Source organism: Saccharothrix ecbatanensis, from assembly GCF_014205015.1.
Taxonomy (GTDB): domain Bacteria; phylum Actinomycetota; class Actinomycetes; order Mycobacteriales; family Pseudonocardiaceae; genus Actinosynnema; species Actinosynnema ecbatanense.
In genome coordinates, this window is the sequence record NZ_JACHMO010000001.1 from 6,486,331 (window position 1) to 6,946,568 (window position 460,238).

Annotated in this window: 440 protein-coding genes, 6 tRNA genes and 2 pseudogenes (2 of these 448 only partly in view); 179 read left to right on the forward strand and 269 right to left on the reverse strand. The window is 70.1% G+C overall.

Going from position 1 to position 460,238, the window contains the following annotated elements:
• Positions 1–952: the 3' portion of a bis-aminopropyl spermidine synthase family protein gene (locus F4560_RS27670; RefSeq protein WP_184924676.1), read on the forward strand. 599 nt of this gene lie to the left of the window's left edge; the window shows 952 of its 1,551 coding nt (coding positions 600–1,551); its start codon lies off the left edge, out of view; it ends in the stop codon at positions 950–952.
• Between the two features lie 97 nt (positions 953–1,049).
• Positions 1,050–1,904 (forward strand): hypothetical protein, encoded by an 855-nt coding sequence (locus F4560_RS27675; protein WP_184924678.1) that lies wholly within the window; start codon positions 1,050–1,052, stop codon positions 1,902–1,904.
• Between the two features lie 10 nt (positions 1,905–1,914).
• Here the strand turns inward: F4560_RS27675 and F4560_RS27680 are convergent, their stop codons facing one another.
• From F4560_RS27680 to F4560_RS27705, 6 genes are all read right to left on the reverse strand, one after another.
• Complete coding sequence (locus F4560_RS27680) at positions 1,915–2,526, reverse strand: hypothetical protein (protein WP_184924680.1); 612 nt, start codon at positions 2,524–2,526, stop codon at positions 1,915–1,917.
• On the reverse strand, positions 2,523–3,773 hold the full coding sequence (locus F4560_RS27685; protein ID WP_184924682.1) for a WXG100 family type VII secretion target: 1,251 nt from the start codon (positions 3,771–3,773) through the stop codon (positions 2,523–2,525). Before F4560_RS27685 ends, F4560_RS27680 begins: the two co-directional genes overlap by 4 nt.
• A gap of 66 nt (positions 3,774–3,839) precedes the next feature.
• A complete protein-coding gene (locus tag F4560_RS27690; protein ID WP_184929752.1) occupies positions 3,840–4,643 on the reverse strand; it encodes a hypothetical protein in 804 nt (267 codons plus the stop codon).
• On the reverse strand, positions 4,640–5,083 hold the full coding sequence (locus F4560_RS27695) for a YbaB/EbfC family nucleoid-associated protein (protein ID WP_184924684.1): 444 nt from the start codon (positions 5,081–5,083) through the stop codon (positions 4,640–4,642). The genes F4560_RS27690 and F4560_RS27695 overlap by 4 nt, the downstream gene beginning before the upstream one ends.
• A 51-nt stretch (positions 5,084–5,134) precedes the next feature.
• Positions 5,135–8,323 carry a sensor domain-containing protein gene (locus tag F4560_RS27700; RefSeq protein WP_184924686.1) on the reverse strand — a complete coding sequence of 1,063 codons (3,189 nt, stop codon included), beginning with the start codon at positions 8,321–8,323 and terminating at the stop codon, positions 5,135–5,137.
• A 237-nt stretch (positions 8,324–8,560) separates the two neighbouring features.
• Entirely contained in the window at positions 8,561–9,751 is a 1,191-nt protein-coding gene (locus F4560_RS27705) for an NAD(P)-dependent malic enzyme (protein ID WP_184924688.1), read from the reverse strand.
• A 313-nt stretch (positions 9,752–10,064) separates the two neighbouring features.
• Between F4560_RS27705 and F4560_RS27710 the strand changes: the two genes are divergently transcribed.
• Entirely contained in the window at positions 10,065–10,658 is a 594-nt protein-coding gene (locus F4560_RS27710) for a dTDP-4-dehydrorhamnose 3,5-epimerase family protein (RefSeq protein WP_184924690.1), read from the forward strand.
• Positions 10,659–10,677: 19 nt separating this feature from the next.
• On the opposite strand, the gene F4560_RS27715 is transcribed toward F4560_RS27710, so the two are convergent.
• A complete protein-coding gene (locus F4560_RS27715; RefSeq protein ID WP_281391963.1) occupies positions 10,678–10,992 on the reverse strand; it encodes a S24/S26 family peptidase in 315 nt (104 codons plus the stop codon).
• Positions 10,993–11,070: 78 nt separating this feature from the next.
• Here F4560_RS27715 and sodN point away from each other — a divergent pair, with 78 nt between their 5' ends.
• A complete protein-coding gene (gene sodN, locus F4560_RS27720; protein WP_184924694.1) occupies positions 11,071–11,490 on the forward strand; it encodes a superoxide dismutase, Ni in 420 nt (139 codons plus the stop codon).
• 140 nt (positions 11,491–11,630) lie between these two features.
• Complete coding sequence (locus tag F4560_RS27725) at positions 11,631–12,056, forward strand: DUF6941 family protein (protein ID WP_184924696.1); 426 nt, start codon at positions 11,631–11,633, stop codon at positions 12,054–12,056.
• Positions 12,057–12,073: 17 nt separating this feature from the next.
• Here the strand turns inward: F4560_RS27725 and F4560_RS27730 are convergent, their stop codons facing one another.
• Positions 12,074–13,048: an NAD(P)-dependent alcohol dehydrogenase gene (locus F4560_RS27730; protein WP_184924698.1), complete on the reverse strand. Its 975-nt coding sequence runs from the start codon at positions 13,046–13,048 to the stop codon at positions 12,074–12,076.
• A 150-nt stretch (positions 13,049–13,198) separates the two neighbouring features.
• Between F4560_RS27730 and F4560_RS27735 the strand changes: the two genes are divergently transcribed.
• A complete protein-coding gene (locus F4560_RS27735) occupies positions 13,199–13,804 on the forward strand; it encodes a histidine phosphatase family protein (protein ID WP_184924700.1) in 606 nt (201 codons plus the stop codon).
• A complete protein-coding gene (locus tag F4560_RS27740) occupies positions 13,797–14,282 on the forward strand; it encodes a GNAT family N-acetyltransferase (RefSeq protein WP_184924703.1) in 486 nt (161 codons plus the stop codon). Before F4560_RS27735 ends, F4560_RS27740 begins: the two co-directional genes overlap by 8 nt.
• On the opposite strand, the gene F4560_RS27745 is transcribed toward F4560_RS27740, so the two are convergent.
• On the reverse strand, positions 14,257–14,754 hold the full coding sequence (locus F4560_RS27745; protein ID WP_184924705.1) for a hypothetical protein: 498 nt from the start codon (positions 14,752–14,754) through the stop codon (positions 14,257–14,259). The genes F4560_RS27740 and F4560_RS27745 overlap by 26 nt on opposite strands.
• Positions 14,755–14,828: 74 nt before the next feature.
• On the opposite strand from F4560_RS27745, the gene F4560_RS27750 reads away from it, so the two are divergent.
• Positions 14,829–15,278, forward strand: a complete 450-nt coding sequence (locus F4560_RS27750) for a MarR family transcriptional regulator (protein ID WP_184924707.1) — start codon at positions 14,829–14,831, stop codon at positions 15,276–15,278.
• On the opposite strand, the gene F4560_RS27755 is transcribed toward F4560_RS27750, so the two are convergent.
• From F4560_RS27755 to F4560_RS27770, 4 genes are all read right to left on the reverse strand, one after another.
• Positions 15,241–15,942, reverse strand: coding sequence for a DUF4328 domain-containing protein (locus F4560_RS27755; RefSeq protein ID WP_184924709.1), 702 nt, complete (start codon positions 15,940–15,942; stop codon positions 15,241–15,243). The two genes, F4560_RS27750 and F4560_RS27755, sit on opposite strands and share 38 nt — an antisense overlap.
• Positions 15,943–16,022: 80 nt before the next feature.
• Positions 16,023–16,829: an SAM-dependent methyltransferase gene (locus tag F4560_RS27760; protein WP_312869516.1), complete on the reverse strand. Its 807-nt coding sequence runs from the start codon at positions 16,827–16,829 to the stop codon at positions 16,023–16,025.
• 200 nt (positions 16,830–17,029) lie between these two features.
• Positions 17,030–17,779, reverse strand: coding sequence for a S1 family peptidase (locus F4560_RS27765; RefSeq protein ID WP_184924712.1), 750 nt, complete (start codon positions 17,777–17,779; stop codon positions 17,030–17,032).
• A gap of 175 nt (positions 17,780–17,954) precedes the next feature.
• Entirely contained in the window at positions 17,955–18,386 is a 432-nt protein-coding gene (locus F4560_RS27770; RefSeq protein ID WP_184924714.1) for a hypothetical protein, read from the reverse strand.
• Between the two features lie 221 nt (positions 18,387–18,607).
• Here F4560_RS27770 and F4560_RS27775 point away from each other — a divergent pair, with 221 nt between their 5' ends.
• Together F4560_RS27775 and F4560_RS27780 are read left to right on the forward strand one after the other, a co-directional pair.
• Positions 18,608–19,552 carry a diacylglycerol/lipid kinase family protein gene (locus F4560_RS27775; RefSeq protein WP_312869517.1) on the forward strand — a complete coding sequence of 315 codons (945 nt, stop codon included), beginning with the start codon at positions 18,608–18,610 and terminating at the stop codon, positions 19,550–19,552.
• A gap of 226 nt (positions 19,553–19,778) precedes the next feature.
• The gene (locus F4560_RS27780) at positions 19,779–20,033 is read left to right on the forward strand and encodes a WhiB family transcriptional regulator (protein WP_184924718.1); all 255 of its coding nucleotides are present in this window, start codon (positions 19,779–19,781) and stop codon (positions 20,031–20,033) included.
• 133 nt (positions 20,034–20,166) lie between these two features.
• On the opposite strand, the gene F4560_RS27785 is transcribed toward F4560_RS27780, so the two are convergent.
• Positions 20,167–21,645 carry a PAS domain-containing sensor histidine kinase gene (locus F4560_RS27785; protein ID WP_033442616.1) on the reverse strand — a complete coding sequence of 493 codons (1,479 nt, stop codon included), beginning with the start codon at positions 21,643–21,645 and terminating at the stop codon, positions 20,167–20,169.
• Positions 21,646–21,861, reverse strand: coding sequence for a biotin/lipoyl-binding carrier protein (locus tag F4560_RS27790; RefSeq protein WP_184924721.1), 216 nt, complete (start codon positions 21,859–21,861; stop codon positions 21,646–21,648).
• A 108-nt stretch (positions 21,862–21,969) separates the two neighbouring features.
• Here F4560_RS27790 and F4560_RS46705 point away from each other — a divergent pair, with 108 nt between their 5' ends.
• A complete protein-coding gene (locus tag F4560_RS46705) occupies positions 21,970–22,044 on the forward strand; it encodes a 50S ribosomal protein bL37 (RefSeq protein ID WP_096498094.1) in 75 nt (24 codons plus the stop codon).
• A gap of 107 nt (positions 22,045–22,151) precedes the next feature.
• Here the strand turns inward: F4560_RS46705 and rsrA are convergent, their stop codons facing one another.
• Together rsrA and F4560_RS27800 are read right to left on the reverse strand one after the other, a co-directional pair.
• Positions 22,152–22,469: a mycothiol system anti-sigma-R factor gene (gene rsrA / locus F4560_RS27795; RefSeq protein ID WP_184924723.1), complete on the reverse strand. Its 318-nt coding sequence runs from the start codon at positions 22,467–22,469 to the stop codon at positions 22,152–22,154.
• On the reverse strand, positions 22,469–23,095 hold the full coding sequence (locus F4560_RS27800; RefSeq protein WP_184924726.1) for a sigma-70 family RNA polymerase sigma factor: 627 nt from the start codon (positions 23,093–23,095) through the stop codon (positions 22,469–22,471). The genes rsrA and F4560_RS27800 overlap by 1 nt, the downstream gene beginning before the upstream one ends.
• A 227-nt stretch (positions 23,096–23,322) precedes the next feature.
• Between F4560_RS27800 and ybaK the strand changes: the two genes are divergently transcribed.
• Positions 23,323–23,799: a Cys-tRNA(Pro) deacylase gene (gene ybaK, locus F4560_RS27805; RefSeq protein ID WP_184924729.1), complete on the forward strand. Its 477-nt coding sequence runs from the start codon at positions 23,323–23,325 to the stop codon at positions 23,797–23,799.
• Between the two features lie 61 nt (positions 23,800–23,860).
• Here the strand turns inward: ybaK and F4560_RS27810 are convergent, their stop codons facing one another.
• Together F4560_RS27810 and F4560_RS27815 are read right to left on the reverse strand one after the other, a co-directional pair.
• Positions 23,861–24,475 carry an alpha/beta hydrolase family protein gene (locus F4560_RS27810; protein ID WP_184924732.1) on the reverse strand — a complete coding sequence of 205 codons (615 nt, stop codon included), beginning with the start codon at positions 24,473–24,475 and terminating at the stop codon, positions 23,861–23,863.
• The gene (locus F4560_RS27815; RefSeq protein WP_184924734.1) at positions 24,472–25,233 is read right to left on the reverse strand and encodes an SOS response-associated peptidase; all 762 of its coding nucleotides are present in this window, start codon (positions 25,231–25,233) and stop codon (positions 24,472–24,474) included. Before F4560_RS27815 ends, F4560_RS27810 begins: the two co-directional genes overlap by 4 nt.
• A 98-nt stretch (positions 25,234–25,331) precedes the next feature.
• Here F4560_RS27815 and aroA point away from each other — a divergent pair, with 98 nt between their 5' ends.
• Both aroA and rsgA read left to right on the forward strand, forming a co-directional pair.
• Positions 25,332–26,612, forward strand: coding sequence for a 3-phosphoshikimate 1-carboxyvinyltransferase (gene aroA / locus F4560_RS27820; protein WP_184924737.1), 1,281 nt, complete (start codon positions 25,332–25,334; stop codon positions 26,610–26,612).
• Between the two features lies 1 nt (position 26,613).
• The gene (gene rsgA / locus F4560_RS27825) at positions 26,614–27,624 is read left to right on the forward strand and encodes a ribosome small subunit-dependent GTPase A (protein ID WP_184924740.1); all 1,011 of its coding nucleotides are present in this window, start codon (positions 26,614–26,616) and stop codon (positions 27,622–27,624) included.
• 167 nt (positions 27,625–27,791) lie between these two features.
• On the opposite strand, the gene F4560_RS27830 is transcribed toward rsgA, so the two are convergent.
• The 3 genes from F4560_RS27830 to F4560_RS27840 are packed head-to-tail and all read right to left on the reverse strand — an operon-like array spanning position 27,792 to position 30,338.
• The gene (locus F4560_RS27830) at positions 27,792–28,283 is read right to left on the reverse strand and encodes a DUF6912 family protein (RefSeq protein WP_184924742.1); all 492 of its coding nucleotides are present in this window, start codon (positions 28,281–28,283) and stop codon (positions 27,792–27,794) included.
• Positions 28,280–29,656: a WS/DGAT/MGAT family O-acyltransferase gene (locus tag F4560_RS27835; RefSeq protein WP_184924744.1), complete on the reverse strand. Its 1,377-nt coding sequence runs from the start codon at positions 29,654–29,656 to the stop codon at positions 28,280–28,282. The genes F4560_RS27830 and F4560_RS27835 overlap by 4 nt, the downstream gene beginning before the upstream one ends.
• A 10-nt stretch (positions 29,657–29,666) precedes the next feature.
• Entirely contained in the window at positions 29,667–30,338 is a 672-nt protein-coding gene (locus tag F4560_RS27840) for a phosphotransferase (RefSeq protein ID WP_184924746.1), read from the reverse strand.
• Positions 30,339–30,402: 64 nt separating this feature from the next.
• On the opposite strand from F4560_RS27840, the gene F4560_RS27845 reads away from it, so the two are divergent.
• Positions 30,403–31,152, forward strand: coding sequence for a TrmH family RNA methyltransferase (locus tag F4560_RS27845; protein ID WP_184924748.1), 750 nt, complete (start codon positions 30,403–30,405; stop codon positions 31,150–31,152).
• A gap of 335 nt (positions 31,153–31,487) precedes the next feature.
• Here F4560_RS27845 and F4560_RS27850 read toward each other — a convergent pair whose 3' ends face one another.
• Positions 31,488–31,901, reverse strand: coding sequence for an HAD-IA family hydrolase (locus tag F4560_RS27850; RefSeq protein WP_184924750.1), 414 nt, complete (start codon positions 31,899–31,901; stop codon positions 31,488–31,490).
• Positions 31,902–31,955: 54 nt separating this feature from the next.
• Between F4560_RS27850 and F4560_RS46710 the strand changes: the two genes are divergently transcribed.
• A complete protein-coding gene (locus F4560_RS46710; protein ID WP_221483669.1) occupies positions 31,956–32,345 on the forward strand; it encodes an Rv3235 family protein in 390 nt (129 codons plus the stop codon).
• 1,315 nt (positions 32,346–33,660) lie between these two features.
• On the opposite strand, the gene secA is transcribed toward F4560_RS46710, so the two are convergent.
• The 7 genes from secA to F4560_RS27885 form a co-directional block, all read right to left on the reverse strand.
• Complete coding sequence (gene secA, locus F4560_RS27855) at positions 33,661–36,531, reverse strand: preprotein translocase subunit SecA (RefSeq protein ID WP_184929435.1); 2,871 nt, start codon at positions 36,529–36,531, stop codon at positions 33,661–33,663.
• Between the two features lie 632 nt (positions 36,532–37,163).
• Positions 37,164–37,853, reverse strand: a complete 690-nt coding sequence (gene hpf / locus F4560_RS27860; protein WP_184924752.1) for a ribosome hibernation-promoting factor, HPF/YfiA family — start codon at positions 37,851–37,853, stop codon at positions 37,164–37,166.
• A gap of 432 nt (positions 37,854–38,285) precedes the next feature.
• Positions 38,286–38,906 carry a ComF family protein gene (locus tag F4560_RS27865; RefSeq protein WP_184924754.1) on the reverse strand — a complete coding sequence of 207 codons (621 nt, stop codon included), beginning with the start codon at positions 38,904–38,906 and terminating at the stop codon, positions 38,286–38,288.
• Positions 38,907–39,042: 136 nt separating this feature from the next.
• Positions 39,043–40,776, reverse strand: a complete 1,734-nt coding sequence (locus F4560_RS27870; RefSeq protein WP_184924756.1) for an LpqB family beta-propeller domain-containing protein — start codon at positions 40,774–40,776, stop codon at positions 39,043–39,045.
• Positions 40,773–42,512: an MtrAB system histidine kinase MtrB gene (gene mtrB, locus F4560_RS27875; RefSeq protein WP_184924758.1), complete on the reverse strand. Its 1,740-nt coding sequence runs from the start codon at positions 42,510–42,512 to the stop codon at positions 40,773–40,775. Before mtrB ends, F4560_RS27870 begins: the two co-directional genes overlap by 4 nt.
• Before the next feature lie 184 nt (positions 42,513–42,696).
• Complete coding sequence (gene mtrA / locus F4560_RS27880; protein WP_015104936.1) at positions 42,697–43,374, reverse strand: MtrAB system response regulator MtrA; 678 nt, start codon at positions 43,372–43,374, stop codon at positions 42,697–42,699.
• Between the two features lie 185 nt (positions 43,375–43,559).
• Positions 43,560–44,201 (reverse strand): dTMP kinase, encoded by a 642-nt coding sequence (locus F4560_RS27885; RefSeq protein WP_184924761.1) that lies wholly within the window; start codon positions 44,199–44,201, stop codon positions 43,560–43,562.
• A gap of 140 nt (positions 44,202–44,341) precedes the next feature.
• Here F4560_RS27885 and F4560_RS27890 point away from each other — a divergent pair, with 140 nt between their 5' ends.
• On the forward strand, positions 44,342–45,301 hold the full coding sequence (locus tag F4560_RS27890) for a hypothetical protein (protein ID WP_184924764.1): 960 nt from the start codon (positions 44,342–44,344) through the stop codon (positions 45,299–45,301).
• Positions 45,302–45,346: 45 nt separating this feature from the next.
• Here the strand turns inward: F4560_RS27890 and ahcY are convergent, their stop codons facing one another.
• Positions 45,347–46,810, reverse strand: a complete 1,464-nt coding sequence (gene ahcY / locus F4560_RS27895) for an adenosylhomocysteinase (RefSeq protein ID WP_184924767.1) — start codon at positions 46,808–46,810, stop codon at positions 45,347–45,349.
• A 140-nt stretch (positions 46,811–46,950) separates the two neighbouring features.
• Between ahcY and F4560_RS27900 the strand changes: the two genes are divergently transcribed.
• Positions 46,951–49,326, forward strand: a complete 2,376-nt coding sequence (locus F4560_RS27900) for a hypothetical protein (RefSeq protein ID WP_184924770.1) — start codon at positions 46,951–46,953, stop codon at positions 49,324–49,326.
• Here the strand turns inward: F4560_RS27900 and F4560_RS27905 are convergent.
• Positions 49,283–50,572 carry a glutamate mutase L gene (locus tag F4560_RS27905; RefSeq protein WP_184924773.1) on the reverse strand — a complete coding sequence of 430 codons (1,290 nt, stop codon included), beginning with the start codon at positions 50,570–50,572 and terminating at the stop codon, positions 49,283–49,285. The genes F4560_RS27900 and F4560_RS27905 overlap by 44 nt on opposite strands.
• A 112-nt stretch (positions 50,573–50,684) precedes the next feature.
• Between F4560_RS27905 and F4560_RS27910 the strand changes: the two genes are divergently transcribed.
• Entirely contained in the window at positions 50,685–52,199 is a 1,515-nt protein-coding gene (locus F4560_RS27910) for an amino acid permease (RefSeq protein WP_184924776.1), read from the forward strand.
• A gap of 61 nt (positions 52,200–52,260) precedes the next feature.
• On the opposite strand, the gene F4560_RS27915 is transcribed toward F4560_RS27910, so the two are convergent.
• From F4560_RS27915 to F4560_RS27940, 6 genes are all read right to left on the reverse strand, one after another.
• Positions 52,261–53,181, reverse strand: coding sequence for a cation diffusion facilitator family transporter (locus F4560_RS27915; protein WP_184924779.1), 921 nt, complete (start codon positions 53,179–53,181; stop codon positions 52,261–52,263).
• A gap of 42 nt (positions 53,182–53,223) precedes the next feature.
• Positions 53,224–54,438, reverse strand: coding sequence for a mannose-6-phosphate isomerase, class I (manA, locus tag F4560_RS27920; protein WP_184924782.1), 1,215 nt, complete (start codon positions 54,436–54,438; stop codon positions 53,224–53,226).
• A gap of 4 nt (positions 54,439–54,442) precedes the next feature.
• Positions 54,443–55,522 carry an SIS domain-containing protein gene (locus tag F4560_RS27925; RefSeq protein ID WP_184924785.1) on the reverse strand — a complete coding sequence of 360 codons (1,080 nt, stop codon included), beginning with the start codon at positions 55,520–55,522 and terminating at the stop codon, positions 54,443–54,445.
• A gap of 6 nt (positions 55,523–55,528) precedes the next feature.
• A complete protein-coding gene (locus F4560_RS27930; RefSeq protein ID WP_184929436.1) occupies positions 55,529–55,726 on the reverse strand; it encodes a Trm112 family protein in 198 nt (65 codons plus the stop codon).
• Between the two features lie 5 nt (positions 55,727–55,731).
• The gene (locus F4560_RS27935; RefSeq protein ID WP_184924788.1) at positions 55,732–57,084 is read right to left on the reverse strand and encodes a phosphomannomutase/phosphoglucomutase; all 1,353 of its coding nucleotides are present in this window, start codon (positions 57,082–57,084) and stop codon (positions 55,732–55,734) included.
• 77 nt (positions 57,085–57,161) lie between these two features.
• Positions 57,162–57,521 (reverse strand): DUF3499 domain-containing protein, encoded by a 360-nt coding sequence (locus F4560_RS27940; RefSeq protein WP_184924791.1) that lies wholly within the window; start codon positions 57,519–57,521, stop codon positions 57,162–57,164.
• 160 nt (positions 57,522–57,681) lie between these two features.
• On the opposite strand from F4560_RS27940, the gene F4560_RS27945 reads away from it, so the two are divergent.
• Positions 57,682–58,125 carry a metallopeptidase family protein gene (locus F4560_RS27945; RefSeq protein ID WP_184929437.1) on the forward strand — a complete coding sequence of 148 codons (444 nt, stop codon included), beginning with the start codon at positions 57,682–57,684 and terminating at the stop codon, positions 58,123–58,125.
• An 8-nt stretch (positions 58,126–58,133) separates the two neighbouring features.
• Here F4560_RS27945 and F4560_RS27950 read toward each other — a convergent pair whose 3' ends face one another.
• Entirely contained in the window at positions 58,134–61,418 is a 3,285-nt protein-coding gene (locus tag F4560_RS27950) for a glycosyltransferase family 2 protein (protein WP_184924794.1), read from the reverse strand.
• Between the two features lie 69 nt (positions 61,419–61,487).
• Positions 61,488–61,793, reverse strand: a complete 306-nt coding sequence (locus F4560_RS27955; RefSeq protein ID WP_051773102.1) for a WhiB family transcriptional regulator — start codon at positions 61,791–61,793, stop codon at positions 61,488–61,490.
• A 268-nt stretch (positions 61,794–62,061) separates the two neighbouring features.
• Here F4560_RS27955 and F4560_RS27960 point away from each other — a divergent pair, with 268 nt between their 5' ends.
• From F4560_RS27960 to F4560_RS27975, 4 genes are read left to right on the forward strand one after another with little or no spacing between them, the layout of a single operon-like run.
• Entirely contained in the window at positions 62,062–62,814 is a 753-nt protein-coding gene (locus F4560_RS27960) for a site-2 protease family protein (RefSeq protein WP_184924797.1), read from the forward strand.
• Between the two features lie 25 nt (positions 62,815–62,839).
• Positions 62,840–63,805 (forward strand): 2-phospho-L-lactate transferase, encoded by a 966-nt coding sequence (cofD, locus tag F4560_RS27965; RefSeq protein ID WP_184924800.1) that lies wholly within the window; start codon positions 62,840–62,842, stop codon positions 63,803–63,805.
• Positions 63,741–65,132 (forward strand): coenzyme F420-0:L-glutamate ligase, encoded by a 1,392-nt coding sequence (locus F4560_RS27970; RefSeq protein ID WP_221483671.1) that lies wholly within the window; start codon positions 63,741–63,743, stop codon positions 65,130–65,132. The genes cofD and F4560_RS27970 overlap by 65 nt, the downstream gene beginning before the upstream one ends.
• 29 nt (positions 65,133–65,161) lie before the next feature.
• Positions 65,162–65,680 carry an NUDIX hydrolase gene (locus tag F4560_RS27975; protein ID WP_312869518.1) on the forward strand — a complete coding sequence of 173 codons (519 nt, stop codon included), beginning with the start codon at positions 65,162–65,164 and terminating at the stop codon, positions 65,678–65,680.
• Positions 65,681–65,900: 220 nt separating this feature from the next.
• Here the strand turns inward: F4560_RS27975 and F4560_RS27980 are convergent, their stop codons facing one another.
• The gene (locus F4560_RS27980) at positions 65,901–66,401 is read right to left on the reverse strand and encodes a hypothetical protein (protein WP_184924806.1); all 501 of its coding nucleotides are present in this window, start codon (positions 66,399–66,401) and stop codon (positions 65,901–65,903) included.
• A gap of 158 nt (positions 66,402–66,559) precedes the next feature.
• Here F4560_RS27980 and manB point away from each other — a divergent pair, with 158 nt between their 5' ends.
• On the forward strand, positions 66,560–67,636 hold the full coding sequence (gene manB, locus F4560_RS27985) for a mannose-1-phosphate guanylyltransferase (protein ID WP_184924807.1): 1,077 nt from the start codon (positions 66,560–66,562) through the stop codon (positions 67,634–67,636).
• Positions 67,637–67,673: 37 nt separating this feature from the next.
• Positions 67,674–68,561, forward strand: coding sequence for a DNA-3-methyladenine glycosylase family protein (locus F4560_RS27990; RefSeq protein WP_184924809.1), 888 nt, complete (start codon positions 67,674–67,676; stop codon positions 68,559–68,561).
• A gap of 39 nt (positions 68,562–68,600) precedes the next feature.
• Here F4560_RS27990 and F4560_RS27995 read toward each other — a convergent pair whose 3' ends face one another.
• The 4 genes from F4560_RS27995 to F4560_RS28010 form a co-directional block, all read right to left on the reverse strand.
• A complete protein-coding gene (locus F4560_RS27995) occupies positions 68,601–69,494 on the reverse strand; it encodes a glycosyltransferase family 2 protein (RefSeq protein ID WP_184924811.1) in 894 nt (297 codons plus the stop codon).
• On the reverse strand, positions 69,463–69,888 hold the full coding sequence (locus F4560_RS28000; protein ID WP_184929438.1) for a DUF4396 domain-containing protein: 426 nt from the start codon (positions 69,886–69,888) through the stop codon (positions 69,463–69,465). Before F4560_RS28000 ends, F4560_RS27995 begins: the two co-directional genes overlap by 32 nt.
• An 86-nt stretch (positions 69,889–69,974) precedes the next feature.
• Positions 69,975–71,099, reverse strand: a complete 1,125-nt coding sequence (locus F4560_RS28005; RefSeq protein ID WP_184929439.1) for a glycosyltransferase family 4 protein — start codon at positions 71,097–71,099, stop codon at positions 69,975–69,977.
• A gap of 79 nt (positions 71,100–71,178) precedes the next feature.
• Positions 71,179–72,213, reverse strand: a complete 1,035-nt coding sequence (locus tag F4560_RS28010; RefSeq protein WP_184924813.1) for a glycosyltransferase family 4 protein — start codon at positions 72,211–72,213, stop codon at positions 71,179–71,181.
• A gap of 26 nt (positions 72,214–72,239) precedes the next feature.
• On the opposite strand from F4560_RS28010, the gene F4560_RS28015 reads away from it, so the two are divergent.
• From F4560_RS28015 to F4560_RS28035, 5 genes are read left to right on the forward strand one after another with little or no spacing between them, the layout of a single operon-like run.
• The gene (locus tag F4560_RS28015; protein WP_312869871.1) at positions 72,240–73,154 is read left to right on the forward strand and encodes a glycosyltransferase family 2 protein; all 915 of its coding nucleotides are present in this window, start codon (positions 72,240–72,242) and stop codon (positions 73,152–73,154) included.
• A gap of 13 nt (positions 73,155–73,167) precedes the next feature.
• Positions 73,168–77,040, forward strand: a complete 3,873-nt coding sequence (locus F4560_RS28020) for an nSTAND1 domain-containing NTPase (RefSeq protein ID WP_184924815.1) — start codon at positions 73,168–73,170, stop codon at positions 77,038–77,040.
• Positions 77,041–77,058: 18 nt separating this feature from the next.
• Positions 77,059–77,463, forward strand: a complete 405-nt coding sequence (locus F4560_RS28025) for a CU044_2847 family protein (RefSeq protein ID WP_184924817.1) — start codon at positions 77,059–77,061, stop codon at positions 77,461–77,463.
• Positions 77,464–77,510: 47 nt separating this feature from the next.
• On the forward strand, positions 77,511–80,003 hold the full coding sequence (locus F4560_RS28030; protein ID WP_184924820.1) for a glycosyltransferase: 2,493 nt from the start codon (positions 77,511–77,513) through the stop codon (positions 80,001–80,003).
• Positions 79,996–81,078 carry a glycosyltransferase family 4 protein gene (locus tag F4560_RS28035; protein WP_312869519.1) on the forward strand — a complete coding sequence of 361 codons (1,083 nt, stop codon included), beginning with the start codon at positions 79,996–79,998 and terminating at the stop codon, positions 81,076–81,078. The genes F4560_RS28030 and F4560_RS28035 overlap by 8 nt, the downstream gene beginning before the upstream one ends.
• On the opposite strand, the gene F4560_RS28040 is transcribed toward F4560_RS28035, so the two are convergent.
• On the reverse strand, positions 81,054–81,284 hold the full coding sequence (locus F4560_RS28040; protein WP_184924824.1) for a hypothetical protein: 231 nt from the start codon (positions 81,282–81,284) through the stop codon (positions 81,054–81,056). The two genes, F4560_RS28035 and F4560_RS28040, sit on opposite strands and share 25 nt — an antisense overlap.
• A gap of 125 nt (positions 81,285–81,409) precedes the next feature.
• On the opposite strand from F4560_RS28040, the gene F4560_RS28045 reads away from it, so the two are divergent.
• From F4560_RS28045 to F4560_RS28075, 7 genes and pseudogenes are all read left to right on the forward strand, one after another.
• Positions 81,410–82,261, forward strand: a complete 852-nt coding sequence (locus tag F4560_RS28045; RefSeq protein WP_184924826.1) for a DUF5753 domain-containing protein — start codon at positions 81,410–81,412, stop codon at positions 82,259–82,261.
• A complete protein-coding gene (locus F4560_RS28050) occupies positions 82,243–82,431 on the forward strand; it encodes a DUF397 domain-containing protein (protein ID WP_184924828.1) in 189 nt (62 codons plus the stop codon). The genes F4560_RS28045 and F4560_RS28050 overlap by 19 nt, the downstream gene beginning before the upstream one ends.
• Before the next feature lie 62 nt (positions 82,432–82,493).
• Positions 82,494–82,766 carry a hypothetical protein gene (locus F4560_RS28055; RefSeq protein WP_184924830.1) on the forward strand — a complete coding sequence of 91 codons (273 nt, stop codon included), beginning with the start codon at positions 82,494–82,496 and terminating at the stop codon, positions 82,764–82,766.
• Between the two features lie 18 nt (positions 82,767–82,784).
• Positions 82,785–83,132 (forward strand): annotated as a pseudogene (locus tag F4560_RS28060) (DddA-like double-stranded DNA deaminase toxin); the annotation flags it as partial.
• The gene (locus F4560_RS28065; protein ID WP_184924832.1) at positions 83,129–83,554 is read left to right on the forward strand and encodes an Imm1 family immunity protein; all 426 of its coding nucleotides are present in this window, start codon (positions 83,129–83,131) and stop codon (positions 83,552–83,554) included. The pseudogene F4560_RS28060 and the gene F4560_RS28065, both read left to right, overlap by 4 nt.
• A gap of 149 nt (positions 83,555–83,703) precedes the next feature.
• Positions 83,704–84,534 carry a hypothetical protein gene (locus tag F4560_RS28070; RefSeq protein ID WP_184924835.1) on the forward strand — a complete coding sequence of 277 codons (831 nt, stop codon included), beginning with the start codon at positions 83,704–83,706 and terminating at the stop codon, positions 84,532–84,534.
• Positions 84,535–84,939: 405 nt separating this feature from the next.
• Positions 84,940–85,380 (forward strand): Imm1 family immunity protein, encoded by a 441-nt coding sequence (locus tag F4560_RS28075; protein WP_184924838.1) that lies wholly within the window; start codon positions 84,940–84,942, stop codon positions 85,378–85,380.
• Between the two features lie 265 nt (positions 85,381–85,645).
• On the opposite strand, the gene F4560_RS28080 is transcribed toward F4560_RS28075, so the two are convergent.
• The 3 genes from F4560_RS28080 to rfbB form a co-directional block, all read right to left on the reverse strand.
• A complete protein-coding gene (locus F4560_RS28080) occupies positions 85,646–86,068 on the reverse strand; it encodes a hypothetical protein (protein ID WP_184924841.1) in 423 nt (140 codons plus the stop codon).
• Between the two features lie 80 nt (positions 86,069–86,148).
• Positions 86,149–87,042 (reverse strand): dTDP-4-dehydrorhamnose reductase, encoded by an 894-nt coding sequence (gene rfbD / locus F4560_RS28085; protein ID WP_184924844.1) that lies wholly within the window; start codon positions 87,040–87,042, stop codon positions 86,149–86,151.
• Complete coding sequence (gene rfbB / locus F4560_RS28090) at positions 87,042–88,031, reverse strand: dTDP-glucose 4,6-dehydratase (protein ID WP_184924847.1); 990 nt, start codon at positions 88,029–88,031, stop codon at positions 87,042–87,044. The genes rfbD and rfbB overlap by 1 nt, the downstream gene beginning before the upstream one ends.
• A 211-nt stretch (positions 88,032–88,242) precedes the next feature.
• On the opposite strand from rfbB, the gene F4560_RS28095 reads away from it, so the two are divergent.
• The 6 genes from F4560_RS28095 (at position 88,243) to F4560_RS28120 (ending at position 94,083) form a co-directional block, all read left to right on the forward strand.
• On the forward strand, positions 88,243–89,697 hold the full coding sequence (locus F4560_RS28095; RefSeq protein ID WP_312869520.1) for an LCP family protein: 1,455 nt from the start codon (positions 88,243–88,245) through the stop codon (positions 89,695–89,697).
• A gap of 80 nt (positions 89,698–89,777) precedes the next feature.
• A complete protein-coding gene (locus F4560_RS28100) occupies positions 89,778–90,947 on the forward strand; it encodes an LCP family protein (RefSeq protein ID WP_184924853.1) in 1,170 nt (389 codons plus the stop codon).
• Between the two features lie 364 nt (positions 90,948–91,311).
• Positions 91,312–92,007, forward strand: a complete 696-nt coding sequence (locus F4560_RS28105; RefSeq protein WP_184924856.1) for a TIGR03089 family protein — start codon at positions 91,312–91,314, stop codon at positions 92,005–92,007.
• An 83-nt stretch (positions 92,008–92,090) separates the two neighbouring features.
• Complete coding sequence (locus F4560_RS28110; protein ID WP_184924859.1) at positions 92,091–92,429, forward strand: ArsR/SmtB family transcription factor; 339 nt, start codon at positions 92,091–92,093, stop codon at positions 92,427–92,429.
• Complete coding sequence (locus F4560_RS28115; RefSeq protein ID WP_184924862.1) at positions 92,419–92,895, forward strand: SRPBCC family protein; 477 nt, start codon at positions 92,419–92,421, stop codon at positions 92,893–92,895. Before F4560_RS28110 ends, F4560_RS28115 begins: the two co-directional genes overlap by 11 nt.
• 108 nt (positions 92,896–93,003) lie before the next feature.
• Complete coding sequence (locus tag F4560_RS28120) at positions 93,004–94,083, forward strand: VanZ family protein (RefSeq protein WP_184924865.1); 1,080 nt, start codon at positions 93,004–93,006, stop codon at positions 94,081–94,083.
• A 19-nt stretch (positions 94,084–94,102) separates the two neighbouring features.
• On the opposite strand, the gene F4560_RS28125 is transcribed toward F4560_RS28120, so the two are convergent.
• Entirely contained in the window at positions 94,103–94,519 is a 417-nt protein-coding gene (locus F4560_RS28125) for a hypothetical protein (RefSeq protein ID WP_184924868.1), read from the reverse strand.
• A 106-nt stretch (positions 94,520–94,625) separates the two neighbouring features.
• On the opposite strand from F4560_RS28125, the gene F4560_RS28130 reads away from it, so the two are divergent.
• Positions 94,626–94,889: a hypothetical protein gene (locus tag F4560_RS28130; protein WP_184924871.1), complete on the forward strand. Its 264-nt coding sequence runs from the start codon at positions 94,626–94,628 to the stop codon at positions 94,887–94,889.
• Here the strand turns inward: F4560_RS28130 and F4560_RS28135 are convergent.
• The 7 genes from F4560_RS28135 to F4560_RS28165 form a co-directional block, all read right to left on the reverse strand.
• Positions 94,879–96,042: an acyl-CoA dehydrogenase gene (locus F4560_RS28135; RefSeq protein WP_184924873.1), complete on the reverse strand. Its 1,164-nt coding sequence runs from the start codon at positions 96,040–96,042 to the stop codon at positions 94,879–94,881. The genes F4560_RS28130 and F4560_RS28135 overlap by 11 nt on opposite strands.
• Positions 96,043–96,094: 52 nt before the next feature.
• Positions 96,095–96,631: a 5-(carboxyamino)imidazole ribonucleotide mutase gene (gene purE / locus F4560_RS28140; protein WP_312869521.1), complete on the reverse strand. Its 537-nt coding sequence runs from the start codon at positions 96,629–96,631 to the stop codon at positions 96,095–96,097.
• Positions 96,628–97,815: a 5-(carboxyamino)imidazole ribonucleotide synthase gene (locus F4560_RS28145; RefSeq protein WP_184924876.1), complete on the reverse strand. Its 1,188-nt coding sequence runs from the start codon at positions 97,813–97,815 to the stop codon at positions 96,628–96,630. Before F4560_RS28145 ends, purE begins: the two co-directional genes overlap by 4 nt.
• A 126-nt stretch (positions 97,816–97,941) precedes the next feature.
• Entirely contained in the window at positions 97,942–98,922 is a 981-nt protein-coding gene (locus F4560_RS28150; RefSeq protein WP_184924879.1) for an ABC transporter permease, read from the reverse strand.
• Positions 98,919–99,800: an ATP-binding cassette domain-containing protein gene (locus tag F4560_RS28155; RefSeq protein ID WP_184924882.1), complete on the reverse strand. Its 882-nt coding sequence runs from the start codon at positions 99,798–99,800 to the stop codon at positions 98,919–98,921. Before F4560_RS28155 ends, F4560_RS28150 begins: the two co-directional genes overlap by 4 nt.
• Positions 99,797–100,186, reverse strand: coding sequence for a GntR family transcriptional regulator (locus F4560_RS28160; RefSeq protein ID WP_184924884.1), 390 nt, complete (start codon positions 100,184–100,186; stop codon positions 99,797–99,799). The genes F4560_RS28155 and F4560_RS28160 overlap by 4 nt, the downstream gene beginning before the upstream one ends.
• 185 nt (positions 100,187–100,371) lie before the next feature.
• On the reverse strand, positions 100,372–101,178 hold the full coding sequence (locus tag F4560_RS28165) for a GGDEF domain-containing protein (protein ID WP_312869522.1): 807 nt from the start codon (positions 101,176–101,178) through the stop codon (positions 100,372–100,374).
• 150 nt (positions 101,179–101,328) lie between these two features.
• On the opposite strand from F4560_RS28165, the gene F4560_RS28170 reads away from it, so the two are divergent.
• Genes F4560_RS28170 through F4560_RS28180 form a run of 3 tightly spaced genes read left to right on the forward strand, consistent with a single transcriptional unit; the run spans position 101,329 to position 104,729 of the window.
• Positions 101,329–103,590, forward strand: coding sequence for a sigma-70 family RNA polymerase sigma factor (locus tag F4560_RS28170; protein WP_184924888.1), 2,262 nt, complete (start codon positions 101,329–101,331; stop codon positions 103,588–103,590).
• A gap of 36 nt (positions 103,591–103,626) precedes the next feature.
• Positions 103,627–104,142, forward strand: coding sequence for a GtrA family protein (locus F4560_RS28175; RefSeq protein WP_184929443.1), 516 nt, complete (start codon positions 103,627–103,629; stop codon positions 104,140–104,142).
• Between the two features lie 35 nt (positions 104,143–104,177).
• Positions 104,178–104,729: a GtrA family protein gene (locus tag F4560_RS28180; RefSeq protein WP_184924890.1), complete on the forward strand. Its 552-nt coding sequence runs from the start codon at positions 104,178–104,180 to the stop codon at positions 104,727–104,729.
• 48 nt (positions 104,730–104,777) lie between these two features.
• On the opposite strand, the gene F4560_RS28185 is transcribed toward F4560_RS28180, so the two are convergent.
• A complete protein-coding gene (locus tag F4560_RS28185; RefSeq protein ID WP_184924892.1) occupies positions 104,778–105,656 on the reverse strand; it encodes a LysR family transcriptional regulator in 879 nt (292 codons plus the stop codon).
• Positions 105,657–105,727: 71 nt separating this feature from the next.
• Between F4560_RS28185 and F4560_RS28190 the strand changes: the two genes are divergently transcribed.
• Positions 105,728–106,681 carry an NHL repeat-containing protein gene (locus F4560_RS28190; protein WP_246477891.1) on the forward strand — a complete coding sequence of 318 codons (954 nt, stop codon included), beginning with the start codon at positions 105,728–105,730 and terminating at the stop codon, positions 106,679–106,681.
• A 48-nt stretch (positions 106,682–106,729) separates the two neighbouring features.
• Here the strand turns inward: F4560_RS28190 and hisN are convergent, their stop codons facing one another.
• Positions 106,730–107,515, reverse strand: coding sequence for a histidinol-phosphatase (gene hisN / locus F4560_RS28195; protein ID WP_184924894.1), 786 nt, complete (start codon positions 107,513–107,515; stop codon positions 106,730–106,732).
• A 33-nt stretch (positions 107,516–107,548) separates the two neighbouring features.
• On the opposite strand from hisN, the gene F4560_RS28200 reads away from it, so the two are divergent.
• Together F4560_RS28200 and F4560_RS28205 are read left to right on the forward strand one after the other, a co-directional pair.
• Positions 107,549–108,220, forward strand: a complete 672-nt coding sequence (locus tag F4560_RS28200) for a response regulator transcription factor (protein ID WP_184924897.1) — start codon at positions 107,549–107,551, stop codon at positions 108,218–108,220.
• Positions 108,220–109,494: an ATP-binding protein gene (locus F4560_RS28205; protein ID WP_184924900.1), complete on the forward strand. Its 1,275-nt coding sequence runs from the start codon at positions 108,220–108,222 to the stop codon at positions 109,492–109,494. The genes F4560_RS28200 and F4560_RS28205 overlap by 1 nt, the downstream gene beginning before the upstream one ends.
• A 109-nt stretch (positions 109,495–109,603) precedes the next feature.
• Here the strand turns inward: F4560_RS28205 and F4560_RS28210 are convergent.
• The 7 genes and pseudogenes from F4560_RS28210 to F4560_RS28240 form a co-directional block, all read right to left on the reverse strand.
• Positions 109,604–109,852, reverse strand: a pseudogene (locus F4560_RS28210) (hypothetical protein); the annotation flags it as partial.
• Complete coding sequence (locus F4560_RS28215; protein ID WP_184924903.1) at positions 109,849–112,620, reverse strand: TNT domain-containing protein; 2,772 nt, start codon at positions 112,618–112,620, stop codon at positions 109,849–109,851. The gene F4560_RS28215 and the pseudogene F4560_RS28210, both read right to left, overlap by 4 nt.
• Positions 112,621–112,634: 14 nt before the next feature.
• Positions 112,635–112,943 (reverse strand): WXG100 family type VII secretion target, encoded by a 309-nt coding sequence (locus F4560_RS28220; RefSeq protein WP_184924906.1) that lies wholly within the window; start codon positions 112,941–112,943, stop codon positions 112,635–112,637.
• Positions 112,940–113,419 carry a YbaB/EbfC family nucleoid-associated protein gene (locus F4560_RS28225; protein WP_184924908.1) on the reverse strand — a complete coding sequence of 160 codons (480 nt, stop codon included), beginning with the start codon at positions 113,417–113,419 and terminating at the stop codon, positions 112,940–112,942. The genes F4560_RS28220 and F4560_RS28225 overlap by 4 nt, the downstream gene beginning before the upstream one ends.
• A gap of 137 nt (positions 113,420–113,556) precedes the next feature.
• Positions 113,557–114,486, reverse strand: a complete 930-nt coding sequence (locus tag F4560_RS28230) for a hydroxymethylglutaryl-CoA lyase (protein ID WP_184924911.1) — start codon at positions 114,484–114,486, stop codon at positions 113,557–113,559.
• The gene (locus F4560_RS28235) at positions 114,473–115,003 is read right to left on the reverse strand and encodes a PH domain-containing protein (RefSeq protein ID WP_184924914.1); all 531 of its coding nucleotides are present in this window, start codon (positions 115,001–115,003) and stop codon (positions 114,473–114,475) included. The genes F4560_RS28230 and F4560_RS28235 overlap by 14 nt, the downstream gene beginning before the upstream one ends.
• 45 nt (positions 115,004–115,048) lie before the next feature.
• Positions 115,049–115,873, reverse strand: a complete 825-nt coding sequence (locus tag F4560_RS28240; RefSeq protein ID WP_184924917.1) for a biotin--[acetyl-CoA-carboxylase] ligase — start codon at positions 115,871–115,873, stop codon at positions 115,049–115,051.
• Positions 115,874–116,049: 176 nt separating this feature from the next.
• Between F4560_RS28240 and F4560_RS28245 the strand changes: the two genes are divergently transcribed.
• Complete coding sequence (locus F4560_RS28245; RefSeq protein ID WP_184924920.1) at positions 116,050–117,681, forward strand: acyl-CoA carboxylase subunit beta; 1,632 nt, start codon at positions 116,050–116,052, stop codon at positions 117,679–117,681.
• On the forward strand, positions 117,678–117,890 hold the full coding sequence (locus tag F4560_RS28250; protein WP_184924923.1) for an acyl-CoA carboxylase subunit epsilon: 213 nt from the start codon (positions 117,678–117,680) through the stop codon (positions 117,888–117,890). Before F4560_RS28245 ends, F4560_RS28250 begins: the two co-directional genes overlap by 4 nt.
• Positions 117,891–117,964: 74 nt before the next feature.
• Here F4560_RS28250 and F4560_RS28255 read toward each other — a convergent pair whose 3' ends face one another.
• Positions 117,965–118,369 (reverse strand): hypothetical protein, encoded by a 405-nt coding sequence (locus F4560_RS28255; RefSeq protein ID WP_184924926.1) that lies wholly within the window; start codon positions 118,367–118,369, stop codon positions 117,965–117,967.
• A gap of 153 nt (positions 118,370–118,522) precedes the next feature.
• On the opposite strand from F4560_RS28255, the gene F4560_RS28260 reads away from it, so the two are divergent.
• On the forward strand, positions 118,523–119,143 hold the full coding sequence (locus F4560_RS28260) for a Maf family protein (RefSeq protein ID WP_184924929.1): 621 nt from the start codon (positions 118,523–118,525) through the stop codon (positions 119,141–119,143).
• A 175-nt stretch (positions 119,144–119,318) separates the two neighbouring features.
• Positions 119,319–120,638: a dicarboxylate/amino acid:cation symporter gene (locus F4560_RS28265; RefSeq protein ID WP_184924932.1), complete on the forward strand. Its 1,320-nt coding sequence runs from the start codon at positions 119,319–119,321 to the stop codon at positions 120,636–120,638.
• 138 nt (positions 120,639–120,776) lie between these two features.
• Here the strand turns inward: F4560_RS28265 and F4560_RS28270 are convergent, their stop codons facing one another.
• Positions 120,777–121,448 carry a hypothetical protein gene (locus F4560_RS28270; protein ID WP_184924935.1) on the reverse strand — a complete coding sequence of 224 codons (672 nt, stop codon included), beginning with the start codon at positions 121,446–121,448 and terminating at the stop codon, positions 120,777–120,779.
• A gap of 118 nt (positions 121,449–121,566) precedes the next feature.
• Here F4560_RS28270 and F4560_RS28275 point away from each other — a divergent pair, with 118 nt between their 5' ends.
• The 9 genes from F4560_RS28275 to F4560_RS28315 all read left to right on the forward strand — a co-directional run bounded on the left by F4560_RS28275 (position 121,567) and on the right by F4560_RS28315 (position 128,645).
• Positions 121,567–123,333: an acetyl/propionyl/methylcrotonyl-CoA carboxylase subunit alpha gene (locus F4560_RS28275; RefSeq protein WP_184924938.1), complete on the forward strand. Its 1,767-nt coding sequence runs from the start codon at positions 121,567–121,569 to the stop codon at positions 123,331–123,333.
• 10 nt (positions 123,334–123,343) lie between these two features.
• Positions 123,344–123,730: a DUF1707 SHOCT-like domain-containing protein gene (locus tag F4560_RS28280; protein WP_184924940.1), complete on the forward strand. Its 387-nt coding sequence runs from the start codon at positions 123,344–123,346 to the stop codon at positions 123,728–123,730.
• Positions 123,727–123,972, forward strand: coding sequence for a hypothetical protein (locus tag F4560_RS28285; protein ID WP_184924942.1), 246 nt, complete (start codon positions 123,727–123,729; stop codon positions 123,970–123,972). The genes F4560_RS28280 and F4560_RS28285 overlap by 4 nt, the downstream gene beginning before the upstream one ends.
• Positions 123,973–123,983: 11 nt before the next feature.
• A complete protein-coding gene (locus tag F4560_RS28290; RefSeq protein ID WP_184924944.1) occupies positions 123,984–124,424 on the forward strand; it encodes a GNAT family N-acetyltransferase in 441 nt (146 codons plus the stop codon).
• Positions 124,425–124,430: 6 nt separating this feature from the next.
• Positions 124,431–125,018, forward strand: coding sequence for a DUF3558 domain-containing protein (locus F4560_RS28295; protein WP_184924947.1), 588 nt, complete (start codon positions 124,431–124,433; stop codon positions 125,016–125,018).
• 168 nt (positions 125,019–125,186) lie between these two features.
• Positions 125,187–125,495, forward strand: a complete 309-nt coding sequence (locus F4560_RS28300) for a transcriptional regulator (RefSeq protein WP_312869524.1) — start codon at positions 125,187–125,189, stop codon at positions 125,493–125,495.
• A gap of 28 nt (positions 125,496–125,523) precedes the next feature.
• Positions 125,524–126,801: a PPE domain-containing protein gene (locus F4560_RS28305; protein WP_184924953.1), complete on the forward strand. Its 1,278-nt coding sequence runs from the start codon at positions 125,524–125,526 to the stop codon at positions 126,799–126,801.
• Complete coding sequence (locus F4560_RS28310; RefSeq protein ID WP_184924956.1) at positions 126,801–127,598, forward strand: ESX secretion-associated protein EspG; 798 nt, start codon at positions 126,801–126,803, stop codon at positions 127,596–127,598. Before F4560_RS28305 ends, F4560_RS28310 begins: the two co-directional genes overlap by 1 nt.
• 129 nt (positions 127,599–127,727) lie before the next feature.
• A complete protein-coding gene (locus F4560_RS28315; RefSeq protein ID WP_184924959.1) occupies positions 127,728–128,645 on the forward strand; it encodes an endonuclease domain-containing protein in 918 nt (305 codons plus the stop codon).
• A 14-nt stretch (positions 128,646–128,659) separates the two neighbouring features.
• Here the strand turns inward: F4560_RS28315 and F4560_RS28320 are convergent, their stop codons facing one another.
• Complete coding sequence (locus F4560_RS28320; protein ID WP_123745455.1) at positions 128,660–129,109, reverse strand: gamma-glutamylcyclotransferase family protein; 450 nt, start codon at positions 129,107–129,109, stop codon at positions 128,660–128,662.
• 146 nt (positions 129,110–129,255) lie between these two features.
• Here F4560_RS28320 and F4560_RS28325 point away from each other — a divergent pair, with 146 nt between their 5' ends.
• Positions 129,256–130,659 carry an NAD(P)H-quinone dehydrogenase gene (locus F4560_RS28325; RefSeq protein ID WP_184924962.1) on the forward strand — a complete coding sequence of 468 codons (1,404 nt, stop codon included), beginning with the start codon at positions 129,256–129,258 and terminating at the stop codon, positions 130,657–130,659.
• Between the two features lie 63 nt (positions 130,660–130,722).
• Here F4560_RS28325 and glpK read toward each other — a convergent pair whose 3' ends face one another.
• A complete protein-coding gene (glpK, locus tag F4560_RS28330) occupies positions 130,723–132,228 on the reverse strand; it encodes a glycerol kinase GlpK (RefSeq protein WP_184924965.1) in 1,506 nt (501 codons plus the stop codon).
• A gap of 14 nt (positions 132,229–132,242) precedes the next feature.
• Positions 132,243–132,983 carry an MIP/aquaporin family protein gene (locus tag F4560_RS28335; RefSeq protein WP_184924968.1) on the reverse strand — a complete coding sequence of 247 codons (741 nt, stop codon included), beginning with the start codon at positions 132,981–132,983 and terminating at the stop codon, positions 132,243–132,245.
• Between the two features lie 183 nt (positions 132,984–133,166).
• Here F4560_RS28335 and F4560_RS28340 point away from each other — a divergent pair, with 183 nt between their 5' ends.
• Positions 133,167–134,894: a glycerol-3-phosphate dehydrogenase/oxidase gene (locus F4560_RS28340; protein ID WP_312869526.1), complete on the forward strand. Its 1,728-nt coding sequence runs from the start codon at positions 133,167–133,169 to the stop codon at positions 134,892–134,894.
• Here F4560_RS28340 and F4560_RS28345 read toward each other — a convergent pair.
• The 7 genes from F4560_RS28345 to F4560_RS28375 form a co-directional block, all read right to left on the reverse strand.
• Positions 134,887–135,561, reverse strand: coding sequence for a hypothetical protein (locus tag F4560_RS28345; RefSeq protein WP_184924973.1), 675 nt, complete (start codon positions 135,559–135,561; stop codon positions 134,887–134,889). The two genes, F4560_RS28340 and F4560_RS28345, sit on opposite strands and share 8 nt — an antisense overlap.
• Positions 135,562–135,633: 72 nt before the next feature.
• Positions 135,634–136,896: an amidohydrolase gene (locus F4560_RS28350; protein ID WP_184924976.1), complete on the reverse strand. Its 1,263-nt coding sequence runs from the start codon at positions 136,894–136,896 to the stop codon at positions 135,634–135,636.
• Complete coding sequence (locus tag F4560_RS28355; protein WP_184924979.1) at positions 136,893–138,059, reverse strand: M20 family metallopeptidase; 1,167 nt, start codon at positions 138,057–138,059, stop codon at positions 136,893–136,895. The genes F4560_RS28350 and F4560_RS28355 overlap by 4 nt, the downstream gene beginning before the upstream one ends.
• Positions 138,060–138,228: 169 nt before the next feature.
• The gene (locus F4560_RS28360; RefSeq protein WP_184924982.1) at positions 138,229–138,546 is read right to left on the reverse strand and encodes a hypothetical protein; all 318 of its coding nucleotides are present in this window, start codon (positions 138,544–138,546) and stop codon (positions 138,229–138,231) included.
• Positions 138,547–138,639: 93 nt separating this feature from the next.
• On the reverse strand, positions 138,640–139,638 hold the full coding sequence (gene meaB, locus F4560_RS28365; protein WP_184924985.1) for a methylmalonyl Co-A mutase-associated GTPase MeaB: 999 nt from the start codon (positions 139,636–139,638) through the stop codon (positions 138,640–138,642).
• Positions 139,631–141,844, reverse strand: a complete 2,214-nt coding sequence (gene scpA, locus F4560_RS28370; RefSeq protein ID WP_184924987.1) for a methylmalonyl-CoA mutase — start codon at positions 141,842–141,844, stop codon at positions 139,631–139,633. The genes meaB and scpA overlap by 8 nt, the downstream gene beginning before the upstream one ends.
• Positions 141,841–143,631: a methylmalonyl-CoA mutase family protein gene (locus F4560_RS28375; protein ID WP_184929445.1), complete on the reverse strand. Its 1,791-nt coding sequence runs from the start codon at positions 143,629–143,631 to the stop codon at positions 141,841–141,843. The genes scpA and F4560_RS28375 overlap by 4 nt, the downstream gene beginning before the upstream one ends.
• 103 nt (positions 143,632–143,734) lie before the next feature.
• Between F4560_RS28375 and F4560_RS28380 the strand changes: the two genes are divergently transcribed.
• Genes F4560_RS28380 through F4560_RS28390 form a run of 3 tightly spaced genes read left to right on the forward strand, consistent with a single transcriptional unit; the run spans position 143,735 to position 147,980 of the window.
• Complete coding sequence (locus F4560_RS28380) at positions 143,735–145,438, forward strand: serine/threonine-protein kinase (RefSeq protein ID WP_184924990.1); 1,704 nt, start codon at positions 143,735–143,737, stop codon at positions 145,436–145,438.
• A 55-nt stretch (positions 145,439–145,493) separates the two neighbouring features.
• Positions 145,494–146,306, forward strand: a complete 813-nt coding sequence (locus F4560_RS28385; protein WP_184924993.1) for a purine-nucleoside phosphorylase — start codon at positions 145,494–145,496, stop codon at positions 146,304–146,306.
• Between the two features lie 39 nt (positions 146,307–146,345).
• A complete protein-coding gene (locus F4560_RS28390) occupies positions 146,346–147,980 on the forward strand; it encodes a phospho-sugar mutase (protein WP_184924998.1) in 1,635 nt (544 codons plus the stop codon).
• On the opposite strand, the gene F4560_RS28395 is transcribed toward F4560_RS28390, so the two are convergent.
• Entirely contained in the window at positions 147,967–148,299 is a 333-nt protein-coding gene (locus F4560_RS28395) for a hypothetical protein (RefSeq protein ID WP_184925000.1), read from the reverse strand. The genes F4560_RS28390 and F4560_RS28395 overlap by 14 nt on opposite strands.
• A 141-nt stretch (positions 148,300–148,440) precedes the next feature.
• Between F4560_RS28395 and F4560_RS28400 the strand changes: the two genes are divergently transcribed.
• A complete protein-coding gene (locus tag F4560_RS28400) occupies positions 148,441–148,893 on the forward strand; it encodes a flavodoxin family protein (RefSeq protein ID WP_184925003.1) in 453 nt (150 codons plus the stop codon).
• Between the two features lie 12 nt (positions 148,894–148,905).
• Here F4560_RS28400 and F4560_RS28405 read toward each other — a convergent pair whose 3' ends face one another.
• Positions 148,906–150,033 carry a helix-turn-helix domain-containing protein gene (locus F4560_RS28405; RefSeq protein WP_184925006.1) on the reverse strand — a complete coding sequence of 376 codons (1,128 nt, stop codon included), beginning with the start codon at positions 150,031–150,033 and terminating at the stop codon, positions 148,906–148,908.
• 431 nt (positions 150,034–150,464) lie between these two features.
• Between F4560_RS28405 and amcB the strand changes: the two genes are divergently transcribed.
• Together amcB and amcA are read left to right on the forward strand one after the other, a co-directional pair.
• Entirely contained in the window at positions 150,465–151,595 is a 1,131-nt protein-coding gene (amcB, locus tag F4560_RS28410) for a cyclophane-forming radical SAM peptide maturase AmcB (RefSeq protein WP_184925009.1), read from the forward strand.
• Positions 151,596–151,638: 43 nt separating this feature from the next.
• Entirely contained in the window at positions 151,639–151,740 is a 102-nt protein-coding gene (amcA, locus tag F4560_RS46715; protein WP_376775353.1) for a multiple cyclophane-containing RiPP AmcA, read from the forward strand.
• 2 nt (positions 151,741–151,742) lie between these two features.
• Here the strand turns inward: amcA and F4560_RS28415 are convergent, their stop codons facing one another.
• Positions 151,743–152,402: a pentapeptide repeat-containing protein gene (locus F4560_RS28415; protein WP_184925012.1), complete on the reverse strand. Its 660-nt coding sequence runs from the start codon at positions 152,400–152,402 to the stop codon at positions 151,743–151,745.
• Positions 152,403–152,558: 156 nt separating this feature from the next.
• Here F4560_RS28415 and F4560_RS28420 point away from each other — a divergent pair, with 156 nt between their 5' ends.
• The gene (locus tag F4560_RS28420; RefSeq protein WP_221483674.1) at positions 152,559–152,729 is read left to right on the forward strand and encodes a hypothetical protein; all 171 of its coding nucleotides are present in this window, start codon (positions 152,559–152,561) and stop codon (positions 152,727–152,729) included.
• 21 nt (positions 152,730–152,750) lie between these two features.
• On the opposite strand, the gene F4560_RS28425 is transcribed toward F4560_RS28420, so the two are convergent.
• The 5 genes from F4560_RS28425 to F4560_RS28445 form a co-directional block, all read right to left on the reverse strand.
• Positions 152,751–153,680: an aldo/keto reductase gene (locus tag F4560_RS28425; protein WP_184929446.1), complete on the reverse strand. Its 930-nt coding sequence runs from the start codon at positions 153,678–153,680 to the stop codon at positions 152,751–152,753.
• A gap of 79 nt (positions 153,681–153,759) precedes the next feature.
• A complete protein-coding gene (locus F4560_RS28430) occupies positions 153,760–154,668 on the reverse strand; it encodes an aldo/keto reductase (RefSeq protein ID WP_184929447.1) in 909 nt (302 codons plus the stop codon).
• A 44-nt stretch (positions 154,669–154,712) separates the two neighbouring features.
• Positions 154,713–155,096: a MerR family transcriptional regulator gene (locus F4560_RS28435; protein WP_184925017.1), complete on the reverse strand. Its 384-nt coding sequence runs from the start codon at positions 155,094–155,096 to the stop codon at positions 154,713–154,715.
• Between the two features lie 118 nt (positions 155,097–155,214).
• The gene (locus F4560_RS28440) at positions 155,215–155,598 is read right to left on the reverse strand and encodes a type II toxin-antitoxin system death-on-curing family toxin (protein ID WP_184925020.1); all 384 of its coding nucleotides are present in this window, start codon (positions 155,596–155,598) and stop codon (positions 155,215–155,217) included.
• Positions 155,599–155,987: 389 nt separating this feature from the next.
• A complete protein-coding gene (locus F4560_RS28445) occupies positions 155,988–156,194 on the reverse strand; it encodes a type II toxin-antitoxin system VapB family antitoxin (protein ID WP_184925023.1) in 207 nt (68 codons plus the stop codon).
• A gap of 75 nt (positions 156,195–156,269) precedes the next feature.
• Between F4560_RS28445 and F4560_RS28450 the strand changes: the two genes are divergently transcribed.
• Positions 156,270–156,860, forward strand: a complete 591-nt coding sequence (locus F4560_RS28450; protein WP_184925026.1) for a TetR/AcrR family transcriptional regulator — start codon at positions 156,270–156,272, stop codon at positions 156,858–156,860.
• 64 nt (positions 156,861–156,924) lie between these two features.
• Here F4560_RS28450 and F4560_RS28455 read toward each other — a convergent pair whose 3' ends face one another.
• Positions 156,925–158,232 carry a glycoside hydrolase family 18 protein gene (locus tag F4560_RS28455; protein ID WP_184925028.1) on the reverse strand — a complete coding sequence of 436 codons (1,308 nt, stop codon included), beginning with the start codon at positions 158,230–158,232 and terminating at the stop codon, positions 156,925–156,927.
• A gap of 204 nt (positions 158,233–158,436) precedes the next feature.
• Between F4560_RS28455 and F4560_RS28460 the strand changes: the two genes are divergently transcribed.
• Complete coding sequence (locus F4560_RS28460) at positions 158,437–159,276, forward strand: NmrA family NAD(P)-binding protein (RefSeq protein ID WP_184925031.1); 840 nt, start codon at positions 158,437–158,439, stop codon at positions 159,274–159,276.
• 236 nt (positions 159,277–159,512) lie between these two features.
• Here F4560_RS28460 and upp read toward each other — a convergent pair whose 3' ends face one another.
• Positions 159,513–160,139 (reverse strand): uracil phosphoribosyltransferase, encoded by a 627-nt coding sequence (gene upp / locus F4560_RS28465; RefSeq protein WP_184925034.1) that lies wholly within the window; start codon positions 160,137–160,139, stop codon positions 159,513–159,515.
• A gap of 29 nt (positions 160,140–160,168) precedes the next feature.
• Here upp and F4560_RS28470 point away from each other — a divergent pair, with 29 nt between their 5' ends.
• Positions 160,169–165,289 (forward strand): trypsin-like peptidase domain-containing protein, encoded by a 5,121-nt coding sequence (locus F4560_RS28470; protein WP_184925037.1) that lies wholly within the window; start codon positions 160,169–160,171, stop codon positions 165,287–165,289.
• Positions 165,286–166,266 (forward strand): Gfo/Idh/MocA family protein, encoded by a 981-nt coding sequence (locus F4560_RS28475; RefSeq protein ID WP_184925040.1) that lies wholly within the window; start codon positions 165,286–165,288, stop codon positions 166,264–166,266. The genes F4560_RS28470 and F4560_RS28475 overlap by 4 nt, the downstream gene beginning before the upstream one ends.
• 17 nt (positions 166,267–166,283) lie before the next feature.
• On the opposite strand, the gene F4560_RS28480 is transcribed toward F4560_RS28475, so the two are convergent.
• Positions 166,284–166,484, reverse strand: coding sequence for a hypothetical protein (locus tag F4560_RS28480; RefSeq protein WP_184925043.1), 201 nt, complete (start codon positions 166,482–166,484; stop codon positions 166,284–166,286).
• Between the two features lie 97 nt (positions 166,485–166,581).
• Here F4560_RS28480 and F4560_RS28485 point away from each other — a divergent pair, with 97 nt between their 5' ends.
• The 9 genes from F4560_RS28485 (at position 166,582) to F4560_RS28525 (ending at position 174,755) form a co-directional block, all read left to right on the forward strand.
• Entirely contained in the window at positions 166,582–167,418 is an 837-nt protein-coding gene (locus F4560_RS28485) for a helix-turn-helix domain-containing protein (protein WP_184925046.1), read from the forward strand.
• 17 nt (positions 167,419–167,435) lie between these two features.
• On the forward strand, positions 167,436–167,603 hold the full coding sequence (locus tag F4560_RS28490; protein ID WP_184925049.1) for a DUF397 domain-containing protein: 168 nt from the start codon (positions 167,436–167,438) through the stop codon (positions 167,601–167,603).
• Positions 167,600–168,055 carry a hypothetical protein gene (locus tag F4560_RS28495; RefSeq protein ID WP_184925052.1) on the forward strand — a complete coding sequence of 152 codons (456 nt, stop codon included), beginning with the start codon at positions 167,600–167,602 and terminating at the stop codon, positions 168,053–168,055. The genes F4560_RS28490 and F4560_RS28495 overlap by 4 nt, the downstream gene beginning before the upstream one ends.
• A 33-nt stretch (positions 168,056–168,088) precedes the next feature.
• Positions 168,089–168,736, forward strand: a complete 648-nt coding sequence (locus tag F4560_RS28500; protein ID WP_312869527.1) for a DUF1707 SHOCT-like domain-containing protein — start codon at positions 168,089–168,091, stop codon at positions 168,734–168,736.
• Between the two features lie 73 nt (positions 168,737–168,809).
• Positions 168,810–169,193 carry a hypothetical protein gene (locus F4560_RS28505; RefSeq protein ID WP_184925055.1) on the forward strand — a complete coding sequence of 128 codons (384 nt, stop codon included), beginning with the start codon at positions 168,810–168,812 and terminating at the stop codon, positions 169,191–169,193.
• Positions 169,193–171,373 (forward strand): bifunctional polysaccharide deacetylase/glycosyltransferase family 2 protein, encoded by a 2,181-nt coding sequence (locus F4560_RS28510; protein WP_184925058.1) that lies wholly within the window; start codon positions 169,193–169,195, stop codon positions 171,371–171,373. Before F4560_RS28505 ends, F4560_RS28510 begins: the two co-directional genes overlap by 1 nt.
• 103 nt (positions 171,374–171,476) lie before the next feature.
• On the forward strand, positions 171,477–172,442 hold the full coding sequence (deoC, locus tag F4560_RS28515; RefSeq protein WP_184925061.1) for a deoxyribose-phosphate aldolase: 966 nt from the start codon (positions 171,477–171,479) through the stop codon (positions 172,440–172,442).
• Positions 172,439–173,872: an aldehyde dehydrogenase family protein gene (locus F4560_RS28520; RefSeq protein WP_184929449.1), complete on the forward strand. Its 1,434-nt coding sequence runs from the start codon at positions 172,439–172,441 to the stop codon at positions 173,870–173,872. The genes deoC and F4560_RS28520 overlap by 4 nt, the downstream gene beginning before the upstream one ends.
• Positions 173,865–174,755 carry an aldehyde dehydrogenase family protein gene (locus F4560_RS28525; protein ID WP_184925064.1) on the forward strand — a complete coding sequence of 297 codons (891 nt, stop codon included), beginning with the start codon at positions 173,865–173,867 and terminating at the stop codon, positions 174,753–174,755. The genes F4560_RS28520 and F4560_RS28525 overlap by 8 nt, the downstream gene beginning before the upstream one ends.
• 33 nt (positions 174,756–174,788) lie before the next feature.
• Here F4560_RS28525 and F4560_RS28530 read toward each other — a convergent pair whose 3' ends face one another.
• The 9 genes from F4560_RS28530 to F4560_RS28570 all read right to left on the reverse strand — a co-directional run bounded on the left by F4560_RS28530 (position 174,789) and on the right by F4560_RS28570 (position 182,463).
• Positions 174,789–175,358, reverse strand: a complete 570-nt coding sequence (locus F4560_RS28530) for a hypothetical protein (RefSeq protein ID WP_184925067.1) — start codon at positions 175,356–175,358, stop codon at positions 174,789–174,791.
• A gap of 70 nt (positions 175,359–175,428) precedes the next feature.
• A complete protein-coding gene (locus tag F4560_RS28535) occupies positions 175,429–176,772 on the reverse strand; it encodes a hypothetical protein (RefSeq protein ID WP_184925070.1) in 1,344 nt (447 codons plus the stop codon).
• The gene (locus tag F4560_RS28540; RefSeq protein WP_184925072.1) at positions 176,769–177,563 is read right to left on the reverse strand and encodes an ABC transporter ATP-binding protein; all 795 of its coding nucleotides are present in this window, start codon (positions 177,561–177,563) and stop codon (positions 176,769–176,771) included. Before F4560_RS28540 ends, F4560_RS28535 begins: the two co-directional genes overlap by 4 nt.
• A gap of 14 nt (positions 177,564–177,577) precedes the next feature.
• Entirely contained in the window at positions 177,578–178,348 is a 771-nt protein-coding gene (locus F4560_RS28545; protein WP_184925074.1) for a zf-HC2 domain-containing protein, read from the reverse strand.
• On the reverse strand, positions 178,345–178,866 hold the full coding sequence (locus F4560_RS28550) for an RNA polymerase sigma factor (RefSeq protein ID WP_184925076.1): 522 nt from the start codon (positions 178,864–178,866) through the stop codon (positions 178,345–178,347). The genes F4560_RS28545 and F4560_RS28550 overlap by 4 nt, the downstream gene beginning before the upstream one ends.
• A gap of 63 nt (positions 178,867–178,929) precedes the next feature.
• On the reverse strand, positions 178,930–179,508 hold the full coding sequence (locus F4560_RS28555) for a Fic/DOC family protein (RefSeq protein WP_184925080.1): 579 nt from the start codon (positions 179,506–179,508) through the stop codon (positions 178,930–178,932).
• Positions 179,505–180,095: a type II toxin-antitoxin system antitoxin SocA domain-containing protein gene (locus tag F4560_RS28560; RefSeq protein WP_184925082.1), complete on the reverse strand. Its 591-nt coding sequence runs from the start codon at positions 180,093–180,095 to the stop codon at positions 179,505–179,507. Before F4560_RS28560 ends, F4560_RS28555 begins: the two co-directional genes overlap by 4 nt.
• Before the next feature lie 64 nt (positions 180,096–180,159).
• A complete protein-coding gene (locus F4560_RS28565) occupies positions 180,160–181,791 on the reverse strand; it encodes a choice-of-anchor A family protein (protein ID WP_184925084.1) in 1,632 nt (543 codons plus the stop codon).
• 105 nt (positions 181,792–181,896) lie between these two features.
• Positions 181,897–182,463, reverse strand: coding sequence for an SMI1/KNR4 family protein (locus F4560_RS28570; RefSeq protein ID WP_184925086.1), 567 nt, complete (start codon positions 182,461–182,463; stop codon positions 181,897–181,899).
• A gap of 128 nt (positions 182,464–182,591) precedes the next feature.
• Between F4560_RS28570 and F4560_RS28575 the strand changes: the two genes are divergently transcribed.
• The 5 genes from F4560_RS28575 (at position 182,592) to F4560_RS28595 (ending at position 186,269) form a co-directional block, all read left to right on the forward strand.
• On the forward strand, positions 182,592–182,915 hold the full coding sequence (locus F4560_RS28575) for a hypothetical protein (protein WP_184925088.1): 324 nt from the start codon (positions 182,592–182,594) through the stop codon (positions 182,913–182,915).
• A 1-nt stretch (position 182,916) separates the two neighbouring features.
• Positions 182,917–184,074, forward strand: a complete 1,158-nt coding sequence (locus tag F4560_RS28580; protein WP_184925090.1) for a C40 family peptidase — start codon at positions 182,917–182,919, stop codon at positions 184,072–184,074.
• 4 nt (positions 184,075–184,078) lie between these two features.
• The gene (locus tag F4560_RS28585) at positions 184,079–184,453 is read left to right on the forward strand and encodes a YbaB/EbfC family nucleoid-associated protein (protein ID WP_184925093.1); all 375 of its coding nucleotides are present in this window, start codon (positions 184,079–184,081) and stop codon (positions 184,451–184,453) included.
• Positions 184,450–184,986: a YbaB/EbfC family nucleoid-associated protein gene (locus F4560_RS28590; protein WP_184925096.1), complete on the forward strand. Its 537-nt coding sequence runs from the start codon at positions 184,450–184,452 to the stop codon at positions 184,984–184,986. The genes F4560_RS28585 and F4560_RS28590 overlap by 4 nt, the downstream gene beginning before the upstream one ends.
• A gap of 65 nt (positions 184,987–185,051) precedes the next feature.
• Positions 185,052–186,269, forward strand: coding sequence for a SatS C-terminal domain-containing protein (locus tag F4560_RS28595; protein WP_184925099.1), 1,218 nt, complete (start codon positions 185,052–185,054; stop codon positions 186,267–186,269).
• A 105-nt stretch (positions 186,270–186,374) separates the two neighbouring features.
• On the opposite strand, the gene F4560_RS28600 is transcribed toward F4560_RS28595, so the two are convergent.
• Positions 186,375–187,442, reverse strand: a complete 1,068-nt coding sequence (locus F4560_RS28600) for an adenosine deaminase (protein WP_184925101.1) — start codon at positions 187,440–187,442, stop codon at positions 186,375–186,377.
• Positions 187,443–187,838: 396 nt separating this feature from the next.
• Between F4560_RS28600 and F4560_RS28605 the strand changes: the two genes are divergently transcribed.
• Positions 187,839–189,047 carry a coiled-coil domain-containing protein gene (locus F4560_RS28605; RefSeq protein WP_221483677.1) on the forward strand — a complete coding sequence of 403 codons (1,209 nt, stop codon included), beginning with the start codon at positions 187,839–187,841 and terminating at the stop codon, positions 189,045–189,047.
• 165 nt (positions 189,048–189,212) lie between these two features.
• Here F4560_RS28605 and F4560_RS28610 read toward each other — a convergent pair whose 3' ends face one another.
• The 6 genes from F4560_RS28610 to F4560_RS28635 form a co-directional block, all read right to left on the reverse strand.
• A complete protein-coding gene (locus F4560_RS28610) occupies positions 189,213–190,490 on the reverse strand; it encodes a thymidine phosphorylase (protein WP_184925107.1) in 1,278 nt (425 codons plus the stop codon).
• Positions 190,487–190,876: a cytidine deaminase gene (locus tag F4560_RS28615; protein ID WP_184925109.1), complete on the reverse strand. Its 390-nt coding sequence runs from the start codon at positions 190,874–190,876 to the stop codon at positions 190,487–190,489. Before F4560_RS28615 ends, F4560_RS28610 begins: the two co-directional genes overlap by 4 nt.
• A complete protein-coding gene (locus F4560_RS28620) occupies positions 190,869–192,134 on the reverse strand; it encodes an ABC transporter permease (RefSeq protein WP_184925112.1) in 1,266 nt (421 codons plus the stop codon). The genes F4560_RS28615 and F4560_RS28620 overlap by 8 nt, the downstream gene beginning before the upstream one ends.
• Positions 192,131–193,201, reverse strand: a complete 1,071-nt coding sequence (locus tag F4560_RS28625; RefSeq protein ID WP_184925115.1) for an ABC transporter permease — start codon at positions 193,199–193,201, stop codon at positions 192,131–192,133. The genes F4560_RS28620 and F4560_RS28625 overlap by 4 nt, the downstream gene beginning before the upstream one ends.
• Positions 193,201–194,775 carry an ABC transporter ATP-binding protein gene (locus F4560_RS28630; RefSeq protein ID WP_184925118.1) on the reverse strand — a complete coding sequence of 525 codons (1,575 nt, stop codon included), beginning with the start codon at positions 194,773–194,775 and terminating at the stop codon, positions 193,201–193,203. Before F4560_RS28630 ends, F4560_RS28625 begins: the two co-directional genes overlap by 1 nt.
• A gap of 113 nt (positions 194,776–194,888) precedes the next feature.
• Complete coding sequence (locus tag F4560_RS28635; RefSeq protein ID WP_184929450.1) at positions 194,889–196,022, reverse strand: BMP family lipoprotein; 1,134 nt, start codon at positions 196,020–196,022, stop codon at positions 194,889–194,891.
• A gap of 371 nt (positions 196,023–196,393) precedes the next feature.
• Between F4560_RS28635 and F4560_RS28640 the strand changes: the two genes are divergently transcribed.
• Complete coding sequence (locus F4560_RS28640; RefSeq protein WP_184925121.1) at positions 196,394–196,894, forward strand: YbaB/EbfC family nucleoid-associated protein; 501 nt, start codon at positions 196,394–196,396, stop codon at positions 196,892–196,894.
• 17 nt (positions 196,895–196,911) lie between these two features.
• Positions 196,912–198,570: a WXG100 family type VII secretion target gene (locus F4560_RS28645; protein WP_184925124.1), complete on the forward strand. Its 1,659-nt coding sequence runs from the start codon at positions 196,912–196,914 to the stop codon at positions 198,568–198,570.
• Here the strand turns inward: F4560_RS28645 and F4560_RS28650 are convergent.
• Entirely contained in the window at positions 198,498–199,085 is a 588-nt protein-coding gene (locus tag F4560_RS28650) for a hypothetical protein (protein WP_184925127.1), read from the reverse strand. The genes F4560_RS28645 and F4560_RS28650 overlap by 73 nt on opposite strands.
• Positions 199,086–201,207: 2,122 nt before the next feature.
• On the opposite strand from F4560_RS28650, the gene F4560_RS28655 reads away from it, so the two are divergent.
• The 5 genes from F4560_RS28655 to F4560_RS28675 all read left to right on the forward strand — a co-directional run bounded on the left by F4560_RS28655 (position 201,208) and on the right by F4560_RS28675 (position 214,442).
• On the forward strand, positions 201,208–210,804 hold the full coding sequence (locus F4560_RS28655) for a hypothetical protein (RefSeq protein ID WP_221483678.1): 9,597 nt from the start codon (positions 201,208–201,210) through the stop codon (positions 210,802–210,804).
• A 238-nt stretch (positions 210,805–211,042) separates the two neighbouring features.
• Positions 211,043–211,468: a succinate dehydrogenase, cytochrome b556 subunit gene (gene sdhC / locus F4560_RS28660; protein WP_184925132.1), complete on the forward strand. Its 426-nt coding sequence runs from the start codon at positions 211,043–211,045 to the stop codon at positions 211,466–211,468.
• 2 nt (positions 211,469–211,470) lie between these two features.
• On the forward strand, positions 211,471–211,884 hold the full coding sequence (locus F4560_RS28665; RefSeq protein WP_184925135.1) for a succinate dehydrogenase hydrophobic membrane anchor subunit: 414 nt from the start codon (positions 211,471–211,473) through the stop codon (positions 211,882–211,884).
• A 24-nt stretch (positions 211,885–211,908) separates the two neighbouring features.
• Positions 211,909–213,660: a succinate dehydrogenase flavoprotein subunit gene (sdhA, locus tag F4560_RS28670; protein ID WP_184925138.1), complete on the forward strand. Its 1,752-nt coding sequence runs from the start codon at positions 211,909–211,911 to the stop codon at positions 213,658–213,660.
• Positions 213,660–214,442 (forward strand): succinate dehydrogenase iron-sulfur subunit, encoded by a 783-nt coding sequence (locus tag F4560_RS28675; RefSeq protein ID WP_184925140.1) that lies wholly within the window; start codon positions 213,660–213,662, stop codon positions 214,440–214,442. The genes sdhA and F4560_RS28675 overlap by 1 nt, the downstream gene beginning before the upstream one ends.
• Before the next feature lie 189 nt (positions 214,443–214,631).
• Here the strand turns inward: F4560_RS28675 and F4560_RS28680 are convergent, their stop codons facing one another.
• Positions 214,632–215,924, reverse strand: coding sequence for a D-alanyl-D-alanine carboxypeptidase family protein (locus F4560_RS28680; RefSeq protein WP_312869529.1), 1,293 nt, complete (start codon positions 215,922–215,924; stop codon positions 214,632–214,634).
• A 60-nt stretch (positions 215,925–215,984) separates the two neighbouring features.
• Here F4560_RS28680 and F4560_RS28685 point away from each other — a divergent pair, with 60 nt between their 5' ends.
• Positions 215,985–216,227 carry an SCO4848 family membrane protein gene (locus tag F4560_RS28685; RefSeq protein ID WP_184925142.1) on the forward strand — a complete coding sequence of 81 codons (243 nt, stop codon included), beginning with the start codon at positions 215,985–215,987 and terminating at the stop codon, positions 216,225–216,227.
• Positions 216,228–216,252: 25 nt separating this feature from the next.
• Positions 216,253–216,600, forward strand: a complete 348-nt coding sequence (locus F4560_RS28690; RefSeq protein WP_184925145.1) for a hypothetical protein — start codon at positions 216,253–216,255, stop codon at positions 216,598–216,600.
• 103 nt (positions 216,601–216,703) lie between these two features.
• On the opposite strand, the gene yhjD is transcribed toward F4560_RS28690, so the two are convergent.
• From yhjD to F4560_RS28715, 5 genes are all read right to left on the reverse strand, one after another.
• Positions 216,704–217,720, reverse strand: coding sequence for an inner membrane protein YhjD (yhjD, locus tag F4560_RS28695; protein ID WP_184925148.1), 1,017 nt, complete (start codon positions 217,718–217,720; stop codon positions 216,704–216,706).
• Positions 217,721–217,774: 54 nt separating this feature from the next.
• The gene (trpS, locus tag F4560_RS28700; RefSeq protein WP_312869872.1) at positions 217,775–218,758 is read right to left on the reverse strand and encodes a tryptophan--tRNA ligase; all 984 of its coding nucleotides are present in this window, start codon (positions 218,756–218,758) and stop codon (positions 217,775–217,777) included.
• Positions 218,759–218,864: 106 nt separating this feature from the next.
• Complete coding sequence (locus tag F4560_RS28705; protein ID WP_184925151.1) at positions 218,865–219,149, reverse strand: hypothetical protein; 285 nt, start codon at positions 219,147–219,149, stop codon at positions 218,865–218,867.
• A 161-nt stretch (positions 219,150–219,310) separates the two neighbouring features.
• Positions 219,311–221,794 carry a bifunctional FO biosynthesis protein CofGH gene (locus F4560_RS28710; protein ID WP_221484787.1) on the reverse strand — a complete coding sequence of 828 codons (2,484 nt, stop codon included), beginning with the start codon at positions 221,792–221,794 and terminating at the stop codon, positions 219,311–219,313.
• A gap of 110 nt (positions 221,795–221,904) precedes the next feature.
• Positions 221,905–223,587, reverse strand: a complete 1,683-nt coding sequence (locus F4560_RS28715) for a TIGR03767 family metallophosphoesterase (protein ID WP_184925156.1) — start codon at positions 223,585–223,587, stop codon at positions 221,905–221,907.
• A 196-nt stretch (positions 223,588–223,783) separates the two neighbouring features.
• Between F4560_RS28715 and F4560_RS28720 the strand changes: the two genes are divergently transcribed.
• Together F4560_RS28720 and F4560_RS28725 are read left to right on the forward strand one after the other, a co-directional pair.
• Positions 223,784–224,833: a type IV toxin-antitoxin system AbiEi family antitoxin gene (locus F4560_RS28720; protein WP_184925159.1), complete on the forward strand. Its 1,050-nt coding sequence runs from the start codon at positions 223,784–223,786 to the stop codon at positions 224,831–224,833.
• Entirely contained in the window at positions 224,799–225,605 is an 807-nt protein-coding gene (locus F4560_RS28725) for a nucleotidyl transferase AbiEii/AbiGii toxin family protein (protein ID WP_184925162.1), read from the forward strand. The genes F4560_RS28720 and F4560_RS28725 overlap by 35 nt, the downstream gene beginning before the upstream one ends.
• Positions 225,606–225,645: 40 nt before the next feature.
• Here F4560_RS28725 and F4560_RS28730 read toward each other — a convergent pair whose 3' ends face one another.
• The 4 genes from F4560_RS28730 to F4560_RS28745 all read right to left on the reverse strand — a co-directional run bounded on the left by F4560_RS28730 (position 225,646) and on the right by F4560_RS28745 (position 228,432).
• The gene (locus F4560_RS28730) at positions 225,646–226,446 is read right to left on the reverse strand and encodes an exodeoxyribonuclease III (protein ID WP_184925165.1); all 801 of its coding nucleotides are present in this window, start codon (positions 226,444–226,446) and stop codon (positions 225,646–225,648) included.
• 9 nt (positions 226,447–226,455) lie between these two features.
• The gene (locus F4560_RS28735) at positions 226,456–226,674 is read right to left on the reverse strand and encodes a hypothetical protein (protein ID WP_184925168.1); all 219 of its coding nucleotides are present in this window, start codon (positions 226,672–226,674) and stop codon (positions 226,456–226,458) included.
• Positions 226,675–226,702: 28 nt separating this feature from the next.
• Entirely contained in the window at positions 226,703–227,017 is a 315-nt protein-coding gene (locus F4560_RS28740) for an SH3 domain-containing protein (RefSeq protein WP_184925171.1), read from the reverse strand.
• A gap of 194 nt (positions 227,018–227,211) precedes the next feature.
• Positions 227,212–228,432, reverse strand: coding sequence for an NADP-dependent isocitrate dehydrogenase (locus F4560_RS28745; protein WP_184925174.1), 1,221 nt, complete (start codon positions 228,430–228,432; stop codon positions 227,212–227,214).
• A 285-nt stretch (positions 228,433–228,717) separates the two neighbouring features.
• Between F4560_RS28745 and F4560_RS28750 the strand changes: the two genes are divergently transcribed.
• Positions 228,718–229,524: a metal-dependent hydrolase gene (locus F4560_RS28750; protein WP_184929453.1), complete on the forward strand. Its 807-nt coding sequence runs from the start codon at positions 228,718–228,720 to the stop codon at positions 229,522–229,524.
• A 142-nt stretch (positions 229,525–229,666) separates the two neighbouring features.
• Positions 229,667–230,146, forward strand: coding sequence for a hypothetical protein (locus F4560_RS28755; RefSeq protein WP_184925177.1), 480 nt, complete (start codon positions 229,667–229,669; stop codon positions 230,144–230,146).
• A 117-nt stretch (positions 230,147–230,263) separates the two neighbouring features.
• Here F4560_RS28755 and F4560_RS28760 read toward each other — a convergent pair whose 3' ends face one another.
• The 4 genes from F4560_RS28760 to F4560_RS28775 all read right to left on the reverse strand — a co-directional run bounded on the left by F4560_RS28760 (position 230,264) and on the right by F4560_RS28775 (position 231,101).
• Positions 230,264–230,521, reverse strand: coding sequence for a metallothionein (locus F4560_RS28760; RefSeq protein ID WP_184925180.1), 258 nt, complete (start codon positions 230,519–230,521; stop codon positions 230,264–230,266).
• A 58-nt stretch (positions 230,522–230,579) separates the two neighbouring features.
• Positions 230,580–230,930 carry an MmcQ/YjbR family DNA-binding protein gene (locus F4560_RS28765; protein WP_184925183.1) on the reverse strand — a complete coding sequence of 117 codons (351 nt, stop codon included), beginning with the start codon at positions 230,928–230,930 and terminating at the stop codon, positions 230,580–230,582.
• A gap of 22 nt (positions 230,931–230,952) precedes the next feature.
• Positions 230,953–231,026, reverse strand: a tRNA-Arg gene (locus tag F4560_RS28770).
• Positions 231,027–231,101: transfer RNA gene (locus F4560_RS28775), tRNA-Gln, on the reverse strand.
• Between the two features lie 58 nt (positions 231,102–231,159).
• On the opposite strand from F4560_RS28775, the gene F4560_RS28780 reads away from it, so the two are divergent.
• The 4 genes from F4560_RS28780 to F4560_RS28795 all read left to right on the forward strand — a co-directional run bounded on the left by F4560_RS28780 (position 231,160) and on the right by F4560_RS28795 (position 235,720).
• Positions 231,160–232,269: a J domain-containing protein gene (locus F4560_RS28780; protein WP_184925185.1), complete on the forward strand. Its 1,110-nt coding sequence runs from the start codon at positions 231,160–231,162 to the stop codon at positions 232,267–232,269.
• 90 nt (positions 232,270–232,359) lie between these two features.
• Entirely contained in the window at positions 232,360–233,538 is a 1,179-nt protein-coding gene (locus F4560_RS28785) for an LLM class flavin-dependent oxidoreductase (protein ID WP_184925187.1), read from the forward strand.
• 84 nt (positions 233,539–233,622) lie between these two features.
• Complete coding sequence (locus tag F4560_RS28790; protein WP_184929454.1) at positions 233,623–234,198, forward strand: HhH-GPD-type base excision DNA repair protein; 576 nt, start codon at positions 233,623–233,625, stop codon at positions 234,196–234,198.
• A 94-nt stretch (positions 234,199–234,292) separates the two neighbouring features.
• Positions 234,293–235,720, forward strand: coding sequence for a serine/threonine-protein kinase (locus F4560_RS28795; RefSeq protein WP_184925190.1), 1,428 nt, complete (start codon positions 234,293–234,295; stop codon positions 235,718–235,720).
• Here F4560_RS28795 and F4560_RS28800 read toward each other — a convergent pair.
• Positions 235,657–236,922 (reverse strand): MFS transporter, encoded by a 1,266-nt coding sequence (locus tag F4560_RS28800; protein ID WP_184925192.1) that lies wholly within the window; start codon positions 236,920–236,922, stop codon positions 235,657–235,659. The two genes, F4560_RS28795 and F4560_RS28800, sit on opposite strands and share 64 nt — an antisense overlap.
• A 78-nt stretch (positions 236,923–237,000) precedes the next feature.
• Between F4560_RS28800 and F4560_RS28805 the strand changes: the two genes are divergently transcribed.
• The 6 genes from F4560_RS28805 to F4560_RS28830 all read left to right on the forward strand — a co-directional run bounded on the left by F4560_RS28805 (position 237,001) and on the right by F4560_RS28830 (position 241,302).
• Positions 237,001–237,318: an ArsR/SmtB family transcription factor gene (locus tag F4560_RS28805; RefSeq protein WP_376775354.1), complete on the forward strand. Its 318-nt coding sequence runs from the start codon at positions 237,001–237,003 to the stop codon at positions 237,316–237,318.
• Between the two features lie 732 nt (positions 237,319–238,050).
• Complete coding sequence (locus tag F4560_RS28810) at positions 238,051–238,827, forward strand: ABC transporter permease (RefSeq protein WP_312869530.1); 777 nt, start codon at positions 238,051–238,053, stop codon at positions 238,825–238,827.
• A complete protein-coding gene (locus F4560_RS28815; RefSeq protein WP_312869531.1) occupies positions 238,820–239,626 on the forward strand; it encodes an ABC transporter permease in 807 nt (268 codons plus the stop codon). Before F4560_RS28810 ends, F4560_RS28815 begins: the two co-directional genes overlap by 8 nt.
• Positions 239,623–240,579 (forward strand): ABC transporter ATP-binding protein, encoded by a 957-nt coding sequence (locus F4560_RS28820; RefSeq protein WP_184925198.1) that lies wholly within the window; start codon positions 239,623–239,625, stop codon positions 240,577–240,579. Before F4560_RS28815 ends, F4560_RS28820 begins: the two co-directional genes overlap by 4 nt.
• Positions 240,580–240,614: 35 nt before the next feature.
• Positions 240,615–241,010, forward strand: a complete 396-nt coding sequence (locus F4560_RS28825) for a bacteriophage spanin2 family protein (RefSeq protein WP_184925201.1) — start codon at positions 240,615–240,617, stop codon at positions 241,008–241,010.
• A 67-nt stretch (positions 241,011–241,077) separates the two neighbouring features.
• Positions 241,078–241,302 carry a DUF1918 domain-containing protein gene (locus F4560_RS28830; RefSeq protein ID WP_184925204.1) on the forward strand — a complete coding sequence of 75 codons (225 nt, stop codon included), beginning with the start codon at positions 241,078–241,080 and terminating at the stop codon, positions 241,300–241,302.
• Here the strand turns inward: F4560_RS28830 and F4560_RS28835 are convergent.
• Positions 241,224–241,934, reverse strand: coding sequence for a TetR/AcrR family transcriptional regulator (locus tag F4560_RS28835; protein ID WP_312869532.1), 711 nt, complete (start codon positions 241,932–241,934; stop codon positions 241,224–241,226). The genes F4560_RS28830 and F4560_RS28835 overlap by 79 nt on opposite strands.
• A 72-nt stretch (positions 241,935–242,006) precedes the next feature.
• On the opposite strand from F4560_RS28835, the gene F4560_RS28840 reads away from it, so the two are divergent.
• Positions 242,007–242,915, forward strand: coding sequence for an NAD-dependent epimerase/dehydratase family protein (locus F4560_RS28840; protein ID WP_184925210.1), 909 nt, complete (start codon positions 242,007–242,009; stop codon positions 242,913–242,915).
• Positions 242,916–242,948: 33 nt separating this feature from the next.
• On the opposite strand, the gene F4560_RS28845 is transcribed toward F4560_RS28840, so the two are convergent.
• Both F4560_RS28845 and F4560_RS28850 read right to left on the reverse strand, forming a co-directional pair.
• Positions 242,949–243,758, reverse strand: coding sequence for an inositol monophosphatase family protein (locus F4560_RS28845; protein WP_221483680.1), 810 nt, complete (start codon positions 243,756–243,758; stop codon positions 242,949–242,951).
• Between the two features lie 67 nt (positions 243,759–243,825).
• Complete coding sequence (locus tag F4560_RS28850) at positions 243,826–244,815, reverse strand: malate dehydrogenase (RefSeq protein WP_184925216.1); 990 nt, start codon at positions 244,813–244,815, stop codon at positions 243,826–243,828.
• Positions 244,816–244,980: 165 nt separating this feature from the next.
• Here F4560_RS28850 and F4560_RS28855 point away from each other — a divergent pair, with 165 nt between their 5' ends.
• The gene (locus F4560_RS28855; RefSeq protein ID WP_312869873.1) at positions 244,981–245,571 is read left to right on the forward strand and encodes a pentapeptide repeat-containing protein; all 591 of its coding nucleotides are present in this window, start codon (positions 244,981–244,983) and stop codon (positions 245,569–245,571) included.
• An 11-nt stretch (positions 245,572–245,582) separates the two neighbouring features.
• Here the strand turns inward: F4560_RS28855 and F4560_RS44995 are convergent, their stop codons facing one another.
• The 3 genes from F4560_RS44995 to F4560_RS28870 form a co-directional block, all read right to left on the reverse strand.
• Entirely contained in the window at positions 245,583–248,570 is a 2,988-nt protein-coding gene (locus F4560_RS44995; RefSeq protein WP_312869533.1) for a glycohydrolase toxin TNT-related protein, read from the reverse strand.
• An 83-nt stretch (positions 248,571–248,653) separates the two neighbouring features.
• Positions 248,654–250,162 (reverse strand): TNT domain-containing protein, encoded by a 1,509-nt coding sequence (locus F4560_RS28865; protein ID WP_184925222.1) that lies wholly within the window; start codon positions 250,160–250,162, stop codon positions 248,654–248,656.
• A complete protein-coding gene (locus F4560_RS28870; protein ID WP_184925225.1) occupies positions 250,159–250,665 on the reverse strand; it encodes a hypothetical protein in 507 nt (168 codons plus the stop codon). Before F4560_RS28870 ends, F4560_RS28865 begins: the two co-directional genes overlap by 4 nt.
• A 193-nt stretch (positions 250,666–250,858) precedes the next feature.
• Here F4560_RS28870 and F4560_RS28875 point away from each other — a divergent pair, with 193 nt between their 5' ends.
• Genes F4560_RS28875 through F4560_RS28890 form a run of 4 tightly spaced genes read left to right on the forward strand, consistent with a single transcriptional unit; the run spans position 250,859 to position 254,197 of the window.
• Entirely contained in the window at positions 250,859–252,067 is a 1,209-nt protein-coding gene (locus F4560_RS28875) for an MFS transporter (protein ID WP_184925228.1), read from the forward strand.
• The gene (locus tag F4560_RS28880) at positions 252,039–252,989 is read left to right on the forward strand and encodes a DMT family transporter (protein ID WP_312869534.1); all 951 of its coding nucleotides are present in this window, start codon (positions 252,039–252,041) and stop codon (positions 252,987–252,989) included. Before F4560_RS28875 ends, F4560_RS28880 begins: the two co-directional genes overlap by 29 nt.
• A 37-nt stretch (positions 252,990–253,026) precedes the next feature.
• Entirely contained in the window at positions 253,027–253,884 is an 858-nt protein-coding gene (locus F4560_RS28885; RefSeq protein WP_184925230.1) for a bifunctional methylenetetrahydrofolate dehydrogenase/methenyltetrahydrofolate cyclohydrolase, read from the forward strand.
• 19 nt (positions 253,885–253,903) lie between these two features.
• Positions 253,904–254,197 carry a DUF3017 domain-containing protein gene (locus tag F4560_RS28890; protein ID WP_184929459.1) on the forward strand — a complete coding sequence of 98 codons (294 nt, stop codon included), beginning with the start codon at positions 253,904–253,906 and terminating at the stop codon, positions 254,195–254,197.
• A 6-nt stretch (positions 254,198–254,203) separates the two neighbouring features.
• Here the strand turns inward: F4560_RS28890 and F4560_RS28895 are convergent, their stop codons facing one another.
• On the reverse strand, positions 254,204–254,767 hold the full coding sequence (locus F4560_RS28895; RefSeq protein WP_184925233.1) for a TetR/AcrR family transcriptional regulator: 564 nt from the start codon (positions 254,765–254,767) through the stop codon (positions 254,204–254,206).
• 74 nt (positions 254,768–254,841) lie between these two features.
• Between F4560_RS28895 and F4560_RS28900 the strand changes: the two genes are divergently transcribed.
• Positions 254,842–255,408: a dihydrofolate reductase family protein gene (locus tag F4560_RS28900; protein WP_184925236.1), complete on the forward strand. Its 567-nt coding sequence runs from the start codon at positions 254,842–254,844 to the stop codon at positions 255,406–255,408.
• A gap of 338 nt (positions 255,409–255,746) precedes the next feature.
• Here F4560_RS28900 and F4560_RS28905 read toward each other — a convergent pair whose 3' ends face one another.
• The 3 genes from F4560_RS28905 to imuA' all read right to left on the reverse strand — a co-directional run bounded on the left by F4560_RS28905 (position 255,747) and on the right by imuA' (position 261,717).
• Positions 255,747–259,076: an error-prone DNA polymerase gene (locus F4560_RS28905; RefSeq protein WP_184929460.1), complete on the reverse strand. Its 3,330-nt coding sequence runs from the start codon at positions 259,074–259,076 to the stop codon at positions 255,747–255,749.
• A 262-nt stretch (positions 259,077–259,338) separates the two neighbouring features.
• On the reverse strand, positions 259,339–260,928 hold the full coding sequence (locus F4560_RS28910; protein WP_184925239.1) for a DNA polymerase Y family protein: 1,590 nt from the start codon (positions 260,926–260,928) through the stop codon (positions 259,339–259,341).
• 48 nt (positions 260,929–260,976) lie between these two features.
• On the reverse strand, positions 260,977–261,717 hold the full coding sequence (imuA', locus tag F4560_RS28915) for a DnaE2-dependent mutagenesis accessory factor ImuA' (RefSeq protein ID WP_184925242.1): 741 nt from the start codon (positions 261,715–261,717) through the stop codon (positions 260,977–260,979).
• Between the two features lie 538 nt (positions 261,718–262,255).
• Between imuA' and F4560_RS28920 the strand changes: the two genes are divergently transcribed.
• Positions 262,256–262,828, forward strand: a complete 573-nt coding sequence (locus F4560_RS28920; RefSeq protein ID WP_184925245.1) for a hypothetical protein — start codon at positions 262,256–262,258, stop codon at positions 262,826–262,828.
• Positions 262,829–262,908: 80 nt separating this feature from the next.
• Here the strand turns inward: F4560_RS28920 and purH are convergent, their stop codons facing one another.
• The 7 genes from purH to F4560_RS28955 all read right to left on the reverse strand — a co-directional run bounded on the left by purH (position 262,909) and on the right by F4560_RS28955 (position 271,722).
• Complete coding sequence (gene purH, locus F4560_RS28925) at positions 262,909–264,492, reverse strand: bifunctional phosphoribosylaminoimidazolecarboxamide formyltransferase/IMP cyclohydrolase (protein ID WP_184925248.1); 1,584 nt, start codon at positions 264,490–264,492, stop codon at positions 262,909–262,911.
• A complete protein-coding gene (purN, locus tag F4560_RS28930) occupies positions 264,489–265,124 on the reverse strand; it encodes a phosphoribosylglycinamide formyltransferase (protein WP_184929461.1) in 636 nt (211 codons plus the stop codon). Before purN ends, purH begins: the two co-directional genes overlap by 4 nt.
• 55 nt (positions 265,125–265,179) lie before the next feature.
• Positions 265,180–266,742 carry a cell division protein PerM gene (locus F4560_RS28935; RefSeq protein WP_184925251.1) on the reverse strand — a complete coding sequence of 521 codons (1,563 nt, stop codon included), beginning with the start codon at positions 266,740–266,742 and terminating at the stop codon, positions 265,180–265,182.
• Between the two features lie 104 nt (positions 266,743–266,846).
• Positions 266,847–267,524, reverse strand: coding sequence for a DUF5336 domain-containing protein (locus F4560_RS28940; RefSeq protein WP_184925254.1), 678 nt, complete (start codon positions 267,522–267,524; stop codon positions 266,847–266,849).
• 194 nt (positions 267,525–267,718) lie between these two features.
• Positions 267,719–268,609, reverse strand: coding sequence for a succinate--CoA ligase subunit alpha (gene sucD / locus F4560_RS28945; RefSeq protein ID WP_184925257.1), 891 nt, complete (start codon positions 268,607–268,609; stop codon positions 267,719–267,721).
• Between the two features lie 2 nt (positions 268,610–268,611).
• The gene (gene sucC, locus F4560_RS28950) at positions 268,612–269,781 is read right to left on the reverse strand and encodes an ADP-forming succinate--CoA ligase subunit beta (RefSeq protein WP_184925260.1); all 1,170 of its coding nucleotides are present in this window, start codon (positions 269,779–269,781) and stop codon (positions 268,612–268,614) included.
• A gap of 297 nt (positions 269,782–270,078) precedes the next feature.
• Positions 270,079–271,722, reverse strand: a complete 1,644-nt coding sequence (locus F4560_RS28955) for a hypothetical protein (RefSeq protein ID WP_184925263.1) — start codon at positions 271,720–271,722, stop codon at positions 270,079–270,081.
• Positions 271,723–271,878: 156 nt separating this feature from the next.
• Between F4560_RS28955 and F4560_RS28960 the strand changes: the two genes are divergently transcribed.
• Positions 271,879–272,907, forward strand: coding sequence for an alpha/beta fold hydrolase (locus F4560_RS28960; RefSeq protein ID WP_312869537.1), 1,029 nt, complete (start codon positions 271,879–271,881; stop codon positions 272,905–272,907).
• Between the two features lie 261 nt (positions 272,908–273,168).
• On the forward strand, positions 273,169–273,885 hold the full coding sequence (locus F4560_RS28965; RefSeq protein WP_312869538.1) for a M23 family metallopeptidase: 717 nt from the start codon (positions 273,169–273,171) through the stop codon (positions 273,883–273,885).
• Positions 273,886–274,205: 320 nt separating this feature from the next.
• Here F4560_RS28965 and F4560_RS28970 read toward each other — a convergent pair whose 3' ends face one another.
• Together F4560_RS28970 and pcrA are read right to left on the reverse strand one after the other, a co-directional pair.
• Positions 274,206–274,613, reverse strand: coding sequence for a winged helix-turn-helix transcriptional regulator (locus F4560_RS28970; protein WP_312869539.1), 408 nt, complete (start codon positions 274,611–274,613; stop codon positions 274,206–274,208).
• Between the two features lie 90 nt (positions 274,614–274,703).
• On the reverse strand, positions 274,704–277,046 hold the full coding sequence (pcrA, locus tag F4560_RS28975) for a DNA helicase PcrA (protein WP_184925270.1): 2,343 nt from the start codon (positions 277,044–277,046) through the stop codon (positions 274,704–274,706).
• 216 nt (positions 277,047–277,262) lie between these two features.
• On the opposite strand from pcrA, the gene F4560_RS28980 reads away from it, so the two are divergent.
• On the forward strand, positions 277,263–277,523 hold the full coding sequence (locus F4560_RS28980; protein ID WP_184925272.1) for a chorismate mutase: 261 nt from the start codon (positions 277,263–277,265) through the stop codon (positions 277,521–277,523).
• Here the strand turns inward: F4560_RS28980 and F4560_RS28985 are convergent.
• Entirely contained in the window at positions 277,492–278,577 is a 1,086-nt protein-coding gene (locus tag F4560_RS28985; RefSeq protein WP_184925275.1) for an arginase family protein, read from the reverse strand. The two genes, F4560_RS28980 and F4560_RS28985, sit on opposite strands and share 32 nt — an antisense overlap.
• A 64-nt stretch (positions 278,578–278,641) precedes the next feature.
• On the opposite strand from F4560_RS28985, the gene F4560_RS28990 reads away from it, so the two are divergent.
• The 6 genes from F4560_RS28990 (at position 278,642) to F4560_RS29015 (ending at position 285,561) form a co-directional block, all read left to right on the forward strand.
• Positions 278,642–278,959 (forward strand): hypothetical protein, encoded by a 318-nt coding sequence (locus F4560_RS28990; RefSeq protein ID WP_184925277.1) that lies wholly within the window; start codon positions 278,642–278,644, stop codon positions 278,957–278,959.
• 240 nt (positions 278,960–279,199) lie between these two features.
• Positions 279,200–280,135, forward strand: coding sequence for a hypothetical protein (locus F4560_RS28995; protein WP_184925280.1), 936 nt, complete (start codon positions 279,200–279,202; stop codon positions 280,133–280,135).
• Positions 280,136–280,326: 191 nt separating this feature from the next.
• On the forward strand, positions 280,327–281,109 hold the full coding sequence (locus F4560_RS29000; protein ID WP_184925283.1) for a hypothetical protein: 783 nt from the start codon (positions 280,327–280,329) through the stop codon (positions 281,107–281,109).
• A gap of 158 nt (positions 281,110–281,267) precedes the next feature.
• Positions 281,268–282,122 (forward strand): hypothetical protein, encoded by an 855-nt coding sequence (locus F4560_RS29005; protein WP_184925286.1) that lies wholly within the window; start codon positions 281,268–281,270, stop codon positions 282,120–282,122.
• A 361-nt stretch (positions 282,123–282,483) separates the two neighbouring features.
• Positions 282,484–283,854 carry a serine/threonine-protein kinase gene (locus F4560_RS29010; protein WP_184925289.1) on the forward strand — a complete coding sequence of 457 codons (1,371 nt, stop codon included), beginning with the start codon at positions 282,484–282,486 and terminating at the stop codon, positions 283,852–283,854.
• A 108-nt stretch (positions 283,855–283,962) separates the two neighbouring features.
• The gene (locus tag F4560_RS29015; protein ID WP_184925292.1) at positions 283,963–285,561 is read left to right on the forward strand and encodes a serine/threonine-protein kinase; all 1,599 of its coding nucleotides are present in this window, start codon (positions 283,963–283,965) and stop codon (positions 285,559–285,561) included.
• A 25-nt stretch (positions 285,562–285,586) separates the two neighbouring features.
• Here the strand turns inward: F4560_RS29015 and F4560_RS29020 are convergent, their stop codons facing one another.
• A complete protein-coding gene (locus F4560_RS29020; protein ID WP_184925295.1) occupies positions 285,587–286,480 on the reverse strand; it encodes a LysR family transcriptional regulator in 894 nt (297 codons plus the stop codon).
• Between the two features lie 54 nt (positions 286,481–286,534).
• On the opposite strand from F4560_RS29020, the gene F4560_RS29025 reads away from it, so the two are divergent.
• The 3 genes from F4560_RS29025 to F4560_RS43780 all read left to right on the forward strand — a co-directional run bounded on the left by F4560_RS29025 (position 286,535) and on the right by F4560_RS43780 (position 289,808).
• The gene (locus F4560_RS29025) at positions 286,535–287,479 is read left to right on the forward strand and encodes a DMT family transporter (RefSeq protein ID WP_184925297.1); all 945 of its coding nucleotides are present in this window, start codon (positions 286,535–286,537) and stop codon (positions 287,477–287,479) included.
• A gap of 183 nt (positions 287,480–287,662) precedes the next feature.
• Positions 287,663–288,073, forward strand: coding sequence for an SsgA family sporulation/cell division regulator (locus F4560_RS29030; RefSeq protein WP_184925300.1), 411 nt, complete (start codon positions 287,663–287,665; stop codon positions 288,071–288,073).
• A 22-nt stretch (positions 288,074–288,095) separates the two neighbouring features.
• Positions 288,096–289,808 (forward strand): serine/threonine-protein kinase, encoded by a 1,713-nt coding sequence (locus F4560_RS43780; RefSeq protein ID WP_312869540.1) that lies wholly within the window; start codon positions 288,096–288,098, stop codon positions 289,806–289,808.
• Between the two features lie 6 nt (positions 289,809–289,814).
• Here the strand turns inward: F4560_RS43780 and F4560_RS29040 are convergent, their stop codons facing one another.
• Both F4560_RS29040 and F4560_RS29045 read right to left on the reverse strand, forming a co-directional pair.
• Positions 289,815–290,465 (reverse strand): response regulator, encoded by a 651-nt coding sequence (locus F4560_RS29040; protein ID WP_033436784.1) that lies wholly within the window; start codon positions 290,463–290,465, stop codon positions 289,815–289,817.
• Entirely contained in the window at positions 290,462–291,700 is a 1,239-nt protein-coding gene (locus F4560_RS29045; protein ID WP_312869541.1) for an ATP-binding protein, read from the reverse strand. Before F4560_RS29045 ends, F4560_RS29040 begins: the two co-directional genes overlap by 4 nt.
• Before the next feature lie 110 nt (positions 291,701–291,810).
• Between F4560_RS29045 and F4560_RS29050 the strand changes: the two genes are divergently transcribed.
• Positions 291,811–293,025: a PspC domain-containing protein gene (locus tag F4560_RS29050; protein ID WP_312869542.1), complete on the forward strand. Its 1,215-nt coding sequence runs from the start codon at positions 291,811–291,813 to the stop codon at positions 293,023–293,025.
• Positions 293,018–293,221, forward strand: coding sequence for a hypothetical protein (locus F4560_RS29055; protein ID WP_184925305.1), 204 nt, complete (start codon positions 293,018–293,020; stop codon positions 293,219–293,221). The genes F4560_RS29050 and F4560_RS29055 overlap by 8 nt, the downstream gene beginning before the upstream one ends.
• A 97-nt stretch (positions 293,222–293,318) precedes the next feature.
• Here F4560_RS29055 and guaA read toward each other — a convergent pair whose 3' ends face one another.
• Complete coding sequence (gene guaA, locus F4560_RS29060; protein ID WP_184925307.1) at positions 293,319–294,878, reverse strand: glutamine-hydrolyzing GMP synthase; 1,560 nt, start codon at positions 294,876–294,878, stop codon at positions 293,319–293,321.
• Between the two features lie 51 nt (positions 294,879–294,929).
• Here guaA and F4560_RS46305 point away from each other — a divergent pair, with 51 nt between their 5' ends.
• The gene (locus tag F4560_RS46305; protein ID WP_184925309.1) at positions 294,930–295,655 is read left to right on the forward strand and encodes an aminoglycoside phosphotransferase family protein; all 726 of its coding nucleotides are present in this window, start codon (positions 294,930–294,932) and stop codon (positions 295,653–295,655) included.
• Positions 295,656–295,690: 35 nt separating this feature from the next.
• Positions 295,691–297,136: an aldehyde dehydrogenase family protein gene (locus F4560_RS29070; RefSeq protein WP_184925311.1), complete on the forward strand. Its 1,446-nt coding sequence runs from the start codon at positions 295,691–295,693 to the stop codon at positions 297,134–297,136.
• Here the strand turns inward: F4560_RS29070 and F4560_RS29075 are convergent.
• On the reverse strand, positions 297,126–297,701 hold the full coding sequence (locus tag F4560_RS29075) for a TetR/AcrR family transcriptional regulator (protein ID WP_184925313.1): 576 nt from the start codon (positions 297,699–297,701) through the stop codon (positions 297,126–297,128). The two genes, F4560_RS29070 and F4560_RS29075, sit on opposite strands and share 11 nt — an antisense overlap.
• Before the next feature lie 113 nt (positions 297,702–297,814).
• On the opposite strand from F4560_RS29075, the gene F4560_RS29080 reads away from it, so the two are divergent.
• A complete protein-coding gene (locus tag F4560_RS29080) occupies positions 297,815–298,606 on the forward strand; it encodes an SDR family NAD(P)-dependent oxidoreductase (protein WP_184925315.1) in 792 nt (263 codons plus the stop codon).
• On the forward strand, positions 298,606–299,961 hold the full coding sequence (locus F4560_RS29085) for a cytochrome P450 (RefSeq protein WP_184925317.1): 1,356 nt from the start codon (positions 298,606–298,608) through the stop codon (positions 299,959–299,961). Before F4560_RS29080 ends, F4560_RS29085 begins: the two co-directional genes overlap by 1 nt.
• Here the strand turns inward: F4560_RS29085 and F4560_RS29090 are convergent.
• From F4560_RS29090 to F4560_RS29100, 3 genes are all read right to left on the reverse strand, one after another.
• A complete protein-coding gene (locus F4560_RS29090; RefSeq protein ID WP_246477895.1) occupies positions 299,936–301,513 on the reverse strand; it encodes an FAD-dependent monooxygenase in 1,578 nt (525 codons plus the stop codon). The two genes, F4560_RS29085 and F4560_RS29090, sit on opposite strands and share 26 nt — an antisense overlap.
• 152 nt (positions 301,514–301,665) lie before the next feature.
• Positions 301,666–302,625, reverse strand: coding sequence for an MBL fold metallo-hydrolase (locus F4560_RS29095; RefSeq protein WP_312869544.1), 960 nt, complete (start codon positions 302,623–302,625; stop codon positions 301,666–301,668).
• Between the two features lie 33 nt (positions 302,626–302,658).
• The gene (locus F4560_RS29100; protein WP_184925327.1) at positions 302,659–304,380 is read right to left on the reverse strand and encodes an FAD-dependent oxidoreductase; all 1,722 of its coding nucleotides are present in this window, start codon (positions 304,378–304,380) and stop codon (positions 302,659–302,661) included.
• A 114-nt stretch (positions 304,381–304,494) separates the two neighbouring features.
• On the opposite strand from F4560_RS29100, the gene F4560_RS29105 reads away from it, so the two are divergent.
• Entirely contained in the window at positions 304,495–306,300 is a 1,806-nt protein-coding gene (locus tag F4560_RS29105) for a VCBS repeat-containing protein (RefSeq protein WP_184925330.1), read from the forward strand.
• 63 nt (positions 306,301–306,363) lie between these two features.
• Here F4560_RS29105 and F4560_RS29110 read toward each other — a convergent pair whose 3' ends face one another.
• Entirely contained in the window at positions 306,364–307,497 is a 1,134-nt protein-coding gene (locus F4560_RS29110) for a GuaB3 family IMP dehydrogenase-related protein (RefSeq protein WP_184925333.1), read from the reverse strand.
• 60 nt (positions 307,498–307,557) lie between these two features.
• Positions 307,558–309,072, reverse strand: a complete 1,515-nt coding sequence (guaB, locus tag F4560_RS29115) for an IMP dehydrogenase (RefSeq protein WP_184925336.1) — start codon at positions 309,070–309,072, stop codon at positions 307,558–307,560.
• Between the two features lie 67 nt (positions 309,073–309,139).
• Here guaB and F4560_RS29120 point away from each other — a divergent pair, with 67 nt between their 5' ends.
• Positions 309,140–309,589, forward strand: a complete 450-nt coding sequence (locus tag F4560_RS29120; protein WP_051771664.1) for a DUF5319 domain-containing protein — start codon at positions 309,140–309,142, stop codon at positions 309,587–309,589.
• A gap of 86 nt (positions 309,590–309,675) precedes the next feature.
• On the opposite strand, the gene F4560_RS29125 is transcribed toward F4560_RS29120, so the two are convergent.
• From F4560_RS29125 to F4560_RS29145, 5 genes are all read right to left on the reverse strand, one after another.
• A complete protein-coding gene (locus F4560_RS29125) occupies positions 309,676–310,614 on the reverse strand; it encodes an anti-sigma-D factor RsdA (RefSeq protein ID WP_184925339.1) in 939 nt (312 codons plus the stop codon).
• On the reverse strand, positions 310,615–311,187 hold the full coding sequence (locus F4560_RS29130) for a sigma-70 family RNA polymerase sigma factor (protein ID WP_184925341.1): 573 nt from the start codon (positions 311,185–311,187) through the stop codon (positions 310,615–310,617). It abuts the gene before it with no gap.
• A gap of 271 nt (positions 311,188–311,458) precedes the next feature.
• Positions 311,459–312,055 (reverse strand): response regulator transcription factor, encoded by a 597-nt coding sequence (locus F4560_RS29135; protein ID WP_015805222.1) that lies wholly within the window; start codon positions 312,053–312,055, stop codon positions 311,459–311,461.
• An 80-nt stretch (positions 312,056–312,135) separates the two neighbouring features.
• Complete coding sequence (locus F4560_RS29140) at positions 312,136–313,062, reverse strand: hypothetical protein (protein ID WP_184925343.1); 927 nt, start codon at positions 313,060–313,062, stop codon at positions 312,136–312,138.
• Positions 313,063–313,389: 327 nt separating this feature from the next.
• Entirely contained in the window at positions 313,390–314,367 is a 978-nt protein-coding gene (locus F4560_RS29145; RefSeq protein WP_312869874.1) for a MerR family transcriptional regulator, read from the reverse strand.
• A gap of 216 nt (positions 314,368–314,583) precedes the next feature.
• Here F4560_RS29145 and F4560_RS29150 point away from each other — a divergent pair, with 216 nt between their 5' ends.
• Positions 314,584–314,880, forward strand: a complete 297-nt coding sequence (locus F4560_RS29150) for a WhiB family transcriptional regulator (RefSeq protein ID WP_033428626.1) — start codon at positions 314,584–314,586, stop codon at positions 314,878–314,880.
• A 107-nt stretch (positions 314,881–314,987) separates the two neighbouring features.
• Here F4560_RS29150 and groL read toward each other — a convergent pair whose 3' ends face one another.
• The 3 genes from groL to F4560_RS29165 all read right to left on the reverse strand — a co-directional run bounded on the left by groL (position 314,988) and on the right by F4560_RS29165 (position 318,850).
• Positions 314,988–316,610, reverse strand: a complete 1,623-nt coding sequence (gene groL / locus F4560_RS29155) for a chaperonin GroEL (RefSeq protein WP_184925345.1) — start codon at positions 316,608–316,610, stop codon at positions 314,988–314,990.
• Between the two features lie 81 nt (positions 316,611–316,691).
• Positions 316,692–316,985, reverse strand: a complete 294-nt coding sequence (gene groES, locus F4560_RS29160; RefSeq protein ID WP_015105192.1) for a co-chaperone GroES — start codon at positions 316,983–316,985, stop codon at positions 316,692–316,694.
• Positions 316,986–317,131: 146 nt separating this feature from the next.
• Entirely contained in the window at positions 317,132–318,850 is a 1,719-nt protein-coding gene (locus tag F4560_RS29165; protein WP_184925347.1) for a hypothetical protein, read from the reverse strand.
• Positions 318,851–319,016: 166 nt separating this feature from the next.
• Here F4560_RS29165 and F4560_RS29170 point away from each other — a divergent pair, with 166 nt between their 5' ends.
• Positions 319,017–320,528 (forward strand): alkaline phosphatase D family protein, encoded by a 1,512-nt coding sequence (locus F4560_RS29170; RefSeq protein ID WP_184925350.1) that lies wholly within the window; start codon positions 319,017–319,019, stop codon positions 320,526–320,528.
• Here F4560_RS29170 and F4560_RS29175 read toward each other — a convergent pair whose 3' ends face one another.
• Complete coding sequence (locus F4560_RS29175; protein ID WP_184925353.1) at positions 320,529–321,389, reverse strand: NAD(P)-dependent oxidoreductase; 861 nt, start codon at positions 321,387–321,389, stop codon at positions 320,529–320,531.
• A 101-nt stretch (positions 321,390–321,490) separates the two neighbouring features.
• Here F4560_RS29175 and F4560_RS29180 point away from each other — a divergent pair, with 101 nt between their 5' ends.
• Entirely contained in the window at positions 321,491–323,839 is a 2,349-nt protein-coding gene (locus F4560_RS29180; protein WP_312869545.1) for an AfsR/SARP family transcriptional regulator, read from the forward strand.
• Positions 323,827–324,552, forward strand: coding sequence for a tetratricopeptide repeat-containing protein (locus F4560_RS46310; protein WP_312869546.1), 726 nt, complete (start codon positions 323,827–323,829; stop codon positions 324,550–324,552). The genes F4560_RS29180 and F4560_RS46310 overlap by 13 nt, the downstream gene beginning before the upstream one ends.
• 238 nt (positions 324,553–324,790) lie before the next feature.
• On the opposite strand, the gene tsaD is transcribed toward F4560_RS46310, so the two are convergent.
• The 3 genes from tsaD to tsaB are packed head-to-tail and all read right to left on the reverse strand — an operon-like array spanning position 324,791 to position 326,965.
• Complete coding sequence (tsaD, locus tag F4560_RS29185) at positions 324,791–325,843, reverse strand: tRNA (adenosine(37)-N6)-threonylcarbamoyltransferase complex transferase subunit TsaD (protein WP_184925356.1); 1,053 nt, start codon at positions 325,841–325,843, stop codon at positions 324,791–324,793.
• Positions 325,836–326,294, reverse strand: coding sequence for a ribosomal protein S18-alanine N-acetyltransferase (gene rimI / locus F4560_RS29190; RefSeq protein WP_184925359.1), 459 nt, complete (start codon positions 326,292–326,294; stop codon positions 325,836–325,838). Before rimI ends, tsaD begins: the two co-directional genes overlap by 8 nt.
• Complete coding sequence (tsaB, locus tag F4560_RS29195) at positions 326,291–326,965, reverse strand: tRNA (adenosine(37)-N6)-threonylcarbamoyltransferase complex dimerization subunit type 1 TsaB (protein ID WP_184925361.1); 675 nt, start codon at positions 326,963–326,965, stop codon at positions 326,291–326,293. The genes rimI and tsaB overlap by 4 nt, the downstream gene beginning before the upstream one ends.
• A 71-nt stretch (positions 326,966–327,036) precedes the next feature.
• Between tsaB and F4560_RS29200 the strand changes: the two genes are divergently transcribed.
• From F4560_RS29200 to F4560_RS29215, 4 genes are read left to right on the forward strand one after another with little or no spacing between them, the layout of a single operon-like run.
• Positions 327,037–327,408: a MerR family transcriptional regulator gene (locus F4560_RS29200; RefSeq protein ID WP_184925363.1), complete on the forward strand. Its 372-nt coding sequence runs from the start codon at positions 327,037–327,039 to the stop codon at positions 327,406–327,408.
• A complete protein-coding gene (locus F4560_RS29205; RefSeq protein ID WP_184925366.1) occupies positions 327,396–327,701 on the forward strand; it encodes a thioredoxin family protein in 306 nt (101 codons plus the stop codon). The genes F4560_RS29200 and F4560_RS29205 overlap by 13 nt, the downstream gene beginning before the upstream one ends.
• Positions 327,702–327,741: 40 nt before the next feature.
• Positions 327,742–329,067 (forward strand): acyl-CoA synthetase, encoded by a 1,326-nt coding sequence (locus F4560_RS29210; RefSeq protein ID WP_184925369.1) that lies wholly within the window; start codon positions 327,742–327,744, stop codon positions 329,065–329,067.
• Complete coding sequence (locus tag F4560_RS29215; RefSeq protein ID WP_184925372.1) at positions 329,064–330,281, forward strand: carboxyl transferase domain-containing protein; 1,218 nt, start codon at positions 329,064–329,066, stop codon at positions 330,279–330,281. The genes F4560_RS29210 and F4560_RS29215 overlap by 4 nt, the downstream gene beginning before the upstream one ends.
• A gap of 522 nt (positions 330,282–330,803) precedes the next feature.
• Here the strand turns inward: F4560_RS29215 and tsaE are convergent.
• The 5 genes from tsaE to glmS form a co-directional block, all read right to left on the reverse strand.
• Positions 330,804–331,262, reverse strand: a complete 459-nt coding sequence (tsaE, locus tag F4560_RS29220) for a tRNA (adenosine(37)-N6)-threonylcarbamoyltransferase complex ATPase subunit type 1 TsaE (RefSeq protein WP_312869548.1) — start codon at positions 331,260–331,262, stop codon at positions 330,804–330,806.
• Entirely contained in the window at positions 331,259–332,362 is a 1,104-nt protein-coding gene (locus tag F4560_RS29225) for an alpha/beta fold hydrolase (RefSeq protein WP_184925379.1), read from the reverse strand. Before F4560_RS29225 ends, tsaE begins: the two co-directional genes overlap by 4 nt.
• Positions 332,359–333,471 carry an alanine racemase gene (alr, locus tag F4560_RS29230; RefSeq protein ID WP_184925383.1) on the reverse strand — a complete coding sequence of 371 codons (1,113 nt, stop codon included), beginning with the start codon at positions 333,469–333,471 and terminating at the stop codon, positions 332,359–332,361. Before alr ends, F4560_RS29225 begins: the two co-directional genes overlap by 4 nt.
• A 285-nt stretch (positions 333,472–333,756) precedes the next feature.
• Positions 333,757–335,151 carry an NAD(P)H-hydrate dehydratase gene (locus F4560_RS29235; RefSeq protein WP_184925387.1) on the reverse strand — a complete coding sequence of 465 codons (1,395 nt, stop codon included), beginning with the start codon at positions 335,149–335,151 and terminating at the stop codon, positions 333,757–333,759.
• A gap of 15 nt (positions 335,152–335,166) precedes the next feature.
• Positions 335,167–337,029: a glutamine--fructose-6-phosphate transaminase (isomerizing) gene (gene glmS, locus F4560_RS29240; RefSeq protein WP_184925390.1), complete on the reverse strand. Its 1,863-nt coding sequence runs from the start codon at positions 337,027–337,029 to the stop codon at positions 335,167–335,169.
• Between the two features lie 134 nt (positions 337,030–337,163).
• On the opposite strand from glmS, the gene F4560_RS29245 reads away from it, so the two are divergent.
• Positions 337,164–337,979, forward strand: a complete 816-nt coding sequence (locus F4560_RS29245) for a dienelactone hydrolase family protein (protein ID WP_184925393.1) — start codon at positions 337,164–337,166, stop codon at positions 337,977–337,979.
• A 17-nt stretch (positions 337,980–337,996) separates the two neighbouring features.
• Here the strand turns inward: F4560_RS29245 and F4560_RS29250 are convergent, their stop codons facing one another.
• From F4560_RS29250 to eccCa, 14 genes are all read right to left on the reverse strand, one after another.
• Positions 337,997–338,422, reverse strand: coding sequence for a hypothetical protein (locus F4560_RS29250; RefSeq protein ID WP_184925396.1), 426 nt, complete (start codon positions 338,420–338,422; stop codon positions 337,997–337,999).
• A gap of 2 nt (positions 338,423–338,424) precedes the next feature.
• Positions 338,425–341,364 carry a hypothetical protein gene (locus F4560_RS29255; protein WP_184929753.1) on the reverse strand — a complete coding sequence of 980 codons (2,940 nt, stop codon included), beginning with the start codon at positions 341,362–341,364 and terminating at the stop codon, positions 338,425–338,427.
• Positions 341,365–341,368: 4 nt separating this feature from the next.
• Complete coding sequence (locus F4560_RS29260; protein WP_077010071.1) at positions 341,369–341,662, reverse strand: WXG100 family type VII secretion target; 294 nt, start codon at positions 341,660–341,662, stop codon at positions 341,369–341,371.
• 584 nt (positions 341,663–342,246) lie between these two features.
• Positions 342,247–343,581, reverse strand: coding sequence for a phosphoglucosamine mutase (glmM, locus tag F4560_RS29265; RefSeq protein ID WP_184929465.1), 1,335 nt, complete (start codon positions 343,579–343,581; stop codon positions 342,247–342,249).
• A 255-nt stretch (positions 343,582–343,836) separates the two neighbouring features.
• A complete protein-coding gene (gene rpsI / locus F4560_RS29270) occupies positions 343,837–344,535 on the reverse strand; it encodes a 30S ribosomal protein S9 (protein WP_184925399.1) in 699 nt (232 codons plus the stop codon).
• The gene (gene rplM, locus F4560_RS29275; protein ID WP_184925402.1) at positions 344,532–344,975 is read right to left on the reverse strand and encodes a 50S ribosomal protein L13; all 444 of its coding nucleotides are present in this window, start codon (positions 344,973–344,975) and stop codon (positions 344,532–344,534) included. The genes rpsI and rplM overlap by 4 nt, the downstream gene beginning before the upstream one ends.
• A 274-nt stretch (positions 344,976–345,249) precedes the next feature.
• Positions 345,250–345,531 (reverse strand): WXG100 family type VII secretion target, encoded by a 282-nt coding sequence (locus tag F4560_RS29280; RefSeq protein ID WP_184925405.1) that lies wholly within the window; start codon positions 345,529–345,531, stop codon positions 345,250–345,252.
• Between the two features lie 81 nt (positions 345,532–345,612).
• Positions 345,613–345,924 carry a WXG100 family type VII secretion target gene (locus F4560_RS29285; protein ID WP_184925408.1) on the reverse strand — a complete coding sequence of 104 codons (312 nt, stop codon included), beginning with the start codon at positions 345,922–345,924 and terminating at the stop codon, positions 345,613–345,615.
• A gap of 148 nt (positions 345,925–346,072) precedes the next feature.
• On the reverse strand, positions 346,073–346,495 hold the full coding sequence (locus F4560_RS29290; protein WP_184925410.1) for a hypothetical protein: 423 nt from the start codon (positions 346,493–346,495) through the stop codon (positions 346,073–346,075).
• A 16-nt stretch (positions 346,496–346,511) separates the two neighbouring features.
• Positions 346,512–348,374 (reverse strand): type VII secretion-associated protein, encoded by a 1,863-nt coding sequence (locus F4560_RS29295; protein WP_184925412.1) that lies wholly within the window; start codon positions 348,372–348,374, stop codon positions 346,512–346,514.
• Between the two features lie 44 nt (positions 348,375–348,418).
• Entirely contained in the window at positions 348,419–351,385 is a 2,967-nt protein-coding gene (locus F4560_RS29300; RefSeq protein ID WP_184925415.1) for an AfsR/SARP family transcriptional regulator, read from the reverse strand.
• Between the two features lie 96 nt (positions 351,386–351,481).
• A complete protein-coding gene (locus F4560_RS29305) occupies positions 351,482–354,190 on the reverse strand; it encodes an AfsR/SARP family transcriptional regulator (RefSeq protein WP_184925418.1) in 2,709 nt (902 codons plus the stop codon).
• Between the two features lie 279 nt (positions 354,191–354,469).
• Positions 354,470–357,229: an AfsR/SARP family transcriptional regulator gene (locus F4560_RS29310; protein ID WP_184925421.1), complete on the reverse strand. Its 2,760-nt coding sequence runs from the start codon at positions 357,227–357,229 to the stop codon at positions 354,470–354,472.
• A 428-nt stretch (positions 357,230–357,657) separates the two neighbouring features.
• On the reverse strand, positions 357,658–361,662 hold the full coding sequence (gene eccCa / locus F4560_RS29315) for a type VII secretion protein EccCa (RefSeq protein ID WP_184925424.1): 4,005 nt from the start codon (positions 361,660–361,662) through the stop codon (positions 357,658–357,660).
• A gap of 304 nt (positions 361,663–361,966) precedes the next feature.
• On the opposite strand from eccCa, the gene eccD reads away from it, so the two are divergent.
• The gene (gene eccD, locus F4560_RS29320; RefSeq protein WP_184925427.1) at positions 361,967–363,361 is read left to right on the forward strand and encodes a type VII secretion integral membrane protein EccD; all 1,395 of its coding nucleotides are present in this window, start codon (positions 361,967–361,969) and stop codon (positions 363,359–363,361) included.
• Positions 363,362–363,368: 7 nt separating this feature from the next.
• Positions 363,369–364,799 carry a type VII secretion-associated serine protease mycosin gene (mycP, locus tag F4560_RS29325; RefSeq protein ID WP_184925430.1) on the forward strand — a complete coding sequence of 477 codons (1,431 nt, stop codon included), beginning with the start codon at positions 363,369–363,371 and terminating at the stop codon, positions 364,797–364,799.
• 82 nt (positions 364,800–364,881) lie between these two features.
• Here the strand turns inward: mycP and F4560_RS29330 are convergent, their stop codons facing one another.
• Genes F4560_RS29330 through eccB form a run of 3 tightly spaced genes read right to left on the reverse strand, consistent with a single transcriptional unit; the run spans position 364,882 to position 368,020 of the window.
• The gene (locus F4560_RS29330; protein WP_184925433.1) at positions 364,882–365,955 is read right to left on the reverse strand and encodes a WXG100 family type VII secretion target; all 1,074 of its coding nucleotides are present in this window, start codon (positions 365,953–365,955) and stop codon (positions 364,882–364,884) included.
• Positions 365,955–366,323: a DUF2563 family protein gene (locus F4560_RS29335; protein WP_184925436.1), complete on the reverse strand. Its 369-nt coding sequence runs from the start codon at positions 366,321–366,323 to the stop codon at positions 365,955–365,957. Before F4560_RS29335 ends, F4560_RS29330 begins: the two co-directional genes overlap by 1 nt.
• A gap of 59 nt (positions 366,324–366,382) precedes the next feature.
• The gene (eccB, locus tag F4560_RS29340; RefSeq protein WP_184925439.1) at positions 366,383–368,020 is read right to left on the reverse strand and encodes a type VII secretion protein EccB; all 1,638 of its coding nucleotides are present in this window, start codon (positions 368,018–368,020) and stop codon (positions 366,383–366,385) included.
• Positions 368,021–368,191: 171 nt separating this feature from the next.
• Between eccB and eccE the strand changes: the two genes are divergently transcribed.
• The 4 genes from eccE to F4560_RS29360 all read left to right on the forward strand — a co-directional run bounded on the left by eccE (position 368,192) and on the right by F4560_RS29360 (position 372,739).
• Positions 368,192–369,487 carry a type VII secretion protein EccE gene (gene eccE / locus F4560_RS29345; protein WP_184925442.1) on the forward strand — a complete coding sequence of 432 codons (1,296 nt, stop codon included), beginning with the start codon at positions 368,192–368,194 and terminating at the stop codon, positions 369,485–369,487.
• Complete coding sequence (locus F4560_RS29350) at positions 369,484–370,206, forward strand: hypothetical protein (RefSeq protein ID WP_184925445.1); 723 nt, start codon at positions 369,484–369,486, stop codon at positions 370,204–370,206. The genes eccE and F4560_RS29350 overlap by 4 nt, the downstream gene beginning before the upstream one ends.
• A 256-nt stretch (positions 370,207–370,462) precedes the next feature.
• Positions 370,463–372,025: a S8 family peptidase gene (locus tag F4560_RS29355; protein ID WP_184925447.1), complete on the forward strand. Its 1,563-nt coding sequence runs from the start codon at positions 370,463–370,465 to the stop codon at positions 372,023–372,025.
• 138 nt (positions 372,026–372,163) lie between these two features.
• Positions 372,164–372,739 carry a Uma2 family endonuclease gene (locus F4560_RS29360; protein ID WP_184925451.1) on the forward strand — a complete coding sequence of 192 codons (576 nt, stop codon included), beginning with the start codon at positions 372,164–372,166 and terminating at the stop codon, positions 372,737–372,739.
• Between the two features lie 6 nt (positions 372,740–372,745).
• Here the strand turns inward: F4560_RS29360 and F4560_RS29365 are convergent, their stop codons facing one another.
• Positions 372,746–373,819, reverse strand: a complete 1,074-nt coding sequence (locus F4560_RS29365) for a glycosyltransferase family 4 protein (RefSeq protein ID WP_312869876.1) — start codon at positions 373,817–373,819, stop codon at positions 372,746–372,748.
• Between the two features lie 43 nt (positions 373,820–373,862).
• Here F4560_RS29365 and F4560_RS29370 point away from each other — a divergent pair, with 43 nt between their 5' ends.
• The gene (locus tag F4560_RS29370; protein WP_312869550.1) at positions 373,863–374,609 is read left to right on the forward strand and encodes a PIG-L deacetylase family protein; all 747 of its coding nucleotides are present in this window, start codon (positions 373,863–373,865) and stop codon (positions 374,607–374,609) included.
• Positions 374,606–375,544 carry a lysylphosphatidylglycerol synthase transmembrane domain-containing protein gene (locus F4560_RS29375; RefSeq protein WP_184925456.1) on the forward strand — a complete coding sequence of 313 codons (939 nt, stop codon included), beginning with the start codon at positions 374,606–374,608 and terminating at the stop codon, positions 375,542–375,544. Before F4560_RS29370 ends, F4560_RS29375 begins: the two co-directional genes overlap by 4 nt.
• Here the strand turns inward: F4560_RS29375 and truA are convergent.
• From truA to rpsL, 38 genes are all read right to left on the reverse strand, one after another.
• Positions 375,501–376,301 carry a tRNA pseudouridine(38-40) synthase TruA gene (gene truA / locus F4560_RS29380; RefSeq protein ID WP_312869551.1) on the reverse strand — a complete coding sequence of 267 codons (801 nt, stop codon included), beginning with the start codon at positions 376,299–376,301 and terminating at the stop codon, positions 375,501–375,503. The genes F4560_RS29375 and truA overlap by 44 nt on opposite strands.
• A 59-nt stretch (positions 376,302–376,360) precedes the next feature.
• Positions 376,361–376,945, reverse strand: a complete 585-nt coding sequence (gene rplQ, locus F4560_RS29385) for a 50S ribosomal protein L17 (protein ID WP_184925459.1) — start codon at positions 376,943–376,945, stop codon at positions 376,361–376,363.
• 58 nt (positions 376,946–377,003) lie between these two features.
• On the reverse strand, positions 377,004–378,056 hold the full coding sequence (locus F4560_RS29390) for a DNA-directed RNA polymerase subunit alpha (protein ID WP_184925462.1): 1,053 nt from the start codon (positions 378,054–378,056) through the stop codon (positions 377,004–377,006).
• Between the two features lie 149 nt (positions 378,057–378,205).
• Positions 378,206–378,811 (reverse strand): 30S ribosomal protein S4, encoded by a 606-nt coding sequence (gene rpsD, locus F4560_RS29395; protein ID WP_184925465.1) that lies wholly within the window; start codon positions 378,809–378,811, stop codon positions 378,206–378,208.
• A gap of 23 nt (positions 378,812–378,834) precedes the next feature.
• Positions 378,835–379,242 carry a 30S ribosomal protein S11 gene (rpsK, locus tag F4560_RS29400; RefSeq protein WP_184925468.1) on the reverse strand — a complete coding sequence of 136 codons (408 nt, stop codon included), beginning with the start codon at positions 379,240–379,242 and terminating at the stop codon, positions 378,835–378,837.
• Positions 379,243–379,279: 37 nt separating this feature from the next.
• Complete coding sequence (gene rpsM, locus F4560_RS29405; RefSeq protein ID WP_033436731.1) at positions 379,280–379,660, reverse strand: 30S ribosomal protein S13; 381 nt, start codon at positions 379,658–379,660, stop codon at positions 379,280–379,282.
• A gap of 217 nt (positions 379,661–379,877) precedes the next feature.
• On the reverse strand, positions 379,878–379,991 hold the full coding sequence (gene rpmJ, locus F4560_RS29410) for a 50S ribosomal protein L36 (RefSeq protein WP_010148647.1): 114 nt from the start codon (positions 379,989–379,991) through the stop codon (positions 379,878–379,880).
• A gap of 53 nt (positions 379,992–380,044) precedes the next feature.
• Entirely contained in the window at positions 380,045–380,266 is a 222-nt protein-coding gene (gene infA / locus F4560_RS29415; protein ID WP_005166804.1) for a translation initiation factor IF-1, read from the reverse strand.
• A 240-nt stretch (positions 380,267–380,506) separates the two neighbouring features.
• Complete coding sequence (locus F4560_RS29420; RefSeq protein WP_184925471.1) at positions 380,507–380,950, reverse strand: DUF1707 SHOCT-like domain-containing protein; 444 nt, start codon at positions 380,948–380,950, stop codon at positions 380,507–380,509.
• Positions 380,951–381,049: 99 nt separating this feature from the next.
• Positions 381,050–381,823 carry a type I methionyl aminopeptidase gene (gene map, locus F4560_RS29425; protein WP_184929468.1) on the reverse strand — a complete coding sequence of 258 codons (774 nt, stop codon included), beginning with the start codon at positions 381,821–381,823 and terminating at the stop codon, positions 381,050–381,052.
• A gap of 50 nt (positions 381,824–381,873) precedes the next feature.
• Entirely contained in the window at positions 381,874–382,425 is a 552-nt protein-coding gene (locus F4560_RS29430; RefSeq protein ID WP_184925474.1) for an adenylate kinase, read from the reverse strand.
• Entirely contained in the window at positions 382,425–383,738 is a 1,314-nt protein-coding gene (gene secY, locus F4560_RS29435) for a preprotein translocase subunit SecY (protein ID WP_184925477.1), read from the reverse strand. The genes F4560_RS29430 and secY overlap by 1 nt, the downstream gene beginning before the upstream one ends.
• 253 nt (positions 383,739–383,991) lie before the next feature.
• Positions 383,992–384,591 carry a LysE family translocator gene (locus F4560_RS29440; RefSeq protein WP_184925479.1) on the reverse strand — a complete coding sequence of 200 codons (600 nt, stop codon included), beginning with the start codon at positions 384,589–384,591 and terminating at the stop codon, positions 383,992–383,994.
• Positions 384,592–384,827: 236 nt separating this feature from the next.
• Positions 384,828–385,271 carry a 50S ribosomal protein L15 gene (gene rplO / locus F4560_RS29445; protein ID WP_312869553.1) on the reverse strand — a complete coding sequence of 148 codons (444 nt, stop codon included), beginning with the start codon at positions 385,269–385,271 and terminating at the stop codon, positions 384,828–384,830.
• The gene (gene rpmD / locus F4560_RS29450) at positions 385,268–385,453 is read right to left on the reverse strand and encodes a 50S ribosomal protein L30 (RefSeq protein WP_184925481.1); all 186 of its coding nucleotides are present in this window, start codon (positions 385,451–385,453) and stop codon (positions 385,268–385,270) included. Before rpmD ends, rplO begins: the two co-directional genes overlap by 4 nt.
• 2 nt (positions 385,454–385,455) lie before the next feature.
• The gene (rpsE, locus tag F4560_RS29455; RefSeq protein WP_184925483.1) at positions 385,456–386,061 is read right to left on the reverse strand and encodes a 30S ribosomal protein S5; all 606 of its coding nucleotides are present in this window, start codon (positions 386,059–386,061) and stop codon (positions 385,456–385,458) included.
• Between the two features lie 34 nt (positions 386,062–386,095).
• Positions 386,096–386,494 carry a 50S ribosomal protein L18 gene (gene rplR / locus F4560_RS29460; RefSeq protein ID WP_221483684.1) on the reverse strand — a complete coding sequence of 133 codons (399 nt, stop codon included), beginning with the start codon at positions 386,492–386,494 and terminating at the stop codon, positions 386,096–386,098.
• Between the two features lies 1 nt (position 386,495).
• On the reverse strand, positions 386,496–387,035 hold the full coding sequence (rplF, locus tag F4560_RS29465; RefSeq protein WP_184925485.1) for a 50S ribosomal protein L6: 540 nt from the start codon (positions 387,033–387,035) through the stop codon (positions 386,496–386,498).
• A gap of 17 nt (positions 387,036–387,052) precedes the next feature.
• Positions 387,053–387,451 carry a 30S ribosomal protein S8 gene (gene rpsH, locus F4560_RS29470; RefSeq protein ID WP_184925487.1) on the reverse strand — a complete coding sequence of 133 codons (399 nt, stop codon included), beginning with the start codon at positions 387,449–387,451 and terminating at the stop codon, positions 387,053–387,055.
• Between the two features lie 127 nt (positions 387,452–387,578).
• Positions 387,579–387,764: a type Z 30S ribosomal protein S14 gene (locus F4560_RS29475; protein WP_053715226.1), complete on the reverse strand. Its 186-nt coding sequence runs from the start codon at positions 387,762–387,764 to the stop codon at positions 387,579–387,581.
• 2 nt (positions 387,765–387,766) lie between these two features.
• Complete coding sequence (gene rplE / locus F4560_RS29480; RefSeq protein ID WP_184925489.1) at positions 387,767–388,330, reverse strand: 50S ribosomal protein L5; 564 nt, start codon at positions 388,328–388,330, stop codon at positions 387,767–387,769.
• On the reverse strand, positions 388,330–388,644 hold the full coding sequence (gene rplX, locus F4560_RS29485) for a 50S ribosomal protein L24 (protein ID WP_033436722.1): 315 nt from the start codon (positions 388,642–388,644) through the stop codon (positions 388,330–388,332). The genes rplE and rplX overlap by 1 nt, the downstream gene beginning before the upstream one ends.
• Positions 388,645–388,646: 2 nt before the next feature.
• Positions 388,647–389,015, reverse strand: coding sequence for a 50S ribosomal protein L14 (gene rplN / locus F4560_RS29490; RefSeq protein WP_033436721.1), 369 nt, complete (start codon positions 389,013–389,015; stop codon positions 388,647–388,649).
• Between the two features lie 75 nt (positions 389,016–389,090).
• Entirely contained in the window at positions 389,091–389,372 is a 282-nt protein-coding gene (gene rpsQ, locus F4560_RS29495; RefSeq protein WP_184925491.1) for a 30S ribosomal protein S17, read from the reverse strand.
• The gene (gene rpmC, locus F4560_RS29500; RefSeq protein WP_033428581.1) at positions 389,369–389,617 is read right to left on the reverse strand and encodes a 50S ribosomal protein L29; all 249 of its coding nucleotides are present in this window, start codon (positions 389,615–389,617) and stop codon (positions 389,369–389,371) included. Before rpmC ends, rpsQ begins: the two co-directional genes overlap by 4 nt.
• Positions 389,617–390,036 carry a 50S ribosomal protein L16 gene (rplP, locus tag F4560_RS29505; RefSeq protein ID WP_033436719.1) on the reverse strand — a complete coding sequence of 140 codons (420 nt, stop codon included), beginning with the start codon at positions 390,034–390,036 and terminating at the stop codon, positions 389,617–389,619. Before rplP ends, rpmC begins: the two co-directional genes overlap by 1 nt.
• Positions 390,037–390,039: 3 nt before the next feature.
• Entirely contained in the window at positions 390,040–390,864 is an 825-nt protein-coding gene (gene rpsC / locus F4560_RS29510; RefSeq protein ID WP_184925493.1) for a 30S ribosomal protein S3, read from the reverse strand.
• Positions 390,864–391,280: a 50S ribosomal protein L22 gene (gene rplV / locus F4560_RS29515; protein ID WP_184925496.1), complete on the reverse strand. Its 417-nt coding sequence runs from the start codon at positions 391,278–391,280 to the stop codon at positions 390,864–390,866. The genes rpsC and rplV overlap by 1 nt, the downstream gene beginning before the upstream one ends.
• A 35-nt stretch (positions 391,281–391,315) precedes the next feature.
• Positions 391,316–391,597 carry a 30S ribosomal protein S19 gene (gene rpsS / locus F4560_RS29520; protein ID WP_033436717.1) on the reverse strand — a complete coding sequence of 94 codons (282 nt, stop codon included), beginning with the start codon at positions 391,595–391,597 and terminating at the stop codon, positions 391,316–391,318.
• An 18-nt stretch (positions 391,598–391,615) separates the two neighbouring features.
• Positions 391,616–392,452, reverse strand: a complete 837-nt coding sequence (rplB, locus tag F4560_RS29525; protein ID WP_184925499.1) for a 50S ribosomal protein L2 — start codon at positions 392,450–392,452, stop codon at positions 391,616–391,618.
• Between the two features lie 22 nt (positions 392,453–392,474).
• Positions 392,475–392,774, reverse strand: coding sequence for a 50S ribosomal protein L23 (rplW, locus tag F4560_RS29530; protein ID WP_053715234.1), 300 nt, complete (start codon positions 392,772–392,774; stop codon positions 392,475–392,477).
• The gene (gene rplD / locus F4560_RS29535; protein ID WP_184925502.1) at positions 392,771–393,463 is read right to left on the reverse strand and encodes a 50S ribosomal protein L4; all 693 of its coding nucleotides are present in this window, start codon (positions 393,461–393,463) and stop codon (positions 392,771–392,773) included. Before rplD ends, rplW begins: the two co-directional genes overlap by 4 nt.
• 2 nt (positions 393,464–393,465) lie before the next feature.
• Positions 393,466–394,116, reverse strand: coding sequence for a 50S ribosomal protein L3 (gene rplC / locus F4560_RS29540; protein WP_184925505.1), 651 nt, complete (start codon positions 394,114–394,116; stop codon positions 393,466–393,468).
• A 52-nt stretch (positions 394,117–394,168) separates the two neighbouring features.
• Complete coding sequence (gene rpsJ / locus F4560_RS29545; protein WP_003938093.1) at positions 394,169–394,474, reverse strand: 30S ribosomal protein S10; 306 nt, start codon at positions 394,472–394,474, stop codon at positions 394,169–394,171.
• A 326-nt stretch (positions 394,475–394,800) separates the two neighbouring features.
• Entirely contained in the window at positions 394,801–395,994 is a 1,194-nt protein-coding gene (gene tuf / locus F4560_RS29550) for an elongation factor Tu (protein WP_184925508.1), read from the reverse strand.
• A 141-nt stretch (positions 395,995–396,135) separates the two neighbouring features.
• Positions 396,136–398,238, reverse strand: coding sequence for an elongation factor G (gene fusA, locus F4560_RS29555; RefSeq protein WP_184925510.1), 2,103 nt, complete (start codon positions 398,236–398,238; stop codon positions 396,136–396,138).
• 97 nt (positions 398,239–398,335) lie between these two features.
• Positions 398,336–398,806, reverse strand: coding sequence for a 30S ribosomal protein S7 (gene rpsG, locus F4560_RS29560; protein ID WP_184925513.1), 471 nt, complete (start codon positions 398,804–398,806; stop codon positions 398,336–398,338).
• On the reverse strand, positions 398,806–399,180 hold the full coding sequence (rpsL, locus tag F4560_RS29565; protein ID WP_030473471.1) for a 30S ribosomal protein S12: 375 nt from the start codon (positions 399,178–399,180) through the stop codon (positions 398,806–398,808). The genes rpsG and rpsL overlap by 1 nt, the downstream gene beginning before the upstream one ends.
• Before the next feature lie 485 nt (positions 399,181–399,665).
• Between rpsL and F4560_RS29570 the strand changes: the two genes are divergently transcribed.
• The 4 genes from F4560_RS29570 (at position 399,666) to F4560_RS29585 (ending at position 401,861) form a co-directional block, all read left to right on the forward strand.
• Positions 399,666–400,535, forward strand: coding sequence for a phosphotransferase (locus F4560_RS29570; RefSeq protein WP_184925517.1), 870 nt, complete (start codon positions 399,666–399,668; stop codon positions 400,533–400,535).
• A gap of 38 nt (positions 400,536–400,573) precedes the next feature.
• Positions 400,574–400,879, forward strand: a complete 306-nt coding sequence (locus F4560_RS29575) for a TFIIB-type zinc ribbon-containing protein (protein ID WP_184925520.1) — start codon at positions 400,574–400,576, stop codon at positions 400,877–400,879.
• A gap of 107 nt (positions 400,880–400,986) precedes the next feature.
• Positions 400,987–401,427, forward strand: a complete 441-nt coding sequence (locus F4560_RS29580) for a hypothetical protein (RefSeq protein ID WP_184925523.1) — start codon at positions 400,987–400,989, stop codon at positions 401,425–401,427.
• 62 nt (positions 401,428–401,489) lie between these two features.
• The gene (locus F4560_RS29585) at positions 401,490–401,861 is read left to right on the forward strand and encodes a hypothetical protein (protein ID WP_184925525.1); all 372 of its coding nucleotides are present in this window, start codon (positions 401,490–401,492) and stop codon (positions 401,859–401,861) included.
• Positions 401,862–402,052: 191 nt separating this feature from the next.
• On the opposite strand, the gene F4560_RS29590 is transcribed toward F4560_RS29585, so the two are convergent.
• The 15 genes from F4560_RS29590 to rplJ form a co-directional block, all read right to left on the reverse strand.
• The gene (locus tag F4560_RS29590; RefSeq protein ID WP_184925527.1) at positions 402,053–405,949 is read right to left on the reverse strand and encodes a DNA-directed RNA polymerase subunit beta'; all 3,897 of its coding nucleotides are present in this window, start codon (positions 405,947–405,949) and stop codon (positions 402,053–402,055) included.
• Positions 405,950–406,073: 124 nt separating this feature from the next.
• Positions 406,074–409,556 (reverse strand): DNA-directed RNA polymerase subunit beta, encoded by a 3,483-nt coding sequence (rpoB, locus tag F4560_RS29595; protein WP_184925530.1) that lies wholly within the window; start codon positions 409,554–409,556, stop codon positions 406,074–406,076.
• Positions 409,557–410,012: 456 nt separating this feature from the next.
• The gene (locus F4560_RS29600) at positions 410,013–411,200 is read right to left on the reverse strand and encodes a hypothetical protein (RefSeq protein ID WP_184925533.1); all 1,188 of its coding nucleotides are present in this window, start codon (positions 411,198–411,200) and stop codon (positions 410,013–410,015) included.
• A gap of 9 nt (positions 411,201–411,209) precedes the next feature.
• Complete coding sequence (locus F4560_RS29605; RefSeq protein WP_184925536.1) at positions 411,210–411,722, reverse strand: Rv1363c family protein; 513 nt, start codon at positions 411,720–411,722, stop codon at positions 411,210–411,212.
• A gap of 13 nt (positions 411,723–411,735) precedes the next feature.
• Complete coding sequence (locus F4560_RS29610; protein ID WP_184925539.1) at positions 411,736–412,977, reverse strand: MCE family protein; 1,242 nt, start codon at positions 412,975–412,977, stop codon at positions 411,736–411,738.
• Positions 412,974–414,152 (reverse strand): MCE family protein, encoded by a 1,179-nt coding sequence (locus F4560_RS29615; protein ID WP_184925542.1) that lies wholly within the window; start codon positions 414,150–414,152, stop codon positions 412,974–412,976. Before F4560_RS29615 ends, F4560_RS29610 begins: the two co-directional genes overlap by 4 nt.
• A gap of 71 nt (positions 414,153–414,223) precedes the next feature.
• Positions 414,224–415,393: an MCE family protein gene (locus F4560_RS29625; protein ID WP_184925545.1), complete on the reverse strand. Its 1,170-nt coding sequence runs from the start codon at positions 415,391–415,393 to the stop codon at positions 414,224–414,226.
• Between the two features lies 1 nt (position 415,394).
• A complete protein-coding gene (locus F4560_RS29630) occupies positions 415,395–416,423 on the reverse strand; it encodes an MCE family protein (protein WP_184925548.1) in 1,029 nt (342 codons plus the stop codon).
• Positions 416,420–417,448, reverse strand: a complete 1,029-nt coding sequence (locus F4560_RS29635) for an MCE family protein (RefSeq protein ID WP_184925551.1) — start codon at positions 417,446–417,448, stop codon at positions 416,420–416,422. Before F4560_RS29635 ends, F4560_RS29630 begins: the two co-directional genes overlap by 4 nt.
• A complete protein-coding gene (locus F4560_RS29640; RefSeq protein ID WP_184925554.1) occupies positions 417,445–418,767 on the reverse strand; it encodes an MCE family protein in 1,323 nt (440 codons plus the stop codon). The genes F4560_RS29635 and F4560_RS29640 overlap by 4 nt, the downstream gene beginning before the upstream one ends.
• A gap of 73 nt (positions 418,768–418,840) precedes the next feature.
• Complete coding sequence (locus F4560_RS29645; RefSeq protein ID WP_184925557.1) at positions 418,841–419,680, reverse strand: MlaE family ABC transporter permease; 840 nt, start codon at positions 419,678–419,680, stop codon at positions 418,841–418,843.
• Between the two features lies 1 nt (position 419,681).
• Positions 419,682–420,413, reverse strand: a complete 732-nt coding sequence (locus tag F4560_RS29650; protein WP_246478855.1) for an MlaE family ABC transporter permease — start codon at positions 420,411–420,413, stop codon at positions 419,682–419,684.
• 50 nt (positions 420,414–420,463) lie between these two features.
• Positions 420,464–421,549, reverse strand: a complete 1,086-nt coding sequence (locus tag F4560_RS29655) for an ABC transporter ATP-binding protein (RefSeq protein WP_184925563.1) — start codon at positions 421,547–421,549, stop codon at positions 420,464–420,466.
• A 209-nt stretch (positions 421,550–421,758) separates the two neighbouring features.
• Complete coding sequence (gene rplL / locus F4560_RS29660; RefSeq protein WP_184925566.1) at positions 421,759–422,145, reverse strand: 50S ribosomal protein L7/L12; 387 nt, start codon at positions 422,143–422,145, stop codon at positions 421,759–421,761.
• A 63-nt stretch (positions 422,146–422,208) separates the two neighbouring features.
• Positions 422,209–422,766, reverse strand: coding sequence for a 50S ribosomal protein L10 (gene rplJ / locus F4560_RS29665; RefSeq protein WP_184925568.1), 558 nt, complete (start codon positions 422,764–422,766; stop codon positions 422,209–422,211).
• Between the two features lie 258 nt (positions 422,767–423,024).
• On the opposite strand from rplJ, the gene F4560_RS29670 reads away from it, so the two are divergent.
• Complete coding sequence (locus F4560_RS29670) at positions 423,025–423,789, forward strand: hypothetical protein (protein WP_184925571.1); 765 nt, start codon at positions 423,025–423,027, stop codon at positions 423,787–423,789.
• Between the two features lie 73 nt (positions 423,790–423,862).
• Here the strand turns inward: F4560_RS29670 and rplA are convergent, their stop codons facing one another.
• The 5 genes from rplA to F4560_RS29695 form a co-directional block, all read right to left on the reverse strand.
• The gene (rplA, locus tag F4560_RS29675) at positions 423,863–424,579 is read right to left on the reverse strand and encodes a 50S ribosomal protein L1 (RefSeq protein ID WP_184925574.1); all 717 of its coding nucleotides are present in this window, start codon (positions 424,577–424,579) and stop codon (positions 423,863–423,865) included.
• 79 nt (positions 424,580–424,658) lie between these two features.
• The gene (rplK, locus tag F4560_RS29680) at positions 424,659–425,093 is read right to left on the reverse strand and encodes a 50S ribosomal protein L11 (protein WP_184925577.1); all 435 of its coding nucleotides are present in this window, start codon (positions 425,091–425,093) and stop codon (positions 424,659–424,661) included.
• Positions 425,094–425,195: 102 nt separating this feature from the next.
• A complete protein-coding gene (gene nusG, locus F4560_RS29685) occupies positions 425,196–426,089 on the reverse strand; it encodes a transcription termination/antitermination protein NusG (RefSeq protein WP_184925579.1) in 894 nt (297 codons plus the stop codon).
• A gap of 64 nt (positions 426,090–426,153) precedes the next feature.
• Positions 426,154–426,555, reverse strand: a complete 402-nt coding sequence (gene secE, locus F4560_RS29690) for a preprotein translocase subunit SecE (RefSeq protein WP_184925582.1) — start codon at positions 426,553–426,555, stop codon at positions 426,154–426,156.
• Between the two features lie 33 nt (positions 426,556–426,588).
• Positions 426,589–426,661: transfer RNA gene (locus tag F4560_RS29695), tRNA-Trp, on the reverse strand.
• Between the two features lie 186 nt (positions 426,662–426,847).
• Here F4560_RS29695 and F4560_RS29700 point away from each other — a divergent pair.
• From F4560_RS29700 to F4560_RS29710, 3 genes are all read left to right on the forward strand, one after another.
• Entirely contained in the window at positions 426,848–428,089 is a 1,242-nt protein-coding gene (locus F4560_RS29700; protein ID WP_184925584.1) for a pyridoxal phosphate-dependent aminotransferase, read from the forward strand.
• 154 nt (positions 428,090–428,243) lie between these two features.
• Positions 428,244–428,879 carry an MmpS family transport accessory protein gene (locus F4560_RS29705; RefSeq protein ID WP_184925587.1) on the forward strand — a complete coding sequence of 212 codons (636 nt, stop codon included), beginning with the start codon at positions 428,244–428,246 and terminating at the stop codon, positions 428,877–428,879.
• 97 nt (positions 428,880–428,976) lie between these two features.
• The gene (locus F4560_RS29710; protein WP_184925590.1) at positions 428,977–429,366 is read left to right on the forward strand and encodes an MmpS family transport accessory protein; all 390 of its coding nucleotides are present in this window, start codon (positions 428,977–428,979) and stop codon (positions 429,364–429,366) included.
• A 29-nt stretch (positions 429,367–429,395) separates the two neighbouring features.
• On the opposite strand, the gene F4560_RS29715 is transcribed toward F4560_RS29710, so the two are convergent.
• From F4560_RS29715 to F4560_RS29745, 7 genes are all read right to left on the reverse strand, one after another.
• Positions 429,396–429,824 carry a MaoC family dehydratase gene (locus F4560_RS29715; RefSeq protein WP_184925594.1) on the reverse strand — a complete coding sequence of 143 codons (429 nt, stop codon included), beginning with the start codon at positions 429,822–429,824 and terminating at the stop codon, positions 429,396–429,398.
• Entirely contained in the window at positions 429,821–430,270 is a 450-nt protein-coding gene (locus tag F4560_RS29720) for a MaoC family dehydratase N-terminal domain-containing protein (RefSeq protein ID WP_184925597.1), read from the reverse strand. The genes F4560_RS29715 and F4560_RS29720 overlap by 4 nt, the downstream gene beginning before the upstream one ends.
• Before the next feature lie 88 nt (positions 430,271–430,358).
• Entirely contained in the window at positions 430,359–430,523 is a 165-nt protein-coding gene (gene rpmG / locus F4560_RS29725) for a 50S ribosomal protein L33 (protein ID WP_015105301.1), read from the reverse strand.
• Between the two features lie 76 nt (positions 430,524–430,599).
• A tRNA-Met gene (locus F4560_RS29730) sits at positions 430,600–430,672 on the reverse strand.
• 44 nt (positions 430,673–430,716) lie between these two features.
• Positions 430,717–430,789: transfer RNA gene (locus tag F4560_RS29735), tRNA-Thr, on the reverse strand.
• 72 nt (positions 430,790–430,861) lie between these two features.
• Positions 430,862–433,465: a putative bifunctional diguanylate cyclase/phosphodiesterase gene (locus F4560_RS29740; RefSeq protein ID WP_184925600.1), complete on the reverse strand. Its 2,604-nt coding sequence runs from the start codon at positions 433,463–433,465 to the stop codon at positions 430,862–430,864.
• A gap of 175 nt (positions 433,466–433,640) precedes the next feature.
• Entirely contained in the window at positions 433,641–433,895 is a 255-nt protein-coding gene (locus F4560_RS29745) for a hypothetical protein (RefSeq protein ID WP_184925603.1), read from the reverse strand.
• Between the two features lie 90 nt (positions 433,896–433,985).
• Here F4560_RS29745 and F4560_RS29750 point away from each other — a divergent pair, with 90 nt between their 5' ends.
• Positions 433,986–434,777: a GNAT family N-acetyltransferase gene (locus tag F4560_RS29750; RefSeq protein WP_184925606.1), complete on the forward strand. Its 792-nt coding sequence runs from the start codon at positions 433,986–433,988 to the stop codon at positions 434,775–434,777.
• On the opposite strand, the gene F4560_RS29755 is transcribed toward F4560_RS29750, so the two are convergent.
• Positions 434,774–435,274: a hypothetical protein gene (locus F4560_RS29755; RefSeq protein WP_184925609.1), complete on the reverse strand. Its 501-nt coding sequence runs from the start codon at positions 435,272–435,274 to the stop codon at positions 434,774–434,776. The two genes, F4560_RS29750 and F4560_RS29755, sit on opposite strands and share 4 nt — an antisense overlap.
• Positions 435,275–435,543: 269 nt before the next feature.
• Here F4560_RS29755 and F4560_RS29760 point away from each other — a divergent pair, with 269 nt between their 5' ends.
• The gene (locus F4560_RS29760) at positions 435,544–435,786 is read left to right on the forward strand and encodes a hypothetical protein (protein ID WP_184925611.1); all 243 of its coding nucleotides are present in this window, start codon (positions 435,544–435,546) and stop codon (positions 435,784–435,786) included.
• A 293-nt stretch (positions 435,787–436,079) separates the two neighbouring features.
• Here the strand turns inward: F4560_RS29760 and F4560_RS29765 are convergent.
• Positions 436,080–436,160, reverse strand: a tRNA-Tyr gene (locus tag F4560_RS29765).
• Positions 436,161–436,283: 123 nt separating this feature from the next.
• On the opposite strand from F4560_RS29765, the gene F4560_RS29770 reads away from it, so the two are divergent.
• Positions 436,284–436,775, forward strand: coding sequence for a YajQ family cyclic di-GMP-binding protein (locus tag F4560_RS29770; protein WP_184925614.1), 492 nt, complete (start codon positions 436,284–436,286; stop codon positions 436,773–436,775).
• Positions 436,772–437,644: a glucose-1-phosphate thymidylyltransferase RfbA gene (gene rfbA, locus F4560_RS29775; protein ID WP_184925617.1), complete on the forward strand. Its 873-nt coding sequence runs from the start codon at positions 436,772–436,774 to the stop codon at positions 437,642–437,644. Before F4560_RS29770 ends, rfbA begins: the two co-directional genes overlap by 4 nt.
• Here the strand turns inward: rfbA and htpX are convergent.
• From htpX to F4560_RS29795, 4 genes are read right to left on the reverse strand one after another with little or no spacing between them, the layout of a single operon-like run.
• Positions 437,641–438,504: a zinc metalloprotease HtpX gene (htpX, locus tag F4560_RS29780; RefSeq protein ID WP_184925619.1), complete on the reverse strand. Its 864-nt coding sequence runs from the start codon at positions 438,502–438,504 to the stop codon at positions 437,641–437,643. The genes rfbA and htpX overlap by 4 nt on opposite strands.
• Before the next feature lie 21 nt (positions 438,505–438,525).
• Entirely contained in the window at positions 438,526–439,002 is a 477-nt protein-coding gene (locus F4560_RS29785; protein ID WP_184925622.1) for a 4Fe-4S binding protein, read from the reverse strand.
• Positions 438,995–439,582 (reverse strand): NADH-quinone oxidoreductase subunit C, encoded by a 588-nt coding sequence (locus F4560_RS29790; RefSeq protein WP_184925625.1) that lies wholly within the window; start codon positions 439,580–439,582, stop codon positions 438,995–438,997. The genes F4560_RS29785 and F4560_RS29790 overlap by 8 nt, the downstream gene beginning before the upstream one ends.
• Positions 439,579–439,998 carry an NADH-quinone oxidoreductase subunit B gene (locus F4560_RS29795; protein ID WP_184925629.1) on the reverse strand — a complete coding sequence of 140 codons (420 nt, stop codon included), beginning with the start codon at positions 439,996–439,998 and terminating at the stop codon, positions 439,579–439,581. Before F4560_RS29795 ends, F4560_RS29790 begins: the two co-directional genes overlap by 4 nt.
• Before the next feature lie 241 nt (positions 439,999–440,239).
• On the opposite strand from F4560_RS29795, the gene F4560_RS29800 reads away from it, so the two are divergent.
• Complete coding sequence (locus tag F4560_RS29800) at positions 440,240–441,277, forward strand: LysR family transcriptional regulator (protein ID WP_184925632.1); 1,038 nt, start codon at positions 440,240–440,242, stop codon at positions 441,275–441,277.
• Between the two features lie 21 nt (positions 441,278–441,298).
• Here F4560_RS29800 and F4560_RS29805 read toward each other — a convergent pair whose 3' ends face one another.
• Both F4560_RS29805 and F4560_RS29810 read right to left on the reverse strand, forming a co-directional pair.
• Positions 441,299–441,466, reverse strand: a complete 168-nt coding sequence (locus tag F4560_RS29805; RefSeq protein WP_184925635.1) for a hypothetical protein — start codon at positions 441,464–441,466, stop codon at positions 441,299–441,301.
• Between the two features lie 80 nt (positions 441,467–441,546).
• Positions 441,547–442,332: a helix-turn-helix domain-containing protein gene (locus tag F4560_RS29810; protein WP_184925639.1), complete on the reverse strand. Its 786-nt coding sequence runs from the start codon at positions 442,330–442,332 to the stop codon at positions 441,547–441,549.
• A gap of 62 nt (positions 442,333–442,394) precedes the next feature.
• Here F4560_RS29810 and F4560_RS29815 point away from each other — a divergent pair, with 62 nt between their 5' ends.
• Positions 442,395–442,964: a TIGR03086 family metal-binding protein gene (locus F4560_RS29815; protein ID WP_184925642.1), complete on the forward strand. Its 570-nt coding sequence runs from the start codon at positions 442,395–442,397 to the stop codon at positions 442,962–442,964.
• A gap of 68 nt (positions 442,965–443,032) precedes the next feature.
• Here the strand turns inward: F4560_RS29815 and ddaH are convergent, their stop codons facing one another.
• Entirely contained in the window at positions 443,033–443,911 is an 879-nt protein-coding gene (gene ddaH / locus F4560_RS29820) for a dimethylargininase (protein WP_184925645.1), read from the reverse strand.
• Positions 443,912–443,986: 75 nt separating this feature from the next.
• On the opposite strand from ddaH, the gene F4560_RS29825 reads away from it, so the two are divergent.
• The 4 genes from F4560_RS29825 to F4560_RS29840 all read left to right on the forward strand — a co-directional run bounded on the left by F4560_RS29825 (position 443,987) and on the right by F4560_RS29840 (position 448,378).
• Complete coding sequence (locus F4560_RS29825; protein WP_184925648.1) at positions 443,987–444,427, forward strand: Lrp/AsnC family transcriptional regulator; 441 nt, start codon at positions 443,987–443,989, stop codon at positions 444,425–444,427.
• Between the two features lie 11 nt (positions 444,428–444,438).
• On the forward strand, positions 444,439–445,200 hold the full coding sequence (locus F4560_RS29830; protein WP_184925650.1) for an enoyl-CoA hydratase: 762 nt from the start codon (positions 444,439–444,441) through the stop codon (positions 445,198–445,200).
• Positions 445,201–445,439: 239 nt separating this feature from the next.
• Positions 445,440–447,326, forward strand: a complete 1,887-nt coding sequence (locus tag F4560_RS29835; RefSeq protein ID WP_184925653.1) for a 2-oxoacid:acceptor oxidoreductase subunit alpha — start codon at positions 445,440–445,442, stop codon at positions 447,324–447,326.
• The gene (locus tag F4560_RS29840) at positions 447,323–448,378 is read left to right on the forward strand and encodes a 2-oxoacid:ferredoxin oxidoreductase subunit beta (RefSeq protein WP_184925655.1); all 1,056 of its coding nucleotides are present in this window, start codon (positions 447,323–447,325) and stop codon (positions 448,376–448,378) included. Before F4560_RS29835 ends, F4560_RS29840 begins: the two co-directional genes overlap by 4 nt.
• An 88-nt stretch (positions 448,379–448,466) precedes the next feature.
• Here the strand turns inward: F4560_RS29840 and F4560_RS29845 are convergent, their stop codons facing one another.
• Positions 448,467–450,395: a sunset domain-containing protein gene (locus tag F4560_RS29845; protein ID WP_184925657.1), complete on the reverse strand. Its 1,929-nt coding sequence runs from the start codon at positions 450,393–450,395 to the stop codon at positions 448,467–448,469.
• Positions 450,396–450,620: 225 nt separating this feature from the next.
• On the opposite strand from F4560_RS29845, the gene rarD reads away from it, so the two are divergent.
• Positions 450,621–451,523: an EamA family transporter RarD gene (gene rarD, locus F4560_RS29850; RefSeq protein ID WP_312869555.1), complete on the forward strand. Its 903-nt coding sequence runs from the start codon at positions 450,621–450,623 to the stop codon at positions 451,521–451,523.
• Positions 451,524–451,761: 238 nt separating this feature from the next.
• Here rarD and F4560_RS29855 read toward each other — a convergent pair whose 3' ends face one another.
• The 8 genes in view from F4560_RS29855 to nuoH are tightly spaced (at most 25 nt apart) and all read right to left on the reverse strand, a layout consistent with a single transcriptional unit that may run on beyond the window.
• The gene (locus F4560_RS29855) at positions 451,762–452,763 is read right to left on the reverse strand and encodes a polyprenyl synthetase family protein (RefSeq protein ID WP_184925663.1); all 1,002 of its coding nucleotides are present in this window, start codon (positions 452,761–452,763) and stop codon (positions 451,762–451,764) included.
• 21 nt (positions 452,764–452,784) lie between these two features.
• Entirely contained in the window at positions 452,785–454,356 is a 1,572-nt protein-coding gene (gene nuoN, locus F4560_RS29860; protein WP_184925666.1) for an NADH-quinone oxidoreductase subunit NuoN, read from the reverse strand.
• A gap of 1 nt (position 454,357) precedes the next feature.
• Positions 454,358–455,920 (reverse strand): NADH-quinone oxidoreductase subunit M, encoded by a 1,563-nt coding sequence (locus F4560_RS29865; RefSeq protein ID WP_184925669.1) that lies wholly within the window; start codon positions 455,918–455,920, stop codon positions 454,358–454,360.
• Positions 455,917–457,872, reverse strand: a complete 1,956-nt coding sequence (nuoL, locus tag F4560_RS29870; RefSeq protein ID WP_184929471.1) for an NADH-quinone oxidoreductase subunit L — start codon at positions 457,870–457,872, stop codon at positions 455,917–455,919. The genes F4560_RS29865 and nuoL overlap by 4 nt, the downstream gene beginning before the upstream one ends.
• A gap of 25 nt (positions 457,873–457,897) precedes the next feature.
• Entirely contained in the window at positions 457,898–458,197 is a 300-nt protein-coding gene (gene nuoK, locus F4560_RS29875; protein WP_184925672.1) for an NADH-quinone oxidoreductase subunit NuoK, read from the reverse strand.
• Positions 458,194–459,036, reverse strand: a complete 843-nt coding sequence (locus tag F4560_RS29880) for an NADH-quinone oxidoreductase subunit J (protein WP_184925675.1) — start codon at positions 459,034–459,036, stop codon at positions 458,194–458,196. The genes nuoK and F4560_RS29880 overlap by 4 nt, the downstream gene beginning before the upstream one ends.
• Positions 459,033–459,572, reverse strand: coding sequence for an NADH-quinone oxidoreductase subunit NuoI (nuoI, locus tag F4560_RS29885; RefSeq protein ID WP_184925679.1), 540 nt, complete (start codon positions 459,570–459,572; stop codon positions 459,033–459,035). Before nuoI ends, F4560_RS29880 begins: the two co-directional genes overlap by 4 nt.
• A protein-coding gene (gene nuoH, locus F4560_RS29890; RefSeq protein ID WP_184925682.1) for an NADH-quinone oxidoreductase subunit NuoH crosses the window boundary here: on the reverse strand, positions 459,559–460,238 show its 3' portion. The gene runs 646 nt beyond the window's last position; the window shows 680 of its 1,326 coding nt (coding positions 647–1,326); its start codon lies off the right edge, out of view; it ends in the stop codon at positions 459,559–459,561. Before nuoH ends, nuoI begins: the two co-directional genes overlap by 14 nt.

Sequence of the window (460,238 nt, forward strand, 5' to 3'; positions counted from 1 at the left end):
CGGCCTGCCGCCCGCGCTGCTGGAGTCGGCGGACCTGGTGTTCAGCGATCCGCCGTACACGCCGGAGGGCATCGGGCTGTTCGCTTCGCGGGCGATCGAGTGCCTGGCCGACATGTCCCTCGGACGAGTGCTGCTCGCTTACGGGTTCAGCGACCGGACGCCCGCGCTGGGGCTGAAGGTGCAGCAGGAGTTGCAGCGGCTCGGGTTGGTGTTCGAGGCGATCCTGCCCGCGTTCCACCGGTTCGACGGTGCGCAGGCGATCGGCAGCGCGGCCGACCTGTACGTCTGCCGGCCCACGTCCCGCCGTTCGACTTCCGCGGCTTCGAAGACCGCCATCTACACGCACGGGCCGCAGTCGTTGGAGTCGTCCGGGCCGGGCTCGACGGCGTTGGCGGCCCTGGTCGACCTCGCTCCACGTCCCGAGTCCTCACCCCCGCCCAAGCCGCGCGCGCCGGGGTGGTCGGACCCGATCGGCAAGGGCGCGGCGTCGTTGGCGGTCGACCTGTCGGGTGATCCGGGGCCGTGGCTGCTGCGCACGCTGCTGGCGTGCTCGCCAGGTCGGATGGCGGCGCTGGTGCCGAACAACCACCCGGACGTGGCGTCGGCGGCGGGGCAGCACGGGCTGACGTCGTTGGTGGACACCAGGTTCGCGCTGAGGTTCCTCCGGTCCACTCCGGACGGGAAGCACTGCGTGGTGGTGGCGGATCAGGTGCTGGCGGGGACGTTGGACGTCGGCGGGTTGGCCGTGCGGGAGGTGCTGATGCGGGCGCACGGGAAGTTGGGGAACGTGTGGCGGGAGGCTCTGGTCACCGTGACGCACGGTGCGTTGACGAAGCGGGAGGCTCGGGAGCGGATCGGGGAGGGTGACGACCTGGAGTTGAGGTTGATCGACCTGCCCCGGCACCGGATCGCCGCCCTGCTGCCCTTGATCCGCGCGTCGGCGTCCCAGTAGTGGCGTTCGGTGGGGGTAAGGCGCTGGAATTCGGGCGAAATCGCAGCGTCCCGGCTGCTGTCGGCGGTAACTTGCGGTCGAACCTGGAGGCACGCGCATGAACCAACCCCACGGCGGCTGGCAGCAGCAGCCCGGTCAGCCACAGCCGGGTCAGCCACAGCCCGGCCCACAGCCCGGCCCTCAGCCCGGTCAGCCGCAATCCGGCCCACAGCCTGGGCCACAGCAACCGGCCCAGCAGCCCTATCCCGGTCAGCCGTACGCCGGCCAGCCCAATCCGGGTCAGCAGTACCCGGGACAGCAGTATCCGGGACAGCAGTATCCGGGCGAGCAGTATCCAGGTCAGCAGCCCTACCCCGGCCAGCCGCCGTACGGGGGACCGCAGCAGCCTCACCAGGGTCAGCCGTACCCCGGCCAGGCTCCGTACCCCGGCCAACCGCCGTACCCGGGTCAACCGGGCCGGCCGAACACGGCACTGCCCGTCATCGCCGCACTGCTGTACCTGGCCTTGGGGATCTTCGCCCTGGTCGCCGCAGTGCTGATCATGGCCGGGGGCGGGAGGGTGCCGCACTCCATCGCGGTCGGCTACCTGGGCCTGCCGTTCTCCGGCCCGTTCCTCGGCAGCTTCGACGCGGTCCTCACGATCTCGATCGTGCAGGCGTCAATGACCGTCATCCTCGCCGTGCTGCTCGCGTGCCGTGTGCCCGGTGTGCGGTGGGTACTGCTCGTGATGTCGCTGCTCGCCGCGGTGCACTACGCGCACGTGGTCGTGGAGATCATGTCGTTCCTCCCGATCTACCTCGCGGCGATCCCAGCGATCGCAACCCTGCTGTGGCTGGTCGCAGGCCTGCTCTCCGCACTCCCCGCAACGGGCCGCGCGATGCGAGGCGCAAAGCCGAAAATCCCCCCACCCCCGATGCACGGCCCGCCACCGGTCCAGGGCCAGTGGGGCTGAGTCACCGGAACTACTGATCCACCGGTTTCGCCTCCGACTGCTGCTTAGCGGAACGCCGCGGCTGAAAGGGCACGATGGGGCTGGTCGCCGCGTAACCCACGAAACCCAACGCCACCAGCAACAACAGGGGCAGCAGCCAATAACCCGTCGTACTCAGGTTCTCCGGCCGCCCGAACGCCACCAGGTCATACCGGTCGAACACGAGGGTTGTGCGATCACCGACGTCGCCTACATCGGTCTCTTTTTCAGTAAGCGTGACCGAGTCAAGACGCCGGTCGCCACACTGCAACGTGTAATGCCACCTCTCGGCCTTCTTGGCCGACGGCCGCTCCAAACGCGTAGCCAGGATCTCGCACTCGGACGCCTCCCCGAACGACGACAGCCATGCGGGCCAAGCAGTCGCACCGGCACCCAGCAGAAGGCCGATCTCGAGGACGAACGCGGCTAGAATAATCCGGCCACGAACCCTCATCATCATGACGGCGAAGGGGAACGCGACACCCATCAACAGCCCGGCGATGCTCGCCCATTCGAACCTGCTGTTGCTCCCCAGAAAACTGCCGGCGATCGCACCGAACACGAAAAGAATCGCCAGGACCGTCCCGACGCGCCTGCTCTTCACTCGTCCAGGTATCCCGTCTGTCGCTTGAAATGATCGTTCCCGCCGCGTCCCTCGTTCTCCACCTCGTCCTGCTTCGACGCCTCACGGGCGAGGTCTGCCGCCAGCTTGGTCTGGAACGCGCCGTCCGTGACGCTCGGCAGCGAGTGCGGCGCCACCGTGCCATCGGGACGGGTAGCCGGCTTGAAAGGCGTATACCCGTCGACGGCAGCTTGGCCCCGGTTCGAGCTCAGGTGTGGCACCTTGTCGGTGGCCTTCTGCCAAGTGTTCCCGGCGTCACCGTAAGCGCGACCGAACTGCCTGCCCGCGTCGGCGAGCTTGGTGCCCGCGTCCCCCAGCGTCGGCCGCGCGTTGCCCCAGTCCTCCATCCGCTTCCCAGCGTTGTCCAAGCCCTCGAACTTCACTCCAGGGGTGTCCGGCACCCGCGCCCCGGCCGCCTGCGTCGTCCCGCCACCGGCACCCTTGCCGAACCGGCCAAGGCCCTTGAGCACGTCGCCGAGCGAACCGAACAAACCCTTCAACCGCCCCATGATCCGCGTGATGACCCGCATCAGCTTCGCGATCTGCTGGGTGATCTTGCCGAGCACGACGGCGGCCCGACCGACCGTCCACGCGGCGAACGCGGCGATAGAGCTGCCGAAACTCACCACCGAAGTGGCGAGGGCGATGGCGGCGTTGCGGATGACTTCCCAGATGAGCATGGCGATCAGGTCGCGGATCATGCCGCGCACCGCCGCCGTGATCGTGCCCGCCGTGGCGACCTGCTCCGCGACCGTGACGCACGTCCGGCTCAGTGCCAGCGTCTCGCCGACCAACTGTCCCTGACTCTTCCGGAACGCGTCCGCCGCACCTTGCTCCCAGCCGCTGACCTGAGACTCCACTGCGTCGTGGTGTGCCTGCGCGATTCCATCAAGCGTGCCCGCAGCCTGGTTCCACTTGGCCACCGCTGCTTTGATCTTGTCCGCGTTGCCTGCCAGCCAGTCGAGCGGCTCGCGCAGGAAGCTGATGTGCTCGATCAGCCACCCGATGCCCGCCGTGGCCAACGTGCCGAGGGGATCAATGGCCAAGCTGAGCAGGTCCAAGCCGGCGGCAGCGGCGTTCAGCCCGATCTCGGTGTAATCGCCATCCCCCAAGCGGTCCCACGAGTCGAATGTTTGCATTATCGACTCGACCGGACCAGCGCCCGCGTAGTTGTCCGGGGCAGCCGGTTTGCTGGAGTCGATACCGGTGATCAGTCCGTCGTCACCCATCAGGAACCTCCCGGGAAGCGCTGACGGTTCTCGTCCTCGACGTTCTCGTACCCCACCGCGGTAGCGTCACGCCGACGAGCCGGCCAACGCTTCCAACCGTCCCAGGATCCGGCTCAACGCGTGCAGCAGCCGCATGATCTGACCGGTGATCCGTTCCAACACCGCAGCCGCACGACCCACGGCCCAGCCGGTGAACGCGGCCACCGACGTACCGCCGCTCGCCTCCGCCATGGCCAGCGCGACAGCGGCGTTGCGGACCACCTCCGACACGAACATCCCGATCAAGTCCCGGACCATCCCGCGCACAGCCGCCGTGATCGTCCCGGCAGTCGACAGCTGTGCGGCGACCGCGGCACAACGACGGCTCGCGGCACGGGTGTCGTCGGCCGTTTCGCCGTGGGGTTCATCGCGGGCGAGGCGGTCGAGGTCGACGGCCGCACCACGCCACCGACCGACCGCGTCCCTGATCCGGTCGCCGTCGCCCGCCAACCAGTTCAGCGGGGCGTTCAGGAACCGGACGTGCTCGACCAACCACCCGATCCCGGCCAACGGCGCCAACGGGTCCAGCACCAGACCGAGCGTGTCCAGCCACGCGGACGCCAGCTTGAGGTCTGGATCCGGCGCCCACTGCTCGTCCGCTTCACGAGCGGTGCCATCGGTCGGTGAGGGCACGTCGGCCGGGGATGGCACGCCCACGGGCAAAGGCCGGCGGATGTCCTCGGCGACCCGGCCGGTCAGGTCGCACGCGCCCTCGGCGAAGAACCCGGCCAACAACCCGAACGCGTCCGGCTCGACACCGCCCACCCCGTCGACGATCAGCCCGCGCCGCTCGTCCGCCGTCGCACGCGGCCTCGCCTCGATCCCGCTCACTGCCGCGACGGCCCGCCGGTTTCCACCGGGGACCACAGGCTCCGCGGCAGCTCCGATTCGGACCCCGAAGACGGCACCGGCAGAACAGGCACAGGCACCGCCGAAGGCGAAGGCTCGAACGAGGTCATGAACTCCATCGCCGCGGTACCGCCGAACTCCGGCTCCACCACCGCCGCCACCTGCTGCGCCACCTCGGCCCGCGCCCGCCGCACGGTCGCCATCACGACCGCGCCCAGCGCAGCGTCGGACGCCCCTTCGGCCGGCAATGAGAACGAGATGTCCCGCAACGCCCCATTGGGCGCGACCGTCACCGTCACCCAGCCGTCGGGCGAACTCACCGTCGCCTCCACGGCACGGATGCCGTCCTGCACTTGCTGCGCCCTCCTGGCCAGGTCACGTGCCTTGGCCTCAAGGTCGGCGATCATGCGTGCCGGGTCCACCCGATCGTCTCCCCACTCCAAGACCTTCACCCGATCTTGGAGTATTGCGGATCAACCGGCACGGGGGATGTGCAACGGGCCAAGTGCCAGCACCGCGCGGAACTCCTTGGGCGGCACGGGGCGGGAGAACAGCCACCCCTGGTACGCGTCCACGCCGACACCGCGCAGCACGTGGAACTGCGTCGCCGTCTCCACGCCCTCCGCCACGCACTTGCGACCCATCGCCCGAGCCATGTCGACGACCGCCTTCGCCACCGCGAAGTCCGACGAGTCGTTGCCCACACCGGAGACGAACCGGCGGTCCACCTTGATGATCTGCGCCGGCAGGTCCTTGAGCCGGGCCAGCGACGAGTATCCGGTGCCGAAGTCGTCCACCGCGAACCGGATGCCCCTGGCCGCCAGCTCGTCCATCGTCGCGCGCACCCGTGACGGCAGGTCCACCAGCGCGGTCTCCACCAGCTCCAGCACCACCCGGTCCCACGGGATGCCCGCCTCGGCGATCGTGTTGGCCACGATGTCCACGAACTCCGGGTCGCCCGGCACCAGACCGGCCAGGTTCACCGCGACCGACACCGGGTGCCCACCGGGCTCCGGCCAGGTCGAAGCCTCCTTCAACGCCGTCCGCAGCACCCACCGGTCCAGCTCGCGCAGCAGGTCGCCCTGCTCGGCCACGGGCAGGAAGACGTCCGGCGGCAGCAGGCCGCGGTCCGGGTGCGGCCAGCGCACCAGCGCCTCCGCGGTCTGCACCACGCCGTCCACGCCGACCACCGGCTGGAAGTGCAGCGTGAGCCCGTCGTGCGCCAACGCGTCCCGCAGCTGGCCTTCCAGGTGCACCTGCCGGTCGGCCGACGCGATCAGCGCCGCGCTGGCCAACGACACCCGGCCCGCGCCCGACCGCTTCGCCTCGAACATCGCCGCGTCCGCGAACCGCAGCAGGTCGTTGCCGGTGGCACGGGAACCGTTCGGCACGGCCGCGCCGATCGACGCCGACACCCGGACCAGCTGGCCGTGCACCGGCACCGCCGTGCGCAGCAGCCCGGCGACCCTGGTCGCCAGCGCGTCCACGCCGCCGACCCGGTCGATGTTCTCGCAGATGATCACGTACTCGTCACCGGACAGCCGGGCCGCCGTGCAGCTCTCCGGCAGGCCGCCTTCGAGCCGCCGCGCCAACGCCACCAGCAGCTCGTCGCCCGCGTCGTGACCGAGGGAGTCGTTGACCCGCTTGAAGTTGTCGATGTCGCAGAACAGCACCGCGACCTTGGACCGCTCCGGCGACTCCAGCAGTTCGGCCAGCATCTCCTTGACCAGCGCCCGGTTCGGCAGGCCGGTCAGCTCGTCGTGGGTGGCCTGGTGGCGCAGCGCCTCGGCGGTGCGGCGGCGCTCGGTGATGTCCTGGAACACGATCAGCCAGAACCGGCGGCCGTCGTCCTGCACGGACAGCGCGATGTGCAGCTCGCAGTACACCTGCACGCCGTCGCGGCGGACCAGGATCCGCTGCGGGATCTTGTGCGTGCGCTCGGCGTCCGGCGCGGACATGCTGTCGATCGACGGCAACGGGTTGCCGTTGTCGTCCGGGTGGGTGAGCTGGCCCGCGGTCATGCCGCGCAGCTGCTCCAGGTCCATGCCGAGCAGGTCGCACAGGGCGTCGTTGGCGTCGACCAGCCGCTCGCCCTCGTCGAACAGGCCGATGCCGACCGGCGTCAACGACACCAGGTCCGCGAACCGCTGGCTGGACCGTTTCATCCGCGTCTCGGCGGCACGCTGCTCGGTGATGTCCTGCGCGGTGCCGACCGCGAGCGGGCGGCCGTCCGGGCCCTTGACCACGACGCCGTAGGAGCGGAACACGCGCGTCTTGCCGTCACGGCGCACGATCCGGTGCTCAAGCTGGATCGGCACCTCCTCGGTGGCCAACTGCTGCCACAGGTCGTCCACCCAGCCGCGGTCGTCGGGGTGCACGAGGTCGAGGTAGGTCTGGTAGCGGGTGTGCTCGTCGCGCGGCACGCCGAACAGGTCGGTCAGCATGTCCGACCACACGACGTCGCCGGTCTGGAGGTTCCACTCCCAGACGCCGAGCTGCGCGGCCTTCTGCGCGTCGGCGAGCCGGCGGCGGTCGTCGCGGAGCTGGCGTTCCAGCGCACGTGCCTCGGTGACGTCCTGGATGGTGCCGTGCAGCCGGCTGATCTTGCCGGACTCGAACCCGGCCCGCGCCCGGCACACGTAGACGCGCTCGCCGGACTCGCTGCGCACCTCGGCCTCGAACGTCTGGTCGCCCGCGCCGTCCTTGACGTCCAGCAGCTTGCGCCGCAGGTCCGCCAGCAGGGGACGGTCGTCCGGGTGCACGCCGCACAGCAGGTCGTCGTTCGGCACGACGCCCATCTCGGCGTACATCTCCAGCAGCACCTCGCTGCGGTGCACCGCGCCGGTCTCGACCTCGTAGCTCCAGCTGCCCATGCGCGCGATGCGCTGCGCCTCCAGCAGCCGGGCGCGCTCGGTCTCCAGCGCCTGGTCGGACCGCCACTGGTCGGTGATGTCGCGGATGTAGCCGGTGATGAACTGGGTGCGGCCGTCCGACCTGAGCTTCGCCTCGGCCACGCCGCGGATCCAGCGGAGCTGACCGTCCGAGCGGGTGATGCGGTAGACGATGTCGATCGGGTTGCCGTCGAGTTCGCGGTTCGCCCAGTAGCTCGCGACCATCTCGTAGTCGTCGGGGTGCACCACGTCCAGCACGGCCTGCGCGCCGGGGACCACCTCGCCGGGCCGCACGCCCATCATCTCGTAGTGCGACTCGGACCAGACCGTGACACCGGTGTCCGGGTCGTACTCCCACGAGCCGATCTGGGCGACGTTCTGCACGGTGCGCAACCTGCGTTGCTCGTCACGCAGGTCCTCGGCCGCCTGGGCCAGGTCGGACACGTCCACCAGCAGCACGGCGTGCAGACCGGTGCCGGGCACCTGGGTGCGCACCACGCGGACCGGGAGCAGCGAGCCGTCGGCCTGGTGCAGGCGCAGGTCCTCGCCGGTGCCGAGCAGCAGCTCACCGAGCGACCGGCCGACGAGGTCGTCGGCGGCCCGCGCCTTGGTCAGCGCCACCGCGGCGGCGCTCGCCCGCATGACGACGCCCTTGGGGTCGCACAGAAGCGAGGGAGCCTCGGGCAGCGCTATGCCGTCCAGCTCCACCTCGCCGTTCTGCGGACGCGCAGACTCGATCACCACCGGAGCGCGTCCTACCCGCTTGGGCACGGTCTCACCTTCCCGTGTCTACGGCAGGGATGACCGGCCCGACCGCACCCGATAGCGGACCCCATGTAGGGCATCCCCCCTCCAAGGGCGAATATTCACCCTAGGAGAGGGGACGTTATCGCTTCGGAGCGTCATCGCCCACCCCTCAACGGGCTAACGAAACAACTCGTTCGCGGTTTCGTTGCCTGCCGACGGGTACGGACGGATGCGGCCGGAGCTCTCCCAACTCCGACGGAGTCAGGCTACTCCGTCCTGGCGGGCTGCCAAGGCCACAGCCGCGGCCACTTCCGGTCCGACCCGCGGGTCCAGCGCGCTCGGCACGATCCGGTCGACCGCGAGGTCGTCCGCGGCGACGGCGGCGATGGCCTCCGCGGCAGCCAGCTTCATGCCCTCGGTGATCCTCTTCGCGCCCGCGTCCAGCGCGCCGCGGAAGATGCCGGGGAACGCGAGGACGTTGTTGATCTGGTTCGGGAAGTCGCTGCGGCCGGTGGCGACGACGGCGGCGTGCGGCCCGGCCACGTCCGGGTGCACCTCGGGGTCCGGGTTGGACAGAGCGAACACGATGGAATCACGAGACATGCTCGCGATCAGCTCTTCGGACACCTTGGACGACGAGACGCCGACGAACACGTCCGCGCCGCGCAGGGCCTCGGTGATGCCGCCGCGCAGGCCGCTGCCGTTGGTGACCTCGGCCAGCTCGGCCTTCACCGGGTTCAGCGCTTCCCGGCCCGCGTGCACGATGCCGCGCGAGTCGACCAATGTGACCTCGCCGATACCCGCCGCCAGCAGGATCTTCGCGCAGGCCACACCCGCCGCGCCGGCGCCGGAGACGACCACGCGCTGGTTCGCGATGTCCTTGCCCAGCACGGTGTTCGCACCACGCAACGCGGCCAGCACCACGACCGCCGTGCCGTGCTGGTCGTCGTGCATGACCGGCACGTCCAGCGCCTCGATGAGCCGGGCCTCCAGCTCGAAGCAGCGCGGCGCGGCGACGTCCTCCAGGTTGACCGCGCCGAACGACGGGCGCAGCCGGACCAGCGTCTCCACGATCTCGTCCACGTCCGTGGTGTTCAGCACCAGCGGGATGGAGTCGAGGCCGCCGAACGTCTTGAACAGCGCCGCCTTGCCCTCCATCACGGGCAGCGACGCGCTCGGGCCGATGTCGCCGAGGCCGAGCACCGCGGTGCCGTCGCTGACCACCGCGACCAGCCGGTGCGCCCACGTGTACTTGGCGGCGAGGCTCGGGTCGTCCGCGATCGCACGGCTGACCCTCGCCACACCGGGGGTGTAGGCGATGGCCAGGGCGCGCGGGTCGGCCAGGGACGCGGTCGCGCCGATGGCCAGCTTGCCGCCCTCGTGCGCGCGGAAGATCTCTTCGTCGGTCAATTCGGTGGACGTCTGCGTCGAATTCACCGGTTTGTGATCCATCCGGAGTGGGTCGTTCAATGCGGTCACGGAAGTCCCTCCTGCGGTGCGCGATACCTGCGGCGCACCGGGACCGGCGTTGTCACGCGGGTCGACGGGGCCTGCTTCGGACTCGTCCACGCGGTCTGCGGGACGGTCCTGGGGATGGTGTGCGGGCCACTATGGCAGCGACGCGGACGCCTGTCTGCGGTGCGGATCACAGTTTCTCCGCAGGTCAGAGGCGCTTTCGCAGAACGTACGTCCGGTTTTCTAGACCGACCGGTCAGTTTCCGCAGGCAGGATCGGTCCAGAAACGGGGCGTTCTAGGGTGTGCGCCATGCAGGCACGTGAGCTGAAAATTTCCGGCGCATTCGAGTTCACCCCTTCGGTGTTCCCCGACGACCGCGGTCTGTTCGTCGCGCCGTTCCAGGAAACCGCGTTCGTGGCCGCCGTCGGTCATCCGCTCCGGGTCGCGCAGACCAACCACAGCGAGTCCCGCCGCGGTGTGGTGCGGGGTGTGCATTTCGCCGACACGCCACCCGGTCAGGCGAAGTACGTGTACTGCCCGCGCGGACGGCTGCTGGACGTCGTGGTGGACCTGCGCGTGGGGTCGCCGACGTTCGGCGAGTGGGACGCGGTCGAGCTGTCGTCGGACCGGTTCAACTCCATGTACCTGCCCGAGGGGCTGGGCCACGCGCTGATGGCGTTGGAGGACGGCACCATCACGGCGTACATGTGCACGGAGGGGTTCAACCCGAAGGCCGAGCGGGCCGTGCACCCGATGTCGCTGGACCTGCCGTGGCCGGCCGACGTGACGCCGTTGCTGTCCCCGAAGGACGCCGCCGCGCCGACGTTGGCGGAGGCGCGCGACGCCGGACTGCTGCCGTCGTACGACGAATGCGTGGCGTGGTACGAGAAGCTGCGGTACTAGCGCTCGGGCGGCGAGCGCTCTAGCCAAGGCGTCGCGGGCGTGGCCAGAGGCGGATCCGGATCACGCCCACCACGTCGGCGGCGCCCAGCGTGCGTGAGTCGGTGGAGGCGAACGGGTTGTCGCCCTCCACGTGCCAGCCCTCGCCGTCGCGCCGGACGGCCCGCTTGACCGACAGCTGATCGGGTCGCGCCGGCCACCTGACCAGCACCAGATCGTTCGGTCGCGGAGTGGTCCCGTAGCGGACCAGGACGACGTCCCCGGACCGCAGCGTGGGGACCATGGACGGTCCGACCACCCGAACCAGTGGCAACGGATTGCCTTCGGGCCGTGCCAACGATCACCTCCACCTGCTCGCGCCGGGGCCCCGGAGTAGGGTTCGTCACGTCGGAGCATCCACTGTCAGGGAGGAAAGATGCGACTTCTGTCGCGCATCCGTTCACTCCGCCGCCCGCTCCTGGAGGCCACCGCGCACTGCGACCTCCCGTGCGGTGTTTACGACCCGGCCCAGGCCCGGATCGAGGCCGAGTCCGTCAAGGCGATTCAGGAGAAGTACCGGGCGAACGAGGACCCGGAGTTCCGCGAGCGCGCCGTGCTGATCAAGGAACAGCGCAGCGAGCTCGTCAAGCACCACCTGTGGGTGCTGTGGACCGACTACTTCAAGCCGCCGCACTTCGAGAAGTACCCGGAGCTGCACGACCTGTTCAACAAGGCCACCAAGGCCGCGGGCGCGTCGGGCACGAAGGGTTCCATGGACCCGGCGAAGGGCCAGGAGCTGCTCGACCTGATCGCCCAGATCGACAAGATCTTCTGGGAGACCAAGGCGGCAGCCTGACCGCACTGTTCTACCCGGCGCTGACCAGCGGAAGAGCTTTCAGCTGGTCAGCGCCTCTTTTCTGATGGTGATGAGAGGCGTGACCAGGACATGGCAGCTACCGGTGACTTCACGACCGTCCGCATGGGCAGCGCTACCTGATGGCATCGCCGGTCGAAGCCCAGGTGCTCCTCTGCGACGCCGCCGTGAGCGACCCCTCGGGGAAGCTCCACATGCTCGGCGCGGGCTGGAGCACCATCCGGACGCCGCTGTCCCCGCACGCCGTCGCGGTCCTCTTCCGCATCCCGTGGGACCGGGCCAACCAGAAGATCGACTTCTCGCTGAAGCTGCTCGACTCCGACGGGCACCCGATCCAGCTGCCCACCCCGGAGGGTCCGCAGGAGCTGGGCGAGGAAGGCCAGATCGAGGTCGGACGCCCGCCCGGCGTCACGCCCGGCAGTCCGCTCGGCGGCGCCCTGGCCCTCTCGATCCCCCCGCTCCCGCTGCCGCCCGGCCGGTACGAGTGGCGGCTGCGCATCGCCCAGACCGACATCGGCACGTCGTTCGAGGTGCTGGGCGCCGCCTGACCTGAACCCGGCCGCGGTCACTCGGCCGGGTGGTCGACCGTGACGACCACGTTCCCCTTCTTGTGCCCGGTGTCGACGTGCCGGTGCGCCTCGGCGATCCGGGCGAACGGGTATTCGCGGTCCACCACGATCCGCAGTTCGTCGGCCTCGATCAACTCCTTGATGACGGCGAGCTTCTCGTTCTTGCCCACGGACATGCCGAAGACGACCCGCTTGCCGCGCCGCGCCGACGTCCACAGCGACCAGAAGACGTTCACCAACCCGTCGGTCGACAGATAGCGCCCGTTCTTCTTCAGCGCCGGTTTCGCCCGCGGGAACGAGCTTCGGCCGACCGTGTCGAAAATGACGTCGTAAGTGTCGGCGTGACGGGTGAAGTCTTCCTTCGTGTAGTCGACGACGTGGTCGGCGCCCAAGGACCTGACCAGTTCGACGTTGCCGGGTCCGCACACGCCGGTCACCTCGGCCCCGAAGTGCTTCGCCAACTGGACCGCGTACGTGCCGATGCCCCCCGAGGCCCCGTTGACCAGGACCCGCTGACCGACGAGCACCCTGGCCTTGTCCCGGAGGAAGTACAGGGCGGTCGTGGCGCCGTCGACCGCCGCGACCGCCTCCGCGAACGACCGGTTGACCGGCTTCGGCGCCAACGACCCCTGTTCCGGCATCAGGCAGTACTCGGCGTGGCCGCCCAACGCGAAACCGGTGAACCCGAAGACCTCGTCACCCGGCTTGAACCGCCGCACGTCGACCCCGACGGACTCGATTTCCCCGGCGACTTCCGTGCCGGGGGTCCGCATCCGCCGTCTCGGTCTGAGCAGGCCGATGACGACCCGCCCCCACAACGGCTTTCCCTGGCGCATCCGGGACTCCGCCGTGGTGACGGTGGTGGCGCGCACCTTGATGAGGACTTCGTTCTTTCCCGGCACGGGTTTCGCGACTTCGCGGACTTCGAGAACGTCCGGCGACCCGAATCGGGCGTGCACGATTGCTTTCATGACGTACCGTACCGGGCTATTCCTTAAGGTTTCCTCAGCCTTCCGTGATAAGAGCCAGGCATTCGGAACCGCGATCACGGTGCGTGCCGCGGCCGGTGCGATCGGTGCCCCGCCCTGTCCCCGGACGGGGCCCTCCGTAAGCTCGGGCCCGTGACCTCACACGTCTACCTGCTCCGGCACGGCCAAACCGAGTGGTCCGAAAGCGGGCGGCACACCGGGCTTACCGACGTCCCACTGACCGAGACAGGCGTGCAGCAGGCACGGCGCGCGGGGGCCGTGCTGGCCCGCCTGCGCGGCACCGACCTGCCGCCCGCGCTGGTGCTGGCGAGCCCCCGTCAGCGCGCCTGGCGGACGGCCGAGCTGGCCGGCCTGCACGACATCGAGCAGACCGAAGAGCTCGCCGAGTGGAACTACGGCGACTACGAAGGCTTGACCACGCCGCAGATCCGGGAGACCGACCCGGGCTGGACGGTCTGGACGCACGCCGTGCCGAAGGGCGAGACGCACGACGAGGTGCACGCGCGCGCCGCCAAGGTGCTGGACCGCGCCCGGCACGCGTTGCAGAGCGGTGACGTGGTGCTGGTCGGGCACGGCCACTTCAGCCGCGTGCTGATCGCCACCTGGCTGACCCTGCCGCCGAGCGAGGGCGTCCACTTCGGACTAGACCCGGCGGGCACCACGGTGCTCGGCGACGAGCGCGGCGACCCGCAGGTGCGCAGGCTGAACGTGCCCGCGTGGGAAGTGGACGTTGACTGATCCTCGCGTCCGCCGCGTCCGCGAGGAGGACGTGCCCGCCGTCGTGGAGCTGGTCGAGGAACTGGCCGAGTACGAGCGGCTGCGGCACGAGTGCCACCTGACCGCCGAGCAGCTGCACGACGCGCTGTTCCGCCCGTCCCCCGCGCTGTTCGGCCACGTGGCGGAAGTCGACGGCCGAGTGGTCGGCATGGCCCTGTGGTTCCTCAACTTCTCCACGTGGCGCGGCACGCACGGCATCTACCTCGAAGACCTCTACGTCCAGCCGTCGCGGCGCGGCAGCGGACTGGGTGAGGCGCTCCTCCAGGCCCTCGCCGAGGAGTGCGTCGCCCGCGGCTACTCGCGGTTGGAGTGGGCGGTGCTCGACTGGAACGCCCCGGCGATCGGCTTCTACAAGTCGCTCGGCGCGATCGCGCTGGACGAGTGGACCGGCTTCCGCCTCACCGACGACTCGCTCACCCGACTGGGACTGGGCGACTGACGGCGGTCTGCCGGATCAGGCCGATCCACCACACGACCGTGAACGCGATGACGGTCGGGTTCTTCACGAACAGCAGCACGGCCAGGTAGGTCTGCCGCGCCGCCTCGGGCAGCAGACCGCCGATGCCCTGCTCGGCCCCGAGGTCGAACACCAGGAACGCCGCCGTCAGGAACACGCCCTGCCACACCAGGCTGGGCCAGTGGCGTGTCGCGAACGCGGTGAAGTTGTTCCACCGCAACCGTTCGCCACGGGTCGCCAGCCGCCAGATCGCGACGACCAGCAGGACCCGTGCCGCCATCACGACGACCTCCGACGCGAACGCCACCCCGCTCGGCACCTCGTCGGCCCAGTTCACCACCACGAGCCGCTGCACGGACGCGATCAGCGACAACCCGACGACCACCGGCCAGTGCCGCAGGTAGAACCGCCCGGCCCACCTCGGCACCTCCAGCGCCAGCCTCAGCTCCGACATCCCCGCCAACTCCCTCAGTAGGTAAACCTTTTAGTTCAGTGTACTGAAATATCGGGCGCGGTAAAGTGACCGGCATGGACGGCCGGGATCTCGGACGCGAGCTGAGCACCGCTGTGGTCGCGTTCCACGAGGCCGTGGGCGCGCACCTGGGCGTGACGGCGGTCGACCAGCGCGCGCTCGCGCTCATCGGCAGCAAGGGGCCGATGTCGGCGGGCGAGCTGGCGAAGGAGATCAACCTGACGCCCGGCGCGATCACCGGCGTGGCCGACCGGCTGGAACGCGCGGGCCTGGTGCGGCGCGAACCCGACCCGGGCGACCGCAGGCGGGTGGTGATCAGCGCGATCCCCGGCGCGTTCGGACAGGTGTTCGCGGGTCTCTCGGCGGCGATGGACGACGTCGTGGCGCGCTACAGCCCGCAGGAGCAGCAGGTCATCGCCGACTGGGTGACGCGCACGGTCGACGTGGTGAAGGAGCAGACCAGATTGCTCAGCGCGGCCGGAAAGCCCGCTGCTGGTCGACCGTGATCCGGCGCACGACGGACGCGAGCGCGAGGGCGGCCACGGCGAGGCACACCGCGCTGGCCCACGTCGAGCCCGGCAGGCCGATGAAGGCGACCGACTCGGCGCGCTCGGCCCTGATCTCCCGCGCGCCGGTGAACAACGACAGCAGCAAAGACCCCCACCACAGCACGACCAGCACGGTCACGGACGTCCGTCGGTCCGGCGACGTGCTCGCCCGGCCGGTGTCCAGCACCACCCGCATCGGGATGTAGGCGCAGGCCAGCGGCACGAACCAGCCAGCGACCGACCACAGCGGGCTGAACTGGTGCTTGCCGCCCACCGCGTTGTGCCGCGCGCGGAACAGCCAGATCAGCATGAGCACGGCCGTCGCCATGAACTGCATCAGGAACATCAAGGGCGCGAACCACTTGACGTGCAACAGCAGGGCCATGCCCGCGTCGGCGACGAGCAGCACGATCAGCGGCACGTGCAGCGTGGAGACGTCCCTCCACCGCGGCAGCGCCGGCCCGCCGTACTGCGCCGGCCCGTAGTGAGCCGGCCCGTAGTGAGCCGGCCCGTAGTGAGCCGGCCCGTACTGAGCGGGTGCGTACTGGGCCGGCGCGACACCGCAGTTGCGGCAGTGGGACATACCCGCGGCGAACGGCGCCCCGCAGTTCGGACAGTGCATCGATCCCCCCGCGAGAACCACCGCGAAACCACCGTGAAATGCGGCCGCCGCATCGTAAGCACGCGGCAGTGCCGCCCGGATCAGCCGTTCGACCGCTTGACACCGACGGCGCCGTAGGAAACCGCCTCCGCGCCGGTCTCCGGCTCGGCCTCGCCCCGCCACAGCGTCGCCAGCACGAGTCCGGGCTCCACCAGGTCGAACCCGGAGACCATCGCCTCGACCTCCGCCTTGGACCGGGCCACGACCGGCGTCATCGTCTCGACGGCCACGCCGACCAGCTTCGCCACCAGTTCCGGCTGCTCGTCGGCGGTGAGGTGGCTGAGCACGAGGTAGCTGCCGTCGGCCATCGCGTCGCGGTAGCGGGCGACCAGCTCGGCCGGGCGGTCGTCGTCCGCGATGTACGGCAGGATCGCGACCATCAGCACGGCGACCGGGCGGGACAGGTCGAGCAGGCCACGCACCTCGGGCGCGTTCAGCACCGCGTCCACGTCCCTGATGTCGGCCTCCGCGATGGCGGCGCCGGCGTTGTCCCGCAGCATGGTGCGGCTGTGCGCGACGGTCGCGGCCTCGTTGTCCACGTACACCACGCGGCACGTCGGATCGGCCTGCTGGGCGACCTCGTGCACGTTGCCGGCGGTCGGGATGCCGGAGCCGAGGTCCAGGAACTGGCGGATACCGCGCGCCACGCACAGGCGCACCGCCCGCCGCATGAACGCGCGGGTGTGCTGGACCATCTCCGCCGTCGGGACCCTCTTCATGGTCTTCTCGGCGAACTCGCGGTCGACCGCGAAGTTGTGCGCCCCGCCCAGGTAGTAGTCGAACAACCGGGCCACGTTGGGGCGCTCGACATCACCGTTGGTCGACACCCACCTCGGGGGGTTCTGCACTGCGCACCTCACCCTGCCTGCACCCGGAGCGGCGCGAACGCCTGCCAGACGGTATCTGGCTACTCCGTTCGTGTCCATCCGCCAACCGTGAACACGCAGGGTGATTGTGACGGGTGAGTGACCCGGATTCAAACCGTGGTGCCCCGGCCGAGGGGGCGACGCAGGGGGAGAGTTCGAGCCCCCACGGCCGGGGAGTCGGGTCACACGCCGGCGTAGGAGGCGATCCAGCTGCGGTAGCGGGTGACGGCGGTGTAGTTCGAGCGGGACGAGCGGTCACTCGTGGAGGCGACGCCCACCTGGTAGCGGCGGCCGTCGACCGGGCTGGTGGCGAACATCGGGCCGCCCGAGTCGCCGCCGGCCGCGATGCCGTCGATCCGGGACACCGAGATCGCGATGCCGCCCCGGTAGTCGCGCCCGTTGACCGAGGTCACCCGGGTGTTGGCGTACTTCAGGTAGCGCGACTGGCAGTTGATCTCCGGCTGGTTGGTGCAGGTGGCGCCCCAGCCGTAGAGCTGCACGGTCTGGTTGACCGCCACGGCGGTGGTCGTGCCGAGCGGCGCGTAGGTGCCCGCGACGGACCGGTCCAGCCGCGCCAGCGCCAGGTCGGCGGACGGGTGCTGGATGATCTGGACGGCCGTGGCCATCGTGCCGCCGGTGGTCTGGTCCAGGCTGCCGATGCGGAACGTGTAGGTGCCCGAGCTCGCCACGCAGTGCTGGGCGGTCAGGACCCAGGTCGGCGCGATGATCGTGGCCGAGCAGTTCTGCTGGCCGTTGCGGAACAGGCGGGCGGCCCACGGGGCGTTGGACGCCGTGCCGCCGCCGATGATGTACGGCTGGATGTCGGACTCGGGTGTGGCGGAGGCCGCCGGTGCCAGCGCGGTCAGCGCGAACGCCGACAGCAGTGCGGTAGTGGCTCCGACCAATGCGGACAGGGCGCGATGGAGTCGCATGGAGTTGTCACCTCAACGAACGCAGGGATGGTGAATTCACCACCCACAGCGTCACCTGTTGGAGTGAAGCTGGCTACCCTCCGTTAGTCGGCGAACACACAGCCGATGGTCGGCGGCCGAATGCGCTATCGGCGGGCGGTATGGCCCGGCGGTATGCCCGGCCGTCCGGCCCGGTTCAGTCCTCGTCCTGGTCCACGCCCAGCGCCCAGCCGCGCACGGGATTGGTGAACAGCAGCACGAGCGTGAGCACGGCGTACACGCCCAGCAGCGAGCCCCAGAGCTGCCGGTCGGACGGCCCGTACATGTACCAGGCGACGCCCAGCAGGAGCAGCTGCACGACGATCGAGGGCGTCCGCCCCCAGTGCCGGCCGAGCACCAGCCCGCCACCTGCCGCGAGCACACCGGCCGACAGCACCGCGAAGTAGGCGGCCTCGCCGAGCACCTCGCCGTACTTCTCCGCGTCGAACGACCGCACCACCAGCGCGACCGCGAACGCGAGCCCGACGAGACCCTGCAAAGAGGTGAGCGCGCCCGCTACGCGAACCGCTGGTGGGACCTTGCCCTGGGTCGACACGCTGGCCCTTTCCTCACGGTGCGTACTCGTCACGCATCGTAGGCCACCCGGTTGGCGAGTCCCGTTCCGCCGCCGCAGGGGCGAAGATCACAGGAGTCTTCGGCGAGCCGGCGGTCGGGTCGGGGTGCACTTGTCGAGACATCCGGTAATGCGGTGGGTAGAAAGGAGATGTGGACCACTTTCGTGCGGTGGGTGCCCGCCTAATGGGTGATACGCGACCGGCTCGAGGTCACGCGCTGTCCTACGCTTCAGTGGTGCGCGCACTTCTGGTGGTCAACCCGCAGGCGACGGCGACCACGGCTGCCGGTCGGGATGTGCTGGCGCACGCGCTGGCGAGCGATGTGAAGCTCGACATCGTCGAGACGGATTACCGCGGCCACGCGGCGGATGCCGCCGCGCGTGCGGTGGTGGACGGGTACGACCTCGTCGTGGCCCACGGCGGCGACGGAACCGTCAACGAAGTGGTCAACGGCGTGCTGCGTGAAGGTACGCAGCCGGGCCTGCCGATGCTGGGCGTGGTGCCCGGCGGGTCGGCGAACGTCTTCGCGGGCGCGCTCGGCCTCCCCCGCGATCCGGTCGAGGCGACTTACCGCCTGCTCCAGGCCATCGAGCACGGCACCAGCCGCAAGGTCAGCCTCGGGCACGTGACGGCGGCCGGCACGGGAGCGGACCACGCCCGCTGGTTCACCTTCAACGCGGGCGTCGGCTGGGACGCGGACGTGGTCGCGGGCGTCGAGGAGCAGCGCGCCAAGGGCCGCCAGGCCTCACCCTCCCTGTACGCGCAAACCGCGCTGACCAGTTACTTCAGCCAGCGCCGGCGGCGTTCCACGCTCACCGTGAAGATCCCGGACGAGCCCGCGTTCGAGGACGTGCGGCTGGCGTTCGTCTCGAACACCGACCCGTGGACGTACCTGCGGGACAAGGCGATCCGGCTCAACCCGAGCACGTCGTTCGACGGCGGTCTGGGTCTGTTCGCACTGCACGGTGTCGGATTGCCGACAGTTCTTCGCTATGTCACGCATCTTCTGGCCACGGATGGGAACCCCAAAGGCGGGAACCTCCTGCGGAGGGACGACGTTGAGTACGTCCGGGTGACGAGCCCGGAACCAGTCAACCTCCAAGTGGACGGCGACCTGCTGGGGACCTGCACCGAAGTGGAGTTCACCGGCGTGACGGGCGCGCTCACGGTGGCTGTGTGACCGTGGTGTGACCGGCCCGGTACCAATCCGCGATTTTGTGACCTGCTGTGACACCACTGTGTGCACGACCACGTGAACTCAGTCGATCTTTCGGGTGAGTTCACTCACCGGGTTGGTGCTAAACCCTTGACATCCCCGCCGTTCGTGAAAGCATTCACAAGCACCCCAAAACCGACCGCTGACGAGTGGCGCGCTTTCGCGCGCGCCTAGCTGAGGAGTAGTTCCAATGGACTGGCGCCACCGCGCGATCTGCCGCGACGAGGACCCCGAGCTGTTCTTCCCCGTGGGGAACAGTGGTCCCGCGCTCCTCCAGATCGCCGAGGCGAAGACCGTCTGCCGCCGTTGCCCCGTCGTCTCCGACTGCCTCACTTGGGCACTGGAGAGCGGCCAGGACGCCGGTGTGTGGGGCGGGATGAGCGAAGACGAGCGTCGCGCTCTGAAGCGTCGCAACGCCCGCACCCGGGCCCGCAGCAACGCCTGAGTGCCACACAGAGCACAGACGAAAGGCCCGACACCGTGCCAGGTGTCGGGCCTTTCGCTTTGTGTTGCACACCCTCCCGCATGACGCACGTGACACCGCTGAGGCAGGTCGTCACGTGTGCACGGGGAGCAGTCTAACGCCGCGCTCTGAGGGGTACGCGCAGGACCGCCTCTGTACCGCCCCGGGGCCTCCTCCGCAAGCTCAAAGAGCCCCTGAGTTCGGATTCCACCAGAGTGCGCACGATCTGGAGACCGAGCCGGTCGGTGCGCTCCAGCGAGAAGCCCTGCGGCAGGCCGCGGCCGTCGTCCGAGATCACCACGTCCAGCCACTTCGCCGAGCGCTCGGCGTGCACGACGACTTCGCCGCGCTGCCCCGCCGCATAAGCGTGCTCGAACGCGTTCTGCACGAGTTCGGTCAGCACCATCACCAACGGGGTGGCGAGCTCGGCCGGCACGATGCCGAACTTCCCCTCGCGGCGCACCACGACCTGCGATTCGGTGGCGGCGACGTCGGACATCATCGGGATGACCTTGTCCACCACGTCGTCCAGGTCCACCCGCTCGTCCACCGACATGGACAGCGTCTCGTGCACCAGCGCGATCGACGTGACCCGGCGGACCGACTCGGCCAGCGCCTCGCGCGCCTCCTCGCTGCTGGTCCGGCGGCTCTGCAAGCGGAGCAGCGCGGCCACGGTCTGGAGGTTGTTCTTCACCCGGTGGTGGATCTCGCGGATCGTCGCGTCCTTGGACATCAGCGCGCGGTCCCGCCGGCGGACCTCCGTGACGTCCCGGCACAGCACCAGAGCGCCGGCCGCACTGCCGCGTGGACGCAACGGCAGGGCTCGGAACAACACCGCCGCGCCACGGCGGGACTCGGCCTCGATGCGCATGCTCGGCTGGCCGTCGAGAGCGGACCGGATGCGCTGGGCGACCTCGGTGGCGTCGAACGGATCGCCTATCAGGGACCTGGTCAACGGGGCCAGGTGCACGCCGACGAGGTCGGACGCGTGGCCCATGCGGTGGTAGGCGCTCAGCGCGTTGGGGCTGGCGAACACCACCGCGCCGGACGCGTCCAGCCGGATCAGGCCGTCGCCGACGCGCGGGCTGGTGTGCACGTCCGGGGACGGCTCCGTGGTCGGGAACGTGCCGTCGGAGATCATCTGGCACAGGTCGGCGGCGCTGCCGAGGTACGAGATCTCCAACGGGCTCGGCACCCGCGGCACGGCCAGGTTGGTGTTGCGGCTGAGCACCGCGATGACCTCGTCGTGCCGCTTGACCGGGATCGCCTCACGGCGGACCGGCACGCCCAGGTGCCAGCGCGGGTCCTCCTCGCGGCAGATCCGCGACTCGGTGATGGCCCGGCGCAGCTGGGGGTGCTCCTCGACGTCGACCATGCTGCCGACGACGTCCTCGGGGTGCGCGGTCGGCGCGGTCGTGGGCCTGGCCTGGGCGACGCACAGGAACGTGGCGTCGTCCAGCGGCACCCACATCAGGAAGTCGGCGAAGCTGAGGTCCGACAGGAGCTGCCACTCCGCGACCACCAGTTGCAGGTGGTCGACGGCGGCGCCGGAGAGCTTGGTGTGCTCCGCCAGCAGGTCGGTGAGGGTGGACAGCTACTCCACCACCGCGATGAGGTCGCCCTCCTGGACCACGTCCCCGGTGGAGACGGCGATGTGGGTGATCCGACCGGAGCCCTCAGGGAGGACCGGGATCTCCATCTTCATGCTCTCCAACAACACGAGGGTGGTCTCGTGCGTGACCTCGTCGCCTTCCTTGACGGCGATCTGAGCCACGTTCGCGACGATCTCGGCACGGATTTCCTCGGCCATGGTCCTCCTTCGTTCGAGACTCATCCAACCACGATTCAGACCCGGTGCCGTGCCCAGGTGACCGCGTGACACACTGTCGGGAGGTAGTTCGAGCACTAGGAGAACCCCATGTCGAAGCGTGCCCGCAAGCGCCGCGACCGCAAGAAGGGTGGCGCCAACCACGGGAAGCGCCCCAACGCCTGATCAACTTCACGGCGTGCGAAGGCCCCGGAGCACCCGCTCCGGGGCCTTCGACCTTCCCGGGTCTTTCTGGGGTCCGCTTTAGGGGTACCCCCGCGAACTCCCGGCCGTCAACTGCTCGACGGCTCGGTCGCCGTGGTGGTGGTGACCTCCACCTCGACCTCGACCGTCGTCTGCTCGGTCGCCTGGTACAGCCGGGCCCGCAGCCGCCGCTTCAGCTCCTCGGGCGCGTGCTCGCCGCCGCACTTGCGGGCCAGCAGCGCCTTCAGGTGCTCCTCGATGCCGTACTGCTCAAGGCAGGGGTGGCACTCCTCCAAGTGGTGCTGGAGCAGCGACTTCCGCCGCTCGTCGCACTCGTGGTCGAGGAACAGGTACACCTCGGCCAGCACCTCGGAGCAGTCCGTTTCGTGTGGTTTGCCGCAGCTCATCAGCCCGCCACCTCCTGCTGCCGACCGTTGCGCAGGAATCCGCGCTCCCGCGCGGTGTCCGCCAACTGGTCCCGAAGCTGCCTGCGGCCCCGGTGCAACCGGGACATCACGGTGCCGATGGGGGTGCCCATGATGTCTGCGATCTCCTTGTACGCGAAGCCCTCGACGTCCGCGAGGTAGACCGCGATCCGGAATTCCTCGGGCAGGCGCTGCAAGGCTTCCTTGATGTCCGAGTCCGGCAGCAGGTCCATCGCCTCGACCTCGGCCGACCGCAGCCCGGTCGACGTGTGGCTCTCCGCCTGCGCCAACTGCCAGTCGGTGATCTCGTCCGTCGGCTGCTGGATCGGCTGGCGCTGCTTCTTGCGGTAGCCGTTGATGTAGGTGTTGGTGAGGATGCGGTAGAGCCAGGCCTTCAGGTTCGTGCCGGCCGAGAAGGACGCGAAAGCCGCGTACGCCTTCAGGTAGGTCTCCTGGACCAGGTCCTCCGCGTCGGCCGGGTTGCGGGTCATCCGCAGGGCGGCCGAGTACAGCTGGTCGAGCATCGGCATCGCGTCGCGCTCGAACCTCGCTGCGCGTTCCGCCGTCGTCTCGTCCGTCGGCGTGGCCTGCGTTCGCGTGGCTGGCACCGCGCTCCCTTCCCACCCGCTGGTCAGCGCGGTGGTCTGAACTGGCTGGGACGCAGTCGAGGATACGCGGCGGTCGCCCGGCCGGCAGTGAGCCGAGCCACGCGGCGGACGTGCCTTGACCGATCTGCCGACCTGCTGATCCATCACCTCGGTAGCCACGTTCGGCACCAACGCGACAGCCGCGCCGCTCATTCCCCGTCCCCCGTCCTGCACTATCGTGCGCGATCATGGCCGGACGTGGTACGCCCGCCACCGCGTTGCTGGAGAAGCAGAAGGTGGCGCACACGCTGCACGCGTACGAGCACGACCCCCGCCACGAGTCGTACGGGCTGGAGGCAGCGGAAGCGCTCGGGATCGCACCCGAACGGGTGTTCAAGACCCTGGTCGCGGAAGTGGACGGCAAGCTGGCGGTCGGGGTGGTTCCCGTCACGGGTCAGCTGGACCTGAAGGCGTTGGCCGCCGCCCTGGGCGGGAAGAAGGCGAAGATGGCCGACATCGCGGCGGCCGAGCGGGCCACCGGGTACGTCGCGGGCGGCATCTCGCCGTTGGGGCAGAAGAAGCGGCTGCCGCTGGTGCTGGACGTGTCGGCGGAGGGTTTCGAGACCATCCACTGCTCGGCCGGACGTCGTGGGCTCGAGGTCGAGATCGCGCCGAAAGACCTGGTCAGGCTGACGCAGGCGGTGGTGGCGCCCATCTCTGCCTGAGGTCACACCCCTGACGTCACACCCCTGAGTTCACAACACCCCTGAGTTCACACCTCTGCGTTCACACCTCGAGGGGCCGCAGCACGCGGTCCAGCCACTCGCTGACCGCGCGGCCCACCCCGTCCAGGTCGGCCTTGAGGTTGTGGTCGCCGGGCAGCAGCACCACCTCGCGGTGGTGCGCCGGGTCGGGCCGGCCGAACGGGTCGTTCTCGCCCTGCACCACCAGCGCGGGCACCTCGACGCCGTCCAACTCGGGTATCCGGGACTTCTCCGGCTTGCCCGGCGGGTGCACCGGGAACGCCAGGCACAGCACCGCCACCGCCTGCCCCTCGGACGACGTCCGGCACGCCACCCGCGCGCCGGACGACCGGCCGCCGAACACCATCGGCAGGCCGTCGAACCAGCGGGAACCCAGGTCTTCCGCGACCGCTAGCCACGCCGTGTCGAGTTGGCCGGCGGGCGCGGGCGCACGACGGCCGGCCACCCGGTACGGCTGCTCCACCAACGCCACGTGCACGCCGACGGCCACCGCCGCCCTGGTCGCCGCGACGAGGTCCGGCGCGGCGATCCCGCCACCCGCGCCGTGCCCGAGCAGCAACGCGGCCCGGCCTTCGGCGGCGCAGTGCATCTCGGCCCGCGCGGGGCCGTGCGGGGTGTCGACCACCCGCTTGGTCATGACAGCTCGAACAACGTGGGCTCCGGCTTCTCCGATTCCCCCAGGCGGACCGCGTCCAGCAGGGACGGGTCGTTGTTCTTGATGCTGTTGACCTTCATCGACACCGGCCGCAGCTCCAGCGCGTTGACCAGGTCCAGGTCGGGCGCGAGCAGGTCCTTCGGGTCGGCGTTGTCCGGGTCGAGCCAGGCCGCCCAGCGGTCCTTCGGCAGCACGAGCGGCATCCGGTGGTGCACGGACGTCATGTCGCCGATCGCGTCGGTGGTGAGCACGGCGCAGGTGATGATCGGCTTGCGCTCGTCGCCCTCCTGCTGCCACCACACCGACCAGATGCCCGCCATGGCGATGCTGGAGTCGTCACCGGGGTTGATGAAGTACGGCTGCTTGCGGCCCTCGCCCGGCTGCCACTCGTACCAGCCGGCCGCCGGGACGATGCACCGGCGCTTGGCCGCCGAGTCGCGGTAGGCGGGCTTGTCCAGCACGCTCTCGGACCGCGCGTTGATCATCTTCGCGGCGCCGGAGAGGTCCTTGGCCCAGTGCGGGACCAGGCCCCAGCGCATCACCCGGACGCTGCGCTCGGTCGTGTCCGGGTCGGGATTGCCCTCGTCGTCACGCGGGTGGCGTTCGACGACGGCCGACACCAGCTTGGTCGGCGCGACGTTGAAGTCCGGGCCGGGCGCGACGCCCTCGGTGGCGTCCACCGCGTCGAACTCCGCCGCGAGCAGAGCCGGATTCTTGGTGGAGGCGTACCTGCCGCACAAAACCTGATCACCTCTGACGATCTAGTCCGGGTCGCCATCGTCGCACGTCGGAAGGCCCGGTGCGACCTGTCGACCACCCGATGCGGAATCATCGGGCCATGACTCAGCAGTGGTCCGCTCCCACCGCCCACGGCCCTGTCCACGCGACGGTACCCGTGCCCGGTTCAAAGTCGATCACCAACCGGGCGCTCGTGCTGGCCGCCCTGGCCGACCGCGCGTCCACCGTGCACGCCCCTTTGCGCAGCCGTGACACCAACCTGATGGCCGCCGGGCTCCAGTCCCTCGGCGTCGGATTCGCCGACGGCCCGGACGGGTCGTGGCTGGTCACACCCGGTGCGATGCGCGGTCCGGCGCAGGTCGACTGCGGGCTGGCGGGCACCGTCATGCGCTTCCTGCCGCCCGCCGCGGCGCTGGCCGTCGGCGACGTCACGTTCGACGGGGACCCCCACGCGCGGACCCGTCCGATGACCACGATCCTGGACGCGCTGCGGGCGTTGGGCGCCGACGTGGAGGGCGGTTCGCTGCCGTTCACGCTGCACGGCAAGGGCGGGGTGGCCGGCGGTGTGGTCACCATCGACGCGTCGGCGTCGTCCCAGTTCGTGTCCGGGCTGCTGCTGTCGGGCGCGCGTTACGAGAGCGGCGTGACCGTGCGGCACGACGGGAAGCCCCTGCCCTCGATGCCCCACATCGAGATGACCGTGGCGATGCTGCGCGAAGCAGGTGTCGTCGTGGACGACGCGTCGCCCAACGAGTGGCGGGTCGAGCCGGGCGCCATCACGGGCCGCGACTGGCACGTCGAGCCGGACCTGTCCAACGCCACGCCGTTCCTCGCGGCGGCGGCCGTGACGGGCGGCGAGGTGACCATCCCCGGCTGGCCCGCGCGGACCACCCAGCCCGGCGGCGCGGCACGCGACCTGTTCGAGCGCATGGGTTGCGCGGTAACGCTCACGGACGCCGGTCTGACGTTGTCGGGTCCCGAGAAGCTGGTCGGCGTGGACGTGGACCTCAAGGACGAGAGCGAGCTGACGCCGACCGTGGCGGCCTTGGCGGCGCTCGCCACCGGCCCGACCCGGATCCGCGGCGTCGCGCACATCCGCGGCCACGAGACGGACCGGATCGCCGCGCTCGTCACCGAGATCAACCGGTTGGGCGGCCAGGCGGAGGAGACCGACGACGGCCTGGTCATCACGCCGCGACCGTTGCGCGGTGAGGTGTGGCAGGCGTACGCGGACCACCGCATGGCGACCGCGGGCGCGATCATCGGGCTGGTGGTGGAGGGCGTGTCCGTGGACGACATCGGGTCTACGACCAAGACGATCCCGGACTTCCCCGGGATGTGGACAACGATGCTGGGGACGTCGATGCACGGGACGCGCTGACGTGACACGCGGCGACTGGCGGCGACTGGACGAGTCCGACGTGCGGGTGCGGCCGGGCAAGGGGACCCGGCCGCGCAGCAAGCGCCGGCCGGAGCACGCGGACGCGGTGCCCGCCATGGTCGTCGGGGTGGACCGCGGCCGGTGGACGTGCGCGATGGACGGCGACCCGAACCGGCTGGTCATCGCCATGCGGGCACGGGAGCTGGGCCGCACGCCGGTCGTGGTGGGCGACAACGTCGGCCTGGTCGGCGACACGTCCGGTCAGCCGGACACGTTGGCCCGGATCGTGCGGGTGGACGAGCGGCGGAGCGTGCTGCGGCGGACGGCGGACGACAACGACCCGTTCGAGCGGGTGGTGGTGGCCAACGCCGGGCAGCTGGTGATCGTGTCGGCGTTGGCGGACCCGCAGCCGCGCCGCGGTTTCATCGACCGCTGCCTGGTCGCCGCGTACGCGGGTGGGCTGGAACCGTTGCTGTGCTTGACGAAGTCCGACCTGGCCCCACCGGACGAGCTGCTCGCCGCGTACGCCGAACTGTCGCTGCCGGTCGTGGTGACGCGTTCCGACGAGTACCCGGAGGAGCTGCGCGCCCGGCTGGTGAACCGGCTGTCCGCGTTGATCGGGCACTCGGGGGTGGGCAAGTCGACCTTGGTGAACAAGCTGGTGCCGGACGCCCACCGGGCCGTGGGTGTGGTCAGCGGCGTGGGCAAGGGCCGGCACACGTCCACCCAGACCGTCGCGCTTCCGCTGCCCGAGGGTGGCTGGGCCGTGGACACGCCGGGCATCCGCTCGTTCGGGCTCGCGCACATCACGCCCGACGACATCGTCGGCTCGTTCCCGGACATGAAGGCGATGGCCGAGGAGTGCCCGCCCGGCTGCAACCACCAGGGCCCGCCCGACGACCCGGACTGCATGCTCGACGAACTCGTCCGCACCGGCGAAGCCTCCCCCGGCCGCCTCGAATCCCTCCGCCGCCTCCTGGAGTCCCGCAGCAAACTGGAGGAATACGACTAACCCCCGCGAGTCCTACGTTCAGAACGCGCGAGTCGTACCTTCAGGACCACCGTGTCCTACGTTCAGGACCCCCGAATTCAACGCTCAGAACGCGCGATGGGTTCACGGAGGCAGCCCGCGCCGGGCAAGTGACGCCGGGCGCGGGCTGGGATCGAACGAACCTGCGGCTACATCAGCTCCAGCAGGAACGGCAGCTCCTGCGCCGCGTACCAGGCCAACTCGTGGTCCTCGGCCCCGCCCAACGCGAACTCCGCGTCCGGATCACCCATGTCCGCCGCGTCGATCACGTCCGCAGCCGCACGCACGTCCTCCTCGGCCTCCAACGTGTCCAAGTGGATCGCGGCCACCAGCTTCATCGGCACCGGCCCCGACAGCTTCACCACCGAGAAGTCCAGGTCCGGCCGCAGCTTCGCGTCCTCCACGTCCACCGAGACCACCGCCCGCCGTGGCACCGCCTTCTCGTCACCCGCGATCAGCCGCAGCGAACCGCGAGCGGCGTCGAGCATCGCCGAGTACTCCAACTCCTCCGTGTCGCCGGTCGCGTAGGACTCGCGCAGCGCGGGCGTCAGGGCGAACCCCGTACCGCCCACCGGCACGAACTCGCCCGTGTCCACCAAGTCGCGCAACATCGCGACGGTCGCCGGGAGGTACACCCTCATGTGGACACCGTTCCCATCAGTTCCTCCACCGACTCCTCGACCATCGCCGCCAACACGTCCACATCGGACATGGCGTCACGGTCGGCGTTCAGGCCGAAGTACACGCCACCGTCATAAGACGTCACGCCGATCGACAACGCCTGGTTCTTCGCCAACGGCACAACCGGGAACATCTCGATCATCTTCGCCCCCGCCGCGTACAGCGGGACCTGCGGCCCCGGCACGTTCGTCACCACGACGTTGAACAACCGCCGTGAGAACGACGACGCCGCCCGCGCGCCCAACGCGTGCAAAGTCGGCGGCGCGAAGCCCGAGAACCGCACCAACGTCTGGGCCGCCACCGACTGCCCCGACTCCTGGTGGGCACGCGTCGCGTGCGACACGTGGTGCAGCCGCACGACCGGGTTCGGCTCCCCCACCGGCAGGTCCACCAGGTACGCCGACACCAGCGTCTCGTCGCTGCGCACCGACATCGGCGCCATCGCCCGGATCGTGGTCCCCGCCGTCACGACCTCGCCGCGCGACAGCAGCCAGTTCCGCATCGCGCCCGACAACGCCGCCAGCACGCCGTCGTTCACCGTGCCGCCGTGCACCCGCCGGATCTCGCGGAACTCGTCCAACCGGGTGCGCGCCACCGCGAACCGCCGCTGCGGCGAGATCCGGACGTTCAACGGGCTGCCGGGCGCGGGTGTGACGGCGGTGCGCACCGCGGACGCCAACCCGCCGAACACCCCGGCGACCTTCCGCACCGTCTCCACCGTGTCCATCGCCGCCGACCGGACGTTCTCCACGACCTCACCGGGCCGCTGCACGGCCTCGGCCACCGCGTCCACCACCAACTGCAACCCGCTCGGCTCCGGCGACGGCATCCACAGCGCCTCCACCGGCGGCCGGGGCGTGGCGGACACGTCCAGGATCACCTGCCCGATCTCCGGCGCCCCGATCCCCGACACCATCGCCTGGTGCGTCTTGGTGATCACCGCGGTCCGGTTCCGGGCCAGGCCCTCGACCAGGTAGATCTCCCACAGCGGCCGGGTGTGGTCGAGCGGCCGGGACATCAGCCGCGCGACGAGGTCGTGCAACTGCTGGTCGCTGCCCGGTTTCGGCAACGCCGACCGCCGCACGTGGTACGTCACGTCGAAGTCCGGGTCGTCCACCCACACCGGCCGGGCCAGCCGTCCGGGCACGTGCACGACCTTCTGCCGGTACCGGGGCACCAGCGACAGCCGCTGCTCGATCAGGTCGACCAGCCGGTCGTAGTCGAACCGGGTGCGCGGTCGGCGGAACACCGCCACCCCACCGACGTGCATCGGCGTCGTGGAGTCCTCCAGGTACAGGAACGAGGCGTCCAGCGCGGACAAGCGGTCGGGCATGCGGACCAGGCTAGTCGGTGCAGGCGCGCACGAGCCTGCGCACGGCGTTGACCTCGGCTTCGTCCCGCTTGTGCCGGGCGAGCCGGATCTCCGCCGCGGTACCCATGGCCCGACGTGCGTCGACCCGCACCGAGACGTCCACGCCCGACAGGAACCCGCGCACCAGCCGTGATCGGGCCAGCCGCTTGACCGGCCGCAGCGGCGCCACCGCGATCGCCAGCCAGCTCATGGCGACGTCGATCTTCCGGTCGCCCTTGCGCGCGCTGGCCCAGTCGACCACCACCGCGCCCTCCGGGCCCATCACCACGTTGCCGGGGTGCAGGTCGAGGTGCAGCACGTTGAAGCCCTGCCCGTCGAGGAACGCGGGCGGTGGCACGGCGTCCAGCTTGCGGTGCAGTTCGGCCAGCTCACGGCCCAGCGCACCCGCGCGCCACGGTTTGGCGTCCAGCTCCTGCGACATGCGCGGACCGGGGACGTACTCCATCACCAGGTCGCTCTCCGAGGCGTCCGCCACCCTCGGCACCGGTATGCCGTGCCGGTGCAGGTACCGCATCAGCTCGGCTTCGGGCCCGAGGTCGCGGCCCGCACGGCTGCGCTTGACCAGCAGACCGTCGGGACGGAGGTAGACGTCCGCCTCCCGGCCACTGGCCAGCAGACGATGCGCCTCGTCGCGCGTTGCCATGTGACGATCATCATGATTGACAGCGCGAAAACAAGCCCCAATCGGGTAGTGGACACTGAGCGGCGTGGATGTGTCACCCAAGGACAGGTTCGTCACCGTGTACGGCCGCAAGCCCGTGCTGGAAGCGCTCGACGACCCGCGGCTCGAAGTCGACAAGGTCGTGCTGGCCGACACGGCGCGCGGTCCGGCCGCCCGGGAGATCCTGGACGCGGCGAACCGCCGGGGCGTCCAGGTCCAGCGGGCGACGGCGCAGCGGGTCAAGGTGCTGGCCGGGAACGGGAAGCAGGACCAGGGCGTGCTGGCCGACGTGGTCGCGCCCCGGATGCGTCCGCTCGAGCTGGGGCTGCGCGAGAACCCGCGGAACGTGCTGGTGCTCGACGGGATCACCACGCCGGCGAACGTCGGGATGATCCTGCGGACCGCGACGGCCGCCGGGATGGACGGCATCGTGGTGCCGCGTCGGGGGGTGGCGTCGATCGACCCGATGGTGGTGAAGGCGTCGGCCGGGGTGGCGTTCCGGGCTCCGGTGCTGCGGTGTGCGACGGCGGCCGAGGCTGCCGCTTCGCTGCGTGGCGCCGGTTACCCGATCTACGCGCTCGACGCGAACGCCCGGCAGTCGGTGTACTCGGCGGACCTGCCGGCGCGGGCCGCGTTCGTGCTGGGGAGTGAGTCGGCGGGCATCTCGGACGACGTGCGGCCGCACGTGACCGGGTGGCTGTCCATCCCGATGGCGGCGGGGGTCGAGTCGCTGAACGTGGCCAGTGCGGCGGCCGTGCTGTGCTTCGAGGTCGTACGCCGCCGAACCACCCGCTGAGCTCTTTGCTCGTCGCTTGTTGGTGGCTTGTTTTTGGCTTGTTGAGGCGCAGCGCGGGCACCGGAGGGCCGCTCCGATACCCGCGCTGCCTAACCGGCTGACCAGTGGCTCACCACAGCCACCCGAACGCGGTACCCGTCGACACAGGCCCGTCCCGGTCAGCCCTCAATGCCCCACACCCACGCCGCTCGTGACGCGTCGGATGCGGAACCGCGGCTTGTGCCCGCCATTTGTCTCGTCTGGTGGGTCGTCGGTAAACGTCTAGAACGTACGGGGGAATCGGAGTACCAGCAATTCACCGCGCGGGTGGATCTTCGGTGGCCGTTAGTGACCGATTAACTCTGGAGAGGGACTTGGAGCAGAGTTTCCAGTTCCTCGAGAGTGGATTGCACGGACTGGTGGTGCACACCGACCATTCCGGCGGCAGCCGCGCCCCGGACGTTGACTGCCAGGTCGTCCACGAAAACGCATTCGTGCGCGGGGAGGCCGAGGCGTGCGGCGGCGAGGAGGTAGATGCGGCGGTCGGGCTTGGCCAGGCCCACGTCGCCGGAGGTGATCACCACGTCGAACAGGGGCGACCACTCGATCGGGGGACGCCACAGGCCGTCGGCGTTGGAGAGGACGGCGGTGAGGATGCCCTGGTGGCGGGCCTGGCGGGTGGCCGTGAGCAGGGGCGGTTCGATCGCGGTGTGGTCGTCGCCCAGGTCGGTCAGCACGCCACCGAAGTCCAGCACCAGTCCCCGCACCATGCCTCCATCAGGTGATCTTGGTACGCAACTCCGGCTGTTCGCTCTCGGTTCAGCATGCCACCTCAACTGCGCACGCTGTCGTCGACCAGGTCCACCACCCAGCACCTGCCGACCGAACCCCCGCCGCCGTTCAGCGCTCTGACGGCAGCTGATGCAACCCTCGACCCCCGCCGCTTCCTGTTTCCGCTGATAGAAGCCCTGAATGGGCGGCGGCCACCACGTCAACTGGCGGCCAGCTTCGCGCCGGATGCCCTGACCAGCCTGACCGGAGCCACCACCCGGACCCATGCGCGCCTGGGCCGTTACCGCCTGTGTCACGTTTCGGCGGATGCGGCGGAACTCGCGGGCACGCTGCACATGCCGACAAAAGTCCGAGCCTTCGCAGCGAGGGTGGAACGCCGGAACTCACGCTGGCACTGCACCGAATTCCACCTACTCCCCTAACCGCGATATGACTGCCATCTGACCGCCATCCGACCGCCATCTGCCGTCGCGGGGCCGGGCAACCACAAACCCAACCCTCACCACCCGGCCCCGCACCGCCCACCACTAACACGATCGGGTGGCAATACCGCGAAAATGTACGGAAACACTGTTACCGCACATCGGTTGATTAGACCGAGCCGCGAACCACCCCGACCACAACTCCACACCCCCAACACCCACCACTCACTCCCGACACCAGCCACCCCAACACCCACGCCCGACACCCAGCCGCCCCTAAACCCGCCAGCCACCACCCCACCCGCCGCCACCCGCCACCCGCCGCCCGCCGCCCGCACCAGCAGCCCGCAGCCGCAGCCGCAGCCGCAGCCCGACCGCTGCACAGCCATCGGACTGGACCTACCCCTCCCGGAACCACCAGCCCGGCCGCGCCCGCCACGCCCAAGCAGCCCGACATGCCCGCAACACCCCTGCCCTCCAAGGCCCTCACCCCGAAACCCGCCACCACAGCGGCCAGGCCAGCCAAGCCGTGCCACATCGTCAAGTGCGGATGAGCGGTGATGCGGGCGCGGTGCCAGCGGTGGGCCGCAGCGGCAGCGCGGACGTGTACGGCGGGGGCGGACCGGTGCGTCGGGGCGGACGGGCGCGGGAACGCGCGGTGTGGTGCTGGCTGCGGCCGATGGCAGCGCGGAGAGGCCGGCAGCGCCGTCAGCGCGGAGAGGACCGGCGGCGCAGGCACGCGCAGGCGAGCGCAGGCAAGCGCAGGCAAGCGCAGGCAAGCGCGGATGGTCGGGGACCGGGCGCGGGCAGGCGGTGATGTAGGGGGGTGGGTGTCCGGCGCGGCGGGCCGTTGCCTGCGGCGGGCCGGCGTGGCAAGTGCGGACGGGGTGCGGCCAGGCGCGAGCGAGTTGGGCACGGACGCGACTGGGGGCGGCCAGGCGCGGATGGGCGGGAGCGGACGGCGCGGGGCCGTGCGAGGCGGCGCGGGACGGTGGGCGCGGGCAGTCGGATCGGTGCGGATCAGCGCCGCTGGGTACGGGGCCGGATCGGTGCCGCTGGGTGCGAGGGTGCGAGGCGTGCCTGTGGATGGGAGTGGCGGGCGGGCGTCGGCGGGTGGATCGGCTGCGTCTGGTCGGTCGGCACGTCTGGTCGGTCGGCACGTCTGGTCGGTCGGCTGAGTCTGGTGGTCGGCTCGGGTCGGCTCTCGGGTTGGTCGGCTGGATTGGGCGAGTGGGCGACTGGGCGCCATTGGGCGTGAACGTGAAGCGGGGTGCCGACCAAAGGCCGGCACCCCGCTTCACGTGTCGTTCTGGTGTTACTCGCGTGGGCCCTTGCGTTGGCCCTTGGCCTGGGCTCGGGCTGCGGCGCGGCGCTCCTTGCGGGTGCCTGCCTGGCCTCCACCGGCCTGCTGGGCGGCGTTGCCGCTGGTCTCGGCATCACCGGACTCCGACGGGCCCGAGTAGGTCAGGCCCTGCTGGCCCCGACCGTCCAGACCCTTCCCGCGCAGCGCTGGCGGGATTGCGCTGCCGCTTTGGAGCTGTGCCAGGGCCGGACCTGCGGGAGCCTGGTTGGCGTCCGACTGCTGCTCCGCGGCAGCGGCGGCGGCTGCTCGGGCTCGGGCCCGGCTACCTGCCAGCGGGCCGCCGTTGGCGATCGACACCTGGACCGGCGGCTCGGCGGCGGGCTGCGGCTCGGCGGCTTCGACCTGGAGGTTGAACAGGAAGCCGACCGTCTCCTCCTTCAACGCCTCCAGCATGGCGTTGAACATGTCGAACCCTTCCCGCTGGTACTCGATCAGCGGGTCGCGCTGGGCCATCGCCCGCAGGCCGATGCCCTCCTTCAGGTAGTCCATCTCGTACAGGTGCTCACGCCACTTGCGGTCCAGGACGGACAGCAGGACGCGGCGCTCCAGCTCACGCATGGCACCCGGCCCGACGCGGCCGTCGATGTCGGCCTCGCGCGCCTCGTACGCGGCCAGGGCGTCGGCCTCCAGCTTCGCCCTCAACGACTCGCGGGTGACGTCGTCCTCTTCTTCGAGCAGCTTCTTCGGGTCGAGCGTGATCGGGTACAGCGTCTTGAGCGCAGTCCACAGCTGGTCGAGGTCCCAGTCCTCGGCGTAACCGTCGGACGTCGCGCCGTCGACGTACGCGCCGACCACGCTGGTGATCATGTGCTCGACCTGTTCACGCAGGTCCTCACCGTCGAGCACGCGGTGGCGCTCGGCGTAGATCACCTTGCGCTGCTCGTTCATCACCTCGTCGTACTTGAGCACGTTCTTGCGGATCTCGAAGTTCTGCTGCTCGACCTGCGTCTGCGCGCTGCGGATGGCCCGGGTGACCATCTTGTGCTCGATCGGCACGTCGTCCGGCACCTTCAGCCGGGTCATCACCGTCTCGACCATGGCCGCGTTGAAGCGGCGCATCAGCTCGTCCTTCAGCGACAGGTAGAACCGCGACTCGCCCGGGTCACCCTGACGGCCGGAACGACCGCGCAGCTGGTTGTCGATCCGCCGCGACTCGTGCCGCTCGGTGCCCAGCACGTACAGGCCACCGGCCGCGCGGACCTCCTCGGCCTCGGCCTTGACCTCGTCGCTGATCTCCTCGATCAGCTTCGCCCAGGCGGCCTCGTACTCCTCCGGGTTCTCCACCGGGTCCAGGCCACGCTCGCGCAGCTCGTGGTCGGCGAGGATGTCCGGGTTACCGCCCAGCACGATGTCCGTACCGCGGCCGGCCATGTTGGTGGCCACCGTGACGCCGCCCTTGCGGCCGGCCTTCGCGATGATCAGCGCCTCGCGGTCGTGGTGCTTCGCGTTCAGCACCTCGTGCGGGATGCCCCTCTTGACCAGCAGCTTCGACAGGTACTCCGACCGCTCGACGCTCGTCGTGCCGACCAGCACCGGCTGGCCCTTCTCGTGCCGCTCGGCGATGTCGTCGGCGACGGCGTCGAACTTGGCCTCCTCGGTCTTGTAGACCAGGTCGGCCTCGTCCTTTCGCTGCATCGGGCGGTTGGTCGGGATCGGCGTCACGCCGAGCTTGTAGGTCTGGTGGAACTCCGCCGCCTCGGTCTCGGCGGTACCGGTCATGCCGCCGAGCTTCTCGTACAGCCGGAAGTAGTTCTGCAACGTGATCGTGGCGAGGGTCTGGTTCTCCGCCTTGATCTCGACGCCTTCCTTGGCCTCGATCGCCTGGTGCATGCCCTCGTTGTAGCGACGTCCCGCCAGCACGCGGCCGGTGAACTCGTCGACGATCATGACGTCACCGTTGCGGACGATGTAGTCCTTGTCCTTGGTGAACAGTTCCTTCGCCTTGATCGCGTTCTGGAAGTAGCCGACCAGCGGCGTGTTGGTCGAGTCGTACAGGTTGTCGATGCCGAGCTGGTCCTCGACGAACTGCACGCCGACCTCGGTGACGCCGATCGTGCGCTTGCGCTCGTCCACCTCGTAGTGGGTGTCCTTGCGCATCCGCGTGGCCAGCCGCGCGAACTCGACGTACCAGCGCGACGACTGGTCGGCCGGGCCCGAGATGATCAGCGGCGTGCGGGCCTCGTCGATCAGGATCGAGTCGACCTCGTCGACCAGCGCGAAGAAGTGGCCCCGCTGGACCATCTCGTCACGGCTCCACGCCATGTTGTCGCGCAGGTAGTCGAAGCCGAACTCGTTGTTCGTGCCGTACGTGATGTCGGCGTTGTAGGCGATCCGACGCTGCTCGGGCGTCATCTCCGACAGGATCGCGCCGACGGTCAGGCCCAGGAACCGGTGGATGCGGCCCATCCAGTCGGCGTCACGTTTGGCCAGGTAGTCGTTCGTCGTGACGACGTGCACGCCCTCGCCCGCCAGGGCGTTCAGGTAGGCGGGCAGCACGGAGGTCAACGTCTTGCCCTCACCGGTGCGCATCTCGGCGATCTGACCGAGGTGCAGCGCGGCGCCGCCCATCAGCTGGACGTCGAACGGCCGCTGGCCGAGGGTGCGCTTGGCGCCCTCACGGACGACCGCGAAGGCCTCCGGCAGCAGGTCGTCGAGGGTCCAGCCGTCGGCGTAACGCTGACGGAACTCCTCCGTCTTCGCGCGCAGCTCCGCATCGGAGAGGTCGACGACATCGTCTTCGAGGTTGTTGATGTGCGCTGCGATGTTGCGCAGGCGCTTGAGCATCTTGCCCTCGCCAGCGCGGAGCAGTCGGGACAGCACCATCCGGGTCGACCTCATTACCTCATCGCGACGCGCCCGGGGGACGGGCGCCTTCCACAGGGCTCACCACGGCCATGGCGAGCCTTCACCACCGACCATCGTAGGCAAGTCGTGAAGGTGTGTGCACAGACACAGGTAGGAAGGGGTGCGAAACCCGCGTAACGGCCCCCCGTGAGCCCTCCGGGGGCACCCCCAACGCCCCCAACACGGCCACACGCACTCGCCACCAAGATCACGCCCCCAAACCGGTCAAGAGCCCAAGCGCCACCGGACCGACGCACCCAGCACGGGCTCACGACCCAGGACGCGCCGCCGCCGGGCACCCACCAGATCCAGAAGATTCACCCGATGTGGAGGCCCTCGCACCCGATCTCGCACCCGATGTGGAGCCCCCCGGAACGTCCACCGCCCCCAAGGCGACCACCACGCGAGGTCGCGTCGATCGTTCGCGGCCCGTTTCCGGCGATCACGCCCTTCGATCGTCGGAAACGGGTCGCGAGCGGTCTGCCTGCCGCGGAGCGGCTAATCGGACTCAGCCAGGCGACCGAGCCGCCGTCTGCGGAGCAGCGGCAAATAAGCACAGCCCCGGCGGGCAAGACGCCGGGGCTGCGAGGGTCTAGTGAGGGGGACCGTGGTCAGGCGAGCCTGATCACGCCGTAGTCGAATCCCTTTCGGCGGTAGACGACGCTCGGACGTCCGCTGTCCGCGTCGGAGAACAGGTAGAAGTCGTGGCCGACCAGTTCCATCTCGTAGAGAGCCTGGTCGACGGTCATCGGCTTGGCCGTGTGCTCTTTCTCGCGCACGATCTGGCCGGGCAGGCTGTCCTCGATGCCGTCTTCCCAGCGCTGCGAGGGCACTTCCGCCATGCCCTCGTCCGCGGGTTCCGACTCGTCCGCTTCCAGCACGGCAGTCCGGCCGAACCACTTGCCCTGCGTCTGGGCGTCGTGTTCGGGGCCGAGGGGCAGAGTGTCCGCGAGTCCACTGGTCGCCTCGGCGACCGACGTTGGGCCGCGTCGCCCGTGGTGCACGCGCCTGCGGTCATGCGAGCGCCGCAACCGGTTCTCGAGCTTCGTGACCGCGGAGTCCAGGGCGGCGTAGAAGTCGCCCGCACACGCTTCGGCGCGAATCACCGGGCCGCGTCCCTTGCCGGTGATTTCCACACGCTGGCAGTTCTTGGACTGCCGGCGGTTCGGCTCGTGGAAGAGCTCCACGTCAAAGCGGATGACCTTGCGGTCGTAACGCTCAAGCCGCGTCAGCTTGTCGGCTACGTGAACCCGATAGTGATCGGGCACCTCGACATTGCGGCCCTTAACGACGATGTCCATACACGACCTCCCTCGCTTTGCTGCGAGCAATGGCTTTGGATCGCTTGGGCGCCGGATTCGCGATCATGGTCGCGGACTTTGTCGCTGAGGGTGGTCCCTCAGCGCCCCACCGGCGCCAGGGTCATGGGCTGTTCGCCTCCTCCCCGCGTGCCGGGAACGCTGATAGCGGTGCACGTTAGCCCGGTATTCGCCGCCGCGACACCCCCCGGGGCGGGGGAACTCCAAGAATTTCCAGCAGTGACACAGAGCGACGAGAAACCGGTACCAGCTATGCGTCGCGCGCGCACGCTGAGACGCCCCGCTGACGGCCGCTCACCCGAACGGCCCAGCTCGGCGCGGTCACCTGTCGCCAGAGCGACTACGGCGAACGGCCGTGGTGGGGACGTCATATCCGGCCAACGGGCGAACGTGCCGAGAGGTTCCCGGCATGTTTCACCCGCGTGGGTGACGGCGGCGGGCTGTTGTCAGCGTGAGCACGGCGGATACCCGGTATCCCCCGGTTTTCAACACCGAAACGCACGCGGCTGCCGTCGATCCCGTGGTCACCACGTCGTCCAGCAGGACAAGCCCCGCTCCGGGTGGCGGTAGACCGCCTGGAACGAGCCGGACGCGACCGGCCAGATTCGCCTGCCGGGACGCCGCGTCGAGCTTCACCGAATCACGAACACCTTTCGTGAATGCGAGTGCGGGCGCCACGGAAAAGCCGGACGCACGTGCCATTCTCAGCACGTGGGAACCGCCGCGGGCACGGGCGGCGGACGCGCGGGAAGGCGCGGGCACCAGCCACGGATCCGACCCCACACCGGGCAATCGGGGAAGTGCGGCGGCGATCAACGCGCCGAACACGGCCGCGAGTTCCCGACGCCCGCGCTCCTTGAACGCGAGCACCAACTCGCGCGCCGCACCCGCGTACGCGGCCAACGCGTACACCGGCGGCCCGACACCGGGAACGCGTATCGGAAGCCCGAACAGGGCCAGGCAACGGGCGCACAGCCGCACGCCCCAGGTGCCGCAGCCGGGACAGCGGGGCGGGAACAGCAGGTTGATCAGCATGGTCACGACCATGCCGGCGACCCCCGACAATCCAGGGCCTATCGGGGAGCTGTGCGGAATTCTCGATCGGGTGAAGCTCAAGCCGACAAGCGAGAGCCGACAAGCGAGCCGACAACCGTCAGCCGACGAGACGACCTCAGCCCGGGTAGAACGCCCGCGTGCCCGGCTGCACCTTGGTCGCGGACGCACGCCACACGTCGCCCACGTCACTGGCGCTCCACAGGCCGCTCTGGTCCACCGCCAGCACGTTCCGACCAGGCGCGGCCGTCACCGAGTTCACCGGCACGGTCAGATTCGACGTGCTGTACCGCTCGATCCGCACCCCGTCGATGTTGACCTTGGCGATCGGCCACGCCGGCAGCGACGTGCTCACCACCACCACGTCCTGCGCCAGCCAGTCCAGCGACACCGCGCTGGCGCCCAGCTCGGCCGACCGGAGGTTGCGCGGCGACCGCAGCGACACCGCCGTGTCCTGCCCACGCACCACCGCCGCCACCACGAGCTTCCCGCCCACGACCGCCGCCACCCGCGTGCCGTCACGCGACAGCCGCAGCTCCGTGATGCCGCCGCCGAGCACGGCCAGCTCCGACGCGTTCACCGCGTTCGCCGTCCACCCGCTCTCGGTCTTGATCACGCGCACCACGTTGACGCCGTCGACCACCGTCCACACCTCGGTGCTCGGCTCGCCCTGCCGCCCGCTGAGCAGCCACGTCGGCCTGGTCATCGTGGCCGCGGGCAGTTCCACCTCGCCCAACGGCCCGGCCAGCGCACCGACCCGCAGCCGGACGGAGTTCTCCGCCACCCGGCCCACCACGGCCAGCTGACTGCCGTCCATCGACTGCGCCGCGCTGACCACCTGGTACTCGCCCGAACCGGCGGGCCCCGGCAGCGGTTCGCCGTTCATCTGCTGGACCCGCCCGTTGCCCACCAGCAGCCCGTTGAGGTCCGCCTTGGGCGTGGTCAGCGCCTCACCGGTCTGCACGTCCGTGGTCCGCCACTCGGGCTGGTCGGCGTTGATCGGCTGGCCTTCGACCAGCACCCGGATCCGACTGCTGCTCACCCCCGCCAGCGACTTCACGAACTGCGCCGCGATCTGCTTGCCGGTCTGCACCGTGATGTCGCCGACTTTCGTCAGGTCCACCTCCAGCGCGCCGTCGTTCGCTTCGGACGTCTTCCGGCGCTGCCCGGCGCCGTTCGGGATGGCCGTCGTCAACGCGCCGCGCATCCCCACCGCGGGCCCCTTGAGCAGCAGGTCCGTCACCCGGGTCGGGATTTCCGTCGACGGCGCCGCGACCACCCACCGCGGGTCGGGCACGAGCACGCTGAAGTCCGGGCTGTGGAAGAACAACGTCACCCGGCGGTAGTTCTGCTGGAACCCGCCCAACGGCACGTAGATGCCGTCCGGCGGCTTCGAGATGCGCCACTGGTTCTCGCTGTTGCGCTCGATGCCGATCGGCGTGTCCAGACCTCCGACGAGTTGGATGAACGAGTTGTCCTCCAACTGGAGCCGGCCGACGTTCCTGCCCTGGAGCAGCACCATGCGCTGCTTGTCGTCCCCCGTCACGCTCGGCGTCGGCACGGTGTTGAACGTCGTCTCGATGATCGTCGGCATGACCTTGGTGTTCCAGGTCTTCTTCGCGTCCTCCGTCAGGTACGCCTTGGCCGCCTCGTAGTCGTCCTCGGGGTTGGCGGAGGCGTTGACGAACTCGCGGACCAGCGTCAACGGATCGATGTCGTCGACCGGTTTGGGCGCGGCGGCCTCACTGGCGTTGCCGGGCGACGGGTTGACCGGGATCGGCGACGTCTCGGTCGGGATGGCGGCGCAGCCCGAGGCGACGCACACGGCCAGGAGCAGCGCGAACAGCCTCACCTGACCTCCTCGCGTTCGCCGGTGACGGGTTGCGCGGGCTGCCACGTGATCTCCTCCTCGGTCAGCTCGACGACCTCGTCCGCCGGGTCCTCGCCGTCCTCCGACTCGACCACGGGCGGCAGGTCGGGCGGTTCCAACGGGAGCGGGCTGGACTTCAGCTCGTGGCCGTGGCGGCACGGCAGGGTCAGCCGGAACACGGCGCCGTGGCCGCGTTCGCCCCACGCCTCCAGCCAGCCGCCGTGCAGCCGCGCGTCCTCCAGGCTGATCGACAGGCCGAGCCCGGTGCCGCCGGTGCGGCGGTTGCGGGACGGGTCGGCGCGCCAGAACCGGTTGAACACCAGCTCGGCCTCACCGGGGCGCAGGCCGACGCCGCGGTCCCGGACGATCACCGCGATCGCCTCGCCGTCACCGCGGAGCTTCAGCTCGACCGGCAGTCCCTCGCCGTGGTCGATGGCGTTGGCCAGCAGGTTCCGCAGGATCCGCTCGACCCGGCGGGCGTCCAGTTCGGCGGTGACCTCCTCGTCGGGCAGGTCCATCACGATCGTCGTGCCGCTGCTGTTGGCGATCGCGCGCACCGCGTCGTGGGCACGCCGGGCCAGCACGCGGATGTCGACCAGGTCGGCGGCCAGCTCTTCCACGCCCGCGTCGAGGCGGCTGATCTCCAGCAGGTCGCCGAGCAGCGATTCGAACCGGTCCAGCTCGTCCACCAGCAGCTCCGTGGAGCGCGCCAGGCCGCCGGGGAACTGCTCGCGGGACGCGTGCAGCACGTCCGCGGCCATCCGGACGGTCGTCAACGGCGTGCGCAGCTCGTGCGAGACATCGGAGGTGAAGCGGCGTTGGAGCTGGCCGAACTCCTCCAGCTGGTGGATCTGCCGCTGGATGCTCGCGGCCATCTCGTTGTACGACTCGGCGAGCCGGGCCACGTCGTCCTCGCCGACCACGGGCATCCGCTGGTCGAGGTTGCCGTCGGCGAACCGCTCGGCGATCTCGGCCGCCTGCCGCACCGGCCGCACGACCTGCCGGGTGACCAGGTTCGCGATGAGGGCGAGCAGCAGGAGCAACGCCAGCCCGCCGATGACGAGGGTGCTCTGCACGACGTCCGCGGTGGCCTGTTCGCTGGTCAGCGGGAACAGCAGGTAGAGGTGCATGGCGCGGGCGGAGCTGTTAACCGGTTTGCCGACGACGAGCAGCGTCGTCGGGCCGGTCTCCCGGGCGACGGTGGTGATCTGGTAGCCGGCGCTGCCCCGGTCGAGCATCTTGACCAGGCCCTCGGGCACGTCGCGGTACTCACCGACGGCGATAGGGAGGCCGTCCGAGCCGACGCCGGCCGGGTCGGGGTCGTAGAGCACCGGTTCGAACGCGCCCGCGCCGGAGCTGGTCGGGTCGAGGTCGACACCGGACGTGTTGATCTTGTTCAGGGCGGCGGTGAAGCGGGTCTTCACGCTGTCCGGACCGGGGTTGAGACCCGCCAGGTCCGGCTGGATCGCCGCCGCGCTCGCCTCGGCCTGCCGGAGCGCCGCTTCGATCTTGGTCTCCAGCAGCTGGCCGGTGATCTGCACCTGGAGGACCATGCCGAGCACGAACACCACGGCGGACGACAGCGCGAGGGTGCTCACCACGACGCGCAGTTGCAGCGACCGCCGCCAGAGCTCACCGAAGGAGACCGCTTGGCGGCGCGCGCGCTCAACCACGCGGCGCACCTCGCGCGCCACGAGCCTGAGCCAGCGCCGTTTCATCTTGCCGCTGCTGTGCTGGATGGCCGCTGCTTCGCAGACGGCGGCTCGGTCGCCTGGAAGTCGACCGCTCGCGACCTATTTTCCGACGATCGAAAAGCGTGATCGCCGGAAAATGTGCCGCGAACGATCGACGCGACCTCGCGTGGTGGTCCCGTTAGGCGTCGCGGAGTGCCGACGCCGACGATCACGGCGGGCCGGCCTTGTACCCGACGCCTCGGACGGTCAGGACCACCTCGGGGTGCTCCGGGTCGCGCTCCACCTTGGAGCGCAGCCGCTGCACGTGGACGTTCACCAGTCGGGTGTCCGCCGCGTGCCGGTAGCCCCACACCTGCTCCAGCAGCACCTCGCGGGTGAACACCTGGCGCGGCTTGCGGGCCAGCGCCACGAGCAGGTCGAACTCCAGTGGCGTGAGCTGGATCGGCTTGCCCTCGCGCAGCACCTCGTGGCCGGGCACGTCGATGGTCAGGTCGCCGATCTGCAACACCTCGGCCGGCTCGGCCTCGGTGCGGCGCAAGCGGGCGCGGATGCGCGCCACCAGCTCCTTCGGCTTGAACGGCTTGACCACGTAGTCGTCCGCGCCGGACTCCAGGCCAAGCACGACGTCCACCGTGTCGCTCTTGGCGGTCAACATCACGATCGGAACGCCCGACTCGGACCGGATCGCCTTGCAGACGTCGATCCCGTTCATGCCGGGCAGCATCAAGTCGAGCAGGACCAAGTCCGGCTTCAGCTCGCGCAGCGCGGGCAGCGCGCGTGCGCCGTCGGCCACCACAGCGGTGTCGAAGCCCTCGCCCCGCAGCACGATGGTCAGCATCTCCGCCAAAGCGGGGTCGTCGTCCACGACGAGCACGCGTGCCTTCATACCCAACATCGTCCCACTAGCTGTCGGGAGTCCACGCACCGCCCAGCGGTCATCGCTGCTGGTCGCCGGACGGGTCCACTCCGTAGCCAGTCTCTGTCGCCGATCCACCAGCCCACCTCGTCTCGCTGAACGGGAATCGTCAGCGACTCATCGGCAGACCGGTGACGTTTTGTTACTTTCTCACACTAATGGGTGAACCACCGGTCGAGGATGAGCTCGACGCGGAGGTCGGCGGTGCCGTCCAGGACTTCCCACGGCGATAGCCACCCGGAAGCGGCCAACTCGTCGTAAACGGCTGCACAGCGTGCTTGAAGGCCGCCGTCGGACTCGTACAAGTCCCGACCCCTCGCCTCCTCCGCCTCACGGTGGGCCGCACGATCCGCGGCGACCCCCGCCGGCACGCGCAGCAGCAGGTGGAGGTCGGGGATCGGCAACCCGAAGCGTTCCACCTCCAGCGACCTCAGCCACGCCACGAACTCGCCGTCAGCGGGCTGGTGCAGGCGGGCCGCGCCGTACGCGGCGTTGGACGCGATGTACCGGTCGAGCAGCACCACGTCGTACTGGGCGAGGTCGGCGCGGATCTTGTCCGCCGCGCCGCGCCGGTCGAGGGCGTAGAGGACCGACATGCCGTACACCGAGTCGGTCAGGTCGCCGAGCCTGCCGTGCAACGCGTCGCGCACCAGATCGGCGTGCACGTCCTCGTCGTAACGGGGGAACGCGCCGGTGGCGATCTTCGCGCCGCGCGCGTCGAGCGCGTCGGTCAGGGCCTTGGCCAGGGTGCGCTTACCGGCGCCGTCCAAGCCTTCGATCACGACGAGTTTTCCCACGCGACCACCCTAAGGGGCCGCGCCCGCGCACGATCGGCGGCATCATGTCCCCCACATGGGTGATGATAGATCCTTTCCGTCACCAGATTGAGTGACTACGGTGAACCCCATTTCCGGTTGCGCGAAAGGGTGGTGCCGCGGTGACCGCGGATTCCGGGCACGCCAGACCGGCGGACGAGCCGGGCGCCCATCCGCCCGCGAGCCTGCCCGGCAACCTCGCCGAAACACTGCGCTACGGACCGTTCCACCGCGCTTTGCACGACGCCATCGCGCACCGCGGCCTGTCTCTGGCCCGGTTGCGGGCACACCTGGAGCAGCAGGGCGTGCAGGTCGGGCAGTCCACGCTCAGCTATTGGCAACGCGGCCTGCGTCACCCGGAAGTGCCACGTGCGATCGCTACCGTGCGTGCCCTGGAGACCGTGCTGCGGCTCCCGCCCGAGTCCCTGGTGGCGCTCGTCGGCAACCGGCCGCAACCACGCCTCGCCCGACCACACGGCTGGGTGTCACCCGTGCCGGTGCTGACGGAATTCGAGGCCGTGACCGACGTCGGCGCGAACACCGACATCGAGGTCGTGTCGGTGCACGACACCGTGCTGATCGGCCCGGAACGGGAGCAGCGGTCGATCACCACGCGGATCGTGGTGCGGGCGGCGAAGGCGGGGCCGGACCGGTTCCTGGCCGTGCACCAGGGCGACGAGGGCTGCCTGATCGACAACGCGCTCGTGCGGCCCGGCGAGGGCTGCCGGCTGGGACGTCTGCGCAGGCAGTCGGCCACCCGGGGGTTGGCGTTCGAGCTGCTGTTCGACCGCAGGCTCGCCGAGGGCGAGGAGCACGTGTTCAGCTTCACGGTCGTGGACGACACCGGCGGCCCGACACCCGGCCACCGACGGACGTTCCGCGAGCCGTGCCGCAGCTACCTGCTGCAACTGGCCTTCAACCGCCGCGCCCTGCCCGCCCGCTGCACCAAGCAGTTCCGGGTGGACGCCGAGACGCCGCCGGTGGACCTGGAGGAGCTGGTGTGCGGGCTGGGCGGGTACGCCAGCGCCTACTTCGAGGACATCGGGCCCGGCATCGCCGCCATCAGCGTCGAGTGGACATAGCGGAACGGCCGGGACGCGAGGCCCCGACCGTTCCGACTCACAGGCTCAGTAGCGGTAGTGCTCGGGCTTGTACGGGCCCTCGACGTCCACGTCGATGTACTCCGCCTGGTCCTTGTTCAGCTTGGTGAGGCTGCCGCCCAGCGCCTCCAGGTGGATCCGGGCGACCTTCTCGTCCAGCACCTTCGGCAGGCGGTACACCTCCTTGTCGTACTCCTCGTACTTGGTGAACAGCTCGACCTGCGCGATCACCTGGTTGGAGAACGAGTTGGACATCACGAAGCTCGGGTGACCGGTGGCGTTGCCCAGGTTGAGCAGCCGGCCCTCGGACAGCACGAGGATCGTGTGGCCGTCCGGGAACACCCACTCGTCGACCTGCGGCTTGATGTTGACCCGCCGGATGCCGGGGTACCGGGCCAGGCCGGCCATGTCGATCTCGTTGTCGAAGTGGCCGATGTTGCCCAGGATCGCCTGGTGCTTCATGGCCTCCATGTGCTCGACGCGCACGACGTCCTTGTTCCCGGTCGTCGTGATCACGATGTCGGCGCGGCCGATCACCTCTTCGAGGGTCCGCACCTCGTAGCCGTCCATCGCCGCCTGCAACGCGCAGATCGGGTCGATCTCGGTCACCACGATCCGGGCGCCCTGGCCGCGCAGCGACTCCGCCGCGCCCTTGCCGACGTCACCGTAACCGCAGATCACGGCCACCTTGCCGCCCATCAGCACGTCGGTGCCGCGGTTGATGCCGTCGATCAGCGAGTGCCGGATGCCGTACCGGTTGTCGAACTTCGACTTGGTCACCGCGTCGTTCACGTTGATCGCGGGGAACAGGAGCTCACCGGCGGCGGCCAGCTGGTACAGCCGCATGACGCCGGTCGTGGTCTCCTCGGTCACGCCGCGGATGCCCTCGGCGATCCTCGTCCACTTGCCGCTGTCCGCCGCGAGCGACTTGCGCAGCGTGTCGAGGATGAGCGCCCACTCCTCGGGGTCGTCCGCCTCGGGCTGCGGCACGACACCGGCCTTCTCGTACTGCACGCCCTTGTGGACCAGCAGCGTCGCGTCGCCGCCGTCGTCCAGGATCATGTTCGGGCCGCCGCCGTCGGGCCAGGTCAGCATGGACTCGGCGGTCCACCAGTACTCCTCCAGCGTCTCGCCCTTCCAGGCGAAGCACGGGACGCCCTTGGGCTCCTCCACGGTGCCGTGGGGGCCGACGACGACCGCGGCGGCGGCGTGGTCCTGGGTGGAGAAGATGTTGCACGACGCCCAGCGGACCTCGGCGCCGAGCGACACCAGCGTCTCGATCAGCACGGCCGTCTGCACCGTCATGTGCAGCGAGCCGGAGATCCGCGCGCCCCTGAGGGGGTAGACCTCCGAGTACTCGCGGCGCAGCGCCATCAGCCCTGGCATCTCGTGCTCGGCCAGCCGGATCTCCTTGCGGCCGAACTCGGCAAGGGACAGGTCCGCCACGGCGAAGTCGAGGCCATTAAGGGTCTGGAGCCTGTCGGCGATCATGCGCATTCCTCACATCTCGGGTTCGCCCGACCATACCTCCCGGTCACGGCCCGCCACGCCGGGCCGCCGAGGTGGCCTCCCATCCGGGGGCCGATAGACCAGTATGGCAAAGCTGAAGTGATGTTCACGGGAGGGTTTACGTGCTGATTCCCGGCCCCGACACACGGGTGGTCGAGCTGCGGGTGCACGGCGTCCAGGGCACCACGCCGCAGTCCCTTGTGGACGCGGTGGCGGCGGTGGACGTGGCGGGCGACGGGCTGGGCCGCGTCGTGCGCCCGGCCGACCGCCTGCGCAGACCCGCGCCCGGCCCGGTGTTGCAGGCCGCGGGACGTCCGGTGACGCGGGTCGTCGAGGGCTACGTGTGGGGCCGGATGACGTCCGGCGGCTGGGCCAAGGCGACGTGGGCGCTGCTGTTCCCGTTCTCGCTGGCGAACGTGGCGCACTGGATGCTGCCGCCCACGCCCACCGGCTCCGTGCCCGCGCACCTGCTGGGCGTGGGGCTGCGAGCGCTGCTCAGGCTGGCGGCGTTGCTGCTGACCGTGCTGCTGGTGGCGCAGCTGGAAGTGATCAGCCTGGACCTGGTGGCCGCGCAGTGCCTCGCGCCGGGTGCGACGTGCCTGTGGGGGCCGTCGTGGATGAGCACGACGCCGTGGGTGCGCGCCGTGGTGGGGCTGGCGCCGATCGCGCTGGCCGTGCTGGTGCTGCACCGGATGTCGAGCGTGGACTGGCGGATCGAGCGCAAGGAGGTGCCCGCGGCCGAAGGCAGCCGGTCCGGGCTGCCCGGCGCGCACGTGGCCACCGATCCGGACACGCCCGCGTTGCGCGTGCTGCACGTCGTGGCGGGGTTGGGCACGGCCGTGGTGATCGCGTTGGGCGGGCCGCTGGGTCCGCTGCTCGCGCCCGGCTGGCACGGCGCCGCGATCACCGTGTGCTGGGTGCTCGGCATCACCCTGGTCGGCGTGTCGGCGATGGGCGCGATGCTGCTGGACGACCCGACCGGCGGCGCGCCGCACCGGGGCGGGCGGTGGCTGCGGGCCGCGTTGGGACGTGGGCCGCGGCGGGTGTTGCAAGTGGTGGCGTGGCTGTCGTTGCTGGTCGCGACCGGGTTGCTGGTCCGGCTGCCGGTTCGGCTGCCGGGCGCGGACCTGGCCGTGCAGATGGTGGCCGCGCTGGTCGCGGCGGTGTGCGTGCTGATCGGGTTGCTGCTGGTGCCGGCCGCGTTGCTGGCCCGGCGCACGTGGTCGGCGCAGCCGCGTGACCTGCGGCCGTGGGCCGGTGGCTGGATGGCCGCGCCGGTGGTGGCGGTGGCCGCGCTGCTCGGTGGCGGGTTCGGCGCGGGGATCGCGCTGACCGTGCGCCGGGTGCTCGGGCACGGCGTGCTGCCGCGCGGGTACGACTACATCGCGCTGTTGTGGGGTGTGGCCGGTGTGCTGGCGTTCCTGGCGGCGGTGGTGATGGCGGCGACGACCGGGATGATGCGGTGGAGTTCGCTGCGGCGGAACAAGGAGTGGGCGCGCGAGGCGTCCCTGTTGCACGCGGGGCGCGCACGTGACGTGAAGCGCGCCGCTCGGGCGTGGTGGTGGGCGCGGTGGCAGCGGCGGCACAGCCACCACGTGGTGCTGGTGATGGCGACGGTGCTGGCGGTCGGCGCGGTGCCCTCGGCGTTCCTGCGGTTGCGCGAGATCGACCCGCCGACGTGGACGCGGCCGGTCTCCGGTTTCGGCGTGGTCGTGCTGGCCGTGCTGGCGTTGTCGCTGCTCCGGGCGGTGTACCTGGCGGCACGGCGGCCCGACAAGGCCCGGCAGGTCGGGGTGTTGGCCGATCTGGCGGCGTTCTGGCCGCGCGAGGCGCACCCGGTCGTGCCGCCGTGTTACGCGTTGAAGGTGGTGCCGGAGCTGGTGGCGCGGGTGCGGGAGCACCTGTCCGACCCCGGCGTGCGGGTGGTGCTGGCCGGGCACAGCCAGGGCAGCCTGCTCGCGGCGGTGGCGGCGGCCCGGTTGCTGGAGGAGCTGCCGCCGTCCGAGGCCGAACGGGTGGGGCTCGTCACCGCGGGGTCGCAGCTCCAATGGGCGTACCCGCGGGCGTTCCCGGCGGTGGTGCCGCACAGTTCGCTGGAGTCGCTGGCCGGTGGGCTGGAGGGGCGGTGGCGGTCGCTGTGCCGGGGCACGGACGCGCTGGGCGGCGCGGTGATGACGTGGAACCGGCAGGTGTACGACGGGATGCTGCTCGGCACGGGGTTCCGGCCGGACGGGACGTCGGGCGCGCTGCCGCCGGCGTTGCGAGGTCCGACGGGTGCGCTGGTGCTGGGCGGCGACCACTGGCTGCCCGATCCCCAGCGCGGGCCGTTCCCCGGTCGGCGGTGGGCTCCGGGCGTGAACCGGCACGCGGACTACACGTCCGACCCCGAGTGGGACCGGGCGGTGGCCATCGCGGCCGGTCTGGAGACGCCCGAGCCGCTGCCCCCCGTGCTGCCTATCGCGCGACAGGCGCCGGTGGTGTCACCGGAAAAGAAGTGAGCAGGCGGTCGGCGGCTTCGGTGTGGCCGGCCTCGGCGAGCAGACCGGCCGGTGCGAGCACGTAGTCGCGGTCGACGGTGACGGCGGCGTTGCGGAGGATCGGGCGCAGGACGGGGTCGGCGCGCAGCACGCGTTCGATGTCCGAGGTGGACTCGGCGTGCCGGAACACGCCGCCGGACAGCACGAGCAGGCCCGCGCCCTGTGGTCCCAGCTGGCCGTCCACGAGCCTGAGGTGACGGCGGATCGCGAGCACGGCGGCGAGGCCCGCGAGCCTGCGGTCCACGGTCGGGTCGTCGGGCAGCCAGCCCACGTCGGCGGCCCGTGCGGCGGCCTCTTCGTGCAGCACGGCGGCTTCCGCCTTGTCGATCAGCTTCTCCGCGACCGCCTCGGCCACCACGCCGGGCGCGGACCAGCGCATGCCCAGGTCGCCCTCGACCGTGCGGCGGTCCGGCGGCAGCGCCACCGTGCGCTCCGGACCTTCCACAGTGGACACCGCCGAGTAGACGTCCGTGGTCGCGCCGCCGACGTCCACCACCAGCACCGCGCCTTCCCGGTCCTGCATGGCCAGCCGTGACACGCCGCTCAGCACCGCGTCCGGCGTGACGGCCCGCACGAGCCCGCGGAACCTCGGTCCTCGGGACAGGCCCTTGCCGCCGATCACGTGCTCCAGGAACACGTCGCGGATCGCGGCACGTGCCGGGCCCGGCGCGAGTTCGCCCACGTCGGGGAGCACGTTGGCGGTGGGCACGACCGTTCGGCCGGCGAGCAGGTCCACGGCCTCCGGCTGGGCCTCGACGTTGCCGGCGAGCACGATCGGGCAGGCGATGCGGTTCGCGCCGATCCGGCGGGCGTTGTGCAGGAGCACCGACTGGTCGCCGCCGTCGGTGCCGCCGACGAGGAGGACGACGTCGGGTGCGGCGGCGCGCAACGCCCGGATGCCCGCGCCGTCGAGCGGTCCGGCCGACACGTGGACGACCTTCGCGCCCGCCGACAACGCCACCCGGTACCCGGCCTCGGCGCTGACCAGCCGTTCCTGCCCCACGACCGCGAGCCGCAGGCCACCGCCGGCGGACGAGCACGCGAGCGTGCGTTCGGCCGGGCCGAGGGCTTTCGTGACGGCGTCGATGCCTTGAAGCACCTCCGACGGGGTAGTCGGGTGCTGTGCCGTGCCGAGCAGGTCGCCGGCGGGCGACAGGAGGGCGCCCTTGGTCCACGTCGAGCCGATGTCCAGGCAGAGCACGGTCATGCGGGCAAAACTACCGGGCGGCCATTGTCGGACCCCTCCTTTAGGCTGAACGGACCAACACACCCGCCCATCCACGACCCACCACCAGACCACCCACGGCGAGGTCGCGCAAATGAGAGAGCTGTGGCGCACCAAGACGATCGAGCAGTCGATCGCGGACACCGATGATCCGGACACCAGGCTGCGCAAGGACCTCACCGCGTGGGACTTGACGGTCTTCGGCGTCGCGGTGGTGATCGGCGCGGGCATCTTCACGCTCACCGCGTCCACCGCGGGCAACCTGGCCGGGCCGTCGGTGTCGTTGGCGTTCGTGCTGGCGGCGGTGGCGTGTGCGCTGGCCGCGTTGTGCTACGCCGAGTTCGCCTCGACCGTGCCGGTGGCGGGCAGCGCGTACACGTTCTCTTACGCGACGTTCGGCGAGTTCATGGCGTGGATCATCGGTTGGGACCTGGTGCTGGAGTTCGCGGTCGGCGCGGCGGCGGTGGCCAAGGGCTGGTCGCTGTACCTCCAGACCGTGCTCGGGCAGCTCGGCGTGACGGTGAAGACCACCGTGCCGGTGGCCGGGGTCGACGTCGACTGGGGCTCGTTGCTGCTGATCGCGGTGCTGACGGCGGTGCTGGTCGTCGGCACGAAGCTGTCGTCGCGGGTCAGCGCGGTGATCACGGCGGTGAAGGTGGCCGTGGTGCTGCTGGTGATCGTGCTCGGCATCGGGTACATCAAGGCGGCGAACTACAGCCCGTACATCCCGCCCGCCCAATCCGGCGGCACCACCGCGAGCGGCCTGGAGCAGTCGCTGTTCTCGCTGGTCACGGGCTTCGAAGGCAGTACCTACGGGGTGCTCGGGCTGCTGGCCGCCGCGTCGCTGGTGTTCTTCGCGTTCATCGGCTTCGACGTGGTCGCCACGACCGCCGAGGAGACCCGGAACCCTCAGCGCGCCGTGCCGCGGGGCATCCTCGGGTCGCTGGCGATCGTGACGGTGCTGTACGTGGCGGTGTCGTTGGTGATCACCGGCATGCTGCCGTACGACCAGCTCAAGACCCAGCCGGACGGCACGCGGGCGACGTTGGCGACGGCGTTCTCGGCCAACGGGGTGGACTGGGCGGCCACCGTGATCTCGGTCGGCGCGCTGGCGGGCCTGACCACGGTGGTGATGGTGCTGATGCTCGGCCAGTCGCGGGTGCTGTTCGCGATGTCCAGGGACGGCCTCCTGCCGCGCGGCCTGGCCCACACTGGCGAGCACGGCACGCCGTACCGGATCACCGTGATCATCGGTGTGCTGGTCGCCGTCGCGGCGGGCTTCTTCCCGGCAGGCAGGCTGGAGGAGATGGTGAACGTCGGCACGCTGTTCGCGTTCATCCTGGTCTCGGCGGGTGTCCTGGTGCTCCGCAAGACCCGCCCCGACCTCCCGCGCGGCTTCCGCGTGCCACTGGTGCCGCTGGTCCCGGTCCTCGCCATCCTGGCGTGCCTGTGGCTGATGCTGAACCTGACCGCGTTGACGTGGGTCCGGTTCCTGGCGTGGATGGCCCTTGGCGTCGTCCTGTACTTCGTGTACAGCCGCCGGCATTCCGTGCTGGGCAAACGCGGCGCGACCGCCGTACCCGTGGTGAAGCACGACGAGATCCCCTGACACCGGACGACGAAGGGGCGACGAGCACAACGGCTCGTCGCCCCTTCGCACCGCCGAAAACCTACGACTTGGCCAGCGACCGGTCCAGGTCGGGCTCCAGGTAGATCAGCCGAGCAGACGGCACCTTGTTGCGCACGCGCTGCTCCGCGTCGTCGATGGCCTCGGCCACCTCGGCGATCGACAGGCCCGGGTTCAGCGCGATCTTCGCCGCCACCAGCAGCTCGTCCGGCCCGATGTACTGGGTCCGGATGTGGATCACGCGCTGCACCTTGCCCGCCGCCAGCTGGCTCGTGATCACGTCCAGCTCCGCGGGCGCCGAGCCCTCGCCGATCAGCAGCGACTTCATCTCCACGATCAGGATGACCGCGATCACGCCGAGCAGCACACCGATGCAGATCGTGCCGATCGCGTCCCACACGGGGTCGCCGGTGATGGTCGACAGGCCCACGCCCATCAGCGCCAGGACCAGGCCGAACAGCGCGCCCGCGTCCTCCAGCAGCACGACCGGCAGCTCGGGCACCTTCGACTGCCGGATGAACTGCCACCACGTGGCGTCACCCTTGATCTTCTGCGACTCCACGATCGCGGTGCGGAAGCTGTAGATCTCCAGGCCGATCGCGACGACCAGGATGACCACCGCGACCATCGGGCTGCTCAGCGGCTCGTGCGCCTCGAGCTTGTGGATGCCCTCGTACAGGGCGAACACCGAGCCGAGGCTGAACAGCATCAGCGCGACGATGAACGAGTAGAAGTAGCGGTCCCGACCGAACCCGAACGGGTGACTCATAGTGGCCTTGCGCTGCGCGGTCTTCTGCCCGAGCAGCAACAGGCCCTGGTTGGACGTGTCGGCCACCGAGTGCACCGACTCGGCCAGCATCGACGACGATCCGGTGATCAGGAAGCCGACGAACTTGGCCACTGAGATCCCGGCATTGGCCACCAGCGCGGCGATGATCGCCTTGGTCCCGCCCCCTGCTGACACGGTTGCTCCCTAAGCGCACAAGTCCGATTTGTCGGTGTGACCCTACTCAACGCCGGGGGTCGCCCGGAAAAGCTGGGTCTCGACATCGGCCTCGACCACCACGGCCGGGTCGCTCGCGGGCAACCACACCGACTGGCCGCGCTCCAGCACGAGCGACTGGCTCCCGTTCGACAACCGCGCCCGGCCACGCGTGCAGACCATGATCTGCGGCCCGCTGTGATCCACTCGAACGTGGACCGACGGCCCGACCTCGATCCGGGACAGCTCGAACTCCGGGCACGGCGTCCAGTACGACCACAGCCCCGGTGACGTCTCGGCGCCGGTCTGCACCGGCATGTCGCCGCACTGGAAGTCCAGCACCCGCATCAGCTCCGGCACGTTCACGTGCTTCGGCGTCAACCCGCAGCGCAGCACGTTGTCCGAGTTCGCCAGGATCTCCACGCCGGTGCCGTGCAGGTACGCGTGCAGGTTGCCGGCGGGCAGGTAGATCGCCTCACCGGGCCGGAGCACCAGCCGGTTGAGCAGCAACGCGGCCAGCACGCCCGCGTCACCGGGGTACGCCTCGCCCAGCTCCAGGATCGTCCGGCACTCCAGGTCGAACTCGCCGTGCTCCTTCACGTGCAGCACGCACGCGTCCAGGACCTGCGGCAACAGCATGTCCAGCGCGGTCTGCGGCAACGTGATGAGCGTGGTGAACAGGGCCCGCAGGCCGTCACCGTCCGGCTGGGACGCCAGCAGCTCGGCGTACGGGGCGAAGTCCGGCGCGTCCAGCGACCGCAGCAACACCGCCGTCCGCAGCGGGTCGCGGAACCCCGCCAACGCGTGGAACTCGGTCAACGCGCAGACCAGCTCGGGCTTCGCGGACGGGTCCTTGTAGTTGCGGATCGGCGAGTCCATCGGCACGCCCGCCGCGTCCTCGGCGGCGAACCCGTTCGCCGCCTGCTCGGCCGACGGGTGCGCCTGGAGGCTCAGCGGCTCCTCCGCGGCCAGCACCTTCAGCAGGAACGGCAGCCGGCTGCCCCAGCGGTCGGCGTGCGCGGCGCCCAGCTGGCCGTCCGGGTCGTCGGCCAGCATCTCCAGCAGTGACCGCGAACCGTCCGGACCCACCACCCGGGACGGGTCGCCGGGGTGGGCGCCCATCCACAGCTCGGCCTCGGGGTGCGGCGTCGGCACCTCCTTCCCGAGCAGCTCGGCGATGGCGGTGCGTGATCCCCACGCGTACGCGCGCACCGCGTTGTGCAGCAGTTCCACAGTCATCCCCTCATACGGCCGGCGCGTACAGCCCGGGTCCGCCCAGCGTTCCCGCCGCCAGACCCAGGTACAGCGCGGCCAACTCGAACCGGAGGGCGAGCAGCGCGGCGCACACGGCGTCCCCGCCGCTCACCTCCTCGGCCGGTTCGAGCACGTCGGCTCCGGACAAGGTCTCCATCGCGACCCGCCGGGCGAAATCGGCCTGCGGGCCCTGGCGCACGGCCAGCAGCAGCACGCGGACGAGGCCGGCCTGCTCTTCGTCGTCCGGGTCGGCGAACAGGTCGTCACCGGACGTGCCGCGCACGGCCCGGCGGTGCAGCACCGACCGGGTCAGCGCCTGAGGATAGCCGGCCACGTCGCTCACCACGCCCGCATAAGTGCCGAGAACGCCGGCTCCGTGCACCGCGACGGCCGTGGCCAGGTCGTCCAGACCCCACAGCAGCGGGGTGCGCCCGTCGATGCGCAGCGCCAGCGTCTTGGCCGGGTTCACGAACGACTCGTGCATCGGGTGGCACCGCTCGGCTTCCCGGTCCAGCTCGTCCGCGACCGCCTGCACGTCCACGTTGAGCAGGCCCAACGCCTTCAGCGCCACCGCCCACGCGGCGAAACCGCGGGCGAAGCCGAACCCGGGCGGCACGGGCACCCGCGGCGGGATCAGGAACGCGTGCTGCGCGGCCGACGCGGCCACCGGGCCCTCCGGCTCGGCGGTCAGCAGCACCCGCGCGCCACGCCGGGCCGCGCGGTCGACCGACTCGGCCATCTGCACGTCACCGGGGTCCTCGGTGTGCGCGAGGACCACGTCCAGCGCGCCCACCCACGTCGGCACGTCGTCCGCGACCACGACCGGCACCGGGCAGCGCGGCCCGAGCAGGGCCGTCACCACACCGGCGATGGCCGTGCCGACACCCGGACGGGTGATCAGCACCAACGCCCGTGGGCGCTCCTGGAACACCCGGGCGACGCCAAGCTCGTCGGCCGCCTCGGCGGTCGCACGGACCTGCGCGCCCGCCCGTGCCGCCGCGCGCAGCAGACCTTCCCGGTCGGCGTCACCGAGCCGGTACTGGTCGTCGAGGAGCGTGTCGTCGAGCACCTGGCATCACCCCGCCGTCGGCTCGACAGCCTCGTCGAGCAGCAGCACCGGGATGCCGTCCCGGACCGGGAACGACCGGCCGCACGAGGTGCAGGTCAGGTAGTCCGCCAGCGGGTCGGTCGCGGTGCCCGGCTTCAGCGGCGCGTGCTCGGGGCACGGGCAGGCCAGGATCTCCATCAACTGCGGGTCGAGTTGGACAGCCACGACGCTCATCCCCTCACGATCGCCAGGACCTCGTCGCGCAACGCGGCGACGGAGGCCGCGTCGGCGGCTTCGACGTTGAGCCGGAGCAGCGGCTCGGTGTTGGACGCACGGAGGTTGAACCACGAGCCGTCCGGCAGGTTCACCGTGAGGCCGTCCAGCTCGTCCAGCTCGACGCCCTCGCGCCCGCCGAACTCCGCCTTGATGGCGGCCAGCCTGCCCAGCTGGTCGTCCACCGTGGAGTTGATCTCGCCCGACGCCGCGTACCGGGAGTAGGCGCTGGTCAGGTCGGACAGCGTGCCGTCCTGCTCACCGAGCGCCGCCAGCACGTGGAGTGCGGCCAGCATGCCCGTGTCGGCACGCCAGAAGTCGCGGAAGTAGTAGTGGGCGGAGTGCTCGCCGCCGAAGATGGCGCCGGTCTTGGCCATCTCCTCCTTGATGAAGGAGTGGCCGACGCGGGTGCGCACCGGCACGCCGCCGTGCTCGCGGACGATCTCGGGCACGCCGTGCGAGGTGATCAGGTTGTGGATGATCGTGCCGCCCGGGTCCTTGGCCAGCTCGCGCACCGCGACCAGGGCGGTGATGGCGGACGGGGACACCGGCTCGCCGCGCTCGTCCACCACGAAGCAGCGGTCCGCGTCGCCGTCGAACGCCACGCCGGCGTCCGCCTTCTCCGCGATGACCCTGGCCTGGAGGTCCACGATGTTCTTCGGGTCCAGCGGGTTGGCCTCGTGGTTCGGGAAGTTGCCGTCCAGCTCGAAGTACATCGGCACGACGTCGATCGGCAGGCCCTCGAAGACCTTCGGCACGGTGTGGCCGCCCATGCCGTTGCCCGCGTCGACCACGACCTTCAGCGGCCGGCTGGTGCTCAGGTCGACCAGATCACGCAGGTAGGCGGCGTAGTCGGTGAGCATGTCCTGCTCGGTGACCGCGCCCTTCGTGACGCCCTCGGCGTCCGGGACACCGCGCTCGGCGTCCTCGCGGATCTGACCCAGGCCGCTGTCCTGGCCGACCGGCGCCGCGCCCGGACGGCACAGCTTGATGCCGTTGTACTTGGCCGGGTTGTGGCTCGCGGTGAACATCGCGCCGGGCAGGTCCAGCTTGCCGGAGGCGAAGTACAGCATGTCGGTGCTGGCCAGGCCGATGTTGACCACGTCGACGCCCTGCGCCGTGACGCCCTCGGCGAACGCCGCGGCCAAGCCGGGCGACGAGTCGCGCATATCGTGGCCGATCACCACGGCCGGGCCGCCGACGAGGCGGGCGAACGCCGCGCCGAAGTCGCGTACGACGTCGGCGTCGAGCTGTTCGCCGACGACACCGCGGATGTCGTAAGCCTTGACGATGCCGGACAGATCGCGCACGGCCACACTCCCAAGTTGGCTCTTGACACTGCCTTGGGAAGCCTACCGGCGCGCGCGTAAGCGTCGTGTCCGGTCGTTCAGTCTTCGTTGGGATCGGGCAGAACGCGCAGGTGACCGCGCCTGATGGTGCCCGCCGGGAACTCCGGGACCTCCATCGGCGGGGTAACCCGACCGGCTTCGCGGACCGCCTCGGCCAACGCCGTCAGGTCGTCCACGGTGGGTTCGGGGGCCCGGAACTCGCCTTGGTGGCGGACGACCTCCCAGCCACGGGGGGCGGTGAGGCGCAGGGCGTGTTCTTCGCAGAGGTCGTACGAGTGCGGTTCGGAGTACGTCGCCAGGGGGCCGACCACCGCGGTCGAGTCCGCATAGGCGTACGTGAGCGTGGCGACTGCCGGGTTCGCGCACCCGGTTCGCGAGCACCGTCTCACGCTCCGCACGGCGGGGACGATATCGCGTCCCGCGCGGCGTGTGTTGGATTACCTCCGGCGCGGCGCTGGAGGCGGTCCCGTGCTTCGGCAAGTTGCCTGGTCGTGAAGGTCCTCCGGCCGTCCCGCTCGGGTACGGCTGTCGGGTGCAACTACCCTCTACCCCGTGGTGATGGCTCGGGGTTCACGGCGACAGGGCACTCCGCGGCGACGCAACCGCGATCGGCACGGTCGGGGGTTGCGCGGCCCGCTGTACCCGGCCACGCTGCCGGCGGCCCGGAGCCGGGCGGAGCGCTTCGACGCGTTGGTGCTGGAGGCGCTGGAGCCGATCGAGGCGCGGTGGCGCACCGAGCTCACGCAGCTGGACGTCGCGGTGGACGACGTGCCGGACATCCAGTCGGGCGACGACGGCGACGTGGTCGAGGACGGGAACGTCCCCCTGGCGCGGCTGGTCCCGGCCGGCGCCGACCGCCGGGCCCGCATCGTCCTCTACCGCCGTCCGCTGGAAGCCCGTGCCAAGGACGGCGCCGACCTGTCCGACCTGATCCACGACGTCCTCGTCGAGCAGATCGCCAACTACCTGGGCCTCGACCCCGACGTGATCGACGGCGAATAGCCGTCCCGTCAGGGGCGGCGGCGGGTGGGGATAGCCGTCAGCAGGGTGAAGAGGGCGGCGGCGGCCTGGAGCATCAGCAGGAGTTCACGGAGGGTCGAGGCGGCTTCCACGCGAACCTCCGACGCCGTGGTGGGCACCGTCACACCGACCAGGTGGCCCCAAGCGCGGACGACCTGGACCTCACGTCCGTTCACCCACGCACGCCATGCCGGCTCCTCCGCCGCGGCCAGCACCAGAAGCCGTCCCTCGGGACCTTCGGACACCTGGACGCCGACCTCCGGCGGTGCGGCTTCGACCGGGGCGATCCCGGGTGTGCCGAGCTCCACCGACGGGTTGCCGCCGGTCCGGGCCCGCCGCGCCAGCTCGGGTGACAGCAGCACGGCGTTGCCCGCCGCCAACTGCACCCGCAACACCGGCCGGCCGTCGGACATCGCCGGCGTCACGCCCACCAGGTCACCAGCCGCGTCCCGCAACCGCTGGGCCGCCGCACGGTCCGGCAGGACGACGAAAGCCACCCCCGAAGCCGCCGCCTGCGCCAACGCCAGCCGGGTGGTCTCCGACGAGCCGCCGATCAGGTCCCGCGACCACCGCTCCAACCGCGCGACCGCCGTCGGCACGGGCACGTAGTCGTCATCCCCGAACGCGGGCAGCCGCCCGGCCACCAGCCGCGTCGGCGTCCCCGGCGTGCCCAGCACCAGCACCGACCGCCCGGTCCGCGGCAACTCCTGCGCCACCGTCGACGGCAACCGCACCGCGTCCGCCGTCAACGCCCCCGACCGCAACCCGGCGAACCCGGCGCAGGCGAGCCCCACCACCGAGAGCACCCCGACCACCGACACCACCCGCCGGAACGGCACCGGCGCCACGTCCCGCCGGAACGCCGACAGCACCACCCACAGCAACCCCCACCCGACCAGCACCAACGGAGCGCCGGCCCACCCCGGCGAAGCGTCACCGCCGGGCAGCGGCGACAGCGACACGGTCTGCAGCACGATCAGCGCGAACCCGCCGAGCACCACCACCGCCAACCCCGCCGGCATCGACCGCGACGGCCGCAGCACCAAGGCCAGCAGCGCGAACACGACCACCAGGAACCCGACGAACGGCACCGACCCCGTCCCGCCGGGCCGCAACGACAGCAGGTCCACCAACCCGACCGCGGGCGACTCCATGAACGCGCCCACCCCGTGCAGCACGACGGACGGGTGCTGCAACACCACCGCCGGCCACGGCAGCAGCAACGCAACCGGCAGCAGCACGATCATGAACAGCGACGCCACCCGCCGCCGCCCGTCACCCGGCCGCCCCGGCACCACCACGAACCCGATCAGCGCCGCCAACGCCACCAGCCCGTGCACGAGCGGCGAGAACGCCCCCACCACGGCCACCGCCAACGCCGTCCCCGACGCCACCGGCAGCCACGCCGCACCCGCCCCACCCCGCAGCACGGACGCCACCCCGGCGAACACCAGCGGCGCCATCACGTGCACCACGACCACGTCCAGCCGCCCCTGGCTCACCGCCGACGTGGCCGCCGGCAGCAACGCGTACCCCGCCGCCACCAGGGCGCGGACGGGCCGCCGCACCGGCATCCCCCGTGAAGCCACGTAGGCGGCCAGCCCGGCCAACGGCGCGTCACCGATGAACAGCACCGCCACCAGCACGGCGGGCGACCCGAACAGCACGCCGACCGTCCCCAGCACCGCCAACGCCGCGGGCGCGGGCGCCGTCGTCCCGCCCGCCACCGGATGCCAAGTGGCCAGGTACGACGACCAGGTCGAGGCGAGATCGCCCACCGGCAGCAGCCGGCCACCCGCCAGGTCAAGCCCGATCCGGGACGCGTTGGCCAGGATCCCGAACACCGCCAACCCCAGGACCAGCAGCAACGGCGGCCCGAGCACCAGCGACCACAGCACCCGCGCCCGGTCGACCTCCACGAACACGACGCCCGGCGCGGCCGAACCACGGGGCACCGGCGAAGGTCGCGGCTTCGGCGAGGGGCGCTCCGAAGGCGGCAACGCCGCGTCCACCGGCACGGCCACCAGAGGCCGACGAAGCCCACCGGTCGCCCGCACCGGCCGACGTCGGGTCAGCACACCGGCGGGCAGCGCCGCCGGCCCGACCACCCGACGCTCCACTTCGGACGGAGCCGACCACGTGCCCGGCCGCCCCTCGTCCTCCGGCAGACGTCCCAACGCCAGGTCGGCCTCGACCCGTCGCCGGATCAGGTGAGTGGACGCACCCCGGATCGCGTTGCGCAATCGGGTGATCCGGCTCGTGAACAGGCCGGGCACGCCCCCGTGGACCGGCCGCGCGGCACGTCCCGCCCGTAACCTGGCCCGCCCGCTCAACAGGTACCGCAGCGCGCCGATCTCCGCGTGCGCGTCCGAAAACCGGCGCAGCAACAGGAATCCGAGCGCGCGCAGGAACGCGAGCACCGCGATCCGCGGCAGTCCCAAGGCGAACGACAACGTCCCGCAGTTGACCAGGAACGTCCGCAGCCCGTGCGCCCGGTCGACGCCGCGCAACGCCGGACCCGGCCGTGCCGCCGCCGCGTCCAACCGCCGCGAGCCACGGCTGACCGCGCGCGCGTGCCGCATCCGGGCGACGGGAACGGACAGCACGAGGTGGCCCGCCAGGTTCGCGCGCCAGCCGAAGTCGATGTCGTCGCGCAGCAACGGCATCGCCCGGTCGTAGCCGCCGAGCGACTCCCACACCGTGCGCCGGATCAACGACCCGGCCGACGACACCGCCAGCGCCTCGGTGCTCTGCTGGAACGACCCGGCCAACTCCACCCGGCCCATGCCGGTCTGCCGGTGGCCGGACGCGTCGGTCGACAGCCCCGACTCCACCACCAGCCGGGGATCGGTCCAGTCGAGACCCAGCGGCCCCAGCACGGCCGCCGACGGCGACACCTCGGCCGCGGTCAGCAGTGCGGACAGGCAGTCCGGTTCCGGCGCGCAGTCGTCGTGCAGCAGCCACAGCCACGTGCCCGGATCGCCCCAGCGCTGCACGGCGTGGTCGACGGCGGCGTGCACCGCCGCGCCGAAACCCGTGCCGCGGGGCAGCGTGAGGACACCGTCAATCACCCGATCGAGACCTTCGGCGGCCTCGGCGAGCACCTTCGCGGTGCCGTCGACAGAGCCCGTGTCGACCGCGATCACGTGCCGCGGCCGTGGTCGTTGCCGGCGCAGCGCGGACAGCGCCGTGCCCAACCACCGGTCGCCGTCGTGGCACACCAGCACTGCCAGCACGGGCGCGGTGCGCAGCCGCGGAGTGGCCCCGCTCGTCAAGGTCCGCTCCTCAGTTGCTCCGACTCCCCGTGGGACGACCACGGTAAGCCAGAGCCACCGCGCAAGCGATCACACCGCGCGCTTTTTGAGCTTCCTCCGCTCGCGTTCGGACAGCCCGCCCCAAATGCCGAAGCGCTCGTCGTGCTGGAGGGCGTACTCCAGACATTCGGAGCGCACCTCGCAGCCGAGGCAAATCCGCTTGGCCTCCCTGGTCGAGCCGCCCTTCTCCGGGAAGAACGCCTCGGGGTCGGTCTGCGCGCACAGGGCGCGCTCCTGCCAGTCCTGCTCATCGGCCGCGTCGAACAGGTCGAGTACGACCGGCTCCTGTGCCGGGACGTCCCCGTCCACGATGCGACCCCCGTCGAATTCCTGCATAGTCCGCCTCCTCGCCTTCCGCTCTCCCCGGTTGGCGGACACCACTCGCCGTCCCCACAACGACGAATGACACCGATGTGATTACACCTGTGTCACAACACGCGGTCAAGCCGAGTCCACAGGACGGGGGATATTCCCGCCAATGGCCCGAAAACCCTTGACTAGCAGCACAGACGGTGATTGGGGCAGTGCGCCGAGCGATAACGGGAGCGCGGACGGCCTACGGACGGCCGGCGACCCACCCGATCGGGGAGGCCACACTGGAAGGGTGAAGCGATCAGCGGTGCGTCCGAGTCCACTGTTCCTCAGCCTGCTCGCGGTGACGGTGGCAGGCGCCGTGCTGACCCTGTTCGAAGACTCCACCGCGGCGGTGACCGCCGGGACGGTCTTCTTCGTGCTGGGCGGCTGGGCGGTTTCCCTGTGCCTGCACGAGTTCGGCCACGCGATCGTGGCCTACCGCGGCGGCGACTACGCGGTGAAGGCGAAGGGGTACCTGACCCTCGACATCCGCCGGTACACCGACCCCGTGTTCAGCATCGTGCTGCCACTGGTGCTGCTGGCGTTCGGCGGCATCCCGCTGCCCGGCGGCGCGGTGTGGATCAACCACCACGCGCTGCGCGACAAGCGGGTGGAGTCGATGGTGTCGCTGGCCGGTCCGCTGAGCAACCTGGTGCTCGGGGTGCTGCTGGCGATGTCGGTGATTCTCTTCACGCCGCCGGCGGGTTTGGCCGCCGCGCTGTCGTACCTGGCCGCCGTCCAGATCCTCGCTTTCGTGCTCAACATCCTGCCGATCCCGGGTCTGGACGGGTGGGGCGTGATCGAGCCGTACATGTCGTACTCGGCCCAGCAGTTCGGCGCGAAGGTGCGGCCGTGGGCGCCGTTCGTGCTGTTCGCGGTGCTGATCGGGTTCCCGACGATCGCGGCGCTGTTCTTCAACGCCGCCTACTCGGCGTTCGAGCTGATCGGCGGCAACCGGTACCTGGCCGCGCTCGGGCAGGGCACCTTCATGTTCTGGCGGTGACGGCCCGGTGGAAGGATGACGACTCGTGAAGGTCGTCGTACTGGTTGGCGGGGTTGGCGGGGCGCGGTTCCTGGTCGGGCTGAAGAGCCTCCTGGACGGGCCGGAGCACGAGATCACCGCCGTGGTGAACACGGGTGACGACGTGTGGATGCACGGGTTGCGGATCTGTCCCGACCTGGACACCTGCATGTACACCCTCGGGGGCGGTATCGACGCGGAGCGCGGCTGGGGCCGTGCGGGCGAGACGTGGGCGGTCAAGGAGGAGCTGGCCGCCTACGGAGCCGACCCGACGTGGTTCGGGCTGGGCGACCGGGACGTCGCCACGCACCTGGTGCGGACCCGGATGCTGCGGGCGGGGTATCCGCTGTCGGCCGTGACGGAGGCGCTGTGCCACCGCTGGGAGCCCGGCGTGCGGCTGCTGCCGATGTCGGACGACCGGGTGGAGACCCACGTCGTCGTGACGAGCGAGGAGGGCGAGCGGGCGATCCACTTCCAGGAGTGGTGGGTGAAGCACCGGGCCCAACTGCCGGCGCGGTCGTTCGCGTCGGTCGGGGTGGAGACGGCGACGCCCGCTCCGGGCGTGCTGGACGCGCTGCGGGACGCCGACGCGGTGGTGATCGCGCCGTCGAACCCGGTGGTGAGCGTGAACACGATCCTGGGCGTGCCGGGGGTGCGTGACGCGTTGCGCAAGACCGAGGCCGGGGTGGTGGGGCTGTCGCCGATAGTGGGCGGCAAGCCGCTGCGCGGGATGGCGGACGCGTGCCTGGCGGCGATCGGCGTGGAGACGTCCGCCGAGGCCGTCGGCCGGTACTACGGGTCGCGCAAGACCACGGACCGCGGCGTGCTGGACGGCTGGCTCGTGCACACGGGCGACCGTTCCGACGTGCCGGGGGTGGCGGTGCGCGCGGTGCCGTTGCTGATGTCCGATGTGGACGCCACGGCCGCGATGGCGCGGGCGGCGCTGGAACTGGCCGGGGTCGACGTTGGCTGATCACGCTTCCCCTTCGGGGATCACGCTGCTGCCCGTGACCGGGCTGCCGGAGTTCCGGCCCGGTGACGATCTGGCGGCGGCTCTCGCCTCGGCCGCGCCGTGGTTGCGGGACGGTGACGTGGTCGTGGTGACGTCCAAGGTCTTGTCCAAAGTAGAGGGTCGGCTGGTCCCGGTGCCCGCTTCGCCGGAGGAGCGGGACGCCGTGCGGCGGGAGTGGGTCGAGGCCGAGTCGGTGCGCGTGCTGGCCCGGCGCGGGCGGACGTTGATCACCGAGAACAAGCTGGGGATCGTGCAGGCGGCGTCCGGTGTGGACGCGTCGAACGTGGCGGCGGACGAGATCGCGTTGCTGCCGGTGGACCCGGACGGGTCGGCGGCGGCGTTGCGGTCGGCGTTGGCGGCTCGCCTGGGCGTGTCCGTGGCGGTCGTCGTGACGGACACGATGGGTCGGGCTTGGCGGGTCGGTCAGACGGACGCGGCGATCGGGGCGTCCGGGTTGGCCGTGCTGCACCGGTACGGCGGTTCGGTGGACCGGTTCGGGAACCCGTTGGTCGTGACCGAGGTGGCGGTGGCCGACGAGATCGCGGCGGCGGCGGACCTGGTGAAGGGGAAGCTGGGCGCGGTGCCGGTGGCGGTGGTGCGCGGGCTGCCCGTGACCGACGACGGTTCCACCGCCCGTGACCTGGCCCGGCCGGTCGCGGAGGACCTGTTCCGGATGGGGACGGCCGAGGCGTTGGCGCAGGGGCGGGCGGAGGCGGTGCTGATGCGCCGTTCGGTGCGGTCGTTCACCGGTGACCCGGTGTCGGTGCCCGCCATCCGTCGGGCTGTGGCCGCCGCTTTGACCGCGCCCGCGCCGCATCACACTCGGCCGGTGCGGTTCGTCCGGTTGACGGTGAAGCGGGACTTGCTGCTGGACGCGATGCGTGATCGTTGGCGTGCGGACCTCCGTGCCGACGGGTTGTCGGAAGCGCGGGTCTCGGCGCGGGTGGCGCGAGGAGATTTCCTGCGGAACGCGCCGGAGATCGTGGTGCCGTTCCTGGTGCGGGCCGGTGCGCACGCGTATCCGGACGAGCGGCGGGCGGCGGCGGAGCGGACGATGTTCACGGTGGCGGGTGGCGCGGCCGTGCAGGGGCTGTTGGTGGCGTTGGCGGCCGAGGGTCTGGGGTCGTGCTGGGTGTCGTCCACGATCTTCTGCCCGGACGTGGTGCGTGAGGTGCTCGACCTGCCGGCCGACTGGGAGCCGTTGGGCGCGGTGGCGATCGGGCACCCGGAGTCGGAACTGACGCCGCGGGTGCCGGGTGCGGTTGACGAAGGGTTCCTGGAACTGTGAGTCCTTCTTCGAGCTTGCACGCCGACGTGGTGTCGACCTTGGACGCTTGGCGTCCGGCGGATCCGACGCAGGAGTCGATGCGGCAGGCGTACCTGGGGTTCCTGGCGGCTCGTGAGGACGCTTGCGCGCGTTCGTGCGAGCCGGGGCACATCACGGCGTCGGCTTTGGTGCTGAACGCCACGGCGGACCACACGTTGCTCACCTTGCACCCGCGGGTGGGGCGGTGGCTCCAGCTGGGCGGGCACTGCGAGCCGTCCGACACCACGCTCGCTTCGGCGGCGTTGCGGGAGGCGCGGGAGGAGTCGGGGATCCAGGGTCTGCGGATCGAGCCCGTGCCGATCCACTTGGACGTGCACCCGATCACGTGCTCGTTGGGCAAGCCGACGCGTCACTTCGACGTGCGGTTCCTGGTCCGTGCGCCGGTCGACGCCCAGCCGTGCCGCAGCGCCGAGTCGATCGACCTCCAGTGGTGGCCGCTGGACGGCATGCCGTCGAACGTCGACGACCTGCACCCGATGATCGAAGCCGCCCTAGCCCGCCTCCGCTAACCCGCGCGAGTCGAACCTCCAGGTCCCGCGTGTCGAACACTCAGCCCCCGTGAGTCCTACGTTCAGAACGCGTGAGTCCTACGTTCGCGACCCCCGAGTTCAACGCTCAGTACAAGATCGACTGTTCTGAGCGTTGAATTCGGGGGTCCTGAACGTAGGACACGGTGGTCCTGAAGGTACGACTCGCGCGTTCTGAACGTAGGACTCACGCGGGGGTGGGCTAGCGGTCGTTGCCGTTCAGGCGTTGGGTGAGGCCGGGCGGGCGCTGGTCTGGGCCGCCGGAGAGGCGTTGTGACAGCGACGGGCGGGAGGTCGGCACCTGCTGGACCGTCGGCACTGGGCCGGGGGCTGCGCGGAGTTCCGGCTCTGGGTCGGGGGGTGCGGGTTGCTGCGCGGGGGGTGCGGGGTGCGGTGCGCCCTGCTGCGCGGGGGGTGCGGGGTGCGGTGCGCCCTGCTGCGCGGGGGGTGCGGGTTGCTGCGCGGGGTGCGGTGCGGGGTGCGCGGGGTGTGGTGCGGGGTGACCTGCGGCGACGTGTGCGGACAGGACCATGGTCGAGTCCGGGTCGGCGCCGTGCGGGTCGACCGCGTTGACCATGGCGCGCGGGATCTGTTGGGTTGCCGAGGAGTCCATCGGCGACGTCATGTTGTCCGGCGTCACGACGTGGATGCCACGTGCACGAGCACGGGCCAACGCCGCGTCGGCCCGAGCGCGGGGGTCCATCCGGATCTCTCCTGCGTGTGCCTTGGGCCGGCTGGTGAACGCCGGCGTTGCCGATCGGTGGCGCTCGCCGACATGGGACCACTGCCCGTGCCGCCCGAGTGCTCGTGCCAGAGTATTCGCAAACTACAGGTGGAAGTAAGCGGAGGAGGAAAAACGGCATGTCGGTGCTGCAAGGTGCGGAGGCTGTGGTTCTGGTCGGGGGCAAGGGAACCCGGCTTCGACCACTGACCCTGTCCGCGCCCAAGCCCATGCTGCCGACCGCCGGGGTGCCGTTCCTCACCCACTTGCTGTCGCGGATCCGGGAAACCGGCATCAAGCATGTGGTGCTCGGCACGTCGTACAAGGCCGAGGTCTTCCAGGAGCACTTCGGCGACGGCGCGGCGCTCGGCTTGGAGCTTGAATACGTGGTGGAGGAGGTGCCCCTGGACACGGCGGGCGCGATCCGCAACGTCGCCCACAAGCTGCGCGAACGCGACGTGCTCGTGTTCAACGGGGACATCCTGTCGGGTGTCGACCTGCGTGCCGTCGTCGAGACGCACCGCAAGGCCGAGGCGGACGTGACGCTGCACCTGGTCCGGGTCGAGGACCCGCGCCGGTTCGGCTGCGTGCCGACGGACGAGGACGGTCGGGTCACCGCTTTCCTCGAGAAGACGGAGAACCCGCCGACGGACCAGATCAACGCGGGCTGCTACGTGTTCCGGCGTGAGGTGATCGAGGGCATTCCCGCTGGTCGGCCGGTGTCGGTGGAGCGTGAGACGTTCCCGGGGCTGCTGGCGGCGGGTTCGCGGTTGCAGGGGTACGTGGACGCCTCGTACTGGCTGGACCTCGGCACGCCGGCCGCGTTCGTGCAGGGTTCGGCGGACTTGGTGCGCGGTATCGCGCCGACGGCCGCGCTGACCTCCAAGGGTGACGCGCTGGTGCTCGACGGCGCGGTCGTGGACGAGAACGCGGTGATCAAGGGCGGTGCGACGATCGGCGCCGGGTGCACGGTCGCGGCGGGTGCGGTGGTCGACGGCGCGGTGTTGTTCGACGGCGCGGTGGTCGGCGAGGGCGCACGGGTGGAACGCAGTGTGCTGGGGGCGAACTCGCTGGTCCAGGCCGGTGCGGTGGTGTCGGACGCGGTGATCGGTGACGGCGCCGTGGTCGGCGCGCGGTGCGAGTTGATCAACGGTGCGCGGGTGTGGCCGGGGGTCGTGCTGCCCGAGGGCGGGGTGCGTTTCTCCGCTGATGTGTGAGGTCCTGATGTGTGATGTCCAGAGGTCCTGATGAGTGATGCCTAGGACGTGGGCGCCGCCGTTCCCGCTGGACGTCGGCGCCGTGCTGGGGCCGTTGCGGCGCGGGCCGGGCGATCCGACGTTCCGGGCCGGCGACGGGGTGTGGCTCACCGCCAACACCCCGGCCGGGTCCGGCACCCTGCGCGTCCGCCGTGCCGCCGACGTGGTGGAGGCGGACGCGTGGGGTGACGGCGCGGAGTGGCTGCTCGACGGGCTGCCGGCGTTGCTGGGCGCGGGGGACGACGACTCCGCGTTCGAGTGCCACCACCCGTTGATCGCGGAGACGCGGCGGCGGCGTCCGGGGATCAGGCTGGGTTCGACGGGCCGGGTGTGGGACGCGCTGCTGCCCGCGATCCTGGAGCAGAAGGTGACCGGGATCGAGGCGAACCGGTCCTACCGGGAGCTGTGCCGCCGGTTCGGCACGCCCGCGCCCGGGGTCGCCGACATGCACGTGCCCCCGACGCCGCGCGCGATCTTGGGCATCACGGACTGGGAGTGGCACCGGGCGGGGGTCGACGGCGGTCGTCGGCGGGCGTTGATCGCGGCGGCGCAGGTGGCACACCGGCTGGAGGGCGCGTTCGACCTGGGCGGGGAGGACGGCCGGAACCTGCTGCGGAAGGTGCCGGGCATCGGGGTGTGGACGGCGGCCGAGGTGGCGCAGCGCGCGTGGGGCGATCCGGACGCCGTGAGTTTCGGGGACTTCCACCTCGCCGGGATCGTCGGCTGGGCGTTGACGGGCGGGCCGTTGGACGACGACGGCATGGCCGAAGTACTGGCCCCGTACGCCCCGCAACGCCACCGCGCGGTCGTCTACATCCTCGCCTCGGGCGCCAAGAAACCCCGCTTCGCCCCCCGCTTCTCGCCCCGCGACTACCGCGCCATGTGATCAGGCAGCTGCGGTCAGCGGGTCATCAGGGCATGAAAGTCAGCGGGTCATCAGGCGGAGGCGCAGGGCCAGGCCGGCTCGCACGGCGAGCATCAACGGCGCCCAGACGGGGCCGCGGTGGCGGTCCGCAAGGTAGCGGTACGCGCTGGAGTGGTGGGCCGCGAGCATCCGGTCCGACGAGCGCTGCGTGGAGTGGCCGCCGATGTGCACGACCTCGGCTTCCGGCACGTAGACGTTCAGCCAGCCCGCACGGGCCAGGCGGTCGCACAGGTCGACGTCCTCGAAGTACATGAAGTACCGGGGGTCGAAGCCGTCGACCGAGTCGAACGCCTCCCGCCGCATCAGCAGGCACGACCCGGACAGCCACCCGGAGGTGCGCTCCTCCGGCGACGAGGCCGCCTGCCGGTAGGCCGCGGACCACGGGTTCGACGGCCAGACGTGCGCGAACAGCGCGTGCCCCAGCCCTCGCCCCAACGACGGCAGCAGCCGCGCCGACGGGTACACCCCGCCGGACGGCTCACGGATCAACGGCCCGAACGCGCCACCTCGCGGCCACCGCTTGGCGGCCTCCAGCAGCGCGTCCAGGCTCCCGACTCCCCAGGACAGGTCCGGGTTGGCCACCACGACCCACCCGACGGACGGCGGCAGGGTGGCGACACCGAAGTTCGCCCCCGCGCCGTACCCGAGGTTCCCGCCGGTCGGCACGAATGTGACGTGCGGGTTCTCGGCGGCGGCGCGTTCCGGCACGCCGTCGGTGGAACCGTTGTCCGCCAGCACCACCGACACCGGCCGAGTGGTCGCCGCGGACAACGTGGACAGGAACCCGTCCAAGGTTTCACCAGGCGAGTAGGTGACGGTCACCACCGCCACCTCGTCTCCGTAACGCGTCACGGCGGTCACCCTAGTGGTGGTGCGCGTGGTGCACGACGGCATGTCCCTTGCCACGCGAGATGAGCCACTTGTTCACCGGCACGGTCAGCACGAACGCGACCGCCAGTGAGAACGCCAGCGCGCCCCAGAACAGCAGGCTGGACACGCCCGAGTCCATCGCGCCCGGCACCGCCACCATGATCGCGTTGTCCACGATCTCCATCACCGTGATGGAGACGGTGTCGGCCGCCAGCGCCACCTTCACCGCCGCGCCGAACGAGACGCCGGTCCGCAGCACGCCGCGCAGGGTCAGGGCGTAGCCGAAGAAGAACGCCAACGCCACGGCCAGCACCACGGTGCCCCAGTTCGGGAGCCCGATCGCGGTGCCGATGACCATGCCGAGCACTTCACCGATGGCACAGCCGGTGAGGCAGTGCAGCGTCGCCGAGATTGCCATTGACCAGGTTGCCTTCATGCCGGGAACTATACCCCCAGGGGGTACCTGGCGCGCAAGCGGAAAGACCTGGGTGGACGAGCAGGAACTTAACGCCGATGCGTGTGGGCTGCGCGTTCGTACGCCAGGCGGTGCAGGGCGGCCGACGTGGACCAGGAGAAGTCTTTCGCCCGCACGACCGCCGCCGTGGCCAGCTCGTCACGTCGGGCCGGGTCGTCCAGCAACGCGCCCAGCGCGGCGGCGATGTCACCGGCGCCGACACCGCAGTACTCCACCGCGTCGCCGCCCACCTCGGGCAGGCTCAACCGCCGGGTGGTCAGCACGGCCGCACCGCAGGCCATCGCCTCCAGCACCGGCAAGCCGAACCCCTCACCGAGCGACGGGTACGCCACCACCTCGGCGCCGCCCAGGAACCCCGCCAACGACGAGAACGGCAGGTAACCGGCCCGGATCACGCGGACCCGGTGCGGCACGGCGTCCAGCGCGCGTTCCACCTGGCTGTCCCACCCGGGCTGACCGGCCAACACCAGCGCGGGCGGGTTCGGTCTGTCCCGGCAGGCCTGCGCGAACCCGCGGATGAGCGCCGGGACGTTCTTGCGCGGCTCCAGCGCACCCAGGAACGCCACGTAAGGCGCGTCCCCCAGCGACAGCAGCCGCCGGACCTCGGCCACTTCCTCGGTCGTCGGCGGGTGGAACCGCTCGGTCTCCACGCCGTGCTGCGCGATGTGCAGGAGCCTCCGGTCGGCCCCGGCGACCCGGGCCAACTCGTCCGCGGTCGCCCGCGACGGCACGATGCACAGCGCGGCCCGCCGCAGCGAAGCCCTGGTCCAGCCCCTGAAGAACCGCGCCTTGACCGACGAGTGCAGCACCGGGTCGGTGAAGAAGGTGGCGTCGTGCAGCGTCACGACCGACGCCGCGCGGTTCGCCAACGGCACCGTGTAGTGCGGCGAGTGGACAACCGCCACGCCGAGCCGGGCCGCCAGCCGGGGCAGCGTCATCTGCTCCCACGTCAGCCGGGCCGTGCGGGTCGCCACCGCGTCCGTCGCCGGCACGATTCGCGAGCCAGGCGCCAGGGACGTGTACAACGCTGCGTCACGGGGCTGGCACACTACGCTGAGTCGTGCGCCGTCCGCGTCCAGCGCCGCCACGAGGGAATCGACATATCGACCGACGCCACCGCGGTCGGTAGGGACGGCGGTGGCGTCGATCAGCACGCTGGGCTCGACGGATGGCACGCGGAGAAGGGTACGGCGGCCGGCCGGCAGGTTGCCGGGAAATAGTGCAAACGGTTCCTCAATGAAACAGACCGAGGTGGACGTCCCACACCGAGCGGGCGGCGTTTTCCCAGGTGAACGCCTCGGCGCGGGTCCGACCCAGTGTGACCAATCGCCCAAAAAGGGCGGTATCGGACAGCACCGTGCGCAACGCGGACGCCAACGCCGCGCGGTCACCCCGCGGAACCACGATCCCCGCCCCGCCGGCCACCTCCACCAGCGCCGGAGCGTCGGAGTGGACCACCGGCACGCCGGCCGCCATCGCCTCCACCACCGGCAGCCCGAACCCCTCGGCCAGGCTCGGCGCGGCCAGCACCGCCGCCCGCCGCAGGACAAAGGCGAGCTGGGCGTCGCTCAACCGTCCCAAGAGGTGGACGTGCGGCGCGCGCAGGTCGACCCCGCCCCACCCCTGCGGCCCGACCACGACCAGCGGCACGCCCAGCTCCTCGGTTGCGGACGCCACCAGGTCGAACCCCTTGCGCGGCTCGATCGTGCCGATCGCCAGGACGTAGCGCGGCGGCACGTCCACCGCTTCCTCCGCCGGGAACGCCGTGACCCCGTTTCCCACCACGTGGACCGGGACCGGACCGGGCGCGTACCGCCGCAGCTCGTCCGCCACCACCGACGTCGGCACCACGATCGCACCCGCCCGTGACACGGCACGGCTGATCACGCGCTGGTGCCACGCCACCCCGCGCGGCGTCAGCGTGGACGGGTGGGTCCACGGCACGGTGTCGTGCACGGTCACCACGACCCGCCCACGCGGCGGCGCGAACGGCGTGAACGCGTGCACCGAGTCGCCACCGGGCCAGTACGGCACGCCCCGCTCCCACGCCGCGATCAGCGCACGCCGGGGCAACGGCAGCACGCGCGGCCCCTCCACACCGGGCACGACGGCCGCCGACACGTCCGCGTGCCTGCTCACCACCCCCGTCACGGTCCAGCCGTCGGGCGCGGCGGCGGCGAGCGCGGCGGCCAGCTCGCGGGTGTACCGGCCGGTGCCACCCGGCACCGGAGCCAGCAACTGCTCGGTCAGCACAACCAGTTCGGGCACGTCGCGTACCGTCTCACGCCGTGTCGATCCCCAGCACGACGGTGGTCGTGGTGACGTGGCGGGGCCGTGCGCACATCACCGCGTGCCTCGACGCCCTCGCCCGGCAACGTCCACATAGGACACTTGTGGTGGACAACGCGTCCGACGACGGCACGGCCGACCTGATCGCGGCCCACCCGAGCCGTCCGGAGGTCCTGCGCCTGCCCGTCAACCGGGGTTACGCGGGGGGTCTCGCGGCGGCGTTGCCGCGGATCACCACGGAGTACGTGGCCTGGCTGAACGACGACGCGATGCCCGACGACGGCTGGCTGGCCGCCCTCGAAGACGCCCTCGACGCCACGCCCGACGCCGCCGCCGCGACCCCGTCCATGGTGCTGGCCGACGGCTCGACCCAGTCGGTCGGCGTCCGGCTCACCGCCGACGGCCACGGCGCCGACCTGGTGCTGGCCGGTCGTGAGGTGTTCGGCTTCTGCGGCGGCGCTGCCCTGGTCCGACGTGCGGCGCTCGACCACGTCGGCGGCGTCCCCGGCGAGTTCTTCTGCTACTACGAGGACACCGACACGGCGTGGCGGCTGCGGCTCGCCGGTCACCGGGTGCTGTCGATCGGCCCGGCCCGCGTCCACCACCGGCACGGCGCGAGCACGAACCCCGGCTCCCGTCTCTTCCACCGCTGGAACGAGCGCAACCGGCTGCTGATGCTCCTGCGCTGCGCGCCGCTCGGGACCGCGCTGGGGCAACTGGCCAGGTTCGCGGTGATCACCGCCCTGCTGCCGTTGCGCCGGAACTCCCCGGACGCCGAGAACTTCCGCGTACCGCTCCGGCTCCAGGTGCTGCTCGAAGTTCTGGCGAGGCTGCCGACCACGCTGATCCACCGCGCGAAGATCGGCAGACGTGCGAAGGTGTCGAGGCGCGTGGTGTGGCGCGAGTGGGCGGGGCGTTAAAGGGGGAGAGCTGGTGGTCGAGCGCGCGCTGGTGCGGGTGTTCCGCGACCGCGAGCCGATCGGTGTCGGCTTCCTCGTGTCCGAGGACATGATCCTGACCTGCGCACACGTCATCGGTGACGAAGACGAGGTCGAAGTCGACTTCCCCGTCTTGGGTGAGACCGTGCGGGCACGCGTGGTCCACCGCCCGGAAGGCGTCGACGCCATCGGCCTCCGGCTCGACCGCACCCCGACCCGCGCGCGAGCCGTCCGGGTGGTCGCCGAGGACGACATCCGCGACCACCGAGTGCGCACGTTCGGCGTGCCGGACCGCCGTCCCGACGGCGTGTGGTCGCAGGGCGTGGTGCGCGGCGTGATCGCGGGCGGGCGCATCCACATCGAGGACGACCGCACGCACGGCCTGCCGATGCTCCAGGGCTTCAGCGGCGGCCCGGTGATCGACGACGACCTGGGCGCGGTGGTCGGCATGGTCGTCGAGGTGGAGGCACGCCGCGAGCACCGCATCGGTTACGCCCTGTCCGGCGCCGCCTTGCACGACGCGTGGCCGGAACTGGCCGCGATCACGAACCAGCCCAGCCCGTTCCGCGGCCTGGAGCCGTTCCAGCCGGGTGACGCCGAGTACTTCTTCGGTCGCGCGGAACGCGCGCGTGAGCTGAAGGAGCGGCTGGACCGCGACGGCGTCCTGGTCGTCACCGGCCCGTCCGGCTGCGGCAAGTCGTCCCTGGTCCTGGCCGGTCTGGTGCCGGCGCTGCCGGAGGTGGTGATCGTCCGCCCGGCCACCGGCAGCTCGCCGTGGGCGGCGCTGGCGACCGCGCTCGGCGCCGAGGACATCACCGCCGACCGCGTCGAGGACGCCGTCAACCGCCTGATCATCCGCAAGGACCTGCGCCGCCTCACGCTCGTGGTCGACCAGTTCGACGAGGCCCTGACCCGGTTTCCGGACGAGTCGGCCGACCTGCTCGACGCCCTGCTGGACACGGCCGCGTCCCACCACCACACGCCGCGCGTGGACGTCGTGGTCACGTCCACGACCGAACCGCTCAACCGCCTGCTCGCCGACCCGAAGTTCGGCTCACGGCTCGCCGGTCACACCGCCACGCTGGGCGCACCGAGCGCTGCCGAACTGCGCGAAGCCGTCGAAGGCCCGCTCGCCGAGCCCGGCATGCCGGTGTTGCAGAAAGGCCTGGCCGACGCGGTCCTGGAAGACCTCCAGAACGAGCGCAACCCGTTGCCGCTGTTGGAGTTCACCCTCACGCTGCTGTGGGAACGGCAGGACCGGGGCGTGTTGACCCACGACGCGTACCGGGAGCTGGGCGGCGTCGCGGGCGCGGTGTCCACGTACGCCGAACAGGTGTGGCAGCGCTTCGACCCGGACGAGGTGCGCCGCGTGCTGACGCAGCTCGTCAGCCCGCTGGACGACGGTCGTTTCGTGCGCCGGGCCGTGCGGTCCGACCAGCTGGGCGGTATCGCGCTCGACCTCGCCCGAACCCGCCTCGTCACCCTCGGACCTTCCACTGTGGAGTTGGTGCACGAGTGCCTGGTGCGGCACTGGGACCGGTTGCGCGGCTGGGTGGAGGAGGACCGCGAGTTCCGACTCTGGCAGGACGAGGTGGACCGCCAGGCCGCACGCTGGCAGGACACAGGGGAACGCGCCCTCCTGATCCGGGGCAAGGCGCTGCGCCGCGCCAAGACCGTCTACCAGGAGCGGCGTGACGACCTCACCGACCGGCAACGCCGGTTCCTGGAAGCGAGCAACAACGGGTACTACCGGCGGATCGCCGTGCGCGCGTGTGCCGTCAGCCTGGTGTTCAGCCTGACCGTGTCCACGATCTACGCGGTGAGCAGGTTCATCGGCCAGCAGGGCGACGCGGACGCCGACCGCGTCGTGGAGACGCTGCTCGACCGCGCCCGATCCGCCTACGCGGCGCCGGAGCTGATCACGACCACGGCCCTCGCCTTCCGCACCGTCGACAACGTGAACACCAGGCAGGCCCTACGCGGTCTGGCCCGCTCCCTGCGGCACGCCGAGGTGGTGATCCCCGGCGCGTCCCTGCCCAACCTCACCGGCACGCGGATCGCCGAGTACGGCGACCGCGGCGAGCTGGTCGGCCTGTGGGACGTCACCACCTCGCCGGCCAAGAGGGTGGACGTGGAGGACGGCGGCCACGACGTGATCTGGCTGACCGAGGACCGGATCGCCGACCACGGCCCGAGCGGCGACGTCCACATCCGCGACGCGCGCACCGGGCAGGTGGTGCACACGGTCGAGGCGCGGGCCGACGTGATGGCGGCCGACTCCACCGGCCGCTGGCTCGCCCACGCCACCCTCGGCGCGACCGAGGTGCACGTGGTCGACCTCGACCAGGACGTCACCTGGACGGTCGCCTCCCCCGCCGAGGTGCAAGGCGACCGTCAGAGGCCGCCCGGCACGGCGACACTCAGTGACGTCCTCGCCGGCGGTGAACCCGTGGTCGACGTCGACGACAAGCGGCTCGCGCTCTCGCCTGTCGGGTCGCGGGAGGTGCCCTCCGTCTACCCGAACAAGGCGATCACCCGTGCCGAACCGGTCACGGTCCAGTGCGTCGGTGAGGAGCTGGTCATGCAGCGGCTGCCCGACAAGGCCGCGCTGGAGAGCGTCAACCCCGGCGCCGGCGAGTGCGTGAGCGGCACGTTCAGCCCGGACGGCACGGCGTTCGCGGTGATCAAGCGGCCGTCGTCCGGCGTGGACCAGCTGTGGCTCGGCTCGCCGAAGTCCCGGACGGGCATCACCGTGCCGAAGTCGGCGTGGGTGCACAGCGTCGCGGTCGAGGACTCCGGCGCGTACCGGGTCGTGCTGACGTACGGCCCGCAGTCGCTGGTGCTCCGCGTGCCGCCCCCGGACGGCTTGGACCAGGCGTTGCGGGGCGCCGAGCGGGTCGAGATCACCCCGGACGGCGCACACGCCGTGCTGTTCCGGCAGTCCGGCCGGGTCGAGGTCTGGCGCACCGCCGACCGCTCCCGCGCGGCCGGGGTCAGCGCCGGCAGGTGGCACCCGGACGACTCCGTGCGCACCTCCTACGCCCTGTCTCCGGACTCGAAGACGCTGGCCACCCGCGACGGCGACTCCCCCGTGGTCAAGCTGTGGAACCTGCCCGACCTCGCGCCGCTCGGCGACCTCACCGCGCCCGGCTCCGACCGTGAGCACGGCCACACCACCCTCCAGTTCCTGGAGGCCGACCGCTTGCTCACCCACCGCGTCGACCGGCTCGGCGTCTGGGAGGCGCGCACCGGCAAGCCCGTCGGCGAGCCGATCGCCCTGACCGACGGCATGACCCCGTTCACCGCGCCCGTCGGCGAGGACGAGGTGGTCATCGTCACCGGTGACCTGCGCGTGCGCCGCTACTCGCTCATCGACGGCCGCGAGGTGCCCGGCTCGGAGTTCTCCTACGGCGACCCGACCTCGTCGTCCGCCAACCGGGTCGCGACGGACGAGGACGGTGAGCTGGTCGCCCTCTACGCGGACAACGCGGTGCAGGTCTACGACCTGGAGACCGGCGAGCTGGAGGACCGGCTGGACGTCCCGGACAAGCTCTCGGTGAGCCGGCTGCGGTTCCGCGCGGACCCGGACGACGTCGAGGTGACCATCGGCGACCCGCACGCGAGCGGCGGCCAGGTGCTGCTCTGGAGCCGCAACCTGATGTGGGGTCTGCCGGCCCTGCTCGGGCGTCCCGACATGAGTTCCGAACGACTGCCCGGACCCGCCGCGCCCGGTTTCGCCGACGCGGGCGGCCTGGAGTCCGCGGACCCGGCGGTGTGGCTCGGCGAGGTGTGCGACGTCGCGCGGCGCAGCGGGTTGACACTGGAGGCCGACCGGCCGTCCGGGTCGTTCGAGGGCGCTATCTGCTGACCATCGCTACTGCTGAGCATGAGGAGTGAAGTGGCCGAGTACGTCGAGGTGCGCACGGAGGACGGCGATCTGGTGCCGTTCGAGGTGGACGAGGAGTACGACGGCCCGGTGCGCGCCGGTCGCCGGTGGGACGCGGCCGTCGACCGGGCCGAGGAGACGTTGGAGAGCGGCATCGAGCGGGCGCGGAAGGTCGCCCGGTCGGTGGCGGCGAAGATCGGCGACATGCCGTCCCCGCGGCCGGACCGGGTCGCCGTGGAGATCGGCCTCAAGGTCAGCTCCAGCGCCGCGCTGGCGATCGCCAAGTCGTCCGCCGAGGCCCACGTCAAGATCACCGTCGAGTGGCTCCGGGACAGCCTGCCCGCTTCGGCCCCGGTCGAGGACGAGGAGTCCACGAGGGAATCGGACGGTGACGTGGAGGCGTAGGACACCTTGACCACACGCTGCGGAGCGTGATGAGGCAGAGTTAGCCCGTGGAGCAAGGAAGCCTGCCTGACGTATCGGTGGTCATCGTCAACTACCGCGGCGCCGACGACACCATCACCTGCCTGCGCTCGTTGTCCGGCGACCTGCGCTACCCGGCGGACAAACTCCAGGTCATCGTGGTCGACAACGCCTCGGGTGACGGCAGCGCGGACCGCATCCGGGCCGCCGCGCCGAACGCCGAGGTGATCGAGGCGCCCGACAACCTCGGCTTCGCGGGCGGCTGCAACCTGGGCGTCCGGAGCGCGCGCGGCTCGGTCGTCGCGTTCCTCAACAACGACGCCCGCCCGCACCCGGACTGGCTGCGCGAGGCGGTGCGGGTGCTGCGCGTCGAGCCCGCCGTGGGCGCGGTGGCGAGCAAGGTCCTGGACTGGGACGGCAAGGCGATCGACTTCGTGGACGCCGGCCTGACGTGGTTCGGCATGGGCTACAAGCGGCACGCGGGCACGCCGGACGACGGCACCCACGACACCCCCCGTGACGTGCTGTTCGGCACCGGGTCGGCGCTGGTCGTGCGGACGTCGGTGTTCCGCGAGCTGGACGGGTTCGACGAGCGGTTCTTCATGTTCTACGAGGACGTCGACCTCGGCTGGCGGATGAACCTGCGCGGCTGGCGCGTCCGGTACGTGCCGACGTCCCTGACCTACCACAAGCACCACGCCTCGATGTCCACTGTGGACAGTAGCCGTGAGCTGTTCCTGTTGGAGCGCAACGCGCTCGCCGCGCTCTACAAGAACTTCTCGGACGAGACGCTGGCCAAGGCGCTGCCCGCCGCGCTCGCCCTGGTCGTCCGCCGGGCCACCGCACGAGGCGAGATCGACGCCACCCAGCTGGAGATCACCCGCCGCCCGGAGAACCCCGCGAACGACCGCGCGCCGGTGCCCGTGTCGCGGGAGGCGCTGGCCGGGTTCCTCGCGATCGACCAGTTCGTGGAGCTGCTGCCGTCGCTGGCCGAGTCGCGCAAGACCGAGCAGGCCGCGCGCCGGGTCTCGGACGCCGACCTGGTGCCGTTGATGCGCAAGGCGATGGAGCCCGCCTACCCGCTGCCCCGCTACCTGGCCGCGCACGACGTGCTGGTGGACGTGTTCGGGCTGGAAGAGGTGTTCGGCCGGCCGCGCCGGGTGCTGGTGATCACCGGTGACGCCATCTCCGAGAAGATGGCCGGCCCCGCGATCCGGGCGTGGAACATGGCCGACGTGCTGTCCGGCGAGCACGAGGTCCGGCTGGTCACGGTCAACCCGCTGTGCGCGCCGCCCGAGGCGTCGTTCCCGGTGTTGAAGGTCCAGCGACGGGACCTCAAGCCGCAGGTCGACTGGGCCGACGTGATCGTGTTGCAGGGTCACGTGCTGGAGTTCGCGCCCTGGTTGAAGGAGCGGGACGACACCAAGATCGTGGTCTGCGACATCTACGACCCGATGCACCTGGAGCTGCTGGAACAGAGCAAGGACAACACCGACGAGAAGCGCCACAAGGACCTGCTCGGGATCACCACCGTGATCAACAACCAGCTGGCCCGCGGCGACTTCTTCCTGTGCGCGTCGGAGCGGCAGCGGCACTTCTGGCTCGGCCACCTGACCGCGTTGGGCAGGCTCACACCCACCCTGTACGACAACGACCCGACGGTGCAGTCGCTGCTCGCCGAGGTGCCGTTCGGGCTGCCGGGCAAGCCGCCGCAGCGCACCGGGCCGGGGCTGCGGTCGACGTTGGGCATCGCCGAGTCGGACAAGGTCGTGCTGTGGGCCGGCGGCGTCTACAGCTGGTTCGACCCGCTGACGCTGGTGCGCGCGATGGACCGGCTGCGGACCCGCCGGTCGGACGCGCGGCTGGTGTTCCTGGGGATGAAGCACCCGAACCCCGAGGTGCCGGACATGGACATCGCCGGGCAGACCCGCGCGTTGGCCAAGCGGCTGGACCTGGCCGGGTCGCACGTGTACTTCAACGAGACGTGGGTGGCCTACAACGAGCGGCAGAACTGGCTGCTCGACGCCAACGCGGGCGTGACCACGCACTACGAGCACGTGGAGACGACGTTCGCGTTCCGGACCCGGGTGCTGGACTACCTGTGGGCGGGGCTGCCGATCGTGACGACGGACGGTGACTCGTTCGCCGACCTCGTGCGGCGTGAGCGGTTGGGCGTGGTGGTGCCGTCGGAGGACCCGGCCGCGCTGGCCGACGCGTTGGAGAAGGTGATGTACGACGCGGAGTTCGCCGCCGGGTGCGTGGCGCGGATCGCGGCGGTGCAGGAGCGGTTCACCTGGGAGAACGTGCTCGCGCCGCTGACCGCGTTCTGCCGGAACCCGCGGCCCGCCGCCGACCGGTTGCCGGGGGCGTCGTTCATGGTGCCGAACCGGCAGCTCGGGCGGCTGGAGAAGGTGCAGCGGGACGTGGCGCTGGTGAAGGAGTACCTGGACGCGGGCGGTGCGGGCGAGGTGGCGCGGCGGGCGACCGGCCGGGTGCTGAAGAAGTTGCGTGGTCGTGGCTAGGCCGTTGCGGGTGTTGATCGACGGCACCCCCCTGCTCGGACAGCGGACGGGGATCGGCCGGTACACGGCGGCGTTGGCCGAGGAGCTGGCGTCGATGCACGACATCGACATGCGGGCGGTCGCGTTCACGTTGCGTGGTTGGCGTGCGCTGCGGACCGTGCTGCCGCATGACGTGGTCGCGCGCGGGTTGCCGGTGTCGGCGCGGTTGCTGCGGCAGTTCTGGCTGCGCATGCCGTTCCCGCCGGTGGAGCTGCTGGCCGGGCCGACCGACGTCATGCACGCGACGAACTTCATCCTGCCGCCGACTCTGCGGGCGGGTGGCGTGACCACCATCCACGACTTGGCGTTCCTGGACGCGCCGGGCGACCTGCCGCCGTCGGACCGTCGGCTGCCCGAGTTGGTGCAGCAGTCGGCCAACCGCGCGGATGTCATCTGCACGCCGACGCGTGCCGTGGCCGAGGTCGTGATGGAACGGCTGGCCGTGCCGGAGTCGAAGATCGTCGTGACGCCGCTGGGGGTGGACCCGGCCTGGTTCGCCGCGCGGTCGCCGTCACCCGCTTTGCGCACGCGGCTGGGGTTGCCGTCGGAGTACTTGTTGTTCGTGGGCGCCGGTGGGCCGCGCAAGGGCTTGGGGACTTTGCTGGCGGCGCATGCCGTGCGGGCCTCGCTTCCGCCGTTGGTGCTGGCCGGGCCTCATGTGGCGAGTTCGGACGGCCGCGTGATGCGGACCGGGTACTTGAACGACGTCGACCTGCGGAGCGTGGTCGCGGGGGCGGCGGCGTTGGTGCTGCCGTCGCGGGACGAGGGGTTCGGGCTGCCGGTGTTGGAGGCGTTGGCGTGCAACGTGCCGGTGGTGTGCACGGATGTGGCGGCGTTGCGCGAGGTGGCCGGTGGGTACGCGGTGCACGTGCCGGTCGATGACGTGGAGGCTTTGGCGACGGCGATGGTCGACGCCGTAGAGGCCCCTCCCACGCCTGCCGATCAGATGGCGCGGCGGACGCACGCTTCGGAGTTCACGTGGAGGAAGACGGCGGAGAAGACGGTCGCGGCTTATCGGCGTGCCGCAGGGCAGTGAGCGGTGTCGAGGCACTTGTCGCAGTCGTAGCCGGCGGGGTCGAGGACTTGCAGTTCCCGTAGGACTGCTTCGAGGAGCCGTGACGCGCCGCTCAGGCTGAGGCCGAGGACGACCTGGCCCGGTGGTGGGCCGATGGAGAGGCAGACCGTGTCGGTCTCGTCGTCCGCCCACACCCGCAGCGGCGTGTCCCCTCGCACGTGTGCCACCCGAACCTCCACAACACCCTCCTCGATCGACGGAATTTGATTCCGCTAGGTTGCTCGCACTCTCTGCTAGGTGCAAGCTTCACTGGAATCAAATTCCAATCTTCACCTGATCGAGGGAACGCGCGATGACTCCCAAACAGCGCCGCCTGGCCCGCCGCCTCCGCCAACTCCGGGTCAACTCGGGCACATCGCTGGAGGCCGCCGCCAACCACCTGGGCTGCAAGCAGCCGAAGATCACCAAGATCGAGGTCTGCCAGTTGGGTGCGCGGCCCGATGAGGTGCGGATGCTGTGCGAGCTGTACGGGGCGGGTCGGGCCACCGTGGAGAGCATGGTGACCTTGGCGCGTACCGCGAAGACCCGTGGCTGGTACCAGGTCTACGACGAGTCGGCGAACCCCGAGAACATCGACTTCGTGGAACTGGAGACCGACGCCGTCGCGGTGTCCAACTTCGAGATCGACCTCATCCCCGGCCTCTTGCAAACCGAGGACTACGCCCGCGCGGTGTTCAAGGCGGGACTTCCCGACATCAGCGCCGACATCATCGACCAGCGGGTCGAACTGCGAATCGCCCGCCGGCAGCGCGTGCTTGATGGCGACCTGTCGGTGTGGGCGGTCGTCACCGAGGCGGCCTTGATCCGCGCCGTGGGCGGCCGGGATGTACACCTCGCCCAGCTCACGCGCCTTCTGGAAGTCGCCACCTTGCCGAACGTGCAGTTCCAGATCATCCCGACCCGCGCCGGGGAGTACATGGCGATGGGAGTGCCGTTCTGGTGCTTCAGGTTCGACGACAACTACGGCACCGTGGCCTTGGACCACCTCAGCGGCACAACATTTCTCGAAGAAGAGGGGGATGTCGAGCGGTATAGGCTGGCATTCCAGCACCTGTGCAGCACGGCGCTGAGCAAGCAGGACTCGCTTGCCCTGCTGCGCAAGTACATCAAGGAGGAGCACAGCGAATGGGAGCGTCGGAGCTGACCTTCGGGGCGTGGCGCAAGGCCAGCTACAGCGGTGCGAACTCCGGCTGTGTAGAGGTGGCGCACGCCGCCATCACCGTCATCGGGATCAGGGACAGCAAGTCCCCGACCTCCGGCACCCTGACCATCCCCCGCACCACCTGGGCAGCCTTCCTGGCGACCCTGAGGTGACGTCCCTGTCCGCCGTAGCAGCAGCCATACGCGCAGCGGCGGACACCGTCCCCATCACCTTCTTGGGCGAGTCAGCAGACACCGCCGAAGCAGCGGCGTCACTGCTCGCCACCGCGACCGCCGGCACGAACAACCCCGACATCGCCGCCGCCGTCGCGATCTTCACCGAGGCGTACCAGCAAGCCAACGACCTCTACCTCCAAGCCATCGCGCTCAGGGCCGACCTGCACGCCCTAGCCAACCGCCTAGCCTCCCGAGCGGCCCCCGAACCCCCGCCACCACCACCGCCCCACCCGCCAGACCGAATCGACCAAATCCGCCGCTCCCTCCCCTGACGCCCCAGCGGTACCGAAACCCAGGGCAGGTGGCTCGGACCGGGCACTGACACCACGGTGTTGCGCAGCGGTCCAGGCGACGAGTGGTTTGGCAAAGCGCGCGACTTCCTCAAGTCGGCCGGAGCATCGCGGCACGAGCAGTCCCTGGCCACGCACGTAGAGGTCAAACTCGCGGTCAGGATGCGCCACGAGAAGCGGCTGAACGAGACCGTGATCATTGACCGCCAGGTATGCGGACGCCGGCCGCACGACAGGCACCTACCGATCACTTGCGACAAGCGGCTCAAGGACATCCTGTCGCCGGGGTCCACCCTGACGGTGATAGAACGCGACGGAACGCGAGTGATCTACCGAGGAGCAAGATGAGTTTCACCGCCGGATGGGGCGTGTACGACGAGCAGGATCCCAGTGCGGGGGTCCTGATCACCGTCACAACGCCGGAGCAGGTCGACGCCATCGTCGGCCAACTGGCCATGGACACGGCGGACGCGGCAAAGATCGTCCACGATGCCCGCCCGTTGTCGCGCTCGGCGTGGACCGGTGAGATGGGGCCTGATCACCAACTCTGGGCCGGCGTCTGGAAGGGCTACGGCTATCTGATGTACGCCGATCCCGACCATGATCTGTGCCAGCCGGTCGGCGATCCGGAGTCGCCGGTCTACCACTCGGACTCCGACCAGTTCGAAGCCGGCACCGGCATCCTGATCGAGACGTTCACCAAGGCGTTGAAGGAGTTCCTGGTGACGGCTCGACGCCCGACCTGCGTGGAGTGGCGCGACGTCCTGTAAGGCGACGGCCCGGTTCCCGATCTTCCACTTGTCCGGATGTCCGGTGATCGCCTGACATCCGAGCACGCCGACCGCACTTAGTGTCGTGATCACAGTCGGGGCCACGCGTGCCCAGCGCGACTCTGTGATCCCGGAAGGTCGCCCCTGAAATGGTCGTCATCGGCTTGGGCCGTTCGAAGAGCTTGGTCGTCGCAGTCGCCGCTGCCATCGCACTACTACCCGTCGCGGCGTGCGGAACTGACGGTTCTGCCGGGAACGCCTCCGGCGAGGCCGGCTCCGACCGCGCCCAGGCCATCGGGCGTTGGCAGGACGATTTCTGCCCGACCGTGCAGCCGGAGCTGGCGGCCAAGCGCCTGTCGTACTCCAAGTACAGGTTCGGGCCGACGTACCAGGCGATGGGGCACGCGCTGACCCCGAACACCTTCGACTGCGTGGCCACGTTCGAGATCGACCTCCCGCAGCAGAAGCACCCGCAGGACGCCAGTGTGTCGATTGCCATCTACAACCGCAACGAAGAGGCGTGGAGCAGCGTCGAGGAGTACTACCAGAAGCGCCTGAAGGACTGGCTCGCGGTCTACGAAGAACTCGAGGTCGGCAGCCCCGTGTACAAGATCCGCGAAAGGGACGGTGCCCTGAAGCCGTTCCTCGACAAGAAGCTGAACGGTCCGTGGGCGGCGGGCCACGCGTACGCGATCAAGGCCTCCGGGGGGTCCCGCGGATCCATGCTGGCCGCCGTGCGCACCGAGGACTACGCGCTGTTCGTCATGATCGAGACACCGATGGACCCCGAGGTGAGCCAGGCCCTGACTGCCGTCGAGTTCTACGAGAAGCGAGGGGAAAAGCCGCCCGCCGAACTGAGCGAGCAGGGCATCGAGAGCCGACGGATCCTGCCGTTCACGGACGAGGAGATCGCCGAGTGGACGACGACCGAGTACATCACCGCGGTTCACAAGGCGATCGAGGCGAAGCTCGGCGAGTAGCGCGAGACCGGGATTGGCCGTAGTCGTCACGCAAACCCTGACGACGGTCTTGTCCGGCCGGCCGGGCTCGTCCTCGGGGACACCACCCCGTCGAAGCGCCCGGCCTGCGTTGAGTGGCGTGAGGTCCTATGAACGGCCCGCCCGCTGATCTGCCTGCGGGTTCTTGAGCACGTTCCACGAGATCTGCCGTGACCCGGTCACGGCACAGACGCAACGCAGGAACCGCTGACGCTCGCCGTCATGGCGGGACGCGGTCGCTTCAGTGGATCGCCCAAGCGCGGACATGGGCGAAAGGTTGCCGTACTGCTTGCACGCAAAACTAGTGCGACAATCCGACTCCACTCCAACGGCCCAACACCACCCCTCAGGTGGTCACTCACCGCGTCCACTGCCATCATGCCCGCCATGACTTTCACGGCTGTGTGGCCGATCTCCGACGCGAACGACGCCGACGCGGCCGACGAACTGACCGTCAACGCGCCGGAGGACGTCGACACCCTCCTGAGCCGCCTCGCCGAACCCGGCGCGGGCCCCGCCGTGATCGAGCACCAGGACCGCGAGCTGATCATCGACTCCGAAGGGCTCCTGGGCGCACCCGGCACGACCCGCATCCCGGACCACGACGTCGCCGCCGCCATCCACCAGGGCTACGGCTACCTCACCTACGCCGACCCGGACCACGACTACTCGACCCTCAAGGGCGACCCGTCGTCCCCCGAGTACCGGTCCGAGTACGTCGACTACCCGGCCGGCGCGGGCGTCCCACTCGAAGTCCTGGCCACCGCCCTCAAAGACTTCCTGACCACCGCCGAGCGCCCCACCGGCGTCACCTGGCAGCCCGCCTGACCCGCGTGAGTCCTACGTTCAGAACGCGTGAGTCGTACCTTCAGGACCACCGTGTCCTACGTTCAGGACCCCCGAGTTCAACGCTCAGAACAAACGATCTTGTACTGAACGTTGAACTCGGGGGTTCCGAACGTAGGACTCACGCGTCCTGAACGTAGGACTCACGGGGTCAGGGAACGGCGTGCGCGGCTGAACGCGCCCGACCGCTGGACCTCCGGTTCGGACGGCTCCTCCGCGCACGCGCCGAGCGCGAACAGCAGGGCTGTCACGCCGGCCAGATGCGCACGAGCCACTCCTCGTCCTCCGGTTCCTCGTCGGGGTCCGCCTCCCCGCGCACGAAGGCTTCTACGTGGTACTCGCCGGGGCCGGGCAGGACGAGGGTCCTCTCCCCCAACGCGGCCGTCACCGACCAGAGCCGCAGCTCCGTCCCCTTGGTGGTGAACACCGCTTCGGCGGACTCCCGCCACCGGGTTTCCGGAGGTTCGGGGCGGACGGCCCACAGCTCCAGCCGGACGGGCGGGTTGTGGTCGCTGCCGGCGCTGCGGAACAGCACCCCGCCCGGTCCGCCGACGATCAGCCAGTCGTCGTCTTGAAGGGGCCGCAGCGACAACGCGGAGTCCATGCGCTCCATGTCCTGGAGGCAGAACCGGGAGTACTCCACGTCCACGGTGTCGTCGAACACCGTCACGGGTCGCAATACGCCTCCGGGCTGTTCCGTTCCGCACTCGCCGGTCATGGCATCCGGCCGTCGGTGGCCACACCGCCTGTTCAGGGAACGGCGTGCGCCGCCACCGCGGCTGTCAACGCCTCACGCCAGTGACGCAAGGGCGGTAGGCCGGCGTCCGCCCACGCCTTGCCGGACAGCACCGAGTACGCCGGGCGCGGAGCGGGGCGGGGGAAGTCGGCGGTGGTGCAGGGCTTCACCCGGTCCGGGTCCAACGCCAGTTCGGCGAAGATCGCCCGCGCGAAGCCGCACCACGTGGTCTCGCCGGCGCCGGTTGCATGCAGTATCCGTGACGGCGTGCCGCCCGACGACACCAAACCGGCCAGTGACACCAGGCCGTGTGCGAGGTCCAGGGACCACGTCGGTGAGCCCAGTTGATCGTCTACAACAGACAGTGTGTCGTTCGTGGCTGCCAAGCGGGCCATGGTCTTCACGAAGTTGGCACCGTGCTCGCCGTAGACCCACGACGTCCGCACCACCCACGAACGGTCCCAAGTGGACAGCACGCGTTCCTCGCCAGCCAGCTTGGTGCGCCCGTACGCCGACCGCGGCCCGGTGGGGTCCGACGGCTCGTACGGCCGCGTCCCGTCACCCGGGAACACGTAATCCGTCGACACGTGCAGCAGCGGCACATCGTGCTCACGGCAGTTCGCCGCCAAGTACCCCGGCCCCGCCGCGTTCACCGCGAACGCCCGGTCGAAGTCGGTCTCCGCCGCGTCCACCGCCGTGTAAGCCGCCGCGTTCACCACCACCGGCCGCAACCCCGCGTCACGAGCCGTCGTGGCGAACACGGCCACCGCGTCCGCCACCGCCGACGGGTCGGTCACGTCCAGCTCGGCCGACGACGGCGCGTGCACCAACCCGTCACCGGGCGTGGCAGCCACCATGTCCCGCCCGAGCTGCCCCCGACCGCCGGGCACCAGGAGTGCGAGCGCCATCAACCGGCCAGCGCCGCGCGCTTCAGCGGCTCCCACCACGACCGGTTGTCCCGGTACCACTGCACGGTCGACGTCAGGCCCTCGGCGAAGTCGACGCGCGGCGCGTACCCGAGTTCGGTGCTGATCTTGGTGATGTCGACCGAGTACCGCCGGTCGTGACCCTTGCGGTCGGCCACCGGCTCCACGAACGAATCCCAGTCACGCCCGGTCGCGTCCAGCAGGCGCTCGGTCAGCTCCCGGTTGGTCAGCTCGGTGCCGCCGCCGATGTTGTAGATCTCGCCACCGCGACCGCCCTCCAGCACGAGCTGGATGCCCCGGCAGTGGTCGTCCACGTGCAGCCAGTCACGCACGTTCAGCCCGTCGCCGTACAGCGGGACCTTCTTGCCGTCGATCAGGTTCGTCACGAAGACGGGGATGACCTTCTCCGGGTACTGGTACGGACCGTAGTTGTTCGAGCACCGTGTGATGCACACCTGAAGTCCGTGGGTGCGGAAGAACGACCGGGCCAGCAGGTCCGACGACGCCTTGGACGCCGAGTACGGCGAGTTCGGCTCCAGGATGTGGTCCTCGGTCCACGAGCCTTCCTCGATCGTGCCGTACACCTCGTCGGTGGACACGTGCACGAACTTCGCCACCCCGGCCTCCAGCGCGCCCTGGAGCAGCACCTGGGTGCCCAGCACGTTGGTCAGCACGAAGTCGGCCGAACCGGCGATCGAACGGTCCACATGCGACTCGGCGGCGAAGTGCACCACCACGTCCGTTCGGCTCATCAGGTCGGCCACGAGCTCGCGGTCGCAGATGTCGCCGCGGACGAACGTCAGCCGCGGGTCGTCCGCGACCGGCGCGAGGTTGGCCTCGTTGCCCGCGTAGGTGAGCTTGTCCAGCACCACCACCTCGGCGTCGGCGTAGGCCGGGTACGAGCCGCCCACCAACTCCCGCACGTAATGCGAGCCGATGAACCCGGCCCCACCCGTTACCAGTACGCGCATGCTCAGTGCCCTCCTACAAGCGGTCCCACCCACCGAAGTCTGTCACGGGCTTTAACCGTGCAACCCACCCGGTTGTTACAGCGTCTCCCGTATAAGAGGAGTGGCAGGAAGCCTGAGTGCACGGGGGAGGCAGGCAGTGGACCGGAGTCCGCCCGGAACAGCCGGTAGATCGGCTGCTCTTCGTGTTCTCGCGCTCACTGGCCGTTCACTGGTGGCACTGGTTTCAGCGGCTGTGCTCATCGTCACGTGGTACGGCTGGTACTACCTGAGCGACATCGACGACGACATCACCACGACGGACGTCTTCCAGTCCTCGGTCGCCGAGCAGAGCGAGGGCAAGGTCCGCAAGCCGCTCGACGGCGCGATCGACATGCTGCTGGTCGGCGTCGACAGCCGCACGGACGCGCAGGGCAACCCCCTGTCGGACGAGGTGCTGGCGCTGCTCAACGGCGGTGTGGCGGACGGCACGCTGAACACCGACACGATGATCCTGGTGCACATACCGCAGGACGGCACCCGCGCGGTGGCCATCTCGTTCCCGCGTGACGCGTACGTGGAGATCGCGGACGGGTTCGGCAAGCACAAGCTGAACTCGGCGATGGCGAGGCAGAAGAACGATACGGCGCAACGGTTGCGCAACGAGGGCGTGACGGACGAGGCCCGCATCGAACTGGAGTCGACGCTGGCCGGGCGCCGGACGTTGATCAAGACGATCGAGCAGCTGACCGGCGGGTCCGTCACCGTGGACCAGTACGCCGAAGTCAATCTGGCGAGCTTCTACGAGGTCACGAAGGCCATCGGCGGCGTCGAGGTGTGCCTGAACGAGGAGACCCGCGACCGTGACTCGGGCGCGAACTTCCAGGCGGGGCGGCAGACCATCGAGGGCGCGCAGGCGCTGTCGTTCGTGCGGCAGCGCGGCGGGCTGCCCGGCGGCGACCTGGACCGGATCGTGCGGCAGCAGGTGTTCATCGGCGCGCTCGCCCGCAAGGTGCTGTCCACCGGCACGCTGACCGACTTCGGGAAGCTGGACCAGCTGCTGACCGCGGTGAAGAAGTCCGTGGTGATCAACGCGGGGTGGAACCTCGCCGAGTTCGCCGAGCAGATGCAGGGGCTCGTGTCGGGCAACATCCAGTTCCGCACGATTCCGGTCGGCGACCCGATGGACACCTGGAGCGACGGCAACGTGCTGCCGGTCGACCCGGCGGCGGTGCGGCAGTTCATCAAGAACCTGGCGACGGACAGCGGCACGTCGTCCTCCAAGTCGCCCACCACTACGCCGGCCGGACCGCCGCCGTCGGCGATCACCGTGCACGTCTACAACGCGGCAGGGGTCAACCGATTGGCTGCGAGCGTGTTGGACATGTTGGCGCAGAACGGGTTCCACCGTGGCGTGGCGGACAGCGGCGCGTACGCGGAGACGACGTCCGTGCGGCACGCGCCGGGTGAGCTTTCGAGTGCCGACAGGGTGATATCCGCGTTGGGCGGTAACGCCGCGGCAGTCGAGGACGACTCTGTGCCAAGGGGGCAGGTTCTGGTGTACGTCGGTGCGGACTACGCGCCGCCGGACCAGTCGGACACGGCGTCGGTCGAGGGCACCACGACGATTGCCCCCACGACCGGCTTGACCCCGCCGATCACCGCCGACGGTGTGGTCTGCGTCAACTGACCCCTTGGTCAAATCCGTACGTCCGACCGGCTGCGGCCGGTTAGCCTGATCGGACAGTCCCAGTCGTTGGAGGAACGTCGGTGAAGGCCGCGGTGATTGCCGGACGCACGCTTCTCGCGTTGCTGTCCGCGGTCGTGTTGCTGGCCGCCGGGTACGGCTGGTCGACGTTGCAGCGCGTTCAGGAGAGCGTGAACAAGACAGACGTGCTGACCGTGCTGTCGGACGTGCCGAACGCGCCGCCCGTGGCCGACGGTGCGACGGACATCCTGTTGGTGGGCAGCGACAGCCGCACCGACGCGCAGGGCAGGCCGCTGCCGGACGCCGTGCTGCGTCAGCTGCGGACCGAGGCGACGGACACGCTCAACACGGACACGATCATCATCATGCGACTGCCGCACGACGGCAGCAAGGCGCGGGCCGTGTCCATCCCGCGGGACACGTACGTGCCGATCCCGGACATCGGTTCGGACAAGATCAACTCGGCGTACGGGCTGACCAAGTTCTTCACCATGCAGCGGCTCCAGTCGGAAGGCGTTTCCGACGTGACCGAGCGGTCGAAGCGGGGCGACCAGGCCGGGCGGCGGGCGTTGGTGCAGGTGGTGCAGGAGTTGACCGGCGTGCGGGTCGACCACTACGCGGAGATCAACCTGTACGGGTTCTACCTGCTCACCGAGGTGATCGGGGGTGTGGAGGTGTGCCTGAAGCAGGCCACGTCCGACCCTGATTCGGGGGCGAACTTCCGTGCGGGGGTCCAGACGATCTCGGGCTCGGACGCGCTGGCGTTCGTGCGGCAGCGGAAGGGCATTCCGAACGGCGACCTGGGGCGGATCACGCGGCAGCAGGTGTTCATGGCGGCGGCGGCGTCGAAGCTGATGTCGGCGGGGACGTTCACCGACCCGGCGCGGTTGTCGGGGCTGCTGGACGCGGTGAGCAAGTCGATCGTGGTGGACGAGAAGCTGGACTTGACGACGTTCGCCGGGGAGGCGGGTGGGTTGGCCGGCGGGACCGTCGAGTTCGCGACCATCCCGGTGATCGACATCGGCGCGCGCAACGAACGCGGCCAGAGCGTGGTCACGGTGGATCCGGCGGCGGTGAAGGCCTTCGTGGCGCAGCTGTTGGGCGAGAAGAACCCCACCCCGACCCCTCCCGCCTCTACCCCCACCACTCAGAAACTGGCCGGCGACCGCTTGGTCTCCCTGGACGGCCGTCCCCGCGCCGCCGCCCTCCAGTCCCCACCCTGCATCGACTAACCCTCCCCCTCCACCCTCCGCGTGAGTCCTACGTTCAGAACGCGCGAGTCGTACCTTCAGGACCACCGTGTCCTACGTTCAGGACCCCCGAGTTCAACGCTCAGAACAAACGATCTTGTACTGAACGTTGAACTCGGGGGTTCCGAACGTAGGACTCACGGGTCCTGAACGTAGGACTCACGGGTCCTGGAGGTTCGACACGCGGGGCCTGGAGGTTCGACTCGCGGGGGTTGGGGGTTCGACTCGCGGGGCCTGGAGGTTCGACTCGCGGGGGTTGAGGGCTTGGCACGCGGGGGTTGGGGGTTCGACTCGCGCGTGGGGTGGGGTGGCGAGTGGGTGGGGCGGGGCGTGGCAAGGTTGGCGCATGACCGTCACGGATGCCCTGTTCGCGCCCCTGTTCGCGGCGAATCCCGGCCGGCCCTTGATCACGCACTACGACGACGCGGCCGGCACACGGGTGGAGCTGTCGCGGGCCACGATCCGGAACTGGGCGGCCAAGACGGCGAACTGGCTGCGCGACGAGCACGACGTGGAGCCGGGCGACCCGGTGGCCGTGCTGCTGCCCGCGCACTGGCAGACGGCCGGCGTGCTACTGGGCGCGTGGTGGTGCGGCGCGGCGGTGACGGACGACCCCGCGGGCGCGAAGGTGGCGATCGTGGCGCCCGGTGGTGAGGCGCCCGGCGCCCTGGTGACGGCCGTGGCGTCGTTGCACCCGATGGGCCTGGGCAGCGGCGCGGCGGTGGACTACAACGACGACGTGCGCGTGTTCGGTGACGACTTCACGCCGTGGGAACCGGTTCCCGGCAACACCCACGCCCTCCTCGAGTCCACTGTGGACGAGGTGGTGGAGGAGGCGCACCAGCGGGCGGCGACGTTGGGCATCACCACGACTTCCCGCGTTCTGTCCACTGTGGAGTGGACGTTGCCGGACGGGCTGCTGAACGGTTTCCTCGCCGTGCTGGCGGGCGGCGGTTCGCTGGTGCAGTGCAGCAACGCCGCACCGGAGCTGCTGGCCGCACGCCGTGCCAGCGAGCAGACGACCCTGGACCTGGTCGGCTAGCCGATCCCTCGAACGGGTGTTGACAGGCGCCCGACGGAGGCGTAGAAAACCAATCAGTTAGATAACCGATTGGTTAGGTAGGCATGGCGGACGACCCCCTGAGCATCACCTTCGCGGCACTGGCCGACCCGACGCGTCGGGCGATCCTGGCCCGGCTGGCGGAAGGTGCGGCCACCGTGAAGGAGCTTTCCGAGCCGTTCGCGATGAGCGGCCCGGCGGTGTCCAAGCACCTGCGGGTGCTGGAACGGGCCGGTCTCATCACGCGTGGCCGTGATGCGCAGTGGCGGCCTTGCATGCTCGACGCGACGCCGTTGCGGGAGGTCACGCTGTGGGCCGACGGCTACCGGCGGTTCTGGGACGACAGCTACCGACGCCTGGACGCCTACCTGGAACGCATGAAGGAGCAGGAAAATGACCACTGACACCTCGTTGTGGACCACGCCGTCCGACGTGGAGGTCGCCGTCACCAGGACGTTCGACGCGCCACAGGAACTCGTGTTCGACGCGTTCACCAAGCCCGAGCACGTCGTGCACTGGATGCTCGGCCCCGAGGGCTGGACCATGCCGGTGTGCGAGATCGACCTGCGGCCGGGCGGGCGGTGGCACATGGTGTGGCGGCGGGCCGACGGCACCGAGATGGCCATGACCGGCGAGTACCAGGAGGTCACGCCCCACTCGCGGACGGTGCAGACCGAGTCGTGGGGTCCGGAGTGGCCGTCCACGGTGAACACGACGGAGTTCATCGCCGAGGGTGACCGGACCACGGTCGTGCAGACGATGAGGTTCCCGTCGCAGGAGGCGCGGGACAAGGCCACCGAGACGGGCATGAAGGACGGCGCCGACATCAGCTACGACCGGCTCGCGACGTACCTGGCTTCACTGGCCTGACCTGCGTCCGTTCGGTGGCAACGTGCCCCGATCGGGTTTGGCGGTCACGTTCAGTGGTTAATGATCGGATTGACCCACGTGTCGTGATCGTCGAGCAGATCGGTGGACATGCTGAGTTCGTACCTGGAGTCCGTTCGAACGGGCTTCGCGGCGTTCGTGGGCGTGGGTGCGCTGGTCCTGCTGCCGGTGATCGCCCTGCACTACTACCGGTTCGGTCGGGTGGAGCCCCGTCGAGCCGTGGTGTTGTACGGGCTGTTGGCGTACGGCCTGGTGGCGTTGGCGTTGATCTTCCTGCCGTTCCCGACGGCTTCGCGGGTGTGCTCCGGTGAGGACATGCTGTCCACCACGCCGTTCCAGTGGGTTACCGACATGCGCCACAACATGGCGGCCTACGGGCGTTCCGGTCCGGGGGCGGTGGTCACGTCGACCGCGTTCATCCAGCAGGCGTTCAACGTGGCGCTGTTCGTGCCCCTGGGTGTGGTGTTGCGGAAGTCGTACGGTCGCGGGGCGTTCGCGGTGATCGTGATCGGCCTGGGTGTCTCGCTGGCGGTCGAGGTCGTGCAGTACTCGGGGAACCTGGGCGCGTACCCGTGCCCGTACCGCATCGCGGACGTGGACGACCTGATCTCCAACACGACGGGTTCCCTGCTGGGGTGGATGATCGCCCCGGTGGCGATGGTGATCCCCGCGGTGCCGCACCGTGACGCCTCGACCGCCCCGCCGGGCACCGTAACCGTGCCCCGCAGGCTCTTGGGCGGGGTGGTGGACTTCCTGCTGCTCGTGGTGGTCGCCCACCTGATCTTCCAGGACAACCGCTGGTGGGTGGTGGTCCTGACGGTGGCGATCCGCATCGTGCTGCCGTCCGTGACGGGCGGCCGGACACCGGGCGGCTGGTTGCTGCGGTATCAGGTGCGACGAGTGGACGGCACCCGTGCCAATCCGTGGCGGATCGCGTTACGGGAGCTGCTCGGCGTCACGGGTTTGATCACCTACGTGGTCTTGGCGCCGGCCGGTTGGTGGTTCGCCGTGGACGTGTCCGTCCTGGCACTGATCGTCCTGGGAGCCTTCGTCGCCCCGGTCTTCCGCCGAGACCAGCGGAACTGGCCGGACCTGGCCGCCGACACCCGCGCCGTCGAGACCGCCAGGCACTCCACCGACCCACGCCACCCGGCTCCGACGGCACGCTGACCTCGGGATTCGGCGTTCGTCAATCGAAGTGGTTGAAGAGCGCTTCCCCGAGGTTGGCGGGTCGCCAGTACTTGATGTCGTACGCCAGGATTTCGGGCCAGTCTTCGGCGTCGAACTCCCCGTTCAGCTCGTCAGGGGTGAGCAGCCGGAACCTGGACATGTCCGCCAACAAGGCCATCAGCCGAGGAGCGTCGACGAACGTCAGCGGGCCCGAGTCCCGCCACCCGTTAGCGAAGTCGACAGCCCGGGGCTCCGCCACGGCCATCAGCGCCGAGTGCCGAGTACAAACCACGGCGACCACGCGATCGCGGTAGGCGATGATCGCTTGGTGGAAGTTCGGCGTCACGCAGTCGGCGATGCGGAACTCGACCACGCGTCCGCCACTGCTCAGGGCGACGGCGTGGCAAACGCGCCGGAACTCACTGAGATCCGTCATCGTGGATGCGTCCGACCTGGAGACAGCATGACCTCGCGGACCATACCGTTCCAAGCCGCGCCATTCAGCACGTCCACGCGCCCGGACACTGCCCTAGCCTCGCCCCATGGGACCGCTGACGGACGACGAGTACCGAACCTTCTTCCACCTACTCCACCGCTACTGCGAGGAGGAGCTGGACCAGTCGGACGCCTTCTCGGTGCCGACCAGGTTCGGTGACGTCTACGTGTTGATCGGTCGCTACGCCGTCGGGCCCGAGGACGCGTACATGCCGCTGGGGGACACGAAGTTCTGGTCCCCGGACACGCCACCGGGCGTGACACCTGCAACCGGTGTCACGCCCGGTGAAGAGCAGGAACCTAGCCCTTGAGCAGGGCGCGGGACATGACTACGCGCTGGATCTGGTTCGTGCCCTCGTAGATCTGGGTGATCTTGGCGTCACGCATCATGCGCTCCACCGGGAAGTCACGGGTGTAGCCGGCGCCGCCGAACAGCTGCACGGCGTCCGTCGTCACCTCCATCGCCACGTCCGACGCGAAGCACTTGGCCGCCGCCGTGATGAAACTGATGTTCGGCTCCCCACGCTCGGCCTTCGCCGCCGCCACGTACACCATGTGCCGGGCCGCCTCGATCTTCATCGCCATGTCCGCCAGCATGAACTGCACACCCTGGAACTCGGAGATCGTCTTGCCGAACTGCTTCCGGTCCTTGACGTAGGCCACGGCGGCTTCCAGGGCGCCTTGGGCGATACCCACGGCCTGCGCGCCGATCGTCGGACGGGTGTGGTCCAGGGTCTTCAGAGCCGTCTTCAGACCCGTCCCCGGCTCACCGATGATGCGGTCCGCCGGGATCGTGCAGTTCTCGAAGTGGATCTCTCGGGTCGGGGAACCCTTGATCCCCAGCTTGCGCTCCTTCGAACCCACGACGAAGCCCGGGTCGTCCTTGTGCACGACGAACGCCGAGATGCCCTGCGACTTCTTCGCCGCGTCCGGGTCGGACACCGCCATGACCGTGTACCAGGTGGATTCGCCGGCGTTCGTGATCCAGCACTTCGTGCCGTTCAACACCCAGTGGTCGCCGTCCAGCCTCGCCCGCGTGCGCATCGACGCCGTGTCGGACCCGGCCTCGCGCTCGGACAGCGCGTACGACGCCATCGCCTCACCGGCCGCGATGGACGGCAGCACCTGCCGCTTCAACGACTCCGAAGCCGACAGCAGGATCGGCATCGTGCCCAGCTTGTTCACGGCCGGGATCAGGGAGGACGACGCGCAGACCCGCGCGAGCTCCTCGATCACGATGCACGTCGCCACCGAGTCGGCCCCTTGGCCGTCGTACTCCTCGGGCACGTGCACGGCCGCGAAACCTGACTTGACCAGCGCGTTCAACGCCTCGACCGGGAAGCGCTCCTGCTCGTCCACGTCCGCCGCGTGCGGTGCGATCTCCTTGTCCGCAAGCGAACGGACCGCCTCGCGCAGCGCCTCGTGCTCCTCGGCGAGCTGGTAGGTACCGAAGCTCGGGTCCACGTTAAGTTACCTCCCGGTAGGGCGTCCTGCCAGGATGTTAGCGCGCGTTCACTCAGTTGTCCGCTGTGCCGTCCGCAACAGCCCGCAGCGCCGCATCCCGCAGCGCCAAATCCCTCAGGGCCGCGTCCTTCTCCAGCACCAGGTCCGACAACGACGCCTGGAACGCCGCCATCCGCTTCTGCAAGTCGAGGTCCGACGCCGCCAGGATCCGGACCGCGAGCAGCCCCGCGTTGCGCGCGCCACCGACCGACACCGTGGCCACCGGCACACCGGCCGGCATCTGCACGATCGACAGCAGCGAGTCCATCCCGTCCAGGTACCGCAACGGCACCGGCACGCCGATCACCGGCAGCACCGTCGCCGACGCCACCATCCCCGGCAGGTGCGCCGCCCCACCGGCCCCCGCGATGATCACCTGCAAGCCGCGCGACGACGCCGAGGCGGCGTAATCCAGCATCCGCTGCGGCGTCCGGTGGGCCGAGTACACGCCGACCTCGTAGGTGACGTCGAACTCCGCCAGCGCCTCGGCCGCGGCCTTCATCACCGGCCAGTCCGAGTCGCTGCCCATGATCACGCCGACCTGCGTCACTGCTGCCCTCCGTGGATCTCGTAGCCGTCCAGCCACACACCGTCGGACAGCCAGTGCGCCGCGAGCCGAGCCCGCTTGCGCACCTCGTCCATCCGCTCACCGAGCAACGTCACGTGACCGATCTTGCGTCCCGGCCGCTCCGCCTTGCCGTACAGGTGCACGTGCGCGTCGGGGAACCGGGCGAACAGGTGGTGCAGCCGCTCGTCCGGCCCCATCTCGGGCGAGTCCGCCGCACCCAGGACGTTCGCCATCACGACGGCGGGCGCGGCGAGGTCGGTCGCACCGAGCGGGTAGTCCAGCACGGCCCTCAGGTGCTGCTCGAACTGCGAGGTCCGGGCGCCTTCGATGGTCCAGTGACCCGAGTTGTGGGGGCGCATCGCCAGCTCGTTGACGACCAGCCCGTGCGCGGTGTCGAACAGTTCGACCGCGAGCAGCCCGACCACGCCGAGCGCGCCGGCGATCTTCAACGCGAGCTCCTGCGCCTCCTCGACGGGCGCGTCCGGGGCCGGGGCCAGCACCTCGACGCAGATCCCCTCCGACTGCACGGTCTCCACCAACGGCCACGCCGCACCCTGGCCGAACGGCGAGCGCGCGACCAGCGCGGACAGCTCGCGGCGCATCGGCACGCACTGCTCGATCATCAACGGGGTGCCGGCGGCCAACAGCTCGGGCACCACCCGCTGCGCGCTCTGCGGCGTGTTGAGCATCCACACCCCACGCCCGTCGTAGCCGCCACGCACCGCCTTCAGCACGCACGGCCACCCGTGCAGCGCCCCGAACCGCAGCACGTCCGCCGCTTCCAGCACCGCGGAGAACGGCGGCACCGGCGCGCCCATCTCCGCCAGCCGCGTCCGCATGACCAGCTTGTCCTGCGCGTGCACCAGGGCCTCGGGCCCGGGGAACACCTTCACGCCGTCGGCGACCAGCGCGTGCAGGTGCTCCTGCGGCACGTGCTCGTGGTCGAACGTGATCACGTCGCACGACTTGGCGAACGCGCGCAACGCGTCGAGATCGGTGTGCTTGCCCAGTTCCACGTCACGCGCGACGAGCGCGGCGGGGTCGGAGTCCGACTCGGCGAGCACCCGCAGCGACTGGCCGAGCGGAATGGCGGCCTGGTGCGTCATGCGGGCGAGCTGGCCGCCGCCGATCATGCCGACGACGGGGAGACGAGTTCGGGAGTCCACGGTTTCGTGATTCTACCTGCACAAACACCGTGCTCCGGCGGAGGGGAAGTCCCGCGCACCCCCCGAGGTGCGCGGAACCCCCTCAGCAGGGCCGCCGCGGTGCGAAGGCGGCAGGCCCGGTCCTGGTCAGACCCGTTTGGCCCGACGCACCCACACGAAGGCCAGCGCGAACAGCCCGGCGGCGAGCACGGCGAAGACACCGGTCTCGAACCACTGGAACGGCACGAGCCGGTCGATGGGGTGGTAGTTCGTGAGGTACTGCACGTCGTTGTCGGCCAAGCACCTGCTGTAGTCCGACCCGTCGCGCAGGTTGTTGCACATTCCCGGGAAAGGGACCTCGTTGCCCGCCGAGTCGGAGTAGTGGCCGCCCACCCTCAACGTGGTGTTGTCCCAGTTCAGGACGTTGTCCGAATAGGCCGCGAACGACTCCACCTTGCGCAACGGCTCCTGGAAGTACGGCCGCCACACGTTGGACACGAAACTCCGGGTCACGTACAGCACGCCGAGGGTCAGCCCCATCGACAGCACCGTGCGCCGGGTGATCGCGCTGAACGCCAGGCCCAGGGCGAAACCGAACGCCGCGTAGGCCGCCTGCACCTGGGGAGCCGCCTCGAACAACTCATTGCCGAACGGCAGGAATGCCGGGCCGTCCATGACCGCGTTGATGCTGTTCATCAGCTTGATCAGGGCCAGTCCGAGACCCGCGGCGAACGCCACGGCGGTCACGCCGAGCAGCACCACCTTGCCGGTCAGCCAGCGCAGGGCGGTGATGTCCTGGCTCCACAGCACGAGGTGCGTGCGCTGCTCGTACTCGCGGGACAGCAGCGGCGCGGACCAGAACACCGCGATGATCGCGCCGAGCAACGTCGGGACGAGGTTCAGGTATTGGGCCGCAGCGAGGTAGTGGTACCCGCCTGGCAGTTCATGGGTGTCGCCGGTGGCGTCGGTGTGCCAGGCCACGCCCAATGCCAGCCCAGCGGTGGCCAGGACCACGGCGGCCGTGGCGAGGATCATCCAGCGGTGCTGCCGCCAGGTCAGCCACAGCAGGTCGCCCCAGCCGACGCGGGTACGCGTGGTCACCGGTGCGGCGGTCGTGGGGGCGGTCATGCGCCGGTCCCCTTCCTGGTGGCTTCGAGCTGCGCCAACACGTACTCCTCCAACGTCAGGGAACGCTGGGACCACTGGCCCCCGACCACATGCCGCGGCTGCCCCTCGGCCAGCTCGACCACGAACGACGACTGGGTGTCGTTGTGCCGCGCGTCCACGACGGTGCCCCGAACGGGCGGCACGTCCGAGCGCGGGCCGGTGTAGCCGACGTGCCGGGCGAGCAGGTCGTCCAGGTCACCGCCCGCCAGCAGCCGACCGTGCGCGAGGAGCAGCAGGTAGTCCGCCACACCGGCCAGTTCGGCCACGACGTGCGTGGACAGCAGCACGGTCATGCCGGTCTCGGCCACCTCGCTCAGCAGCTCGGCCGTCACCTCGCGGCGGGCCAGCGGGTCGAGGTTGGCCAGCGGCTCGTCCAGCATGAGCACGCTCGGCCGCGACCCGATGGCCAGCGCGAACGCCACCTGGGCCTGCATACCGCCGGACAGCTTGCCGCACGCCTTGTCCAGCGGGATCTCGAACCGCGCCAGCCAGCGACGGGCGCGCGTCTCGTCCCACACGACGTTCAGGTGAGCGCCCAGGCGCAACATGTCGGCCGCCGAGAAGTGCCGGTAGACCGGCTTCTCCTGGGACACGAACGCCACCCGGCCCGCCGCGCCCGCCGACCCCTCGTCGGCGTCGAGGAGGCCCGCGAGGACGGTCATCAACGTCGTCTTGCCGGCGCCGTTCGCGCCGACCAGTGCCGCCACCCTGCCCTCGGGCAGGTCGAACGTGCACTCCCGCAGCGCCCACTTGCTGCGGTACCGCTTGCCCAGCGCCTGCGCGCGCACCGCGATCGCGGTGTCGCCGACAGAGCCGACCGAGTCGACAACGGTCGTCATCCGACCGTCACCCCTTCCCCCTCCGTGAGGACAGACCGCACAAGGGCGTCGATGTCCTCGATGTCCAAACCGGCCTCACGCGCTTCACGGACCCACTCGGCGAGCCGCGTTCTCAGCGCCTCCATCACCGCCGGGTCGGTCGAGCCGAGCCCGGCCTTGATGAACGTGCCGGAGCCCTGACGTGCCTCGACCAGGCCGGACAGTTCGAGCTCGCGGTAGGCCTTGAGCACCGTGTTCGCGTTCACACCACTCCTCGCGACGACGTCGCGGACGGTCGGCAGCCGGTCGCCGGGGCTCATCCAGCCCAGGCGCAGCGCTTCGCGCACCTGACGCACCAGTTGCAGGTACGCGGGGAGGCCACTGGACCGGTCGATGCGGAACTCCACCCGGCGCCTCCGAATTGTTCTACTCAACTAAGACAGTGACACAGGAGACCACCGCGACTCTGAGTTGTCAAACGCGAAGACCAAACGCAAAAGAGGAGCCCGGTGCGCTGGGGAGGCAGGCACCGGGCTCCTCGGGGGAGGGGAGTCAGCAGGGACGTCGGACAGGGGTTCGACGTCCGGGAAGGTCAGTGGCCGAGCTCGGCGATCAACTTCAGCGCTTCCTGGTGGGTCTCGGGCAGTTCCTCGACCCAGACCCGCACCGGGCCGGTCGGCGCGATGTGCGGGTCGACGGCCAGCCGGTCGGCGGTCAGCACCCGCAGGTTCGCCACCGCCCGCGCCAAGTGTCGGTCCCGGCGCAGCAGCACGCACGCCACCGACGGCCCGATCGACGCCACCGTCTCGCCCGCGTCGAACACCTCCTTCAGGGCGTCCGCCAACAGCGTCATCGCCACCACGCGCGACCACCCGGACGTCCGGGTCAGGTCGAGCTCCACCAGCACCAGCACGTGCTGCTGTCCGCCTACCGTGCGTGTCTCGGCGTACACCTCGCGCAGCCGTGTGCGCAGGTACGCGGCGGTCGCCAGGCCTGTCAGCGGGTTGTCCGCCGCGCAGTTCCCGGCCTGCCTGGTCATCACGTCGCCCCAGCCCAGCGCGGTGCACCGGAGCATCCGGGCCGGGATGGCGTCGACACTCGCCGACACGATCCCGGTCGACCCGGACGGCTCCGCGAGCACCGCGTGCAACGCCGCCAGGTCCAGCAGCGTCTCGGCCAGACCCGCGCCGGCCTCGGCGCGAGCGCCGCCGAGGCGGTACAGCTCAGGGCCCGGATCGCCCTGGCGCAGCACCGCCCGGCAGACCTCGTCCACTTCGCGCAGCGGCCAGTCACCCGGAAACGCCCAACCCGCGGCCAGTGAGGCGTTGCGCCACCTCGACCGCAGTGCTCTCGAACCGTCAGCGGCGGAACGCCGTGCGACCGCTTCCCTAACACCCACCCGGATGCCTCCCTCGACCTCGGTTCCGGTAACGGGACGTCGCAGGGGTTCATCCATGACGGCACTACCCCTCCCCGTTACGGGGGATTCGGGTGACGTACCGCGAGTCGGTGCGTCACACTGACGCCGCGCGAGGAGGGAAGAAACACTTTGGCGACCGTTCCTGCGGATATCCAAGGGCCGAGCGACGCGGAGCTGATCGATTCCGTGCGCGGCGGAACGATCGATGCGTACGGCCAGCTCTACGAGCGCCACGTTTCCGCTGCTTACAACCTCGCCCGCCAGCTGGCCAGGTCGTCCGCCGAGGCCGACGACCTCGTCTCGGACGCCTTCGCCAAGGTGCTCGACACTCTGCGCGCGGGCCGTGGCCCCGATTCGGCCTTCCGCGCCTACCTCCTCACCGCGCTTCGCCACACCGCGTACGACAAGACGCGCCGCGACAAGAAGCTCGAACTCGCCGACGATGTGGCGGAAGTCGCACCCGAAGCGACAAGCGTGCCGTTCAAGGACACCGCCGTGGCCGGCCTGGAGCGGTCGATGGCCGCGAAGGCGTTCGCCCGGCTCCCCGAGCGCTGGCAGACCGTCCTCTGGCACACCGAGATCGAGGGCCAGTCCCCCGCCGACGTCGCGCCGCTGCTGGGCCTGACCGCCAACGGCGTGTCCGCGCTCGCGTACCGCGCCCGTGAGGGGCTGAAGCAGGCCTACCTCCAGGTGCACCTGGCCGAGACCCAGTCCGAACGCTGCCGCGCCACCGTCGACCGGCTCGGCGCGTGGACCCGCGGTGGCCTGTCCAAGCGGGAGACCACGCAGGTCGAGGCGCACCTGGACGAGTGCACGAACTGCCGCGCGCTGGCCGCCGAACTGGCGGACGTCAACGGCGCGCTGCGCGGGATCATCGCACCGCTGGTGCTCGGCATCGGCACGTCCGGCTACCTGGCCGCAGTCGGCACGGGCACCGCGAAGGCCGTCGCGGTCGCCGCGGCGGCGGGCACGGGTGGCGCTGCCGCCGGCGCCGCCGCTTCCGCCCCCCGCCAGTTCTTCACCGCCGCCGCGTCGACCGCCGCCCTGGTCATCGCGGTGGCGATCGGGTTGGCCTCCGGTGGCGAACAGGACGTGCCCGCGGCGCAGGCCGTGCCGCAGCCGACGGCGGCCCAGCCGCAGGTGCCGACCCCGGCGCCCGAGCCCCCTGCCCCCGTCCCGCCCGCTCCTGTGCCGCCCGCTCCCGTGCCGCCACCGCCGGCCCAGCCCGCGCCGGCGCCCGTGCCCGAACCCGCACCGGCCCCTCAGCCGACCCCCGAACCTCCGCCCGCGCCGCAGCCCGCGCCGGCGAACCTCGTGCCGACCGTGCCCGCCGGGTTCACCCTGGTTCCAGGTGAGGCGCCGGTCGACCTGCCGATCACCGTGCTCAACTCCGGAGAGACGGCGTCCGAGCCGGTGAGCGCCGCGCTCGACCTGCCGCCCGGCGTCCGGTCCGTCGGCAGCGCCGCGTCGTTCGCCGGCAACCGACTGGTCGGGTTCGACGGCGCCGAAGACCAGACCGTGACCTGCCCCGCCGGTACGGGCACGGTCACGTGCACCACCTCGCAGGGCATCGCGCCCGGCGGGCAGGCGACGTTCGTGTTCCGCATCCAGGCCGATCCCAACGCGTCGAACGGCCGGATCACCGGCACGCTCAGCGCGGGCGTGTCGCTCAGCGTGTCGATCGAGGTCGCGGTCGAGGTGCGGCCGGTGCACGACGACCTGGAACTGCTGGTCGACAAGTGGCAGCACGGGTTCTGGGACCCGCGGCTGGACATCCGGGCCACCAACACCGGCGGCCGGGCGGGCACCCTGCGGCTGGTCGTGGAATCGGACGACCACGTCACGCTCGTCGCGTTCGGCTGCAAGGAGCCGGGACGGCGAGTGGTGTGCGAGGTGCCGTTGGACCGCAACAAGACGTTCCGGCTCGCGGTGTGGGCCCTCGGCTCGCCGCACCGGAACGCGGTGGTGCGGGTCAGCGCGACCCTCGGCGACGCGGCGAAGAGCGTCGACGTGCCCCTCACGGCGCACCCGCACTGGGGTGACGGCCAGGTGCCGGAGCCGCCGGTCGAACGGCCGACGGTGACGCCGGGAACGAGCACCACGACGCCGGGTCCGACGACGACCACCCCGAAGCCGACCACGACCCAGCCGCCGACGACCACCGAGCCGTCGACCACGGACCCGACCACGACGGCGCCCACGACTCCGCCGGCCCAGACGCCGACGCCCACCCCGGACCCGACGACGACCGAGCCGACCACGCCCGCGCCGACACCTACGCCGACCGAGCCGACCACGCCCACACATCCGGGCCAGGGCGACCCGTGTCGGCCGGGGCACCAGCCGACGCCGGAGAGCGCACGCCCTGATCGTTGTCGCACCCCTTCGTGATCGTTCGAGCACGGGTGTCGGTAGCCTGCCCCGGTGCTGCCACTCGCGCGCAGAGTCCTGGGACTCCTCCCGGAACCCGTCCGGTTCCTGATCAACAAGCACCGTGAGCTGATCCGGTTCGCCGTCGTGGGCGGCACAACGTTCCTGATCGACAACGGCATCTGGTACGCGCTGAAGCTGACCGTCCTCCAGGACAAGGTCGTGACGGCGAAGGCCATCGCGGTGCTGGTGGCGGTCATAGCGTCGTACGTGCTGAGCCGCGAGTGGTCCTTCGACACCCGCGGCGGGCGTGAGCGACACCACGAGGCCGGGCTGTTCTTCCTGGTCAGCGGCATCGGCATCGGGGTGAACCTGCTGCCGCTGTACGCCTCCCGGCACGTGCTCGACCTGCACTCGGAGATCGCGGACTTCGTCAGCGGCTCGGTGATCGGCATGCTGCTGGCCACCGTTTTCAAGTACTGGGCGATGCGGAAATTCGTGTTCCCGCAGGCGGACGCACGCCCGTCGGTGACGTCGCTGCCCGTCGTCACGGAGCAACGCGACGTCGCCTGAACAGGCGATTCACCTGTTTTCCGTACACTGCTCAGGTGTCCGTTGTCGAGAACGTCGTCCTCCGGCTGCCCGAACCGCTGCGCTCACTGGCCCTCAAGCACAGAGAGCTGCTGAAGTTCGCCGTCGTCGGCGGCACCTGCTTCGTGATCGACACGGTCATCTTCTTCACGCTGAAGCTGACCGTGCTGGACTCGAAGCCGGTGACCGCGAAGATCGTCGCGACCCTGGTGGCCACGATCGTGTCCTACGTGCTGAACCGCGAGTGGTCGTTCAAGACCAGGGGCGGCCGGGAGCGGCACCACGAGGCGGCGCTGTTCTTCCTCGTCAACGGCATCGGCATCGCGCTCAACTCGCTGCCGCTGTGGGTGTCGCGCTACCTGCTGGACCTCGAGGAGCCGAACATCAGCAGGCTCGGCGAGGAGCTGGCCGACTTCCTCAGCGCGCAGATCATCGGCACCCTGATCGCCATGGCGTTCCGCTGGTGGGGCTACAAGAAGTGGGTCTTCCCCGAAGCCGACTTCCGGCCGCGCCGGGTGACCAGGGCGTACGACAAGCCGGAGGACGAGGAACCCCTCGGCCGCTCCTGACCGGAACGCGTCACGCCGTCACACCCGAGTTCGTGGACGCCGAACCCGTCACCGGCCTCCGTCGGCCGCCCGACCGCCCGCGCAGGCGATCACCAGGGCGGCGGCGGGCGAAGGGTCCCGCCGCCACACCAACTCCAGGTCCGGCGCGGGTAGGCGGTCCGCGAACGGGATCATGACCGCGTCCGCGGGCAAGTGGTCTCCCAGCGTGCGGGGCACCAGCTGGTAGTTCTCGCCGCCCGCGAGCTCGTCGAACCGGCGCCAGCCGGGCAGCCGCGTGTCCTCCACCTCCGGGACGTGACCGAGCGCGGACAGGAGCGCGGCGCGGTAGCCCGGCATGTGCCGCCGGGACAGCAGCAGGCGACTGCCCACCAGGTCGGCCGGGGTCACCGCGTCGCGGCCTGCGAGGTGGTGCGCCGCCCCGACGACCACGATCAGGTCCTCGCGGTGGAACGGGAGCCGGCCGAACTCGGGGCGCACGGGCATGCTCCGCGACAAGACCAGGTCGAATCTCTTCGCGAGCAGCCCTTCCACCAGCTCCACCGACCACCCCTCGACCTGGTCGACGGTCAGACCGGGGTGGCGCTCGCGGACGGCGTCGACGAGTCGCGGCACGGCTTCGTACGCGGCACTCGTGACGAAGCCGAGCCGAACGGCGCCGAACTCGCCGCGCCCGGCGGCCTTGCTCCGTTCGACGAGCCCGTCGGCGTCGTCGAGGATCCGGCGCGCGGACGCCACGAACACCCGGCCGGCGTCGGTCAGCCCGGTCGGCCGCCGGGTGAACAGGGTGACGCCCAGGGCGCGTTCCAGGTCGCCGACCTGGCGGCTGAGTGCGGGTTGGGCGATGTGCAGCCGGTCGGCGGCGCGCTGGAAGCCGCCCTCGTCGGCGACCGCCACGACGTAGCGCATCAGGCGCAAGTCGATCGACATGCCCGGAGCGTATGTGGGCAGACCGAGTCGGTATTGGCGGTTCCGGCGAACCGGCGCCGAGACTGTCGGCGATGTCGATCGTCAACGGAGGTCGGATGATGCGCAGGCGTGACGTGCTGGTGGCGGCAGCGGGACTCGGGGCGGCGGTGCTGCTGCCGCGGACCGCGACGGCGGGACCGTTCCCCACCGAGTTCGCGTTGCCGGACGGGTTCATGCCGGAGGGCATCGCGATCGGCGCGTGGCCGACGGCGTACTTCGGCTCCCGCGCCGACGGCGCGATCTACGAGGTGGCACTGGCCACCGGACGCGGCCGGGTGCTCAGCGCCGGCACGGGCACGCCGTCGCTGGGCATCAAGGTGGACTCCCCGCGGCGGCGGCTGTTCGTGGCGGGCGGCTCCGGCGGCGACGCCAGGGTGGTCGACGCCTTCTCCGGTCGCGTGCTGGCGAGCTACCGGCTCTCCGAGCAGGAGTCGTTCGTCAACGACCTGGCGATCACCCGCGACGCCGTGTGGCTGACCGACTCCTTCCAGCCCGTGCTGCACCGGTTGCCGCTCGGGCCGTTCGGCGCGCTGCCGCACCAGTCGAAGATCAGTTCGCTGCCGTTGACCGGCGACCTGGTCCACGTCCCGGAGGTGGCCAACGCCAACGGCATCGTGACCACCCCGGACGGCCGGGCGTTGCTGATCGGCCAGTCCGCCACCGGCAAGCTGTTCCGGGTCGTGCCGGAGACGGGTGTGACCGCGGAGGTCGACCTCGGTGGTCACCTGCTGCCGCGCAACGACGGCCTGCTGCGCGAGGGCAGGAACCTCTACGTGGTGCAGAACCGGGTGAACCTGTTCACCAAGCTGGAGCTGAGCCCGGATGCGAGCAGTGCCCGGGTGGTTGCCGCGGTGTCGGACCCGAGGTTCGACGTGCCGGCCACCGTCGCCGCCTGGGGCAACCGGTTCTACCTGGTCAACGGGCGGTTCAGCACGACGCCGACGCCGACCACGACCTACGGCGCGCTGGCGCTGGACAAGTTCTGACCGGTCGGTTCGGCTGCTACCGGTCGGTTCGGCTTCTGACCGGCCGGTTCAGCGGCCTTCGGTCAACACCTTCAACGCCGCGTCGTGCAGGTGCCCGTTGCTCGACAGCACGTTGCCGCCGTCGAACCGCTCCACCCCGGCCAGGTCGCTGAACCGGCCACCGGCCTCCGCCACCAACACCTGGAACGGCGCCACGTCCCACGGGTTCACGATCGGCTCGGCGGCGAGGTCGATCGCACCCTCCGCGACCAGGCAGTGCTGCCAGAAGTCGCCGAACGCCCGGTTCTCCCAGCACGCGTCGACCAGCGCCAGGTACGCCTCGCGGGAGTGGTGCTCGACCCACGTGCCGAGGTGCGTGGTGGACAGGTAGGCGTCGGACAGGTCGCGCACGCCGGACACGTTGATCGCCCGCTCGCCCGACGCGTCCGACGTGTGCGCGCCACCGCCCGTCGAAGCCCACCAGCGGCGGCCCAACGCGGGCGCGCTGATCACACCCACCACCGGCACGCCGTCCACCACGAGCGCGATCAACGTCGCCCACACCGGCACGCCGCGCAGGAAGTTCTTCGTGCCGTCGATCGGGTCGACCACCCACGCCCGCCCTGCCCCCGCCGTGCCGCCGCGTTCCTCGCCGGCGATCTGGTCGTCCGGGGCCTCGACCGCGAGCACGGCGCGGATCGCGTCCTCGACGGCCACGTCGGCGTCCGTCACGGGCGTGCGGTCGGGTTTGCGCTCCACCACGAGATCCCGGGCGCGGAACCGGGCCGTGGTGATCTTGTCTGCCTCGTCCGCCAAGCGGAGGGCCAGGGACAAATCTGCGCGAAGGGCGGACACGCACCGGATCGTGCCACGCCTACGCTGAGCGGCGTGAGCGTGGTCTTGTTGGCCGAGGACGACCCGGCGATCGCGGAACCGCTGTCCCGCGCGTTGCAGCGGGAGGGGTACCAGGTCCAGGTCGTCGGCGACGGTCCGGGCGCGTTGGCCGCCGCCGAGCACAGCGGCATCGATCTCCTGGTGCTCGACCTCGGCCTGCCCGGGATGGACGGGCTGGAGGTGTGCCGGCGGCTGCGCGCGGGCGGTCGGGGCATCCCCGTGCTGATGCTCACCGCCCGGTCGGACGAGGTCGACTTCGTGGTCGGGCTCGACGCGGGCGCGGACGACTACGTGGCCAAGCCGTTCCGGCTCGCCGAGCTGATGGCCCGGATCCGCGCCCTGCTGCGCCGCCGTTCGCCCGGCACGCTGGAGGTCAACGGCGTGCGCGTGGACCTCGCCGCCCGCCGCGTCACCGTGGACGGGCTGGAGGTGCAGCTGGCGAACAAGGAGTTCGAGCTGCTGCGCGTGCTGATCCAACGCGCGGGCCAGGTCGTGCACCGGGACGAGATCCTGTCCGAGGTCTGGAACGACCCGGAGCTCAAGAGCAGCAAGACCCTCGACATGCACATGTCCTGGCTGCGCCGGAAGCTCGGTGACGTGCGCTCGGTGGAGCGCCGCATCGCGACCGTGCGCGGTGTCGGCTTCCGCTTCAACACCGCCGACTGATGCGCACCCGGATCCTGCGGGCGATCCTGCTCGCCGTCGCGGTCACCGGGTTCGCCCTCGGCATCCCGTTGGGCTACACGGCCCTGCGGTTGGTGGACGACGGCGCGCGCACCGACCTGGCCGCGCGGGCGCAGCGGATCGCCGCGTCCATCGACGACCAGATCGCGAGCGGGCGGGCGATCGACCTCAAGCCCGTGGAGGTCGGCGTGCCCGAGGGCGGCCACCTCGTGGTGACGTCCGCCGACGGGGTGCGCGAGTTCGGCAAGACACCAGGGCCGGACCCGTTGTCGGTGGAGGTGCCGATCGCACAGCAGGGCACGGTCCGGCTGGAGGTGTCGTCCGCGCCGATGCACACCGCGCAGTACCAGGTCGCGGCGCTGGTGGTGCTGCTGGTCGTGCTGTCGGTGAGCACCGGCACGGTGGTGGCGACGGTGACGGCCCGCAAGCTCGCCATGCCGTTGCGGCACGTCGCTTCGCGGGCGGCACGGTTGGGCGCGGGTGACTTCCGGCATGACGACCGGCGGCACGGCGTGCCGGAGCTGGACCTCGTCGCGGACGCCCTGGACAAGTCGGCGGGGGCGTTGGCGCAGCTCGTGCAGCGGGAGCGGGAGCTGGTCGGTGACGTCTCGCACCAGCTCCGCAGCAGACTGACGGCGTTGCAGCTGCGGTTGGAGGCGCTGTCGCTGCACCCCGAGCCGGACATGGCCGTGGAAGCGCGGGCCGCGTTGGAGCAGGCCGAACGGCTGGCCGAGGTGCTGAACGAGATGCTGGCCGCTGCCCGTGCGGCCCGTGCGGTGGGCGCCGAACCGCTCGACTTGGGCGCCGAGCTGTCGGCCATCGCCGAGGAGTGGCGTGACCCGCTGCGTAGCGTCGGGCGCGCGCTGCGGGTGCGTGTGCCGGAAGGGCTGTTGGCGCGTGCCACGCCCGCACGGCTGCGTGAGGCGATCGGCGTGCTGCTGGACAACGCCCTGCGGCACGGTGAAGGTCAGGTCGTCGTCTCCGCGCGGCGTGACGACGGGACGATCGTCGTGGAGGTCGCCGACGGGGGCGCGGGCGTGCCGGACGAGTTGGCGCACCACATCTTCGAGCGCGGTGTGTCCGGCGGCGGGTCCACCGGGGTCGGGCTCGCGTTGGCGCGTGCCTTGGTGGACGCCGACGGCGGGCGGCTGGAGCTGTCCACCGCCCGGCCGGCGACGTTCGCGCTGTTCCTGCCCGTGCCGAAGGCCGAGGACGTGGTAGGCGTGACCTGGCGGACCGACCTCACGCCTCGCTAGGCGCGACCTCGGGCTGTTTGGTTTCGGGCTGCTTGGTTTCGGGCTGCTTGGTTTCGGGCTGACCGGCTTCGGGCTGGGCGGCTTCGGGCTGGGCGGCTTGGGTCGTCTGGGGCAGCACACCGACCGCGCCGCGCACCACCTGCGCCCACACCAGCCGGCCGAACAGGTAGTGGCAGGCGACGTCCTCACTGGTGAACGCCGCCCAGTCGTACCGGTTGCCCTGCTCGCGCCAGAAGACCTCGAAACCCTCGTCGGTCGGCAGCAGGCACCACGTGTTGTCGGCTTCCGCCCCGACCGACACCACCTCGGCGGGCACGCCCACGGCCAGCAGCCAACCCTGGATCGACTCGGCGTTCATCCCATCTCCTCCAGGTAACCCAGCGCGATCAGGTCGGCGACCGGGTAGGTGGCGCGGTACCGGACGCCGCCGCCGGGCTGCCCGAACCACTCGGCGGACAGGGTGAACCACACCGGCAGCACCTTGACCACCCGGTAGCGGTGGTAGCCGGCGTCGACGAGCGCGGGCGGCAGCGAACGGGCCGGGTAGGCGGTGCCGAGCTGGGACAGCACCCGGCCTTCCGGACCACCGAACCGGTCCAGCTCCACGCCGGCCGCCAGCACACCGGCCTGGCCCGCCTCGTAACCGCCTTCGGGGAACAGCTCACCGGGCGGCCAGGCGTACTCGGGTGGGTCGGCGCGGACCAGGAACCGGCGTTCCCAGTCACGCTCGTGCATCCCCGCCAACGGGTCGTAGCCGTCGAGCAGCTCCGGGTCCGGCGCCGCGCCGGGCGTGAGGACGACGCGCGGGCGGTTGCGTGCGGGCACCGGGTCGGTCGAAGCCGTAGGAGCTTCGGTCGGCTCCGCGCCGGACAGCCTGGACCGCAGTCCTTCTTGGCCGGTCGCCAAGAGGTCCAAGCCGAATTGAGCGGACGCGTCCACCAGGTGACCTTCGGGGTGGCCCTGCGGCTCGAAGCGGAGACCGGCCGCGAACGACTCGTCCTCGGACGGCGGGGGCAGCTGGCGGGCGGGCTTCGCGCTGGGCCGCGGGAGCGTGCCGCCGGGGAACATGTGCAGCAGGAACAAGACCGCCGCTTCGGTGGCCGGCTGCGCGGTCTGCGCGGCCTTGACCGGGGGCGAGGGCTGGGTCTCGGCCGGTTCGGTCGGCAGGATTGCCGACGTCGGGCCGGGTTGGAGCGGGAAGCCGGTGGTGGTGTCGCGCCCGCCGACCTGTATGCCCATCGGCACGGGGAGGATCGCGAGGCCGAGCGCGCTGTCCTTGACCTGCTGGGCGGCGGCGGCCTGCTGGGCGGCGGCCAGGGCGTCCTTGAGCTCCTTCGGCTGGACGTCCTTGACTTCGGCCTTCGCCTGACCGTCCGCTTTGGCCTGCGCGTCCGCCCTGGCTTGGCCTTCCGCCTTTACTTGGCCTTCCGCCTTGGCCACGGCCTCGCTCTTGGCCGGACCGCCCTGCTGGTTCTGGCCCGCCGGCGACTGACCCTGGGACTGGCCGGGCTGCGGTTGACCGGGTTGACCGGGTTGACCGGGTTGACCCAGCTGACCGGGCTGGGTGGCCTGGACCGCCTGTGCCGCACGGGCTTCGGCCTTCTGCGCCGCCTGCTGCCCGGCCTGCTGACCCGGAGCCTGCGTGGTCGCGGCAGCGTTGGCCGCCGCGTTCGCGGCCGGGTTCTGCACCACGGACGCAGCCGCGGCAGCCGCCGGACCCGCCACGGCAGGACCACCGCCGAGCGACGGGCCACCGAACCCGGCCCCCTGCGACGGGGGTTGGTTCGAGACCGGAGCCGCGGGCTGAGCCGGCGTGTGCGGAGCTTCGGTGTGCAGCAGCGGACGCTCCAAGAGCGCCGCCGACGACTGGTTGACCGTGCCCTCGGTCCGGGTGACGACGTTCTCCACCGTCGCGGCAGCGGCCGGGACCGTGCCTAGGACCGGGTTCAGCAAGTCGCCAACGATCCGGTTGCCCTGGCCGGGCGGGGTTCCGCCGTGGCCGGGCGCGTGGTCACTGCCCGGTGCGTTGTCACGGCCAGGTGCGTTGTCACGGCCCGGCGCCACGGTCTCGGTCACGCCTTGGACCGCGTCCGCCGTGCCTTGGACAGTGCGACCGACCGTGTTGTCGACGGTGTTGCCGACGGCGTTGCCCGCGCCTTGCACGACTTCGCCGACCGTGTCCACCACCGGTTCCACCACGGCCGCGACCGGTGGCGCGACCGCGCCGACCGCTCCCACGACCGGCTGGGCCACCGCACCGACCGTGTCCGTCACCGCGCCGACGAGTCCGCCGACCAAACCGGGAGCCTGCGCCGCGCCACCGGCCGCACTGCCGCCAGCAGCACTGCCGCCAGCAGCACTGCCACCGGCCGCACTGCCGCCGCCCGCACTGCCGCCGCTCGCACCAACACCGCCGTCACCGGCCGGGCCGCCACCGAGCAGGCCGTCCACCAGCCCGCCGCCCTGGCCGCCACCCAACAACCCGCCGCCGAGCAGCCCACCACCCTGCGCCGGACCCGAACCAGCAGCCGGACCCGAACCAGCCGGACCCTGCGCGGGACCGGCGTCACCAGGCGCGTGCACCCCCGGGTTGGCGTTGACCGGAGGCTGCTGGCCGCCGATCTGCACCCCGCTGTCCAACCGCACCGCGCTCGTCAACGTGTCCGTCAAGTGGGCGACGTTCGCCGCCGCACCCCGCACCGCCGTGTCCAACCCGAGCAACGCCGTCGGGTGCCCGGCGACCGCCGCCTGCTGCGCCGCGTCGTTGTTCTTGGCCAGGTTCACCAGCTCGCGCACCAACTCGGCCTTGGCCGCGCCGACCTGCTCGGCCGCGTGGTCCAACCGGTCGGCTGCCGCGTTGCAGCCGCGCACCACCGAGTTCAACGTCCCGTCCGGCGCGGTGAACTTGCTCCAGTGTCCGCGCGCCGCCTCACCGGCCGACCCGGTCATGGCGGCCAAGGCCTTGCCCGCCGAACCGTCGGACTCCCCCGCCAACGTGGACAGCTTGGCGCCCGCCTCCCGCCACGCCGTGGCGGACGTGCGGAGGGCGTCCTCGTCGGCCTGCGGCCACGACACACCGGCTTTGGCGGCGACCTCGGCCAGTTCCGCCGGCAGCTCGATCCCCATCACGGCCCCCTGGTTCAGATCGCGCCGAGCGCGTTGCGGTTGCCCTCTTCGACCTCGCGGTACGTGCGGGCGGTCTCGGCGAACCGCTCTCCGACGCCGCCGAACCCACCGTTCAACCCGCTCAAGCCGGCCAGCACGTCACCGGACGGCTGCACGTGGCTCGCCGCGAAGCTCTGCCCGATCGCGTCACCGCCCCAGCAGTCGCCCAGCGAGTCCAGCACGCCACCCAGGTCGCCCGCGATCTTCCCGGCACGTTCGGCGAACGCGGTGAAGTCGTCGGCCCCTTCGGCGAGGCGGGCGAGGTCGGTCCGGAAGCCGGTCATCGCGTTCTCCTCGCGCCTTCGCTTCTCGTGGTGGTGGCGTCGACGTCCAGCCAGTCGCGCTGCTCGAAGTCCTCGTCGTCGTCGACAACGGGACGCCGTCGAGCCGGCTCCGGCGGTTGGATCTCCTCCGGGCGCAGGTCGGCCGTGCCGCGCAACAACGCCTCGGGGTCCGTGCCGGCGGGCAGCACCGGGCTCAACGTGCGGTACGCGCCCTCGGCTGCCTTGGCCGCGGCGTCCCGCGTGGTGCGCACGATCAGCTCGGCGAGTTGCGCGGGCCGCAGCCGGTAGGCGTTGTCGCTCAACACCAGGTCGGTGAGCGCGCCCTTCGCGTCGACCACGGCCGTCACCGAGCCGTCCGGGCTGGTCGCCGACCCGGACACCCTGGCCAGGTCGCGCTGCACTGAGGCCAGCTGGTCTCGGCTGCGCCGGTAGTCGGCGAGCAGCTCGTCCACCCGGGCACGGTGATCGGTCGTCACGGCCACCTCCGGTCTACGCCGTCGCCAGTCCGATTTGCCACGGCCGGCCGCGGTGGCATGGTCGTCGGTCGCGCGTTGGACGTTACGACCGGCACCCCGGTTCCCGCCCGTTCGACGGATTCACCCGAGGAGACGAGCTACCCGCGCAGCGCCCGCACCACCCGCGACGGGCTCGGCCGACCGAGCCGTTCCGCCATCCACGCGCTGGTGTCGGCGAGCTTGTCCAAGTCGAAGCCGTGCTCCACACCCAGGCCGTCGAGCATCCACACCAGGTCCTCGGTGGCCAGGTTGCCGGTCGCCGACTCCGCGTACGGGCAGCCGCCCAGACCGCCGGCCGACGAGTCCACCGTGCGCACGCCCGACTGCAACGCCGCCAGCGTGTTCGCCAACGCCTGGCCGTACGTGTCGTGGAAGTGCACCGCCAGCCGGTCGACCCCGTCGAACCCGGCGAGCAGCGCCGTCACCTGACCGGGCGTGGCCACGCCGATGGTGTCGCCCAGCGAGAGCTGGTCGCAGCCCATGTCCAGCAGCCGGGTGCCGACGCCGACGACCTGGTCGCGCGGCACGGCGCCCTCCCACGGGTCGCCGAAGCACATCGACACGTAACCGCGGACCCGCAAACCCTCGGCCTTGGCCTTGGCCACGACCGGGTCGAACATGGCGAACTGCTCGTCCAGCGACCGGTTCAGGTTGCGCCGGGCGAACGTCTCGGTGGCGCTGGCGAAGATCGCGACGTGCTCGACTCCGGCCCGCAGCGCGCGCTCCAGCCCACGTTCGTTCGGCACCAGCACGGGATAGGTCACGCCCGGGCGCTTGACCAGACCGGCCAGCAGCTCCTCGGCGTCCGCCAACTGCGGCACCCACTTGGGGTGCACGAAACTCGTCGCCTCCAGGATCGTGCCGCCCGCGTCGGCGAGCCGGTCCAGGAACTCCAGCTTGGTGGCGACCGGCACCACTTCGGACTCGTTCTGGAGCCCGTCGCGCGGCCCGACCTCCCAGATCGTCACCCGGTCCGGCAGCCCGGTCGCGCCCACCGACTCCGGCAGGCCGACGTCACGCGCTCCCATCGCCGACCTTCTCCTCCTGCCGGTGGTCGTCCTCGGGGTTGTCGTTGATCTCCCGGTAGAGCATCGAGTGCACCTTCTCCACACCCGGGATGTCGTCGAACTCCAGCGGCTCGTCCGAGGCCGATTCGATGATCAGCGTGCCGCAGCCGAGCACCCGGTCCACCAGGCTGTGCTCGAACCGGACGCTGTTGATGCGGCCGAGCGGGATGTCCAGGCCGGTGCGCTTGAACACGCCGATCCGGTACATCACGCGGTCGCTCGTGACGATGAAGTGCGTGGTGCGCCAGCGGACCACGGGCGCCAGGGTCAGCCAGGTGACCAGCACCACGACGAGCGCGGCCAGCGCGATCCAGGCGACCGCCGCCCAGCTCAGGTCGGCCACCAGCGCCGCGAGGTAGGCGCCACCGCCGACCGCGACGAGGAGCACGAGCACCGGGACGATCAGCGTCTTCCAGTGCGGGTGCTTGTGGATCACGACGTGCTCACTGGGGCTGAGCAGGTCGTCCGGGTACGCCACGACGGTCCCTTTCGGTGGCTGGGGCTCGCCTCTCACTGGTCAGGATCACCGTACCCGGAGGTGCACCACGTCCCCGGCGGAAACGGAGTGGTCGGCGCCCGAATCGTCACGGACCACCAGCGTGCCGTCGGACTCCAGGTAGTGGGCCGTGCCGAGCAGTTGCTCGCCCTTCGCCAACTCGACCCGCACCGGACGGCCGAGCGTGACGCAGTGCGTGCGGTACTCCTCGCGCAACGACGGCTCGTCGCCGCCCGCCCACCGCCACCGGTCTTCGAGCGCGGCCAGCTCACCGAGCAGCGTGACGGCCACCTCGGTGCGGTCCAGCGGGCCGGCGTGGTCTTCGAGGCTGGTCGGCAGGAGCCCGCCCGCGCCCGGCTCGACGTCGTCGGGCAGCTTGGCCACGTTGAGCCCGATGCCGACGACCACGGCCTGCGTCGCGCCCGCGGTGATCTCGGCCAGCACGCCCGCCGCCTTGGCGTCACCGATCAGCAGGTCGTTCGGCCACTTCAGGCTCGCGTCCACACCGACGCGCTTCGCCGTGCGGACCAGCGCCACGCCCGCGAGCAGCGTCAACCACGGCAGTCGCGCCGGCGCCACCCCGCCCGGCCGGAACAGCACGCTGAGGTAGAGGCCGCCGGTCGGCGACGACCAGCCCCGGCCACGTCGTCCCAGCCCGGCGGTCTGCTGCTCGGCGATCAGCACGGTGCGGTCGTGCGCACCCCGGGCCGCCGCCGCGCGCAGGTCCGCGTTCGTGGAACCGGTGTGATCTACAACGTCGATGGCCGCATAGGGGCCGATGAGCTTGGCGCGGAGTACCGCGGCGTCCAGGGTCACGGTGCGCAGACTAAGAGCGCCGGCGTTCGGCCGCATGGCCCACGCCGGAAGTCGCGACCCGCCCCACGCGCTTGTCGGAGCGGTGTGGATCGTGGGGCGGACCGCGTGGACAAGCCTGCAACCTCCACCGCACTGGAGGTCAACACCGCAGATCGTGAGCTGGGCTACTACACCGGCGGCCGGCCGATCCGACCCGGCTAAGCTGCGCGGCCATGAGCAGTGGGACCGCCCCCATCGGCGACGAGCCGGACGTTCACACCACGGCCGGGAAACTGGCCGACCTGTACCGGCGCAATGACGAAGCCGTGCACGCCGGTTCGGCGCGAATGGTGGAGAAGCAGCACGCCAAGGGCAAGAAGACGGCGCGTGAGCGCATCGAGATGCTGCTCGACCCCGGCTCGTTCGTCGAGCTGGACGAGCTTGCCCGACACCGCTCGACCAACTTCGGGCAGGAGCGCAACAAGCCCTACGGCGACGGCGTGGTGACCGGTTACGGCACCGTGGACGGCCGCCCGGTGTGCGTGTTCAGCCAGGACGTCACCGTCTTCGGCGGCTCGCTCGGCGAGGTCTACGGCGAGAAGATCGTCAAGGTCATGGACCTGGCGATCAAGACCGGCAGGCCGATGGTCGGCATCAACGAGGGCGGCGGCGCGCGCATCCAGGAGGGTGTCGTCTCGCTCGGCCTCTACGGCGAGATCTTCCGCCGCAACGTCGCCGCGTCCGGCGTCGTGCCGCAGATCTCGCTGATCATGGGCGCGACCGCGGGCGGTCACGTCTACTCGCCCGCGTTGACCGACTTCGTGGTGATGGTCGACCAGACCTCGCACATGTTCATCACCGGTCCGGACGTGATCAAGACCGTCACCGGTGAGGACGTCGGCTTCGAGGAGCTGGGCGGCGGTCGCACGCACAACACCAAGTCCGGCAACGCGCACTACCTCGCCGGCGACGAGGACGACGCCATCTCCTACGTCAAGGAGCTGCTGTCGTACCTGCCCGCGAACAACATGTCCGAGCCGCCAGTCTTCGACACGCCGGACGACCTGGTGCACGGCTCCATCGAGGACTCGGTCACCGACTCGGACCGCGAGCTGGACACGCTGATCCCGGACTCGGCGAACCAGCCGTACGACATGCACGAGGTCGTCACCCGGGTGGTGGACGAGGGTGAGTTCCTGGAGGTGCACCCGCTGTTCGCGCCGAACATCCTGGTCGGTTTCGGCCGGGTGGACGGGCACTCGGTGGGCATCGTGGCCAACCAGCCCACCCAGTTCGCGGGCTGCCTGGACATCGACGCCGCGGAGAAGGCGGCGCGGTTCGTGCGGACGTGCGACGCGTTCAACATCCCGGTGCTGACGTTCGTCGACGTGCCCGGCTTCCTGCCCGGCACGGACCAGGAGTGGAACGGCATCATCCGGCGCGGCGCGAAGCTGATCTACGCGTACGCCGAGGCGACCGTGCCGCTGGTCACCGTGATCACCCGCAAGGCCTACGGCGGCGCGTACGACGTGATGGGGTCCAAGCACCTGGGCGCGGACATCAACCTGGCGTGGCCGACGGCGCAGATCGCGGTCATGGGCGCGCAGGGCGCGGCGAACATCGTGCACCGCAAGACGTTGGCCGCCGCAGCCGGTGCGGGCGAGGACGTGGACGCGCTTCGGGCGAAGTTGCAGCAGGAGTACGAGGACACCCTCTGCAACCCGTACGTGGCGGCGGAACGCGGTTATGTCGACAGCGTGATCCCGCCGTCGTCCACGCGTGCTTACGTCGCGCGGGCGTTGGCGATGCTGCGCGACAAGCGCGAGGTGCTGCCGCCCAAGAAGCACGGGAACATCCCGCTGTGAGCGGGGCGCCGCACCTCCGGGTGGTGCGCGGGAACCCGGACGACGTGGAACTGGCCGCGGTGACGGCGGTGGTGGCCGGCTTGGCCGCGAGCGAAGGACCGGCCGAGGACAAGCCCCGCCGTTCGGCGTGGGCGGACAAGTCACGGCTGCTCAGGCGACCCTTGGCACACGGCCCCGGCGCCTGGCGTTCGTCCAGCCTGCCGGGCTGAGCACTGAAGACCACCGCCGGGCTCTTGCCGTCCGGCGGTGGTCCTTTTGTTGCGAGCTTGAGAAATTGCAGGCTTTAACAGTCCACGCGGCGGGAGTTGACCTGCACGCCGGTGTCGCCCAGCACGGTGACTTCGCGGCAGCGCGATCCGTCCGGCACGTCCAGGCGCACGCGCATCCACATGCTGCCCGCGTCGACCCGCGCGTCCAGCACCTCCACGCCCTCCGCGGCCACCGCCGACGGCACGGCGTCCAAGCGGGGCAAGGCGCGTGCGATGGAGGTGACCTGGGACATCACCAGGTATTCGACGCGGTCGCTGCCGTTGGCGAACGGCCAGAACGGCACGCCGTACCCGACCGGGTCCGTCGACACGACCCGAGCCGTCAGGACCAGGACGAGGACGGCCGGCACCACCAGGAGCCACCGGTACCGACCTCGACCCCGATCGGTCCGGCGGACCACCAGAGCCAAACGCTGCACATTTCCGACGGTGCCCGACCGCGTCACAGGGCGCATCGGTAGTTCTACGCAACGCCATGACCACGCCGTCTCGACTGCTCGCCCGGCTTCGGCATCACGCACTCATCCGCCCCTCGCCCTTCCTCCCCTCCCTGTCGCCCTAGGCTTCGAACCGTGCGCTTCGTTCTCGCTTCCCAGTCCCCCGCCCGCCTGTCCGTGCTCCGCGCGGCCGGGGTCGAGCCCGTGGTCCGCGTGTCCGGTGTGGACGAGGACGCGCTGACCGCCTCGCTCGCCGACCCGAAGCCGGAAGAGCTGGTGACCGCGCTGGCGACGGCCAAGGCCGAGGCGATCGCCGCCGCGCCGGACGACGGCACGTACGCCGACGCGGTGATCGTCGGGTGCGACTCGATGCTGCTGACCGCCGACGGCGAGGTGCACGGCAAGCCCGGCACGGTCGAGGTCGCGCGCGAGCGCTGGAAGCGGATGGCGGGCACCACCGGCACCCTGCTGACCGGGCACGCGGTGCTGCGGATGCGTGACGGGCAGGTCGTGGACCGGGCCGCCGGGCACGAGCCGACGCTGGTCCGGTTCGGCCGCCCGACGGACGACGAGCTGGAGGCGTACCTGGCGACCGGCGAGTCGCTGCAGGTGGCGGGCGCGTTCACGCTCGACGGGCTGGGCGGCTGGTTCGTGGACGGCATCGACGGCGACCCGTCCAGCGTGATCGGCATCAGCCTGCCGCTCACGCGCAAGCTGCTCCGTCAAGTCGGCGTCACGGTGTCCGACATCTGGTAGCGATGGTCACATTTCGCCTGATGCGGGAAGCTCCTGGCAGGAGTCTCGCGTTAGGGGAGCCGTGGGTGACTTGCTGACGCGCCGCCGTCACATCGACTTCGGGCGCAGGACGAACACGGGCTGTCGGGGCTGACGCCTCCCCCGTCCAACCCTGCGCCAATCCCGGAGCACACCCATGTCGTTCGTCCGCAGCTATACCAAGCCGAAGGTCTTCGGCATCACCGTCCTCGCCGCGCTCGTGCTGGGCGCGCTCGCGGGGTACGTCGCCAAGAGCACCGACCAGGCGTGGCTGATCACCACCCTCGGCGCCATCGGTGACGCCTTCACCAGCCTGTTGCAGTTCACCGTGATCCCGCTGGTGTTCACCGCGATCGTCGTGGGCATCACGAGCCTCCGCCGGCTCGGCAATTCACGTGCGGCCCGGCTCGGCGGCAAGACGCTGCTGTGGTTCGCCATCACCTCGTTGATCGCCGTGCTGATCGGCCTGGCCATCGCGTTGATCTTCAAGCCGGGCGCGGGCGTGCAGGTCGAGCCGTCGCAGGCGGCGGTGGAGAAGCTGGCCGCGCGCGACCAGGGTTCGTGGAGCACCCTGCTCGAAACGCTCATCCCGTCGAACCTGTTCAGCGCCTTCACCGAGGGTGAAGTGCTCCAGGTGGTGTTCATCTCGTTGCTGGTCGGCTCCGCCGCGTACGCGCTGGGTGAGAAGGCCGCGCCGTTCGTGTCGCTGACGCGGTCGGCGTTCGACCTGATCCAGAAGATCGTCGGCTGGATCGTGCTGCTCGCGCCGATCGGTGTGTTCGGCCTGATCGGCACGGCCTTCGCCACGTACGGCAACTCGTTCGTCGGGCCGCTGTTCTCGCTGATCGCGTCCGTGTACGGCGGGTCGCTGCTGGTGCTGTTCGTGGTGTACCCGCTGCTGCTGCGGTTCGTCGGCCGGGTGTCGCCGGTCACGTTCTTCAGCAAGGCGTGGACCGCGATCCAGTTCGCGTTCGTGTCACGGTCGTCGGGCGCGACGCTGCCGTTGAGCCGGCAGACCGCGGCGAACCTGGGCGTGGACGCCGACTACGCGTCGTTCGCCGTGCCGCTGGGCACGACCACGAAGATGGACGGCTGCGCCGCGGTGTACCCGGCCATCGCGACCGTGTTCATCGCCAACCTGTTCGGCGTGCAGCTCGGCGTGTGGCAGTACGTGGCGATCGTCGCGGTCGCCGTGTTCGGCGCGTTGGCCACCGCCGGCACCACCGGCTGGTTCACCATGCTGACGTTGACGCTGGGTGCGGTGAACATGCCGCCGGAGGTCATCGCCACCGGTGTGGCGGTCGTCTACGCGATCGACCCGATCCTGGACATGGTCCGCACGGCCACCAACGTGACCGGCCAGATCACCGTCCCGGTCCTGGTCGCCCGCACCGAGGGCCTGCTGGACGACGAGATCCTCAACGCCCCCAGCGAGCCGCCGCTGCTCACCACCCCCCGCACCCCCGTCCCCGCCTGAACGTAGAACTCGGGGGTCCTGAACGTGGGACACGCGGGGCCTGAGTGTTCGACACGCGCGCGAGTCGAACACTCAGGCCCCGCGTGTCGAACACTCACGTCCCCCGAGTTCAACGCTCAGGTTCGGCGAGTTGCACGTTCATGCACCGCACTGGCGGAGTTCCGAAGGGTCCGGTGCAACTTCCGGCCAGCCGGGCAGGGCTTCCGGCTCACGGACCACGGGCGTGCAGCCCAGCTCGCCACCCCCGCCGGCCAACGAGAACACCTGCACGAACCAACGCGAGCAGTCCGCACCCTTCGGGCACGCCCGCTGCACGGCCACCACATCGGCCACCGCGTCCCGGTTCACGTCGTGCAACGCCAAGTACGCCCCGCTCGACACGTACGGCACCTGAGCCCGCGACCAGGCCCCCGACCTGCGCACGAACACCTCACCCAGCACCTCGCCGCCCACCTCGCCGCGCGCCAGGCACACCCCCACCTCGGCGTCGACGCACTGCAACGACCGCTCGGTGATCCGCGCGCCGGACGACACGATGGTCAACTCGAAGATGTTCGGCCCCGAAGCTCCCCCGGTTCGGATCCGGCCCGCGCCCTCGCCGACGAGCAGTTCCACTGAATCGGCCCCGACCTGCTGCTTCACCACCGAACGGCACGCGGTCGCGCCGCAACGCAAGTCGTCCCGCGGCGCCTGCGCACCGGCGTCCGTCACCGCCGCGGGACGCAGTGACCAGGCGATGAACAACCCGGTCACGGTGGTCAGGACCGCTACGCAGGCGATCGCGAGCGCAGCTGTGGGCGGACGTGTCACGATTGCGGATTGTTCCACCGAAGCGTGAGCTGTCTCTCGGTCACCGCGTACTGACGGGTCACTAAACTCCCCGACCATTGCCGCTCCAAGTTCCACCGTTGCCAGGAGGTAGGACGTCGTGTCGCTGCGCAAGGTCCTCGTCGCCAATCGCGGCGAGATCGCCGTCCGGGTCATCCGCGCCTGCCGTGACGCCGGGCTGGCGAGCGTCGCCGTGTACGCCGACCCGGACCGGGACGCCCCGTTCGTCCGGTTGGCGGACGAGGCGTTCGCCCTCGGCGGCAGCACGCCCGGTGACAGCTACCTGTCCGTCGACAAGCTGCTGGACGTCGCCAAGCGCGCCGGCGCGGACTCCGTGCACCCCGGCTACGGCTTCCTCTCCGAGAACGCGGACTTCGCGCAGGCCGTCATGGACGCGGGCCTGACCTGGATCGGCCCGACCCCGCAGGCCATCCGCGACCTCGGCGACAAGGTGACCGCGCGGCACATCGCGATGCGCGCGGGCGCGCCGCTGGTGCCCGGCACCAAGGACCCGGTCAACGGCCCGGACGAGATCATCGCGTTCGCCGAGGAGCACGGCCTCCCGGTGGCCATCAAGGCGGCGTTCGGCGGTGGCGGTCGTGGCCTGAAGGTCGCCCGCACGCTGGAGGAGATCCCCGAGCTGTTCGACAGCGCGGTGCGCGAGGCCGTCACGGCGTTCGGTCGCGGCGAGTGCTTCGTGGAGCGGTACCTGGACAAGCCGCGCCACGTCGAGGCCCAGGTGCTGGCCGACCAGCACGGCAACGTGGTCGTCGTCGGCACGCGTGACTGCTCGTTGCAGCGCCGCCACCAGAAGCTGGTGGAGGAGGCGCCCGCGCCGTTCCTGACCGACGAGCAGCGTGCCGCGATCCACACGTCCGCGCGCGCCATCTGCAAGGAAGCCGGCTACCACGGCGCGGGCACGGTCGAGTACCTGGTCGCGATCGACGGCACGATCTCGTTCCTGGAGGTCAACACCCGGCTCCAGGTGGAGCACCCGGTCAGCGAGGAGACCGCGGGCGTCGACCTGGTCCGCGAGCAGTTCCGCATCGCGGCCGGCGAGAAGCTGCGGTTCACCGAGGACCCGACGCCGCGCGGCCACTCGATCGAGTTCCGCATCAACGGCGAGGACGCGGGCCGCAACTTCCTGCCCGCCCCCGGCACGGTCACCACGTTCGTCGCGCCGTCCGGCCCCGGTGTCCGGGTGGACGCCGGTGTGGAGAGCGGCACGGTCATCGGCGGCCAGTTCGACTCGCTGCTGGCCAAGCTGATCGTCACCGGCGAGGACCGCACGCAGGCCCTTGAACGGGCACGGCGCGCGCTGGACGAGATGGTGGTGGAGGGCATGGCCACCGTGCTGCCGTTCCACCGCGCGGTCGTGCGCGACCCGGCGTTCGTCGGCGAGGACGGCTTCATCGTGCACACGCGGTGGATCGAGACCGAGTTCGACAACACCATCGCCCCGTTCACCGACGGCGCGGAGGCCGAGGAGGACGAGCCGCGGCAGACCCTGGTGGTCGAGGTCGGCGGACGGCGGCTGGAGGTGTCGCTGCCCGGTGACCTGGCCTTCGGCGGCGGTGGCGGCGGCGCCAAGGCGGGCGTGAAGGCCAAGCCGCGCAAGCGCAGCGGTGGCAAGGGCGGCGCGGCCGTCTCGGGTGACGCGGTGGCGGCGCCGATGCAGGGCACGATCGTCAAGGTCGCCGTCGAGGACGGGCAGCTGGTCGAGGCCGGCGAGCTGATCCTCGTGCTGGAGGCCATGAAGATGGAGAACCCGGTGGTCGCGCACAAGGCCGGTGTGGTCACCGGTCTGGCCGCCGAGCCGGGCGCCACGGTCACCCAGGGCACCGTTCTCTGCGAGCTCAAGGAATAGGCTCAACCGTGTGAGCGAGCGGGACATCCGGATCGGCGACGCGGAGCGCGAGCACGCGCTCGAACTGCTCGGCACGCACCTCGGCGAGGGGCGGCTGACGGTGGACGAGTTCGGCGAGCGCTCCGCCCGCGTCGCCACCGCGAAGACCCGCGGTGACCTGTACGCGTTGTTCGGCGACCTGCCCGCGCCGCGCCCGAGTTTCACCCGCGTGGAACCCGAGGTGCGGCCGGTCGGGTCCGTCGCGCGCGGCATCCAGCGCGATCCGCGCTTCAACGGCGTCGTCGTGATGGCAGTGGCGTTCGTGAGCTTCGCCCTGCTCTTCGTGGTGAAGTCGCCGTTCATCCTCCTGCTGATCCCCGCGGCGATGCTGTACATCAGCCGGATGGGCAGGCGATGAGCGGATCGTTGTTGCTGGTCCTGCACGACCGTGAGGACGCGGAGGAAGCCGCGCGGAAGCTGGCGGCGGCGGGTTGGTCGCCGTGCGCGGTGCACAAGGACCTGTTGGCCGGCGAGGACGACGCCGAGGACGCCGACTGGGTGGTGGAGTTGATCACCGGCCCCGGTGGTCGAATCGCCTCTGAACTCCGCGGGCTGGTGGAAGAGATGGCCGCCCGCTACGACGGCTTCGTCACCGACTAACCTCCCGCGCCATGGAGGCCGTCGAGATCAACGCGGGTGAGTTCTACCTGCGTCAACTGCGTGTCGACGACCGCATCGACGACCGGGTGGCGTTGGTGGACGGCGGTCTGTTCCCCGATCTCGCCACCGCAGGCGCGCACATCGCGGCACGTGCGGACCAGTGGCACACCGAAGAATCCTGTTCCTGGGCCGTCTGCGACCAGCTCACCGGAACGGCCGTCGGCGTAGTCGCCCTGACCCGCGCCGGCGAACTCACCTGCTGGACCACCCCCGACCTGCGCGGCAAGGGGATAGCGACGCACGCGGCGTCGGCCGTGCTGCGGTTCGGGTTCGGCTTCCTCGATCTCTCCGCCATCACCGCCAGACCACCGGACGAACCGGCGCGACGGGTCGCTGTGAAATGCGGCTTCACGGCCGGGTCTCCACCTGGCGTGTGGACCCGGCTACGGTAGGTGTCCATGAGGGCCGGCCATGTGATCATCGCCACGCTGTGCGCGTGGACGTTGGCCGCCTGCACGTCCTTCCCGGCGAAGAAGGCCGACGGCCGGGTGGACGAACCGCTGCCCCCGACGACGACCACCGTGACGTCGATGCCGCCCAGGCCACAGGACATCCGGCTGGACGAAGTGGACCCGTGCGCGATGCTCTCGGCGGAGCAGCGGACCCGGTTGAGCCTGGACAACCCGCCCAGCGCCTACGTGGAATCCAGCTTCGGCAACGCGAAGGCGTGCACCATGCGCAGCAACATCAGCGGGAACGTGGTCAGGTTGACGCTCGTCACCGTGGAGGGCGTCGGTGTCTGGCTCAGTGAGAACGCCCAAGTCGAGGCCACGCAGACGACCGTCGTCGGATTCCCAGGTCTGACGGTGCGGACGCCGGGCATGGACAACGTGTGCAACGTCGAGGTGGACGTCGCCGAGGGCCAGTTCCTCGACGTGATGTTCCGCGACGGCGGTAACGCCACGGCGGCGAACCAAGACACCTTGTGCCAAGGGGCGCAACGGGCGGCGGAGGCGGCGATAGCCGGTTTGCTGCAACGGCGTTGATCCACGCGGGGGATGTGCACGCCACCTACTCCCCGCTGTCGTACCCAGTGGCTACAGTGACCATGCGCGACGGGAACGAGGAAGGCGGGGAGGTCGTCCATGCCGTCGGAAGACAACGGTCAGGGCGCTGACACAGGCTCACCACCGCCCTTGGCACACACGTTGAACGTGGAGCCCAGTGCGATCCCCAGCCTCCGCAGCGCGTTCGCCGGCGCGCTCACGAAGCTGGACAAGGAGATCGAGCTCGCGATCACCGAGGTCCGGGTACGCCCGTGGGCCGGTGATCCGGTGAGCCGGGAAGCGGCGGAGCAGTTCAACGAGCGGTCGCTGGAGTCCGGTGACTCGGCGTTGACCGCCCTGGAGAACTACCAGCGGCAACTCAAGTCGGCCATGGACGCGTTGACCCTGGTCGAGCGGCAGTACCAGTCCATCGAAGAAGACAACACCGGGTTGATGGGACAGCAGGGCAGCCGCTGAGCGCCCGGCGCAGGCAAGGGGAACGTTCATGCCCGATGGACACCGCTGGAGCGGGTACAGCCATGAAGAGCTGTACCGGCAGATCAACTCCGGGCCGGGACCGAAGGCCTCGCACGCCTCGATGGAGCGGTGGCAGGGCGTCTCGACGGCGTTGACCGAGATCAACACCGAGCTGCTCTCCGGCGTGCAGCGCTCCGGCGCCACGTGGGAGGGCGCGGCGGCGGACAAGGCCCGTGGCGGCCTCAACCCGTTGGCGGCGTGGGCGGACGACGCCCGTGCCGGCGCCGAGGTGATGCGCATCTCGGCCGAGTTGCAGGCGGACTACATCTCCAAGGCCCGCTCGGACATGCCGCCGCCGGTGAAGGTGACGGCGGAGCAGCCGAACCTGCTCGTCAGCGCGTTCACGAACCTGGTGGGCGGGCAGACGGACTACGAGAAGCAGGAGAAGGCGCAGAACGCGGCCGAGCAGCGGGCGCGTGAGGTGATGACGACGTACGCGTCCAGCACCGTGTCGAACACGAGCACGTTGGGGCAGTTCCACCAGCCGCCGCAGTTGGTGATCAGCGCCGGCGAGATGGTGCGTAACGACTCGTCCGGCGTGTCTCAGCCCGGGTGGGCGTACGGCGGTCCTCGTGGCGGGCGTGGTGGCGGCGGCGGCCACGGTCGGCGTCGTGGTGGGCGTAGCGGGATGCCCATGTCGCGGCCCGTGTCGTCGGTGTCCGGTGGTTACACGGGTGGTGGGTCCACCACCGGCACGTCTTCGGCGGCTCCGGCCGCGTCGACCAGACCCTCGACGGCTGCTCCACTTCCCGCGGGGTCGAGTTCGGCGGCGGCGTATGGGCCGGGTGGCGTGATCGGTGGCGCGGGCCAGTCGGACAAGGAGCGGCGCAAGTCGTCCGGCTCCTCCGGCTCCTCCTCGGACACGACGAGCGGGCAGAACGCCGCGGCTCAGCAGATGCTCGCGGGCGGTTCCTCGTCCAGCGGCACGACTTCGGTCAGTTCGGCGGAGTTCGGTGCGTTCGCGGCCAACGCGCAGCACGCTGCCGCGGTGGGTCCTGGTGCGTCGACGGGCTCGTTGGCCGGCGGCGGCCAGGTCGGCGGTGGCGACACCGTGCACAAGCGGGCCACGCCCATGCCGGCGGCGCCCGCGTTCGACCCGTTCGGTGGGCTGGGCGGCCCGCGTGGCGGGGAGGACGAAGAAGATGCCACGCACGACGCCGCCGACTACCTTCGGGAGACGGACGACATCTACGGCGTTGGCGGGACGATCTCGCCTCCGGTGATCGGGGAGAGCACTACCCACTGATGACGACGTTCGGTTTGGACTTGGGCAGCAACGACCTGCGCGAACCGGTGGCCATCTCGGCGCTGGAGTTCGACGTGCTGTGGGAGCACCTGCGGTTGGAGACCATGCCGCTGGTGCTCAAGGTGCCGTCACCCGGCAAGACGCACGCGGAGCGTGCCGAGCTGGAGCGACGGGCGTGGACCGAGCTGGACCGTCGTGGGCTGGGTCGGCCGGCGTCGCTGGACCCGATGCTGGAGGACCTGCTCCACCTGCTGAACCGGCCGCAGCACGAGGTGGACGGCCGGCTCTGGCTTGGTCGCAGCGTGCGGTTGCTGGCGGCGGCGAAGGGCCAGTCGGGCGTTCTCGCCGTGCTGGACAACGATCAGCTGACCCTGCGTCCGGCGAGCAGCGAGGGCCTGCCTCGGGAGGCCCTGTCCGTGCTGCCGCCCGTGCCCGCGGGTCCAGGTCACTCGGTGACGCTGCCGAGCACCGACCTGGACGCCGCCGCTGCCGCTGCCGGCACGCCCGACGACTTGGAGGGCGCGCTCGTCGCACGGGGCATTCGGCAGCAGGACGCGCGCACGTTGGCCGACATGTTCCGTGACGCGGGCAACCGCGGCCAGTTCGGCTCGGCGACCCGTGACAAGTGGGGCAAACGCGTCCGCCAGGACCGCGTGGTGTCGTTCTTCGACAACCCGCACGGCCGCTACATCCAACTCCGCCGCGCCACCCCGGGCCAGCAACCCTGGAGCACCGTCTCCCCCGTGGACACCCGCCGCCTGATCCAACACCTGGAAGACCTGGCCACCCCCAACTAACCGCGCGAGTCCTACGTTCAGAACGCGTGAGTCCTACGTTCAGGACCCCCGAGTTCAACGCTCAGAACGGCGTGACCCCACGATCGGGTGAATCAAGTACGGAATCGGCGTCTCGGCGCTCGGTTCTACATGATCGAACTACCTCCAGGACTCCACGGCGCCTACCCACGCACGCGCCTGCACCACCACCTCGGCCTGCAAGGGCTGCGCCGGGCGCTCAACGACGGCCACCTGATCAACTACTGCCGCACGGTCGTCATCCGGCGCGACCGGATGACGAGCCTGCACACCCGTGCCGCCGCCGCGCTGCTGATGGCGGGGCCGGACGCCGTGCTGACCAGCCACACGGCGGTCTGGCTGCATGGGTGCACGGCCGCCGAGACCAATCGCGTCCACGTCCTGCTCGACTACGACCGCAGGCTTCGCCCCCGCCCGGACCTGGTCGTCCACTACTTCCAGTACGACCCGGCCGACGTGGTCAAGGTCGACGGCCTGCGCGTCATGGCCCTCGACTACGCCCTCGCCGACCTGCTCTGCCGAGGCCGCTACCGCTCAACGGCCCTGGCCTGCGCGGACCAGGCGCTCGGCGTCCTTCCACCGCAGCAGCGCGCCGAGTTCAAGGCCGACCTCGCCGTGCGCATCACGACCCGCCGTGACTTCCGCGGCAAGCGGCAAGGCGTCTTCCTGCTCGATCTGGCGACAGGTCTGCCCGAGTCGCCGGCGGAGAGCGCGCTCCTGTTGATGATCGCCGAAGCGGGATTCCCCCTGCCCGAACCGCAGTACTCCATCCGCGACCTGGACGACCGTGAGGTCTGGCGGCTGGACTTCGCCTGGCCGGACGCACGGGTGGCGGTGGAGTACGACGGCTACGCGGCGCACGTCGACAAAGCCGAGGCCGACCGCGCCCGTGACGAGGACCTGCGGCGGCGAGGCTGGAAAGTCCTCCGTGCCGACGTCTCGGACTTGCGGAACCCCACGCGCCTGTTCCAACTCCTGAGCGTTGAACTCAGGGGTCCTGAACGTAGGACTCACGCGTTCCGAACGTAGGACTCACGCGAGGGTTAGGGGCCTATGCCTTGGCAAGGGCGGGTGCGGAGGTCGGAGACGTAGTCGTCGGGTGCGCCGGCGGCTTCGGCCGCGTCGGCGACCACGCCGATGTACCGGGCCGACGGCAGACCGCCCTCATAGGCGTCCAGGACGTAGAGCCAGGCGGTTACCGAACCTTCCAGGGTCTGGACGCGTAGGCGGATCTTCTTGTAGAGGCCGAGGGCACCCTCCCAGCGGTCGAGGCGGGACTCGTCTCGCGGGCTCACGTCGTACAGCACGCAGAACACCTGCGAATCGGGGTCCTCGACGATGGTGGCGAGCGCGCCCTCCCAGCCAAGGTCCTCGCCACCGAACGTCAGACGCCATCCGGCGAGCCACCCGGTCCCCGCCATCGGGGAGTAGGGGGCTCGCTCCATCATCTGGTTCGGGTCCATGTTGGACCCGTACGCGGCATAGAGCGGCACGACGACAGCCTAGCGACCTACCGATCACCGCGAGGTACCAGAAGACCGGACGACACACTCCGACACCCGACCGCGTACGGTTGTGCGCGGCTACCAGCGGCTATCAATGGTGCTAATGGCGCCGACAACCACGAGGAGGACGTGTCGTGACCCGCATCGTCATCATGGGCGGTGGCCCCGCAGGTTACGAGGCGGCACTGGTCGCGGCCCAGCACGGGGCCGACGTGACCATCGTGGAACGCGAGGGCCTCGGCGGCGCTTGCGTGCTCTACGACTGCGTGCCGTCCAAGACGTTCATCGCCTCCGCCGGCGGCCGGAGCGCCTTCCGCAACGCCGGTGAGCTGGGCATTCGCACGAACAACGCGGAAGCCGCCGTCGAACTGCCGGTCGTCCACGGACGGGTGAAGGGCCTTGCGCTCGCGCAGTCCGCCGACGTCCGCGCCCGCCTCCAGCGCGAGGGCGTCCGGATCGTCAACGGCGCCGCGAAGTTCTGCGACAACGCCCGCGGCCTCGCCCAGCACGAGGTCGTGGCGATCGACAAGGACGGCACGGAGGAAGTCCTGCCGGCCGATGTGGTTCTCATCGCAACCGGTGCGACCCCGCGCGTGTTGCCCGGCGCCGAGCCCGACGGCAAGCGCGTGCTCACGTGGCGGCAGATCTACGACCTCCCTGAGTTGCCGGAGCACCTGGCCGTCATCGGATCGGGTGTCACCGGTGTGGAGTTCGCCTCCGCCTACACCGAACTCGGCGTGAAGGTGACCATGGTCTCCAGCCGCGACCGGGTGCTTCCGCACGAGGACGCCGACGCGGCCGTGGTGCTGGAGGACGTGTTCGCCGAACGCGGCACGGCAGTCGTGAAGCACGCCCGCGCGGAACGCGTCGAGAACGTCGGTGACGGCGTCCTGATTCACCTGGAAGACGGTCGCACGATCGAGGCCAGCCACGCCCTGATGACGGTCGGCTCGGTCCCGAACACGGCCGACCTCGGCCTGGAGAAGATCGGCATCGAGCCCGGTCGCGGCGGGTACATCCCGGTCGACCGGGTCTCGCGGACGAACGTCTCCGGCGTCTACGCGGCGGGCGACTGCACGGGCCTGCTGCTGCTCGCGAGCGTCGCCGCCATGCAGGGCCGCATCGCCATGTGGCACGCGCTGGGCCAGGGCGTGAGCCCGATCAGGCTGAAGACGGTCGCGGCGAACGTGTTCACCAACCCGGAGATCGCCAGCGTCGGCATCAGCCAGCAGGCGATCGACTCCGGCGAGGTGCCCGCGCGCACGATCATGCTGCCGCTCGCCACGAACCCGCGGGCCAAGATGGAAGGCCTGCGCCGCGGCTTCGTGAAGCTGTTCTGCCGCCCGGCGACGGGTGTGGTGATCGGCGGCGTCGTGGTCGCGCCGAACGCCAGCGAGCTGATCCTGTCGATCACGCTGGCCGTGCAGAACCAGCTCACGGTGGACGACCTGGCCACCACGTTCTCGGTGTACCCGTCGCTGACCGGCTCGATCACCGAGGCCGGCCGCCAGCTCATGCGGCACGACGACCTGGACTGAGCCGCCGGAGGTCGAGAACCGAAGGCCTGCGGGGCGCCGCCACACCAGCGGCGCCCCGACTGGTCACTCCACCCAGTCGAACGTCCTGGTCACCGCCTTCTTCCACTGCGCGTACGTCCGAGCGCGGGTCTCGTCGTCCATCGCCGGGTCCCACTGCTTGTCCTGCGCCCAGTTCTGCCGGATGTCGTCCTCCGACGCCCAGAACCCGACCGCCAGACCGGCCGCGTAGGCGGCGCCCAGCGCGGTCGTCTCGTTGACCACCGGCCGGATCACCGGCACGCCCAGGATGTCCGCCTGGAACTGCATCAGCAGCTCGTTGACGACCATGCCGCCGTCGACCTTCAACGACTTCAGCGGCACGCCCGAGTCGGCGTCCATCGCGTCGATCACCTCACGCGTCTGGAACGCCGTCGCCTCCAGCACCGCGCGGGCCAGGTGGCCCTTGTTCACGAACCGGGTCAGGCCGACGATCGCGCCACGCGCGTCGGACCGCCAGTACGGCGCGAACAGACCCGAGAACGCGGGCACGAAGTACGCGCCGCCGTTGTCCTCCACCGTCCTGGCGTGCTGCTCGATCTCGGCCGCCGAACCGATCATGCCGAGGTTGTCGCGCAGCCACTGCACCAGCGACCCCGTCACCGCGATCGAGCCCTCCAGCGCGTACACGGGCGCCTGGGTGCCGATCTTGTAGCAAACGGTGGTGAGCAGGCCGTTCTCGCTCATCACCTTGTCCGTGCCGGTGTTGAGCAGCACGAAGTTGCCGGTGCCGTAGGTGTTCTTGGCCTCGCCGGGCGACAGGCACGCCTGGCCGAACGTCGCCGCCTGCTGGTCGCCGAGGATGCCCGAGATCGGCACGCCGGCCAGCGCGCCGCGTTCCCGGACCTTGCCGTACTCCTCGGACGACGACTTGATCTCCGGCAGCATCGACACCGGGATGCCCATGTCCGCCGCGATGCCCTCGTCCCAGCTCAGCGTGTCGAGGTCCATCAGCAGCGTGCGCGACGCGTTGGTGGGGTCGGTGACGTGCACGCCGCCGTTCACACCGCCGGTCATGTTCCACAGCACCCAGGTGTCCATGTTGCCGAACAGCAGGTCACCGGCTTCGGCCTTGGCCCGCGCGCCTTCGACGTTGTCGAGGATCCAGCGGACCTTCGGGCCGGAGAAGTACGTGGCCAGCGGCAGTCCGGTCTTGTCCCGGTACCGCTCCTGGCCGCCGCCCAAGGCCGCCAGTTCCTGGCAGATCTTGTCGGTGCGGGTGTCCTGCCAAACGATTGCGTTGTAGACGGGCTGCCCAGTGGTCCTGTCCCAGACGAGAGCGGTCTCGCGCTGGTTGGTGATCCCCACCGCGGCGATGTCGGCGGTGGTGAGGTCGGCCTTGGCCAACGCGCCGGCCGCCACCTGCCTGGCGTTGGTCCAGATCTCGTTCGCGTCGTGCTCGACCCACCCGGCCTGCGGGAATATCTGCTCGTGCTCCTTCTGGTCGACGGAGACCACCCGGCCAGAGTGGTCGAAGACCATGCACCGGGTCGACGTCGTGCCCTGGTCGATCGCGGCGACGTACTTCGTCATGTGCTGGAGTCCTTTCAGACCGGGAGAACCAGGTACAGGAGTGCGGCGAGCGCGCCACCGATCAGCGGACCGACCACCGGCACCCAGGAGTAGCCCCACTCGGCGCTGCCCTTGTCGCGGATGGGCAGGATCGCGTAGGCGATGCGCGGCCCGAGGTCACGGGCCGGGTTGATGGCGTACCCGGTGGGGCCGCCGAGCGAGGCGCCGATGCCGACGACCAGGAACGCGACCGCCGCGTAGCCGAGCGCGGCGTTGCCGAGCTGCGGGACGCCGCCCTCGGCCTCCTTCGCGGCCGGGCTCAGCAGGATCCACGCGACCAGCACGAACGTGCCGATGATCTCGGTGACCACGTTCCAACCGGCCTTGGGGATGGTCGGGCCGGTGCAGAAGATGCCGCGCGTGCCCGCCGGGTCGTCGTGCGCGTCGAACTGGGCCTTGTAGGCCAGCCAGGCGAGCACCGCGCCGAGGAACGCGCCGACCAGCTGACCGGCGAAGTAGATCGGGACCTGGGCCCACGGGGTCTTGTCCGCGATGGCCAGGCCCAGCGTGACCGCGGGGTTGATGTGCGCGCCACTCGGCGCGGCGATGCTGGCGCCCGCGAAGACCGCGAAACCCCAGCCGAAGTTGATGAGTAGCCAGCCACCGCCGCTGCCCAACGTGTCTTTGAGCACGACGTTGGCGACGACACCGGCACCCAACAGGATCAGGATCCCGGTGCCCAGCATTTCCCACACGAAGATCGAGCCACTGCTCACTCGCCGACCTCCTCGCCTTGGCAGGAGGCAGCACAGTCCGGGTCCGGCGGCGCTGCCCACCCCACAATGTGCGTTGACGCTAGTTCCGCGCTGTTCAGTTGTCCACGGGTGGCGTACCAGCGGGTAACGTGGTCGAGTTCAGTCCTGGTCCGGCCGGTCGAGTCGAGCATCTGGGAGGCATTCGTGGTTGCACGCAAGCACCCCGCCACCGCAGGCAGGCTGGGCCCTCTCGAACGTTCGGAGGCGTGGGAACGCCTCGGCGCCGACACCTTCGACCTGGTGATCATCGGTGGTGGCGTGGTCGGCGTCGGCACCGCGCTGGACGCCGCGACGCGTGGGCTGCGGGTGGCGCTCGTCGAGGCCCGTGACCTGGCCTCCGGGACGTCCAGCCGGTCGTCCAAGCTGTTCCACGGCGGGTTGCGGTACCTGGAGCAACTGGAGTTCGGGCTGGTGCGCGAGGCACTGCGGGAGCGCGAACTCATGCTGACCCGCCTGGCGCCGCACCTGGTCAAGCCGGTGCCTTTCCTGTACCCGTTGACGCGCCGGGTGTGGGAGCGCCCGTACACCGCGGCCGGGTTGCTGATGTACGACACGATGGGCGGCGCGCGGTCCGTGCCGGGGCAGAAACACCTGACCAGGGCCGGTGCGCTGCGGCTGGTGCCGGCGCTGAAGTCGTCCGCCCTGGTCGGTGGGATCCGGTACTACGACGCGCAGGCGGACGACGCCCGGCACACGATGATGGTCGGGCGGACGGCGGCGCACTACGGGGCGGTCGTGCGGACGTCCACGCAGGTCGTGGGGTTCTTGCGGGAGGCGGACCGGGTTTCCGGCGTGCGGGTGCGTGACGTGGAGGACGGGCGGGAGACGTCCGTCCGGGCGCACGCGGTGATCAACGCGACCGGGGTGTGGACGGACGAGTTGCAGCGGCTGTCCGGCAGTCGCGGCCGGTTCCGGGTGCGGGCGTCCAAGGGCGTCCACATCGTCGTGCCGCGGGATCGGATCGTGTCCGAAGCGGGGTTGATCCTGCGCACGGAGAAGTCGGTGCTGTTCGTGATCCCGTGGCGGAATCACTGGATCGTGGGAACGACCGACACCGACTGGAACCTGGACCTGGCGCATCCGGCGGCGACTCGGTCGGACATCGACTACATCCTGACGCACGTCAACTCGGTGTTGGCGACGCCGTTGACGCACGACGACATCGAGGGCGTGTACGCCGGGTTGCGGCCGTTGCTGGCGGGTGAGAGCGAGTCGACGTCGAAGTTGTCGCGCGAGCACGCGGTGGCGCGGGTGGCGCCGGGGCTGGTGGCGATCGCCGGTGGGAAGTACACGACTTACCGGGTGATGGGCGCCGATGCGGTGGACGCGGCGTCGGTCGACCTGCCGGGGCGGATCCAGGCGTCGATCACCGACAAGGTGCCGTTGATCGGGGCGGACGGGTATCACGCGCTGGTGAACCAGGCTGATCAGCTGGCTTCCCGGTACGGCCTGCACCCGTACCGCGTGCGGCACTTGTTGGACCGGTACGGGTCTTTGGTGCACGAGGTGCTGGAGTCGGCGGATCCGGAGCTGCTCAAGCCCGTGCCCGGTGCGCCGGACTACTTGCAGATCGAGGCCGTGTACGCCGCTTCGCACGAGGGTGCGCTGCACTTGGAGGACGTGCTGACGCGGCGGACGCGGATCTCGATCGAGTACCCGCACCGGGGGGTTGAGTGTGCCCTGCCGGTGGCCCGGTTGATGGGCGGGGTGCACGGGTGGGACGACGCGCGGGTGGCGCACGAGGTGTCGGTGTACACGGCCCGGGTGGACGCGGAGCGCGCGTCGCAGGCCGAGCCGGACGACCCGGCGGCGGATGCCGTGCGTTCGTCGGCTCCGGAGGCCCGGCCGGAGATCGTCGAGCCGATCAGCTGAACCGGCCATCGCCACGACGCGACCACCAGCGTCGGCGTTTCACCGTCTGCCAGGAGCGGTCCGTGGTCAGGCGGGTCAGTTCGGTGTCGTAGTCGGCGGCGGTGAAGGTGACGCCTTGGCGCATCCACGCGTCGTCCAGCCACTCCCAGTGCACCAGGTCGCCGTCGCGGATCACGGTGATGTCGGTCCACGAACAGCTGTAGAGATCGCAGGCGCAGCGGGCGATCGTGACGGTGCCACCCTGCGCGAGGCGGTTGTCGGGGCCGAGCAGGTCGGACGGTTCCACGCCCCGGCCGGCGCCTTCGCGGGTGATGTCGACGCCGTTGACGTGGACGCGCACCTCGAAGCCGTCGAACGTCGGCGCGATCTCCAGGCGGAGGGTGTCCGTTCCGGATCGCCGAACCACCCCACCCCCGCCCGCGACGCGGTATCCCGGCGGCACGGTGCCCGGCCAGGGAACGCGCAGCTCGTCCAGCGCCGTCTCCGCCAACCCCGTCACGTCGGCCAGCCGGTCTTTCGGCGACGCGCCGGCCAGGTCACGCAACGCGGGCGAGTCCAGACCGTCCACCAACGCCGCACACCCGGTGTCGATCAAGCCCTCGGGGCCGGAGAGACCGCCCATCCAGCCGGCGACGGCCTCGTACAGACGTTCCTCGGGGCTGGTCACGGGGCACATCATCCGCGACCAGCCAGAGAAATCCCACGGCATTTACCGACTTCGAAACCCCGCAGAGCCGAGTCAGGCGAGAGCGGCCAGGGCGGCGTGGACCATTACTCGGACGCCTACCAGGAGGGCGCGTTCGTCCAGGTCGAAGCCCGGCTGGTGCAGGTCGCGCATCTTGCCCTCGCCATCCCACACACCCAGCCTGGCGAACGAACCCGGCACGTGTTCCAGGTACCAGCCGAAGTCCTCACCACCGGACGACTGCTCGGTCCCCGCCAACGCGTCCTCACCCAGCGCCGCCTCGATCCCCGCCCGCAGCAGCATGGTGCTCTCACGGTCGTTCACCACCGGCGGCACGCCGCGGCGGTGGTGCAGGTCGAAGCCGACGCCGGTCGGGGCCAGGAGCGCGCCGACCAACTCCTTGATCAACGGCTCCAGCTCGGCCCAGATGTCACGGTCGCCCGTCCGCAGCGTCCCACGCAGCACCCCGTCCTGGGGCACGGCGTTGGGCGCTTCACCCGCGTGAACCGCACCCCACACGAGCACAGTGCCCGAACGGGGATCCACCCGGCGTGACAGCAGCCCCGGCAGACCCGTGATCACCGTCCCCAGCGCGTGCACCAGGTCCGCCGTCAAGTGCGGCCGGGAGGTGTGGCCGCCGGGCGACGTCAGGCGCAGTTCCAGCATGTCGCTGGCCGACGTGATCGGACCGATCCTGGTCCCGATCCGGCCCACTTCCAGCCTCGGGTCGCAGTGCAGACCGAAGATCCGCTCCACCCCGTCGAGACCACCCGCCGCCAGCACGTCCAGCGCGCCACCGGGCATGACCTCCTCGGCCGGCTGGAACACCAGCCGCACCCGACCCGGCAACTCGGTCGCGGACGCCAACGCCAGCGCGGCCCCCAGCAGCACGGTGGTGTGCGCGTCGTGCCCGCACGCGTGCGACACACCATCCACAGTGGACGAATACACCGCACCGGTCTTCTCCGGCAACGGCAACGCGTCGATGTCCGCGCGCAACGCCACGCACCGGGGACCGGAGCCGACGTCGCACACCAGACCGGTCCCACCGGGCAGCACGCGCGGCTTGAGGCCGGCGGAGCGCAGCACGTCCCCGATCAGCTCCGTCGTCGCGTACTCGTGCCGGGACAGCTCCGGGTGCGCGTGCAGATGCCGGCGCCAGGCGACGACCTCGGCCGCGTTCGCCGCGAGCCAGCCGTCAAGCCACGAGGGTCCGCGACCCTCACCGGGATCATCCACAGGGGCAATGCTGACCCCACGTTCGGTCAACAGCACCTCGGCACCCTCCTCCGGCAGACGCGAGTCCACAACCGTCATGCCGCACCCACCAGCAGTCGAGAGCGCTGCGCACCGTCGGTGGCAGCGGAAATTGTGGTCCAGGCCAGGGCGAGTGCCCCGTCGAGGACGGCACGGTCGGCCGAGGCCGACGCGCAGGCGGTCGCGAACTCGATTTGGTGGTTCACCGCGTCTCCGCAGTCGATGGCGATGGTCGGGTGGATGGCCGGCAGCGCACGGGTGATGTTGCCCATGTCGGTGCTGCCGATCTTCTCCTTGAGCTCCTGCTCGGGGCTCATCGGATTCCTGCCCAGCTCGACGGCGGCACGCCGGTAGGCGTCCGCCAGCCAAGGATCCGGGGTCAGTTCGGCGTACACCGGCGAGACCTTCACGACCTCGTGGGTGCAGCCGGTGGCCACCGCGCCGGCCTCGAAGCAGCGGTTGATCCGCTCCTCCAGCCGGCGCAGGGAGTCGAGGTCGTCGGCACGCAGGTCGAACATGGCCGATGTGTTCGCGGGCACCACGTTCGGGACGGTACCGCCGCGGGTGACGATCCCGCTGACCATCTGGCCCGGTTCGAGGTGCTGGCGGACGAGGCCGATGGCGACCTGGGCGACGGTGATCGCGTCCGCCGCGTTCACCCCGAGGTGGGGCGCGGCGGCGGCGTGCGAGGACTTGCCGCTGTAGTGGACCTCGACGTCGGTGATCGCCAGCGAGCGGGCGGCGACGGCCTCGTAGGGGGCCGGGTGCACCATCATCGAGAACGCCACGTCGTCGAATACCCCGCGTTCGAGCATCAGCACCTTGCCGCCGCCGACCTCCTCCGCCGGGGTGCCGATCACCCTGATCGTGAGGCCCAGCTCGTCGGCGAGGTCACGCAGCGCAAGGGCCGCTCCGGTGGACGCGGCGGCGATGACGTTGTGCCCGCACGCGTGGCCGACCTCGGGCAGCGCGTCGTACTCCGCGCACAGCCCCAGCACCAGCTCACCGGAGCCGAACGACGCGGTGAACGCCGTCTCCAGGCCCGCGACGCCGCGTTCGACCTCGAAGCCCTCGGCGGCGAGCAGATCCGCCACCTTGGCCGCGCTGCGGTGCTCGGCGAACGCCTGCTCGGGCTCCGCGTGGATGCTGCGGGATAGGCCTACCAGCGCATCCGAGTACCGCTCGACGGCCGAGCGCGTGCTCATCTTGAAGTCGGTACCCATTTGCTTCCATCCTGCATCACGGTCCGGCGGGCGCGGCGCACCTCTGGTTGATCAACCGGCAACCGGTCGCGGAGCTGCGCCAAGCGGCGCTCGATGTTCGGTCAGACCGATCACGTCTGCGCAGGTCATGTCGGAATCCTCGCAGGTCATGCCGCAACCCGCGCGGAAGTCACGCCTTCTTGCGGCCCGCACGCCACTTCGACCACCGCTTCTTGTTACGCCAGTAAACGAGGGCGAACAGCAGCACCGCGATACCTCCGAGCCACAACTTCCTGCGCGTCTCGGCGGTGTCGGCGGGGGTCGACTCCTGCGGCGCGTCGATCTCGGGGCCGGGAGCGGGCGCGGGGTCGAGCGTGCCGCCCGGCGCCAGGCTCTCCGTCTGCACGGCCGCCACCTGCGACGATGTCGTCACGGCGGTCCCTGTGCCGGACACGGTGAGGCCTCCGGCCAGCACCAACAGGCACACCGCGAGCACAGATCGCCACATGGCCGCCAAGCCTAGCCACCGCCTTTGCGGGTTACCACTGTCAGTGGTCGTCCAAACCGGTGACCGTTCACGTCGCGTAATGGCAACGCTCGTTCACAGACCGCGCTCAAGCTCGCGGAACGCGGTCAGGATGCGTTCGGCGGCCAACGTGGCGGTCAGTTCGCCTTCACGCACCTGCCGCTCCACCTCGGGCACGACCGCGCGCACGGCGGGCGCCGAACGCAGGCTGGTGAGCAGCTGGTCGTGCACCATCGCCCAGGTCCAGTCCACCTGCTGCCGCCGACGCCGTTCGGCCAGCTCACCGGCCGCTTCCAGGGCCGCCCGGTGCATGCCGATCTGCTCCCACACGGTGTCCAGCCCGGTGCCGTCCAGACCGCTGCACGTCAGCACGGGCGGGTGCCACACGGCGTCCGGCGGGCGCAGCATCCGCAGCGCGCCGGCCAGCTCACGGGCCGCCTTGCGGGCGTCCATCTCGTGCGGCCCGTCGGCCTTGTTCACCGCGATCACGTCGGCGAGCTCCAGCACGCCCTTCTTGATGCCCTGGAGCTGGTCGCCGGTGCGGGCGAGGGTGAGGAACAGCGAGCAGTCCGTCATGTTCGCCACCGCGACCTCGGACTGGCCGACGCCGACCGTCTCGACCAGCACCACGTCGTACCCGGCGGCCTCGACCAGGATGATCGACTCACGGGTCGCCTTGGCCACGCCGCCGAGCGTGCCGGACGTCGGGGACGGCCGGATGAACGCCGCCGGGTCCACCGCGAGCCGGTCCATCCGGGTCTTGTCGCCCAGGATCGAGCCGCCGGTCTTGGTGGACGACGGGTCGACCGCCAGCACCGCGACCCGGTGGCCCTGCCCGGTCAGCATCGAGCCGAACGCGTCGATGAACGTCGACTTGCCCACGCCGGGCACGCCGGTGATGCCGACGCGGTGCGCGCCACCCGCGTGGGGCAGCAGCTCGACCAGCAGCTCCTGCGCCAACGCCCGGTGGTCCGCGCGCGTCGACTCGACCAGCGTGATGGCCTGGGCCAGCTTGCTGCGGTTGCCGGCGAGCACACCCTTGGCGTACTCGCCGACGTCGATCCGCTTAGCCATCTCGTCCCGGCTGGTCGACACCGGGAGCGCCGAACTCCGGGTGGCCCAGCTGCACGGCGAGCTTGCGCAGCAGGTCGCCGGCCGCGTCGGCGATGACGGTGCCGGGCGGGAAGATCGCCGCCGCACCCGCTTCGCGCAGCGCGTCGAAGTCCTGCGGCGGGATCACGCCGCCGACCACGATCATGATGTCCTCGCGGCCGGACTCGGCCAGCGCCGAGCGCAGCGCGGGCACCAGCGTGAGGTGACCGGCGGCCAGCGACGACACCCCGACGATGTGCACGTCCGCCTCGACGGCCTGGCGGGCGACCTCGTCCGGGGTCTGGAACAGCGGGCCGACGTCCACGTCGAAGCCGAGGTCGGCGAACGCGGTCGCGATCACCTTCTGGCCGCGGTCGTGGCCGTCCTGACCCATCTTGGCGACCAGGATGCGCGGACGGCGGCCCTCGGCCTCGGCGAACGCCGCCACGACCTCGCGCGTCGACTCCACGTTGGACACCGAGCCGGCCTCCTCGCGGTAAACCCCCGTGATGGTGCGGATCTGCGCGGAGTGCCGGCCCCAGACCTTGCCCAGCGCCTCGGAGATCTCGCCGACGGTGGCCTTGGCGCGGGCCGCGGAGATGGCCAGCTCCAACAGGTTGCCGTCCGAACCGGCGGCGCGGGTCAGGGCGTCCAGCGAACTGTCCACTGCGGACTGGTCGCGTTCTTCGCGCAACCGGGCCAGTTTCGCGAGCTGCTGCTGGCGCACACCGGCGTTGTCCACCTTGAGCACGTCGATGTGCTCGTCGAACTCCACCTGGTACTTGTTCACGCCGATCACCGGCTGCCGACCGGAGTCGATCCGCGCCTGGGTGCGCGCGGCGGCCTCCTCGATGCGCAGCTTGGGGATGCCGGCGTCGATGGCCTGCGCCATGCCGCCCGCGGCCTCGACCTCGCTGATGTGCGACCACGCGCGGTGCGCCAGGTCGTGCGTGAGGCGTTCCACGAACGCGCTACCGCCCCACGGGTCGATCACCCGGTTGGTGCCCGACTCCTGCTGGAGCAGCAGCTGGGTGTTGCGGGCGATGCGCGCGGAGAAGTCCGTCGGCAGCGCCAGGGCCTCGTCCAACGCGTTGGTGTGCAACGACTGCGTGTGGCCCTGGGTCGCGGCCATCGCCTCGACGCACGTGCGTGCGACGTTGTTGAACACGTCCTGCGCGGTCAGCGACCAGCCGGACGTCTGGCAGTGCGTGCGCAGCGACAGCGACTTCGGGTTCTTCGCGTCGAACCCCTTCACCAGCTTCGCCCACAGCAGCCGGGCCGCGCGCAGCTTGGCGACCTCCATGAAGAAGTTCATGCCGACGGCCCAGAAGAACGACAGCCGGGGCGCGAACGCGTCGATGTCCAGCCCCACGTCACGGCCCGCGCGCAGGTACTCCACGCCGTCCGCCAGCGTGTACGCCAGCTCCAGGTCGGCCGTCGCGCCGGCTTCCTGCATGTGGTAGCCGGAGATCGAGATGGAGTTGAACTTCGGCATCCGCTGCGAGGTGAACGAGAAGATGTCGGAGATGATCCGCATCGACGGCCGCGGCGGGTAGATGTAGGTGTTGCGGACCATGAACTCTTTGAGGATGTCGTTCTGGATGGTCCCGGCCAGCTGCTCCGGCGCCACCCCCTGCTCCTCGGCCGCGACGATGTACAGCGCCAGGATCGGCAGCACCGCGCCGTTCATGGTCATCGACACGCTCATCTTGTCCAACGGGATGCGGTCGAACAGCTGCCGCATGTCGTAGATCGAGTCGATCGCCACGCCCGCCATGCCGACGTCACCGGCCACCCGCGGGTGGTCCGAGTCGTAGCCGCGGTGGGTGGCCAGGTCGAACGCGACCGAGAGGCCCTTCTGGCCGGCCGCGAGGTTGCGGCGGTAGAAGGCGTTGGACTCCTCCGCGGTGGAGAACCCGGCGTACTGCCGGATGGTCCACGGCTGGTTCACGTACATCGTCGGGTACGGGCCGCGCAGGTACGGCGCGATGCCCGGGTAGGTGGCCAGGAAGTCGAGGCCCTCGGTGTCCGCGGCCGTGTAGACGGGCTTGACGCCGATGCCTTCCGGCGTCTCCCACATCAGCGCGTCCGCGCCCTTGCCGGTCGCCTCCTGGAGCGCGGCCTGCCACTGCGCGGCGGTGGCCGTGGTGGGCTCGCCGAGGTCGACCGCGGCGAAGTTCGGGATCATCGCTGGACTCCGCTGGAGGTAGGGACGGCAAGTGCCTCGAACGTGTGCTCCAGGACGTCCAGTGCCGAGCAGCCCATGAACACGTGCTCGTCGATCTGTGCGTCCGATTTCTTGCCCGCCAGCAGGATGCGCTCGGCGCCCGCCGCACGCAGCGCTTCGGCCACGGGCACGGCCAGCTCGGCGTAGCTCGTCTCGCTGCCGCACAGGCACGCGATCCGGGCGCCGCTCTCGCGGAACCGCTCGACCACGTCCTCGACGGTCTTGGTGGGACCGGCGTTCGGCGTCTCGATGCCGCCCGCCTGGAACAGGTTCGCCGCGAACGACGCCCGCGCGGTGTGCGCGGCGACCGGGCCGAGCGTGGCCAGGAAGACCTTGGGACGTTCCGGGGTCGCCTCCGCCGCGTCCCGCAGCACCTCGTACGGCTCGGCGTAACGGATGCGCGGCAGGCCGCCGGACAGCTCTTCCGGAGCGGGTGGACGGACGACCGGCTGCTCGCCCAGGTTCGGGAACTCGCTGACGCCGGTGATCGCGTCGGACCGGTCGGCCAGCCGCTTGCGGCGGTTCTCCCAGGTCACGGCCACGCGCTCGGCGACGAGGTCGAACGCCTCGGGCAGCCCGCCCGCGGCCTCGATCTCCTGGAACCACGCCCACGCGGCGTGCGCGAGGTCGTCGGTGAGCCGCTCCACGTACCAGGAGCCACCCGCCGGGTCGATCACACCGGCCAGCCGCGACTCCTCGAGCAGCAGCGACTGCGTGTTGCGGGCGATGCGCCGGGAGAAGTCGTCGGAGAGGCCGATGGCCGCGTCGAACGGCAGCACGGTCACCGCGTCCGCGCCGCCGAGGCCCGCGCCGAAGCACGCCAGGGTGGTGCGGAGCATGTTCACCCAGGGGTCGCGGCGGGTCATCATCGCGGGCGACGTGACCGCGTGCTGGAGCTGCGCGCTCGGCGCTCCCGCGACCTCGGTGACCCGGGCCCACAGTCGCCGGGCGGCGCGGAACTTGGCGATGGTGAGGAACTGGTCGGCGGACGCCGCGTACCGGAACTCCAGCAGCCGCACGGCTTCCGCGACGCTCAGCCCGGTTTCGGTCAGGTGCCGCAGGTACGCGACACCGGCCGCGAGGGACGCGCCCAGCTCCTGCGCGTCCGAGCCACCGGCCTCGTGGAACGGAAGACCGTCCACAACGACCACACGCAGCTCGGGGAACGCACGGGCCTTGCCCAGAAGATCGGTCAACGCGGTGAAGTCGGCGGCCTGCCCGGTGCGCGCCTGGACGCCCAACGGGTCCGCGCCGAGGTTGCCCCGGACCTCGCTCGGCAGCACCGGCCGCTGGTCCCAGACCCGCAGCATGGCGCGACCGGCGTCGAGGAAGTCCACTCCCCCGTCGATCACGATCGGCGCGAGGTCCAGGTAGACGTCGGCCAGCACGTCGCCGTACGTGGTCGGGTCGAGGCCCTTCAGCCACAGCGACGTGACGCCGTTCTCCAGGTCGGCCATGACCGCGTTGCGGTCCGCCACGCGGTGCTGTTGACGCACGTCCCAGCCCTCGACCGCGCCCTGGGGGCGACCACCGCGGGTGAACGGCGCCAGGCCGGGGAAACCGGCGTCCGGCACCTGGTCTGCGGCCGTGTAAAGCGGCTGGACCTCGATGCCGTCGTAGGTGGTGGTGATCAGTGAACCGAAGTCGGCACCCGACTTCCGCAGCACGCCTTGGACCAGCTCCAGCCACTGCTCGCGGTCAGGGGTGGGGAACTCGGCGGCCAGCGCCAACTCGCCTGACGGCTCCATCATGCTCCGCAGTCTTGTTTACCGGTGAGTACGGCGGCTATGTGAGGTTCACCGCCGTGAACGATGCAGACGCCAGTCTTCCACGGGGGTGAATGATGGCGCAGTGGAAACGGAGCGTCTGATAGCCGGCCGATATCGCCTGCGGCACGTGCTGGGGCGCGGCGCCATGGGCACGGTTTGGGCCGCACACGACGAAGTCCTACGTCGGGACGTCGCCGTGAAGGAGATCCTGCGCCCTCCCGGCGCGGCCGATGACGAAGCGGAGTTGCTTCGGGAACGCACACTCCGCGAGGCCCGTTCCGCTGCCGCTTTGGCCCATCCCAACCTCGTGACGGTCTACGACGTGGTACAGGTCGACGGCGACCCGTACGTGGTGATGGAGCTGGTGCCGTCGTCGTCGCTGGCGGAGGTGGTGCGGCAGCGCGGTCCGTTGACCGACGTGCAGGGCGCGGTCGTGGCGGACGCGGTGGCCGCCGCGCTGGAGGCCGCGCACCGGGCCGGGATCACGCACCGGGACGTGAAGCCGGGGAACGTGCTGGTCGCCGACGACGGCCGGGTGAAGCTGACCGACTTCGGCATCGCGCGCAACGTCGCCGAGGCCACGCTGACCAGCCGCGGGATCACGCTGGGCACGCCCGCGTTCATCGCGCCCGAGGTGGCGGCGGGCGGTGCGGTGTCGTTCGCGGCGGACCAGTGGTCACTTGGCGCGACGCTGTTCACGGCGATGACGGGGCAGCAGCCGTTCGAGGGCGCGAACGTGCTCCAGACGATCAACCAGGTGGTGCACGGCGAGGTTCCGTCGGCGGCGGCCTGTGGCGCGCTGGAGCCGGTGGTCGCGGGGTTGATGACGAAGACGCCCGATGAGCGGATGTCCTTGGCCGACGTGCGGCGGCTGGTCCGGCCGCTGCTGCCCGAGTTGGGCACCGACGTGTTCCCCGCTTCGGCGCCGTCCCGCCCGGTGGTGGAGATCGAACGCCCGCCCGTCGTGGAGATCGAACGCCCCCCACCGGTGGTGCTCAAGCCGCCGGTCCCGCCGGACACCCCGTTGGCCGCCGACCCCGGACCCCTGCCGTTCACGGTGGTAGAGCCGCCGACCCTCGAACTGCTGCGACGGCGTCCGGCGGCGAGCTTGGTGGTGGCGTTGTCGGCGATTGTCCTGTTCGCGATCGGCAGCGTGTCCGGGTTCGCGCTGACCAGGACGGTGGCCGGCTCGTCCCTGCTGCCGCCGCCACCGCAGAGCACCCCGACCCTGCCGGTGATCACCGAGACGCCGTCGCTGCTGCCCGTCACCGCCTCGGCCGCCACCGCGAACGGCGAGCAGGGCGCGGAGTTCACCATCGACGTCGGGCCGGACTGGACCAGCTTCCTGGAGCAGCGGACGAACAACGGGCTGGGGCCGAGCACGGTCGTGCACCTGGTCGCGCCGAACGGGCTGTACGAGGTGACGGTGCAGCGGTTCCCGGACTTCTACGAGCGGAACACGATCAAGGACTACCTCAGGCTGGTGCGGTCGCGGTGGGCCGAGGGCCAGTACTTCGGTGAGGCGCTGGAGCCGACCGAGGACCTGCCGCAGGGTGGGCCTGAACCGGCCCTCCAGTTCAGCTACCGGACCGTGGAACGGGCCACGACGTTGGCCCGAGGTACCGCGCCCGCAGGCCCTGACCTGCGACGAAGCCGGTATTCGAGGGTCCTGCCGCGGGGGAACGACCTGTGGGTGGTGGAGGTCGTGGTGCCGACCGAGCAGGAGGAGATGGGCCGGGACCGGCTGTTCGACACCATCTCCAACACGTTCACCTTGCGCGATTAACGACGGCAGCGGGCAGTGCGGGCAGCGCGCGAGGACGGCTATTAGGCTCCCGGCCGTGACCGCCATCAGTGAGAACACCACCCCCGAGGCCTTGGCCACCGACGCGGCGAAGGCCTTGGCCGAGCGGACCGGGGTGGCCAAGCACGACATCGCCGTTGTCCTCGGTTCGGGTTGGCGCCCGGCCGCCGACCTGATCGGCGAGCCCACCGCCGAGGTGCCCATGGGCGAGCTGCCCGGGTTCGAGCCGCCCACCGCCGTCGGCCACGGCGGCACCGTCCGGTCGGTGGTCGTCGGCGGCAAGAACGTGCTGGTCATGCTCGGCCGCACGCACGGCTACGAGGGCAAGGGCGTGGCCAAGGTCGTGCACGGCGTGCGCACGGCGGCCGCGGCGGGCGTCTCCACGGTCGTGCTGACGAACGCGGCCGGCGGCCTGCGCCAGGGCATGGCGGTCGGCCAGCCGGTGCTGATCGGCGACCACCTGAACCTGACCGCGTCGTCCCCGCTGGTGGGCGCGCGGTTCGTGGACCTCACGGACCTGTACTCGCCGCGGCTGCGGCAGCTCGCGCGGGAGATCGACCCGTCGCTGGAGGAAGGCGTCTACGCGGGCCTGCCGGGGCCGCACTTCGAGACGCCCGCCGAGATCCGGATGCTGCGGACGATGGGCGCGGACCTGGTCGGCATGTCCACCGTGCTGGAGGCCATCGCGGCACGCGCGGAGGGCGTGGAGGTGTTCGGCCTGTCGCTGGTGACGAACCTGGCCGCGGGCATCACCGGTGAGCCGCTCAACCACGAAGAGGTGCTGGAGGCCGGTCAGGCCGCGGCGAGCCGGATGGGCGCGCTGCTGCGCGACCTCGTGGACAAGGCGTAGAACCTCCGGACGGGACGTTCTCCTCTCAGCGGAGGTTCGATGACGAACAGCCTGACCCCGGCCCTGCGTGACGCGGCGTTCCGCTGGATCGCGGACGACCCGGACGCCGCGACGCGCCTGGAGTTGCAGACCGTCCTGGCGCGGGCGATGGGCGGTGACGCCTCCGCCGCCGAGGACCTGGCGGACCGGATGTCGGGACCGCTGACGTTCGGCACGGCCGGGCTGCGCGGGCCGGTGCGGGCCGGGCCGAACGGGATGAACCGGGCCGTGGTCATCCGCACCACGGCCGGGCTCGCCGCGTGGCTCAAGGCGAACGGGCACGTCGGCACGGTGTTCGTCGGCCGGGACGCGCGGCACGGGTCGGAGGACTTCGCCGCCGCGACGGCCGGTGTGCTGGCGGGCGCCGGGTTCACCGTGCGGGTGCTGCCGGAGCCGTTGCCGACGCCGATCCTGGCTTTCCTGGTCAAGCGGCACGACGCGGTGGCGGGCGTGCAGATCACCGCGTCGCACAACCCGCCGGCGGACAACGGCTACAAGCTGTACCTGGCCGGTGGCGGGCAGATCGTGCCGCCGGAGGACCGCGCGATCGAGGCGGCGATCCGGGGTGTGCCGGCCGCCGTGTCGGTGCCGTTGTCGGACGACTGCCTGCCGGTGTCCGAGGCGGAGGTGGACGAGTACCTGGAACGGGTCGCGTCGCTGCCCCGCGGTGTGGCGCGTGACCTGCGGGTGGCGTTGACGCCGATGCACGGTGTCGGCGGCGCGACGGCGGTGGAGGCGTTGCGGCGGGCCGGGTTCACCGACGTGCGGGTGGTGCGGGAGCAGGCCGTGCCGGACCCGTCGTTCCCGACGGTGTCGTTCCCGAACCCGGAGGAGCCGGGTGCGGCGGACCGGTTGCTGGAGCTGGCGGCGGCCGAGTCGGCCGACCTGGCCATCGCGTTGGACCCGGACGCGGACCGGTGCGCGCTGGGCGTCCGGGAGCGGGACGGGTCGTGGCGGATGCTGCGCGGCGACGAGACCGGCGTGCTGCTCGGGTCGCTGGTGTTGTCCACTGTGGACGCTGTGGACAACCCGGATCCCTTGGTGGCGACCACGATCGTCTCTTCGTCGTTGCTGAAGTCGATCGCGGCGGCGCGCGGGGCGCGTTACGCGGAGACGTTGACCGGGTTCAAGTGGTTGGTGCGCGCCGGCGAGGGGTTGGTGTTCGCGTACGAGGAGGCGTTGGGCAACTGCGTCGACCCGGCGTCCGTGAACGACAAGGACGGCATCTCGGCCGCCGTGGTGGCGTGCGACCTGGCGGCCGGGCTGAAGGCGTCCGGGCGAACGCTGCTGGACGCGCTGGACCAGCTCGCCGTCGAGCACGGCCTGCACCTGACCGACCAGGTCTCACTGCGGTTCACCGACCTGAGCCGGATCGGGGCGTTGATGGCCCGGTTGCGCGCCGAGCCGCCGGCGGGCTTCACCTTTGAAGACCTGTTGCCGGAGGCGGACGTCGTCAGGCTGACGAAGGAAGGCGTGCGGGTGGTCGTGCGGCCGTCCGGGACGGAGCCGAAGCTCAAGGCGTACCTGGAGGTCGTGGAACCGGTGGCCGACGACCTGCCGGCCGCCCGCGTGCGTGCCGAGGGCCGGTTGGCCGAGCTTCGGGCTCAGGTGTCGGACCTGCTCACGACGCCATAGCGATCAGCAGGCAGAGCACGGCGACGACGAGCGCACCGCCCGCCACCAGGTAAGGACGCCTGGTCGGCGGGCTCACCGGGCGGGACCTGTTCTGCGTGGCGGCGGCGACCGAGATCCGGCCGGCGATGTAGCTGACCGTGCACAGCGCCACACCGGCCGCGAGGATCATCGTGTTGACGTCCCAAGGGCTGTGGTCGACCCCCGGCCACAGCGCGATGAACACCAGCGGCAGACCGATGAGCCCGACCCCGATACCGACACCGGCGCCCCACGTGATCCGCCGGTTCCGCTGCATCGTGGCGATACTTCGAGTTTCCATGACTCCCTCCCCTGCACTGCTACTACTGAAGACGCACAGCAGCCGCATCGGTTCCCGGCGGCCGTCGACCGGCTCGTCACCAGGCGTGACCATGCTACCGAGCGGTTGCGCGTTGTTCCGGTGCGCGGCAGCCTGTCCCGCGTGCCCCGACTCCTGATCGTGCACCACACGCCGTCCCCGAACATGCAAGCGATGTTCGAGGCGGTCGTAGCCGGCGCGACCGATCCGGAGATCGGAGGCGTGGAAGTGGTGCGACGGCCGGCTCTGGCAGCCACGGTGTCTGACGCGCTCGAAGCTGACGGCTACGTCCTCGGTACGCCCGCGAACCTGGGGATGATGAGCGGCGCGCTGAAGGTGTTCTTCGACCTCGCCTACTACCCGTGCCTCGACGCCACGCGCGGACGCCCTTACGGCCTGTACGTGCACGGCAACAACGACACCACGGGCGCGGTTCGCGGGATCGAGTCGATCACTACGGGGTTGTCATGGGAGAAGGTGACCCCCAACGTCAGCGTGACCGGTGAACCGACGAAGGAAGACCTTCGCGCGTGTTGGGAACTCGGCGCGACGGTTGCCGCACAGCTCATGCCCTGAGTGACCGTCGGATCACCGAGGTGGAAGCAGCTTCTCAACGGCGTCGAACCGATCGTCTGTGCGCGTGGACGGCATCCGGGCCGCGTACCCCCTAGCGCGCTCCAGAGTCGCCGTCGCGGCGTCCAGTGCGCCTGTACGGGCGTACGACTCGGCAAGCCAGGAGAGGTAGAGGGCCACCTCTCGCGAGTGTCCCTCGGGGTAGGTGGCGACCGCGCCGGACAGCAACGGTTCGGCCTTGTCGGGTGCACCTAGCTGGATCATGCAACGTCCGGCCATGACATCGATTTCAGCTCTGTTGAGCCAATAGACCCACTCAGGTTCTTCGATACCGGTGGACCTCTGTTCGTATGTGTCGTCTACCGCGTCCAGCGCGCGGAGCGTGCCGTCACGGTCCTTGGTCTTGGCGCTTGCCCATGCCACCCGTTCCAACAGCAGCGTCCGGACGACGGGCGTAGCCCTTCGGGCTCCCGTGACCGCCGTACGCGCCAGGAGCAGCGCGTCACGCGGGTCAGCCACGTTGGCGATCTGGTAGCTCAGTGACGAAAACAATTGCGCCGCAAGGGAATCGTTGCCCGCTTCCTCAGCCGCTGACACCCCGCCGAGGTACAGCCGTTGGGCGTCCGCGTACCTCCCCGCGTCCGACGCCACCCACCCGGCGAGTTGGGCAAGCTCGCCGGTGGCGGTGAGCAGCCTCCGACCGATCGGCTCGACGTAGGAACCGTTACGCACCAACGATTGCGCCTCTTCTAGCTCTTGCCGCACGGCGGGCAACAGGGCCGCGCTGCCAACCACGTCGTCAAGGTGCCTCAGTTCGACCACACGAGCGTCCAGGGCGTCTGCCAGGGACTCACCCACCCTGCGACCGGATCGGCGCTGTACGGCCGTAGGAGAGTCCGAGACAAGCCACTCATGGGCACGTCGCATCGCGTCACCACCGATCGGCAAACCTAGCGCTTGTTCATACGCCGCAACGACTTCCGGGAGCGGTCGGCGCTTCCCTGTCTCGATCAAACTCAAGTAGGGCTTGCTGTAGTGGGTGAGTTGAGCCATCCGGGACAGGCTGAATCCGGCAGCCTCGCGCGCTGCCCTGAGAGCGTCACTCAGTTCCGACAAAGCCTGCTCCCCGGTCCGCGTTGTCAACCTTTGTAAACGCGCTGATCAGCATAAACGCGGAGTGCGACCGGTAGGAACAACGGTAGGTCACCCCTTGTCCGTGAGACCTCCAGAACGCGCGCCGGGCAAGGGGTGGCCGTACCACCGGGCCTAGGAGGTGACCTTGAGCAGCGACGACGTTCAGAAGGCAGAGCAAGAGCACATCAACACGATGGTTGCGCTACAGCAGCTCCTACGGAACGGGTTCATCGCGGTCCCCTACGGCGACAATCGGACCCAACCCGAAGAGCTGGGATTCGTCCGGTTGCGGTGGGACATCCAGGATCTGATCCGTGTCTACGGAGCTGACCAAGCCAGCGCCGTTTGGTTACCTGATCTGGCCCACGCTCCGCGACCTACGCATCTTCCAGCGCCTACGGAAATGACGCGTCTAAGCACGATGGAAACGCGAGGGGGAAATGACCAGTGCTGACACGGATCTGTTTATTCGACCGAGGTCGGTGATTCTCCAGCCTGAGACGTTATGCAATCTCGACTGTAGTTACTGCTACCTGCCGTTCCGACACAAGCGCAACAGGATGTCCGTTGAAGTGGCGCGGACAGTAGCCGAGTCCGTCCGGCCCTGGACGGCCTACACCACAGTTGACGTGTGCTGGCACGGTGGGGAGCCGCTGGCGACTGGCCGCGCTTACCTCGGGCGGCTAATGGACGCTTTCAACGACCTTGACGTCAAGCACGGTGTCCAGACAAACGCCACGCTGGTAGATGATGCGTGGTGCGAATTCTTCACCGAACGAGACATGTACGTGGGTGTCAGTATCGACGGCGGACCGTCCGACAACGCCAACCGTGTGGATCGAAAAGGAGCACCAGCCTACGAAAAGGCGATGCAGGGGATTGAGCGGCTCATCGCTCACGGTCATGAGGTCTACGCAATCGCGGTCGTATCAGACCCGACACCCGAACGTGCCCGTAGGCTCTACAGCTTCGCCGTTGAAAGTGGAATCTCGGAACTCGGCGTCAACATTGAAGAACAGGAAGGCGTCAACGCCACGACCAACGCCCACGACCAGGAAAGCGTGACCGGTTTCTGGGCGGAATTGATGGCAGCATGGAGGGAGAATCCGACCATCCGCCTGAGAGAGCTAGGACGGACGCTCGCTTATGTTGAAGCGGTTCTAAAGGATCAGGATCACGCGAGCCGACGACCACCCTTTATTGACCCGTTGCCCACTGTTGCCTACGACGGTTCGGTAACCCTCATCTCGCCAGAGCTAGCCGGATTCGGTAACGCACGAGGAACTTTCTCAAGCGGACACGTACTGGATGCCTCGCTAGACGAGATTATCTCGCGTGCGACTGGCGTGCCTTGGGTGGCCGAATTCATGTCCGGCGTGGACGCGTGCAGGAATACGTGTCCTTACTTCGATTTCTGCGGAGGTGGTCACCCGGCTAACCGGCACTTCGAACACGGCCGAATGGATGGGACAGAGACCGACTACTGCCGTAACGGCAAGATGGCATTATTAGAAGGAGTGTTGCGGGTTGTTCAGCCAGACACCGTTAGCGGAGCGGATTCGACTGCGTAGCGCGGGATTTACGGCTCTGCTGGTCACGGCGGGAGGCACCCCCGTGAGAGTCAATTCATTCAACAACGATCCCACGTGGGACAACGTCACCGGGGGTGGCGGGTTTGACAACCGCCCCACGTGGGATGACTGGAAGAACAAGTAGCGCTAAGTGACCACGGTCAGGCCGGCCTCTGACGCAAACTGAGTTCCCAGAGTGCCGGCCTGATCGGCGTCAATCCGCGCGCCTCGCAGCGTGAGAAGGCCACGAACCCCGATCAAGCGCGAGGATGTAAAATCACATCCGCCGGCGCGAGTAGCGTCAAACTCCACCTGATCCATCTCACAGTCGTCGAAGACCACATTGGAAAGGTCGCCGCTGATCGCAGTCTCACGGAAGGAACAGCGGCGGAACACAACCGCGTTCTTCACGCGCTCGAACCGAATCGCCGCATAATCAAAACGACAGTCCTCCGCGTACAAGTCCGCAGCTTGGGCAAAGTCGATCCGTAGACCGATTGCTTGAGAGCGAAGAAATTCCGTCCGCCGCGCGGAGGTCTCCGACATCGCCGCATTGGAAAAGTTCACGTTTTCGAAACGCACATCAGAAAGCTCGATGGGGGCGAGGCGGGAATTCGACAGATCAACTGTGGAGACCACGACCACTGACAATGACCCTTCGCCTACAACCTCCGACTGGTCACCCCCCTCGATGCGCGCGGTGACGTAGTCAAACTCGCCCCGAAACGCCGGCGACTGATTCAACAAGTCTTCCTCTTCGATGGACGCTCGCTGAATCGTCTTACCCGCGACTTTTAGAAAGTCCATACCCTTACGGTAGCGCACGTGTGGCACGACCGGTGTACCCAATCCGGCGCGGCACACAAAAAGACCCTCCACACGAACGGTGCCGTGCGGAGGGTCCAGTTGTGCTTTCTTACAGCAGGTAAACCAACGGAGCGCGGTCGGCCGTTCGGGGCTTATGTGCACGGGAACCTGGGCACCGAGGGCGCCCTGAAGGCGTTACGGGACATCACGACGGGGCTGAAGTGGAAGCCCGTGGTCGAGCCCTTGTCGCTCACCGGAGCGCCGGACAGCGCGGCGCGGCAGCAGTGCTGGGAGTTGGGCGCCACCGTCGCGGCGTCCCTGATGTGACCTATGCCGATGTGGCGTGACCTACCGGCCGAGCGTGCCCATCACCTCGGGCGCGTAACGGGTGCCGGCCACCGCGTCGGCGGGCACGGCGTCGGTGATGCGGGCCAGCTGCGCGTCGGTGAGCTTGAGGTCGGCCGCGGCGGCGTTCTCCTCCAGGTACTTGACCCGCCGGGTGCCCGGGATCGGCACCGCGCCCTGGTGGTGCACCCACGCCAACGCGATCTGGCCCGGCGTCACGTCGTGCTCGCGTGCCACCTCGCCCAGCGACTCCACCAGCGCGAGGTTGCGCGCGAAGTTCTCGTCGGCGAACCGGGGCTGGCCCGCGGTCCGGAAGTCACCGGCCGCGAAATCGTCCTTCGACGTGTACCGGCCGGTGAGCATGCCGCGGCCCAGCGGCGAGTACGCGACGATCCCGATGCCCAGCTCGCGGCACGTCGGCGCGACCTCGTCCTCGATGTCCCGCGAGAACAGCGACCACTCGGTCTGCACGGCCGCGATCGGGTGCACGGCGTGCGCCCGCCGGATCGTCGCCGCGCCCGCCTCGGACAGCCCGATGTGCCGGACCTTGCCCTCGGCGACCAGTTCGGCCATCGCACCGACGGTGTCCTCGATCGGCACGTTCGGGTCGACGCGGTGCTGGTAGTACAGGTCGATGTGGTCGGTGCCCAGCCGGCGCAACGACGCCTCGGCGGCCTGCTTGACGTACTCCGGGTCGCCGCGCAGGCCCCACTCGGATCGCGGTGCGCCCGGATCGCGGACCACGGCGAACTTCGTGGCAAGCACGACCTCGTCCCGGCGTGCCGCGATGGCCCGGCCCACCAGCTCCTCGTTGGTGAACGGCCCGTACATGTCGGCCGTGTCGAGGAACCGGACGCCCAGGTCGAGGGCGCGGTGGATGGTGGTGGTGGACTCGGCTTCGTCACCGGGACCGTAGAAGTCGCTCATGCCCATGCAGCCAAGACCCTGCGCGCTGACTTCGAGCGCGCCCAATCGGCGGTTCTCCACGGTGTCGCTCTTCCCCTCGGGTGGACTACTGGTTGGAAAGCTTCAGGAACTCGGCCGGGTAGCGGTCGCCCGCGACGGCCGGTGCCGCATCCTCGATCGCCCGGAGGTCGTCGGCGCTGAGCTCCAGGTCGGCGGCGGCGACGTTCTCCTCCAGGTACTTGACCCGCTTGGTGCCCGGGATGGGCACGACGTGCTCGCCCTGGTGGTGCACCCAGGCGAGCGCCAGCTGACCCGCGGTGACGCCGCGTTCGGCCGCCAGCTCGCGCAGGGCCGTGACGATCGCCGTGTTGCGGGCGAAGTTCTCCTCGGCGAACCGGGGCAGGCCGCGGCGCATGTCGTCGTCGTCCAGGTCGGCGACGGACGTGACGCGGCCGGTGAGGAATCCCCGGCCCAGCGGCGAGAACGGCACGATGCCGATGCCCAGCTCGCGGCACGTCGGCGCGACCTCCGCCTCGATGTCCCGCGTCCACAGCGACCATTCGCTCTGGAGCGCGCTGATCGGGTGCACGGCGTGCGCGCGGCGGATCGTCGCGGCGCTCGCCTCGGACAGGCCCAGGTGGCGCACCTTGCCCGCGGTGACCAGGTCGGCCATCGCGCCGACGGTCTCCTCGATCGGCACGGTCGGGTCGACCCGGTGCAGGTAGTAGAGGTCGATGTGGTCGGTGTCCAGGCGGCGCAGCGAGTCCTCGACGGCCTGCTTGACGTACCCGGCGTCGCCGCGCGGGCGTCGGTCCGGGTCGGCGAGGCCGAACTTGGTGGCGAGCACGACCTCGTCCCGGCGGGACTTGATCGCCCGCCCGACCAGCTCCTCGTTCGCGCCGACGCCGTAGACATCGGCGGTGTCGAGGAGGACGACGCCCAGGTCCAGCGCGCGGTGGATGGTGGCGACGGACTCGCGATCGTCACCCGCGCCGTACGACTGGCTCATGCCCATGCAGCCCAAGCCCTGCTTGCCGGCCTGGAGTTCGCCCAGCAGCGTCACGCGGTGATCCCCTCGATCATGGTGTGCTCGATCTGCTCGTAGTGCGTGATCTTGAATTCGAGCACTTCAAGGCACGACTGCAACTCCGCGATGCGGTCGCGGACGGAGGCGCGGTGCTCGAACAGGATCTGTTTGCGACGGCCGGCCGTGGCCGCGCCTCGGTGCCGGAGCTGCGCGTACTCGCGCATCATGCGAATGGGCATGCCGGTGGTGCGGAGACGGGTCAGGAAGACGAGCCAGCCGAGGTCGTCGTCGCTGTAGTTGCGCCGCCCGCCGGAATCCCGAGCGGGCGGGTCGACCAGGCCGATCCGTTCGTAGTAGCGCAGCGTGTCGATCGACAACCCGCTGTGCTCGGCCGCTTGGGCGATCGAGTAAGTCACGGTGTCGACGGTAGGAGCTGGAGTGCACTCCAGGTCAACCCGATTCGCGGTACTCGGTCCGAATCTCCTCGGGCCGTCGTCCTCGGGGGGGGGTTGGCGCCGGAGGTCGTCCGGGGGGTCAGTCGTCCTTGGGCATGCTCCAGGCCTCAAGGTGCGCGGCCATGCCGGAGACGTCTATCTGCTCCCGGCCCAGCGCTCGCACCAGGTCGAGGGCGTCGTCTTCCGCCGCGTCGATCCACCAGCCGTTGATGTCGCACAACGTCACGGCCGCCACCCAGCCCAGCCGCCAGTTGCCCTCGGCCAACGGGCGGGTGCGGACGATGGAGTCGAGCAGCGCGGAAGCTTTCAGCCAGAGCGTGTCGTAAGCCTCGACCCCCAGCACGGTCGCCCGGGGGCGGTGGGCTGCGGAATCGAGGAGACCTAAGTCGCGCACGACCAGATCCCCGCCCGTGACGGCGGTCGCCAGCACGAGCAAGTCGCCGGCGTCGAGGTAGTTGACCACTGCTTGACGCGCTCCCTGTCCTGAAGGGCCGGGTCTCCGGTGCGGCCGCGCCGCCTCCGATATGCCTCTCGCGGCACCGCCCACCCCGTCAGGTCCGTATCGCCTCCCCGCCCGACAGGCGGCGAGGAACTTGTCGACCGCGTTGTGCACCGGGGCGCAACCTGGACGCAGTCTGATCTTCAACGGCGAACCATACCGGTGCGCTTCCGATCGGCGTGGCCGTTCACAGAGGTGGAGCGGTGAACAACCGGCATGATCGCGGTTGAGCTGCATGGATGGAGCTTATCGAACATAAGTTCGAACGGCGAGGGTGTTGAAGATCGATCACCCGAAGGTGTCGCGCGCGTCGTCGCCGGGTGCGGGGTTCCGCATCCGTCAGGCAGGTCGGATCAGGCGGAGCCCAGGCGGTCGAGCAGGCCCCGGTACTTGGGGAGCACGCGCCCGAGGACCTCGGACAGCTGCTCCTCCTTCTGCAACCTGGCCCACCGCTCGGCCAACGCCAAGCGCACGACCTCCTGCTTCGAACGTCCCTCGGCCGCGGCGAGTTCGTCGAGCCGCCGGTTCTCCTCTTCGCTCAGACGCAGAGTCATCGCCATGGGGAAGGACGGTACCAACTTGATACCACGTTGACTAGACCACGTTATATAACACTGTTGCGATACGATGGGCGAGTGCCACGACCCAAGACCCACGACGACGCGCTCCGCGCCCGACTGCTGGACCGCGCAGGAGAGTTGCTGTCCGCCGAAGGGCCAGGCGCTCTGAGCTTGCGCAGGCTCGCGGCGGATGTCAACACGTCCACGACCGCCGTCTACTCGCTGTTCGGCGGCAAGCCCGCACTGCTGAACTCCGTGTACGAAGAGGCATTCCGCCGATTCGGTGAACGCCTCACCGCCGTGCCGCAGACCGACGACCCGGTGGAGGACGTCGTCCAGTTGGGGTTGGCGTACCGGGAGAGCGCCCTCGCCGATCCCCAGTTCTACCTGGTGATGTTCAGCAAGGTGCCGGACTTCCAGCCTTCGGAGGACACCGAGGAGGCCGCCGTGCAGACGTTCCAGCCGGTGGTGCGGGACGTCGGGCGCGCGGTCGAGTCCGGGATGTTCGCGCGGGAGCCGCACGAGCTGATCGCGGTGGCGATGTGGGGCATGGTGCACGGGCTGGTGAGCCTGGAGCTGAACGGGAACCTGCCGCCGGACGTCGAGATCGCCCCGGTCTACGAGCGCGCGCTGCGTGCGTTCGCGGACGGTTGGCGCCGGCGCTGAACGTGGAGGTGGGGTCCGGGGAGGCGGCCGCCGCGAAACCTCCCCGGACCCCGTGGACTGTCCGCTATCGGGACAGTCCGCTGGTGAGCGCTTTGATCAGCTCGCCGTCGGCGGTGTCGCCGTCGAGCGACCAGATCATCGCGCCGCCAAGGCGCCGTTCCGCCACGTAACGGCCCTTGCGCTTCATCTCGACCGGGTCGTCCCAGGTCCAGAACGTCGTGCCGTCGAACAGCCACGCGTGGCCGGCCTTGGTGTCCCGGTGCACGGTGAAGTTCGGCAGTTGTGCCTTGAGGATCCGGTAGTCCTCGTACCCGGCCTCGTAGGTCGCGGGCGCGGGGCCGGTGGCGGGCTGGAACAGGCCGTTGTTCTCGTTGCGCACGCCCGTCCAGCCGCGGCTGTAGAACGGGACGCCCATGACGACCTTGCTCTTCGGCGCGCCGGACTTCAGGTAGTGGTCGATCGCCACCTGGGAGCTGAACTGCGGCGCGGTCGGGTCGGCCGAGGGCGTGCGGAGCGAGGACTGCTGGTTGGTCAGCGGGTCCCAGGCGCCGTGGAAGTCGTAGCCCTGGATCGTGCCGAAGGTCAGCAGTTCGAAGACCTTGGCGACCTCGAAGCCCCGGTCCACCTGGCGCGGGTCGGCGGGCAGGAACGCGGTGAGGTCGTAGCGCTTGCCGGTCTGCCGGGTGAGCTTGCCGAGCTGCTTGCGGTACTCGACCAGGAGCGCGGTGAAGTTCTGCTTGTCCTCGGGGCGGACGACGTTGCCGGGTGCGGCTTCCGACGACGGCCACTCCCAGTCGAGGTCGATGCCGTCGAACACGCCTGCCGCGGCGCCCGGTGCGGCGTCGGGGAAGTTGCCCTTGAGCCACATGTCGAGGCAGGAGGCGACGTGGGAGGCGCGGGACTCGGGGGTGAGGGCGGCGTTGGAGAAGTACTTGGAGCCGGTCCAGCCGCCCAGGGAGATGTTGATGCGCAGCTTGGGGTGCTTAACCTTGAGCTGCTTGAGCTGGTTGAGGTTGCCGGAGAGCGGTTGGCCCGCGACGTCCGCGGTGCCGTCGACGCTCTGCTCGGCGGTGAACGGGCGCTGGTAGTCGGCCCAGGTGTCGGCGCTGACGCACTTGCCGGACTCGTCCAGGAAGCCGAAGGCGTAGTTCAGGTGCGTGAGGCGGGGTGCGGTGCCATTGGCCACGAGGTCTTTGACCAGGAAGTTCCGGCCGTAGCCGCTCCACTGCGTGTAGTACCCGACCGTTCGCGCCTTGTCGTGGCCGCCGCCGTGCCTGTCTTCCGCCACGGCTTGCGGTGCCAGCGACACAGTCATCCCTGCCGCCATCACGGTGGCCAGGAGGGCGGGAAGCACCCTTCTTCGACTCGACATGCTTCTCCTCGGGCAGCCCTGCCTCTGTGGTCCAGACCACGCTAACGACAAGGTCTAGACCACTTCTACCCCCGAACGGCCGAATCCATTGATACGAATATTCCTCGCGTTGCTTGCAAACTTTTGCATGTGCGGGGTGGGGGGCGATCGCGCTAGCTTCGAAGTCGTTCGTTCAAGTTTGAATACGTTGGTTAGGGGGAGCTTGTGACGATCCTGGTGACCGGGGCGACCGGAACGATCGGCGGCGCGGTCGTGCGGCAATTGGCGGCGGCGGGTGTGCCGGTGAAGGCGTTGACGCGGAACCCGGCGCGGGCCGTGCTGCCTGCCGGTGTGGAGGTGGTGGGAGGTGATCTGACGCGGCCGGGTGAGCTGCCGTTGGCGGGCGTGACGGCGGTGTTCCTGCTGGCGGCGATCGAGTCGGAGGACGCGGTGGCGCACGCGGAGGCGTTCTTGGCCAGTGCGCCGGACCTGCGGCGGGTGGTGTTCCTGTCGAGCAACGCGGTGACCGTGAAGCGGCCGGGGAGCTACGAGCTGCACTACGACGTGGAGCGGGTGATCGAGGCGTCCGGGGTGGAGTGGACCCACGTGCGGCCGGGCGAGTTCATGGCCAACAAGCTGATCTGGGCGCGGACGATCAAGGCGGAGAACGTGGTGCGGGCGCCGTTCCCGGAGTCGGTGGGTGCGCCGGTGCACGAGGAGGACGTGGCCGAGGTGGCGGTGCACGCGTTGCTGCGTGACGGGCACGCCGGCAAGGCGTACACGTTGAGCGGTCCCGAGGCTTTGACGCACGTCGAACAGGTCGCGGCCATCGGCCGGGGGTTGGGCCGGCCCATCACGTTCGAACGCCTGACCTACGGCCAGGCACGCGCCAGCCTGATCCGTGACGAGGGCCTGCCGTACGACGTCGCCGAGTACCTCCTCGGCTACATGGCCCAGCACAACGAGGAACCGGCCTCCGTCACCCCCGACTTCACCACCGTCACGGGCCACCCGGGCCGCACCCTCGCCACCTGGGCCACCGACCACACCGCCGACCTCACCTAACCCACCGCGTGAGTCCTACGTTCAGAACGCGCGAGTCGTACCTTCAGAACCACCGTGTCCTACGTTCAGGACCCCCGAATTCAACGCTCAGAACAAACGATCTTGTACTGAGCGTTGAACTCGGGGGTCGCGAACGTAGGACTCACCCGTTCTGAACGTAGGACTCACGGGGCCTGAACGTAGGACTCACTGGTCCTGGGGGTTCGACACGCGGGGCCTGAGCGTTCGACTCGCGGTTAGTGGACGGCGCCGTACTGGCGGTCGCCGGCGTCGCCGAGGCCGGGGACGATGAAGCCCGAGTCGTTCAGGCGTTCGTCGATGCTGGCGGTGACGAGGCGGACGGGGAGGCCCGAGTCCTCCAGGTGCTTGATGCCCTCGGGCGCGGCCAAGGCGCAGATCGCCGTCACGTCGGTGGCGCCGCGGTCGGTGAGCAGGCGGATCGTGTAAGCCATGGAACCGCCGGTGGCGAGCATCGGGTCCAGCACGAACACCGGACGGCCGGCCAGCGACTCGGGCAGCGACTCCATGTACGGCGTCGGCTGGAGGGTCTCCTCGTCACGCGCCAAGCCGACGAACCCCATCTGCGCGTCCGGGATCAGCTTGTGCGCCTGGTCCGCCATGCCGAGACCGGCACGCAGCACCGGCACCAGCAGCGGCGGGTTGGCCAAGCGGTAGCCGGTGGTCCGGGCGACGGGCGTGTGCACCCGCTCCTCCGCCACCGGCAGGTCACGCGTGGCCTCGTAGACGAGCATCACGGTGAGCTCGTGCAGCGCGGCACGGAACGCCGCGTTGTCCGTGCGGGCGTCGCGCATGGTGGTCAGCCGCGCCCTGGCCAGTGGGTGATCGACAACGAGGACGTCCATGGTCGAACAGTATGTGGTACGTGTAGGCGATGCCCGACGGCTCGTTACCCACCTCCGTCGTCCGCCTCCTCGACGCCCGCGGTGGGACGGTCGGTGCAGGAGTCGTGCTGGGCGGCCACGTCGTCACGTGCGCCCATGTGGTCAACCTGGCCCTGGGACTGGACGAACGGTCGCCCGAGCAGCCGTCCGGGACGATCGAGGTCGACTTCCCCGCGTTGGACGGCGTAACGGCGACAGCGCACGTGCACTCGTGGGCTCCCCCGCCGCCGGAGGAAGGCCAAGCCGGTGACGACGTGGCCGTCCTGGAGTTGCACCTACCCGACGACGTGACACCAGCGCGGTTGATCTCGACTCCGCTCCGCAACGGCAGTCCGGTCGACGTGCTCGGCTACCCGGCGGGCCGACCGGACGGCGCGTGGGTGCGGGCGGTGGTGCGCGGCCAGGTCGGCGGACGGCTGTTGCAGCTGGACAGCGACTCGGCGTTGACCGTGCAGCGCGGGTACAGCGGCAGCCCGGTGTGGGATCCGGCGACCGGCCGGGTGGTGGGCATCATCGCCACGGCCGCGACACAGGACAGCTACGCCATCACGGCCGAACGGTTGGGCCAGGCGATCCCGGAAGGGCCGGACAACCTCACCGTGCTGCACCTGGCCGGGACGAGGTTCGGCTCGGGTCGGGAGGTGTGGTCGCCCGGCAGCTTCGGCGAGCTGCGGCCCGACCTGATCGTGTTCACCGGTGACCTGACCGAGCACGGCATGCCCGACGAGTTCGTGGACGGTTTCGGGTTCCTGGCCGAGGTGGCGGAGGCGGTGCGACTGCCGCGCGAACGGGTGGTAGTCGTGCCGGGGACGCGGGACGTGAACCGGCGCGCGTGTGGGGCGTACTTCGCGCAGGAAGAGGCCTGGGGGCGCGTGCCGACTTGGCCGTACTGGCCGAAGTGGGGTCCGTTCGCGGCGGCGTTCCAGGAGTTCTACGGCGGCCGGTTCAGCTTCACGCCGGACGAGCCGTGGACGCTGTTCGACTACCCGGACCTGGAACTCGTGGTCGCCGGGATGAACACCACGATGCCGGTGACGCATGAGAGCGACGGCTTCGGGTTGGGCGAACCGCAGGTCGAGCGGTTCGAGGAGCTGCTCCGCCATCCCACGCGCCCCGACTGGGGTCGGCTGTGCGCCGTTCAGGGACCGGTCGAACCGAGTTCGCCCGTGGACCTGCGGTTGGCCAGTCCACGGCACGAGAGCGCCAGTTGGTCACTCGCCACCGTGCCGGCTCGGGATCGTCGTCTCGCGATGGCCTCGACCGTGGAGCTGCGCGGGGTTTCGGACACCTTCTTCGAGAGGGTGCTGGAGGCCACCAAGGTCGCGCACCCGACCGCGACCGTCACGCCGCGACCCGAGGACCACTACCTCCGGGTGTCGAAGCAACGCCCAGGTGGCGGCTTCGAGCAGTGGCCGGTCGGGGTGTCCGCCGAACTCGAAGACGCAGAGCTGAACCGGTTCGTGGAGCAGGTGCACAAGTCGTTCGCGGCGGCGGACCCATCGGTGCCGTCCGAGCTGGTCTACAGCGGACCGCCGGCCCCATCGGAACTCGTGCTGGCGGCGCGGCGGAAGGGCGTGCGGCTGCGCAGCTTCGTGGAGTACGGCGGCTTGCTGGACCTGCGCCCGTTGGCGGACCGGCAGGCACGACGGCTCGCGGCCGACCAGGTGTACCCGGCTGACCTGTACGTGCCGCAGCGGTTCGGCATCGCGGGGTCGCCGGACGGTGGCGACGACCTGCTCGACCGGACGCTCACGTGGCTGCGTGAGGAGGTCGCGCGGTTCGTGGTGGTGCTGGGCGACTTCGGGCGCGGCAAGTCGTTTCTGTTGCGGCAGTTGACGCGCGCGTTGCCCGACGAGCACCCCGGCCTGATGCCGGTGCTGGTGGAGCTGCGCAGCCTGGAGAAGGCGCCGACGTTGGACGAGCTGCTGGCACAGCACCTGGTCCGCGAGGGCGTCGAGGACGTCGGCGTGACCAGGCTCCAGTACATGATCAGCAGCGGTCGGTTGGCGTTGTTGTTCGACGGGTTCGATGAACTGGAACTGCGGGTCGGGTACGACAACGCGGCCGACTACCTGACCACGTTGATGAAGGCCGTCACCGATCGGGCGAAGGTCGTGCTGACCAGTCGGACCCAGCACTTCAGGTCCACCAACCAGGTTCTGAACGCGTTGGGGCAGAAGGTGTCGGCGTTGGCCGCCAGCCGGGTGGTGGTGCTGGAGGACTTCACCGACGACCAGATCCGCAGCTTCCTCACCAAGCACTACGGCGGTGATCGGGAACGGGCGGCGGCTCGGTTCGCGTTGTTGGGTGCGATCCACGACTTGCTCGGGTTGTCACGGAACCCCCGGATGCTGTCGTTCATCGCCGACCTGGACGACGAGCGGCTGCGTGAGGTGCAGGAGGAGCACGGACGGATCAGCGCGGCCGAGCTGTACCGGGAGCTGGTCGACTTCTGGCTGGTGCAGGAGGTGAACCGGCAGCGGCACCGGTTGGGGATTCCGTCGTTCGACGGGGCCGAGCGGCTGGCGGCGTGCACTGCGTTGGCGCTGCGGCTGTGGGAGACGACGGCGACGACGATTCAGACGTCTGATCTCGCGGACACCGTCGTGCGGACGTTGGCCAGGTTGACCGAGCGGGGTTACTCGATCGATCAGGCGGCGCACGCGGTCGGGTCAGGGTCGTTGCTGGTGCGGACGGAGACGGGCGGGTTCACGTTCGTCCACCAGTCGGTGATGGAGTGGCTGGTCGCCAAGGTCGCGGCGGACGAGCTGCCCAAGACGGAGATCGTCAACCGGAAGATGTCCCGGCTCATGGTCGACTTCCTGTGCGACTTGGCAGGTCACAAGGTGGCGCTGAGCTGGGCACGGAACGTCCTGGCGCATCCTGACGCGGCGGAGGCAGCCAAGCAGAACGCGGCCGAGGTCGCGCGGAGGCTGGAGGCACGGGTCCATCTGATGTTGGCCGGGGCGGACCTTCGGGCGTTCGACTTCAGCGAGTTGGACCTGCGCGGCGCGAACCTCAGCGGGGCCGATCTGTCCGGGCAGCAACTGTTCGACAAGGACTTCACCGGGACCGACCTCAGCGGCGCGAACCTGTCCGACGTGCGGATGATCGGTGGGGACCTCACCGGGGCATTGCTGACCGGAAGCCGGTGGGACCGGGCAGCCCTGCTGGGTGTGGCCGGTCCCATGCCTGCCGAGGCAGCAGTGAGCGGGCGGGACGCGGTGACGCCGATGCTCGCGCCGCTGGGCCAGGACGTGGAGGCGATGGCGTTCTCGCCGGACGGCGAATTCGTGGCGATGGCCCGCGAGCGCGTCGTGGAGCTGCGACACGTGGCGACCGACCGGCCCGTACGCGTCTGGCGCAGGCGTGCGCACCCGATCACGGACATCGCCTACGCGCAGGACGGCCGGCGGATCGCCACCCTGGAGGAAGACGGCGCGGTGTTCGTATGGGACGCGCACACCGGTGATCTGGTCACGGGTCTGCCACATCGCATGGTCGGGCGGATCTGGTTCGTCCAGCCCGGCAACCGGCTGGTGGGCAGGGACGCCGACGGGTTGGTCCAGTTCTGGGACAGCGAATCGGGTGCCGTCACCGGGGCGATGCAGGGCCTCTACGACGACCTCGTCGTGTCGTCCGACGGGAGCACGGTGGCAACCAGGCGACACGACAAGGTGGAGGTGTGGTCGGGCGAAACCGTGGTGAATTCATGGAAGATGGCCAGTGGTTTCCGGCTGGCGCTATCGCCCTCCGGTTCAACCGCCGCTGCCTGCGGTGGGGGTTTGCTCGCAGTCGTAGGTCCGGGCTCCGAGCTGTGGTCCAGCGGTGTCCAGATGACCTCGGTCGAGGCACTGCACTTCGTGGGCGAGAACCAGCTCGCCCTCGCAGACAGCTCACGCCTCGAAGTCGTAGTCAGGACATCCAAGCCCCGCCTGGGGTTGGTGCAGGTCGCACACCTCGACGTGACCGTGCACCGGATCGCGTCGTCGCCCGACGGCACCTTCGCGGTGGTTTCGAGGGACCGGTCCGCGGCGCTCCACAAGTCGACCGGCATAGTGGTGCAGCGGTGGTGGCCCGGCACGGAGCTCGCAGTCGGCTCGGCGTCGTACTCCTCTGACGGCAGGTCGTTGCTCACCACGTGTGATGACGGCGTGCTCCGCATCTGGGACCTCATGACGGGCGTGGTGCGCAGCGAGTTCACCGGCATCGCCGGGCTCAGGCGGACCGCCGCGTTCTCGCCGGCGGGCCCGACGTTCGCATTCACCACCGAGACCGGGTTCACGACCATCGGACCCGACGGCACGACCACCTACAAGTCGGACACGGTCCACTGGTTGGCCATCTCTCCGGACGGCACGCAACTCCTCACGTCATCCGCGGACAGAACCTTGACACTTCGGGACAGGATGACCGGAGCGCGCCTCGCCGTGTACGACACCGAGCACCCGAAGACCAACGCGATCGCGCTCTCACCGGAAAGCGGCACGTTCGCCGTCGCCGGCCACGACGGCACCACCGCTGTGCACAGGAGTACGGACAAGGTGCTCCTGCTGAAGGAAGACCGGCCGGTGTTGAGCGTGGCGTTCTCCCCTGACGGCAGCCGCATCGCCACCGGGGCGATCGATGGCACCGCGCGCGTCTGGGATCTCGCCGGCGAGCAGTTGTCGGCGAGGCTGGAGGGGCACGAACAGCCCGTCCACGACGTGGCGTTCTCCCCCGACGGCCGCCGGGTCGTCACTGCGTCGAGCGACGGAACGGCGCGAGTTTGGAGTACGAGCGGTGAGCACCTGTTGACGTTGGTCGGTCACATGACCACGTTGGGCAGCGTGACGTATTCGCCCGATGGGACGCGGATCGCGACGACGTCCAGCGACGGCACGGCGCGGATCTGGGACGCCGACTCCGGGGCTGAGCTGGCGATCTTGGTGCACAGCGAGGAGTCGGCGGTGTTGCTGCCCGACGGGTCGTACACGGGTGATCCCGGCAACCGGGTGTGGTGGGCCGTGAAGCAGGTGAGGTTCGAGGTGGGTGAGTTGGACCCCTACTACCCGGAGATCCGGCGGCTTGGGCGTGACGACGTGCTTCCCGGGGTAGTCAGCGGGGCATGACGGACCACGTGCGGATCGGGGTTCTTGGGGCGGCGCGGATCGTGCCGGCCGCGTTGGTGCGGCCTGGGCGGTCGGCTACGGCGGTCGAGGTTTCGGCGGTGGCGGCTCGGGAGGTCGGGCGGGCGCGGAAGTTTGCGGATCGGTTTGGGATCGCACGGGTGCATGGGTCGTACGAGGAGTTGTTGGACGATCCGAACGTGGATGCTGTCTACATTCCGCTGCCCAATGGGTTGCATGGGAAGTGGACGTTGGCGGCGTTGGCGGCGGGGAAGCATGTGTTGTGCGAGAAGCCGTTCGCGGCCAACGCGGATGAGGCTGCGGAGGTCGCTGCGGCTGCGCGGAAGAGCGGGCTGGTGGTGATGGAGGCGTTCCACTACCGGTACCACCCGTTGGCGTTGCGACTGCCTGAAGTGGTCGCTGAGTTGGGCGAACTGCGGCACGTGGAGGCGCGGTTGTGCTTTCCGCTGCCTCGGTTCAAGGACATCCGGTACTCGCTGGAATTGGCCGGCGGGGCGTTGATGGACGCCGGCTGTTACGCGGTGAACCTGGTGCGGATGCTGGGTGGTGAGCCGGAGGTCCGGTCGGCGCGGGCGTTGGTGAAGGAGCCTGGCGTCGACCGCGCGATGCGGGCGGAGCTGAAGTTCACCGAAGGCCACACCGGGACCGTGGTGACGTCGATGTGGTCGCGTTCGCTGCTGCGGTTGTCGGCGAAAGTGTTGGGGGCGAATGGATCCATGCGCGTGTTCAACCCCTTCGCACCGCAGTTCGGACATCGGCTCACGGTCAAGCTGGACGGACACCGCCGGGTCGAGACGTTCGAACGGCGGCCGTCGTACGAGTACCAGTTGGACGCGTTCGCGGACGCGGTCCTGCACGGCAAGCAGTTTCCGACGACGGCGGACGACGCGGTGGCCACGATGCGGGTCGTGGACGACATCTACCGGGCCGCCGGGCTGCCGATACGTCAACCCACCTGATCAGACCCGGCTGATCATCAGGTCAGCAGCTCCAACAGCAACTGCGCCTCGGTCAGATCGACCAACGTGTGGAAGTGGTCGGCCAAGCCGTCGAAGTCCGGCCGTGGCTCCGACTCCTCCGGGAACGGGCCGGTCACGGCTTCGCTGTCCGGCGGGAGGATGGTCACGGTCATCTTCCAGGTGGCGGCGGAACCCCTGATCTTCCACGTCTTTTCCATGCGCTGAACGATCACGCCTTGCGTCGGTGTCCTGCAACGCTCCTTTTCGGGTGACACGGCTTTCGTGCCCGCGTGGCAAGGCGGGACAGTCGCACCCATGACACGCAAGGGGGCATCCGTCCGGCAACGGCGGGTATCGACGGAATTGCGCGCGCTGCGGCTGGCCAGGCGTCTGAGCTGTGCCGATGTGGCAAAGGCGATCGGCTGCTCGGAGAGCAAGATCAGCCGGATGGAGACCGGGCACCGTGGACTGCGGGCCGACGAAGTCGCGGCCATCCTCGGCTACCTCCGCGCCCCGGCCGCTTTGCGGCAAGAACTGGTCGACCTGGTCCGAGCCGGAGAACACCGAAACTGGCACGCCATCCACGGCAAGTTGCCCTCCAATTGGAAGGACCTCATCGGCTTCGAAGCCGAGGCCACCGCCCTCTACAACTACGAACCGGTCCTGATCCCCGGCCTCGCCCAGACCCCCGACTACGCACGAGCCATCATCAGAGGCGGCAATGGCTCTCTGTCCGACGCCGAACTGGACGCGCTGGTCGCCACTCGGATGGGCCGACAGGTGATCCTCAGCCGAGCGGTGGTGCACCTGTTGATGGACGAGGCGGTGCTCCAGCGCCGGCTGGGCGATCCGGAGATGATGCGCTCCCAGCTCCAGCACCTCGTGACCATCGGCGGCCGAGCGAACGTCGTCGTCCAGGTCGTGCCGTTCGACTGCACCGCGCACCCCGGGTTGGAAGGCCCCTTTCTGCGGATGGAATTCGCCGATCAGCCCAGCCTGGTCTACGTCGAGAGCCGCCACACCAGCACTTTTCTGGAGGAAGGGCGGTATATCGACTCCGCTAGGCTTGCCTGGCAGAGGCTGTGTGCCTTGGCGTTGTCACCTGAGGAATCGCTCGGGCTGATCGCCGGGCTCATCGGCAAGTTGACGTGATGCGAGGAGCGCACTCGATGGACCTCACCAACGCGAACTGGCGCAAGAGCAGCCGCAGCAGCAGCCAGGCGAACTGCGTCGAGATCGCCCACGTCGCCGACCGTGTGGCCGTGCGCGACTCGAAGAACCCCGACGGCCCGGTCCTCCTCGTCGGCAAGGTCGATTGGTCTGCGTTCACTCGGTGAGCCGACGTGTCCTAGCGGCCGTACTCGCAGCCGTGATGCTGGTGGGGTGCCAGGAAGAGGCACCCCAGCCGGCGGCGAAGTCGGGCACGGGTGAGTTGCGCACCGACCTGGAACCGCTGGTCAAGCGCTTCCCCACCCTCGCCACCGCCACCGGAGCACGGTGGATGTCCGGCACGTTCGGGCGCGCCGACATCCCCGGACCGTCCACCTACTGGATCGACGCGGTGGTGGTCCTGGAAGCGTCGGAGGTCGAGCGGCTGGTGTCCGCTCACGCGCCCACCGCCACTGGCGAGCAGCCCGACGTCGTCGAAGAGCTGAACGAGCAGTTGCCGCACGGGCCGTTCCTGACCGGGGACGCGCTCGACGCCGCGTTGCAGCACGAAGACTGGCGTGTGGACTCCTACCTCGCCCGGGAATCCGGCGAACTCGTACTCGTCGCGATGGGAACCTGACCAAACGTCGGGCACCCTCCTAGACTCACCTGTGTGAGCGACGAGCTGGTGCCGGACCCCCGTCAGATGCGTGCCTCGGACGCCGACCGAGAAAAGGTCGCCCAAGTGCTCCAGCAGGCCCACGGCGAAGGCCGGCTGGACCTCCACGAGCTGGACGAACGCCTGGCCTCGCTGTACGCGGCCAAGACGTACGGCGAACTCGTGCCGCTGACCGCCGACCTCGGCGTGCCGACACCCGCCGTGCTGCCGATGCCGGTCCAGCACAACATGCCCGCGTCACGCATCGGCGGAACGCCCGGCTCCACGGCCTCGTTCGCCTTCTGGTCGGGAGTGGAGCGCAAGGGCGAGTGGGTCGTGCCGCCGACGCACACGGCGGTGGCGATCATGGGCGGCGTCCAGCTCGACCTGACGAAGGCCCGGTTCGCGCAGGGTGAGACGACGATCCACGCCTACGCGTTGATGGGCGGCGTGGAGATCATCGTGCCCGAGGACATCACCGTGCGGGTCGACGGCGTCGGCTTCATGGGCGCGTTCGAGGACGCGACGCACAAGGGCGCGCCGACCATCCCGGGTGGACCGATCGTGCGCATCACGGGTTTCGCGATGATGGGCGCGGTCGAGGTGAAGCGGCCGAAGCGGAAGAAGATCAAGGGCCAGAAGCGGGACGAACTGGAGGGGTAGTCGCCCGGCACGGGAGGGCGTTACCCTGCCTCGTCCCCGCCGCCCTTGTGAAGCCGAACGGCCCAGTAGCACCATGACCAGTCCTGTTTTCGTCGACCCGTCCGGCCGCCGCCGGTGGGTCCTGCGCATCGTCATCGGCACGGCCGTGACGTGCGTTCTCGCCTACCTGACGCTGCTCGCCGTCGCCTTGGCGGGCGGGCCGGTCAACCGGTCGGCCCTGCTCCCGGTGCCGGACGAAGAGGCGCCCGTCGTCGTCACGACCGCTGTGGTCACCACGACGACCACCCAGGTTCCCGTAGTCATCACGACGACCCGCGCGACCACTGCCACTAGCACCACCACCGACGACACAACCACGACGACCACCACGGAAACGGCCACCACGAAGCCGTCGGCCCAGGGTCGTCGCTCCGAAGCGCCGGGCGCGTCGAACCGGCCGACTCCCGGCAAGGGCTGATGCGCGCTCACCTTCCGTCACCGCGCACGCACTGGCTGTTGCTGGCGTTGTCATTGGTGGCCCTGCTGGGTTTCCTGCTCCTCGACGTGCTGGTGGTGCAGAAGGTCGGCCAGGGTGAGGCGCCGTCGGCCGGACCGGCGGACCTCGTGCCCGAGTCGGTCCGCGCCGGGGGACCGTTGATCGGTTCCGATGGCAACGGCCTGACGTCCCGCGCGGTGCCGGATGGGGCCGTGGTGCTCACGTTCGACGACGGTCCGGATCCTGTCTGGACGCCGCAGGTGCTGGAAGTGTTGCGGCGCAACGGGGTCAAGGCGACGTTCTTCGTCACCGGTGTTGCCGCCGCGCAGTACCCGGACTTGGTCGAGCAGATGGCCGACGAAGGTCACGAGGTCGGGCTGCACACGTTCACGCACGTCGACCTGGGCAAGATCGGCGAGGCGCGGACGGCGATGGAGTTGGGGCAGACGCAGCTCGTGGTGGCGGCGGCGACCGGTCGTGCGAGCACGCTCGTCCGGCCGCCGTATTCGTCCAGTCCGGAGGCGTTGGACAACGAGGACCTGGCGTCCGTCGAGCGCATGGTGGCGTCGGGTCACTTGGTGCTGCTGTCCACCCATGACACTGAGGATTGGCGCAACCCGGGCGTGGACGCGATCGTCGCCGCGGCCGTGCCCGCCGACAAGCGCGGTGCGGTGGTGCTGGCGCACGACGGCGGTGGTGACCGGTCGCAGACGGTGGCGGCGCTGGAGACGTTGATCCCGAAGCTGCGTGAGCAGGGGCGTCAGTTCCGCACGGCGAGCGACGCGCTGGGTGTGCCGATCGCGCGGTCGGCGAGCGTTGTCGAACAGACCAAGGGCACGGCGGTGTCACTGGCCGTCCGTGCCGCTGCCGCGACCACCGACCTGATGCTGTGGCTGGTCGTCGTGTCGAGTGTGTTGGCGATGCTGCGCGCTGTGCTGTTGTTGACCACTACGGGGATTCACGCGCGTCGGGCGCGGAAGGTCGGCAAGCACGTGCGGCGGCTGCGCCGTCAGCCGGTCACCGTGCTGGTTCCCGCGTACAACGAGGAAGCGGGGATCGAGGCGACGCTGCGCACGATCCTGGCGAGCACCGCCGAGGTGCGGGTGATCGTGGTGGACGACGGGTCGACAGACCGGACGAGCGAGGTGGTCCGGTCGCTGGACCTGCCCGGCGTGACGCTGATCCGGCAGGCGAACGCGGGCAAGGCGGCGGCGCTGAACACCGGTCTCAAGCACTGCCGCACCGAGTTGGTGGTGATGGTGGACGGTGACACGGTGTTGGAGCCGGACACCGTGGCGGAGCTGGTGGAGCCGTTCGCCGATCCGGACGTCGGCGCGGTGTCGGGGAACGCGAAGGTCGGCAACCGGGACGGGCTGCTGGGGCGGTGGCAGCACATCGAGTACGTCATCGGCTTCAACCTCGACCGGCGGATGTATGACGTGATGGAGTGCATGCCGACCGTGCCGGGGGCGGTCGGCGGGTTCCGGTTGAGCGCGTTGCAGCAGGTCGGGGGCGTACCGGAGGACACCCTGGCCGAGGACACCGACCTGACGATGGCGTTGGAGCGGGCGGGCTGGGCGGTGACGTACCGCGAGACGGCGCGGGCGTGGACGGAGGCGCCGGCGACGTTGGGGCAGCTGTGGCGTCAGCGTTATCGGTGGTGCTACGGAACGCTTCAGGCGATGTGGAAGCACCGTGGGGCGGTGTTCGAGCGCGGGTTGGGCGGGCGGCTCGGTCGGCGCGGCCTGCCGTACCTGGCGCTGTACCAGGTGGTGCTGCCGGTGTTGGCGCCGGTGATCGACGTGTTCGCGGTGCTGAGCTTGTTCACCGACCCGTTGCGGGGTGCGGCGGCGTGGCTCGGGTTCCTGGTGTTGCAGCTGGTGCCGGCGGTGATCGCGTTCAGGTTGGACCGGGAAAGCCTCCGGCCGTTGTGGGCGGTGGCGCTGCAACCGGTGGTGTACCGGCAGCTCATGTACCTCGTGGTGATCCAGTCGTTGATCACGGCGATCGCCGGGGCGCGGCTGCCTTGGCAGAAGCTGAAGCGGACCGGCACGGCGGCTCAGCACGCGCCTGAACTGGCCACGGAAGCCGAGGTCACCGCGCCGCTCGGGAGCGTGCGGGCGGTGGAGGACGAGGTCACGAAACCCCTTCGCGTCGGCTGACGACCTGGCCATTCAGGGTGGCCCGCCGCCATCCGTAGCACTGCTGACCAGGCCGAAGTCACTCACTTAGGACGGCCGTCCCATTCCGCCTAGACTCGGCGGCATGGCTGCTCCATCGACATCGCCGTCGCTGCCCCCGGCGCTCGCGGACGCCGTCCGCGACGACGCGTCGCTGCGCCGGTTCCTGCACGGACTGCCCGGTGTGGACCAGGTCGGCGTCGAACAGCGCGCGGCAGGTCTGGGCACCCGCAGCATCAAGAAGGCCGGCAAGATGTGGGCCATCGACACCGCCATCAGCATGGTCGACCTGACCACGCTCGAAGGCGCCGACACCCACGGCAAGGTCCGGTCGCTCGCCGCCAAGGCCCGCCGACCCGACCCGGAACGCCCGGACGTGCCGCAGGTCGCCGCCCTCTGCGTCTACCCCGACATGGTCGAGACCGCCGTCAAGGAACTGAACGGCACGGGCATCAACATCGCGAGCGTCGCCACCGCGTTCCCGTCCGGCCGGTCGAGTCTGAAGGTGAAGCTGGAGGACACGGCCTACGCCGTCGACGCGGGCGCCACCGAGATCGACATGGTGATCGACCGCGGCGCGTTCCTGTCCGGCCGCTTCGGCCAGGTGTTCGACGAGATCGTGCAGGTCAAGCACGCCTGCCGGGACGCGCACCTCAAGGTCATCCTGGAGACCGGCGAACTCGCCACCTACGACAACGTGCGCCGCGCCTCCTGGCTCGGCCTGCTCGCCGGCGGCGACTTCATCAAGACCTCCACCGGCAAGGTGTCCCCCGCCGCGACACTCCCCGTCACGCACGTGATGCTGCAAGCCGTCCGCGACTGGCACACCCAGACGGGCGAACGCAGAGGCGTGAAGCCGGCCGGTGGCATCCGCACGACCAAGGACGCGATCAAGTACCTGGTCGCGGTGCACGAGGTCGCGGGGCCGGAGTGGCTGACCGCAGACCTGTTCCGCTTCGGCGCCTCCACGCTGCTCAACGACCTGCTGATGCAGCGGCGCACCCAGTTGGAGGGCCACTACAGCGGCCCCGATTACGTGACGGTGGACTGACCATGTGGGAATACGCGCCCGCGCCAGAATCGCGGGACATCGCGAACCTCAAGCCGAACTACCGGATGTTCGTCGACGGCGAGTTCGTCGAGGGCGCCGGTGAGCCGCTGAAGACCGTCAACCCCGGCACGGAAGAGGTGCTGGCCGAGGTCAGCACGGCCGCGCCGGCAGACGTGGACAAGGCCGTGAAGGCGGCCCGCCGCGCCTACGACCGGGTGTGGGGCAAGATGCCCGGCTCCGAGCGCGCCAAGTACATCTTCCGGATCGCCCGGCTGATCCAGGAGCGCGGACGTGAACTCGCCGTCCTCGAAAGCCTGGACAACGGCAAGCCGATCAAGGAATCGCGGGACGTGGACGTGCCCACGGCCGCCGCGCACTTCTTCTACCACGCGGGTTGGGCGGACAAGCTCGGTTACGCGGGCTACGGCCCGGACCCGAAGCCGCTGGGTGTCGCCGGTCAGGTGATCCCGTGGAACTTCCCGCTGCTGATGGCGGCGTGGAAGATCGCGCCCGCGCTGGCGTGCGGCAACACGGTGGTGCTCAAGCCCGCCGAGACGACGCCGCTGACCGCGCTGGTGCTGGCGGAGATCATCCAGCAGGCCGATCTGCCACCCGGTGTGGTGAACATCCTCCCCGGAGCGGGTGACGTCGGCGCCGCGGTCACCTCGCACCCGGACATCGACAAGGTCGCGTTCACCGGGTCCACCGAGGTCGGCAAGCTGATCCAGCGGCAGCTCGCGGGCACCGGTCGCAAGCTGACCCTGGAACTGGGCGGCAAGGCGGCGAACATCGTGTTCGACGACGCGCCGCTGGACCAGGCGGTCGAGGGCATCGTCAACGGCATCTTCTTCAACCAGGGTCACGTGTGCTGCGCCGGTTCACGTCTGCTGGTGCAGGAGTCGGTGGCCGAGGAACTGCTGGAGAAGCTGCGCGTGCGCATCTCCACGCTGCGCGTCGGCGACCCGTTGGACAAGAACACGGACGTCGGCGCGATCAACTCGCGCGAGCAGCTCACCAAGATCCAGCAGCTGGTCGAGACCGGTGACGCCGAGGGCGCCGAGCGCTGGACGTCCGCGTGCCCGTTGCCGGACAAGGGTTTCTACTTCGCGCCGACGGTGTTCTCCAACGTGTCGCAGGCGATGCGGATCGCCCGTGAGGAGATCTTCGGGCCGGTGCTGTCGGTGCTCACGTTCCGCACGCCGGACGAGGCGGTGGCCAAGGCGAACAACACGCCGTACGGGCTGTCCGCCGGCATCTGGACCGAGAAGGGGTCGCGCATCCTGTGGGCGGCGCAGAAGATGCGCGCCGGCGTGGTGTGGGCCAACACGTTCAACCGCTTCGACCCGACCGCCCCGTTCGGCGGCTACCAGGAGTCGGGCTTCGGCCGCGAGGGCGGTCGCACCGGGCTGGAGGCGTACCTCGATGTCTGATCGGATTTCGCTCGGCAAGACCGAGAACCGGATCGCGGTCGCGAAGACGTACAAGCTGTACATCGGGGGCGCGTTCCCGCGGTCCGAGTCCGGCCGGTCGTACCCGGTGGTCGACGCGAAGGGCGCGTTCCTGGCCAACGCGGCGCAGGGGTCGCGCAAGGACGCGCGGGACGCGGTCACGGCGGCGCGCAAGGCGTTCCCGGGCTGGTCCGGCGCGACGGCGTACAACCGCGGTCAGGTGCTGTACCGGGTGGCCGAGGTGCTGGAGGGTCGCCGGGAGCAGTTCGTCGCCGACGTGGCCGCGTGCGAGGGCGTCGCGGTGAAGAAGGCGCAGTCGTTGGTGGACACGGCGATCGACCGGTGGGTCTGGTACGCGGGGTGGACCGACAAGGTGGCCACCGTGCTGGGCGGGACGAACCCGGTGGCGGGGCCGTACTTCTCGTTCTCGATGCCGGAGCCGACGGGTGTGGTGGCCGTGCTGGCGCCGCAGCAGTCGTCGCTGCTGGGGCTGATCAGCGTGGTGGCGCCGGTGATCGCGACCGGGAACACGGCGGTGGTCGTCAGCTCGCAGGACCGGCCGTTGCCCGCGGTGACGTTGTCGGAGGTGCTGGCCACGTCCGACCTGCCGGGTGGTGTGGTGAACGTGCTGACCGGGCGTACGGCGGAGATCGCGCCTTGGCTGGCTTCGCACGCGGACGTGAACGCGTTGGACTTGACCGGTGCGCCGGAGTCGACGCGGGCCGACCTGGAGCGGTCGGCGGCCGGGACGGTGAAGCGGGTGCTGCGGTCGCGGCCTTCGGAGGACTTCACCCGTGAGCCGGACTTGGCGCGGCTGCGGTCGTTCCTGGAGATCAAGACGGTCTGGCACCCGATGGGCGTGTAGCCGTCGGCTAGCGGCGGCAGTTAACGGCGGCAGTTAACGGCGGCAGCCGAACAAGCTGTAGCCGAGCAGGCCGGTGCAGCCCAGCACGATCGCGGTGATGGTGGCCGAGGTGGTGTCGACGGGTTGCACCGGCCAGCTCAGCAGGCGGCTGAGCCAGTGGTCGTCGCCGGGTGGGACCACGAGCGTCACGCCGGTCCAGCCGATCGGCAACGCCCACGCGGCCTGTGAGCCGAGGAGCAGCGCGCCCAGTGCGGCCAGGCCGCCGAGACCGACGACGTTCCGGAGCACGAACGCGTCCGGTGCGATCGGGTCGGTTATCACGTCGACGGCGAGCAGCAGTGCGGCGATGAACGTGCAGCCGAACAGCAGGTGTGCGGCCCGGCGCGGTGGCCAGCCGAACGCGGCCGTGCGGTCGAGCGCCCGGTCGTGCCCGGCGAGGCCGGTGGCCAGGGCCGCGACTCCGACGGCCGCGGCGAAGGCGGCGAACCGCGGGCCGCCGTAGGCCGGGGCGAGGGCGGCGAACCCGGCCACCACCACCAGCACGACGGCCGCCGCCACCGGAACCTGCCGGGAACGCGCGTAGAGCAGCAACCACCGGGTCACGCCGCACTCCGTTCTGAGCGTTGAATTCGGGTGTTCCGAACGTAGGACTCACGCGTTCTGAACGTAGGACTCACGCGGTTAGGGTGGTCAGGGCGTCGCCGCTGCACGCTGCTTGGACCTCGCGCGCGGCTTGGACGCGGGCCGTTTGTTCGGCCTCGGGCAGGGCCCGCAGGGCCGTCCAGGCCTGGCTGGCCAGCGCGTCGATCTCCCCTCCCAACCAGGCCCGGTACCGCGGCAGCGGCTCCAGGCGACCGGTCAGCCACGCCGCCATCACGGTGCGCGCGGCCACCTCACGTGCCACGGACTCCGGGATGTAGTCGCCGTAGCACGTCCGCACGCCCGCGCCGGCGAGCATGTACGTCGTCACCTGCTCGGACGTCGGCGGCGTCTTGCGGAAGTACGTGAACTCGTCCAAGTCCACCCACACGGCGTCCGTGGGCTCCGGTCCGCGCCCTTCCAGCTGCACCACGTCCGTCTTCGTCACCACCACTTCCCGCACCGACGTCGGCGGCGAAGGCAGCTTCGCCAGCAACCGCAACGCCTCCCGCGCCGGCCCGGCCAACGCCGCCCGTTCCCGCTCGTGCGCCCGGGTCAGGCACAGCTGTTCCGCGCACACCAGCTCCGCGGCCACCGGATCAGCCGCCCTGGCCTCCTCCGGCGTGGCCGGCATCAGCGGCACCACGACGGCGCCCGCCACCAGCAACGGCAGCACCGCCCACCGCCGCCGTCGCCGCAACGCCGCCAGCAGGAACCCGGCCAGCGCCACCCCCGTGAACCACACCGCCTCCGACGCGCTCACCGAACCCGCCACCGTCGCGTAGACCGTCGTCGGCAACGGCACCGAAGGCAGCAGCACGGTCAAGGGGAAACCGTCCTCCGTCCGCCCCAACCCCAGCGTCATCAGGGCCACCCCGGCGGCCGCCACCACGGGCGGCACCAACGGCGACGGCACGAGCCGGCCGAGCCCCACGCCCAACCAGGCCGCAGCGACCAACGACAACGCACCCACCAGGAGGACCGGCAGCCAGCCCCAGTGGAAGTAGTCCGTCGCCGACGACACCTGCACCGCGCCGACCGCGAACACCACCGCGTACCCCGCGACCACCCCGAACGCCAACGCGCCGAGCGTCCACCCCACCCGTTGCGCGCGTGGTCGTGGCGTGGACGCGAACAGCTCGTCCACCCCGGACCGCCGGTCCCGCAACCCCTGCAACGCGCCCGCGCCGAGCGTCAGCGGCCACGAGAACAGCAGCATGAACCGGATCCACTCGGCCATCGTCGTCCACTGCCGCGTCCACGCCGTGCTGACCTTCGTCGACGGCCCCCAGCTCAGCATGCCCACCGTGAGCAGCACGATCAGCACGCCGACCACCAGCGCGGTGGTCCGCTTCAGCTCGATCCCGAGAATCCTCACCAGCCACCAGCCTCACCGAGCAGGGCCGAGTACCCGCGTTCCAGCGGGCTGTCGCCGACGTCGTCCGGCCCACCGGCGGCGGCCAGGTCGTCCGGCGTGCCCTGGAACACGAGCCGTCCGGCGTTGACCAGCACCACGTCCGTGCAGGCCGCCGCGACGTCCTCGACCAGGTGCGTCGACACGACCACGCACGAGTCGGAACCCAACTCCTGCAACAACTCCCGGAACCGGACCCGTTGACCGGGGTCGAGCCCGGCGGTCGGCTCGTCCAGCAGCAGCACCTCGGGGTCGTTCACGATGGCCTGCGCGATACCGGCCCGCCGCACCATGCCGCCGGACAGCGTCTTCATCCGGTCGTCCGCGCGGTCGGCCAGCCCGACCCGTTCGACGGCACGCTGCACCGCGCCGGGGATGTCCCGCTTGGGCACCTCCTTGAGCCACGCCATGTACTCGACGAACTCCCGCACGGTGAACCGCTTGTAGTAGCCGAAGTCCTGCGGCAGGTACCCGAGCGCCCGGCGCAGTCCGCGCAGGTCGACCTGTCCGGACACCGGCGAGCCGAGCACCTCCAACGTCCCGGACACGGGCCGCAGCACCGTCGCCAACGACCGGATCAGCGTGGTCTTGCCCGCGCCGTTCGGGCCGAGCAGCCCGTGCACACCCCGGCCCAGCCGCAGGTCGAGCCCGTCCACCGCCATCGTCCGGCCCGCACGCACGCGCAGGCCCTCCGCCTTGACCTGCCAGGCGTACTTCGTCGGCGCGACTTCCGCCGCGTTCACCGCACGTGCCACGTCCCCTACCTCCGTCACAGTCGCGCGTAGGCCGCGGACCTGAAGAACACGGCGGCGGCGCCCCCGACGAGCACCGCCGCCCACGCGGGCGACGCACCGGGCGCGAGCACGCCGGGCACACCGCCGAGCACCACTGCCGGACCGATCACCAGCACCGCCCACGTGGCGGCGGTGGCGACGGCGGCCCGGCGAATCCCGATCACGCCGCCGAGCGCGAGCGTCACGGACGTGACGCCCAGGCACGGCAGCAGCCAGTACGCGGGTGACGCGCCGGTCAGCCAGCCACCCACCAGCAACGCGGGCAGCACCGCCACCAGCACCGCGACCGTCCGGCGCAGCACGAGTCGCAGACCGGCCCGCGCGGTCGACACGACCAGCTCGTAGGCCGGGTCCATGGCCCGCGACCAGGCCGCGGCCACGCCCAGCACCGGCACGATCGGCGCGACCAGCAACACGGCGGACGACACCGACCTCGACTCGAGCAGCCCGTCCACCGACAGGGCCGCCAACACCACGAACGCGGTCATGGCCAGCCACGGCAGGAACGCCGGCGTCGCCCACCGCGCGAACCGACCACGTCCGCGCACCGGTGTTCCGGTCGGCTCCAACCCCGCCCACACGGCTGCCGTCAACGCCGTGACCTGCGGTGGAGCCACGTCGGCCAGTCGCAGCCGGCACAGCTCGCAGGTCTCCAGGTGCGCTTCGACCGCCCACAGCCGGTCAGCGGGCAGCTCGTCGCCCGACGCGTAACGGGCGATCAACTCGGCGGACGCGTGCTCGCTCATGACAGTGCCTCCCGCATCGCGATCCGAGCCCGCCGGGCGCGGGTCTTGACGGTGCCCTCCGGCAGTCCGAGCAGCACCGCGGTCTCCCGCACGCTCAACCCGTCCAGCACCATCGCCTGGAGCACCTGCCGCAGCTCCGGCGCCAAGTCGCGCAGCGCGCCGCCGACGTCGTCGCTCAACGCCCCCGCCAGCACCTCGTCCTCGGCGGCGGGCGCGGTCTCGGCCACCGGCACCGGCCGGGCCTGGTGCGCGCGGCGGCGGAACGCGTCGACCAGCCGGCGGGCCGCGATCGTCCACAGCCAGCCGACCGCCGTGCCGTCGACCGCCGCGCCCGCGAACGACCCCGCCGCCCGCCACACCGCCAGGTACGTCTCCTGCATGACCTCGGCGACGATCTGCTCGTCGGCGCAGCGGCGGCGCAACCGCACCGCAAGCCACGGCGACGTGCGCCGGTAGAGCTCTTCGAACGCAGCACGGTCGCCACGGGCCACCGCGCGGACCAACTGCTCCTCGTTCACATCCGGCAAGACGGCCGCCCGAGGGAATCGGTTCTCAGATCAGAGTGACGTGTGTCACACAGGCTAGGCGGGGGTCGTCACGCCGTCGAACAGCTCGCGTAACAGGTCCGCCGACGTGATCATGCTCAGCCGGCACGCCTCGTTGAACGCCCCGCGTTCCAGCGTGTGGACGGCCACCTGCCACCCGGCTTCCCGGGCCAACTGCTGGAAAAACGCGCGCTGCGTGCGCCCGTTACCCTCCCTGAACGGGTGCAGGGCGTTGACCTCCGCGTAGTAATACGTGAATCGGTCGAGGAACCGATGCCGCTCGAGGTCGCGGAGGTAGTCATCCTTCTTCAACTCGTCGAATACCCACTGCGCATAGGCTTCGACCTGCCGCCAGGCCGCGAACATCGACCCTTTGGCAATGTCGACCCGCCGGACCTCGCCAGCCCACGGGTAGAAATCCCCGAAGATGCGGCGGTGGAACGCCTGGAGATGAGCCAGGTCGTAAGGGCCGGGCAAGGGCGCCATCGTCAGTTCATCGACGCGCATGGTGCTCAGCCGCATCTCGGCGCGGTCGCACTCTTCCTTGTTCGTCAACCCGAAGGCATTGCGCAGCACTCCGGACACCGGGTCCAGATAAGGGTCCTCGAAGGTCACGACCGGCGCAGCGCCTCGATCTCCCTGGCGATCGCCTCGTCCATGGTCAACTCACCGGCCGCAACCGCGCGCAGGGTCGCCACCAGGTCGTCCGGGACTTCCAGCCCTTCCAACCGGGCGCTGCCAACGGCCACGGCGATCGCTTCCTCGGGGGTGCTGGTCAGCCTGCGGAAATACCGCGCCATCACCTCGTGGGACAACGGCGTGCTGCTCGGTTCGGACGGCGGCAGGCCATCCCGCGCCGCCCGCCACGGCTCCTCGGCATGCGCCATGTCGCTCAACTCGTGCCGGCTGAAGTGCCCGTACCGCTCGACCACCGACCGCACGACCGACCGTTCACGTTCGGTCAGGCTGCCCGGATCGCCCTCTTCCCAGGCGCAGACCTCGGACTGGCCCTGGTGCCGGAAGTAGACGTCGGGCACCACCGGACCTCGACGCCAGGCTTCGATGCGTGCGGTGAACAGCGGCTCGTCGTACTTGGCCAGGTGCCACGCCTGGGTGTAGTAGAGGAGCTTCTGGAGCTTCATCGGCGACTCGGGGCCGGTGGCGTCGAGTACGGCTGCGGCCACGTCGTGGACGTCCGCCATGCCACCTCCAGCGAGTGCTCTGAGCTGCGGTAACCCATTCTACCGGAGATCGTGGCGGAATGGGTCAGCTGCGGCGGTCGCGGAGCCTGGTGAGGGCGAGGGCGATCCCGCCGGACAGGACGAGCAGTCCGCCCAACGTCAGCAGGCCGCGGACGGAGGTGCCGGTGGCGGCGAGTTGGTCGTCATCGCCGCCGGGTTGAACGGCCGCCGGGTGGGTGGTGGTGGTCCCGATGCTGGAACCGGCCGTCGTGGTCGACGCGGTGGTCGACGCGGTGGTGGATCCAGTGGTGGACACGGTGGTCGACACGGTGGGTCCGGTCGTGGTCGTGGTGGGGGCCGTCGTGGTCGACCCGCTGGAGGTCGTGGTCGGGCCAGTCGTGGTCGGACCAGTGGTGGTTGTCGTCGCGCCGGTGGTGGTTGTCGTGGTCGGGGCCGTGGTGGTGGTGGTGGTCGGCGCGGTCGTGGTGGTGGTGGTGGTTGTCGTCGGCGCCGTCGTAGTGGTCGTCGGCTGAGTTGTTGTGGTGGTGGGTGCCGTGGTGGTCGTGGTCGGCGCAGTTGTTGTGGTGGTCGGTGCGGTGGTGGTCGTGGTGGTCGGGGTGGTCGTCGTCGTGGGGCTGGTGCCGCAGGTGGTGACGATGTTGTCGAACGGCGCGTTGTGGATCTCGCCGCCGCTGCCTTCCGTCGCACCGCCGTGCACCAACGACCGGACCACCACAGCACCCTCGATGTTGGACGGGCTGAGGTCCACCAGGGTCGCGTTCGGCGCGTAGATCGTGCCCCACACCGTGGGCGAGTTCGGCGGCAGCGTGATGGTCCCCGACGTGGTGAAGTTCCACAGCACGTGCCGCGACGCCTCGGCGCCCTGCCAGCTCGGGTTCGGCGGGTCGAAGGTGTAGTCGCCGGCCACGTCGACGTTGATGATCAACCACGCCTCGGCGCCGGGCTGCAGGTAACCGTTGCGCGGGTTGATGTTGTCCAGTGCGCTGATCTGGGCGGGGGTCAGGGTCAGCACGTTCTGGCCCGGCTGGAGGCCGAGGGTCGCGTTCGGATCGGTGCCGTTCCACGGACCTTGCCCGTTCTGGTCCGTCAACGTGACGGTCGACGGGCACGCGAACATCTCCGCGTTGAGCCCCCGGTACGTCGAGAACAGCGACGCGAAGTCGAACCCGCTCGGCCCGCCGACCGACTCTGCCGGCTGCGAGGTCTGGATCGAGATGCCGGGCGTGTTCCCCGCGCCGGCCCCGTCGGGCACGACCCACGTCACGCCGCCGGACGGCAGCACGTCCGCCGCGCTCAGATCACCGATCTTGGCGTAGGAGTTGTTGAGCACGCTCAGCGTTCCCGTGCTCCCGGCGAAGTCCGGCGCGCCGCCGATCACCAGGCTCGTCGGCTGGGTGTCACCGGCCAGGACGTAGGTCCCAGGGTTGTTGGGTCCCGCGTTGTACTGGCGGAACCTGACGTCGCCGCCGATCGCCATCGGACCCTCGGTCTCGTTCTCGTACAACCCGGCGTCGCCTTCGACCAGCACGAGGAACCCGTGGCTCGGGTCCGCGTACACATCGCCCGGCGCGACCGGCCGCAACGGGTTCGCCACCGCCTGGAGCCTGGCCGCGGACTGACCGGGGCTCGCCCACCCGATCGCGAGGACGGCGACACCCGCTGCGAGACCTACGGCTCCGACGCGGCTGATCTGCATGTCCGGCTCCCGGGTAAGGATCGACAAACCCGCCAGCAGCCAACGTCAACTCCCCGGCTCCGGCACGCCGAGACATCAAGGTTCACCTGCTGGAGTGATCTCCAGTCAGTCGGTGCGCCAGCCGAGCCGGCCGTCCGTGGTGACCAACGGCTCGCAGTGGCCGAGCCGGCCCCAGTGCTCCAGCGCGGTCGCCACCTCGTCCAGCATCTCGTCCAGGCTGGTCCACTCCGGCTTCAGCATCTCGCCCGCCTGCCGGTCCCACTCGACCACGCACCCGCACAGCACACCCGGCCGCAGGTCGACCGCCAACGCGTCACCGCACCCGTCGAACGCGATCGGCAACCACATCGGGTGAAAGCCCAACGTCGGCGTGCCGGCCTCCGAGTCGAGGTCCACCGGCCAGAACCGCTCCTTCAGCCGCCACGACCGCAGCGCGTTGGACGGGCCGAGCGGCGTGTAGAACGGCGGCAGCACCTCGGCGAACGCCAGATTCGCGGTGCCGCCGCACACCGCCCACCACGAACGCAGGTCGTCCGGCGGCGCCAGTCCGCTCGCAAGCGCCAGCGCCTCGACCGCGGCGTCGTCCTCCGGGGGCACGAACGCCGACACGGTCGAGGGGGCGTGGTGGTCGAGCCACGCCACGATCCGTTCCCAATGGCGCAAAACACCCACGCACACATGATCAGGTAGCGACACCGCCGGTGGTACCGCCCATCGGGGCAGGATCTCGCCGAACGCCGCACAACCCGGGTCCCGATCGGGCAGGATCGCGGTCGCACGGCACCCAAAGGGGGACGAAGGTGGAACGGGGTTTCGGCGTCGACACCGCGGCGCTGTCGACATACGGCGGCACGGCCGCGGGTCTGGCGAGCGAGGTCGGCGCGATCGGCACGTCCACGTTGGCGGGCACGACGTCGTTGGCCGCGGGCAGTTTCGGCAAGATCGGCGACGAGGTCGGGTTGGGCGCGGCGTTCCAGCGCGCGGCACAGGCCCAAGTGGACGGTGTGGCCGCCGCGTCGGCCGGGTTGTCCGCGTTCGCCACCGCCGTGCGGCAGACCGGCGAGGCGTACGGGGAGCAGGAGGCGCGGAACAGCGCCGACATCAACCGCGCGGCCCAGGTCTGACGTGGACGTCGGAGGCTTCCTGGCGGCCCTGGTCCAGCCGATGAAGGACCACCTGGCCAAGCTCGACGGCGACACGGGCGGCGCGACGAGCGCGGCGGACGCGTTCGGTCGGGCGTCCTCGGCGTTGACCGAGATCGACGGCAGGCACACGGGCGCGGCGAACTCCGCGATGGCCGACTGGTACGGCGAGAAGGCGAACGCGTTCCAGGCCCGCGTGTCGGCTTTCTCCGGCGACGTGGGCACGTTGGCGCGCAACGCGACGACCACCCAGCAGGCCGCGACGACGGCCGTGACCGCGGTGACGTCCGGCAAGACCGCGATCCAGGGCTTGATCGACGAGTTCACCGGCTGGGCGTGGCCCCGGTTGGCGGCGGCCGTGGCGGCGGGCGTGTTCGGCGGGATCGGCGCGGTCCTCGCGGTGGCGGCGGAGGTGACCGCCAAGGCCCGTGACTACGAGGGCAAGACGGCTCAGGAGCTGGAGAAGGTTCGCACTGAGCTGACGAACGTCGTCACGCAGTTGCAGGGCTTGGCGCATCCGAACTTCGCCGGGCTCGGCGATCCGATCGGCGCGGAGAGCGGCGGCACCACGTCGACGTCGTCGGCGAGCGGTGACGACGGCGGACGTCAGTCCTCTTCGACCGGTGGCAGCGGCGGTAGCGACACCGGAGGCGGCGGTAGTGGTGGAGGCGGCGGTGGTGGAGGTGGAGCCGGCGGCGGTGCTACAGGGCCGCGCCTGCCGGTGGCCATCCCGCCACAGCCCGGCACCGGCGTCGGCGTGAACCTGCCGGACGGCAGCTCCGCCGAGGCGCCCAACGAGACCGCCGCACGGGCCGTGCGCAACGCGTTGTCCGCCTTGGGAACCCCGTACGTGTGGGGTGGCGCGAACCCGCCGCAGGGCACCGATTGCAGCGGCCTGACCCAGTGGGCGTACGGGGGCGCGGGGTTCGACATCCCGCGGCCGGCTTCGTCGCAGGCGATGGGCGCGTCCGTGCCGCCGGACCAGCTGCTGCCGGGTGACCTGGTGGTGTGGGACGGGCACGTGGCGATGGTGATCGGCAACGGGCAGATGGTGGAGGCGGGCGACCCGGTGCAGGTGGGCGCGATCCGCACGAGCAACAGCGGCATGGGCTTCATGGGCTTCTACCGACCGACGGGCTGAGGACGTGGACGAGACGGAGCGGGCGGCCCGGCGGGTCGCGGACACCGAGCGGCAGGTCGCCGAGCACGTGGCGCGCACCGGGCCGGTGCTCGGCCGGGCGTCGTCACCGGACGGCGCGGTCACCGTCGTGGCGGTGCCCGGCGGCCCGCCGCAGGACGTGCGGATCGCGCCCGGAGCGTTGAACATGGGGCCACGGGCGTTGGCGGACGAGATCCTGCGCGTGTCCGCGCGGGCGTCCCGGGACGCCACCACCCGGATGCACCGGACGTTGGAACGGGTGGCGGATCCGGCGGCGGTGCGGGCGTTGGCCGAGATCGGCTTCGAACGCGGTCCGGACGACGACGATTTCGACGGCTCGTACCTGAGGGGTTCGCGGTGACGCAGGAGCAACGACTCGCGGCGGCCGAGGGTCTGACCGAGGTGCTGGCCCGCACGACGGGCTCGGCCGAGCACCCGACCGGCCTGGCCCGCGCCACGGCGACCGCGACGGGTGAGTTGAGGGCGCTCGACCTGCACCCGAACGCGTTGGCCCAGGGGCCGGACGCGGTGGGCAGGCTGGTCGTGGAGACGGCCCGGCTGGCGACCGACGCGGCCGTGCAGAAGAGCTACAACGAGCTGGCCAAGTCGTTGGGCGACAGCATGGCCATGGCGGTGGAGGCCTTCGCCGGCCCGCCGCCTCTCAAGACAGCGGTTCCGGTCGCGGCTCCGGTCGCGGTTCCAGGTGGGCAGCCGGCCGGTGACCAGGCCGGACGTGGTGAACAGGGCCGGCCCGGAGGACAATCGAGGACGCCCGGCCCGCCCGCGCCACCGTGGGCCGGGCAGCGGCAGAGTCGGCCCGCGGCCCGTCCGGAGCCCGCGGAAACGGACGATGACGACTACTTCGCCGACCCTTTCCGTGGTCAACGGCAGTAGTGCGTGATCGACCCCGTACTCTTGCCCCCGCATCGCAAAGGGGCATGGCGTGACCGGGAGGTCGGATGGCACAGGACATCGTCCCGATCGAGCTGGGGCTCACTCAGGGTGATGTTGTCACCCTATGGGCTCCGCGCTGGCGGGAAGAGGGCGAGGAGTGGGAGGCATTCCTCGGCCACGAGGAGGACCTGTACGCCTTTCCGGATGCCGCGCACCTCGCGGCGTTCGTGCGCAAGGCCGAAGAGCACGACCTGACCGACCACCCGGCGTGGCACGTGGTGCCGGCGCTGTCGGTCGGCGAGCTGTCGCCGGACGACAACCACCAGTTCGACCTGGTCGGCGTGCCGGAGCTGGTCGCCGAGGAGCCCGACACCTGGGTCATCGGCGAGCTGGCCGACGTGGTCTCGATCGTGCGGTCGCTGGCCGACGTGTGCGACCTGGAGAAGGTGCACGAGATCCTGGACTCGGCGGAGGGCTTCTCGCTGCTGCCGCAGGGCACGCTGCCGTTCACCGGCCGCGAGGGTCAGGCGCTGTGGACCGAGATCGCCGAGGTCGTCTCCGAGAAGTGGGACGAGGTGCTGGACGCGATCGACGAGGTCGTGAACACGCCCGACGTCGACGAGACCGAGCTGAAGGCCGCCCAGGAGGAGTTGGCCGCCTTCGAGGAGGCCAACGCCGCGGCGGCGGTCGCCAAGTCCGAGTCGGAGGGCGACGAGGACGAGGACGGCGAGCCGGTCGGGTTCTGGGCCGAGGTCGGCATCGACCCGATCAAGATCATCACCAGCGCGGGCGAGTACTACACGCTGCGCTGCTACCTGGACGACCAGCCGGTGTTCCTCGGTCGCAAGGGCAAGATCGACGTGTTCGGCTCGCCGCGCGCGTTGGCCCGGTTCATCGTCGAGGCCGACGACAACGACCTGGCCGAGGTGTCGACCTGGGGTGAGCTGGTGACCAAGGCGACCGGCGGCGACCTGGAGGTCGAGGTCGACCCGGACAACGTCTACGTGCTCACCGGCCTGGACGAGGACATCGCCGACGGTCCGGACGGCATCGACGCGACGCAGCTCGACCTCGTGGTGGAACTGCTCGAGGACACGGGCGAGTGGGCGAACGACGACACCGTGAAGGTGGCGCTGAACCAGTCCGAGCGGCTGGGGTGGCTGGTGTCGTACGTGCTCAAGCCCGACCCCACCCGGTTGGCGCCCAGCGCTCCGTTCGACGACGAGCAGGTGGCGTGGCGGAACCTGGTGGCGTCGTTCGAGGACCGGCTCAAGGTGCACTAGCCGTCAGGTAGGCGTTACGCAATAAAGGTCGCGGGCTCCGATGGGGCCCGCGACCTTTAGTTTTGTGGCCCGGTGACTCGGGTTTTACTGCTTCTTGAGAGGGTTCTACTGCGTCTTGAGAGCGGCGTACGCGGGCTCGATGACGTCCTGGATCAGGGCGCGGCGCTCGTCGTGCGTGATGAACGCGCCCTTGGCGGCGTTGACGGTGACCTTGCACAGGTCTTCCCAGCCGAACCCGAAGTGCTCGACCACGGTGGCGAACTCGCTCGTCATCGACACCTGGCTCATCAGCCGGTTGTCGGTGTTCACGGTGACCCGGAAGCCCAGGTCCGCCATCCGCTTGATCGGGTGCTCGGACAGCGACCGCACCGCGCCGGTGTGCACGTTCGACGTCGGGCACATCTCCAGCGCGATGCGGCGGTCCCGCACGTAGGCGGCGAGGTGGCCGACCTCGTCGCCCTTGATGTCCTCGGCCAGCCGCACGCCGTGGCCGAGCCGTTCCGCGCCCGCGAGCTGCACGGCCTCCCAGGCCGACTCGGCGCCCGACGCCTCGGCGGCGTGGATGGTGAAGTGCGCGTTCTGCTGCCGCAGGTACTCGAACGCGGACAGCTCCTTGCTGGGCGGGAACCCGATCTCGGGGCCCGCGATGTCGAAGCCGACCACGCCCGCGTCCCGGTAGCGGACCACCAGGTCGGCGATGCGCTGCCAGCCGTCGTTCTGGCGCATCGCGCACAGCAGCGTGCCGACCTTGATCCGACCGCCGGACGCGGCCTCGCCGAGGCGGAAGCCCTCCTGCACGGCCTCCACGGCCTGCTCGAGGCTCAGGCCCTTCTCGGTGAACAGCTCCGGGGCGTAGCGGATCTCGGCGTAGACGACGCCGTCGTCGGCGAGGTCCTGCACGGCTTCGGAGGCGACGCGGACCAGCGCGGCCTCGTCCTGCATGACGCCGCAGGTGTGCGCGAAGCCTTCGAGGTAGCGGACCAGCGAGCCCGAGTTGGCGTTGTCTCGGAACCAGGCGCCCAGTGCCACCGGGTCGGTGGTGGGCAGGCCCTGGTGGCCGCAGGCTTCGGCGAGTTCGATCACCGTCTGGGGGCGGAGGCCACCGTCGAGGTGGTCGTGCAGCAGCACCTTCGGCGCGCTGCGGAGGGCCTCCTGGGTAAGCGGGGTCGACATGGGCGTCACCGTATACCGGTGACACGCCGTGTCGGTCCGCGGTGGAATGATCTTGTCAGGGTATGATCAGCCCTGAGTGACGCGATGTGTGAAGAACCACTCGCATGGCTGCCTTGTCACCGTTGTGGATCCGTGATGGAGAACTTTCCGCTACCGCCACCACGGCTTTAGTCACTCGCACGGCGGATGCTCACGCGGCGCGCTCACGAGCCCTCGTCCCGTTACCTTGAGGTACAACCGCTCGTTGTCACTCGAACGGACTACACGCAAGGCCGGTACGGGCGGCCCCTGACGGGGGGCGCTACTGCGCACCACCCCAACCTGGCTAGGCTCCCGGAGGTCTCCCCTCCCCTGGACGAAGGCACCCGAGCCGTGAACGAGAACAACAACTCCACGATGTCCTTCGATCGGATGCGCAACATGCTCACGCGCGCCGCGGAGATTCGTGAGAGCGAACAGCAGCAGATCTTCGACGCACTGGACGAGATCCACGCGAGGATGTCCCCGCTCGAATCGCTGGGTTCCGTTCGCAAGCGCCTGTCCGAGCTGCCCGACCGGAACGAGGTCAGCGTGCTGGCCGAGCGCCTGGACGAGGCGCTGGCCAGGCTGGAGGCGCAGGACAACGCGGTCCAGGGCATCGGGCGGGCCGTCGAAGGCCTGGTCGACAAGCTGGCCAAGCCGTTCGCGCAGCTCGACGGTCGGCTCGACGGGGTGGCGGGCCGGTTCGAGGGTGTCGCCGGGCGGATGGACGGGCTGGAGGACAAGCTCTCCCACATCCACAAGCGCCTCGACGACCTCGACGGGCACCTGGACAAGCAGGACGGCAAGGTCGAGCAGGTGCCGGCGGCGGTGACCGGGCCGCTGCGCGAGCGCATCGAGGCGCTGGAAGCCGCGCTGCGCGGGCGTCTGGACGAGGTGGACGAGGGCGTTCACGAGCACTTGGACGGCACGCGTGAGGCGTTGCAGCGTTCGGTGACGGAGTCGAGCACCACCCTGCACGGCAAGCTGGACGAGACGCGCGGTCAGATCGACACCACGCGGGACGGGTTGCAGGCGACGCTGACCGAGACCCGTGACTCGCTCACGGCGTCGTTGGCGGACACTCGGACGACGATGAACGGCAAGCTGGACGAGGCCCGTGAGGCGCTGCACGCGGCGCTGGACGAGACCCGTGACCAGGTCGACGCGACGGACCGGCTGGAGGCGCTGGCGCAGCGCTTGGAGCAGGTCACGTCACGGCTCGACACGATGACGACGCGTCTCGACTCGGTCGAGGACGACTTCGCGGCGCGGCTCGGCGAGCTGTCCGGTGTGGTGGAGCAGGGGATCGCCAAGGTCGAGGGCACCCTGTCCACGCGGCCGGACACGGAGTCGTTGACCGGGCTGGTGCGCAAGAGCAACCAGGAGTCGGAGCAGCGCATCGGCGGGCAGTTGGACGAGGCGATGGCGACCTTCGCCGAGCTGATCCTCGGTGGCGGATCCCCCACGCCACCCCCGCCCCCCACCGCCCTGCCCCGGCCGCAGCGGCGGACGCGGAAGAACGGGCCCAAGCCCAGCGACAACCGGAACGTGGACGACGACGATCTGACCGCCGAAGGCGCCTGATCGCTGGTCACTGGCGATGAAGGCCCGGCCCGCTTTCCGCGGGCCGGGCCTTTTCCATCGTGAGCTGCTCTCAGCCCTTCCCAGTCGACCCGCGCCGCGAACCACTGGCCGCTCGCCCGACAGCGGCCTGGCCGGCGGGTAGTCAGAGGCCGGCCGGCACCAGGGTCAGCCGCGGATGGTGTCGATTACCAGGGGGGTGCGGGTGGGTGGGGTTTCGCCGATTTCGTGGCCGCCGGTCAGGGATTCGAGGGCGGCGGGGATGGCGTCCGGGGTTTCGGTGTAGAGCTCCAGCAGTGGTTGGTCCTTGGTCACCTTGTCGCCTGGCTTGGCCAGGCACAGGATTCCGGCTCCCGGCTGGACCGGGTCTTCCTTGCGGGCACGGCCTGCGCCCAGGCGCCATGCGGCCACGCCTACCGCGTAGGCGTCCAACTTGGTCAGGTAGCCGTCTGAAGTAGCGGTGACTACGTGCTTGTGTTGTCCCACAGGGAGAGGGGCGTCCGGGTCGCCGCCTTGTGCGCGGATCATGCGGGCCCACGTCTCGTAGGCCTCACCGGACGCCAGGACTGCTGCCGGGTCCGCCGAAATGCCTGCGCGGGAGAGCATTTCCTTTGCCAGGGCCACGGTCAGCTCGATGATGTCCGCCGGGCCGCCGCCGCGCAGGACCTCGACGGACTCTGTCACCTCTACCGAGTTTCCGACCGCTCGCCCCAACGGGACGGACATGTCGGTCAAGAGTGCGCTGATCTTGAGGCCGTGGTCGACGCCGATGGAGACCAGGGCCGACGCGAGCGCGCGTGCCTGGTCCAGGGACTTCATGAACGCGCCGGAGCCGACCTTGACGTCCAGCACCAGCGCTTCCGCACCTTCGGCGATCTTCTTCGACATGATCGACGACGCGATCAGCGGAATCGCCTCTACGGTTGCCGTCACGTCGCGCAGTGCGTACAGCTTCTTGTCCGCGGGCGCGAGACCTGACGTGGCTGCGCAGATCACGGCCCCTACGGACCTGAGCTGCGACATCACCTCGTCCACCGACAACTGCGCCCGCCAACCGGGGATGGACTCCAGCTTGTCCAGCGTCCCGCCGGTGTGCCCGAGACCGCGCCCGGACAACTGCGGCACGGCCGCGCCGCAAGCGGCTACCAAGGGGGCCAGCGGCAGGGTGATCTTGTCGCCTACGCCGCCCGTCGAGTGCTTGTCCACGGTGGGACGTCCGACGTCCAGCGACAGCTTTTCGCCCGAGTCCACCATCGCGCGCGTCCACTGGGCGGTCTCGGCGGCGTCCATCCCGTTCAGGAAGATCGCCATGGCCAGCGCCGACATCTGCTCGTCGGCCACCGCCCCGCGGGTGTAGGCGTCGACCACCCAGTCGATCTGGGCATCGGTCAACCGGGCCCCGTCACGCTTGGCCCGGATCACGTCCACAGCGGTGTGGGTCGTCATGGGAGGTCCTCCGGGCCGAATGCGTCGGGCAGCACCGAGGTCATCGGCAGCACACCGGACGGCGTGTCGATCAGGCACGTGCCGCCGCCCAGCTCGTAGATCACCTGACGGCACCGGCCGCACGGCATGAGCAGGTCACCGGCGCCGCTGCGGCACGCCAGGGCCACCAGCTTGCCGCCGCCGGTCAGGAAGAACTGACCCGCCAACGTGCACTCGGCGCACAGGCCCACGCCGTAGGCGGCGTTCTCGACGTTGCAGCCGACGACGATCCGCCCGTCCGAGCACACCGCCGCCGCACCGACCTGCAACCCGCTGTACGGGCAGTAAGCGGACTGGGCGGCCTCGATGGCACGCGCCCGCAGCGAATCCCAGTCGATGTCAACCACGGCGGTACACCACCCCGTCGGCGGCGGGCATGCGCAATCGTTGGGACGCGACCGCCAGCACGATCAACGTCACCAGGTGCGGCGCGTAGGTCGTCAGCTCGCTCGGCACTTCGTCCACCGAGTAGTAGATTGCATACAGAAGACCTGCTGCCAGGATACCGAATGCGGCGGCGAACCACCGGCGGCGAACCAGCTGCCAGATCACGATGACCACCAGCAGCAGCACCGCGCCGTAAATCAGCGCCAGGAACGTCTTGCCACCGGAGCGGAGTTGAAGACCGTCGGCGTAGCCGAACAGGGCCGCGCCGCCGAGCAGCCCACCGGGCCGCCAGTTGCCGAAGATCATCGCGGCCAGGCCGATGAACCCGCGGCCGTTCGTCTGGCCTTCGAGGTACCCGGGCTGACCGGGGTTGAGCACGAGCGCCGCGCCACCGATACCGGCCAACGCGCCCGAGGCGATCACCGCGAGGTACTTGTACCGGTAGACGTTGACGCCCAACGACTCCGCCGCCACCGGGTTCTCACCGCACGACCGCAGCCTCAACCCGAACCGGGTCCGCCACAGCACCAGGTAGCTGCCGACCACCAGCAGGATCGCCAGCATCGTCAACGGCGACACACCGGTGATCAGCCCGCGCAGGATGCCCGCGACGTCCGACAGCCCGACCCGCTGCTGCGCCTCCAAGGTCCCGAGCCAGTCCGACAGCCCGGACGCCGAGTACGTGTCGAACTTCGGCACGGACGGCGACTCGCGCGGGTTGTGCGACAGCGGGAAGAAGATCAGCGTGGACAGGTACTTGGTCAACCCCGCCCCGAGCAGGTTGATCGCCACACCGGACACGATGTGGTTCACGCCGAACGTCACGGTCGCGATCGCGTGCAGCAACCCGCCCAGCGCACCGAACACGGCGGCCGATACCAACGCCGCCCACGGACCCCACTGGTACCCGGCCCACGCCGCGCCCCACGTGCCCATGATCATCATGCCTTCGAGGCCGATGTTCACCACGCCCGCGCGTTCCGCCCAGAGGCCGCCGAGGGCCGCCAGGAGGATCGGCAACGCCAGCCGCACCGCGGTCTGGATGGTGCCGGTTGACGTCAACTGCGGCACACCGGTCAGGTACGACGTGGTGGACAGCAGCACGACCGCGCCCGCCACGCCCAGCGCGCCGATGGCCCAGCCCGGGATCCGACGTGCACGACGAGGCGGCGGAACGGCCAGCGGAGCCTCGGCCGGATTCATCAACGAAGCACTCATGCCGCATCCACCGTCCCGAGCTGCCGACCGACCTGTCGCTGCTGAGCGGCCAGTTCGAACCGGCGGACCACCTCGTACGCGACGACGACCGACAGCACGATCGCCCCCTGCATGATCGTCACGATCTCCCTGGGCACGCCCACGTTGTCCAGCGCGAGGCCGGACTTGTCCAGGAACGCCCACAGCAAAGCACCGAACGCGATACCGCCCGGGTGGTTGCGCCCCAGCAACGCGATCGCGATACCGGAGAACCCGATCCCGGCCGGGAAGTTCAGGTTGTACGTGTGGTCGCGGCCCAGGATCTCGGGCATCGACACCAGACCCGCGATCGCGCCGGACAGCAGCATCGCGATCAGGATCATCTTCTTGGCGTTCACGCCACCGGCGGCAGCGGCCGTGGACGACTCGCCCGACGCCCGCAGTTCGAAGCCGAACCGGGTGCGGTTCATCATCACCCAGTAGCCGATGCCGAGCAGCGCGGCCAGGAACACCAGGCCGAACACCGTGCCGGACGAGCCGAACGAGATGCCGGGCACCCAGCCGCTGTGCGGGATCTCCGGCGTGCGGATGTTGTTGCCGCGCAACTCGCCGAACACGTCCGAGCCGATCAGGTACGCGGCCAGGCCGAGCGCCAGCCCGTTCATCATGATGGTCGAGATGACCTCGTTGACGCCGCGCGTGACCTTGAGGATCGCCGGGACCGCTGCCCACAGCGCGCCGGCGACGGCGGCCGTCAGGATGATCACCAGGGCGTGCAGTCCGGGCGGCAGCACGATCGAGCCGCCGACCACGGCCGCGACGACCGCGGCGACCCGGTACTGGCCCTCGACACCGATGTTGAACAGGTTCATCTGGAACCCGATCGCCACCGCGAGCGCCGCGATGTAGTAAGTGCCGGTGCTGTTGATGATGTCGACGGCGGTGGTGCCCTGACCGATCTGGCCCAGCATCACCCCGAACGCCCGCAGCGGGTTCGCGCCGGACACCATCAGCGCGATTCCGCACAGCAGGGCGGAGAACAGGATCGCCAGCACGGGCGGCAAGAGCTTGCCGCGCAACATTCCCATTACTCGCCTTCCGATTCCGACGCCTTCTCGGCGCCAGTGGCGTGCTCGGCGACGGCGGTGCTCGTGGCGCCCGCGCCGGTCATCGCACTGCCGAGGTCTTCCGGGGTGACCGTGGCCGGGTCGGCGTCCGCGACCAGGCGACCGCGCAGCATCACCCGGATGGTGTCGGACAGGCCGATCAGCTCGTCCAGGTCCGCCGAGATCAGCAGCACGGCCAGGCCGCGCGCGCGGGCGTTCTTGATCTCGTCCCAGATCAGGGCCTGCGCGCCGACGTCGACACCGCGGGTCGGGTGGGACGCGATGAGCAGCACCGGGTCACCGGACAGCTCACGGCCCACCACGAGCTTCTGCTGGTTGCCGCCGGACAGCGCGACGGCGGCGACGTCGATGCTCGGCGTGCGCACGTCGAAGTCCTCGACGATGCGCGCCGTGTCCTGCTTCGCGCCCGCGAGGTCCAGCCACTGGCCCTTCGAGACGGGACGGCGGGTCTGGTGGCCGAGGATGCGGTTCGCCCACAGCGGCTGCGTGAGCAGCAGGCCTTGGCGGTGCCGGTCCTCGGGGATGTAGCCGATGCCCGCTTCACGCCGTGCCAGCGTGCCCAGCCGGGTCACGTCGCGGTCGCCGACCAGCACGCGGCCGTGGTGGGCCTTGCGCATGCCCATGATCGTCTCGACCAGCTCGGTCTGGCCGTTGCCCTCGACGCCCGCGATGCCGAGGATCTCGCCCGCGCGCACCACCAGGTCGATGTTGTCCAGCACCGGCCGGGTGCCCTCGGCCGCGACCAGGCCCAGGTTCTCCACCCGCAGCACGACGCGGTCGGTGACCGTGGACTCGCGGGTCTCCGGGCTGGGCAGCTCGCTGCCGACCATCATCTCGGCCAACTGGCGGGAGCTGACCGTCTTCGGGTCCGCGGTGCCGACCGTGGTGCCGCGGCGGATGACCGTGACGGAGTCGGCGATCGCGCGCACCTCGTCGAGCTTGTGCGAGATGAACAGGAACGTGAAGCCCTGTTGCTGCATGCCGCGCAGGGTGGCGAACAGCTCGTCCACCTCCTGCGGCACGAGCACCGCGGTCGGCTCGTCCAGGATGATCACCTTGGCGCCGCGGTACAGCACCTTCAGGATCTCGACCCGCTGCCGGTCGGCCACGCCGAGGCGCTCGACCAGGACACCGGGGTCGACGGTCAGGCCGGTGGCCGCCGCCAACTCCTGGATGCGCTTGCGCGCCTTGCCGCCGATGCCGTGCAGCGACTCCGCGCCGAGCACGACGTTCTCCTGCACGGTCAGGTTGTCGGCGAGCATGAAGTGCTGGTGCACCATGCCGATGCCGGCCTTGATCGCGTCGGCGGGGGTGCGGAACCGGACCTGCTCGCCCGCCACTTCGATGGTGCCCTCGTCGGGCTGCTGCATCCCGTACAGGATCTTCATCAGGGTGGACTTGCCGGCGCCGTTCTCACCGCACAGCGCGTGCACTTCGCCGACCTGGACGCTGAGGTGGACGTCGCTGTTTGCGACGACACCGGGGAAGCGCTTGGTGATGCCCGACAGGACGACGGCAGGGGTGGGACTGCTCATGAAAGCTCCGTCTGATCTACGGCTGCCTGATCTGCGGCTGCGCCGGGGCTGACCACGCACTGGGCCCCGCGAGGGTTGCTCGCAGGGCCCAGTGCGCCGGAGGCCGGATGGGACTACGGCGCGGACTTGACCTTGATCTTGCCCTCGATGATCTGGGCCTTGTAGCCCTCGAGGACGCCCTTCAGGTTGTCGTCGATCTTGCCGCCGGAGGTGGCGTAGCCGACACCGTCGACGGACAGGTCGAACACCTTCGGCAGGCTCGCCAGGTCGTTCTTGGCGACCGCGCGGATGAGCTCGAACACCGCGACGTCGACCCGCTTGAGCATGGACGACACGATGACGTCCTTCGACTCCTCGACCGTCTTCTGGTTGTACTGGTCGGAGTCGACGCCGATCGCCTTGACGCCGGCCGTCTTCGCGGCCGAGAACACGCCCTTGCCGGACGCGCCGGCAGCGTGGTAGAGCACGTCGGCGCCGGACTCGATCTGACCGGTCGCGGCCTCGCCACCCTTGGTCGGGTCCTGGAAGCCGGTGAAGTCGCCCGCCGGGGTCAGGTACTTCTTCTCGATCTTGATGTCCGGCGCGGCGGCCTTGGCGCCCTGCTCGTAGCCGGCGTCGAACTTCTGGATCAGCGGGATCTCGACACCGCCGACGAAGCCGACGTGGCACTTCTTGGACTGGTAGGCGGCGATGACGCCCGCCAGGAAGGAGCCCTGCTCCTCGGCGAACAGCAGCGGAGTCACGTTCGCCGCGCCCTCGACCGCACCGTCCACGATCGCGAACTTGATGTTCGGGAACTCGGGCGCGACGACGGCCAGCGACTCGGCGTAGGCGAAGCCGACACCGATGATCGGGCTGAAGCCCTCGCTCGCGAGCTGGCGGAGCCGGGTGAGCTTGGCGTCCTCCGGCTCGTTCGGCGCGGCGGTCAGCTCCTTGACGTTCTCCGGCTTGATGCCCAGGTCTGCCTTGGCCTTGTCCAGGCCGGCCGCGGCGGAGTCGTTGAACGACGCGTCGCCCCGACCGCCGATGTCGTAAGCCAGGCCCACCTTCAGGGCGCTGCCGTCGACCTTCTCGTCCGAGGCGGCCTTGCTGGAGGTCGCGGCGGCTGCCGGCGGCTTGTCAGCCAGCTTGCAGCCCTCGGCGGTGTTGGTCGACCCGGACCCCTGGGTTCCGCCAGTGTCCTTGGCGCAGGCGGCCATCGACAGAACGCTGGTCAGCGCGATCGCGGCCACCGCGAGGCCACGCATTCGACGACGCACGGCTCGTCTCCCTCCCTGCTCGTCTAGGAGCAGACAAATGCCGACGGCGAGGCCGTCGGGGCTTCCGAGTGGCGAACCGTACCCCGTAGTAATGACACCCGCGCACGCACCGGTCCGCCGTGACCTAATCGTTGGTGGGAACACCACGGCCCGCCACTCGGCGTAGTTCACCCACTACGGCGTCGGACTGCCGCTTTGGTCGATCACCGCTGGTCCACGGCCGGCAGCCGGGCCGATCGGGCGGCGGGCGGACGGGGGTTCGGGACACCGCAGGCTCACCCGTTGGTGGGGCGTTGGGGCGGCGTTGGCGGTCTCGGGTCGACTCAGGGTGCACCGCTTTCCACCCCAGGAGGTTGACCTTGGACCCCCAGCAGTGGCTCGACAACTTCGAGGCCAAGCTGGCCGATCTCCAGCGGAAGTCGGCGGACCTCCAGGAGAACGTCGAGAACTCGCAGGCCACGGTCGCCAGCCCGGACGGCGCCGTGACCATCACGGTCGGCCCCAACGGCGGCCTGCTGAACATCCAGCTCGGCCACCGCGCCACCGAACTCGGCTCCGCCCGCCTCACCGCCCTGATCATGCAGACGGCCAAGGTCGCGCAGAAGCAGGCCGCGCAGAAGGTGATGGCCGCGTTCGAACCGATCGGCGAGGGCACCGAGGCCATGCGGATGGTGAGCGACGCCATCCCGGACGACGACGAGCCGCGGGACGACGTGCCGGACTACGTCGAACCTGATGACGTCGAGCCCGAACCGGTCCCCGCCGCGCCTCGGCCCGCACCCCAGATGCAGATGCCGTCGCGGCCGGTGCGCAGAACGCACGCCGGTGACGACGAGGACGACGAGAACCACCCCTGGTGACGAGGAGAGCCTGAGAGATGACCGCCCCCGACACCCCGATCTCCTCGCCACCGGGCATGGAGATCACCGAGAAGAACAAGTACAAGGGCTCCATGTTCATCTCGGCCTGGGACGAGATGATCACCACGATCGGCAAGGACGCGGAGACCGAGACCGAGAAGGCCCTCGACATCACGTTCGCCGCGATCGGCACGGCGTCGTCCATGGCCATGCTGGCGGTCGACCCGCTCGGCTCGTTGTTCGCGGCGGGCATCGGCTGGCTGATCGAGCACGTGTCGTTCCTGAAGGAACCGCTCGACCAGCTCATGGGCGACCCTGAGGAGATCGAGGCCAACGTCGAGGCGACCAAGAAGCAGGCCGCCGAGCTCCGGGTGCTGGCCGAGGACCACCGCCGCGAGCTGGCCACGTTCGACGGGTGGAGCGGGGCGTCGTCCGAGGCGTTCCAGAAGAACATGGAGTCGATGGGCCAGGAGCTGGACGCGCTGGCCAACGCCGTCGAGCAGAAGGCCAAGATCGTCGCGATCTGCGGCGTGCTGGTGTCCGTGCTGCGCGACATCGTGCGCGACCTGATCGCCCAGCTGCTCGGGTCGCTGCTGGCGGGCGCGCTGATCGCCGCCGCCACCGCGGTCATCACGTTCGGCGCGTCGATCGCGGCCTACATCGGCTTCGCGGTCGGCAAGGCCGTGGCGCTCGGCGTGAACATCGCGTCCCGGATCGCCCGGCTGACCGCGGCGCTGGCCAGGCAGATGGGCCGGATCAAGAACCTCGACGAGATCACCGAGAACGTCGGCAAGGGCTGGAACCGGTTCGAGAACGTCGCCGACGTGGCCGAGGTGGGCTACGAGTCGTGGAAGGCGCAGAAGGGCGTCGACCGCGAGATCGACAAGGCGTTGGCGAAGGACGTGCAGGACGACAAGGTCAGCGACGCCAACAAGAGCGCCGAAGAGGCCAACGAGCGGTACAGCAAGGCCAAGGAAGCGGAGACCGCTGCCGCCGAGGAGGCCAAGAAGGCCAACGAGGACGTGAACGCGGCGGCCACGAAGGCGAGCCAGGCCAACGACAAGGCCAACGCGTTCGTCGAGGAGGCCAACGCCGCCGCCGCGCGCGGTGACCAGGCGGGCCGGGACGCGGCGATGGTCAAGTACGAGGCGGCCAAGGTCGAGGCGGACGCGGCGCGTGGCGAGGCGGCACAGGCGGCGGAGAGGGCGGCGCGGGAGAGCCGCGACGTCGCCGAGGCGGCCAAGGCCAGCAACGAGGCGTTGACCGCGTCGAAGCCCGCCGACGAGGCCGCGAAGGCCGCGTACGAGGAGTACAAGCGGAACAACCCCGGGCCGGACGACCCGGCGCGCACGTCCGCCGAAGGTGACATGTCGGTCAAGAACGACGCCGCGAAGGCCGCGAACGCCACGTACGAGCAGGCGAACGTGGACTACACGGCGGCCAACGCGGCGGCGGCCGAGGCCAACGCCAAGGCGTTCGCTTCCGGCAGTGAAGCCGACATCAAGGCCGCCGAGGAGGCGTCGCGCAAGGCGGAGCAGGCGGGCACGAGCGTCGATCAGGCGGCCAACGACGCCAAGTCCGCGGGCGAGGCGGCGAAGTCGAGCTACGAGTCGTTCCAGTCGCAGTACTCGCAGCCCGCTTCGACCGAGACGTCCACCAGTTCCGTCCAGGTCTGATCGAAGAACCCCGGAGAAACAGCCATGGCACGCGGTGGCGGCGGCGTCGACCCGAATTCCCCCGGTTCCTCGGGCAACTCGTCGCCACCGCCACCGCCACCGCCGTCGCAGTCACCCGGTGGGCCGACCGGCAATTCCGGCTTCGGCATGAACGAGTCGACCATGTCCGACCTGGACAAGCGGGCCGGCAGCCTGCGGGACCGGCTGACGGCGATCTCCGGCGGGTTGCAGGGGCTCAAGCTCGCGCCGAACGCGCTCGGTCCGATCGGGATCGTCGCCGTGCCCGCGTTGAACAGTTCCAACGATGCGTCGGTGAAGCAGGCGAACAACGCTTCGAGCGCGATGGGCAACGTCCAGTCGGGGCTTAAGGCCACGATGCAGACGCACGCGCAGAACGACCAGTTCAGCCGGGAACAGATCGCCAAGATCGACCCGAACTCGAACGCCCAGAGGCCACCGGGCGCACCCGGTGGCGGGCCGCTCGGGTCGAAGGGGCCGGGTGGGCCTTCTGTCACTCCGGTGACCAACGTGCCGGGTGCGTCGGGGCCGGGCGGGACGGGTGGACCGAAGGGTCCGGGTGGGCCTTCTGTCACGCCGGTGAAGAGCATTCCCGGCGCTACCGGACCCAGCGGGACGGGTGGGCCCAAGACTGCTGGTGGGCCTTCCGTCACGCCGGTCAAGAACCTGCCCGGCGCGTCGGGGCCTGGAGGGAGTGGGCCGAAGGGACCCGGTGGGCCTTCTGTCACGCCGGTGAAGAACATTCCCGGCGCTACCGGACCCAACAGTCCTGGTGGGCCTAAGACTTCCGGTGGACCTTCCGTCACGCCGGTGAGGAACGTGCCCGGTGCGACGGGGCCTGGGGGAAGCGGACCGAAGGTACCTGGAGGTCCTTCCGTCACTCCGATCAAGAACCTGGCCGGCGGCATGGGTCCCAACAGTTCCGGCGGGCCTCGAATCGCTGGTGGGCCTTCTGTCACGCCGGTGAGGAATGTGCCCGGTGCGACCGGACCCAACAGCCCTGGCGGGCCGAAGACGTCCGGCGGGCCTTCCGTCACGCCTGTCAGGAACGTGCCCGGTGCGACGGGCGCGACCCCGCCCGTTCCTGGTGCTCCGGGCTCGCCGGGTGGCTCGCGTGGTGGTGGTGCGGCCGGTGTGACCCCGCCCGGCGCGACCCCATCAGGCGGAACCTCATCAGGCGCGACGCCGTCCGGTGGACCGGCGGCCAAGGGCGGCCCGACGCCGGGTGCGGGAGCGGTAACCGGTGCCACCGCGCCCGGTGCGAACACGGCGGCCCGCAGCATCGGCGGCGCGCTGTCCGGCGTGCCCACCGCGACACCGCCCCCGATGGCCGGTGCGCCAATGGCCCCCGGCGCCGCTCCTGGTGCCGCCGGTGGATCCGACCGTTCGAGCAAGTTCACCGGCGGACCCGGCAAGGGTGTCTTCGACGCGCCCAAGCCACCCACCGCTGATGGCAACATCACCAAAGCTCCGGCCACGTCGCCCTCGACACCGCCGCCCGCTCCCAAGCCGACCATCGGTGCGCCCAGCGTCAGCACGCCTATTACCGGCGCACCGGGCGTCGGCACGCCCAGCGGCCCAGCCGTCGGCAGCCCTGCTTCCGGCACACCTGGTACCCCAGCCGCTCGCACTCCGGCCAACAGCGCCCCGGCCACCGGTATCCCGTCACCCGGCAGCCCGGCGACCGGAAACCCAGCCAACAGCGCCCCGAACACCACCGCGGCTCCACCCGCGACCAGCCCGAAGCCGTCCCCCACCACCGCACCCCCGGTGAGCGCACCGGTCGCGCCCCCGATGGCAGCGCCCCCGATGGCAGCGGGCGCTCCGGGCGCGAACCCGTCGACGGACCGTTCGAGCAAGTTCACTAGCGGGCCGGACAAGGGTGTGTTCGACCCACCCAAGCCTCCGACCAGCGATGGAAACATCACCAAGCCCAGGGTCGATTCGCCCTCGACACCGCCCCCTGCGCCCAAACCCACCGTCAGCGCACCACCGTCGCCAAGCCCGACCAGCACTCCTTCCGCCGACACCACGGCCCCCAAGCCGTTCACCCCGCCGGCACCTCCAGCAGCAGCGCCACCGGCGAACACCAATCCCGCCGCGCCTCCAGCACCGGTCACCCCGCCAACGCCTGCCCCGGCGAACACCCAGCCCGCCCCACCACCCGCCACCAACATCACCCCACCAAGCAGCACCACCCCGCCGACCACCCGACCGGCACCGCCCACCAACACCACCCCGCCGGTCGCCACCCCGCCGGTCGCCACCCCGCCACCCGCACAGCAGAACCCCGCACCCGCCCCGCCTCCACTACCGGGGTTCGGTGCCCCAGTGCCGCCCCCGCCCGGGTTCGGTACTCCGGTACCACCCCCACCGCCGGCATTCGGCGCCCCGCCCCCACCACCGCCGCCGGGGTTCGCTGCCCCAGTGCCACCCCCGCCTGGGTTCGTTGCCCCGGTGCCGCCCCCGCCAGGATCCGGTACTCCGGTACCGCCCCCACCCCCGGGATTCGGTGCCCCGCCCCCACCACCGCCGCCGGGATTCGGTGCCCCGCCACCGCCGGGGTTCGGTGTTCTGGTGCCACCGCCGCCGGCACCCGGTGTGCCAGGTGTACCCGGTGTGCCAGGAGCGCAACCGATTGCGCCCACCACCCCGGCGGGCCCGTTTTCGGGGCGTCGGGACGCGGCCCTGAAGGGCGGCATCCTCGACAGGTTGCCGGACACGATCACGCCGTCCACGCTGACGATCACCGATGTCCAGGTCGACATCGGGCAGGTCGAGGCGGGGTTCGACGCGATGTTCGGCACCCTTCACGCCGACTACGGCATCACCATCACCCCCAACGTGAGCCCCGACCTGGTCGTGCAGCTCAACGACCAGAGCTTCGCCAAGCACTTCGCCGTCCAACTGGAACTGGACGCGGCGCTGAAGTCGCACGACCGGAGCGATTCCGACGTCACGGTCGAGCAGCTCAACGGGCAGGACATCGACCCGCAAGCAGTCCGTGACGAGATTCTGTCCGGCGACTTCATGCACCGCCTCGGCAACAACGACCCCGACACCGTCACGCGCCTCAACGAGCTGCTGGACCAGATCACCCAGGCCAAGGTCGGTCCCGGCCGGGACATCGACGCGCTGCGCGCCGACCTCATCGCGAACACGTTGACCAACCCGGCGCGCTCCATCAACGGGCACGTCCTGCTCAACACGAACCACCTCGACGGCCTCACCACCGACCCCGCGCGCAAGGCCGACGCGATCCAACACCTGCTCGTCCACGAGTTCATGCACGTGCACTCCGTCGGCAGCGACGTCACCTTCGCCCACCGCGACGGCCAAGGCGGCGTCTACAACACGAAGTTCAACCCCGACGAAGCCGTGACGGAACTGCTCGCCCGCAACATCACCGACGCGCTGTCCGAGCGCCAAGGTCAACCGAGCCAGTACAACGAGTACCCCAACGGCGGCAATCGCTACGAAACCAACGTTGACGGGCTGAACAAGGAGTTCGACCGGACCCGATCCAGGTGGGACCCCCCGTTCAACCCCGCCGACACCTTCCAGACAATGCTCGGCGACTACTTCGTCGGCCCCACCCAGTCCCCCGCACCGCCCGGAACGCGCGCCGCCCCGCCCGCCACCTCCACCACCCCCGACGCACCGCCGAGCAACGGCACGGACGTCGTCACCGACGAGTCCTGGCGGCACAACACCGCGAGCACCGCGGACTGGTTCGCACCCCAGAACCCGCAGCCCGCAGCGGCGTGGGATTCGGTGCGGGACAGGGCGCCTGTGCGCACGGTCGACACCGAAGTCGCGGACGTGCAGCGGTCGAGCACGTCGGGCCACATCGACTCGCTGACCGGCCTCATCCGGCACGACGTGCGCAGGATGGAGGTGGCGCCCGGGAGCTGGGTGAAGGAGTACACCCTCAAGGTGCACCTCAAGCCTGGCGACGGCGTTCCGCAGTCCGATGTGGACACAGTCCGGCAGAGGACTGCCGAGGGCGTCGACCGGTTGCTGAACCAGGGATACCGGCTGCCCTCGGGCGACCAGTTCCACGCCAGGGTGGAGTTCGTCACCGATCCCGCGCAGGCGCACACCACGGTCGACTTGACCACGTCCACCGAGGCGGACCAGCTCAACTGGGGCACGGACACCTCGGCGAACGTGCTCGCCCACGAGGTGGCGCACTACTTCGGTCTGCCGGACGAGTACAAGGACGCGGCCGGTCCGGACGCCCGCATCTTCAACAGCGACGGCAAGCCGCTGCCGCCCGGGCACACCCCGTCCAACCTGGTGGTGAACGACGACGGCCTGATGGGCGCCGGGGTGCACGCCGACCCCTCGATCAAGCCCCGGCACCTGTGGCTGATCGAACGCACCACCGACAGCCAGGTGATGGTGCCCGACGCCGACCACACCACGCTGCACGACCCGGGCTCACCGCAACAGACGCCGCCCCCACGACCGTCCGACCACGGCACCCAGCCCGACACCCGCCCCGCCGGACCTCCCGCGCCACCGTCACTGCCGACGTTCACGCAGCAAACTCCGCCACCGCCACCGCCACCGCCAACCACCGGACCGTTGGCACCGCCGCCACCGCCGCCGCCACCCCCGCCACCAGCGGCGACCTTCACTCAGCAGGCCGCACCGCCGCCACCGCCGCCGCCGACCGGACCGTTGGCACCGCCACCACCGCCAACGACCGGACCACCGCCGCCGCCCGGTGCGCCCTCCGCGCAGATGAACGCGCCCGCCACCCCGGCGGCCCCCTTCTCCGACCGCCGCGACACGGACCTGAAGGACGGCATCCTCAGCAGGCTGCCGGACACGATCACCCCGTCACCGCTGGCCATCGCGGGCGTCCAGGTCGACATCGGGCAGGTCAAGGCCGGGTTCGACGCGATGTTCGGCACCCTCCAGGCCAACCACGGCGTCACCACCACCCCCAACGTGAACCCCGACCTCGTCGTGCAACTCGACCAGCAGACGTTCGCCAAGCACTTCGCCGTCCAGCAGGAACTGGACACCGCCGATGGCCGAGGTGACGGCGGAGCACGCCAGGTCCGCGACGAGATCCTGTCCGGCGACTTCCTGCATCGGCTCAGCAACAACGACCCCGACACCGTCGCACGCCTCGACGCACTGCTGGACCAGGTCGTCCAAGCCCAGGTCGGCCCACACGGGGACGTCGACGCCACGCGGCAAGGGCTCATCGACAGCACGCTCACCAACCCCGCACGGGCGATCAACGGGCACGTCCTGCTCAACACCGACCACCTCGACGGCCTCACCACCGACCCAGCGCGCAAGGCCGACGCCATCCAGCACCTGCTCGTCCACGAGTTCATGCACGTGCACTCCGTCGGCAGCGACGTCACCTTCGCCCACCGCGACGGCCAAGGCGGCGTCTACAACAAGAACCTCAACCCCGACGAAGCCATGACGGAACTGCTGGCCCGCAACATCACCGACGCACTCGCCGAACGCGCAGGGAAACCCAGCCAGTACAACCAGTTCCCCGACGGCGGCGTGCGCTACCAGAGCAACATCGACCTGCTCAACCGCGAGTTCAACCGGCCACCCACGACCTGGAACCGGTTCGACCCCGCGGCCGGCTTCCAGACCATGCTGGACGACTACTTCACCGGCCCCACCCGGTCCACCGGCCCGTCCACGCGCCCCGCGCCGCCGAACATGGCGTGGCGCAACCCGTTCCGCTCGACCCCGCCACCGGCGCCGCCGACCATCTCCGCACCGATCCCGATGGTCGACCTGGCCAACCCGGCGAACGCCAACCCCGCACCGAACCAGAACCCGAACACAGCACCCGCACCAGCACCCGCCCCGGCCCCGGTCCCGGCACCGAATCCCGCACCCGATCCCGCGCCGGGACCGGTGCTCACGTCACGGAACCTGCCGGACTTCTTCCAGCAGGGCAAGGCATTGGGCACGATCGCGCCCACCGACGTGCGGGGCGCGCAGCACGTCACCGGTGTCATGACCGGCATCACCCCGGACGACGCCACGGTCATCGAGAGCGCGCTCGAGAACAACTTCGAGTCGTTCCTCGGCCACGGCCGCGACTTCCAGGTGAAGATCGACGGCACCTGGCACGAGGCCAACGTCCGAGCCACGATGATGCCGCCGGCGAACGACGCCGCGGTCACCAGCACGCCGTCGACCACCACCAAGGTCGACATGACCGCCCAGTCCGCGACCACCACGGGCACCGCCACCAACCTCACCACCGCGAACGACATCGGCCTCGCCGCCGCGGCGAGCGCCGGCATCGGCCCGTACGGGTCGCTGGCCGGCAAGGCGCAGCTCGCCACGCCCGCCACCACGCTGAACACGTCCTCCGGCACGGTTGACCAGCGGATCATCCGCGGCGGCGAGAGCTCCACGAACGTCGACGTCCCGGTCTCCTTCCAGGTCACCCTGACCGCGTCCAACGGCGCCGTGCGCGCCCCGCAGGCGGTCAACGGCGGCGTCACCCTCGCCGTGCCGAACGACCTGGAGACGATCGTCGACTCCGGCAACGCCCAACCGGCCGCGGCCCTGCCGCCCGGTTGGGGGACCAAGCTGGAGCACCCGACGCCCGAAGCGGTCACCGACTTCGACGCGGACAAGGCGTTCACGGCCGTCGCCGCGAAGATCCACCCGTCGATCACCAAGATCGGCGCGCCGGGCCGCACCGCGCTGCGGGACTTCCTCAACCCGACCACCGTCCGCGACAACCTGGGCGCGATGCTGGGCGGCTGGGTCACCTCGCCGACCCTGATCAGCCCGCACGGCAGCAAGGCCAACGCCGTGCAGATGAAGGCCACCCTGCTGACCGCCGAACTGGTCGGCACGACCGATGCCGCCCAGCTCCGGCTGCACGAGTCCCAGGCCACCGGCAGCTCCGTGACCGCCACCACGAAGACGGGCTTCGACGTGGCCGCCGGTGTCGGCGGTGGTGTGGGCGTGCCGAACGTGATCGGCGGCGCGGCGGGCATCACCGGCGGCTACTCGGCCCGGACCGCGGAGTCCTCGAACGCGGGCACGAACTCCAGCACCCGCACCGGCATCCAGCTCAAGGGCGACACCGGCCTGTACAAGGTGACGGCGAACGTCCACGTCCGCACACCCAACGGCGCGGACGTCGTCACGCCGGTCACCACCTACATGCGCCTCGGCCTGCCCGAGGCCGCCGCGCTGAACCTGCCGGTGCCGCCGGGCACCGACGCCGGGCTCACCAAACCCGGCACCGCGGGCACCAAGTACCTCCCGCCCTACCTGGCCGCGGACCTGGCGGCGGGCAACGTCAAGGTCGGCGAGTTCGGCCCCGGCGCGCAGGTGCAGGCGCAGGTCCAGGCCGCGTTGACGGACCTGCCCGGCTTCGCGAAGTTCCTGCCGGGCTGGAACAACCCGGCCACCGGCTCGCGCAAGGGCCAGAGCCTGGCCGACGTCGCGGAGGCCACGGCCAACCAGCGCAAGCTCGACGCCGAGCTGTCGCCGACCGCGCTGAAGACCCAGATGGACAGCCTGCTCGGCCCCGGTGTGCAGGTGCAGCTCAAGAAGCGCGGCCTGAGCACCAACGACTACGTCAACGTCACCGTCCGCGCCCGACCCGTCAACACCAGCCACCTCGGCCAGGTCGACGCGCGCAACGTGCGCGGTTCGGCCAGCACCGCGCCGAGGCTGGACAGCACCACCGCCACCCAGAAGTCCGTCAACATCGGCATCGAGGGCAAGGCGGTGTTCCCGGTCAAGACCGGCGACGCCTCGCTCACGCCGACGCCGCAGGTCGGCGCGAAGTACACCTACGGGTGGGGCAACAAGAACACCGGCGGCCCGACGGTCAACAGCACCGGGCTCAACGTGGGCAGCGCGAACGCCCAGGTGTTCTCGCAGGACCTGGAGTTCTACGTCGAGATCACCACGTTCAGCCGCAACCGGTCGTGGGTCAAGCGGATGACGCCCGGCTCGCCGTTCCGCCAGGTGCCGGAGCCCAAGGTGGTCGCGCGGACCGGCGGACCGAACCCGCCCGGCGTGGCGAGCCTGGGCCAGATCTCCGGCCCGGTGCACCTGTGGGTGTCCGACAGCTCGTCGTTGGACAACGACCCGTCGGGCTTCCGGCCGGGCCCGCCGGTGTCGACCAAGCTGGACAACCCGCCGACGATCAAGGACCTGCTCAACCCCCCGGTGCCACGCCCGCCCGCACCGGACTTCCTGCACGTCGAGGCGGTGGTCGACACCGAGACGGTGCGCGACCAGGCCATCGAGGCGCTCAACCGGGCGGCGAAGGGCGACTCGTCGCTGACCGTGCCCGGCACCGAGGCGCGCAACCAGATCGACAAGCTGTTCAGCCCGGAGAGCATCAAGGCGAACCTGCGCAAGCTGACCGAGACCGGCATGCAGGAGAACGGCCTCAAGTACGGCCGCCGGGTCACCGACCGCACCGGCGCCATCGGCATGGCGATCGAGCTGGGCAACCCGAAGCTGGTGTCGATCTCGGACGACACGGGCACGGAGAACGCGACCACCGGCGGTTACAAGGCGGGTGACGCGAAGAGCAGCAGCCACACGATCGACCTCACCGCAGGCGTCAACCTGCCGATCAAGCCGAACGTGACGCCGCCACCGGCCGGGCAGCCGACTCCCGCGTCGGGCTCGGGTGGGGTGGCCGTGGCGGGCAAGGTCACGCCGTACTCGTCGTCCAAGACCAGCGCGAACGAGATCAGCGGCAGCGTCGACCGCAACGTCGTCACCCCGACCAGCGCGCGGACCGTGCTGATCCAGCTCGACGCGAACGTCACCGTGGTCGGCGAGAGCCGGTCGGGCAACGCCGTCTACGGCGGCACCCCGCGCGTGGAGGGCGCTACGGTCGCTCTGCCCGGCGGTGTGTTCGTGCGGGTCAGCGAGGACGTGGCGCGCGAGTTGGGCGTGCTGCCGAACGTGAAGCCGACGACGCCGCCGCCCGTGTTCGGCACGATGACGCCGCCGGCGACGCTGACCCCGGACAACCCCAGCTCCCTCGGCCTGAGCACGTTGGACACGGCGCCGGACCTGACCGGCATGGTCTCCGGGCTGATCAACGACCTCAACCGGCAGACCGGCGGCCCGTTCAAGAGCGACCTGGTGCCGGATTCGGTGCTCAAGGACTCGATGAACAACTTCCAGCGGCTGGTCGACTTCACCTCGCCGACGAGCGCCAAGGCGATGATCGACAGCGCGCTGGACGGCGGTGTGCCACTGCTCCTGCACCAGCCGGGCACGTTCGGCAAGGACACCTACCAGGTCACGCTCAGGGCGCGGATCACCGACGCGCCGAGCTTCGACGGCGTCGTCAACGACGGCATCGACATGGAGCACACCACCGCCGGCGCGCAGAAGGTGACCGACGGGCAGGGCAGGTCCACCGGCTGGGCCGTCGGCCTCAAGGCGCCCGGCCTCGCCCAGCCGGGCAGCGCGAACCCCAACGTGTCCGGTGGCGTCGGCGTGATCGCCGCGGCGAACGTGGGACAGCAGCACAGCAGCACCGTCACGAAGGCCACCACCGAGCAGTTCGGCCACCTGCGGGCGGGCAGCGGCCCGGCGGCGAAGTACACCGTGCCGATCGAGTTCGAGCTGGTGGTGGAGAAGGGCGACCAGGTCATCACCAGGGCCACCGGTCAACCACAGGACATCGTGGTGCGGCTGCACGCGGACAACCAGAAGGTGTTCACCCCCGCCGCCACGCCGCCGGCCGGCTACTCGTCGACCACGACCGCGCAGCCCTCCGCGCAGGGCACGCCGGAAGCCGCGAAGGCCTGGCAGCGCGACGGCGATCCGGCGACGCTGCCGGCCAATGCCTCGGTGGAGAACCTGCGCGGCGCCAGGGACCTGCGTGCCGCGGCGATCCAGGCGCTGACCGCGGCGGGCGCCAACCAGGGCATCACCGGCAAGGGCACCGGCCCGCTGAACACGCTGTTGTCGACGCTCGGCTCGGAGAACCTCCAGCCGAGCCTGCCGGGGATGCTCGACGGCCCCCTGACCGTTCCCGGGCTGCACGAGGCCGCTCTGACGTTCGGTCAGCACGCCGACGTGAAGGTCTACGCCAAGCTGGTCGACCCGAGGCTGGGCGGCCTGAGCGACGGCGTGAACCTGGAGAACCCGAAGTCGTCGGTCACCACCACCTCCGCCGAGGCCAAGCACAGCGAGACCGGTGACCTGTCGGTCGGCTGGGCGACCGGCAACGCCGCGGTCAAACCGAGCCAGGACCCGAAGGACAACGCGGGCATCGCCCTCGGCGGCATCGAGACCCGGCACGCCGCCGAGGACGCCGAGGCGGTGTCCGGCGGCGCGGCGAACAACAAGATCAACAACCTCAAGCCGCAGGGGCGCACCGGTCTGGTCGACTTCGACGTGGAGTACCGCGTGGTCGCCACGGTCGGCGGCAAGACCAGCGTGGTGGACCTCAGCGTGCCCGGCTCGGCGTCGGTGCGGATGCCGTCACCTGAGGCGGAATCGGTGCTGGGCCGGGATTTCGACGCCGACCTGAGCAACGCGCAGACCGCGGTCAAGGACACCGCGAAGGCGTGGCGTGACGCCGAGTTGGCGGTGGACCGCGCGCGGCACGACGCCCAGGCCGTGATCAACAGGGTGGCCGCGGACGTCGCCCTGCTCCAGCGGGACCTGACGGACTCGCAGGTGCGGCACAACGCGGCGATCGGCAAGCAGTTGGTGGACGCCGGCCGCGTGCCGGACCTGGAGCAGGCCGTCCGGGACGCCCAGGCCAACCGGGACGACGCGAGCACCGCGGTCAAGGACCTGCGCGAGCGGATCACGCGCCTCGACTCCGCCCACCAGGACGCACAGGACCGGCTTGGCGACGCCGACGTCGAGGCGCGCTCCACCGGCCGTGACCTGGCGGGCGCGAACGCGGAGCTGCGGGCGGCGCAAGGCAGGCTGGACGACGCGCAGACGGCGTTGGACATCGCCCAGGCCAACCTCGACGCCCACCTCGACCACCGTCCCGAAGGCGCACCGCCGATCGCCACCGACCCGGTGGCCAAGGACCTGGTCGGCAAGGTGGACAACGCCCGTGCCGCGCGTGACGCCCGCGAAACCGAGGTCGGCACGGCGGTCGACCTCGCCAAGGCGGCCGACGACGTGAACACGGAGGCGACCGGGAAGCAGGCCGACGCACAGGTCGAGGTCGACGAGGCACGGCTCGCCGCGGAACAGGCCCGGACCGACCTCGACCAGGCCGTCGGCGACCTGGATGCGGCACGGGGCGGCCTGGAAACGGCCGGCGCCACGTTGGACACCGGACGTGCGGCAGCTCAGGACGCGGCGGACCAGCGCGATGCCGCGCGGCGGGCTCAGCAGCAGGTCGAGAACACCATCGCGGACCTGGAAGCGGAGATCACCGCGGCCGAGGTGGAACTGGACAACCGCCGCGCCGAGGCGGACGCCCGCCAACTCGACTGGTGGAACGCCCGCATCGAGGTGGACCAGCGGATCGCCGACTTCAACCGGCCGACACCGCCCGCACCGCCTGCACCGCCGACACCGCCTGCACCACCTGCACCACCTGCACCGCCGACCGGCACCACGTCGACTTCCTCCGTCGTCCCACCGGCCGCGCCGGGGAGCACCGCCCAGCCCGCGGCTCCCTCCACACCGGACACCACCGCCGCACCGGCACCGTCCACTCAGAACACCCACACCGTGCCGGCGCAACAGCAGCAGGACGCCGCGCCGGGCGTGCCGCGAGCACTCGTGGACGAGGCCGTGCAGCACCTCCGGCACACCGCCGACAACCTCCTGCCGACGGCGCCACCACCGACCGCGGACGGCCTGTACGCGGCGGTCGCCTTCGCCGCCAACGTCCCGCCCGCGGACCTCCGCCACGATGTGGTGACGGCCGCCGCCGGCGCGGACATCGCCGAGCACGTGGCGGACTTCACCGCGGCCCGTCCGATGCGCAAGGAACAGCTGTACGGCGCGCTGGTGGAGAACCTGAACTGGACGCTCACGAACTCGCCGGAGGACGCCAGGGCGGCGAACGCCCGCGACCTCACCGGACGGCTCATCGCGACCCGGTTGGGTGTGAACCTGGTCATCCACCTGCCCGGCGTCGCGCCGCTGCGGCTGCCGCCGTTCACCGGTCAAAGCCCGCACGAGGCACACGTCGACCTCGTCGTGGTGAACGGAGTGGCGACCTTCAGGCCACGCTGACCAGCGCGGACGTACGCAGTGGACGGTTCCGGTCACACCGACCGGTCACCGGAACCGCACAGCAGAACGCCCGGCGCTGTGAGAGGAATCGATCCAGTGCCCACCTGGTGTCTCGTCGCTCACAGACGGGTCGGGCCGTTGGGTCGGGTGACGCGCACGGGTCTAGCATCCGATGGTCAAGGTCCGCGTACTCCTGTACCGGAGACCAGTCCACCACTGACGCTGGAGGCCGTTGCGCATGGCCGGCACCACCGCACCCGAGCGGGCGGGCACCCGTAAAGGGGTCGGAACGCTCTACCGCGGCGACCTGGGGATGTGGTCCTGGGTCGCGCACCGCATCACCGGTGTGTTGACGTTCTTCTTCCTGTTCGCGCACGTCCTGGACACCGCACTGGTGCGGGTGTCCCCGGACGCGTACGACAAGGTCATCGAGACCTACAAGAACCCGATCGTCAACCTGTTCGAGGTCGGCCTCGTCGGCGCGGTCCTCTACCACGCGCTCAACGGCATCAGGGTGCTGCTCGTCGACTTCTGGGCCAAGGGCCCCAAGTACCAGAAGCAGATGCTGTGGGCGATCCTCGGCGTCTGGGTGCTCGTGATGATCCCCGGCACCTACTTCATGCTGGTCCGCACGGTGTCCAACCTGCTCGGTGGGGGTCACTGACCATGAGTGAACCGCTCATCCTCGACAAGCCGCGCTCGCCTCGCCGCCCGGCCGCCCGCCGCAGCAACTTCGAGCTGCACAGCTGGCTCTTCATGCGCATCTCCGGTGTGGCGCTCGTCGTGCTCGTGCTCGGGCACCTGTTCATCATGAACGTGCTCGACGGCGGCGTGCACCGGATCAACTTCGGCTTCGTCGCCGGCCGGTGGGCCTCGCCGTTCTGGCAGTTCTGGGACCTGGCCATGCTGTGGCTGGCCCAGATCCACGGCGGCAACGGCCTGCGCACCGTGATCAACGACTACGCCCGCAAGGACGCGACCCGGTTCTGGCTCAAGGTGCTGCTCTACGTCTCGATGGTGCTGATCATCGCCCTCGGCACGTACGTGATCTTCACCTTCGACCCGAACATCACCGACTGACCCGCCGCGGGGAGTACCAGAGCCATGCAGTTCCACAAGTACGACGTCGTGATCATCGGTGCCGGCGGCGCCGGTATGCGCGCGGCGATCGAGTCCGGCCAGCGCGCCCGCACGGCCGTGCTCACCAAGCTGTACCCGACCAGGTCCCACACGGGCGCCGCGCAGGGCGGCATGTGCGCCGCGCTGGCGAACGTGGAAGAGGACAACTGGGAGTGGCACACCTTCGACACGATCAAGGGCGGCGACTACCTGGTCGACCAGGACGCCGCCGAGATCATGGCGAAGGAGGCCATCGACGCGGTCCTCGACCTGGAGAAGATGGGCCTGCCGTTCAACCGCACGCCCGAGGGCAAGATCGACCAGCGGCGGTTCGGCGGCCACACCCGCAACCACGGTGAAGCGGCCGTGCGCCGGGCCTGCTACGCGGCCGACCGCACCGGCCACATGATCCTCCAGACGCTGTACCAGAACTGCGTCAAGCACGGCATCGAGTTCTTCAACGAGTTCTACGTGCTCGACATCTGCATGACCGAGACCGCCGACGGCCCGGTCTGCACCGGCGCGGTGGCCTACGAGCTGGCGTCCGGCGAGATCCACGTGTTCCAGGCGAAGTCCGTGGTGTTCGCCACCGGCGGCTTCGGCAAGGTCTTCAAGACCACGTCCAACGCGCACACGCTCACCGGCGACGGCATGGGCATCGTGTTCCGCAAGGGCCTGCCGCTGGAGGACATGGAGTTCTACCAGTTCCACCCGACCGGTCTCGCGGGCCTGGGCATCCTGTTGACCGAGGGCGCGCGCGGTGAGGGCGCAATCCTCCGCAACGGCTCCGGCGAGCGGTTCATGGAGCGGTACGCGCCGACCATCAAGGACCTCGCGCCGCGCGACATCGTGGCCCGGTCGATGGCGTTGGAGGTGCTGGAAGGCCGCGGCGCCGGTCCGAACAAGGACTACGTGCTGCTGGACTGCACGCACCTCGGCGCCGAGGTGCTGGAGACGAAGCTCCCCGACATCACCGAGTTCGCCCGCACGTACCTCGCGGTCGACCCGGTGAAGGAGCCGGTGCCGGTCTACCCGACCGCGCACTACGCGATGGGTGGCATCCCGACCAACGTGCACGGCGAAGTGCTGCGGGACAACGACAACGTCGTGCCGGGCCTGTACGCCGCCGGCGAGTGCGCCTGCGTGTCCGTGCACGGCGCGAACCGCCTGGGCACCAACTCGCTGCTGGACATCAACGTGTTCGGCCGCCGCGCGGGCATCGCCGCCGCCGAGTACGCGTTGGCGCACGACCACGTCGAGCTGCCGGAGAACCCCGCCGCGCAGGTCGAGGCGCAGGTGGCGCTGGTCCTGTCCGAGCACGGCGAGGAGCGCGTGGCGGACATCCGCACCGAGCTCCAGGCCACGATGGACGCCAACGCGTCGGTGTACCGCACCGAGGACACGCTCAAGACGGCGCTGCACGACGTGCAGGCGTTGAAGGAGCGGTACCAGCGGATCACCGTGCAGGACAAGGGGAAGCGGTTCAACACCGACCTGCTGGAAGCCGTCGAGCTGGGCTTCCTGCTGGAGCTGGCCGAAGTTCTCGTCGTGGGCGCGCTGGCGCGCAAGGAGTCCCGCGGCGGCCACGCGCGTGAGGACTACCCGAACCGCGACGACACGAACTTCATGCGCCACAGCATGTACTACAAGCAGGGCGACGGCTTGGCGGCCGACATCCGGCTCGACTACAAGCCCGTGACGTTCACCCGGTACCAGCCGATGGAGCGCAAGTACTGATGACCGCTACCGCTGAAGTGTCCACCGGCTCGCGCGGGAACCAGCCCCCCGTGCCGGACGGCGCGATCACCGTCACCCTGAAGGTGCGCCGGTTCAACCCGGAGTTCGACGACGAGCCGCGCTGGGACTCGTTCGAGGTCCCGGCCCTGCCGTCGGACCGCGTGCTGAACCTGCTGCACTACGTGAAGTGGTACCTGGACGGCACGCTGACGTTCCGCCGGTCGTGCGCGCACGGCATCTGCGGGTCGGACGCCATGCGCATCAACGGCGTGAACCGGCTGGCGTGCAAGGTGCTGCTGAAGGACCTGCTGGCGGCGAAGGGCAAGCCGACCACGATCACCGTCGAGGCGATCAAGGGGCTGCCGGTCCACAAGGACCTGCTGGTCGACATGGAGCCGTTCTTCGAGGCGTTCAAGGCGGTCAAGCCGTACCTCATCACGTACGGCAACGAGCCGACGCGTGAGCGGCTCCAGTCCGCCGCCGACCGCGAGCGGTTCGACGACACCACGAAGTGCATCCTGTGCGCGGCCTGCACCACGTCGTGCCCGGTGTACTGGACCGACGGCTCGTACTTCGGGCCCGCGGCGATCGTGAACGCGCACCGGTTCATCTTCGACAGCCGGGACGAGGGCGCCGAGGAGCGGCTGGACATCCTGAACGACGTGGACGGCGTGTGGCGCTGCCGGACGACGTTCAACTGCACCGACGCCTGCCCGCGTGGCATCCAGGTCACGAAGGCCATCCAGGAGGTCAAGCGCGCCCTCCTGTTCAAGCGCATCTAACCCAACCCCGCGTGAGTCCTACGTTCAGAACGCGCGAGTCGTACCTTCAGAACCACCGTGTCCTACGTTCAGGACCCCCGAATTCAACGCTCAGAACAAACGATCTTGTACTGAGCGTTGAATTCGGGGTACGCGAACGTAGGACTCACGCGTTCTGAACGTAGGACTCACGGGGCCTGAACGTAGGACTCACTGGTTTTGTTGGCGGGCGGCGCGGGCGGCCTTGGCGCGGCGGTTGCGCAGGTACATCAGCAAGGCGAGGACGAGGCCCAGGCCGGCCACGGCGGTGATCGGGCCGCCGACGTTGCCGAACGCCGTCTGCATCGCCGTCGCCTTCTGGGCGGTGTTGTCGGGCGAGCTGTTGGCGACCTCGCCGACGCCCGCGCTGGTCGGCGTCGTGGGCCGCGGCTCCGTCGTCTTCTTCTTCGCCTGCGGCGCGCCCTCTACCAGCCGGCCGACCGGGTTGGCCGACGCCGCGGCCTCCAGGTTGAACCCGTAGTCCAGCAGCCGGGCCGCCTGGTCGATGATCCGGACGGGCTGCTGCTGACCGCGCAGCAACACCACGACCAGCCGCTTCCCGTTCCGCTGCGCCGCACCCACGTACGTGTGCTGCGCGTCGTCGGTGAACCCGGACTTCCCGCCCAGCGCACCCTGGTACGTGGTCAGCAGCCGGTTGTCGTTGACGATCGGCACGGTCCCGTTGCCGTTGGCCGCCGGGAAGTCGATCCGCTGCGTCATGACGGCCTTGACGAAGTCCGGGTACTTCATCGCCTCACGGAAGATCAGCGCGACGTCGTAGGCCGACGTGGACGTGCCCGGCGCGTCCAGCCCGGACGGCGTCACCGCCCGCGTGTCCAACGCGCCCAGCTCGGCGGCCAGCGCGTTCATCTTGCGGATCGCCGAAGGCACCCCGCCCAGACGACGGGCCAGCGCGTGCGCCACGTCGTTCCCGGACGCCATCACCAGCGCCTGGAGCATCTGCTCCACGGTGTACTCGGCGCCGTTGCGCAGCCCGATGCAGGTGCACTCCTGCGCGATGTCCTCGGGCGTCGCCGCCACGGTCGAGGTCGGCGCCAGCTCCTTGGCCACCACCATCGCCAGCAGCACCTTGATCACCGACGCGGGCCGCTGCCGGCCATGCGGGTCGAGACCCGCCAGCACCGCGGCGCTGTCGATGTCGGCCAGCAGCCAGCTCTTGGCCGTGATGCCGTCCGGCAGCGCGGGGGCGTTGGGCGGCAGCACCAAGCCGCACTCGCCGAGCCGATCGCCACCGATCGGACTCTCCGGCACCTCCAGGGGCCGGGGCGGCTGTTCGCCGGGGGCCGGCTGTTCGGAGGCGTCCACCGGTGGAGGCGGTGACACCTTGTTCTCGCAGGCCGGCTGGGCTACGGCGACCGGCGCAGCCGCGAACACCGCGGTGGCCATCAGCGCGCAGGCAGCCACGACCAGGGCAACAGGCCGTCGGAACGCGGAGGAACGCACGCGCCCAGGCTATCCACCCCGGATGAGTGACCTGCACCCGCCACGTCGGATACTGCTCCGGTGAAGCTCTCCCGAGGCATGTCCGCGTTCCTGCTTGCCTTCGGGGTGTGGTCCTGGGTGATCTGGCCGACCTTCCTGCGCAACATCTGGAAGGACCCGCGCTCGTGGGACGCCGGCCCGACCGCGTTCTTCACCGTCCACCTGGTGCTCGTTGTCGCGTCGCTCACATTCGGCACGGTCATCGGCGTGTTGGGCGTGCGCGGCCTGCGTGCCCTGCGTGCCGCCAGGAAGAGCACCGAGTAACCCACCACACCTTGGAGGCTCCGCCGTGGAGTTCGTGCGCCTACTGCTGCTGTTCCTGCACCTGCTCGGCATGGGCATGCTCGTCGCCATGTTCTTCGTCCAGCGCCGGATGGGCGCGGACGCCCCGCTGAACAAGGGCTGGCTGCACAGCAGCGCGCTGCAGCTTCTGACCGGCGTGGCGCTGGTCGGCCTGGCCCCGCTGACCGACCAGGACTACAACCACATCAAGGTCGGCGTGAAACTGCTGGTCCTCGTGGCCATCGGCGTTCTGGTCGCGGTGAACCTGAACAAGGCGAAGCCCGCCACGTGGCTCACCCCGGCCCTCGCCGGCTTGGTGGTCGTCAACACCGGTGTCGCGGTTTTCTGGACCTGAGCCCAGGGTCGGCCGAGTCCTGGGTCAGCCGAGTCCTGGGTCAGCCGAGTCCTGGGTCGGCCGAGTCCTGGGTCAGCTGAGCCCGGGTCACCTGAACCCGGAGTCAGCGGCGGCGGAACAGCGCGCCCAGCAGCAGCCCCGCGCCGACCAGACCGGCGGCGGCGCGAGGGCTGGGGCCGGACCGCACCTCCACCACCGGCCGGATCACGGCGGGCGGCGGGGCGGGCGGCACGTCACGCGCCAGGTTCTCCCGCGCCGTGGCCGTCCACGCCGTGATGAACAGCAGGAACTGGGCCACCAGGTTCGCGAACACCAGCACACCGATGATCGGGCCGAACGCCGCGCCCGCCGGTGACGTGGTCACGCTGGTCAGGTAGATCGTCGCCACCTGCTTCAGGATCTCGAACCCGACGGCCGCCGCCACCGCGCCCTTGACCGCGCTGCGCCACCCCACCGGCTCACGGGGGAGCTTGGCCAGCACCCACAGGAACACCAGCCAGTTCGCCACCAGCGCGAGCACGATCGTGCCGACCTTCAGCAGCGCCTCGGCCCACCACACCCCGTCCAGCCCGACCCACCGCAGCACCAGCTCGGCGAACCCGGTGCCGACCGCCGTCAGGCCGAACGACACCACCAGCGCCAGCCCGAGGGTGACCAGGGCGAGCAGGTCCTTGACCGCCGTCTTGATGACCGGCAGATCTGCCTTCGCGTGGCCCCACTGCGCGGTCAACGCGTCGCGCAGGTTGCTCATCCAGCCGAGGCCGGAGTAGGCGGCGGTCAGCAGACCCAGCACGCCCACCGTGCCCTTGGACTCGATCGCCTGCTCGACCACGTCGTTGATGGTGGCGCCGAGCGAGCCGGGCACCGCCTCCGCGATGCCGGCCTTCAGCTCGTCCAGCAACTGGGGCTGCGAGGCCAGCACGAAACCGGCGACGGCGAACCCGATCATCAGCATGGGCACCAGCGACAGCACGCTGAAGTACGTCACGGCCGCCGCGTAGTGCGCCCCGTACTGCTTGCTGTACCGCTCGGCGGCACGGAGCAGGTGGTCGATCCACGGACGCTGCGCGCGCAGCCGGTCGAGCTTCGACTCGCCCTTGGCCGCTTCCTCTTCCGCCACACGAAAACGCTAGTCCGAGCGGTGATCACCCGCCAGTCGGGATCACCGCCGGGCTCAGTCGGTCGCGGTGAGGAAACCGATCCGGTCGTAGGCCCGCGCCAGCGTCTTGGACGCCACCGAACGCGCCCGTTCGGCGCCGCGCGCCAGCACCTTGTCCAGCTCGGCGGTGTCGTCCAGGTACTCGGCCACCCGAGCCTGAACCGGCGTGACGAACTCGGTGAACACCTCGCCCAGGTCCTTCTTCAGGTCCCCGTAGCCCTTGCCGTCGTAGTCCGCGACCAGCGACTCGACGGACCGCCCGGTCAACGCCGAGAAGATCACCAGGAGGTTGCTCACCCCGGCCTTCGCGGCCGGGTCGTACACGATCTCACGCCCGGTGTCCGTGACCGCCGACCTGATCTTCTTGGCGGACCGCTTCGGGTCGTCCAGCAGCTCGACCACGCCCGCGGGCACGGACTTCGACATCTTCGACGTCGGGTCCTGGAGGTCGTAGATCTTGGCGGTGTCCTTGACAATGTATGGCTCGGGCAGCCGGAACGTCTTGCCGTACCGGGTGTTGAACCGCTGCGCCAGGTCCCGGGTCAGCTCCAGGTGCTGGCGCTGGTCCTCGCCGACCGGCACGTGGTGCGCCTGGTAGAGCAGGATGTCCGCGGCCTGGAGGATCGGGTACGTGAACAGGCCGACGCCGACGGACGCCTCCTGCCGCGCCGACTTGTCCTTGAACTGGGTCATCCGGCCGGCCTCGCCGAACCCGGTCATACACTGCATGACCCAGCCGAGCTGGGCGTGCTCGGGCACGTGCGACTGCACGAACAGCGACGAGCGGTCCGGGTCGATGCCCAGCGCGAGCAGCTGCGCGGCGGACACGCGGGTGTTCTGCCGCAGCACCTTGGGGTCCTGCTCGACGGTGATCGCGTGCAGGTCCACGACGCAGTAGAACGCGTCGTGCGTGTCCTGCAACGCCACCCACTGCCGGAGCGCGCCGAGGTAGTTGCCGAGGTGGAACGACCCGGCGGTCGGCTGGATGCCGGACAGCACCCGGGGACGGCTCACCGGAGCGGCGTTGCCGACGGGCTCGCCGGCGTTCGCGGCGACGTTCTCAGCGGAGTTTTCGACGACCACGGGAGTGATTCTCCCAGGCCGATCAGACCCCGGTGGTAGCGGGCCGCACCTCGATCGGATCGGCTCCGGCCACGGCCGTCTCGACGGCGGGCTGCTCGGAGGCCGCACGGACCACCGCGACCCTCCGGCGACGGACCAGACCGGCGACCAGGCCGATCACGCCGAACGCCACCGCGCCGATGCCGACCGGAGCCTCCAGCGAGACCAAGGCCGCCTCCGAACCGTCGGCTGCCTCCGCCACACCTCCGATGACCAGGGATGACGCCGCGCCCAGGAGCACACCCGGAACCACACCGCGACCGCGCACTGCCCAGCCTCCTCACCAACACCGTGTCACCCACGGTGGGGTGAACCTTGTTGACGGACGGCCGCGAACCTACCGAAGCTGTGGGGCTGGGGTGTTCAGTTCAGGTAAACGCGACCGGCGGCAGAGTAACCACCGCCGATCACGCGGTTCACCCCAGGGGGTTACCTCACCGGGCCGACTCGGCCATATGTCGTAGTGCGCTGCCGGGCCGGCCGACCGGCCAGAGCCGCGGTCGCGTGCAGTTCGACGGCGGTGCGCGCGGAGCCGTGCTCGGAGCCCGCCATGCGGCTGATGGTCTCCTCCATGAGCGTCCCGCCCAGGTCGTTGGCGCCGCCGCGGAGCACTTCGGCGGTGCCCTCGTCGCCGAGCTTGACCCACGAGCACTGGACGTTGTCGATCCGCCCGTGCAGGGCGAGCCGGGCGAACGCGTGCACGGCCCGGTTGTCCCGCCGGGTGGGGCCTGGACGCGCCACGCCGGCCAGGTAGATCGGCGCGTTGCGGTGCACGAACGGAAGCCCGACGAACTCGGTCAGCCCGCCCGTCCGGTCCTGCAAGGCCGCCAACGTCCGGAAGTGGCCGAGCCAGTGGCCGGGGTGGTCGACGTGGCCGTACATCATCGTGGACGACGAGCGGATGCCCACCTCGTGCGCGGTGGCGACGACTTCGAGCCAGGTCGCGGTGGGCAGCTTGCCCTTGGTCAGCACCCAGCGGACGTCGTCGTCCAGGATCTCGGCGGCGGTGCCGGGAATGGTGTCCAGGCCCGCATCACGCAGCTCGGTCAGCCACTCGCGCACGCTCACGCCCGCCTTGGCCGCCGCGCTGACGATCTCCATCGGGCTGAACGCGTGGACGTGCATGCCGGGGACCCGTGCCTTGATCCCGCGCACGACGTCGGCGTAGTAGGTGACCGGCAGCTTGGGGTCGATGCCGCCCTGCATGCAGACCTCGGTGGCGCCCGCGTCCCACGCCTCCTGCGCGCGGTCGGCGACCTCGACGACGGACAGCCGGAACGCGTCGGCGTCCCGCTCGCGCTGGGCGAACGCGCAGAACCGGCAGCCGACGTAGCAGACGTTGGAGAAGTTGATGTTGCGGTTGACCACGTAGGTGACGTCGTCGCCGACCACCTCGGCGCGCAGCTCGTCGGCGAGCCTGGTCATGGTCTCCAGGGCCGCGCCGTCCGCGGTCAGCAGCGCCATCGCCGCGTCCGTGTCGTCCAGGATCTTCGTCGGATCGGACTCGGCGAGCCTGAGCGCGCGTGCCGCGTCCTCGGGCAGTCGCTCGACGGCCTTGGGGACGGTCAACGACGCCCAGTCGCCGTAGACGCTGTCGAAGTCGCCACGGCGGTCCTCAGTACGGCCTTCGGTGTCGATGGCGGTGTTCAGGTCGGCCCGGCCGTAGGTGTCGAGCCCGCCGTCCGGCTCCTGCCACTCGCGGCCGACGACCGGAGCGTCCGGGTCGGCCAGCCCGTCCTCCCCCGCCAATGCGGAGACGTGCGCGGTGAGCCGGGTGTCGATCCACTGCCCGACGGTCGCGTTCACGTACCGCGGGTAGACGGCGAGGCGTTCCTTCAGGTCGTACCCGGCTTCACGGGTGTGCGCGGCGAGCGCGTCCACGTTCGGCCACGGCCGTTCGGGGTTGACGTGGTCGGGCGTCACCGGCGACACGCCGCCCCAGTCGTCGATGCCCGCGCGCAGCATCAGGCCGAACTCGCCGCCGACCAGGTTCGGCGGCGCCTGCACGCTCGTGGACGACGGCATCACCAGCCGCGCCACCGCGATCGTCGCGGCGAGTTCGTGCAGGTCGGCGTCCGGCATCCCGCGCATCGCGGTGTCCGGCTTCGCCCGGAAGTTCTGGATGATCACTTCCTGGATGTGCCCGTACTGGCGGGCGATTCCACGCATCGCCAGCAGCGAGTCGGCCCGTTCGGTGATCGTCTCGCCGATGCCGATCAGGATGCCGGTGGTGAACGGCACGTTCACCCGTCCCGCGTCGGTGAGCACCCGCAAGCGAACCGCCGGGTCCTTGTCCGGGCTGCCGTAGTGCGCGCCGCCCGGCTCCGACCACAGCCGCTCGGCGGTCGTCTCCAGCATCATCCCCATGCTGGCCGCGACCGGCCGCAGCCGCTGCAACTCCTCCCAGCTCAGCACGCCGGGGTTGAGGTGCGGCAGCAGGCCGGTCTCCTCCAGCACGGCGATCGCGCTGGCCCGCACGTAGTCGAGGGTCGACTCGTAGCCCCGTGCCTCCAGCCACTCGCGTGCCTGGGGCCAGCGCTCCTCCGGCCGGTCGCCCAACGTGAAGAGGGCTTCCTTGCAGCCTTGGGCGGCGGCACGGCGGGCGATGTCCAGCACCTCGTCCCGCTCCAGGAACGCGGCGGGCAGCCGGTGCGGGACGGTGGCGAACGTGCAGTAGTGACAGCGGTCCCGGCACAGGCGGGTCAGCGGGATGAACGCGTTGCGGCTGTAGGTGACGACGCCCGGTCGTCCCTCCGCCAGCAGGTGGGCGTCACGCACCCGGCCCGCGGCCTCCAGCAGCACGTCCAGGTCGTCACCGCGGGCGTGCAGCAGCACGGCGGCCTCGGTGACGTCCAGTACCGCGCCGTCGGCGGCACGGCGCAACGCGCGTCGCATCGCCGAAGCGCTCGGCATCGGGTCCGGCGGGGTGATCGAGATGTCCACGGCCACGACAACGACCTTAGGTGGCGAAAATTCCTGATCACCGCCGGAGTGACCTCCGGCACTGCGCGCAGACGGACGCGTCAGCGGACCGGCGCCCTCCCCGCGACGACCAGTTCGGTGTTGCGATCGGTCACCGCGCCGACCGCCGCCGGGTTGGCGTGCGGGTCGTTGAACGCGAACTCCCGCCCCAACGAGGCGAGGCCGCGCGGGGAGAAGTCGTCGTAATCCGCCTGGTAGGGCGCGTCGCCCTCGACCAGCGTGGTGAACAGGGACAGCGTGCCGTCGCCGTTGTCCGCGAGTTCGATGATCCGGGCGTGCTGCGGGTGGTCGACGTGGGCGGCGGTGTTGATCTCCCAGAACGCCCGGTCGCCGGCGCCGTGCGGGACGATCCGGTTCTCGTGGGTGTGGCCGTTGACCCACGCGACCACGTTCGGGAAGCGGCCGAGGAGGGTGACCAGCGCGTTGCCGTCCAGGCGCGGGTCGAGCGGGCGGCGGCGGTCCGGGAGGACGTTGCCCATGGTCCAGCTGGTGTGGTGGCTGAAGAGGATGAAGATCTCGTCGGTGACGTCCTGGCGGTGGCGGAAGCCGAACACGTCGTAGTAGCGGGAGCTGTTGCGCTTCAGGGTCCGCTCCAGCCAGAGGTACTGGTGCAGGCCGATCGAGCCGTCCGCGAAGCCGGCGGTGGTCGTGGTGTCGAGGCTGACGCCGGTGACGCCGGGTGCGATGCGGAACGTGTAGAAGACGTCGACGCCGTCCGCGTTGGCCGGGGTGAAGCCGTGACCGTGCGGGCCGGGGCCGGTGTTGCGCGGGTCGAGGTGGGCCTGGACGAACTCGGCGGTGGTGAACGGCCGGCGGCGGGCGTCCGGGGTGACGGTCCGGACCAGGCCGCCCTCGGCGAGGACCTGTGCGGCGTCCGGCACGTGCGCGGGGTCGGTCATGGCGCGGACGAGTCGCTGGACCTGCGTGTCGCCGAAGCCCATGATCTTGCGGTTCGAGGTGTAGAGGGCGTCGATCGGCGGGATGCCGTCGGGCAGCGAGCCGACCACGCTGTCGTCGTGGTTGCCGAACGTGCAGTACCAGGGGATGCGCAGGCCGGGGCTGTCGAACGGGCGGATCGCGGCGTCGAGCAGGCCGGGGACGTGCGGGAAGCCGGTGGCCTTGTAGTCGTCGGGCTGGGTGGAGTGCGGGTTCCAGTAGGTCTTGGCGCCGGAGTCCTGCACGCCTTCGTAGCGGGTCGGGTCGCCGGTGTTGGCGGTGATCCGGCCGCCGTTGAGGACGGTGAGGAACCAGTCGAGCTCGACCAGTTCGTGGTTGTCGGTGTTGTCGCCCGTGGTCATCATGAAGTCGATCGGACGGCCGGTGAACGGGCCGGTGCGGATGGCGTTCACCTTGTGGACGAGAGCGGTCGACGTGTGCTGGGCGAGGGTTTCGTGCGCGCGGAAGGCGCCGGAGCCGAGCAGCGGGTGGGTGTACTCGAAGCGGGCCGGGCTCTGCGTGTCGACCATGTGCATGTCGGTGAACTGGACGAAGCAGGCGAGCGACGTGCGCCGATCCGAACGTCCCGCGTCCGGTGTGGCGAGGTCGGGCCGGACCACCAACGGCCACCCGGGGCCTGCCTGGAGCCTCCGGTACCCGGCGTTGCCGACCGCCGTCGCCGCCGCGTCCAACGTCGTGCCCGTGGTGGCCCAAGCCGGCCCACCCCACAGCAACACCGCCCCGGCCGCACCCGTCGCCTGGAAGAAACGCCGCCGGCTGATCCCCATCGACCGCTCCCCACGTCTCGGTTGTCGTGAAAAGTTCTCACGAACCAGGGGGCACGTCACGAACTCGGGGTGAAGTGCGGCCGAACGAGCGAAGTCGATCGTCGGGTGGATCGGTTCCGTTGCCGGGCAACGTGGTGTGCCGGATGTTGAGCTGGGCGAACTTGCGCTTAGCTGCCTTTGCGTTCAACATGGACGCATGTTCAGCAAAAATGAACATGGCGAAATTTTGAACGAGCGTGCCCGGCTGGCCGAGCTGCGGGAGTGGCTGCGCGCGCTTGGTCTCAAGGTCGACATGCGGCTGGGTAAGCACGCCACAGACGCGGGAGCCGACATGGTGGTCCGCGTCAGCCGGGCGTCGGGCGCGGCTCGGACCTATGCCGTCGTGATCAAGCGGGCGGTGCCATCCGAGCTCTCGACGGCCCTCCATCCGCACCCGTCGCTACCTACCCTGGTCGTCGCCCACTCGATCACCGAGCAAGCTGCGGGCCTGTTGCGCGAGCGGGGTATCGACTACGTCGACGAGGCGGGCAACGCCCACATCGCTTGGGGCGACGTGCTGATCGACGTCCGAGGGCGCCGCAGAGCAGGCGAACGCACCACCGGTTCCTCACCGCGCGGGAGCAAGGCATTCAGCCGCGCGGGCTTGCAGGTCGGGTTCGTCCTGCTCAGCTGGCCGTCGATGGCGGGAAAGCCGCTGCGCGGACTCGCGAGCGCCGGCGGGGTCTCGCTCGGCACGGCCCAAGCGGTCGTCGACGATCTCGCCAAGGCGGGGTACCTGTACGAGGTGTCGGGCGAGCGCAGGCTGGGAAGAGCGGGGGAACTGCTCAACCGATGGTCGGAGGCCTATTCGACAACGCTCTCGCCAAAGCTGTTCCTCGGTGACTTCGATGCCCCCGACATCTCGTGGTGGCGGAGTTCGGAGGACGAGTTGACGCGATTCAACGTGCAGGTGGGCGGAGAAGCCGGTGCGAGCGTCCTCGACCCCCATCTGATACCAGCCACTCTCACCCTTTACGCCGACGAGCTGCCGCACTCGCTGATCGGCAAGCACCGATTGGCGCGCGCCGAACAAGCGGGCAATATCCACATCCGACGACGGTTCTGGACGATGGCGCGGCAGCCATGGATCGTGCCTTCCACGTTGATCTACGCTGACCTCCTCGCCTCTGGCGACCCTCGCCAACGCGAGCACGCGGACAGGATCAGAATCAGTGACGATCGACTTGCGCACCTCGACCGACTTTGACGTCCTGCGTGCCGCCAAGGTGCTGACTCGAATCGATGAAGCCGCACGCGAAGCGGGGGTCCACTACCTCGTGGTGGGGGCGACCGCCCGCTCGCTCATCTCGCTCGACCTGCTGGGCAGCAGTCCCCAACGCCAGACCAGGGACATCGACATCGTGGCGGAGGTCGACTCCTGGGCCGAATTCCACAACCTGGTGCGGAGGCTCGACCGACACGGCAAGAACGTGCACAAGTTCATCGTCGAAGGCACCGAGGTCGATGTGGCGCCCTACGGCGGCATCGAACAAGAGGACCGGACGATCATGTGGCCCGATGACCACGCGATGAACGTCCTCGGTTTCCGCGAAGCCGTCGATACCGCACAGTCAGTACTCCTGCCGGACGGGGTCGCCATCAAGATCCCGTCCATTCCGGCGCTCGCACTCCTGAAGCTGTTCGCTTGGCGGGATCGCCACCGCGACGACACGCGCGACGCGCTCGACTTGGCGACGATGATCGAGTGGTATTCGTCCGGGAAGTACCACGATCGGCTCTACGGTGAGGACTACGACGTGCTCGTGAAGTCCGACCTCGATTTGTCACGAGCAGGTGCGCGACTCCTGGGTTCACACATACCGGCATTGCTCGATGACGATGGCATCGCCGAGTTGCTTCGCATCCTTGACGACCACGAGTTGATGGGGCGGTTGGCGCGAGACATGAGCTCGCCTCGTTCCGCACCCATGGTGGAGTCCATGATCGAAGGTGTTCGGGATGCCCTCGACAATGGCTGAGCGGGCGCGATCCGAGTGATCGGCACCGGGCGTCGGGGCTTCAGTCGCCGTACACGACCGTGACCGGTGCGTGGTCGGACCAGCGTTCGGCGTAAGTAGCCGCGCGCTCGACCACTGCGGTCCGGGCGGTACGGGCCAGGGATTCCGTGGCGACGTGAAGATCGATGCGCCAGCCCGAGTCGTTGTCGAACGCCTTGCCCCGGTACGACCACCACGTGTACGGCCCGGCCACATCGGGGTGCAGGGCGCGCACCACGTCGACGTACCGCGCCTCACCGAACACCCGGTCCATCCAAGCCCGCTCCGACGGCAGGAACCCGGACGACTTCTGGTTCGTCTTCCACGCCTTCAAGTCCTCCGCCCGGTGCGCGATGTTCCAGTCACCGCACACCAGCACCTCCCGCCCATCGGCGGCGGCCTTCTCGCGCAGTTCCACCAAGTACGGCAGGAACGCGGCCATGAAGCGGTCCTTCTCGTCCTGCCGGGGAGTCCCCACATCACCGCTGGGCAGGTAGAGCGACGCCACCACCACGTCCGCCAACTCGACCTCGACGTACCGCCCTGAGTGCTCGAACTCCGGCACCCCGAACCCGATCCGCACCGCCTCCGGCGCGACCCGCGTCAGCACCGCGACCCCGTTGCGCCCCTTCGCCTCCGACGGGTACGCGTGCGCCACGTGCCACCCCTCCGGCGACCGCACCTCCTCGGACAACTGCCCTGGCTCGGCCCGCACCTCCTGGAGGCACACGACGTCCGCCGCAGTCGCGGCGAGCCACTCCAGGTAGCCCTTTTTGGCAGCTGCACGCAGCCCGTTGACGTTGATCGTGGAGACGGTCAGCACCGGCGCAGCCTATCGGCGCTCGGCGACCGCCCACCCGTACGGGTATTCCGCGCCGCACCCCGCGCAGAACGCGACCAGACCCATCATGAGCACCAACGGGCTGCTGCCCTCCGGCGACGGCGCCCCCGCCACCTCGTGCCCGTCCACCGAGGCACGCAACCCGGGCCACTCCGGCTCACAGGCGCACGTCACCACGTCACGGCGGAACGACCGCCACTTGAAGAACATCCGCCAATCAGATCACGCGCGGTCCGGGTCAGGCGCAGTCGCTGTCCGATGTGGGCAGCACGAACTCGTCCTTCACCCACCGCCCGTCGGCTAGCAGCCGGAACCCGTTCTCCACCCGCCGCTCGGCCTTCGCCACCGCGTCACGCCGCATCGTCGCCACGATCGGCTGGGTGTCGGCGGGCCCGGAGCGCACGTTCAGGATGTCGGCCACCACCGTCACCTCGCACTTGCGGGCCGCGAGCTCCTCCAGCTTCGACCGCTCCCCGTCGTCGGTGACGTACATCAACCCCGCCACGACGACCACACCGGCAACGACCATGCCGCGCACCGGAATCCCTAGCATCACGCCTCCCGACCTCGTCTGAGGTGCAGATATAGCGCGACGACCACACCGGTGGGGCCTCCCGCGGCGGAATCCACCCGACCGGGAAACCGAACGGGTGAGATCGACTACGGAAACGCATCAGGGGACCGTCCCGGAAGCCCGGAAGCGGTCCCCTGATGGAAATCCCCGAAGGGATCAGACGATGGCGAGCCTCAGCCGGCCATCTTCTTCTGGAGGTTCTCGTCCAGCGTGCCGAGGAAGTCCTCGGTGGTCAGCCACTCCTGGTCCGGGCCCACGAGCACGGCCAGGTCCTTCGTCATCCGGCCGCTCTCGACGGTCTCCACGATGACCTGCTCCAGCGTCTCCGCGAAGCCCGTCACCTCCGGCGTGCCGTCCAGCTTGCCGCGGTGCTTCAGGCCACCGGTCCACGCGAAGATCGACGCGATCGGGTTGGTGGACGTCGGCTTGCCCGCCTGGTGCTGGCGGAAGTGCCGGGTCACCGTGCCGTGCGCGGCCTCGGCCTCGACGGTCTTGCCGTCCGGCGTCATCAGCACCGACGTCATCAGGCCCAGCGAGCCGAAGCCCTGCGCGACCGTGTCGGACTGCACGTCACCGTCGTAGTTCTTGCACGCCCAGACGTAGCCGCCCTCCCACTTCATCGCGGCGGCGACCATGTCGTCGATCAGGCGGTGCTCGTACGTAAGGCCGGCGGCGTCGAACTGCCCCTTGAACTCCTCCTCGAACACCTTCTGGAAGATGTCCTTGAACGCACCGTCGTACGCCTTGAGGATGGTGTTCTTGGTCGACATGTACACCGGGTAGTTGCGCTGCAACCCGTACGAGAACGAGGCACGCGCGAAGTCCTCGATGGACTTGTTGAAGTTGTACATGCCCATCGCCACGCCGCCGTCGGGCCCGTAGTTGGCCACCACGTGCTTGATCGGCTCGGAGCCGTCCTCGGGCGTGAAGGTGATCGTCAGCTCGCCCGCGCCGGGGACCTTGAAGTTGGTCGCCTTGTACTGGTCGCCGTGGGCGTGACGGCCGATGATGATCGGCTTCGTCCAGCCCGGCACCAGCCGCGGGATGTTCGAGATGATGATGGGCTCGCGGAACACCACGCCGCCGAGGATGTTGCGGATCGTGCCGTTCGGCGAGACCCACATCTTCTTCAGGCCGAACTCCTCCACCCGCGCCTCGTCGGGCGTGATGGTGGCGCACTTCACGCCGACGCCGTGCTTCTTGATGGCGTGGGCTGCGTCGATGGTGACCTGGTCGTCGGTGGCGTCCCGGTGCTCGATGCCCAGGTCGTAGTACTCAAGGTCGACGTCCAGGTACGGGTGGATCAGCTTGTCCTTGATGAACTGCCAGATGATCCGGGTCATCTCGTCGCCATCGAGTTCGACGACGGTCCCCTGAACCTTGATCTTGCCCATACTCAGGGCGCTCCTCTCGCGACAATGCAAGCAAGACAAGCGTACTGCTATGTCGGGTTGCTTGCGTCCACCTCGGCGGAAAAAGGGAACGGCGTCACACCGGCGGGGCGCCGCGGACGAGGTGGCACGGGTGTTCTCCGGCCCAATACAACCAGCCGACCCGCCGGTCCGCCGCACGGGGACGGCTGCCGGACGACACTCGAACACCCGTTCCCCGATTCACCACCGCCGCCGGCGCCCCGTTCGCTAACCTCGCCCGGAAGAGTGATCATCGAGGGGGCAGCTTTGTCGATGGGTCCGACCCACGCCATGAGTGGACTGCTGGCCTGGGCGGCGGTGACCGCGATCGCGGAGAACCACCCCATCGGCCAGCTCAGCCCACAGAGCTGGGCGGTCGGCGCGGTGCTCGCCACCGGCGCCGCCCTGCTGCCCGACCTGGACCACCCGTCGTCCACCGTCTCGCGCACGTTCGGGCCGGTCAGCGCGGGTGCGTCGACCCTGATCAACACGATCAGCTCGTTCGTCTACCGCACCACCCGCACCCGCAAGGACTCCAACCGGGACGGCGGCCACCGCGGGCTCACGCACACGCTGATGTTCGCCCTGGCCGCCGCGGTCGGCACGACGGCCGTGGTGCAGCAGTCGCAGAAGTGGGCGCTGCCGGTGTTGATGTTCGTGTTCGCCGGCCTGGCCGTGCGCGGGATCATGAACGACTGGTGCCCGCAGCGGGACGCCCTGCTCATCACGGGCGTCTCGGCCGCCATCACGGTCGCCTGCGTGGCGTGGACCGCGCAGACACCGGCCAGCGCGGCGGCGTGCGGGGTGGCGGTCGGCGTGGGCTGCGTGGCGCACTACCTGGGCGACGCGATCACCGAACAGGGCTGTCCGATCCTGTGGCCGATCCCGCTGATGGGCAAGACGTGGTTCCCCGTCGCGCCGCCGAAGATCATGCGGATGAAGACCGGCGGCAAGGTCGAGATGGCGATCGTCGGCCCGCTGGTCACCATCCTCAGCGTCTGGCTGTCGGCCGCCGCGCTCCAGCAGGCCGGCGCGCTCCCGTTCCTCGAAAGTTTCGACCTGCTACCCATCTAGGTTTCAGATAACGGCCATTCGGCGGCTACCACGGCATCACCCGATCGGACTAGCCTCCACGAAATCCCCGTCCCGCGCCGATCCGCGTCGAGGAGGACTTCGTGGCACGACACACGCACGACAACGTGGTCGAGGCGGCCGAATGACCACCTGGCTCGGCCTGAACGCCGGTCACGAGGACCGGGCGACCGCCGACACCACCGCGGTATCGCTCTACGAGTCACTGCTCTTCCACGCCCAGGTCGTGTGCGTGCACGCGGTCGAAGGCCGGCACGCGATGTCGTTCCGGCTCACCGAGGACCCCTCGGACAACACCGTGTCGACGCTGATCGAACGCGGGTACGGCGTGGCGGTGCACAACGGCAGCCTGCAACGGCTCGCCGGGCCCGAATCGCTCGCCAGGGGCGCTCTGCGGGCCGCTTTGGCGCACCGGGACCGGCGTGAAGGCCGGGCGCTGCGGTTCCCCGGCCAACGTGCGCTGCGCGGCCGTTACGGCGTGTCGGACATCCTGGCGTTCAGCGCGATCGAAGAGGTCCTGCCGCACGGCACGAAGAGCGTGGACGCGCGCGGTGACCTCCAGCCGGCGTTCGTGAACGGCCGGTTGGTGTTGGACTGCGGTTAGGCAGGTTCAGTTGGCGCGGCTCGGTCGGGCTCGGCCCGGCTCTCGGTCGGCCCGGCTCTCGGTCGGCCCGGCTCTCGGTCGGCCCGGCTACCGAAACCGGTCGGCCCGGCTCCTGGCTCAGCCCGGGTGGGCGCCGACGGTGTCCTTGATCTCCGCGCCGAGGCTGTCCGCGGTGCGCGCGCAGTGGGCGCAGCAGAAGAACCGGCCGTTCACCTCGACGCCGTGGCCGAGAATGCGGCAGTCGCAGTGCTCGCAGCGCGGTGCGAGACGTTGGATCGCGCACTCGAAACTGTCGAACGTGTACACGCCACCGCCGGTCGTGCGGACCTCGAAGGTCATCCAGTAGTCGTTACCGCATACGTCGCAAGTCGCCATGGGCCGAGCCTGCGCCGGTCGCCAGGACCCGGCAACTCGGACCGTTTCCGACCGGGCGCTAGTCCAACTGGGCGACAAGTCGTTTCGGTGCGACCTGGCGATAGGCGTCCCGGACGACCTCGGTGACGGCGTCCCAGTCGACGTCAACGTCGAGGTAGACGCCGAGCCAGCCGCGGTGCCCGACGTACGGCGGTCGGAAGTACCGCTCGGGTTCGCTGCCGACCAACGCCTCCTGCACACCCGGCGGGGCCGCGCACCAGAACGCGAGGCGGTCGTCGTGGTGGTGATCGGCGAACATGACGAACAGCTTCTTGTCGCGCACGAACCACGCCGGCTCGCCGTGACTGGGCCGTTCGGTCGCCTCCGGCAACCCCATGCACAGCTCCCGCAACCGCTCCAGCGAATCCATGCGCGCCATCCTCACACCCGAGCGGACCAGGCCGGACTCGAACCGGCGTCCTCCCTCCACGCAGGAGGGCGCGTCAACCACTGCGCTACATGGTCCCGAGCCGGGCCGGATTCGAACCGGCGTCCTCCCTCCAAAGGAGGAGGGCGCGACAACCACTGCGCTACCGGGCTCTTGCCCCAACACTAACCATGACCGAGGGCGCGGAGACAGGGCCGCTAAGGTCTGCCGCGTGCGCGGGGTCGACTATTACGAGCTCCTCGGGGTCGGTCGCTACGCGTCCGAGGCGGAGATCAAATCCGCCTACCGCTCCCTGGCCAAGGTCATGCACCCCGACGCGGGCGGGTCCTCCGGCACGTTCCGGATGCTGCAAGAGGCATATGACACCCTCCGTGATCCGTCCCGAAGACAGGACTACGACCGGGGCTGGACGGTCACCCGACCGGGCGCGCGGCCGACGTCCCCCACCCGGCCGCCGCGCTCCGGCCGAACGGGCCGGCTGCGCAATTTCGGTGAGGATCCCGACTTCGTACCTCCGAAGCCGGTGGTGGATCTCGGTGCGATCGCGTGGTGGCACCTGGTCGACGTGGCCCAGCGGGTCCGCTATGCGCCCGCCGCCGGTCCCGGCCACGCGCCCGCGTTAGCCGCGGTGCTCGGGTGGTTCTTCCTGCTGCTGCCGGTGTTCTTGATCGACTTCACGCCGCTCGTGCTGGGTGTCTGGCTTCTCCTGGTCGCCGCGGCGGCGACTGCGGCGTTCCGGTTGGTGCGGCGGTACCTGTCGGCGATCCGGGCGGACCGGGCGTTCACGGCGGAGCACGACACCGACATCGTGCACGGGACCACCGACGACCGCCCGTGTGAACGGATCACCGCCGACCTGCTCAGCCGGTACCTGACCCGGTTGCCCGGCGTGCGGATCTTCCACGGGCTCGCCTGGCCGGGCTCGGTGTTCGCCGACGTCGACCACGCGGTGCTGTGCGGGCGGAAGCTGGTGCTGATCGAGTCGAAGGCCTGGCTGCCGGGGCACTACGAGGCCGACGACGACGGCTCGGTGTGGCGCAACGGGCATCCGTTCCGGGGCGGTGGCATGAGGATGCCGCGCAGCCTGGCGATGTACCGGAAGTTGTTGCCGTGGCTGGACATCCGGACCGCGCTGCTGGTGTACCCGAGCCGGGCCGGCGAGGTGACGACCGAGGAGCCGGCGGACACCGTGGTGCCGCCGATGACGCCGGCGCAGTTCGTCGAGGAGATCGGCGACTGGCTGGCGGAGGACCCGGCCACGGTGGACCGCGAGGCGTTGCGCCTGCTGCTCCGCCAGGTCGTGCCGATCGTGCGCCCGTAGCAACCGCCTGGGTCGGTCAGCCGAATGGCGCATGTCCGTTGTGTCGCCGGAGGGTTACGTTCGGCGGACCCAGCGGGAGGAGCGGGGCGGATGAAGGTCGACGTCTTCAACGAGGTCCAGGACCCGCGCCCGTGGCAGGAAGGGCACGAGAACGCGCGCATCACGGAGGCGTTGGAGCAGGCGCGGCTGGCGGATTCGCTCGGGTACGGCTGCTGGTGGCAGGTCGAGCACCACGGCGCGGACGAGTTCAGCCTGTCGTCGGCGCCGGAGTTGATGCTGGCGGCGATCTCGCAGCAGACGTCCCGGATCCGCCTCGGCCATTCCGCGGTCCTGGCGCCGGCCAAGTTCAACCACCCGATCCGGGTAGCCGAACGTGCCGCCATGCTGGACCACCTGAGCGGCGGCAGGCTGGAGTTCGGCCTGACCCGGTCGACCGCGCCGGAGTGGCGGCTGTTCGGCATCGACCCGGCGGACGCGCGCCGGCAGACCCAGCAGGCGTTCGAGATGATCCCGCGGATGTGGACGTCGGAGCGGTTCTCGCACTCCAGCGAGGATTTCGAGATCCACGACGTGCCGATCGTGCCCAAGCCGCTCCAGAAGCCCCATCCGCCGCTCTGGCAGGCCGCCGCGACGCCGGCGTCGTTCGAGGAGGCGGGGCGGCGCGGTGTCGGGGTGCTGGGGACGACGATCTGGGAGTCCATCGAGCGGGTGCGCCGGATGGTCGGCCTCTACCGTGCGGCGGCCGACGCGTGCACGTCGCCGGTCGGTTCGTACGTCAACAACCAGGTCGCTTTCTTCACGTTCGTGCACTGCGCGGAGACCGACGAGCAGGCGGCCCGCAACGGCGCCGTGGCGGCAGCGGCTTGGTACACGGTCAAGGCGCTGACCTTCTTCGAGGCCGCGGACGCCTTCGTGGAGACCGTGCGGCACCAGCAGTCGCTGATGGACGACCCGTCCGGCGGTGGTCTGACCGGCGAGTTCCTCCGGGCGGAAGCCGCGGCGTTCAGCGGACCGAACCGTGCCCAGGTGGTCATCGGGCGGGTCCTGCAAGGCGAGGACGTGGACCCGGAGGAGATCTTCGAGGCGCTGAACGAGCAGGACTCGCTGATCGTCGGCAGCCCGGACACGTGCCGGAAGAAGCTGCGCACCTACGCGGACCTCGGCATCGACCGCCTGATGGCGTTCCACCAGGTGGGCAGCCTGAAGCACGAGGACGTCATGCAAAGCCTCCGCCTGATCGGCGACCTGATCCCCGAGTTCGACACGTAAGTCGGAGATCAGGTCGGTAGGCAACACGTCAGTCGGACAGGCATTCCGGGCGCGTTCGGCGTGTGGGGTGGGAAGATGGCCGGCATGCCGAAGAAGCTGCGCCTGACGGGTGACCCGGAGGCCGACAAGCTGCTCAGTGAAGACCACTTCGCGCTGCTCACCGGGCTCCTGCTGGACCAGCAGTTCCCGATGGAACACGCCTTCGCCGGCCCCCGGAAGATCGCGGACCGGATGGGTGGGTTCAGCATCACCAAGATCGCCGAGACCGACGTGGACGAGTTCGTGGAGCTGTGCGTGCAGCCGCCCGCGATCCACCGGTACGGCGGCTCGATGGGGCGCCGGGTCCACGCGTTGGCGCTGCACATCCTGGAGAACTACAAGGGCAAGACGGCGAACATCTGGAAAGCCGGCAAACCGGACGCCAAGGAAGTGTTCCGCCGGGTGAAGGCGCTGCCCGGGTTCGGCGACCAGAAGGCCCGCATCTTCCTCGCGTTGCTGGGCAAGCAGCTCGGCGTCACCCCGGAGGGCTGGCGCGAAGTGGCCGGGGCGTACGGCGAGGAAGGCTCACGGCGCTCCATCGCCGACGTCACCAGCCCCGAGGCGCTGGCCGAGGTCCGCGCGTTCAAGAAGGCCGCGAAAGCAGCCGCAGCGGGGAGCTAGAGCGGAGCCTCCGAGGGCTAGAGCGGGCGTTGCCGACGGCTAGAGCTGCGTTGCCGGGAGCTAGAGCGGCGTTGCCGACGGCTAGAGTCCCGACGTGCAGTTGCCGGGACTCTCCGATCTCACGCCGTTGGGCCAGGGCGGGTTCGCCACGGTCTACCGCGCCCGCCAGGTCCAGCTGAACCGCGACGTCGCGGTGAAGATCGACAACCGGGTCTTGCAGACCGAACGCGATCGGCGGCGGTTCCTGCGTGAGGCCCATGCCGCCGCACGACTGTCCGGGCACCCGCACGTCGTGTCCGTGCACGACGCCAACTTCACCCCGCAGGGCACGCCCTACCTGGTCATGGAGCTGTGCACCGGTGGGTCGCTGGCCGACGTGGTCCGGCGGGACGGACCGCTTTCGGCGGACCGGGTGCGGCAGCTTGGCGTGCAGTTGGCGGACGCGCTGGCCGCCGCGCACGCGGAAGGTGTGCTGCACCGGGACATCAAGCCCGGCAACATCCTGCTGGACCGGTACGGCACGGTGAAGCTCGCCGACTTCGGGTTGGCGGCGCTGCTGGACGCCGAGGGTTCCAGCACTGTCACGCGTGATGCGTTGAGTCCCAGTTACGCGCCGCCTGAGGCGTTCGCGATGGCCCAGCCGACGCCGGCCGCTGACGTCTACGCGTTGGCGGCGACGTTGTACGACCTGCTTGCGGGTAAGCCTCCTCGGCCGGTGCCTTGGCCGGTCGAGTCGTTCGATCACCTGGGTGACGTGCTGCGGTCGCCCGTGGCGCCGGTGGTCGGGGTGCCGCAGGAGTTGCACGACGTGTTGGTGCGGGCGCTTGAGCCGGATGTCGCGCGGCGTACGCCTGGTGCGGCGCGGTTGCGGGATGAGTTGAGTCGGGTTGCGATGGCGCCGGTTCCGGCGGGTTCGGCTGTTGGTGGGGGTGCGGAGCGGCGTTTCGAGCCGCAGCTCGGGTCGGGTTACGTTCGGCCGCCGACCAAGAAGCCTTGGGCGTTGGTCATCGCTGCTGCGGTGCTCGCGACGGTCGTGGCCGGCGGAACGTGGTGGTGGGCGACGAAGAACGGTGACACCGCCGCGCCGGGTGCGCAGGTCGGTACGACGGCAGGTTCATCCACGAGCACCAAGCTGCCGCCGCCAGATCTCAAGGAGTGCGCGACGGGCTACTGCGTCGGCGAGCCGACCTGCTACCGCGGCATCGTGTCGATCGGTGGTCAGGCCGCGACGGCACGTCGGGTCGCCAACTGCTCCGAAGAGCACTTCTGGGAGGCGTTCGCGGGCGGCTGGTTGTCGGGGCCGATCCCTGAAGTCGACAACGACGACCTGATCAAGGCACCCGAAGTCGCGGACGTCTGCACGGCCGAGGCGATGAAGGCGAACACCCGGCCGACCGTGGACACGTCGGACTGGCAGTTCACCGCGGTCGGGTTCGCGGATGGCGAGGCGACCTACTTTCACTGCCTGGCCAGGCCCTCCGAAGGCGGCGAGACGACCACCAGCGCGTTCGGTGGGTCCTGACGTTCGGTCAGAGGGTCCTGCGCGTCGGTCAGAGGGTCCTGGGGTCCGGTAAGAGGGGTCTCGTGTTTCGAAGGCCGCATCGCGAAGAACAGCATCACCAACGCCACCACGGCGAGCAGCCCAGCGATCGGCGCCAACGACAGCAGCCCGACCCAGCTGATCACCAGCCCGCCGACCACGCCGGACAGGCCGACACCGAGATAGATCGCGGACGCGTTGAGCGACAGGAGCAGGCCGCCGTTGGTCGGTGCCAACGCGATCAGCCAGCTCTGCGTCGGCGGGTTCGTCGACCACGTGAGAGCGCCCCACACGAACAGCGCGATGGCGGCCGACACCGGGGTGGTCAACGTCAGCGGCAACGTGGCCAGCACGACGGTGAAGCAGCTGACCAGCACGACGAGCAGCTTGCGCGGGTCGAACCGGTCGGTGAGCCGGCCACCGGCCCAGTTGCCGAACACACCACCCAGGCCGTACGCGAGGAGCAGCACGCTGATCATCACGCCCTCGACGCCGGCGGTTTCGGTGAGCAGTGGCGCGATGTAGTTGAAGACGCTGAACACAGCGAGGCACGCGATCACGGTCAGGCCGAGGACCATCAGCACGCGCCGGTCGGCGGCAGGGGCGAAGCGTTCGCGGAGGCGGACCACCGGCGGCGCCTCGACGCGGGGCAGCCAGCGCCACACCGCCAGTGCCGCGACTGCGGAGACGGCGGCGATCAACGCGAACACGCCCTGGTAGCCGAGGGGTCCGCCCAGGAGGTTGCCTGCCGGGACGCCGAGGACGAGGGAGAACGTGAGTCCGCCGAAGACCAGGGCCACGGCTCGGCCACGACGTTCCGGTGGGGTGAGAACGGTGGCCACGAGCGTTGCGGCGGGTGTGTAGACGGCCGCACCCAGTGCGCTGATGACGCGTGCGGCCAGGAGGAGGGGGTAGTTCGGCGCGACGGCGGCCAGCAGGTTGCCGAAGGCCGAGACGCCCAGGGCGGTGACCAGGAGGGTGCGGCGTTCCCAGCGGCCAGTGAGCGCGGCCAGCGGCGGTGCGGAGACCGCGTAGGCGATGGCGAACGCGGTCAGCAGTTGGCCGGCGGTGGCGTGGGAGATGTGCAGTTCCTGGCTTACGGCCGGTAGGACGCCGGAGACGATGTAGGCACTCGTTCCGATGGCGAACGCGCCGGCCGTGAGCAGGTAGGTGCGGGCGGACAATGCGTACTCCCCCGATCGAGTGGTGATTCGATCGGTACCGTACTACGATGACCGTCAAAGTTCGACCGATATCGTAGTATGCGGGTCATGACGACCATGCTTGCGCACCCCGAGCGGGGAGAGATCCGGATAGCGGCGGTGCTGCAAGCGTTGGCGGATCCGGTGCGGCTGGAGATCGTGCGCGCGTTGGCCCGGTGCGAGGACGGGATCTCGTGCGGCTTGCTTGACCTGGGGATTACGGCTTCCACGTTGACGCATCACGTGCGGACGTTGCGGGAGGCGGGGGTCGTGTGGGTGCGGCCTCAGGGGACTTCGCGGATCAGTACGTTGCGGCGGGATGACCTGGATGCGTTGTTCCCTGGGTTGCTTGATGGTGTGTTGGCGGCTCGGCGGTGAGCGGCGCGGGTGGTGGTTTGGTGGGTGGCGGCGTGGGTGGCGACTCGGCGGGTGGTGCGGCGGGGAGCGGCGCGGCGGGGAGGGACGCCAATGACTGGGAGTGGGTTCGGGTTCTGGCTCAGGGGCGGGTGTACGACGAAGAGCGGGCTGCGCTGAATCGGGTGGCTTGGGCGGCGGTGGCGTTGGCGGCTTCGCGTGGCGGGGAGCGGAGTGGGGTGCGGCGGGCTCGGGCGGTGGCGGATCGGTTTGCTTTGCGGGCCCGGGTGGTGGGGTCGGTTGGGGTTTGGGCGGCGGATCCGGATCTGTTGGTGGCGGATGTGTTGGCGGAGACCGGTTTGCCGGATCGGTTTCTGAGGGTGGTGGCGCGGGGGTTGGAGCCGGTGGTGCCGTTGGTTCGGGATGGCGGGTTGCGGGAGCGGGGGGAGCGGTGGTTGGCGGTTTGGGGGTCTGCGTCCAGGTCCGGCTCGATTTGACACGGGACCCCTACGGGCACCCCAGACAGGCCAAAGCCGGGCAGGCATGGCGGGAAGAGCGTCCGCCAAGCCTGCCCGGCTTCGACCAGCCTATGGCACCCGAACCCATGTCAAATCGAGCCTCGTCGGCCACCTGCGGTGTGCGCGGGGCGGCCACTGCGGTGTAGCGATGTGGTGCGGGGCGGCCATTGGGTGGGTGGGGTGACTGTTTGGTGTGGTGTGAGTAATTCGGTTGCGGTGGTTCCTAAGGTTGGTAGACGTGCGTGCCTACGCTCGTCTTGCGCTGGCCGGTTTCCGTAGATACTCCACCTATCGACAGGCGATGGTTGCCGGGATGGCGACGAACGTCGCATTCGGGCTGCTCAGGATGGCTGTGCTGGTCGCGGCCGTCTCGCAGGGCTCCATCGCGGGCTATGACGTTGCGGCTACGGCTACCTATGTGTGGCTTGGCCAGGGGTTGATGGCGGTCGTTGTGCTGTGGGGTGACAAGCAGTTGGCCGACCGCATTCGCAGCGGGGACGTTGTGGTTGACCTCTACCGGCCTTGGCACCTCCAGTCCGCGTTGTTGGCCGAGGATGTCGGGCGGGCCGGGTACGCCTTGCTTGTGCGACTTGCGCCGCCGATTGCGTTCGGAGCGTTGTTCTTCCCATTCCGGTGGCCCGAGTTGGCCACCCTGCCGTTGTTCGCGGTGAGTGTGGTGCTGGCGGTGGCCGTCAGTTTCGGCATGCGGTTCCTGCTGAACGCCACCACGTTCTGGCTCCTCGACAACCGTGGCGTGCAGGCGCTCTACACCGGGTTCGCCTGGCTGCTCAGCGGGTTGGCTGTGCCGCTTGCGTTCTTCCCTTCCTGGGCGTTGCCCTTCCTGTGGTCCACGCCGTTCGCGGCCATGTTGCAGGCGCCGATCGACGTCTTCCTCGAACGCGGTTCGCCTTGGCCGCTGTTGGCGGGGCAGGCGTTCTGGGCTGTTGTGGTCCTCGGGGCGGGCCACCTGGTGTTGCAGCGCGCGGTTCGGAAGGTGGTGGTGCAGGGTGGCTGACTCGACTGCCGGTGTCTACGCGAAACTTGTCGGCGCACGTCTGCGCGGCCAGATGTCTTACCGTGCCTCGTTCGTCCTCCAGTGCGTTGCCAACGCTCTCGGGCAGCTGACCGAGTTGGCCATCATTCTTGTGCTGTTCAACAGGGTCAGCGCGCTCGGGGGCTTCTCGGTCAACGAGGTCGTGTTGATGTACGCGCTGGCGGGCACGGCGTTCGGGATCGCCGACCTGGTTGCGAGCCAACTGGACGAGCTGCCTACCTACATTCGCACTGGGACGTTCGACGTTCTTCTGCTGCGACCTTTGGGCACGCTTGCTCAGATGATGGCTTCCGACCTCCAGTTGCGGAAGCTTGGTCGGATCGTGGCCGGTGTCGTTGCGCTTGTGTACGCGTTGGGCCACAACGAGATCGCTTGGTCGCCGTTCACCGCGGTGTTGATCGTGGTGGCGCCTCTCAGTGGTGCGGTGATCTTCTCGGCCATCTGGGTCCTGGCCAATGCGGTCTGCTTCTGGGTGGTCGACGGCCAGGAGCTCGCCAATGCGGTCACGTATGGCAGCAATGCGTTCACCTCGTACCCCGCCACCGTGTACGACACGTGGTTGCGTCGGTTCTTCGCGTTCGTCATCCCCGGCGCGTTCGTCGCCTACTACCCCAGCCTCGCGCTTCTGGACCGCCCGGATCCGTTGGGTGGACCCGCTTTTCTGAGTTGGATCTCGCCGTTGGTCGCCCTTGCCGCGGCCGTTGTCGCGGGCCTTGTCTGGCGCACCGCCGTTCGGCACTACCGAGGGACTGGATCATGATCGAGGTGCGCGATCTGTGTCGCGAGTTCACGGTGACGACGAAGGTCGGCCGTTTCAGGCGTGAGAAGCGCGTCGTGCGGGCGGTGGACTCGGTGAGTTTCGATGTCGCCGCAGGGGAAGCCGTCGGGTATGTCGGGCCCAATGGGGCCGGCAAGTCGACCACCATCAAGATGCTCACCGGCATCCTCGTGCCGACGTCCGGCCACGTTCGGGTGTCCGGCGTGGACCCGTCGCGGGCTCGGCGGGATCTGGCGCGGCGCATCGGGGTGGTCTTCGGCCAGCGCAGCCAGCTGTGGTGGGACCTGCCGCTCCGGGACAGCTTCGACCTGCTCCGCGCGATCTACCGGGTGCCGAAGGGTGATCACGCCGGTCGGCTCCGGGAGTGCGTCGACCTGCTGGAGCTCGGGCCGTTCCTGGACACGCCGGTCCGCCAACTGTCCCTCGGTCAACGGATGCGCGGCGAGGTCACGGCGGCCCTGTTGCACGGGCCCGAGTTGTTGGTCTTGGACGAACCGACCATCGGCCTCGACCTGGAATCCAAGGAACGCCTGCGGGAATTCCTGGCCGACCTCAACACCCAGCGCGGCACGACGCTCTTGCTCACCACGCACGACCTGGACGACATCGAGCGGCTGTGTCCGCGGCTGGTGGTGATCGACCGGGGCACGGTGCTGGCCGACGGCCCGTTGGACGGACTGCGCGCCGAGGTCGCGCCGGACCGCGTGCTGGTGGTGGACCTGGAGAAACCAGCCACCGGGCTGGACGAACTGCCCGGCGTCACCTCGGTGCGGACCGAGCTGAACGGATTGCGACACCACCTCACGTTCCGCCGCGCGGACACCACTGCGGCGGCGCTTATCTCGGCTGTGGCGGCACGGGCGGAAGTGCACGATCTCGTGGTTGTGGAGCCGGAGATCGACGATGTGGTGCGTCGGCTGTACGCGCGTCGGTAGAGTCGGACGAAACGGTCAACGAATGGGAGCACTCCATGCGCGCAGGTCGTCCGCTCGCCACCATCATGCTGGCGCTGGGCCTCATCGGGGCCGCGTCCGGCTGCGAGGCCGTCCAGCAGGCGTCGGACACCGCGAACCAGGTCGGCCAAGCGGCGGACAAGGCGACCGTGTGCATCGAGGCGCTCAAGCTCGCGAACTTCACCCCCACCGCCACCGACCCGCAGAAGGCGCTGGAGGAGACCCAGAAGAAGGCCGAGGAGCTGAACGCCCTCGCCGCGAAGGCCGGCGACGCCACGCTCAAGGACGCCATCACCGGCGTTTCCGACAAGATGAGCGCCGTGACGCTGGAGGACGTGAACCCGGCCAACGCCGCCGCCTGGGCGCAGGAGAAGCTGGACACCGTCTCCAAGCTGTCCAACGCCTGCTCCTGAGCGGAAAAGCCAGGCTGTCGGTACCTTCGGAACCGTCCTACCCTGGGAGGCACCGGAGGTGTTGCAGATGCACGCGACAGTAGGTGACCGGTTGCACGTCCACAGCCGCGCGGTGGGTCTCGACGAGAAGATCGGCGAGATCGTGGAAGTCCGCGGCTCGGAAGGTGCGCCCCCGTACCTGGTCCGGTTCTCGGACGGCCACGAAGGGCTGGTCTACCCAGGCCCCGACACGCTGGTCGAGCCCCGGGCCTCTGAATCACCCAGGATCAAGGACTCGACCTCGGCGCGGTAGAGCAGCGCCGGGTCGACTCCCATCGGTCCGAACTGCCCGGAAACCTCCAGGCTGAGCACGCCGTGCAGCCTGGTGAACCCGCGCAGGCCGGTGAGCAGCACGGCGGGGGGCACGTACCCCTCGCCGCGTGAGCCGGCCCATGCCACGAGCTGGGCATCCAGTCCACTCGTGGCTTCCTGGCGCGGTTCCCCTTCTCTCGGCAGCACACTCAGGAACGCGCTCATCGTGCGGTGTGCGGCCATGATCGTGTCTTCCGGCGCCTGGTAGCCGGGCACCGGCGTGCCGAACAGCAGCAGGTACCGGTGCGGCTGGGCGATGGCCCACGACCGGAAGCCTTCCCCGAACGCGCGCACCCGATCGGACGGGTCCGCGTCCTCCGATGCCGCGACCGCCGCCTCCACGGTGTCCGCCAGGTCGTGCCACGCGTCCGTGACCAGGTCGTTCAGCAGGTCGTCGCGCCCCTTGAAGTACCGGTAGAGAGCGGGACCCGTCACGCCCATGCGCTTGGCGATGGCGTTGACCGAGATCCCGGCGATCCCCTGCTCCGCCAACTGCTCCAGCGCGATGCGCTTGACCTCGACCTTCGTCTCCTCGCGGAACCGTTCGCGCCGCACGTTGACCACTCTGCGCACCTCCTTGACAAATACACCCTAACTTGTGTTAGAACTTCTAACAACAGTGAGAGCTTGATACGAGGGGGAATCATGACGGTCGTCGTTCTGGGAGCGGGTCGGGGTATCGGTCGGGAGATCACCCGCCAGTTGGTGGCGGCAGGGAGAGAGGTTCGGGCTGTCACACGTTCGGGTGGAGTTCCGGAGGGTGCGCAGGACATGCGCTGCGATCTGATGGACCGGGCGTCGACGTTCAAGGCCGTGGAAGGCGCGTCGGTGGTCCACCTGTCCGCCAACGTCCCGTACACCAGCTGGGTGGACATGCTGCCGACGATGGTCGACAACGCCATCGCCGCGGCGGAGGCCGTGGGCGCGAAGATCGTGTTCGCGGACAACCTGTACTCGTACGGCCCGGTGTCCGGCCCGATCACCGAGGCCACGCCGGAACGGCCCGTGGGGCCGAAGGAGAAGCTGCGCAGCGAACTCGGCAAACGGCTGCGGAAGGCGTCCGTGCCGGTGGCGACCGGTCGTTCCTCGGACTACTACGGTCCGGGCGGCACGTCGTCGTTGCCCGGCGAGCTGGCGATCAAGCCGATGACGCAGGGCAAGGGCGCCATGTGGTTCTGGCCGCTGGACGTCCCGCACACGTTCGCCTACCTCGCCGACACCGCACGGGCGCAGATCTTGCTGGGCGACGACGAGCGGGCGGACGGGAAGGTCTGGCACACGCCGGCGGCCGAGACCCTGTCCGTGCGGGACTTCATCGCGCTGACCGGACAGGTGCTCGGCAACGCGCGCAAGCCGTTGCGGCTGCCGTCGGTCGCCGTCACCCTGAGCGCGATGTTCGACAAGCGGTTGCGCGGTTCGACCGAAATGGACCACCAGCGGACCAAGCCGTGGGTGGTGGACCATTCCGCGTTCGAGTCTGCTTTCGGACCCTTTCCAGTGACGCCGCACGAGAAGGCGATCGCGGAAACGGCACAGTGGTACCGGTCCGCGTGAGCGAAACGGCAACCTGGGAACGTTCCCGGCCGGTCAGCCGAGGATGGTGCTGATCAACTCGTCGGCGAGGGCGGGCGTGGCGGCGGCGATGCCCGACCACCGACGGGAAAGGTCCAGGTCGAAGGTCAACGGCCGGCCGTGCAGGTCGAGCAGCGCTCCCCCGGCCGCCGGCACGGTCACCAGGGCGGCGATCAGGTCCATCAGCCGGTGGGTGTCCGAACCGGGGTCGGCGAACGCGTCCACCGAGCCCTCCGCGACCAGCGCCGTCTCCAGACACGTCGTGCACAGCACCCGGATCCGGTCGGCTTCGTTCGCCACCCGCATCCACGCTTCCTCGGTGCCGCGCTTCGGCCGCATCATGCACACCGACGCGCCCTTGAGCTTCGTGCGGCCGGTCGTGCGGAACGGCGTGGGGCTGCCCGCGTGCGCGGACCAGGCCCGGCCGGTGTCGAACCAGACGGTGAGGGCTTCGACCGGCTGGTCGTCGATCACCAGCGCGCCCGCGAAGCACGACAGCGGCACGCCGAGCGCGGCGTTCGCGGAACCGTCCACCGGGTCGATCACGAGGGTCGCGGCGGACCCGTTGTCGATGAACCCGGCTTCCTCGGACAGCAGGTTTGCGCCCGCATCGGCGGCGGCCTCAGCGATCGCGGCCTCCACGATCGCGTCGACTCGCATGGTCGGCGTGCCGTCCGCGCCGTCGGCGACCTCCTCGCGCAACTGCACGCGGGTGAACTCGCGGCGGGCCTGGTCGTAGGCGCGGGACGCGGCGATCGCGGTGGCGGCGAGCGCCGGGTGCACGTCGGAGGGCAGGTTGGGCGCGGGCACGGGCCACTGGTTCATGACCCCCAACATGCCACGAGAGGGCCACCTCGGCGGCCCTCTCGTGGGGTATGACTCTTCGGAGAACTCAGATCAGGCCGAGTGCCTTCACCGCGTCGCGCTCCTCGACCAGCTCGGCCACGGAGGCGTCGATGCGGGCGCGGGAGAAGTCGTCGATCTCCAGCCCCTGCACGATCGAGTACTTGCCACCGGTCACCGTGACCGGGAACGACGAGATGATGCCTTCCGGCACGCCGTACGAGCCGTCCGACGGGATGGCCATGGAGACCCAGTCGCCCTCGGCGGTGCCGTTCACCCAGTCGTGGACGTGGTCGATCGCCGCGTTCGCCGCCGACGCCGCCGACGACAGGCCGCGCGCCTCGATGATCGCCGCGCCGCGCTTGGCCACGGTCGGGATGAACTCGTTCTCCAGCCAGGCCTGGTCGTTCACGGCCTCGGCCGCGATCTGCCCGTTGACCTCGGCGTGGAACAGGTCCGGGTACTGGGTGGCCGAGTGGTTGCCCCAGATGGTCAGCTTCTTGATGTCGGTGACCGACACCCCGAGCTTCTTGGCCAGCTGCGCCAGCGCCCGGTTGTGGTCGAGGCGGGTCATCGCGGTGAACCGCTCGGCGGGCACGTCGGGCGCGTGCTGCTGGGCGATCAGGGCGTTGGTGTTGGCGGGGTTGCCGACCACCAGCACGCGCACGTCCTCCGCCGCGCCCGCGTTGATCGCCTCACCCTGCGGCTTGAAGATGCCGCCGTTGGCCTCCAGCAGGTCGCCGCGCTCCATGCCCTTCGTGCGCGGGCGGGCGCCGACCAGCAGCGCCACGTTCACGCCGTCGAAGGCGGTCTTGGCGTCGTCGGTGATGTCGACGCCGGACAGCAGCGGGAACGCGCAGTCGTCCAACTCCATCGCGGTGCCCTCGGCGGCCTTGACGGCCTGCGGGATCTCCAGCAGGCGCAGGCGGACCGGGACGTCGGGTCCGAGGAGGTGGCCGGAGGCGATGCGGAACAGCAGTGCGTAGCCGATCTGGCCGGCCGCACCGGTGACGGTGACGTTCACGGGCGTGCGGGTCATGTGCCTTCCCGAATGTTGTGGCTTCAGTCCTCGGGCACGACCACTAGGCAGGCTGACGACCTGTCAGCGGCGGTCTCTACTCCGGGACCGCGCACCGGGCGGGGTTACCCGGCAGGTCGGAGGTTACCAACTGGCGAACGGTGGCAAGGTGTGACAGTGGACATCATCGGGGACATCGTGGGTGAGGACTACTCCGACGCGGTCGTGTACGGGGAGGAGTGGGCGGGCCGGTCGTTCGTCCGGTGCGACTTCACCGAGGCCGACATGCGCGGGTTGGTGACGTCCGGCTGCACGTTCACCGAGTGCACGTTCGACCGGACCGACCTCGGCGAGTCGACGCACGACGCCACCGCGTTCCGGTCGTGCCGGTTCACCCGGGCGGTGCTGGCGTCGTCCACGTTCACGTCGTGCTCGTGGCTCGGGTCGGTGTTCGTGGACTGCGTGATGCGGCCGATCTCGTTGAAGGAGACCGATCTCACGCTCGCCGGGCTGACCGGGGCCGTGCTGCCCAAGGCGTCGCTGCGCGGGATGCGGTTGCGGGAGGCCAACCTCGAGGGCGCCGACCTGCGTGACGCGGACCTCCGGGACGCCGACCTGACCGGCGCCCGACTGCTGGGGTGCCGGTTGGAGGGGACCGATCTCCGCGGTGCGCGACTGGACGCCGACGGGCTCGTCCAAGCCACCCTGCGGGGTGCGCGGGTGGACTTGGACACGGCCGTCGCCTTCGCCGCCGCGCACGGGTTGCGCGTCGGCTGACGTGTTTCAGTTCAGTGGTTCGGGGCGTCCTGGTTGGCGACCTCCACCAGCACGCCGTCGGCGACCATGTCGTCGATCGTCTTCGGCATCAGGTAGGCGGTGCCGCCGCCCGGCTGCTCGAACCACGGCACGGCGATGCCGGTCAGCACCTCGACCGGTCGGCGCAGGCGGTAGACGTGGTACGGGCGGTTGATCCAGGACGGCACGAGTGAACGTTGGGCGAACGGGGTGCCCGCCGCGTAGACGAGGTTGCCCTCGCCCTCGCCGAAGCGGTCCACCTCCATGCCCGCGGGCAGCTCGACCATCTTCTTGTGCCGGAACAGGGTGAGCGGCGGTTCGCCGTTCATCGGGTTGATCGGCCAGGAGCGCTGGGCCTTCGGCTCCTGGATCGACGTCGCGGCAGCCGACTGCGCGCCGACGGACTGCGGTGCGGGCTGCACGACCTGGGTGGCCTGCGCCGGCGCCGGTGGTTCGACCGTCGGGCGCTGCGGCGGCGGTCCGGGGCGACGCGGCGGTTCTTCGCGGAACCCGTTGTTCAGGCCGTTGTTCAGGCCATTGTTCAGCCCGTTGTTCATGGGCGGACGCGGGCGCTGCGGGGGTGGCGGCATCGGGGCCGGCGGGCGGGGTGCGCGTCGGTTGGTGAGCACCAGCCGGCCGATCAGGTAGGCGGCGGCGTCCTCCAGGCGGTCGAAGCGGACCGGGTTGGTGGGGCCGTGGTCGTAGTACGACACTTCCCAGTCCTGGCCGTCGACGCGGAGCATCCAGGCGCGGTCGGCCGGCTCGCCGCCGAACCGGTAGGCGGTCGGCGGCACGTCCAGGCCGTCCAAGGTGCGTCGGACGGCGGACAGCTCGCGTTCCTCGTCCGGCGTGACCTGGCGGGGCTCTACCGGCGTCGGCATGTCGACCGGCGTCAGTGGTTCGACCTGCTGCGGTGGTTCGACCGGCTGTAGTTGTTCGACGTGCTGTAGTTGTTCGACGTGCTGTGGTGGTTCGACGTGCTGCAGTGGTTCGACGTGCTGCAGTGGTTCGACCGGCTGCTGGCTCAGGCTCGGGGTGGGTGGCGCGGGCGGGTCGACGTCGTCGAACAGCTCCACCGCGGGGGCGAACTGGGTCGCTTGGTCCGCGAACGGCGGCGGCACCTGCTCAGTGACGTGCTGTTCAGGGACGTACTGCTCGCTGACGTACTGCTCGCCGACGTGCTGGTCGAGGGCCTGTTGGTCGTCGTGACGCGGCTCGAACCGGGTGTCGTCCGGCTCGGCGAACTGCGATTCGGCCGGCTCGGCGAAGTGGTCACGCGGCTCGGCGAAGTGCGACTCCACCTGTTCCGGCGCGTACAACCGGTCCTGGTCCACGTCGAACGCGGCGGTGACCTCGGCCTCGTCCTCGTCAACGTCGTCGGCGGTGTCGTACGCGGTGTCGTGCGCCGGGTCGTTCGCAGGCTCGTTGACCGTGTCGTTCGCCGTGGGCTCGGCGGTGTCCTCAAGATCGGCGGCCGAGTGGCGCGCGTCGGTCTCGGCGGACGGTTCCCCGAGCGGCTCGTGCTCCGCCGGCTGTTCGTACCCAGGCTGCTCGTACAGGGGCTGTTCGTAAGCAGGCTGTTCGTAAGCAGGCTGTTCGTACGCAGGCTGTTCGGCGTGCGCGGGCTCGTCGCTGATCGCCCGTACCTCGGCGGTCTCCTCGGCGGGCTCGATGTCCGGCTCGGCGTCGGATTCCTCGTCGGTGAACGGGTTCCAGGTCTGGGTGTCGTTCAGCTGGGGATCGTGCGACCCGATGCCGTTCGACTGGGGCTCGGTGGACTGCGTCTCTGCGGACTGCGACTCGATGGACTGGGACTCGTTCGACTCCTGCTCGTACGCGGCGGGGGCGAACAGGTCCATGCCGTCCACGTAGGACTCGCGCCGGTACCGGTCGTCGATCACCGGGCCGTCCTCGTCGAACCGCACCCGGTAGGGCGGACCGTCCTGGGCGTACTCGATGATCTCCGGCCGCAGCTCGGTGAGGTTCGCGGTCTCCTCGACGTCCGCCGGCGGCTCGCTCACCGGCTGCGGGGTGTCGTCGGCGGTCAGGTCGGGCAGCGGCGCGGCGACCGTCGGGCCCACCTCGACCGGCTGCTCGACCTCCACCGGTTCGGCGACCGGCAGCACGGTGCCCTGTGGCGCGGCGGGCGCACCCAGGTTCGCCGCGGCGGCGACCCGCGCTTCCTCCGTCACCTCGGGCAGCACGAAGTCCTGCGCCTTGGCCCGCTCCACCAGCTCCGGCTCCGGCGGCACGCCGTACGTCCGCAGGTAGTAGCCGACGGCGGCGGGCCAGATCCAGTGCCCGTCGGTCTGGAACGCCACCGGCACCAGGGCCGGCGCGTCCGGGTTCAGCACGTCCGCCTCGAACACGCGCCCGATCACCGCGACCGGCGCCCGGTCCAGGTAGCTCAGCAGCAGGTCGCGGTCCGTCTCGGCGACCGGCGGTCGGCTCACGGACGGACGTCCGCCCGGACCGGCGCCGTCGAACACCCGGGCCGTGCGGAACGCCGGCGGCTGATCAGGCGGCGGCTGGTCGAGTGGCGGTGGCGCGGTCTGCTGGAGACGGCGGCGCAGCCAGTCGGGCACGTTCTCATCGGTGCGCGGGAAGAACCGCATCTCGTCCAGGTACGCCTGCGGCGGCGGTGGCGTGGTCCAGGACGGCTCGGCGCGGTCGAAGTCCAGGTTGTAGCTGGACGGGTGGTCCAGCTGGTACCGGGCGTTCGACCAGCTGCCCCGGCCGTCGCGGTACATGCCGGCGCGCAGTCGCGAGAACAGGCCGGCCACCTCGTGGGGCGGCGACCAGGCACGCATGGCGCCGTCGGCCGTCCGCACCTCGGCGGCCAGCTCGAAGTACCGGCCGGTGGCGCGGTACTCGGCCGTCACGTGCCGCCACTCCTCCGGCGCGGCGCGCATCAGCGTCAGGCCGATCTGCTTGACCAGCGCATCCTGCTCGGTCGGGTTCAGCGGCTTCAGCTCGGACACGTGCAACATCTTCCCCCTCAGGTCCCTCTGCCCGCACGGGGACCCGCTGAGCCGAACGGACCAATGACGCGTAGCGACCGTCGCTAGACGCCCGGTGGCGGCGTCCGGAGCCCCGCCGCAGCCTCCTCCACCAGGCTCCCATCGGCCAAAAGATCGCGCACGGACCTGGCCAAGAAGTAACCAGTGCCACCCCCGACCTGCCCGAACCACGGCACCGCGACGCCCTTCAGCGCGGGCACCGGCTGCAAAACCCGGTACACGTGGTACCGGCGGTTCAGCCACTCCGGCGGCAACGAGCGGTTGCCGAACACCGTGCCGGCCGCGTAGACGAGGTTGCCGGTGTCCGCGCCGAACCGGTCCAGCTCGGCGCCGACCGGGATGACGACGTCCTCGTGGTCCCGGAACAACGACAGCGGCGGCTCGTCGGGCAACGGCTGGATGCCCGGGACCGGCGTCACCAGGGCGCCGGTGTCCGCCGCGCGCGTCCGGTCCACGTCCGCCTGCCACAGCAGCTCGGCCAGCAGCACCTTCGCCGCGTCCACCGCGTGCTCGTACACCCTGGGCCGACCGTGCGGGCCGCGATCGGCGTCCCAGAACTGGACCTGCCAGCCGGACCGGCCGGGCGCGGGTTCGATCACCAGCGCGTCGGGCTTCGGCTCCACGATGCCGTACGCGGACGTGGCGACGCCGTAGTGGTCGAGCCGGATCTTGAGGTGGTCGAGCGCGCGCTGGTCGACGTCGGTGATCACCCGCGGCCGGTGCTCGGGCGGCGGTGCGCCCTCGGTTTGCCCGGTGGCGACGGCGTTCGCCGCGCTCTCCGCCTCCGGTGAGACGTTCGGCACGGTGTAGCCGTTGTCCCTGATGTGCTCCACGAGCTGCGGCAGCGGCGGGACGCGGTGGTGGCGCAGGTAGTACGCCACGCCGCCCGGCCACGCCCAGGTGCCGTCGGTGTGGAAGGTCAGCGGCACGGACGGGGTGGCATCCGGCTTGAACGCGTCCGCGCCGTAGGAGCGCGCGGACAGCACGACCGGCGCGTTCTCCAGGTAGGCGAGGACGTCGTCCACTTCCTGCGGGTGCACGGCCGGGCGGTGGTGCACCGGGTTGCCCTGCGGGTCGGCCCCGTCGAACACCGGCGCGGCGAACAGGCTGCTCTTCACCGGCCCCAGGCCCGCGCGTTCGCGCAGCCACGCCGGGATCGCGTCGTCGTCACGCGGGTAGAGCTGCAACTCCTCGGCGCAGTGCTCGGGCGTGGGCGGCTGGTTCCAGTCCGGCTCGCGGTCCCGGTCGAACTCCGCCGAGTACGTGTCCGGGTGCACGAGGCGGAACTTCATCGAGAACCACGTGCCGGCGTCCGGGCTCGCCATGCCGTCGCGCAGCTGCACGAAGAACGGCAGCGCCTCCGGCGGCAGGTCCCAGTCGAACGACGAGCCGTACATGGTCAAGCCGGAGACCTGCGCCTCCACGTGGGCGCCCACCATCCGGAAGTCGACGAACAGCTGCTCCCAGTCGCCGGGCAGGCGCTGCACCAGCAGCGTGGTGACGGAGCCGAGGATCGCGTTCTGGTCCTCGACGTCCAACTGCGGCGCGGTCATGTGTTCTGCTCCTCGGTGCTTGCTTCCTCGGTGCTTGCTTCCTTGGGGCCGGTTTCCGCCTCGACCAGCTTGGCGCGCAGCCAGTCGGGGACGTAGGCCTCGTCGCGGGGGAAGGCCTGGAGGTCACGGGCGAAGTCCGCCGCCGGCACCGGCGGGTCGAACTTGGGGTCGTGGTCGAAGTTGTAGGTGACGTCGATCCGGGCCGGCGCGTTGACCACGCACCGCGCCGAGAACCACGTGCCGCGTCCCGGCTGGTACAGCACCTGCCGCATCTCCTGGAAGGCGGCGGTCAGCCCTTCCGAAGGGACCACCTCGGGGGTGCCGCCGTCCGGCATGTACACCTTCAGCGTCACGTCCCGCACCGCTGCGGTCATCCGCACCAGCAGGTCGATCCGCCGGAAGCCTTCGGGAGCAGCGTCGAGCAGCATGCCGCCGATGTGCTGGAGCAGCTCGTCGTGGCGCTGCTCGGGAGCCGGCCGGTCGGAGGGCTGCGTTGGGCTCATTCGGGTAGCTCCTGACGTAGATCTCGGTGGTGCCGTCGGCGAGCGTCACACGCCATCGGCTCCGGTACCGGCGCCGCGGGCCGCGGGGGGCGTGTCGATCACTTCGACCGTACCGCCGGACTTCGTGGACTCGCCGACCGTTCCCGGATATCCGTGACCGTTTTGTCGGGGGGTCGGGGCAGAGTGTCACCCCGTGCTCCGTCCGTACCGGCAACTCGCCGCGATACCCCACCTGCCATGGCTGCTCTTGTGGTCGATCGTGGGCCGCATCCACCTGCCCGCGACGCCGTTGGCGGTGTCGTTCCTGATAGCCGGGTGGACGGGCTCGTACGCGGTGGCGGGCGTGGTCGGCGGTGCGTTGACGTTGGGCATGGGTGTGGCCGGGCCGGTGCGGGGGCGTGCGGCGGACCGGAGTCCGGCTGGGCGGTTGCTGCTGGTCACGGCCTCGGGTTACGGCGTGGGCATCGCGGTGTTGGGTGTGCTGCCCGCGTTCACGCCTAGCTCGGCGTGGCCGGTGGCGGCGGTGGTGGCGTTCCTGACGGGGTTGAGCACGCCACCGGTGACGGCGATGAGCCGGGCGAGCTTCCCCAGGCTGGCCACCGGTCCGGCGCGGTCGGCGGTGTTCACGGTCGAGGCGTCCATGCAGGAGGCCATGTACATCGCGGGTCCGGCGGGGGCGGCGGTCGCGGTGGCGGTGTGGAACGGGCAGGTCGCGCTGTGGCTGTGCGGTGCGCTGGCGGTGCTCGGCGCGTTCGGGTTCGGTGGCGCGTTGCGCCGGGCGGGGTTGAACGAGCCGGTGGGGTCGGCAACAGCCCGGAACGGGCGGACGTTGCTGCGGGACGGGCCGCTGGTGCTGGCGTTCGGCACGGCGCTGTGCATGGTGGCGTCGCTGGTGTCGATCGACCTGGTGATCATCGCGTGGGCCCGGGACCTCGGCACACCCGCGGTCGCCGGCGCGTTGACGGCGGTGTGGGGCGTCGGGTCCCTGGCCGGTGGGCTGATCGCGGGAGGTCTCAGCGGGCGGGTCCATTTCCCGCGGCGGATGCTGTTGATGGCGCTCGGCGTGGCGCCGCTGGTGCTGGTGCTGCCGCCAGTGCTGGAACCGTCGTCGGTGTGGCTGATCGGTCTGGTGCTGGGGGTGGGCGGGATGGCGATCGCGCCGGCCATCGCGGCCAACAACGAGCGGATCAACGGGCTCGCGCCGGAGGACCGGAAGGTCGAGGCGTTCGGCTGGATGGGCACGTTCACCACGGCGGGTTCGGCGTTGGCGCTGCCGCTGGCAGGGTCGTTGCTGGACCACTTCGGACCTGCGGCGGCGGCCGGGGCGAGTACGGCGGCGGCGTTGCTCGGGGCGTTCCTGGCGAGCCGGGTGCGTGAACGGGAGGCTGTTCCGGTTGGGTGACCGGGTTCGACTGGTCGGCGGGCTCGTCGCGTTCGTCGGCGGGGTGTTCCTGGCCGTTCAGGGACGGTTGAACGGCGAGTTGGGGCACGTGTTCGGCGACGGCTTCCTGGCCGCGCTGGTGTCGTTCGGCGGCGGGTTGGCCTTGTTGTTGTTGGGTGTGCCGACGACGGCCGCCGGACGTGCCGGGCTGGCTCGGCTGCGCTCGTCACTGCGGTCCGGACGGATCCGCTGGTGGCAGTGCGTCGGCGGGGCTTGCGGCGCGTTCTTCGTGTCCACGCAGGGGTTGACGATCACGGCGCTGGGCGTGGCCGTGTTCACGGTGGCAGCGGTCGGCGCGCAGACGGTGAGCAGCCTGCTCGTGGACCGGGCAGGACTCGGACCGGCCGGTCGAGTCTCGCTGAGCGCGCCACGCGTGATCGGTGCGGGCCTCGCCGTGGTGGCGGTCGCGATCGCGGTGTCGGACGAGTTCGGCGACCCGTCCGCCTTGTGGCTGGCACTTCTACCCGCCGTGGCCGGAATCGGTCTGGGCTGGCAGCAGGCGATGAACGGGCTGGTCCGCGAGGCGGCGCAGAGCACGCGCGTGACCACTTTGGTCAACTTCGGCACCGGGACCATCGTCCTGCTCGCCGTGTGCGCCGTCGACCTTGCCGTGCGCGGGTTCCCTACCCAGGCCCCGACCGAACCGTGGTTCTACCTGGGCGGCATCCTCGGCATCGTGACCATCGGCACGGCCGTGCTGGCGGTGCGCTGGCTGGGTGTGCTGGTGGTGGGCCTGTGCCAGGTCGCCGGGCAGCTGGTCGGCGCGATAGTGGTCGACGTGATCGCACCCGCCCCGGGCGAACAACTGTCGGCCGCGACGGTCGTCGGCACGGCGTTGACGCTGCTCGCGGTGGTGGTCGCGGCGCGCCCGCGAGCACGGTGATGCGAACGCGGCCGGTGGTGATGAGAGGATGAGGCACGTGACTGCGACGACTCTCGACGGCAAGGCCACCCGGAACGCGATCTTCGAAGACCTGCGCGTGCGGGTCGCCGCGTTGGTCGAGCAGGGGGTGACGCCCGGCCTGGCCACCGTGCTGGTCGGCGACGACCCCGGGTCGCACTCGTACGTCCGCGGCAAGCACCTGGCCTGCGCGAAGGTCGGCATCACGTCGATCCGCCGCGACCTGCCGTCGGACATCACGCAGTCACAGCTCGAAGACGTCATCGACGAGCTGAACGCCGACCCGGCCTGCACCGCGTACATCGTGCAGCTGCCGCTGCCCAAGCACCTCGACCCGAACCCGATCCTGGCGCGCATCGACCCGCGCAAGGACGGCGATGGCCTGCACCCCGTCAACCTGGGCAAACTCGTCCTGGGTGACGAGGGCCCGCTCCCCGCCACGCCGCGCGGGATCGTGGAGCTGCTGCGCCGGTACGACGTGCCGATCGCCGGGGCGAACGTGACCGTGGTGGGTCGTGGCGTAACCGTCGGCCGGCCGATCGGGCTGCTGCTGACCCGTCGCAGCGAGAACGCCACCGTGACGCTGTGCCACACCGGCACCAAGGACTTGGCGGCCGAGGTGCGGCGGGCGGACATCGTGATCGCGGGTGCGGGCAGCCCCGGCTTGATCACGGCGGACATGGTGAAGCCCGGCGCGGCCGTGGTGGACGTCGGCATCACCCGGACCGAGGCCGGTCTGGTGGGCGACGTGCACCCGTCGGTGGCCGAGGTGGCCGGGTACCTGGCGCCGATCCCGGGTGGCGCCGGTCCGATGACGATTGCGATGCTGCTGACCAACACGGTCGAGGCAGCCGAGCGCAACGTGGCGACGGCCTGAGGCGGAAGCGGTGGAGTTGTTGCCGGAACAGCGCTGGCGGTCCGGGGCGGGCAGGCACCTGCCATTCGCGCTGGTGCTGGGCGTGGTCGGGTTGGGTCTCCTGCGGATCGTGCAGTACCACTGGAGGCAGGGCGCGGTGCTGATCGGGCTCGCGCTCCTGATCGCGGCCCTGCTGCGGGTGCTCGTCACCGACGAGCAGGCAGGCCTGATCGCGATCCGCAGCCGCAGCGTCGACGCGTTGCTGTACTCGGGTCTGGGGTTCTCGGTGATCGTCGTGGCGATGACCATCATCGGCGGCCCCCTCGACCGCTGACACCGCCTACGTGCGGTCGACCAACGCCGTGATCAGCTCCTTCATCTCGTCCTCCGGCAACACCTCCGGCAGGGTCAGGTGCTCGACGATCATGCCGCTCATCGCCAGGTAGAGGGACACGACGGTGGTCCGGTCCCCCGGCAGCCCCGCGTCCAGGTGGAAGCGGACGTTCTGCTCCAGGTTGTCGCTGATCGTCTTGGTCAACGCGGCCTGCAACTCCGGCCGCCTGGTCGCCTCAAGTCGCAGCTCCAACAACGCCAGGTACCCCGTCCGGTCGACCTGGAGCCGTTCGAGCAGGTCGCGAAGCAGCCGCTCCACCAGGCTCTTGTCCGGTGGCGCCGCCATCGTCTTGGCCAGCCGCTGCGCACTGGGCGCGAGCCTCACGTGCACGTACTCGCCCACCTGTCTCAACAGGTCGTCCCGGTTGGCGAAGTAGTTCGAAGCGGTGCCACCGGGCACCCCCGCCTCCTGATCCACAGCCCGAAACGTCAGACCACGGGCGCCCTCTCGCGCCAACACCTCAACCGCCGCGTCAACGAGCGCCGTTCGCCTGGTCGGGTTACGCACCATGATTCCTCCTTGACAACCACTCCAACCATAGTACTACAGTCAGAGTGGTCACCAGAACCCCCAAGGAGAACCCCATGCGAACCCTGACCTACTTCGTCGCGACCTCGCTCGACGGCTTCATCGCCGACCCGAAGGGCGGCTTCGGCGACTTCCTCTTCGAAGGCGACCACATGACCGCCCTCTTCGAGGAGTACCCCGACACCCTGCCCGCGCAGGGCCGCGAGGCCATGGGCATCGACGCGCCGAACCAGCACTTCGACACGGTCCTCATGGGCCGGGCCACCTATCAAGTCCCCGGCGGCCTACCGAGCCCGTACCCACACCTACGCCAATACGTGGCGTCCAGCAGGCTCAGCACCACGCCGATCGACGTCGAGGTAGTAGCCGACCCCCTGACCAAGGTCCGCGAACTGAAAGCCGAGACAGGCCTGGGCATCTGGCTGTGCGGCGGCGGCAGACTGGCCGCCACACTGCTGCCCGAGATCGACGAACTGATGCTCAAGGTCCACCCGATCGTGCTAGGCAAAGGCATCCCCCTCTTCGCCGGCGAATTCCCCACCACCCGCTTCGCCAAAGCCTCAACCAGAACCTTCGACACCGGCGTCATATTCACCACCTACACCAAGGCCGACACCCCCTGACACCGGTTGACACGGACGCCCACCGGCGGCCGACATGGGGCCGCCACCGACCTCGGCACAGACAGCTGTATCGCTTGACACCAGCAGCTGCACCGCTTGACACGAGCAGTTGCAAGTGAACTTCACCCAATCAACCCGCCCCGAATCACACCGCCACAACCCACAAGGCCCGATTTGACATGGGTTCGGGTGCCATAGGCTGGTCGTAGCCGGCAGGCTTGGCGGGCGCTTTATCCGCCATGCCTGCCGGTTGCGGCCTGCCTGGGGTGCCCGTAAGGGCCCCATGTCAAATCGAGCCGTACCGCACCCCCACCCCACTCCACCTAACCCACCTCACCTCACCGAAAATCCCGAGACCGAGACGGTATACGCAGATCCAACTGCTGCAACCGCTCAGCCCGAATACTGATAACCCCTTCAGCCGATTCAACCACCCCCCGGACAAGCAACGCAGGACTACTCCGAGCAACCTTCCGATAACGAGCCCACAACCCCGTCGTACACACCACGTTCACCATTCCAGTCTCGTCCTCGATATTGAGGAACGTGACACCCCCCGCAGTACCGGGCCGCTGCCGATGCGTGACAGCACCACCGATCAACACCCTGGTGCCGTTGGGCACCCGAACCAACTCAGCCGTCGTCAGTGCCCCCAGCCCGACCAACCGATCACGCACGAACTCGGTCGGAAAACTGTCCGGTGACAACCCCATAGCCCAGACATCCGCAACCGCCAGTTCCACCTCGTCCATACCGGGCAGAGCAGGCGCATCAGTACCCACCACAGTCCCAGGCAACCGATCAGGCCGGATCTTCGCCACAGCCCCCGCCGACCACAGCGCAGCACGCCGATCAAGACCAAAACAACCAAACGCACCCGCAGTAGCCATAGCCTCCACCTGAGCAGTGCTCAGCCGGACCCTGGCACCGAAATCCGCCATATCCACATACGGCCCACCCCCCGATTCCCGTTCCGCAACCACAGCTTCGGCAACCTTCTGACCCACACTCCGAATACCCCCCAACCCGATACGCACAGCTTGTTCACCGCCACCCTCACCATCAACCAACTCAAGGGTCGCGTGCGCAAGGCTGGCATTGACATCAGGCCCAAGCACACGCACACCGTGACGACGGGCATCCGCAACAAGTGATTGAGGTGAATAGAAGCCCATGGGCTGAGCACGCAGCAGAGCCGCACAGAACGCGGCCGGGTGGTAGAGCTTGAACCAGGAGCTGACGAAAACGATGTGCGCGAAGCTGAGCGCGTGGCTTTCCGGGAAGCCGAAGTTGGCGAACGCCAACAGTTTCGCGTAGATCTGCTCGGCCAGTTCGGGACCGACGCCTTTCGCTTCGGCGCCCTCGTAAAAGCGGTCGCGGAGGCGTTCCATCCGGTGCGTGGAGCGTTTGGCGCCCATGGCTCGGCGCAATTCGTCGGCCTCGGCGGGGCTGAAGTCGGCCACGTCGACGGCGATCTGCATCAACTGTTCCTGGAACAGCGGCACGCCGAGGGTCTTCTTGAGCGCACCCTCCAGCAGGGGGTGGTCGTAATCCCACTCCTCCTTCCCGTTCCGGCGGCGGATGTAGGGGTGCACCGAGCCGCCCTGGATCGGGCCGGGGCGGATCAGGGCGACCTCGACCACCAAGTCGTAGAACGTCCGCGGCTTGAGCCGAGGGAGGGTGGCCATCTGGGCGCGACTCTCCACTTGGAAGACACCAACCGAATCGGCGCGCTGCAACATCTCGTAGACGCGTTGGTCCTCCAGGTCGAGGTTGCCGATGTCGACCTCGATGCCCTCGTGCTCGCGCACCAGGTCGATGGCGTAGTGCAGGGCCGAGAGCATTCCCAGTCCGAGCAGGTCGAACTTCACCAACCCGATGGAGGCGCAATCGTCCTTGTCCCACTGCAACACCGTGCGGTCGGCCATCCGGCCCTTCTCCACCGGACACACCTCGCTGACCGGCCGGTCGCAGATGACCATGCCGCCGGAGTGGATGCCCAGGTGGCGCGGGAAGTTCTCCAACTCGGCGGCCAACTCCAACACCGGACGCGGTATGCCACCTTCGTCCACTGTGGACCGTAGTGGGCCCCAGCGGTCGATCTGCTTGCTCCACGCGTCCTGCTGGCCGACCGAGTAGCCGAGTGCCCGCGCCACGTCCCGGATCGCCGACCGACCGCGGTAGCTGATGACGTTCGCGACCTGCGCGGCGTGCCGTCGTCCGTACTTGCGGTAGACGTACTGGATGGCCTCCTCGCGGCGGTCCGATTCGATGTCGAGGTCGATGTCGGGAGGGCCGTCCCGTGCCGGGGCCAGGAAGCGCTCGAAGAGGAGGTCGAACCGGACCGCGTCGACGTTGGTGATGCCCAGCGCGTAGCAGACCGCGGAGTTCGCGGCCGAGCCGCGGCCCTGGCACAGGATGTCGTTGCGCCGGCAGAACGAGACGATGTCGTGCACGACGAGGAAGTAACCGGGGAAGTTCAACTTCTCGATGATCTTCAGCTCGTGCTCGATCTGCCGGTAGGCCCTGGGGTTCTCGCCGATGGACCGATAACGACGGGCCGCGCCCGCGTAGGTCAGCTCACGCAGGTGGCTGTTCTCGTCGTGACCGGCCGGCACGTCGAACGGCGGCAGTTGCGGCGCGATGAGCTTCAGGTCGAACTGGCACTGCATGCCGAGCACGGCCGAGCGGTGCACCGCGCCGGGGAAACGGGCGAACCGGCGGGCCATCTCCGCCCCCGACCGCAGGCACGCGGTGCGGCCGGGAGGCAGCCAGCCGGTCATCTCGTCCAGGCTGCGCCGTGCCCGCACGGCCGCCATCGCCGCGGCCAACCGACCACGCGCGGGCACCGCGTAGTGCACGGCGTTCGTCGCCACGGTCGGCAACCCCAGGTCGTGGGCCATGCCCCACAGCAGATCATTGCGCGGGCCGTCCTCGGGGTAGCCGTGGTCGGTCAGCTCCACGAACACCCGGTCCGCACCGTAGAGATCGACCAGCCGGCGCAGCTGGGCGAACGCCGCCTCCGGGCCTTCCCGCGTCAACGCCCGGCGCACCGAGCCCTTGCGGCAGCCGGTGAGCACGACGCAGTCGTCCTTGGTGTCCGCGACGACCTCGTCCAACCGGTAGACCGGCCGTCCTTTCTCGCTACCGTCGGCGAGTTGGCCGGTGGTGATCGTGCGGCACAACGCGTGATAGCCGTCGCGGTTCGTGGCCAGCAGGAGGAGGTGCTCGCCTTCCGGGTCGGGCACACCGTTCTGCGGTGCGGACAGTCCGAGGCTCAGCTCGGTGCCGAACACCGTGCGCATGCCGAGTTCCTTGGCCGCCTCCGCGAACCGCACCACGCCGTACATGCCGTCGTGGTCGGTCAACGCCACCCCGTCCAACCCGAGCTGCTGCGCCGCTTCCACCAGCTCTTCGGGGTGGCTCGCGCCGTCGAGGAAGCTGAAGTTGGAGTGGCAGTGCAGCTCGACGTACGGGACGCGGTTGCGGGTCGCACCGAGGTCGTCCACCTTGACCGCGAAATCGGACGGCGCCTCGTAGCGGTCACGATGGCGCGTCCACGCCGGACTGTCGCCGCCGTCCGGGACCGGAGCGTCTTTCGCTGACGCTCGGCCCGACAGCGCGCGTTCCAGCTCCGACCAGCGGACCGGAGGGTTGTTCCAGCCCATCAGCGCAAGTCGTCGGGAGCTCGCCGAGGCGCCGGGATCGGCGACGTCGGGGGCAGCTGCGACGGGAGCCAACCGAAACTCACCACGTAAGCCGGCCCACCACGCTGCTCAGGCACGCCACCCCGACCCAGCCCGCCACGCTGACCCAACCCGCCACCCTGCCCGTCACCCCGACCCAGCACGTCACCCTGACCCGACACACCGAAGTCGGCCAACCACTCAGCCAAACCACGGCGATCCCACTCGAAAAAGTCACCGCTCATCAGTCGTACACCCCTTCCACCGCCCACTTCCCACCCGCCCGGATCAGCAGGAACGCCAGTTCCTCGCCGTCCGAAGCGGTACCCAGCACCTGGAGCCGCGCGCCACGCATCGCGGTCTCCTCGTCCCACCAGCGCTCGTCCACCGGCCACGGCCCCGACCACGCCACGACCTGCCGCGTCCGTCCGGCGTGCACGATCCGGTGCGGCTGGACGACCAGCTCGGCGTACCCGGTGACCACGACGTCCGCGCCCGACTCGTCCAGCAACGCGACCGGCTCGGGTTCGCTGAACACCGTCGCCGGCGACGGCGCGGGCAGCTGCCCCGGCCACGGCTGGTCCGGGTCCGCCGCCGGGGTGCGCTCGTCGCCCCACGGCACCAGCCGCACCCGCTCGACCGGCCCACGTCCACCACCGAGCACGGGCGTGAGCACGGCGTCCGGCCCGAGCAGGCCTTGGACGTGCACCATCGCCCGCGCCGCGCGTTCGGCCGCCTCACCCTGGTCCTGCCCCGCGCCCGGCCACAGGCCCAGTTGCAGGACGGTGGCGTCGACCACCTCTTCCGGATCGAGTCGGAGCAGGTGGATAACGGCGGTGAGCCCGGCCCGGTTGAGGTGAGCACGGGTGAGCCAGCCGTCGAGTTGCCAGCGGACGCGGTCCGCGATGCCCTGGGGGGTGAGCGGGTCGGCGCAGCGCCACACCCGGTGCAGTTCCTCGCCGTTCTCCGTCGTGGCCCGGATACCGAGGCGGGTGCAGGCCAAGCCTCGGTCGGCGAGGCCCGTGTGCAGGCGTTCGGCGAGGCCCTTGGCCGCGAACGCCGCCGCGTCGACCCGGTCGATCGGCGGGTCGAGGCGCCGGGTGACCGACAGCTCGGGCGGCGGCCGGCGGCGGGACCGGGGTCGTTCCTCCATCCCGGCGGCCAACCGGTGGGCCAGCACGGCCGCGCGGCCGAAGCGGGTGGCGACGTCCCGTTCGGGGATGGCGGCGAACGCGCCGAGAGTGCGCAGACCGAGGCGGCGCAACAGGTCGACCAACTCGGCCCGGTCCGCGCGGTGCTCGGCGGGTTGGTCGAGTTCGTGGACACCCAGCGGCGCGAGGAATTCGCTGGTACCGCCAGGCGGCACGATCAGCCCTCGATGCGCGGCCAGGGTCGCCGCGAACAGCCCGTCGGCGAAACCGACCTGCGCTTCCACTCCGACGCTGACCGCCACCTGGTCCACCAGGCGTTCGGCGGCCTGCTCGGCGGACTTGTAGTAGCCGACCGGGCCCTGGGCCGCGACGACCACCAGCCCTGGCCGGACCACCTCGATCCCCGGCGCGAGCTCCTCCACCGCCACCGCGACCGGTTCGAAAAGCCGGGCGTCACGCACCTCGTCGTAGTCGAAGACGACCAACTCGGGACACTGCCCCTGAGCCGCGCGCCGTCGCATCCCACGACGCACCCCCTCCGCCCGCGCGACCGCCGAACAGGCGACGACTTCACCCGATCCGATCACGGCGGCAGGCACGTGCGGCGGGAGCGCGGCCTCTGCGGAAGCCGCCACCACCGGCCAATCGGGACACCAAACGGCAAGCGTGTACAGGGGATTCACCTCTTCAGTGGGACGTGAGGCGGGAGGGCGTGAGGCGGGCAGCACCGGTCACACCGCCTCGGCTGTCGTCGGACGCGGTGCGGTGACATGCGGTGCGGTGACATGCGGTGCGGTGAGAGGAACCAAAGTGGGACGCGGCGTCGCGGTCCCCGACTGAACCGGCTGAACCGGCTGAGCCGGAAGAGGAAGACGGGTTTGCCTCGGTCTGGCGGCGGCGCCCCGCCCGGTCGCCTGGACCGTGACGGTCCGAGCGGACAGCACGCCGTGACCGGCTTCCAAGCCCGTCCACGGGCCAGGGGTCGCGGTCAATTCCACATCGGCGCCCGGCCACGCGACCGCGAACGGCAGCAGGACGGCTTTGCGGTGACGGGCTCGGGCCGAGAGCTTGCGGGACGTCGCCGGAGTGACCGGCGTGGCTACCACGACCAGGTCGAACCCGTCGAGCAGGGCCGCGATGGTCTTCTCGACCTCGCCCTGGTCCCTCCCAGGATGGGGGACCAGGGCGAGCCGATGGACGGCCACCCCCAGTTCGGCCGCCGCGAGTGCCCCGCACCGCGGCAGGCCTACAAAAGCCGCCCAGCACCCTTCCGTCGTCGCTTCGGCCACCAGCGCGAGCAGCAACGATGTCGACCCGCGCACCGACACCGTGCTGCCCCGCCGCAGGCCGCCCCAAGGGAGGAGCTCTGCCAGTTCCCCGCGAACCGGCAGAGCCGAGGCCGGTGCCGTGGTCAGCCCGCCCGCCGCGCCTACCCCGAGCGCGGTCAGCGTCGCCGTTGCCGACCTGGACACCCACCCTCCTCCCACTGATCCGCGCGCACCCCTGTGCGCGGATCGCCGTGGGAAGTCGGCGACCTGTCTGTCGAACGTGTGTTCGAACGACACGACGATCTTATCCCGAAGCAGCCCACCGCTGTCAATGCCAACGGCGCCCCCGATCGGGTGGCCGGCAGACTCCCGCGCGCATCGATCGACAAACACGGGGGGAACCGTGAACGCACCTCAGCACCCGCAGAACCAGCCTCGACAGCCTCAGCCCCAGCCCGGCTTCGGCGCTCCACAGCCGCCACCGGGAGCACCGGGCTACGGCCCGCCCGGCCAACCCCCCGGCTACGGCCAATCGGGCGTCCACCCCGACCTTCAGCCACCGGGCGGATACCAACAGCCAGGCGGGTACGGCCCCCAGCCACCCGGCACCCAACCGCCCGGCCTCCACCACCCCGGCCCTCACCCAGGCCCTCAACACCCCAGCCCTCAACACCAGGGCGCGTACGGCCCTCAGCCGCCCAAGAAAAAACGGACCGGGCTGGTCGTCGGAATCATCGTCGCAGTGGTCGTGCTCACCGCCGGCGGCGTCCTCGGCTCGTTCTACCTGAGCTACACCGACGAACCCGGAGGCGGCTCCGGCACGGACCCGGTCGCCGAGTGCGCCCTGAGCGCCGACCTCAAGTCACAGGCGCACGTCAGCAGCTTCCGCCTCCTCCAAGCACCCGCCGACAACGACTCGGGCATGAAGCACAGCCACTGCATGTGGGGCCAGACCAAGGGCAAGGACGGCCGCAACCCGCGCACCCTCGGCTTCCACGTCTACGACTACGCCGAGTTCTCCGAGAAGAATGACCGCAACATCGAATCGGCCAAAGGCAGCTACAAAGGCTTCACGTCGTACGCCGCCGGCCAGCAGGCCAAGCCGATCGACGGCTTGGGCGACGAGGCGATGATCGTCATCCCGTCCGACGCCGGCGACCTGACCGAGGTGAACCTGCTGGTCCGCAAGGGCCCGGTCGTCTGGAACATCCGCTACTCAGGCCACGACAAGGGTTTCTTCACCGACTCGCCGTTCCCGGTCGTCGACGCGGAGGACATCGCCCGCAAGACAGCCGAAGAACTGATCGCAAAGTGAAGCGAAGTGAAGTGAAGTAACGACAGTAACGAGCACGGGGGCTCCTCGCACCAAGCGAAGAGCCCCCGACCGACCAAAGATCAGTGCGCGAAGTGCCGCGTGCCGGTCAGGTACACGGTCGCACCGGCCGCCTCCGCCGCCGCGATCACCTCGGGGTCACGGACCGACCCACCGGGCTGCACGATCGCCCGCACACCGGCCTCCACCAGCACCTCCAGCCCGTCCGGGAACGGGAAGAAGGCGTCCGACGCGGCCACCGAGCCCCGCGCCCGGTCACCCGCGCGCGCGACCGCGAGCCGTGCCGCGTCCACCCGGTTGACCTGACCCATGCCCGCGCCGACGGTCGCGCCGCCGGACGCCAGCAGGATCGCGTTCGACTTCACCGCCCGGCACGCCCGCCAGACGAACGCCAGGTCCGCCAGCCCCGCCTCGTCCAACGGGGCGCCGCACGCCAACGTCCACTTGGCCGGATCGTCACCCTCGGCCTCGATGGTGTCCGCGGTCTGCAACAGCAGCCCTCCGGACACCGCACGCATCTCCACCCCGCCGCGCTCGGGCTCCGGCGCGACCAGGATGCGCACGTTCTTCTTGCGCGTCAGCACGTCCACCGCACCGTCCGCGTACGAAGGCGCGATGACGACCTCGGTGAAGATCTCCGCGACCTGCTCGGCCAGCTCCACGGTGACCTCGCGGTTCGCCGCGATCACCCCGCCGAACGCGCTCACCGGGTCGCACGCGTGCGCGTTGCGGTGCGCCTCGGCGATCGCACCCGGACCGTCCACATGGGACACCGCGATACCGCAGGGGTTGGCGTGCTTGATGATCGCCACGCACGGCAGCTCGTGGTCCCACGCCGCACGCCACGCGGCGTCCGCGTCGACGAAGTTGTTGTAGGACATCTCCTTGCCGTGCAGCTGCGACGCCGTCGCCAGGCCGGAACGCCCGTCGCCCTGCGTGTACAGCGCCGCCCGCTGGTGCGGGTTCTCGCCGTACCGCAGCACCTGCTTGCGGTTCCACGTCGCGCCGACCCAGCCGGGGAAACCCGAGCCCTCGTCGTCGGGCGCGACCACGCTGCCCAGCCACGAAGCCACCGCCACGTCGTACGACGCGGTATGCCGGAACGCGTCCACGGCCAACCGCTGCCGGTCCGCCAGGGTGAACCCGCCGTCCCCGACCTGCTCCAACACCCACGAGTACCGCGACGGGTCCACCACGACGGCAACGCTGGCGTGGTTCTTCGCCGACGCCCGCACCATGGCCGGACCGCCGATGTCGATCTGCTCCACGCACTCGTCCGCGGACGCGCCCGAAGCCACCGTCTGGGTGAACGGGTACAGGTTCACCACGAGCAGGTCGAACGGCTCGATGCCCAGCTCGCGCAGCGTCTCCACGTGCGACGAACGCCGGGTGTCCGCGAGCAGGCCCGCGTGCACGCCGGGGTGCAGCGTCTTCACCCGGCCGTCCAGCGCCTCCGGGAACCCGGTGACCTGCTCGACCGGGGTGACCGGCACCCCCGCGTCGGCGAGCGTGCGCGCCGTGCCGCCGGTGGAGACGATCTCGACCCCGGCCGCGTGCAGGCCGGTGGCCAGTTCCAACAGCCCCGACTTGTCGGACACCCCGATCAGGGCCCGACGAACCGGTCGCCTCTCGGCAGGAGTGGTCACGGGATGCTCACCTTTCGTCCGTTCACGGTGCAGCCCTCGCGGGCCAAGCGGGCGACCACGTCGACGAGCAGCCGCCGCTCCACCATCTTGATGCGCTCGTGCAGGCTTTCGACATCGTCGTCATCGGCGACGACGACCGCCTCCTGGGCCAGGATCGGCCCGGTGTCCACACCACCGTCCACCAGGTGCACGGTCGCGCCGGTCACCTTCACGCCGTAGTCGACGGCGTCGCGGACGCCGTGCGCACCGGGGAAGGCGGGCAGCAGGGCGGGGTGGGTGTTGACCATCCGACCGCCGAAGCGGGCCAGGAAGTCGGGTCCGAGGATCTTCATGAAGCCCGCGGAGACCACCAGGTCGGGCTTGTGCGCCTCGACGGCGTCGGCCAGCGCGGTGTCCCAGGCGGGGCGGTCGACGTGGTCGCGCAGCTTCACCGTGAAACCGGGGACGCCGACGCGCTCGGCGCGGCTCAGGCCCTCGATGCCGTCACGGTCGGCGCCGACGGCGACCACCTTCACCGGGTACCCGGGATCGGCCGCCGCGTCCAGCAACGCCTGCAACAGGGTGCCGGAACCGGAAACGAGGACGACGACCCTGGCGGGGACGGGAAGCCGGAGTGTGGTCGCGGCGCTCAGCGTGCTCTCCTTGCTGGGGACTGTCACAGCAGCTCAAGAGCAGCCTAGGCGTTGGCTACCGGGGCTTGTCGGCCAGGTCCGGGTCGGCCTCGTCCTGCTCCTCGGCGCCGTCGGCCTCACCGGGGGCAGCTGCCTCGTCGGCGGAATCCTCGACATCGGAACCGTCGGCGTCCGCGGCGTCAGCGTCCGCAGCGTCGACATCCTCGAACTCTTCGAGGTCGTCGTACTCGTCCAGGTCGTGCTCGTCGAGATCGTCCTCTTCGCCCTCCTCTTCCTCTACTTCGTCCTCCAACTCTTCGACCTCTTCTTCGTACAAAGCCTCGTCCAAAGCCTCGTCCCCGTCCTCGTCCTCGTCCTCGTCGTAGTCCTCGTCGAAGTCCTCGTCATAGTCCTCCACGACGACCTCGGCTTCCGGCTCGGGCTCGGGCTCCACCACCCGCGGCGGCCGGGGCCCGGCGAACCAGGCCACGATCGCCCCCGGCACGGTCACCCAGCCGAACGTCAACACCGCCAGCAGCCCGGCCGGGATGGTCACCGGGTTGAACACCCCACCGCCCAACGTGCCACCTGCGACCGCCGCCAGCACCAGCGTGCCGACACCCGCCGCCACCGCCGCGACCAGCACCGCGCGCACCCGTGACCGGGGCGTCTCGGCGGCGTTGCGCAGCGAGAACCCGGCCAGCACACCCACCACACCGGGCAGGATCAGCACCAGCGGCAGGTAGGCCGCCTGCTCGTCGGGCATCGCGGCCAGCAGCGGCACGGCGGGCACGGGGCCGCCGGTGAACTCCAGCGGTCCGACCACCACCGACCCGATCGAGAACCCCGAGCCCACCACGTACGACAGCGCGCCGACCACCGCGTTCGGCAGGTACGCCACGCACATCAACCAGATGCCGAGGCCGGTGCCGACCGTGCCGCCGGCCGGGCGGAACAGCGACGCGGTGGTGGACCACGAGAACACCAGGCCCAGCGCCAACAGGAACGCACCCGCCGCGGCCAGCGCGAACAACGCGAGCGCACCCGCGCGCAGCCCTCGCCGGGCCACCGGGTCGATCCGCTCGAACACGACCTCCACCAGGCCGCACCGCTGCGCGACCCCCGCGACGGCCGCCAGCGCGGACACCGCCGCACACCCGAAGAACGCCACCGCCGGCGTCGCCCGCACCGGACCGTCGTCACCCATCAGGAACGCGATCACGCTGCCGACCACGGCGTGCGTGCCCGCGATCGCGAACACCACCGACCTGGCCTGCAGCGGCTCGAACAGCCCCAACCGGTCCGCCGCGCTCGCCGCCGCCCGGTACACCAGCAGCATCACCAGCGCCGTCGGCAGCAACGGCAGCAGGCCGAGCTGCCCGCCGTCGAACCGCAGCGGCACGTGGTGCGCGACCAGCCAACCCGGCGCGGCGGCGGTGAGCACACCCGTGGTGGAGAACGACGCGTGCGCGGCCGTCGACGAGACCAGCGCGAGCAGCGCGGCCACCGCCGCGTAGCCGACGACCACCGAACCGGCGGCGGTCATGGTGAGCACCCGCACCCGTTCGGCGCGGGAGAACTCGGGCGGGCGGACGGAATCCGTCACGACGCCGTGCGAAGTCGTTTGCTGCACCGACATCCTCCCACTGTCCCAGTACCGATGAGCCGTTCGGGCCAGGCTCGCCGGGTACGCGAAAAGGGGTGGCACCGGAGATCCGGTGCCACCCCTCGCTCGACCTTGGCTCAGCCCTGCTGCGGTCCGCCGAACCCGCCGGGCGGGGTGCCCTGGCCCGGCTGCTGCTGCGGCGGCGGCGGAACGGCCTGACCGGGCTGACCGAACTGGCCCGGCTGCGGCATGTAGGACGTCGGCTGCGGCTGGTTCGGCTGCTGGCCCTGCTGCGGCTGCACCGGCTGGCCGAACTGGCCGGACGGCGGGCCGAACTGCTGCGGCTGCTGCTGTCCGGGCGGCGGGAAGCCACCGGACTGCGGGTTCCAGCCACCGGGCTGGCCGTAGATGTTGGCCGCCTTCGGCTGGAAGTTCACGACGCCGACCTCGAGCAGCAGCGTGAGCACGACGGCCGCCGTCTCCAGCAGCGCCACCAGCAGCAGCACGATCTGCATGCCCTGGACGTCGGCTTCGGTCGTGATCAGACCCTGGAGCAGCCCGAGCGTCGGGATCAGCGCGAACGGGACGGCCGCGTACAGCAGGCCCCTGGGAGCCTTCGGCAGCACCGACAGACCCGCGAGGGTGCCCGCCGCGTACAGGTAGGACTCCGAGTGCACGTCGTCCGCGAACGCGAGGAGGTACGCGACGAACGCCATCCCCGCCGCGAGCAGCGGGAGGATGAGGTTCAGGTTCACGCCCACCGCCGGCTGCGCCGGACCCGGCTGCTGCTGAGGGGCGCCGTACGGCTGGGACATGGTGCGGTCTCCTCCACCTGGTGGCTCTGACGTCGGTTCGACAGAACGCTAGCCGATGCACACTCTCCGACGATGACCGGACTCCCGTGGTTCCCCCGGATGTGCTCGGCGACCACGTCCGACCACGTCGTGACGAGCCGAGGGCCACCTCCGCGTGGAGGTGGCCCTCAGTGTGTTGCACGAACGGACGACTGTCAGCCGATCGTCCGCATGAGCTCCCGCATCAGCCCGGCGGTCTCGCTCGGCGTCTTGCCGACCTTGACGCCCGCGGCCTCCAGGGCTTCCTTCTTGGCCGCCGCCGTGCCGGCCGAGCCGGACACGATCGCGCCCGCGTGGCCCATCGTCTTGCCCTCGGGCGCGGTGAAGCCCGCCACGTAGCCGACGACCGGCTTGGTGACGTTCTCCTTGATGTACGCCGCCGCACGCTCCTCGGCGTCGCCGCCGATCTCGCCGATCATCACGATCGCCGCGGTCTCCGGGTCGGCCTCGAAGGCCGCCAGCGCGTCGATGTGGGTGGTGCCGATGATCGGGTCGCCGCCGATGCCGATGGCGGTGGAGAAGCCGAAGTCACGCAGCTCGAACATCATCTGGTAGGTCAGCGTGCCGGACTTCGACACCAGACCGATCTTGCCCGGGCCGGAGATGTTGGCCGGGATGATGCCCGCGTTGGACTGCCCGGGGCTGATCAGGCCGGGGCAGTTCGGGCCGATGATCCGGGTCTTGTTGCCGGTGGCGACGGCGTGCGCCCAGAAGGCGGCGGTGTCGTGCACCGGGATGCCCTCGGTGATCACGACGGCCAGGCCGATGCCCGCGTCGATCGCCTCGATCACGGCCGCCTTGGCGAACGCCGGCGGCACGAAGATCACGGTCACGTCGGCGCCGGTCGCGCTCATGGCCTCGGCCACGGAACCGAACACCGGCAGCACGTTGCCGTCGAAGTCGACCTTCTCGCCGGCCTTGCGCGGGTTCACGCCGCCGACGATGTTCGTGCCGGAGGCAAGCATCCGCTTGGTGTGCTTGGTGCCCTCGGCGCCGGTCATGCCCTGGACGATGACCTTGCTGTCCTTGGTGATGAAGATAGCCATCGTCAGACCCCCGCAGCCGCGAGCTCGGCGGCCTTGTCGGCCGCGTTGTCCATTGTGTCCACCACGGTGACCAGCGGGTGGTTGGCCTCGGCGAGGATCCGCCTGCCTTCCTCCACGTTGTTGCCGTCGAGTCGGACCACGAGCGGCTTCTTGGCCTCGTCGCCCAGGATCTCCAGCGCGGCCACGATGCCGTTGGCGACCGCGTCGCACGCGGTGATGCCGCCGAACACGTTCACGAACACCGAACGCACGTCCGGGTCGTGCAGGATGATGTCCAGGCCGTTGGCCATGACCTCGGCCGACGCGCCGCCGCCGATGTCGAGGAAGTTCGCGGGCTTGACGCCCTTGTGCTTCTCGCCCGCGTAAGCCACCACGTCCAGGGTGGACATCACGAGACCGGCGCCGTTGCCGATGATGCCGACCTGGCCGTCCAGCTTGACGTAGTTGAGGCCCTTGGCCTTCGCCTTGGCCTCCAGCGGGTCCTCCGCCTGCTTGTCCACCAGCGCTTCGTGCTCGGGGTGGCGGAAGGCGGCGTTCTCGTCGAGCGTGACCTTGCCGTCGAGGGCGACGATCTTGCCCTCGGGGTCGCGGACGAGCGGGTTGACCTCGACCAGCGTGGCGTCCTCGGAGACGAAGGTCTCCCAGAGCTTCACGATCACGTCGGCGACCTGGTCGGCCACCTCGGCCGGGAACTTGGCGGCGGCCACGATCTCGTCGGCCTTCGCGCGGTCCACGCCGGTGATCGCGTCGACCGGCACCTTGGCCAGGGCCTCGGGCTTGGTCGCGGCGACCTCTTCGATGTCCATGCCGCCCTCGACGCTGGCCATGGCCAGGAAGGTGCGGTTGGCGCGGTCGAGGAGGAAGGAGAAGTAGTACTCCTCCGCGATGTCGGACGCCGGCGTCACGAGCACGCGGTGCACGATGTGGCCCTTGATGTCGAGGCCGAGGATCGCCTCGGCCTTGACTTCGGTCTCGTCCGGGGTCTCGGCCAGCTTGACGCCGCCCGCCTTGCCCCGGCCGCCGGTCTTGACCTGGGCCTTGACCACGACGGTCTGGCCGAAGCGCTCGGCGATGGCCTTGGCTTCGGCGGGGGTGGTCGCCACGTCGCCCGGAAGTACCGGGACGTCATGGGCGGCGAAGAGGTCCTTCGCCTGGTACTCGTACAGGTCCACTCGGGTCTCCTGCGACGTCGGTGTCGGACACCGCGTCCTTTCGTGCGGTCCTCTGAGGTCCGGCGCTCCAGGCTGGGGCCTGGCGCCCACACGTACCAGGCATCACCTGGAACGCCGGCATAGCCGAGGGGGACCGGCTCGACGCGGCTTCGCAAGACACTATCGACCGGCCAGGACTACTCCGCATCCCACGCCCGTGAAGTCGGTCATAACGGTGGTGAGGTCGATCACCACACCGATTCAGCAGGCACTTTCCTCACAGCCGGTTCCCGCGCGCTGTGCGGTGCGCCACGTGGTTCAGCGGGCGGTGCGGAGCGCGGCGGAGATCAGGAACGCGGCCGTGGCGGCTGCCGCGAGCCACAGACCCGGGCCGGGCACGGCGCCGGCGGCACGGGCGGCGGTGAGCGGGTACTCCAGCGCGCGGACGCCCGTGACGACGGCAGCACCTAGGAGCAGCGCGGCGCCCCGGTCCGGTCGGGCCTTGAGCGCGATCGCGGCGGCGACCACCGCGGCGACCAACGCCACGAGCAGGCCCCACGAGCCGACACCCAGACCGAACGCCCCGATCGGCACGTAGTCCGACGCCCGCAGGACGGGCAGGGCGAACGCGCCGACCGCGAGCAGCGCGGCGATCATCGTGCCGGCGATGAGCGGCAGCGGCGGCTCGGCCTTGGCGATGCCCACCTCGTCCCGCTCGACCGCGCCGGCAAGGGCGGCGGTGCCGGCGGCGGCTGCCCCGGCGGCGACGGACGCGACGGTGAACCAGACGCCCGCGCCCGGCTGGGCGCTCAGCTCGGTGGCGGCGAAGACGGCGTCCAGCGCGCCGCCGGCCGCCAACGGGACGGTCGCGGTGGCGACGATGAACGCGGGCCGGACGGCTGCCTTGACCATCAGCGCGGCGGCGAGGACGGCAATGGCGATCGCGGCCGGCCAGAGCAGGCGGGCGGCGTAGTCCGTGGGAGCCGTGAGGCCGGCGGGGAAGACCAGGTGGTCGGTCGTCGCGCCCGCGACGGCCGCCGCGGCGGCGACCAGCCCGAGCGCGCCGGCGATGACGTGCAGTCGGCGCGGGCCGGGCAGCTCGACGTCGTGCACCTCCTCCTTGTCCTTCTCCGTACCGACCTTGGCCGCACCCTGGGGCCACGCGAGCGCGAGGGCGGCGCCGAGGACGAGGAACGGGCCGACGGCCGGGCCGATCCCGTCGGCGGCGACGGCCGTGGCGATCGGCGGGAGCGCGAAGGTGAGGAGGACCGCGGCCAGGCCGAGCAGTCCGCCCTTGCGGGCTTCGTTCGTGGTGGCGCTGGCCGCGAGCACGGCGAGGGCCGGCGCGGCGAGCGTGACGAGCAGACCGCCCACCATCGGCAGGGTCGGCGAGTCGAACGGACCGCGAGCCTGGACCAGGGCGTCGGACGAGGTGAACGGCACGGTGAACAGGCCGATGCCCGCGACGATGCCCGCCGTGGCGGGGAGCACGAAGCTCGCGCGTTCACTGCGGACGTCCGGTTCCGCGCCGAGGGTGGCCATCGCGCCCACACCCGCAGCGATAAGGAGGACGTGACCCGCGAGAAGCAGCCACACGCCCGCGGTGGGGGTGGGCGGCAGGAGGCTCGTCGGGCGGAGCAACTCGGGACGTGAGGCGTCGATGGGGCCGACGACGAGCTGGAGGTCGTTGAGGAGCCGTCCGACGGCGAACACGGCAGGCGCGACGAGAGCCGCCGCCGCCGTCAGCTCTTGCCCGCGGGAGAGGAAGAGTGCCGCCAAAGCCGCAGGCAGTAGGGCCAGCAGCGCCAGCAGCGGCCAGGCCGTGAACGCGGGCGGGGCGGAGGCGTCGACCACTCCGAGGGCCGGGGCCACCGCGGTGAGCAACGCGCCCGCCACCGCCACCCCGACCGCGGCCCGCAGTCTCGTGGGGGTGGCAGAGACCGGTTCAGCGGTTCGGATCACCGCCCGGACGCTAGCAAAACCGGGCCGGACCCGAGGGTCGGGCCGCCAGGGCCCGCATCCGGCGCGGCCATCGCGAACACGGACCTTCGAGACAACGCCCCAGCGCGGTGCGGCGGTCCGCGCATGTGGGGAAAGGACATCGGGTACCCCTACTTGGTGACCGCATCACCTACCTTCAGCCGCATGGGCGGTGGCGTGCGGCGGGTGGTCGAGGCGTGGCTGGGCGCCGGCCGGGAGCTGGCCGACGAGGTGCTCGACGTCTCCGGCGAGGTGCTCCGCGTCTCGGGTGACGTGCTGCGCGCCGTCGCCTCGTGGGGCGGTGTCCGCGGCGTCGCGGTGGAAACCGCCTGGTTGGCGGCGCACACCGTGCTCTACCCGTGGGGCGTCCTGGAAGAGCGGTTGAAGCCCGACGGCCACTTCCGCGCCTACCGGACCGACGGTCTCCCACCCCGCCAACGCGGCCTCGTGGTTTCGGCCATGGACGCAGCGGGCACCCCGATCGTGTTGGTGCATGGCATCGGGGATAACAGGTCCGCCTTCGCAGTGCTGTCGGGGGCACTGCGAAGGCGTGGCTTCGGAGTGGTGCACGCGGTGAACTACAGCGTGCTGACCGCGTTGACGGGGGACGTCCGCCGGTCGGCCGCGCTGCTGGGGGAGCACGTCGAGCGGATCTGTGAGCAGACCGGATCCGATCGGGTGCACGTCGTCGGACACTCGCTGGGCGGCCTCATCGCCCGTTATTACGTGCAACGCCTGAACGGGGACGCACGCGTGCGCACGCTCGTGACCCTTGGTGCCCCGCACGCCGGCACGCTGACCGCGTACCTGCTCTCCACCACGCTGACCAGGCAACTCCGGCCCGGTTCGGAGCTCTTGTCCGAATTGGCCGAAGCGTCCGGACCGTGCCGCACGAGGTTCGTGGTGGTCTGGAGCGAGATGGACCAGGTGATCGTGCCGCAGCGGAACGCCCGGTTGACGCATCCGTCGTTGCTCGTCGAGGAGCACCGGATACGTGATTCAGGTCACCTATCCCTGCCTGTTGACTCCCGAACGCTACGGGCTGTGGTGACCGCTATCACGCGTTCGGATGACGAGCAAAATCACCCCATCGTGCCTGCACGCACGGGGTCTCGTAGCTCGACCATGACCCAGCGTCACCACTCACACTCCGACTATCGGCACTGACCGCTATTCGGTAGACATCGCCATCGGGGATTGCCCTTAGGGGCTCCGCGCCGTTATCTTCCCCCGGTCCGTTGTCACGGTCTGGTCACAAGCAGGACGACGAGTCGGTACCCCGACCGGCTCAACCGGGATCCCCCGCCCGGTGTCCGACCGGACTCCCCGAAGACGGAAGGCCAAGTTTTGTCTCAACACCGCTCCCCCGGCGGCCATACGAGTTCAGCTGTGCTCGAAGAGGCGGTAGACCGCGCTTCGACGCGTCCAGTGAGCACGCACCGGCTTCCACCACCGCCCTCGGCGCTGCGCGGCCGGATCGTGGTCGCGGCCGTGGCCGTCGGCGCGTTCGCCGCCGCAGGCGCCGGGCAGACGATCCACGCTCTGGGCTCCAACTCGCCGGCCGCGTCCGACGAGATCACACCGCTCGCGAACGCCTCCGAAGGCGCTGCCGCGTTCGGCGTCGGCGGCACCGGCCCCGCGTCACCGCAGGTCCTGCCGGTCGCCAAGACGGTCGACTCGGCCGCCGAGGCGCAGAAGCTCGTCAAGAGCCTGCAGATCACCGAGGACCGCGAGGCCGCCGAAGCCGAGGCGAAGCGACCCAAGTTCTCGCACCCCGCCGCCGGCTCCTTCACCTCCGGTTTCGGCGGTCGCTGGGGCGAGATGCACTACGGCATCGACATCGCGGGCCCCATCGGCACCCCGATCCTGTCCGCTGCGGATGGTGTCGTGATCGAGGCCGGTCCGGCAAGCGGTTTTGGCCTCTGGGTCAAGGTCGAGCACCCCGACGGCTCCGTCACCGTCTACGGCCACGTGGACACGTACTCCGTTTACGAGGGCCAGCGGGTCCGGGCGGGCGAGCAGATCGCCCGGATGGGCAACCGCGGCTTCTCCACCGGCCCGCACCTCCACTTCGAGGTCTGGAACCCGGACGGCAAGAAGATCAACCCGCTGACCTGGTTGAACTCCAAGGGCATCAGCGTCTGAGACGGTTGGTCACACACACGGGTAACAGGAAGGGCCGGGCTGCGCTGAGCAGCCCGGCCCTTCCACTGTGCGACTCCACTGCGGCACTGCGGTGAACTCCGCGGTGGAACCGCCCCCCGAAGGTGATTCCCCCTCCTACGGCCACCGCCCCGACACGGCGCCCGCCCAACTACCTTCCCCCGTTGCCACGAAGCGGCTCCCCCGGCCGGTTCACCCCGAATGAGCCCGTCCGTTCCGCTTGTGACACCCCTAAAGACGCGCGGACCCGAGTCGGGTTGCACTCGAATCAGGCCACGATCGGGTGACGGCCGGATGAACGATCAGGCCGCGCCGACACTGGCGTCGTAGGTCGCCCTGGCCGCCGCCAACTCGGCCTCGTGCCGGTCCGACCAGGAGCTCAGCACCTGGACCGTCCGGTGCAGGCTCGCGCCCAGGGGCGTCAGCTCGTAGTCCACCCGCGGCGGCACGGTCGGGTGGACGGTCCGCCGCACCAGCCCGTCCCGTTCGAGTTGGCGCAGCGTCACGGTCATCACCCGCCGGCTCACGCCGTCGATCTTGCGCCACAGCTCGTTGAACCGGTGCGTCCGCTCGGCCAGGTACGCCAGCGCGAGCAGCGACCACCTGTCCCCGACCCGGTCCAGCACGGCCCGCACCTCGCACCCGGCCCGGTGGTCCCACTGGCGCGCCTCGCCGTCGGCGCAGTCCACGAAAGAAACGCGTTCGTCCACGAGCCGATATTGTGGCCTGAGTTGCATGCACATGCAAGAGAACCCCGCGCCTCAAGCGACGCCGAACGACGAACTACCGCTGAACGCCCCTCAGAGCTTCACGAGGGGCACGCCGCCGATGAGCATCAGCCGCACCGTCCCCGCGCCGCCGAAATCGATCGTGGCGGTCGCACGGGGCCCCGAACCGTCCACGGCCACCACCCGGCCGAGCCCGTACTTGTCGTGGCTCACGCGGTCGCCCACGTCCAGCGCCACCGCCGGCGTGTTCTTCCACCCGGCGTTAGTCGGCGCGGGGCGCGACGGCGTGGACGACCCGCGGCCCCACGACGTCGGCGCGGACGGCGCGGAGCGCTTCGGCTCCACCCGCCGCCACTCGACCAGGTCCGGCGGGATCTCGTCCAGGAACCGGGACGCCGGGTTCGCGGACGGCTGGCCCCACGCCGAGCGCACCAGCGCCCGCGACAGGTACAGCCGCCGCTGCGCGCGGGTGATGCCGACGTACGCGAGTCGGCGTTCCTCGGCCAACTCCGTCGGATCGCCCAGCGCCCGCATGTGCGGGAAGACGCCGTCCTCCCAGCCGGTGCAGAACACGACCGGGTACTCCAGGCCCTTGGCGGTGTGCAGCGTCATCAGCGTGACCACGCCGTCCGACTCCGCGTCCGGCACCGAGTCGGCGTCCGCGACCAGCGACACCCGCTCCAGGAACGCGGCCAGCGAGCCCTCGGCCGGCACGCCGTCGTCTTCGACGGGCACGGCCTCTTCGGGAACGGGCGCCACCGCGCCGAGGTCGGTGAACTCGCGGGCCACCGTGACCAACTCGTTCAGGTTCTCCACCCTGGTGTGGTCCTGCGGGTCCTCGCTGGCCTCCAACTCGGCCCGGTAGGCGGTCTTCTCCAGCACCGCCTCCAGGATGTCGGCCACGTCGTCGCCGCGGTCGACCAGCACGCCCAGCTCGTCCATCAGCTCGACGAACCCGGCGATCGCGTTGCGGGAGCGCGGGTTCAGCAGCGGGACCCTGCCCTCGACCGCCGCCCGCAACGCCGCCGCGAAGCCGATCCGCTCGCGCTCGGCGTACGTCGACACGCACGCCTCCGCGCGGTCGCCGATGCCGCGCTTGGGGACGTTGAGGATGCGCCGCAAGGACACCGTGTCGTCCGGGTTGGACAACGCGCGCAGGTAGGCCAACGCGTCCCGCACCTCGCGCCGCTCGTAGAACCGGACGCCGCCGACGACCTTGTAGGGCAGGCCGAGGCGGATGAAGATCTCCTCGAACACGCGCGACTGGTTGTTGGTCCGGTAGAACACGGCGATCTCGCCGTTGTTCGCCTCGCCGCCGTCCACCAGCCGGTCGATCTCGCGCGCGACGAACGCCGCCTCGTCGTGCTCGTTGTCCGCGACGTAGCCGACGATCTTCTCGCCGTCGCCCAGGTCGCTCCACAACCTCTTGTCACGACGGTCGGGGTTGCGCGAGATCACCGCGTTCGCGGCGCTCAGGATGGTCTGGGTGGACCGGTAGTTCTGCTCCAGCAGGATGGTGGAGGCCTGCGGGTAGTCCCGCTCGAACTCCACGATGTTGCGGATCGTCGCGCCGCGGAAGGCGTAGATCGACTGGTCCGCGTCGCCCACCACGCACAGCTCGCCCGGCGGGACGCCGTCCTTGCCGGTGCCGATCAGCTCGCGGACCAGCGTGTACTGCGCGTGGTTCGTGTCCTGGTACTCGTCCACCAGCACGTGCCGGAACCGGCGGTGGTAGTGCTCGGCCACGTCCGGGTGGTCCTGGAGCAGCTCGACCGTCCGCATGATCAGGTCGTCGAAGTCCAGCGAGTTCGACTCGCCGAGCCGGCGCTGGTAGCTCTCGTAGACCTCGGCGACGCGGCGCTCCAGGTCGTTGGTCGCGCGCTCCTTGGCGGTGGCCGCGTCGACCAGCTCGTTCTTCAGGTTCGAGATGTGGATCGCGAGCGTGCGCGCCGGGTAGCGCTTCGGGTCCAGGTCGAGGTCGCGCGCCACCAGCGTGATCAGCCGGCGGGTGTCGTCCGAGTCGTAGATCGAGAAGTTGGACGACATGCCGAGGGTCTTGGCCTCGCGGCGCATCACCCGCACGCACATCGAGTGGAACGTGGACACCCACATCGAGCGGGCCCGCGCGCCGACGAGGTCGGACACGCGTTCCTTCATCTCGGCGGCGGCCTTGTTGGTGAAGGTGATGGCCATGACCTCGCCGGGGTGGACCTTGCGCTCGGCGAGCAGGTAGGCGATCCGGCGGGTGAGCACGCGCGTCTTGCCGGAGCCCGCACCCGCCACGACCAGCAACGGGGCGCCGGCGTGCTCGACCGCCCGGCGCTGGGACGGGTTGAGGTCTTCGAGCAGCCGTCCGACAGCGGAGCCGGTGGGCCGGGAGGGGGGACTTGTAGGCAAGTCGAACAAGGCGCTCATCGCCTGTCCACGTTACTCGGTAGCCCCGACAGTCCTCGGCTGTGGCATGATGAGGCGGTGCGCATGGCCCACTTCGAGTTTTTTTACGGGAACCGGACTCCGGCTCCCGTGGAGCGCTAGCGCAACCAAGCCACCACGAAGCCCCGGAGTCCTCGGACCCCGGGGCTTCGCTGCTGCCAGGGCTGGGACTCCCACCAGAGTCGAGAGGTCATCACGATGAACAGCACCGAAGCCGCACCGGACATCGACGCGTTGCGCGAGGAGATCGACCAGCTGGACGCCGAGCTGCTGCGCATGGTCAAGCGCCGGATCGAGATCTCCAAGATCATCGGTGCCGCGCGGATGGCCGCCGGCGGCACGCGGATCGTGCACAACCGCGAGATCGACGTGATCAACCGGTACAAGGAACTCGGCCCCGAGGGCCACAACCTGGCGATGATCCTGCTCAAACTGGGCCGCGGGCCGCTGGGTAGGTAGTGAAGTCCCAGTCGGTGAGCGTGGATCTGGCGGCTGCCAGGTCCACGTCCACTAGCTGGGTGTCGTCGGGCACGTAGGCCAGCGGGTCTTCCAGCAGGTCGAGGCCCAGCAGGCCCTCCACCAGGGTGTGCAGGCACAGCGCGGAGTAGCCGCGCAGGTAGCCGCCCTCCTGGGTGAGCACGGTCGGCAGCCCGAGTTCCGCCACCGCCCTGCCGATCGCCCGGTACCCGTCGGCGGTGAGGTTGTGCCTGCCGTTCGGGTCGAACGCGGACCCGTCGAAACCGGAGGCGCAGACCAGGAAGTCCGCGCCGAACTCCGCCAACGCCGGCAAGGCGATCTCCGCCAACGCCCTTCGGTAGGCGCCGTCGCCCGCACCCAGGGACAGCTCGACGTTGACGTTCGACGCCCCCGACTCGGCCGGCGACCCCGTCTGCGCGTGGTTGGCGCCCCACGGCCCGTGCCGCATGTGCACGGACACGGTGAGCACGTCGGGCGTGCCGCGGAACACCTCCTGCGTGCCGTTGCCGTGGTGCACGTCCCAGTCCAGGACGGCGACCCGGCGACCGGCCCGACGGGCCGTCTCGGCGACCAGCGCGGCGTTGTTGACGAGGCAGTACCCGTCCGCCAGGTCCGGCTGGGCGTGGTGGCCGGGCGGGCGGACCAGGGCGTACGCCAGGCGCGTCCGACCGGCGGCGACCGCCTCGTACGCCGCCAGCGCGGTGCCGGCGGCGGCGCGGATCGCGTCCCACGAGCCGGGGCCGACGACGGTGTTCAGCTCGACGGCCGTCCGCTGCCCGCACGCCGCACGGAGGTCGTCCAGATAAGACCGCGTGTGGACCCGCGCCAGCTCCTCGTCCGTGGCGAACCGACCGGTCGACCAGGACAGGTGCGGCGCGACCGGACCGTGCTCCAGGGCGTGCCGGAACGTGCGCAGCCGGGCCGCGTTCTCCGGGTGCGGCTCGGCCACGTCGAGCCAGTCCCAGCGACCGGGCAGCTCCCACAGGCCGACGCCCGTGTCGTGCTCCAGGCAGGCGTCGTGCCAGAAGACCTCCACCTCAGGTGGATATCAGGGCGATCACGGATGGTCCAGTCGCTTTGATCGAGGGCACACTGTGCACATGGGAGTCATCGGTCTGATCACGGGCCTCATCGCGATCCTGGGTGTGCTGGCCGCGCTGGCGCACGACGGCTACCTCGCGATGCTCGGTTCCGCCGCCAAGTCCAAGCGCGCCGCGGGTGCGCCCATCGCGCAGTACGTGCGCAGTCGGTGGACCGTCGCCGGGGTCACCACGATCATCGCGCTGGTCGGTCTGCTGATCACGGCGGGCGCGGGCACCTCGGGCGACATCATCGGCGCGCTGATCGCCGGCGGCGCGGGTTTCGCCGCCGCCAACGCGCTGCAGAGCACCCGGAAGAAGCTGGACAGCGGCAGCTAGCCCCGGACAGGCTCCACGGCTCCAGATTCACACTTATGTGTGTCGCTCGGTGCCACGGGCCTGATCCGCACGGCTCCACGAGGACCCTGCACCTACTGTGAAGTAGTTGCGGGGTCCTCGGCGTCCCACCCCCATGCCCCGCGCCACTTGAGCGACGCCATCCAGGTGAACGTGAAACCGATCAGGTGAACAGGGCCGCGAGGGCCGTCAGGCCAGGGGGCGGGAGGGGTCTGCACAGCTATGGACATCGGGGAACCAGGACGGTCGGGCCGGCACCGGCATGAGGACGAGGCGGCGCTCTGGCGACGCCTGGGCGGCGAGCTGGAGCACCCGCCGCCCCGCGTGGTGGTGCGCCCGCTGCCCGCCTCACCGCCGGACCCGTCACCCCCGGACCCGACACCGCCCGACCCGTTCTTCGACACCGACGCGGTGGGGCTCGGCAAGTTCAACATCGGCATGGTGCCCGCCTCGGTGACGCCGCCCCGGACGTGGAAGCGGGCCGCGTGGTTCGCCGTGCTGTCCTCGGCGGGCGTCCTGGTCGGCCTGGCCATCGCGGCGGTGAAGCTGGTCGGCTCGCACGGCCCGGTCGAGCGGATCGGGATGCCGGGCTACCCGACCGACGTGCCGCTGCTGACCGGTTTCGCCACCACGCCGCCGCCACCCGTCACCCCGGAGCCGGGCCGTGAGCCCGGACCCCGGGCCGCGTCCGAGGGCCTGCGCGCACCGACCGAGGACCACCGCACGGCCGCCGGCGGCAGCTCGTCCACCGACCACGCCACCAACCCGCCGGGCCCGTCGACGTCGCCGCCATCGTCGACGTCACCGCACGTCACCATGGTTCCGGTGGACGCGCAGCCGGTGGTGGACGCGGTCGCGATCGCGGCCAGCACCGAGCTGTTCTACGAAGAGGTCGCGCACGACTCGGACGCCGCGTTGACGTTGGTCACCGACGCGTTCCGGCCGAAGGGCGGCGCGGTGCTGGAGGCCCGGTTCGGCGGCGTGTCGCTGATCGAGGTGACGGAGATCAGCGTGGACCCGGTGAAGGGCATCACGGTGAGCACGTTGCAGCTGACGCACGACGACGGCAAGACGAGCACGGAGAAGCGCGAGCTGGTGTTCACCACCACCGACGGTGTTCCGCTGATAGACGACGAACGCCCGGTCGGCGGCGCGTAGCCCCCGTACGCGCGCCGCGACCCGCGTCCCGCACGCCCGTCTCCGTAGCGCCGTTCCGTAGTCCTTCGTCCGTTCGAGCGATGACTTTTGACCACTGGTCGCCACGAACGAGTGAACTCCCGCGCTGAGCTGGATTCTCGTCCGTCAGGCACGGTACGAGTCTTGGCGACGTCACGACGAGGGAGTCGCCAGTGCAGCGCCCTAGGACGAGCGGTCGCAGGCACAACCGCGCGGGTTCGGTCACCGTGGCCGAGTTGATCAGGAAACAGCCGGTACCAGTGCGTATGCCGCACCACGGGCACGCGGCGGGACGCAGTCTGGAGGCCGAGCTGCTCGGCGACGAGGAACGGCCGGTGGTCCGGCGGCCACCCACCCGGGCGGTGAAGCTCGCCGGTGTGGCCACCGGGGCGATCGTGCTGTTCGCCGCCGTCTCGGCCGCCTCCTTCCTGGCGGGGAACCGCCCCACCGGTCCCGAGCAATCCCCTGCCGCCGCGCCCGCGGCGATCAACGGGGCGTCCGCGTTGCGGCCGGACGTGCTGTCGGCGGAGCTGGGCGGCGCCCGACCGCAACCGGCCACCGCCCCGGCGCGGCACGGTGCGCCGCCCGCCGCCGACCCGCCGGCCGAGTCGGCCGTCGTGGTGCCGCCGTCGAACCTGGTGGTCGGACCGAACCCTCAGGTGGACGTGGTGCGGCGGTTCTTCGAGCTGCTGCCGGCCAACCCCGCGGACGCGTCCCGGCTGCTGTCGCGGGACCTCCTCGGCGGCGACGCGGGTGACTTCGTCGCGTCGTGGGACGACGTGCAGGCGATCACCATCGAGTCGACCACTTTGCGGCCGGACGGCACGGTGCTCGCGGTGGTGTCGATGCAGGAGCGCACCGGGCGGTGGATGCGGGTCGAACAGGTATTCCGGTTGACGGACACGACCGTGCCCCGCATCGTCGCGGCCGAGGTTCTATCGGCCCAACGGAGCTGACTCTCCGTAGCAATCTTGACCAGACGCTGACTCTGCGTACATAAATCACACCTTTGCCAAACAAACTTCACTCAAAGGGGTTACGAAGACGGTCACGATTCGGTATCCATGGTCCCGGTCAGTAGCGCAATGCACTCCCCGGGAGAGGTGTTCCAGCGGTGTCGAACGACGACAAACGCCGTCGGCAGGATGGCTCGACGGCCAAGCTGTCGGTCGCCGACCTGCTCGCCAGGCGCGAGGCGGAGACGCAGCCCATCCCGCGGATCACCGAGCGGATCAACGACGACGAGGAGACGGTGCGCTTCTCGGCGGCCGCCCTGGCGTCGGCCGCGAGCAAGTCCCCGGTGACCAACCTGTCCGGCCGCGAGCTGCACATCACCGAGCTGCTGCGCCGCGAGGGCCGCGCTGGTGAGGAAGAGCGCGGCGGCGGGTTCTCCGTGCCGAAGCTCGTCGCGATGGCCAGTGGTGGCGTGGTGCTCGCCGGCACCGTCGCGTTCTCCGCGTCCAGCCTGATGTCGTCCCCGGACGAGCGACCGCTGGCCGAGGTGCGCTTCGACGCCCGTGCCGCGGCGCGGGGCACCAACCCGCTCACCAAGGACCTCGGCGCAGCCGCCGCCAAGCAGCAGCAGGCGCAGCAGGCACAGGCCGAGACCACCACCACGACGCCCGAGCAGACGCCGCAGCAGACGGCCGAGCAGACCACCCGGCGCGCGCCGCAGCCCGCTCCGCGTCAGACGACGACCACCACCACGGAGCAGGCGCCGGCGACCGAGGCGCCGACGTCGACCAGCCAGCAGACGACGACCCCTCCGCCGCCGAGCACGAGCACCGGCACCACGACGCCCGCGCCGCCGCCGAGCACCAGCACGCCGCCGCCCGCGTCGTCCGGGACGACCACCCCTCCGCCGCCCAGCGAGCCGAACGACCCGGGCATCGGCCTGGACATCGGCCTCGACCTCGGCGGGATCCTGAGCCCGCTCGGCGGCTTCGACTTCTTCGCTCCGGCGAGCTGACGGCACACCGTCCACAACGGTCCGCTCGGGACGCCCGGGCGGACGGTTCGCGGTGTCCGGGAACGCGGTTCGGGGCGCCTGGGCGGACGACTCACCAGGCGGTTAGGCCGTTCGGCCGCAAATCCCGCGATCTTCGTGCGAACGGGTGTCCCTACGGGTCGGTATCGGGTATCCCTTCCCGGTCACCCCTCGGCTCACGTGACCTGCGCAACGGCGCGAAAGGCGTAGTCACGGCCGGGGTAGGCTCTGCGGGCGAGCGGTGGCCTAGCCTGTTCCGCGCACCGATCCGCACGACGAGGAGCCCGAGCGTGAGACCTGCTGCCATTGCCGCGGTCACGCAGCGCCCCAGCGAGGTGGCCCGGTGAGCAACGAGGACCGCGTCATCGCGGACCGCTACCGCTTCCTGGACCGGATCGGCAGCGGCGCGATGGGCATCGTGTGGCGCGCGCAGGACGAGCGCCTCAACCGCATCGTGGCGATCAAGCAGCTCCTGCTCGCGCCGAGCCTCGAGGCGCGCGAGCAGGACGAGGCCATCCAGCGCGCCATGCGCGAGGGCCGCATCGCCGCCAAGCTGCACCACCCGAACGCCATCGCGGTGTACGACGTGGTGGAGGAGAACGGCGCTCCGTGCCTGGTCATGGAGTACCTGCCGTCGTACAGCCTGGCCGACACGATGGCCGAGCACGCCCCGCTGGACCCGATCGAGGTCGCGCAGATCGGCTTGCAGGCCGCCGCCGCGTTGACCGCCGCGCACGCGGCCGGGATCGTGCACCGGGACGTGAAGCCCGGCAACGTGCTGCTCGCCGACAACGGCCTGGTCAAGATCACCGACTTCGGCATCTCGCGGGCCAGCGACGACGTCACGGTGACCAAGACCGGCCTGATCGCCGGCACGCCCGCCTACCTGGCCCCGGAGATCGCCCGCGGCCAGGACCCGACGCCCGCCTCGGACGTGTTCTCGCTCGGCTCGACGCTCTTCGCGGCGGCCGAGGGCGAGCCGCCGTTCGGGCTGTCGGAGAACACCCTGGGTGTGCTGCACGCCGTCGCGGCGGGCCGGATCAACCCGCCGACGCTCGACCACCCGCTGACCGACGTGCTGCTGCGGCTGCTCGCCTACGACCCGGCGGACCGGCCGACCATGGCGCAGGCCCGCGACCTGCTGAACGCGGTCGCGCAGGGCCGTGACCCGAGCCTGACCGGCCTGCTGCCGGCCAGCTCGCCCGGGTTCCCGCCGGTGGTCGCCGCGGGCGCCACGGCGCTCCTGGACGGCGACCGGACCCGCGTGGTGCGGCCCGGCCACCGCTCGACGGGCGGAGCCTCGCCGGTCAGCCCGCCGCCGCCACCGCCGCAGTCCTCCAACAACCGGCCGCTGGTGATCACCGCCGTGGCGCTGGGCGCGGTGCTGCTGCTCGGCTTCCTGCTGGTGGCGTTGGGCGTGTTCGGCGACAAGGACCCGATCACGCCCCCGGTCAGCGAGACGAGTTCGTCCACGGCCACTCCGACCACGACGGTGCCGACGACGACTGTGGTGACGACCACTGTGGAGACCGAGACCGTAACGGTCGAGCCGACCACGACGACCCAGCCGCCGACGACCACCACCACGACGACCACCACGACCCCGCCGCCTCCGCCGAGCACGACCACGACGACCCCGTCGTCGCCCGTGCCTACGACGACCGTGCCGACGACCACTGTGTCGGTCCCCACCGCGGGGACCGGGGTTCCGTGAACCTCGTAAGGTGGTGCCGATCCCAATCGGGTGACGCAACGTTCTTGTCCTAGTGGCGTCTTGTCGTGTGCCACTGAATGAAGCCCTAGCAGCTACTGGGAGCACGCCGTGAGCGACGATGGCCGCCTGGTTGCCGGCCGCTACCGACTTGGCCGGCGGATCGGCAGCGGTGCGATGGGCATCGTCTGGCAGGCGCACGACGAGCGCCTGCACCGGACCGTCGCGGTCAAGCAGCTCCTGCTCCAGCCGGGCCTCGCGGAAGCCGACACGGACGAGGCGAAGCGCCGCGCGATGCGCGAGGGCCGGATCGCGGCCCGCCTCCAGCACCCGCACGCGATCGCGGTCTACGACGTGGCCGAGGACGACGGCCAGCCGTGGCTGGTGATGGAGTACCTGCCGTCCGTAAGCCTCTCCTCGGCGCTGTCGGAGCGCGGCACGCTGCCTCCCCGTGACGTGGCGTCGATCGGCTCGCAGGTCGCCTCGGCGCTCGCAGCCGCGCACAACGCCGGCATCGTGCACCGCGACATCAAGCCGGGCAACATCCTGCTGGGCAACGAAGGCACGGTGAAGATCACCGACTTCGGCATCTCCCGGGCCACCGGCGACGTCACCGTCACGGCGACCGGGATGCTCGCGGGCACGCCCGCCTACCTCGCGCCCGAAGTGGCCAAGGGGTACGACCCGGGCCCGCCGTCCGACGTCTTCTCGCTGGGGTCGACGCTGTACGCGGCGATCGAGGGCGCGCCGCCGTTCGGGCTGAACGAGAACACCATCGCGCTGCTGCACCAGGTCGCGTCCGGCAAGGTCGTGCCGCCGAAGCAGGCCGGTCCGCTGACCGCGCTGCTGATGCGCCTGCTGCGCGCCGAGCCCGAGGACCGGCCGACCATGGCCGAAGCCCGCGAGGCGTTGGCCGCGGTGGCGGCGGGACGGGCCGCGCCCGAGTTCCCGATGGCGATGCCGCAGTCCCACCCGCCGTCGTGGCAGGGCACGCCCGTGCAGGCGGCCCGTGCGCCGGCCGACCGGCACAACCCCGCCCAGCACAACCCGCAGCCCGCGGCGACGAGGGTGGCGCCCGCGCCCCAGCCCGCGCCGCAGCGGCAACAGCGCCACAACCCGCAGCCCGCCCGTCCGTCCGGCACGCCGAGGCCGGCCTCCGCCTCCAACGGCGGTCCGATGCTGAAGGGCAAGCGGTCCGCCATTGTGACCGCCCTCGCCGTCGCGGGCGCGGCCGTCGTCGGCATCCTGCTGGCCAGCATGCTGTCCAACGGCGATCCCAACGACAAGCAGGCCGGTGCGGTCACGTCGACCACGGCCGTCGAAGCGGGCGGTTCGGCCTCGATGACACCGTCGAAGAAGCCGGTCAACCCGCCCCTCAAGATCACCACCGACCCGACGCCCGCGCAGCAGGAGCAGACGGTCCGGGACTACTTCGGCATGCTCCCGGAGGACGTGGACGGGTCCTTCAGCCGCCTCAGCGACAAGATGAAGGCGTCGTCCGGCGGGCTTGCGGGCCACAAGAGCCGGTGGGACCGGGTGAAGTCGGTCGCCCTCGGCGACGTGTCGCAGAACACGGACTACGCGTACGTGATCGTCCTCAACTACGAGATGAAGGACGGCTCGCGCACCTCCGAGCGCAAGCTGGTCGGCCTGGCCTGGCGGGGCGAGGGTCTGTACATCGACAAGGAAGAACTGCTCGCCCAGCCGTGACCTGGGCGGTGTTTCGCAAGCCCGCCTAGCGGGACGAGGCCTTCAACGCGTCGAGCAGGCTGGTCACGGCCGGTGAGCCGACGCCGTCCTCCCTGATCGCGGCGCAGATGGTCCTGGTGGGCTCCGGGTGGCGCAGCTTCCGGATCACCACGCCGGGGTGGATCACGCCGAGGCTGAGCTTGGGCACGATGGTCACGCCCAGCCCGGCCGCGACGAACCCCTGGGCGGTCGGGTAGTCGTCCGCCTCCACCACGACGTTGGGCGCGAACCCCGCGCCCGCGCAGGCGTCGAGCACGATGTCCCGGCACGGTCCGGGCGACATCACCGCGTCCACCCACGGCTCCTCCGCCAGGTCGGCGAGGTCGATCACGCGCTTGCGGGTCAGCTCGTGCCCACGCCGCAGCACGGCCAGGTACGGGTCGTCCATCAGGTGCACGAGGTGCACGCCGCGCGGCGGTTCGCTGTCGCCGTGGTGGACGACGATGGCCACGTCGGCGCGGCCCGCCTCGACCTCGACCATCGGGTCGACCGGCTCGGTCAGCTTGAGGTCCAGCCGGACGTCGGCGTGGCTGGCCCGGAACAGCGCCACGGCGGGCGGCACCAGAGCCGCGCCGGCGGTGGCGAAGTACCGCACCCGGAGCCGCCCGGTCCGGCCCGCGCGCAGGTCGGCGAGCGCCGACTCGGCCTCGACCAGCCGGTCGGCGATGTGCGCGGCGTGCTCGGTGAGCATCCGGCCCGCCACGGTCGGGCGCACGCCCCGTCCGACCCGGTCCAGCAGCGGTAGGCCCGCCTGCTTCTCCAGGGCCGTCACCTGCTGGCTGACGGCCGAGGGCGTGTACCCGAGGTTCACCGCCGCGGCGGTGATGGAACCGGTGGCCACGACGGCCCGGAGCACCTGCATGCGTCGCACGTCCAACATGACCCGACCTTACAGCTGTGCTTAAGGATAGTGCAGTTCTATTCACTTGTGCTGATGGCAGCGACCACGCAAAGTGGACTCGTGAACAAGCCCGGCACGCTGATCAGGATGGGTGTACTGGCCCTCATCTGGGGTTCCAGCTTCCTGTGGATCAAGATCGCACTGACCGGCCTCTCGCCGATCCAGATCACCTTCACCCGCACCGCCCTCGGCACGTTGGTGCTGGTCGCGCTGGTGTACTGGAACAAGCAGCGGCTGCCCCGGGACAAGCCGTCCTGGCGGCACCTGGTCCTCGCCGCGTTCTTCAGCACCGCGCTCCCGTTCGCGCTGTTCGCGATCGGCGAGCAGACCGTGGACTCGGGTGTCGCCGGTGTGCTCAACGCCACCACGCCGCTGTGGGCCCTGGGCATCGGTCTGGTCCTGGGCACGGAGCGGCAGCGCAACCCGGCGCGGTTGGCGGGCCTCGTGCTCGGCTTCGCGGGCGTGCTGCTCATCTTCGCGCCGTGGCAGAAGGCCGGCATGGCCAGCTGGGGCGCGCTCGCGTGCTTGGCCGCCGCGGCGTCGTACGCGGTCGCCTACGCCTACATCGGCCGCACGGTGTCGGGGCGTGGCCTGTCCTCGATGCAGATCTCCTCGACCCAGCTGGTGGCCGCGACGGGCATGACGGCGATCGCGATGCCGGTGGCGGGGTTGCAGCCGGTGCACCTGTCCTGGCCGCCGCTGATCGCCGTGGTGATCCTGGGCGTGTTCGGGACGGGTGTCGCGTTCGCGCTGTACTACCGCGTCATGGAGGACGAGGGCCCGACGAACGCCACGATGGTCGGCTACCTGCTGCCGGTGGTCTCGGTGCTGCTGGGCGCGCTGTTCCTCGGCGAGGCGCTCAACGCCCGGGTCGTCATCGGCATGGTGGTGGTCCTCGTCGGCGTCGCCTTGACCCGGAAGCAGCCCGCGGCCGTGACCGTGCCGGTAACCCGGGAGCCGGTGACTACGCTCAAGTGACCTGCGATAACCGACCGTTACTCGCTGGTACGGCCAACTGAGACATGGCCTGTGGGCAAACGGGTGGACTTGAGACTCAGGTCTCCCCCGATCGTATGGTGTTCACGCGAACCGCGTCCCGATTCCGCCTCTCGGACGTCTCCTCACATGAGAGGGACGACTCCGGAAGGGAACCCACAGGCCATGAGCAACGACAGCATCACCATCACGACGACGTTCCACCTCCTCGTCCCGGGCATCACCCCGGCACCCGTGGAGGCCGAACTCCATTACGAACCCGAGGACCCGTACGCGGTAGCCGTGCTGTTCCACACCGGGCAGGGCAAGGTCGAGTGGATCTTCGCCCGCGACCTGCTCGCGGACGGCCTGCTGACGTCGGCGGGCGAGGGCGACATCCTGGTCCGTCCGGCCGCCGACGACCCGGAGCGGGTGCTGGTGGAGCTGAACGCGCCGACGGGCTTCGCGATCCTGTCCGCCGAGGCGGAGGTCATCGCCGAGTTCCTGGACCTCACCTACGACGTGGTCCAGCCCGGCGAGGAGGACCTGTGGATCGACTTCGACCGTGAGCTGGCCAAGCTGGTCTCGACCAACTGACCGATCGCCTACCCTCCTGGACGTGGCGGAGTCCGGGGGGACGGTAGGCGGCAGGTACACGCTGGTCGAGCAGATCGGCAGCGGCGCGATGGGCGTCGTCTGGCTGGCGCGCGACGCGTTGCTGGACCGCGAGGTGGCGGTGAAGGAGCTCCGGCCGGACCTGGCCTTCGAGGAGGTCCAGGTGGTCGGGGCACGGGCTATGCGCGAGGCGCGCAACGCGGCCCGGCTCCAGCACCCCAACGCGGTCGCGGTCTTCGACGTGGTGGTCGAGGACGACCGGCCGTGGCTGGTCATGGAGTACGTGCCCGCGCGCACCCTGGGCGCGCTGCTGGCCGAGCGGGGCACGCTGGACCCGGCCGAGACGGCGCGGATCGGCGGTCGGGTGGCCGCCGCGCTGGCCGCGGCGCACGCGGCGGGCATCGTGCACCGGGACGTGAAACCGTCCAACGTCCTCATCGGCGAGGACGGCACGGTCAAGTTGACCGACTTCGGCATCTCCCGCGCGGCGGGCGACGGCACCCTGACCGGCAGCGGCATGATCACCGGCACTCCCGCGTACCTGGCGCCCGAGGTGGCGCGAGGTGACCAGCCGGACACCCCTTCCGACGTGTTCTCCCTCGGGGCGACGCTGTACGCGGCGACCGAGGGCCAATCACCCCATGGTGTGAGCGACAACAGCTTCGGGCTGCTCTACCGGGCCGCGCTGGGCAAGGTCGAGCCGCCGACCCGCTCCGGGCCGCTGACCGGCGTGCTTATGCGGATGCTCGCCACCGACCCCACGACCCGGCCGACCGCCGTGGAGGCGATCGGCCTGCTGGCCGATCCACCCGCAGACTCCCACCCCGCAGACTCCCACCCCGCCCAGCCGCACCCCGCCCAGCCGCACCCGGCAGAGTCCCACCCCGCACAGTCCGACGCGGAGTCGCACACCGCGTCGCCTGCGGAGACACCTGCGAAACCGCCCGCCGAGCCACGCGCGAAGTGGCGGGCCAAGTCGTCCTCGCAGCGGACCGCCGGATCGCCCACCGGATCGGCCGCAGGGTCGGCCGCCGGATCGGCCGCCGGGTCGCCTGCCAGGTCGACCACCGGATCGCCCGCAGGGTCGGCCGCCGAGACACCTGCGAAGTCGGCCACCGGATCACCTCGGAAGGCAGCCGCCGGGTCGCGCCTCAAGCGGCCCACCGGGTCGCCTGCCGAGGAGACCACCGGGTCGCCTGCCGAGCAGGCGGCCGACCAGGTTGCCGAGGAGGCCGCTGAGGGGGCCGCTGGGCCGTCCGGCGGGCGCAAGCGGCGGCGTTGGCTGGTGCCGGCCATCGTGGCGGCCCTGCTGCTCCTGGCGGGGGCCGGAGGCGCCGCCGTGTACCTGCTTCCCTGGCCGGGCAGCAGCACCGGATCAGGAGGGCCGCACCCGTGGAACGCGCCGTCCTACACCACCGAGGACGCGGTGGCGTTGGTCCGCGGCCACTACGCGGCGCTGCCGGACGACCCGTACACCGCGTACCAGAACCTGGCCACCCACTACCGGCCGACGTACGAGGACTACACCGCGAACTGGGGTCGGTACGACCAGGTCCACGCCGACGGGATCAGCGCGGAGCAGGACCAGCCCACCCGGTTCGTCGTGCGGGTCCGGGTGACGTTCGTGGTGGCCGGGGCCGAGACCGGCGGGTGGTACGAGCTCGTGGTCGAGTACCGCCAGGAGAGGCTCCTGATCGTCCAGTCCAGTGAAGTCTGACGGGCCTCAGACGAGCCTGCGGTCCGACGCCCAGCGGGACAGTTCGTAGCGGTTGGACAGCTGCGTCTTGCGCAGCACGCTCGACACGTGCGTCTCGACCGTCTTCACCGAGATGAACAGCTCCGACGCGATCTCCTTGTACGCGTAACCACGCGCCAGCAGCCGCAGCACGTCCCGCTCACGCGGCGTCAGCAGGTCCAGCTCCGGGTCGCTGATCGGGGCCGCGCCGGGCCGGTCGGCGAACGCGTCCAGCACGAACCCGGCCAACCGCGGGCTGAACACCGCGTCGCCCTCCGAGACCCGCACGACCGCGCGCACCAGCTCCTGGCTGGAGATGGTCTTCGTCACGTACCCGCGCGCACCGGCGCGGATGACCGCGATGACGTCCTCGGCCGCGTCGGACACCGACAGCGCCAGGAACACCACCTCGGGCAGCGCCGTGCGGATCTGCCGCAGCACCTCCGCGCCGCCACCATCGGGCATGTGCACGTCGAGCAGCACCACGTCCGGCCGGTGGTGGCCGATGCCGGCAACGGCCTCACCGACCGAACCGGCCTCGCCGACCACCTCGATCTCGTCGGTGATCGAGTCCAGCTCGGCCCGAACCCCGGCGCGGAACAGCGCGTGGTCGTCTACCAGGAACACCCGGACGGTCATGTCCTGGACCCCGTCTCTCGCTTGTCTGCGGTCTTCCTCGGCATCATCAGCTGCACCTCCGTGCCCTCACCCAGCCGGGTGCGGATCCGGACTTCGCCGCCGTGCCGCTCCATCCTCCCCCCAATCGAGTCCGCGAGGCCATGCCGGTCCTCCGGCACGGTCTCCGGGTCGAAGCCCTTGCCCCGATCCCGGACGAACACCGTCACCCGTTCGGGCTCCACTTCGCCGTAGACGCTGATCTCCCCGACGCCCGCGTGCTTGGCCGCGTTGACCATCGCCTCACGGGCCGCCTGGACCAGCGCGTACAGGTTCGGGTCCAGCTCGCAGTCGCCGACCACGACCTGCTGCACGGCCAGCGCGAAGCTGTCCTCCACCTCGCCCGCGGCCTTGGCGATCGCCGCGGACATGACCGTCGGCTGGCTGTTCTCGTCCATGACCCGCCCGTACAGCCACTCCCGCAGCTGCCGTTCCTGGCCCCGGGCCAGGCGCTTCACCTCGCGCGGCTGCTCGGCCTGCTTCTGGATCAGCGCCAACGTCTGGAGCACGGAGTCGTGCAGGTGGGCGGCGATCTCGGCGCGTTCCTCGGTGCGGATGCGGACCCGGCGCTCCTCGCCCAGGTCGTTGATCAGCTTGATCCACAGCGGCACGGTGAGCACCGCCACACCGCCCAGCGTGGCGACGACGGCGAGCAGCGCGAACCGCAGCTGGTCGATGCCGTAGCTGTTGACCAGCAGGACGCCGATGCCGATGGCGACCAGGGCGACGCCCGCCAGGACGCGCACGATCGTGCTGCGGCCGGCGCCGAGGAAGCCGGACTTCGCGCCGTCCCGCCAGCGGCGGCGCTGTGCCTCGTCCGCCTCGCGCCAGACGACGGCGGCGCCGACCAGGGCGACCGCGAGCGGTCCGGCGATCCAGCCGCTCACCGGGCCGGAGAACAGACCGGCCAGCACGGCCGCGGCGATGCCGAGCGCCACCAGGCCGAGCGCCTGCTGGCGTTCCCTCGGGTTCGACGCGTCCTCGGGTTCGCTGACCGGGCGTTGCGGCACGAACAGCCACAACAGGCCGTACGCGATCACGCCGACGCCGTTGAGCGCGGTCAACGCGGCAAACGCCGCCCGCACCCAGAACACCTCGATGCCGAGGTGGTCGGCGACACCGCCCGCCACGCCCGCGACCACCCGACCCGTCCGCCTGCGGCGCACCGGCTCGACGACGGTCTTCGTCTCCACACTCACCCCTCGATGGTCACACGCGCGTCGGGGCCGGTCATCAGGGTTCCACCCGATGCGCGGTTCAGGGTGGGTCCCCGATGTGCGGCGCGGCGACTTTGAGCAAGCTGGTCATCGTGAGCGGGAACATCAGCGCAGCCAACGTCGAAGAGACGCTGAGGGACTTCTGGGCCACCAGGCCCAGGCGGCCACACGACGGTCGCAAGATCGCCGGTGTCGCCGCCGGTATCGCGCAGCGGTACCAGATCGACCCGGTGATCGTCCGGGTGGCGTTCGTCGCGATGGCGTTGTGCAACGGCGCCGGGGTGCTCATCTACCTGCTGGGCTGGTTGTTGCTCGCGCAGGCCGATGACGAGGTGTCGGCGGCGGAGTCGCTGCTCGGACGGGGCCGCAGCTCGACGCCGACCGCGTTGACCATCCTCCTCGGGATCGCGGTGATCCCCGCGACCGGCTTCTTCGTCGACGGCGGCTTCACCATGGTCGGCGGGGTGCTGCTGTCGGTCGGCTCGATCTACCTGCTGCACCGCGGCCGCGGGCAGCTCAACCGGCCGGACGCACCGGCCTTCACCGTGGGGGAACCGGTGTCGACGGACGACCAGACGACCGCGAGGGTGTCGCCGCCCGCCTGGGACCCGCTCGGCGCGGCCCCGTTCGCGTGGGACCTGCCTGAGCCTTCGAGCAGCACGCCGGCAGCGCCGGTGGTCCCGGCACCGCGGCAGGTGCGCCGCAGGTCACGGGTCGGTGTGGCCACGTTCGGCGCGGCCATGGTGACGCTGGCCGGGTCGCTGGTGGCGTCTTCGTACTCGCCGTGGTTCACCTTCGAGCACGTCCTCGGCCTCCTGGTCGCGGTGTTCGGGGCGGGCATGGTGCTCGGCGCGCTCCGCGGCAACGGTGGACGCGGGCTGCTCTGGCTGGTCGTGCCGATGTCGGTGCTCGGGGTGGCGCTCACGTCGATCGACTTCGACGGGATCAACCCGGACCGGATCGGCAGCACCAACGCCAAGCCGACGTCGGTGGAGCAGGTCGACGCCCGCTACACGACGAGCATCGGCGAGGTGGACCTGGACCTGACCGGCCTGCCGAACACGGGTTCCGTGACCACGGAGGTCGAGGTCGGGCTGGGGAGCGCGAAGGTCAGGGTGCCCGCCGACGCGGACGTGACGGTGACCTGCCGGGCCGAACTCGGCTCGGTGGCGTGCCTGGACAAGAAGTCCGATGGCAAGGACAGCCACGTGGAGGTCAGTAGCAACGGCGCCGACGGCGAGGGCGGGCTGAAGATCGTGCTGGACGTGCGCAGTGAAGTCGGAGACGTGGAGGTGAGTCGTGGCTGACCGGGATTCGATCGAGAAGCGTGGGGTCGACGTGGTGGGGCTGGTGTTCGGGATCGCGGCTCTGGTCGCGGCCGCCTACATGCTCTCCGACGGCGCGGCCTGGCCGGACTTCCTCGACCTGAGGTGGGCGTTGGCCGGCGGGGCGATGGTGATCGGTCTGGGACTCCTGGCGGGGTCGGCTCGACGGCGCCGCTAGCGGGGGGATCCGGGGGGATCCGGGGGGATCCGGGGGTTCGGAGAAAGCGAAAGGCCCGTCCTGGGGAGGACGGGCCTTTCGCGTGTTCAAGGGGTGGCTACTCCCACTCGATGGTGCCCGGCGGCTTGCTCGTCACGTCCAGGACCACCCGGTTGACCTCGTTGACCTCGTTGGTGATGCGGGTCGAGATGCGCTCCAGCACGTCGTACGGCAGGCGCGTCCAGTCCGCCGTCATGGCGTCCTCGCTGGACACCGGGCGCAACACGACCGGGTGACCGTAGGTGCGGCCGTCACCCTGCACGCCGACGCTGCGCACGTCCGCCAGCAGCACCACCGGGCACTGCCAGATCGACCGGTCGAGACCGGCGCTGGTCAGCTCCTCGCGGGCGATCGCGTCGGCCTTGCGCAGGATGTCCAAGCGCTCCGCCGTCACCTCGCCGATGATCCGGATGCCCAGGCCGGGGCCGGGGAACGGCTGGCGCTGCACGATCGTCTCCGGCAGGCCCAGCTCGGTGCCGACCCGGCGCACCTCGTCCTTGAACAACGCGCGCAGCGGCTCGACCAGCGTGAACTGGAGGTCGTCCGGCAGGCCGCCGACGTTGTGGTGGCTCTTGATGTTCGCGGTGCCCGCGCCGCCGCCCGACTCGACCACGTCGGGGTAGAGCGTGCCCTGGACCAGGAACGAGTAGTCGCCCTCGGCCTTGAGGTCGCGTTCGGCCTGCTCGAAGACCCGGATGAACTCCCGGCCGATGATCTTGCGCTTCTGCTCGGGATCGGTGACGCCGGCCAGCGCGTCCAGGAACCGCTCGCGCGCGTCCACGGTCACCAGGTTCACGCCCGTCGCGGCCACGTAGTCCCGCTCGACCTGCGCCCGTTCACCCGCGCGCAACAGGCCGTGGTCGACGAACACGCAGGTCAGCCGGTCACCGATGGCGCGCTGGACGAGGGCCGCGGCGACCGCCGAGTCGACGCCGCCGGACAGGCCGCAGATGGCCTTGCCGTCGCCGACCTGCGCCTTGATCCGGGCCACCTGCTCGTCCACGATCGAGGACGTCGTCCACTGCGGCCGGATGCCCGCGATCTCGTGCAGGAACCGGCGCAGCACCTCCTGGCCGTGCGGCGAGTGCCCCACTTCCGGGTGGTACTGCACGCCCGCGAACCGGCGCTTGGTGTCCTCGAACGCGGCCACCGGGGCGCCTTCGCTGGTCGCCGTCACGGTGAAGCCCTCGGGCGCCTTCGTCACGCAGTCACCGTGGCTCATCCACACCGGGTGGTGCGCGGGCAGCTCCTCGTGCAGGAGCCCGCCGGACTGCTCGACGCCCAGCTCGGTGCGGCCGTACTCACGGGTGCCGGTGTGCTCGACCGTGCCGCCGAGGGCGCCGGCCATTGCCTGGAAGCCGTAACAGATGCCGAAGACGGGGACGCCGACCTCGAACAGCTTCGGGTCGATCTGGGGAGCGCCGGGCTCGTAGACGCTCGACGGGCCGCCGGACAGCACGATCGCGAGCGGGTCGCGTTCCAGCAGTTCCGCCACCGGCGTGCTGTGCGGGACGACTTCCGAGTAGACCTGCGCCTCCCGGACTCGCCGGGCGATCAGCTGCGCGTACTGCGCGCCGAAGTCGACTACCAGCACAGGGCGGTTGCTGCTCTCGGCCACTGGGGAAAAACCTCTCGTCTGGCGGATCCGCGCAGGTGAAGGATGTCATGCGTGGAAGAGGAAGCGCTCACCGGTGGCGGGCTCAACGAGGTGGTGCGGGTCGGGTCGACGGTGCGCAGGCCGACCGGTCCGTGGACCCCGAACGTGCACCGCCTGCTGGAACACCTTGCCCCGCTTGGCATCTCGCCGGTCGCGCACGGGGTGGACGACCGCGGGCGCGAGGTGCTGTCGTTCCTGGAGGGTGAGGTCGGCCACCCGCCGCTGGCGGACGCGCTGCGCACGGACGAGGTCCTGGTGGCCGTGGCGCGGATGGCGCGCCGGCTGCACGACGCGTCGGCGGCGCTGGTGTCATCCGGCGCGGTGTCGTTGGTCGACGGCTGGCAGCACCCGCCCCTGTCACCCGTCGAGGTGATCTGCCACAACGACCTCGCGCCGTACAACATGGTGTTCCGCGACGGGCTGCCCGCCGGGGTGTTCGACTTCGACACCGCCCGGCCGGGGCCGCGGTGGTGGGACGTCGCCTACACGGCGTACTGCCTGGTGCCGTTCTCCCCGGAGTTCGGCACGCCCGACGAGCAGTGGCGGCGGGCCGAGTTGTTCTGCGCCGAGTACGGCATGCCGGCGGCCGGGCTGGGGCGCCGGGTGCTCGCCCGGCTGGACGACATGATCACGATGATCCGCGACCGGCCCGAGTTCGCGCGGCAGCGGGAAGAGGGCCACGACCGCTACTACCTGGGCCATGCGGGGTATGTCCGAAACCACTTCCAAGATCGATAGGTCGGATCACCCCGTACGGGCATACGGTGTGGCCTATGGACGCGTTCACCCCGCAGCCGCGGCCCTGCTGGATCGCCGGACACGCCGAGCAGGGCGGGCAAGCCATCACCGTCCACCACCCGTTCGACGGCACCGAGGTCGCCTCGGTCGCGGTGCCGGGACCGGAGCAGGTGGAACGCGCGGTCGCCGCCGCGGCGGCCGTGGCCAAGGAGTTCCGCCGCACACCGGCGCACGTGCGGGCGACAGCGCTGATGCACGTGTCGCAGGCGATCGCGGCACGGGCCGAGGAGATCGCGGAGACCATCACGGCGGAGAACGGCAAGCCGCTGAAGTGGGCCGACATCGAGGTGCAGCGGGCGGTGAACACGTTCCGGTTCGCCGCCGAGGAGGCACGGCGGTTCACCGGCGACCTCCAGCGGCTGGACACCGACGCGAACGGCGAGGGCCGGATGGCCGTCGTGCGCCGGGTGCCGCGCGGGCCGGTGCTCGCGGTGGCGCCGTTCAACTTCCCGCTGAACCTGGTCGCGCACAAGGTCGCGCCCGCGCTGGCGGTGGGCGCGCCGGTGATCGTGAAGCCGTCGTCGTCCACGCCGCTGTCGGCGTTGCTGCTCGGTGAGCTGCTGGCCGAGACGGACTTGCCGGAGGGCGCGTTCTCCGTGCTGCCGGTGCGTGGTTCGGAGATGAAGTCGCTGGTCACGGACGAGAGGTTGCCGGTCATCTCGTTCACCGGCTCCACCTCGGTCGGCTGGTCGCTGACCGAGTCGGCGCCGCGCAAGCACGTGCTGATGGAACTGGGCTCCAACTCGGCCGCGATCATCTGCCCTGACTGGCCGGACCTGGACTTCGCCGCGTCCCGGATCGCCACGTTCGGCAACTACCAGGGCGGGCAGTCGTGCATCGCGGTGCAGCGGGTGCTGGTGCACCGGGACGTGGCCGAGGCGTTCGTGCCGAAGCTGGTGGAAGCGGTGCGGGCGTTGAAGACCGGTGACCCGCACGACCCGGAGGTCGAGGTCGGGCCGCTGATCGACGAGGACAACGCGAAGCGGGTCGAGGAGTGGGTGGCCGAGGCCGTGGCCGCCGGCGCGACGTTGCACATCGGCGGCGGGCGGGACGGGACTTCCGTCGAGCCGACCGTGGTGCAGGACGTGCCGCCGTCGGCGCGGGTGTGGCACCAGGAGGTGTTCGGGCCGGTGCTGGCGGTGTCCGTGGTGGACTCGGTGGCCGAGGCGTTCGAGCAGGCCAACGCCACGGAGTACGGGTTGCAGGCCGGTGTGTTCACGCGGGACGTGACGGTGGCGTTCGAGGCGGCGGCCGAGCTGGAGGTCGGCGGCGTGATCATCGGCGACGTGCCGTCGTACCGGGCCGACCAGATGCCGTACGGCGGCGTGAAGGGATCGGGCACGGGCCGCGAGGGCGTGCGGTCGGCCATGGTCGACTTCACCGAGGAACGCACCATGGTGTTGACCGGAATTACTCTGTAGTCGTTGTAGTCGAACCCTTTGCCAGCAGCATCAGGCCGTCGACCAGGTCTTCGGTGCCGGAACCGGTGGCGAGGGCGCGGAGCTTGAGGCCCATCACCATGCCCACCACTGCGCCGGCGACCTGGTCGGCGTCCTTCACCCCGATGGACGTCAGCACGGTCGCGGCCAGCCGGTCGTAGGCGGCGAAGCACTCGGCGGCGGCGGCACGCAGCTCCGGGTCACGGCCGGCGTGCAGGTACAGCTCGTACGGCGCGATGCGCTCGCTGTCCGTCCCGGTGGCCTCGGCGACCTGGCCGACGAGCTCGACCACCTGCGTCAGGTCGGCGCACTCGGTCGAGTTCTCCTTCGCCAGTTCCCCGAACCGCTTGGTCTCCTCGGTGACGAAGTACCGCAGGCTCTCCCGCAGGAGGTCCTGCTGGGTGGCGAAGTGGTAGGTGACGGAACCGAGCGAGACGCCCGCCTCCTGCGCGATGCGCCGGTTGGTCACGCCGGCGATCCCGTCGTCGCCGACGATCCGCAGCACGGCGCTGATGATCCGCTGCCGGGTCTCGGCGGGTCTCGTCATGGCGTCATTGTCCCTGCTCTGCCTCGGCGGCCTTGTCACCGGTCGCCATTCACTGTCGACGTCATCCAGGGTACTGTTCGTTCGAACGAACAGTACCGCCTACGGAGGTCGCCATGCACGTCGAGGGAATGACCGTTCTGCTCACCGGGGCGACCGGCGGCATCGGGCACGCCATCGCCCGGGCGTTCGCCCGCCGGGGCGCCAAGCTGGTGCTGACCGGCCGGAAGGCGACCGAGCTGGAAGCGCTGGCCGCCGAGACCCGGGCCCGCGCCGTCACCGCCGACCTGGCCGACCCGGACGGTGTGCGGAGGTTGATCGAGGAGGTGGGCGCGGTGGACGTGCTGGTCGCGAACGCCGCGCTGCCCGCGAGCGGTGCGCTGCTGGACTTCACGCCCGAGCAGGTCGGACGGGCGCTCGCGGTGAACCTCGAAGCGCCGATCGCGCTCACGCACGCGCTGCTCCCGTCGATGATCGCTGCCGGACGCGGGCACGTCGTGCACGTCGGCTCCCTGTCGGGCAAGGTCGCCTCCGCGTACTCGTCGCTCTACAACGCCACCAAGTTCGGGCTGCGCGGGTTCGCGTTGGGGCTGCGCGAGGAACTGCACGGCACCGGCGTCGGAGTTTCGGTCGTGCAGCCCGGTTTCGTGCGGGACGCCGGGATGTTCGCCGACACCGGTGCCAAGCCGCCCGCCGGAACGCGCACCGTGTCACCGGAGCAGGTCGCGGACGGCGTGCTGGCCGCGATCGAGCGGGACAAGGGCGAGCTGAACGTCGCGCCGCCGGAGTTGCGTGCGCTGAGCGTGCTCGGCAGCGCGTTCCCGGGGTTCTCGTCGGGCGTGCAGCGCCTGATGTCGAACGACGCGGTGATGCGGAAGATGAGCGGGGCGAACCAGGGGAAGCGCTGATGGCCGCGACGGACTCCATGGACACGACCGCGATCCCGCATCCGCCCTGGCGGGTGCCGTTGCTCGGTGACGTCGTCGGCGCGGGCAGTCGCACGCCCGTTCAGGACACCATGAAGCAGGCCCGCGGCCTCGGGCCGATCTTCACCCGGCGGTTCCTGAAGCGGGAGATCGTCTTCGTGGCCGGCGCCGAGCTGTCCGCGGAACTGGCCGACGAGTCGCGGTTCTCCAAGCACCTGGCGCTCGCTGTGGAGGCGTTGCGCGACATCGGCGGCGACGGCCTGTTCACCGCGTACAACGAGGAGCCGAACTGGAAGGCGGCGCACGACGTGCTGCTGCCCGCGTTCACGCAGAGCGCGATGCGCGGCTACCACGCGACGATGCTGGACGTGACCGCGCAACTGGTCGAGAAGTGGGACCGGGGTGGGGTCGTGGACGTCTCGGCGGACATGACCAAGCTGACCCTGGAGACCATCGGTCGGGTCGGGTTCGGGTACTCGTTCGAGTCGTTCGAGCGGTCGTCGGCCCACCCGTTCGTGCGCGCGATGACCGGGTCGCTGGCGTACGCGCAGGGCACGACCGTCACGTTTCCGTTGGTGCGCAAGCTGTTCGGCCGTGCGGCTCGGGAGCGTTACGGGCGGGACTTGGCGTACCTGGCCGAGGTGGTGGACTCGGTGATCCGGTCGCGGCGGGGGACGCAGGGGACGGACCTGCTCGGGTTGATGCTGGCGTCCGGGGCGCTGGACGACGTGAACGTCCGCAACCAGGTGATCACGTTCCTGGTGGCGGGGCACGAGACGACGTCCGGTGCGTTGTCGTTCGCGCTGTACTACCTGTCGCGGCACCCCGAGGTGGTCGCGCGGGCGCGGGCCGAGATCGACTCGGTGTGGGGTTCGGCGGAGGTGCCGGAGTTCGAGCAGGTCGCCAAGCTGCGGTACGTGCGGCGGGTGTTGGACGAGGCGCTGCGCCTGTGGCCGACCGCGCCGGCGTACGCCAGGCAGGCGCGGGAGGACACCGTGCTGGGTGGGAAGTACCCGATGCGGGCGGGGCAGTGGGCGTTGGTGCTGCTGCCGTTGGTGCACCGGGATCCGGCGATGTGGCCGACGCCCGAGGCGTTCGACCCGGACCGGTTCTCGCCGGTTCAGGTGCGTTCGCGGCCTGGGCACGTCTACAAGCCGTTCGGGACGGGGGAACGGGCGTGCATCGGGCGGCAGTTCGCGTTGCACGAGGCGATGTTGGCGCTGGGCACGGTGTTGCGGCGGTACGACCTGGTCGGCTCGGCGGATTATCGGTTGAAGGTTGCGGAGACGTTGACGCTGAAGCCGGAGGGGTTCAGGTTGACGCCTCGGCGGCGGTGAAGCCCTTGGCGCGGCGCAGGGCTTGGTCGAGGCTGGTTCGGTCGAGGCTGGTTCGGTCAACGTCGGCCCGGTCAACGTCGGCCCGGTCAAGGCCGGCGCGGTCAAGGCCGGCGCGGTCAAGGCCGGCGCGGTCAAGGCCGGCGCGGTCGAAGCCGGCCTGACCTAGACCTGTCAGTGCGACGGCGGCGGTGTGGCCGTCGGGGCGGATCAGTGCGTCCGCCTCGACGGTGAAGCCGGGGCCGTAGCGGTGGCTGTGCGGGCGTAGTGCGCCGTCGCCGTTGGTGGTCAGCGGTGAGTCGCGGTACGGGAAGGTCTCGAACAGTCGGCCCGAGTCGATCTGGTCCGTCAGGCCGTGCTCCAGCACGTGCCGGCGGTGGGCGCGTTCAGCTTCCGTCTGCGGCACAAGGAATCGCATGGTCTCGCCGGTGACGCGCAGGTTCTCGTCGGCCGCCGCGGCGCGTTCGTCGTGATAGGACTCCAGCAGGTACGGGCCTGCCTCACCGGCGCGGTCGAGCGCGATCTTCCACGCCGCGTTGTCCGCGTCGCACACCCCCGAGTTCAGGCCACGCGCGCCGAACGGGCTCATCACGTGCGCGGCGTCGCCCGCCAGCAGGACGTTGCCGACGCGGAACCGGGCGGCTCGGCGCTGGTGGAAGCGGTACGTGGACTGCCACAGCACCTCGTACGGCCGGTCGCCGGTGATCGCGCGGATGTGGTCCGCGGTCAACTCGAAGCCCTCGGGCACCTGCCAGTCGATGCGGTGCACGCCGTCCGGCTGCGGGTGGACGAGGACTTGGCGGCCAGGGTGCCACGGCGGGTCGAAGTAGAAACGACGCTCCGCCTCGGGGTGGCCCAAGTCGACCCGGATGTCCGCGATGACGAACCGATCGGCGAACGAGTGGCCGTCGAACGTGACGCCGAGCAGATCGCGGACCGTGGAGTGCGCGCCGTCCGCCGCAATGCAGTGCGTCCCCTCCAAAATCCCGCAGACTGTATACAAAATAACGTGGCCAGTCTGCTGTATACCAACAACCTTCCACCCGTAGCGCAGGTCAATCAATGGCTCCAGACAGGCCTTTGTATGCAATATCCCTTCAACAACCGTCTGAGGCGTATTGACGAACGGCGGGAACCCCTCGACACGCGGCAGTTCGACGGTAATCACTTCACGATCGCGGAAGTAGGTCCGGCCGCGGTACCAGGTGACACCCGCGTCGACCACGGCTTGGCCGACGCCGACGCGTTCGAGGATGTTGAGGACGTCCCGGTGCACGCAGATGGACCGGGAGCCGACAGCTTGGCGCCGTTCGGCAGCTTCGAGAACGATCGTCGGCACACCAGCGCGGGCCAACAGAAGCGCAGCAATAAGCCCCACCGGCCCAGCCCCAACCACCAACACCGGCCGCACCCCCAATTCCGCCCCCGCCCCCAGCCCCAGCCCCGATCCCGGCCCTGGCACCAGTCGCGGCCCCGGCTCCAGCTCCCTCTCCAGCGGCAGCCCCAGTCGCAGCTCCGGCTCCAACTCCGAGCCGAGCTTCAGCCCCAACTCCAAGCCCAGTTCCGGCTCTAGGCGCAGTTCAGGCCCAATCTCCGGTCCCGGTCCCGGTCCCGGCTCCAGCTCCGGTCCCACCTCGAACTCCGGTCCCAGCCCCAGCCCCAGTCCCCGCCCGAACCCGGACCCGGACACCGGCCCCAACCCGCGGCTCATTGCAACGCCGCCCACACCTCGCGGTCCCGTTCCGCGGTCCAGATCCGGGGCCAGTCCACGCCGTCGCACTCGTCCCAATACCGCTGCACATCGAACGGAAGGCAGTGTTCGAAGATCGGCCAACGCCCATACCTCGGCGCGAGAGCGGCGTACGCGGCCTCGAAGGCGGCCTTCACCGTGCCCCCGCTGACGTGCACCGTGCCGACCGTGCGGCGCAGTTCGTCCAAGAAATGCCGCGACTGGGCAATCGCCGCGTCCACCTCAGCCCGATCCCGCGCCGGAGCACCGCGCCCGCCGACCAACTGCTCCGCACCCAGGGCAGCCACTCGGTCGAGCGTCGTCGTTGCCCACTCGTTGTGGAACGCATCACCCGTGTACAGCGCGGCCTGCGACTCGACCAGGTCACCCGCGAACAGGATCCGCTGGTGCGGCAGCCACACCACGATGTCGCCCGCGGTGTGTCCTCGGCCCGAGAACCGCAGTTCGACCTCACCCCGGTCACCGCCGAGCGGGATGGTGAGGCGGTCCGAGAACGTCAGGGTCGGCCACGTCAGCCCGGGAATACCCGACGGCTCCTCGAACAACCGGGGCATCCGGCCGTACTCGCTCAGCCAGTCCGCCCGACCACGCTCGGCGATCAACGTCCTGGTGTTCTCGTGAGCGACGATCTCCGCCGCGTCGAACGCGCTCGCACCCAGCGTCCGAACCGCGTGGTAGTGGCTCAGCACCAGATACCGCACAGGCTTGTCGGTGCGCGAGCGGAGGATGTCCAACCACCGCCGGGCGGCCTTCGGCGTGGCACGGGCTTCCACGCAGACGAGGAAGTCCTCACCCTCGATCGCACCGACGTTCGGATCGCCTTCGGCGGTCAGGGTGTAGACGCCGTCGGCCAACTCCACGAACTTCTCGTCCTTGGGCGCGAGGTCGGCGCTGGACGCGAACGGCTTCGTTGCCACACAACCCACCATAGGGCCGTCGGCACGACCGGGTCAGGACGATTTGACCTCCACGATCGGCAGCCGCAGAGCACCGGGCGCCTCAGCCGGGACAGCGGGCCGCCGAGGCGGCACCGGGGCGATCCGACGGTACCCGCCAGCCTGATCAGGACGCAGGTCCGACTCACCCTTGTTCGGCCACACCGAGAACGCCCGCTCGGCCTGCGCGGTGATCGTGAGCGACGGGTTCACGCCCAGGTTCGCCGAGATCGCCGCGCCGTCCACCACGGACAGCCCGGGGTAGCCGTAGACCCGGTGGTAGGGATCGATGACACCGCTCGACGGGTCCGCCCCGATCGGACAGCCGCCGAGGAAGTGGGCCGTCAGCGGGATGTCGAACAGCTCGCCCCACGTCCCTCCAGCCATGCCGTCGATGTGCTTCGCCGCGAGCAGGTTCGCCCGGTGCCCGGCCGGGATGAACGTCGGGTTCGGCTCGCCGTGCCCCTGCTTCGAGCTCAGCTTGCGACGCCCGAACAGGCCCTTCTTCGTGAACGTGATGATCGAGTTGTCCAGGCTCTGCATCACCAGCAGGATCACCGTCCGCTCGCTCCACCGGTGCACGGACAGCAGCCGGGCGAACCGGATCGGGTGCCGCACCGCCTGCGACAGGAACTGGAGGATGCGGGGCGTCGACTTCGCACCGTCCGTGGCCAACGTCTGCAACAGCCCCATGGCGTTGCTGCCCTTGCCGTAACGCACCGGCTCGATGTGGGTCTGCTCGTCCGGGTGGATGGACGACGTGATCGCCACGCCCTGGCTGAAGTCGCGCTCCTTGTCCACCGTGAAACGTCCGGCTCCGATGATCGACTCGGAGTTCGTCCTGGTCAGCTCCCCCAGCTTGGGCGAGATCCGCGGCAACGCGCCCTCGTCCCGCATCCGGTGCAGCAACTGCTGGGTGCCCCACGTGCCCGCGGCCAGCACCACCTGACCCGCGGTGATCGTGCGGCGGCCCTTGCGGAGCTTGCCGCCGGTCCGCCGGGTGCCGACCGCCCACGTGCCGTCCGGCGCCTGGCGCAGGTCGGTCACGGTGGTCAGCGGCAGCACCTCCGCGCCGTTGCGTTCGGCCAGGTAGAGGTAGTTCTTGACCAGCGTGTTCTTCGCGCCGACCCGACAGCCGGACATGCACGCGCCGCACTCCGTGCAGCCGGTCCGGCTCGGGCCCGCGCCACCGAAGTACGGGTCCTCCGCGGGCTTGCCCGGCTCGCCGAAGTACACGCCGACCGGTGTCGGGTGGTACGTGTCGGCCACGCCCATGTCCTCGGCGACCTGCCGCATCACCACGTCCGACGGCGTCACGGTCGGGTTCTCCACCACGCCCAGCATCCGGCTCGCCTGGTCGTAGAACGGGGCCAGCTCGGCTTCCCAGTCGGTGATGTGCGCCCACTGCCGGTCCGCGTAGAACGGCTTGAGCGGCCGGTACAGGGTGTTCGCGTAGACCAGCGACCCGCCGCCGACACCCGACCCGGCCAGGATCATCACGCTGCGCAGGGCGTGGATGCGCTGGATGCCGTAACAACCCAGCGCGGGCGCCCACAGGTAGCGGCGCAGGTTCCAGGAGGTCTTGGCGAACTCGTCGTCGGCGAACCGGCGGCCCGCCTCGATGACGGCCACCCGGTACCCCTTCTCGGTGAGCCGGAGCGCGGCGACGCTGCCACCGAAGCCCGACCCCACCACCACGACGTCGTAGTCGGTGTTGTTACCGGCGAGTTCACCCATGGTTGCGAGATTAGGGGTTACTTCCGGTAACAGCTAGTCCCCGATCGGTTCAGGACCCTGGTGGAGCAAGGCACTCGACAGGAGCGGGCAGATCCCGACGCCTACGCTGCACGGGTGTTCCGCAGGCGAGCGGACCGTGACGCGCGGTCGACCAACTCGGCACGCCACTTCGCGGTGGCCGGCGCCATCGTGCTGCTCGGCGCGTTCACGCACCCGTCGAGCGCCCCTCGATCCGACCCCGGCGTCTACTCGTACTCGACCGACGACCACGTCGTCGTCATGCGCGGCGAGGACGAGGTCACCCGCTGGACGGCGGCCGAGGGCGAGGTCACCGGACGCATGGTGTGGACGGACGACGGCAACCACGTGGCCTTCTTCGCCGAGGCCGAGGGGGACGCGGCGCGCAGGCTCGTCACGCTCGACGCCCGTTCAGGGGCCGAACGCGCCTTGCCGTGCGACACCTGCGCACGCATCGCCGCCGCCGGCAACGACGTCCTCATGGTCGGCACCCACGACGGTGACGGTTTCTCCGGCCTGCTCCGACTCGACCTCTCCCGCGCCACACCGCCGGCCGACGTCCCCGCCGAACTCCCACCGCTCGTCGACGCCGCGATCTTCTCCGGCACGCACGGCGAAGTGCTGCTGCAAGGCGTGGACCGGACGGGCGGCGAGGTCTACCTGCGGGTCCGCCCCGACGGCACGACGTCACCCGTCGGCACCGCGACCCACGCCCGCCGCGACCGGCAGGGGCGGACGTTCCTGCGTGAACTCGTGGACGCCGCCGTGGCCACGGACCAGGACGGCAACACCGTGTACGCCGTCGTCGGCGGCTTCCAAGCGCCCCAGGGCTCGTGCGAGCACGCCGCCGAGGTGTTCATGGCGCTGCCGTCACGCCAGAGCACCGTGCCGACCGACCTCAGCCTCGCCACGCCCGTCCCCGACGTCGACGCAGCCACCAGCACCACCGTCCTGTCAGTGTGGTGGGACCACGACGACCGCCTGCGCGCGGCGGTGCTGGCGAGCTTGTGCGACGGGCAGGGGACCGTCGGGCCCACCAGCGGCGAATGGGTGCTCGACCACAACAAGTGGACGCAGGTCTCGACCGACCTCACCCTCGGCTCGCGGTCCCTGCGCGACGGGTCGGAGGTCGTCACCCGGTTCACCGGTGAGCACTGGGACGGCGCGGCGCTCGCCCTGGAACGCGGCTCGGACAAGACCCACATCGCCGACGGTGTGCTCAGCCTCGCCGCCCCGACACCCCGCCGCACCGGGAGCGAACGGGTGCTGGAGCACCTCTGCGACCCACGCGACGCGGTGTGCCTGGCCCGCGTCGGACGTGACTACGAGGTGGGCTCCACTTCCGGGGACTTCGACGGCGACGGCACCCCCGACCAGGCGACGATCGTCCGGAACCAGGCGAACGGCACCTCCGTGAAGATCACATTCGCCGGTGGGCGTTCGGAGACGGTGGCCCTCACCGAGACGATCGAAGAGGGCGTGCCGCACTGGGCGGGCGCGACCGACGTCACCGGGGACGGCCGGGCCGAACTCCTCGTCCCGCTCGGCACGAAGGCGAACGGCGTGGTGCTCGGGCTCTTCCAGTACGCGGACGGCCGGCTGGGCAAGGTCCAGGGCGATCTCGCCGCCCCGGTCGTCGGCGCCGGCGCCCAGGAGGCGTCCGGCATCCAGTGCCGGGAGGACGACGGCCGACGGGTCCTGCGGACCCGGACCGCCCACACGGGCTCCGCCGAGTACGTGCTCCGGGAGGTCACGTACGCGGCCGACGAGTCCGGTCGGCTCGTCCGAACCGGCGACGAGAGCTTCACGTTCCCGGTCGGCGCGGACGGCGCGCTGCCCGCGCAACTGGCCGACGTGCCGGGCGTGCACTGCCCCGGCGTGCCCGACCTGTTCCAGCCCTGAAACGAGACCACCTCTGCCCCCGGACTGGTCCGGGGGCAGAGGTGTGGATCGACGGTCGCGGGGTCAGCCGCGGATCGTCAGGCCGACCTTCTGGAATTCCTTCAGGTCGGAGTAGCCCGTCTTCGCCATCGCCCGGCGCAGCGAGCCGAACAGGTTCGTCACGCCGCGCGGGTCCACCGACGGGCCGAACAGCAGCGTCCGCAGGTCGACCACCTGGTCCACCCCCGTGGACACGTGGCTGCGCGGCACCGACGGGTGCGCCGACGCGGCGGTCCAGTAGAGGCCCTGACCAGGCGCCTCGGACGCCGCCGCCAACGGCTCGCCCAGCATCACCGCGTCCGCGCCGCACGCGATCGACTTCGCGATGTCACCGCTGGTCAGCGCGCCACCGTCGGCGATCACGTGCACGTACCGGCCACCGGTCTCGTCCAGGTAGTCCCGACGCGCCGCGGCGGCGTCCGCGATGGCCGTGGCCATCGGGACACCGATGCCGAGGACGGAGTCCGTCGTGGTCACGCCCGGCGTGTAGCCGTAGCCGACGACGACGCCCGCCGCGCCCGTGCGCATCAGGTGCATCGCGGTCCGGTAGTCGCCGACGCCGCCCGCGATCACCGGGATGTCCAGGTCGGCGATGAACGACTTCAGGTTCAGCGGCTCGCCGTCGCGGGACACGTGCTCGGCCGAGATGATCGTGCCCTGCACGACCAGGATCTCGACGCCCGCGGCCAGCAGGTCCGGGGTCAGCTCGGCGGCCCGCTGCGGGCTGACCCGCACCGCGACCGTCACGCCAGACTCGCGCACCTGCTTGATCGCCTCGGCGATCAGGTCCATCCGGACCGGCGCCGAGTGCAGCTCCTGGAGCACCTTCACCGGACCGGCCGGGTCGTCGGTGTCCTCCACCGCCTGCACCAGCCGGAACAACGCCTCCTCGACGTCGCTGTGCCGGGCCCACAGGCCCTCCGCGTTGAGGACGCCCAGGCCACCCAGCTCGCCGATCGCGACGGCCGTGCCCGGCGACACGATGGCGTCCGTGGGATGGGTGATCAGCGGGATCTCGAACCGGTAGGCGTCGATCTGCCACGCGGTGGACACGTCCTTGGAGGAGCGGGTCCTCCGGGACGGGATGATTTCGAGGTCGTCCAGCTCGTAGGCCCGCCTCGCGGTCCGGCCCATGCCGATCTCGACCAGATCGCGCACCTTCGTCGTCCTTCCGTGGAGCCAGCGGAACTTGGGAACCCTAGCTCACCCGAATGAGGTTCAGCGGGTCGTGTAGTTCGGAGCTTCGACCGTCATCGTGATGTCGTGCGGGTGGCTTTCCTTCAACCCCGCCGCCGTGATCCGCACCAGCTGCTTCTGCTGGAGGTCCGCGACCGTCTTCGAGCCGGTGTACCCCATGGCCATCCGCAGACCGCCCACCAACTGGTACGCCACCTGCGACAACGGGCCGCGGAACGGCGTGCGGCCCTCGATGCCCTCGGGCACCAGCTTGTCCTCGGACAGCACGTCGTCCTGGAAGTAGCGGTCCCTGGAGAACGACTTGCTGTTGTCGCCACGCCCGCGCAGCGCCGCCAGCGACCCCATCCCGCGGTAGGTCTTGAACTGCTTGCCGTTGACGAGGATCACCTCGCCGGGAGCCTCCGCGGTGCCCGCGAGCAGGCTGCCGACCATGACCACGCTCGCGCCGGCCGCGATGGCCTTGGCGATGTCACCGGAGAACTGGATGCCGCCGTCGCCGATCACCGGGACGCCCGCGGGGCCGCACGCGAGGTTCGCCTCGTAGATCGCGCTGATCTGCGGCACGCCGACGCCCGCGATCACGCGCGTGGTGCAGATCGAGCCGGGGCCGACGCCGACCTTCACGCCGTCCGCGCCCGCGTCCACCAGCGCCTGCGCGCCGGCGCGGGTGGCGACGTTGCCGCCGACCACGTCGACCTCGTCACCGAGTTCCTTCTTGACCCTGGCGACCATCTCCAGCACGTAGCGCTGGTGGCCGTGCGCGGTGTCGACCATGATCACGTCGATGCCCGCCTCGGCCAGCGCCATGGCCCGGGTGAAGCTGTCCTCGCCGGTGCCGATCGCGGCCGCGCACAGCAGCCGGCCGTCCGGGTCCTTCGAGGCGTTCGGGTACTGCTCGGTCTTGACGAAGTCCTTCACCGTGATCAGGCCGCGCAGCTTGCCGTCGCCGTCCACGATCGGCAGCTTCTCGATCTTGTGCCGGCGCAGCAGGCCGAGCGCGGCCTCGGCGGACACGCCGACCTGGGCCGTGACCAGCGGACCCTTCGTCATCACCTCGCTGACCTCGCGCGAGTGGTCCACCTCGAAGCGCATGTCGCGGTTGGTGATGATGCCGACGAGCTTGCCGTTCGGGTCCGTCACCGGCACGCCGGAGATCCGGTAGCGGGCGCACAGGTCGTCCACGTGCTTGATCGTGTCTTCCGGCGCGCAGGTCACCGGGTCGGTCACCATGCCGGCCTCGGACCGCTTGACGGTCTCGACCTGGCGGGCCTGGTCCTCGATCGACAGGTTGCGGTGCAGCACCCCGATCCCGCCCTGGCGGGCCATCGCGATGGCCATCCTGGACTCGGTCACCGTGTCCATCGCGGCCGACGCCAGCGGGATGCCCAGGGTGACGTTCCGGGACACCTTGGTCCTGGTGTCGACGCCGCTCGGGATCACCTCCGACTCGGCGGGCAGCAGCAGTACGTCGTCGAAGGTCAGTCCCAGCATGGCGAACTTGGGCGGGACTCCGTCAGCGTTGAGCTCGCTGGTCATGGCGGCTGGCTTGCCTTCCGTCGTGCGGTGATCCCGCCGCCGCGGATCTGGGGTTTCCACAGGCGGGATGGGTTCAGGTCATGGTATCTGGACGCGGGCGGGGGTCCGCCCGGTACCGTGCGGGGTCGTGCCGCACGACGCGTTGCCACCAGACCCGTTCGCGGGCGACCCGGAAGACCCGGCCCGGGTCCTCGGCGAGCCCGACCACGACCACGACCAGCCGCCGATGGACGACGCCGAGCGGGCCGAGCTGATCGGCGACCTCAGCGACCTCGCCGTGTACCAGGCGCTGCTGGAACCCCGTGGTGTCAGGGGAATCGTGGTGGACTGCGGCGAGTGCCAGGAGCCGCACTACCACGACTGGGCGCTGCTGCGGTCGAGCCTGGAGCAGCTGCTGGCCGACGGCCGGATGCGCCCGCACGAGCCCGCGTACGACCCGGATCCGACGTCCTACGTGAGCTGGGAGTACTGCCGCGGCTACGCCGACGGCGTCACCGCGACCGAGAGCGCCCGCTGAAGATGTGACGAAGCCCGCCCCCCGTGCGAGGGGCGGGCTTCGTCACAGCGGAGTTCGGGCTGGGTGTCGGACGCTAGTTGTCGACGCTAGTTATCGGGCGAGGTCTGGACGCCGTCGCTGGTGCCGGGGGTCGCCGTGTCGTCGCCCCGGGTCTGACCGCTCGGGGTCTCGGCCGAGGTGGGCGGCGGCGGGTGCGCGGTGGCCTCGGTGGTCGGGGTCGACTCGGTGGTGGTCGTCGTCGGCGCGGTCGTGGTGACCGGCGGCGTGGTCGTGGACACCGCGGGCGAGGTCGGCCCGGCCGGCGACGTGGTCGGCAACGTCGGCGTGGTGGCCTGGGTGACCGTGGTCGGCGGGACGGTCGGCGTCGGCGTGGTGCTGGTCAGCTCCTGCAACAGCGACTCGCGCTTCTGGGTCAGGTCGTCCTTGCCGTCGTCCGGGGAGACCGACGGCAGGCTCTGACCCGCCTTGAGCAGCGCGTCACGCGCCTCGCCGTACCGGCCGTCGCGCAGTGCGGCGCGGGCGGTGGCGAGATCGTCCTTGACCGCGACGGCGGCTTCCACCGACCGGGCGTGCTCGGAGTAGAGGACCCTGGTCAGGCCCCAGAGCGTGTCGCCGGGCTGGGCGTCACGGGCCACCAGGCTCATCCCGGTGAACGCGATCGCCAGCACGGCCGCCGCGCTCGCGATCGGGATCAGAAAACGGTGCCTGCCGCGGGGCTGGTGCCGGGCGGCGGCGATGGTGGCCACCGCGGTGTCGGTGTCGACGAGCTCACCCATGGGCGGTTCGTCGACTTCACGGCGCCAGGCCAGCAGCAGTGCGTTCAGCTCGTCGTCGACGAGCGACTCCGGCTGGTCGCCGGCACGTCCGCCCAGCGCGTCGAGCAGCGCGTCGTCAGCCCTGATGCCCGCGAGGTCGTCGCCGGGCTCGATCGACGTGTCGTCGGCCAAGGCGTCATCAGACTGCGGCGGTCTCTCATCTCGTCCGCGCACGACTTCTCCGTTGCCCTTCTCGTGCTCGTCGGCCACTCAGACCACCTCCTCGGCTGCCAACGTCTTCCGCAGGCGGGCCAAGGCGCGGTGTTGCGCCACCCTCACCGCGCCCGGCGTGGAGCCGACCGCGTCGGCGGTCTCTTCGGCCGACAGGCCGACGACCACCCGGAGCAGCAGGATCTCCCGCTGCTTCTCCGGCAGGATCTTCAGGAGCACGGCCATCCGCTCCGACAGCTCGCCCTGCATGGCGCGCTGCTCCGGACCGGCCTCCGTCTCTGGCGCGTCGGGGACCTCCGGCACCGGTTCCGACCGGTTCCGGGCGGCTGAGCGGTGTGCGTCCGCGACTTTGTGCGCGGCGATGCCGTAGACGAACGCCAGGAACGGTCGACCCTGGTCTCGATAGCTGGGAAGGGCTGTCAGCACCGCGAGACACACCTCCTGGGCCACGTCGTCCGCCGAAGCGAAAGACCTCTCCTGCCTGCCGACTCGGGCGCGGCAATACCGCACCACGAGGGGTCGGATGGATGCCAGGAGCCGCTCGATCGCGTGGCGGTCGCCATCGACGGCTGCGCCCACTTCGGCGTCCAGTCCGTCCCCCAAGTTGGTCATCGCAGACAACTGCCCTGGTGTTACGCGTAGGCGTACGACATAGAACAGCACGGGACGATCGACGTCGCCCGTACCGGTGATGCTTACCGTACCGGTCGCGCGACCGGAAGCACGGCAATGGGGTCCTGAAGGGGTCTTTAGACCTAGTCCGACCAGGCGACACGCCGTGAACGCGAACCGGCCCGGCGACAGTGACGTCGCCGGGCCGGGCCGGGAAGGAAGGAGTGCCGGTGTGACCCGCCTTACGGGCCCCCGCTGGTCCTCGCAGGCCCTACGACACGAGGCCGCGGCGGAAGCCGTGAGCCACGGCCTGCGCCCGGTCCCGCACGCCGAGCTTGCGGAACAGGCGCCGGGCGTGCGTCTTGACCGTGTCCTCCGACAGGTAGAGCTCGCGCCCGATCTGCCCGTTGCTCTTGCCCTGGCTCATCCCGCGCAACACCTGGAGCTCGCGCTCGGTGAGCTGGACGCCCGGGTCCGATGGTTGCCTGGGCGCGGGCACGCTGGTGCTCGCCAGCGTGTGCGCCAACGCGGCCACCAGCTCGGGACGCGAGGCGTCCCAGCGGAGGTAGCCGCGGGCGCCGCCGGCGATCGCCGCGGCGATGCTGCCCGCGTCGTCCGGTGCGCCGAAGACGATGACGTTTGCCTGCGGGTTGGCCGAGACGAGTCGTCGGGTCGCTTCGACCCCGGTCGGGACGGCGCGCTGGGTGCCAACCAGTACGACGTCGACCGGCTGCCGAGAAAACCGAGCCAACAACTCGTCACCGTGCGCTACGCAGTCGATGCGGCTAACCCCTGGGACAGCCGACATCACGCGGGTGAGACCCTCCCGCACACTGCGCCGGTCGTCGCAAATAAGGACCGTGGTCACGGGGACTCCTTCCTGCAGCCGAGTGACGTTCCACATCCCCTATCGGACGCTAGAGGCCGAACCTTGACACGATCCGGTGCTTAATCCGTCAAGAAGTTCGTCTCAGCGTCTGCGTTCGGGGGTTCCCCGGAACGGAGCAGCGCAGTCGGGATCCACGGCGAGCGGATGGCGAGGCGGCGGCCGAGAGGGTCGGCTCTGCGCAACACGCAGCTCAGAGCGTTTTTGGCGCTCTCCTTCACGTTTTCGCTTCCCGCAATACTGCGGTCTGCCTGGGCGTTTGCCAGGACGAGCGCCGTCGGCCAGGTCAACGAGAAAAGCCCGCTCCAGTGAGTGTGATTTAGGTCACAGTACAGCAGGTTCATGCCCCGACCAACGCTTTCGGGTGTCCCCCACACCACAAGTGCGGTCCCCAGGACGAGGTCGGACTTGAGGATGTGTCGCGTTGCGCCGGCTTCCCGGGCGGTCGCCGCGGCGACCTCGGCCGGACGCACCGCCTGCTCCGCGTGACCGCCGGCCAACGCGATCTCGGCCGCCAGCCACTGGTGCCGCACCCGACTGCGCCAACCGCGTGGCTCGACCCTCGCGTGCAGTCGCCGGGCCTCGACCAGCCGGCCGGCGCCCACAGCGTCGGCCGCCAACCCCAACAACGCGTCGGCCCGTGCCCCGGCCAGATCGACGTCGTCCACATCCCCCACCAAACCACCTCCCCCCTCACTTACCGCCTCTGCACTTGTCGCCTCCACTTCGGCAGCGACCGCCATCGCCAGGGCCCGCCCATCAAGGCCTCGCGCCGCCCCGTGCCCGCCCAGCTGCCGCCGGTGCGAGGCCAACGTCGAAGCCGCCAGCGACCCGAACAGCCCACCGCGCCGCATCAGCTCACCCAGCACCCCCGCCGCCGCCGCGTAGTGCCCCTGCCCGCCCAGCGCCACGGCGGCCAACCACCGTTCCTCCACCCCGCCCGCCAACGCCCCCCAGACCTCGGCCTCCGGCCGGTCCCCGAACGCCACCCGCCGCACCCCACCCACCCCCACCCCGTGAGTCCTACGTTCAGAACGCGTGAGTCGTACCTTCAAAACCACCGTGTCCTACGTTCAGGACCTCCGAATTCAACGCTCAGAACAAACGATCTTGTACTGAACGTTGAACTCGGGGGTCGCGAACGTAGGACTCACCCGTCCTGAACGTAGGACTCACGGGGGCTGGAGGTTCGACACGCGGGGCCTGAGCGTTCGACACGCGCGTTCTGAGCGTTGAACTCGGGGGTTCCGAACGTAGGACTCACGCGTTCCGAACGTAGGACTCACGCGTTCCGAACGTAGGACTCACGCGGGGGGTTAGCAGACGGCGCGTTCTACGGCGTCGGCCGCGGACGCCAGGTCGTTGATCCGCTCGGCCGGCTGCGGCACGACGCCGCGCTCCCAGCCGGGGCCCCCGGCGAAGATGCGGACCTGCTGACGGGTCCTCGGCAACGCCGTCACGACACCCGGATCGGCGTAGCGCGGCAGCTGGGCCCACAGCACCACCGCTGCCGGCGCGGTGCGGCGCACGGCCACGGCCAGCGCGTCCGACGGCAACGCCGCCCCCAACTGCCTGGCACCGATCCCACGCTGCGCCAACACCGCCGCCAACGGGTACAGCGGCAGGTTGTGCCGCTCGTCCGGCATGCACGCCAGCAGCACGGGCCGGTGGTTGCGCGGGCTCGTCACGACCGGCGTGGCGCGCAGCACGGCGGCCAGCACGCACTCCTCCACCAGGTGCGACACCTCGACCCCGCCACCCGACTGGTCCCACCTCGCCGCCAGCGCGGACATCACCGGACGGACCACCTCGTCCCACGTCGCCACCACGCCGTCCGCCTCGATCGCGTCGGCCAACAGCGTCTGCACCGCCGCCGAGTCCATCGCCAACGCCGCCCGCCCCACCCCGCGCGCCCGCCGGTTCGCCGACGGCAACCTGAGCCCACGACCACCGGCCGACGCGGACGCCCCGTCGAGCTCACCCCCGGTCAGCAACGCCTGGCCGACCCGCACCGGACGCACAGGGCTCGCGAGGGCGTACTTCGCGGCCTCGGCGGACGACGCCCCGCGCAGCAGCGCCCGCTGCATCAGCTCGAGGCGTGCTACATCGAGTGGCGCATATTTCCTGTGTCGCCCGGTCGTGTGATCGCTGGGTCCGAGTCCGTACCGGCGGTCCCAGGTGCGCAGAGTGGCCGGCGCGACACCCAACCTGCGGGCCACGGCGGCCACCGAGAGGGTCACCGAATGCGCCGGATCGTCTTCTGCCGCAAGGGTTTCCGGCTCGCCTTCCGGCACGGTCCCGGTGTGGTCGGGGGGCGTCATCACGCTGACATCGTCCGTTCACTTGACGTCACCGGCAACTCCGGGACGGGCACCGGCCGCTCACCCATCGAATGAATTGCCGGAAAATGCCGCCGCACCCCCTTGAACAAGTTTTGGCGCGGTTCTACGGTGGATCATCGTTAAGCCGAATGGAGCAGTTCACGTCCATGGGCCAAGGAGGCGGTCTCGATGGCGGACACCCGAAGGCTTCCCGGTCCCAACGCGGATCTGTGGGACTGGCAGATGCGCGGCTCGTGCCGCGGGATGGACAGCGCGTTCTTCTTCCACCCGGACGGGGAGCGCGGACCTGCACGGGCACGGCGGGAGGCACGGGCGAAGGCCGTGTGCCTGTCGTGCCCGGTGCTGGAGATGTGTCGGCGGCACGCCCTGGCGGTGCAGGAGCCGTACGGGATCTGGGGTGGTCTCTCGGAGTCCGAGCGGGACAGCATCATCAAGGCGCGCAAGCGGCAGTTGACGCCCGCCTGACCAGGAAACAGGCGGACCGAGCACGCCGAACGCGCGGGAGGGGCGGCACCTCGCGGGTGCCGCCCCTCCCGTGCGCGCTGAAGACCCGTGGGTCAGTGACCCGTGGGTCAGTGGCCGTGGCCGTGACCGTGGCCGTTGTTGCCGCCCGAGTGGTCGTCTTCCTTCTTCTCCACGATGGCGCTCTCCGTGGTGAGCACCATGCGGGCGATGGAAGCGGCGTTCGTGACCGCGGAACGGGTGACCTTCACCGGGTCGATGATCCCGGCTTCGAGCAGGTCGCCGTAGACGAGCGTGGCGGCGTTGAGGCCGAAGCCCCACTCCTGCTCGCGCACCTTGTTCACCACGACGGCGCCTTCGAGGCCCGCGTTCGCGGCGATCCAGAAGAGCGCCGAGCCCAGGGCCTCGCGGACGATGGCGACACCGGTCGCCTCGTCACCGGACAGGCCGAGGCCGCCGTCGAGGACCTTGGCCGCGTGCACCAGCGCCGAACCGCCGCCGGGCACGATGCCCTCTTCCACCGCTGCCTTGGTCGCGTTCACCGCGTCTTCGATGCGGTGCTTGCGCTCCTTCAGCTCGGTCTCGGTGGCCGCGCCGACCTTGATCACGGCGATGCCGCCGGACAGCTTGGCCAGCCGCTCCTGGAGCTTCTCGCGGTCCCAGTCCGAGTCGGTGGACTCGATCTCGCGGCGCAGCTGCTCCGCGCGACCGGCCACGTCGGCCTTCGTGCCGCCGCCGTCGACGATGGTCGTGTTGTCCTTCGACACGACCACACGACGGGCCGAACCCAGCACGTCCAGGTTGGCCTCGGACAGCTTGAGGCCGACCTCGGCCGCGATGACCTGGGCGCCGGTGACGACCGCGAGGTCGTCCAGGAACGCCTTGCGGCGGTCGCCGAAGTACGGCGCCTTGACCGCGACCACGCGCAGCGTCTTGCGCAGGGCGTTGACGACCAGGGTCGACAGCGCCTCACCCTCGACGTCCTCGGCGATGATGACCAGCGGCTTGCCGCTCTCGGCCACCTTCTCCAGGATCGGGAGCAGGTCGGCCAGCGCCGAGATCTTCTCCTTGTGCAGCAGGATGCGGGCGTCCTCGAACACCGTCTCCTGGGCTTCGAGGTCGGTCGCGAAGTGCGCCGACACGTAGCCCTTGTCGAACTGCACGCCCTCGGTGATCTGGAGCTCGGTGGCCATCGAGGAGGACTCCTCGACGGTGATCACACCGTCCTCGCCGACCTTCTCGATGGCTTCGCCGAGCAGGGCGCCGATGGACTCGTCGCGGGACGAGACGGTGCCGACCTGGGCGATGTTGTCGCGGCCCTTGACCGGGGTCGCCTTGGCCTTGAGGGCGTCCACGACGGCCTCGGCTGCGGCCTGGATGCCGACACCGAGGGACATCGGGTTCGCGCCCGCGGCGACGTTGCGCAGACCCACCCGCACCATGGCCTGGGCCAGGACGGTCGCGGTCGTGGTGCCGTCGCCGGCCACGTCGTTGGTCTTGGTCGCGACGCTCTTGGCGAGCTGCGCGCCCAGGTTCTCGAACGGGTCTTCCAGCTCGATCTCACGGGCGATGGTCACGCCGTCGTTGGTGACGGTCGGGCCGCCGAACTTCTTGTCGAGCACGACGTGCCTGCCGCGCGGACCGAGGGTCACCTTGACCGTGTCCGCGAGCTTGTTCACGCCGCGCTCGAGGGCCCGACGAGCGTCCTCGTCGAAGCTGATCTGCTTGGGCATTGCTTAGCCTCTCTTGATGCGAAACGCCCCGGGAAGCCCCGGTGAGGGGTTCGCCGGGGCGCCTTGCGTGTCAGCCGATCGTCAGTTGATGACGGCCAGCACGTCGCGGGCGGAGAGGATGAGGTACTCCTCGCCGTTGTACTTGACCTCGGTGCCGCCGTACTTCGAGTAGATGACGACGTCGCCGACAGCCACGTCCACCGGGACGCGGTTGCCCTTGTCGTCGATCCGGCCGGGGCCCACCGCGATGACCTTGCCCTCCTGGGGCTTCTCCTTCGCGGTGTCCGGGATCACGAGGCCGGAAGCGGTCGTGGTCTCGGCCTCACTGGCCTGGACGACGATCTTGTCCTCGAGCGGCTTGATGTTCACGCTCACCGGGCTGACCTCCACGGTCGTCGAAAGCGTTGGCAGGTTGCGTTTACGGCTCCTGCCACCCCGCCGTCGCGGGGGTCGGGGCGGTTGCTGGTGCCGTGCATCTAGCACTCTACCCATGCGAGTGCCAACGCTTCAACGAGCCCCCGTCACTCCTTCCGGGCACCCAGTCGCGCCACCCCCTCCAAATCGGCGTGGAACTGCTCGAAACCACGCCTCAGCGCCTCCGACGCGCCCCTCATGGCCACGTCACGGGCCTTGTCGTCGAAGTCGACCTTCTCGTCCGGGTACGGGAACGCGCCGCGCAGCGCGACCAGCGCGCCGCCGATGGCGATGTCGGCCAGCGGTTCGAGGTCGAGCCACGGGATCGGCGGGTTCTCCGGCTTGCCCGCGAGCGGCCCCCACGGGTCGAGCCACGGCCGCAGCCGGGGTTCGACCACGATGATCTGGTCGATCACCCAGTGCAGGGTCTGGCACGCGCTCGCCTGCCTGCCGAGCACGTCACGGGCGTGCACGCCGATCTGGAACAGCTCGCTGAGGTGCACCCGGTCCAGGGTCGCGTCCGGCTCCATGAGCGTGGCCTCGACCAGCCGGTCGGACCAGACCAGGTCCCACCAGAACCGCGACCGCATGCACGTGATCCGGTCCGGCGGCGCGATCCACACGCCGACGTTGACGTAGTACTCCTTGATCTTGTCCAGCGCGGCGCGGCCGGACGGGCTGTAGAGGAACCCGGTGTGCTTGGACAGGTGCGTGCCGGGCGTGCCGCCACCGCCGCCGGGGAAGTCGTCGAACCCGCCGCCCTCGACCACGCCGATCAGGTTCACGTTGACGAAGTGGTGCCAGGTCGAGTCGGTGACGACCCGGCCGACGTCGCAGCGGTGGCCGTCGTAGGTCGACACCACGCCGAAGCTGTGCGCGACGGTCGCCTGCTTGAGGTTCGCGCCGGCGTCGGACGACGCGGTGTTGCCCGCCGGCACGCGGCCCCGGGCGACGATCTCGGGTGACAGCTGCCCGGTGCCGTCGGTGGCGTTCGGGTACTCGGGCGAACCGTCCCGGCACGCGCCGGCCAGGCTGGACGGGACCCGCGTCTCCCCCTCGTGCGGGTGGTCCGGGAAGACGTCGATCCGGCCCGTCCGGCCGCACATCACCGGGTGCGGGTAGCGGGCCTTCTTCAGGATGTTGGCGTACGTCGTGTAGAGCTTCAGGTCGAGCACCTGCGGCACGTCGTCGCTCTGGTCGCTGAACTGCGAGCCGGCGTCGTGGCCGACCCGGTTGGAGTCGTTGCGGCGGGAGGTGCCCATGCTCACCTCGCCGCCGCCGAAGTCCGCCCAGTGGCGCATGTTGCGGACCCGGTCCACCGAGCCGCACAGGGCGTTGCCGAGGGAGCCGTGGTCGCCGGTGGCGAAGATGCCACCGCCCTTGTTCATGTGCGCGGTGAGCGCGTTCAGCTCGGCGTCGCCCAGGCGGGTGGACGGGAAGCGGCCGGGGTTGCCGGAGCGGTTCGGGTAGGTGCCGTTGTGGAAGTTGGTCTCGATGCCGAACAGCCACACCTCGTCGAAGCTGTCGGGCGTGAAGTGGTTCGGGTCGTCGAACATGAAGCCCTTGATGCTGCGGGCGATGCCCGGCGCGCCCAGCATGACCGCGGCGTTGGTCACGTTGGTGCGGAGGTGCGCGACGGTGATCTCGAACCGCACGTAGCTGCGGCCGTCGTGGAGCAGGATGTCCACGAAGGTCTGGAGGCCGAAGTCGCCGAGGCCGAAGTCGAGCCCGCCGTCGGTGACGAGCAGGGTCTTCACCGTGCACGGTCGGCGCCACGGGAAGAGGATCGTCTGGTCTTCGAGGTGGAGCCTGGCACGTCTCTGCACGAGGTCGATGAGTCGTTGGTTGCTTGTTCCGATGCCATCCATTCGCGTGTTCTCGCAATCCGTTCGCCGGGGGCGGCGGTGCCCCTCGTTGGACTGCGGAGTGCTGGATGCCCTGAGTAATACCTGCGTTCACCCGTTCGCCACCCTGTTCGGTCACGGTGAGCGCATGACGGTGACCCGACGTTCCCTGCTCATCGGCGGCGTGGCCCTCGCGACCGCGGCGACCGCGGGTGCGGGCTTCCCCAAGCTCGCCGACCCCTTCACGCTGGGCGTCGCTTCCGGCGACCCCCTGCCCGACAGCGTCGTGCTGTGGACGCGCCTCGCGCCGCGGCCGCTCGACGAGGACGGCCTCGGCGGTATGCCCGATCGGGTGATCCCGGTGCGCTGGGAGCTGGCCGAGGACGAGCGCTTCCAGCACGTGGTGCGGCGCGGCGTGCAGCCCGCCAAGCCGGAGTCCGGCCACAGCGTGCACGTGGAGCCGTTCGGCCTGCGGCCCGGCCGCGAGTACTTCTACCGGTTCCAGGTGGACGGTCATGTGTCCCCGGTCGGCCGCACCCGGACCGCGCCCGACCCGTGGGTGCTCGGGCAGGACCTGACCATGTGCTTCGCGTCGTGCGCGCACTACGGCGAGGGCTACTTCACGGCGTACCGGCGGCTGGCCGAAGATCACCCGGACGTGGTCCTGCACCTGGGTGACTACCAGTACGAGTACGCGGCCAAGGCGGCGGACGTGCGGACGGTGCTCGGGCCGGAGACCCGGACGTTGGCCGACTACCGGCTGCGGCACGCCCAGTACAAGACGGACGCCGACCTCCAGCTCGCGCACGCCGTCGCGCCGTGGGTCGTCGTGTGGGACGACCACGAGATCGAGAACAACTGGGCCGACGACGTGCCCGAGCAGCCCGACCCGAACTTCGCGGCACGGCGTGAGGCGGCGTTCAAGGCGTACTACGAGAACATGCCGCTGCGTCGGGGCGCCCGGCCCAACGGCGTCGACCTCCAGCTCTACCGGCGGCTCGGCTGGGGCGGGCTGGTGAACTTCCACATGCTCGACACCCGGCAGTACCGGGACGACCAGGCGTGCGGCGACGGGTGGAAGACCTGCGCGGACGCCGCCCTGCCCGGCCGTTCGATCACCGGCGCGGCGCAGGAGGAGTGGCTGCTGGACGGGTTCCGCCAGTCCCGGGCGCGCTGGGACGTGCTCGGCCAGCAGGTGTTCTTCGCCGAGCGCGACCGCAAGGACGGGCCGGAGAAGGAGGTCTCCATGGACGGGTGGGACGGTTACCTCGCGTCCCGCGACCGGGTGACGCGCGGGTGGGTCGACGCGGGTGTGCGCAACGCCGTCGTGCTGACCGGTGACGTGCACGCGCACTACGCGGCGGACGTGAAGCTGGACTGGAACGACCCGGCGTCCCCCACCGTGGGCACCGAGCTGGTGTGCTCGTCGGTGACGTCCGGTGGGAACGGCAACGACACGGTCGACCAGGTGCAGTTGCGGAACAACCCGCACATCAAGCTGCACAGCCGGCGGCGCGGGTACGTGCGGACGAAGTTCACCGCGCAGGAGATGCGGGCGGACTTCCGCACGCTGCCGTACGTGCGCACGGCCGGGGCCGAGGCCACGACGCTCAAGTCGTTCGTCGTCGAGGACCGCAACCCCGGCCTGAACCCCGTCTGATCAGCCCCGGATGACGTTGATCAGGGCGGTCCAGCTGTCCTTGCCGTGCCCCGCCTCGGTGGCGCGGTCGTAGAGGGCCTGGACCGCCCTGGGCAGCGCGGTGTCGAGGCCGGCGGTCTCGCTCGCGCCGACGATGTGCGCCGCGGTGGCGCCCATCATGGTCACGTTCGCCAGGTCGCCGGGGTGCCGGTCGGAGTCCACGTGCTGGGACGTCTCGTCCACGTACATGGACAGCGAGGACAGCACGTCGGTGAGGTAGGGCGCGTACCGCTCGGCCGTGACGCCCGCCGACGTCACCAGCGCGATGGCGTGCAGCATCGCGGCCAGGGACGTGAGGAAGACGTCCAGCTGCGCCTGGTAGAGCAGCTGCGCGAGGGTGTGGTCCGCGCCCATGTAATCCGGCCTGCCGATCACCGCGAGGGTCTCGGCGTGCCGGTCGAACACCTCGCGCGGACCGCTGTAGAAGACGTAAGCAGACTCCTCGCCGACCAGTGGCGCGGGCACCATCACGCCGCCGACCAGCAGTTCCGCGCCCCGTTCGGCCAGCCAGGCGGCGGCCTTGAGGGTGGTGTCCGGTGTGTCGGAGCTGAGGTTGACGACCACCCGGCCGGCGAGGTCGGCGCCGTCCAGGACGTCGTACATCGCGGCGTAGTCGGTGAGGCTGAGGATGATCAGCCGGTTCGCGGCGACGGCTTCGGCGGCGGTGGCGGCGCGGGTGGCGCCCTGGGCCACGAGGCCGTCCGCACGGGCGGGGGTGCGGTTCCAGACCGTGGTCGGGTGCCCGGCGGCGAGGAAGCGGGTGACCATGGCCTGCCCCATCGGGCCGAGGCCGATCAAGGTCAACGCGGTCTTGTCGGTCATGTGTTCTCTTGCTCCTTCAGGTGATGTGTTCCCCACTGTGGACGGGGGCGCGCACGATCCGCTGGGGGTTCGCTGGGGGTGGTCCGGTTACCGTCCTGAGCGTGAGATTCGGGGTGTTGGGGCCGCTCGGGGTGTGGACGGCGGGTGGTGCGGCGGTCCGGGTGCCGGAGGTCAAGGTTCGGCTGCTGCTGGCGGACCTGCTCGCGCACGAGGGGCGGCCGGTGTCGGCGGACCGGCTGGCGTTCGACCTGTGGGGTGACGAGCCGCCCGGCAACCCCGTGAACACGCTCCAGACGAAGGTGTCGCAGCTGCGGCGGGCGCTGGAGGCGGCCGAGCCCGGTGGCCGTTCGCTGGTGGCGCATGAACCGGCGGGGTACGTGATCCGGGTGGACTCGTCCACTTTGGACGTTCTGCGGTTCCGGGAGCTGGTGGCCGCGGGGCGGTTCGGCGAGGCGTTGGCCTTGTGGCGCGGTGAGCCGCTGGAGGAGCTCGCCGACGCGCCGTTCGTGGCGCCGGTGGTGGCGCGCTGGACTTCGGAACGGTTGGCGGCACTGGAGGAGTTCGCTCGTACGGGTGAAGTCGATCTGGCGGCCGAGGTGGCGCGGCACCCGTTGCGCGAACGTTTGCGCGGCTTGCACATGCGTGCGCTGTACCGGGCCGGACGGCAGGTCGAGGCGCTGGAGAGCTACGCCGAACTGCGGCGGTTGCTGGCCGAGGAGCAGGGGTTGGAGCCCGGTCCGGAACTGGCCGCGCTGCACCAGGCGATGCTCAACCACGATCCGGCGCTCGGCGTTTCTGCGCTAGGCGTTTCTGCGCTCGGTGCTTCAGCGCTCGGTGCTTCAGCGCTCGGTGCTTCAGCGCTGGGTGTTTCGGCGCGTACGAACAACCTGCCCGTGCCAGTGAGCGACCTGGTCGGCCGGGAGAAGGCGGTCGCGGACCTGTGCGAGCTGCCCGGCCGGGCCCGGCTGGTGACGCTCACCGGTCCCGGCGGGGTGGGCAAGACCCGGCTGGCGCTGGAGGTCGCGCGGCGGGTGTCGGTCGCGGACGGGGTGTGGCTGGTCGAGTTGGCGGGCGTCGGGCGGGCCGAGCAGGTGGTGAGCGCGGTGGCCGACGTGCTCGACGTGCGCGAGGACGCGTCGGGGATGGCGTTGGTGGAGGCGTTGCGCGGCCGTGAAGTGCTGCTGGTGCTGGACAACTGCGAGCGGCTGGTCGAGCCGGTCGCCGCGCTGGTGTCCCGGTTGTTGCGGGCGGCGCCGGGTCTGCGGGTGCTCACCACCAGCCAGGAACCGCTCGGCCTGTCGTTCGAGACGGTGTGGGCTGTCCCGCCGCTGGACGTTTCCGACGCTGTCACGTTGTTCGCAGCGCGCGCTGCTGCCGCCGCTCCGGGCTTCACGCTGACTCCGTCCAACACGGTGGTGGTCGAGGCGATCTGCCGGCGGCTCGACGGGCTGCCGCTGGCGTTGGAGCTGGCCGCGACGCGGGTGCGGAGCCTGGGCGTGGACGCGCTGTTGGAACGGCTGGACGACCGGTTCCGGCTGCTGGCCACCGGGCATCGGGACGCGCCGGCCCGGCAGCGCACCTTGCGGGCGATGATCGACTGGAGTTGGGACGTGCTCGGTGAGGCCGAGCGGATCGTGCTGCGGCGGCTGTCCGTGCACGTGGACGGGTGCTCGCTGGACTCGGCGGAGTTCGTGTGCGCGGGTGGTGGGGTGGCTGCCGGTGAGGTGCTGGACGTGGTGACCCGTCTGGTGGACCGGTCGTTGGTGGTGGCGCCGGAGCAGACGGGCGAGCCGCGGTTCCGGCTGTTGGAGTCGGTCGCCGATTACGGGCGGGAGCGGCTGCGTTCAGCGGGTGAGTTCGAGGAGGTGCGGCGGCGGCACGCGGCGTTCTACCTGGGGTTGGCGGAGCGGGCGGACCCGGAGTTGCGCGGGGCGCGGCAGTTGGCGTGGTTGGAGCGGCTGGACGCTGATACGGCGAACCTGCGTGCGGCGCATGACGCGTTGGATCCGGCTGAGGCGGCGCGGCTGGTGCGTGCGTTGACCTGGTACTGGTTCCTGCGTGGGCGGCTGCGGGAGGGGCGTCGGCTGATGACGGCCGACGATCCGGTGACGGTCGCTTGGCGCGCGGGGTTCGGGGTGCTGCTGGGTGAGGCGGCCGATCCGTCTGCCCTGTCCGGGACGGCCTTGATCGCTGATCGGGTGGACGAGGCGCGGACTCGGTGGTTCCTGGGTTACGTATTGTCTACAGTAGGCGATATGCCGACCGGGCGGCGGCTGACCGACCAGGCGCTGGCGGCGTTCGAGGAGCTGGGTGACGACTGGGGCGTGGCCGCCGCGTACAGCGATCGGGTGAGTCAGGTGCTGGCGCGGGGCCAGGTGGACGAGGCTCGGGAGGCGGCCGACCGCAGTGCCTCGTTGTTCACCTCTTTGGGTGAACGGTGGGGCAGCTGAAGGCGTCGTTCGGGTTGGGCATGCTGGCGCAGCTGGGCGGGGACAACGCGCGCGCCGAGGCCGTGCACCGCGAGGGGTTGCGGGTGGCCGAGGAGCTGCGGTCGTGGCCGGAGGTGTCGTACAAGCTGTCGTGGCTGGGGCGGGTCGCACTGACCGAGGGCGACTACGCGAAGGCCCGTGACCTGCATGAACGCGCTCGGCGGACGGCTGCTGAGCACGGGTTCTCGCCGGGTGAGGTGTACGCCGAGACGGGGTTGGCGTTGGGCGCTCGGCGGGAGGGGCGGCTGGACGCGGCGGAGGCTCACTGGGACCGGCTGCGGTCGTGGCACCGGCAGGTCGGGTTCGAGGCGGGTGGGACGTTGGCGTTGGCCGAGTTGGGGTTCGTGGCCGAGTTGCGCGGTGATGCGGAGCGGGCGTTGGCGTTGCAGTCGGAGGGGTTGGCGCTGGCCCGGCAGGTGGGTGATCCGCGGGCGATCGCGTTGGCGTTGGAGGGGGTGGCGGGCGCTCGGGCGTTGGCCGGTGACGCGGTGGGGGCCGCCCGGCTGTTGGGTGCGGCGACGGCGGCCCGTGCGTCCGTGGGGGTGCCTTTGCCGGCCGGTGAACGAGGTGACGTGGACCGCATCACCGCTCTGGCCCGCGCCGCGCTGGGCGCAGCCGGCTTCGCGGCAGCCTTCACCACCGGCCACGCCGAAGGCCTCGCCATCACCCCGTAACCCGCGCGAGCCGAACCTCCAGACCCCCGTGAGTCCTACGTTCAGAACGCGTGAGTCGTACCTTCAGGACCACCGTGTCCTACGTTCAGGACCCCCGAATTCAACGCTCAGAACAAACGATCTTGTACTGAGCGTTGAACTCGGGGGTTCCGAACGTAGGACTCACGCGTCCTGAACGTAGGACTCACGGGGTCTGGAGGTTCGACACGCGGGACCTGAGTGTTCGACTCGCGTGGGGTCAGAGGATTTGGATGGTGCCCACGGGGAGGCCGGGGGTGGTGGAGAGGTCCAGGGACGAGGGCTTGGCGTCGGCGGCGACGAGGTGGGCGCCCAGAGCGGCGATCATCGCGCCGTTGTCGGTGCACAAGCGGGGCCGGGGGACGCGCAGCTCCAGGCCCGCCTCGGCGCAGCGCTCGGCGGCCAGGCCGGAGAGGCGCGAGTTCGCCGCGACGCCGCCGGAGATCACCAACGTGTCCACGCCGAAGTCCTTGCAGGCCCGGATCGCCTTCCCGGTCAGCACATCGGCCACCGCCTCCTGGAACGACGCGGCGACGTCCGCCAACGGGATCTCCTCGCCCGCGCGTTCCTGCTTCTCGACCCACCTGGCCACCGACGTCTTCAGCCCGGAGAACGAGAAGTCGTACTTGGAGTCACGCGGCCCGGTCAGCCCGCGCGGGAACGCGATCGCGCAGCGGTTGCCCTGCTTGGCGAGGTTGTCGATCGGCGGCCCGCCCGGGTACGGCAGGTCGAGCAGCCGGGCGACCTTGTCGTACGCCTCGCCCGCCGCGTCGTCCACCGTGGACCCGATCTCGGTGATCTTCTCCGCCAGCCCCTCCACCAGCAGCAGCTGCGAGTGCCCGCCGGACACCAGCAGCGCCAGGCACCGCTTCGGCAACGGGCCGTGCTGGAGGGTGTCCGCGGCGACGTGACCCGCGAGGTGGTTGACGCCGTACAGCGGCTTGCCCAACGCCGCCGCGTACGCCTTCGCCGCCGACACGCCGACCAACAGCGCGCCCGCCAGACCCGGCCCGGCGGTGACCGCGATCGAGTGCACGTCCCGCAGCTCGATCCCGGCCGTCTCCACCGCACGGCGCATGGTCGGGACCATCGCCTCCAGGTGCGCGCGGGACGCGACCTCGGGGACCACGCCGCCGAACCGCGCGTGCTCCTCGACGCTGGACGCGACCTCGTCGGCGAGCAGTTCCATCGACCCGTCCGGGCCGAGCCGGACGATGCCGACGCCGGTCTCGTCGCACGAGCTCTCGATTCCGAGGATGAGCCGGTCAGTCACGGTTCGCGGGCCTTCCCATCGTGTACGCGTCGGCACCCGACGGCTGGTAGTAGCGGCGGCGCAGGCCGAGGTGCTCGAAGCCGTGCGCCAGGTACAGGGTGATCGCGGGCACGTTGTCCGTGCGGACCTCCAGGAACACCGGCAGGCCCGCCTCGTCGGCCTTCGCCAGCAGCGTGCGCAGCAACGTCTTCCCGACGCCGCCGCCCTGGTACGCCGCGGTCACCGCGATCGTGTGCACGCTGGACTCGAAGTCCGTCAGGCCGAGGCCCGCGTACCCGACCAGCGCGCCGCCGACATACGCGCCGACGTAGAAGTTGCCGTGGTCCAACTCGCTGCGGAACGCGTCCTCGGTCCACGGGTCGTCACCGGCGAACAGCTCGTGCTCGATCTCCGCGCACCGCGGCACGTCCTCGTGGCGCAGCGGCGCGATCGTGACGGTGCCCGTGCTCACGCCTTCGTCACCCGCTTGCGGCCGACCGGCTCCACAGCATCGGGTCGACGCAGGTAGAGCGGGGTAAGGGCAGCCGGACGGGCACCCGCGAGCAGTTCCTCGGCGGCCACCGCGACCAGCGACACCGGTGACGGGTAGCGCGCCTGGACCACCGGGAGCCCGATGACGTCGGCGTAGATCTCGGCGCCTTCACCGGCCGCGTCCGACACGGCGGGCAGCTTGCCGACCAGGTCGGCGGGCCGGTCCACGTGCGGCCCGTCGGTGCGCCGGCCGGCCGCGTCGTAGGCCGCCCAGTACACCTCCTTGCGGCGTGCGTCCGTGGCGACCAGCAGCGGTTTGCCGGTGGCGGCGTCCAGCGCGATGGCGTCGGGTGTCGGCACCGGGTAGACGGGCCGGTTGAGCGCCTGACCGAGGGCGGCGGCGGTGACCAGGCCGACGCGCAGCCCGGTGAACGGCCCTGGCCCCGACCCGCACACGATCGCGTCGAGGTCGGCGAGCGTGTGCCCGGCCTCGGCGAGCGCCTCCAGGAGGTGCGGGGTCAGCAGCTCACCGTGCGCCTTCGAGTTCACCGTCACCCGCTCCGCGAGCAGGCGCGGCGGAGAATCGGGCGTCAGTTCCACCACACCGGCCGTGACGGCGGGAGTGGCGGTGTCCAAAGCGAGCACCAGCACAACAGACAAGAGTACGGGTGGCACAAGCCACACTGGACTTGACGTCCACGTCAAGGCGGAGGATCGGGTCTGTGCGCATCGGAGAACTGGCGAGACGGGGTGGGACGACCACTCGGGCACTGCGCTACTACGAGTCCCTCGGGCTGCTGTCCTCGCGGCGCGGGGCGAACGGGCAGCGGGAGTACGACGAGGACGATCTGCGCCTGGTGAACGAGATCCGCTCGCTCGCCGGCATCGGGTTCGCCCTGGAGGACACCCGCCCGTTCGTCCAATGCCTCCGTGACGGCCACCGCACCGGCGACTCGTGCCCGGCGTCCGTCGAGGTGTACCGGCGCAAGGTCGCCGAGCTGGACACCTGCATCAGCCGGCTCCAAGCGGTCCGGGACCAGGTGCGCGCGCAACTCCAGGATGCCGAGCAGAGGAGCAGGCCGTGCGGACGTTGACCGACGACGAGTTCACCGAGGCAGTGGGTACCGGGAACGTCCTGGTGGAGTTCCGGGCCGACTGGTGCGGCCCGTGCCGGATGCTCGAACCCGTGCTGGCCGAGATCGACCGCGAACGCGACGACCTGACCGTGGTCAAGGTCGACACCGACGCCAGCCCGCGCACGGCACGCGACCAGCGGATCATGTCCGCGCCCACGCTCCAGCTCTACAAGGACGGGCATTTGGTGGCGCAGACGGTCGGCGCCCGGCCGAAGATGCGCCTGTTGGCGTGGCTCGAACCACACTTGTGACGTACGGCCTGCGGAGCAGCGGCCATGGAACAGTAAGGGGATGCTGCTGCCCGCGCTGGCCACGCCGTCATCGAAGATCGCCCTGAGGTTCCCCGACCGGGAACTGACGTACGAGCAGTTGGCCGTCGAAGCCCGCCGCGTCGCCTACGGGCTGGTGGGCAAGCGTCGGGTCGCGGTGTGGGCGCGGTCCACGCCCGAGACGTGCCTGGTGATCGTCGGCGCGTTGCTGGCGGGCGTGCCGGTCGTGCCGCTCAACCCGAAGATCGGCGAGAAGGAACTCGCCCACATCCTCGCCGACAGCACCCCTGACCTGGTCGTCGACGACGAGTTGCCGCACGGTGAGCCGGTCGACCTGCCCGAGCCGGACGGTGAGGCGCCCGCGCTGATCGTCTACACCAGCGGCACGACCGGGCCGCCCAAGGGCGTGGTGCTGCCGAGGCGCGCGCTCGCGACGAACCTCGACGCGTTGGCGCGGGCCTGGGAGTGGACCGAGGACGACGTCGTGGTGCACGGCCTGCCGCTGTTCCACGTGCACGGTCTGGGGATCGGGGTGCTCGGCCCGCTGCGGCGCGGCGGGACCGTGCACCACCTGGGGTCGTTCAGCGTGGCGAAGGCGGCGCAGGCGTTGGCCTCGGGCGGCACGATGATGTTCGGCGTTCCCACGATGTACCACCGGATCGCGGCCGAGCCCGAGCACGCCGCCGCGTTCGGCAAGGCGAGGCTGCTGGTGTCCGGTTCGGCCGCGCTGCCCGCGTCCGTGCACGAGCGCATCGAGCAGCTGACCGGCCAGCGCGTGGTCGAGCGGTACGGGATGACCGAGACGTTGATGAACACGAGCGTCCGCGCGGACGGCGACCGGCGGCCGGGCACGGTCGGGCTGCCGCTGGACGGCGTGGAGGTGCGGGTCGTCGGCGAGGAGCCGGGCGAGATCGAGGTGCGCGGGCCGAACCTGTTCCTGGAGTACCTGAACCGGCCGGACGCGACCGGGGGCGCGTTCCACGACGGCTGGTTCCGCACCGGTGACCTGGCCGTGGTCGAGCCGGACGGGTACCTGCGGATCGTCGGCCGGCGGGCCACGGACCTGATCAAGAGCGGCGGTTACAAGATCGGCGCGGGCGAGATCGAGAACGCCCTGCTGGAGCACCCGTCGGTGGTCGAGGTGGCGGTGACCGGCGAGCCGGACGAGGACTTGGGCGAACGCGTGGTGGCTTGGGTCGTCGCGCGGGGCGAGGCGCCGGCGCCGGAGGTGTTGAGCGATCACGTGGCCCGGCTGCTGTCACCGCACAAACGTCCGAGAGTGGTGCGGTACCTGGAAGCGTTGCCGCGCAACGACATGGGCAAGGTGCTGAAGCGGGAACTCCGGTGAACCCCTTGGGCTGGCCGGGTTACGAGGAGCAGCTCGCGCGGGCTCGGGAACGGTCCGGTGGCGCCGAATCGGTCTCGTGGCGGCGGCACCGGCACGCCGTGGTGATCAAGTTCGACTTCCGGTTCCTCGGCGGTTCGGTGGGCACGGCGACCGGAGCGCTGATCGAGCAGGCGTTCACCGAGGCGCGGGCCACGCACCTGCCGGTGGTGTCGATGATCGCGACCGGTGGCAGTCGCATGCAGGAGGGGATGCTGTCGTTGCGGCAGCTCCAGCGGGTGACGCGGTTGTGCGCGGCGCACCGGGAGGCCGGGCTGCCGCACGTGTCGGTGCTGTGCGACCCGACTACCGGCGGGGTGTGGGCGTCGCTGGGTGCCGGCGCGGACGTGGTGATCGCGGTGTCCGGGGCGCAGGTGGGGTTCGCGGGCAGCAGGGTTCGGCCCGACGACGATTGTGCTTATACGGCCGAAGGCCAGTTCGCGGCCGGGACGGTCGACATGGTTGTGGCGCGGGACGAAGTCGACCCGATCGTGTCACGGATCCTCGACGTGCTGACCCGTGGTGACGCGGTGCCGGCGGAGGTGCCGCGCGCTCTCGGTGCTCACTCGCTGCCCACGAACGGGTGGAGCGCGGTGTCTGGAGCGCGCGCTCCGGAACGTCCACGTGCGGCGGCTTACCTGGACGACTACTTCGACTTCCGCGTGCCGATCAGCGGTGACCGCGCGGGCGGGGTGGACCCAGGGATGCTGTGCGGCTTCGGGCGACGGGGTGAGCGTGCCATCGCTTTCGCCGCGCAGACCGGCACTGCCACCACCCCCGCCGGGTTCCGCACGGCGTCACGGCTGATCCGGCTGGCCGAGCGGTTCGCGCTGCCGGTGTTGACGTTGGTGGACACGCCCGGCGCGGCGAACGACGCGGCGGCGGAACGGGCGGGGGTGGGCGCGGCCATCGCGGAACTGTTCGCCACCGTTGCCGAGGCGCGCGTGCCGATCACCACGCTGGTGATCGGGGAGGGTGGGTCCGGTGGGGCGTTGGCGTTGTCGTCGCCGGAGCACACGTGGATCACGCCGAACGCCTACTTCTCGGTGATCGCGCCGGAGTTGGCGGCGGCGATCCTCAAGCGGGACGATGTGCGGCAGCTCGCCGACGACCTACGGTTGAGGCCCCAGGACTTGGTCGAGCTGGGCGTGGTGCGCGGGATCCCGGATCACCAGTAGTCCACAGGCTACGGCCAGTTATCCACAGTCTCACCGTGGTCCGTCGCAGTTATCCACAGGCCAGCCGCGACCACCGCCGACCGTCGGTCCCCGCCGGTAAGATCAAAGCAGGGGTCCCCTTGGCGGGGACGCCTGCGGAGCGTGCGTGATCTCGGCCGGTCAGCCTGGTGCGGTCGGTGGGACCGGTGGGGGCCGGCGGGTCCGGTGGGTCCGGTGGCCGAGCACCGTTCCCCTCACCGCGTGGAGTTATCCACAGGCGGGCGTCGGGTGCACGGTTCCTGTCGGTACCCGCCGGCAAGATAAAGACAGGGGTCCCCTGGCGGGGACGCCTGCGTAGCCCGCAAGCCGTTCTGGCTGAAGCCCGTTCAGGCTGAAGCCCTCGCCGCCAAGACCACCTGCCTGAAGGCCGTCGTGGCCGGGACCGTCGAGTCCGAAGGCCGTCGTGGCCGAGGCAGTCCTGGGCCGAAACGTCGTGACCGAAGGTCGCCGGGCCGGTAATTCAGGTCAGGCCGGCGGCCCGGATCAGACCGGAAGCTCGCGGTCGGTCCAAGCGCCGTGCGGATGCAGGTGGGCGATCCGCACGTCGTCGTCCCGCCGTTCCAGCCTGATCAACAGGTGGTCCTCGGACAGCCGCTCGGCCGCGCCCTCACCCCACTCCACCGCCACCACCGCGTCGACCAGGTCCGTGTCCAGGTCCAAGTCGTCCAGTTCGTCCAGATGCCCGCCGAGCCGATAAGCGTCCACGTGCACCAACGGCACACCGCGACCATCCGGCGCCGGCTCGTGCACGCGTGCGATCACGAACGTCGGCGAGCTGACCCGACCCGTCACGCCCAGACCGTCCGCCAGCCCGCGCACGAGCGCCGTCTTGCCCGCGCCCAACGGCCCGGACAACAGCACCAGATCACCACCCCGCACCAGTCCGCCCAGCTTGCGCCCGAACTCCTCGGTGTCCCGCACCTCGGGGAGCGTCACGCTCACGCTCGTCGCCACCACCGTCGCCCGCTTTCCGACTGCTCGGCGGCACTGCGCCGAAGCAGACCGACCAGGTGCCCGGTGACCAGGTCGGGTTGTTCCAACATGAGCATGTGGCCCGCCCCGGACACGCGGACCAGTTCGCCGTGCGGCATCTCCTCGGCCATCCGCTCGGCGTGCGAGAACGGCGTCAGCTTGTCCGCGTCACCGCTCATCACCAACACCTCGCAGTGCCGCAGACCGGCCAACGCCTTGTACCGGTTGTGCGTCCCGAGGGTTTCCAGGAACTCGGTGAGCACCTGCACCGTGGCGCCGTTGATCATCTGTTCCATCAGGTTCACCAGCGACGGGCTGATCTTGCCGGTGCCGAACGCCAACGCCCGGATACCGCTCCACGTGAGCGTGGTCGACCGCCGGCGGACCCACTCGACGAGGTCCGGTTGCAGGCCCGCGATCCTGCTGACGCCGAGCGTCACCGGGTTGTAGCGGGACAGCACGGACTTCGGCAGACCCACGCCGCCGACCGCGCCCGCCGCCGTGCCGAAGAGCGCCACGCCGCGCACCCGTTCGGCGAACAGGTCCGGCCGCTCCTCGGCCAACGCCATGATCGTCATACCGCCCATGGAGTGGCCGACCAGCACCAACGGGCCTTCGGGCGCCATCGAGCGGATCACCGCGTCCAGGTCTTTGGCGCACTGGTCGATCGTGCTGCCCTCGGCGGTGGACCGACCGGAACGGCCGTGGCTGCGCTGGTCGTAGATCAGCTGGCGGACGCGCGGCTCGGTGAGGGTGGCGAGGTCGCGTCGCTGGAAGTGCCAGCAGCGGCGGTCGAGGGCGAAACCGTGCACGAGGACGACCGTGACGTCGGGTTTTCCGCCGTCCTGGGGGTCGACTTCCTCGACCGACAGCGGGACGCCGTCGTCCGCCGCGACGGTCGACTCCCGGCTGGGCGTGAGGCGGCCCAGGGGTTCGTCGGCGAGCGGGTCGTCGGCGCGGCGGTCGTGCTCGACCTTCTTGTGGTTCGCCGCGACACCGACCGCGACACCCGTCGCGGCGGCGCCGAGGATGCCGCCGACCCAGCCGACGGCCTTCCACACCGTGTTCACCGGCGCGTCCCGCTGTACGTCCTGGCCACCCTGGGCCGGTACATGCCGGTGACGATCTCGTAGTCGATGGTGCCGGTGGTGTCGGCCCACTCGCGGGCCGTCGGTTCGCCCTCGTCACCCGATCCGAACAGCACGACCTCGTCCCCCTCGGCCACCGCGTCGTCGCCGCAGTCGACCACGATCTGGTCCATGCAGACGCGGCCGACGACCGGGCGGCGCTTGTGGGCGAGCCACACGTGCATCCGGTTCGAGAGGCTGCGCGGCACGCCGTCGGCGTAACCGACGGGCACCAGGGCCAGGTTCGTGTCGCTCTTGGCGGTCCAGCTCAGACCGTAGGACACGGATTCGCCGGCCGGAATGCGCTTGGCGAGGGCGACTGTGGAGCGGAACGTCATGACGGGGCGGAGGTCGGCCGGGACGGGGACCGGGTTGAGGCCGTAGATCGCGATGCCGGGGCGGACGAGGTCCAGGTGGAGGTCCGGGCGGGTGATGACGGCGGCGGAGTTGGCGAGGTGCCGGCGTGGGTCGAGGCCGGCGGCGAGGGCTTCGCGGTAGGCGTCGTCGAAGCGTTCGGCCTGGGCGTCGGTGGCGGGGTGGCCGACCTCGTCGGCGACGGCCAGATGTGACCAGATCGAGTGAACTTCGATGTTGGCGGTCTTGGCGGCCAGGTCGACCAGCGCGGGCCAGTCGGCGGCCGGGCAGCCGTTGCGGGACAGGCCCGTGTCGATCTTGAGGTGGACGCGCGCGGTCTTGCCCGCTTTCCCGGCCGCCGCGGTGATGTCCTTCAGCTGCGTGATCGAGGACGCGGCGAGGTCAACGTCCTGCTCGACGCCGGGGGTGTAGTCCGTCCCGGGCGGGTCCAGCCAGGCCAGGATCGGCACCGTGAACCCGGCTGCCCGCAGCGTGAGGGCTTCGGCGAGCGAGCAAGAACCGAGCCAGGTCGCGCCGGCCTCGACGGCCGCTCTCGCCACCTCCACGGCGCCATGGCCGTACCCGTCGGCCTTGACCACGGCCATCGTGTCGGCGTCCTTGGCGAGGCCGTCGAGATAGGCCACGTTGTGCCGGAGGTTGTCGAGGTCGATCACGACCTCAGCGCGAGGAGCAGCCATAACACCGCTCATGGTGACACAACCACCTACCGGCGGGTTCAGTGCCCAAACCCGCGAGTCGAACGCTCAGGCCCCGCGTGTCGAACCCCCAGCCCTCGTGAGTCCTACGTTCAGGACCCGTGAGTCCTACGTTCGCGTACCCCGAGTTCAACGCTCAGAACAAGATCGTTTGTTCTGAGCGTTGAACTCGGGGGTCCTGAACGTAGGACACGGTGGTCCTGAAGGTACGACTCACGCGTTCTGAAGGTACGACTCGCGCGTTCTGAAGGTAGGACTCACGCGGGGTTAGAGGGGGCGGACGGCGCGGATGGCGTCGGGGATGGACTGGAGGAGGGCGGTGGCGGGGATGGGGGCGCCGTCGGCGGCCAGGTCGGCGGCCAGGACGTGGATTTTGGCGGCGCAGCCGGCGGCTAGGACTGGGTCGAGGCGGGCTGCCAGGAGGGAGCCCAGGAGGCCGGAGAGGACGTCGCCGGAGCCTGCCGTCGCGGCCCAGGACGTGCGGGTGCGGTTGACCAGGACGCGGCCGTCCGGGCCGGCGACGATCGTGGCGTGGCCTTTCAGGAGCACGACGGCGTTGAAGCGTTCGGCGGCCTTTCGCGCCGCGGCGACGCGGTCGGCGCCCACGGGGCCGGCCAGGCGTTCGAACTCGCGGTCGTGCGGCGTCAGCACGAGCGGGGTGTCGGGGTCACGGGCGTCCCACAGGTCCGGGTTGTTGGCGAGCATGGTGATCGCGTCGGCGTCGGCGCACACCGGCACACCGGCCTCCAGGACGGTCCGGAGAACGGCCTCCGCGCCCAACCCGGTGCCCAAGCCGGGGCCGACCACCCACGCCTGAACGCGGCCGGCGTCCGTGATCGACCCGGTGCAGATCGCCTCCGGCCACCGCGCCCGCACACCCTCGGCCGCCGCACCGGCGTACCGGACCATCCCGGACGTCCCCAGCAGCGCCGCACCGGTCGCCAGCACGGCCGCGCCCGGGTAGGTCGCCGAACCGGCGGCGACACCCGTGACGCCCTGCGTGTACTTGTCGTCCTCCGGCCCCGGCACCGGCCACGCCACACCGATGTCGGCGATGTCCAGTTCGACCAGGTCAGGCCCGCCCAACTCGCCGTCCAGCCCGATGTCCACCAGCCGCACGTCACCGCAGTCCGCCAACGCGTGCACGGGCTTCAGGCAGCCGAACGTCACGGTGGTGTGCGCGCGAACGGCCGGCCCGGAGACCGCACCCGTGTCCGGGTCGATCCCGCTGGGCAGGTCGACGGCGAGCACCGGCGCGTCGAGGTGCGCGACGTGTTCGGCGGCGTCCGGCCGGAGCGGACCCCGTGCGGACAAGCCCACGATGCCGTCGATCACCAGGTCGACGTCCGCCACTCGATCGACCACCCGACCGCCGACACGACGGAACGCGGCCAGACCCTCCGCGTGCACACGATCAGGTGTCAGCAGGACGGCCGACACCGCAACACCCCGTTTGCGGAGGTAGTAGCCGGCCCACAACGCGTCACCGCCGTTGTTGCCCGCGCCGACTAGCAGACCGACCCGCCGCTTGCCCGCGAGCAGCTCCGACGCCACGACCGCCACGCCGAACGCCGCCCGACGCATCAGCGCGCCCGGCGGCACCACCGCCATGACGCGTTCCTCCGCCGCCCTGACCCGTGCCGTAGTCCACAGACCCCGCATGGGGCCAAGCCTGCCCTACTCGACCGTGACGGACTTCGCGAGGTTGCGGGGCTTGTCCACGTCGTAGCCGCGGCTGCGCGCGATCTCCGCGGCCAACACCTGCAACGGCACGGTCGAGATCAACGGCTGGAGCAGCGTCGGCACCGCCGGGATCTCGATCAGGTGATCCGCGAACGGGCGAACCGTCTCGTCACCCTCTTCGGCGATCACGATCGTGCGCGCGCCGCGCGCCTGGATCTCGGAGATGTTCGACACCAGCTTCGAGTGCAGCACCGCCCGCCCCTTCGGCGACGGCATGATCACGACCACCGGCAGGCCCTCTTCGATCAACGCGATCGGACCGTGCTTCAACTCGCCCGCCGCGAAGCCCTCGGCGTGCATGTAGGCGAGTTCCTTCAGCTTCAACGCGCCTTCGAGCGCCACCGGGTAGCCGACGTGGCGGCCCAGGAACAGCACGGCCTTCGAGTCGGCCAGCTCACGCCCCAGCGCGCGGACCTGGTCGATCTTGCCCAGCACCTTCTGCACGGCGTCCGGCATGGCCTCCAGCTGGTGGAACTCCTGCGCCACCTCGTCCGGGTACTTCGTGCCGCGCGCCTGCGCCAGCGCCAGGCCGACCAGGTAGTTCGCCGCGATCTGGGCGAGGAACGCCTTGGTCGACGCGACACCGATCTCCGGCCCGGCGTGCGTGTAGAGCACGGCGTCGGACTCGCGCGGGATCTGCGCGCCGTTCGTGTTGCACACCGCCAGCACGCGGGCCTTCTGCGCGCGGGCGTGCCGGACGGCCTCCAGCGTGTCGGCCGTCTCACCCGACTGCGACACGGCGACCACCAGCGTGTCGCGGTCCAGCACCGGGTCGCGGTAGCGGAACTCGCTGGCCAGCTCGACCTCGACGGGCAGCCGCGTCCAGTGCTCGATCGCGTACTTGGCGACCAGGCCGGAGTGGTACGCCGAGCCGCAGGCGACGACGAAGACCTTGTCCACGTCCCGCAGGTCCTGGTCGGACAGGCGCTGCTCGTCCAGCACGATCCGACCCTCGCGGAAGTGGCCGCGCAGCGTGTTGGCCAGCGCCTCCGGCTGCTCCTCGATCTCCTTGAGCATGAAGTACTCGTGGCCGCCCTTCTCGGCGGCCGACAGGTCCCAGTTGACCGTGAACGGCTTGGCTTCCGCCGCCTCGCCGTCGAAGTCGGTCACGGTGTAGCCGTCGCGGTCGATCACCACGACCTGGTCCTGGCCCAGCTCGACGGCCTCGCGGGTGTGCTCGATGAACGCGGACACGTCGCTCGCGACGAACGTCTCGCCCACGCCGACGCCCACGACGAGCGGGGACGACCGACGGGCGGCGACGACCAGGTCCGGGTGTTCGGCGTGCGTCACGACCAGCGTGAACGCGCCTTCGAGGCGACGGACCACCAGCCGGACGCTCGCCGTCAGGTCGCCCTTGGTGTCGCCCTCGTCGTACGCGCGGGCGATGAGGTGCGCGGTGGTCTCGGTGTCGGTGTCGCTGGTCATCTCGACGCCGGCGGCTTCCAGCTCGGCGCGGAGGGTGGCGAAGTTCTCGATGATGCCGTTGTGGACGACGGCGACGCGCCCGGTGACGTCACGGTGCGGGTGCGAGTTCCGGTCGATCGGCGCGCCGTGGGTGGCCCAACGGGTGTGGCCCATGCCGGCGGTGCCCGCGAAGCCCTCGCGGCCGACCTCGTCCAGGCGTGCCTCCAGGTTCGTCAGCCGACCTGCCTTGCGTTCGACGGCCAAGCCGCCCGTGCCGTCGAGCACGGCGACGCCCGCCGAGTCGTAGCCCCGGTACTCCAGCCTGCGCAGCCCGTCGAGCACGACGTCGAGCGCCGACCGGTGGCCCACATATCCCACGATTCCGCACACGCCGCACAGAGTAACTAGACCAGGGCCGTCACCCTAAAGGGCCACTTCAGGACGTTTGCCCTGGTAGCGGACACTATTGGTGTAGACCAATCGGTGCGTGCGCGGCCCGGGCACGATCGACTACCGTTCGCGTGGTGAGCGGCTACTCGGCGAAGCAGGTGCTCGACCAGCTCAGCAGGCCGGGCGAACACCCCGTGCTGCGCGGCGACCTGGCGTTGGTGGGACTTCCGGGCCTGATCTACACGCCCGCGGTCGGGCTGGGACTGCCCGCGGTGGCCTTCGGGCACGGCTGGTTGCAGCCGGTCGACCGGTATCGGGCGCTGCTGCGGCACCTGGCGTCGTGGGGTTTCGTGGCGGCGGCGCCGGGGACCCAGCGGGGGCCGTTGATGTCGTCCCGGCTGTTGGCCGGGAACCTGCGGACCACGCTCGACATCTGCACCGGCGTGCGGCTGGGTGACGGCGCGATCAGCGTCGACGCGTCACGGCTGGCGGTGGCCGGTCACTCGATGGGTGGAGGCGCGGCCGTGCTGGCCGCGGCCGACGACCCGCGGGTCCGGGCCGTCGTGACGTTCGCCGCATCCGAGACCCGGCCGTCCGCGTTGGACGCGGCGAGGCGGGTGGCGGCGCCGGGGTTGCACCTGGCCGGCGGTGAGGACCGCATCGCGCCGCCCGTCGGGCACGCGGAGGCGATCGCGCAGGCGTGGCAGGGGCCGGTGCAGCTGCGGTCGTTGCCGAAGACCAGCCACCTGGGGTTCGCCGAGGGGCGGCACTGGAGCGAACTGCTGCTCGACGGCAAGGGCGAGCGGGCGACGCAGAAGCTCGCGCGGGCGCTGATGACGGCGTTCCTGCTGCGGATCCTCAAGGGCGAGAAGCAGTGGGACGTGCTGCTGGACGGTGACGTGAAGGGCGCCGCGCTGACCTACCAGCGCGGCGCGCTCGTCCACCGCTGACGTCCGCCGCTGACGCGTCAGGTCAGCCAGCTCTGGCCGCTGAGGTCGTCGTCGTCATCGACCGACGAGTGCCGACGACGTTGGGCGACCGGTGGCGGCGGGGGTGGGGGCATGGGCGGAGGGGGCGGCGACGCGGCCGGAATGGCGGCGGTTTCCGGCTCGTCGTCCTCCGGACCCAACGCCAGCTCCCCTGAGGGCTGCGGTCCGCGTTCCCACTGCGGTTTGCGCGCGGGCTGAGTGCCGGCGGTGGCGAGCTGCTGCGCCTTCTCCTGGAGCTTGGTGCGTTCGGCCGCCAGTCGCTCGTCGCGTTCCTTCGCCTCGGCGGCCAGGCGGGACTGGTTCTCCTGCAGGGCGCCGGTGACCTCGGCGTTGGCCCGCCGGAACCGCTCGGTCTGCTCCGCGAACGCCTGCTGCACCTTCGGGTCCACCACGATGACACCCACGGCTAGCGGCCTCCCTCTTCACCGAGCACGCCTTGGACGCGGCTCAGGCTCAGGTCATCGTCGAACAGCGACCCGGTGGTGCGCCACTGGCTCGGGCTGCGCTCGCTGTCGCCGCCGCCCTGCTGGCCGCCACCGGCCGGCGGGGCACCCATCATGCCTCCGGCCATGCCGCCTGCCATGCCACCGCCGGGCTGGCCGGCGCTGGTGCCCTCCTGCATGGACGGGAGGGTGGCCGACCCGGGCTGGGCCGCTTGGGAGGCGTTCGTGTCGGCGAGGCCGTGGTCCGCCGCGTTGGCGGACGGGCTGCTCCACGGGCTCTCCGCACCGCTTGGTGAGCCGCCGAGCATGGAATCGGCGCTGTCGAAGCCGCTCGGTCCGCCGAGCATCGAGGCGCCCGAGGTGGAGGTGGTGCCTTCGGTGTTCATGGGCGGCGGTTGGGAGAACGCGGCGTCGGACCGGGGTGCGAAGTCCTGGAAGGACGACGCTGACGCGGGTTCGGTGAAGCCGGGCGCGAAACCGGAGTCGGGGGCCGGCATCGTCCGGAAGCCGGAAGCCGCGCCGGCTTCGGCGGGCATCGCGCTGAAACCAGGGGCACCGCCGCCAGCGGGGACACCGACACCGGGAGCGCCGCCACCAGCGGGAGCACCGAAGCCAGGCCCCCCACCGCCCTCAGCGGGCATCGCGCTGAAACCGGGAGCACCGCCGCCACCGGGAACACCGATACCAGGGGCGCCGCCACCAGCGGGCGCGGTGAAGCCAGGAGCACCGCCGCCGTCCGCGGGCATCGCGCTGAAGCCGGGAGCCGCGCCGGCCTCGGCGGGCATCGTCGTCACCGGGTCGGTGAAGCTCGGCATCGGCCCGTCGGCGGGCATGGCGCTGAAGCCAGGAGCCGCGCCGGCCTCCGCGGGCATGGCGCCCAACGACGGTTCACCCATCGCGGGCAGTGGTGCGGCGGCGTCCATGCCCGGAATGCCTGCCACGCCCCTGTCCGCGTTGTCCTCGCCGAATTCGACGCCGTACTCCTGCGGTTCGCCCTTGCCGTCGTCCACAGTGAGGTTGATCTCACCGGTCAGCGGGTCGACCTCGGCGGTCAACGAGAGGCCGTCCAGCTCGATCAACGCCTTGCCGTCCGCACCGGCCTCGATCGGGATCGCACCGTCACCGGCGCCACTGCCGCCGACCCCGCCCCCCATCGGCGTGCCGGGCGTGCTGGGCGTGGCGCCCGGTGTGGAGGCAGTCGCGCCCGCCAGCGCACCGGCCAGCGCCGCCCCGCCGTTCTGACCCATCAGGGCCTTCGCGGCGTCCGGGTTGTTGCTGAAGTCGACGTCGTAGGTCTTCGGCGGGCTCTGCGGCGTGTCGACGGTGATCTTGACGTGGCCGTTCGCGTCCGGCTCGGTGACCTGGATCTCGTTGTCACCGCTCTTGATGGTGACGGTCTCCGGCGCTTCCTCGCCCTTGACGCCGTCGGGCTTGCCGCCGGGCTCCATGTCGGGCTTGCCGTCGCCGTCCAGGTCGTCCGGCTTGCCATCGCCGTCAGTGTCACCCGGCACGTCGGGCTTGCCGTCGCCGTCCTTGTCCAGCGGGTTCTCCGGCTTCGGCATCTCCGGCATGCCACCGCCCGGCGTGCCACCACCGGGCGTGCCGCCGCCTGGCGTACCCCCACCCGGTGTGCCGCCCGGCGTTCCGCCCGGGGTTCCGCCGGGCTGCTCGACCTTCTCCCGATCGCCGCCGTCCTCGCCGAACGCGGGCGGGTCGCCGACCTGGCCGAACGGCTGGTCCTTGATCTGACCTTCCAGCTGGCCGAACATCGTGTCGTAGGCGGTCTGGACGCCCATCTGCACGGTCTGGCAGTAGCCGTCGAACGCCTGCTTCTTGCCGTCGAACTCCTGGCACAGGCCGCGCAGCTTCTGCTTGGCCTCGTCCATCAGGCGCTGCCGGACCTCCTTGGCGTGGTCCGCCCACCCCATGAAGTTGCCGATGATGCCGCCGACCGGACCGCCGAGCACGATGCCGATCGCGCCGCCGATGAGCATGTCCGGAATTCCCGAGAACCAGTCACCGAGGCTGAAGTCGCTCTCGCTGATGTCACCGCGAGCCATTCGGATCTGCTTCTTCGCCTCGTCCACGGAAAGGCCGCCGCACTGCTCGGCGTACATGTCGTGGATGTGCTGCGCGAATTCCTTGACCTGCTGCTGGATCGTGGTCACGCCGGTCACGATGGTGCCCGGCGCGTTCTTCGTGTCCTGGATGAAGGTGCCGGCGGTGTTGAGGAACTTGCCGTTGTAGCCGTTCGCGGCGTTCGCGGCCTCGCCCTCCCAGGCCGCGAGCCCGTTCCACGCGGTGCCCAGGCCGTTCTGGTGGTTGTCCAGGTCCGCGGCCGCCTTGTTGATCTTCTCGGCGTCTTCGCGGAACTTGCCGAAGTCGATGTCGCGGACTTCGTCGTAGTTCTTGTAGATGTGACCCTGGAGGTCGGGGGCCTGGCCGTTGTGACCGGCGAGCGGCGCCGCCTCCTGGTAGATCGGGATGAACTTCTCGAAGAACCGCAGCCCGGGTGCGCCCGCGTCGATCAGCTCGTTGGAGTTGCCGAAGTCGCCGGTCTCGTTGAGCACCTTCTGCGTGCTGCCGAGCTCGCGCTCTTCCTTGGCCTCGGCGATGAGCTTGTCCGCGTCGCCACCCTCCACGGTCCAGTCGCCGTGCTGCATTTCCTGGCCGACGTTGTAGGCGACGCTCGCGCCCCCGGTCACCGGTGCGAGCAGCACACCGCCCGTGTGCTGCCAGAAACCGGGGTCGTTCGGCACGTCGACGTCGTTGGCCTCGGCGTAGCGCCGGACGTCCTCTTCGCTGCCACCGGCGCCCGCCAACGCGCGGACCAGCTGCTGCTTGGTCTCCGGCGTGACGTTGGGGTCGTCGAGGAGCTGCTTGATCTCGTTCTGGTCGGCCACCCGGTCACCCCTTGAACTGGTCGCTGGTGGCGGCTTCGTTGCTCTCGTACGTCTTCGCCACGTCCTTCAGGCGCAGCGCGACGTTACTGGCCTCTCGACCGAACGTCTCCATGCTCGCCTGGAGGCGGTCGAAGTAGACCTTGTACTTCGTCTCGGTGCCCTGGAACTTCCGGCCGACCTGGCCCGCGCCCACTGCCGGCGTCACCGAGTTCTTCAGCTGGATGATGTCCGCGCTGTGGTCCTCGTACTGCTTGGCAGCGTTCTGGAGTTCGCCCGGCCCAACACCGAAGCCCGCCATCGAATGCCTCCCCGTTTCCCCGGATCAGACGCCGGAAGACCTGCTCCGGTTCCGCGAACAGGGTGCCGGCTCAAGCCGGTCCGCAGACCGGGAACGGGAATTGCGGTTGCTCTGGCAAACGCGAATCCCACCCCGTCCGGCACCAGGTCGATCCACCTCTGCGATCTTTCTCAGCCTTGCGGTGGCGGCGGCCCGCCGGCGGGCGGACCGGGCGGATAGGGCCCCTGCGGCGACTGCCCAGGTCCTGGCCCGCCGGGACCTGGCTGACCAGAGCCAGGCCGGCCGTGGGTCGGGGGTGGGCCGTGACCAGAGGGTGGGCCGTAGCCCTGGGGTGGGCCGTGACCAGGCGGTGGGCCATAGCCCTGGGGTGGGCCGTAACCGGGTTGGCCAGGAGGTGGGCCGTAGCCGGGCGGAGGGTAGCCGTGCTGCTGGGGATGACCGGGCGCGTAACCCTGTTGCCGTTTGCGCTTCCTCGTCGTCGTCACCACGACGAGCACCACCACCGCGGCCACGAGGCCGAAGAAGATGATGATCAGCTCGAACGGTCCGACACTCAGCATCAGCGCGCCCCCCGACGTCGACGGTCAGCGCACCGAGGAAACCACACCGGCCAGCCGTTGGGCGGCGGATTCGGCCAGCTCAGGAGTGGCGGCCTCGACCATGACCCGGACCAGCTGCTCGGTGCCGGACGGGCGCAGCAGCACGCGACCGGTGTCACCCAGTTCGGCCGACACAGCGGCGACCGCCTCGTTGACCGCCTTGTCCGTCGCCACCGCCGCCTTGTCCGCGACGACGACGTTGATCAGCACCTGCGGCAGCCGGCGCATCACGCCCGCCAGCTCGGCCAGCGGCTTGCCGGTCTCCGCCATCCGCGCCATCAGGCGCAACGCGGTCAGCAGGCCGTCACCCGTGGTGGCGTGGGCGGGGAGGATCACGTGGCCGGACTGCTCGCCGCCCAGCGCGTACCCGCCCGCGCGCAGCTCCTCCAGCACGTAACGGTCGCCGACGGCGGTGGTCTTGAGGGTGATGCCGTGCTCGCGCATCGCCAGGTGCAGGCCGAGGTTGCTCATCACGGTGGCGACCAGGGTGTTGTCGGTCAGCTCGCCGTTTTCCTTCATACCGAGCGCCAGCACGGCCATGACCTGGTCGCCGTCGAGGTCGTTGCCGTCCGCGTCGACCGCGACGCAGCGGTCCGCATCACCGTCGTGCGCGATGCCCAGGTCGGCGCCGTGCTCGACCACGGCGGCGCACAGCTTCGCCACGTGGTTGGAGCCGACGCCGTCGTTGATGTTCAGGCCGTCCGGCTCGGTGTGGATCTCGACCACTTCGGCGCCCGCGCGGCGGTAGGCGTCCGGCGCGGCCACGGACGCGGCGCCGTTCGCGCAGTCCACCACGACTTTGAGGCCTTCCAGGCGGTGCGGCGTCACCTTCAGCAGGTGCTGCACGTACTGGCCTTCGGCGTCCTCGATGTCGCGGACGCGGCCGATGCCGGCGCCGGTCGGGCGGAACTCGCGGTCGCCGAGCTTCTGCTCGATCTCGTCCTCGACCGCGTCGGGCAGCTTGTGCCCGCCCGCGGCGAACAGCTTGACGCCGTTGTCGGGCATGGGGTTGTGCGAGGCGGAAATCATCACGCCGACGTCCGCGCCCAACGCGGACACCAGGTAGGCGACCGCGGGGGTGGGCAGGACTCCCGCCCGCAGGACGTCCGCGCCGGCCGATGTGAGGCCGGCCACGACAGCCGCCTCCAACATCTCGCCGCTGGCCCGCGGATCGCGGCCGACGACCGCGACCGGGCGGTGCGAGCGGTCGTGCTCGGCCAGCACGCGCGCCGCCGAGGCGGCGATGGACAGCGCGAGTTCGGGGGTCAGGTCCGCGTTGGCGAGACCGCGTACGCCGTCAGTGCCGAACAGCCGAGCCATGATCGCCGTGACCTCCATGGATGAACCAAGCACGCACGTCAGCGGAGCTGACAATTCAATTGCTGTGGCGGGGCCGACAGTTCGGGACCGCTGTGGCGGAGCCGGCAGTTCGGACCGCGGCAGTGGTGCCGACAGTTCGGACCGCCGTGTGACGACAATCGCAGAACAGCACCGGAAATGCACTGCGGGAGCAGCAGTTCGAGGAAAGAACTGACTGCTCCCGCAGGGATGGTGCTCGCCGAACCTGGTGAAAGGTCAGCGCTTGCTGTACTGAGGCGCCTTACGGGCCTTCTTCAGACCGTACTTCTTCCGCTCCTTGACCCGGGGGTCACGGGTGAGGAAGCCGGCCTTCTTCAGCACCGGGCGGTCCTCGGAGTCGACGGCGATCAGCGCACGCGCGATCGCGAGGCGCAGCGCACCGGCCTGGCCGGTGGTGCCGCCGCCACGCAGGGTCGCGATGACGTCGAACGTCTCCGGCTTCTCCGTCGTCACCAGGGGCTCACGGATGAGCTGCTGGTGCACCTTGTTCGGGAAGTAGTCGTCCATCGACTTCCCGTTCAGGGTGAACTTGCCGCTGCCGGGGAGGAGCCGCACGCGGACGATCGCCTGCTTGCGGCGACCGACCGTCTGCGCGAGGTGGTGCGCACCCGCGCTGAGCGTGTGCCGCACGACGGACGTGGGCTCGGCTTCGACAGCCTCGGCCTCGACGGCTTCGGTCGCCTCGACCTCGGGCGCCTCCGCGCTCTCGGCCTCCGCGCTCTCAGCCTCGGTGGACTCAGCCTCCGCGGCCTCCGCCTCAGGGGCTTCGACCTCGGTGGACTCCGCCTCGACGGCCTCAGCCTCGGGGGCGGCCTCCGCCTCGACGGCTTCGGTCTCGACGACGTCGGTCTCGACGGTGTCGAGCTCGGCCTCAGGGGTGGTCACGTCGCTGTCCTCGGTCTGCTTCTCGGTCACTGGGCGACCTTCTTGATCTCGAACGGCTGCGGCTGCTGGGCAGCGTGCGGGTGGTTCGGGCCCGTGTAGACCTTGAGCTTGCCCCCGATAGCGCGGCCGAGGCGGTTCTTGGGCAGCATGCCCTTGATGGCCTTCTCGACCAGGCGGTCGGCACGGGTGTCGAGCACCTCACCGAACGAGCGCTGGCTCAGGCCGCCCGGAAAACCGGAGTGCCGGTACACGAACTCCTGATCACGCTTCTTGCCTGTCAACGCCACCTTGTCCGCGTTGATGACGATGACGAAGTCACCGGTATCAACGTGTGGTGCGTAAGTCGGCTTGTGCTTGCCGCGCAGCAGCGTCGCGGCCTGGGTGGCGAGCCGACCGAGCACCACGTCCTGGGCGTCGATCACATGCCAGGTTCGGGTCACCTCGCCGGGCTTCGGGCTGTACGTGCGCACGGGTCTACCTCGTCGTCACTTGCGTCTGGGGTCATTGCGGCGGCTGCTCAGGCCAGAGACCCCAGGTGGGCAGAGGACCAGAACACTGAGGCACGCATAGTGCGCACCTAGTACCGCACAACAACGTAGGAAGATACCGGTTGAGGTCACCGTGGGTCAAAACGGCCCCTCCGAAACCGGCTCGCACCGGCCTGAACCGGCGGTAATACGGACGCGGGCCCCGGATCCTCGAGGATCCCGGGGCCCGCGAAGGGTCACTCGGAGGTGACCTGGTTCACCAACGACCCTCGTTCTTCTTCTCCGCGGCCTGGTACGCCTCGGTCGCCTGGGCGACCGCGAGGCCGATCTGGGCGAGCACCTGCTGGAGGCCGGCGGCAGACTCGTCCCAACGACGCTGCGCGTCCTGGTAGGTGCCCGACGCGGAACCTTCCCAGTTTGCGACGACCTGTCCGATGCGCGTCTTGAGGTTGTCCAGCTCGGAGTCGACCTTGCTGGCGTGGCCGCTGATGTCGCCCGCAGCGCTGCTCAGCCGGTTGAAGTCGACACTGATGTCCATGATCTCCCCTTGGAGGTAAAGTCAGAAAAGGAAAGCGAAAGAAAGGGTTGCCGCGAAGGGCAGACGGTGAATTCCGTCGGATCAGGTGCCGAGTCGGTTGGTGATGTTGGACATCTGCGACTCCTGCTCGAGTTCCTGCTCCATGTACGTGGCCGCGCTCTGGTCCATCTGCTCCGCGATGTCCATCAGCGCCTTCTGGAGCTTGTCGGCGTCCGCGTGGAAGCGCTCCATCAGCTTGGCGAACGCCTGGGCAGCGCCACCCTTCCAGGCGGGCATGAGGCCGTCGATCGTGTTGCCGAGCTGCGACAGAATGCCCTGGACCGCCTCGTTGGTGCTGACGATGTCCTTGGCGCCTTCGACGAGTGCGGGATGTCCGGCCGAGTAACCGCTCATTGGGTTGAACCCCCTGGGTCGTGAGATCAGGCGTACCTACTTGGTTCGTACGCCTCTTACGACGCAGACCCTGCCACGGTTGGTTCCACGCTGTCCCGACTTCTTCGGAAGTAGTTGCGGTTGTAAACGCACGGGTGACGCGACACCGTCAGTAGAGGATTCGCGCTTGCGAAAAGTCCTCGTCATCGCCACGTTCCGGGGGCAGTTGGCCGCTCGGGCCGGCAACCGCGCGGGAACCGAGCACGGGCCGTTCAGGTGCCGAATTTGCATTCGCGTCCGTTTGCTCTTGCGATTTGTCCGGCGCGAGCAGTTCGGCGGCCGGCGGCAGTTCCTCGACCGGCAGCCCCTGGTGCCTGCGGAAGCCGGTGGCGACGCGCTGCACGTCCGGGGAGGTGGCCGCGTGCCGGTCCGGCTGGACCTGCCGCGCCTTGGCCTGCTCGGCCAACTCCCGGTTCCGCTCGCGCTGGGCCGCGCTCTTCGCGCCGGCGGCGGCTGCCGCACGCCGACCTCTGGTCACCGCGGCGTCGAGGTCCGAGCGGAACCGGGCGAACGCCTCCGGGATGCCGGTCATCACAATCCCCACAAGGTCAGGTGGTCACGGTCAGCGTGCGGACGACCTGCTCGCACGCGGGGCGGACCCGGTCGCGCCCGTCGGCCGGGTACTGGCAGCCGACGCTGACCTGTACCTCGTCCTGGAACAGCACGTACCAGTCGATGGTGGCCGAACCCGCCTCTTCCCGGTAGTAAACGACATCCTTGGCCGCGAAGTTCGCGGAAGCGTCGAAACCGGACACGTTGGCGCGCTGGTCGTACTGGTCGCGCAACTCCGTTTCGGCGCGCGCCCGGTCCTGTGTGGCGTCATAGGTGAGCTTGCGCTCCTCGACCGCGATGACGTCCAGTTCCGATTCCGCGGATTCCGGTTTGAGCAGCACCTTGCGGGATTCGACCTGACCGCCGGTCTGCTGCCAGCCCGTCGGCGCGACGAAGCTGTAGTCGTATTGCGCGATGGTCTTCCCGTCGGCCGATGTCGTGGTGGTCGGCGACGGGGTGGTCTGCCCACCGGCTCCCGCGCCGCTCCTGCTGAGCGCGAACGCCACCGAGGCGCCGACGACCGCGAGCACCGCGACCACGATCGTCACGATCAGCGGCACCCGGCTCTTGCGCGGCGGCGTCGGTCGAGCGGACTGCGGTCCAGGGGCCTGCGGTCCAGGGGCCTGCGGTCTGGGTGGCTGCGGTCGTGCGGGCTGCGGGGGGAAGTAGGGCTGCGCGAACCCGGACGGCGGTGACGGCGACATGATCTTCCGGGTGATCTTCCGGGTCGTCTGGCCGTCGGTGATCTTCTGGGTGACGTCACCCCCGCCCGCCGGCAGCGCGCCGGTGCGCAACGGGTCCACGCTCACCGCCCGCAGCGCGCCCCGGGCCACCACAGTTTCCGGTTGGTCGATGCTCGTCGGCACCACGCCGGACTGGTCCAGCACCAGCCGGGCGACCAGCGGGATGCGGCTCGACCCACCGACCAGGAACACGCCGGCCAGCCCGCGCGGGTCGAGCCCGGCGTCGCGGACGGCCGTCACGACGAGCGCGGCGGCGCGGTTGAGCGGCGCGCTGATCAGGCGTTCGAGGTCGGTCCTGGTGACGTGGGCGTCTGCGAACGGCGGCGGCATCGGCACGTCGGTGTAGGCGTGCCGGGACAGCGTCTCCTTCGCTCCGCGCACGTCCTGGCGCAGCACCCGGCGCTTGCGGCGGTCGGTCATCTCCCGACCCTCCACGAGCTGCTGCCACGCGTCCGGGTCGCCCGGCGCGACCAGCGAGCCGACGTGCTCCAGCAGCGCCTGGTCGACGTCCGCGCCGCCGAAGCCGGGGTCGCCCATGGTGGCGAGCACCCGGAACGTGCTGCCCTGGCGGGCGACCACGCTGGCGTCGACCGTGCCGCCGCCCAGGTCGAGCACGGCCAGCGCCGCGCCGTCCTGGATGGCGTGGGTCGCCGAGTGGAACACGGCCGCGGCGACCGGTTCGGGCACCAGCCGGAGTTCCCGGCCGAGCCCACGGGCGGCTTGCAGGAGGACCCGGGTGCGGATCGCGCCCCAGTCGGCCGGGTGGGTGAGCACCAGCAGGTCGACCCGCGCACCGCCGGCGATGCGCCTCGCCTCGTCGACGGCTCTGGTCAACACGGCCCGCACGACGTCCACCACCGGCAGCACACTGCTGCCGAGCAGCAGCTCGCCCTCGTCGATGCGGCGTTTGGGGTGCGGCTCGTAGCGGGACGGGTCCACGGCGGCCTGGCGTTCCGCCTCCTGGCCGACGAACAGCGTGCCGTCCGCCGCGGCGAACACCGCCGAGGACATGATCGGCTGGCCGTCGACCACGACGACCTGCGGTTCACGGCCGTGCGGGGACATGGCGACGCAAGTGCTGGACGTGCCGAAGTCCACCGCCACGTGCAGGCTCATCCGTCATCCCCTCGTCGGCCGGGGCGGGCTCGCATATGCATACCTCACGGGCCGGGTGATCGGTCGGCTGGTCGTGCGATCGCCGCCGTGGCGCGTCCGAAGGCCTGCTCCATCCGCTCGACCGACTGCGCCGCCCCGACGTCCCGGTACTCCGCCAGTGCGGGCTCCAGGACGCGCAACGCCTCCTCTGGCCGCCCCAGGGCGAGGTGCGCCTCCGCGATCGCCGCGACGGCGCCCGGCGTGCCGATGTCCTCGCCGATCTCGCCGAACACCCGGTAGGCCCGTTCGGCCAGGGGCAACGCCTCGGTGGCGGCGCCGACCGCGAGCTTGACCGTGGCCGCCAGGCTCGACATGTACGCCACCGCCCTCATGTCCTCGAAACCGCTCAACAACTCGAGGGCGCGGTCGGACACCTCGAGCGCGCGGTCCAGGTCATCGTGGTCCAAGGCGTACCTGGCGATCCGGTAGAGCACGCCGACCTCGGGCAGCGGGTCGCCGAACTCCCGGGTCAGGGCCAGGGTCTCCTCGAAGCAGGGCAGCGATTCGGCATAGCGACCGGACGCGGCGAGCATCGAGGCCAGCTCGCGCAGGGCCGAGCAGTAGATCTCCTTGAGACCACTGCGCCTGGCCACGTCAACCGCACGGCGGGCCAGGTCGACGTCCGCTTTCCCGGTGTGCAGGTAGTCGTAGTGGACCACCGTCGCGAGGGCGATGGCCTCACCGGGCAGGTCGCCGATCTCCCGGAAACCCTCGGCGCAGTTGGCGATGCTCTCCACCAGCGAGTCATCCAGCACCCGCTTCGCCAGCTGCGACTGGATGGAGAGTTCCATGCGCCACCACAGCCTGCGCTCGCCGACCACGTCCGCGGTGTCCCTGGCCACCTGGTAGAGCTCGACCACGCGGTCGAACGGGATGTAGACGTCGAGGTGGGTCATCATCCGCTCGATCAGGGCGACGACCGGCCCGGCCCAACCGCGCCGGGCGGCCATCTCCACCGCGTGGACGAGCTGCGTCTGCTCGGCCACGAGCCAGCTCGTCCCGGCCTCCGTCAAGCGGGCGATCTCGGGAGCCGGGAGCAGTCGGGACGGCTCGATCGGATCCGGCGGCAGCTCGTCGACCGAGGAGGGCACCCAGTGCAACGCGGCGTCCACGAGCGTGGTGAGGGTGTCGATGTAGTCGCGCAGTGCCGCGGTGCTGCCGTCGTCGTCCCCGGCCAGTTCGGCGGCGTAGACGGCCAGGATGTCGTGCAGCCGGTAACGCGGCTCGCCGGTCGCGTCACAGCCCACGTCCTCCAACAGGTTGGCCTCGACCAGCTGCTCCACGGCCTGTTCCTGGTCGTCCAGGCCGGTGAGCGCCTTGACCACCCAGGACGCCACGTCGGTCGCGCCGAGCAGGCCGAGCCGGCGGAACGCGAGCGCCGCGTCCGGCGGCAGGGCCTCGTAGCTCAGCTCCAGGCTGGCCCGGACCTCCAGGTCGCCCGTCGCCAGCTCGTCCAGCCTGCGGCGTTCGTCGGCGAGCCGGTCGGCCAGCTTGGCCAGCGGCAACGACCGGCGTGCGGCCAACCTGGCGCCGACGATCCGCAGGGCCAGCGGCAGGCCGCCGCACGCCTCGACGATCGCCGCCGCGGCCGGGGCCTCCGCCGCTGTCCGGCGTTCGCCGATCATCCGCGACAGCAGGGCGAGGCCCGAGGCAGCCGCCAGCGGGTGCACCTGGAGGGGACGGATGCCCGGCAGACCGCCGAGCCGGTGGCGGCTGCTGATCAGCACGGCGCTGCTCGCGGTGCCCGGCATGAGGTGCCGCACCTGGTCGAAGCCCGCGGCGTCGTCCAGGACGAGGAGCACCGCGCGGTCGGCGATGCGGGACCGGAACGCGGCGGCGCGGGTCTCCAGCCGGTCCGGCATCGCGGCGGGGTTCAAGCCGACCGCCGTCAGCAGCTCGGCCAGCACCTCCGCGGGGTCGCGTGGCGCGGCGCCGGCGCCGTCCAACCGGACGAACAGCTGTCCGTCCGGGAAGTCCGCGCGCAACTCGTGCGCGATCCGGATCGTCAGGGTGCTCTTGCCGGTGCCGGGCGCGCCGGTGATCGCGACCACCGGCACGGCCGTCCGGGACGGGTTGGCGGTGAGCAGCGCCGACGCTTCCGTGCACACGTCGTCGCGCCCGATGAAGTCGGCCGTGTCCGGCGGCAGTTGGCACAGGGCGGTCCACGGTTTGAGCCTTGGCGTCGGCTCCGCGCCACCGACCAGCACAGTGCGGTGCACGGCGCGCAGGTACTCGCTCGGGTCGACGCCCAGCTCCTCCGCCAGGAGCTTGCGCACCGCGCTGAACGCGGCCAGCGCCTCGGCCTGCTGGTCGCTGCCGTGCAGGGCGAGCACCAACTGGCCCCAGAACCGCTCGCGCAGCGGGTACGCCCTGGTCAGCGAGCGCAGTTGGGGAACGAGCCCGCCGAACCGGCCCGCCGTGAGGTCCACCTCGATCCGGCGTTCGAGGACGACCAGCCGCTCCTCCAGCAACGGCTCGACCTCCGCCGTGTGCAGGACGTCGGACCGCACGTCCGACAGCGGCTCGCCCCGCCACAACGCGAGCGCCTCGGCGTACTCGCCGTTCGCCGCGAGTCGGCGGAAGCGGTGCAGGTCGAAGGACTCCGGATCGACATCGGCGACGTACCCGTGCGTCACCGTGCGGACCACGTTCGCGTCACCCAACGCCTGGCGCAGCCGCCGGACCACCATCTGCAACGTCGCCTTGGCCCGGTCCGGGTTCGGCGCGCCGTCCTCCCACAACCGGTCCACCAACGTGCCGACCGGAACGGGCTGATTGGCGCGCAACAACAACGTCGCCAACAACACCCGCGCCCGACCCGCCGGAATCGTCAACCGCTCGCCGTCGTGCCAGACCTCCAGCGGACCGAGCACGTTGAACCGCGTCCCGGTCGACGCGGGGACAGCGGTGGAAGAGGGCGACGGCTGTGCCGGAGGTGCGACGAGCCCGGGTGCCGTGAACCGAGTCGCCATACCCCTCCTTGGACAATCCCACTTTACGACTTTCGGCCGTGGCGCGAGTACAGCGGAACCGTGCCCAAGGGGTCGCGGTAGGCGATCCCAGGTGCACTACAACCCCCTCAACCGCACACGGATCCGGTTGGCCGCCGCGGACGTCTCGGGCCACAACGCCAGCGCCTCCGTCAGGCACTCCCGCGCACCCGCCACGTCACCCATCGCCGCCAACGTCCGGGCCAGGTTGTCCAGCGCCGCAGCCTCGGTGGTGTGATCGCGCGCCTCGACGGCCTTCGCCTGGGCACTGCGGTACGCCCGCACCGCGTCGTCCACCCGACCGGCGGCGGCGAGCGCGTTCCCGTAGTTGTCCAGGAAACGCCCCATGACGACCGGGTCGTCGGTGCCTTCCACCAACCGCAGCGCCTCCAGGCTCACCGCGACCGCCTCGTCGCCACGCCCGCAGGCCGCCAACGCGCCGGACAGCGTGTTCAGCGTGATGGCCTCCCCCAGCCGTTCACCGACCTCGACCAGGATGCGCCGCGACTCCTCCAGCAGCCCGATCCCCTTCTCCGACTCCTGCCGGCGGAGGTGGCAGATGGCGAGCGCGTTCAACGCCAGCCCTTCGCCCCGCCTGTCGCCGGTCGCCCGGCGGATGTCCAGGACCTCGTGGCAGAGGGGGATCGCGTCGTCGTACCGCTCGGCATCGCCGTAGGTCACGGCCAACGCGTGCGCCGTGAACGACCGCGCAGTCGGGTCGTCGATCGTGTGCGCCGCCGCGATCGCGATCTCCAACACGGGAATGGATTCGGCGAACCTCTTGGCGAGGTCGAAAAAGGCCCATTGCGCCACCGGGAGTCGCCACGCGTACTCGACAAAACCGGATTCCGCCGCGCACCTCGTCGCGGCGGCCAGGTTCGCCTGTTCGACTTCACACCACTCCAGCGCCTGCCGACGATCGGCGAACTCCAGCGCCCGCTCGCGCGACGTGCCGGTGCTGACGTCGGGACGAAGGCTGCGAAGCAACGCGGTCGCGTTGAGCGAGGTGTCGATGTAGAAGTCCAACAGGCGGCGCATCGCCGCGCGCCGCGTCTCCTCGTCGTCCTCCGCGAGCGCCTTGGCCGCGGCGTACTCGCGCAGCAGGTCGTGCGACGTGAAACGGCCCGCCGCCGGCTGCCGCACCAGGTTCGCCCGCACCAACGTGCCGAGCAGCCGCCGCGCGCCGACGACGTCGCAGCCGAGCAGCGCGGCAGCCGCCGCGGTCGAGATGTCGTCACCCGGCACCATGCCGAGCAACCGGAAAGCCGCACGGGCGTCCGCGGCCAGCCCCACGTACGACAAGTCGAACGCGGCACGCATGGCGAGTTGTTCGTCCCCCTCGATGGCCAGCGCGTCCAGGCGGTCCTCACCCCGCAGTTCACCGACGTAGCGGGCGAGGTCGAGGGCCGGCCGGCCGGCCAGGTGCGCGCCCGCGATCCGCAACGCGAGGGGCCAGTGGGCGCACGTCTCGGCCAGGTCCGCCGCCGCCTCGGGCGCCGCGTCGAGCACTTCGACACCCAGCACCCCGCCCAACAGCGCCAACGACTCGTGCGGACGCAGGGGCTCGATGACGAACGACCGGGCGCCGTCGCCGGCGACCAGCCCCGGCAGACCCTCCCGACTCGTCACCAGGACCGCGCAACGGGGATGCCCCGGCAACAGCAGCCGCACGTCGTCCGCCTGGCGCACGTTGTCCAGCAACACCAGCACCCGCCGGTCCCCGAGCAGCGACCGGTACAGCGCCACCTGCTCCTCCGGGTCACCCGGGACGTCCTCGGCGGCGATCCCCAACGCCCGGAGGAACCGCGGCAGCACGACCGTGGCGGTGACCGCGGACGAAGGCGAATAGCCGCGCAGGTCCGCGAAGAGCTGCCCGTCGGGGAAATCGTCCAGCAGCAGGCGGGCGACGTGCACCGCCAGCGCCGTCTTGCCGATGCCCGGCGCCCCGGAGATCAACGCGAGCGGCACGCGGGCGCCGTCCGCCGACAGCAGGGCGGTCAACTCCGCCACCACCTCGGCGCGACCGACGAACTCGGGCACGGGCGGCAGTTGGCGCGGCACCACGCCGCTCGACCGTTCCGGCGCCACCCGGCCCGCCAGCACCGCGGCGTGCAGCTCCCGGAGCGCACGACCGGGGTCGATCCCCAGCTCGTCCGCCAGCCTCGCCCGCACCGCCTCGTACGCCGCCAACGCGTCAGCCTGCTGACCGGCGCCGTGCAGCGCACGCACCAGCTGACCCCAGAACCGCTCGTGCAACGGGTACCGGGCGGTGAGCACCCGCAGCTCGGGCACGACGTCGAGCGACCGCCCGGCGTCGAGGTCGGCTTCGACCCGCTTCTCGGTCACCGCGAGGTGTTCCTCCAGCAGCGGGGCGACCTCGTCGCGGTGCAGCGAATCCGACCGCACGTCCGACAGCGGCTCACCGCGCCACAACGCCAACGCCTCGGCGTACCGGCGCGCCTCCACCAACTCCCGGTAGCGGTGCAGGTCCAAGCTCCCCGGCGGCACGTCGGCGACGTACCCACCGGCGGCCGTGCGCACGACCTGGACCGACCCCAGCGCCTGCCGCAACCGCCGCACGACCATGTGCAGCGTCGCCTTGGCCCGTGACGGGTCGGGCGGCGTGCCGTCCCACAGCCAGTCGACCAGGACGTCGACCGGGACGACCCGGTTGGCGCGCAACAACAACGCGGCCAGCAGGATGCGCGCGCGTCCGGCCGGGATCGGCACGACCCGGCCGTCGACCTTCACCTCCAGCGGTCCGAGGACACCTAGTTCGACCGACACGACCCACCTCGACCCCACCGACACGGCACACCGGCATCGTGACAGCGCGGCGTGAGTGGACTGTGAGGGCCACCGGTCACAGTGGACACGTTCACCGCCGGCACCCCAACGGGGTGCACCGGACCGGCAGTCCGATCAAGGGGGGAATGCCGGCCCGGGCCGCCGGTGGGTCGTCGGGGGGCGACGCACCGGGGCGACCCCGCGCCGGGGTGACGGCCGGTCCCGCGGGGTCCTCGACACCTCTCCGTCGAGGGCCCCACGGGACCGAAACAGCAGTCGTCACGGCAGACCGTCCACTTTCACCCGCACGGACTCCGCGGTGCCGTGGCCCAAGTCGTCCAGGATCACCAACGCCTCCTGCCACACCGCACGCGCCGCGTCGTGGTCACCGGCCACCACGTACGTGTCGCCGAGCCGTTCGAGCGTCGCGGCCTCCTCGTAGCGGTCGCCGCTCTCCCGGTACCTCGGCAGCGCCGCCTGGTAGCAGCGGACGGCCTCGGCCAGGTCGTGCATGCGGTGGTGGATGTAGCCGAGGCTGTCCCACGTCGCGGCCTCCGCCAGCACGTCGTTCACCTCGCGGAACAGCACCAGGGCCCGGCCGCAGTCGGCCAACGCGCGGTGCAGGTCCTCGCCGAGCATCGCCCTGGCCCAGCCGACGGCGTTCAGCGCCCTGGCCGTGCCCGCGCGATCACCCAGCGCCTCGAACACCTCCAGTGCCTGCTCCGCGTGGTGCAGGGCGTCGTGCAGCCGGTCCGCCGCCTCGTACAGGCCGGCGAGGTGGCGGTGGATGTGCGCCTGGCTCTGCCGGTCGCCCAACTCCCGGGCCAGCTCCAGCGCCGCGGTCAGGTTGGCCTCGGACGCGGCGAACCGGCGCAGCGGGATCATGATCCGGCCCAGGCCGCGGTGCGTCGAGGCCAGCGCGACCCGGTCGTCCAGCCGCTTCGCCGCGGCCAACGCGATCTCCAGGCACCTCGCCTGCTCGTGCCAGAACGAGCGCAGCCGGGCGAACGCCGTGGTGGTCCACGCCAGCTGCCAGGCGTGCGTGTCGAAACCGTGCGCGGCGGCGTGACCGACCGCGGCCATCAGCGACCCGTGCTCGATCTGGAACCACGCCAGCGCGTCGGCCCGCTCGGTCAGCTCCGGCACGACCACGCCGGGCGCCGGATCGGCGAACGCGATCTCCTCACGCTGCGAGTACAGCAGCCGGTCGGCGTTGTTGGCGGTGTGCAGGTAGTGGTCGAGCACCCGGCGCATGGCGTCACGCAGACCGCTCTGGTCCTCATGCGCAACAGCGAGATCACGGGCGCACGCGTGCACCAGGTCGTGCAACGCGAAGCGGCCCGGCACCTGCTCCGAGATCAGGTGCAGCCGGCTCAGCTCGCCCATCAGCCGACGGGCCTCGCGCGGGGGCACACCGGACAGGCTCGCCGCCGCCGGTATCGACACCTCCCGGCCGGCGTGCACGCCGAGCAGCAGGAACATCCGGGCCGCCGGCGGGCTCAGCCGCTCGTAGGACCAGGAGAACACCGTCTTGACGCTGGCCGTCGCGTCCCCCGTGTCCAGCGCTTCCAGCCGGGTCCGCTCGTCGGCCAGCTCGCCCGCCAACGCCCGCAGCCGGAAGTCCGGGTGCGCCGCCGCCCGAGCCGCGACCACCGACAGCGCCAACGGCAGGCCCGCGCAGTGCCCGATCAGCTCGCGCACCGCGTCCGGCTCCGCGGCCACCCGCTCCCGGCCGAGCTGCCGCTCCAGCAGCGCCGTCGCGTCCTCGTCCGACAGCACGTCCAGCGGCAACGGCCGCGCGCCCTCGCGCACCACCAGCCCGTCGAGCTGGTTCCGGCTGGTCACCAGCGCCAGGCAGCGCGAACCGCTGGGCAGCAGCGGGCGCACCTGCTCGCTGTCCGCGGCGTTGTCCAGCACCACCAGCACCCGGCGCTCCGCCAGCAGGCTCCGGTACAGCCCGACCTTCTCGTCCAACCCGGACGGAACCCTGTCCCGTGCCACCCCCAACGCCCCGAGGAAGCCGCGCAACGCCTCGTCCGGGCTCATCGGCACGCCGGTCGGGTCGAACCCGCGCAGGTTCACGTAGAGCTGGCCGTCGGGGAACCGGTTGCGGCTCTGCCCCGCCCAGTGCAATGCCAACGTCGTCTTGCCGACGCCCGCCGTGCCGTTGATCGCGGAGATCACCACCGTGCCGCCCGCCGGAGACGTGTCCAGCAGCGCCCACAACGCGTTCAGCTCGTGCTCGCGCCCGACGAAGAACCGCGTGTGCATCGGCAGCTGCCGCGGCGCGGGCGTGCCCGACCCGTTCGGCGAGTTCGGCGTGCGCACGGTGATGTCCGGTGCGGCGGTGAGGATCCGCTGGTGCAGCTCCTGCAACCGCGGGCCCGGGTCGACGCCAAGCTGCTCGGCCAGCAACTCGGCGACCGAGCGGTAGGCGGCCAGCGCCTCGGCCTGCCGGTCCGATCTGGACAGCGCCTCCATCAGCTGACCCCAGAACCGTTCCCGCAACGGGTGCTCGCGGGTCAGCGAACGCAACTCCGGCACCACCTCGGCGGCCCGGCCCGCGGCCAGGTCGGCGTCGAGCCTGCGTTCCAGCGCGTCGAGGCGTTCCTCCAGCAGCGGCACCACGTCCTCGCCGTGCAGCACGTCCGACGGCACGTCCGACAGCGGCGCGCCCCGCCACAGGTCGAGCGCCTCGGTGAACCGGTCCCGGCCGACCAGGTCGCGGAACCGGTGCAGGTCCAGCGCGCCCGGCGGCACGTCCGCCGCGTACCCGCCGGTGGCCGTCCGCACCACGTTCGCCGCGCCGAGCGACTGGCGCAGCCGCGTGACCACCATGTGCAGGGTCGCCCTGGTGCGGGCCGGGTTCACCGACCGGCCGTCCCACAGCCGGTCGACGAGGTCGTCCATCGGGACCACGCGGCCGGCGCGCAGCAGCAGGCTGGCCAGCAGCACCCGCGCCTTGCCCGTCGGCAGTGGCACCTGCCTGCCGCCGTGCCAGACCTCAAGGGGCCCGAGCACCTTGAACTCAGTCTTCACGCGCCTCCCCCTCGGTCCGGCCGCGGCACGCCCGGTGAGGCGACCGTGGCCCGCTTGTGAGGGATGCTCACCGGGAGCGTTCCCAGCGGCACCTCACCCCCGGGATTCCCACTACGCGGAGTGCGTCGCCACCGCCACTTCCGTCACATGCAGGCCGGAGCATAGAGCAGCGAGCCGCCATCGGAGAGGTCACCGTGAGGCGAATGTGAGAGGCGCCCGGCACAGTGACCGGCGTTCACCACGGGCCGACGCCCGGGCGCGCACCCTCCGTCCGCTCAGCGCGAAACTCCGAACCTTCGACGCCAGAACGCCAAAACCGCCTAAAACGCCCAAAAAACCCAAGGCAGCACGGCGGCACCCGGAACGCCCGAAACTCCGCGAAACGCGAAAGGCCCCGCCGAAGCAGGGCCTTCCACGGTGTCCGGGGACTACTCGGGGTCGATCCAGGCGACCTGGATGCGCTGCTGACCCAGCTTGCGGGTGACCAGCGTGCCCCGGCCGGGAGGCTGCGGCGACGCCTTGAGGTTGCCCACGATGGCGCCCTCCTCCTTCGAACCGGAGCCCACCATGATCGGCGCCGAGATCTCCTTCAGCTTGCCCAGGATCGGGTCGTACATCGCCCGCGACGCGCCACCCATGCGGCGCACCGCGATGACGTGCAGACCGACGTCCTTGGCCTGCGGGATGAACTCCGCCAGCGGCTGCAACGGGTTCTGCCCGCCCTGCGGCGCGACCAGGTCGTAGTCGTCCACGACCACGAACAGCTCGGGGCCCTTCCACCAGGAGCGGTTCTTCAACTGGTCCTGGGTGACGTCCGGACCGGGCAGCCGGCCCACCATCGAGCCCCGCACGTCCTTGATCATGTCCGTGAGCTGCGCCGACGACACCGCGTAGGACAGCAGGTGGTCCGTCTCGATGTAGCCGAGCATCGTGCGCCGGTAGTCGACCAGCATGATCAGCGCCTCGGACGAGGTGTAACTGGTCATGATGCCGCGCACGATCGTGCGCAGCAGGTTGGTCTTGCCGGACTCGCCGTCGGCCAGGCACATGAAGTGCGGGTCGGCGTCGAAGTCCAGGTACACCGGCGCCAGCTCGTCCTCGTTGACGCCGACCGGCACCAGGTGGCCCCGGTTCGGGCGGGCCTGCTGGATCTGGCCCATGAAGTCGCCGTAGGGCAGCACGTCGGGCAGCAACCGGACCTGCGGCGCGCGCTTGCCGCGCCACGCGGCGTTGACCTTGGCGATCATGTCCTGCACGCCGGCGGCCACGTTCTCCGCGTCCGAGGACGCGTCGATGCGCGGCAGCGAGGTCAGGAAGTGCAGCTTCTGCGGCGACAGACCGCGACCCGGCCGGCCGGCCGGGATGTTGACCGCGACCTTGCGGTCCACCTCGGACTCGCTGGGGTCACCGAGGCGCAGCTCGAACCGGGTGCCGAGCAGGTCCTTCATCGCGGGCCGGATCTCCGCCCACCGGTTCGCCGCCACGACCACGTGCACGCCGTACGACAGACCCTGCGCGGCCAGCGCCTGCACCATCGGCTCCAGCGCCTCGAACTCCTGCCGGAAGTTCATCCAGCCGTCGACCAGCAGGAACGCGTCACCGAAGTTGTCGTCGCGGATCTCGCCGCGCCGCTTGCGGTTGCGGAACTCGACCATCGAGTCGATGCCCTGCGCCCGGAACCGCTGCTCGCGCTCGGCGATCAGGCCCGACAGCTCGGCCACCATCCGGCGCGCCTTGTCCACGTCCAACCGGCTGGCGAAACCACCGACGTGCGGCAGGTTCTCGAACGCGGCGAGCGTGCCGCCACCGAGGTCGAGGCAGTAGAACTGCACTTCCTCGGGGGTGTGCGTCAACGCCATGGACGTGACCAGGGTCCGCAGCATCATCGACTTGCCCGACTGCGGACCGCCGACGAACGCGCCGTGGCCGGACGCACCGGAGAAGTCCGCCCACAGCAGGTCGCGCCGCTGTTCGAACGGCTTGTCCACCACGCCGAGCGGCACCTGGAGCTTGCCGTTGGAGAAGAACCCGGGCGCGGTCAGACCGCGGTCCTCGGTGGCCTGCAACGGTGGCAGCAGGGTGTCCAACGACGGCGGGTCGCTGAGCGGCGGCAGCCACACCTCGTGCGCCGGCGGGCCCTGGCCCACCAGGCGTTCGACGATGACTTCCAGCTCGGACGGCTCGTTGCTGTCGTCTTCCTTCTTCTCCTGCTTGACCGGTTCGAGCGGCCGGACCGGCTCCTTGGGGATCTCGATGTAGTCCGGCACGAAGTACCGGGGCCGCTTGTCGCTGCTCACCGGCGCGGACGGGCCCGCGACCTGCAACCCGGCGGGCCGGAACGGGCCGGACACGTACAGCGCCTTGAACCGCGTCAGCGGCGAGCCCTGCACGCCCAGGTACCCGGAACCCGGGATGGGCGGCAGCTCGTAGGCGTCCGGCACACCGATCGCGGCACGCGACTCGGCCGCCGAGAACGTCTTCAGACCGATCCGGTACGACAGGAACGTGTCCAGACCGCGCAGCTTGCCCTCTTCGAGGCGCTGCGAGGCCAGCAGCATGTGCATCTGGAGCGACCGGCCGACACGACCGATCTGGAGGAAGATGTCGATGAAGTCCGGCTTCGCCGTCAGCATCTCGGAGAACTCGTCGATGCAGATGAACAACGCCGGCAGCGGGTCGAGGTCGGCGCCGTTCTCACGGGCCTTCTCGTAGTCCCACACGTTCTTGTAGTTGCCCTTGGCGAGCACTTCCTGCCGCCGGGACACCTCGCCCGCGATGGCGTCCTTCATCCGGTCGACCAGGGTCAGGTCTCCGGCCAGGTTGGTGATCGTCGCGGCGACGTGCGGCGCCTTGTCCAGGCCGAGGAACGTCGCGCCACCCTTGAAGTCGACCAGGATCATGTTGAGCGAGGTCGACGAGTGCGTGGCCAGCATGCCCAGCACCAGCGTGCGCAGGAACTCGGACTTGCCGGAACCGGTCGCGCCGATGCACAGGCCGTGCGGGCCCATGCCCTCCATCGCCGCTTCCTTGATGTCCAGCTCGACCTGCTGACCGAACTCGCCGATGCCGAACGGCACCCGGTAGCGGTCGCGCACCGGCCGTGGCCGCCACGCGCCCTGCACGTCGAAGGTCATCGGGTCGCCGGGGATGCCCAGGAACTCCAGCAGCGGCGGGTTGTTGCTCATCGACAGCGGGTCCTCGTCGCTGCCGCCCGCGTCCACGCCGCCGATCCGGTACGGCGAGATCCGCCGGGCCAGCGCCTCGGCCTCGACCACGCTCAGCCAGTCCGGCCCGCCGAACCACTCGACACCGCTCGCGCTGCGCGCGCCGAGCTTGCCGTCCTCGATCACCAGCCGCAGGCCGCGGCGGGCGGTCAGGTTGCCCAGCGACTCGGACAGGTCCAGCAGCGTGACGCCGACCAGGCCCTCTTCCAGGATGATCTGCTCTTCCCGGGTGACGTCGCCGTCGTCGATCACGATCACGATGTGCGGCTGGTCGGCGGGCGGCGGCGCGTTGCGGGTGAACCGCTGCCGGTCGCGCAACTGCTCGTCCAGCATCTGCTCGACCTCGGCCAGCGAGCTCGCCATCATCCGCATCTGGCCGATGCCGTCCACGATCTGCGGGTGCTGCACGTGCGGCAGCCACTTCATCCACTCCCACTGGGCCTTGGTGCGGCCGGTGGTGACGACCGCGATCAGCAGGTCGTCCGGTGAGTGGAAGGTCGCCATCTGGGCCAGCAGCGCACGGGCGAGGCCGCGCTTCTCCTCGATGTCGCCGAGCAGGCCGACGGCGGCGAAGCCGCGCAGCGCGATGGAGATCGGCAGGTCGGGGACCAGCGAGTGGGCGCGCACGAACCGGCGCAGCGCCAGCGTCGCGATCGGCTCCAGCTCCTCGACCGGACCGGTCTGCGGCGGCACGAGCCGGGTGGCCAGCCGCTGCGAGCCGCGGCCCGCGCGCAGGTGGCAGAAGTCGGGGTCGTTCTGCCGGCGTTCCCACATCCGCCGGGTGGTGGCCAGGGACCACAGCATCTGCGGGTCGGGGTGGACCCACTCGCGCTCGGCGCGCTGCTCGTTCGCGGCCTCACGGGCGCGGTCCCGCATCTGACCGAGGTACCGCAGGTAGTCCTTGCGGTCCTCGTTCATCTCGGCCTTCTTCTGGCCCTTGCCGCCGCCCATGCCGCCCGCCATCATGCCGATGGTCGAGATCAGCATCATGCCCGGCATGATCATCGCCGCCGGGCTGCGGGCGCTGGACTGGAACATCAGCACCATCATCCCGACGGACGACACGATCATGACGACCGGCAACGCCTTCATCATGATGTTGCCGGGGATGACCCGGGGCACCTCGGGTGGCGGTTCGAGGTGGACCTCACCGCCCGGCGGACGGGGAGCGGCGAGGCGTGCCGTGCGCTTGAATTGCAGCGTGCTCACCTGACAGGCACCTCTTCAGCGTCGATCCCGTTGCGATCCTCCCGACCCGGAGGACCGGGCAGACGGGTGGGCCACCAGCGGTGCGCTCCACCCGTGGCAACCGACACTATGTCGCATCGGAAGCCCGCACGGCGGGGGGTCGGTGAAATCCGCGTCCCAACCTGTTGTGCGGAACGGCCCTGCCGGGGCGTCCGCTGAGGCCATACTGTGTCCGCTCCGATGGGGCGGACCGAAGCACGTCCGACCGGACCAATAGGGTCCTGGACGGACCCACAAGCACACACTCATGACTTAGGGGGCGCTGGTGGCGACCGGTACGACGGTGTTCAGCAGGGTGACGGTGGTTGCGCCGCGAACGCGTATCGACGTCGCGCTGCCGGCCGACGTGGCGGTGGCCGACCTGCTGCCGATGCTGCTGGACATGGCCAAAGAGGCCACTCCGGACGGTGGCGTGCGACACGGCGGGTGGGCGCTGGCCAAGCTGGGCGACAGCCCGCTGGACCCCAGCCGCACGCTCGCGTCGCTCGGCGTGGTCGACGGCGAGCTGCTCCAGTTGCGCAAGCGCAACGAGAACCCGCCGCCACCGCTGTACGACGACGTGGTCGACGCGATCGCCGAGTCCGACCCGGACAGCTTCCGCCCGTGGACCAAGGACACGGCCCGGCGCTACGGCCACCTCGCGGGCGCGTTGGCCCTGATCACGGCCGCGGTCGCGGTGCTGATGGCCGGTCCGTTCGGCGGCGGCGGCAACCTCGGGCCGGCCATCGCGGCGGGCGTGGTGGCCATCGCGGCGCTGGCCGCGGGCGCCGTCGTGGCGCGGTCCTACAACGCGACCGGCACGGGCGTGCTCATCGCCGCGGCCGGCGGCCTGCCGATGGCGTACGTCGCGGGCCTCTACATCGTGCCCGGCCCGCTCGAACGGCCGAGCCTGCTGCTGGCCAGCGTGCTGGTGCTGATCTTCGCCTCGGCCGCGATCATGCTGATCGGCCGGGGCATCACGGTGTTCATCGCCGCCGCCACGGCCGGCGCGCTGAGCGCCATCGCGTTCCTGATCGGCATCTTCGTCGACCACCCGATGCACGGCATCGCGGCGGCGACCACGGCCGTCTCGCTGGCGATGCTGTCCGCGCTGCCCCGACTCACCATCCAGCTGGCCAAGCTGCCGCTGCCGACCGTTCCGGGCAGTGCCGAGGACCTCAAGGAGGACACCGGCTTCCCGGAGTACTCCGTCATCGAGCGGCGCACGGCGAACGCGCACGAGTACCTGACCGGCATGATCATCGGCTGCGGCGGCATCGCCGCCCTGTTCGCCGTGATCGCCGCGGGCAACGGCTCCATCTGGGGCCCGCTGCTGGCGATCGTGGTGACGCTGGTTCTGCTGCTGCGCGGCCGGTCCTACGCGAACGGCGCGCAGGCGGTGGCGCTGCTGGCCAGCGGCATGGTCGCGGGCGCGGGCGTGCTGCTGGGGTGGCTGGTGCAGTCCTCTCCGGGCGACCGGCTGCTGTGGGTGTTCGGCACCCTCGTCGTGCTCGGCGCGGGCGCGCTGGTGCTCGGCGTGATCTTCCCCAGCCAGAAGTTCTCCCCGGTGCTGCGGCGCACGGTCGACGTGCTGGAGGCCATCCTGATCGCCGCGGTGCTGCCGCTGGCGCTGGCGGTGATGGACCTCTACGTGGCCATGCGCCAGCTCATCCCCGCGTGAGGCCCTGATGCGCATCCGAAGGATCGCCGCGCTGGCCGCGGTGACGGTCACGCTCGTGAGCGCGCCCGGCGCGTACGCGCAGCCGACCACGACCAAGAACCAGGACAGCCGGCCGAACTCGCAGCCGCCGCCCGTCGACAGGAACTTCCTCAGGGGGTTCGCGGACCCCAGGGAAGACGTCGACTACAAGAAGAAGACCCAGTGCATCACCTCGGGCACGGGTGACAAGCGGATCCCGCGCAAGCCCTGGGGCCAGATGCAGCTCCGGCTGGAGGAAGCGCACCGCTTCGCCACCGGCAAGGGCGTCATGCTGGCGATCATCGACACCGGCGTCAACGACAAGCACCCGCGGCTCGCCGGCCGGGTCACGCCGGGTGGTGACTACGTGGAGACCGCCGAAAAGGGGGTCGTCGACTGCGACGGCCACGGCACCGAGGTCGCGGGCGTGGCGGCGGCGAGCCGGGACGACGAGACCGGTTTCGTGGGCGCCGCACCCGACGCGAGCTTGCTGGCGATCAGGCAGACCAGCGACAACTACGAGTACAAGGACCCGGGCAACGTCGACAACCGGGCGACCGCGGGCAAGGTCGGCACCCTGGCGCAGGCCATCGTGACCTCCGCGACCAGGGGCGCGAAGGTCATCAACATCTCGCTGACGTCGTGCGCGGCGCCGAGTGAGCCCAGCAACCCGGAACGCGAACTCCAGGCCGCGATCGACTGGGCGGTGAAGGACAAGGACGTCGTCATCGTGACCGCGGCGGGCAACCTCGGCCAGGAAGGCGGGTGCGGGGCGCAGAACGACAACCAGGACCCGAAGAACGTCAAGGTCGTCGCGTCACCGCCGTGGTACGCCGACAACGTGCTGTCCGTCGGGTCGGTGAACATCAACGGCGATGTGTCGTCGTTCTCCGTGTGGGGACCGTGGGTCAGCGTGGCCGCGCCGGGCGAGGACATCGTCACGCTCGACCCCGCCGGCAACGGCCTGACCGACGCCACCACCAACGCCAACGGGCAGCCCACCCCCATCCAGGGCACCAGCTTCGCGTCGCCGTACGTGGCGGGCGTGGTCGCGCTGGTGCGGGAACGCTTCCCGCACCTGAACGCGCACCAGGTGATGGACCGGATCAAGTCCACCGCACAGCACCCGGGCAACCCGAACGGCCGGGACCACAAGGTCGGCTACGGGATCATCAACCCGGTGGCGGCGCTGACGGCCGAGCTGCCGTCCGAGCGCGAGGGCGCGAAGCCCGCGGCGCCCAAGCAGCTGCTGACGACCCTGGACCCGCCGGACCCGCCGAACAACGCGCCGATGATCGTGGCGCTGTCCGGCACGGGCGCGGGCGTCGGGCTCCTGCTGCTGACGCTGTTCATCGTGCACACCGTCAGCCGCAACCGGGACAAGCGAGCCACCGTCCCGGTGCGACGCTCGTCGATCTAGTCCACGAACGACAGAAGGGCCGCCCCCATCGGGCGGCCCTTCTTGTTGTCGGCGCTCAGTTGTCCGCGCTTGTTGTCCGCGCTCAGTCCTCGCCCAGCACCGGCGGGGCGGACTTCTTGGGCTTGCCGAAGACCTGCTCGGTCGAGCCCGCCAGCTGGACCTTCGACTTGTGCTCCTTGTCGCCGCCCTGCTGACCGCCGCCCGCGCCGCCCATCATCCCCATGCCGCCCATCATCCCGCCGCCCGCACCGGCGGACGCCGGACCGGACGGACCCGCGGCCGCCGCGGCCGGACGGGCGCCCTGGTCCAGGGGACGGGGCTCGGACACCGCCGTCGACCCGCCCTGCTGCATGCGATCCGGCGCGTCCCCACCGGGCACACCACCGGGCACACCACCGCCACCACCAGGGACGCCGCCGCCACCGCCACCCGGCATGCCGCCACCGGAACCCGAACCGGCACCACCGCCGGCAGCGGCCGGCTTGGTCTCGGCCGGCGGGGTGGCCGGGGGCTGTGGCACGGTCGGCTTCGCCGGCTCCGTGAACGTCCAGTTCTGCTCGGGGTACTTGTGCTCCATCTTCACGTCGGCGAAGTCCGCCGAACCGGAAACCCCGTCGCACAGCCGGAGGAACGCCTCCAGCACGTCGCGCACCGACTCGTGCAGCTCCTTCGCCGGGTCGTGCAGCTCGTCCAACGCCTCCATCACGCGCCGGTCGCCGTCCACCGGCAACGCCGCCGCGCCGGACACCGTGTCGGCCGCCTCGGCGAACACCCGGGACATGTCCTCGACGATGTCGCGGATGCCCTCGGCGGTGTGGTCCAGCGCCTCGCCCATCGCGTGCATCGCGTCGGACATGTCGTGCCCGGCCAGACCGACCTTCTGCATGTGCTCCACGAACGAGTCCGCGTCCTTGCCCTGCCACGCCGAGTCCAGCTTGCCCAGCGGCTTGGTCAGGTCGCGCGTCACGTGCTCGGCGACGAGCCCGGCCTTGCGCCAGCGCTCGGCCTCGTCGTGCAGGTCGTTCCAGTCGCCGACGACGGGCGTGAAGTAGTCCGCCACGAGATCGCGCACGCCGAGCCGCCGGCTGATCCCGGACAGGTAGTCCAGCTCCGGCCCGACCGCCGCGGCGATCTGGTTGCCGTCCTTGCCCCGCATCAGAGCGTCCCCGTCCGGCGTTCCACGGCCTTGATCATCGCGACCGCTTCGTCGTCCTGCGCGCCGTAGTGCTCGGCCACCTCGTGCAGCCCCTTCGCCGCCGACGTCAGCACCTCGCACGCCCGGTCGAGCTGCTGGTTCAGCATCGCCGCGGCCCGGCCGTACGCCTCGGCGTTGCGCAGCGTCCGCCCCAGCTCGCCGAAGCTCTGCGGGCGCACCGGATCCTCCCGCAGCTCGGCCCGCGCACGGGTCAGCTCCTCGGCCGCCTCGTCGACGCGCTTCGCGTACAGCTCCAGCCAGCGCGGGTCGACCGACACCTTCCCGGTGCCCGTCGCCGCGATCGCGGGCCTGCGTGTGACCTCGTTCACCACGACACCTCCCGCACCCTATGACGGGATCCGGCCCACGCCGGTTCCGCCGAACGGGGTCAGCTGCCCTGCTTCTTCGCCTGCTCCTCGGGCAGCAGGCTGTTGCCCTTCGGCGCCGGGATGGAGTCCCAGCTGCGGGCGGCCTCGTTGCGGTTGAGCTGCGGCCCGTTGGGCAGCAGGCGCAGGATCGACTCCGGTCCGGGCGCGAACCCGTCCCCGCCCAAGCCCAGCGCGCCGCTCGTCGTCTTGTCCGGGATGCCGTACTTCACGCCGCGCCCGGTGATCAGGTGGATCGGGCCGCTGCCGAAGTCCTGGGTGGACGTCGCGCTGCGCACCACGGCCGCCTTGCCGGGCATCATCACGAACTCGCTGACGACCTCGCCGGTCGCGCCGACCTGGTTGATGGACACCGGCCGGGTGCCGGCCGGGATCGGCAGCGACGGCGCGATGGTCACCTTGGTGTGCTGCGACTTGTTGTCCGACGTGACGTCCTTCGCCTGCCAGCCGAGGCAGACCACCCGGTTGTTCTGGTTGGCGTCCAACACCTCCGGCACGTCCGGCGGGTAGTCGGAGAAGTCGAGCTGCTCGGTGGTCGGCGCGTTGTTGATGTCCGCGATGTCCACGAGCTTCGGATCGCCCTGCGCGTAGGCCGCGCGGAGCAGGTCGGCCGCGGCCCGGCTGACCCTCTGGATGCCGTCCTTCAGCAGCACGTGGAACTCGGAACCTGCGCCGGCGCGGCGGACCTCGATCACGCCGCCGACCTTCAGGTCGGTCGTCCTGGTGATGTACGTCACCTTCTGGCCGCGGCCCGCGATCTCGGGCGCCACCAAAGGCTTCGCCTCGGGGATCGCGTTGAGCAGACCGCTGCTGATCGCCCGCGGCGGCTTGTTCGCCAGGTTCAACGCGTTGCGGACCTTCTCGTCGCCCAAGTCGACCTTCGCACGCACCGTGGAGGTCGAGGTGATCTTGGAGTTCACCGGCGCCTTGTAGATCAGGTACGCCTGCTTGTCGTCCGTGCCCACGCGCACCAGCAGGGCGCGGTTGCCGTCGAGCGGGTCGCCGCCGCCGCTGATCCCGGCCAGCACGGTGGTGGTGAACTTGCCCGGCGCCGCCGGGTCGTTCAGCGCCTCGTCCAAGTGCAGCGTGTCGCACACGGACCAGTCCGAACCGATCCGGTCCGCCGGCTTGGGCAGCACGTCCGGGCCGTCCGGGATACCGGTCAACCGACCCTTGGGCAGCTTCGACAACGCCTTCTCGCTGACCAGTTTCGGCGCGCCGCCCGCGGCCTCCGGCGCCGCCTGGTTCACCGCGCCCGCCGCCGCGTCGCCGCCGCCGACCGACCCCTGGTCCGCGGTCTGCTGCTGCAACAGCAGCAGCCGCGCGGACGCCAGGTTCGTCATCGGGATCAGCGTCTTCGTCCCGCCGAGTTCGCTGACGACGTAGACCTGGCCCGTCTCCTTGGAGATGGCGATCTTCGTGTCACCGCCGAGCTGCGGGTTCGGCGAGAAGAAGCCGAAGATGAGGAACCCGATCATCCCGACGATGCCCAGCAGGACGCCCACCGCGGTCGCGCGCGAGTGGGTGCGCATCGGGTCGTGCAGCATCACCGCGTCTCTGCGAACCAGGGCGGACTGCATCCTGCGCAGCACGAAGCGGTAGGCCTGGACCTGTGACTTGGTGGTGGGTGTTGATGCCATTCTCGGCTCGCTGCTCTCCCAGTCGCGGTACGGTCTGCACGATAGCCGGACGGCGGGTGGTCCGTGTGCGGGTTGGTCAGACCCGGTCGGTCCACCCGGCGCACGCCGACGGAAAGAGAACCAGAGCGGATGTCCGTGACCACCCCACATCCGGGCCCACCCAACCCCGCCATGGCACGCGCGCAGGCCGCAGGTGGCGCCGTGCGCGCCGCGCTGCTCCGGGCACGGCGCCGCACCACGGGCGCGAGCCTGGGCGCGCTGCCGGTCGCCAACGTGGTCGTGCTGGAGGTCGGCGTCGCCATCGCCCTGGTCCTGCTGGCGATCGGCGCCACCGGCGACGGGATCGAGCCCGTGCACATGTACATCGGGGGCGGGATCGTGCTGATCGCGTTGATCCTCGCGTTCACCAGGTCACGGGGTCGCTGGCTGACCCAGTGGATCGGCCTCGTGGTCCGTTACAGCTTCCGCTCGCACAGCCGCACGGCCAAGCGCAGCGGCCCGGTGGAGATGAAGCCGCCGTCGGAGGAGGAGTCCTCGGTCATCGGCCCGGACGACCCGCGGGTGGCGTTGCTGCGCCTCGCGGTGCCGGACCTGGTGGTGGCCAGGGGCGTCGACCACGAACGCCGTCCGCTGGGCATGGCCTGGCACCAGGGCGCGTGGACCGCCGTGCTGCTGGTCGACCCGGCGCCGGGTCTGATCACCGCGGTGGGCAGCGCGCCGTCGTTGCCGCTGGGCGCGCTCGCGCCGACGTTGGAAGACCGCGGTGTGGTGCTGGACGCGATCTCGGTGATCTGGCACTGCTACCCGGGCAGCGCGGCGCTGCCGGTGAACTCGCCCGCGCTCAACTCGTACCTGGAAGTGCTCGGCCCGCTGCCCGCGGCGGCCCGCCGGACCACGTGGATCGCGGTGCGGCTGGACCCCCGGCGGTGCGCGGCGGCGATCAAGGAACGCGGCGGCGGCGTCGTCGGCGCGCACCGGGCGTTGATCGGCGCGCTGTCCCGGGTGCGCAACGCGCTGGAGTCGACGGGCGTGTCCATCCGCCCGCTCGACCCGGACGAGCTGATCCGGGCGGGCATCTCGGCGGCCGAGCTGACCTCGGTGGCCGGTGCGAACAAGTCGGTGTCGCTGCGGGAGAAGTGGTCCGGTGTGACGGCGGGCGGCGTCGGCCACGCCAGCTACGCGATCACCGGCTGGCCCGCCAAGGGCATGCGGAACAACCTGAACGCGCTTACCGGCGTGCGCGCGCTGTCCTCGACGCTGTCCATGACGATCTCGCCGAGCAGCGAGCAGGGCCAGGTCGGCCTGCGCGGCATGGTGCGGGTCAGCGCGCGGACACCGTCCGAACTGGACCGCGCGGACGGCCGGCTCAAGGCGCTGTCCGACAAGCTCGACATCACGCTGACCCCGTTGAACGGCCTCCAGGTCGCCGGGCTGGCCGCGACGCTGCCGCTGGGAGGTGTGGCGTGAGCAACTCCCGACTGCTGAACTCGCAGAGCAGGGGCGTGGCGCCGGAGTTCCTGGTGTCACCGCAGCTGCTGGACGTGGTGAGCCCGTCGGGCGACCGCGGCGGCATGGTGCTCGGCTCGGGCCTCCAGGGTGAGCCGCTGACGATCTCGGTGCTGCGGTCCGCGCCGACCCGCATGGTCGTGGTCGGCGGGCTGTACCTGGCCCGGCAGATCGCGTTGCGGGCGATGGCGACGGGCGCGTGGATCACCATCGCGACGGGCCGTCCGGCGGCGTGGCAGCCGGTGGTGCGCGCGGCAGGCGCGGGCCCCGACGGCCGTCCCTCGCCGCTGGTGCAGTTGCGCCGGCTGAGCCCGGTGGAGCTGCCGCGGCCGTCCGAGGACAGCCCGCTGCTGGTCGTGCACGACGGCGGCCACGTGCCGCAGGAGCTGTTTCCGCCCCGGTCGCCGTGGCAGACCACCATGTACGTGTTGCCCTATTTGCACCCGCAGGCGGCGAACACCGCGAATTCCGCCGACCTGGTGCTGCTCCAGCGGTTGCCGCTCGGGCAGGCGCAGTTGGCGTCCCAGATCTGGCGACTGCCGCCGCAGATGGCGCACCAGCTCACCACGCTCAAGGACGACCAGGTGATCGCGCTCGGCACGAACCTGTGGCGGCCGTTGCGGCTGGTCACCACTCCCGGTGAGCAGCAGATCCTGGGCGCGGTCCGCCGCGGCGACTGACCGCTCAACAGCACCGATGTGTGTCGGATGTGCCCCTGGACGATTGTCCGGGGGCACATTTTTCACAACCGGTCCAGTCACTCTGCGCAGTAATGCGTTCACACGCCGACAAAATCTGTGGACGATCCGTTCGCCGGTTATTGCCGGCAAATCATTGCGCCTCACCCGCAGGGCGAACTAGGAACAACTCACCGTGTCCGGACGGTTTCGCGGTGACACCGTCCGGCACCACCCTGCGAAGAGGAGACCCCCTGCCATGGGAGACGTTCGCGCGTCCTGGACGAAACGGTTGGCCGGTGTCGGGCTGGCGACGGGTACGGCGTTCGCGGTGACGGCCGCACTGACCACCTTCACGTCCGCCGCCGAGGAGGGCGCCATCCTCGGGTTGGGCGCGCCGAACTCCGTGAAGGACAGCTACATCGTCGTGCTCAAGGACACGAGCACGAGCAGCGTGGACGCGTTGAGCGGCAAGTACGAGGCGAAGGTGCGGCACACGTACTCACGTGCGCTGCGGGGCTTCTCCGCCACCATGACCGAGGCGCAGGCCCGCAAGCTGGCCGCCGACCCGTCCGTGTCGTACGTGCAGCAGGACGGCGAGGTGACGATCTCCGGCACGCAGGCGCCGACCCCGTCGTGGGGCCTGGACCGGATCGACCAGGCAGCCCTGCCGCTGGACAACTCCTACACGTACCCGAACGAGGGCGAAGGCGTCACCGCCTACATCATCGACACGGGCATCCGGTTCTCCCACACGGACTTCGGCGGTCGCGCCGTGACCGGTCGGGACACCGTCGACAACGACAACGACGCCTCCGACTGCAACGGCCACGGCACGCACGTGGCGGGCACTGTCGGCGGTGGCGCGTACGGCGTGGCCAAGAAGGCCAAGCTCGTCGGCGTGCGGGTGCTGAACTGCGCGGGCTCCGGCACGTACGCGGGCGTCATCGCGGGGATCGACTGGGTGACGGCGAACGCGGTCAAGCCGGCGGTCGCGAACATGTCGCTGGGTGGCGGCGCGGACGCGACGGTCGATCAGGCCGTGCGCAACTCCATCGCGTCCGGCGTGACGTACGGGCTCGCGGCGGGCAACGACAACGGCGCCAATGCGTGCAACACGACCCCGGCGCGCACCCTGGAGGCGATCACGGTCGGCTCCACGACCAACACCGACGCCCGGTCGTCGTTCTCCAACATCGGCACCTGCCTGGACATCTTCGCGCCGGGCTCGTCCATCACGTCGGCGTGGCACACCAACGACACCGCCACCAACACGATCAGCGGCACGTCCATGGCGACGCCGCACGTGGTCGGCGCGGCGGCCGTCTACCTGGCCGCGAACCCCACGGCGACGCCGCAGCAGGTGCGGGACGCCCTGGTGAACGGCGCGACGAACGGCGTGGTCGGCAACGCGGGCACCGGTTCGCCGAACAAGTTGCTGCGCCTGGTCGGCGAGTCCACCCCGCCGCCCGGTGGGTGCACGGCCAAGACCAACGCGACCGACGTGGCCGTGCCGGACCTGGGTGTGGCGTACAGCCCGATCGCGGTGACCGACTGCGGTGGCAAGGCCGGTGCGGCGGCCACGGTCGAGGTGCACGTCAAGCACACGTACCGGGGTGACCTGGTGATCGACCTGGTGACGCCGAGCGGTGCGGTCAAGCAGCTGAAGGTGCAGTCCGGTACGGACGGTGCGGACAACGTCGACGCGAAGTACACGGTGAACCTGTCGGCGGAGAACGCCAACGGCACCTGGCAGCTGCGCGTGCGTGACGCCTACGGCCAGGACACCGGCTACATCGACACCTGGACCCTCGACCTCTAACCCCCGAACCACCACCCCCAGCGGCCCCTCACCCCTCCCGCCGGTGAGGGGCCGCGCCATGTTTCACCTGTTCAGGGTGGGTATCGCCCCAGCGGGATTGTGGCACGGTAATAATCAGTCGATCCTGGAGGTGTAGCCATGTCCGCAGCTCTCCACCCGGTCGGCCCACACACGGTCGAGGAGTGGTTGGCTCTGCCCCCTTCGGAGGACGGGTCACGCACCGAGCTGATTCTGGGGCATTTCCACGTGTCACCCGCACCGTCCTACGGACACCAGCTGGTCGCCTTCGAGCTGGCAGTGCAGATCCGCAACGCGATTCGCGCGGCCGGGCGCAACGACCTGCGCGCCGTTCCCGCGGTGAACGTGAAGATCTCCTCCGCCTCGCGGACGGGCCTGATCCCCGACGTCGTAATCGTTGACAGGCAGGCGGACGTAGCCTTCCCCGCCGAGGCAATTCTGCTGGCGGTCGAGGTGTGGTCACCCGGCAACACGCGCGCCGAGCGGGATGCGAAGACAGCCGCCTACGCCTCGGCGGGCGTGCCGTACGTGTGGACGATCGACCAGAAGAACGATCTCCACGAGCTGAAGCTCACCGCGCAACGGCTGAACGGTGAGCACTACGTGGTCGAGCAGGTGGTCCACACCGCAGGTCCGGTGACGATCATGGCGGCACCCGTCCCGATCACGGTCGACCTGACCGACCTCGTCTTCTGACGACCCTCACACCCGCGCCGAACACGAGCGCAGCGCCTCCAACACCCGCGGCCAGGTGCAGTGGGTCGGTTCGGTCGCACGGTTGTGCTCGGCGATCCGGAAACGCTCCTCCCGCTGCACCACCAGCCGCGTGATCCCGGCGGCCAGGTCATCGGTGAGCAGCCCTTCCACCCCGTCACGCACGAAGTCCGCCACCCCCGTCCTCGGCCGCGCGATCACCGGCACCCCCGCCGTCCGCGCCTCCAACGCCGCCAGCCCGAACGCCTCCTGCCCCGCCGGGTTCACGAACACGTCCGCCCCCGCCAGCAGGCGCCCCACCCCCTGCCGGTCCAGCCGACCCGGCAGGCCGACCCACCCCATCCCGTGCCGCTCGACGTACCGGCGCAACACCGCCATCTCCGGCCCCGCACCCGCCAACGTCGCCCGCAACGGCACATCCACCCGAACCGCGCGCAACGCCTTCAGCAACGCCATCGGCTCCTTCCGCGCCGCAAGCCGACCCACCGACACCACGTGCACCACGTCGTCCTGCCGCTGCGTCGGAATCCCCCGCCACCACGACGGCGTGATCCCGTTCGGCACCACCCCCACCGAGATCCCGGGCACCGCCTCCCGCATCCGGTCCGCCGCCGCACGGCTCACCGCCGCCAACGTCAGCGGCGCGGAACTCCACGGCGCGAACCGGTCCAGCACCCGATAACACCACTGCACCACCGGGTCCCACATGCTGTGCACCACGACCACCGTCGGCAACCCCAGCCGCAACGCCGACCGCACCCCCGACCACGCGAACGGTGAAATGGCCCCGACGTGCACGTACACGGCCGACGGCGCCAGCGGGACGATCACCCGGTCGAGGTGCGAGCCCGCCCGCGGGTGCACCGGCAGGTCCCACGGCGCCCGTACCGCGATCCGGTGCACCGAGTACCCGTCACCCGGCGCGGCGAGCCTCGTCGCGGTCACCACGTGCACTTCCTCACCGCACAACGCCTGCGCCCCGGCCAGACCCGCGACCTGCACCTCGATCCCGCCCAAGCGCGGGAGGAAGCAGTCGGTGACGTGGATGATCGACAAGTGCACTCCCGTCAAGCCGCCGAACGGACCAACTGACACTCTTGCACCCGTGAGCCGAACGTGCGTCTTCTTCCACGCCCACCCCGACGACGAAGCCCTGCTGACGGGCGGCACGATGGCGCGCCTCGCCGCGGAAGGCCACCGGGTGGTGCTGGTCGTCGCCACCGCCGGTGAACGGGGGTTGAGCGCGCGGCACACCGACCTCGGCGCCGTCCGCACCAGAGAGGCACACGCGTCGGCCCGGGTGCTCGGCGCGGCACGCGTGGAGTTCCTGGGATACGCCGACTCCGGTCTGTCGGGCCAGGACAGCGACGACGGGTTCGCCCACGCCGACGTGGCCGACGCCGCCGGGAAGCTCGCCGAACTCCTGCACGAGGAACGCGCCGACCTGGTCACCACCTACGACCCCAACGGCGGCTACGGGCACCCCGACCACGTCCAGGTCCACCGCGTCGGCACGCTGGCCGCCGAACTCGCCGGCACACCCCGCGTCTGGGAGGCGACCGTCGACCGCACCCTGCTCCTGCGCGGCCTCAAGCTCGCCCGGCTGGTCCGCGAGTTCGACCTGGCCCCGTTCGAGCACGCCTTCACCGCACGCCACGAGATCACCCACTCGGTGGACGTGCGGCGGTACGCGCGCGTGAAGCGGGCGGCGATGGCGGCGCACACCACCCAGACCACCGGCGGCGAGTCGACCAGAACCCTCGCCGCGCTGCTCACCCTGCCGCCGCCACTGTTCAAGGTGGTGCTGGGCACCGAGTGGTACGTGGAACGCAAACGATTGCGCGCCCGATGAAGCGGTGGTTCCGGCTGGGCGCGTCGCTGACGTCACTCGGCTTGGCGGCGTGGCTGGTGATCGCCTTGGCGCCCGCCGTCGGCGGCGTCACGTGGACGGCCGTCGGCGACCAACTGCGCCACGTCGGCCCCGGAATGGCGCTCTGGCTGACGATCCTGTGGCTGGCCGGCCTCTGGGCCTACACCTACGTGCTCACCGGATCGCTGCCCGGCCTGCGCAACACCCAGGCGTTCACGCTGAACGCGGCGGGCAGCGCGATCAGCAACGTGCTGCCGTTCGGCGGCGCGGCCGGCGTGGCGCTGACGGCCGTGATGGCGTCGAGCTGGGGCCACTCCGCACGGGCGATCACGACCTCGGCGATCGTCAGCGGCCTCTGGAACACCCTGTCCCGAGCTGCACTGCCGATCATCGCCCTGACCGTGCAAGGCGCCGTCGTGCTGGGCAACGGAGTCCTGGCCGCGACCGTCACCACCGCCATCGGCCTGCCGGCGGCCGTGATCGTGTTCATCCGCCTGCGATGGCTGGGACGGCTACTCGGCGGCCGGGCCACCCGGTTCCTGCTGCGGCTGCGCCGGGAAACCGGGCGGATCGTCCGGGACCGCTGGCCCCAGCTCACCGCCGGCATGCTCGCCTACCTGCTGTTCCAAGGCATGCTGCTGTGGTGGTGCCTGGCCGCCGCGGGCGTCCACCTGGGACCGGGGCCGACCATCGCGGCGTTCGCGGTCAGCCGGCTGCTCACCCTCGCCGTGATCACGCCCGGCGGGTTCGGGATCACCGAGAACGGCACCATCGCGCTGCTGGTCAGCCTCGGCACACCGGCCGCACCGGCCGTCGCGGGCGTGCTGCTGTTCGCGTTCTTCACCTACCTGGTGGAGATACCGCTCGGCGCCGTCACGTGGCTCGGCTGGTCTGCGCGACGCGCACGTTCCGGGTGACGGCGGCCCGCGCGGCCAGCTCGTCGTCCGCCGGGTAGTCGACCCGGACCAGCGACAACCCGTGCGGCGGCGCCACCGTGACCTCGCTCGACCGCGCGGTCAGCGACAGCAGCGACGCGGGCCAGGCCACCGGCTTGCGCCCCTCGCCCACCGCGAGCAGCGCCCCGACCAGGCTGCGCACCATCGAGTGGCAGAACGCGTCCGCGGACACGAAAGCGGTCAGCACGTCACCGTCCCGCACCCACTCCAGGCGTTGCAGCTCACGGATCGTCGTCGCACCCTCGCGCCTCCGGCAGAACGCGCAGAAGTCCTGTTCCCCTAACAACAACTCCGACGCGGCGTTCAACGCGTCGAGCGACAGCGGACGCGGCCAGGCCAGCGTGTCCAGCCGCCGCAACGGGTGCGCGCCGAAAGCGGCGTCGGTGACCCGGTACTCGTAGTGCCGGCGCAACGCGGTGAACCGCGCGTCGAACGCGGCCGGCACCACCCGCGCCGAGAACACCCGCACATCCGCCGGCAGCGCCCGCGCCAAGCGCTTGGGCAGTCCGGCGACGTCCACATCGGACTTCAGGTCGACGTGCGCCACCTGCCCGGACGCGTGCACACCGGCGTCCGTCCGGCCCGCCACGGTCAGCTGCACGTCCTCGCGCAGCACCGTCGACATGGTGTCCTCCAGCACGCCGCAGACCGTCCGGCGGTCGGGCTGCCGCGCCCACCCGGAGAAGTCCGTGCCGTCGTACGCCAGGTCCAGTCGCACACGAACGAGCCCGTCGTCCCCAGCGGGAACGACGGGCTCGTCGGCGAAGGGCGCGTCCGTCAGGACTCGTCCTTCTTCTCAGCCTTCGGGGCCTCGGCGGCCTCGTCCGAAGCGCCCTCGGCGGGCTCCTCGGTGGCGTCCTTCGTGGCGGACTCGGGCGCGTCGGCGTCCTGGTCCTCCACGTCGGCGGCGGCGTCCTCGACCTTGGTCTCCTCAGCCGCGGCCTTGGGGGCCTCGTCCTTGGCGAACTTGGTCTTGCGGGCGCGCTCCGCCTCTGAGGTGACGGTCTGCTCCGCGACCAACTCGATGACGGCCATGGGCGCGTTGTCGCCCTTGCGCGGCATCGTCTTGGTGATGCGGGTGTAGCCACCGGGGCGGTCGGCGAACTGCGGGCCGATCTCGGCGAACAGCTTGTGCACGATGTCCTTGTCGCGGATCACCTTGAGGATCTCACGACGGTTGTGCAGGTCACCGATCTTCGCCTTGCTGATCAGCTTCTCGGCGTACGGACGGAGCCGCTTCGCCTTCGCCTCGGTGGTCGTGATCCGACCGTAGGTGAACAGGGACGTGGCCAGGTTGGCCAGCATCAGCCGCTCGTGGGCCGGCGAGCCCCCGAGACGGGGTCCCTTGGTGGGGGTGGGCATCGAATTGCTCCTCGGATTTCTTTCTGATCCTCTGCTCCGGCCCGGCCGCTAAGCGACCTCAGAGCTGCTCGGTCTCCGCGTAGTCCTGGCCGTCGTCGTGGTTGTCCACGACGGTGTCCGTGCCCCAGCCTTCGGCGGGGTAGTCGGACGCAGCCGCCGACGGGTCGAACCCAGGGGGGCTGTCCTTCAGCGCGAGGCCGAGGCCGACGAGCTTCATCTTGACCTCGTCGATCGACTTCGCACCGAAGTTGCGGATGTCCAGCAGATCCGCCTCGCTGCGCGAGACCAGCTCGCCGACGGTGTGGATGCCCTCGCGCTTGAGGCAGTTGTACGACCGGACGGTGAGGTCCAGGTCCTCGATCGGCATCGCGAACGCCGCGATGGTGTCCGCCTCGGCGGGCGAGGGGCCGATCTCGATGCCCTCGGCGTCGACGTTCAGCTCGCGAGCGAGACCGAACAGCTCGACCAGCGTCTTACCAGCCGACGCGACAGCGTCACGCGGCGTGATGGACGGCTTGGTCTCGACGTCGAGGATCAGCTTGTCGAAGTCGGTCCGCTGCTCGACACGGGTGGCCTCGACCTTGTAGGTCACCTTCATGACGGGCGAGTAGATCGAGTCGACCGGAATGCGGCCGATCTCGGCGCCGGCCTGCTTGTTCTGCACGGCGGGGACGTAGCCGCGACCGCGCTCGACCACGAGCTCGATCTCCAGCTTGCCCTTGCCGTTCAGGGTGGCGATGTGCAGGTCCGGGTTGTGCACGGTGACACCGGCCGGAGGCACGATGTCGCCCGCGGTCACCGCACCAGGCCCCTGCTTGCGCAGGTACATGGTCACCGGCTCGTCCTCCTCGGAGCTGACGACCAGCTCCTTGAGGTTGAGGATGATGTCGGTGACGTCTTCCTTCACACCGGGGACGGTCGTGAACTCGTGCAGCACACCGTCGATGCGGATGCTGGTCACGGCCGCGCCGGGGATGGACGACAGCAGGGTGCGGCGAATCGAGTTGCCGAGGGTGTAGCCGAAGCCCGGCTCCAGCGGTTCGATGACGAACCGGGAGCGGGTCTCGTTGACCGATTCCTCGCCGAGCGAGGGACGCTGTGAAATCAGCACTGGGTTCTTTCCCTTCTAACCCCGACGCCCGCTATTTGACGTCGTGGAAGCCGGTCGCGGAGACCGGCAAACGCATGCGACACACCATTTCGTGCCGCCGCGGGACCCGGCTGGAGGGCCTGTCCGCGTGGACAGGCCCTCCAGGAGGATCACTTCGAGTAGAGCTCGACGATGAGCTGCTCCGTGACGGGCGTGTCGATCTGCGCCCGCTCCGGGAGCTGGTGGACCAGGATGCGCAGGTTGGACTGCACGACCTGGAGCCACGCCGGGATCGGCCGGTCACCGAAGGAAGCACGCGCGGCCTCGAAGGGCAGCGTGGGCATCGACTTCGGCTTCACGTCGATGATGTCGAACTTCGACACCCGGAAGCTCGGGATGTTGACCTTCTGGCCGTTCACGATGAAGTGACCGTGGTTGACCAGCTGGCGGGCCTGACGACGGGTGCGCGCGAGACCCGCGCGGTACACCACGTTGTCGAGCCGGGACTCGAGGATCTGAAGCAGGTTCTCACCGGTCTTGCCGGTGCGGCGAACCGCTTCCTCGTAGTAACGGCGGAACTGCTTCTCGAGCACGCCGTAGGTGTAACGAGCCTTCTGCTTCTCCTGGAGCTGAAGCAGGTACTCGGACTCCTTGATCCGACCGCGGCCGTGCTGGCCGGGCGGGTAAGGACGACGCTCGAACGCCTGGTCCCCGCCGACGAGGTCGACCTTGAGACGGCGCGAGATGCGAGTGGCCGGTCCGGTATAGCGAGCCATAGTGTCTTACTCCTCCCCGTGCCTCAGACCCGGCGCCGCTTGGGCGGGCGGCAGCCGTTGTGGGGCTGCGGGGTCACGTCCTGGATGGTGCCGACCTCGAGGCCGGCGGCCTGAAGCGAACGGATCGCGGTCTCGCGGCCGGAGCCGGGACCCTTCACGAACACGTCGACCTTGCGCATGCCGTGCTCGGCAGCCTTGCGCGCCGCGCTCTCGGCGGCCATCTGCGCGGCGAACGGCGTGGACTTGCGAGAGCCCTTGAAGCCGACGTGGCCGGCGGACGCCCAGCTGATCACGTTGCCCAGCGGGTCCGTGATGGACACGATGGTGTTGTTGAACGTGCTCTTGATGTGCGCCTGGCCGTGCGAGATGTTCTTCTTTTCCTTGCGCCGGACTTTCTTGACCCCGGCGCCCGTGCGGGACTTGGGTGGCATGTCTGGGTGATCTCCTACTTGCTAGCGACGCGAGGTCTTACTTCTTTCCGGCCTTCTTCTTGCCGGCGACGGTCTTCTTCGGACCCTTACGAGTGCGCGCGTTCGTCTTGGTGCGCTGCCCGCGGACGGGCAGGTTGCGACGGTGGCGCAGCCCCTCGTAGCAGCCGATTTCCATCTTCCGGCGGATGTCGGCCTGAACCTCGCGGCGGAGGTCACCCTCGACCTTGAAGTGGTTCTCGATGTATTCCCGCAGCTTCGCCAGGTCGTCGTCACCGAGATCCTTCACCCGGATGTCCGGGGAGATCTCGGTGGCGGTCAGCAGCTCCTTCGAGCGCGTCCGACCGATGCCGAAGATGTAGGTGAGCGCGATCTCCAACCGCTTTTCGCGGGGGAGGTCGACGCCAGCGAGTCGTGCCATACGGCGCTTGCTCCTAACAGTGGTGTCGCTCCAGGTCTGCTCCTCGCCCGATTCCGGGACTGACTCGCTGTGTCAGTGTCCGGTCGCTCTCGCGTCCGGTGTCCCGGCCCCGGCCTGGAGTCCGGGGGTGCGCCACACGTGGTGCTGGTGTGTGGCAGGTGCGAGGAGGCTTACTGAGGTGTCGCGTCCGCTGAAGACTCGACTCGTGCTGGTCTGGTCAGCCCTGGCGCTGCTTGTGGCGCAGGTTCTCGCAGATCACCATGACCCGGCCGTGACGGCGGATCACCTTGCACTTGTCGCAGATCTTCTTGACGCTCGGCTGGACCTTCACGCCTGAGCTTCTCCTGCGTCAGCCGGCGCGCTCTTGTGCGAGCACGCCGGAGGTCACTTGTAGCGGTAGACGATGCGCCCGCGGGACAGGTCGTAGGGCGAGAGCTCCACGACAACCCGGTCCTCAGGGAGGATGCGGATGTAGTGCTGACGCATCTTGCCGCTGATGTGTGCCAGGACCTTGTGACCGTTCTCCAACTCGACGCGGAACATCGCGTTGGGAAGCGGCTCGACTACGCGGCCCTCGACCTCAATGGCCCCGTCCTTCTTGCCCATGTCCTCCGCGTTTCGTGACGGTGAGTGTTGCTTCTGGAGTGCGGGCACGCGGCACCCCGACTCCTCAAGGCCCTTGCGAACCCTGTCACCGCCGGGCAGAAGAGCCCCGGGCATGACGGAACCGGCGCGACGTGTGCGCCACCCGTCCATACTACGCGGGTCGGAGCGAACGCCCAAATCGACCGAGCGCCGCCACCGGCCACGCGTCAACCGGAACAGCGTTACGGATGCCGCACGCCGTCAACGACGGGGCTTCGTCGTCAGCCAGATGACCCCGAGCACCGAGCCGGCGGGCATGGCGACCCACAGGAACCACGGGTGCACGAACCCCTCGCCACCGAGGAAGCCGACGAGCAGCCAGAGGGCGAAGTTGAACGCGCTGACCGCGAGCCAGATCGTGGTGAGCACCTTCAGCGCCTTCCGCCCACCGCTGACCTTCACCGGTTCGGATGACACCCTGACGGTGACGGGCTGGGCGGGACGCGCGGGCGGCACGGTCGGCAGGTCGGCCGTGAGGACGGCCAGTTCACCCCGGGTCTTGGCGGCCCAGGTGCGCACCACGCGGGCGTCGAACTCGGCGAGGTCGAGGCTGCCGTCGGCGTGCGCGCGGTGCAGCCACTGCTGGACCAGTTCGCGTTCGGTGTCGGAGGCCCGGACGTCTTCGGGCCGCAAGGGCTGGTTCACCGGTCGATCCCACCGCACGGGCAGGCCCACGACCATGGGGCTAACCCCCCGCTTCCACGCCTCCGAAGGCCCGAACGCCGGCGAAGCCAGGGCGCCGGGTCAGGACTCCAGGGCGGTGAGGACCCAGGGGCCGTCGTCGGTGATCGCCACCGAGTGCTCCCAGTGCGCGGCGCGCGAGCCGTCGGACGTGACGACGGTCCAGCCGTCGTCCAGCTCCACCGTCTGCTCGGACCCCAACGTCAGCATCGGCTCGATCGCGATCGCCATGCCGACCTTCAACCGGGGCCCCTTGCCGGGCTTGCCGTAGTTCGGCAGGAACGGGTCCATGTGCATCTTCGTGCCGATGCCGTGGCCGCCGTAGCCCTCCACGATCCCGTACTCGATCCCGTGCTCCTCGCCGGCCAGGATGGTGGCCGACTCGATGGCGAACGAGATGTCGCTCAGCCGACCGCCGGGCACCGCCGCCTCGATGCCCGCGAGCATCGAGGCCCGCGTCGCGTCGGACAGCTTCAGCTCCGCGTCGGTCACCTCGCCGACCGCCAGCGTCACGGCCGAGTCGCCGTGCCACCCGTCGAGGATGGCGCCGCAGTCGATCGAGATCAGGTCGCCCTCGACCAACACCTGCGTGCGGCTGGGGATGCCGTGGACCACCTGCTCGTTCACCGACGCGCAGATCGATGCCGGGAACCCGTGGTAGCCCTTGAACGACGGGATCGCGCCGGCGTCGCGGATGCACTGCTCCGCCAGCTCGTCCAACTCGGCGGTGCTGACCCCGGCCTTGGTGTGCGAGGCCAGCAGCGCCAACGTCCGCGCCACGACCAGCCCGGCGGCCCTCATGGCCTCCAGCTGCCCGCGGCTCTTGATCTCGATCATGCGGTCCCGACCGGGGACGATCCGACGCAGCGCATCGACGAGTCCACCGCTCACTTCAGGTCGCGCAACGCGCGGAGAGCGCGCTCGCTGATCTCGTCGACCTCGCCGACGGCGTCGATGGTCACGACGATGTCGGCGTAGTAGTCGAGCAGCGGCGCGGTCTCCGTCCGGTACACCTGCTGGCGGTGCCGGATCACGTCTTCCTTGTCGTCCGTGCGACCCCGGGCGAGCAACCGCTCGACCACGATGTCCTCGGGGATCTGGAATTCCAGCACCGCGTCCAGGGCGTGCCCCTCCGCCGCCAGCATCTCGCCCAGCACGCCCGCCTGGGCGGTGTTGCGCGGGAAGCCGTCGAGCAGGAAGCCGTTCACCGCGTCCGGCTGGGCGAGCCGGACGCGCACCATCTCGTTGGTGACCTCGTCCGGCACCAACTCGCCCGAGTCCAGGTACTCCTGGACTTCCTTGCCAAGATCGGTCTGCTCGCTGATGTGCGCGCGGAACAGGTCCCCGGTGGAGATGTGCGGCAACCCGAGCTCATCGCTGAGCGTCTTTGCCTGGGTGCCCTTGCCCGCTCCAGGCGGGCCGACGAGAACGAGTCGCACTAGCGGAGGAACCCTTCGTAGTTGCGCTGCATGAGCTGGCTCTCGATCTGCTTCACGGTGTCGAGGCCGACACCGACCATGATCAGCACCGCCGTGCCGCCGAACGGGAAGTTCTGGTTCTGGCCCGTACCGGTGAGCTCGAGGAACAGGTTCGGCAGGATGGCGACGGTGCCCAGGTAGAGCGAGCCCGGCAGCGTGATCCGCCCCAACACGAAGCGGAGGTACTCGGCGGTGGGACGCCCCGGCCGGATGCCCGGGATGAACCCACCGAACTTCTTCATCTCGTCCGCGCGCTCGTCCGGGTTGAACGTGATGCCGACGTAGAAGTAGGTGAAGAAGACGATCAGCAGGAAGTAGAGCGAGATGTGCACCGGGCTGGACTGCTGCACCAGGTGCTGCTCCACGAACCTCGCCCACCAGCTGGGAGTCTCGCCGGCGACGGTCGAGGCGGTCAGCCTGGAGATGAGGTCGGGCAGGTACAGCAGCGACGAGGCGAAGATGACCGGGATGACACCGGCCTGGTTCACCTTGAGCGGCAGGTAGGTCGACGTGCCGCCGTACATCCGGCGGCCGATCATGCGCTTCGCGTACTGGACGGGGATCCGGCGCTGGGCCTGCTCCACGTAGATGACGCTGGCGATGATCAGCAGCGCGGCGACGCAGACCAGGAAGAACGTCAGGCCACCGTTGCCGAGGATGTTCTTGCCCTCGATCGGGATGCGGGCCGCGATGCCGGTGAAGATCAGCAGCGACATGCCGTTGCCGATCCCCTTCTCGGTGATGATCTCACCGAGCCACATGATCACGCTGGTGCCCGCGGTCATCACGACCACGAGGACGATCAGGTTGAAGATGCTCTGGTCCGGGATGACGGGGTACTCGCAGCCTTGGAACAGCTGCCCGCGCACGGCCAGGGCGATGATGCCCGTGGACTGGAGTACCGCCAGCGCGATGGTCAGGTAGCGGGTGTACTGGGTCAGCTTGCCCTGACCCGCCTGCCCTTCCTTCTTCAGCTGCTCGAACCGCGGAATCACCACGGTGAGCAGCTGCACGATGATGCTGGCGGTGATGTACGGCATGATGCCGAGCGCGAAGATCGACAAGTTCAGCAGCGCGCCGCCGCTGAACAGGTTGATCAGGGAGTAGATCCCCGACTGGTCGACCGCCTCGGCACACTGTTTGACGTTCTTGAAGGAGACGCCCGGCGCGGGCATGGTCGCGCCCAACCGGTACACCACGACGATCCCGAGTGTGAAAAGGATCTTCTTGCGTAGGTCCGGCGTCGCGAGAGCCGAGCGGAATGCGCCGAGCACGCGAACCTCCATCAGCGTTGCCGCCCCACTGGGGTCGGCATCCTGCGGTACCGGCTGTGTTGCCGGCACAGTCTTGCGGACGTGCCGTCGGCCGTTCGCCGACGGTGGCGGAAGCGACGGGTAGCCGCGACCACCCGGAGGGCATCCGGGTTCAGCCCGCGACTTTAACAGTCGCTTGGCCGATAGCCGTAGCCAGTCTTCCTTCACACTTCGCACATGATCGGCAGCGGAGGCGCGCAAGCCCCCGAATGGATCAAGTTCGACTGGTCGCGAGCACCCCGGCCATGCCCAGGAGGACGGCCGCGGTGCCCTTGTCCAGCCTCGCACGTGCCCGCCTTGTCAGGCCGGCACGACGTATTCCGGCGCCCACCGCCACGTACGCGGTCCCGGCCAGCGCCTCGGCCGCCAGGTAGACCGCGCCGAGGGTGGCGAGCTGGAGCGGGATCGAGCCGCGCGCCGGGTCGACGAACTGTGGCACGAACGCGGTGAAGATGAGTAGGGCCTTGGGGTTCGTGATCGCGACCAGGAACTCCTTGCGCAGCGGACTGCCCTTCCCGATCGGCGCTTCCGAGGCGTCGGTCTTCGCCCTCAGGATGCGCACGGCGAGGTACACGAGGTACGCCACGCCGGCCCACTTGATGACCGTCAGGGCGGTGTGGCTCGCGGCCAGGATGGGCCCGAGACCGGCGACGACCGCCCCGACCATCAGGGAGAAGGCCGCAAGACGGCCCAGGAGCGCCGTAGCGGCCCGCAGAGGCCCGTGGTGGACCGCGTGGTGCATACCGAGCAGGTTGTTGGCGCCAGGGGTCAATGCGACCAGGACCGCGGCGCCGAAGAAGACCGCCAGCCACATGCCCTCACGCTAACTCCGCGCGCCACCGGATTTACGCCCTCGGCGAACTCCCGTCTCACCAGCCGGAACCGGCCGTCCGAGACCCCCTCGGACCGCCGGCAACAGTCAAAAACCAGTGAGTCCTACGTTCAGAACGCGTGAGTCCTACGTCCAGAACCCCCGAATTCAACGCTCGGAACGCGAACGGCCCCCGGAGCGGGAGGCTCCGGGGGCCGTTCGGCAGTGCTTCGTGCGTCTTAGAGCACGGTGGTGGTGCCACCGGCGGCGGCGATCTTCTCGACCGCGCTGCCGGAGAACTTGTTCGCCACGACGTCCAGCTTGACGCCGTCCAGGTCACCGTTGCCGAGGACCTTGACGAGCTCGTTCTTGCGCACCAGGCCCGCGTGGATGAGTGCGTCCACGTCCACCCGACCGCCGTCCGGGAACACCCGGGCGAGGTCGCCCACGTTCACCACCTGGTACTCGGTGCGGAACGGGTTGCGGAAGCCCTTCAGCTTCGGCAGGCGCATGTGCAGCGGCATCTGGCCACCTTCGAAGCGCGGGGAAACGTTCTTCCGCGCGCCGGTGCCCTTCGTACCGCGACCGGCCGTCTTGCCCTTGGAGCCCTCACCGCGACCGACACGGGTCTTCGCGGTCTTGGCGCCCGGGGCCGGACGCAGGTCATGGATCTTGATGGTCACGACTGGACCTCCTCGACGACCACCAGGTGGCGCACGGTGTGGATCAAACCGCGCACCTGCGGCGTGTCCTCACGGACCACCGACTGGCGGATCTTGCGCAGACCGAGGGTCCGGAGGGACTCACGGTGGTTGCGCTTGGTACCGATACCACTCTTGACCTGGGTCACCTTCACCTGTGCCATGGTCACACCGCCCCTGCGCGAGCACGGAGCATGCCGGCGGGAGCCACATCCTCCAGCGGCAGACCGCGACGGGCGGCCACCTCCTCGGGACGCTGGAGACCCTTCAGCCCGGCCACGGTGGCGTGCACGATGTTGATGGCGTTGTCGCTGCCCAGCGACTTGCTCAGCACATCGTGGATGCCCGCGCACTCCAGCACCGCGCGGACGGCGCCACCGGCGATGACACCGGTACCGGCCGAGGCCGGACGCAGCATCACTTCACCAGCGGCCTTCTTGCCCGTGATCGGGTGAGGGATCGTGCCGCCGATGCGGGGGACGCGGAAGAAGTTCTTCTTCGCCTCCTCCACACCCTTGGCGATCGCCGCGGGCACTTCCTTGGCCTTGCCGTAGCCGACACCGACCATGCCGTCGCCGTCACCCACCACGACCAGCGCGGTGAAGCTGAAGCGACGACCACCCTTCACGACCTTGGAGACGCGGTTGATCGCGACCACGCGCTCCAGGTGGGGGGTCTTCTCCTGGGCCGCTCCGCCGCGGCCACCGTCACGGCGGTCGCGGCGCTCTCCGCGCTCGCCCCCGCCGCCTTCGCGACGCGTGCGTCCTGGCATCAGGCGTCCCTCTCAATTCCGGTGATGTGCATTGTCAGAACTCCAGCCCCGCCTCGCGGGCGGCATCGGCCAGAGCGGCGATCCGACCGTGGTAGGCGTTGCCGCCGCGGTCGAACACGACCTGGGTGATCCCGGCGTCCTTGGCACGCGCGGCGGCCAGCTGGCCGACCTTCGTCGCACGGGCCTTCTTGTCGCCGTCGATCGCCCGGACGTCCGCCTCCACGGAGGAAGCAGCCGCAAGGGTGCGGCCGGCGATGTCGTCGATGATCTGCACGGTGATGTGCTTCGACGAACGGTGCACGACCAGGCGCGGGCGCTCCGCCGTGCCGCTGACCTTCTTGCGGAGGCGGAAGTGACGGCGCGTCTTGGCGATGCGGCGAGTGGTCGAGATGTCCTTGCCCACCGGCTTGCGCTTCGTTGCAGTCTCGCTCATGTCACTTACCCGTCTTTCCGACCTTGCGGCGGATCTTCTCACCCGAGTAGCGCACGCCCTTGCCCTTGTACGGGTCGGGCTTGCGCAGCTTGCGGATGTTCGCGGCGACCTCGCCGACGAGCTGCTTGTCGATGCCGGCCACGGAGAAGCGGGTCGGGGTCTCCACCGCGAAGGTGATGCCCTCGGGGGCCTCCACCTTCACCGGGTGGCTGTAGCCCAGCGCGAACTCCAGGTCGGAACCCTTCAGCGCCACGCGGTAACCGACGCCGTGGATTTCCATCTTCTTCTCGTAGCCCTGAGTGACGCCGACGACCATGTTCTGCACCAGGGTGCGCGACAGGCCGTGCAGCGAGCGGCTGCGACGCTCGTCGTTCGGGCGCTTCACTTCGAGAGTGCCGTCGTCGGCCTTCTCGATGATGATCGGCTCAGCGATGTTGAGCGACAGGGTGCCCTTGGGCCCCTTGACGCTCACAGCCTGGCCATCGATGTTCACGTCGACCCCGGAGGGGACGGTGATCGGCAGTTTTCCGATGCGCGACATTGCCTAGTCCCCCTTCCTCACCAGACGTAGGCGAGGACTTCTCCGCCCACGCCCGACTTGTTGGCCTGGCGGTCGGTCATCAGACCGCCAGAGGTCGAAATGATCGCGACACCCAGACCGCCCAGCACCTTCGGCAGGTTGGTCGACTTCGCGTAGATGCGCAGACCGGGCTTCGACACGCGGCGGAGGCCGGCGATGCTGCGCTCCCGGTTCGGGCCGTACTTCAGCTCGATAACCAGGTTCTTGGCCACCTCGCCCTGCTCATCGCGGTAGCTCGCGATGTAACCCTCGCGCTTGAGGATCTCGGCGATACTGGCCTTCAACTTCGAGTGCGGCATCACGACCTTGTCGTGGTAAGCCGAGTTCGCGTTCCGCAGACGCGTCAACATGTCTGCGATCGGGTCGGTCATCGTCATGGTGACCTGGTCAACCTTTCTCGCTGCGGTTCGCCAGCCAGGGTCCGAGCCGACCTTGCGGCCGGCTGGTCGTGGACGGGCCTACAGCGAAGTGATGAGTCTTAGAAAAACCTGCCGCCGAGCCGGATTACCAGCTGGACTTGCTCACACCGGGCAGCTCGCCCCGGTGCGCCATCTCGCGGAGGCAGATCCGGCACAGGCCGAACTTGCGGAACACCGAGTGCGGACGTCCGCAACGCTGGCAGCGGGTGTAACCCCGCACCTTGAACTTCGGCTTGGCCGCGGCCTTGTTGATCAGCGCCTTCTTGGCCATGATCAGTTCTCCTTGAACGGGAAGCCCAGGAGCTTCAGCAGCGCCCGGCCCTCTTCGTCGTTGGTCGCGGTCGTCACCACGGTGATGTCCATACCGCGGGGACGGTCGATGGCGTCCGGGTCGATCTCGTGGAACATCGACTGCTCGTTGAGACCGAACGTGTAGTTCCCGTTGCCGTCGAACTGCTTGCCCGAGAGGCCGCGGAAGTCGCGGATACGCGGGAGCGCGATCGTCAGCAGGCGGTCCAGGAACTCCCACATGCGGTCGCCGCGCAGCGTGACGCGCGCGCCGATCGGCATGCCCTCGCGGAGCTTGAACTGCGCGATGGACTTGCGGGCCTTGCGGACCTCGGGCCGCTGGCCCGTGATGATCGACAGGTCCTTGACGGCGCCTTCGATCAGCTTGCCGTCACGGGCGGCGTCACCGACACCCATGTTGACGACGACCTTCACCACGCCGGGGATCTGCATGACGTTGGCGTACTCGAACTGCTCGCGCAGCGCGACGACGATCTCTTCGCGGTAACGCGTCTTCAGTCGCGGCAGGGTCTTCTCAACGGTGGTCATCAGATGTCCTTCCCGTTACGACGGGAAATGCGGACCCGCTTACCCTCGTCGTTCGTCCGGTAGCCCACACGGGTCGGCTTGCCGTCCGAGTCGACCACCATCACGTTGGACACGTGGATGGGGGCCTCCTGGGTCACGATGCCGCCCGACTGCGCGCCGCGCTGGGTCTGCGTGATCCGGGTGTGCTTCTTGATGCGGTTGACGCCCTCGACCAGGACGCGGTTCTCAGCGGGGTAGGCCATGATGACCTTGCCGCGAGCACCCTTGTCCTTGCCGGCGATAACCACGACGGTGTCGCCCTTCTTCACCTTCATGATCAGAGCACCTCCGGCGCCAACGAGATGATCTTCATGAACTTCTTGTCGCGGAGCTCACGACCGACGGGGCCGAAGATGCGGGTGCCCCGCGGCTCGTTGTCGTTCTTGATGAGCACCGCGGCGTTCTCGTCGAACCGGATGTAAGAGCCGTCGGGACGGCGCTTCTCCTTGACGGTGCGGACGATGACCGCCTTGACGACGTCGCCCTTCTTGACGCCGGCACCCGGGATGGCCTGCTTCACCGTCGCGACGATGATGTCCCCGATGCCCGCGTAGCGGCGGCCCGAGCCACCGAGAACACGGATGCAGAGGATTTCCTTCGCACCGGTGTTGTCGGCGACGCGTAGCCGCGACTCCTGCTGGATCACTTACCTACTCCTTGACCATTCCTGGCCCGCCAGATTTCCGACCTGACGGGCTCGGTCCGCTGCACCCGTCCGGGTTTACTTGGCCTTCTCGAGGATCTCGACAAGACGCCAGCGCTTGGTAGCCGACAGCGGACGCGTCTCCATCAGGAGGACGCGGTCGCCGACGCCGGCGGTGTTCTGCTCGTCGTGCGCCTTCACCTTGGTGGTGGAACGCAGGACCTTCGAGTACCGGCGGTGCTTCTTCCGGTCCTCCAGCGCGACCACGATCGTCTTGTCCATCTTGTCGGACACGACGTAGCCCTCGCGGACCTTGCGGTCGTTGCGCACCTCGGTCTTCACTTCGTTGCTCTCGCTCATGCCGCACCCTCACCAGTGGAAACCGCGTCGGGGGAGGCCGAGAGGCCCAGCTCCCGCTCCCGCATCACGGTGTAGATCCGGGCGATCTCATGCCGGACCGTGCGCAGGCGGCGGTTGTTGTCGAGCTGCCCGGTGGCCATCTGGAAGCGGAGGTTGAACAGCTCCTCCTTCGCCTCCCTCAGGCGCAGCACGAGCTCTTCCTCGGTGAGCTCACGCAGCTCGGAAGCGGTGGTACCCGCTGCCATCAGAACTCACCACCCTCACGCGTAACGATGCGGCACTTCATCGGGAGCTTGTGGATCGCGCGGCGGAGCGCCTCGCGGGCCACAGCCTCGTTCGGGAAGCTCATCTCGAAGAGCACCCGACCCGGCTTGACGTTGGCCACCCACCACTCCGGCGAGCCCTTACCGGAACCCATGCGGGTCTCGGCGGGCTTCTTGGTCAGCGGGCGGTCCGGGAAGATGTTGATCCAGACCTTGCCACCACGGCGGATGTGCCGGGTGATGGCGATACGAGCCGACTCGATCTGCCGGTTGGTCACGTAGGCGGGCTCCAGAGCCTGGATGCCGAACTCGCCGAAGGTGACCCTCGTGCCGCCCTTGGCAGCACCGGATCGTCCGGGGTGGTGCTGCTTGCGGTGCTTAACCCTGCGCGGGATGAGCACGACTCAGCCCTCCGTCTTCTCTTCGGTCGGCGCGGCGGCCTGGTCGCCCGCAGCGGCCCGGCCGGCCTCGGTGCTGGTCGCGGTGGTGCCGCTGGCGCCCGAACGACGCGCCCTGTTCGGGCGGTCGGCACGGTCGCGGTCGCGGCGCGGCGCGCGGTCGGCCGCCGGAGCGGCGTCACGCTCACGCTTGGCGCTGAGGCCACCGACAATGTCGCCCTTGTAGATCCACACCTTCACGCCGATACGACCGAACGTGGTGCGGGCCTCGAAGAAGCCGTAGTCGATGTCGGCACGCAGCGTGTGCAGCGGCACTCGGCCATCGCGGTAGTGCTCGGAACGGGACATCTCGGCACCGCCGAGACGACCGCCGCACTGCACGCGGATGCCCTTCACCTGGGGCGAACGCATGGCCGACTGGATGGCCTTGCGCATCGCGCGGCGGAAGGCGACCCGGTTGGACAGCTGCTCCGCCACGCCCTGCGCGACGAGCTGCGCGTCCGACTCGGGGCTCTTCACCTCGAGGATGTTGAGCTGCACCTGCTTCTTGGTGAGCTTCTCCAGCTCACCGCGGATGCGGTCGGCCTCGGCGCCGCGACGGCCGATGACGATGCCCGGCCGGGCGGTGTGGATGTCGACGCGAACCCGGTCACGGGTGCGCTCGATCTCCACCTTGGAGATGCCGGCCCGCTCCATGCCCTTGGAGAGCAGCTTGCGGATCTTGACATCCTCGCCCACGTACTCGGCGTACTGCTTGTCGGCGTACCAGCGGGACTTCCAGTCCGTGGTGATACCAAGTCGGAAGCCGTGCGGGTTGATTTTCTGGCCCACTACCGAGCCCCCTTCCTGTCAGCGCCGGCCTTCGCGCTGGTCTTCTTCGGACGGCTCTCCACCTCGACGGTGATGTGGCTCGTCCGCTTGCGGATCCGGTAAGCGCGGCCCTGGGCGCGCGGCCGGAAACGCTTGAGGGTCGGGCCCTCGTCCACGTAGATCTTCGACACCCAGAGGGTGTCGGGGTCCAGGGACAGGTTGTTCTCGGCGTTGGCCACGGCGCTCTGAAGCACCTTGCGGACCGGCTCACTTGCCGCCTGCGGCGCGAACTGGAGCACGGCCAGGGCCTCGCTGGCGCTACGACCCCTGATGAGCTCGACGACGCGACGCACCTTCATGGGCGTGTCACGGACGTAGCGAGCCCGAGCCACGGCGCGCGGGAGCTCCGGCGCTTCGGCTTCGTTACGGGCGTTCATCGCTGCTTCCCCTTGCTCTTCCTCTAGTTCGTCGCCTAGCGACGGCGCGACTTCCGGTCGTCCTTGATGTGGCCCTTGAACGTGCGGGTCGGGGCGAATTCGCCGAGCTTGTGCCCGACCATCGCTTCCGAGACGAACACCGGCACGTGCTTGCGGCCGTCGTGCACCGCGATCGTGTGGCCCAACATGTCGGGGATGATCGTCGACCGGCGGGACCAGGTCTTGATGACGGTCTTCTTGCCCGACTCGTTGAGGACGTCCACCTTCTTGAGCAGGTGGTCGTCCACGAAGGGGCCCTTCTTAAGGCTGCGAGGCATCCTTCACTCCCTCCCTGCTCAGCGCTTCTTACCGGTGCGACGACGCCGGACGATGAGCTTGTCGCTTGGCTTCTTGCGGCTACGGGTACGACCCTCGGGCTTGCCCGCCGGGTTCACCGGGTGGCGACCACCGGAGGTCTTGCCCTCACCACCACCGTGCGGGTGGTCGACCGGGTTCATGGCCACACCGCGGACGGTGGGCTTGCGACCCTTCCACCGCATCCGGCCCGCCTTGCCCCAGTTGATGTTCTGGTGCTCGGCGTTGCCGACCTCGCCGACCGTGGCGCGGCACCGGACGTCCACGTTGCGGATTTCGCCCGAGGGCATCCGCAGCTGGGCGTAGGGGCCGTCCTTGGCGACGAGCTGCACGCTGGCGCCGGCCGACCGGGCGATCTTCGCGCCGCCGCCGGGGCGGAGCTCGATCGCGTGGACCACCGTGCCGACCGGGATGTTGCGCAGCGGCAGGTTGTTGCCCGGCTTGATGTCAGCCTTCGGGCCGTTCTCCACCATGTCGCCCTGCGACAACTTCGCCGGCGCGATGATGTACCGCTTCTCGCCGTCGAGGTAGTGCAGCAGCGCGATGCGCGCGGTGCGGTTGGGGTCGTACTCGATGTGCGCGACCTTGGCCGGCACGCCGTCCTTGTCGGTGCGACGGAAATCGATGAGGCGGTACGCCCGCTTGTGGCCACCACCCTTGTGCCGCGTCGTGATCTTGCCCGAAGCGTTGCGGCCACCACGGCCGTGCAGCGGGCGGACCAGCGACTTCTCCGGCGTCGTCCGAGTGATCTCGGCGAAGTCGGAGACGCTCGCACCGCGACGACCGGGGGTCGTCGGCTTGTACTTGCGAATGCCCATCTCTACGCAGTCCTCGTCGTCATCAGGCGGCCGGGCCGCCGAAGATCTCGATCGGCTTGCTCTCGGCGGACAGCGTCACGATGGCGCGCTTGGTGTCCTTGCGCTTGCCATAACCGGTCCGGGTGCGCTTGCGCTTGCCCTGGCGGTTGAGCGTGTTGACGCTGACGACCTTGACGCCGAAGACCTTCTCCACGGCAATCTTGATCTGGGTCTTGTTCGAGCCGGGAGCCACCACGAAGGTGTACTTGTTCTCCTCGAGCAGCCCGTAGGACTTCTCGGAGATGACCGGCGCGAGCAAAATATCCCGGTGGTCGGGGATCACTTCGCGGCCTCCTCGTCCGACTCCGACGACTCGGCGGTGGCCTCGGCAGAGCCCTGCCCGTGCTGGGCCTTGCTCGCCAGGAACACGTCGAGCGCGTCCTTGGTGAACACCACGTCGTCGTTGACCAGCACGTCGTAGGTGTTGAGCTGGTCCGGCGCGATGATGTGCACGTGCGGCAGGTTGCGCAGGCTGACCCACGAAACCTCGTCCGTGCGCAGCAGCACTGCCAGCACTCGGCGAGCCTCGGTGACCGTCTCCACGACCTTGCGGGCCGCCTTGGTCGACGGAGCGTCGCCCTCGACGAAACCGCTCACCACGTGCACCTGGCCGGCGCGCGCCCGGTCCGAGAGGGCACCGCGCAGGGCGGCGGCCTTCATCTTCTTGGGGGTGCGCTGGCTGTAGTCACGCGGCTGGGGACCGTGGACGACGCCACCACCGACGAACTGGGGCGCGCGGGTCGAGCCCTGACGGGCGCGGCCGGTGCCCTTCTGCCGGTACGGCTTCTTGCCACCACCGCGAACTTCGCCGCGGGTCTTCGTGGAGTGCGTGCCCTGGCGGGCCGCGGCCAACTGGGCCACGACGACCTGGTGCAGCAGCGCCACGTTCGCCTGCGCGTCGAAGATCGCGGCGGGCAGCTCGACGGAACCGTCGGTCTGGCCTGCCGGGGTGCGGACCTCAACGGAAGTCATGATCAGGCACCACCCTTCGAAGCGGTCTTGATGAACACGGTGCCGCCCTTGGGGCCCGGAACCGCGCCCTTGATGAGCAGCAGGCCGGACTCGGCGTCAACGCGGTGCACCTTCAGGTTCTGGGTGGTCACGCGGACGTGGCCCATGCGGCCCGCCATGCGCATGCCCTTGAACACTCGACCCGGGGTGGCGCAACCGCCGATGGAACCGGGTGAGCGGTGCTTGCGCTGCGTGCCGTGGCTCGCGCCGAGGCCGTGGAAGCCGTGGCGCTTCATAACGCCCGCGGTGCCCTTGCCCTTGGTGGTGCCGACCACGTCGACCACCGCGCCGGCCTCGAAGACCTCAGCGGTGATTTCCTGGCCGACCGTGTACTCGGACGCGTCCGTGGTGCGCAGCTCCGCCAAGTGCCGGCGGGGCGTGACGCCCGCCTTGGCGTAGTGGCCCGCGACGGGCTTGTTGACCTTGCGCGGGTCGATCGCGCCGAACGCCAACTGCACGGCCGAGTAGCCGTCGATTTCCTGGGTCCGAACCTGGGTGACCACGTTCGGCTCGGCCTTGACGACGGTAACCGGAACGATCCGGTTGTTCTCGTCGAAGACCTGAGTCATGCCGAGCTTGGTGCCCAGGAGGCCCTTAACCTGCCTGTCAGACATGGGTCTCGTTACTCTCCGCCCCAAATGGGATCAACACTGCCGCGTCCAACGCTTACTGGATGTTGACGTCGACGCTCGCCGGCAGGTCGATGCGCATGAGCGCGTCCACCGTCTTCGGCGTCGGGTCGAGGATGTCGATCAGACGCTTGTGCGTGCGCATCTCGAAGTGCTCGCGCGAGTCCTTGTACTTGTGCGGCGAGCGGATGACGCAGTAAACGTTCTTCTCAGTGGGCAGCGGCACAGGCCCGACGACCCGAGCGCCGGTGCGCGTCACGGTCTCGACGATCTTGCGCGCGGACGCGTCGATCGCCTCGTGGTCGTAGGCCTTGAGCCGGATGCGGATCTTCTGTCCCGCCATGATGGCTTGCCGTTCCTCTGCTTCTAGTACCGCTGCGGTGCGGGCACCTTGCACGAGGTCACGGGACCTCCGGCGCGCTCCGCCCCCTATTCAGGATTGACACCGAGCGGTGTCACGGTGCCCGGTCCACGCGGTCGGGCGTGTCGCGCCCCAACGCATAGACCGGTCCCACTGATGAAACCTGTGGGATTGTACTACTGATCAAACCCCGCTCGTGACGGGGCGGCCGAGTCCACAACTCGAACCGGCCGCCCCGACGAGCAACCCGTCAATGGTCGCACACCTGGGTGCCGAGACCAAATCGGGGGTGTAGTTGTAGAGCTAGATCACTTGATGATCTTGGTGACCGAGCCCGCACCCACGGTGCGACCACCCTCGCGGATGGCGAACCGCAGGCCCTCGTCCATGGCGATCGGCTGGATCAGCTTCACGGCCATGGTCGTGGTGTCGCCCGGCATGACCATCTCGGTGCCCTCGGGGAGGGTCACGACGCCGGTCACGTCGGTCGTGCGGAAGTAGAACTGCGGGCGGTAGTTGTTGAAGAACGGCGTGTGGCGGCCACCCTCGTCCTTCGACAGGATGTAGACCTGCGCGTCGAACTCGGTGTGCGGGGTCGTGGTGCCCGGCTTGATGATCACCATGCCGCGCTCCACCTCCTCGCGCTTCACGCCACGCAGCAGCAGCGCGGCGTTGTCGCCCGCGCGGCCCTCGTCGAGGAACTTCTTGAACATCTCGATCGAGGTGACGATCGTCTTCTTCGAGGTCTCCCGGATGCCGACGATCTCGACCTCTTCGTTGACCTTGACGATGCCGCGCTCGATACGACCGGTCACCACGGTGCCGCGGCCGGTGATCGTGAAGACGTCCTCGACCGGCATGAGGAACGGACGGTCGACCTCGCGCTCCGGCTCCGGGATGTTCTCGTCCACGGCAGCCATCAAGCCGAGCAGCGCCTTGCTCCACTCGGCGTCGCCCTCCAGCGCCTTCAGCGCGGAGACGCGGACGACCGGCAGGTCGTCACCGGGGAACTCGTAGTCGGAGAGCAGCTCGCGGACCTCGAGCTCGACGAGCTCCAGGATCTCCTCGTCGTCCACCATGTCGGCCTTGTTCAGGGCCACCACGATGTAGGGCACACCGACCTGGCGGGCCAGGAGCACGTGCTCCTTGGTCTGCGGCATCGGGCCGTCGGTCGCCGCGACCACCAGGATGGCGCCGTCCATCTGCGCCGCACCGGTGATCATGTTCTTGATGTAGTCGGCGTGACCGGGGCAGTCGACGTGCGCGTAGTGCCGGTTCGCCGTCTGGTACTCGATGTGCGCGATCGAGATCGTGATACCGCGCTGCTTCTCCTCCGGCGCCTTGTCGATCTGGTCGAACGGCGTGAAGGGGTTCAGGTCCGGGAACTCGTCGTGCAGCACCTTGGAAATCGCCGCGGTCAGCGTCGTCTTTCCGTGGTCGATGTGACCGATGGTGCCGATGTTGACGTGCGGCTTCGTCCGCTCGAACTTCGCCTTCGCCACTGGATTGTCCTCCTGGACTTCTATTGCTTAGCCCGGCGGGCGGCTTGCCGCCCGCCGGACGTCACGTCAGGGTCGGTTGTTGCGGACCCCGGGGCGATCCCCCCGGAGAGCCCGCGTGGTGCTGCGGTGCTCCGGTTGGGGTTACTCGCCCGTAGCCTTCGCGATGATCTCCTTCGCCACGTTCGCGGGAACCTCGGCGTAGGAGTCAAAGGTCATCGAGTAGTTCGCGCGACCCTGGGTCCTGGACCTCAGGTCGCCGACATACCCGAACATCTCCGACAGCGGGACCAGCGCCTTGATGACACGGGCACCACTGCGTTCTTCCATGGCCTGGATCTGGCCACGGCGGGAGTTCAAGTCGCCGATCACGTCGCCCATGTAGTCCTCGGGCGTGGTGACCTCGACGGCCATCAGCGGTTCGAGGATGGCCGGGCTCGCCAGGCGGGCCGCTTCCTTGAGCGCGATCGAGCCCGCGATCTTGAACGCCATCTCCGACGAGTCGACCTCGTGGTAGGCGCCGTCGACCAGGGTCAGCTTGACGCCCACCAGCGGGTAGCCCGCCAGCACGCCGTACCGCATCGCGTCCTGGGCGCCCGCGTCCACCGACGGGATGTACTCCCTGGGGATGCGGCCACCGCTGACACTGTTGACGAACTCGTAGAGAGCGCCGTCCTCGGTCTTCTCCAGCGGCTCCAGGTCGATGAGGATCTTGGCGAACTGGCCCGAGCCACCGGTCTGCTTCTTGTGGGTGTAGGAGTACTTCTCCACCTTGCGGCGGATCGTCTCCCGGTACGCCACCTGCGGCTTGCCGATGTTCGCGTCGACCTTGAACTCGCGGCGCATGCGTTCCACCAGGATGTCCAGGTGGAGCTCGCCCATGCCGGCGATGATGGTCTGACCGGTCTCCTGGTCGAGGTTGACCCGGAACGTCGGGTCCTCCTCGGCCAGCTTCTGGATCGCGGTGCCCAGCTTCTCCTGGTCGGCCTTCGTCTTCGGCTCGATCGCCACCTGGATGACCGGCTCGGGGAAGGTCATGGACTCCAGCACGATGGGGTTCTGCGGGTCGCAGAGCGTCTCACCGGTGGTGGTGTCCTTCAGGCCGATCACCGCGTAGATGTGGCCCGCCATGGCCTCGTCGACCGGGTTCTCCTTGTTGGCGTGCATCTGGAAGACCTTCCCGATGCGCTCCTTGCGGTCCTTGGTCGAGTTGATGACCTGGGTGCCCGCGGCGATCTTGCCCGAGTACACCCGGATGTAGGTCAGCTTGCCGAAGAACGGGTGCGTGGCGATCTTGAACGCGAGCGCGGCGAACGGCTCGTCGGTGTTCGGCGCGCGGAAGGCCGGCGTCTCGCCGTCCTGGAGCGTGCCCTCGACCGGCGGGAGGTCCAGCGGAGCCGGCAGGTAGTCGATCACCGCGTCGAGCATGGGCTGGACGCCCTTGTTCTTGAACGCCGAGCCGCACATCACCGGGTAACCGGAGCGGTTCTTGACGATCGCGCGGATGCCCGTCTTGATCTGCTCGACGGAGAACGCCTCGCCCGCGAGGTACATCTCCATCAGCTCGTCGTCGGTGTCGGCCACGGCCTCGACCAACTGCTCGCGGTACTCGGCGGCCTTGTCGGCGAGGTCGGCCGGGATCTCCTCGACCGTGTAGTCCTCACCCTTCTGGACCTCACCACGCCACGTCAGCGCGCGCATCTCGACCAGGTCGATCACGCCGATGAAGTCGCTTTCCGACCCGATCGGGAGCTGGATGGGCAGCGGCTTCGCGCCCAGGCGCTCCTGGATCGTGCGGACGGTGAAGTAGAAGTCCGCGCCCAGCTTGTCCATCTTGTTGACGAAGCAGATGCGCGGGACGTCGTACTTGGTGGCCTGGCGCCAGACCTGCTCGGACTGGGGCTCGACACCTTCCTTGCCGTCGAACACCGCGACGGCGCCGTCGAGCACCCGCAGGTTCCGCTCGACCTCGACGGTGAAGTCGACGTGGCCCGGCGTGTCGATGATGTTGATCTGGTGGTTCTTCCAGAAGCAGGTCGTCGCGGCCGACGTGATCGTGATGCCGCGCTCCTGCTCCTGCTCCATCCAGTCCATCACCGCGGCGCCGTCGTGGACCTCGCCGATCTTGTAGCTGATCCCGGTGTAGAACAGGATCCGCTCGGTCGTCGTGGTCTTGCCCGCGTCGATATGGGCCATGATCCCGATGTTGCGGACCTTGGCCAGGTCGGTGAGCACGTCCTGTGCCACGGGTTTCTTCCCCTGTCTTGAGCTAGCTGGTAGCAGGCTCACTAGGGCCGGGAGGCGCCAGGCGGGGCAACTCGGGGCTGCCCCGCCTGGCGGCACGTCACCAGCGGTAGTGGGCGAAGGCCTTGTTCGACTCGGCCATCTTGTGCGTGTCCTCGCGGCGCTTGACGCTCGCGCCCAGGCCGTTGCTCGCGTCGAGCAGCTCGTTCATCAGGCGCTCGATCATGGTCTTCTCACGGCGCTGCCGGGAGTAGGTGATCAGCCAGCGCAGCGCCAGCGTGGTCGAGCGGCCGGGCTTGACCTCGATCGGCACCTGGTAGGTGGCGCCACCGACGCGGCGGGACTTCACCTCAAGCGCGGGCTTGACGTTGTCCAGCGCACGCTTGAGCGTGACGACCGGGTCGGTGCCGTTCTTGTCGCGGGCGCCTTCGAGGGCGCCGTACACGATCCGCTCGGCCACGGAGCGCTTGCCGTCGACCAGCACCTTGTTGATGAGCTGGGTCACCAGCGGAGAGCTGTAGACCGGGTCGGTGATCAGCGGCCGCTTCGGGGCCGGTCCCTTGCGGGGCATCAGCTCTTCTCCTTCTTCGCGCCGTAGCGGCTGCGAGCCTGCTTACGGTTCTTCACGCCCTGCGTGTCGAGCGACCCGCGGATGATCTTGTAGCGGACGCCGGGGAGGTCCTTCACACGACCGCCGCGGACGAGCACCATCGAGTGCTCCTGGAGGTTGTGGCCCTCACCGGGGATGTAGGCCGTCACCTCGATACCGCTCGTCAGCTTCACGCGGGCGACCTTGCGCAGCGCCGAGTTCGGCTTCTTGGGCGTGGTCGTGTAGACGCGGGTGCACACACCGCGCCGCTGCGGGCTGCCCTTGAGCGCCGCGGTCTTCTGCTTGGCGACCTTGTCCTGCCGGCCCTTACGGACCAGCTGCTGGATCGTTGGCATACGCCGGCTGCTTCTTCCGTTTGCGTGCCCGCCGCGTGGGCGACGAGCGCTGTTTACTTGGTCCCTCTCTGCACCCGAGGTCGGGCGTGTCGCTGCCCTCGGCGGAGCCGAAAGGCAACGCCATCTCCTCAGGTCCGCAGGCAACATCCCAGGATGCCCCTACGCGTGGAGGTCACCGCGGCCGGCTTTCCAGCACCACTGGCGCGTAGGCACGCGGAGCGGCCCGACATGGGTCGGGCACGAGTACCAAAGATACCCCGCTTGGTTCCCACGGGTCAAAACGGATCCGCGACCGCGCCTGCGCTCGAAGTGGTCGGCCGCAAGGCCGAGGGCTACTCAACGGCCATCAGAACACGAATGCGGGGATGTCGCAGGCTCAAATGACCCCCGTTTCACCCGTAGGCGTGGCTGCCGCACAGGCCGGTGACCTTGCTCACCGCCACCCGTGAACACGACCGTTCACCGACGCCGGTCACACTGACGGTGTGAACTCCGACCTCATCGCGGGCATGGCGGCGCTGGTGGCCGCCGACGCGTCGCCCGAGGTGCTCGCGGTGCGCGGTGACGTCGTGGTGGTCCGGGTCGCGGACGTGGTGCTCAAGGCGCACGAAGCGGGCACGGACCTCGCGGTGCTCGCGCAACGGCTCCGACTGGCCGCCGACCCACGCTTGGGTGAACTTCTGCTGACGCCCCGGTCGGCGCCCGCGATTGTGCTCGGCCGGGTCGTCACGGCGTGGCCGATGGGCACGCCGGTGCCGCAGAGCGAGCCCGAGGACCTGCCGATGGAGGCCGCCGGGCGGATGTTGGCGGCGTTGCACCGGTTCACCGCCGAAGACTTCGCGCCGCCCGTGCCGCTCGCCGGGGCACATCCCCGGATGGAACGGGCGGTGCGCGACCTGACCTTGGACACGCCCGCGGCGCAACTGGTGCGGCGGGCGTTCACCACGCTGCCGGCGTTCGACAACTCCGGGACCACGCTCATCCACGGCGACTGGCACCTCGGTCAACTGGTGTGGCGGGACGGGTACCGGTTGATCGACGTGGACGACCTCGGCGTCGGCGATCCGGCGTGGGACGTGGCCCGCCCGGCGGCACTGCACGCCGCGGGGGTGTTGGATGCCGAGGCGTGGGGACGGCTGCTCGGGTCGTACCTCGACGCGGGCGGGGCGGGCGTGCCGCGGGACGACCCGTGGTCCGTACTGGAGGCTCCGGCGCGCGCTTTGGTCGTTCAGATGGCGGCGCGTGCCCTTTCCGCTGCACAGCGCGACGAGAAGGAGCTGACCGAAGCTCAGGAAGCGCTGATCGACGCGTGCGCCCGCATCGTGTCGACACACGAACCCAAGCCGCGCGGCTAATATCGGATTTATCGCGTCAAGAGCAGGAGGCTCACACGATGCAGTGTCCCAAGTGTCATGCGAACATGCGCACCTTCGACCGCATGGGCGTGCACATCGAGCAGTGTGATGGCTGCCGCGGGGTCTTCCTCGACTACGGCGAGCTCGAGGCCATCACCCGCTTGGAGCAGCAGCAGATGGCACCGCCGCCCCCGCCGCCCGCCGCGCCCCAGCCGGCGCAGGTGCACTACGTCCAGCAGCCGGTCCAGCCGGGTTGGGGCGCCGCACCGGGGTACGGCAGCCACGGAGGTCACTACGGCCACCGGAAGCACCGCGGTCTGGGCGGGCTGTTCTTCTCGTCCTGACCTTCCGGTCCGGTCCTACGGTGGTGGCCCCGCGCCTGTGCGCGGGGCCACCGTTGCCACTACCGAAAAACCGGGTGATAATCGGTAGTGACCGGAGGAGGTCCGTCATGTCCGTCGCCACCGAGGCCGCGCAGATCCGTGACCTGTTCGATCGGATCGAGGAGATCGAAGAGGTCGCGTCGAGCCTGGCCGAAGGCGACGAGCGGCGTCGCAAGCTGAACGGCGTGGTGACGAAGACGTTGCGCAAGGCGCCACCGGTGCGTCCGGTGGTGGCCGGGGAGCTGCTGGACCTCACCGAGAAGACGGTCAAGGCGTGGGCGCGCGAGGGTGTGCTCGCCATCCACAGCCGTGAGCCCCGGATGTTGTTGGACGCCGAGCGGCTGCACGAGGTGCTGCACGTGGTGGCCGAGCTGAGGCGGGCCGGCAGGAGCCGCGCGCTGTTGGACGAGGTGCACCGGCGGTTGAGCGATTCCGCGCTGTTGGAGCGTGCGGACCTGGCCGACAGCCTGGCGCAGATGCACCGCGGTGAAGGACGCGTGGTGCGCTGATCAAGGTCGTCGAGACGCCGGTCGCCAGTCATCAGGCGGCGGGCCTGCGCGGCGCCGCGCGGGTGGCCTACGACAGGTTCCTGGACGAACTGGCGCACAGCGGCTGCCTGGCCCTCGGGTACCGCGTGACAGGCCCGGAACCACTGCCCCGGCTCTGCGTGAAACACCTCCGCGGCGCCGATCGCGTGATAGTCGCATTCCCCACCCCCCGGACCGCGTGGATTTTGCTCGTCGGACCGCACGACGACGATCCCGGCCGGGACCTTTACGAGACTTTGTACGAACTCGCCGGCGTGCGCCCGAAACTGTCCGAAAAGCGCACCAAACCGCCGTGCTGCGAGGACGCCGCTCCCCCGATCGCCGACGCCGACCTGGTCGACGACCTGGTGGCCCGAGCCCGCGCCCTCGCCAAGTCCCGCCGCCGCTCGCCCTGACCCGGCTGCTCGCTCTGAGCTGGCCGCTCCCCCTGGCCCGGCCGCTCCCCCTGACCCGGCCGCTCCCCCTGACCCGGCCGCTCCCCCTGACCTGGCCGTTCGCCCCTGACCTACCTGCCCGCTCCGGTCCACGGCATGCGAAAGGCCCCCGGAGCGGGAGGCTCCGGGGGCCTTTCGGTCAACTAGCTACTTCAGCGGTAGTCGCGGCCGAAGTCGTAGTCGTCCAGCGGGACGGCCGCGCCGGTGCCCGTGCCGAAGACGTCCGGCGTGTAGTAGCCGTCGTCGTAGCTCGGGATGGCGTACGCCGCCGCGCGGGCTTCCTCGGTCGGCTGCACCTGGATGTTCCGGTACCGGTTGATGCCGGTGCCGGCCGGGATCAGCTTGCCGATGATCACGTTCTCCTTCAGGCCGATGAGCTTGTCCGAACGCCCGTTGATGGCGGCGTCCGTCAACACCCTCGTCGTCTCCTGGAAGGAGGCCGCCGACAACCACGAGTCCGTGGCCAGCGACGCCTTCGTGATACCCATCAGCACCGGACGACCGGCAGCGGGCTCGCCGCCTTCGGCCACCACGGCCCGGTTGCCCGACTCGAACTCCGCGCGCTCGACCAGCGAGCCCGGCAGGAACTCGGTCGCACCCGAGTCGATGATCGTCACCCGGCGCAGCATCTGCCGGACGATGACCTCGATGTGCTTGTCGTGGATCGCCACACCCTGGGCCCGGTACACCTTCTGGACCTCACCCACCAGGTGGAGCTGGGCCTCACGCGGACCCATCACGCGCAGCACCTCGTGCGGGTCGGGCGTGCCTTCCAGCAGCTGCTGGCCGACGCCCACGTGGTCGCCGTCCTGCAACGGGCCGGTCGCCGTGTTCGCGAGCCGCTGACGCTTGGACAGCTTCTCGAAGAGGATCTCCTCGGACCCGTCGTCCGGGATGAGGGTGATCTTCCAGAACCGGTCGCCGTCCTCGATGCGCACCCGGCCGTCGACGTCCGCGATGGGCGCCTTGCCCTTCGGCACCCGGGCCTCGAACAGCTCCTGCACACGGGGCAGACCAGTGGTGATGTCGTCACCGGCCACACCACCCTGGTGGAACGTACGCATGGTGAGCTGCGTGCCGGGCTCACCGATGGACTGCGCGGCCACGATGCCGACGGCCTCGCCGACGTCGACCAGCTTGCCGGTCGCCATCGAACGGCCGTAGCAGGACGCGCACACACCGACCGCGGACTCGCAGGTCAGCACCGAGCGCACCTTGACCCTGGTCACGCCCGCCTCGACGAGCGTCGCCAGCGCCGGGTCGCCCAGGTCGTCGCTGCGGTTGAGCACCACGTTGCCGTTGGCGTCGGTGATCTCCTCGGCGATGGTCCGCGCGTACACACTCGTCTGCGCGAACTCCGCCAGCACGACCTTGTCGCCCTGACGCTCACCGACGGTCATCTGCACGCCGCGGGTGGTGCCGCAGTCGACCTCGCGGATGATGACGTCCTGCGAGACGTCCACCAGACGACGGGTCAGGTAACCCGAGTCGGCGGTGCGCAGCGCGGTGTCGGCCAGACCCTTGCGGGCGCCGTGCGTGGCGATGAAGTACTCCAGCACCGACAAGCCCTCGCGGAACGAGCTCTTGATCGGGCGCGGGATGTACTCGCCCTTCGGGTTGGTCACCAGACCACGCATACCGGCCAGCGAGCGGACCTGGGTCATGTTGCCCGCCGCCCCGGACATCACGATCATGCGGATCGAGTTGTCCTCGGGGAAGTTGGCCTCCATCACCTCGGCGACCTCTTCGGTGGCCTTGGTCCACACCTTGACCAGCTCGTTGTTGCGCTCCGTGTGGGAGAGCTGACCGCGCTGGTAGCGCTTCTCGACCGCGTCCGCGAGCTTCTCGTGCTCGTCCAGGATGCCCTGCTTGGCTTCCGGCACGAGCACGTCGGAGATCGCGACCGTGACGCCCGACCGGGTGGCCCAGTAGAAACCGGCGTCCTTCAGCTTGTCCAGCGTCCGGGCGACGGTGACCATCGGGTACCGCTCGGCCAGGTCGTTGATGATCGTGGCCTGCCGCTTCTTGGGCATGACCTCGTTGATGAACGCGTAGTCCTGCGGCAGGACCTCGTTGAACAGCACGCGACCGAGGGTGGTCGTGGCCAGCCACGGCTGACCGGGCTCCCAGCCCTCCGGCTCCTGGCCCTTCGGCGGGTTCTTGTCCGTGATCCGGATCTTGACCATGGACTGGAGGCCGAGGACCTTGCGGTCGTACGCCATCTGCGCCTCGGCGGGCGAGGAGTAGGCCTGGCCTTCGCCGAGGTCGCCCTCCTTGTGCCGGGTCAGGTGGAACAGGCCGGTCACCATGTCCAGACGCGGCATGGCCAGCGGCTTGCCCGACGCGGGCGAGAGGATGTTGTTCGAGGACAGCATCAGCACGCGCGCCTCGGCCTGCGCCTCGGCGGACAGCGGCAGGTGGACTGCCATCTGGTCACCGTCGAAGTCGGCGTTGAACGCCTCGCAGACCAGCGGGTGGAGCTGGATGGCCTTGCCCTCGACCAGCTGCGGCTCGAACGCCTGGATGCCCAGTCGGTGCAGCGTGGGCGCCCGGTTCAGCAGCACGGGGTGCTCGGTGATGACCTCTTCCAGCACGTCCCACACGGCGGGGCGCGCGCGCTCCACCATCCGCTTGGCGGACTTGATGTTCTGCGCGTGGTTGAGGTCGACCAGCCGCTTCATCACGAACGGCTTGAACAGCTCCAGCGCCATCTGCTTGGGCAGACCGCACTGGTGCAGCTTCAGCTGCGGGCCGACCACGATGACCGAACGGCCCGAGTAGTCGACGCGCTTGCCGAGCAGGTTCTGGCGGAACCGGCCCTGCTTGCCCTTGAGCAGGTCGGACAGCGACTTGAGCGGCCGGTTGCCCGGACCCGTCACCGGCCGGCCGCGGCGGCCGTTGTCGAACAGCGCGTCGACGGCCTCCTGGAGCATCCGCTTCTCGTTGTTGACGATGATCTCGGGCGCGCCGAGGTCGATCAGTCGCTTGAGGCGGTTGTTCCGGTTGATGACCCGGCGGTACAGGTCGTTCAGGTCGGACGTGGCGAAGCGGCCACCGTCGAGCTGCACCATCGGGCGCAGGTCCGGCGGGATGACCGGGACGCAGTCCAGCACCATGCCCTGCGGGTTGTTGCGGGTCGCCTGGAAGGCGGCCACGACCTTCAACCGCTTGAGGGCGCGGAGCTTCTTCTGGCCCTTGCCGCTGCGAATGGTCTCGCGCAGCACGTCGGCCTCGGCGTCCACGTCGTAGTCACCCAGGAGGCGCTGGATGGCCTCGGCGCCCATGGCGCCGGTGAAGTAGTCGCCGTAGCGGTCGTACAGCTCGCGGTACAGCATCTCGTCCGCGATCAGCTGGGCGCGCTCGAGCTTGGTGAAGGTGGACCAGATCTCGTCGAGCCGGTCCAGCTCGCGCTGGGCGCGGTCGCGGAGCTGGCGCATCTCACGCTCGCCGCCCTCCTTGACCTTGCGGCGGACGTCGGACTTGGCGCCCTCCGCCTCCAGCTCGGCCAGGTCGGCTTCCAGCTTCTGCGCACGGGCCTCGACGTCCGCGTCACGGCGGTTCTCGACCCGCTTGCGCTCGACCTGCATCTCGTTGTCGAGCGTGGGCAGGTCGTTGTGGCGCAGGTCGGTGTTCACGCCCACGATCACGTAGGCCGCGAAGTAGATGATCTTCTCGAGGTCCTTGGGCGCCAGGTCGAGCAGGTAGCCCAACCGGCTGGGGACGCCCTTGAAGTACCAGATGTGCGTGACGGGCGCGGCCAGTTCGATGTGGCCCATCCGCTCACGGCGCACCTTGGCACGCGTCACCTCGACGCCGCAGCGCTCGCAGATGATGCCCTTGAAGCGGACGCGCTTGTACTTGCCGCAGTAGCACTCCCAGTCCCGGGTGGGACCGAAGATCTTCTCGCAGAACAAGCCGTCCTTCTCCGGCTTGAGCGTGCGGTAGTTGATGGTCTCGGGCTTCTTTACCTCGCCGAAGGACCACTGGCGGATGTCATCGGCGGTCGCGAGACCGATACGAAGCTCATCGAAGAAGTTGACGTCGAGCACGTCTACTCTCTTCCCCTTTTTTGGATCGGTTGCCCCAGAAGAGCAGGCTCAGGAGCTGGTGGCGGGGCCACCGGGAGGTGTTTCACCCTTTCGGGGTTGGCCACCTCCCGATGACCGGCGAGGGTCAGTTGACGACGTCGTCCACGGACGGCGACTCGGACCTCGACAGGTTGATGCCGAGGTTCGCTGCCGCGCGTTCGAGGTCTTCGTCGTCGCCGTCGCGCATCTCGATCGCGGCGCCGTCCGAAGACAGCACCTCGACGTTGAGGCACAGCGACTGGAGCTCCTTGAGCAGCACCTTGAAGGACTCCGGGATACCCGGCTCCGGGATGTTCTCGCCCTTGACGATGGCCTCGTAGACCTTCACGCGGCCGAGCACGTCGTCGGACTTGATGGTGAGCAGTTCCTGGAGGGTGTATGCGGCGCCGTACGCCTGCATCGCCCAGCACTCCATTTCACCGAAGCGCTGGCCACCGAACTGCGCCTTACCACCCAGCGGCTGCTGCGTGATCATCGAGTACGGGCCGGTCGAGCGTGCGTGGATCTTGTCGTCGACCAGGTGCAGCAGCTTCAGGATGTACATGTAGCCGACCGACACCGGGAAGGGGTACGGCTCGCCGCTGCGCCCGTCGAGGAGCACCGCCTTGCCGTTCTCCTTGACCATCCGCTCGCCGTCGCGGTTCGGGATCGTCGAGCCCAGCAGGCCCGTGATCTCGTCCTCGCGAGCGCCGTCGAAGACCGGGGTCGCGGTCTTCGTGCCAGGCTCCACGTCGTACAGGTCCGCCGGCAGGTTCTTCGCCCAGTCCGGGTCCCCGTTGATGCTCCAGCCCTGCTTGGCGATCCACCCGAGGTGGGTCTCCAACACCTGGCCGATGTTCATACGACGCGGCACACCGTGCGTGTTCAGCACGATGTCGACCGGGGTGCCGTCCTCCAGGAACGGCATGTCCTCGACCGGGAGGATCTTGCCGATGACGCCCTTGTTGCCGTGGCGGCCGGCGAGCTTGTCGCCGTCCTGGATCTTGCGCTTCTGGGCCACGTAGACGCGGACCAGCTCGTTCACGCCGGGGGGCAGCTCGTCGTCGTCCTCGCGGCTGAACACGCGGATGCCGATGACCTTGCCGTACTCGCCGTGCGGCACCTTCAGCGACGTGTCGCGCACTTCGCGCGCCTTCTCGCCGAAGATCGCGCGGAGCAGGCGCTCCTCCGGGGTCAGCTCGGTCTCGCCCTTGGGCGTGACCTTGCCGACCAGGATGTCGCCGGGCTGTACCTCGGCGCCGATCCGGATGATGCCGCGCTCGTCGAGGTCGGCCAGGACCTCCTCGGAGACGTTCGGGATGTCCCGGGTGATCTCCTCGGCGCCCAGCTTGGTGTCCCGCGCGTCGATCTCGTGCTCCTCGATGTGGATCGAGGTCAGGACGTCGTCCTGCACGAGGCGCTGCGACAGGATGATCGCGTCCTCGTAGTTGTGGCCCTCCCACGGCATGATCGCCACGAGCAGGTTCTTGCCCAGGGCCATCTCGCCGTTCTCGGTGCACGGGCCGTCGGCCAGCACCTGACCGGTCTGCACCCGGTCGCCCTCGTGCACGATGGGCTTCTGGTTGATGCAGGTGCCCTGGTTCGAGCGGCGGAACTTGTGCAGGCCGTAGGTCTGCCGCGAGCCGTCGTCGGCCATGACCGTGACGTAGTCGGCGGAGATCTCCTCGACCACACCGGTCTTCTTGGCCACCACGACGTCACCGGCGTCGACCGCGGCGCGCAACTCCATGCCGGTGCCGACCAGCGGGGACTCGCTGCGCAGCAGCGGCACCGCCTGACGCTGCATGTTCGCGCCCATCAGGGCGCGGTTCGCGTCGTCGTGCTCCAGGAACGGGATCATCGCGGTCGCGGCGGACACCATCTGCCGCGGCGAGACGTCCATGTAGTCCACGTCGGACGGGTCGATCTGCTCGACCTCGCCGCCCTTCTTGCGGACCAGGACCTTCGGCTCGAGGAAGTTGCCGTCCTCGTCGATCTTGGCGTTCGCCTGCGCCTTGACGTAGCGGTCTTCCTCGTCGGCCGTCAGGTAGTCGATCTGGTCGGTGACCCGGCCGTCGACGACCTTGCGGTACGGCGTCTCGATGAAGCCGAACGGGTTGACCCGCCCGTAGGAGGACAGCGAGCCGATCAGGCCGATGTTCGGGCCTTCCGGCGTCTCGATCGGGCACATGCGGCCGTAGTGCGACGGGTGGACGTCGCGGACCTCCATGCCGGCGCGCTCACGGGACAGACCACCCGGGCCCAGCGCGGACAGGCGGCGCTTGTGGGTCAGGCCCGCGAGCGGGTTCGTCTGGTCCATGAACTGCGACAGCTGGGAGGTGCCGAAGAACTCCTTGATCGCCGCCACCACCGGGCGGATGTTGATCAGGGTCTGCGGCGTGATGGCCTCGACGTCCTGGGTCGTCATGCGCTCGCGGACGACGCGCTCCATGCGGGACAGGCCGACCCGGATCTGGTTCTGGATCAGCTCGCCGACGGTGCGCAGGCGGCGGTTGCCGAAGTGGTCGATGTCGTCGACCTCGACGGGCACCTCGGTCTCACCGGGCTTCATCGACGTCTCACCGGCGTGCAGGCGGACCAGGTACTCGATCGTCGTGACGATGTCGTCCTCGGTCAGCACACCCGTGGAGATCGGGGAGGCCAGGCCCAGCTTCTTGTTGATCTTGTACCGGCCGACCTTCGCGAGGTCGTAGCGCTTGTCCTTGAAGAACAAGTTCTCCAGCAGCGCCTGCGCGGACTCCTTGGTCGGCGGCTCGCCCGGACGCAGCTTGCGGTAGATGTCGAGCAGTGCCTCGTCGGTGCCCGCGGTGTGGTCCTTCTCCAGCGTCGTCAGCAGCGTCTCGCTGAACGAGAAGCGCTCGCGGATCTGCTCGGTGGTCCAACCCAGGGCCTTCAGCAGCACGGTCACCGGCTGGCGGCGCTTGCGGTCGATGCGCACACCGACCGTGTCGCGCTTGTCGACGTCGAACTCCAGCCAGGCACCCCGGGACGGGATGATCTTGACGCTGAAGACGTCCTTGTCGGTCGTCTTGTCGATCGCGGTGTCGTAGTAGACGCCAGGCGAGCGGACGAGCTGGGAAACCACGACCCGCTCGGTGCCGTTGATGATGAACGTGCCCTTGTCGGTCATCATCGGGAAGTCACCCATGAACACCGTCTGGCTCTTGATCTCGCCAGTGGTGTGGTTGGTGAACTCCGCCGTGACGAACAACGGGGCGGCGTACGTCATGTCCTTGTCCTTGCACTCCTCGGTCGAGGCCTTGACCTCGTCGAAGCGCGGGTCGGAGAAGGAGAGCGACATCGAGCCGGAGAAGTCTTCGATCGGAGAGATCTCGTTCAAGACCTCTTCGAGGCCGCCCGTCGGCGCCTCGTCACCTTCGTCGACGCGACGCTGGAACCACGCCTCGTCGCCGGTGAGCCATTCGAACGACTGAATCTGCAGGTCGAGCAGGTTGGGCGTCGCAAGCGGTTCGTAGATCTTCGCGAAAGAGACTCGCTTCGGCGCTCCGGGAATCCCCGACGTGGAGTTGGTCGCAGCAGTGGCCTTGGTCGCGCGAGAGATCGCCAAGATGCGTCCTTCCAGGGACAGGTAGCTGGCTAGTCAGCGGAACTAGCACGGCTGTCAAGGGTGCGGCGATGCCCGGCAATCCAGCTCTCGGCGAAGGGCAAACGGAAAGAGGGCAGCGCAAAGGAGCAGTCTAGCCACGCGCGCGGCAACTGTCGAGAGGCACCTGGAAGGACCTTTCTCGTGCTCACCGACAGAGTGACCCCGCCGACGCCCACAGTCAAGATGCCACGCGGCGATCACTCCACTGGCGCAAACGGTGATAACGCGGAGTTACCGCTGTGACCTGCGAAAATACATGGACGTGAGCAAGCGTGAACCTTTGGCGGGTGCGCGGACCCCGAAGGGACATGTCGACGACGCCGTTCGGTTACCGGCGAAAAGTGTGTCGCAGATCACGTTGTGCTGGGGCGAAATATGGGGTTCAGAGTGCTGATCGGACGCCTGGATGCTGGTCAGTCAGCACTTGGCGGTCTCGGCCGCCTGGTCCCCGGTCTGGCCGAACATCTCCATGTTGTCGACCTTCCACCGGCCGTCGACCTTCTGCGCGCCGACCCGCATCATCGCGCTGCCGCCGCTGCTCTGGTTGTCGGTGGTGCGGAGGGCGACCTGGTCGACGAAGAGGAGAACGGTGGCGCGGTCGTCGTCGAGCGAGGTCACGCCGGTGGAGGCGACCTTCACCGTGACCACGAGCTTCTGCTCGGGAGCGAGCTTGCGGACCGGCTCGAAGATCGCGTTGTACTGGCACTGGGCCTTGCCGACCAGCAGTTCGTTGGCCGCCTTCTCGGTGGCGGAGATGTCGGCGAAGTTGTAGGAGAACGCCTTCTCCACCGCTTCGCGCGTCTGACCGGCCACCTCGGTCGTGCCGGCGCTGTCCACCAGGGCCTGGTTGTAGCGGATGCCGCCCGCCTGGCTCTGGAACCAGAGACCGAGGCCGACGAGGAGGGCTGCCAGCACGATCAGGGCGATCGGGAGGACCAGGCCGTGTCGGTCGGCGCGGTCGGCGCGGTCGGTGCGGTCGGCGCGGTCGGTGCGGTCGTCGTGGGGGTGGGCGGCGGACCTCGACTTGCCGTGCTTCGGCTTGGGGTCGGTCTGGGGGTCGGTGAGGACGCTCGGCGCGACGGCTTCGCCGGTGCGCTTGCGACGACCGGTCGGCCGTGGACGCGGCGCGGGTGCGACCAGGTCGTCCTCGGGTTCACCCAGACCCGGCTCATCCAGAGCGGGCCCATCCAGAGCGGGCTCATCCGGACCGGGCTCGATCAGGCCAGGCTCGATCAGGCCGGCCTCTTCCATCTGACGGCGCTCGGCACGCTCGCCCTCGGCCCGCAGCTCCGCGCGACGCTCGGCGCTCATCGGTTCGCCGGCCAGGTCGGTGGCGGTGGCGTCCGTGGCGTTTGCGTCCTCGACCTGCGTCAACTCGGTGTCGGTCGCAGGGTCGGTCGCAGGGTCGGTCGCAGGGTCGGCCGCAGGGTCGGCCGCAGGGTCGGCCGCAGGGTCGGTCTCAAAGCCGGTCGCAGGGTCGGTCTCACGACCGGCGAGCTCGACGGGCGTGGCCCCTGGGCGTTTGCGCAGGCCGGCGACGCGCGGCCGGGTGGTCGGGGTGGTGGGGACGGGGCGGCGGCGGGGCGGCGGTGGCACTGACGTCATCTCCTCGGGTCACGCGCCGCCGGCGGCGACTTGCCCCAGCGCGTTGAGCTTCCAACCGGCATCGGTGCGAGTCATGTCCGTCTGGAGCCGGTCGATCTTCTTCACCGCCTGCTTGCCCTCCGGCGTCATCGTGCTCTCCACCACGGCGATCAGGTGCGCCTTCCCGGCCCGCGCGTCCAACTCGGTCACCGCCGCGTCCAACACGCGGGTCACAGTCACCGTCTTGGCGTCCTGGATCTGCTTCTTGCGGATCGCCCGTTCCTCCTCGACCTCGGCGCGCAAGTCACCGGTGGACGTGTCGAGCCACCGCTCGATGTCCTCGTCGATCTTCTTGTAGTCGAACGTGGTGAAGTTCGCGATCCCGACCTGCCCCACCCGCAGCACCTCTTCCCGCTCCCGCGAGAACGCCACCGAATCGTCGGACGACGCGCTCCACCAGGACACCCCGGCCCAAACCGCGTACCCGGCGGTCAGCACCGCCAGGACCGCCGCGACCGGCAGCATCCACCGTCGAACGTCCATCCGTAACCCTCCTTCAGCCCGGCAGACCGAGCAACTGCCCCAGGCTGGTCAGCACCGGGACCTCCGCGGCCCGGCCCGTGTCCGGGTTCGCACCCGGTTCCGCACCCGGCTGCGACGTCGCGTCACCGGTCGGCGTCCCCGGCGTGCCGCCGTAAGGGGCGTTCTGGGCACCCCTCACGCTGGTGGCACTACCCCGGGCGAGCGCGCAGTAAGCCTGCGTGTTCAACCCGACCGGGGCGCTGTCGGTGCCGGCCCGGATCGGCGTCCCCTCGTAGCCGACGGTGCACGGCGGCGGGTCGAACACGTTCAGGGCCAGCCCGAAGTGCGCGCCCGTGCCGTCGCCCTTGGCCACGGTGAACCCGCCGCCGACCACGATCGGGTAGGTCACGGAGATCTGCTCCAGCCCGTCCAGCCTGGTCACCAGGATGTTCGCGGTGGTCAGCAGGTTGGCGAACACCACGCCCAGGTTGGACCCGCTCTCCTGGAGCAGCGCCGACATCTGCTCGGCGGCCTGCGGCGACACCGCGATGAGCCGCCGGATGTCGGCGTCCGAGTTCTTGAACTGCTCGGCCAGCGCCCGCAGGTCGGTGGAGAACGACCTGATCGCGCTCCCCTGCGCAGCCTGCGTGTTCAGCACGACCAGCCCGTCGTTGATCAACGCCTTGGTCTGCGGCAGGTGCTCGGTCGCCGCCTGGGTGAACGTCCTGGTGTTGTCCAGCAGCACCTGGAGGTCCGGCCCGGTCCCGTTGAACGCCAGGTCCAGCTCGTCCACCACGGTCCGCAGCGACTCCGTCGGCACCGACTTGGCGAACGAGTCGAGGTTCGTCAGCAGCGTGTCGACCGGCGGCGGCGTCCTGGTCGCCGAACGCGGGATGACCGCGCCGGCCTGCAGGTACGGCCCGCCCTCACCGCGCGGCCTCAGGTCGACGAACTGCTCGCCGACCGCGGACCGGTTGGCGACCACGGCCTCCAGGTCGGCGGGGATGTCCGGCGCGCCGGGGTCGAGGTCGAGGTCGATCTCCAGGCCGTCGGCGGTCAGCCGCATCTGCCCGACCCGGCCGACCGCCACACCGCGGTAGGTGACCTCGGCGTTGGTGAACACGCCGCCGGAGTCGGCGAGCTGCATCGTCACCACGTACCCGGTCTCGCCGAACAGCCGGCCGAGCCCGACGTACCGGGCGCCGACGTAGCTCACGCCGAGCAGCGCGATCAGCACGAACGCACCGATCTGGACCTTGATCTTGCCGGGGATCACCGCCCACCTCCGAGCAGTCCGCCGAGCACGTCACCCAGGCCCGACGACGTGCCGGACGTCCCGGGCAGGGGCAGGTTCGGCAGCGGCAACGGGAGGGACGGCGCGTGGCCGTCGATACCGGGCAGGCCGGGCACGGCGGGCAGCGGCGACTGCCGGGACCGGCCCAGGTTGTCCACGATCGTGCCCAGGTCCAGGTCCACGTCCACGTACAGGTTCGTGTAGTCGCCCCTGATGCCGTCCACCGTCGAGTCCGGGAACGGGTAGGTCAGCAGCAGTTCGAAGGCGTTCGGCAGGTTGGTGCCCGCCTCGGCGAGCTTCTGCAACGTCGGCGCCAGCGCCTTCAGGTCGGCCACCATGTCGTCCTTGGACTTGTTCACCGTGTCCACCGCGACGTCGGACAGCGCGTCCAGCGACTGGAGCAGGGTGACCAGCTGGGTGCGCTGCTCGCTGAGCACCTTCAAGCCCGGCTCCAGCCCTTCCAGCACGTCCGCGATCTGCCCGCGCTGGGCGTTCAGCGCGCCGCCGAGGCGGTTCATGCCGTCCAACGCGCGGGTGATCTCGTCCTTGTGCCCGTCCAGCTCGCCGACCAGCGTGTTCAGGTTGGTCAGCAGCGACCGGAGCTGCGGCTCGTTGCCCTCCATGGCCGCGTTCAGCTCCCGGCTGATGTCCTGGAGCTGCCCGATTCCACCGCCGTTGAGCAGCAACGACAGGGCGCCGAAGACCTCTTCGACCTCCGGGTTGCGATTTGTCCGCTCCACCGGGATGACCGAGCCCTCGCCGAGCGCGCCCTCTTCACGTCCCTCGACGGGCTCGGCCAGCTCCACGTACTTCTCGCCGAGCAGCGCGGACTGGCGCAACCGGGCGACGGAGTTGCCGGGCAGCTTCACGTCGCCGTTGACCAACACGGTCACCTCGGCGGTCCAGCCGTCGGCGGCGAGGTCGATCCGGTCCACCCGGCCGACCGGCACGTCGTTGACCTTCACGCCCGCCTGCGGCACCAGGTCGAGCACGTCCTTGAACTGGACCTTCACCTGGTACGGCCGGTCGCCGACGTCCGCGCCGCCGGGCAGCGGCATGTTGTAGACGCCGTCGAAGCCGCCCGAGCCGCAGCCGGTCAGCACTGTCAGCGCGAGGGCGCTCGCCAGGAGCACCGCGTCACGCACTCGTCGCCTCACCGGAGCAGACCTCGCTGGTGCAGACCTCACCGGAGCCGGCCTGACTGCGACACGCCTTACTGCGACACGCCTCACTGGGGCACCCCCGCGAGTGGCAAGGGCAGCGGCACTTTGCCCTGGGACAGGTCGGTCAGCACTTCGGCCGGCGTCTTCAACGGCACCGCGCCGCTCAGGATCGGCTCCAGCTGACGGCACGCGTCGGCGAGAGGGCCGGGCACGCGACCCGGCTCGACGCCCTGGATGAGCTTGCAGATCAGCACGATCGGCGGCTGGTTCAGCTCGTTGATGTCGGCACGCACGTCGAGCGTGCCGGACGCGGCGTTGTAGGCGTTCTGCACGTTGTCCAGGGCCAGCGGCGCGACGTCCAGCGCCTCGGCCAGCGAGGCGCGCTGGTCCACCAGGATCTGGGTGATGCCCGCGAGCTTGTCGACGTTCGACTTGAGCGCGGCCCGGTTGTCCTGGATGAAGCCCTGCACCTGACCCAGCGCGGTGGCCAGCTCGTTCAGCGCGCCGCCCAGGTTCTCCCGCTCGTCGGCGAGGAAACCCGCTACCTCCGCCAACTGCTGGTTGAAGTCACGCACCTGGCTGTCGTTCGCGGCGAGCATGCCGGTGAACTTCTGGAGGTTGTCCACGGTGCCGAACAGGTCGTCCTTCGAGCCGGACAGCGTGCGGGTGGCGTCACCGAGCTGCTTGATGGTGTCGCCGAGCGCCTGTCCGTTGCCCTCGAGGTTGTTCGCGGCCGAGTCGAGCAGCTCGGACAGCGCGCCGTCCTTGTTCGCGCCGTTCGGGCCGAGCGCGGTGGTCAGCTTGTTGAGGCTGTCGTACAGCTCGTCCAGCTCGACGGGGGTGGCGGTGCGCTCACGCGGGATGGTCGCGTTCTCGCCCATCTGCGGGCCGCCGGTGTAGACGGGGGCGAGCTGCACGTACCGGTCGCTGACGACGCTGGGCGCGACCACCACCGCCTGCGCGTCGGCGGGCACCTTCACCGTGCGGTCGAGCGACATCACGATCTTCACCGTCGTGCCCTGCGGCTCGACTTCCTCGATGGTGCCGACCTTCACACCGAGCACCCGCACGTCCGAGCCCGCGTACACGCCGACGGCCGCGCCGAACACCGCCGTCACCTTGCGGCTGTTGACGCCTGCGAAGATCCACCACATCGCCGCCGCGGTCACGATGGCGAGCACGCACGCGATCGCCACGGCACGGGCCAGGTCACGGCCGACTCTTGTGGTCGCCATGTCAGTTCCCACCTCCGGGCTGTGCCGGACGCTGCACGCCGGGCGGGAGGCAGCCCTCTTCGTTGAACCCGACCACGCCGAGGTCAGTCGACGGCGGCAGCAGGCCGCAGATGTACGTGTCGAACCAGCGGCCGTTGCCGAGGGTGTTGGCGAACACCCGGTAGAACGGCCCCACCAGCGCCAGGCTGCGGTCGAGCTTGTCCTGGTTGCGCTGCAACATCGTGGTCACGCGGTCCAGCTGCTCCAGCGCGGGCCGCAGCTGCGCGGAGTTGTCGGCGACCAGGCCGGACAGCTCACGGGACAGCTCACGGGTGCCGCTGAGCAGCGCCGAGATCGCGTCCCGCCGCTTGCGCAGCTCCCCGAGCAGCAGGTTGCCGTCCGCGAGCAGCTTCTCGAACTGCTCGTTGCGGTCGGCCAGGGTCTCGGTGATCTGGTTCGTGTTGGCCAACAGCCGGGCCAGCTGCTCGTCCCGCGAGGAGATCGTCTTCGACAGGGCGGACAGGCCGTCCAACGCGCCGCGGACGCTCTCCGCCGAGCCCTGGAACGTCTCCGACAGCACCTCGAAGCTGTCCGCGAGCTGCTTGGTGTCGATCTGGCCGACCGTGGACGCCAGGCCGTTGAACGCCTCCTGCACGTCGTACGGCGACAGCGTGCGCTCGCGCGGGATCGGGTCGCCGGGGTTCAGCGGCACCGACCCCTGCGGGTCCAGGGCCAGGAACTTCTGCCCGAGCAGGGTCTTGATCCGGATCGTCGCGGTGGTGCGGTCGCCCACCCACGCGTCCTTGACCTTGAACGACACCTTGACCTTGTCGCCGTCCAGCTCGACCTTGGTCACCTTGCCGACCTTCACGCCCGCCACGCGCACCTCGTTCGTCGGGATCAGGCCGGCCGCCTCGGTGAACTCGGCCGAGTACGTGGTGCCGCCGCCGATGAGCGGCAGGTCGTCCGAGTAGAAGGCGGCGAGCATCAGCAGGGCGATCACGGTCAGGCTCACCGCGCCCACGGTCACCGGGTTGCGCTGGTTCTTCACGGGCGGCACCTCGGCTGCGTGATCGGCAACGGCGTGATCGTGATCGGGTCGTTGAGGACCGGCGGCACGGACACCGTCCCGGAGCCCTCGCACAGGAAGAAGTTGAACCAGGACCCGTAGGACGCGGTCCGGGTCAGCCCTTCGAGCTTGCCGGGCAGGTTCTGGATGACGCCCTCGACGACCGCCTCGTTGTCCGCGAGCGTCTGCGACACCAGACCGAGGTTGGCGATGTTGTCCTTCAACGGCTGCCGCGCCTCTTCGAGCAGGCCCGCCGTCGTGTTGGTCAGGTCGCCCAGGGCGCTGATCGCGTCACCGATCGGCTGCCGGTCGCCCGCCAGGCCCGCCGTCAGCTCCTCCAGCGTGGTGACCAGCGTGGACACCTGGTCGGTGCGCGAGTTGACCGTGTCCAGCACCGCGTTGAGGTTGTCGATGACCTCGCCGATCACCTTGTCGCGGCCGGCCAGCGTGGACGTCAGCGACGCGGTGTGGCGGAGCAGGCTGTCGATCGTGCCGCTCTCGCCTTGGAGCACCTGGATGATCTCGTTCGACAGCTGGTTCACGTCGTCCGGGTTCAGCGCCTGGAACAGCGGCTTGAAGCCGTTGAACAGCGCGGTCAGGTCGAGCGCCGGCTTCGTGCGCTCCAACGGGATCAGGTCACCGGGCTTGAGCGGGGACGCGTCGCCGACGCCGTGCTCCAGCGCGACGTACCGCTGGCCGACGAGGTTGCGGTACTTGATCGTCGCGGTGACCGACGCGGGCAGCGTGCGCTCGCCTTCCAGCGAGAACTCCACCTCCGCCACCCGCCGGTCGACCACCCGGATCTCGTCCACCTGACCGATCCGGACGCCCGCGATGCGGATGTCGTCGCCCTTGTTGAGCGCCGTCACGTCGGTGAACCGGGCGGTGTAGGTGGTGGCGCCGTTGAAGTTCACGTTCGAGATGGTCACCGCGAGCAGCGTCGTCGCCAGGATGGTGATCGCGGCGAACACGCCCAGCTTGACCAGCGGTGCGACCAGGGACCTCATACCGTCACCTCCGCGCCCCGGTACAGCGGGCCGAGCAGCAAGGACGTGAAGCTCGGCATCTCGTTCTTCCGCATCCCGAACTGCGGCGCGAGCAGCGCGGCCAGGAAGTCCTGCTCCTCCGGCGAGTTCGCCAGCGACTGCACGCCGTGGAACGCCGACGGGGACGTCGTGCCGCCCAACGCGGTGGCAGGGGGCAGCACGCCGTCGTTCGCGGAGCGCGCGGGCGGCGGGCTCGACGTGCCGTCCTTCACCGGGCCCTCCGGCGGGTACTGCGGGAACGGGTCCGGCCGCGGCACGATGTCGTAGCAGCGCGGGCCGCGCTTGTCGGCGTACTCCGGCTCGTCCTTGCCCGGCTCGTACTTGCCGCGGTTGGCGGTGACCTCCAGCGTGATGTGCAGGCCGGGTTCGTCCGTGCCCTTGCCCCACGTCTGGTCCATGATCGGCTTGAACTCGGCCAGGCCCTTGAGCAGGCACGGGTACTGGGGCGAGTACTTCGCCATCAGCTCCAACGTCGGCCGGCTGACCTCGGCGAGCTGGATGATGTTGTTCTTGTTCACCGCGAGGAAGCTGTGCACGTCGTGCGCGGTCGTGGTCAGCGTGCCGTACATGGCGAGCAGGTTCTCCCGCTGCTCGACAAGCGTGCGGCTGGTGACAGTGGCGTCGGTGAGTGCCTGCACCAGGTCCGGCGCGGCGTCGGCGTAGACCTCCGAGACGTCCGCGAGCCGGCTGATGCCCTCCTTCAGCGCGGGCAGCTGCGGGTTGAACTCGCCCAGGTAGGCGTCCAGCTGGACCAGCGTCTCGCCGAGCGGCTTGCCCCGGTTCTCCAACGCCTGCGACAGCGCGGTCAGCGTGGTGGACAGCTTCTCCGGCTGCACCGCCTGGAGCACCGGCATCAGGTCGTCGAGCACGCGTTCCAGCTCGATCGCGCTGCTTGTGCGGTCCTGCGCGATCACGTCACCCTCGGCCAGCGGCTGTTGCCCCTGCTTCGGCAGCACCAGGTTCACGTACCGCTCGCCGAACAACGTCTTCGGCAGCAGCCGCGCGGACACGTTGGCGGGGATGTGCCGGACCTGCTCGGGGTCCAGCGCCAGGTCGAGCTCGGCGCCGTCACCCGTGGTCCGGATCGCCTTGACCTCACCGACGATCATGCCGCGGACCTTCACGTCCGAGTCCAGCTGGAGCTGGTTGCCGACCCGGTCGGTCTTCAGCGTCACCTTCACGACTTCGGTGAACGCGTCGTTGTACAGCGCCACCGTGAGGGTGAGGAAGAGGGCGATGATCGCGAGGAACGCGACGCCAAGGAGCCGGATCTTCAGCATGTCGCCGCCTCCGCTGAGAAAAGCACGTCGACCGCATTTGTCGCCGCCTCCGCTGGGAAGAACACGTCGGCGGTCATCCCGCGATCCTCACCGTCGTCGTGGTGCCCCAGATCGCCATGCTCAGGAAGAAGTCCAACAGGCTCGTCGTCACGATCGCCGTGCGCACCGCGCGGCCGACCGCGACACCCACGCCCGCCGGGCCACCGCTCGCGCGGTAGCCGTAGTAGCAGTGCGTCAGGATGATCACGACGGCGAAGACGAGCACCTTGCCGAACGACCAGAGCACGTCCACCGGGGGTAGGAACAGGTTGAAGTAGTGGTCGTACGTGCCCGCCGACTGCCCGTAGAACTGGACCGTGATCAACCTCGCCGCCAGGTACGACGTGAGCAGGCCGATCACGTACAGCGGGATGATCGCGATGAACCCGGCGATGATCCGCGTCGTGACCAGGTACGGCAGGCTGGGGATGCCCATGACCTCCAGCGCGTCGATCTCCTCGGAGATCCGCATCGCGCCGAGCTGGGCGGTGAAGCCGGAGCCGACCGTGGCGCTCAACGCGAGCCCGGCCACGAGCGGCGCGATCTCGCGGGTGTTGAAGTACGCGGACACGAAGCCCGCGAACGCCGACGTGCCGATCTGGTTCAGCGCGGTGAAGCCCTGGAGGCCGACGACCGTGCCGGTGAACACGGACAGGCCGACCATCACGCCGATCGTGCCGCCGATGACCGCCAGCGCGCCCGTGCCGAAGCTGACCTCGGCCAGCAGCCGCAGCGTCTCGCGCAGGTAGCGGGTCAGCGTGCGCGGGGTCCACGCGAGCGCGCGGATGTAGAACCACAGCTGGTCGCCGAACGTGTCCAGCATGGTGAGCGGCGCGTTGGCCACCCTGCGCAGCCGGTCGTTGATCGTGGCCATCTCAGCTCCCCTTCGCCGGGACGACCTGGAGGTAGATCGTGGTGAGCACGAAGTTCACGAAGAACAGCAGCAGGAACGTGATGACCACGGCCTGGTTGACCGCGTCGCCGACGCCCTTCGGGCCGCCCGCCGGGTTCAGGCCGCGGTAGGCGGCGACGATGCCCGCGAGGAACCCGAAGATCAGCGCCTTGATCTCGGAGATCCACAGGTCCGGCAGCTGGGCCAGGGCGCTGAAGCTCGCCAGGTACGCGCCGGGCGTGCCGTCCTGGAGGATCACGTTGAAGAAGTAGCCGCCCATCACGCCGACCACGCTGACCATGCCGTTCAGCAGCACGCTGACCAGCATCGCGGCCAGCACGCGTGGCACGACCAGGCGCTGGATCGGCGAGACGCCCAGCACCTCCATCGCGTCGATCTCCTCGCGGATCTTGCGGCTGCCCAGGTCGGCGCAGATCGCGCTGCCGCCCGCGCCGGCGATGAGCAGGGCCGTCACGATCGGGCTGGCCTGCTGGATGATCGCCAGCACGCTGGCCGCGCCGGTGAACGACTGGGCGCCGATCTGGCGGGTGAGCGAGCCGATCTGGAGCGCGATGACCGCGCCGAACGGGATCGAGACCAGGGCCGTCGGCAGCACCGTCACGCTCACCACGAACCAGCACTGCTGGATGAACTCGCGGAGCTGGAACGGGCGGCGGAACGTGAGGCGGACGACGTCGATGGCGAGCGAGAACATCCGTCCCGTCTCGCGCAGCGCGCCGGCGCCGGGGAACGTCGCCGGTGCGCTCACAGCACGCCCCCTCGCCGCGGCCACGGGCTGGGCGTCGGCGTGCCGGATGTCGTCGGACCGGCCGGGGTGACCCCGACCATGACCCGGTAGTGGCGCTGCTCGTCCGGGGTGAGGCTGGCGATGATGCCCTGCTGGGCCTCCGGCGGCAGCGTGTGCAGGATGCTCATGACCCGGTCCTTGCGCCGCCGCACCGCGCCACGCGGCGGGAGGCCGGGCGTCGGTTCCAACTGCGGCACCACGCCGCGCACGTCCTCGTCCGGCGAGCCGTCCGCGTGGCCGGCGTCGCGGTGGGCGAGTTCGGCGGCCATCGTGGCCTGGTCCTTCTCCTCCGACATGCCGATCGGACCGATGCGGCGGCCGTTGAGGAACTGCTCGACCACCGGTTCGTCGCTGGTCAGGAGGACTTCGCGGGGACCGAACATGATCAGCTCACGGCGGAAGAGCATGCCCAGGTTGTCCGGGACGGTGCGGGCCACGGTGATGTTGTGCGTGACGATCAGGATCGTGGCGTCGATCTGCGAGTTCAGGTCGATGAGGAGCTGGCTCAGGTAGGCGGTGCGGACCGGGTCGAGGCCGGAGTCCGGTTCGTCGCACAGGATGATCTCGGGGTCGAGCACCAGGGCGCGGGCCAGGCCGGCGCGCTTGCGCATACCGCCGGAGATCTCGCCGGGGAGCTTCTTCTCCGCGCCGACGAGGCCGACCATCTCCATCTTCTCCAGCACGATCCGCCGGACCTCGGCCTCCGTCTTGCGGGTGTGCTCGCGGAGCGGGAAGGCGACGTTGTCGAAGAGGTTCATCGAGCCGAAGAGCGCGCCGTCCTGGAAGAGGACGCCGAAGAGCTTCCGGATCTCGTAGAGCTTGTGCTCGGAGCAGCGGACCAGGTCCGTGCCGTTGATGATGATCTTGCCCTGCTCGGGTTTCAGCAGGCCGACCAGGGATTTCAGGAAGACGGACTTGCCGGTGCCCGACGGACCGAGCATCACGCTGACCTCGCCCGGCGGGAGGGTGAGCGTGACGTCCCGCCAGATGGTCTGCTTGCCGAAGGACTTGGTCAGGCCTTCGACGACCACCTCGACGCCCATCGCACCTCCTGGTCACCCGCATCAACGCCCAGACGCCGGGCAGGCCGGCGTCATACCGGTGCAACGAGGCTGCCCCATCCCGGTTACTCGCCAGTTGGGCTAACGCGGTCTCAGGTGAATAACGGTGCGAACAGCACGAGGGCGGGCACCCTGTGTGGGTGCCCGCCCTCGTAGCGGCGCGCGGTGTTCGGATCCCTTGCGGGATCAGATCACTTGAGCGAGATCTTGGCGCCGGCAGCCTCGAGCTTCTCCTTGGCGGCGTCGGCGACGTCCTTCGCCACGTTCTCCAGGATCGCCTTCGGAGCGGCCTCGACCAGCTCCTTGGCCTCCTTCAGGCCCAGGCCCGAGACGACCTCGCGGACGACCTTGATGACCTGGATCTTCTTGTCGCCGGCGCCCTCGAGGACGACGGTGAACTCGTCCTTCTCCTCGACCTCGGCGGCGGCCGGGCCGGCCGGGCCGGCAGCGGCAACGGCGACCGGAGCGGCGGCGGTGACCTCGAAGGTCTCCTCGAACTGCTTCACGAAGGACGACAGCTCCAGGAGCGTCATCTCCTTGAACGCGTCGAGCAGCTCGTCGGTGCTGAGCTTCGCCATGATGGCGGTCCTTTCTCTTTCAACGCCCGAACTGCGGCCGGGACGCGGATGTCTGGGGTGTGATCAGCTTTCGGCAGGAGCGTCGGACTCGGCGGCGGCAGGCGCCTCCGCGGTCTTCTTCTCCAGCAGGGCAGCGGCCAGGCGAGCGACCTGGGAAGCCGGGGCGTTGAACAGACCCGCGGCCTTGGCCAGGTTGCCCTTCATCGCGCCCGCCAGCTTGGCGAGCAGCACCTCACGGGTCTCGAGGTCCGCGATCGCGGAGACCTCTTCGACCGAGAGGGGACGGCCATCCATGTAGCCGCCCTTGATGACCAGGGCCTTGTTGTCCTTCGCGAAGTCACGCAGGGCCTTCGCCGCGTCGACCGGCTCGCCTTCGACAAAGGCGATGGCGGTCGGGCCGACGAGCAGGGCTTCGAGACCCTGGACGCCCGCGTCCTCAGCGGCACGCTTGACCAGCGTGTTCTTCGCAACGGTGTACGTGGTGCCCGCGCCGAGAGCGCGACGCAGCGTGGTGAGCTGCGCCATGGAGAGGCCGCGGTACTCGGTCACGACAGCGGCCGAGCTTCCACGGAACTTGTCCGTGAGCTCGGCGACGGCCGAAACCTTGCTGGGCTTCGCCATGATCGCCTCCTCTCTGGGCTAGTGACGCACCGGTCGAGCCGAGAGGGCCGCGCAAAGCAAAAACGCCCCAGCGCAGCAGCACGGGGCGTGACAGGCGCGCGAGCGCCTAAGTCTTCCTCGTTCTCCTGCGCGGGCCGCCCGCTTCGCGGGACCTTCGCTCCCAGCCGACAAGGGCCGGGACGACCAGCGGTCTTTGGTGAACCATCGGTAAGAGTACGGGACGTGTCGTCACGGCTCCAAATCGGCATGATGTGACCCGTGACCGAAGAGCCCCCGAGGAACCCGCCGCCACCGGACATCGACCCGGAACAGCTCCGGCAGTTCCAGGAGTTCCAACGGTTCCAGGAATTCCAGCGCTTCCAGCAGACCCAGGGCGCCGGCCTCCCGCCAAGCCTGCCTCCCGGCGCCACACCCGCCGCCCCACCGCCGAGTGGCCAACCCCCGACCACCCCACCACCGGCCGCGACACCACCGCGCAAGCCGTTGTGGAAGATCCTCCTGCACAGCAAACTGGTCCGCCGCCTCGTCTACCTGGCGGTGGTGCTGCTTCTGCTCTCGTACTTCTACGACAAGTACTTCGGTGGTGACGACCCCGGCGGCGTCGCGGTCGACAGCGGCGGCGACAAGGGCAACATCATCGCGCCCCAGACCCCGTACGGCCTCCAGGGCACGGTCGCGCTGTTCTACAAGCACGTGATGAACGACGACGCAGGCCGCGCGTGCCTGCTGTTCTCGGAGGAGGACGCGAAGAAGGCTTTCGCCACCGCGTTCGACGCACCCAACTGCGATGACGCCGTGCACAAGCTGCACGGCCAGGTCACCCGCGAAGTCGAATACCGGCAGATCAGGTTCCCCAGCACCATGCGGGAAGTGCCCACGAGCGGGTCGGTCGAGGTCAGCTCGTGCGCGCTGGACGTGCGGGGTGGGCCGCGCCTGGGCAAGTTCGTGCTGTCCGCGCAGCAGAACAAGACCTGGGTGATCACCGGCTACGAAGCCGAGCCCGCGGACTGCGTCGGCCCGTGATCACGTGACAAAGCAGCAGCGCCCCTCGGCGGGAGGCCGAGGGGCGCTGCTGGGGTGCTACGACTTGCCGACGTCAGACGGTGGCGTCGTCGGTCAGCAGGTTCCGGGTCCGGTTCGGGTCTACCGGGATGCCGGGGCCCATCGTGGTCGAGACGGTGACCTTGCGCAGGTACCGCCCCTTCGCCGACGACGGCTTGGCGCGCAGGATCTCCTCCAGCGCGGCGGCGTAGTTCTCGACCAGCTTCTCCGGGTCGAACGACACCTTGCCGATGACGAGGTGCAGGTTCGCCTGCTTGTCGACGCGGAAGTTGATCTTACCGCCCTTGATCTCGTTCACGGCCTTGGTGACGTCGGGCGTCACGGTGCCGGTCTTCGGGTTCGGCATCAGGCCACGCGGGCCGAGGATGCGGGCGATGCGACCGACCTTCGCCATCTGGTCGGGCGTGGCGATCGCGGCGTCGAAGTCGAGCCAGCCACCCTGGATGCGGGCGATCAGGTCCTCGGAACCGACCGCGTCCGCACCGGCGGCCTCGGCCTCGGCGGCCTTGTCACCGGTCGCGAAGACGATCACGCGGGCGGTCTTGCCCGTACCGTGCGGCAGGTTCACGGTGCCGCGGACCATCTGGTCGGCCTTACGAGGGTCGACGCCGAGCCGGATGGCGACCTCGACGGTCGCGTCCAGCTTCACCTTGGAAGTTTCCTTGGCGAGCCTGGTTGCCTCCAGCGGCGAGTACAGCCGCTCCCGGTCAACCAGCTCAGCAGCGTTCTTGTACGCCTTGCTGCGCTTCATGCTTCTGTCCTTAAAGTGGATCAGCTGTGGTGACGAGCCAGCGCGTGGCTCTCCCACGGACTACGAAAAAGAGAAAAGGTCAGCCTTCGACGGTGATGCCCATGGAACGGGCGGTGCCGGCGATGATCTTCGCCGCCTGGTCCACGTCGTTGGCGTTGAGGTCGATCATCTTGTTCTGCGCGATCTCACGCACCTGGTCCATGGTCACCTTGGCGACCTTGAGGCGGTGCGGCTCGCCCGAGCCCTTTTCCACACCGGCAGCCTTGAGCAGCAGCTTCGCGGCCGGCGGGGTCTTGAGCTTGAAGTCGAACGAGCGGTCTTCGTACACGGAGATCTCGACCGGCACGACAGTGCCCCGCTGCGACTCGGTCGCGGCGTTGTACTGCTTGCAGAACTCCATGATGTTGACACCGTGCTGACCCAGCGCGGGGCCAACGGGCGGCGCGGGGTTCGCGGCCCCGGCCTTGATCTGCAGCTTGATGACAGCTGCGAGCTTCTTCTTCTTGGGAGGCATCTCGGTTCCTTTATTGCGGTGTCCGCGCGCGGCCCTGCCAGCCGCAGCGTGGCTGCCGGCACCTGTCCGTCAGAGGGGGCGCCGGAGTTTGTGTTGTCCTGGCTAGATCTTGGAGACCTGGCTGAACGACAGCTCGACCGGGGTCTCGCGGCCGAAGATCGACACCAGCACCTTCAGCTTCTGGCCGTCCGCGTTGACCTCGCTGATCGTCGCGGGCAGCGTGGCGAACGGGCCGTCCATGACGGTGACCGACTCGCCGACCTCGAAGTCCACCTCGACGGTCGACTTCGCGGTGCTCGTGGCGCTCTTCTTGCCTGCGGCGGGCTTCGGCTCGACCTGCGGCAACAGGAACTTCAGCACGTCGTCGATGGTCAGCGGCGACGGCTTCGACGTCGCGCCGACGAAACCCGTCACGCCCGGCGTGTTGCGCACCGCGCTCCACGACGCGTCGTTGAGCTCCATGCGGACCAGGATGTAGCCGGGCAGCACCTTGCGCTGCACCTGCTTGCGCTGGCCGTTCTTGATCTCGGTGACTTCCTCGGTCGGCACCTCGACCTGGAAGATGTAGTCCTCCATGTCGAGCGTCTGGATGCGCGTTTCGAGGTTCGTCTTGACCTTGTTCTCGTAGCCTGCGTACGAGTGCACGACGTACCAGTCGCCGGGCGCGCGCCGCAGTGCTTCGCGCATCTCCTCGGCGGGGTCCGCGGGCTCGGCGTCGATGTCGACGGCCTCGACGTCACCGCCGGATTCGACATCGCCACCGGACTCGACATCGCCACCGGACTCGACGTCACCGCCCGACTCGACATCGCCACCGGACTCGACATCGCCGCCCGACTCGACGTCACCGCCGGACTCGGGCTCGACGGGGGCGGACTCCTTGGTGTCCTCCGTCGCCTCCGCCTGCTCGACGTCCTCGACACCACCGTCGAAGTCCTGCTCGTCGGTCAGGTCGTTCAGCTCCTGGGCGTCAACGCCGCCGTTGTCGGAGGTCACTGTGGGTCTCGCTTCCTCTCATGCATCACATGTCCGCCGCCACCCGGGGCGGCGGGTGTTCGGCTCAGCCGAACACCCTGAACATGCCCCAAGCGAAGGCCGTATCAAGGCCGAACACAAACGCCACCATGAAGGCCACGAAGACCAACACAACTCCGGTGTAGGTGATCATCTGCTTGCGGGTCGGCCAGATGACCTTCCGCAGCTCGCTGACCACCTCGCGGACGTACCGGATGATGCGGGCGAAGAAACCGACCCGCTTCTCCGAATCCGTCCGCGAGCGCGTGGGACGACCCTTCTTGGCCTCCTCGGCGTCGGAGTCGGCCTCAGCCGCCTTCTTCGCCTCGGCGTCCTTGCGGCCCGCCGGTCGCGCGGAGCCGCGGCGCTCACGCCGCGCTGCGGCGGTAACCGGCCGGGACGCGCTCTCGCGCTCGTCCGGCTGGTCCTGCTCGCGGCCCTCGCTCATGCCGTCCTCCGCTTCAACCATCGCGCTTCGACGCAGGGGCGACAGGACTTGAACCTGCAACCTGCGGTTTTGGAGACCGCTGCTCTGCCAGTTGAGCTACGCCCCTTTGAGGTTCTGGACCAGAACCCCCTGGCTGGAGACGCCCCGCAGCCTCCTCACGTGGCCCGTGAGGCAGCGACTGGACGTTCCAAGACCGGAAGCATACGGCACCAAGGGGCCGTCCTTCCAACTGCCCCGGTCAGAGGGGGTGCCGGAGTCCAAGTCGGTTGTGCGGTCTGCCACGATTGGGGCCATGGGCACGCCTGAAACGACCACCGGAACCAGTACCTCCGAGCACCCTCGCGTCTCGCAGCGGATCGCCGGCATCGCCGAGTCCGCCACCCTCGCGGTAGACGCGAAGGCGAAGGCGCTCAAGGCCGCGGGCCGACCGGTGATCGGCTTCGGCGCGGGCGAACCGGACTTCCCGACCCCTGACACCATCGTAGCCGCAGCTCAGGCCGCGTGCGCGGACCCGCGCAACCACCGCTACACGCCCGCAGGCGGACTGCCGGAGCTGCGCGAGGCCGTGGCCGCCAAGACCAAGCGCGACTCGGGCTACGACGTGACCGCCGCCCAGGTGCTGATCACCAACGGCGGCAAGCAGGCGGTCTACCAGGCGTTCGCGACGATCGTGGACCCGGGCGACGAGATCCTGCTCCCGGCGCCGTACTGGACCACCTACCCCGAGGCGATCACGCTCGCGGGCGGCGTGCCGGTGCAGGTCACCGCGGACGAGTCGACCGACTACCTGGTCACGGTGGAGCAGCTGGAGGCGGCGCGCACCCCGAAGACCAAGGTGCTGCTGCTGTGCTCGCCGTCGAACCCGACCGGCTCGGTCTACCCCCGCGAGCAGATCACCGCGATCGGCGAGTGGGCGCTGGAGCACGGGCTGTGGGTGATCACCGACGAGATCTACGAGCACCTGGTGTACGACGGCGCCGAGTCGGTGTCGCTGCCGGTGGCCGTGCCCGCGATGGCGGACCGGACGATCGTGCTCAACGGCGTGGCGAAGACGTACGCGATGACGGGCTGGCGGGTCGGCTGGATGATCGGCCCGGCGGACGTGGTGAAGGCCGCCGCGAACCTCCAGTCCCACCTGACCTCGAACGTGGCGAACGTGTCGCAGCGTGCCGCCCTGGAGGCCGTGTCCGGGCCGCTGGACGCGGCGCACGAGATGCGCGTGGCGTTCGACCGCCGGCGGCGCACGATCGTCGACATGCTGTCCGCGATCCCCGGCGTGGAGTGCCCGACCCCGAAGGGCGCGTTCTACGTGTACCCGTCGGTGAAGGCGTTGATCGGCAAGAAGCTGCGCGGCGTCGAGATCACCGACACGGTGCAGCTCGCGGCGCTGATCCTGGAGCACGTCGAGGTCGCCGTGGTGCCCGGTGAGGCGTTCGGCACGCCCGGCTACCTGCGGCTGTCCTACGCTTTGGGCGACGACGACCTGAAGACCGGCGTGACCCGGATGGCCGAGCTGCTGGCCGAAGTCGAGTAACACCTGACCGACAGAACGTTACGAAAGGCACCCATTCGGGGTGCCTTTCGTCGTATTCGGACACAGTTCGATCACGGCGGGTAATGACTGGAATGGCTCCACGATGGATCGGAGGTCCGGCTCGCTCCCCGAGCCGTCCTCGACAGGAGAATCCATGTCCTACCCCCAGCAGCCGATGATGCAACACCAGCAGCCCGCACCGCCGCCGGCGCCCGAGAACGGCCTCGGCACCGCCGGGTTCGTGCTGGGTCTGCTGGGCCTGCTCTTCAGCTTCATCCCGATCATCGGCGTGATCGCGTGGCCGCTCGTGATCCTCGGCCTCGTCTTCGGCTTGGTGGGCCTGTCCAAGGCCACCAAGGGCCGCGCGAACAACAAGGGCCTCGCCATCGCGGGCATCGCGCTCTCCGCGGTGGGCCTCGTGGTCTGCATCCTGTGGGCGGCGGTCTTCACCAAGGCCGCCTCCGACGCCACGGAGGCGATCGAGGACTTGGAGGCGCAGGCCAACAAGGAGGTCGTGCTGGTCTACGAGATCACCGGTGACGCGCCGGGCGCGACGGTCAGCTACTCCACGTTCAGCGACAGCGGGTCGTCCACCAACGACGAGGCCGTCACGACGTTCCCGTGGACCAAGGAGTTCACCGTCAAGGGCCTCTTCAGCGGCGGGACGCTGACGGTCATGACCGGCGCCGAGGGCGGCACCGTGACGTGCAAGATCACCGTGGACGGCGTGGAGAAGAAGACCGCGACCGGCACCGGTCCGCACGCGCTGGCGAGTTGCTCGAACTTCTGACGCTGCGTAGCTCCTTTGGGTGATGCGAGTAACCCTCGGTAGAACTAGACCGATGGTCCTTCCAGTCGCATGGACATTCACCCGAGGAGCGCAACGCATGACGGAGCCCGACCCACACGAGCGTCCGGGCCGCAGGTGGCCGGTGATCACGGCCTCGGTGGTGCTCGTGCTGGGCGCGCTCGCACTCGTCCTGCTGACCGACTCCCCGGATCAGCCGGTCCGGGTCGTCTACCAGGTCAGCGGCACGGCGACGCGGGCCACCGTCACCTATTCGACCTTCCAGGGCGACGAGACGCGCCAGGAAGAGCTGACCGGGCTCCCCTGGCGACTGGAGATCATCGCCCCCGAAGAGCCCGATCACGGCGTTCTGACGGTCACCATCGGGCCGGACGGCGGGAACGTGGCGTGCGAGGTGAGCGTGGCCGACGTCGTGCGGCGTTCGGCCACCGCCACCGACGCCCACACCAGGGCCCTGTGCGGCTTCTAGAGGGCGCTTCCAGAGCTTCCAGAGGCGCTTTAGAGGCCCTGGGGCAGCCGGACACGGGCCGACGCGCCGCCGAGCACGGACTTCCCCTCGAACGAAGCCGTCACGACGACCTTGAACGTCCCGTCCTCCAGGACCTTGGTCACCTTCGCGGTCACCTCGACCAACGCGCCCTCGTCGTCGTCAGGCACCGGTACGGGCCTGCTGAACCGCACGCCGTACTCCACGACGGCGCCCGGGTCGCCCGCCCACTCGGTGACGATCCGACCGGCCAGGCCCATGGTGAGCATCCCGTGCGCGATCACGCCCGGCAGTCCGACCTCGCGGGCGAACCGCTCGTTCCAGTGGATCGGGTTGAAGTCGCCGGACGCGCCCGCGTACCGGATCAGGTCGGCGCGGGTCACGCGGACCGACAGCGGCGGCAGCTCGTCGCCGACGGAGACTTCCGATGCGGTGATCACGCGTTCTCCCCCCGGACCACCAGCGTCGACTTCGCGGTGGTCACCGGCTCGCCGTCCTCGGTGGTGATCTCGGCGCGCAGCGCCAGCATGTCGTTGCCCATCCGGGCCGTGACGCCGTCCACGTGCAGCTCCACCCGCAGCCGGTCGCCGGCCGTGATCGGGCGGTGGTGGACGAACGACTGGTCGCCGTGCACCACGCGGCTGTAGTCGAGACCCAGTTCCGGGTCGTCGATCAGCAGGTCGTTGACCTTCATCGACAGCACGACGGCGAACGTGGGCGGCGCGATGACGTCCTTGTGCCCGGCCGCGCGGGCGGCTTCGGGGTCGCGGTGCACCGGGCTCGTCTCGCCGACCGCGTCCGCGAACTCGCGGATCTTCTCGCGGCCGACCTCGTAGGGCGGCGACGGCGGGTACGAACGTCCGGCGAACGACTGGTCGAGTGGCACGCGAAGCAGGTTATACGCGGCGGTCGACATGCGACGAGGCCCGCCCCGGTTTCCGGGACGGGCCTCGTCGTGAAGTGCGACTACCGGCTCAGCGGGTTTCCTTGTGAGCGCGGTGGGTCTTGCAGTTCGGGCAGAACTTCTTGATCTCCAGGCGGTCCGGGTCGTTGCGCCGGTTCTTCCTGGTGATGTAGTTCCGGTGCTTGCACTCCTCGCACGCGAGGGTGATCTTGGGGCGTACGTCGGTTGCAGCCACGGGTCCTTGCCTTTCTAGAGCTCGCTTGCCCCGATTCCCCAGTGCGGGCTTACCGCCTGGCGGGGATCCTGCTGAGTAGCGGTGGCCGGACTTGAACCGGCGACACAGCGATTATGAGCCGCTTGCTCTACCAACTGAGCTACACCGCTGAGACAACGCAGCCGCGATGCTTGAGCACCGCGGCCAGTTGTCGAGCCCCTTTACGGAATCGAACCGTAGACCTTCTCCTTACCATGGAGACGCTCTGCCGACTGAGCTAAAGGGGCTTGCTGTTGCGCTCTTGCAGCGAGGAGAACTCTACAACAGGCCCTCCACGAGAAGGAAATCGGGGTGCCCCCTCAGTGGACCAACGTGAGCACCGTCTCATCGCGGGCGCCCCGGACCTGGACTGTGCGCGCCCGCAGCCAAGCCTCGAACCGGTCCTCCGACAGCGGCCGGGAGATCAGGTAGCCCTGCGCCACGTCGCAGCCCATGCCGACGAGCTGGTCCCGTGCCGCGTCGTCCTCGACGCCCTCGGCGACCACGATGAGCCCCAGCGAGTGGCCCAGCTCCACGATCGAGCGGACCACCGCCATGTCGCCCAGATCGGTGCCCATGCCGAGCACGAAGCTCTTGTCGATCTTCACCTCGTCCACCGGCAGCTGGCGCAGGTAGGCCAGCGACGAGTAGCCGGTGCCGAAGTCGTCCACGGCCAGCACGACGCCCATCGCGTGCAGCCGCCGCAGCACCGGTAGCGCGCGCTCCGGGTCGGCCATCACGCCGGACTCCGTCAGCTCGAACGTCAGCAGCTCCGGCGGCACCTCGTGCCGCGCCAGCGCGGCGGCCACCCGGTCCGGGAACTCCTCGTCGGCCAGCGTCCGCACGGACAGGTTCACGGCGATGGACATCCGCAGCCCGCGGTCGATCCAGCGGCGCACCCTGGCCAACGCCTTGTCCATGACGAAGTCGGTCAGCACGTCGATCAGGCCGGTGGCCTCGACGGCGGGCACGAACTCGTCCGGGTCGACGCGGCCGAACTCGGGGTGCTTCCAGCGCACCAGCGCCTCCGCGCCGACGACCTGGCGGCTCGGCAGCGCGACCTTCGGCTGGTAGTGCACGGAGACCTGGCCGTTCTCCAGCGCCGACCGGAACTGGGTGACCAGCTGGAAGCGGCGCAGGAAGATCTGGCCCATGCTGGGCGCGTACTGGCGCAGCGGCTCGTTCTCGGTGGTCGCCCGCACCGCCACGTCGGCGCGTTGGAGCAGCGCGTCCGGGTCCGGTTCCTCGACCTCGCAGTCCGCTGTGGTGGCCCAGCCGACGACCGCGCCGGCTTCGACGGTGAGCCGGTCGACCGGGTACGGCACGGACAGCGCGGCGCGCAGGCGTTCGGCGATCTCCTGGATGCGCTCGGCCTGCCGGTCCAGCAGCAGCGCGGCGAACGCGCCGCCCTCCAGCCGGGCCAGCGGCACCTCGGGCCCCAGCTCGTCGCGCAGCCGTCGTCCGGCGGCGACCACCATCCGGTTGCTCCACGCCTGGCCGAGCGCGTCGGAGACGGTGGACAGCACGTCGAGGTCGATCCGGACCACGACGGCGGTGTCGGCCTCGCGCATCGGCTCGTTCGCGGCCTCGCGGAAGCCGGGCCGGTTGAGCAGGCCGGTCAACGGGTCGTGGTAGGCGTCGTGGCGCAGCCGGGCGAGCAGCCGCCGGTTGTCCACGGCGGTGGAGAGGTGGCTCGCGAGCGTGCGCAGGAGCTGGATGTCGGCCTTGCCGAAGCCGCGCCACCGGCTGAGCCGGTCGTGCACCTCGACCGCGCCGAGCAGCTGGGTGGCCCCGCGCAGCGGCACGACCAGCGCTTCCTGCGCGTCACGGCGGGTCAGCGCCTCGGAGACCTCTTCGCCCGCGTCCACGATGCGGTAGTAGCGCACCGAGTTGCCGGGCAGTTGGAGCATCGCGTCCTCGCGCAGCACGCGCGGGTCGTCGCGTCGCATTCCGGGCGACAGCGGCTCACCCGCGACGAGCGTCCGCATCGGCGCCTGGGGATCGGTGCGCAGGCGCAGCACGACCCGGTTCGCGTTCAGCTGCTCGCGGATGCGTTCGGCGATGAGCTGCCACTCGTCGTTCTCGCTGCCCTCGTCGTCGTCCGGGGCGGTGCCGCGTGGTCCGGTGGCGTGCCTGCCGGAGCGGGCCACCCGCAGCGAGACCTCGCTCAGCGCCTCCAGGTCGCGCTGCTCGCGCAGGAGACCGGAGTAGGCGAGGTAGATGGCGGTGATGCCGAGGAAGACCAGGCCGATCAGCAGGCCGCCCCACGGCGCCTTGTCGGCGATCTCGTAGCCGGCCAGACCCGCGGACGTGTTCAGGAGGGCGACCACGAGGGTCTGGAGCACCAGGCGCAGGCTCGGCGCGACCCGCATGCCCTTGCCCATGATCCGCAACGCGGTCAGGCCGAGCACGCTGGCGAGCAGCGGCACGGCGATGGTGCCCACGAACGCGCCCGCCCAGAACGGCCCTTCCGAGCCCATCAGCCGCTTGATCCACTCGGCGACCGCGAAGGCCACCGAGATCTCCATGAACATCAGGCCCGCGTTGTAGACGGCGCGATCCAGCACGCGGCGGCCGAGGAGGGTGCCGACGCCCGCGACGACGTGCGCGGCGAGCACGATCTCGAACGGCGCCACCAGCAGGCCGAGCACGAGCGGGATCTCGGTGAACGAGATGGTCCAGGCCACTCCGCTGCGCACGTCGACGTTGATCGCCAACTGCTCGGCGAGCAGGAAGCCGATGACGAGGAGCGGACCGGTCGTCCACAGCCGGTCGACGTCCGGGGAGGTGTCGGGCAGCCACAGGCCGACGGCGATGGCGGTCAGGACGCCAGCGACCAGGAGCAGGCCCGCGAACACGCTGAAAGCGCGGTTCGTGGACCGGGTCGGCGCATTGGGCGCCGTGGCCGACGCGTGGTCGGACATCCAGCCTCCTCGTCGGCCGTCGTCGCGGTGGGCCGGGTCGCGGCCTACGGGCTCCGAGCGTGACTGAGGGGTCCCGAACACCGACCAGGACCCCTCCAAGGGTGCCAATGTACCCCGGTCGGGGGATGAAATGGCAGGTCGAGTAGCGGATTGCCACTAGAAGTAACAGAACGGCTCACACGATCAGTCGGCCCCTGATCACCGTCATGGCCGGTCCGGCGAGGCCCGGCCGATCTTGGTCGAGGGTGGTCCGGACCAGCGCGCCGCGGCTCGGCGCCCGCTCCGCCGGCAGGTCGGCGCGGGCGAGCCCCGGTGCTCCCCACGAGGCGGGCGCGCTGTGGGCGAAACCGGTTACGAGACCCTCCGGGAGTCCGAATCGGCGGCTCGCCGCGTCCGGTTCGGGGAGGCCTCCGGGTGCGGTGAAGATCACATCAGAGACGGGCAGAGCGGCCGGCGGGTCGAGGTCCGGGCGAACGGCGCGGGTCTGCGAGGCGTTTGCCGCTCGGGTTAGCTTCAGGACGTGGACTCGTTGCTGCCCGCCTTCCCGCCCGTGGACGACCCGTACTCGTTCTCCGAACTGTCCGAGGACTCCCTGAGCGCGACCTGGGGCGCGTTGCGGACGCACGCCTTGAAGTGGCACCCCGACGCCGACCTGGACGAGCAGCTGCGCCACTGGGCGTTGACCGGCACCGGTGATCACGACACGGCCGCGCTGGTGACCGTGCCCAGTCGTGCGGTCGACGCCGCGGACACGTTGGTCCGGCACGGGTTCTCGCCGCTCCTGGTGACCGCCGCGCGGCTGCCCGGACGTGGGCACGACGGCGGTTCGACGGTGAAGATCCGGCCGTTGACGCACGACGACCTGGACGCCGCCGTGGAGCTGAACGTGGAGACCACGCGGTACGACAGCCGGTTCGGCATGGTCACCACGCGGCCGTCGACCCCGGAACGGTTGCGCGAGCACATCACCGAGGTGCTCGGGCGTTCGGAGCCGTGCGCGTGGCTGGCGGAGAGCGAGGGCGAGGTTGTCGGGTTCCTGTACTACGACCTGCCGGGGCACTCGGACTGGATCGCCGGGCGGACGTCCGTGCGGCCGGTGGCGTACCTCGGGCTGCTGGGGGTGCGGGAGGACGCGCGTGGCGGCGGGATCGGCGCGGCGCTGGCCGACCACGCGCACGACCTGCTGGACGAGGCGGGCATCGGCGTGACGCTGCTGCACCACGCCCTGCCCAACCCGTTGTCCACGCCGTTCTGGTACTCGCACGGGTACCGGCCGTTGTGGACGACCTGGCAACGCCGACCGGCGCGTTAGACCGGGGCGAGTTCCTTCTCCGCCTTGTCCTCGTGCCGCAGACGGATCTCGTCCAGCACGCGCCGTGCCTCCGTGGCCGCCAGTCGCTGCGCCGCGCCGCTGCCGATCGCGTCACGCAACGCCAACCACACCGCGGCCTCGTCCTCTCGGACCGCGGTGAGCAGGTCGCGCTGTTCGGGGTAGGGGTGCAGGGCGATCTTCTCGGTGTGGGTCTTGAGCGTGGTGAGGACGGCCTTGGCCACCTCGCCGGTCGCGGCGACCCGGTCGAGCTTCGCGGGCAGGTCGACCGTGGCGAGTTCGGACAGTGACAGGGGACCGAAGTTCAGCACGGTGTTCAGGCCGTACTCCAGGTCGTCGGTGGCGCGGAGGAGTTCACGCGCGTTCGGTGTCGTTCGGCGGGTGTGGTCGGACGAGCGACGCCGTCCCGTGAAGCGGACGACCAGGCCGAGGGCGACGCCGGTCGCCAGGGCGGTGACGGCGATCAGGATTTCGCTCATGCCGTGCAGTCTCGGCGCTGTGCCGGTGGCGTCCCGACCGATCGGCGGCGACGGGTCGATCCGAGCGCCGACCGGTCGCGGGTAGTTCGGTTGGGCCGAACAGAGCAACCGGTCGGCGTGGCGTCGTGGTCCGAACGGCTCCGCGAGGCAGAGTGGGAAGGGCCTCGTCCACCCGGGTGAACTCGTCTCGGCGGGGTACTCGAAGGGCAGGTCGAGACCTCCTACAGGACAAGGAAGCAGTAATGGGAAGGACGGGCGAGGGGGTCGCCATGACTGTTGTGAGGGAGCTGTCCGGCCGGGCGAAAGCCATGCTCCGCGCCGTTGCCGCTGGTAGGGGTGAGCTGTCGGGGGGACGTGAGCCGGACCTCTACGTGGACGGGTTGCCGTGCTGCGACCAGATGGTCTCGCACGACCTGGTGCACGCGGGGCTGTTGAGGGCGCGTCGGGTGGTGCGCCTGGACGAGCGGGCGGACGCCGAGCTGACCGACGAGGGAAGAGCAGCGATCGCTTAGCTCTCGAACATGCGTTCGATATGGGTTATGCTGCATCGCGAGGCTGGCACGCAAGCGAGAGGAAGCGCTTGCGCGCCGGCCTCACCTACATCAGTGCCAGGTAGCCCGCGTCACACGGAGAGGCTCACGCCCGATAAGTCGGCATTGGCCGCTGCGGACCCCGGAAGTCGACCACCCGGGAACGGGGGTCCGGGGGCAGCGCCCTCCGAGCGGGGCCTGGGGGTCGCACCCCCAGAGGACACAACGCGAAACCCCTGCTCGCGCATTCTGCGAGCAGGGGTTTCGGTTTCACGTGGCGGGTAGAGGATTCGAACCTCTGTAGCTTGCGCGACGGATTTACAGTCCGCTCCCATTGGCCGCTCGGGCAACCCGCCCCGCGCCCGGTGGTGCCGGGTGCGGTGGAGACAATACATAAGCCCGTGGGGCCGTGCGCAACCGGGATACCCCGGTAGGCTTCCGGACGGTTCAAGACCCACAGACGCGGAGGTACCGGGCACGTGGCAGATCCGTCGTTCGACGTGGTGAGCAAGGTCGACCGCCAGGAAGTCGACAACGCGCTCAACCAGGCCGCCAAGGAGCTGAGCACGCGGTTCGACTTCCGCGGCACGGAGACCTCGGTGGCCTGGGCGGGTGAAGAGGCCATCACCTTCCAGTCCGAGACCGAGGAGCGCTGCCGCGCCGCGATCGACGTCTTCCAGGAGAAGCTGGTCAAGCGCAGCATCTCGATGAAGGCCTTCGAGATCGGCGACCCGGCCCTCTCCGGCAAGGTGTTCAAGGTGACCGGCACCCTGGTCCAGGGCATCACCAGCGAGAAGGCCAAGGAGATCGCGAAGAAGGTCCGCGACGAGGCGCCCAAGGGCGTGCAGGCGCAGATCCAGGGCGACCAGCTGCGCATCTCCGGCAAGAAGAAGGACCACTTGCAGGACGTCATCTCCCTGCTCAAGAGTTCCGACTTCGGTATCGCGCTCCAGTTCACCAACTACCGGTGAAGGGCATCGTCCTCGCCGGTGGCAGCGGCACGCGTCTGCACCCGATTACCCAAGCGGTGTCGAAGCAGTTGCTGCCGGTGTACGACAAGCCGATGGTGTACTACCCGCTGTCGGTGCTGATGCTCGCCGGTGTGCGGGAGATCCTGCTCATCTCGACGCCGATCGACCTGCCGCTGTTCCGCCGGCTGCTCGGCGACGGCTCGCAGTTCGGCCTGAGCATCGAGTACGCCGAGCAGGCTCAGCCGAACGGCCTGGCCGAGGCGTTCGTCATCGGCGCGGACTTCGTCGGCGAGGATGACGTGTCGCTGGTCCTCGGCGACAACATCTTCTACGGCCACGGCTTCTCCAAGGTCCTCCAGCACAACGTCGCCACGCTCGACGGCTGCGTGCTGTTCGGCTACCCGGTGAAGGACCCTGAGCGCTACGGCGTGGGCGAGATCGACGCGGACGGCTTCCTCGTCAGCATCGAGGAGAAGCCCACACAGCCGAAGTCGAACAAGGCCATCACCGGCCTGTACTTCTACGACAACGCGGTCGTGGACATCGCCCGGTCGCTCAAGCCGTCACCGCGCGGCGAGCTGGAGATCACCGACGTCAACCTGGCGTACCTGCGTGAAGGCCGGGCGCGGCTGGTGGACCTCGGGCGCGGTTTCGCCTGGCTGGACACCGGCACGCACGACTCGATGCTGGAGGCGGGCCAGTTCGTGCAGGTGCTGGAGCACCGGCAGGGCGTGCGCATCGCGTGCCTGGAGGAGATCGCGCTGCGGATGGGCTTCATCACCGCGGACCAGTGCTACGCGCTGGGCGAGAAGCTGGCGAAGTCCGGCTACGGCCAGTACGTGATGAACGTCGCACTAGAGGCCCGCTAGGGCTTGCGCGCCAACTCCTCCAGCCGACGCACGCGGTCCGCGATCGGCGGGTGGGTGGAGAACAGCCGCGCCAGGTGCTCGCCGGGCCGGAACGGGCTGGCGATCATCAGGTGCGACTGCGCGACCACGGACGGCTCGGGCGCCAACGGCGCGGCACGCGTGCCGCAGTCGATCTTCCGCAACGCCGAGGCCAGCGCCAGCGGGTCGCCGGTCAGCTCGGCGCCCGAGGCGTCGGCCTGGTACTCGCGGGACCGGCTCACGGCCATCTGCACGATGCACGCGGCGATGGGCCCGAGCACGGCGATGAGCAGCAGCGCGAACGGGTTGGGCCGGTCCTCGTCGCCATCGGCGCCGAAGACGCCGGCGAAGATCGCCAGGTTCGCCAGCATGCTGACGGCGCCGGCCAGCGCGCCCGCCACGCACGAGATGAGGATGTCGCGGTTGTACACGTGCGACAGCTCGTGCCCCAGCACGGCGCGCAGCTCGCGTTCGTCCAGCAGTTCGAGGATGCCGGTGGTGCAGCACACGGCGGCGTTACGCGGGTTGCGGCCGGTGGCGAACGCGTTCGGGGCGACCGTGGGGCTGAGGTAGAGCCGGGGCATGGGCTGACGGGCCGCCATGGCCAGCTCGCGGACGATCCGGTACATCGCGGGCTGCTCGACCTCGGACACGGGCCGCGCACGCATGGCGCGCAACGCGAGCTTGTCGGAGTTGAAGTACGCGTAGGCACTCACGCCGACCGCCACCACAAGGCCGATGACCAGGGCGGTTCGCCCGAACAACGAGCTGATCGCCACGATCAGGCCGCTCATGGCACCGAGCAGCAACGCGGTCTTCAGCGCGTTGTAGTGCTTGTGCACGTCGTCTCGCCTCCGGCTGTCCTACTTCCCCTCCCTCAACGCACCCGGCCTGCGCGTGGTTCCGGAACCTGGACGTGCCGGGCGGCCGGCGGTGGTCTCCGGCGCGGGTTCGGCGCCCGCGTCGAGGGGCGGCGGAGGCGGCACGTGCGACACCCACGTGGCCAGCACGTCGCGTTCGTGGACGAGTTCGGCGACCGCGCCGTCACCCTCCAGGCCACCCGTTCCGGGGTACGAGAAGTCCGGCGCCCAGTGCAGGGCGTCGAACGGGCACGCCTCCACGCAGATGCCGCAGTACAGGCACTGGCCGTAGTCGATGGCGAACCGGTCGAGCACGTTGCGGGCACGAGGGCGGGCCGATCCCGGCTGCTCCTCCACCTCCGTGTGCGAGTCGATGTGGATGCACCAGTCGGGGCACTCACGGGCGCAGATCATGCACACCGTGCAGTTGGCCTCCAGCAGCGCGATCACGCCACGGGTCCGCGGGGGCAGGTCAGCCACGGTCGTCCTCCGTCCGATCGCCTTCGTATCGCGGTCCCCACGACGGGTCGGGCACGCCGGGCGGCGCGGCACGCCTGCGGCTGGGCGACGACGTGCCGTCCTCGCCCGGTTCGAGCCGGCCGGGCCACGGGCGCACCACGCGGGACGCCAGCACGAAGTCCTTGCGCAACGGGTGGCCGCTGAAGCTGTCCGGGAGCAGCAGGTGGGCCGGCCGGCCGTCGGCGAGGGTGATGCCGAACATCTCGACGGCCTCCCGCTCGTGCCACGCCGCTCCCGCCCAGAGCGCCGCCACGCTGGGCAGCGCGTCGTCCGGGCCGAGTTCGGTGCGCAGCAGCACGCCGTCCCTCGTCGCCGGGTCGATCACGTGCAGCAGCACGGCGTGGCGTTGACCGGCGGCGCCCGGACGTCCCGCGTCCTCGACGCCGAGCCAGTCGAACTGCGTGCAGCCCAGGTCGTCGTGGACGTAACGGGCCGCCTCCGACCAACCGGACAGGGGAACGTGCGCGGTGGTCTGGCCGAACGCCGTCTTGGCCTGGGCATCGGGGACGCGGGCGGCGAGCGCCTCGGACGCGGCGCTCACGAGATCATCCGGTGCAGTGCGGCGAGGCCGTCGAGCAGCGCCTCGGGACGTGGCGGGCAGCCGGGGACGGCGACGTGCACGGGCAGCGCCTGGTCGATGCCCTTGGTGACGCAGTAGGAGTCCCAGTACGGGCCGCCGGTGTTGCTGCACGCGCCGACGGAGATCACGTAACGCGGTTCCGGCATCTCCTGGTACGTCGCGATCACCGCGGGCAACATGACGTCGGTGACCGTGCCGGAGACCACGAGGACGTGCGCCTCGCCCGCCGAGTGCACCGGATCGACCCCCAGCGCTTCGAGGTGCTCCGCGCGGTGGCCTTCGAGCGCGGCCATCACCTCGACACCGCAGCAGGCCAGGCCGAGGTCGAGCACGGTGACCCGGTACGTCGTGCCCCAGTCCAAGGTGGAAACCGTCACTCGGGTGAGGTTAATACGTGGGGGCCCGTCGGGCTGCTGCCCGGCGGGCCCCCAACCCCCCAATACCCCCTGATTGCGCCCAGGTGAACACGCACCTGGTTGCGGAAGGAAGTCTCTTACGGATCGCGTATACCTGTCCAGGGAAAGCAGACAAGATCTTCGGATAATTTCAGCACGAACTGCGGTCAAGTTCAGTACAACTAATCGGTAGAACATCACGCTCCGACCCGAGAGGCCCTGCATGTCGACCTCGGCCCAACTGCTGCTGCCCGTGGGCAACCAGCTGAGCAGGCTCCTGCACACATCGCCGCTGCTGCTGGACACAACGTTGGACCAGCTCAGGACGTTGATCGCGGTGTACGAGACGCGATCGGCACTGCGCGCGGCAAGGGTGCTCGGCCGTGAGCAGTCCAGTGTTCAGAAGCAGATCGACACGCTCAACCGGAACTTCAAGTCGCTGTGCGGTGAGCCGCTGGTGGTCAAGCAGGGTCGGGGAAAAGATGTGCTGATCACGCAGACCGGCGAGGCGTTGGTCGAATTGGCGCGCACCACGTTGACCAAGTGGCTCGATTCGATTCACGAGTGCCGGCGCAAGCTCGGCACGACGCTCACCGTCGGCACGACGCGGTTCATGCTCGACCCACTGGCCAAGGCGTGGCACCACGTGGCGGACGACTTCCGTCGGCGGGACGTGGAGCTGAAGGTGGTCCACATCCGCACGAAGGACATCTGGACGAGCCTGGAGTCCAAGGAGGTCGACATCGTGTGCGGCAGCGTGGTCACGCACGCGGGTCGCAACAACGGGTTCGAGGACTTCGACGTGATCGAGTGGCGGCGCGGCGGGCTGGCGCTGCTGACGAACATGCCGGAGACCCGGCTCGGTACCAGCGTCGGCACCGGGGAGTTGCCGAAGCTGCCGCTGGTGGTGCCGGGTGACGGGCTGATCGCGGAGTTCCTGCGCGGGTGGTTCGGCCCGGACTACCGCAACGAGCTGGACATCGCGGCGGAGATCGACGAGATCCAGTACGGCATGTCGTTGCTGCGGTCCGGGCTGGTGGAGGGCTGCATGATCGTCACGTCGGGCCTGGGCGTGGTGGCCGCGAACAACGAGCTGCGCGAGGGGTCGGGGCTGCGCGTGGTCGAGCTGAAGAACGACCGGAAGCCGCAGCTGGAGCGGTTGGTCGGGGTCTTCGCCCGCAAGGAGGAGCGGGCGAAGTTCCCGGCCGACCACCCGTTGAACCTGCTCTGGGCGGCGTTCCAGCGTGAGGTGTCGGACTAGTCGGGACCAGTCCGACCCGGTCTAACGCGCCGTGTCGGACGGGCGCTCCTCGCGGCGCCGTCGGGCTTGCTGCACCAGCCACTCCGTGCCGGTGAGCTGCTTCGGGACCTCAGGCTTCTGGCGTTCCACGGGCTCCTCCTGCTCCTGCTGCGGTCGGGGCGACGGGCGCTGGGCGTCCAGGTCGTTCATGGCGCGCTCCCTACCTTGGTCGACAGCGAGTGCCGTCGATCGGAGCACCGACAGGGGTCGGCCGGCTAGAGCGATCAACCCTATGGGTGACGGGCGGCACCCTCGCTGCGTTCGGCGGTCAGGGGCTCGTACCGCTCGGCGTACCGAGTGGGGGTCTCACCGAACATGGTGGTGAAATCACGGACGAAATGCGGTTGGTCCGCGTATCCGAGGTCCGCGGCGAGGGCCGCCCAGTCGATCCGGCCGCCCGCCTCCATCCGCTGGGTGACCTCGTGCAGCCGGTAGCGGCGGATCACCCACTTCGGGCCGACGCCGACGTGCTCGGCGAACAGCCGCTGCAACTGGCGGACGCTCGTGCCCACCTCGTCGGCCAGCGCGTCGACCCTCGTCATCAGCGGGTCGGCGATGATCAGGTTCACGATGTCCGCCGCCTGCCGTGCCTTCGGTTCGGGTTCGGGCAGGTTGCGGCGGAGCATGTCCTCGACCCCGAGGACGTCCGCCTGGTCGGGCACGCGGTCGAAGACGGTCGTCGCGGGGACGGACCGGTCGGTGATCGACTGAACGGGTGCGCCGAGGAACGGGCGGAAGACACCGGGGTGGAAGGCGACGCCGAAGACCCGGCCCTCGCCGTCGATGTCCTTGAACACGTGCCCGCTGGACACGCCGTGCACCTCGGGCGGTGCGACGCCGTCGTGGAACGTCAGGTGGACGTTCGGGTAGGGCAGGATCAACTGGCGGTACGGCCGGTCGTAGCGCCACTCGACCACCCAGTAGCGGGCCACCAGCCCGGCCAGGTCGGGTGACGGCTGGAGGAACTCGTGGCGCTGGTGCCGCCGCCAGGCCAGCTCACGCACGTCCCGGGTCACGTCGGCGAGGGTATGTCGCCTTTGTTCAATACGCCGTCGGCGGTCGTTCCTAGGGTGGGCGCATGTCCCGTGAGCAGATGATCGACCAGGCCGTGACGACCGCGCTGGAGGTCGTCGAGAACATCAAGCCCGACCAGTTGGACGCGCCGACGCCGTGCGCCGAGTTCGACGTCCGCAAGCTCGTGAACCACCTGCTGTTCTGGGGTCCGTCGCTGGCCGGCGCCGGGCGCAAGCAGCAGGTCGCGCCGGTGGCGGAGTCGGAGTCGGAGGTCGACCTGGCCGCCGGCGACTGGGCCGCCGACCTGACCGCCTACTTCCGGACGGTGGCGTCCGCGTGGGGCGAGCCGTCGTCGTGGACGGGCATGACGTCGGTCGGCAGCCCGGAGGAGATGCCGGCCGAGGTGATCGGCGCGATGGTGGTGAGCGAGGTGGTCGTGCACACGTGGGACCTGGCGCGGGCGACCGGTCAGACTCCGACCTGGGACGCCGGGCTGCTGGCGTTCGTGCACACCGACCTGGCCGCGACCGCGCCGATGGGGCGTGACATGGGGCTGTACGGGCCGGAGGTGCCGGTGCCCGCGGACGCGCCGTTGGTCGACCGGATCGTCGGTCTCACCGGCCGCACGCCGTAGACGTGATGATTGTCACCTGACGCGGCTGGTCGGCCCGGCGCAACCCGGGCCGACCAGCACGCGGATGATCAGTCCCGCAGTTCCATGGAGCAGCACTTCGGGCCGCCACCGGACTTGCGGAGTTCCGAGACGTCCACGAAGACCGGCTCGAAACCGCGCCGTGCCACCTCGTCGGCCAGGGACGTCGCCTCCACCGGCAGGACCACGTGCCGGCCGTCGGAGACCGCGTTGAGGCCCAGGCACGCCGCGTCCTCGGCCGTCGCGATCACGGCGTCGGGGAACAGTCGGCGCAGGACTTCGCGGCTGCCCGTCGAGAACGCCTCCGGGTAGTACGCGATCAGGTCGTCGGCCAGGACGAACAGGGCGACGTCCAGGTGGTAGTAGCGCGGGTCGGTGAGTTGCAGGGAGATGACCGGGACGCCCAGCGCCTCCTGCGCCTCCGAGTGCGCCAGCGGGTCGGTGCGGAACCCCGTGCCCGCCAACAGGTACTTGCCGGTCCAGGTGAAGTCGCCCTCGGCCTCGTTCGTGCGCTCGGGCATCACGACCCTGCCGTAGCCGTTCGCCAGGAACCACCGCCGGAAGTGCTCGGCCTCCGCGGCACGCTGCGGCGCGCGGAACCGTGAGCCCAGGACCCGGCCCTCGATGACGGTGCCGGAGTTGGCCGAGAAGACCATGTCCGGCAGGCCGGGTTGCGGGTCGATCACCGACACGTGGTGCCCGAGGCGTTCGTAGGTCTCCTTCAAAGCCGTCCACTGCGCCATCGCCAGCGCCGTGTCGATCGGTTCCGTGGGATCCATCCACGGGTTGATCACGTACTCCACCGTGAAGTACGCGGGTGGGCACATGAGGTACCGACGGGTGGTCGGCACACGCACCTGCGCGACGGGCGTGGCGACGTCGAGCACGATCGGCTCGTCACCGGGGCCCGCGAAGGAAACCGAGGTCATGGATCGAAATGTAGATGGCCATCTGACCATCGAACAACGCCGCGATATTGCGTCTTCTAGGGCACTATGTTGCGTGTGGACACGATCGACCAGCGAATCATTTCGCGCCTCATGGCCAACGCCCGCTCCAGCTACGCCGACATCGGCAAGGAGGTCGGGCTCTCGGCCCCCGCCGTGAAGCGCCGCGTGGACAAACTGCTGGACACGGGGGTCCTGCGCGGCTTCACGGCCGTGGTGGACCCGGAGCAGCTGGGCTGGGGCACCGAAGCGTTCGTGGAGGTGCACTGCCGCGGCAACGTCACCCCGCACGACATCCAGCAGCGCCTGGAGTCGATGGCCGAAGTCAGGGCCGCTTACACCGTGTCCGGCGCGGCGGACGCGATCGTGCACCTGCGTGCGGCGAACATCCACCACCTGGAGACCGCGCTGGAACGGCTGCGCGCCGTGGAGATCATCGACCGGACCGTCTCCACCGTGGTGCTGTCCCGCCTCCTGGACCGACCGCAGGCCCCTTAGAGTCTTCGCGCATGGCCGAAGTGCTCCTGGAACGCTCCGACCGCGTGGCGGTCATCACCGTGCACGACCCCGAACGCCGCAACGCGCTCACGGTCGACCTCTCCGACCAACTGGCGGCGGCGGTCAAGAGCTGTGAAGAAGACGCCGACGTGCATGCGGTGGTCGTCACCGGCACGCCGCCGGCGTTCTGCGCGGGCGCGGACCTGACGGCGCTGGGCGAGGCTCGTGAAGAGGGCCTGCGGCGCATCTACGCCGGGTTCCTGGCGGTGGCGCATTGCACACTGCCGACGATCGCGGCCGTCGGCGGCGCGGCGGTCGGCGCGGGCCTCAACCTGGCGCTGGCGTGCGACGTGCGGATCGTGAACGGCAAGGCGAAGTTCGACGCGCGGTTCCTCCAGCTGGGCATCCACCCCGGCGGCGGCATGACGTGGATGCTGCAACGGCTCGTGGGACCGCAGACCGCGACCGCGATGACGCTGTTCAACCAGGTTTTGGGCGCCGACACGGCGGTATCCAACGGCTTGGCCTGGGCACGGGTCGACGGCGGGCACGACGAACTGGTGGCCTCCGCGGTCGAGTTCGCGCGGCCTTCGGCCGAAGCTTCGCGCGAACTGGTCCGCACCATCAAGGCGACTATGCGCACGACCGCCACGCTGGCCGACCACACTCAGGCCGTGGACATCGAACTCGCGCCACAGGTGGCCTCGATCGGGACTCGAGAGTTCCAGGCCAAGCTAGCGGCCATGAAGGCGCGGATCAGCAGCCGGGAGTGACCTGGACAGACACCGCAGGTACATGTAACTTCCGGTAACGGTTACCGGTGAGTACGGTGGCGTAACTGCGGGAGTACCACCTGTTTGCCGCTGGAGTCGACCGAAGCGCACCAGGTGGGAGGAAGCGTCCCGCACAGTGGTACAGCTGAAACCGGCACGTTGTCGGGCACGACTACCCTCGCAAAGGGGGAGGGGCATCAGCCCCTGAGTGGGTGTGAGGAAAGGGATCGGCGTAGGACATGAGTACCGATGTTGGTAACGGCGCCGCGCCAAGTGGCACGGAGGTCCGCAAACTCGACCGAGTGGTGATCCGGTTCGCCGGGGACTCCGGTGACGGCATGCAGCTCACGGGTGACCGGTTCACCTCCGAGGCCGCCGCGTTCGGCAACGACCTCGCCACCCAGCCGAACTTCCCGGCCGAGATCCGGGCGCCTCAGGGCACGCTGCCGGGTGTGTCCAGCTTCCAGCTGCACTTCGCGGACTACGACATCCTCACTCCCGGCGACCGGCCCGACGTGCTGGTGGCGATGAACCCGGCCGCGTTGAAGGCGAACATCGAGGACCTGCCCAAGGGCGGGATCCTGATCGTGAACACCGACGAGTTCAGCAAGCGGAACCTGACCAAGGTCGGCTACGCGGCCGACCCGCTGGAGGACCACTCCCTCACCGAGACCTACCAGGTGCACAAGGTCGCCATGGCCACGCTGACCATCGGCGCCCTGGCGGACACCGGCCTGGGCAAGAAGGACGCGGAACGGGCGAAGAACATGTTCGCCCTGGGCCTGCTGTCCTGGATGTACCACCGCCCCACCGAGGGCACCGAGCGGTTCCTGCGGGAGAAGTTCGCGAAGAAGCCCGACATCGCCGAGGCCAACGTGCTGGCGTTCCGGGCGGGCTGGAACTACGGCGAGACCACCGAGTCCTTCGCCGTCACCTACGAAGTCGCCCCCGCCAAGCTGAACGTGGGCACCTACCGGCAGATCACCGGCAACACCGCGCTCGCCTACGGGATCGTCGCGGCGGGGCAGCAGTCCGGGCTGCCGGTGGTGCTGGGCACCTACCCCATCACGCCGGCCTCCGACATCCTGCACGAGTTGTCGCGGCACAAGCAGTTCGGCATCACCACGCTGCAGGCCGAGGACGAGATCGCCGGCATCGGCGCCGCGCTGGGCGCCTCCTACGGCGGCGCGCTCGGGATCACGTCGACGTCCGGTCCGGGGTTGGCGTTGAAGTCCGAGACCATCGGGCTCGCGGTGATGACCGAACTGCCGTTGATCATCATCGACGTGCAGCGCGGCGGCCCGTCCACGGGTCTGCCGACCAAGACCGAGCAGGCCGACCTGCTGCAGGCCATGTTCGGCCGCAACGGCGAGTCCCCGGTGCCGGTCGTCGCCCCCCGCTCACCGTCGGACTGCTTCGACGCCGCCATGGAGGCCGCGCGGATCGCGCTGGTCTACCGCACGCCGGTGCTGCTGCTGTCGGACGGGGCCATCGCGAACGGCTCCGAGCCGTGGCTGATCCCCGACGTCGCCGACCTGCCCGACCTGACCGTGACGTTCGCCACCGAACCCAACGCCCCCGACGGCACGTTCTGGCCCTACCTGCGCGACCCGGAGACGCTGGCGCGGCCGTGGGCGGTGCCGGGCACGGCGGGGTTGCAGCACCGCATCGGCGGGCTGGAGAAGGCCGACGGCACCGGCAACATCTCCTACGACCCCGCCAACCACGACCACATGGTCCGCCTGCGGCAACGCAAGGTCGACGGCATCACGGTGCCCGACGTCGTGGTGGACGACCCGACCGGCGACGCCCGCGTGCTGGTCGTCGGCTGGGGCTCCTCCTACGGGCCGATCGGCGCCGCCGCCCGCCGCGTGCGCAAGCTCGGGATGCCGGTCGCGCACGCGCACCTACGGCACCTCAACCCGTTCCCGCGCAATCTGGGCGAGGTGCTGCGCCGCTATGACCGGGTCGTGGTGCCGGAGATGAACCTCGGCCAACTCGCCATGCTGCTGCGCGCCAAATACCTGGTCGACGCGATCAGCTACACGAAGGTGCAGGGCCTGCCGTTCAAGGCCGAAGAGCTTCAGGACGTGCTCGCCGACGTGATCAAGGGAGTGTCGGAATGACGGCGACGGATCTGGGCCTGCCCGCCCTCGGCGGCCTGGTCGGCGTGCCCACCGCGGACGAACCGCAGAAGGCCAAGGACTACAAGTCCGACCAGGAAGTCCGCTGGTGCCCCGGCTGCGGCGACTACGTGGTGCTCAACGCCGTGCAATCGTTCCTGCCCACCCTCGGCCTCAAACGCGAGAACATCGTGTTCGTGTCCGGGATCGGCTGCTCCTCCCGGTTCCCGTACTACATGAACACCTACGGCATGCACTCCATCCACGGACGTGCCCCGGCCATCGCGACCGGCCTCGCCGTCGCCCGGCCGGACCTGTCGGTGTGGGTCGTCACCGGCGACGGCGACGCGCTGTCCATCGGCGGCAACCACCTCATCCACACCCTGCGCCGCAACGTCAACCTCAAGATCCTGCTGTTCAACAACCGGATCTACGGGCTGACCAAGGGCCAGTACTCGCCCACCTCCGAAGAGGGCAAAGTCACCAAATCCACCCCCCTCGGATCACTGGACCACCCGTTCAACCCCGTGTCGCTGGCGTTGGGCGCGGAAGCCACGTTCGTCGGCCGCGCCGTCGACTCCGACCGGGTCGGGCTCACCGAGGTGCTGCGCCAAGCCGCCGAACACCGCGGCACCGCGTTGGTCGAGATCTACCAGAACTGCCCCATCTTCAACGACGGCGCGTTCGACGTCCTCAAGGACGAAGCCGAAGCCGCACGGCGGATCATCAACGTCGTCCACGGACAGCCCATCACCTTCGGCGGCGGCGACTACGCCGTCGTGCGCGAGGGCTTCGGGTTGGGCGTGGCGAAGACGACCGACGTCTCGCCCGAGGACATCGTGGTGCACGACGCGACCGACCTGAACCTGTCGTTCGCACTGTCCCGGCTGTCCACCCAGGACCTCCAACACACCGTCACCGGCGTGTTCCGCAACACCGCGCGGACGACGTACGACGACGCGGCGCGCGAGCAGGTGGAGCAGGCCAAGGCCGCGAAGAAGGCGGACCTCGGCGCGTTGCTGCACGGCAAGGACACCTGGACCGTGGCCGGCTAAGCCACCTTTCCAGACAAGAGGACCCCTGTTCCGGGAGGCGGAACAGGGGTCCTTTTGCTTTCCCTCCCCAGGGAAGCTGTGGCGGGGCCTACGGAGCCGGCCGGAAACCGGCCTTCTCGGCGTCCGCCGTGGTGCGGAACCAGACGTCGGCGCGGGTCTCGCGGAAGTTCGCCGACCCGTCGGTGAAGTAGCGGCGGCCGGTGAGGGTCGCCTTCACCTGGAACTCGGGCGCGGGCGCCAGGCCGTCGGACTTCGGCAGCACCGAGCCGGGGCCGAACGGAGAGCGCGGGTTGAAGCCCTCCTGCTGGCCCTGGAAGCGGGTGCTGCCGGGCGCGGGCCTGCCGCCGGTGCTGGGGCTGAAACCGACCGGACGCGGGCGCACAGGGCGCGCAGGTGGCGGCGGAGTGGCGGGCTTCGGCGCGAGCGGTGGGGGCGGAGGCGTGCGCGGGGTGCCCGACTGGCGGGCGGAGCGCTGCGGCAGGCCGTTCGCGGTCAGCGGGGTGGGGTTGCCGGCCAGCAGTTCGGGCGAGAGCGTCGGCACGAACGGCTGGTCGTCGCCGATCGGTGGCCGGTTCGGGCGCGGCTGGTCGGGCTCCGGCTCCTGCTCGTGCTCGGACTCCGGCAGCGGCTCGAACAGGCTGCGCGGGCGGGCGGGCTCGGTCTTCTTCGGCTCGGTCTTCTTCGGCTCCGCGACCTGGGGTTCGGTGACGATCGGATCGACCGGCTGGGGCTCGACGTCCGCCGGTGGCACGAACGTGGGCTGGAACGGCGGCTCGTCGACCACCTCGGGCTCGGCCACCACCTCGGGCTCGGCGGCGGCGGGCTCGGGCGCACGGGGCGGCTCCGGCTGTGCGGGCTCCACGAATTCGGGCCGCGACTCCATCGGACCGGAGTCGACCACGGCCTTCATCACCTCGGTCCGAGGTCCCTCTTCCGGCAGCCCTTCGCCGTGGCGGGCCTCGTGCCGGGACCCACCGCGGCCGGGCTCGACGTCGACGGGCATGAAGTGGCCGGTCAGGTCGTGCTCGGGCCAGACCTGCGGCTCGTCCTGCCGCCGCTCGCCGTCCACCTGACCGTCCACCTCGGCGATGGCCTGCGCCAGCGCGGTGGCCGGGATGAGCGCCGTCTCCTCGGCGGACGAGGGCCGTCGTTCCGGCTCGTCCTCCTCCTCGTGGCCCTCGGTGAGCTCGTCCTCGTCGTAGACCTCCTGGACGGGCTCCTCACGCCACACCTCGCGCGGCTGGAAGACCTCGACCTCCGGTGGGGCGGTCGGCTCGTCCAACGGCGGTGCGACCTCGGCGACCGCACCCGCGGGCACGGCCGGCATCACGGTCGTCGCCTCGACGGGCAGCTCGGGCTCGTCGTCGTACTGACGCGGCCGACGGTCCGGCTCCGGCGCGTTCCGGGTGTCGCGGCCCTCCTCGGGCGTCAGCCGCTCGAACAGGCTGCGCGGCGGCTCGGCGTCGAACTCCGGGAAGTCGTGCTGCTCCTCGAAGTCGGACAGCGGCCGGTGCTCGTCGTCCAACTCCTCCAGCAGTGCCTCGCGCTGGTCGAGCTTCATGTTCGTCACGTCGTAGCGCGGCGCTTCGAGGGAAGCCTCGTACCTCGTGCGCTCGGCGCTCGTGTGCTCCGCGTTCGCGTAGTCGACGTTCGGCCGGTCGACGTTTGCGTAGTCGGCGTTCGGGCGCTCTACGTTCGCGTAGTCGGCGTTCGGGCGGTCGACCGTCGTGTGCTCGGCGGAGTCGTACCGCGCCGGGTTCGGGGTCAACACCTCGTCCACCAGCGAACGGGACGCCTCGACGTGCCAGTTGTCGAACTCGTCCGACGGCGCGGAGGTCGGCCCGACCGAACGGCCCGAGCCGGCCGGTGACGCGGGTCGCGGCGACGTGAGGAGGCGTTCCTCAAGGTCTTCCAGCTCCCGCTTGGCCGGACGCACCAGGACGAGCCAGGTCAGTGCGGCGCCTGCCACGAAGGACAGCAGGCTCCACAGCCACACCTGTCCGAAGAGCGAACTCACGGGAGACCCTCCCACTGCTGCTTGTCACACACCCCGACACGCTCCGCTTCCGGATATTCACCCGGTTGGGGAAGCGCTGCAAAACTACCCTGACCGCCCAGCCCGGCGCGTGGGGCCGGCCGGACCTGCGGCCACAGTCCGATAGTAGGCCACTCGGAGCAACTGACCTGGCAAAACGGCTCGCGTAGAGTAGCCCTTGTGCCGCCGTTGACTAGCTCCTCCGCAGTGTCGACGGAAGTCCACCACCCGAACAGGGGAATTGCTTTCGGCGTCGGCGCCTACTTTTTGTGGGGCATCGTGCCCGCCTACTGGCCGCTGCTCCAACCCGCCGGGTCGGTCGAGATCCTGGCTCACCGGATCGCGTGGTCGCTGGTCGTGATGGCCGTCATCACCGCCGTGCTGGGGCGTTGGGCGGGTATCCGCAGGCTGTCGGGGCGTGGTTGGGCGATGGTGGCGGCGTCGTCCGTGCTGATCGCGGTGAACTGGGGTGTCTACATCCACGCGGTCAACACCGGGCACGTGGTGGAGGCCGCCCTCGGGTACTTCATCAACCCGCTCGTGAGCGTGCTGCTCGGGGTGTTCGTCCTGCGCGAACGCTTGCGGCTGCCGCAGTACGCGGCCCTGGCGATCGCCGTCACCGCCGTCGTGGTGCTCGCGGTGGACTACGGCAGGCTGCCGTGGATCTCGCTGGTGCTGGCGTGCTCGTTCGGGCTGTACGGGCTGCTGAAGAAGACCGTGCCGCTCGAGGCGACGGCGAGCGTGACGGCGGAGAGCCTGGTGCTCGCGCCGGTCGCGGTGGGCTACCTGATCTGGCTGGGGCCGGTCGGGACGTTCGCCTCGCACGGGTGGGGTCACGCGCTGATCCTGGCGTCGGCGGGGTTGGTCACCGCGATCCCGTTGATCCTGTTCGGCGCGGGCGCCCGGCTCGTGCCGCTGGTGACGATGGGCATGCTCCAGTACTTGGCGCCCGTGCTCCAGTTCGCGTGGGGTGTGTTCGTGATGCACGAGCCGATGCCCGCGTCCCGCTGGTTCGGCTTCGCGCTGGTTTGGGTGGCGTTGGCCGTGTTCACCGTGGACGCCGTCCGCGTCCGCCGCCGCGTCCCCATCCCGGCCCCCGAACTCACCTAACCCTCCGCGTGAGTCCTACGTTCAGAACGCGCGAGTCGTACCTTCAGGACCACCGTGTCCTACGTTCAGGACCCCCGAATTCAACGCTCAGAACAGTCGATCTTGTACTGAGCGTTGAACTCGGGGGTCGCGAACGTAGGACTCACGCGTCCTGAACGTAGGACTCACGGGACCTGGGGGTTCGACACGCGGGGCCTGGGGGTTCGACACGCGGGGGGTGGGGGGTGGGCCGCGGGGGTTAGTGGGTGCGGGTTACGACGTAGTCGCTGACGGCGGCCAGGGCGTCGCGGGCGGCGCCTGGGGGGAGGATCCGGAGGGTGTTGCGGGCGCGGTCGGCGTAGTCGTCGAGGGTTTGGCGGGCGCGTTGCAGGCCTGGGGACGCGCGGAGGAGGCCGAGAGCCTCGTAGACCTCGGCGTCGTCGGTGATCGGGGCCGCCAGGAGCTTCGCCAGGCGCGAGTCCGGATCGTCCTGCAACGCGTACAGCATGGGCAGCGTCTTGACGCCCTCGCGGAGGTCCGTGCCGGGTGTCTTGCCGGACTCCTCCGGCGGTGACGCGATGTCGATGACGTCGTCGGAGATCTGGAACGCCGCCCCGATCACCTCGCCGTACGCGCCCAGCGCCTCGACCTGCTCCTCCGTCGCGTCGGAGAACATCCCGCCGAACCGGGCCGCCGTGGCGATCAGCGAACCGGTCTTCTCCGCGATCGTGGTCAGGTAGTGCGACACCGGGTCCTCACCGGCACGCGGACCCATCGTCTCGCGCATCTGCCCGGTCACGAGCTCCGAGAACGTCTCCGCGATGATCCGCGCCGCCCCCGTGCCGAGATCCGCGACCAACGCCGAAGCGTGCGCGAACAGGTAATCACCGGTGAGGATCGCGATGCTGTTGTCCCACTTGGCATTGGCCGACTCCGCGCCGCGGCGCATGGTGGCCTCGTCCATGACGTCGTCGTGGTAGAGCGTGGCCAGGTGGGTCAGCTCGATCACCGCGCCGGCCTTGACCACGCTGTCCCGGTCCCACGTGCTGCCGAACTGCGCCGCCAGGATGGTGAACAGCGGGCGGATGCGCTTGCCGCCGGCGGTCACCAGGTGCAGGGACGTCTCCATCACCGGGTGGAATTCGCTCTGCACGACGTCGCGCAGCAGCTCCTCCACCTCGGCGAGCCCGCCCTGTACCAACTCGGCGAGCGCGGGGTCCCCAATACGGAACCCCGCACCCGCCCGCTCGCTGTTTGTCACAGGGGCAGAGCCTACGTACCACTAGAAGATGAACACTCCGGCCCCCGCCCATTCCAGGACGTCGGGCGGGTAGACACCGAGCACCAGCGTGATCGCCGCGCCGAGGGTGATCGCGATCGCCGTGAAAGCACCCGGCACGCTCACCGTCGGGCCGTCCGCCGCGGGCTCGCTGAAGTACATCAGCACGATCACCCGCAGGTAGAAGAACGCCGCCACCGCGCTCGCCACCAGCGCGATCACCACGAGCGGCGTCATGTCGGCCTCGATCGCCGCCGCGAACACAGCGAACTTGCCGATGAACCCGCTCGTCAGCGGCAGACCCGCGAGGGCCAGCAGCAGGAACGTGAACACACCGGCGGCGACCGGCGAACGCTTGGCCAGACCCGCCCACTGGGACAGGTGCGTGGCCTCGCCGTCGGCGTTGCGCACCAGGCTGACCACACCGAACGCGGCAATCGTGGTGAAGCCGTAGGCCAGCAGGTAGAACATCGTGCCGGACAGGCCCGCGTCGTTCAGCGAGATCGCGCCGACCAGCAGGAAGCCGGCGTGCGCCACGGACGAGTAGGCGATCATCCGCTTCACGTCGGTCTGGGTCAGGCCGAGCACCGCGCCGATCACCATGGACGCGATCGCCACGGCCCACAGGACGCCGTTCCACTCCCAGCTCGACCGCTCGAACGCGCCGTAGAGCACGCGCAGGATCCCGCCGAACGCGGCGACCTTGGTGCACGACGCCATGAACGCCGTGACCGGAGTGGGCGAGCCCTGGTAGACGTCCGGCGTCCACGAGTGGAACGGGCCGACCGACGCCTTGAACAGCAGACCCACGATCAGCAGCCCGAAGCCCGCGTAAAGCAACGTGTCCGAACGGTCCGTCGCCGTGGTCGCGCTCGCGATGTCGGCCAGCTTCACCGAGCCCGCGAAGCCGTACAGCAGGGCCAGGCCGTACAGGAAGAACGCCGACGCGAACGCGCCGAGCAGGAAGTACTTGACCGCGGCCTCCTGCGACAACAGGCGACGACGACGCGCCAGACCCGCCATCAGGTACAGCGGCAGCGACATCACTTCCAGCGCGATGAACATGGTGAGCAGGTCGTTCGCCGCGACGAAGACCATCATGCCGCCGAGCGCGAACAGCGTCAGCGGGAAGACCTCGGTCTGCATCTCCCGCCGGCGCAGCTGCTCGCGCAGGCCGCCCACCGCGCCGGGCAGGATCGAGGCGTCCGCCACGATCGCGCCGCCCGGCTCGACCGACCGGTCCGCGATGAGCAGCACCGAGCCGAGGCCGAGCATGAGCAGCGTGGCCCACAGGAAGATCACCGGCTGGTCGACCGCGACGGTGCCCGCGAAGGTGATCTTGCCCTGCTCCGGGGTGCCTTCGGCGACCGCGTACTGGAGCAGCACGAGACCGGCGGCGACCAGCGTGGCGAGGGTCAGCACGACCTGTGCCGACCACCGCGTGGCCTTCGGCAGGAACGCCTCCACCAACACGCTGAGGCAGGCCGCGCCGAGGACGATCAGCAACGGCGCGACGGCCCCGTAGTCGATCTCCGGGGCTTGCAGCCGCTCCACTTGCGAGAGGAACGTCGTCACGTCACTTGCCTTCCTGCGCGACCGGGTCGGCGACCCCGACCTCGCTGAGCGTCGCCCCGACGGACGGGGTGATCACGTCCAACACCGGCTTCGGGTAGAAGCCGAGCACCAGGATCAGTGCCACCAGCGGCGCGAGCACGGCCAGTTCGCGCTTGTTCAGGTCGGGCACCGGCGCCTTCTCCGGGTCGACCGCCGCGCCGGGACCACCGGCCAGGCCCACCAGCGCGTTGCCGCGCACCGGGCCCTGGAACACGCGCTGGTACAGCCAGAGGACGTACAGCGCGGCCAGGACCATGCCGACGGCGGCCAGGATCGTGTACACCGGCTCGTTCGGGTAGGACCCGATGAGCACCAGGAACTCGCTCACGAACGAGTTGGTGCCCGGCAGCGCCAGCGACGACAGGCCGGCCACGAAGAACAGCCCGCCCAGCACCGGCGTCAGCTTGGCCATGCCGCCGTAGTCCTCGATCAGGCGCGACCCGCCGCGGGCCATCACCATGCCGACGACCAGGAACAGCATGCCGGTCGAGATGCCGTGGTTGACCATGTACAGCACCGCGCCGGTCCCGGCCTGCGAGCTGAACGCGAAGATGCCCAGCGCGATGAAGCCGAAGTGGGCGATCGACGTGTACGCCACGAACCGCTTCATGTCGGACTGGCCGACGGCGAGCAGCGAGCCGTACAGGATGCCGACGACGGCGAGGATCAGCACCAGCGGCGCGAGCTCCTTGCTGGCCGCCGGGAACAGCGGCAGGCAGTAGCGCAGGAAGCCGAACGTGCCGATCTTGTCCAGGATGCCGACCAGCAGCACGCCCGCGCCGACCGGCGCCTCCGCACCGGCGTCCGGCAGCCACGTGTGCAGCGGCACCAGCGGCGCCTTGATCGCGAACGCGATGAAGAAGCCGAGGAACAGCCAGATCTGGGTGGACAGCGGCGCTTCGCGCGTCACCGTCACCAGCGTGGCCCAGTCGAACGTGCCGGAGCCGAGCTTGTCCGCGCTCACCACGTACAGGCCGATCACGGAGGCCAGCATGATCAGGCCGCCGAGCAGCGAGTACAGGAAGAACTTCATCGCCGCGTACTGCCGGTTCGGCCCGCCGAAGCGGCCGATCAGGAAGTACATCGGGACCAGGACGGCCTCGAAGAACACGTAGAACACGAACACGTCGGTGGCCGCGAAGACACCGACCATGCCGGTCTGCATCGCCAGCAGCAGGGCGAAGAACCCGCCCGCGCTGCGACCCTCGGGCAGCTTGTCCGCCCACGAGCCGCCGATGACGACCGGCACCAGGAACGCGACCAGCGCGATCATCACCAGCGCGATGCCGTCCACGCCGAACGACAGGTGCACGCCGAAGGCCGGGATCCAGTCGGCCGAGCTGGTGAGCTGCAAGCGCTCGCCGCCCGGGTCGAACGCCGTCCAGGCCAGCACCGCCAGGCCCAGCTCCGCCAGCGAGAACGCCAGCGCGACCGTCTTGGCCAACCGGTCGTTGCCCCGCAGGAACGCCACCACCAGGCTGCCGACGAGCGGCAGCAGGAGCAGCGCGATCAGCGTCCAGCTCACGAGAACCTCACCATCAGCAGCGCACCCAGGACGAAGACCGCACCCAGGAGCATGGAGAGCGCGTACGAGCGCACGAACCCGGTCTGCATCCTGCGCAGCCGGCCCGAGCTACCGCCCAGCAACGCCGCCGACCCGTTGACCAGGCCGTCGACGCCCTTGTTGTCCACGAACACCAGCGCGCGGGTGAGCCAGGTGCCCGGCCGCGCGAACAGCGCCTCGTTCAGCGCGTTGCCGTACAGGTCGGCGCGCGCGGCGCGGACCGGGAACGACACGCGCACCGGGCGCTCCACCGGCTGCGGCTTGCGGCCGAACAGCAGGTACGCGACCAGCACACCCAGCGCGGAGAGGCCGAGCACCAGGAAGTTCACCACGCCGTGCGAGAGCACGCCGTGCTGCTCCTGCAACTCGCCCAGCGACGGCGCGAGCCAGCCGGACAGGTTGTGGTTCGACTCGAAGAACCAGCCCGCGCCGACCGAGCCGACCGCCAGCAGGATCATCGGCACCGTCATCGACAGGCCCGACTCGTGCGGGTGGTACTCGCGGCCGTCGGCCGACTTCAGCTCGGTGTAGCGGGGCTTGCCCAGGAACACCAGGAACAGCAGGCGGGTCATGTAGAACGCGGTGATGCCCGCGCCCAACGCGGCCACACCGCCGAAGACCCAGCCGCGCCAGCCCGGCTCGCTGAACGCCGCCGCGATGATGGCGTCCTTGGAGAAGTAGCCGGACAGGAACGGGAAGCCGATCAGCGCGAGGTAGCCCAACGTCCAGGTGAAGAACGTGATCGGCATCTTCTTCGCCAGGCCGCCCATCCGCCGGATGTCGCCCTCGTCGTTCATGCCGTGCATGACCGAACCGGCGCCGAGGAACAGGCCCGCCTTGAAGAAGCCGTGCGTGAGCAGGTGCATGATGCCCAGCGCGTAGCCGACCGGACCGAGGCCGACGGCCAGGATCATGTAGCCGATCTGGCTGACCGTCGAGTAGGCCAGCACCTTCTTGAAGTCGTCGTACGCGCAACCGATGACGCAGCCGATCAGCAGCGTGAGCCCACCGATGATCATCACGACCAGCCGGCCGTCAGCGCTCAGGTTGTAGATCGGGTTCGAGCGGGCGATCAGGTAGACGCCGGCGGTGACCATCGTCGCCGCGTGGATCAGGGCGGAGACGGGCGTCGGGCCGGCCATCGCGTCCGGCAGCCACGCCTGGAGCGGGAACTGGCCGGACTTGCCGCACGCGCCGAGCAGCAGCAGCAACGTGATGGCCAGGACCTCGGCCGAGGAGAACTCGCCGACCCGGGCGAACACCTCGGTGTACTGGGTGGTGCCCAGGGTCTTGAACATCATGAAGATGGCGATCGCCAGACCCAGGTCGCCGACCCGGTTCATCAGGAACGCCTTCTTGGCCGCCGAGGCCGCTTCCGGCTTGTGCTGGTACCAGCCGATGAGCAGGTACGACGCGAGGCCGACGCCCTCCCAGCCGAAGTACAGCGTCACGAAGCCGTTGCCGAGCACCAGCAGCAGCATGGCGGCGACGAAGAGGTTCAGGTAGCCGAAGAACTTCCGCCGCCCGGCGTCGTGCGCCATGTAGCCGATGGAGTAGATGTGGATCAGCGCGCCGACACCGGTGATCAGCAGCACGAACGTGAGCGACAGCGGGTCGAGCCGCAGCCCGAACTCCACGTTCAGCGCGTTCACCGGCACCCAGTCGAACAGGTGCAGCTCGGTGGTCCGCTCCTCCGGGCTCATGCCCAGCGTGGAGAAGAACAGCGCGACCCCGTACGCGAACGCGGCGATCACGGTGGCGCAGCCCAGCAGGTGACCCCACTTGTCGGTGCGCTTGCCGCCCAGGAGCAGCACGAGCGCGCCGAAGGCCGGCAGCGCCAGCAACAACCAGGCGAGACCGCCGATCCCGCCGGCGGCAACAACGCCCGAAGACCCGCTCGCGGGGTCGAGCATCAGCACAGTCGTCACCGTCGACCTCTCAGTACTTCAGCAGGTTGGAATCGTCGACCGAGGCCGAGCGACGCGTCTTGAAGATCGCCATGATGATCGCCAGACCCACCACGACTTCGGCCGCCGCGACGACCATCACGAAGAACGCCATCACCTGGCCGTCCAGCTGCCCGTTGATGCGGGCGAACGTGACCAGGCTGAGGTTCACCGCGTTGAGCATCAGCTCCACGCACATGAACACCACGATGGCGTTGCGCCGCACCAGAACGCCGACCGCGCCGAGGCTGAACAGCAGCGCGGACAGCAGCAGGTAGTACGTAGGGGTCACGACGACTCTCCCTTGAGCGCGTGCGCGTCGGGGTCGTGCCCGGTGCCGGACACCTCCGCGACGTCGTCCTCGAGACGTTCCTTGGCGGTCGTCTCGATGAGCTCGGACAGGGACTCGGAGGCGACCGAGCCGTCCGGCAGCAGGGCGGGGGTCGCCACCGAGTTGGCGGTGGCGAACACGCCGGGACCGGGCAGCGAGCCGGGGCGGTTGCCGCGGAAGCGCTCCTCGACCAGCTGGCGCTGGGTCTTCTTGGCGTCCTGGCCGGTGCGCGAGGTGAACGCGAGCACCATGGCGCCGACCGCCGCGGTGATCAGCAGCGCGGACGTGAGCTCGAACGGGAACAGGTAGTCGGTGAACAGCGCCTCGCCGATGTTGGCGACGTTGCCGCCGTTCTGCGTGTTCTCCGCCGCCAGGCCGACCGGCTCCACGTCGGTCAGCGCGCGGCTGACCGAGGCGACCACGAGGCCGGCGAAGCCGACGCCGATGACCACGGCGGCCAGTCGTTGGCCGCGGAGCACCTCGACCACCGAGTCCGAACTGTCCTTGCCCACCAGCATCAGCACGAACAGGAACAGCATCATGATCGCGCCGGTGTACACGATGATCTGCACGAAGCCGAGGAACGGCGCCTGCTGGACCATGTAGAGCACGCCGAGGCTGAGCATCGTGAGCACCAGCCACAGCGCGGAGTGCACCGCGTTGCGGGCGAAGAGCATGCCCAGCGCGCCGGCGAGGGCCAGCGGGCCCAGGATCCAGAACGAGACCGCCTCGCCGGTGGTGACCGTGTCCACCACGCGTTCGACGGCGTCGGGCTGCTGCGCGAGGAGGGAGGAGATCATCGATCCGCTCCCGGCATCTGCTTCGCCTGTGCGGCCAGCTGCGGACCGTTCACGTAGTAGTCCTGCTCATTCTCGCCGAGCCGCATGGGGTGCGGTGGCTGCTCCATGCCGGCCAGCAGCGGCGCGAGCAGGTCTTCCTTGGTGAAGATCAGCTTCTGCCGGTCGTCGTCGGCCAGCTCGTACTCGTTGGTCATGGTGAGCGAGCGGGTCGGGCACGCCTCGATGCACAGGCCGCAGCCGATGCAGCGCAGGTAGTTGATCTGGTAGTCGGCGCCGTAGCGCTCACCGGGCGAGAAGCGCGCGTCCTCGGTGTTGTCCGCGCCCTCGACGAAGATCGCGTCCGCGGGGCACGCCCACGCGCACAGCTCGCAGCCGACGCACTTCTCCAGCCCGTCCGGGTGCCGGTTGAGCTGGTGGCGGCCGTGGAACCGCGGCGCGGTGACCTTCTTGACCTCGGGGTACTCCTCGGTGACGACCTTCTTGAACATCGTGGCGAAGGTGACGCCGAAGCCCTTGACGGGATCAAACACGCCCATCGCTGGCCTCCTTTTGTGAAGCTGCGGTTACCGCTGCCGGTTCCTTCGTCTGATCGCCCGGTAGCTGGGCGACTGGCACCTGCCGGCGCGGCGGCGACTTGGGGACCTGGAGGTCCAGCGGCGGCACCGGGTAGCCGCCACCGGTCACCGGCACGGCGTTGGGGTCGTGCGGCTCGCGCTTGTCCGGCAGCAGGAACGCGATGAGCAGGACCACCGCGAGGAACCCGCCGATCAGCATCAGCCAGGTGCCGGTCTCCAGACCGCCACCGGCCTCCACCTCCTGGCGGAGGTAGCGGGCGAAGGTCACCGCGACGAACCAGACCAGCGCGATCGGGACCAGGACCTTCCAGCCCAACCGCATGAACTGGTCGTAGCGCAGGCGGGGGAGCGTGCCGCGCAGCCAGATGAACAGGAACAGGAACATCAGCGTCTTGATGACGAACCACACCAGGCCGAGCCAGCCGGCGTTGAGGAAGTGCGACTCGTCCACGAACGGGAAGCGCCACCCACCGAGGAACAAGGTGGTGCTCATCGCGGACAGGGTGACCATGTTGACGTACTCGGCGAGGAAGAACAGCGCGAACTTCAGCGAGCTGTACTCGGTGTGGAAGCCGCCGACCAGCTCCGACTCGGCCTCGGGGAGGTCGAAGGGAGCGCGGTTGGTCT

Excerpts from the sequence above, each read along its gene's own strand:
- F4560_RS28830 (WP_184925204.1), top strand. The coding sequence starts at position 241,078 with ATGCACGCGACAGTAGGTGACCGGTTGCACGTCCACAGCCGCGCGGTG.
- F4560_RS29075 (WP_184925313.1), bottom strand. The coding sequence starts at position 297,701 with ATGACGAGACCCGCCGAGACCCGGCAGCGGATCATCAGCGCCGTGCTG.
- rpsJ (WP_003938093.1), bottom strand. The coding sequence starts at position 394,474 with ATGGCGGGACAGAAGATCCGCATCCGGCTCAAGGCCTACGACCACGAG.
- infA (WP_005166804.1), bottom strand. The coding sequence starts at position 380,266 with ATGGGCAAGAAGGACGGGGCCATTGAGGTCGAGGGCCGCGTAGTCGAG.
- F4560_RS28215 (WP_184924903.1), bottom strand. The coding sequence starts at position 112,620 with ATGGGGATCGAGCTGCCGGCGGAACTGGCCGAGGTCGCCGCCAAAGCC.
- rpsH (WP_184925487.1), bottom strand. The coding sequence starts at position 387,451 with ATGACGATGACCGACCCGATCGCAGACATGTTGACGCGTCTGCGGAAC.
- F4560_RS27995 (WP_184924811.1), bottom strand. The coding sequence starts at position 69,494 with ATGCCGTCGTGCACCACGCGCACCACCACTAGGGTGACCGCCGTGACG.
- F4560_RS28025 (WP_184924817.1), top strand. The coding sequence starts at position 77,059 with ATGAGGAGTGAAGTGGCCGAGTACGTCGAGGTGCGCACGGAGGACGGC.
- F4560_RS28110 (WP_184924859.1), top strand. The coding sequence starts at position 92,091 with ATGGCGGACGACCCCCTGAGCATCACCTTCGCGGCACTGGCCGACCCG.
- F4560_RS28605 (WP_221483677.1), top strand. The coding sequence starts at position 187,839 with ATGTCCTTCGATCGGATGCGCAACATGCTCACGCGCGCCGCGGAGATT.
- map (WP_184929468.1), bottom strand. The coding sequence starts at position 381,823 with ATGATCGAGATCAAGAGCCGCGGGCAGCTGGAGGCCATGAGGGCCGCC.
- F4560_RS29625 (WP_184925545.1), bottom strand. The coding sequence starts at position 415,393 with ATGGCGACCACAAGAGTCGGCCGTGACCTGGCCCGTGCCGTGGCGATC.
- F4560_RS28485 (WP_184925046.1), top strand. The coding sequence starts at position 166,582 with ATGACACGCAAGGGGGCATCCGTCCGGCAACGGCGGGTATCGACGGAA.
- F4560_RS29285 (WP_184925408.1), bottom strand. The coding sequence starts at position 345,924 with ATGAGCGGTTACTCGGCCGGACATCCCGCACTCGTCGAAGGCGCCAAG.
- F4560_RS28625 (WP_184925115.1), bottom strand. The coding sequence starts at position 193,201 with ATGGGAATGTTGCGCGGCAAGCTCTTGCCGCCCGTGCTGGCGATCCTG.
- F4560_RS28430 (WP_184929447.1), bottom strand. The coding sequence starts at position 154,668 with ATGGGCATGAGCCAGTCGTACGGCGCGGGTGACGATCGCGAGTCCGTC.
- F4560_RS29030 (WP_184925300.1), top strand. The coding sequence starts at position 287,663 with ATGAGCAACGACAGCATCACCATCACGACGACGTTCCACCTCCTCGTC.
- mtrA (WP_015104936.1), bottom strand. The coding sequence starts at position 43,374 with ATGAAGGCACGCGTGCTCGTCGTGGACGACGACCCCGCTTTGGCGGAG.
- F4560_RS28185 (WP_184924892.1), bottom strand. The coding sequence starts at position 105,656 with ATGTCGATCGACTTGCGCCTGATGCGCTACGTCGTGGCGGTCGCCGAC.
- F4560_RS28470 (WP_184925037.1), top strand. The coding sequence starts at position 160,169 with ATGCCCGACGGCTCGTTACCCACCTCCGTCGTCCGCCTCCTCGACGCC.
- F4560_RS28155 (WP_184924882.1), bottom strand. The coding sequence starts at position 99,800 with ATGACGACCGTTGTCGACTCGGTCGGCTCTGTCGGCGACACCGCGATC.
- F4560_RS28125 (WP_184924868.1), bottom strand. The coding sequence starts at position 94,519 with ATGACGGATCTCAGTGAGTTCCGGCGCGTTTGCCACGCCGTCGCCCTG.
- F4560_RS28645 (WP_184925124.1), top strand. The coding sequence starts at position 196,912 with ATGACCGCCCCCGACACCCCGATCTCCTCGCCACCGGGCATGGAGATC.
- F4560_RS28850 (WP_184925216.1), bottom strand. The coding sequence starts at position 244,815 with ATGACCCGCACGCCCGTGAACGTCACCGTCACCGGTGCGGCCGGCCAG.
- F4560_RS28630 (WP_184925118.1), bottom strand. The coding sequence starts at position 194,775 with ATGAGCAGTCCCACCCCTGCCGTCGTCCTGTCGGGCATCACCAAGCGC.
- rplA (WP_184925574.1), bottom strand. The coding sequence starts at position 424,579 with ATGAAGCGCAGCAAGGCGTACAAGAACGCTGCTGAGCTGGTTGACCGG.
- F4560_RS28785 (WP_184925187.1), top strand. The coding sequence starts at position 232,360 with ATGAAGGTCGACGTCTTCAACGAGGTCCAGGACCCGCGCCCGTGGCAG.
- rplL (WP_184925566.1), bottom strand. The coding sequence starts at position 422,145 with ATGGCGAAGCTCAGCACCGACGAGCTGCTCGACGCGTTCAAGGAGATG.
- F4560_RS29375 (WP_184925456.1), top strand. The coding sequence starts at position 374,606 with ATGAAGCGGTGGTTCCGGCTGGGCGCGTCGCTGACGTCACTCGGCTTG.
- F4560_RS28825 (WP_184925201.1), top strand. The coding sequence starts at position 240,615 with ATGCGCGCAGGTCGTCCGCTCGCCACCATCATGCTGGCGCTGGGCCTC.
- F4560_RS27955 (WP_051773102.1), bottom strand. The coding sequence starts at position 61,793 with ATGCAGGAATTCGACGGGGGTCGCATCGTGGACGGGGACGTCCCGGCA.
- ahcY (WP_184924767.1), bottom strand. The coding sequence starts at position 46,810 with ATGATCGCCGACAGGCTCCAGACCCTTAATGGCCTCGACTTCGCCGTG.
- scpA (WP_184924987.1), bottom strand. The coding sequence starts at position 141,844 with ATGATCCCGAACTTCGCCGCGGTCGACCTCGGCGAGCCCACCACGGCC.
- manB (WP_184924807.1), top strand. The coding sequence starts at position 66,560 with ATGTCGGTGCTGCAAGGTGCGGAGGCTGTGGTTCTGGTCGGGGGCAAG.
- ddaH (WP_184925645.1), bottom strand. The coding sequence starts at position 443,911 with ATGACCTCGGTTTCCTTCGCGGGCCCCGGTGACGAGCCGATCGTGCTC.
- F4560_RS28870 (WP_184925225.1), bottom strand. The coding sequence starts at position 250,665 with ATGAGCCCAACGCAGCCCTCCGACCGGCCGGCTCCCGAGCAGCGCCAC.
- rpmD (WP_184925481.1), bottom strand. The coding sequence starts at position 385,453 with ATGGCACAGGTGAAGGTGACCCAGGTCAAGAGTGGTATCGGTACCAAG.
- F4560_RS29600 (WP_184925533.1), bottom strand. The coding sequence starts at position 411,200 with ATGACGTCAGTGCCACCGCCGCCCCGCCGCCGCCCCGTCCCCACCACC.
- F4560_RS27745 (WP_184924705.1), bottom strand. The coding sequence starts at position 14,754 with ATGTCGGAGCTGAGGCTGGCGCTGGAGGTGCCGAGGTGGGCCGGGCGG.
- F4560_RS28415 (WP_184925012.1), bottom strand. The coding sequence starts at position 152,402 with ATGGACTTTCTAAAAGTCGCGGGTAAGACGATTCAGCGAGCGTCCATC.
- mycP (WP_184925430.1), top strand. The coding sequence starts at position 363,369 with ATGCGCATCCGAAGGATCGCCGCGCTGGCCGCGGTGACGGTCACGCTC.
- F4560_RS28620 (WP_184925112.1), bottom strand. The coding sequence starts at position 192,134 with ATGAGTGCTTCGTTGATGAATCCGGCCGAGGCTCCGCTGGCCGTTCCG.
- F4560_RS28715 (WP_184925156.1), bottom strand. The coding sequence starts at position 223,587 with ATGGGGATCAGCCGGCGGCGTTTCTTCCAGGCGACGGGTGCGGCCGGG.
- guaB (WP_184925336.1), bottom strand. The coding sequence starts at position 309,072 with ATGACCAGCGAGCTCAACGCTGACGGAGTCCCGCCCAAGTTCGCCATG.
- sucD (WP_184925257.1), bottom strand. The coding sequence starts at position 268,609 with ATGGCTATCTTCATCACCAAGGACAGCAAGGTCATCGTCCAGGGCATG.
- F4560_RS27685 (WP_184924682.1), bottom strand. The coding sequence starts at position 3,773 with ATGGGTGACGACGGACTGATCACCGGTATCGACTCCAGCAAACCGGCT.
- rplD (WP_184925502.1), bottom strand. The coding sequence starts at position 393,463 with ATGACTTCCGTTGAGGTCCGCACCCCGGCAGGCCAGACCGACGGTTCC.
- F4560_RS29130 (WP_184925341.1), bottom strand. The coding sequence starts at position 311,187 with ATGACCAACTTGGGGGACGGACTGGACGCCGAAGTGGGCGCAGCCGTC.
- F4560_RS28310 (WP_184924956.1), top strand. The coding sequence starts at position 126,801 with ATGACGACGTTCGGTTTGGACTTGGGCAGCAACGACCTGCGCGAACCG.
- upp (WP_184925034.1), bottom strand. The coding sequence starts at position 160,139 with ATGGACGTCCTCGTTGTCGATCACCCACTGGCCAGGGCGCGGCTGACC.
- F4560_RS28190 (WP_246477891.1), top strand. The coding sequence starts at position 105,728 with ATGTCGATCGTCAACGGAGGTCGGATGATGCGCAGGCGTGACGTGCTG.
- F4560_RS28805 (WP_376775354.1), top strand. The coding sequence starts at position 237,001 with ATGCGGGTCATGACGACCATGCTTGCGCACCCCGAGCGGGGAGAGATC.
- F4560_RS28990 (WP_184925277.1), top strand. The coding sequence starts at position 278,642 with ATGGGAGTCATCGGTCTGATCACGGGCCTCATCGCGATCCTGGGTGTG.
- meaB (WP_184924985.1), bottom strand. The coding sequence starts at position 139,638 with ATGGCTAAGCGGATCGACGTCGGCGAGTACGCCAAGGGTGTGCTCGCC.
- F4560_RS28865 (WP_184925222.1), bottom strand. The coding sequence starts at position 250,162 with ATGACCGCGCCGCAGTTGGACGTCGAGGACCAGAACGCGATCCTCGGC.
- F4560_RS27945 (WP_184929437.1), top strand. The coding sequence starts at position 57,682 with ATGGCTCGGGGTTCACGGCGACAGGGCACTCCGCGGCGACGCAACCGC.
- F4560_RS28245 (WP_184924920.1), top strand. The coding sequence starts at position 116,050 with ATGAGCAGTGGGACCGCCCCCATCGGCGACGAGCCGGACGTTCACACC.
- F4560_RS29440 (WP_184925479.1), bottom strand. The coding sequence starts at position 384,591 with ATGTGGCTGGCGGTCTTCTTCGGCGCCGCGGTCCTGGTCGCATTGACC.
- F4560_RS29645 (WP_184925557.1), bottom strand. The coding sequence starts at position 419,680 with ATGGCCACGATCAACGACCGGCTGCGCAGGGTGGCCAACGCGCCGCTC.
- rplK (WP_184925577.1), bottom strand. The coding sequence starts at position 425,093 with ATGCCTCCCAAGAAGAAGAAGCTCGCAGCTGTCATCAAGCTGCAGATC.
- F4560_RS28115 (WP_184924862.1), top strand. The coding sequence starts at position 92,419 with ATGACCACTGACACCTCGTTGTGGACCACGCCGTCCGACGTGGAGGTC.
- rpsG (WP_184925513.1), bottom strand. The coding sequence starts at position 398,806 with ATGCCCCGCAAGGGACCGGCCCCGAAGCGGCCGCTGATCACCGACCCG.
- nuoI (WP_184925679.1), bottom strand. The coding sequence starts at position 459,572 with ATGGGCGTGTTTGATCCCGTCAAGGGCTTCGGCGTCACCTTCGCCACG.
- F4560_RS28445 (WP_184925023.1), bottom strand. The coding sequence starts at position 156,194 with ATGGCGATGACTCTGCGTCTGAGCGAAGAGGAGAACCGGCGGCTCGAC.
- glmM (WP_184929465.1), bottom strand. The coding sequence starts at position 343,581 with ATGGCTCGGCTGTTCGGCACTGACGGCGTACGCGGTCTCGCCAACGCG.
- rpsE (WP_184925483.1), bottom strand. The coding sequence starts at position 386,061 with ATGCCAGGACGCACGCGTCGCGAAGGCGGCGGGGGCGAGCGCGGAGAG.
- F4560_RS28525 (WP_184925064.1), top strand. The coding sequence starts at position 173,865 with ATGTCTGATCGGATTTCGCTCGGCAAGACCGAGAACCGGATCGCGGTC.
- F4560_RS27765 (WP_184924712.1), bottom strand. The coding sequence starts at position 17,779 with ATGCGACTCCATCGCGCCCTGTCCGCATTGGTCGGAGCCACTACCGCA.
- F4560_RS29805 (WP_184925635.1), bottom strand. The coding sequence starts at position 441,466 with ATGAACGACCTGGACGCCCAGCGCCCGTCGCCCCGACCGCAGCAGGAG.
- F4560_RS27850 (WP_184924750.1), bottom strand. The coding sequence starts at position 31,901 with ATGGTGCGGGGACTGGTGCTGGACTTCGGTGGCGTGCTGACCGACCTG.
- F4560_RS28105 (WP_184924856.1), top strand. The coding sequence starts at position 91,312 with ATGACCGTCACGGATGCCCTGTTCGCGCCCCTGTTCGCGGCGAATCCC.
- F4560_RS29170 (WP_184925350.1), top strand. The coding sequence starts at position 319,017 with ATGACGGTGACCCGACGTTCCCTGCTCATCGGCGGCGTGGCCCTCGCG.
- F4560_RS28205 (WP_184924900.1), top strand. The coding sequence starts at position 108,220 with ATGCGCACCCGGATCCTGCGGGCGATCCTGCTCGCCGTCGCGGTCACC.
- F4560_RS28735 (WP_184925168.1), bottom strand. The coding sequence starts at position 226,674 with ATGTTCTTCAAGTGGCGGTCGTTCCGCCGTGACGTGGTGACGTGCGCC.
- F4560_RS28360 (WP_184924982.1), bottom strand. The coding sequence starts at position 138,546 with ATGTGGCGATCTGTGCTCGCGGTGTGCCTGTTGGTGCTGGCCGGAGGC.
- F4560_RS28475 (WP_184925040.1), top strand. The coding sequence starts at position 165,286 with ATGACGGACCACGTGCGGATCGGGGTTCTTGGGGCGGCGCGGATCGTG.
- F4560_RS27705 (WP_184924688.1), bottom strand. The coding sequence starts at position 9,751 with ATGGATCACAAACCGGTGAATTCGACGCAGACGTCCACCGAATTGACC.
- sodN (WP_184924694.1), top strand. The coding sequence starts at position 11,071 with ATGCGACTTCTGTCGCGCATCCGTTCACTCCGCCGCCCGCTCCTGGAG.
- F4560_RS28425 (WP_184929446.1), bottom strand. The coding sequence starts at position 153,680 with ATGGGCATGAGCGACTTCTACGGTCCCGGTGACGAAGCCGAGTCCACC.
- rpsM (WP_033436731.1), bottom strand. The coding sequence starts at position 379,660 with ATGGCACGACTCGCTGGCGTCGACCTCCCCCGCGAAAAGCGGTTGGAG.
- F4560_RS28285 (WP_184924942.1), top strand. The coding sequence starts at position 123,727 with ATGAGCGGATCGTTGTTGCTGGTCCTGCACGACCGTGAGGACGCGGAG.
- F4560_RS29760 (WP_184925611.1), top strand. The coding sequence starts at position 435,544 with ATGACTGTTGTGAGGGAGCTGTCCGGCCGGGCGAAAGCCATGCTCCGC.
- F4560_RS29475 (WP_053715226.1), bottom strand. The coding sequence starts at position 387,764 with ATGGCCAAGAAGGCGCTGATCAACAAGGCCGCGGCCAAGCCGAAGTTC.
- F4560_RS27810 (WP_184924732.1), bottom strand. The coding sequence starts at position 24,475 with ATGACCAAGCGGGTGGTCGACACCCCGCACGGCCCCGCGCGGGCCGAG.
- rplF (WP_184925485.1), bottom strand. The coding sequence starts at position 387,035 with ATGTCGCGCATCGGAAAACTGCCGATCACCGTCCCCTCCGGGGTCGAC.
- deoC (WP_184925061.1), top strand. The coding sequence starts at position 171,477 with ATGGCTGCTCCATCGACATCGCCGTCGCTGCCCCCGGCGCTCGCGGAC.
- F4560_RS28765 (WP_184925183.1), bottom strand. The coding sequence starts at position 230,930 with ATGGATTCGCTGGAGCGGTTGCGGGAGCTGTGCATGGGGTTGCCGGAG.
- F4560_RS28505 (WP_184925055.1), top strand. The coding sequence starts at position 168,810 with ATGACCAGTCCTGTTTTCGTCGACCCGTCCGGCCGCCGCCGGTGGGTC.
- F4560_RS28610 (WP_184925107.1), bottom strand. The coding sequence starts at position 190,490 with ATGACGACCCACACCGCTGTGGACGTGATCCGGGCCAAGCGTGACGGG.
- F4560_RS29290 (WP_184925410.1), bottom strand. The coding sequence starts at position 346,495 with ATGACCGGCATCCCGGAGGCGTTCGCCCGGTTCCGCTCGGACCTCGAC.
- F4560_RS29705 (WP_184925587.1), top strand. The coding sequence starts at position 428,244 with ATGTCCTACCCCCAGCAGCCGATGATGCAACACCAGCAGCCCGCACCG.
- aroA (WP_184924737.1), top strand. The coding sequence starts at position 25,332 with ATGACTCAGCAGTGGTCCGCTCCCACCGCCCACGGCCCTGTCCACGCG.
- ybaK (WP_184924729.1), top strand. The coding sequence starts at position 23,323 with ATGGCCGGACGTGGTACGCCCGCCACCGCGTTGCTGGAGAAGCAGAAG.
- rplJ (WP_184925568.1), bottom strand. The coding sequence starts at position 422,766 with ATGGCGAAGCCCAGCAAGGTTTCGGCCGTCGCCGAGCTCACGGACAAG.
- F4560_RS28150 (WP_184924879.1), bottom strand. The coding sequence starts at position 98,922 with ATGACCGCCCCCACGACCGCCGCACCGGTGACCACGCGTACCCGCGTC.
- F4560_RS29295 (WP_184925412.1), bottom strand. The coding sequence starts at position 348,374 with ATGAGCCTGCACGTGGCGGTGGACTTCGGCACGTCCAGCACTTGCGTC.
- F4560_RS27840 (WP_184924746.1), bottom strand. The coding sequence starts at position 30,338 with ATGGCAACGCGCGACGAGGCGCATCGTCTGCTGGCCAGTGGCCGGGAG.
- F4560_RS29300 (WP_184925415.1), bottom strand. The coding sequence starts at position 351,385 with ATGGCGACTCGGTTCACGGCACCCGGGCTCGTCGCACCTCCGGCACAG.
- F4560_RS29150 (WP_033428626.1), top strand. The coding sequence starts at position 314,584 with ATGGCGGACACCCGAAGGCTTCCCGGTCCCAACGCGGATCTGTGGGAC.
- F4560_RS28070 (WP_184924835.1), top strand. The coding sequence starts at position 83,704 with ATGGTCGTCATCGGCTTGGGCCGTTCGAAGAGCTTGGTCGTCGCAGTC.
- F4560_RS28390 (WP_184924998.1), top strand. The coding sequence starts at position 146,346 with ATGACGAACAGCCTGACCCCGGCCCTGCGTGACGCGGCGTTCCGCTGG.
- rpsL (WP_030473471.1), bottom strand. The coding sequence starts at position 399,180 with ATGCCAACGATCCAGCAGCTGGTCCGTAAGGGCCGGCAGGACAAGGTC.
- rpsQ (WP_184925491.1), bottom strand. The coding sequence starts at position 389,372 with ATGAGCGAGAGCAACGAAGTGAAGACCGAGGTGCGCAACGACCGCAAG.
- F4560_RS28230 (WP_184924911.1), bottom strand. The coding sequence starts at position 114,486 with ATGGGAGCGCGTGACGTCGGCCTGCCGGAGTCGGTGGGCGCGACCGGG.
- F4560_RS29025 (WP_184925297.1), top strand. The coding sequence starts at position 286,535 with ATGGCAGCGACCACGCAAAGTGGACTCGTGAACAAGCCCGGCACGCTG.
- F4560_RS29020 (WP_184925295.1), bottom strand. The coding sequence starts at position 286,480 with ATGTTGGACGTGCGACGCATGCAGGTGCTCCGGGCCGTCGTGGCCACC.
- rplR (WP_221483684.1), bottom strand. The coding sequence starts at position 386,494 with ATGAGCGAGACTGCAACGAAGCGCAAGCCGGTGGGCAAGGACATCTCG.
- alr (WP_184925383.1), bottom strand. The coding sequence starts at position 333,471 with ATGGCTGCTCCTCGCGCTGAGGTCGTGATCGACCTCGACAACCTCCGG.
- F4560_RS29700 (WP_184925584.1), top strand. The coding sequence starts at position 426,848 with ATGGGCACGCCTGAAACGACCACCGGAACCAGTACCTCCGAGCACCCT.
- F4560_RS28905 (WP_184929460.1), bottom strand. The coding sequence starts at position 259,076 with ATGGGCTGGAACAACCCTCCGGTCCGCTGGTCGGAGCTGGAACGCGCG.
- F4560_RS29580 (WP_184925523.1), top strand. The coding sequence starts at position 400,987 with ATGTCCGTCGCCACCGAGGCCGCGCAGATCCGTGACCTGTTCGATCGG.
- F4560_RS29100 (WP_184925327.1), bottom strand. The coding sequence starts at position 304,380 with ATGGGTGAACTCGCCGGTAACAACACCGACTACGACGTCGTGGTGGTG.
- F4560_RS29840 (WP_184925655.1), top strand. The coding sequence starts at position 447,323 with ATGACGGCGACGGATCTGGGCCTGCCCGCCCTCGGCGGCCTGGTCGGC.
- F4560_RS29330 (WP_184925433.1), bottom strand. The coding sequence starts at position 365,955 with ATGCGGGGCAAGGACGGCAACCAGATCGCCGCGGCGGTCGGGCCGGAG.
- F4560_RS29710 (WP_184925590.1), top strand. The coding sequence starts at position 428,977 with ATGACGGAGCCCGACCCACACGAGCGTCCGGGCCGCAGGTGGCCGGTG.
- F4560_RS27910 (WP_184924776.1), top strand. The coding sequence starts at position 50,685 with ATGAGAGAGCTGTGGCGCACCAAGACGATCGAGCAGTCGATCGCGGAC.
- eccE (WP_184925442.1), top strand. The coding sequence starts at position 368,192 with ATGGCACGCGCGCAGGCCGCAGGTGGCGCCGTGCGCGCCGCGCTGCTC.
- F4560_RS29650 (WP_246478855.1), bottom strand. The coding sequence starts at position 420,413 with ATGTTCTCGCTCGCCATCGACGTCGTCCGCCTCACGTTCCGCCGCCCG.
- F4560_RS29835 (WP_184925653.1), top strand. The coding sequence starts at position 445,440 with ATGAGTACCGATGTTGGTAACGGCGCCGCGCCAAGTGGCACGGAGGTC.
- F4560_RS28000 (WP_184929438.1), bottom strand. The coding sequence starts at position 69,888 with ATGGCAATCTCGGCGACGCTGCACTGCCTCACCGGCTGTGCCATCGGT.
- F4560_RS28995 (WP_184925280.1), top strand. The coding sequence starts at position 279,200 with ATGGACATCGGGGAACCAGGACGGTCGGGCCGGCACCGGCATGAGGAC.
- F4560_RS27725 (WP_184924696.1), top strand. The coding sequence starts at position 11,631 with ATGGCATCGCCGGTCGAAGCCCAGGTGCTCCTCTGCGACGCCGCCGTG.
- secE (WP_184925582.1), bottom strand. The coding sequence starts at position 426,555 with ATGAGCGAGGGCCGCGAGCAGGACCAGCCGGACGAGCGCGAGAGCGCG.
- sdhC (WP_184925132.1), top strand. The coding sequence starts at position 211,043 with ATGGCCGGCACCACCGCACCCGAGCGGGCGGGCACCCGTAAAGGGGTC.
- F4560_RS28130 (WP_184924871.1), top strand. The coding sequence starts at position 94,626 with ATGGGACCGCTGACGGACGACGAGTACCGAACCTTCTTCCACCTACTC.
- nuoL (WP_184929471.1), bottom strand. The coding sequence starts at position 457,872 with ATGCTCGACCCCGCGAGCGGGTCTTCGGGCGTTGTTGCCGCCGGCGGG.
- F4560_RS28820 (WP_184925198.1), top strand. The coding sequence starts at position 239,623 with ATGATCGAGGTGCGCGATCTGTGTCGCGAGTTCACGGTGACGACGAAG.
- F4560_RS29830 (WP_184925650.1), top strand. The coding sequence starts at position 444,439 with ATGGCCGAAGTGCTCCTGGAACGCTCCGACCGCGTGGCGGTCATCACC.
- pcrA (WP_184925270.1), bottom strand. The coding sequence starts at position 277,046 with ATGAGCGCCTTGTTCGACTTGCCTACAAGTCCCCCCTCCCGGCCCACC.
- F4560_RS28745 (WP_184925174.1), bottom strand. The coding sequence starts at position 228,432 with ATGGGCAAGATCAAGGTTCAGGGGACCGTCGTCGAACTCGATGGCGAC.
- F4560_RS27790 (WP_184924721.1), bottom strand. The coding sequence starts at position 21,861 with ATGGCCGAGGAAATCCGTGCCGAGATCGTCGCGAACGTGGCTCAGATC.
- F4560_RS28635 (WP_184929450.1), bottom strand. The coding sequence starts at position 196,022 with ATGCGTGGCCTCGCGGTGGCCGCGATCGCGCTGACCAGCGTTCTGTCG.
- F4560_RS29080 (WP_184925315.1), top strand. The coding sequence starts at position 297,815 with ATGCACGTCGAGGGAATGACCGTTCTGCTCACCGGGGCGACCGGCGGC.
- F4560_RS29655 (WP_184925563.1), bottom strand. The coding sequence starts at position 421,549 with ATGGGCGTCGAGGTGGTCGTCGAAGGCCTGACCAAGTCCTTCGGCAAG.
- F4560_RS27750 (WP_184924707.1), top strand. The coding sequence starts at position 14,829 with ATGGACGGCCGGGATCTCGGACGCGAGCTGAGCACCGCTGTGGTCGCG.
- rfbD (WP_184924844.1), bottom strand. The coding sequence starts at position 87,042 with ATGGCGCTCGCACTCCTGGTGCCCGGCGGTCGGGGGCAGCTCGGGCGG.
- F4560_RS28395 (WP_184925000.1), bottom strand. The coding sequence starts at position 148,299 with ATGGAAACTCGAAGTATCGCCACGATGCAGCGGAACCGGCGGATCACG.
- F4560_RS28510 (WP_184925058.1), top strand. The coding sequence starts at position 169,193 with ATGCGCGCTCACCTTCCGTCACCGCGCACGCACTGGCTGTTGCTGGCG.
- F4560_RS46710 (WP_221483669.1), top strand. The coding sequence starts at position 31,956 with ATGCCACCTCAACTGCGCACGCTGTCGTCGACCAGGTCCACCACCCAG.
- sdhA (WP_184925138.1), top strand. The coding sequence starts at position 211,909 with ATGCAGTTCCACAAGTACGACGTCGTGATCATCGGTGCCGGCGGCGCC.
- F4560_RS28375 (WP_184929445.1), bottom strand. The coding sequence starts at position 143,631 with ATGGAGCCGTCAGGCGAGTTGGCGCTGGCCGCCGAGTTCCCCACCCCT.
- F4560_RS29740 (WP_184925600.1), bottom strand. The coding sequence starts at position 433,465 with ATGTCCGACCACGCGTCGGCCACGGCGCCCAATGCGCCGACCCGGTCC.
- F4560_RS28240 (WP_184924917.1), bottom strand. The coding sequence starts at position 115,873 with ATGCGGCCGAACGCCGGCGCTCTTAGTCTGCGCACCGTGACCCTGGAC.
- F4560_RS29210 (WP_184925369.1), top strand. The coding sequence starts at position 327,742 with ATGCTGCTGCCCGCGCTGGCCACGCCGTCATCGAAGATCGCCCTGAGG.
- F4560_RS27835 (WP_184924744.1), bottom strand. The coding sequence starts at position 29,656 with ATGCCCGACCGCTTGTCCGCGCTGGACGCCTCGTTCCTGTACCTGGAG.
- F4560_RS27980 (WP_184924806.1), bottom strand. The coding sequence starts at position 66,401 with ATGGACCCCCGCGCTCGGGCCGACGCGGCGTTGGCCCGTGCTCGTGCA.
- F4560_RS28940 (WP_184925254.1), bottom strand. The coding sequence starts at position 267,524 with ATGTCCCAGCCGTACGGCGCCCCTCAGCAGCAGCCGGGTCCGGCGCAG.
- F4560_RS29085 (WP_184925317.1), top strand. The coding sequence starts at position 298,606 with ATGGCCGCGACGGACTCCATGGACACGACCGCGATCCCGCATCCGCCC.
- F4560_RS28935 (WP_184925251.1), bottom strand. The coding sequence starts at position 266,742 with ATGTCGGTGCAGCAAACGACTTCGCACGGCGTCGTGACGGATTCCGTC.
- rplC (WP_184925505.1), bottom strand. The coding sequence starts at position 394,116 with ATGTCTGACAGGCAGGTTAAGGGCCTCCTGGGCACCAAGCTCGGCATG.
- F4560_RS29280 (WP_184925405.1), bottom strand. The coding sequence starts at position 345,531 with ATGGACATCAGTGTCGACTTCAACCGGCTGAGCAGCGCTGCGGGCGAC.
- F4560_RS27970 (WP_221483671.1), top strand. The coding sequence starts at position 63,741 with ATGTGGACGCCACGGCCGCGATGGCGCGGGCGGCGCTGGAACTGGCCG.
- F4560_RS29260 (WP_077010071.1), bottom strand. The coding sequence starts at position 341,662 with ATGGCGGGCTTCGGTGTTGGGCCGGGCGAACTCCAGAACGCTGCCAAG.
- F4560_RS28490 (WP_184925049.1), top strand. The coding sequence starts at position 167,436 with ATGGACCTCACCAACGCGAACTGGCGCAAGAGCAGCCGCAGCAGCAGC.
- F4560_RS28740 (WP_184925171.1), bottom strand. The coding sequence starts at position 227,017 with ATGCTAGGGATTCCGGTGCGCGGCATGGTCGTTGCCGGTGTGGTCGTC.
- F4560_RS28900 (WP_184925236.1), top strand. The coding sequence starts at position 254,842 with ATGCGAACCCTGACCTACTTCGTCGCGACCTCGCTCGACGGCTTCATC.
- F4560_RS29355 (WP_184925447.1), top strand. The coding sequence starts at position 370,463 with ATGGGAGACGTTCGCGCGTCCTGGACGAAACGGTTGGCCGGTGTCGGG.
- F4560_RS28565 (WP_184925084.1), bottom strand. The coding sequence starts at position 181,791 with ATGCAGATCAGCCGCGTCGGAGCCGTAGGTCTCGCAGCGGGTGTCGCC.
- F4560_RS28790 (WP_184929454.1), top strand. The coding sequence starts at position 233,623 with ATGCCGAAGAAGCTGCGCCTGACGGGTGACCCGGAGGCCGACAAGCTG.
- F4560_RS28980 (WP_184925272.1), top strand. The coding sequence starts at position 277,263 with ATGAACAGCACCGAAGCCGCACCGGACATCGACGCGTTGCGCGAGGAG.
- F4560_RS29755 (WP_184925609.1), bottom strand. The coding sequence starts at position 435,274 with ATGAGCGAAATCCTGATCGCCGTCACCGCCCTGGCGACCGGCGTCGCC.
- F4560_RS28675 (WP_184925140.1), top strand. The coding sequence starts at position 213,660 with ATGACCGCTACCGCTGAAGTGTCCACCGGCTCGCGCGGGAACCAGCCC.
- F4560_RS28720 (WP_184925159.1), top strand. The coding sequence starts at position 223,784 with ATGTTCAGCAAAAATGAACATGGCGAAATTTTGAACGAGCGTGCCCGG.
- F4560_RS28065 (WP_184924832.1), top strand. The coding sequence starts at position 83,129 with ATGAGTTTCACCGCCGGATGGGGCGTGTACGACGAGCAGGATCCCAGT.
- F4560_RS27780 (WP_184924718.1), top strand. The coding sequence starts at position 19,779 with ATGGACTGGCGCCACCGCGCGATCTGCCGCGACGAGGACCCCGAGCTG.
- F4560_RS29605 (WP_184925536.1), bottom strand. The coding sequence starts at position 411,722 with ATGGACGTTCGACGGTGGATGCTGCCGGTCGCGGCGGTCCTGGCGGTG.
- rplV (WP_184925496.1), bottom strand. The coding sequence starts at position 391,280 with ATGAACGCCCGTAACGAAGCCGAAGCGCCGGAGCTCCCGCGCGCCGTG.
- F4560_RS28050 (WP_184924828.1), top strand. The coding sequence starts at position 82,243 with ATGGGAGCGTCGGAGCTGACCTTCGGGGCGTGGCGCAAGGCCAGCTAC.
- mtrB (WP_184924758.1), bottom strand. The coding sequence starts at position 42,512 with ATGAAACGGCGCTGGCTCAGGCTCGTGGCGCGCGAGGTGCGCCGCGTG.
- rplE (WP_184925489.1), bottom strand. The coding sequence starts at position 388,330 with ATGACCACCGTTGAGAAGACCCTGCCGCGACTGAAGACGCGTTACCGC.
- groL (WP_184925345.1), bottom strand. The coding sequence starts at position 316,610 with ATGCCCAAGCAGATCAGCTTCGACGAGGACGCTCGTCGGGCCCTCGAG.
- rpmC (WP_033428581.1), bottom strand. The coding sequence starts at position 389,617 with ATGGCAGCGGGTACCACCGCTTCCGAGCTGCGTGAGCTCACCGAGGAA.
- glpK (WP_184924965.1), bottom strand. The coding sequence starts at position 132,228 with ATGACGAAGTACGTCGCCGCGATCGACCAGGGCACGACGTCGACCCGG.
- F4560_RS29575 (WP_184925520.1), top strand. The coding sequence starts at position 400,574 with ATGCAGTGTCCCAAGTGTCATGCGAACATGCGCACCTTCGACCGCATG.
- F4560_RS29635 (WP_184925551.1), bottom strand. The coding sequence starts at position 417,448 with ATGAGGTCCCTGGTCGCACCGCTGGTCAAGCTGGGCGTGTTCGCCGCG.
- rsrA (WP_184924723.1), bottom strand. The coding sequence starts at position 22,469 with ATGAGCTGCGGCAAACCACACGAAACGGACTGCTCCGAGGTGCTGGCC.
- F4560_RS29040 (WP_033436784.1), bottom strand. The coding sequence starts at position 290,465 with ATGACCGTCCGGGTGTTCCTGGTAGACGACCACGCGCTGTTCCGCGCC.
- F4560_RS29800 (WP_184925632.1), top strand. The coding sequence starts at position 440,240 with ATGTCGACCTCGGCCCAACTGCTGCTGCCCGTGGGCAACCAGCTGAGC.
- F4560_RS29880 (WP_184925675.1), bottom strand. The coding sequence starts at position 459,036 with ATGATCTCCTCCCTCCTCGCGCAGCAGCCCGACGCCGTCGAACGCGTG.
- F4560_RS28595 (WP_184925099.1), top strand. The coding sequence starts at position 185,052 with ATGGCACAGGACATCGTCCCGATCGAGCTGGGGCTCACTCAGGGTGAT.
- F4560_RS27730 (WP_184924698.1), bottom strand. The coding sequence starts at position 13,048 with ATGAAAGCAATCGTGCACGCCCGATTCGGGTCGCCGGACGTTCTCGAA.
- F4560_RS29120 (WP_051771664.1), top strand. The coding sequence starts at position 309,140 with ATGGGTTCAGGTCATGGTATCTGGACGCGGGCGGGGGTCCGCCCGGTA.
- F4560_RS28220 (WP_184924906.1), bottom strand. The coding sequence starts at position 112,943 with ATGACCGGCTTCCGGACCGACCTCGCCCGCCTCGCCGAAGGGGCCGAC.
- eccB (WP_184925439.1), bottom strand. The coding sequence starts at position 368,020 with ATGGCATCAACACCCACCACCAAGTCACAGGTCCAGGCCTACCGCTTC.
- F4560_RS28355 (WP_184924979.1), bottom strand. The coding sequence starts at position 138,059 with ATGGGTACCGACTTCAAGATGAGCACGCGCTCGGCCGTCGAGCGGTAC.
- F4560_RS29235 (WP_184925387.1), bottom strand. The coding sequence starts at position 335,151 with ATGCGGGGTCTGTGGACTACGGCACGGGTCAGGGCGGCGGAGGAACGC.
- amcB (WP_184925009.1), top strand. The coding sequence starts at position 150,465 with ATGACCAGTGCTGACACGGATCTGTTTATTCGACCGAGGTCGGTGATT.
- F4560_RS29360 (WP_184925451.1), top strand. The coding sequence starts at position 372,164 with ATGTCCGCAGCTCTCCACCCGGTCGGCCCACACACGGTCGAGGAGTGG.
- rplB (WP_184925499.1), bottom strand. The coding sequence starts at position 392,452 with ATGGGCATTCGCAAGTACAAGCCGACGACCCCCGGTCGTCGCGGTGCG.
- F4560_RS28760 (WP_184925180.1), bottom strand. The coding sequence starts at position 230,521 with ATGGCGACTTGCGACGTATGCGGTAACGACTACTGGATGACCTTCGAG.
- rplX (WP_033436722.1), bottom strand. The coding sequence starts at position 388,644 with ATGAAGGTGAAGAAGGGCGACACCGTCGTGGTTATCGCCGGCAAGGAC.
- F4560_RS28710 (WP_221484787.1), bottom strand. The coding sequence starts at position 221,794 with ATGCCGAGCGCTTCGGCGATGCGACGCGCGTTGCGCCGTGCCGCCGAC.
- hpf (WP_184924752.1), bottom strand. The coding sequence starts at position 37,853 with ATGGACATCGTCGTTAAGGGCCGCAATGTCGAGGTGCCCGATCACTAT.
- F4560_RS28295 (WP_184924947.1), top strand. The coding sequence starts at position 124,431 with ATGAGGGCCGGCCATGTGATCATCGCCACGCTGTGCGCGTGGACGTTG.
- F4560_RS29640 (WP_184925554.1), bottom strand. The coding sequence starts at position 418,767 with ATGCTGAAGATCCGGCTCCTTGGCGTCGCGTTCCTCGCGATCATCGCC.
- F4560_RS28665 (WP_184925135.1), top strand. The coding sequence starts at position 211,471 with ATGAGTGAACCGCTCATCCTCGACAAGCCGCGCTCGCCTCGCCGCCCG.
- F4560_RS28315 (WP_184924959.1), top strand. The coding sequence starts at position 127,728 with ATGATCGAACTACCTCCAGGACTCCACGGCGCCTACCCACGCACGCGC.
- F4560_RS28350 (WP_184924976.1), bottom strand. The coding sequence starts at position 136,896 with ATGACGGTTGTGGACTCGCGTCTGCCGGAGGAGGGTGCCGAGGTGCTG.
- F4560_RS27755 (WP_184924709.1), bottom strand. The coding sequence starts at position 15,942 with ATGCACTGTCCGAACTGCGGGGCGCCGTTCGCCGCGGGTATGTCCCAC.
- F4560_RS29175 (WP_184925353.1), bottom strand. The coding sequence starts at position 321,389 with ATGACCGACAAGACCGCGTTGACCTTGATCGGCCTCGGCCCGATGGGG.
- F4560_RS29070 (WP_184925311.1), top strand. The coding sequence starts at position 295,691 with ATGGACGCGTTCACCCCGCAGCCGCGGCCCTGCTGGATCGCCGGACAC.
- rpsS (WP_033436717.1), bottom strand. The coding sequence starts at position 391,597 with ATGCCTCGCAGCCTTAAGAAGGGCCCCTTCGTGGACGACCACCTGCTC.
- F4560_RS28045 (WP_184924826.1), top strand. The coding sequence starts at position 81,410 with ATGACTCCCAAACAGCGCCGCCTGGCCCGCCGCCTCCGCCAACTCCGG.
- F4560_RS27710 (WP_184924690.1), top strand. The coding sequence starts at position 10,065 with ATGCAGGCACGTGAGCTGAAAATTTCCGGCGCATTCGAGTTCACCCCT.
- F4560_RS28840 (WP_184925210.1), top strand. The coding sequence starts at position 242,007 with ATGACGGTCGTCGTTCTGGGAGCGGGTCGGGGTATCGGTCGGGAGATC.
- F4560_RS29815 (WP_184925642.1), top strand. The coding sequence starts at position 442,395 with ATGTCCCGTGAGCAGATGATCGACCAGGCCGTGACGACCGCGCTGGAG.
- F4560_RS28290 (WP_184924944.1), top strand. The coding sequence starts at position 123,984 with ATGGAGGCCGTCGAGATCAACGCGGGTGAGTTCTACCTGCGTCAACTG.
- rplQ (WP_184925459.1), bottom strand. The coding sequence starts at position 376,945 with ATGCCCACCCCCACCAAGGGACCCCGTCTCGGGGGCTCGCCGGCCCAC.
- F4560_RS28480 (WP_184925043.1), bottom strand. The coding sequence starts at position 166,484 with ATGGAAAAGACGTGGAAGATCAGGGGTTCCGCCGCCACCTGGAAGATG.
- F4560_RS27830 (WP_184924742.1), bottom strand. The coding sequence starts at position 28,283 with ATGAGGGTGTACCTCCCGGCGACCGTCGCGATGTTGCGCGACTTGGTG.
- F4560_RS27675 (WP_184924678.1), top strand. The coding sequence starts at position 1,050 with ATGAACCAACCCCACGGCGGCTGGCAGCAGCAGCCCGGTCAGCCACAG.
- rpsD (WP_184925465.1), bottom strand. The coding sequence starts at position 378,811 with ATGGCTCGCTATACCGGACCGGCCACTCGCATCTCGCGCCGTCTCAAG.
- rfbB (WP_184924847.1), bottom strand. The coding sequence starts at position 88,031 with ATGCGCGTACTGGTAACGGGTGGGGCCGGGTTCATCGGCTCGCATTAC.
- F4560_RS27990 (WP_184924809.1), top strand. The coding sequence starts at position 67,674 with ATGCCTAGGACGTGGGCGCCGCCGTTCCCGCTGGACGTCGGCGCCGTG.
- F4560_RS28845 (WP_221483680.1), bottom strand. The coding sequence starts at position 243,758 with ATGAACCAGTGGCCCGTGCCCGCGCCCAACCTGCCCTCCGACGTGCAC.
- manA (WP_184924782.1), bottom strand. The coding sequence starts at position 54,438 with ATGACTGTGGAACTGCTGCACAACGCGGTGCGCGCGTACGCGTGGGGA.
- F4560_RS27905 (WP_184924773.1), bottom strand. The coding sequence starts at position 50,572 with ATGACCGTGCTCTGCCTGGACATCGGCTCGACGTGGACCAAGGGCGCC.
- F4560_RS28545 (WP_184925074.1), bottom strand. The coding sequence starts at position 178,348 with ATGAGCGAGCACGCGTCCGCCGAGTTGATCGCCCGTTACGCGTCGGGC.
- F4560_RS27865 (WP_184924754.1), bottom strand. The coding sequence starts at position 38,906 with ATGCTGATCAACCTGCTGTTCCCGCCCCGCTGTCCCGGCTGCGGCACC.
- F4560_RS28560 (WP_184925082.1), bottom strand. The coding sequence starts at position 180,095 with ATGGCGGACGTCCACGACGTGGCCGCAGCCGTACTCGACGCCACCGGC.
- F4560_RS28600 (WP_184925101.1), bottom strand. The coding sequence starts at position 187,442 with ATGTCGACCCCGCTTACCCAGGAGGCCCTCCGCAGCGCGCCGAAGGTG.
- F4560_RS28755 (WP_184925177.1), top strand. The coding sequence starts at position 229,667 with ATGACCACCTGGCTCGGCCTGAACGCCGGTCACGAGGACCGGGCGACC.
- F4560_RS28265 (WP_184924932.1), top strand. The coding sequence starts at position 119,319 with ATGTCGTTCGTCCGCAGCTATACCAAGCCGAAGGTCTTCGGCATCACC.
- rpsK (WP_184925468.1), bottom strand. The coding sequence starts at position 379,242 with ATGCCACCCAAGTCCCGCACGGGCGCCGGGGTCAAGAAAGTCCGGCGC.
- secA (WP_184929435.1), bottom strand. The coding sequence starts at position 36,531 with ATGGTGCTGTCCCGACTGCTCCGCGCTGGCGAGGGCAAGATGCTCAAG.
- F4560_RS28305 (WP_184924953.1), top strand. The coding sequence starts at position 125,524 with ATGCCCGATGGACACCGCTGGAGCGGGTACAGCCATGAAGAGCTGTAC.
- F4560_RS28455 (WP_184925028.1), bottom strand. The coding sequence starts at position 158,232 with ATGTCGAGTCGAAGAAGGGTGCTTCCCGCCCTCCTGGCCACCGTGATG.
- F4560_RS28075 (WP_184924838.1), top strand. The coding sequence starts at position 84,940 with ATGACTTTCACGGCTGTGTGGCCGATCTCCGACGCGAACGACGCCGAC.
- F4560_RS28895 (WP_184925233.1), bottom strand. The coding sequence starts at position 254,767 with ATGGTGCGTAACCCGACCAGGCGAACGGCGCTCGTTGACGCGGCGGTT.
- F4560_RS28120 (WP_184924865.1), top strand. The coding sequence starts at position 93,004 with ATGCTGAGTTCGTACCTGGAGTCCGTTCGAACGGGCTTCGCGGCGTTC.